Annotated in this window: 395 protein-coding genes, 4 tRNA genes, 26 pseudogenes and 1 riboswitch (2 of these 426 cut by a window edge); of the genes and pseudogenes, 215 read left to right on the forward strand and 210 right to left on the reverse strand. The window is 71.0% G+C overall.

The features are described from left to right. From FEF34_RS20600 to FEF34_RS20615, 4 genes are all read right to left on the reverse strand, one after another. Nucleotides 1-19, reverse strand: the 5' end (the start) of a protein-coding gene (locus FEF34_RS20600; protein ID WP_138054478.1) for a VOC family protein. Its footprint begins 398 nt before the window's first position; only the first 19 of its 417 coding nucleotides appear in the window; its start codon is at nt 17-19; its stop codon lies off the left edge, out of view. 10 nt (nt 20-29) lie between these two features. Then, nucleotides 30-404 carry a helix-turn-helix transcriptional regulator gene (locus FEF34_RS20605; RefSeq protein WP_138057615.1) on the reverse strand — a complete coding sequence of 125 codons (375 nt, stop codon included), beginning with the start codon at nt 402-404 and terminating at the stop codon, nt 30-32. A 237-nt stretch (nt 405-641) separates the two neighbouring features. Then, nucleotides 642-1,265, reverse strand: coding sequence for a histidine phosphatase family protein (locus FEF34_RS20610; protein WP_138054479.1), 624 nt, complete (start codon nt 1,263-1,265; stop codon nt 642-644). Between the two features lie 160 nt (nt 1,266-1,425). Further along, entirely contained in the window at nt 1,426-1,764 is a 339-nt protein-coding gene (locus tag FEF34_RS20615; RefSeq protein WP_234042476.1) for a hypothetical protein, read from the reverse strand. A 200-nt stretch (nt 1,765-1,964) separates the two neighbouring features. On the opposite strand from FEF34_RS20615, the gene FEF34_RS20620 reads away from it, so the two are divergent. Continuing rightward, nucleotides 1,965-3,209, forward strand: coding sequence for an MFS transporter (locus FEF34_RS20620; protein WP_138054480.1), 1,245 nt, complete (start codon nt 1,965-1,967; stop codon nt 3,207-3,209). Here the strand turns inward: FEF34_RS20620 and FEF34_RS20625 are convergent. From FEF34_RS20625 to FEF34_RS20645, 6 genes are all read right to left on the reverse strand, one after another. After that, nucleotides 3,157-3,510: a hypothetical protein gene (locus FEF34_RS20625; RefSeq protein WP_234042478.1), complete on the reverse strand. Its 354-nt coding sequence runs from the start codon at nt 3,508-3,510 to the stop codon at nt 3,157-3,159. The genes FEF34_RS20620 and FEF34_RS20625 overlap by 53 nt on opposite strands. A 115-nt stretch (nt 3,511-3,625) precedes the next feature. Continuing rightward, entirely contained in the window at nt 3,626-4,030 is a 405-nt protein-coding gene (locus FEF34_RS20630) for a hypothetical protein (protein ID WP_199800685.1), read from the reverse strand. A 271-nt stretch (nt 4,031-4,301) separates the two neighbouring features. After that, entirely contained in the window at nt 4,302-4,466 is a 165-nt protein-coding gene (locus FEF34_RS41370; RefSeq protein ID WP_171053030.1) for a hypothetical protein, read from the reverse strand. A gap of 87 nt (nt 4,467-4,553) precedes the next feature. Further along, on the reverse strand, nt 4,554-6,146 hold the full coding sequence (locus FEF34_RS20635; RefSeq protein WP_138054481.1) for a glycosyltransferase family 4 protein: 1,593 nt from the start codon (nt 6,144-6,146) through the stop codon (nt 4,554-4,556). A gap of 270 nt (nt 6,147-6,416) precedes the next feature. Next, on the reverse strand, nt 6,417-7,598 hold the full coding sequence (locus FEF34_RS20640) for a hypothetical protein (RefSeq protein WP_138054482.1): 1,182 nt from the start codon (nt 7,596-7,598) through the stop codon (nt 6,417-6,419). Nucleotides 7,599-7,660: 62 nt separating this feature from the next. Continuing rightward, complete coding sequence (locus FEF34_RS20645; RefSeq protein WP_138054483.1) at nt 7,661-8,173, reverse strand: SigE family RNA polymerase sigma factor; 513 nt, start codon at nt 8,171-8,173, stop codon at nt 7,661-7,663. Nucleotides 8,174-8,556: 383 nt separating this feature from the next. On the opposite strand from FEF34_RS20645, the gene FEF34_RS44280 reads away from it, so the two are divergent. The 10 genes from FEF34_RS44280 (at nt 8,557) to FEF34_RS20690 (ending at nt 14,466) form a co-directional block, all read left to right on the forward strand. Next, complete coding sequence (locus FEF34_RS44280; RefSeq protein ID WP_407698289.1) at nt 8,557-9,090, forward strand: transposase; 534 nt, start codon at nt 8,557-8,559, stop codon at nt 9,088-9,090. Continuing rightward, on the forward strand, nt 8,978-9,421 hold the full coding sequence (locus tag FEF34_RS44285; protein WP_407698290.1) for a dual OB domain-containing protein: 444 nt from the start codon (nt 8,978-8,980) through the stop codon (nt 9,419-9,421). Before FEF34_RS44280 ends, FEF34_RS44285 begins: the two co-directional genes overlap by 113 nt. Nucleotides 9,422-9,528: 107 nt before the next feature. Further along, a complete protein-coding gene (locus FEF34_RS20655) occupies nt 9,529-10,725 on the forward strand; it encodes an ISAs1 family transposase (protein WP_138051345.1) in 1,197 nt (398 codons plus the stop codon). Nucleotides 10,726-10,760: 35 nt separating this feature from the next. Beyond that, nucleotides 10,761-11,084, forward strand: a complete 324-nt coding sequence (locus FEF34_RS20660) for a dual OB domain-containing protein (protein WP_407698291.1) — start codon at nt 10,761-10,763, stop codon at nt 11,082-11,084. A gap of 8 nt (nt 11,085-11,092) precedes the next feature. Next, the gene (locus FEF34_RS20665) at nt 11,093-11,695 is read left to right on the forward strand and encodes a DUF488 domain-containing protein (protein WP_138054485.1); all 603 of its coding nucleotides are present in this window, start codon (nt 11,093-11,095) and stop codon (nt 11,693-11,695) included. Beyond that, nucleotides 11,692-12,129 carry a DUF488 domain-containing protein gene (locus tag FEF34_RS20670; protein ID WP_138054486.1) on the forward strand — a complete coding sequence of 146 codons (438 nt, stop codon included), beginning with the start codon at nt 11,692-11,694 and terminating at the stop codon, nt 12,127-12,129. The genes FEF34_RS20665 and FEF34_RS20670 overlap by 4 nt, the downstream gene beginning before the upstream one ends. Before the next feature lie 287 nt (nt 12,130-12,416). Further along, entirely contained in the window at nt 12,417-12,761 is a 345-nt protein-coding gene (locus FEF34_RS20675; RefSeq protein ID WP_138054487.1) for a hypothetical protein, read from the forward strand. Between the two features lie 102 nt (nt 12,762-12,863). Continuing rightward, nucleotides 12,864-13,298: a helix-turn-helix domain-containing protein gene (locus FEF34_RS20680; RefSeq protein WP_138054488.1), complete on the forward strand. Its 435-nt coding sequence runs from the start codon at nt 12,864-12,866 to the stop codon at nt 13,296-13,298. A 34-nt stretch (nt 13,299-13,332) separates the two neighbouring features. Further along, nucleotides 13,333-13,965: a hypothetical protein gene (locus FEF34_RS20685; protein ID WP_138054489.1), complete on the forward strand. Its 633-nt coding sequence runs from the start codon at nt 13,333-13,335 to the stop codon at nt 13,963-13,965. A gap of 168 nt (nt 13,966-14,133) precedes the next feature. Beyond that, on the forward strand, nt 14,134-14,466 hold the full coding sequence (locus FEF34_RS20690; protein WP_138054490.1) for a DUF2516 family protein: 333 nt from the start codon (nt 14,134-14,136) through the stop codon (nt 14,464-14,466). Nucleotides 14,467-14,765: 299 nt separating this feature from the next. On the opposite strand, the gene FEF34_RS20695 is transcribed toward FEF34_RS20690, so the two are convergent. From FEF34_RS20695 to FEF34_RS20705, 3 genes are all read right to left on the reverse strand, one after another. After that, nucleotides 14,766-16,064, reverse strand: coding sequence for a PP2C family protein-serine/threonine phosphatase (locus FEF34_RS20695; RefSeq protein ID WP_138054491.1), 1,299 nt, complete (start codon nt 16,062-16,064; stop codon nt 14,766-14,768). A 245-nt stretch (nt 16,065-16,309) separates the two neighbouring features. Next, nucleotides 16,310-17,350 carry a C40 family peptidase gene (locus tag FEF34_RS20700; RefSeq protein ID WP_138054492.1) on the reverse strand — a complete coding sequence of 347 codons (1,041 nt, stop codon included), beginning with the start codon at nt 17,348-17,350 and terminating at the stop codon, nt 16,310-16,312. 455 nt (nt 17,351-17,805) lie between these two features. Beyond that, nucleotides 17,806-18,633: a class I SAM-dependent methyltransferase gene (locus tag FEF34_RS20705; protein ID WP_138054493.1), complete on the reverse strand. Its 828-nt coding sequence runs from the start codon at nt 18,631-18,633 to the stop codon at nt 17,806-17,808. Nucleotides 18,634-19,061: 428 nt separating this feature from the next. Here FEF34_RS20705 and mshA point away from each other — a divergent pair, with 428 nt between their 5' ends. Both mshA and FEF34_RS20715 read left to right on the forward strand, forming a co-directional pair. Further along, on the forward strand, nt 19,062-20,405 hold the full coding sequence (mshA, locus tag FEF34_RS20710; protein WP_138054494.1) for a D-inositol-3-phosphate glycosyltransferase: 1,344 nt from the start codon (nt 19,062-19,064) through the stop codon (nt 20,403-20,405). After that, nucleotides 20,398-20,889 carry a type III secretion system chaperone family protein gene (locus FEF34_RS20715; RefSeq protein WP_138054495.1) on the forward strand — a complete coding sequence of 164 codons (492 nt, stop codon included), beginning with the start codon at nt 20,398-20,400 and terminating at the stop codon, nt 20,887-20,889. The genes mshA and FEF34_RS20715 overlap by 8 nt, the downstream gene beginning before the upstream one ends. 247 nt (nt 20,890-21,136) lie before the next feature. On the opposite strand, the gene FEF34_RS20720 is transcribed toward FEF34_RS20715, so the two are convergent. Further along, nucleotides 21,137-22,633, reverse strand: coding sequence for an MDR family MFS transporter (locus FEF34_RS20720; protein WP_138054496.1), 1,497 nt, complete (start codon nt 22,631-22,633; stop codon nt 21,137-21,139). Nucleotides 22,634-22,768: 135 nt separating this feature from the next. Here FEF34_RS20720 and FEF34_RS20725 point away from each other — a divergent pair, with 135 nt between their 5' ends. After that, nucleotides 22,769-23,530, forward strand: a complete 762-nt coding sequence (locus tag FEF34_RS20725; RefSeq protein WP_138054497.1) for a phosphoglyceromutase — start codon at nt 22,769-22,771, stop codon at nt 23,528-23,530. Between the two features lie 100 nt (nt 23,531-23,630). Here the strand turns inward: FEF34_RS20725 and FEF34_RS20730 are convergent, their stop codons facing one another. From FEF34_RS20730 to FEF34_RS20780, 11 genes and pseudogenes are all read right to left on the reverse strand, one after another. Continuing rightward, the gene (locus FEF34_RS20730; protein WP_138054498.1) at nt 23,631-23,810 is read right to left on the reverse strand and encodes a hypothetical protein; all 180 of its coding nucleotides are present in this window, start codon (nt 23,808-23,810) and stop codon (nt 23,631-23,633) included. Nucleotides 23,811-24,175: 365 nt separating this feature from the next. Then, nucleotides 24,176-25,411 (reverse strand): tyrosine-type recombinase/integrase, encoded by a 1,236-nt coding sequence (locus tag FEF34_RS20735; protein WP_138054499.1) that lies wholly within the window; start codon nt 25,409-25,411, stop codon nt 24,176-24,178. Further along, on the reverse strand, nt 25,411-25,650 hold the full coding sequence (locus tag FEF34_RS20740) for a helix-turn-helix transcriptional regulator (RefSeq protein WP_138054500.1): 240 nt from the start codon (nt 25,648-25,650) through the stop codon (nt 25,411-25,413). Before FEF34_RS20740 ends, FEF34_RS20735 begins: the two co-directional genes overlap by 1 nt. Further along, nucleotides 25,643-26,938 (reverse strand): replication initiator, encoded by a 1,296-nt coding sequence (locus tag FEF34_RS20745; RefSeq protein ID WP_138054501.1) that lies wholly within the window; start codon nt 26,936-26,938, stop codon nt 25,643-25,645. The genes FEF34_RS20740 and FEF34_RS20745 overlap by 8 nt, the downstream gene beginning before the upstream one ends. Nucleotides 26,939-27,102: 164 nt before the next feature. Beyond that, nucleotides 27,103-27,348, reverse strand: a complete 246-nt coding sequence (locus tag FEF34_RS20750; RefSeq protein WP_138054502.1) for a SpdD protein — start codon at nt 27,346-27,348, stop codon at nt 27,103-27,105. A 24-nt stretch (nt 27,349-27,372) separates the two neighbouring features. Further along, a complete protein-coding gene (locus tag FEF34_RS20755; protein WP_138054503.1) occupies nt 27,373-27,567 on the reverse strand; it encodes a hypothetical protein in 195 nt (64 codons plus the stop codon). 15 nt (nt 27,568-27,582) lie between these two features. Further along, nucleotides 27,583-27,774, reverse strand: coding sequence for a mobile element transfer protein (locus FEF34_RS20760; RefSeq protein ID WP_004986816.1), 192 nt, complete (start codon nt 27,772-27,774; stop codon nt 27,583-27,585). A 10-nt stretch (nt 27,775-27,784) separates the two neighbouring features. After that, nucleotides 27,785-28,457, reverse strand: a pseudogene (locus FEF34_RS20765) (DUF2637 domain-containing protein). 84 nt (nt 28,458-28,541) lie between these two features. Continuing rightward, nucleotides 28,542-29,917: pseudogene (locus FEF34_RS20770) on the reverse strand (FtsK/SpoIIIE domain-containing protein). Then, complete coding sequence (locus FEF34_RS20775) at nt 29,917-30,273, reverse strand: SCO3933 family regulatory protein (RefSeq protein WP_138054504.1); 357 nt, start codon at nt 30,271-30,273, stop codon at nt 29,917-29,919. Before FEF34_RS20775 ends, FEF34_RS20770 begins: the two are co-directional and overlap by 1 nt. Before the next feature lie 165 nt (nt 30,274-30,438). Further along, nucleotides 30,439-31,224 (reverse strand): GntR family transcriptional regulator, encoded by a 786-nt coding sequence (locus FEF34_RS20780; protein ID WP_138054505.1) that lies wholly within the window; start codon nt 31,222-31,224, stop codon nt 30,439-30,441. Between the two features lie 107 nt (nt 31,225-31,331). Between FEF34_RS20780 and FEF34_RS20785 the strand changes: the two genes are divergently transcribed. From FEF34_RS20785 to FEF34_RS43020, 4 genes are read left to right on the forward strand one after another with little or no spacing between them, the layout of a single operon-like run. Further along, nucleotides 31,332-31,739, forward strand: coding sequence for an NUDIX hydrolase (locus FEF34_RS20785; RefSeq protein WP_138057616.1), 408 nt, complete (start codon nt 31,332-31,334; stop codon nt 31,737-31,739). 46 nt (nt 31,740-31,785) lie between these two features. Next, entirely contained in the window at nt 31,786-32,214 is a 429-nt protein-coding gene (locus tag FEF34_RS20790) for an ATP-binding protein (protein WP_138054506.1), read from the forward strand. After that, on the forward strand, nt 32,208-32,555 hold the full coding sequence (locus FEF34_RS20795) for a hypothetical protein (RefSeq protein ID WP_138054507.1): 348 nt from the start codon (nt 32,208-32,210) through the stop codon (nt 32,553-32,555). Before FEF34_RS20790 ends, FEF34_RS20795 begins: the two co-directional genes overlap by 7 nt. Continuing rightward, nucleotides 32,552-32,929, forward strand: coding sequence for a hypothetical protein (locus FEF34_RS43020; protein ID WP_138054508.1), 378 nt, complete (start codon nt 32,552-32,554; stop codon nt 32,927-32,929). The genes FEF34_RS20795 and FEF34_RS43020 overlap by 4 nt, the downstream gene beginning before the upstream one ends. A 393-nt stretch (nt 32,930-33,322) precedes the next feature. Here FEF34_RS43020 and FEF34_RS20805 read toward each other — a convergent pair whose 3' ends face one another. Then, on the reverse strand, nt 33,323-34,417 hold the full coding sequence (locus tag FEF34_RS20805; RefSeq protein ID WP_138051939.1) for an IS630 family transposase: 1,095 nt from the start codon (nt 34,415-34,417) through the stop codon (nt 33,323-33,325). Between the two features lie 355 nt (nt 34,418-34,772). Between FEF34_RS20805 and FEF34_RS20810 the strand changes: the two genes are divergently transcribed. The 4 genes from FEF34_RS20810 to FEF34_RS20825 all read left to right on the forward strand — a co-directional run bounded on the left by FEF34_RS20810 (nt 34,773) and on the right by FEF34_RS20825 (nt 37,360). After that, nucleotides 34,773-35,282 carry a hypothetical protein gene (locus tag FEF34_RS20810; protein ID WP_138054509.1) on the forward strand — a complete coding sequence of 170 codons (510 nt, stop codon included), beginning with the start codon at nt 34,773-34,775 and terminating at the stop codon, nt 35,280-35,282. After that, nucleotides 35,282-35,728, forward strand: a complete 447-nt coding sequence (locus tag FEF34_RS20815) for a hypothetical protein (RefSeq protein ID WP_138054510.1) — start codon at nt 35,282-35,284, stop codon at nt 35,726-35,728. Before FEF34_RS20810 ends, FEF34_RS20815 begins: the two co-directional genes overlap by 1 nt. A gap of 845 nt (nt 35,729-36,573) precedes the next feature. Then, a complete protein-coding gene (locus tag FEF34_RS20820; protein WP_234042480.1) occupies nt 36,574-36,816 on the forward strand; it encodes a hypothetical protein in 243 nt (80 codons plus the stop codon). Nucleotides 36,817-36,886: 70 nt separating this feature from the next. After that, complete coding sequence (locus FEF34_RS20825) at nt 36,887-37,360, forward strand: GNAT family N-acetyltransferase (RefSeq protein ID WP_138054511.1); 474 nt, start codon at nt 36,887-36,889, stop codon at nt 37,358-37,360. Nucleotides 37,361-37,502: 142 nt separating this feature from the next. Here the strand turns inward: FEF34_RS20825 and FEF34_RS41375 are convergent, their stop codons facing one another. Together FEF34_RS41375 and phoU are read right to left on the reverse strand one after the other, a co-directional pair. Beyond that, nucleotides 37,503-37,652 (reverse strand): hypothetical protein, encoded by a 150-nt coding sequence (locus FEF34_RS41375; RefSeq protein ID WP_171053031.1) that lies wholly within the window; start codon nt 37,650-37,652, stop codon nt 37,503-37,505. Between the two features lie 231 nt (nt 37,653-37,883). Then, nucleotides 37,884-38,561, reverse strand: coding sequence for a phosphate signaling complex protein PhoU (phoU, locus tag FEF34_RS20830; RefSeq protein WP_093661104.1), 678 nt, complete (start codon nt 38,559-38,561; stop codon nt 37,884-37,886). Between the two features lie 198 nt (nt 38,562-38,759). On the opposite strand from phoU, the gene FEF34_RS20835 reads away from it, so the two are divergent. Continuing rightward, on the forward strand, nt 38,760-40,196 hold the full coding sequence (locus FEF34_RS20835; RefSeq protein WP_138054512.1) for a sensor histidine kinase: 1,437 nt from the start codon (nt 38,760-38,762) through the stop codon (nt 40,194-40,196). Next, nucleotides 40,193-40,873, forward strand: coding sequence for a response regulator transcription factor (locus FEF34_RS20840; RefSeq protein WP_064067557.1), 681 nt, complete (start codon nt 40,193-40,195; stop codon nt 40,871-40,873). The genes FEF34_RS20835 and FEF34_RS20840 overlap by 4 nt, the downstream gene beginning before the upstream one ends. 180 nt (nt 40,874-41,053) lie before the next feature. On the opposite strand, the gene FEF34_RS20845 is transcribed toward FEF34_RS20840, so the two are convergent. Then, nucleotides 41,054-41,743 (reverse strand): DUF461 domain-containing protein, encoded by a 690-nt coding sequence (locus tag FEF34_RS20845; RefSeq protein ID WP_138054513.1) that lies wholly within the window; start codon nt 41,741-41,743, stop codon nt 41,054-41,056. 596 nt (nt 41,744-42,339) lie between these two features. Here FEF34_RS20845 and FEF34_RS20855 point away from each other — a divergent pair. From FEF34_RS20855 to FEF34_RS20885, 7 genes are all read left to right on the forward strand, one after another. After that, nucleotides 42,340-42,822, forward strand: coding sequence for a CarD family transcriptional regulator (locus tag FEF34_RS20855; protein ID WP_017945956.1), 483 nt, complete (start codon nt 42,340-42,342; stop codon nt 42,820-42,822). Between the two features lie 438 nt (nt 42,823-43,260). Further along, a complete protein-coding gene (gene ispD / locus FEF34_RS20860; RefSeq protein ID WP_138054514.1) occupies nt 43,261-44,007 on the forward strand; it encodes a 2-C-methyl-D-erythritol 4-phosphate cytidylyltransferase in 747 nt (248 codons plus the stop codon). Next, entirely contained in the window at nt 43,997-44,518 is a 522-nt protein-coding gene (ispF, locus tag FEF34_RS20865; protein WP_138054515.1) for a 2-C-methyl-D-erythritol 2,4-cyclodiphosphate synthase, read from the forward strand. The genes ispD and ispF overlap by 11 nt, the downstream gene beginning before the upstream one ends. Before the next feature lie 95 nt (nt 44,519-44,613). Then, nucleotides 44,614-45,021, forward strand: a complete 408-nt coding sequence (locus FEF34_RS20870) for a PPOX class F420-dependent oxidoreductase (RefSeq protein ID WP_138054516.1) — start codon at nt 44,614-44,616, stop codon at nt 45,019-45,021. Between the two features lie 96 nt (nt 45,022-45,117). Further along, nucleotides 45,118-46,518, forward strand: a complete 1,401-nt coding sequence (gene cysS / locus FEF34_RS20875; protein WP_138054517.1) for a cysteine--tRNA ligase — start codon at nt 45,118-45,120, stop codon at nt 46,516-46,518. Between the two features lie 116 nt (nt 46,519-46,634). Further along, nucleotides 46,635-47,585, forward strand: a complete 951-nt coding sequence (rlmB, locus tag FEF34_RS20880; RefSeq protein WP_138054518.1) for a 23S rRNA (guanosine(2251)-2'-O)-methyltransferase RlmB — start codon at nt 46,635-46,637, stop codon at nt 47,583-47,585. A 228-nt stretch (nt 47,586-47,813) separates the two neighbouring features. Continuing rightward, a complete protein-coding gene (locus FEF34_RS20885) occupies nt 47,814-49,496 on the forward strand; it encodes a DoxX family membrane protein (RefSeq protein ID WP_138054519.1) in 1,683 nt (560 codons plus the stop codon). Nucleotides 49,497-50,003: 507 nt separating this feature from the next. On the opposite strand, the gene FEF34_RS20890 is transcribed toward FEF34_RS20885, so the two are convergent. The 3 genes from FEF34_RS20890 to FEF34_RS20900 all read right to left on the reverse strand — a co-directional run bounded on the left by FEF34_RS20890 (nt 50,004) and on the right by FEF34_RS20900 (nt 52,562). Next, entirely contained in the window at nt 50,004-50,723 is a 720-nt protein-coding gene (locus FEF34_RS20890; RefSeq protein ID WP_138054520.1) for a nucleotidyltransferase family protein, read from the reverse strand. Nucleotides 50,724-50,798: 75 nt separating this feature from the next. Then, a complete protein-coding gene (locus FEF34_RS20895; protein ID WP_138054521.1) occupies nt 50,799-51,233 on the reverse strand; it encodes a hypothetical protein in 435 nt (144 codons plus the stop codon). A gap of 192 nt (nt 51,234-51,425) precedes the next feature. Continuing rightward, the gene (locus FEF34_RS20900) at nt 51,426-52,562 is read right to left on the reverse strand and encodes an ABC transporter ATP-binding protein (RefSeq protein WP_138054522.1); all 1,137 of its coding nucleotides are present in this window, start codon (nt 52,560-52,562) and stop codon (nt 51,426-51,428) included. Between the two features lie 180 nt (nt 52,563-52,742). Between FEF34_RS20900 and FEF34_RS20905 the strand changes: the two genes are divergently transcribed. Next, nucleotides 52,743-52,816, forward strand: a tRNA-Thr gene (locus tag FEF34_RS20905). 217 nt (nt 52,817-53,033) lie between these two features. Here the strand turns inward: FEF34_RS20905 and FEF34_RS20910 are convergent. Together FEF34_RS20910 and FEF34_RS20915 are read right to left on the reverse strand one after the other, a co-directional pair. Next, nucleotides 53,034-53,153, reverse strand: a pseudogene (locus FEF34_RS20910) (radical SAM protein); the annotation flags it as partial. Nucleotides 53,154-53,258: 105 nt separating this feature from the next. Continuing rightward, on the reverse strand, nt 53,259-53,951 hold the full coding sequence (locus FEF34_RS20915; RefSeq protein ID WP_138054523.1) for an HAD family hydrolase: 693 nt from the start codon (nt 53,949-53,951) through the stop codon (nt 53,259-53,261). A 95-nt stretch (nt 53,952-54,046) separates the two neighbouring features. On the opposite strand from FEF34_RS20915, the pseudogene FEF34_RS43025 reads away from it, so the two are divergent. From FEF34_RS43025 to FEF34_RS43030, 7 genes and pseudogenes are all read left to right on the forward strand, one after another. Then, nucleotides 54,047-54,540, forward strand: a pseudogene (locus tag FEF34_RS43025) (XRE family transcriptional regulator); the annotation flags it as partial. A gap of 2 nt (nt 54,541-54,542) precedes the next feature. Then, a complete protein-coding gene (locus FEF34_RS20920) occupies nt 54,543-62,786 on the forward strand; it encodes a LamG-like jellyroll fold domain-containing protein (protein WP_234042482.1) in 8,244 nt (2,747 codons plus the stop codon). A gap of 897 nt (nt 62,787-63,683) precedes the next feature. Beyond that, on the forward strand, nt 63,684-64,829 hold the full coding sequence (locus FEF34_RS20925) for an ISAs1 family transposase (protein WP_199800686.1): 1,146 nt from the start codon (nt 63,684-63,686) through the stop codon (nt 64,827-64,829). Nucleotides 64,830-65,097: 268 nt separating this feature from the next. Next, nucleotides 65,098-65,871: an SMI1/KNR4 family protein gene (locus FEF34_RS20930; protein WP_138054525.1), complete on the forward strand. Its 774-nt coding sequence runs from the start codon at nt 65,098-65,100 to the stop codon at nt 65,869-65,871. An 847-nt stretch (nt 65,872-66,718) separates the two neighbouring features. Beyond that, nucleotides 66,719-67,123: an SMI1/KNR4 family protein gene (locus tag FEF34_RS20935; RefSeq protein ID WP_171053032.1), complete on the forward strand. Its 405-nt coding sequence runs from the start codon at nt 66,719-66,721 to the stop codon at nt 67,121-67,123. 344 nt (nt 67,124-67,467) lie between these two features. Further along, entirely contained in the window at nt 67,468-67,968 is a 501-nt protein-coding gene (locus FEF34_RS20940; protein ID WP_234042483.1) for an SMI1/KNR4 family protein, read from the forward strand. A 164-nt stretch (nt 67,969-68,132) separates the two neighbouring features. After that, nucleotides 68,133-68,741, forward strand: coding sequence for an SMI1/KNR4 family protein (locus tag FEF34_RS43030; RefSeq protein ID WP_234042484.1), 609 nt, complete (start codon nt 68,133-68,135; stop codon nt 68,739-68,741). Between the two features lie 295 nt (nt 68,742-69,036). Here the strand turns inward: FEF34_RS43030 and FEF34_RS20950 are convergent, their stop codons facing one another. The 6 genes and pseudogenes from FEF34_RS20950 to FEF34_RS44290 all read right to left on the reverse strand — a co-directional run. After that, nucleotides 69,037-69,513, reverse strand: a complete 477-nt coding sequence (locus FEF34_RS20950; protein ID WP_267905291.1) for a transposase — start codon at nt 69,511-69,513, stop codon at nt 69,037-69,039. Nucleotides 69,514-69,649: 136 nt separating this feature from the next. Continuing rightward, nucleotides 69,650-71,377, reverse strand: a complete 1,728-nt coding sequence (locus FEF34_RS20955; protein WP_138051320.1) for an IS1634 family transposase — start codon at nt 71,375-71,377, stop codon at nt 69,650-69,652. A gap of 157 nt (nt 71,378-71,534) precedes the next feature. Beyond that, nucleotides 71,535-72,284: pseudogene (locus FEF34_RS20960) on the reverse strand (IS110 family RNA-guided transposase); the annotation flags it as partial. Between the two features lie 513 nt (nt 72,285-72,797). Then, entirely contained in the window at nt 72,798-74,189 is a 1,392-nt protein-coding gene (locus FEF34_RS20965; protein WP_138054527.1) for an NAD(P)/FAD-dependent oxidoreductase, read from the reverse strand. Between the two features lie 118 nt (nt 74,190-74,307). After that, nucleotides 74,308-74,460: pseudogene (locus FEF34_RS43035) on the reverse strand (FAD-dependent oxidoreductase); the annotation flags it as partial. A gap of 5 nt (nt 74,461-74,465) precedes the next feature. After that, nucleotides 74,466-74,558 (reverse strand): annotated as a pseudogene (locus tag FEF34_RS44290) (FAD-binding protein); the annotation flags it as partial. Between the two features lie 103 nt (nt 74,559-74,661). Between FEF34_RS44290 and FEF34_RS20975 the strand changes: the two are divergent. Continuing rightward, nucleotides 74,662-75,336 (forward strand): pentapeptide repeat-containing protein, encoded by a 675-nt coding sequence (locus FEF34_RS20975; RefSeq protein WP_138054528.1) that lies wholly within the window; start codon nt 74,662-74,664, stop codon nt 75,334-75,336. 63 nt (nt 75,337-75,399) lie between these two features. Here FEF34_RS20975 and FEF34_RS20980 read toward each other — a convergent pair whose 3' ends face one another. From FEF34_RS20980 to FEF34_RS20990, 3 genes are all read right to left on the reverse strand, one after another. Beyond that, nucleotides 75,400-75,900: a hypothetical protein gene (locus FEF34_RS20980; RefSeq protein ID WP_138054529.1), complete on the reverse strand. Its 501-nt coding sequence runs from the start codon at nt 75,898-75,900 to the stop codon at nt 75,400-75,402. Between the two features lie 412 nt (nt 75,901-76,312). Further along, complete coding sequence (locus FEF34_RS20985; protein ID WP_138054530.1) at nt 76,313-76,942, reverse strand: response regulator; 630 nt, start codon at nt 76,940-76,942, stop codon at nt 76,313-76,315. Beyond that, nucleotides 76,939-78,138 carry a sensor histidine kinase gene (locus tag FEF34_RS20990; protein WP_234043119.1) on the reverse strand — a complete coding sequence of 400 codons (1,200 nt, stop codon included), beginning with the start codon at nt 78,136-78,138 and terminating at the stop codon, nt 76,939-76,941. Before FEF34_RS20990 ends, FEF34_RS20985 begins: the two co-directional genes overlap by 4 nt. Nucleotides 78,139-78,583: 445 nt before the next feature. Between FEF34_RS20990 and FEF34_RS20995 the strand changes: the two genes are divergently transcribed. Together FEF34_RS20995 and FEF34_RS21000 are read left to right on the forward strand one after the other, a co-directional pair. Next, complete coding sequence (locus tag FEF34_RS20995; protein ID WP_138054531.1) at nt 78,584-79,141, forward strand: GlcG/HbpS family heme-binding protein; 558 nt, start codon at nt 78,584-78,586, stop codon at nt 79,139-79,141. Between the two features lie 126 nt (nt 79,142-79,267). After that, entirely contained in the window at nt 79,268-80,671 is a 1,404-nt protein-coding gene (locus FEF34_RS21000; protein WP_138054532.1) for a M1 family metallopeptidase, read from the forward strand. A 139-nt stretch (nt 80,672-80,810) separates the two neighbouring features. Here the strand turns inward: FEF34_RS21000 and FEF34_RS21005 are convergent, their stop codons facing one another. Beyond that, on the reverse strand, nt 80,811-81,386 hold the full coding sequence (locus FEF34_RS21005) for a TerD family protein (RefSeq protein ID WP_138054533.1): 576 nt from the start codon (nt 81,384-81,386) through the stop codon (nt 80,811-80,813). 148 nt (nt 81,387-81,534) lie between these two features. Here FEF34_RS21005 and arfB point away from each other — a divergent pair, with 148 nt between their 5' ends. After that, nucleotides 81,535-81,969: an alternative ribosome rescue aminoacyl-tRNA hydrolase ArfB gene (gene arfB / locus FEF34_RS21010; RefSeq protein ID WP_138054534.1), complete on the forward strand. Its 435-nt coding sequence runs from the start codon at nt 81,535-81,537 to the stop codon at nt 81,967-81,969. A 258-nt stretch (nt 81,970-82,227) separates the two neighbouring features. Here the strand turns inward: arfB and FEF34_RS21015 are convergent, their stop codons facing one another. Continuing rightward, nucleotides 82,228-82,737, reverse strand: a complete 510-nt coding sequence (locus FEF34_RS21015) for a flavin reductase family protein (RefSeq protein WP_234042486.1) — start codon at nt 82,735-82,737, stop codon at nt 82,228-82,230. Between the two features lie 408 nt (nt 82,738-83,145). On the opposite strand from FEF34_RS21015, the gene cdgB reads away from it, so the two are divergent. The 3 genes from cdgB to FEF34_RS21030 all read left to right on the forward strand — a co-directional run bounded on the left by cdgB (nt 83,146) and on the right by FEF34_RS21030 (nt 86,286). Further along, nucleotides 83,146-84,855 (forward strand): diguanylate cyclase CdgB, encoded by a 1,710-nt coding sequence (gene cdgB, locus FEF34_RS21020; protein ID WP_138054536.1) that lies wholly within the window; start codon nt 83,146-83,148, stop codon nt 84,853-84,855. A 111-nt stretch (nt 84,856-84,966) separates the two neighbouring features. Continuing rightward, a complete protein-coding gene (locus FEF34_RS21025) occupies nt 84,967-85,935 on the forward strand; it encodes a carbohydrate-binding protein (RefSeq protein ID WP_138054537.1) in 969 nt (322 codons plus the stop codon). Between the two features lie 204 nt (nt 85,936-86,139). Continuing rightward, the gene (locus tag FEF34_RS21030) at nt 86,140-86,286 is read left to right on the forward strand and encodes a hypothetical protein (RefSeq protein WP_234042487.1); all 147 of its coding nucleotides are present in this window, start codon (nt 86,140-86,142) and stop codon (nt 86,284-86,286) included. A 234-nt stretch (nt 86,287-86,520) separates the two neighbouring features. Here the strand turns inward: FEF34_RS21030 and FEF34_RS21035 are convergent, their stop codons facing one another. From FEF34_RS21035 to FEF34_RS21045, 3 genes are all read right to left on the reverse strand, one after another. Next, nucleotides 86,521-87,447, reverse strand: a complete 927-nt coding sequence (locus FEF34_RS21035) for a 1-phosphofructokinase family hexose kinase (RefSeq protein WP_138054538.1) — start codon at nt 87,445-87,447, stop codon at nt 86,521-86,523. 119 nt (nt 87,448-87,566) lie between these two features. Beyond that, a complete protein-coding gene (nagA, locus tag FEF34_RS21040) occupies nt 87,567-88,703 on the reverse strand; it encodes an N-acetylglucosamine-6-phosphate deacetylase (RefSeq protein ID WP_138054539.1) in 1,137 nt (378 codons plus the stop codon). After that, nucleotides 88,703-89,653 carry an ROK family protein gene (locus FEF34_RS21045; protein WP_138054540.1) on the reverse strand — a complete coding sequence of 317 codons (951 nt, stop codon included), beginning with the start codon at nt 89,651-89,653 and terminating at the stop codon, nt 88,703-88,705. Before FEF34_RS21045 ends, nagA begins: the two co-directional genes overlap by 1 nt. Nucleotides 89,654-90,018: 365 nt before the next feature. On the opposite strand from FEF34_RS21045, the gene FEF34_RS21050 reads away from it, so the two are divergent. Then, nucleotides 90,019-90,258 carry a DUF3263 domain-containing protein gene (locus FEF34_RS21050; RefSeq protein ID WP_138054541.1) on the forward strand — a complete coding sequence of 80 codons (240 nt, stop codon included), beginning with the start codon at nt 90,019-90,021 and terminating at the stop codon, nt 90,256-90,258. A gap of 61 nt (nt 90,259-90,319) precedes the next feature. Continuing rightward, nucleotides 90,320-91,171, forward strand: a complete 852-nt coding sequence (gene otsB, locus FEF34_RS21055; protein WP_138054542.1) for a trehalose-phosphatase — start codon at nt 90,320-90,322, stop codon at nt 91,169-91,171. A 326-nt stretch (nt 91,172-91,497) separates the two neighbouring features. Here otsB and FEF34_RS21060 read toward each other — a convergent pair whose 3' ends face one another. The 3 genes from FEF34_RS21060 to FEF34_RS21070 form a co-directional block, all read right to left on the reverse strand. Then, nucleotides 91,498-93,003 carry an alpha,alpha-trehalose-phosphate synthase (UDP-forming) gene (locus tag FEF34_RS21060; protein WP_138054543.1) on the reverse strand — a complete coding sequence of 502 codons (1,506 nt, stop codon included), beginning with the start codon at nt 93,001-93,003 and terminating at the stop codon, nt 91,498-91,500. Nucleotides 93,004-93,531: 528 nt separating this feature from the next. Beyond that, nucleotides 93,532-94,416 carry a DUF7927 domain-containing protein gene (locus FEF34_RS21065; RefSeq protein ID WP_171053033.1) on the reverse strand — a complete coding sequence of 295 codons (885 nt, stop codon included), beginning with the start codon at nt 94,414-94,416 and terminating at the stop codon, nt 93,532-93,534. Between the two features lie 89 nt (nt 94,417-94,505). After that, the gene (locus tag FEF34_RS21070) at nt 94,506-95,465 is read right to left on the reverse strand and encodes a glucosyl-3-phosphoglycerate synthase (RefSeq protein WP_138054545.1); all 960 of its coding nucleotides are present in this window, start codon (nt 95,463-95,465) and stop codon (nt 94,506-94,508) included. Between the two features lie 133 nt (nt 95,466-95,598). Beyond that, nucleotides 95,599-95,745: riboswitch (SAM riboswitch) on the forward strand. Nucleotides 95,746-95,762: 17 nt separating this feature from the next. Here FEF34_RS21070 and thrC point away from each other — a divergent pair. The 4 genes from thrC to groL all read left to right on the forward strand — a co-directional run bounded on the left by thrC (nt 95,763) and on the right by groL (nt 100,063). Continuing rightward, nucleotides 95,763-97,052, forward strand: a complete 1,290-nt coding sequence (thrC, locus tag FEF34_RS21075) for a threonine synthase (protein WP_171053034.1) — start codon at nt 95,763-95,765, stop codon at nt 97,050-97,052. Continuing rightward, a complete protein-coding gene (locus FEF34_RS21080) occupies nt 97,049-97,324 on the forward strand; it encodes a MoaD/ThiS family protein (protein WP_018847107.1) in 276 nt (91 codons plus the stop codon). The genes thrC and FEF34_RS21080 overlap by 4 nt, the downstream gene beginning before the upstream one ends. Nucleotides 97,325-97,766: 442 nt before the next feature. After that, nucleotides 97,767-97,970: a cold-shock protein gene (locus FEF34_RS21085; protein WP_003986833.1), complete on the forward strand. Its 204-nt coding sequence runs from the start codon at nt 97,767-97,769 to the stop codon at nt 97,968-97,970. 470 nt (nt 97,971-98,440) lie between these two features. Continuing rightward, a complete protein-coding gene (gene groL, locus FEF34_RS21090; RefSeq protein ID WP_138054546.1) occupies nt 98,441-100,063 on the forward strand; it encodes a chaperonin GroEL in 1,623 nt (540 codons plus the stop codon). Nucleotides 100,064-100,316: 253 nt separating this feature from the next. Here the strand turns inward: groL and FEF34_RS21095 are convergent, their stop codons facing one another. Beyond that, on the reverse strand, nt 100,317-102,131 hold the full coding sequence (locus FEF34_RS21095) for a PAS domain S-box protein (RefSeq protein ID WP_234043122.1): 1,815 nt from the start codon (nt 102,129-102,131) through the stop codon (nt 100,317-100,319). A gap of 437 nt (nt 102,132-102,568) precedes the next feature. Here FEF34_RS21095 and FEF34_RS21100 point away from each other — a divergent pair, with 437 nt between their 5' ends. Continuing rightward, nucleotides 102,569-103,561 carry an amidohydrolase family protein gene (locus FEF34_RS21100; protein WP_138054547.1) on the forward strand — a complete coding sequence of 331 codons (993 nt, stop codon included), beginning with the start codon at nt 102,569-102,571 and terminating at the stop codon, nt 103,559-103,561. Here the strand turns inward: FEF34_RS21100 and FEF34_RS44295 are convergent. The 5 genes from FEF34_RS44295 to FEF34_RS21120 all read right to left on the reverse strand — a co-directional run bounded on the left by FEF34_RS44295 (nt 103,542) and on the right by FEF34_RS21120 (nt 106,052). Further along, nucleotides 103,542-103,694 (reverse strand): hypothetical protein, encoded by a 153-nt coding sequence (locus FEF34_RS44295; protein ID WP_407698292.1) that lies wholly within the window; start codon nt 103,692-103,694, stop codon nt 103,542-103,544. The genes FEF34_RS21100 and FEF34_RS44295 overlap by 20 nt on opposite strands. A gap of 47 nt (nt 103,695-103,741) precedes the next feature. Continuing rightward, entirely contained in the window at nt 103,742-103,876 is a 135-nt protein-coding gene (locus FEF34_RS44300) for a hypothetical protein (RefSeq protein WP_407698293.1), read from the reverse strand. Continuing rightward, nucleotides 103,873-104,733: a hypothetical protein gene (locus FEF34_RS21110; protein WP_234042488.1), complete on the reverse strand. Its 861-nt coding sequence runs from the start codon at nt 104,731-104,733 to the stop codon at nt 103,873-103,875. Before FEF34_RS21110 ends, FEF34_RS44300 begins: the two co-directional genes overlap by 4 nt. Before the next feature lie 226 nt (nt 104,734-104,959). Next, nucleotides 104,960-105,229 carry a DUF397 domain-containing protein gene (locus tag FEF34_RS21115; protein WP_138054548.1) on the reverse strand — a complete coding sequence of 90 codons (270 nt, stop codon included), beginning with the start codon at nt 105,227-105,229 and terminating at the stop codon, nt 104,960-104,962. Continuing rightward, the gene (locus FEF34_RS21120; protein WP_138054549.1) at nt 105,210-106,052 is read right to left on the reverse strand and encodes a helix-turn-helix domain-containing protein; all 843 of its coding nucleotides are present in this window, start codon (nt 106,050-106,052) and stop codon (nt 105,210-105,212) included. Before FEF34_RS21120 ends, FEF34_RS21115 begins: the two co-directional genes overlap by 20 nt. A 138-nt stretch (nt 106,053-106,190) precedes the next feature. Here FEF34_RS21120 and FEF34_RS21125 point away from each other — a divergent pair, with 138 nt between their 5' ends. The 3 genes from FEF34_RS21125 to FEF34_RS21135 all read left to right on the forward strand — a co-directional run bounded on the left by FEF34_RS21125 (nt 106,191) and on the right by FEF34_RS21135 (nt 107,566). Next, complete coding sequence (locus FEF34_RS21125) at nt 106,191-106,385, forward strand: hypothetical protein (protein ID WP_325063641.1); 195 nt, start codon at nt 106,191-106,193, stop codon at nt 106,383-106,385. Next, nucleotides 106,382-106,597, forward strand: coding sequence for a hypothetical protein (locus FEF34_RS21130; RefSeq protein ID WP_138054550.1), 216 nt, complete (start codon nt 106,382-106,384; stop codon nt 106,595-106,597). The genes FEF34_RS21125 and FEF34_RS21130 overlap by 4 nt, the downstream gene beginning before the upstream one ends. A 141-nt stretch (nt 106,598-106,738) precedes the next feature. Beyond that, nucleotides 106,739-107,566, forward strand: a complete 828-nt coding sequence (locus FEF34_RS21135) for a putative protein N(5)-glutamine methyltransferase (RefSeq protein ID WP_234042489.1) — start codon at nt 106,739-106,741, stop codon at nt 107,564-107,566. A gap of 497 nt (nt 107,567-108,063) precedes the next feature. On the opposite strand, the gene murQ is transcribed toward FEF34_RS21135, so the two are convergent. Together murQ and FEF34_RS21145 are read right to left on the reverse strand one after the other, a co-directional pair. Beyond that, on the reverse strand, nt 108,064-108,990 hold the full coding sequence (gene murQ / locus FEF34_RS21140) for an N-acetylmuramic acid 6-phosphate etherase (protein WP_138054551.1): 927 nt from the start codon (nt 108,988-108,990) through the stop codon (nt 108,064-108,066). 23 nt (nt 108,991-109,013) lie between these two features. Then, entirely contained in the window at nt 109,014-110,138 is a 1,125-nt protein-coding gene (locus FEF34_RS21145; protein WP_138054552.1) for a MurR/RpiR family transcriptional regulator, read from the reverse strand. A gap of 298 nt (nt 110,139-110,436) precedes the next feature. Between FEF34_RS21145 and FEF34_RS21150 the strand changes: the two genes are divergently transcribed. Beyond that, a complete protein-coding gene (locus FEF34_RS21150; protein ID WP_138054553.1) occupies nt 110,437-110,790 on the forward strand; it encodes a hypothetical protein in 354 nt (117 codons plus the stop codon). Then, nucleotides 110,787-111,056 carry a DUF4031 domain-containing protein gene (locus tag FEF34_RS21155; RefSeq protein ID WP_138054554.1) on the forward strand — a complete coding sequence of 90 codons (270 nt, stop codon included), beginning with the start codon at nt 110,787-110,789 and terminating at the stop codon, nt 111,054-111,056. Before FEF34_RS21150 ends, FEF34_RS21155 begins: the two co-directional genes overlap by 4 nt. A gap of 224 nt (nt 111,057-111,280) precedes the next feature. On the opposite strand, the gene FEF34_RS21160 is transcribed toward FEF34_RS21155, so the two are convergent. Then, on the reverse strand, nt 111,281-111,850 hold the full coding sequence (locus FEF34_RS21160) for a peroxiredoxin (protein WP_138054555.1): 570 nt from the start codon (nt 111,848-111,850) through the stop codon (nt 111,281-111,283). A 643-nt stretch (nt 111,851-112,493) separates the two neighbouring features. After that, on the reverse strand, nt 112,494-113,213 hold the full coding sequence (locus FEF34_RS21165; protein ID WP_234042490.1) for a YqeB family protein: 720 nt from the start codon (nt 113,211-113,213) through the stop codon (nt 112,494-112,496). A gap of 107 nt (nt 113,214-113,320) precedes the next feature. On the opposite strand from FEF34_RS21165, the gene FEF34_RS21170 reads away from it, so the two are divergent. Further along, nucleotides 113,321-113,947, forward strand: a complete 627-nt coding sequence (locus FEF34_RS21170; RefSeq protein WP_138054557.1) for a TetR/AcrR family transcriptional regulator — start codon at nt 113,321-113,323, stop codon at nt 113,945-113,947. Between the two features lie 102 nt (nt 113,948-114,049). Here FEF34_RS21170 and FEF34_RS21175 read toward each other — a convergent pair whose 3' ends face one another. From FEF34_RS21175 to FEF34_RS21185, 3 genes are all read right to left on the reverse strand, one after another. Continuing rightward, nucleotides 114,050-115,258 (reverse strand): right-handed parallel beta-helix repeat-containing protein, encoded by a 1,209-nt coding sequence (locus tag FEF34_RS21175; RefSeq protein ID WP_138054558.1) that lies wholly within the window; start codon nt 115,256-115,258, stop codon nt 114,050-114,052. Nucleotides 115,259-115,425: 167 nt separating this feature from the next. Next, nucleotides 115,426-116,658, reverse strand: coding sequence for a Cmx/CmrA family chloramphenicol efflux MFS transporter (locus FEF34_RS21180; RefSeq protein ID WP_138057626.1), 1,233 nt, complete (start codon nt 116,656-116,658; stop codon nt 115,426-115,428). 62 nt (nt 116,659-116,720) lie between these two features. Continuing rightward, on the reverse strand, nt 116,721-117,419 hold the full coding sequence (locus tag FEF34_RS21185) for an HD domain-containing protein (RefSeq protein ID WP_138054559.1): 699 nt from the start codon (nt 117,417-117,419) through the stop codon (nt 116,721-116,723). A 251-nt stretch (nt 117,420-117,670) separates the two neighbouring features. Here FEF34_RS21185 and FEF34_RS21190 point away from each other — a divergent pair, with 251 nt between their 5' ends. Together FEF34_RS21190 and FEF34_RS21195 are read left to right on the forward strand one after the other, a co-directional pair. Further along, nucleotides 117,671-118,045, forward strand: coding sequence for a DUF6479 family protein (locus tag FEF34_RS21190; RefSeq protein ID WP_138054560.1), 375 nt, complete (start codon nt 117,671-117,673; stop codon nt 118,043-118,045). A gap of 179 nt (nt 118,046-118,224) precedes the next feature. Then, nucleotides 118,225-118,914 (forward strand): copper homeostasis protein CutC, encoded by a 690-nt coding sequence (locus FEF34_RS21195; protein ID WP_138054561.1) that lies wholly within the window; start codon nt 118,225-118,227, stop codon nt 118,912-118,914. A gap of 786 nt (nt 118,915-119,700) precedes the next feature. Here the strand turns inward: FEF34_RS21195 and FEF34_RS21200 are convergent. Next, nucleotides 119,701-121,773 (reverse strand): HelD family protein, encoded by a 2,073-nt coding sequence (locus FEF34_RS21200; RefSeq protein WP_407698294.1) that lies wholly within the window; start codon nt 121,771-121,773, stop codon nt 119,701-119,703. Between the two features lie 218 nt (nt 121,774-121,991). Between FEF34_RS21200 and FEF34_RS21205 the strand changes: the two genes are divergently transcribed. Continuing rightward, entirely contained in the window at nt 121,992-122,180 is a 189-nt protein-coding gene (locus FEF34_RS21205; protein ID WP_138054562.1) for a hypothetical protein, read from the forward strand. 193 nt (nt 122,181-122,373) lie between these two features. Here the strand turns inward: FEF34_RS21205 and FEF34_RS44495 are convergent. Further along, a pseudogene (locus FEF34_RS44495) lies at nt 122,374-122,742 on the reverse strand (helix-turn-helix domain-containing protein); the annotation flags it as partial. A 148-nt stretch (nt 122,743-122,890) separates the two neighbouring features. Between FEF34_RS44495 and FEF34_RS21215 the strand changes: the two are divergent. Then, on the forward strand, nt 122,891-123,229 hold the full coding sequence (locus FEF34_RS21215; protein WP_138054563.1) for a hypothetical protein: 339 nt from the start codon (nt 122,891-122,893) through the stop codon (nt 123,227-123,229). A 76-nt stretch (nt 123,230-123,305) separates the two neighbouring features. Here FEF34_RS21215 and FEF34_RS21220 read toward each other — a convergent pair whose 3' ends face one another. Both FEF34_RS21220 and FEF34_RS21225 read right to left on the reverse strand, forming a co-directional pair. Then, nucleotides 123,306-123,587, reverse strand: coding sequence for a type II toxin-antitoxin system RelE family toxin (locus tag FEF34_RS21220; RefSeq protein ID WP_138054564.1), 282 nt, complete (start codon nt 123,585-123,587; stop codon nt 123,306-123,308). Nucleotides 123,588-123,906: 319 nt separating this feature from the next. Then, on the reverse strand, nt 123,907-125,547 hold the full coding sequence (locus FEF34_RS21225) for a DNA repair helicase XPB (protein WP_234042491.1): 1,641 nt from the start codon (nt 125,545-125,547) through the stop codon (nt 123,907-123,909). 219 nt (nt 125,548-125,766) lie between these two features. On the opposite strand from FEF34_RS21225, the gene FEF34_RS21230 reads away from it, so the two are divergent. Continuing rightward, nucleotides 125,767-125,940, forward strand: coding sequence for a recombinase family protein (locus tag FEF34_RS21230; protein WP_138054566.1), 174 nt, complete (start codon nt 125,767-125,769; stop codon nt 125,938-125,940). 791 nt (nt 125,941-126,731) lie between these two features. Here the strand turns inward: FEF34_RS21230 and FEF34_RS21240 are convergent. Further along, entirely contained in the window at nt 126,732-129,671 is a 2,940-nt protein-coding gene (locus FEF34_RS21240) for a helicase C-terminal domain-containing protein (protein ID WP_234042492.1), read from the reverse strand. Nucleotides 129,672-129,748: 77 nt separating this feature from the next. On the opposite strand from FEF34_RS21240, the gene FEF34_RS21245 reads away from it, so the two are divergent. Then, a complete protein-coding gene (locus FEF34_RS21245; protein ID WP_138054567.1) occupies nt 129,749-130,765 on the forward strand; it encodes a hypothetical protein in 1,017 nt (338 codons plus the stop codon). A 726-nt stretch (nt 130,766-131,491) separates the two neighbouring features. Next, a complete protein-coding gene (locus FEF34_RS21250; protein ID WP_138054568.1) occupies nt 131,492-132,133 on the forward strand; it encodes an HAD family hydrolase in 642 nt (213 codons plus the stop codon). A 139-nt stretch (nt 132,134-132,272) separates the two neighbouring features. Here the strand turns inward: FEF34_RS21250 and FEF34_RS21255 are convergent, their stop codons facing one another. Continuing rightward, a complete protein-coding gene (locus FEF34_RS21255) occupies nt 132,273-132,548 on the reverse strand; it encodes a hypothetical protein (RefSeq protein WP_138054569.1) in 276 nt (91 codons plus the stop codon). Between the two features lie 158 nt (nt 132,549-132,706). On the opposite strand from FEF34_RS21255, the gene FEF34_RS43940 reads away from it, so the two are divergent. Then, on the forward strand, nt 132,707-133,090 hold the full coding sequence (locus FEF34_RS43940) for a cold-shock protein (protein WP_138054570.1): 384 nt from the start codon (nt 132,707-132,709) through the stop codon (nt 133,088-133,090). Between the two features lie 58 nt (nt 133,091-133,148). Here FEF34_RS43940 and FEF34_RS21265 read toward each other — a convergent pair whose 3' ends face one another. From FEF34_RS21265 to FEF34_RS21280, 4 genes are all read right to left on the reverse strand, one after another. Further along, complete coding sequence (locus FEF34_RS21265) at nt 133,149-134,006, reverse strand: 1,4-dihydroxy-6-naphthoate synthase (protein WP_138054571.1); 858 nt, start codon at nt 134,004-134,006, stop codon at nt 133,149-133,151. Beyond that, nucleotides 134,003-134,722 (reverse strand): futalosine hydrolase, encoded by a 720-nt coding sequence (locus tag FEF34_RS21270; protein WP_138054572.1) that lies wholly within the window; start codon nt 134,720-134,722, stop codon nt 134,003-134,005. The genes FEF34_RS21265 and FEF34_RS21270 overlap by 4 nt, the downstream gene beginning before the upstream one ends. Before the next feature lie 25 nt (nt 134,723-134,747). After that, nucleotides 134,748-135,227 carry a DUF2771 domain-containing protein gene (locus tag FEF34_RS21275; protein ID WP_138054573.1) on the reverse strand — a complete coding sequence of 160 codons (480 nt, stop codon included), beginning with the start codon at nt 135,225-135,227 and terminating at the stop codon, nt 134,748-134,750. 262 nt (nt 135,228-135,489) lie between these two features. After that, the gene (locus FEF34_RS21280) at nt 135,490-136,857 is read right to left on the reverse strand and encodes an MFS transporter (RefSeq protein ID WP_138054574.1); all 1,368 of its coding nucleotides are present in this window, start codon (nt 136,855-136,857) and stop codon (nt 135,490-135,492) included. 281 nt (nt 136,858-137,138) lie between these two features. Here FEF34_RS21280 and FEF34_RS21290 point away from each other — a divergent pair, with 281 nt between their 5' ends. Then, nucleotides 137,139-138,050 carry a DUF3027 domain-containing protein gene (locus FEF34_RS21290; RefSeq protein ID WP_138054575.1) on the forward strand — a complete coding sequence of 304 codons (912 nt, stop codon included), beginning with the start codon at nt 137,139-137,141 and terminating at the stop codon, nt 138,048-138,050. 66 nt (nt 138,051-138,116) lie between these two features. Here FEF34_RS21290 and FEF34_RS21295 read toward each other — a convergent pair. Both FEF34_RS21295 and FEF34_RS21300 read right to left on the reverse strand, forming a co-directional pair. Next, a pseudogene (locus tag FEF34_RS21295) lies at nt 138,117-138,536 on the reverse strand (MFS transporter); the annotation flags it as partial. Nucleotides 138,537-138,829: 293 nt separating this feature from the next. Continuing rightward, nucleotides 138,830-139,678: a helix-turn-helix domain-containing protein gene (locus FEF34_RS21300; RefSeq protein ID WP_138054576.1), complete on the reverse strand. Its 849-nt coding sequence runs from the start codon at nt 139,676-139,678 to the stop codon at nt 138,830-138,832. Nucleotides 139,679-140,271: 593 nt separating this feature from the next. On the opposite strand from FEF34_RS21300, the gene FEF34_RS21305 reads away from it, so the two are divergent. After that, on the forward strand, nt 140,272-143,421 hold the full coding sequence (locus FEF34_RS21305) for a sacsin N-terminal ATP-binding-like domain-containing protein (protein ID WP_138054577.1): 3,150 nt from the start codon (nt 140,272-140,274) through the stop codon (nt 143,419-143,421). Between the two features lie 558 nt (nt 143,422-143,979). On the opposite strand, the gene FEF34_RS21310 is transcribed toward FEF34_RS21305, so the two are convergent. Continuing rightward, a complete protein-coding gene (locus FEF34_RS21310) occupies nt 143,980-145,413 on the reverse strand; it encodes a hypothetical protein (protein ID WP_138054578.1) in 1,434 nt (477 codons plus the stop codon). 266 nt (nt 145,414-145,679) lie between these two features. On the opposite strand from FEF34_RS21310, the gene FEF34_RS21315 reads away from it, so the two are divergent. After that, nucleotides 145,680-146,696, forward strand: coding sequence for a GlxA family transcriptional regulator (locus FEF34_RS21315; protein ID WP_138054579.1), 1,017 nt, complete (start codon nt 145,680-145,682; stop codon nt 146,694-146,696). A gap of 48 nt (nt 146,697-146,744) precedes the next feature. On the opposite strand, the pseudogene FEF34_RS44305 reads toward FEF34_RS21315, so the two are convergent. The 3 genes and pseudogenes from FEF34_RS44305 to FEF34_RS21325 all read right to left on the reverse strand — a co-directional run. Beyond that, a pseudogene (locus FEF34_RS44305) lies at nt 146,745-147,027 on the reverse strand (hypothetical protein); the annotation flags it as partial. Continuing rightward, nucleotides 147,024-149,477: an HAD-IC family P-type ATPase gene (locus tag FEF34_RS21320; protein ID WP_138054580.1), complete on the reverse strand. Its 2,454-nt coding sequence runs from the start codon at nt 149,475-149,477 to the stop codon at nt 147,024-147,026. The gene FEF34_RS21320 and the pseudogene FEF34_RS44305, both read right to left, overlap by 4 nt. 399 nt (nt 149,478-149,876) lie before the next feature. Next, entirely contained in the window at nt 149,877-150,140 is a 264-nt protein-coding gene (locus tag FEF34_RS21325) for a DUF2530 domain-containing protein (protein WP_138054581.1), read from the reverse strand. A gap of 212 nt (nt 150,141-150,352) precedes the next feature. On the opposite strand from FEF34_RS21325, the gene FEF34_RS21330 reads away from it, so the two are divergent. Further along, nucleotides 150,353-151,813 (forward strand): NCS2 family permease, encoded by a 1,461-nt coding sequence (locus tag FEF34_RS21330; RefSeq protein ID WP_138054582.1) that lies wholly within the window; start codon nt 150,353-150,355, stop codon nt 151,811-151,813. An 89-nt stretch (nt 151,814-151,902) separates the two neighbouring features. Here the strand turns inward: FEF34_RS21330 and FEF34_RS21335 are convergent, their stop codons facing one another. Next, on the reverse strand, nt 151,903-152,166 hold the full coding sequence (locus tag FEF34_RS21335; RefSeq protein ID WP_138054583.1) for a ribbon-helix-helix protein, CopG family: 264 nt from the start codon (nt 152,164-152,166) through the stop codon (nt 151,903-151,905). A gap of 132 nt (nt 152,167-152,298) precedes the next feature. Between FEF34_RS21335 and FEF34_RS21340 the strand changes: the two genes are divergently transcribed. From FEF34_RS21340 to FEF34_RS21355, 4 genes and pseudogenes are all read left to right on the forward strand, one after another. Further along, nucleotides 152,299-152,736, forward strand: coding sequence for a MarR family winged helix-turn-helix transcriptional regulator (locus tag FEF34_RS21340; protein WP_138054584.1), 438 nt, complete (start codon nt 152,299-152,301; stop codon nt 152,734-152,736). Between the two features lie 25 nt (nt 152,737-152,761). Further along, complete coding sequence (locus tag FEF34_RS21345) at nt 152,762-154,129, forward strand: MFS transporter (RefSeq protein ID WP_138054585.1); 1,368 nt, start codon at nt 152,762-152,764, stop codon at nt 154,127-154,129. Between the two features lie 91 nt (nt 154,130-154,220). Next, the gene (gene thpR, locus FEF34_RS21350) at nt 154,221-154,790 is read left to right on the forward strand and encodes an RNA 2',3'-cyclic phosphodiesterase (protein WP_138054586.1); all 570 of its coding nucleotides are present in this window, start codon (nt 154,221-154,223) and stop codon (nt 154,788-154,790) included. A 681-nt stretch (nt 154,791-155,471) separates the two neighbouring features. Then, nucleotides 155,472-155,621, forward strand: a pseudogene (locus FEF34_RS21355) (aldo/keto reductase); the annotation flags it as partial. Between the two features lie 84 nt (nt 155,622-155,705). On the opposite strand, the gene FEF34_RS21360 reads toward FEF34_RS21355, so the two are convergent. After that, nucleotides 155,706-156,695 carry an aldo/keto reductase gene (locus FEF34_RS21360; protein WP_138054587.1) on the reverse strand — a complete coding sequence of 330 codons (990 nt, stop codon included), beginning with the start codon at nt 156,693-156,695 and terminating at the stop codon, nt 155,706-155,708. Between the two features lie 171 nt (nt 156,696-156,866). On the opposite strand from FEF34_RS21360, the gene FEF34_RS21365 reads away from it, so the two are divergent. Then, nucleotides 156,867-157,058, forward strand: a complete 192-nt coding sequence (locus tag FEF34_RS21365; RefSeq protein WP_138054588.1) for a hypothetical protein — start codon at nt 156,867-156,869, stop codon at nt 157,056-157,058. 111 nt (nt 157,059-157,169) lie between these two features. Then, a complete protein-coding gene (locus FEF34_RS21370) occupies nt 157,170-158,051 on the forward strand; it encodes a glycosyltransferase family 2 protein (protein ID WP_171053036.1) in 882 nt (293 codons plus the stop codon). Nucleotides 158,052-159,495: 1,444 nt separating this feature from the next. Here the strand turns inward: FEF34_RS21370 and FEF34_RS21375 are convergent. From FEF34_RS21375 to FEF34_RS44500, 3 genes and pseudogenes are all read right to left on the reverse strand, one after another. After that, a pseudogene (locus FEF34_RS21375) lies at nt 159,496-161,142 on the reverse strand (ISAzo13 family transposase); the annotation flags it as partial. A gap of 1 nt (nt 161,143) precedes the next feature. Continuing rightward, nucleotides 161,144-161,965 (reverse strand): IS256 family transposase, encoded by an 822-nt coding sequence (locus FEF34_RS21380; RefSeq protein ID WP_407698295.1) that lies wholly within the window; start codon nt 161,963-161,965, stop codon nt 161,144-161,146. 174 nt (nt 161,966-162,139) lie between these two features. Continuing rightward, nucleotides 162,140-162,333 (reverse strand): annotated as a pseudogene (locus FEF34_RS44500) (ISAzo13-like element transposase-related protein); the annotation flags it as partial. Between the two features lie 121 nt (nt 162,334-162,454). On the opposite strand from FEF34_RS44500, the gene FEF34_RS21390 reads away from it, so the two are divergent. Together FEF34_RS21390 and FEF34_RS21395 are read left to right on the forward strand one after the other, a co-directional pair. After that, complete coding sequence (locus FEF34_RS21390; protein ID WP_199800689.1) at nt 162,455-164,188, forward strand: thiamine pyrophosphate-binding protein; 1,734 nt, start codon at nt 162,455-162,457, stop codon at nt 164,186-164,188. 62 nt (nt 164,189-164,250) lie between these two features. Further along, a complete protein-coding gene (locus tag FEF34_RS21395; RefSeq protein WP_199800690.1) occupies nt 164,251-164,772 on the forward strand; it encodes a carboxymuconolactone decarboxylase family protein in 522 nt (173 codons plus the stop codon). 30 nt (nt 164,773-164,802) lie between these two features. On the opposite strand, the gene FEF34_RS21400 is transcribed toward FEF34_RS21395, so the two are convergent. Both FEF34_RS21400 and FEF34_RS21405 read right to left on the reverse strand, forming a co-directional pair. Continuing rightward, nucleotides 164,803-165,300: a transposase gene (locus tag FEF34_RS21400; RefSeq protein WP_138054591.1), complete on the reverse strand. Its 498-nt coding sequence runs from the start codon at nt 165,298-165,300 to the stop codon at nt 164,803-164,805. Between the two features lie 36 nt (nt 165,301-165,336). Beyond that, a pseudogene (locus FEF34_RS21405) lies at nt 165,337-165,795 on the reverse strand (transposase); the annotation flags it as partial. A gap of 57 nt (nt 165,796-165,852) precedes the next feature. Between FEF34_RS21405 and FEF34_RS21410 the strand changes: the two are divergent. Next, nucleotides 165,853-167,945: pseudogene (locus FEF34_RS21410) on the forward strand (ISAzo13 family transposase). Nucleotides 167,946-167,951: 6 nt separating this feature from the next. Here the strand turns inward: FEF34_RS21410 and FEF34_RS21415 are convergent. Further along, a pseudogene (locus FEF34_RS21415) lies at nt 167,952-168,728 on the reverse strand (IS256 family transposase); the annotation flags it as partial. 441 nt (nt 168,729-169,169) lie between these two features. Here FEF34_RS21415 and FEF34_RS41380 point away from each other — a divergent pair. After that, nucleotides 169,170-169,379 (forward strand): hypothetical protein, encoded by a 210-nt coding sequence (locus FEF34_RS41380; RefSeq protein ID WP_171053037.1) that lies wholly within the window; start codon nt 169,170-169,172, stop codon nt 169,377-169,379. Nucleotides 169,380-169,572: 193 nt separating this feature from the next. Here the strand turns inward: FEF34_RS41380 and FEF34_RS21425 are convergent, their stop codons facing one another. From FEF34_RS21425 to FEF34_RS21440, 3 genes are all read right to left on the reverse strand, one after another. Then, nucleotides 169,573-170,013, reverse strand: a complete 441-nt coding sequence (locus tag FEF34_RS21425; protein WP_138054592.1) for a CBS domain-containing protein — start codon at nt 170,011-170,013, stop codon at nt 169,573-169,575. A gap of 41 nt (nt 170,014-170,054) precedes the next feature. Then, nucleotides 170,055-170,258 carry an antitoxin gene (locus FEF34_RS21430; protein WP_138054593.1) on the reverse strand — a complete coding sequence of 68 codons (204 nt, stop codon included), beginning with the start codon at nt 170,256-170,258 and terminating at the stop codon, nt 170,055-170,057. Nucleotides 170,259-170,550: 292 nt separating this feature from the next. Further along, nucleotides 170,551-171,240: a GDSL-type esterase/lipase family protein gene (locus FEF34_RS21440; RefSeq protein WP_138054594.1), complete on the reverse strand. Its 690-nt coding sequence runs from the start codon at nt 171,238-171,240 to the stop codon at nt 170,551-170,553. A gap of 70 nt (nt 171,241-171,310) precedes the next feature. On the opposite strand from FEF34_RS21440, the gene FEF34_RS21445 reads away from it, so the two are divergent. Beyond that, entirely contained in the window at nt 171,311-172,300 is a 990-nt protein-coding gene (locus FEF34_RS21445; protein WP_138054595.1) for an SdiA-regulated/phytase-like domain-containing protein, read from the forward strand. 27 nt (nt 172,301-172,327) lie between these two features. On the opposite strand, the gene FEF34_RS21450 is transcribed toward FEF34_RS21445, so the two are convergent. After that, nucleotides 172,328-173,143 carry a TetR/AcrR family transcriptional regulator gene (locus FEF34_RS21450; RefSeq protein ID WP_138054596.1) on the reverse strand — a complete coding sequence of 272 codons (816 nt, stop codon included), beginning with the start codon at nt 173,141-173,143 and terminating at the stop codon, nt 172,328-172,330. 170 nt (nt 173,144-173,313) lie between these two features. On the opposite strand from FEF34_RS21450, the gene FEF34_RS21455 reads away from it, so the two are divergent. Both FEF34_RS21455 and FEF34_RS21460 read left to right on the forward strand, forming a co-directional pair. Beyond that, nucleotides 173,314-174,279, forward strand: coding sequence for an ATP-binding cassette domain-containing protein (locus FEF34_RS21455; RefSeq protein WP_138054597.1), 966 nt, complete (start codon nt 173,314-173,316; stop codon nt 174,277-174,279). Further along, the gene (locus FEF34_RS21460; protein ID WP_234042494.1) at nt 174,279-175,154 is read left to right on the forward strand and encodes an ABC transporter permease; all 876 of its coding nucleotides are present in this window, start codon (nt 174,279-174,281) and stop codon (nt 175,152-175,154) included. The genes FEF34_RS21455 and FEF34_RS21460 overlap by 1 nt, the downstream gene beginning before the upstream one ends. 177 nt (nt 175,155-175,331) lie before the next feature. Here the strand turns inward: FEF34_RS21460 and FEF34_RS21465 are convergent, their stop codons facing one another. The 3 genes from FEF34_RS21465 to serC all read right to left on the reverse strand — a co-directional run bounded on the left by FEF34_RS21465 (nt 175,332) and on the right by serC (nt 178,805). Then, nucleotides 175,332-175,985, reverse strand: a complete 654-nt coding sequence (locus tag FEF34_RS21465) for a DUF4360 domain-containing protein (protein ID WP_138054598.1) — start codon at nt 175,983-175,985, stop codon at nt 175,332-175,334. Between the two features lie 335 nt (nt 175,986-176,320). After that, nucleotides 176,321-177,544, reverse strand: a complete 1,224-nt coding sequence (locus FEF34_RS21470) for an IS30 family transposase (protein WP_138051393.1) — start codon at nt 177,542-177,544, stop codon at nt 176,321-176,323. Nucleotides 177,545-177,686: 142 nt separating this feature from the next. After that, on the reverse strand, nt 177,687-178,805 hold the full coding sequence (gene serC, locus FEF34_RS21475) for a phosphoserine transaminase (protein ID WP_138054599.1): 1,119 nt from the start codon (nt 178,803-178,805) through the stop codon (nt 177,687-177,689). Nucleotides 178,806-178,926: 121 nt separating this feature from the next. Here serC and FEF34_RS21480 point away from each other — a divergent pair, with 121 nt between their 5' ends. From FEF34_RS21480 to FEF34_RS21490, 3 genes are all read left to right on the forward strand, one after another. Beyond that, complete coding sequence (locus tag FEF34_RS21480) at nt 178,927-181,896, forward strand: FAD-binding and (Fe-S)-binding domain-containing protein (protein ID WP_234042495.1); 2,970 nt, start codon at nt 178,927-178,929, stop codon at nt 181,894-181,896. Nucleotides 181,897-181,991: 95 nt separating this feature from the next. After that, on the forward strand, nt 181,992-182,585 hold the full coding sequence (locus tag FEF34_RS21485) for a Uma2 family endonuclease (protein ID WP_138054600.1): 594 nt from the start codon (nt 181,992-181,994) through the stop codon (nt 182,583-182,585). Between the two features lie 51 nt (nt 182,586-182,636). Beyond that, the gene (locus FEF34_RS21490; protein ID WP_171053038.1) at nt 182,637-183,296 is read left to right on the forward strand and encodes an HAD family hydrolase; all 660 of its coding nucleotides are present in this window, start codon (nt 182,637-182,639) and stop codon (nt 183,294-183,296) included. Between the two features lie 99 nt (nt 183,297-183,395). Here the strand turns inward: FEF34_RS21490 and FEF34_RS21495 are convergent, their stop codons facing one another. Next, nucleotides 183,396-184,217: an HAD hydrolase family protein gene (locus tag FEF34_RS21495; RefSeq protein WP_171053039.1), complete on the reverse strand. Its 822-nt coding sequence runs from the start codon at nt 184,215-184,217 to the stop codon at nt 183,396-183,398. Between the two features lie 159 nt (nt 184,218-184,376). On the opposite strand from FEF34_RS21495, the gene FEF34_RS21500 reads away from it, so the two are divergent. After that, nucleotides 184,377-184,790: a cytidine deaminase family protein gene (locus FEF34_RS21500; RefSeq protein ID WP_138054601.1), complete on the forward strand. Its 414-nt coding sequence runs from the start codon at nt 184,377-184,379 to the stop codon at nt 184,788-184,790. A 55-nt stretch (nt 184,791-184,845) separates the two neighbouring features. Here FEF34_RS21500 and FEF34_RS21505 read toward each other — a convergent pair. After that, nucleotides 184,846-185,702 (reverse strand): annotated as a pseudogene (locus FEF34_RS21505) (LysR family transcriptional regulator). Nucleotides 185,703-185,828: 126 nt separating this feature from the next. Here FEF34_RS21505 and FEF34_RS21510 point away from each other — a divergent pair. Then, nucleotides 185,829-186,848: an EamA family transporter gene (locus FEF34_RS21510; RefSeq protein ID WP_234042496.1), complete on the forward strand. Its 1,020-nt coding sequence runs from the start codon at nt 185,829-185,831 to the stop codon at nt 186,846-186,848. A gap of 42 nt (nt 186,849-186,890) precedes the next feature. Here the strand turns inward: FEF34_RS21510 and FEF34_RS21515 are convergent, their stop codons facing one another. Next, nucleotides 186,891-187,118, reverse strand: coding sequence for a tyrosine-protein phosphatase (locus tag FEF34_RS21515; RefSeq protein WP_234042497.1), 228 nt, complete (start codon nt 187,116-187,118; stop codon nt 186,891-186,893). A 67-nt stretch (nt 187,119-187,185) separates the two neighbouring features. On the opposite strand from FEF34_RS21515, the gene FEF34_RS21520 reads away from it, so the two are divergent. From FEF34_RS21520 to FEF34_RS21560, 9 genes are all read left to right on the forward strand, one after another. Next, entirely contained in the window at nt 187,186-187,998 is an 813-nt protein-coding gene (locus tag FEF34_RS21520) for a TIGR03084 family metal-binding protein (protein ID WP_138054602.1), read from the forward strand. 3 nt (nt 187,999-188,001) lie between these two features. Beyond that, entirely contained in the window at nt 188,002-189,717 is a 1,716-nt protein-coding gene (locus FEF34_RS21525) for an acyclic terpene utilization AtuA family protein (protein ID WP_138054603.1), read from the forward strand. Nucleotides 189,718-189,898: 181 nt separating this feature from the next. Next, nucleotides 189,899-191,500 carry an acyl-CoA carboxylase subunit beta gene (locus FEF34_RS21530; protein WP_138054604.1) on the forward strand — a complete coding sequence of 534 codons (1,602 nt, stop codon included), beginning with the start codon at nt 189,899-189,901 and terminating at the stop codon, nt 191,498-191,500. A gap of 7 nt (nt 191,501-191,507) precedes the next feature. After that, nucleotides 191,508-193,469 carry an ATP-binding protein gene (locus tag FEF34_RS21535; RefSeq protein WP_138054605.1) on the forward strand — a complete coding sequence of 654 codons (1,962 nt, stop codon included), beginning with the start codon at nt 191,508-191,510 and terminating at the stop codon, nt 193,467-193,469. Next, complete coding sequence (locus FEF34_RS21540) at nt 193,466-194,599, forward strand: acyl-CoA dehydrogenase family protein (protein WP_138054606.1); 1,134 nt, start codon at nt 193,466-193,468, stop codon at nt 194,597-194,599. The genes FEF34_RS21535 and FEF34_RS21540 overlap by 4 nt, the downstream gene beginning before the upstream one ends. Before the next feature lie 45 nt (nt 194,600-194,644). Continuing rightward, nucleotides 194,645-196,252 carry a 4-coumarate--CoA ligase family protein gene (locus FEF34_RS21545; protein WP_138054607.1) on the forward strand — a complete coding sequence of 536 codons (1,608 nt, stop codon included), beginning with the start codon at nt 194,645-194,647 and terminating at the stop codon, nt 196,250-196,252. Continuing rightward, entirely contained in the window at nt 196,249-196,998 is a 750-nt protein-coding gene (locus tag FEF34_RS21550; protein ID WP_138054608.1) for an enoyl-CoA hydratase family protein, read from the forward strand. The genes FEF34_RS21545 and FEF34_RS21550 overlap by 4 nt, the downstream gene beginning before the upstream one ends. Next, a complete protein-coding gene (locus FEF34_RS21555) occupies nt 196,986-197,600 on the forward strand; it encodes a TetR/AcrR family transcriptional regulator (protein WP_171053040.1) in 615 nt (204 codons plus the stop codon). Before FEF34_RS21550 ends, FEF34_RS21555 begins: the two co-directional genes overlap by 13 nt. Before the next feature lie 516 nt (nt 197,601-198,116). Further along, nucleotides 198,117-199,163, forward strand: coding sequence for an isopenicillin N synthase family dioxygenase (locus FEF34_RS21560; protein WP_138054609.1), 1,047 nt, complete (start codon nt 198,117-198,119; stop codon nt 199,161-199,163). Between the two features lie 157 nt (nt 199,164-199,320). On the opposite strand, the gene FEF34_RS21565 is transcribed toward FEF34_RS21560, so the two are convergent. Beyond that, complete coding sequence (locus tag FEF34_RS21565; protein WP_138054610.1) at nt 199,321-200,469, reverse strand: citrate synthase 2; 1,149 nt, start codon at nt 200,467-200,469, stop codon at nt 199,321-199,323. Between the two features lie 337 nt (nt 200,470-200,806). Between FEF34_RS21565 and pdxH the strand changes: the two genes are divergently transcribed. Next, a complete protein-coding gene (gene pdxH / locus FEF34_RS21570; protein ID WP_138054611.1) occupies nt 200,807-201,466 on the forward strand; it encodes a pyridoxamine 5'-phosphate oxidase in 660 nt (219 codons plus the stop codon). 414 nt (nt 201,467-201,880) lie between these two features. Further along, the gene (locus FEF34_RS21575; protein ID WP_138054612.1) at nt 201,881-203,242 is read left to right on the forward strand and encodes a PAS domain-containing protein; all 1,362 of its coding nucleotides are present in this window, start codon (nt 201,881-201,883) and stop codon (nt 203,240-203,242) included. Nucleotides 203,243-203,484: 242 nt separating this feature from the next. Here FEF34_RS21575 and FEF34_RS21580 read toward each other — a convergent pair whose 3' ends face one another. After that, nucleotides 203,485-204,240 carry an SIS domain-containing protein gene (locus tag FEF34_RS21580; RefSeq protein ID WP_138054613.1) on the reverse strand — a complete coding sequence of 252 codons (756 nt, stop codon included), beginning with the start codon at nt 204,238-204,240 and terminating at the stop codon, nt 203,485-203,487. Nucleotides 204,241-204,391: 151 nt separating this feature from the next. Between FEF34_RS21580 and FEF34_RS21585 the strand changes: the two genes are divergently transcribed. Further along, nucleotides 204,392-205,084 (forward strand): metal-dependent transcriptional regulator, encoded by a 693-nt coding sequence (locus tag FEF34_RS21585; RefSeq protein ID WP_138054614.1) that lies wholly within the window; start codon nt 204,392-204,394, stop codon nt 205,082-205,084. Between the two features lie 1,035 nt (nt 205,085-206,119). Continuing rightward, nucleotides 206,120-206,983: an alpha/beta fold hydrolase gene (locus FEF34_RS21590; RefSeq protein WP_138054615.1), complete on the forward strand. Its 864-nt coding sequence runs from the start codon at nt 206,120-206,122 to the stop codon at nt 206,981-206,983. A gap of 153 nt (nt 206,984-207,136) precedes the next feature. On the opposite strand, the gene FEF34_RS21595 is transcribed toward FEF34_RS21590, so the two are convergent. The 5 genes from FEF34_RS21595 to FEF34_RS21615 all read right to left on the reverse strand — a co-directional run bounded on the left by FEF34_RS21595 (nt 207,137) and on the right by FEF34_RS21615 (nt 212,177). Further along, on the reverse strand, nt 207,137-207,577 hold the full coding sequence (locus FEF34_RS21595; protein ID WP_138054616.1) for a subtilase-type protease inhibitor: 441 nt from the start codon (nt 207,575-207,577) through the stop codon (nt 207,137-207,139). 434 nt (nt 207,578-208,011) lie between these two features. Next, nucleotides 208,012-208,605, reverse strand: a complete 594-nt coding sequence (locus FEF34_RS21600; RefSeq protein WP_199800691.1) for a hypothetical protein — start codon at nt 208,603-208,605, stop codon at nt 208,012-208,014. A gap of 384 nt (nt 208,606-208,989) precedes the next feature. After that, nucleotides 208,990-210,603: a transporter gene (locus tag FEF34_RS21605; RefSeq protein WP_138054617.1), complete on the reverse strand. Its 1,614-nt coding sequence runs from the start codon at nt 210,601-210,603 to the stop codon at nt 208,990-208,992. Beyond that, on the reverse strand, nt 210,600-211,427 hold the full coding sequence (locus FEF34_RS21610; RefSeq protein ID WP_138054618.1) for an ABC transporter ATP-binding protein: 828 nt from the start codon (nt 211,425-211,427) through the stop codon (nt 210,600-210,602). Before FEF34_RS21610 ends, FEF34_RS21605 begins: the two co-directional genes overlap by 4 nt. A 39-nt stretch (nt 211,428-211,466) precedes the next feature. Then, on the reverse strand, nt 211,467-212,177 hold the full coding sequence (locus FEF34_RS21615) for a bifunctional DNA primase/polymerase (protein WP_171053041.1): 711 nt from the start codon (nt 212,175-212,177) through the stop codon (nt 211,467-211,469). A gap of 246 nt (nt 212,178-212,423) precedes the next feature. On the opposite strand from FEF34_RS21615, the gene FEF34_RS21620 reads away from it, so the two are divergent. Both FEF34_RS21620 and FEF34_RS21625 read left to right on the forward strand, forming a co-directional pair. Further along, entirely contained in the window at nt 212,424-213,806 is a 1,383-nt protein-coding gene (locus FEF34_RS21620) for a tetratricopeptide repeat protein (RefSeq protein ID WP_138054620.1), read from the forward strand. Nucleotides 213,807-214,018: 212 nt separating this feature from the next. Next, complete coding sequence (locus tag FEF34_RS21625) at nt 214,019-215,470, forward strand: hypothetical protein (RefSeq protein ID WP_234042498.1); 1,452 nt, start codon at nt 214,019-214,021, stop codon at nt 215,468-215,470. A 310-nt stretch (nt 215,471-215,780) separates the two neighbouring features. On the opposite strand, the gene FEF34_RS21635 is transcribed toward FEF34_RS21625, so the two are convergent. The 3 genes from FEF34_RS21635 to FEF34_RS21645 form a co-directional block, all read right to left on the reverse strand. Next, nucleotides 215,781-217,076, reverse strand: coding sequence for an ATP-grasp domain-containing protein (locus FEF34_RS21635; protein WP_138054621.1), 1,296 nt, complete (start codon nt 217,074-217,076; stop codon nt 215,781-215,783). Between the two features lie 95 nt (nt 217,077-217,171). Continuing rightward, nucleotides 217,172-218,341 carry a GNAT family N-acetyltransferase gene (locus FEF34_RS21640; RefSeq protein ID WP_234042499.1) on the reverse strand — a complete coding sequence of 390 codons (1,170 nt, stop codon included), beginning with the start codon at nt 218,339-218,341 and terminating at the stop codon, nt 217,172-217,174. An 84-nt stretch (nt 218,342-218,425) separates the two neighbouring features. Continuing rightward, nucleotides 218,426-219,844 (reverse strand): alanine/glycine:cation symporter family protein, encoded by a 1,419-nt coding sequence (locus FEF34_RS21645; protein WP_138054622.1) that lies wholly within the window; start codon nt 219,842-219,844, stop codon nt 218,426-218,428. A 250-nt stretch (nt 219,845-220,094) separates the two neighbouring features. Between FEF34_RS21645 and FEF34_RS41385 the strand changes: the two genes are divergently transcribed. Continuing rightward, complete coding sequence (locus FEF34_RS41385; RefSeq protein ID WP_171053042.1) at nt 220,095-220,256, forward strand: hypothetical protein; 162 nt, start codon at nt 220,095-220,097, stop codon at nt 220,254-220,256. A 576-nt stretch (nt 220,257-220,832) separates the two neighbouring features. Continuing rightward, entirely contained in the window at nt 220,833-221,684 is an 852-nt protein-coding gene (locus tag FEF34_RS21650; RefSeq protein WP_138054623.1) for a bestrophin-like domain, read from the forward strand. A gap of 232 nt (nt 221,685-221,916) precedes the next feature. Here the strand turns inward: FEF34_RS21650 and FEF34_RS21655 are convergent, their stop codons facing one another. The 3 genes from FEF34_RS21655 to FEF34_RS21665 form a co-directional block, all read right to left on the reverse strand. Next, complete coding sequence (locus tag FEF34_RS21655; RefSeq protein ID WP_234042500.1) at nt 221,917-222,570, reverse strand: carbonic anhydrase; 654 nt, start codon at nt 222,568-222,570, stop codon at nt 221,917-221,919. A gap of 837 nt (nt 222,571-223,407) precedes the next feature. Continuing rightward, the gene (locus FEF34_RS21660) at nt 223,408-224,217 is read right to left on the reverse strand and encodes an FkbM family methyltransferase (RefSeq protein WP_138054624.1); all 810 of its coding nucleotides are present in this window, start codon (nt 224,215-224,217) and stop codon (nt 223,408-223,410) included. 217 nt (nt 224,218-224,434) lie between these two features. Continuing rightward, complete coding sequence (locus FEF34_RS21665) at nt 224,435-224,650, reverse strand: hypothetical protein (RefSeq protein WP_138054625.1); 216 nt, start codon at nt 224,648-224,650, stop codon at nt 224,435-224,437. A 94-nt stretch (nt 224,651-224,744) separates the two neighbouring features. Here FEF34_RS21665 and FEF34_RS21670 point away from each other — a divergent pair, with 94 nt between their 5' ends. Beyond that, a complete protein-coding gene (locus tag FEF34_RS21670) occupies nt 224,745-225,050 on the forward strand; it encodes a hypothetical protein (RefSeq protein WP_138054626.1) in 306 nt (101 codons plus the stop codon). Between the two features lie 199 nt (nt 225,051-225,249). Here FEF34_RS21670 and purU read toward each other — a convergent pair whose 3' ends face one another. Both purU and FEF34_RS21680 read right to left on the reverse strand, forming a co-directional pair. Next, nucleotides 225,250-226,101: a formyltetrahydrofolate deformylase gene (purU, locus tag FEF34_RS21675; RefSeq protein WP_138054627.1), complete on the reverse strand. Its 852-nt coding sequence runs from the start codon at nt 226,099-226,101 to the stop codon at nt 225,250-225,252. A 177-nt stretch (nt 226,102-226,278) separates the two neighbouring features. After that, complete coding sequence (locus FEF34_RS21680) at nt 226,279-226,725, reverse strand: SCO4402 family protein (RefSeq protein ID WP_138057639.1); 447 nt, start codon at nt 226,723-226,725, stop codon at nt 226,279-226,281. 223 nt (nt 226,726-226,948) lie between these two features. Between FEF34_RS21680 and FEF34_RS21685 the strand changes: the two genes are divergently transcribed. Next, complete coding sequence (locus tag FEF34_RS21685; RefSeq protein WP_138054628.1) at nt 226,949-228,226, forward strand: ABC transporter substrate-binding protein; 1,278 nt, start codon at nt 226,949-226,951, stop codon at nt 228,224-228,226. Nucleotides 228,227-228,439: 213 nt separating this feature from the next. Here the strand turns inward: FEF34_RS21685 and FEF34_RS21690 are convergent, their stop codons facing one another. Together FEF34_RS21690 and FEF34_RS21695 are read right to left on the reverse strand one after the other, a co-directional pair. Beyond that, a complete protein-coding gene (locus FEF34_RS21690) occupies nt 228,440-228,961 on the reverse strand; it encodes an EF-hand domain-containing protein (RefSeq protein ID WP_138054629.1) in 522 nt (173 codons plus the stop codon). 39 nt (nt 228,962-229,000) lie between these two features. After that, nucleotides 229,001-229,393: an STAS domain-containing protein gene (locus FEF34_RS21695; protein ID WP_138054630.1), complete on the reverse strand. Its 393-nt coding sequence runs from the start codon at nt 229,391-229,393 to the stop codon at nt 229,001-229,003. Between the two features lie 203 nt (nt 229,394-229,596). Here FEF34_RS21695 and FEF34_RS21700 point away from each other — a divergent pair, with 203 nt between their 5' ends. Both FEF34_RS21700 and FEF34_RS21705 read left to right on the forward strand, forming a co-directional pair. Continuing rightward, nucleotides 229,597-230,175, forward strand: a complete 579-nt coding sequence (locus tag FEF34_RS21700) for a sigma-70 family RNA polymerase sigma factor (protein ID WP_138054631.1) — start codon at nt 229,597-229,599, stop codon at nt 230,173-230,175. Then, entirely contained in the window at nt 230,172-231,407 is a 1,236-nt protein-coding gene (locus FEF34_RS21705; RefSeq protein ID WP_138054632.1) for a maleylpyruvate isomerase N-terminal domain-containing protein, read from the forward strand. Before FEF34_RS21700 ends, FEF34_RS21705 begins: the two co-directional genes overlap by 4 nt. 534 nt (nt 231,408-231,941) lie before the next feature. On the opposite strand, the gene FEF34_RS21715 is transcribed toward FEF34_RS21705, so the two are convergent. Together FEF34_RS21715 and FEF34_RS21720 are read right to left on the reverse strand one after the other, a co-directional pair. Beyond that, the gene (locus tag FEF34_RS21715) at nt 231,942-232,364 is read right to left on the reverse strand and encodes a TOBE domain-containing protein (RefSeq protein ID WP_138054633.1); all 423 of its coding nucleotides are present in this window, start codon (nt 232,362-232,364) and stop codon (nt 231,942-231,944) included. A 28-nt stretch (nt 232,365-232,392) separates the two neighbouring features. Then, nucleotides 232,393-233,913: a class I adenylate-forming enzyme family protein gene (locus FEF34_RS21720; protein WP_138054634.1), complete on the reverse strand. Its 1,521-nt coding sequence runs from the start codon at nt 233,911-233,913 to the stop codon at nt 232,393-232,395. A 144-nt stretch (nt 233,914-234,057) separates the two neighbouring features. On the opposite strand from FEF34_RS21720, the gene FEF34_RS21725 reads away from it, so the two are divergent. The 4 genes from FEF34_RS21725 to FEF34_RS21740 all read left to right on the forward strand — a co-directional run bounded on the left by FEF34_RS21725 (nt 234,058) and on the right by FEF34_RS21740 (nt 238,173). Next, nucleotides 234,058-235,254: an amidohydrolase family protein gene (locus tag FEF34_RS21725; protein ID WP_138054635.1), complete on the forward strand. Its 1,197-nt coding sequence runs from the start codon at nt 234,058-234,060 to the stop codon at nt 235,252-235,254. Beyond that, nucleotides 235,254-236,387: an acyl-CoA dehydrogenase family protein gene (locus tag FEF34_RS21730; protein WP_138054636.1), complete on the forward strand. Its 1,134-nt coding sequence runs from the start codon at nt 235,254-235,256 to the stop codon at nt 236,385-236,387. Before FEF34_RS21725 ends, FEF34_RS21730 begins: the two co-directional genes overlap by 1 nt. 6 nt (nt 236,388-236,393) lie before the next feature. Continuing rightward, the gene (locus tag FEF34_RS21735; RefSeq protein ID WP_138054637.1) at nt 236,394-237,251 is read left to right on the forward strand and encodes an acyl-CoA dehydrogenase family protein; all 858 of its coding nucleotides are present in this window, start codon (nt 236,394-236,396) and stop codon (nt 237,249-237,251) included. A 433-nt stretch (nt 237,252-237,684) separates the two neighbouring features. After that, complete coding sequence (locus FEF34_RS21740; protein WP_171053044.1) at nt 237,685-238,173, forward strand: ATP-binding protein; 489 nt, start codon at nt 237,685-237,687, stop codon at nt 238,171-238,173. A 29-nt stretch (nt 238,174-238,202) separates the two neighbouring features. Here FEF34_RS21740 and FEF34_RS21745 read toward each other — a convergent pair whose 3' ends face one another. Continuing rightward, a complete protein-coding gene (locus FEF34_RS21745) occupies nt 238,203-239,129 on the reverse strand; it encodes a cyclase family protein (RefSeq protein WP_138054638.1) in 927 nt (308 codons plus the stop codon). 83 nt (nt 239,130-239,212) lie between these two features. Between FEF34_RS21745 and FEF34_RS21750 the strand changes: the two genes are divergently transcribed. Genes FEF34_RS21750 through FEF34_RS21760 form a run of 3 tightly spaced genes read left to right on the forward strand, consistent with a single transcriptional unit; the run spans nt 239,213 to nt 242,361 of the window. Then, nucleotides 239,213-240,124 carry an SDR family oxidoreductase gene (locus tag FEF34_RS21750; RefSeq protein ID WP_138054639.1) on the forward strand — a complete coding sequence of 304 codons (912 nt, stop codon included), beginning with the start codon at nt 239,213-239,215 and terminating at the stop codon, nt 240,122-240,124. Nucleotides 240,125-240,139: 15 nt separating this feature from the next. Then, nucleotides 240,140-241,315 carry an acyl-CoA dehydrogenase family protein gene (locus FEF34_RS21755; protein WP_138054640.1) on the forward strand — a complete coding sequence of 392 codons (1,176 nt, stop codon included), beginning with the start codon at nt 240,140-240,142 and terminating at the stop codon, nt 241,313-241,315. Beyond that, a complete protein-coding gene (locus FEF34_RS21760) occupies nt 241,312-242,361 on the forward strand; it encodes a Zn-dependent alcohol dehydrogenase (RefSeq protein ID WP_138054641.1) in 1,050 nt (349 codons plus the stop codon). Before FEF34_RS21755 ends, FEF34_RS21760 begins: the two co-directional genes overlap by 4 nt. A 469-nt stretch (nt 242,362-242,830) precedes the next feature. On the opposite strand, the gene FEF34_RS21765 is transcribed toward FEF34_RS21760, so the two are convergent. From FEF34_RS21765 to FEF34_RS21780, 4 genes are all read right to left on the reverse strand, one after another. Next, nucleotides 242,831-243,259: a VOC family protein gene (locus FEF34_RS21765; RefSeq protein WP_138054642.1), complete on the reverse strand. Its 429-nt coding sequence runs from the start codon at nt 243,257-243,259 to the stop codon at nt 242,831-242,833. A gap of 743 nt (nt 243,260-244,002) precedes the next feature. Further along, the gene (locus tag FEF34_RS21770) at nt 244,003-244,320 is read right to left on the reverse strand and encodes a helix-turn-helix domain-containing protein (RefSeq protein WP_234042501.1); all 318 of its coding nucleotides are present in this window, start codon (nt 244,318-244,320) and stop codon (nt 244,003-244,005) included. Next, the gene (locus tag FEF34_RS21775) at nt 244,310-244,621 is read right to left on the reverse strand and encodes a type II toxin-antitoxin system RelE/ParE family toxin (protein ID WP_138054643.1); all 312 of its coding nucleotides are present in this window, start codon (nt 244,619-244,621) and stop codon (nt 244,310-244,312) included. Before FEF34_RS21775 ends, FEF34_RS21770 begins: the two co-directional genes overlap by 11 nt. A gap of 150 nt (nt 244,622-244,771) precedes the next feature. After that, on the reverse strand, nt 244,772-245,398 hold the full coding sequence (locus tag FEF34_RS21780) for a flavin reductase family protein (RefSeq protein WP_234042503.1): 627 nt from the start codon (nt 245,396-245,398) through the stop codon (nt 244,772-244,774). 246 nt (nt 245,399-245,644) lie between these two features. Here FEF34_RS21780 and FEF34_RS21785 point away from each other — a divergent pair, with 246 nt between their 5' ends. From FEF34_RS21785 to FEF34_RS21795, 3 genes are all read left to right on the forward strand, one after another. Beyond that, nucleotides 245,645-246,265, forward strand: a complete 621-nt coding sequence (locus FEF34_RS21785; protein WP_138054644.1) for a phosphoribosylanthranilate isomerase — start codon at nt 245,645-245,647, stop codon at nt 246,263-246,265. A 134-nt stretch (nt 246,266-246,399) separates the two neighbouring features. After that, nucleotides 246,400-246,993 carry a GNAT family N-acetyltransferase gene (locus FEF34_RS21790; RefSeq protein ID WP_138054645.1) on the forward strand — a complete coding sequence of 198 codons (594 nt, stop codon included), beginning with the start codon at nt 246,400-246,402 and terminating at the stop codon, nt 246,991-246,993. 46 nt (nt 246,994-247,039) lie between these two features. Beyond that, a complete protein-coding gene (locus FEF34_RS21795; RefSeq protein WP_138054646.1) occupies nt 247,040-247,678 on the forward strand; it encodes a LysE family translocator in 639 nt (212 codons plus the stop codon). A 72-nt stretch (nt 247,679-247,750) separates the two neighbouring features. Here FEF34_RS21795 and FEF34_RS21800 read toward each other — a convergent pair whose 3' ends face one another. The 3 genes from FEF34_RS21800 to FEF34_RS21810 form a co-directional block, all read right to left on the reverse strand. After that, nucleotides 247,751-248,764: an enoyl-CoA hydratase/isomerase family protein gene (locus tag FEF34_RS21800; RefSeq protein WP_407698296.1), complete on the reverse strand. Its 1,014-nt coding sequence runs from the start codon at nt 248,762-248,764 to the stop codon at nt 247,751-247,753. After that, complete coding sequence (locus FEF34_RS21805) at nt 248,761-250,983, reverse strand: acetate--CoA ligase family protein (RefSeq protein ID WP_138054647.1); 2,223 nt, start codon at nt 250,981-250,983, stop codon at nt 248,761-248,763. The genes FEF34_RS21800 and FEF34_RS21805 overlap by 4 nt, the downstream gene beginning before the upstream one ends. Nucleotides 250,984-251,552: 569 nt before the next feature. Further along, a complete protein-coding gene (locus FEF34_RS21810; protein ID WP_138054648.1) occupies nt 251,553-252,701 on the reverse strand; it encodes a flavin-containing monooxygenase in 1,149 nt (382 codons plus the stop codon). A gap of 118 nt (nt 252,702-252,819) precedes the next feature. On the opposite strand from FEF34_RS21810, the gene FEF34_RS21815 reads away from it, so the two are divergent. Together FEF34_RS21815 and FEF34_RS21820 are read left to right on the forward strand one after the other, a co-directional pair. Then, nucleotides 252,820-253,272, forward strand: a complete 453-nt coding sequence (locus FEF34_RS21815; protein WP_138054649.1) for a DoxX family protein — start codon at nt 252,820-252,822, stop codon at nt 253,270-253,272. 146 nt (nt 253,273-253,418) lie between these two features. Beyond that, the gene (locus tag FEF34_RS21820; RefSeq protein ID WP_138054650.1) at nt 253,419-253,889 is read left to right on the forward strand and encodes a Zn-ribbon domain-containing OB-fold protein; all 471 of its coding nucleotides are present in this window, start codon (nt 253,419-253,421) and stop codon (nt 253,887-253,889) included. On the opposite strand, the gene FEF34_RS21825 is transcribed toward FEF34_RS21820, so the two are convergent. Together FEF34_RS21825 and FEF34_RS21830 are read right to left on the reverse strand one after the other, a co-directional pair. Next, nucleotides 253,858-255,438 (reverse strand): PE-PGRS family protein, encoded by a 1,581-nt coding sequence (locus tag FEF34_RS21825; protein WP_234042504.1) that lies wholly within the window; start codon nt 255,436-255,438, stop codon nt 253,858-253,860. The two genes, FEF34_RS21820 and FEF34_RS21825, sit on opposite strands and share 32 nt — an antisense overlap. Nucleotides 255,439-255,458: 20 nt before the next feature. After that, nucleotides 255,459-255,869, reverse strand: coding sequence for a hypothetical protein (locus FEF34_RS21830; protein ID WP_138054651.1), 411 nt, complete (start codon nt 255,867-255,869; stop codon nt 255,459-255,461). Between the two features lie 123 nt (nt 255,870-255,992). On the opposite strand from FEF34_RS21830, the gene FEF34_RS21835 reads away from it, so the two are divergent. The 3 genes from FEF34_RS21835 (at nt 255,993) to FEF34_RS21845 (ending at nt 257,556) form a co-directional block, all read left to right on the forward strand. Further along, nucleotides 255,993-256,769 carry a helix-turn-helix domain-containing protein gene (locus FEF34_RS21835; RefSeq protein WP_138054652.1) on the forward strand — a complete coding sequence of 259 codons (777 nt, stop codon included), beginning with the start codon at nt 255,993-255,995 and terminating at the stop codon, nt 256,767-256,769. Next, nucleotides 256,766-257,020 (forward strand): DUF397 domain-containing protein, encoded by a 255-nt coding sequence (locus tag FEF34_RS21840; protein WP_138054653.1) that lies wholly within the window; start codon nt 256,766-256,768, stop codon nt 257,018-257,020. The genes FEF34_RS21835 and FEF34_RS21840 overlap by 4 nt, the downstream gene beginning before the upstream one ends. 311 nt (nt 257,021-257,331) lie before the next feature. Further along, the gene (locus FEF34_RS21845; protein ID WP_138054654.1) at nt 257,332-257,556 is read left to right on the forward strand and encodes a DUF4287 domain-containing protein; all 225 of its coding nucleotides are present in this window, start codon (nt 257,332-257,334) and stop codon (nt 257,554-257,556) included. A gap of 263 nt (nt 257,557-257,819) precedes the next feature. Here the strand turns inward: FEF34_RS21845 and FEF34_RS21850 are convergent, their stop codons facing one another. The 5 genes from FEF34_RS21850 to FEF34_RS21870 form a co-directional block, all read right to left on the reverse strand. Then, nucleotides 257,820-259,427 (reverse strand): alpha/beta hydrolase, encoded by a 1,608-nt coding sequence (locus tag FEF34_RS21850; protein ID WP_138054655.1) that lies wholly within the window; start codon nt 259,425-259,427, stop codon nt 257,820-257,822. 259 nt (nt 259,428-259,686) lie between these two features. Next, complete coding sequence (locus FEF34_RS21855; RefSeq protein WP_138054656.1) at nt 259,687-260,655, reverse strand: hypothetical protein; 969 nt, start codon at nt 260,653-260,655, stop codon at nt 259,687-259,689. 13 nt (nt 260,656-260,668) lie between these two features. After that, on the reverse strand, nt 260,669-261,358 hold the full coding sequence (locus tag FEF34_RS21860; protein ID WP_138054657.1) for a pyridoxine/pyridoxamine 5'-phosphate oxidase: 690 nt from the start codon (nt 261,356-261,358) through the stop codon (nt 260,669-260,671). 10 nt (nt 261,359-261,368) lie between these two features. Further along, complete coding sequence (locus FEF34_RS21865; RefSeq protein WP_138054658.1) at nt 261,369-261,797, reverse strand: pyridoxamine 5'-phosphate oxidase family protein; 429 nt, start codon at nt 261,795-261,797, stop codon at nt 261,369-261,371. 169 nt (nt 261,798-261,966) lie between these two features. Continuing rightward, nucleotides 261,967-263,142, reverse strand: a complete 1,176-nt coding sequence (locus tag FEF34_RS21870; protein ID WP_138054659.1) for a thiolase C-terminal domain-containing protein — start codon at nt 263,140-263,142, stop codon at nt 261,967-261,969. Between the two features lie 162 nt (nt 263,143-263,304). Here FEF34_RS21870 and FEF34_RS21875 point away from each other — a divergent pair, with 162 nt between their 5' ends. Continuing rightward, complete coding sequence (locus FEF34_RS21875) at nt 263,305-264,591, forward strand: acyl-CoA dehydrogenase family protein (protein WP_138054660.1); 1,287 nt, start codon at nt 263,305-263,307, stop codon at nt 264,589-264,591. Then, nucleotides 264,591-265,079 (forward strand): nitroreductase family deazaflavin-dependent oxidoreductase, encoded by a 489-nt coding sequence (locus FEF34_RS21880; protein ID WP_138054661.1) that lies wholly within the window; start codon nt 264,591-264,593, stop codon nt 265,077-265,079. Before FEF34_RS21875 ends, FEF34_RS21880 begins: the two co-directional genes overlap by 1 nt. 337 nt (nt 265,080-265,416) lie before the next feature. Here the strand turns inward: FEF34_RS21880 and FEF34_RS21885 are convergent, their stop codons facing one another. Continuing rightward, the gene (locus tag FEF34_RS21885; protein WP_138054662.1) at nt 265,417-266,064 is read right to left on the reverse strand and encodes a TetR family transcriptional regulator; all 648 of its coding nucleotides are present in this window, start codon (nt 266,062-266,064) and stop codon (nt 265,417-265,419) included. A gap of 272 nt (nt 266,065-266,336) precedes the next feature. On the opposite strand from FEF34_RS21885, the pseudogene FEF34_RS21890 reads away from it, so the two are divergent. Both FEF34_RS21890 and FEF34_RS21895 read left to right on the forward strand, forming a co-directional pair. Beyond that, nucleotides 266,337-267,119: pseudogene (locus FEF34_RS21890) on the forward strand (VOC family protein); the annotation flags it as partial. A gap of 363 nt (nt 267,120-267,482) precedes the next feature. Next, nucleotides 267,483-269,870, forward strand: a complete 2,388-nt coding sequence (locus FEF34_RS21895; RefSeq protein WP_138054663.1) for an outer membrane protein assembly factor BamB family protein — start codon at nt 267,483-267,485, stop codon at nt 269,868-269,870. Between the two features lie 37 nt (nt 269,871-269,907). On the opposite strand, the gene FEF34_RS21900 is transcribed toward FEF34_RS21895, so the two are convergent. From FEF34_RS21900 to FEF34_RS21920, 5 genes and pseudogenes are all read right to left on the reverse strand, one after another. Further along, on the reverse strand, nt 269,908-270,612 hold the full coding sequence (locus FEF34_RS21900) for a hypothetical protein (RefSeq protein WP_138054664.1): 705 nt from the start codon (nt 270,610-270,612) through the stop codon (nt 269,908-269,910). Nucleotides 270,613-270,956: 344 nt separating this feature from the next. Continuing rightward, nucleotides 270,957-271,166: pseudogene (locus FEF34_RS21905) on the reverse strand (putative immunity protein); the annotation flags it as partial. 16 nt (nt 271,167-271,182) lie between these two features. Beyond that, on the reverse strand, nt 271,183-271,962 hold the full coding sequence (locus FEF34_RS21910) for an enoyl-CoA hydratase/isomerase family protein (protein WP_138054665.1): 780 nt from the start codon (nt 271,960-271,962) through the stop codon (nt 271,183-271,185). Then, complete coding sequence (locus FEF34_RS21915) at nt 271,962-272,408, reverse strand: Zn-ribbon domain-containing OB-fold protein (RefSeq protein ID WP_138054666.1); 447 nt, start codon at nt 272,406-272,408, stop codon at nt 271,962-271,964. The genes FEF34_RS21910 and FEF34_RS21915 overlap by 1 nt, the downstream gene beginning before the upstream one ends. Before the next feature lie 8 nt (nt 272,409-272,416). Continuing rightward, a complete protein-coding gene (locus FEF34_RS21920) occupies nt 272,417-273,565 on the reverse strand; it encodes a lipid-transfer protein (RefSeq protein WP_138054667.1) in 1,149 nt (382 codons plus the stop codon). Between the two features lie 72 nt (nt 273,566-273,637). Here FEF34_RS21920 and FEF34_RS21925 point away from each other — a divergent pair, with 72 nt between their 5' ends. Further along, nucleotides 273,638-275,209 (forward strand): FadD3 family acyl-CoA ligase, encoded by a 1,572-nt coding sequence (locus FEF34_RS21925; protein ID WP_138054668.1) that lies wholly within the window; start codon nt 273,638-273,640, stop codon nt 275,207-275,209. Nucleotides 275,210-275,273: 64 nt separating this feature from the next. Here the strand turns inward: FEF34_RS21925 and FEF34_RS21930 are convergent, their stop codons facing one another. Beyond that, entirely contained in the window at nt 275,274-275,561 is a 288-nt protein-coding gene (locus tag FEF34_RS21930; protein WP_171053045.1) for a hypothetical protein, read from the reverse strand. A 200-nt stretch (nt 275,562-275,761) separates the two neighbouring features. Further along, nucleotides 275,762-278,725, reverse strand: coding sequence for an AfsR/SARP family transcriptional regulator (locus tag FEF34_RS21935; protein WP_138054669.1), 2,964 nt, complete (start codon nt 278,723-278,725; stop codon nt 275,762-275,764). 183 nt (nt 278,726-278,908) lie between these two features. Here FEF34_RS21935 and FEF34_RS21940 point away from each other — a divergent pair, with 183 nt between their 5' ends. From FEF34_RS21940 to FEF34_RS21975, 8 genes are all read left to right on the forward strand, one after another. Next, entirely contained in the window at nt 278,909-280,129 is a 1,221-nt protein-coding gene (locus FEF34_RS21940; protein ID WP_138054670.1) for an amidohydrolase family protein, read from the forward strand. A 79-nt stretch (nt 280,130-280,208) separates the two neighbouring features. Beyond that, nucleotides 280,209-280,622: a PaaI family thioesterase gene (locus tag FEF34_RS21945; protein WP_138054671.1), complete on the forward strand. Its 414-nt coding sequence runs from the start codon at nt 280,209-280,211 to the stop codon at nt 280,620-280,622. Between the two features lie 548 nt (nt 280,623-281,170). Further along, on the forward strand, nt 281,171-282,094 hold the full coding sequence (locus FEF34_RS21950; RefSeq protein ID WP_138054672.1) for an LLM class F420-dependent oxidoreductase: 924 nt from the start codon (nt 281,171-281,173) through the stop codon (nt 282,092-282,094). A 9-nt stretch (nt 282,095-282,103) separates the two neighbouring features. Continuing rightward, entirely contained in the window at nt 282,104-282,856 is a 753-nt protein-coding gene (locus tag FEF34_RS21955) for an SDR family NAD(P)-dependent oxidoreductase (protein ID WP_138054673.1), read from the forward strand. 116 nt (nt 282,857-282,972) lie between these two features. Next, nucleotides 282,973-284,091 carry an LLM class flavin-dependent oxidoreductase gene (locus FEF34_RS21960; RefSeq protein ID WP_138054674.1) on the forward strand — a complete coding sequence of 373 codons (1,119 nt, stop codon included), beginning with the start codon at nt 282,973-282,975 and terminating at the stop codon, nt 284,089-284,091. 608 nt (nt 284,092-284,699) lie between these two features. Next, complete coding sequence (locus tag FEF34_RS21965) at nt 284,700-286,475, forward strand: N-acyl-D-amino-acid deacylase family protein (protein ID WP_138057646.1); 1,776 nt, start codon at nt 284,700-284,702, stop codon at nt 286,473-286,475. A gap of 83 nt (nt 286,476-286,558) precedes the next feature. After that, a complete protein-coding gene (locus tag FEF34_RS21970; RefSeq protein WP_407698354.1) occupies nt 286,559-287,995 on the forward strand; it encodes an aldehyde dehydrogenase family protein in 1,437 nt (478 codons plus the stop codon). A gap of 231 nt (nt 287,996-288,226) precedes the next feature. Then, entirely contained in the window at nt 288,227-289,786 is a 1,560-nt protein-coding gene (locus tag FEF34_RS21975) for an APC family permease (RefSeq protein WP_138054675.1), read from the forward strand. 355 nt (nt 289,787-290,141) lie between these two features. On the opposite strand, the gene FEF34_RS21980 is transcribed toward FEF34_RS21975, so the two are convergent. Continuing rightward, entirely contained in the window at nt 290,142-291,158 is a 1,017-nt protein-coding gene (locus tag FEF34_RS21980) for an alpha/beta fold hydrolase (protein WP_138054676.1), read from the reverse strand. 220 nt (nt 291,159-291,378) lie between these two features. After that, a complete protein-coding gene (locus FEF34_RS21985; protein WP_138054677.1) occupies nt 291,379-291,840 on the reverse strand; it encodes a MarR family winged helix-turn-helix transcriptional regulator in 462 nt (153 codons plus the stop codon). A 37-nt stretch (nt 291,841-291,877) separates the two neighbouring features. On the opposite strand from FEF34_RS21985, the gene FEF34_RS21990 reads away from it, so the two are divergent. Next, nucleotides 291,878-292,798, forward strand: a complete 921-nt coding sequence (locus FEF34_RS21990; RefSeq protein ID WP_234042507.1) for an SDR family NAD(P)-dependent oxidoreductase — start codon at nt 291,878-291,880, stop codon at nt 292,796-292,798. Nucleotides 292,799-292,849: 51 nt separating this feature from the next. Here the strand turns inward: FEF34_RS21990 and FEF34_RS21995 are convergent, their stop codons facing one another. Beyond that, nucleotides 292,850-294,370 (reverse strand): CehA/McbA family metallohydrolase, encoded by a 1,521-nt coding sequence (locus FEF34_RS21995; RefSeq protein ID WP_138054679.1) that lies wholly within the window; start codon nt 294,368-294,370, stop codon nt 292,850-292,852. Nucleotides 294,371-294,621: 251 nt separating this feature from the next. Here FEF34_RS21995 and FEF34_RS22000 point away from each other — a divergent pair, with 251 nt between their 5' ends. After that, the gene (locus FEF34_RS22000; protein ID WP_138054680.1) at nt 294,622-295,452 is read left to right on the forward strand and encodes an LLM class F420-dependent oxidoreductase; all 831 of its coding nucleotides are present in this window, start codon (nt 294,622-294,624) and stop codon (nt 295,450-295,452) included. Between the two features lie 90 nt (nt 295,453-295,542). On the opposite strand, the gene FEF34_RS22005 is transcribed toward FEF34_RS22000, so the two are convergent. Together FEF34_RS22005 and FEF34_RS22010 are read right to left on the reverse strand one after the other, a co-directional pair. Continuing rightward, nucleotides 295,543-295,785: a DUF397 domain-containing protein gene (locus FEF34_RS22005; RefSeq protein WP_138054681.1), complete on the reverse strand. Its 243-nt coding sequence runs from the start codon at nt 295,783-295,785 to the stop codon at nt 295,543-295,545. After that, on the reverse strand, nt 295,782-296,651 hold the full coding sequence (locus FEF34_RS22010; RefSeq protein WP_138054682.1) for a helix-turn-helix domain-containing protein: 870 nt from the start codon (nt 296,649-296,651) through the stop codon (nt 295,782-295,784). The genes FEF34_RS22005 and FEF34_RS22010 overlap by 4 nt, the downstream gene beginning before the upstream one ends. A 135-nt stretch (nt 296,652-296,786) precedes the next feature. Between FEF34_RS22010 and FEF34_RS22015 the strand changes: the two are divergent. From FEF34_RS22015 to FEF34_RS22035, 4 genes and pseudogenes are all read left to right on the forward strand, one after another. Next, nucleotides 296,787-297,086 (forward strand): annotated as a pseudogene (locus FEF34_RS22015) (ATP-binding protein); the annotation flags it as partial. Between the two features lie 94 nt (nt 297,087-297,180). Further along, on the forward strand, nt 297,181-298,671 hold the full coding sequence (locus FEF34_RS22020; RefSeq protein WP_325063674.1) for an IS1380 family transposase: 1,491 nt from the start codon (nt 297,181-297,183) through the stop codon (nt 298,669-298,671). A gap of 1,018 nt (nt 298,672-299,689) precedes the next feature. Beyond that, on the forward strand, nt 299,690-301,645 hold the full coding sequence (locus FEF34_RS22030) for a hypothetical protein (protein WP_138054684.1): 1,956 nt from the start codon (nt 299,690-299,692) through the stop codon (nt 301,643-301,645). A gap of 181 nt (nt 301,646-301,826) precedes the next feature. Continuing rightward, complete coding sequence (locus FEF34_RS22035; protein WP_138054685.1) at nt 301,827-302,174, forward strand: hypothetical protein; 348 nt, start codon at nt 301,827-301,829, stop codon at nt 302,172-302,174. Nucleotides 302,175-302,628: 454 nt separating this feature from the next. On the opposite strand, the gene FEF34_RS22045 is transcribed toward FEF34_RS22035, so the two are convergent. The 5 genes from FEF34_RS22045 to FEF34_RS43055 are packed head-to-tail and all read right to left on the reverse strand — an operon-like array spanning nt 302,629 to nt 309,392. Further along, on the reverse strand, nt 302,629-303,036 hold the full coding sequence (locus FEF34_RS22045; RefSeq protein ID WP_138054687.1) for an Imm50 family immunity protein: 408 nt from the start codon (nt 303,034-303,036) through the stop codon (nt 302,629-302,631). Continuing rightward, on the reverse strand, nt 303,023-303,562 hold the full coding sequence (locus tag FEF34_RS22050) for an Imm50 family immunity protein (RefSeq protein WP_138054688.1): 540 nt from the start codon (nt 303,560-303,562) through the stop codon (nt 303,023-303,025). The genes FEF34_RS22045 and FEF34_RS22050 overlap by 14 nt, the downstream gene beginning before the upstream one ends. Continuing rightward, nucleotides 303,507-308,180: a putative T7SS-secreted protein gene (locus FEF34_RS22055; protein ID WP_138054689.1), complete on the reverse strand. Its 4,674-nt coding sequence runs from the start codon at nt 308,178-308,180 to the stop codon at nt 303,507-303,509. The genes FEF34_RS22050 and FEF34_RS22055 overlap by 56 nt, the downstream gene beginning before the upstream one ends. Continuing rightward, on the reverse strand, nt 308,180-308,827 hold the full coding sequence (locus tag FEF34_RS22060; protein WP_138054690.1) for a hypothetical protein: 648 nt from the start codon (nt 308,825-308,827) through the stop codon (nt 308,180-308,182). Before FEF34_RS22060 ends, FEF34_RS22055 begins: the two co-directional genes overlap by 1 nt. Further along, nucleotides 308,808-309,392, reverse strand: a complete 585-nt coding sequence (locus FEF34_RS43055) for an SseB family protein (RefSeq protein ID WP_234042508.1) — start codon at nt 309,390-309,392, stop codon at nt 308,808-308,810. The genes FEF34_RS22060 and FEF34_RS43055 overlap by 20 nt, the downstream gene beginning before the upstream one ends. 507 nt (nt 309,393-309,899) lie before the next feature. Here FEF34_RS43055 and FEF34_RS22070 point away from each other — a divergent pair. Beyond that, nucleotides 309,900-312,509, forward strand: a complete 2,610-nt coding sequence (locus FEF34_RS22070; RefSeq protein ID WP_138054691.1) for a bifunctional FO biosynthesis protein CofGH — start codon at nt 309,900-309,902, stop codon at nt 312,507-312,509. Nucleotides 312,510-313,055: 546 nt separating this feature from the next. Beyond that, a complete protein-coding gene (locus tag FEF34_RS22075; RefSeq protein WP_138054692.1) occupies nt 313,056-314,171 on the forward strand; it encodes an ADP-ribosylglycohydrolase family protein in 1,116 nt (371 codons plus the stop codon). Between the two features lie 207 nt (nt 314,172-314,378). Here the strand turns inward: FEF34_RS22075 and FEF34_RS22080 are convergent, their stop codons facing one another. Then, entirely contained in the window at nt 314,379-315,161 is a 783-nt protein-coding gene (locus FEF34_RS22080) for an SDR family oxidoreductase (RefSeq protein WP_138054693.1), read from the reverse strand. Nucleotides 315,162-315,262: 101 nt separating this feature from the next. Between FEF34_RS22080 and FEF34_RS22085 the strand changes: the two genes are divergently transcribed. Next, the gene (locus FEF34_RS22085) at nt 315,263-316,105 is read left to right on the forward strand and encodes a hypothetical protein (protein ID WP_138054694.1); all 843 of its coding nucleotides are present in this window, start codon (nt 315,263-315,265) and stop codon (nt 316,103-316,105) included. A gap of 208 nt (nt 316,106-316,313) precedes the next feature. On the opposite strand, the gene FEF34_RS22090 is transcribed toward FEF34_RS22085, so the two are convergent. From FEF34_RS22090 to FEF34_RS22100, 3 genes are all read right to left on the reverse strand, one after another. Next, nucleotides 316,314-316,514 carry a DUF397 domain-containing protein gene (locus FEF34_RS22090; RefSeq protein WP_138054695.1) on the reverse strand — a complete coding sequence of 67 codons (201 nt, stop codon included), beginning with the start codon at nt 316,512-316,514 and terminating at the stop codon, nt 316,314-316,316. A gap of 241 nt (nt 316,515-316,755) precedes the next feature. Continuing rightward, on the reverse strand, nt 316,756-317,613 hold the full coding sequence (locus FEF34_RS22095; protein ID WP_138054696.1) for a helix-turn-helix domain-containing protein: 858 nt from the start codon (nt 317,611-317,613) through the stop codon (nt 316,756-316,758). A 559-nt stretch (nt 317,614-318,172) separates the two neighbouring features. Continuing rightward, entirely contained in the window at nt 318,173-318,892 is a 720-nt protein-coding gene (locus tag FEF34_RS22100; RefSeq protein ID WP_138054697.1) for a GOLPH3/VPS74 family protein, read from the reverse strand. A 215-nt stretch (nt 318,893-319,107) separates the two neighbouring features. Between FEF34_RS22100 and FEF34_RS22105 the strand changes: the two genes are divergently transcribed. Further along, nucleotides 319,108-322,095 carry a D-alanyl-D-alanine carboxypeptidase gene (locus tag FEF34_RS22105; RefSeq protein WP_138054698.1) on the forward strand — a complete coding sequence of 996 codons (2,988 nt, stop codon included), beginning with the start codon at nt 319,108-319,110 and terminating at the stop codon, nt 322,093-322,095. 443 nt (nt 322,096-322,538) lie between these two features. Next, nucleotides 322,539-324,533 carry a DUF2339 domain-containing protein gene (locus FEF34_RS22110; protein WP_407698297.1) on the forward strand — a complete coding sequence of 665 codons (1,995 nt, stop codon included), beginning with the start codon at nt 322,539-322,541 and terminating at the stop codon, nt 324,531-324,533. Between the two features lie 520 nt (nt 324,534-325,053). On the opposite strand, the gene FEF34_RS22115 is transcribed toward FEF34_RS22110, so the two are convergent. Further along, on the reverse strand, nt 325,054-325,908 hold the full coding sequence (locus tag FEF34_RS22115; RefSeq protein WP_407698298.1) for a MerR family transcriptional regulator: 855 nt from the start codon (nt 325,906-325,908) through the stop codon (nt 325,054-325,056). Between the two features lie 344 nt (nt 325,909-326,252). Here FEF34_RS22115 and FEF34_RS22120 point away from each other — a divergent pair, with 344 nt between their 5' ends. The 10 genes and pseudogenes from FEF34_RS22120 (at nt 326,253) to FEF34_RS22165 (ending at nt 337,324) form a co-directional block, all read left to right on the forward strand. After that, on the forward strand, nt 326,253-327,233 hold the full coding sequence (locus tag FEF34_RS22120) for an adhesin (protein ID WP_138054700.1): 981 nt from the start codon (nt 326,253-326,255) through the stop codon (nt 327,231-327,233). Nucleotides 327,234-327,457: 224 nt separating this feature from the next. Next, nucleotides 327,458-328,252, forward strand: coding sequence for an adhesin (locus FEF34_RS22125; protein WP_138054701.1), 795 nt, complete (start codon nt 327,458-327,460; stop codon nt 328,250-328,252). Nucleotides 328,253-328,373: 121 nt separating this feature from the next. Next, entirely contained in the window at nt 328,374-328,988 is a 615-nt protein-coding gene (locus tag FEF34_RS22130; protein WP_138054702.1) for a TetR/AcrR family transcriptional regulator, read from the forward strand. After that, nucleotides 328,985-330,529, forward strand: coding sequence for an MFS transporter (locus tag FEF34_RS22135; protein WP_138054703.1), 1,545 nt, complete (start codon nt 328,985-328,987; stop codon nt 330,527-330,529). The genes FEF34_RS22130 and FEF34_RS22135 overlap by 4 nt, the downstream gene beginning before the upstream one ends. Nucleotides 330,530-330,910: 381 nt before the next feature. Continuing rightward, nucleotides 330,911-332,191: a hypothetical protein gene (locus FEF34_RS22140; RefSeq protein ID WP_138054704.1), complete on the forward strand. Its 1,281-nt coding sequence runs from the start codon at nt 330,911-330,913 to the stop codon at nt 332,189-332,191. Nucleotides 332,192-332,358: 167 nt separating this feature from the next. Then, nucleotides 332,359-332,991 (forward strand): MarC family protein, encoded by a 633-nt coding sequence (locus tag FEF34_RS22145; RefSeq protein ID WP_138054705.1) that lies wholly within the window; start codon nt 332,359-332,361, stop codon nt 332,989-332,991. 657 nt (nt 332,992-333,648) lie between these two features. Then, complete coding sequence (locus FEF34_RS22150; RefSeq protein WP_138054706.1) at nt 333,649-334,104, forward strand: hypothetical protein; 456 nt, start codon at nt 333,649-333,651, stop codon at nt 334,102-334,104. After that, nucleotides 334,101-334,439 carry a transcriptional regulator gene (locus FEF34_RS22155; protein WP_234042510.1) on the forward strand — a complete coding sequence of 113 codons (339 nt, stop codon included), beginning with the start codon at nt 334,101-334,103 and terminating at the stop codon, nt 334,437-334,439. Before FEF34_RS22150 ends, FEF34_RS22155 begins: the two co-directional genes overlap by 4 nt. A 630-nt stretch (nt 334,440-335,069) precedes the next feature. Next, nucleotides 335,070-335,500 (forward strand): annotated as a pseudogene (locus FEF34_RS22160) (tyrosine-type recombinase/integrase); the annotation flags it as partial. 405 nt (nt 335,501-335,905) lie between these two features. Then, nucleotides 335,906-337,324 (forward strand): ATP-binding protein, encoded by a 1,419-nt coding sequence (locus FEF34_RS22165; protein WP_138054708.1) that lies wholly within the window; start codon nt 335,906-335,908, stop codon nt 337,322-337,324. 198 nt (nt 337,325-337,522) lie between these two features. On the opposite strand, the pseudogene FEF34_RS22170 reads toward FEF34_RS22165, so the two are convergent. Beyond that, nucleotides 337,523-337,693: pseudogene (locus FEF34_RS22170) on the reverse strand (helix-turn-helix domain-containing protein); the annotation flags it as partial. Between the two features lie 186 nt (nt 337,694-337,879). On the opposite strand from FEF34_RS22170, the gene FEF34_RS22175 reads away from it, so the two are divergent. Next, nucleotides 337,880-338,974 (forward strand): IS630 family transposase, encoded by a 1,095-nt coding sequence (locus FEF34_RS22175; RefSeq protein WP_138051939.1) that lies wholly within the window; start codon nt 337,880-337,882, stop codon nt 338,972-338,974. 146 nt (nt 338,975-339,120) lie between these two features. Here FEF34_RS22175 and FEF34_RS22180 read toward each other — a convergent pair whose 3' ends face one another. From FEF34_RS22180 to FEF34_RS22190, 3 genes are all read right to left on the reverse strand, one after another. Beyond that, the gene (locus FEF34_RS22180; RefSeq protein ID WP_138054709.1) at nt 339,121-339,648 is read right to left on the reverse strand and encodes a hypothetical protein; all 528 of its coding nucleotides are present in this window, start codon (nt 339,646-339,648) and stop codon (nt 339,121-339,123) included. A gap of 125 nt (nt 339,649-339,773) precedes the next feature. Next, nucleotides 339,774-340,583, reverse strand: coding sequence for a site-specific integrase (locus tag FEF34_RS22185; protein ID WP_234042511.1), 810 nt, complete (start codon nt 340,581-340,583; stop codon nt 339,774-339,776). 768 nt (nt 340,584-341,351) lie between these two features. After that, a complete protein-coding gene (locus FEF34_RS22190; protein ID WP_138054710.1) occupies nt 341,352-342,305 on the reverse strand; it encodes an IS481 family transposase in 954 nt (317 codons plus the stop codon). A gap of 248 nt (nt 342,306-342,553) precedes the next feature. Here FEF34_RS22190 and FEF34_RS22195 point away from each other — a divergent pair, with 248 nt between their 5' ends. Together FEF34_RS22195 and FEF34_RS22200 are read left to right on the forward strand one after the other, a co-directional pair. Next, on the forward strand, nt 342,554-342,763 hold the full coding sequence (locus tag FEF34_RS22195; protein ID WP_138054711.1) for a hypothetical protein: 210 nt from the start codon (nt 342,554-342,556) through the stop codon (nt 342,761-342,763). Between the two features lie 309 nt (nt 342,764-343,072). After that, on the forward strand, nt 343,073-343,396 hold the full coding sequence (locus FEF34_RS22200; protein WP_138054712.1) for a hypothetical protein: 324 nt from the start codon (nt 343,073-343,075) through the stop codon (nt 343,394-343,396). Between the two features lie 177 nt (nt 343,397-343,573). Here FEF34_RS22200 and FEF34_RS22205 read toward each other — a convergent pair whose 3' ends face one another. The 5 genes and pseudogenes from FEF34_RS22205 to FEF34_RS22225 all read right to left on the reverse strand — a co-directional run bounded on the left by FEF34_RS22205 (nt 343,574) and on the right by FEF34_RS22225 (nt 346,290). Beyond that, nucleotides 343,574-344,203, reverse strand: coding sequence for a DUF4291 domain-containing protein (locus FEF34_RS22205; protein ID WP_138054713.1), 630 nt, complete (start codon nt 344,201-344,203; stop codon nt 343,574-343,576). A 4-nt stretch (nt 344,204-344,207) separates the two neighbouring features. Beyond that, nucleotides 344,208-344,411, reverse strand: coding sequence for a hypothetical protein (locus FEF34_RS44310; RefSeq protein ID WP_407698299.1), 204 nt, complete (start codon nt 344,409-344,411; stop codon nt 344,208-344,210). A gap of 15 nt (nt 344,412-344,426) precedes the next feature. Further along, nucleotides 344,427-344,936, reverse strand: coding sequence for an HNH endonuclease (locus FEF34_RS43945; RefSeq protein WP_325063644.1), 510 nt, complete (start codon nt 344,934-344,936; stop codon nt 344,427-344,429). Next, a pseudogene (locus FEF34_RS22220) lies at nt 344,851-345,542 on the reverse strand (IS5 family transposase); the annotation flags it as partial. The pseudogene FEF34_RS22220 and the gene FEF34_RS43945, both read right to left, overlap by 86 nt. A gap of 49 nt (nt 345,543-345,591) precedes the next feature. Further along, nucleotides 345,592-346,290, reverse strand: a complete 699-nt coding sequence (locus tag FEF34_RS22225; protein ID WP_138054714.1) for a hypothetical protein — start codon at nt 346,288-346,290, stop codon at nt 345,592-345,594. A gap of 266 nt (nt 346,291-346,556) precedes the next feature. Between FEF34_RS22225 and FEF34_RS22230 the strand changes: the two genes are divergently transcribed. After that, nucleotides 346,557-346,901, forward strand: coding sequence for a hypothetical protein (locus FEF34_RS22230; RefSeq protein WP_138054715.1), 345 nt, complete (start codon nt 346,557-346,559; stop codon nt 346,899-346,901). Nucleotides 346,902-347,006: 105 nt separating this feature from the next. Here the strand turns inward: FEF34_RS22230 and FEF34_RS22235 are convergent, their stop codons facing one another. The 3 genes from FEF34_RS22235 to FEF34_RS22245 form a co-directional block, all read right to left on the reverse strand. Beyond that, the gene (locus FEF34_RS22235; RefSeq protein WP_138054716.1) at nt 347,007-347,252 is read right to left on the reverse strand and encodes a hypothetical protein; all 246 of its coding nucleotides are present in this window, start codon (nt 347,250-347,252) and stop codon (nt 347,007-347,009) included. Further along, nucleotides 347,252-348,865: a tyrosine-type recombinase/integrase gene (locus tag FEF34_RS22240; RefSeq protein WP_138054717.1), complete on the reverse strand. Its 1,614-nt coding sequence runs from the start codon at nt 348,863-348,865 to the stop codon at nt 347,252-347,254. The genes FEF34_RS22235 and FEF34_RS22240 overlap by 1 nt, the downstream gene beginning before the upstream one ends. Before the next feature lie 87 nt (nt 348,866-348,952). Continuing rightward, nucleotides 348,953-349,025: transfer RNA gene (locus FEF34_RS22245), tRNA-Arg, on the reverse strand. 461 nt (nt 349,026-349,486) lie between these two features. Between FEF34_RS22245 and FEF34_RS22255 the strand changes: the two genes are divergently transcribed. Beyond that, nucleotides 349,487-351,223, forward strand: coding sequence for a class I adenylate-forming enzyme family protein (locus FEF34_RS22255; protein WP_138054718.1), 1,737 nt, complete (start codon nt 349,487-349,489; stop codon nt 351,221-351,223). A 237-nt stretch (nt 351,224-351,460) separates the two neighbouring features. On the opposite strand, the gene FEF34_RS22260 is transcribed toward FEF34_RS22255, so the two are convergent. Then, nucleotides 351,461-352,729: a M6 family metalloprotease domain-containing protein gene (locus tag FEF34_RS22260; protein ID WP_138054719.1), complete on the reverse strand. Its 1,269-nt coding sequence runs from the start codon at nt 352,727-352,729 to the stop codon at nt 351,461-351,463. Nucleotides 352,730-353,030: 301 nt separating this feature from the next. On the opposite strand from FEF34_RS22260, the gene FEF34_RS22265 reads away from it, so the two are divergent. Then, nucleotides 353,031-353,681, forward strand: a complete 651-nt coding sequence (locus FEF34_RS22265) for a TetR/AcrR family transcriptional regulator (RefSeq protein ID WP_138054720.1) — start codon at nt 353,031-353,033, stop codon at nt 353,679-353,681. A 180-nt stretch (nt 353,682-353,861) separates the two neighbouring features. After that, nucleotides 353,862-355,421 (forward strand): MFS transporter, encoded by a 1,560-nt coding sequence (locus FEF34_RS22270; protein ID WP_138054721.1) that lies wholly within the window; start codon nt 353,862-353,864, stop codon nt 355,419-355,421. Nucleotides 355,422-355,719: 298 nt separating this feature from the next. Here FEF34_RS22270 and FEF34_RS22275 read toward each other — a convergent pair whose 3' ends face one another. Beyond that, entirely contained in the window at nt 355,720-356,226 is a 507-nt protein-coding gene (locus FEF34_RS22275; protein WP_138054722.1) for a MarR family winged helix-turn-helix transcriptional regulator, read from the reverse strand. A gap of 164 nt (nt 356,227-356,390) precedes the next feature. Here FEF34_RS22275 and FEF34_RS22280 point away from each other — a divergent pair, with 164 nt between their 5' ends. Together FEF34_RS22280 and FEF34_RS22285 are read left to right on the forward strand one after the other, a co-directional pair. Beyond that, a complete protein-coding gene (locus FEF34_RS22280; protein WP_138057650.1) occupies nt 356,391-357,146 on the forward strand; it encodes a dioxygenase family protein in 756 nt (251 codons plus the stop codon). A gap of 338 nt (nt 357,147-357,484) precedes the next feature. Continuing rightward, nucleotides 357,485-358,486: a sigma-70 family RNA polymerase sigma factor gene (locus FEF34_RS22285; protein WP_138054723.1), complete on the forward strand. Its 1,002-nt coding sequence runs from the start codon at nt 357,485-357,487 to the stop codon at nt 358,484-358,486. A 339-nt stretch (nt 358,487-358,825) separates the two neighbouring features. Here the strand turns inward: FEF34_RS22285 and FEF34_RS22290 are convergent, their stop codons facing one another. Further along, entirely contained in the window at nt 358,826-359,788 is a 963-nt protein-coding gene (locus FEF34_RS22290) for a helix-turn-helix transcriptional regulator (protein ID WP_138054724.1), read from the reverse strand. 62 nt (nt 359,789-359,850) lie between these two features. Here FEF34_RS22290 and FEF34_RS22295 point away from each other — a divergent pair, with 62 nt between their 5' ends. Continuing rightward, a complete protein-coding gene (locus FEF34_RS22295; RefSeq protein WP_138054725.1) occupies nt 359,851-361,473 on the forward strand; it encodes an MFS transporter in 1,623 nt (540 codons plus the stop codon). 236 nt (nt 361,474-361,709) lie between these two features. Next, nucleotides 361,710-361,953: pseudogene (locus FEF34_RS22300) on the forward strand (fructose-specific PTS transporter subunit EIIC); the annotation flags it as partial. Nucleotides 361,954-362,213: 260 nt separating this feature from the next. On the opposite strand, the gene FEF34_RS22305 reads toward FEF34_RS22300, so the two are convergent. From FEF34_RS22305 to FEF34_RS22315, 3 genes are all read right to left on the reverse strand, one after another. Continuing rightward, nucleotides 362,214-363,038, reverse strand: a complete 825-nt coding sequence (locus tag FEF34_RS22305) for a DUF6227 family protein (protein WP_138054726.1) — start codon at nt 363,036-363,038, stop codon at nt 362,214-362,216. A 162-nt stretch (nt 363,039-363,200) separates the two neighbouring features. Further along, nucleotides 363,201-364,289 (reverse strand): P1 family peptidase, encoded by a 1,089-nt coding sequence (locus tag FEF34_RS22310; RefSeq protein WP_138054727.1) that lies wholly within the window; start codon nt 364,287-364,289, stop codon nt 363,201-363,203. A gap of 143 nt (nt 364,290-364,432) precedes the next feature. Continuing rightward, the gene (locus tag FEF34_RS22315) at nt 364,433-365,668 is read right to left on the reverse strand and encodes a low temperature requirement protein A (protein WP_138054728.1); all 1,236 of its coding nucleotides are present in this window, start codon (nt 365,666-365,668) and stop codon (nt 364,433-364,435) included. 191 nt (nt 365,669-365,859) lie between these two features. Here FEF34_RS22315 and FEF34_RS22320 point away from each other — a divergent pair, with 191 nt between their 5' ends. After that, nucleotides 365,860-366,069 (forward strand): hypothetical protein, encoded by a 210-nt coding sequence (locus tag FEF34_RS22320; RefSeq protein WP_138054729.1) that lies wholly within the window; start codon nt 365,860-365,862, stop codon nt 366,067-366,069. A 52-nt stretch (nt 366,070-366,121) separates the two neighbouring features. Here FEF34_RS22320 and FEF34_RS43950 read toward each other — a convergent pair whose 3' ends face one another. Continuing rightward, nucleotides 366,122-366,436 (reverse strand): hypothetical protein, encoded by a 315-nt coding sequence (locus tag FEF34_RS43950; RefSeq protein WP_325063645.1) that lies wholly within the window; start codon nt 366,434-366,436, stop codon nt 366,122-366,124. 226 nt (nt 366,437-366,662) lie between these two features. On the opposite strand from FEF34_RS43950, the gene FEF34_RS22330 reads away from it, so the two are divergent. Beyond that, nucleotides 366,663-367,031, forward strand: coding sequence for a hypothetical protein (locus FEF34_RS22330; protein WP_138054730.1), 369 nt, complete (start codon nt 366,663-366,665; stop codon nt 367,029-367,031). A gap of 180 nt (nt 367,032-367,211) precedes the next feature. Here the strand turns inward: FEF34_RS22330 and FEF34_RS22335 are convergent, their stop codons facing one another. From FEF34_RS22335 to FEF34_RS22355, 4 genes are all read right to left on the reverse strand, one after another. Then, the gene (locus tag FEF34_RS22335) at nt 367,212-368,063 is read right to left on the reverse strand and encodes an S-methyl-5'-thioadenosine phosphorylase (RefSeq protein WP_171053046.1); all 852 of its coding nucleotides are present in this window, start codon (nt 368,061-368,063) and stop codon (nt 367,212-367,214) included. 206 nt (nt 368,064-368,269) lie between these two features. Then, nucleotides 368,270-368,602, reverse strand: a complete 333-nt coding sequence (locus FEF34_RS22340; RefSeq protein ID WP_138054732.1) for an FmdB family zinc ribbon protein — start codon at nt 368,600-368,602, stop codon at nt 368,270-368,272. A gap of 68 nt (nt 368,603-368,670) precedes the next feature. Beyond that, a complete protein-coding gene (locus FEF34_RS22345) occupies nt 368,671-369,831 on the reverse strand; it encodes an MFS transporter (RefSeq protein ID WP_138054733.1) in 1,161 nt (386 codons plus the stop codon). A gap of 888 nt (nt 369,832-370,719) precedes the next feature. After that, nucleotides 370,720-372,258: a potassium/proton antiporter gene (locus FEF34_RS22355; protein ID WP_234042513.1), complete on the reverse strand. Its 1,539-nt coding sequence runs from the start codon at nt 372,256-372,258 to the stop codon at nt 370,720-370,722. A gap of 195 nt (nt 372,259-372,453) precedes the next feature. On the opposite strand from FEF34_RS22355, the gene FEF34_RS22360 reads away from it, so the two are divergent. Continuing rightward, on the forward strand, nt 372,454-375,279 hold the full coding sequence (locus FEF34_RS22360) for a penicillin acylase family protein (RefSeq protein ID WP_138054734.1): 2,826 nt from the start codon (nt 372,454-372,456) through the stop codon (nt 375,277-375,279). On the opposite strand, the gene FEF34_RS22365 is transcribed toward FEF34_RS22360, so the two are convergent. Next, the gene (locus tag FEF34_RS22365; RefSeq protein ID WP_138057653.1) at nt 375,269-375,862 is read right to left on the reverse strand and encodes a 5-formyltetrahydrofolate cyclo-ligase; all 594 of its coding nucleotides are present in this window, start codon (nt 375,860-375,862) and stop codon (nt 375,269-375,271) included. The genes FEF34_RS22360 and FEF34_RS22365 overlap by 11 nt on opposite strands. 106 nt (nt 375,863-375,968) lie before the next feature. Here FEF34_RS22365 and galU point away from each other — a divergent pair, with 106 nt between their 5' ends. The 7 genes from galU (at nt 375,969) to FEF34_RS22400 (ending at nt 381,391) form a co-directional block, all read left to right on the forward strand. Further along, nucleotides 375,969-376,871 carry a UTP--glucose-1-phosphate uridylyltransferase GalU gene (gene galU / locus FEF34_RS22370; protein WP_138054735.1) on the forward strand — a complete coding sequence of 301 codons (903 nt, stop codon included), beginning with the start codon at nt 375,969-375,971 and terminating at the stop codon, nt 376,869-376,871. 96 nt (nt 376,872-376,967) lie between these two features. Further along, entirely contained in the window at nt 376,968-378,257 is a 1,290-nt protein-coding gene (gene glp, locus FEF34_RS22375; RefSeq protein ID WP_171053319.1) for a molybdotransferase-like divisome protein Glp, read from the forward strand. Between the two features lie 55 nt (nt 378,258-378,312). Continuing rightward, nucleotides 378,313-378,804, forward strand: a complete 492-nt coding sequence (gene moaC / locus FEF34_RS22380; protein ID WP_138054737.1) for a cyclic pyranopterin monophosphate synthase MoaC — start codon at nt 378,313-378,315, stop codon at nt 378,802-378,804. Further along, nucleotides 378,801-379,388, forward strand: coding sequence for a MogA/MoaB family molybdenum cofactor biosynthesis protein (locus FEF34_RS22385; protein WP_138054738.1), 588 nt, complete (start codon nt 378,801-378,803; stop codon nt 379,386-379,388). Before moaC ends, FEF34_RS22385 begins: the two co-directional genes overlap by 4 nt. 17 nt (nt 379,389-379,405) lie before the next feature. Then, a complete protein-coding gene (locus FEF34_RS22390) occupies nt 379,406-380,011 on the forward strand; it encodes a GNAT family N-acetyltransferase (protein ID WP_138054739.1) in 606 nt (201 codons plus the stop codon). Between the two features lie 142 nt (nt 380,012-380,153). After that, the gene (gene sepX, locus FEF34_RS22395; RefSeq protein ID WP_138054740.1) at nt 380,154-381,209 is read left to right on the forward strand and encodes a divisome protein SepX/GlpR; all 1,056 of its coding nucleotides are present in this window, start codon (nt 380,154-380,156) and stop codon (nt 381,207-381,209) included. A gap of 108 nt (nt 381,210-381,317) precedes the next feature. Beyond that, nucleotides 381,318-381,391: transfer RNA gene (locus FEF34_RS22400), tRNA-Ala, on the forward strand. 224 nt (nt 381,392-381,615) lie between these two features. On the opposite strand, the gene FEF34_RS43065 is transcribed toward FEF34_RS22400, so the two are convergent. From FEF34_RS43065 to FEF34_RS22410, 4 genes are all read right to left on the reverse strand, one after another. Further along, the gene (locus FEF34_RS43065; protein WP_234042514.1) at nt 381,616-382,149 is read right to left on the reverse strand and encodes a hypothetical protein; all 534 of its coding nucleotides are present in this window, start codon (nt 382,147-382,149) and stop codon (nt 381,616-381,618) included. 20 nt (nt 382,150-382,169) lie between these two features. Then, nucleotides 382,170-382,388, reverse strand: coding sequence for a hypothetical protein (locus FEF34_RS43070; protein ID WP_234042515.1), 219 nt, complete (start codon nt 382,386-382,388; stop codon nt 382,170-382,172). Continuing rightward, nucleotides 382,361-382,726, reverse strand: a complete 366-nt coding sequence (locus tag FEF34_RS43075) for a hypothetical protein (protein WP_234042516.1) — start codon at nt 382,724-382,726, stop codon at nt 382,361-382,363. Before FEF34_RS43075 ends, FEF34_RS43070 begins: the two co-directional genes overlap by 28 nt. 353 nt (nt 382,727-383,079) lie before the next feature. Beyond that, on the reverse strand, nt 383,080-384,546 hold the full coding sequence (locus tag FEF34_RS22410; RefSeq protein WP_138054741.1) for a glycosyltransferase family 39 protein: 1,467 nt from the start codon (nt 384,544-384,546) through the stop codon (nt 383,080-383,082). A gap of 466 nt (nt 384,547-385,012) precedes the next feature. On the opposite strand from FEF34_RS22410, the gene FEF34_RS22415 reads away from it, so the two are divergent. The 4 genes from FEF34_RS22415 (at nt 385,013) to FEF34_RS22430 (ending at nt 389,943) form a co-directional block, all read left to right on the forward strand. Next, nucleotides 385,013-385,306 (forward strand): lactococcin 972 family bacteriocin, encoded by a 294-nt coding sequence (locus tag FEF34_RS22415; RefSeq protein WP_138054742.1) that lies wholly within the window; start codon nt 385,013-385,015, stop codon nt 385,304-385,306. A 178-nt stretch (nt 385,307-385,484) separates the two neighbouring features. Further along, nucleotides 385,485-387,587: a hypothetical protein gene (locus tag FEF34_RS22420; RefSeq protein WP_138054743.1), complete on the forward strand. Its 2,103-nt coding sequence runs from the start codon at nt 385,485-385,487 to the stop codon at nt 387,585-387,587. Nucleotides 387,588-387,633: 46 nt separating this feature from the next. Beyond that, complete coding sequence (locus FEF34_RS22425) at nt 387,634-388,284, forward strand: ABC transporter ATP-binding protein (protein ID WP_138054744.1); 651 nt, start codon at nt 387,634-387,636, stop codon at nt 388,282-388,284. A 750-nt stretch (nt 388,285-389,034) separates the two neighbouring features. Then, nucleotides 389,035-389,943, forward strand: coding sequence for an aldo/keto reductase (locus FEF34_RS22430; RefSeq protein ID WP_138057654.1), 909 nt, complete (start codon nt 389,035-389,037; stop codon nt 389,941-389,943). 51 nt (nt 389,944-389,994) lie between these two features. Here FEF34_RS22430 and FEF34_RS22435 read toward each other — a convergent pair whose 3' ends face one another. From FEF34_RS22435 to FEF34_RS22455, 4 genes are all read right to left on the reverse strand, one after another. After that, nucleotides 389,995-390,981, reverse strand: a complete 987-nt coding sequence (locus FEF34_RS22435) for a 2-hydroxyacid dehydrogenase (RefSeq protein WP_138054745.1) — start codon at nt 390,979-390,981, stop codon at nt 389,995-389,997. Next, complete coding sequence (locus FEF34_RS22440) at nt 390,978-392,153, reverse strand: lactate 2-monooxygenase (protein WP_138054746.1); 1,176 nt, start codon at nt 392,151-392,153, stop codon at nt 390,978-390,980. Before FEF34_RS22440 ends, FEF34_RS22435 begins: the two co-directional genes overlap by 4 nt. An 85-nt stretch (nt 392,154-392,238) precedes the next feature. Next, nucleotides 392,239-393,210, reverse strand: a complete 972-nt coding sequence (locus FEF34_RS22445) for a trypsin-like serine peptidase (protein WP_138054747.1) — start codon at nt 393,208-393,210, stop codon at nt 392,239-392,241. 239 nt (nt 393,211-393,449) lie between these two features. Further along, nucleotides 393,450-393,935: a GNAT family N-acetyltransferase gene (locus FEF34_RS22455; RefSeq protein ID WP_138054749.1), complete on the reverse strand. Its 486-nt coding sequence runs from the start codon at nt 393,933-393,935 to the stop codon at nt 393,450-393,452. Between the two features lie 52 nt (nt 393,936-393,987). Between FEF34_RS22455 and FEF34_RS22460 the strand changes: the two genes are divergently transcribed. Continuing rightward, the gene (locus FEF34_RS22460) at nt 393,988-394,797 is read left to right on the forward strand and encodes an exodeoxyribonuclease III (protein ID WP_138054750.1); all 810 of its coding nucleotides are present in this window, start codon (nt 393,988-393,990) and stop codon (nt 394,795-394,797) included. 213 nt (nt 394,798-395,010) lie between these two features. Here the strand turns inward: FEF34_RS22460 and FEF34_RS22465 are convergent, their stop codons facing one another. Further along, entirely contained in the window at nt 395,011-395,628 is a 618-nt protein-coding gene (locus FEF34_RS22465) for a MerR family transcriptional regulator (RefSeq protein WP_138057655.1), read from the reverse strand. A 183-nt stretch (nt 395,629-395,811) separates the two neighbouring features. Here FEF34_RS22465 and FEF34_RS22470 point away from each other — a divergent pair, with 183 nt between their 5' ends. The 4 genes from FEF34_RS22470 (at nt 395,812) to FEF34_RS22485 (ending at nt 399,510) form a co-directional block, all read left to right on the forward strand. Next, the gene (locus FEF34_RS22470; protein ID WP_138054751.1) at nt 395,812-397,350 is read left to right on the forward strand and encodes a flavin-containing monooxygenase; all 1,539 of its coding nucleotides are present in this window, start codon (nt 395,812-395,814) and stop codon (nt 397,348-397,350) included. Next, nucleotides 397,347-398,306, forward strand: a complete 960-nt coding sequence (locus FEF34_RS22475; RefSeq protein ID WP_138054752.1) for an alpha/beta fold hydrolase — start codon at nt 397,347-397,349, stop codon at nt 398,304-398,306. Before FEF34_RS22470 ends, FEF34_RS22475 begins: the two co-directional genes overlap by 4 nt. Then, nucleotides 398,303-399,184 (forward strand): SDR family oxidoreductase, encoded by an 882-nt coding sequence (locus FEF34_RS22480; RefSeq protein WP_138054753.1) that lies wholly within the window; start codon nt 398,303-398,305, stop codon nt 399,182-399,184. The genes FEF34_RS22475 and FEF34_RS22480 overlap by 4 nt, the downstream gene beginning before the upstream one ends. Nucleotides 399,185-399,282: 98 nt before the next feature. Then, a complete protein-coding gene (locus FEF34_RS22485; RefSeq protein WP_138054754.1) occupies nt 399,283-399,510 on the forward strand; it encodes a hypothetical protein in 228 nt (75 codons plus the stop codon). Nucleotides 399,511-399,870: 360 nt separating this feature from the next. Here the strand turns inward: FEF34_RS22485 and FEF34_RS43080 are convergent, their stop codons facing one another. Then, nucleotides 399,871-403,872, reverse strand: a complete 4,002-nt coding sequence (locus tag FEF34_RS43080; RefSeq protein ID WP_138054755.1) for a S41 family peptidase — start codon at nt 403,870-403,872, stop codon at nt 399,871-399,873. 188 nt (nt 403,873-404,060) lie between these two features. On the opposite strand from FEF34_RS43080, the gene FEF34_RS22495 reads away from it, so the two are divergent. Then, the gene (locus tag FEF34_RS22495; RefSeq protein ID WP_138054756.1) at nt 404,061-404,648 is read left to right on the forward strand and encodes a TetR/AcrR family transcriptional regulator; all 588 of its coding nucleotides are present in this window, start codon (nt 404,061-404,063) and stop codon (nt 404,646-404,648) included. Nucleotides 404,649-404,798: 150 nt separating this feature from the next. After that, nucleotides 404,799-406,964, forward strand: a complete 2,166-nt coding sequence (locus FEF34_RS22500) for an MMPL family transporter (RefSeq protein WP_138054757.1) — start codon at nt 404,799-404,801, stop codon at nt 406,962-406,964. A 267-nt stretch (nt 406,965-407,231) separates the two neighbouring features. Here the strand turns inward: FEF34_RS22500 and FEF34_RS22505 are convergent, their stop codons facing one another. After that, nucleotides 407,232-407,597, reverse strand: coding sequence for an SsgA family sporulation/cell division regulator (locus FEF34_RS22505; protein WP_138054758.1), 366 nt, complete (start codon nt 407,595-407,597; stop codon nt 407,232-407,234). A 182-nt stretch (nt 407,598-407,779) separates the two neighbouring features. On the opposite strand from FEF34_RS22505, the gene FEF34_RS22510 reads away from it, so the two are divergent. The 4 genes from FEF34_RS22510 to FEF34_RS22525 all read left to right on the forward strand — a co-directional run bounded on the left by FEF34_RS22510 (nt 407,780) and on the right by FEF34_RS22525 (nt 411,726). Next, complete coding sequence (locus tag FEF34_RS22510; RefSeq protein WP_138054759.1) at nt 407,780-408,850, forward strand: energy-coupling factor ABC transporter permease; 1,071 nt, start codon at nt 407,780-407,782, stop codon at nt 408,848-408,850. A 17-nt stretch (nt 408,851-408,867) separates the two neighbouring features. Next, nucleotides 408,868-409,629 (forward strand): cobalt ECF transporter T component CbiQ, encoded by a 762-nt coding sequence (gene cbiQ / locus FEF34_RS22515; RefSeq protein ID WP_138054760.1) that lies wholly within the window; start codon nt 408,868-408,870, stop codon nt 409,627-409,629. Further along, nucleotides 409,626-410,402, forward strand: a complete 777-nt coding sequence (locus FEF34_RS22520) for an energy-coupling factor ABC transporter ATP-binding protein (protein WP_138054761.1) — start codon at nt 409,626-409,628, stop codon at nt 410,400-410,402. The genes cbiQ and FEF34_RS22520 overlap by 4 nt, the downstream gene beginning before the upstream one ends. 163 nt (nt 410,403-410,565) lie before the next feature. Beyond that, entirely contained in the window at nt 410,566-411,726 is a 1,161-nt protein-coding gene (locus FEF34_RS22525; protein WP_171053321.1) for a serine hydrolase domain-containing protein, read from the forward strand. A gap of 574 nt (nt 411,727-412,300) precedes the next feature. Here FEF34_RS22525 and FEF34_RS22530 read toward each other — a convergent pair. Next, nucleotides 412,301-413,053 (reverse strand): hypothetical protein, encoded by a 753-nt coding sequence (locus tag FEF34_RS22530; protein ID WP_138054763.1) that lies wholly within the window; start codon nt 413,051-413,053, stop codon nt 412,301-412,303. 218 nt (nt 413,054-413,271) lie between these two features. Then, nucleotides 413,272-414,891, reverse strand: coding sequence for a penicillin-binding transpeptidase domain-containing protein (locus FEF34_RS22535; RefSeq protein WP_138054764.1), 1,620 nt, complete (start codon nt 414,889-414,891; stop codon nt 413,272-413,274). Between the two features lie 139 nt (nt 414,892-415,030). Between FEF34_RS22535 and FEF34_RS22540 the strand changes: the two genes are divergently transcribed. Next, on the forward strand, nt 415,031-415,705 hold the full coding sequence (locus FEF34_RS22540) for a histone deacetylase (protein ID WP_138054765.1): 675 nt from the start codon (nt 415,031-415,033) through the stop codon (nt 415,703-415,705). 88 nt (nt 415,706-415,793) lie between these two features. On the opposite strand, the gene FEF34_RS41400 is transcribed toward FEF34_RS22540, so the two are convergent. The 3 genes from FEF34_RS41400 to FEF34_RS22555 all read right to left on the reverse strand — a co-directional run bounded on the left by FEF34_RS41400 (nt 415,794) and on the right by FEF34_RS22555 (nt 417,843). After that, nucleotides 415,794-415,949, reverse strand: coding sequence for a DUF6131 family protein (locus tag FEF34_RS41400; protein ID WP_171053047.1), 156 nt, complete (start codon nt 415,947-415,949; stop codon nt 415,794-415,796). A 307-nt stretch (nt 415,950-416,256) separates the two neighbouring features. After that, entirely contained in the window at nt 416,257-417,207 is a 951-nt protein-coding gene (locus FEF34_RS22550; protein WP_138054766.1) for a DMT family transporter, read from the reverse strand. A 369-nt stretch (nt 417,208-417,576) separates the two neighbouring features. Beyond that, nucleotides 417,577-417,843, reverse strand: a complete 267-nt coding sequence (locus FEF34_RS22555) for a hypothetical protein (protein ID WP_234042519.1) — start codon at nt 417,841-417,843, stop codon at nt 417,577-417,579. A gap of 212 nt (nt 417,844-418,055) precedes the next feature. Between FEF34_RS22555 and FEF34_RS22560 the strand changes: the two genes are divergently transcribed. Next, on the forward strand, nt 418,056-419,051 hold the full coding sequence (locus tag FEF34_RS22560) for a helix-turn-helix domain-containing protein (RefSeq protein ID WP_138054767.1): 996 nt from the start codon (nt 418,056-418,058) through the stop codon (nt 419,049-419,051). Nucleotides 419,052-419,250: 199 nt separating this feature from the next. Here the strand turns inward: FEF34_RS22560 and FEF34_RS22565 are convergent, their stop codons facing one another. Then, nucleotides 419,251-421,014: a dolichyl-phosphate-mannose--protein mannosyltransferase gene (locus tag FEF34_RS22565; protein WP_138054768.1), complete on the reverse strand. Its 1,764-nt coding sequence runs from the start codon at nt 421,012-421,014 to the stop codon at nt 419,251-419,253. A 74-nt stretch (nt 421,015-421,088) separates the two neighbouring features. On the opposite strand from FEF34_RS22565, the gene rsmI reads away from it, so the two are divergent. The 7 genes from rsmI to FEF34_RS22600 all read left to right on the forward strand — a co-directional run bounded on the left by rsmI (nt 421,089) and on the right by FEF34_RS22600 (nt 428,664). Then, nucleotides 421,089-421,967, forward strand: coding sequence for a 16S rRNA (cytidine(1402)-2'-O)-methyltransferase (gene rsmI, locus FEF34_RS22570; RefSeq protein ID WP_138054769.1), 879 nt, complete (start codon nt 421,089-421,091; stop codon nt 421,965-421,967). Nucleotides 421,968-422,126: 159 nt separating this feature from the next. After that, nucleotides 422,127-422,639 (forward strand): hypothetical protein, encoded by a 513-nt coding sequence (locus tag FEF34_RS22575; RefSeq protein ID WP_138054770.1) that lies wholly within the window; start codon nt 422,127-422,129, stop codon nt 422,637-422,639. Between the two features lie 125 nt (nt 422,640-422,764). Beyond that, on the forward strand, nt 422,765-423,691 hold the full coding sequence (locus FEF34_RS22580; protein ID WP_138054771.1) for a TatD family hydrolase: 927 nt from the start codon (nt 422,765-422,767) through the stop codon (nt 423,689-423,691). 166 nt (nt 423,692-423,857) lie between these two features. After that, nucleotides 423,858-425,414, forward strand: a complete 1,557-nt coding sequence (locus FEF34_RS22585; protein WP_138057657.1) for a resuscitation-promoting factor — start codon at nt 423,858-423,860, stop codon at nt 425,412-425,414. Further along, the gene (rsmA, locus tag FEF34_RS22590) at nt 425,411-426,286 is read left to right on the forward strand and encodes a 16S rRNA (adenine(1518)-N(6)/adenine(1519)-N(6))-dimethyltransferase RsmA (RefSeq protein WP_138054772.1); all 876 of its coding nucleotides are present in this window, start codon (nt 425,411-425,413) and stop codon (nt 426,284-426,286) included. The genes FEF34_RS22585 and rsmA overlap by 4 nt, the downstream gene beginning before the upstream one ends. Then, nucleotides 426,283-427,176, forward strand: a complete 894-nt coding sequence (locus FEF34_RS22595; RefSeq protein WP_138054773.1) for a 4-(cytidine 5'-diphospho)-2-C-methyl-D-erythritol kinase — start codon at nt 426,283-426,285, stop codon at nt 427,174-427,176. The genes rsmA and FEF34_RS22595 overlap by 4 nt, the downstream gene beginning before the upstream one ends. A 162-nt stretch (nt 427,177-427,338) precedes the next feature. Beyond that, nucleotides 427,339-428,664, forward strand: a complete 1,326-nt coding sequence (locus FEF34_RS22600) for an acyltransferase family protein (RefSeq protein WP_138054774.1) — start codon at nt 427,339-427,341, stop codon at nt 428,662-428,664. On the opposite strand, the gene FEF34_RS22605 is transcribed toward FEF34_RS22600, so the two are convergent. Then, complete coding sequence (locus FEF34_RS22605; RefSeq protein WP_138054775.1) at nt 428,632-428,877, reverse strand: DUF397 domain-containing protein; 246 nt, start codon at nt 428,875-428,877, stop codon at nt 428,632-428,634. The two genes, FEF34_RS22600 and FEF34_RS22605, sit on opposite strands and share 33 nt — an antisense overlap. Continuing rightward, a complete protein-coding gene (locus FEF34_RS22610; protein WP_138057658.1) occupies nt 428,874-429,689 on the reverse strand; it encodes a helix-turn-helix domain-containing protein in 816 nt (271 codons plus the stop codon). The genes FEF34_RS22605 and FEF34_RS22610 overlap by 4 nt, the downstream gene beginning before the upstream one ends. 227 nt (nt 429,690-429,916) lie before the next feature. Here FEF34_RS22610 and FEF34_RS22615 point away from each other — a divergent pair, with 227 nt between their 5' ends. The 7 genes and pseudogenes from FEF34_RS22615 to FEF34_RS22645 all read left to right on the forward strand — a co-directional run. Next, the gene (locus FEF34_RS22615; protein WP_138054776.1) at nt 429,917-431,722 is read left to right on the forward strand and encodes an ABC-F family ATP-binding cassette domain-containing protein; all 1,806 of its coding nucleotides are present in this window, start codon (nt 429,917-429,919) and stop codon (nt 431,720-431,722) included. Between the two features lie 232 nt (nt 431,723-431,954). Next, on the forward strand, nt 431,955-433,865 hold the full coding sequence (locus FEF34_RS22620; protein WP_171053048.1) for an outer membrane protein assembly factor BamB family protein: 1,911 nt from the start codon (nt 431,955-431,957) through the stop codon (nt 433,863-433,865). A 79-nt stretch (nt 433,866-433,944) separates the two neighbouring features. Beyond that, on the forward strand, nt 433,945-435,879 hold the full coding sequence (locus tag FEF34_RS22625; protein WP_171053049.1) for an outer membrane protein assembly factor BamB family protein: 1,935 nt from the start codon (nt 433,945-433,947) through the stop codon (nt 435,877-435,879). Between the two features lie 207 nt (nt 435,880-436,086). Continuing rightward, nucleotides 436,087-436,791, forward strand: a complete 705-nt coding sequence (locus FEF34_RS22630; RefSeq protein WP_138054777.1) for a helix-turn-helix transcriptional regulator — start codon at nt 436,087-436,089, stop codon at nt 436,789-436,791. A gap of 26 nt (nt 436,792-436,817) precedes the next feature. Next, nucleotides 436,818-437,640 (forward strand): annotated as a pseudogene (locus tag FEF34_RS43085) (galactose-1-phosphate uridylyltransferase). Next, complete coding sequence (gene galE / locus FEF34_RS22640; RefSeq protein WP_138054778.1) at nt 437,637-438,602, forward strand: UDP-glucose 4-epimerase GalE; 966 nt, start codon at nt 437,637-437,639, stop codon at nt 438,600-438,602. The pseudogene FEF34_RS43085 and the gene galE overlap by 4 nt, the downstream one beginning before the upstream one ends. Further along, nucleotides 438,566-438,776: pseudogene (locus FEF34_RS22645) on the forward strand (galactokinase family protein); the annotation flags it as partial. The gene galE and the pseudogene FEF34_RS22645, both read left to right, overlap by 37 nt. A 174-nt stretch (nt 438,777-438,950) precedes the next feature. Here FEF34_RS22645 and FEF34_RS22655 read toward each other — a convergent pair. Together FEF34_RS22655 and FEF34_RS22660 are read right to left on the reverse strand one after the other, a co-directional pair. Further along, the gene (locus tag FEF34_RS22655; RefSeq protein ID WP_138054779.1) at nt 438,951-439,652 is read right to left on the reverse strand and encodes a bleomycin resistance protein; all 702 of its coding nucleotides are present in this window, start codon (nt 439,650-439,652) and stop codon (nt 438,951-438,953) included. 96 nt (nt 439,653-439,748) lie between these two features. Beyond that, nucleotides 439,749-440,195, reverse strand: a complete 447-nt coding sequence (locus FEF34_RS22660) for a GNAT family N-acetyltransferase (RefSeq protein WP_138054780.1) — start codon at nt 440,193-440,195, stop codon at nt 439,749-439,751. 249 nt (nt 440,196-440,444) lie between these two features. Here FEF34_RS22660 and FEF34_RS22665 point away from each other — a divergent pair, with 249 nt between their 5' ends. Further along, nucleotides 440,445-441,224, forward strand: coding sequence for a LuxR C-terminal-related transcriptional regulator (locus FEF34_RS22665; RefSeq protein WP_138057661.1), 780 nt, complete (start codon nt 440,445-440,447; stop codon nt 441,222-441,224). On the opposite strand, the gene FEF34_RS22670 is transcribed toward FEF34_RS22665, so the two are convergent. Next, nucleotides 441,183-441,680: a MarR family winged helix-turn-helix transcriptional regulator gene (locus FEF34_RS22670; protein WP_138054781.1), complete on the reverse strand. Its 498-nt coding sequence runs from the start codon at nt 441,678-441,680 to the stop codon at nt 441,183-441,185. The genes FEF34_RS22665 and FEF34_RS22670 overlap by 42 nt on opposite strands. 132 nt (nt 441,681-441,812) lie before the next feature. On the opposite strand from FEF34_RS22670, the gene FEF34_RS22675 reads away from it, so the two are divergent. Together FEF34_RS22675 and FEF34_RS22680 are read left to right on the forward strand one after the other, a co-directional pair. Then, nucleotides 441,813-442,634, forward strand: a complete 822-nt coding sequence (locus tag FEF34_RS22675) for a trans-aconitate 2-methyltransferase (protein WP_138054782.1) — start codon at nt 441,813-441,815, stop codon at nt 442,632-442,634. Nucleotides 442,635-442,659: 25 nt separating this feature from the next. Then, nucleotides 442,660-443,022 carry a VOC family protein gene (locus tag FEF34_RS22680; RefSeq protein WP_138054783.1) on the forward strand — a complete coding sequence of 121 codons (363 nt, stop codon included), beginning with the start codon at nt 442,660-442,662 and terminating at the stop codon, nt 443,020-443,022. Nucleotides 443,023-443,410: 388 nt separating this feature from the next. Here the strand turns inward: FEF34_RS22680 and FEF34_RS22685 are convergent, their stop codons facing one another. Continuing rightward, on the reverse strand, nt 443,411-444,088 hold the full coding sequence (locus tag FEF34_RS22685; RefSeq protein ID WP_138054784.1) for a TetR/AcrR family transcriptional regulator: 678 nt from the start codon (nt 444,086-444,088) through the stop codon (nt 443,411-443,413). Beyond that, the gene (locus tag FEF34_RS22690) at nt 444,085-445,065 is read right to left on the reverse strand and encodes an acyl-CoA desaturase (RefSeq protein WP_138054785.1); all 981 of its coding nucleotides are present in this window, start codon (nt 445,063-445,065) and stop codon (nt 444,085-444,087) included. Before FEF34_RS22690 ends, FEF34_RS22685 begins: the two co-directional genes overlap by 4 nt. A 216-nt stretch (nt 445,066-445,281) precedes the next feature. Between FEF34_RS22690 and ppc the strand changes: the two genes are divergently transcribed. Then, nucleotides 445,282-448,011 (forward strand): phosphoenolpyruvate carboxylase, encoded by a 2,730-nt coding sequence (gene ppc / locus FEF34_RS22695; RefSeq protein WP_138054786.1) that lies wholly within the window; start codon nt 445,282-445,284, stop codon nt 448,009-448,011. 398 nt (nt 448,012-448,409) lie between these two features. Here ppc and FEF34_RS22700 read toward each other — a convergent pair whose 3' ends face one another. From FEF34_RS22700 to FEF34_RS22730, 7 genes are all read right to left on the reverse strand, one after another. After that, nucleotides 448,410-448,880: a hypothetical protein gene (locus FEF34_RS22700; RefSeq protein WP_138054787.1), complete on the reverse strand. Its 471-nt coding sequence runs from the start codon at nt 448,878-448,880 to the stop codon at nt 448,410-448,412. A 65-nt stretch (nt 448,881-448,945) separates the two neighbouring features. Beyond that, a complete protein-coding gene (gene pth, locus FEF34_RS22705) occupies nt 448,946-449,545 on the reverse strand; it encodes an aminoacyl-tRNA hydrolase (RefSeq protein WP_138054788.1) in 600 nt (199 codons plus the stop codon). Nucleotides 449,546-449,638: 93 nt separating this feature from the next. Further along, complete coding sequence (locus FEF34_RS22710) at nt 449,639-450,250, reverse strand: 50S ribosomal protein L25/general stress protein Ctc (RefSeq protein WP_138054789.1); 612 nt, start codon at nt 450,248-450,250, stop codon at nt 449,639-449,641. A gap of 194 nt (nt 450,251-450,444) precedes the next feature. Continuing rightward, nucleotides 450,445-451,419: a ribose-phosphate diphosphokinase gene (locus FEF34_RS22715; protein ID WP_138054790.1), complete on the reverse strand. Its 975-nt coding sequence runs from the start codon at nt 451,417-451,419 to the stop codon at nt 450,445-450,447. Nucleotides 451,420-451,536: 117 nt separating this feature from the next. Beyond that, the gene (glmU, locus tag FEF34_RS22720) at nt 451,537-452,985 is read right to left on the reverse strand and encodes a bifunctional UDP-N-acetylglucosamine diphosphorylase/glucosamine-1-phosphate N-acetyltransferase GlmU (RefSeq protein ID WP_138054791.1); all 1,449 of its coding nucleotides are present in this window, start codon (nt 452,983-452,985) and stop codon (nt 451,537-451,539) included. 113 nt (nt 452,986-453,098) lie between these two features. Further along, a tRNA-Gln gene (locus tag FEF34_RS22725) sits at nt 453,099-453,169 on the reverse strand. 6 nt (nt 453,170-453,175) lie between these two features. Continuing rightward, on the reverse strand, nt 453,176-453,490 hold the end of the coding sequence (locus FEF34_RS22730; protein ID WP_138054792.1) for a hypothetical protein. Its footprint extends 558 nt past the window's final position; the window shows 315 of its 873 coding nt (coding positions 559-873); its start codon lies off the right edge, out of view; the stop codon is at nt 453,176-453,178.

The raw sequence follows: 453,490 nt of genomic DNA on the forward strand, positions 1-453,490 counted from the left end.
GCGAAAGCTTGATGTCCATGCCCGTCACGCTACGGACCGGCGGGGCCGCTCGCTTCTCCGTTCCTGACCGGCCTGGTGTGGATCTTCGCGATGCAGGCCGGGATTGCCGATCCATGGTCGTGGTCGCGTGCCCGGTAGGCGCTGGGGCTCTCGCCGACCAGCTCGGTGAACCGCGAGCTGAAGGACCCCAGCGAGGTGCAGCCGACCTCCATGCAGACCTCCGTCACGGACAGGTCGCCACGCCGCAGCAGCGCCTTGGCCCGTTCGATGCGGCGGGTCATGAGGTAGCTGTAGGGCGTCTCGCCGTAGGCGGCCCGGAAACTGCGCGAGAAGTGCCCCGCCGACATGAGGGCGATGCGGGCAAGGGCCGGTACGTCCAGAGGCTGTGCGTAGTCGCGGTCCATCGCGTCACGGGCCCGGCGCAGCCTGACGAGGTCGGAGAGGGGTACACGGGACACGGTGGACACCGTACAGACCGGCCGGACGCCGGACGCGTGCGTTCGTGTGACCGCACCCCGTACCCGGTGTCCGGTCTCATTTAGGTCCGGGCGAGGCGGGCCCCTGACCTGCGGTGCCCGGACTTGAGTGAGTCGGGTTTCGCAAGGTCGTCTCACTCAGGTTCGGGTAAGCGGTCTTCTTGGTCAGATGTGGAGTTCGGGCGGGAAGCCGGTCCAGCGCAGTTCTGCGGGCAGGTGCCGCATGTCGTTGCAGAACAGCACGGAGGACGGCTTGCCGGGTGCGTATCGGATGACGGTCAGGGCTCCGTTGCTGTGGTTGAGGCCCATCCAGCGCCACTCGGGTGCGTCGAGGGCAGCTCGGATCAGCCATCCGATGAGGAAATTGTGGGTGACGACCAGTTCATGGCGGGGGCGATCGCCCTCGACGGGGCCCGTGAATTCTGCGAGGGCCTCCCGGGCCAGTGCCGGACCGCGGTTGCGCTCCTCTTCCGGAACCTGAGTGAGGAAGCTGAGCATGGCGTCGGCCGAATCCGGCGGCAGCTCCTCCTTCGCAGGCAGGTAGGGGATGTAGTCGCCGGCCAGTTCCGACTGGTGCAGTGGGACGGCGTCAAGTCGTGTGCTGATCAGCTGGGCCGTCTGCCGCGCCCGGGGCAGCGGCCCGTGGTGGATCACCGAAAGCGGGGTGCTCTGAAGCCGTTCACCGAGGAGAACGGCCTGGCGCCGGCCGCTCTCCGTCAGGGTCGTCTCATCTTCTGACGCTGCACCGTGCCGGGCGAGGTAGAGGTATCGAGCGGCTGTGTCTGTCATGTCCCGGGTCTCCGTCGTCATCCGTGATCTTGTGTGTCAGGGATGGACGCTGAGCTCTTCGTGCGCAGTTCCGTCCTGGTTGCGCTGACTCAGTTGGCGATGAGTGTGGGGACGCCTTCGGGGTTGCCGAGCCGATACTCGATCTCCGCGGCTGACGACTTCACAGTCTTCGTGAGCCAGACGCGGCTGGTGCCGCGAATCGGGCTCTGGGTGGGGAAGGGCTGGTGCAACTGGGCGACGCGCTCTGGGCCGGCCTCGCCCTCTCCATGGAGGCGATCAGCGACCGCCACTCGGCGTTGAGGGGGAAGGGGCCGGTGCGGAGGAGGACGCAGCGGCCCGCGAGTTGCTTGCCGCGGATTCCGATGAACAGCTCGGACTGCTCGACGTTGGTGCCGGCATAGACGAAGGTCGCGGGCAGGTGCTCGGTGAAGTACTTCAGGTGGTCGGAGAGGTCTTCACCGGCGATGGTGGCGTGGTTGAGCAGGTGGATCTCGTCCACCTTACCGACCGCAGGAACTCGGATACCGGCTCTGAACTGCAACGATTCATAGACTACATGTCGGTGACGTTGTATCACCAGAGTCCTTCGTCTCTTGCGTCAGTAGTCTTCGAGAGGGCGGTGAGGCGAGCGTCGCCTGGTTGTTTCTGATGGTCCGTCACTGGCCCTCGACCAACTTGAGGGTCCTATGGTCAGCGGTCATGGCATCACTTGGCACCACGGAATCCGTTGTCTCCCCTCCCTCTCGAACGGTTCTTCCCCGGTCGTATTTGTGCTGGCTCGCGGGGACCCGAGTCTCTTTGGTCGGTGACGCTGCTCTCTACTTCGCTCTCGGCTGGGCGGCCAGTGCTCACGGCGGTCAGATGGCCGCGTTGGTGCTGACTGCGATCACGTTGCCGCGGACCGTGCTCCTGTTGCTGGGCGGGGCGGTAGGTGACCGCTTCGGTGCCCGCCGGGTGATGATCACCGGGGATGTGGTGATGCTCGCGGCTGTACTCGCCCTGGCCGTGGCGGCCCGGATCTGGGGGACGCCATCATGGATGCTGCTCGGGTTCGCCGCTGTGGTCGGGACCGTCGATGCGTTCTATCTCCCCGCGACGGGAGCCATGCCCCGCCGCCTGGTGAGCAAGGAACAACTCCCCCGGGCGATGGCCCTGCAGCAGGCCGGCGGCCAGGTGGCCTCTCTGCTCGGGGCCCCGCTGGGGGCGGTGCTGGTGGCGGTGGCGGGCCTGAGCGGGACGGCTCTGGTCGACGCGGGCAGCTTCGCTGCCGTCCTGGCCGTCATGTTGTGGGTGCGGCCGGCGGCCGAGGCGGAGCGGTCTCCTCGCATGGAGAGCCTGCTTGCGGGGATCGCCGACGGGGTGAAGACCGCTGCGACGGATCCCGTCCTTCGAACCGCGCTGCTGCTGACGGCAGCGGCTGCGGCGGGGCTGCTGCCGGCGGTTGCTCTGCTCGGCCCGCTGCTGGCCCGTTCCAACGGCTGGGGGCCGGGATCGGCGGGCCTGGTCGCCGCAGGGCAGGGCGCCGGAATACTCCTGGCCGCGCTGCTGGCTGCCCGCCTGGGTCCTATGCGCCGGATCGGCATGGGCACGAGCCTCGGTCTGGCGCTCGCTGCGGTGGGACTGGCCGGACTCGCGGCGGCTCCAGCCACTGCCGCAGCCATTGCCGCGGCAGTGGTCGTCGGTGCGGGGTCGGGCATGTTCGCGTGTCACATGGGCCCGCTGGTCCTGGCCGGTGCTCCGGGCACGCACTTGTCCCGGGTCCAGTCGTTGCTGACGCTTGTGCAGAGCCTGGCGCTGGTGGTGGCGAACAACGTGCTGGGCTGGCTCGCGGACGCGGCGGGTGCCAGGAGTGCGATCGCGTTGTGCGCTGTCCTCGGCTGCGTGGCCGGGGTCACCGGTTTGGCCTCGCCCTCGCTGCGGGGTCTGCGTCAGGCCACGTCATAGGACGGACGTCGAGCAGGACCGGGCCGGCGTTTCCCTCTCCAGCGACCGGGAGGGAAACGCCAGGACCCGGGTACCGCTGCCGGACGCGCAGTTCGTGCAGGCGGCCGAGCTGCTTGAGCGCGGTGGTCTTCCCGGTGGTCCATTCCCCGGAGACGATGAGTCCGCGGCGGGCGCCGTGCTCGCGCTGGTTGAGCAGGGTCAGCAGCCGCCCTTGGTGGGCGATGTCCTTGACCGTGGACGTGCGCACGACCTGGAGTTCGGAGTCGTAGACGATGCGGGCCTCGTCGTAGGCGTCCCGCATCGGCGGGCTCAGGGCCTGCCTTCGACGAACCGGCGCCAGGCCTCCAACCGGGTGGAGGGGTCCGTGCGGTCCTCGCCGGGCTCCGGCACTTCCTCGCCGTCCGTCTCCGGCGGGTTCACCACCACCGTTCGGCCTCCTTGCGTGCGTCGAAGATCTCCAGCGGGATCACGTCGGCGAGTTCGTCCTCGTCCGTCTCCACCGGTTCGGCAGCGGGCTCTTCGGCCGGCTCGTCCGGCCGGGGCCAGGACGGTTCGGCGGTGGCCCGGCTCCGGGCGGCGACCTTGCGGTCCCGGCGCGATGTGCGGGACGGATTCGCGGGTTTGTCCTCCGGACCGTCGGCGGCGCGGTCCAGCAGGGCGACGGCGGCCCGGGCAATTTCGTCCTCGGTTGCCGGATCGGTGCCGCGCTGGGCCAGGATGCGGCGGGCGTGGTCCCGGGCCGGTTCGCCCATCGGCGTCGGGACGGTGCGAAGGTGCCGCCAGACGGCGGTGATCCAGCCGCCTTCGCGGTGTTTGCGCACGCCTTGTGTACCGGGACCGTCTCGCCCAGCGGGTAGTAGGTGGTGTTGCCCGCCGCCGTGTACCGGGCCACCAGCGCCGGGGCCCCGATCACGGGCCGGTGGGTGTGGTTGGACGAGCGGAACTCCAGCCCGTCCAGCAGCTTGATAAGCCCACGCCGGTAGTGGTTGGCAGGTCGAACCGGCCCCGGGGAAACCGGCCGAACTGCGTGTAGAACTTCAGCGACACCGCGAAGCCCAGTCGCGTCGCACCGCGCTCACCGGACACGAGCGGCTACTCGTCCCTCAACAGCGTCCAGTGCTCGACCAGGGCGTCCAAGTCCAAAGGGGTACGGGCCTTCCGCTCAACCCACTGGGTGAGGGCTGTCAGGCCGCGCCGGAAGGCCTGCTGTACCTTGCTCGGGTCCTTCGTCGTGCGCGTGCCGCTGGCGTGCCACAAGACGCCTGGGCGGGCTGCACGCCCAGCCTGGACAAGCCCTCCTGCTGCTCGCTCGACAGCTGCTCCCAGGCAGAACGCCACGTGACTTCAGCAGGTGGCCTTGATCGGCGATTCATCGCTCTCGTACTCCTCGCCGCATGTGATGCAGGTGTGGCCTGCCAGGTCGGGATCTTCCGAGACTTCGGCTGTTTGTCGCTCGCTACTCAGAAGCAGTAGTGCGTAGACACGGTCCAGGTTGTCCGCCTGGGCTTCCCAGGTCCACTGCTTCAGCAGTCCCGGGGCGGAGTACACCTCACGATATGCCTTGGGACGGGCAAGGACTGCCTTGACCGCACGGATGTAGTCCTCCGAGTCCTCGGCCTTGAAAACCTCACCCTGGCCGGTCTTCTCGACCGTAGCGGCCATGGTCTTCACATCACTCACAACGAGCGGCAGCCTTGCGTGCGAGTACTCGAAGAACTTGGTGATCAGGGCGATCTCGTGGTTCGGCCAGTGGTGGATCGGGATGACTCCAACGTCCGCGGCCGAGAGAAACGGAACGACCTGGTAATGCGGAACATAGGGCAGGATGTGCAGCCGATCCGCCGCTCCGAGTTCCTCGGCCCGCTGCGCCAGACTCTTCATGTACGCCGAGTCGGTTCGTAGCACGACTAGCGCTACATGCAGATCAGGCAGGGCTGGCAACGACTCGACCATGATGTCGAGGCCGCGCTGTGGGGCCGCCGCGCCGCTGTACACGCACAGCGGAACATCGGGGCCAATGCCGCACAGCCCACGCAGATCCGGAATCGGCTCCGCGGCATGCTCGGGCGCCACCTCCTCTTCGGGCGCGTTGAGCACCACAAACGGTCGTGCTCTGAGGTTGTGCTCCTTGGCCAGCAAATCAGCCAGGGTGTCGGACACAGTCACGACGGCGTCTGCGTACGGAGCGTACTCACGCTCGTGGGAGATCTGGGCAACGTGCCAGCGCGGATGCGGGTCCCACGGCTTGATGCCCGAGACCAGCTCGTGCGCGTCCCAGACCAGCTTGACGTCACGCCCCTCGGCTCGTGCGCGGAGCGCCGCCCTGGCCCCGACTCCGAGCATGCGGAAGTCGTTGGCGTGGATCAGATCGGGCTTGAGTTGGTCAATGACTTTCCCGTACGCCAGCTCCAGGTCCCACAAGTGCGGGTCGAGCCTGCGCCAGGCTCGGTTGCCCATGGTCCGCAGCCAGAATGCGGTCGTGACACGGTCGAGAAGCGAATCCATCCGCTTGCGGCGCTTCTCGAGGATCCGCGTCTGCCTGGCCCGCAACCTGATCCAGAGGCTCTGCACTCTGGCCGCAATGCGCGGTATGACCAGTTGGAGTGTGGCCGCCGTCGAACCCTGCTGCCGGGCGAGGATACGACGCGTGTTGAGGTCGACGCGCCAGGCCATGGACTTCTGCCTGCGGAATGAGGCGAGGGGGCCGGGCGGGTAGGCCAAGGGCGCACGGAGGACAGCACGACGGTATTCATGCCGGCGTCGCTTCATAGGCCCGGGCACATGCAGGAGCCTGACCTCGGCGCCACCGATCTGCCAGGACTGTGTCTCCTTGGTGGGCGACTTGCCGACGAGGAAGACGTCCCAGCCCGCCGCCGCTGCGGACCGCGCTTCCTTTTGGACGCGCGAGTCGCCGTTGACGCCATTATCGACGAGCATGACGATACGACCGCGAGTGCCACCCCGCTGGGCCAAATTACAGCAATGCTTCATTTGCAGGTTCTTTCAGTTCTGCGACACAAGGCACAGTGAGGCCGAAGGTGTCGAAATCCTGCAGAGAGGCGGCACGGGGGCGAAACGCACCCGCTTCGGTTCTCCCTGTGGCGTAGTCCCTCACATAGCGGCGGGCCGCTGGTAGGACAAGAGCAGAAAAGGGGTGCGGGGACCCCACCCCCGTCGGGGTCCCCGCACACGTCGGGCGGCCGTTGGTCAACGGGCCGTGAGCCACGTCCTGCTGAGGGCGATGGCCTTGAGCTCGTCCAGGGTGATGAGTGGAGCGGCTCCTCGCTTGGCGGACTTCGGGGTCGGGGCGTTGTACGCCGTGAAGATCATGCTGAGACCGTTCACCCGGTTCACGCCGACCTGCAGTTCGATGACCCCGGGCTGGCTGCCAGGCCGGCTGCGGGCGCTGATCTTGGTCCCGTCGGGCAGTACCTTGGCGTCCACCATGGTGGCCGCCGCCCACCGGGTCGCGTCGATATAGGTCTCGGCGCCGTTTCCGTCGGACACCACGACATGCCCCTCGGCGCCGGAGGAAGCGCCCTCCGAGGACACGTTCAGCCGCTCGGGCAGCAGGTACTTGAGAATGGGCAGCATGTCGCCCGGTTCGGCCTCGGAGCCCGGCGCCACCGTGCCGAAGGCGTTCGGCTCTCCGGCGGGGGTGAGGGAGCCGTCGGCGAACATCGCCAGATGGCGCAGCTTGCCGGGGTTCATGCGCGGGTTGTGGCCCTGGGGTGGGACAGAGCCCGACACCTGCACGTTCTGGGTGCTGGTCTCGATGACGTAGCCGTTCGGGGAGACCGTGGTGACCGCCCACTTCTTGACGCCGCCGGCCTTGCCCGCTTCCGTGTAGCCCTTCACGGCCCGGTCGCCTGGCTGGTTGGTGCACTCCTCGTACGGTGAGCCCTTCGTGTCCGGGCAGACGAGCAGCTTCTTCACCCCGGCGTCCGCGGGGTCGGCGCGGCGTACGGACAGCGTGACCTTCTCCTCGCCGAAGCTGGTGTCGAAGACGATGGACGCGGTCGCGGGCCTGGCCGCGTCGGTGCTGCCCGAGCTCTCCACAGCGGGTTTCATGACAACGATCCCGGACCTGTTCATGGCGTTCTCCAGGATGCCGCCGATCTCCTCGGCGGTGATCGCGAAGTGGTCGTAGTCCCGAGGGGGCGTGGGCGTTGCTGCGGACTCGTCGGCGCGTTCGCCACCGCTCAGATACACCCCACCGGTGGCGATCAGCGTCACGGCCAGCGTGCTGCCGGCCACGATGCCCGCGCGCCGGCGGGCCACCCGGCGTCGGCCCCGGGTCAGACCGCCTGCCACGAGGACGCGATGGTCTGCGGTGAACGTGCCCCCGGTGTTCTGGAGCACCTTGCCGAGTTCGTCTTCAAAGGGCATGCGGAACCACCAGCTCCTGATCTGGGCCGAACATCAAAAGGGGTCAAGGGACGACGGACGGGCTAGAGAGCCGCGACCAACTCGGAGTGGCTGTCGCCCAGCCGCTCACGCAACCGGGCCAGGGCCCGGGTCGAACGGGTGCGCACCGCGGCGGAACTGACGTGCATCACGTCCGCGGTCTCTTCGATGGTGCGGTCCTCCCAGTACCGGAGCACCACCACGGCGCGGTCCTTGGGCGCGAGCTCCGCCAGCGCGGCGAGCAGCGCGATCCTCAGCGCCGGGTCGTCGCCGTGGCCGGAGGCGGTGTCGGGCAGTTCCGCCAGCGGACGTTCCCCTGTGGAGCGCAGCCTGCGGTGGCTGAGGAAGGTCCGTACGAGGACGGTCTGGGCGTAGGCAGCGGGGTTGTCGATCCGGGCGATCCGGCTCCACATCGCGTACATCCGGCCGAGTGTCTCCTGGACGAGGTCCTCGGCGAGATGGGTGTCGCCGCTGGTCAGCAGGCACGCGGAGCGGTAGAGATGTCCGGCGCGGCTGACCGCGAAGTCCCTGAACTCGTCCGCGCGGGCCGATCTCATGCCTTCCCCCTTCATGCTCCATGGTGTCGCTTGTGCCGCTTGCGACGTCCTCCATCTGTTCGACGCGCCACCCCCTGCCGAATGTTTCACCCGCCTTTTCCAGCAGAGGGCCGGGCGTGCCACGACGCCCGGCCCGCACCCTCGTCCGCTCAGCCTTCGTCGTGTGAGCGCCCTCCGCTCGTGGCGGTCCCGGTCTGCCGGAACAGCCATTCGGACTCCAGCTCCGCGTAGCCGGGCTTGATCACGTCGTTCATCATCGCGAGACGTTCATCGGTGCTGTTGCTGCCCGACGGCGAGCCCGAGTCGGCTCGCGGCCCGTCTGTACGACCCCGGGCTCACCCACGCGGGTGGCGCCACGGCAAGATCACCGCCGTTTGCGGCTGGTGACGATCCTGCTGGCTTATTCCGTGCCCGGCGGGGCTGGCGGCTCGTTGGTCGGGGCAGCAGCGGCCGTCTTGGCGTTCCCGGTCGCGGGGGTGGGGTGTGGGATGTCGATGCGGCCGAGGCCGTGGCCGGAGGTGCCTGAGCTGACCGCGCGGGTGGCGCGGGCGGTGGCGGCACGGGGGCCGTATCCGTTGGCGATGCGGGTCCGTGACGAGCTGGGCGAGTTGTTCGCGGACGCCGAGTTCGCCGAGGCGTTCGGAGCCGGAGGCCGGCCGGGCTGGTCACCGGGCCAGCTGGCGCTGGTGACGGTGGTGCAGTTCGCCGAGAACCTCACCGACCGGGCGGCAGCGCAGCGGGTGCGGTACGGCATGGACCTGAAGTACGCGCTCGGTCTGGAGCTGGATGATCACCTCTACTACCATGAACGCGTCGAGGTGCGGCGGGCTCGGAGGGGGCGACGTGGCAGCGACCAAAAAATTGGTGTGTTTGGCCAATTCCCGCAAACATGGTGGACGGTGCGTTGCGGGAATTGAAGTTAGTTCGAACAGTTGGATTCGTCCCGTCAGTGGTCGTCCAGGTCATGAGGTCTCCGCGGCTGAGCGACAATATCCGAGTGGGGCCGAACCGCGTCTGCTTGACATTGTCTCCATGCGACTCATCGAGCCTAAGCCCATCGACTTCCATCGGGAAAACTGGCTCGTTGATTCCACCGTCCGCTGGCAAAAGGAAGGGCAGATCGGGTGGGATGATCTGTGCCTCCTGGAAGAATCCTCTTTACGGTTATGGAGGAACGGCTACCACACAAACGCCAGGGCTCCGTCAAGTTCCGCGGATGAGCGGGTGGTTGACGATCAGGGCCGGTAGGAGCGGATAGCAGTGCAGGCACGAGGGTTCGTGATCATTGTGGTGACTAAGCCAGATGATCATGAGGATGTCCCGTGCCTGCCGTTGCATCTTCCCCTATACCTGCCGTGCTGGAGAAGCTGGGTCCGCTGGATGCGGACCGGATCGCTGACCTGTGCCCCTACCTCGCATCGGTGCCCGATCCGCGTTCTCGCCGGGGCCGCTGGTACTCCCTGGTGTCGATCCTGCTGGTGTGTGCCTGCGCGGCCGTGTCAGGTGCGAAGAGCCTGGACGAGATCGCCGAGTTCGCCGAGCGGGCCACGAACACCCTGCTGGCAACCCTGAGGATCCGCCGTCACCTGCTCGGCTGGCGGCGCAGCCCCAAGCCGGTCACCATCGGACGCGTCCTCATGGCGGTCGACGGCGATGCTTTGGACCAGGCCGTGGGCGCCTACCTCGCTGACCAGCACCGCAAGTCCGCGTGCGCGGATGCGTCAGCGGCCCGACCGCGGCGGGTCATCGCCGTGGACGGCAAGGCGCTGAAGGGCTCGGCCCACCTGGCCGCGCCGCGCCGGCACCTGCTCGCGGCGGTCACGCATCACCCCGTCGCCACGCTCGCACAGGTCGAGGTCGGCGCGAAGACCAACGAGACGCGGCACTTCAAGCCCCTGCTGGCACCACTCCACCTCGCTGACGCCGTGGTCACCTTCGACGCCCTGCACTCGGTGAAGGCCAACATCACCTGGCTGGTCGAGACGAAGAAGGCACACTACATCGCGGTCATCAAGACCAACCAGCCCACCGCGTACGCCCAGCTCGCCGCTCTGCCCTGGACATCGATCACCGTCCAGCACACCGCCTCCGCCACCGCCCACGGACGGCGCGAGTCCCGGTCGATCAAGACCTGTTCCATCGCCGACAGCCTCGGCGGGATCGCCTTCCCCCACGCCCGCCTCGCCATCCGCGTCCACCGCCGCCGCAAGCCCACCGGCAAGCCCGAGAGTCGCGAGAGCGTCTACGCCGTCACCAGCCTGGATATCCACCAGACCAGCCCCGCCGGCCTCGCCACCGCCATCCGCGGGCACTGGGGAATCGAGAATTCCTCCCACTACATCCGAGATGTCACCTTCGCCGAGGACGCCTCGACCGTCCACACCGGCAACGCGCCCCGCGCCATGGCTACCTTCCGCAACCTCGCCATTGGCACCCTGAAGATCCTCGGAGCCGACAACATCGCCAAGACCACCCGCGCCATCCGCCACGAACCCGAACGAGCACTCGCCATCCTGGGCATCACCAACAACCCCGACACTCACGGAACTTGATCAAGCCCTGCACAAACGCTGGCAACAATGACCGAGTGCCAGCCGACCAGGAGGGAACAGTGACGAACTCACTCAAGCTCATCCGGGTCGATGGTGCGACGATGCACGTGGATCACCCTTGGTCCAATGATGCGAGGCCGACCGTGCGCGCTCATTTTCAACACGCCGGATCCTTTTATTCCCTGAAAGTGACCGACCCGGTCTGCGAAGAGAGATTCCGGGACCGGGGTATCGGACGTTACCCGCTGGGTGATTCCTTCTTGACGATAAGCCTCAGTGAGGAGTTCGAGGGTTACCTCTACAAGTTGGTGGCGGCAGTCATTGAGCGCGCCGAAGTGGAACCAAGTAGCAGGCGGTGACATCCGGCATGATACTGACTATCGGTCACTCCAACCATGAATTTTCGACATTGGTCGGGCTGCTTCAGCAGAACGAGGTAACCGCAGTCGCCGATGTCCGCTCGGTTCCTGTCAGTCGGTTCACTCCGCAATTTAACCGGGTCCCACTGGAGCACGGTTTGCACGAGGCCGGCATGAAATACGTTTTCCTGGGCAAGGAACTCGGAGCGCGTACAGAGGACACCACCTGCTACGTCGACGGCCAAGTGCAGTACGGCCGCCTTGCGCAGACGCCTGGTTTCATGAGCGGCATTGATCGCTTGACAAAAGGCGCACGAACCGAGCGGATCGCCATTATGTGCGCCGAAGGTGAGCCCTTGGACTGCCATCGCACGGTACTCGTCGCGCAGGTGCTCGCCGAGCGCGGCGTTACGATCAGCCACATCCATGGCAACGGGCGAATCGAGAGCCACACCGCAGCGATGGAGCGCCTAATGGCCAAATTTGGGCTGGCGGAGGACGAACTGTTCCGGACTCCGGCTGAGCGTCTCAAAGAGGCACTGAGTCGCCAGGAAAGCCGGATCGCGTACGTCAAGGATGAGTTTCGTGCCGACAAGGCAACAGAGGCATGAAAATCTACACTATCGGGTTCACGAAGAAATCCGCCGAGAAGTTCTTCGGTCTGTTGCGCACATCGGGCGCGACGACCCTGGTCGACGTCCGACTTAATAACGTTTCACAACTGGCAGGCTTCGCCAAACGGGACGACCTGAGGTTCTTCCTCGGTGAGCTCTGCGGTATGGGGTACACGCACAGACCTGACCTGGCGCCGACGCAGGCCATCCTCGATGACTACAAAAAGCAGGGAACCGGTTGGGAGACATACGAAAACCGATTCCTGAAACTGATGGAGCAACGGACCATTGAGGATACCGTCCCACAGGGCCTGATCGACAACGCAGTTCTGCTTTGCAGCGAGGACAAACCGCACCACTGCCACCGCCGGTTGGTCGCGGAGTATCTCGCTGATCGTTGGGGCAGCGTCACAGTCGAGCACCTAGTGTGAAGCCTCGATCCACCGGTCAGCTCTCGAGGCGTTTGCTGGGGCTGATGTCGTCAACCCAGATCGGCGCCGCGACCGCGCCACCCTCTCCGTCGATGGCGGGTCCTGTAAAGGACCGGAGGGACGGGGGCGCATCCTTCACTCCGAGTACTCGGAATTCCGCGCAGCCCAGTCCTCTCGCCCCGGCCTGGCCCTCGCTGTCGTCACCAGCGACCCTCACGCTCTGGACCCGGCCTGAACTCCACTTGACGACTGAGCGGACAGCGGGGCACCGCGAGAGGGGGAGCCGGATGGACCGGGCGGAACTCGCCGGGATGCTGGGAGACCAGACCACGGCCTGCGATGTCGCCAGAGCGGCGCTTCTCGACGGAGGGGACTTCGTCGTATGGGACGGCAGTGTTCCCAGCCAGCAGCTCGCCGGCATCTACGCGGCTCGCCTCCGACGGGCGAGGAAGCGAGGTACTGAGACTCTCGCCCTGCCGTCTACCGTCGACATCCTCACCCGGCTCGAAGCCACTCAGGTCGGGATCGGCTGCATCTTCTCACCGGACCGGACGTGGGCCTTCATGCTCTTCTTCGCCGACGACGCCAGCGCGGTCCTCGCCTGTACGGGGGTCCGCCGAGCTGAGCGGTGACAGTTGCCTTGCTCAAGTGACACGCAGCCGTCCGGGTGAGGAGGCGCACAATTGCAAGCGGGTGCTTGCAATTGTTAGCAAGAGTGGCGCACCATCGGAACCATGGCATCCCTCAACGTCGGCAGTCTCGGTGACTATCTCCGCGAGCAGCGGCGCAACGCGCAGCTGTCGCTGCGGCAGCTCGCCGACGCCGCCGGGGTGTCCAATCCGTATCTGAGCCAGATCGAGCGCGGGCTGCGCAAGCCGAGCGCGGAGGTGCTGCAGCAGGTCGCCAAGGCGCTGCGGATCTCCGCCGAGACGCTGTACGTCCGGGCCGGGATCCTCGACGAGCGCGAACGGGACGAGCTGGAGACGCGGGCGGTCATCCTGGCCGATCCCTCGATCAACGAGCGGCAGAAGCAGGTGCTTCTGCAGATCTACGAATCGTTCCGCAAGGAGAACGGCTTCGGCGCCGATACGGATAAGGACACCTCTGAGGACGGCCCCCGCACGGCCGCAGGAAGTGGTGCCGACCAACCCTCATCACCCGAAGTCTGAACCGACGAATCTGCGATCCGGGAGGACCACAGTCATGGCCATCACCGATGACCTGCGCAAGACCCTCACCGACCCGACCCCCCTCTACTTCGCGGCCGGTACGGCCGACCTGGCCGTGCAGCAGGCGAAGAAGGTGCCCGCGCTGATCGACCAGCTGCGCGCCGAGGCGCCCGCCCGTATCGACGCCGTACGGGAGACCGATCCGAAGGCCGTGCAGGCGAAGGTGGTGGCTCAGGCCCGGGAGGCCCAGGCCACCGTGCAGGCCAAGGTGACCGAGGTGCTCGGGAACCTGGACACCGACCTGAAGAAGTTCGGCGAGAACGCGCAGGACCTGGCGCTGCGCAGCGTGGGCGTGGCCGCGGAGTACGCGGTCCGGGCCCGCGAGACCTACGAGAAGGTCGCCGAGCACGGTGAGCAGGCCGTGAAGTCGTGGCGCGGCGAGGCCGCGGAGGAGATCGCCGAGATCGCCGTCGCCGTCGAGCCCAAGGCGGAGCCGAAGCCCAAGGCCGAGGCGCCGAAGGCCAGCAACGGAGCGGCGAAGCCCCAGGCCGCCCCGAAGCCGGCGGCCAGGGCCGAGGAGAGGAAGCCGGCGCCGCCGGCCGCCCGCAAGCCCGCGCCCCGCAAGCCCGTGGCGAAGAAGTCCACCAGCCCGCAGGCCGGGAAGTAGCCGGGAAGTAGTGGTACCGCCCCACGCGCGGCCTCGCGGTCGCGGGCGGGGCGCACATCCCACGGGCCGGGCACCTTCGAGGTTCCCGGCCCGTTGTGCGGGTACGTTGGCCTTGTCCTGGCCGTACCGTGGTCGTGACGCGTTTCAACCCACTAGGCGGTGCACAGCATGTTGCTCGAGGGATTCGGCACGATTCTCTGGCTGCTCAATCTGGCCATGCTCATTCTCGCCCTGGTCGCGCTGGGGTTCGCCGCCTTCGCCCGTGAGGACGCTTACCGTGCGGCCGGCAAGCAGTCGAAGATGTTCTGGCTGATCCTGCTCGGTGTCACGGTCGCCGTGAACGTGTTCGTCCCGATGCTGTTCCTGCAGATCGCCGGGCTGATCGCGACGATCGTCTTCATGGTCGACGTCCGCCCCGCCCTCCAGCAGGTGTCCGGTGGCGGCCGGCGCGGCGGCTCCAGCAGCGACGGGCCGTACGGCCCTTACAACGGCGGACGGTAGGGCGGTCGGGCCCGTCCAGGGCGGGCCCTCGCCCAACTCCCTCGCGCTCCCGGATTCCCCCACGCTTCCGGATTCCCCCACGCTTCCGGACTCCCCCACGCTTCCGGACTCCCTCGCGCTCCCGGACTCCCTCACGCCGGACTCCCCCATGGGGGGCTCCGTGCTCACCGTGTCCACGGAGGCGCACCGATCCACACCGCCCGGCGGCACCATCCACGGCACGCGGAGCTGCCAGGGCGCCCGGCGGCGCTCGGAGCGTCCGGGGTAAAGCACCCAGAGGCCCGGCCGCCGGCCGGGCCTCAGCCGTTCGCCCGGTCGCGGTCCAGCAGCAGCACGGCCACGTCGTCGGTGAGATCGCCGCCGTTGAGCTCGCGCACCTCCGCCACCGCGGCCTCCAGCAGCGCCTCTCCGCTGAGCCCGGCCGCGAGCTGCCGGTTGACCATGTCGACCATGCCGTCCTGGCCCAGCCGATCGCCGCCCGGTGCGGTCCGGCCCTCGATCAGGCCGTCCGTGTACATCATCAGGCTCCACGCGGCACCCAGCTCCACCTGCCGGCGCGGCCAGCGGGCGCGCGGCAGCAGGCCCAGGGCCGGGCCGCCGTTCTCGTTCGGGAGCAGCCGCGCGGGCCGGCCCCGGCGGACGATCAGCGGGGAGGGATGCCCGGCCAGGCACAGCCCCGCACGCCGGCCGTCCGGAGCGATGTCGACCGTGCACAGGGTCGCGAAGATCTCGTCGCTCTCGCGCTCGTGCTCCAGCACCTGCTGGAGCGTGGAGAGCAGCTCGTCGCCGCACATTCCGGCGAAGGTCAGCGCACGCCAGGCGATGCGAAGCTCCACGCCCAGGGCGGCCTCGTCGGGGCCGTGCCCGCAGACGTCGCCGATCATCGCGTGGACCGTGCCGTCCGGGGTGCGGACCGTGTCGTAGAAGTCACCGCCGAGCAGGGCGCGCGAGCGTCCCGGGCGGTAGCGGGCCGCGAACCGCAGATCGCTGCCCTGCAGCAGGGGCGTGGGCAGCAGCCCCCGCTCGAGCCGGGCGTTCTCCTGCGCCCGCAGCCGCGACTCGGCGAGCTTCACCTGGGCAATGTCGGCGCGTTTGCGCTCGACGGCGTAGCGGATGGCCCGGCTGAGGACCCGTCCGTCCAGCTCGTCACGGTGCAGGAAGTCCTGAGCCCCGACCCGTACGGCCTCGGCGGCGCGCTCGGCGTCGGCGTCCGCGGTCAGCGCCAGTACGGCGTGCCTGGGCGCGATACGCAGGAGGTGCCGCAGCACGGCGAGCTCGTCGCCCTCGGCGCGGTCGCGGGCTGAGCCGGGCAGCGCGAGGTCCACGAGGATGCAGTGGACGTCGTCCGTGAGGAGCCGCTCGGCCTCGGTGAGGTTGCGGGCGGTGCGGATGCGGACCCGCGTACCGGCGGCGCCGAGCAGTTCGGGGACGGTGAAGGTGCCCGCCGGGTCGTCCTCGATGACGAGGAGCGTGAGGTCGCCTCCGCCCGAGGGCTCCGAGGTGGGGCCGGCGGTGGGACCTGTGGTGACGGGCGCTGGGGCGACGGGGCCTACGGCGACTGACGAGCCGGTCCGCTGGCGCGGAACGGGTACGGGCATCGGTGCGTTTCCTTCCCTCCCCCCGAGGGCGCAGTGGGTCGACGAACGACGTCCCACCAGACGGGGACCATAGCGGTAGCGGGGGGTGCGGGGGAATGGCGTTCCGGGAAGAGTGCTTGGCATATGCCGCGCATCAGGGCGTAGTTGTTCCCGGTCTGATGACGAACGTCACGCGATGCAGGTGAGCCGGGTCACGCAACTCCCGCGTGACCCGGCTCACTCCGTCCTTTTTATCCTGGTTTCGCTCACTTGTCCGGGCGGACGACCCCGAGGATCGCCATCGAGCCCGCACCCGCCAGCGTCACGTTCCGCCCGGGACGGGGCGCGTGGACGATCGCGCCGTCGCCCACGTACATCCCCACGTGGCTGGCGTCCGCGTGGTAGATGATGAGGTCGCCCGGCCGCATCTCCTTGATATCGACGCGCGGCAGCAACCGCCACTGCTCCTGCGAGGTGCGCGGGATGCCGCGGCCCGCGGCCGCCCAGGCCTGTGAGGTCAGTCCGGAGCAGTCGTAGGAGCCCGGTCCCTCCGCGCCCCACACGTACGGCTTGCCGATCTGCTCGGTCGCGAACGCGACCGCGGCCTTGCCCTGCTCGCTCGCGCGGCCGTTGATCTCCTTGAGGACGCCGGAGCCCAGCCAGGCCGTCTGCGCCCGGTTCGCGGCCTCCTGCTCCAGCTTCCGCAGTCGCGCCAGCTCCTCCTTCTGGAGCCGTGCCTCTATCTGCCGGGCTGCGGCGATCTGCTTGTTGATCTCCTTCTTGTGCTTCTCCCTCTTGACCCGGTTCGCTTCCAGCAGCGCCCACTGGGCGCTGGCCTCCTTGCTGTAGGCGCGCAAGTCGGCCTGGGTTCGGTTCAGTTCACCGAGGAGGTCCTTCGTCGCCTTGCCGCCCGCCTTGATGCGTCCGGCGGCGTCGAGGAAGAGATGAGGGTCGTCGGTGAGGACCAACTGCGCCTCGGGCGGCAGTCCGCCGCCCCGGTACTGGGCGCGGGCCGTGGCGCCGGCCCGGTCCTTGAGGTCGTCGATCCTGGCCTGCCCCTTGGTGATCTCCTGGGCCAGCTTCACGATCTGCGCCGACTGCCGGTCGGCCTGCTCCTCGGCCAGGTTGTACGCGTCCGTGGCCGAAGCGGCCTTGCGGTAGAGCTCGTCGAGCTCCTTGCGCACCTCTTCGAGGCTCTTGCCGGGAGGTTCGGGCGGCTGGGGCACGGCAAGGGCCTGGCCCGGCGCGGCCAGCAGCGTCACGGCGCTCACCACCGCGATGGCGGCGGCGTAAAGGCGTCGGTTCACAAGTCCCCCTCCGGACAACGCCAGACGACTCTCGTCCCTCTACATATGATTTACCGTCAGTAACTTACGGCTTTCGACGCGATGGTGCCATGACCCGCGCCAAAGCGACAGGGCCAGGCCGCCACGGTCCCGTCTGTCACCCGTCCGCAGCCCGGGTCGTCACCCTTCACACGCCCCCTTGTTCCTGCGGATGGACCAGCCGTGGATCACTTCCACCCCTCCGACGTACGAACCCCGGGCCGCGTTCCCGATCCGGGCACGGTGTTCCGGGGTACGCGCCTTCGTGCCCGGCGCGTGCGCCCCCGCGCCCCGCTCGGGAGAATCGGCACTCAGCCCGTCGCCAATGCCCCGCTCACCGTTCACGGTCCGCTCCGGCGGTGCCTTGTTCGCCGGCCGGGCCCTGTGCGTCGCCGGAGCTCCGTTCCCTCGGTGCCTCGTACGCTGACGAGCCCCGTTCAGACGGAACCGGGCGCCAGCGCCGACCACTTGACGGTTACTTCGCCCTGCCGCCACCGCCGCCGCCCGTCCGTCCGGACGTCCGTCAGCGGCCAGTCCGCGGCCAGCAGACGCACCGCACTGATCCAGCGCTGCCGCGCACCGAGCGAGGCGTACGGCGCGGCGGCGGCCCACGCCCGGTCGAAGTCCCGCAGGAACGCGTGGACCGGCTCACCCGGCACATTGCGGTGGATCAGCGCCTTGGGAAGCCGTTCGGCGAGGTCGGAAGGGCGTTCCAGCGAGCCGAGGCGGGTGGCGAAGGTGACCGTCCGGGGGCCTTCCGGGCCGAGCGCCACCCACACGTGCCGGCGGCCGATCTCGTCACAGGTCCCCTCGACCAGCATGCCACCGGGGGCGAGGCGGGCGCACAGCCGCTGCCACACCTCGGCGACCTGCTCCTCGCCGTACTGGCGGAGCACGTTCGCGGCCCTGATGACCAGCGGGCGGACGGGGCCGGGCAGCGGAACCTCGAAACCGCCGTGCACGAAGCTCAGCCCGTCCTGCGTGTACGGACGGGCCGCCTCCACCCGGGCGGGCTCGATCTCGACGCCGACGACCCGGGTACGGGGTTCCGCGGCGCGGAGCCGCTGCAGCAGTTCCACCGCGGTCCAGGGGGCCGCCCCGTAGCCGAGGTCGACCGCGACGGGCGCGGCCCCCGAACGGCGCAGCGCCGGGCCGTGCACGGCGGCGATCCAGCGGTCCATGCGGCGCAGCCGGTTCGGGTTGGTGGTGCCGCGCGTCACCGCGCCCACGGGGCGGGAGGAGGGCGTGACGGAGCGCGGGGACATGCACACGAGGGTAAACCGGAGGAAAGCGGCGCCGGTGCCTGCGGGCGTCGTCGCCCTTCCTGGCTTCCGTGCGGACGGCGGTGCCGGTCGCGGGTGGCGGGTATGCGTGATCGGGGCGGGTGACTGCCGAGGCCGGCCGGTACCTCGCCCCTTCCTGGGCGTCGTGCGGCGTCCACCTCCCGGGCTGGGAGTCGGTGCGCCGCTTCGCCGCTCGCCCCTTCGCGGCGCGGCCCTCGGGAACCCCGGTTCCCGTGCGGCCGAGGTCCGTCCGTCCGCCTCCGGCCGTCGCACGCCCCTTGGCAACGATTGGGCAAAGCAGGAGGAGTACAGGAAATGAAAGAGACGGTTCCAGTGTTGACCGGCTTTGGAGGGCCCTGGTCGTCCTCTGTTCGCCATGCCCGAGCACCAGAGCCGAGAGGACCGTCCCCGTGAGCCAGTACGTGTCCCGGCTCGCCGGCACCCTGGCGGCGCCGCCCCGGCTGCGGCTGCCCGGCCACCACCGCAGGCCGCGCCGGGTGGCCATGCTCAGCGTGCACACCTCGCCCCTGCACCAGCCGGGCACCGGCGACGCGGGCGGAATGAACGTCTACATCGTGGAGCTGGCCAGACGGCTGGCGGCCATCGGCGTGGAGGTCGAGATCTTCACCCGCGCCACCACGGGAGGCCTGCCGGGGACCGTCGAGCTGGCGCCGGGCGTCCTGGTCCGGCACGTGGACGCCGGTCCGTACGAGGGCCTGGCGAAGGAGGACCTGCCGGCGCAGCTGTGCGCGTTCACGCACGGTGTGATGCGGGCGTGGGCGGGCCACCGGCCAGGCCACTACGACCTCGTCCACTCCCACTACTGGCTGTCCGGCCACGTCGGCTGGCTGGCCGCCGAACGCTGGGGCGTCCCCCTCGTCCACGCCATGCACACCATGGCCAAGGTCAAGAACGCGTCGCTCGCCGACGGCGACACCCCCGAACCCGCGGCCCGCGTGATCGGCGAGACGCAGATCGTGGACGCCGCCGACCGGCTGATCGCCAACACCGCGGAAGAGGCCGGCGAGCTGGTCCGTCACTACGGCGCCGGCCCCGCGAAGGTCGCCGTCGTCCACCCCGGCGTGAACCTCGACCGCTTCCGGGTCGCCGACGGCCGTTCGGCCGCGCGGGCCCGCCTGGGGCTGCCGCTGGACGCGGTGATCCCGCTGTTCGCCGGCCGCATCCAGCCCCTCAAGGCGCCCGACGTGCTGCTGAGGGCCGTCGCGCTGCTGCTGGCCGAGGATCCCTCGCTGCGGTCCCGCATGGTCGTACCGATAGTGGGCGGCCCGAGCGGCAGCGGGCTGGCCAAGCCGGAGGGCCTGCAGAAGCTGGCGGCCCGGCTGGGGATCGCCGATGTGGTGCAGTTCCGGCCGCCGGTCGCCCAGGACCGGCTCGCGGACTGGTTCAGGGCGGCGTCGGTCCTGGTCATGCCCTCGCACAGCGAGTCGTTCGGACTGGTCGCCATAGAGGCTCAGGCGGCCGGCACCCCCGTCGTCGCCGCCGCGGTGGGCGGGCTCCCGGTGGCCGTGCGGAACGACAGGACCGGCTTCCTCGTGGCCGGTCACGACCCTGCGGACTACGCACGCGTGCTGCGCCGCTTCGTCGACGACCCCCGTCTGACGGGACGGATGGGCGCGGCAGCGGCAGCGCACGCCCGCTGCTTCGGCTGGGACTCGGCGGCCTCGGCAACCGCCGAGGTCTACACGGCCGCGATGCACGAGCACCGCCGTCGCGTACGCTCCCACCATGGCTGACGCTCGGCAGATCATCGAGGCGTACCTCAAGGACGCGGAACTCGAGTGGGAGTGCCCGGAGCCCGGCTCCTACGTCGTCACCCTCCCCGGCACGCGCAAGCTCGCCACGACCTGCTCCCTCCGCGTCGGCCGGCACACGCTCTCCGTCAACGCCTTCGTCATCCGCCACCCCGACGAGAACGAGGCCGGCGTCCACCGCTGGCTGCTGGAGCGCAACCTCAAGCTGTTCGGGGTGAGCTATGCGGTCGACCGGCTCGGTGATGTCTACCTCGTCGGCAGGCTGCCGCTGTCGGCGGTCGGCCCCGACGAGCTCGACCGGCTGCTCGGGACGGTCCTGGAGGCGGCGGACGGCGCGTTCAACTCCCTCCTGGAGCTCGGGTTCGCCGGAGCCATCCGCAAGGAGTACGCCTGGCGGGTGGCCCGCGGCGAATCCACCCGGAACCTCGAGGCGTTCACGCATCTGACCCAGCGGGCCACGGACTGATCCAACGGGCGCGGGCCGGGCCCGGAGGCGCGGCTGCCCCGGTGAGCCCCTGCGCGCCACCGGACCGAGGCCCGCCGGTGGCGCCGTGGCCGGCCGACCCGGCGGGTCCTGGGGTCCGGAGGCCGGGCCCCCTGCCGATCCGCCCCGGTGTCGCGCTTCCGCACGCACCCGACCGCGCCGCCTCGGGCCGTTCCCCGCACCACGTGCGACGACCTGCTCACCATCGCCGGCCCGCCCGCCGTGCCCGTCAGGCGCCGGTCTCCCCGACGGCTGCCGCGGTCATGCCGCTCGTGTCCCTGCCCGTGTCCTCGCCCTCACCCGCGTCCGTGCCCGAGCTCGTGCCCGTGTGTCCGCCGGCCCCGGTTCCGGGCTCGGTCCCGGCCCCGCCGCCCGCTCCCCCGGAGGGCCGTGCCGCCACGTGTTCCGTCGGCGGTACCAGGGCCGTCGGCGGCGCGGAGTCCGTCGGCGCGTGTCCGGCCGGTGCCGGTGCGGCCGGCCGCACCGGCACCGCGGAGGGCGCCCGCTCCCCGGTCGCCCCGGGGCCGTCCGGCAGTCCGCGCATCAGCAGCCAGTAGCCCAGCGCCGCCACGGTGCCGATGACCGCGCAGGACGCCCACAGCCAGGCGGCGCCCCAGTGGTCGATGACGTACCCCGCCATCAGCGGGGCGATCAGCGCCGCCGCCGACCAGGAGAGGGTGTGGACACCCTGGTAGCGGCCGCGGCCGTGCACCGGCGAGAGCCGGACCACCAGGCCCATCTGCGTGGGGGAGTTGACGATCTCGGCGAGCGTCCACACGACGACGGTCAGCGCGTAGACGCCGAGCGAGCCGGCGAACGCGGTGAGGCCGAAGCCGTATCCGGCGAGCAGGGCGGAGACGACGAGCAGGCGCCGGGGGTCGCGGTGCTCGATCAGCCGGGTGACCGGGATCTGGAGCGCGACGATGAGCACGCCGTTCAGCGCGATGACCAAGCCGTAGTCCGAGGGCGACCAGCCGTCCATGCCCATCGCGACCGGCAGGGCGACCGAGCTCTGCATGAAGATGAGGGCGAGGAGGAAGGACAGCCCGACGACGCCCATGTAGCGCCCGTCGCGCAGCACGGAGCCGAGGCTGGTGCCGGGCTCCGCCTTCCCGGCCGTGGTGATGCGCTCCGGCCGGGATTCCGGCAGTTTGACGAAGACGACGACCGCGCAGACGAGGGTGAGCGCGGCCTCGCCGAGGAAGCCGGCGAGATAGCTGTACTCGGCGACGAGTCCGGCGCCCGCGGAGGAGATGGCGAACCCCAGGTTGATCGCCCAGTAGTTGAGGGAGAAGGCCCGCACCCGGTCCTCGGGCCGGACGATGTCCGCCATCATCGCCTGCACGGCAGGCCGGGAGGCGTTGCTCGTCATGCCGACGAGACCGGCGACGGCGGCGATCGCCACCGGGTGCTCCATGAACCCGAGCAGGGCCACTGAGGCGGCGGTCGAGGTCTGGGCGATCAGCAGGGTGGGCCGGCGCCCGAGCCGGTCGGCCATGACTCCGGCGCCGAGCGACGAGACGACGCCGCCGAGCCCGTGCAGGGCGGCGACGAGTCCGGCGTACGAGGCGGAGTGGCCGCGCTCCAGCGTGAGGTACAGGGCGGTGTAGGTGGCGACGAAGGCGCCGAGCCGGTTGACCAGGGTGCTGGTCCACAGCCACCAGAACGCCCGGGGCAGACCCGAGACGCTCTCCTTCGCGGCCCGTCTGAGCGCGGCTACGTACATACGGGCGTCCCCCCGGAGCGATGTAAGTGACCCTATGGCGTTCAGCAACTTACAAGTGTGTCGCTCCGGAAGGCGAGCGAATTGACGCCGGACGCTAATCGTCGGCCGTGACGGGCGTCGATTAGGCTCGGCCCCATGGCCGACGCGACGTACAAGCTGATCCTCCTCCGCCACGGCGAGAGCGAGTGGAACGCGAAGAACCTGTTCACCGGCTGGGTGGACGTCAACCTCACCGAGAAGGGCGAGAAGGAGGCTGTCCGCGGCGGCGAGCTGGTCAAGGACGCCGGTCTGCTCCCCGACGTGGTGCACACCTCGCTCCAGAAGCGCGCCATCCGCACCGCCCAGCTCGCGCTGGAGGCCGCGGACCGCCACTGGATCCCGGTGCACCGCTCCTGGCGTCTGAACGAGCGCCACTACGGCGCCCTGCAGGGCAAGGACAAGGCGCAGACCCTGGCGGAGTTCGGCGAGGAGCAGTTCATGCTGTGGCGCCGCTCCTACGACGTCCCGCCGCCGCCGATCGACGACGACAACGAGTTCTCCCAGGCGCACGACGCCCGCTACGCGACGATCCCGCCGGAGCTGCGCCCGCGCACGGAGTGCCTCAAGGACGTCGTCGTCCGCATGCTGCCGTACTGGTACGACGCCATCGTCCCGGACCTGCTGACCGGCCGCACGGTCCTCGTCGCCGCCCACGGCAACAGCCTGCGCGCCCTGGTCAAGCACCTGGACGGTATCTCCGACGCCGATATCGCGGGCCTGAACATCCCGACGGGCATCCCGCTGGCCTACGACCTGGACGCCGACTTCAAGCCGGTGAACCCGGGCGGGACGTACCTCGACCCGGAGGCCGCAGCCGCGGCGATCGAGGCGGTCAAGAACCAGGGCAAGAAGAAGTAACCCGAACTGATCAAGGCCCCTACCTGCGGTTTCTCCGCTGGTGGGGGCCTTGCTGCTGTGCTGGGGCCGTCTCTGGGCCGTCAGCTGCTTGATGGGGCCGTCAAGTGGGGCGACGCCAGCGGTGGACGCGGATGTCGAGGACGATCAGTAGGGCAACGGGGAGGGCGATCTCAGGAGGTGCGTCGGCCCAGAGGGCGAGGGCACCGCCGGCTACGCCGATGAGTGGGAGTGGCAGGTCTCGCGGGGAGATGTCGACGGTGACACCCAGGCGTGGGACCATGTGGCCTCCTTCTGTGGTCGGTTTCTAGTTACGGCTTCCGAACGCGGAAATGGAAATGAATGCCGCCCCTGGTCGGGCGGCATTCGCATGTGGCGAGACCTTTTCACAGTTTTGCTTCGCAGGACAAACGCGCAGCTAGGAGATGGATTCTACTTCCACAGTAGAAAAGTAGAAGGTCGCCGCGTTCCATGAGTTGGATGGTTTGTTCAGCGTCTTGAACAGCGAGGACTCTCCCTGGCGAGGGAGACTCTCTGTCCCTGGATGTGCAATCTTGCACCGGGTTCTTGCTCGCTTGCAAGATTGCAAACGAGGTGGGGAATGGGGCATCGAGGGCTCTCTTTTAGAGCCCTGGAAACCAGCGATGCTCAGATTCTGTGCCTAAATTCTTCGTATGCGTGAGCGATCGCATTTCGCGTGCGCTCCTGGCTGGACGGCATGAGGTGCGCGTAGACGCGGAGCGTTAGGCCCGGGTCTGAGTGACCGAGGTACTCGGCGAGGGCCTTGATGTTCTCCCCGGCGTCCAGGAGCACCGAGGCATAGAAGTGGCGGAGGGCGTGCATGCCGTTCTCGCGGGACTCGGCGTACGACTCACCCGGCTTGCGCTCGGGGATCACCCCGGCTGAGGCCAGCGCACGCTTCCAGACCTCTTCGTTGAGAGACGTACGCCAGACGTGGCCGCCGCGAGGTCCGGTGAAGATCAGCCGCTTGGTTAGCGGAGGCCCGTCGGCCATCTTCCACGGCAAGGTGATCTCGACCGGCGGGAACTGCTTCGTATGTGCCCGGAGTGCTTCTGTGACCGGCCCAGGAAGCGGTACATCCCGCAGCTTGCCGCCCTTGGGCGGGGCGAACACGGGCTTGCTGCGGCTCAGCTTCAGCTGTTGGACCACGTGGAGTGTGCCCGACGCGAAGTCGATGGCGTCGACGGCGACCCCCAGGATCTCCCCCTGGCGGAGACCGCAGCCGCCGCCCAGGTCGACCATGGCTTGGTAGCGCTCGGGCATGCCGGCCCGGACGGCGAAGACCTGTTCTGGCGTCCAAGGGACGACGCGTTTGGTGTCCACAGCCGGTGGACGGACCGAGCGGGCGGCACACGGGTTCCGGGGAAGGTGCCCGTCGTCGACGGCCGCGCTCAGAGCTGCCCGCACGTTGGAGTAGATCGTCCGGGCGTACGAGCCACGGACACCGTTCTCCTGTAACTGCCTCACCCAGTCGCGTATGTGAGCGGGCTGGAAGGAGCCTAGAGGGCGCGAGCCCAGGTACGGAAAGGCGTGCAGCCGAAGCTGCGACTCCATTGACGCCTGAGTGTTCGGATCCGGCGCGTGGGTCACCCAGGTCTCGGCGTACTGCTGGAACGTGATCCGGGCCGCGCGCGGGTCGATGTACTGCCCGCGCGCCATGTCCGCCTCGGTGTGAGACAACCACTGTTCAGCCAGCCGCTTCTGCCGGTCGGGGAAGCTCTTCGACTTCTCGGTGCCGTCCGGGCCGACGTAGCGCGCGCGATAGCGCATACCCGTGCCGTAGCGTTCGCTCTTGACCTTGCGCGTCTTCCCATCGGGCCCGACCTCGGTCTTGTACCAGCGGTCTTGAATGTGCCCAGCCATCAGGCAGCCATCCCATCGCGCTGAACGTCCACCCAGGCCCGCACGTCCGCCGGGTCGAAGCGCAAGTGCCGGCCGACTCGGAAGCCTCGGGGACCGGTGCGCTTGCGTCGCCACTGGTAGACCGTCTCGACGCTCGGCAGCTCGAACATCTCCACCAGGTCCTCGGGGGTCAGGTACCGCGAAGGCAGGGGGCGCGACTCGGTGGCCGTCCCCGCCAAGGAACGGCGTCGGTCAGCCATGTGTGGGCTCTCCTTCCGTTCCTAGGGCCGGTTCGAGGGAGGCAGTAAGCCAGGCTTCTGCGGCGCTTAGGCCGGTTCCGGCGAACACCCAGTGAGCGAGGACGAGCGTCGTTTCGCCCTCCCCCGGGAGGGTCGGCACGGCCTGTGCGCGGCGCCAGTCGGCACGGGCATCACGGAGGGCGCCGAGGGTGGTGGAGTAGCGGCGCGACTTGGTGGAGAAGTGGCCGCGGAAGCCGAGCATGTGGGCCCAGGCTCGGAGGCGGAGTTCTGCAAGTTCCTTACGGGCGCCGAGAGTCCAGGCGGTTCGGATCATGCGGCGGCCGTGGTCGCTGATGTCGAGCTGCGCGAGTTCGGCGAGGAACTTCAGCGGGCGGTCGAGGGCACCGGTCGCGGTTTCGGCACCCTTGGTGGCGTACTTGGCGATGTACGCGGCGACGGCCCGTTCGGTGAGCTCCTGGCCGTCGTTGAAGTCGGCGGATCGGATGGTCCGGACGTCGAGTTGGCGGCCGAAGGTGAAGGTGTGGGCGCGGCCGTCGATGACGGGGCCATCGACACGGACTGCGGTTGCGGCGGCGCGGATGGCGTCGGTGAGGAGTTCGGGGGTGGCCCAGGCGGGCGGTGCGGTGGCGCCCCCTTCCGGGCCGTCGATGCGGATGACGGCGTGGAAGTGAACGGCGCCGCGTTTCTGGTACTCGGCGACTTTGGCGAAGGACACCCGGGCGTACTCCCGGAAGGCTCGTTGCGTGAGGCCGGCGCGCTTGGCGACTTCGCGGCGGAGGTAGGTGGAGAAGCGGCGCCAGAGTGCACCCGCGTGCGCGTTCCAGAGGACGGCGGCTTCGTAGTCGTAGGTGTCGGGGTCGAGTGGGGCGCCGAGTTCGGCGTCGTCCTGGTCGTGGAGGGTGCCGCAGCGGCAGGGTCGGACTGTTCGGGCTGGGCCGGTGGGGCGGTTGTGGACCGGGCCGAAGCCGGGGGCGGTGAAGGTGGCGAAGACGCGGGGATGGACGGCGACGCGTTCCGGGACGCCCTTGCCTCCGCGCAGGCCGGAGGTGATCAGGTGGAAGGTGTCGCGGCGGTAGACCTCCGCGCATGCCGCGCAGCGGGTTGTACGGCGGTTGTTGCAGCGGACCAGGAGGTGACCGGACGGGAGGGTCGTCGAGTCGAGGTGGTTAAGGACGGTTCCGACTTCGCCGGTCCGGGTGTTCACGTCGTACTCGGTCCGGTGACCGTCGAGGCGGATCGGATGCGTGCAGCCACCCAGGCCGGAGAGCTGACGCAGTAGAGCCGGCATGGTGCCGAGGGCGGCCAGTTCGCCGAGTTCCTGAAGCGGGGGCGCAGTCTCGCGGGTGAAGATAGTGGTTCTCCTTCTGGCTTCGGTCAGGAGGGACAGAGCCCCCGGGGCGGCGGATGCTTGGCGGTGTCAGTCCGCCCCGGGGGTCTGGTGGAGCTGGGGCGTCAGAAGCGGTGCTGGTCGCGGAGCATCGAGCGCAGGACGACGGCAGCGACTGCCACCGAGATGGCCGTGACGGCGACGGCGGCCAGGAGCGCGGTCAGGACGACACCGCCGACGAGGACGGCCGTGACCGCTCCAGTACTGACGGAGATCTGCGGCGCCGTGCGCTGCACGGGTGCCGGATCAACCGTGGTGTGGCTGTGCGCGGGCGGCGGGGTGGGGTTGGCGGGGTACTTGGGCAGGAACACAGCAAGCTCTCCTTGCCTACTCGTCTAGTCGTGTGAGCCGTTTATGACGTCCACGCCGGAGCGCGTGCCGGACTCGATGGCCGGGGCCATGAAGGTGTGCGAGAGCCAGAAGCCGAAGAGGGCGATCAGCACGACGATCCAGGTGCGGACGCCGAGGAACTTGACCGCTCCCCAGGCGAAGAAGCCGAGGATGACGACGAGCGGCAGGCTGACGGTCACGGGTCGCGGGTCCTTTCAGCGGACGGGGCAGCGGTGGGTGCGGGCGGCGAGCTCGGCGGCGGCGCGGCTGTCGTAGTCGGCGGAGAAGCCGCAGCGTGGTGCCGTGCAGGCGGCAGTGTGCTTCTCTCGGCCACGGCCGTCGTAGGAGGTGCCGACCTGTACGGGGCCGATGCGGGTGACGGAGCGGAAACGGCGGTTGGCGCTCATGGTTCTCCTCTCAGATCTGGGCGGCGATGGCGTCGGCCATCGGCGGAGGGACGCCGAGTCGGGCGCGGAGGGTTGGGGGTGTCGATGGCCGTTCCGGTGCGGGTGTGGTGCTCGGCGGCGACTTTGCGGGCGTGCTCCACGAGGGCGGCCGGGACGGGGACGGCGGGCGGAAGAGCAGGGGCCGGGATCGGGTCCGGCTCGGCGGCCGGGGGTTCCGAGAGCTCCAGTGCAGGGGCGGGCGCCCCCTCTTGATCCTCGGTGTCCTCGAACTGGTTCCTAGCCTCGGTCACTTGGCTTGCCGTGGGGTCGGCCTGCTCAGTCGGTGCCGAGTGAGCGAGGAGCGTGCCGCCGAGGAAGGCGACCGCGGGCCAGCCCGCAACAAGGATGCGCAGCCAGGCCGGCACGTGGTCCATGTCGAGCAGCCCGGCCGTGGCGACGTTGGCACCGAGGGAGGCGACGAGTGCGATGACGAACCAGCACCACCCGGCGGCTTTTGCGTCACCGTTCCGCAGTCGGCGCCAGGCGGCGACAAGCAACAGGTCGACCGAGATTGGGTAGGCCCATGCCTTCCACCCGTCCTGTCCGGCCGCCGAGGCGACGTCGTGCAGGTGGGCGAAGGACAGGGCGGCGGCGATGACGGCCTGGATGAGCACCGCATCGATACGAGCCAGTTGGGCGCGCATGCTGCGGCTCCTTCCGGATTCAGGCATGGGAGGGGTAGGGACGCGGCGCGAGACGGTCACGCCGACCGGTTGGGGAAGGGCAGGTCAGTCGGTCACCGGGCGCGGCTTCACGACCGGGGCCGCGGGCTCGACCAGCCGTACAGGCTCGTGTGGCCGGAAGGACTTGAGTGAAGGCAGCTCGGGGACCAGGTAGGCCGATGCGTGGCAGGTCTTAGCGGCGTCGGCGAGGGAGAGGTAGGGCGTGCGGATGCGGGACCAGCCACCGGAGGTGTCACCGGCGATGGCGAGGCCGGGCTGTTCGGGGGCGATGGCACAGGCGGCGGAGACCGCTTCGGGGGCGATGTCGCCGAGTGCCATCTTGGCGGAGGCTTCGTCGTTGACACGGTGGCAGACGCGGCCGGTCAACTGGGCCCGCAGCATGGTCGCTCCCTTCCCCAACTCGGCTCCGAACCGCTGCCCGCATACCTCCAGATAGATGCCGGCCGCACGGCCGAGCTGGGCGAGACGGATGAGCTGGGTGACCATCTCGTCCCTGCGTTCTTCTTCCTTCTTCGTGGCGACGAGCAAGAGTTCGGCCACCTCGTCCACGAGCAAGACGACGGGCACGGGCCGCTCGTGCCCGGGGAGTCCCCAGATGTCGGAGGTGACTCCCTCGTCCGGAGTGGCCGGGGCGATGCCCTGCCGAGCCTTGATCAGGTCGTAGCGGTCCTCCATTTCCCTGATGAGCGCGGGCAGCAACTCCGCGGCCTGATCAGGGTCGGTGGCGAGGGCCGACAGGCGCGGAGCGAAGGGTGCCGTTCGACGGCCCGCTTGCAGTCGATGCCGACCAGGGCGACGGGCTGTCGGGCGAGCCCGGCGACCAGATGCCGCAGGTACATCGACTTGCCGGACAGGGTGGCACCGAGCGTGAGGCCGTGGGGGACGGTTCGGTAGTCGCGTACGAAGGGCGTGGCGTCCTCCCGCAAGGCCACCGGAACCTTCAGAAAGTCGGCAGCGACCTTGCGCGGCATACGGACCTTGCGCAGCACGTCGAAGCCGACCAGCCGCAGCTCTACGACACCGGGCTTGATGGTGGTGACGCAGACGGCGTGAACTCCCCAGGCGTGCCGCAGCCGTTCGGCGGAGGCGGCGACGTCGGCGGGTTCCTGCCCTGGTGCGAGTCGCAGGCGGAGTCGGAGCCCGGTCATGGTGGGGCGGATGATGCCGCGACGCGGCGGGACGGGACGGACCTCGCGGCGGGTGGTGGCCTTGACCGCCAAAACCCGGAGCCGGGAGGGCGCCACCGTCAGGCCGCAGGCTTCCATGACCGAGCCGTACGAGCTGAGCAGCCGAGCCGTGGACATCGGTAGGCCGACCGTCGACCAGTAGGTCCCGGGGTGCTTGGCACGGGCGTAGGCAGCCCCGCCGCCGAGCGCGGCGACAGGACCACCCACCTCCAGAAGCGTCGCTATGTCGGTCATCAGGCAGCGGCCCCAGTAGCGACGGGGAACGCAGCCGGAGTGACAGCGGCGGCGCGGTACGCGATGCCGTGCCGCTGCTGCCCGTTGAACACGCTCTCCCACGGCCGGGCCACGAGCCCCGGCAGCGAGATCGGAGCACCGAGCGTCAGCCCCTCGGACACCCCGCTCTCCGGAAGGGTCACCTTGATCAGGGACGACTCCCCCTCCTCGATGTAGACGACGCCGATCGTCATCAGCGCCTCGCCGCTCACGGTGTCCTTGGCGATCTCGCCGGTCTGCCGGTCGCGGACCTTGGGCTCGGGTGCCTCAGTCAGCAGGATCGTTGCGGCCGAGGTCTCCACACGGATGGTGCGCAAGATTTCTTCCCATCTACTCGTCTATACAAGATGCAGCCTTCGAGCCCGATCTCCGGGAACGCCGACCACCTTGCCACGCAACTTGCCCACTCGTCTATACGAGTATGCCTGTTGGGGTGTGCGAGTTCGGGAGAACGGCCCCGCGCACCACCGCCGGTCAGGCCCTCACGTGGCCGGGAGCTGGTACGACAGGACGTAGGCGTCCGCCGCCATCACCGTGTCGCAGACTTCTACGGCTCGCCCTTCGGCGTCGTAGGCGGTCCGAATCAGGTGGATCACGGGCACGCCAGAGGCCAGGCGGAGCGTCTTCACCTCGGACGGCGAGGGCATCCGGGCGCGGATCTCCTCCTCGAAGTGGTCGAGGTGATGGCTCAGCTCTTCGAGTCGGGCGTAGATGCCACCGGGGCCGGGGTTGGGTTCGGCGATCTGTGTGCCGCGCGCGATGTCGAGCGGCAGGTAGGAGGTGGCGAACTCGACCGGTCGTCCGTCGAGCAGGTACCGGCGCCGGCGGGCGAGTACACGCCGTACGGACCCCAGCCGGGTGGAGATGTCCTGACTGGCCTTCTCTTCCTTGACCTCCAGGCTGTCCACCTGCGGGTGACTGCCGGCGGCGTCGGCCTCGACGATGAACGCGGACTTGCCTTGCTCGCGATGCCGCCGGGCGAACCGGTCGGAGGCGAGGCGCCGCACGGGCGGTCGTGGTCGTACAAAGACGCCCTTGCCGTGTTCAGCGTGGACCAGGCCCTCGCCCTGGAGGATGGAGAAGGAGTTTCGGACCGTCATACGGGAAACTCCGTAGTGGTCGACAAGCTCCGCCTCGGAGGGCAGCTTTTCGCCCTCCTTGAATCGCCCACGGTCGATTGCCTCGCGCAGCTGGTCGGCGATCTGCCGGAAGACCGCACGATCACTCGTGGGGTCCAGGTCGCCGAGGAGGCTCGGGAGAGACGTCACGTGTACTCCTTTAGGTATCTAGACGAGTGGGCGAGTGTTGTTGCTACGGTGGAGAGCCTAGCCAGCCGAGAGGGCCGAGGAACGTGAGCATGGACCGTCCACACTCCGTGAGCGTTGCAGGAGTCGTCGTCGACGCCCAGGGCCGCGCCCTCTTGATCCAGCGCCGCGACAACCGCAAGTGGGAACCCCCGGGCGGAGTCCTCGAACGTGAGGAAACCATCTCCGAGGCCCTCCAGCGCGAAGTTCTCGAAGAGACCGGCATCAAGATCGCACTTCCCGCGACCCTCACCGGCGTCTACAAGAACATGACGGGCCTGATCGTCTCGCTGGTCTTCCGCTGCGAAGCCGCCGACGGCACGCCCACCACAGGGGACGAGACCCGCGCGCTGCGCTGGGCCACCCGCGAAGAAGTCACCGAACTCGCCGACGAGGCGTACGCGATCCGCGTCCTGGATGCATTGGACGCGGCATCCCCGCCGGCCATTCGCGCCCACAACGGCGTGAAACTCGTCTAGCCCGAACCCGCTGCACATGGCGGCCTGCCAGCACGAAGGAACTTGTATGCACGAGTATACGAGCACTGCTCGGGTCTGGGGGCTCAGTTGCCCAGGATTTCCGGAGGAGGTCAGCAGAGCCCGCCGATGGACGCGGGACATCCTGCGCGGCTCGCCATTAGCGGAGGATGCCGAACTGATCGTGAGCGAGCTCAGCGCAAACGCGATCCTCCACACCGCCAGCGGCCTCACGTCCGGCAGCTTCCACCTGGCCCTGGCCGTGTCCCCTCAGGTCATCGCCCTGTCGGTCACGGATGACGGCGGCACTGGCACGGCCCCGAAGGCCGAGCACCGGGACCAGGAGGCCGAGCACGGCCGGGGCCTGGGCATGGTGACGGCGATCGCTCACCGGGTTGTGGTCCATGACAGCGACGCTGGCCACACCGTCACCGCGGAGCTCTACAGGGATGTCCGTCCAGGAGACCGCCCGTGCTGACAGCGACGACCGCGGACCTCTTATCGACTGAGGACAGCTGGGGTGCCTACCGCTGCTGGGCAGCCGCCTACCCCCTGCACCAAACGAGCGCCTTCCTGCTGGGATTCCACGGTGCAGCCAGCCCCCGCCTTGCACTGCGCTGGCTACGCGAACGCACGAGCCACGTCGCAGACCAGCTCGACGCCGCATACGCGCAGCCAGGGCACTACTGGCTGACCGACGAGGCAGAGCACGAGCGCGCCCTGACCTACCTCGCCACGGGGACGGCCTACCAACTCACGCTGTACGACGAGACCACCCGCTACGTGCTCATCGCCTACCCGCCGGGAGGCACCACGTGAACGTCCTCCCCCGCGGCTACTGGTGCGAGTGCTGGACCCAGAACCTCGATAGGGACCAACGGCCGGCACTCCACGCTTCCTTCGACGCGTACTCGGCGGCGCAGGCAGACCGGTGGATAGCCGTCGCACTGCGGACCATCAGCCCAGCGCTTGATACCGCAGCGTCAGAACAGGCGTGGCAGTGGCTGTATGAAGGCCGCATCGAAACCAGGCGTGCACTGGTTCGCGCGGAATCCTGCTCAGTCGCGGTGGACCAAGCCGGCACACGCATCACCTGGACGGTACGACCGGTCATCTTTCTACCGCTTGTACACCGGCAGAACGTCGAACTTCCAGCCTGCGCATACGAATTCAAGCCCCGTGCAAGCGACTGAGTCACAACTTTCTCTACTGGTTCAAGGCGCATCCGCCGCGCACAGCGCGGCGTCGCGCGGCCCGGCGACTCGGGCCGCGCTCCTGTCTTCGCCCCGCTCCGGCCCGGCCGCCGGCCGCACGCCAACGGCGAAGGGTTGATGAGGGTGAACCCCGATGTGGCTGGGGCGGTCGGCTCCACGGCTTTAGGCAGCCACCATGGGGCGAGCCTCGAAGATCATGGCCCCAACGTCGTGCTTTAACGGGCAGGTCCACAGACTGCCCGACTCGCTGGAAGCTTACGGGGCCATGATCTCTCGCCCCATGGCAGCTCCCGCCCAAAGCCGCTTCACCGACCTCGCGGGAGGGGACCCAGCAGTCCTGGCACGACCTAGTGTCTCGTGATCCTGTTCATGTCAGTTCGAGTTGTTATTGACGAGTTTCTTCATGTTGGTCGCGACGAGTCGGACTTTGGCGAGGACCTCGCCGGCGGTCGCGGTCCAGGTGAACGGTTTCGCGCTCTCGTTCCAGGAGTCGATGTAGTCGCGGATCTGCTTGATCAGGACGTTGACGCTGGAGAACGTGCCGCGGCGGATGGACTGCCGGGTCAGGATTCCGAACCAGATCTCGATCTGGTTCAGCCACGAGGAGCCGACGGGAGTGAAATGGAAGTGGACGTGCGGGTTCTTGGCCAGCCACTCCTTGACCTCTGGGGTGGTGTGCGTGGAGAGGTTGTCCAGGACGACGTGGATGTCCTTTCCGGCGTGTGGTTTCACCGCCTTCTTCAAGAAGGTCAGGAAGTCCTTGCCGTTCCGGGTCGGCCTGCACTCGCCGAGCACTTCGCCGGTGGTCACGTTCAGGGCGGCGAACAGGTTCGTGGTGCCGTGCCGGACGTAGTCGGCGGTGCGCTTCTCGCTCGCCGCGAACGCGACGGGCAGTACCCGCTGGGTTCGGTCCAGCGCCTGGATCTGCGTCTTCTCGTCGATCGAGAGGACCACCGCGCCGCCCGGCGGGGCGAGGTAGAGGCCGATCACGTCGGCCACCTTCTCCGCGAACGCCGGGTCCTTCGAAATCTTGAAGGTGCCACTGCGGTGCGGCTTGAGGCTCTCCTCGCGCCAGACGCGCGCGATGTAGTGCCAGGACACGGTGACGTTCTCGGTCCGCTCCAGGTACTTCGCCAACTCCCGTGTGGACCAGTGCGAAAGCCCCGTGCCGTCCGGCGGTGTCATACGCGTCAGCGCGATCACTCGGGACCGCACCCGGGCCGGTACCTGCTCCCGTGCACCACCGGGACGCTCCCCGTCCAGCCCCGCCAGGCCCTGCTCGGCATAACGGGTCTTCCAGCGGTCCACGGTGGGCAGCGACACCCCGAGCAACTCGGCAATGTCCTTGCGTCGGCGCCCCTCACCCGACCACAGCACGATCCGGCCCCGCGTGGCGACATCCGCAGGCACGTCCCTGCTGTTCACCAACTCCCGCAACTCGGCGACCTGTTCCACGGAGAGCTCCATACCAAGCCACCCTGCCACACAAGATCAAGTAACGCTAACGGAATCACGAGACACTAGGCTAGAGCTGACATGAGTGTGGACCTTATTCAAATTTCTCATCGGTGAACCGACTCTGGCACCCACGCAAGACACCTTCGCGCCGCTATTACGGAAGAGTGGCGCGATCAGGCCACGTGGAACCTCAAATAAAGATCAAGTTGTCACGGTCGGGTAAATACTCCCGAAGATGCGGTCTCAAGGCGCTGTTGCGATGCTTGACTCTCCCAGTCCGCGACCACGGATAGAACAGAATGTTCCGCATCGAAACAGGGGGAAAGCGCTCGATATGGCACGCATTCGAAAGATCTCCGTCGTAATGACTTCGGCTGCGATCGCAGCTTCCGTTCTAACTCCCGTCACTGCGGTCGCCGCGGACGACAGCCCCGACCCCGCCCCCGCCCCCGACGTCTGCTCGGGTGGGTGGCGCAGCAACGTGTACGGCTACAAGGCCACCCACATCGGCAAGGGCCCGGTCTACAAGGACGGTCCTGGCGGGACGATGGTGATCACCAGGACCACCGCGCAGAAGGTGGGGTCGTCGATCTCCGGGACCGCAGGGGTGACGGTCGATTTCGCCGTGGCCCAGGCAAAGGCGGAAATCAGCAGGGAATCCGTCAAGGAAGTCAGCTGGGGCGCCGATCACCAGTACAGGCGGAACATAACAAGCGGAAGGTACGGGAACACGCAGTACGGCTCCTGGGGACACTCCGCCACGTGGGAGAAGTACTACGAGCTCCCCAATTGCAGGAAGTCCCAGCGGACGTCGGGAGGGGTAAAGGTCGTGAATAAGGCTGTCGGATTCCGCTACTGGGAGACCCGATCCTGATGAATCTTTCCCGCGTTGCCGCGTCCGCGGCCATCGTCACTGCCATCGCGGTGACGGCCACAGCGTGTACAAGTTCGGGTCAGCCCATACCTCGCACAGGCACGCCGTCGGCACCGGCCTCGGCCGTGGTGCTGTCGCCGCCGGAGATCAGGCCCGGCTATCGCCAGATTGCTTCCGGAGGGCCCCGGCGCGGCGCGTGGGACCTCGGTCCGGTCCAGCTCGCCAAGGGCGTCTCCTGGGTGAACGTCAACTGCGTTGCTGACGCCGGTGCCGGCAGGATCACGCTAGTTGTCGACACAGTAGGAGAGTTCACGGTCGACTGCCCGAGCACCGAGGCCCGCATCAACGTCAACCAGCTCGACCTCGCTGAGGGCCGCAGAGGACGCTTCCATATCGAGACCACCGACAATGTTCAGTGGATCGCCAGCATCCAAGTCCCCAAGTGACAGAACACACCGCACGGGCCCGCTGGAGCGACTGGTGACGGCGGTGCTGTACAGCAGCGCGGTACCGTAACCCCAGCAACCGCCCCCGTCCCTCAGGGGCCCGGTACCGGCCGCAATGGCCGTCGCTGACCGATCCGGCTAGAGCTACGGATCAGAAGGCTCCTGACATCCACGGCTGACATCAACGGAGCCGGACGGAGGCGCACACCAGCGTCTTCGTCCGGCCGCCGCATCGGTAGGCAGCAGCAGCCGGAACGGTCCCAGATTGAACTCCTAAGGCGGTGGTCAGCTCCATGCTGTACAGCAGCGGAGTACGGCAACCGTGGCGACCGCAGCCGACCCCCAACGCACTCGTGAGGCCGAGCGGCCAGCCCAGCCGACCTCAGCGACCACCATGCCCGTAGTTCGCATCGAGGGGATCGGCCTCAGCGCGGGGCCGTCTCTGGGCCGTCCGAGGCCGCTCGGCAGCGACCAACGATAACCAATGAGGACCATTTAGACGCAGCCGAGCAGCGCACCGACCAGCGAAAACCCAGGTCGCCAAGATCGGTCGCAAGACCCGGGGCAAGAAGAAGTAGAGATCGCGACCACGCCTCCGCTCCGCACCCACGAGTGCCGGAGCGGGGGCGTTTTCGTGGGGGTAATCGGCGGGCGGGGTATGCCCCGGCAGGGGGCGCCGTGGCGCGGCATCCGGGGCAACCGGCCCGCTGCGGGGGCAGGCGAGGTGAGGGCCGTCGTCCGGCACGAACTGCGAGGGCGTTCTCTTTGACAGGTCCTCGTAGGGGGAGGACGCTGGAAATGCCCTGAAAGTCCGATTAATTCTTCATGGTCGGAGGTGCATGGGAATGCGCCGCAGGATCGTAGCCGCGTTGTCGGCAGGAGCCGCAGGGCTCGCACTCGGAGTGATGCCGGCAACCGGGGCGTACGCCGCGAGCCAGGTCACGGCTGATCGTGGATGTTCCGACTGGAGGGGCGGGGGCTGCGGTTACTACGACGACTACCGCGACTACCGGTACCACGACCGGTACTACGACAACTTCGACAGGAACTTCAACGACGTCGTGGTCATCCTCGTCGCCGTGAGGTGAGCACGGGCGACAGCACGATCGGCAACGAACCGCCCCCGGGCGGGGGTGAGTTCGTTGTTAGCGTGCGCGCATGACCTTGCGCCTGGAGAAGATCACGCCGGACAACGTGGAAGCCGCGCTCAGGCTGCGCGTACGGCCTGAGCAGGAGAAGAACGTCGAGCCGGTCGCGGTCTCGCTCGCCGAGGCGTACGCGTGGGGCGACACGGCCTGGCCGCGGCTGATGGTCGACGGGGACCGACCCGTGGGCTTCGTCATGGCGTTCCTCGACATCGCGTGGAACCCGGCCGTGGACCCCGAGGACCGGCGCAGCGGTCTGTGGCGGCTGAACATCGCCGCGGACGGACAGGGACGCGGGTACGGGCGTTTCGCCGTGCGCGCCGTCGCCGAGGAGATCAGGCGGCGCGGACGGGACCGCCTCTTCACGACCTGGGAGCCGGGGGAGGCCGGGCCCGGTGCGTTCTACCTGAAGTTGGGCTTCCGGACCACCGGCGAGACGAGCGGTGGCCAGACCGTGGGAGTACTGGACCTGGCTGCCGCCTCGTGAGCGGCCATGGGCCTCGGTAGCGCGGTCCGCTCCGGCCGCTCGCACCGGGTCGTCCGACGGCCGTTCACCACGAGAGGCCGTTCGCCCCGGCAGGCCGATGGGCCCCGTCCGCGCGGACGGGGCCCATCGGGCGCATGAACGGTCAGCCGCACTGGCACGGCGCGCCCGACTGGCAGCCGCAGCCGCAGCCCGAGCCGCAGCCGCAGGCACCGAGCAACGGGAGCCGGCGCGGCTCCTGGGGCGCTTCGACGGACACTTCCTGGCGCGGGTCGGTCGTGGGGGAGTCGGCCATGGGATCCTCCTCAAAGGCGCACCTTCGACGCCTCTCCCCATTGCATGCCCACTCGGCCCGGCGCATCAACGGCGCACGGAGGCGATGTCGACGTGAGCCGTTCGTGCCCGCCCGGTCGAATCGCTGCTCGACGGCACGCCGCCGGGCCCGGTCGAAGTACCGCTCGCACGCCGCAGCCCACAGCCGACCGGGTCTGTCACGTGCTCCCGACTCCGACGCCCCGTCGGCCCGTCACGCGCCCTCGACCCGCGTCTCCGGCTGCAGCTCGTCGGCGTGCTCGCCCGTGACCAGGTACACGACGCGCTTGGCCACGGCCACGGCGTGGTCGGCGTACCGCTCGTAGTAGCGCCCGAGCAGCGTGACGTCGACCGCGGTCTCGATGCCGTGCTTCCAGCGGTCGTCGATCAGATGCGTGAAGAGGGTGCGGTGCAGCAGGTCCATCTCGTCGTCGTCGGTCTCCAGCTGGAGCGCCAGGTCGACGTCCTTGGTGATGATGACCTCCGCGGCCTTCGCCATCAGGCGCTGCGCGAGCTGCCCCATCTCCAGGATGGTGGCGTGCAGGTCCCGCGGGACCGCCGAGTCCGGGAAGCGCAGCCGGGCGAGCTTGGCCACGTGCTGGGCCAGGTCGCCGGAGCGCTCCAGGTCCGCGCTCATCCGCAGCGAGGTCACCACGATGCGGAGGTCCGTCGCGACCGGCTGCTGGCGGGCGAGCAGGGCTATCGCCCGGGCCTCCAGGTCGTGCTGCAGATCGTCGACCTTCTGGTCCGCGGCGATCACACTCTCCGCGAGCTTGAGATCGGCGTCGAGCATGGCCGTGGTGGCGCGCCCGATCGCCGAGCCGACCAGCCTGGCCATCTCGACGAGGCCTTCGCCGATCGAGTCCAGTTCCTCGTGGTACGCGTCCCGCATGGGGGTTCCCTCTCTTGAATGCGTCAGGGGTCCGGGTGGGGCTGAACCCCCACGCTCCCACGTTCCGTCCGCAACGCGTCCGGATCCATCCTCCCAAGTGAACCGCTCCCTTCCCCTCGGTGAACTCTGGGCGACGACTGTTCGAGGTGCCACTCGGATGGCTGGGAGAGCCGCGGCGAGGGTGCATAACCTGGATGCATGGACGTGAACGCGGCGGTCGCCGCATTGGCCGCGATCGCCGGGGTGTGCACCGGCGTGATCGCCATGCTGGCGTTCCGCTGGAGCGAGCGCGACCAGGCGAGACCCACCCGGACCTCCCTGCACACGGACGCCGTCCTGCCGCCCGGTGTCGACACCGTGCTCTCCGTGCTGCGCTCTTCGGCGGTCGTGCTCGACGAGAGCGACTCCGTCGTCAAGGCCAGCTCGGCCGCGTACGCGCTCGGCCTGGTCAGGGGCGGGAAGCTGGCCGTGGAGCCCATGCTCCACATGGCCCGCGACACGCGCCGCGACGGCGAGATACGGCAGGTGGAGCTCGACCTGCCGCGTCGCGGTACCGGACGCGGCGAGGCGCTCGCCGTCTCCGCCCGGGTCGCGCCGCTGGGCTCCCGGCTGGTGCTGCTCCTCGTGGAGGACCTCACCGAGGCCCGGCGCATCGAAGCGGTACGGCGCGACTTCGTCGCCAATGTGAGCCATGAGCTCAAGACGCCGGTCGGCGCGCTCTCCCTGCTCTCCGAGGCCGTCATGGACGCCTCCGACGACCCCGAGGCGGTCACCCGCTTCGCCGGCCGGATGCAGATCGAGGCGACCCGGCTCACCAACCTCGTACAGGAGCTCATCGACCTCTCCCGGGTGCAGAACGACAACCCGCTGGAGGATGCCGAGCCCGTACGCGTGGACGAACTGGTCGCGGAGGCCATCGACCGGTCCCGCCACACGGCGTCCACCAAGCAGATCACCATGGCCGTCGGGGGCACCGCCCGGGGCGACGGCACCACCGGCCTGCACGTCTGGGGCAACCGGGGCCAGCTGGCGGCGGCCCTCGGCAATCTCGTCGAGAACGCCGTCAACTACTCCCCGGCCCGCACGCGCGTCGGCATCGCCGCACGCCGTGTCACCGCACCCGGCGGGGACCAGATCGAGATCGCCGTGACCGACCAGGGCATCGGCATCTCGGAGAAGGACCGCGAGCGGATCTTCGAACGCTTCTACCGCGTCGACCCCGCCCGCTCCCGCGCGACCGGCGGTACCGGTCTGGGCCTGGCCATCGTCAAGCACGTGGCCGCCTCGCACGGCGGGGAGGTCACGGTGTGGAGCACGGAGGGCCAGGGCTCCACCTTCACCCTGCGGTTGCCGGAGGCCGGCTCCGTCAGGGACCGTACGCACGTCCCGGGCGGCGACCTCGCCGACGACGGACCCTACGACTCCGATCCGGCCTCCGATCCGGATCCCGATCCCGACTCCGGTCCCGATTTCGCTCCCGACTCCGGTCCCGATCCCGACGCCGCCTCCGCTCACCGGGCAGATCCCGGTGCGGAGCCGGGCCACCGCCGCGATCCGGACCCCGACTCCCCTCCCGGTCCTCATCTTCGGACCGCACCACGCGAACCACTGCCTGCCCCGGAGGTCCTTCCGTGACCCGAGTGCTCGTCGTCGAGGACGAGGAATCCTTCAGCGACGCTCTTTCCTACATGCTCCGCAAGGAGGGCTTCGAGGTCGCCGTCGCGACCACCGGGCCCGAGGGGCTCGACGAGTTCGAGCGCAACGGAGCCGACCTCGTCCTGCTCGACCTGATGCTGCCGGGACTGCCCGGCACCGAGGTCTGCCGCCAGTTGCGCGGCCGGTCCAACGTCCCGGTCATCATGGTCACGGCGAAGGACAGCGAGATCGACAAGGTCGTCGGCCTGGAGATAGGGGCCGACGACTACGTGACGAAGCCCTTCTCCTCGCGGGAGCTGGTCGCCCGCATCCGCGCGGTCCTGCGCCGCCGCGGTGAGCCGGAGGAGGTCGCCCCGGCGGCGCTGGAGGCCGGACCGGTGCGTATGGACGTAGACCGCCACGTCGTCACGGTGGCGGGCGGCAAGGTCGACCTCCCGCTGAAGGAGTTCGACCTCCTGGAGATGCTCCTGCGCAACGCGGGCCGCGTGCTGACCCGGATGCAGCTGATCGACCGGGTGTGGGGCGCGGACTACGTGGGTGACACCAAGACCCTCGACGTCCACGTCAAGCGCCTCCGCGCCAAGATCGAGCCCGACCCGGGCGCGCCGCGCTACCTGGTGACGGTGCGCGGCCTCGGCTACAAGTTCGAGCCGTAGACCGGTCCCGGCCGCGCCCGCGGTCGCTGGGGCGGCGCCCCGGCCCCGCACGACACCTGCGAAGGCGGCCCCGCCAGGACTTCCTGGCGGGGCCGCCTTCGTCTGCTCGGTGCGGCGCCGGGACACGGGCGCGGGCTGCGGGGCGTCGCGCCCCGCCTCACGCGCCGTGCGCGACGGGTGTCAGTGACCCGCGTCCTGGGACGCGGAGGCGGAGTCCGACGGAGTCGGCTCGCCGCTCTGCTCACCGTCCCCCGGCTCCCCTCCCTCGCCGTCCTCGGCCTCGTTGCCGTGGGCGCCCTCCGCCGGGGCCGAGCCCGCCGGGCTGGCGGCCGGGGACGAAGCCGGGGGCTGGGGCAGGCTGGACGGACCGTAGTCGCGGTAGTAGTCGGCGGCCGGGACGACGAAGGCGTCGATCGTGACGTCGCCGGTCTCGCTGAAGCGGAACACGATCCGCTGGACGTCGCCGAGCCGGCCGGCCTCGGTGCTGTTCTCGATGACGCCGGAGGGGTTGCCCTTGCCACCCAGGACGACCGAGCCGCCGGGCGCCAGCGTGATCGGGCCGGAACCGGTGGCGGCGGACAGCTTCACCGTCGACTTGGTGCCCGGCAGCGTGACGGAGTCGAGCGTCTGCTCCTTGGTGCCGTCGTTGAACAGGGTCGCCGACACGGCGGCCTGGCCCTGGACGCCGGGCTGCGGCTGGGTGATCACCGTCGCGTTCTGGATCTTGATGTCGCCCACCGAGGTCTCGGCGTTGTCCGGCCTGACGCCGAGCGTCTGCGCGTCGTTGCCCGCGGCGCATGCGGAGAGGGAGGCGATCGAGATCAGGAGGGCGGTCGCGGCGAGGGCGCCGCGTCGAAGGCTGCTGCTCACGGCGGCGGCATCTCCTAGGACGTACGGACGGGGTGAAGATCGGTCAGCGGGCTTAGGTTACCGACCCCCCGTCGGCGCCCCGCACCCGACCCGCCCCGACACGGCCGGGGCGCCCCGGCCGCCCTCCCGCAGCCGGATCCGAACCGTGCTCCCGGCCGGATTTCATCCGTCGTTCACATAAGCGTCGTCGCCAATTCCGCCGCCGCCGCGCATTCCGCCGGAAAGCCGCGACGGGGCCGCGGTGATCCTCCTGTGATCGTCCGGCGATCTCCGGATGATCAATTCGTGATTCCTTCTCGGGTGTCCCGCCGGACGGGTGACCGAGCCTCGAACGGAGTAGACGAAGTAGACTGCTGGGAACCCGGCAAATCGGGACTTTTGTCCGCTCTGAAGGGGGTTGTGAGGCGGGTAACGCCCGCGTTTCCAGGCGCCCGTGCAGCCGCTCTCACCTGCGAATACCCCCTTCCGGAAGCCGCCCGCAGCACGTCCCTGTTGCTGTTGTCAAGCCCCGAGATATGCCCTGACCTGCGAAAACGCCATTCAGAAGAAGCCGTTCTCGTGTTACCCTGGATAGCCACGGAAGGGGTACCTGTCACATGACGTTCAAGGTTGGCGACACCGTGGTCTATCCCCATCACGGGGCCGCGCTGATCGAGGCCATCGAAACTCGCCAGATCAAAGGCGTGGACAAGACCTACTTGGTGCTCAAGGTCGCTCAGGGCGACTTGACGGTTCGTGTGCCGGCGGACAATGCGGATCTCGTCGGCGTGCGCGACGTGGTCGGTCAGGACGGGCTGGACCGGGTCTTCGACGTGCTGCGTGCGCCGTACGCCGAGGAGCCGACGAACTGGTCCCGTCGCTACAAGGCGAATCTCGAGAAGCTCGCCTCCGGCGACGTCATCAAGGTCGCCGAAGTGGTGCGTGACCTGTGGCGCCGCGAGCGTGAGCGCGGTCTCTCCGCCGGAGAGAAGCGCATGCTGGCCAAGGCTCGCCAGATCCTGGTGAGCGAGCTGGCTCTCGCGGAGAACACCAACGAGGACAAGGCCGAGGCCCTGCTCGACGAGGTCCTCGCGTCCTGACGCGCGTCCTGCTGTGGTAGGGGCCTGAAGCCGGTGTTCCGGTCGCCAGGCGCGTGTCTACGGTGCAGAACTGAATGCCGCGGTGCCCGCTGACCCAGCTGGAAGGTTGTGTCGCCGGGCACTGCGGCATGTTTACCGCGCCCACCGCTCGTCGTTCCGTTCCCGCTGCGTGTCCCCCCGTCCCCTGCCCTCCGGCGTGCCGGGCCGGGCGGACGGCCGGCTCGACCGGTCGTCACGGAAGGGTCCGGTCGAGGGCGTCGCGCCCGGCGCTCCCCAACCGTCGGTCGGGGTACGCCCAGGCCATACCCATATCGGCCGAGTGAACAAACCTGGCCATGTCAATTCCCCCTGGGCATGCCGAAAACAGGAGGCCGTTCCTTTCCGGCTTCCGGCGGCTTCCCGCGACTTTCCGCGACTTTGATCTCCGGAGTGGAACCGATGTCAGAACAGACGCGCACGGGCCGCACCGCCGTGGTGATTCCCGCGGCAGGCCGGGGCGTCCGGCTCGGCCCGGGCGCCCCCAAGGCGCTCCGCGCGCTCAACGGCACGCCCATGCTGATCCACGCCGTACGCGCCATGGCGGCCTCACGCGCCGTCTCGCTCGTCGTCGTGGTCGCCCCTCCGGACGGTGCCCCCGAGGTCAAGAACCTCCTCGACGCGCACGCGCTCCCCGAGCGGACCGACTACCTCGTCGTGCCGGGCGGCGACACCCGCCAGGAGTCCGTACGCCTCGGCCTCGAAGCGCTTCCCGAGAACATCGGCACCGTCCTCGTGCACGACGCGGCCCGCCCGCTCGTCCCCGTCGACACGGTCGACGCCGTGATCGCGGCCGTGTTCGACGGGGCGCCGGCCGTCGTCCCCGCCCTGCCGCTCGCCGACACCGTCAAGGAGGTCGAGCCGCGGGAGAAGGGCGAGCCCGAGCCCGTCGTCGCCACCCCCGAGCGTGCGCGGCTGCGCGCCGTGCAGACGCCGCAGGGCTTCGATCGCGGCACGCTCGTCCGCGCCCACGAGACCGTCGCGGTCAGCGGTGAGGGTGCCACCGACGACGCGGGGATGGTCGAGCGGCTCGGCGCCCCGGTGGTGGTCGTGCCCGGGCACGAGGAGGCGTTCAAGGTGACCCGTCCGCTCGACCTCCTCCTCGCCGAGGCCGTGCTCGCCCGCAGGAGGGCCAACGATGGCTTCTGACCCGCCGGTGCCGCCCGCGGCGCCCACCCCCGCCCTGCCGCTCGTCGGCATCGGCACCGACGTCCACGCCTTCGAGCAGGGCCGCGAACTGTGGTGCGCGGGACTGCTCTGGGAGGACTCCGACGGCTGGGGCCTCGCCGGCCACTCCGACGGGGACGTGGCCGCCCACGCCGCCTGCGACGCCCTGTTCTCCGCCGCCGGCGTCGGCGACCTCGGCGCCCATTTCGGGACGGGCCGTCCCGAGTGGTCAGGCGCCTCCGGCGTCACGCTGCTCGCCGAGGCGGCGAGGATCGTGCGGGCCGGGGGCTTCGAGATCGGCAACATCGCGGTGCAGGTCATCGGCGTGCGCCCGAAGATCGGCAAGCGTCGGGACGAGGCGCAGAAGGCGCTGAGCGCCGCGGCGGGCGCTCCGGTCGCGGTCTCCGGCACGACGACCGACGGGCTCGGGCTGACCGGCAGGGCCGAAGGACTGGCCGCGATCGCCACGGCCCTCGTCTACCGCGCGTCCTGAGCCGTACGGGACTCTCGGTGGGGTAGAGCGGTTGTGACGTCAACGAACTCCTGCGCACGCATCCCAGCGCGCCGCAGTCCAGGAAGGACCGCACCGTGACCGCCGCACTCAGCGACAAGCTCAAGGACATTCTCGACGGCCCCGTGTTCGTCGATCTCGCCACCATCCAGCCCGACGGCAGTCCCCAGGTCTCCCCGGTCTGGGTCAAGCGGGACGGTGACGACCTGCTGATCTCCACGACCCTCGGCCGGCGCAAGGAGAAGAACCTCCGGCGCGACCAGCGGGCCACCGTGGTCGTCCAGCCCTTCGACGAGCCGTACGTCTACGCAGAGGTCCGCGGCACCGTCACCCTCACCGAGCAGGGCGGCCAGGAGCTGATCGACGAGCTGTCGATGAAGTACACCGGCAAGAGGTACGCCGAATTCAACCCGGAGTCGGGCAAGGACGCGCCGCGCGTGGTCGTCCGGATCACGCCGCGGAAGGTCGTCGGACCGCTCGCCTGAACCGGCCGCGGTCGTGGACCGCCGCCCCGGTCACAATCCAGTCCCCGCGTCCCGCGAGGGCGCGGGGCACTGCCGACGGCCCACTACTCTTGAGGCGTGACTATTCGGCTGTACGACACCAGCGCCCGGCAGATCCGCGACTTCGTCCCGCTCACGCCGGGCTGTGTCTCGATCTACCTGTGCGGCGCGACCGTGCAGTCCGCCCCGCACATCGGGCACATCCGGTCGGGACTCAACTTCGACATCATGCGCCGCTGGTTCGAGTACCGCGGCTACGACGTCACGTTCATCCGCAACGTGACGGACATCGACGACAAGATCATCACCAAGGCGGCCGACCAGGGACGCCCCTGGTGGGTGATCGGGTACGAGAACGAGCGCGCGTTCAACGCGGGCTACGAGGCCCTCGGCTGCCTGCCGCCCAGCTACGAGCCGCGCGCCACCGGCCACATCACCGAGATGGTCGAGATGATGCGCGGCCTCATCGAGCGCGGCCACGCCTACGAGGCCGACGGCAACGTCTACTTCGACGTGCGGTCGTTCCCGGGCTACCTCGAACTCTCCAACCAGGACATCGACGATCTGCGTCAGCCCACCGGGGAGAACGAGACCGGCAAGCGCGACGCACGGGACTTCGCCATGTGGAAGGCGGAGCGGCCGGGTGAGCCGTCCTGGGAGACCCCGTGGGGACGCGGCCGGCCCGGCTGGCACCTGGAGTGCTCGGCCATGGCCCACAAGTACCTCGGTGCCGCCTTCGACATCCACGGCGGCGGGCTCGACCTGGTCTTCCCCCACCACGAGAACGAGATCGCGCAGGCCAAGGCCTTCGGCGACGACTTCGCGTCGTACTGGGTGCACAACGCCTGGGTGACCATGAGCGGCGAGAAGATGTCGAAGTCGCTCGGCAACTCGGTTCTCGTCAGCGAGATGGTCAGGAAGTGGCGGCCCATCGTCCTGCGCTACTACCTGGGCACCCCGCACTACCGCTCGATGATCGAGTACAGCGAGGAGGCCCTGCGCGAGGCCGAGTCGGCGTTCGCGCGGATCGAGGGCTTCATCCAGCGGGTCACCGAGAAGGCGGGCGAGACGGTCGCTCCCGCCGCCGAGGTGCCGCCCGCGTTCGCCGAGGCCATGGACGACGACCTGGGCGTCCCCCAGGCGCTCGCGATCGTCCACACCACCGTGCGCCAGGGCAACTCGGCGCTGGCCGCCGACGACAAGGAAGAGGCCGTCGCCCGGCTCGCCGAGGTGCGTGCCATGCTCGGCGTCCTCGGTCTCGACCCGCTGGCCCCGCACTGGGCCGGCGAGGCCGACCGCGGTCAGGACCTGCACGGCGTGGTCGACACGCTCGTCCAGCTCGTCCTCCAGCAGCGCGAGTCGGCACGGGCCCGCAAGGACTGGGCCACCGCCGACGCGATCCGCGACCAGCTGAACCAGTCCGGGCTGGCCGTCGAGGACGGCCCCGACGGCCCGCGCTGGACACTCGCACCGCGCTGACCGGCGACAATGTGCCGCCCGGGGATCCGGGCGGCACACTTTCATACGTACGTACTGCACATGGGACCCGAGCGGCACCGTCCGGGACCCACGAGGATCCAGGGAAACAGGTAGTCATGGCCGGGAACAGCCAGCGCAGGAACCGCCGCACGTCCAACAAGAAGGGCGCGACGGTCGGCAGCGGTGGCAAGCGGCGCCGCTCCCTCGAGGGCAAGGGCCCGACCCCGCCCGCGTCCGCGCGCAAGGGCCATGCGAAGAACCGCATCGCCAACGCCAAGGCCAAGCAGGCCCAGCGGCGTCCCGTCGCCCGCCGCGGCGGCAGGGGCTCGTCCGAGATGGTCGTCGGACGCAACCCCGTCTTCGAGGCGCTGCGCGACGGCGTGCCCGCGACGACCCTGTACGTCCAGCAGTTCATCGACAACGACGAGCGGGTGCGAGATGCGCTGCAGCTCGCCGGGCAGCGCGGCAACATCCACCTGATGGAGGCGCCGCGCGCCGAACTGGACCGGATGACGAACGGGCTCAACCACCAGGGCCTCGTCCTGCAGGTCCCGCCGTACGAGTACGCCCATCCCGAGGACCTCGCGGCCGCCGCCTTCGACGACGGCGAGGACCCGCTGATCGTTGCCCTCGACGGGGTCACCGACCCGCGGAACCTGGGCGCCGTCGTCCGTTCCGTCGCGGCGTTCGGCGGACACGGCGTGGTGGTGCCGGAGCGCCGGGCGGCGGGCATGACCGCAGGGGCGTGGAAGACCTCCGCCGGTACCGCGGCCCGTACTCCGGTGGCCCGTGCCACCAATCTGACCCGGGCCCTGGAGGCCTACCAGAAGGCGGGCATCACCGTGGTCGGCCTCGCGGCGGACGGCGAGGTCGAGGTCGGAGAGCTGGAGGCCCTCGACGGGCCGGTCGTCATCGTCGTCGGCAGCGAGGGCAAGGGGCTGTCCCGACTCGTCGGCGAGACCTGCGACTTCCGCGTCCGTATCCCCATGCCGGGCGGGGCGGAGTCCCTCAACGCCGGGGTCGCGGCGGGCGTGGTCCTCTACGAGGCGGCGCGCCGCCGGGGCTGACGGAGGCCGCCCGCACCCTCGGACCCGGGGTCGGCAACGCCCCGGGGAGGCCGCCGGCGCGTTCGGAGCCGGGGGCGTGGGTCCAAGTCGGCGCACGTCCGGGGTGTATGCCCGGCGCACACTCCGCGCCGGGCCGCAGGGCGGCATCCGAGCCGGGAACGATCTTGACGGGTCTCGGACATTCCGGGGCCGTCAAGGCAGTGTCCTAAGGACAGGTCACTCGGTTAGATGAGTGTGGACACCAGAACGCCCCGGCCCGGGTTCGACGATCAGCTCCCCCTGAACACCCCCAAGGTGGACTGCGACCCGGCGCAGGTCATCGTGAACCACGCCAGCTTCCGCGTGAAGCTCGGCCCCAGTCAGACCAGGCGCCCCGTCCGGGGGATGGTCGACACCACCAGGATCCCCGCCCTCAGCGGTGCCGGTGCGCGTACCGTGGCGCGGCGCCGGGCACCCGTCGTATGGAGCGGGAAGTCCGCCCCGGGCGACCCCGGAGCCTCGGGGCTGCTGCAGGCCGTGCGCAGTGCCGGATCCATCACCCATGCCGGGCGCCGTTACGACGGCCGCGGGTACGACGGCCGTCCCGCGTTCGACGACACCCGGCCCTTCGACGGCGGGCACGGCCTCGACCTCGGCGCCGCCACGCAGGTCATGCCCCGGGCCGACGTGGCCTCCGCCCCTGACACCCTGTCCACTCCCGTCATCGGCGCCCAGCGACGGGAGCCGTTGCTGCCCTCGATGCGGCAGGCGGAGGGCGCGTACGACGCCTACGAGCCGTATGGCGAGGAGGCCGAGGAGGCGACCGAATTCGGTCCCCGCGACGGCCGCCGGACCGCGACCGCCTCGCACGGCGGCGTCCGGCACGCCTACTACCCCGGCCGCCGGATGAACCTCGGCGTCGTCCTGCTCCCGCTCCGCGTCTTCCTCGGCCTTATCTCCGTCTACGCCGGCATGGGCAAGCTCTGCGACCCCGTCTACTTCGACGGCGGCGAGCGCGGCTCCATGATCAAGTGGCTGGCATCCCTGGAGCCCTGGACCCTCGCGGAGCCCCTGCGCGACTTCGCCCTCGCCCACCCGGTCGGCGCGGGGCTCACCGTCGCGTTCCTCCAGGTCGTGGTCGGCGTGCTCACCGTCCTCGGTCTGTGGCAGCGCGTCGCGGCCGTTGTGGGCGCGTCGCTGTCCGCCGCCCTGATCATGACGGTCAGCTGGCGGACGGTCCCGGTGTACGACGCGCCGGACATCATGAACCTCGCCGCCTGGTCGCCGCTGATCATCGCCGGCGCACCCGTCTACTCCGTCGACGGCCGCCTCGCGGGTGAGGCCTGGCGCAAGCTCGGCCCGCGTTCCGAACTGTGGGAGCTGCGGCGCCGTGTACTGCGGCGCGGCGGCATCGTCGCCGCCGTCGTCGTCGGTCTGACGCTGCTGGTGGGCTCGGTCCTGGGCGGCGCCGTACGCTCCACGGAACTCGTGACCGTCCCGGGCCCGAACGCGGACCCGACCAACCATCTCCCGGGCACCGCGCTCCCCAGCGAGGCCGGGCGGCGCAGCCCGACCCAGCAGGCCGAGCGGAGCGCCCAGCCCGCCAGGAGCGAGTCGAGCAGTCCCCCCGCGGAGCGGGCCGAGCCGTCCGAGACGGCCGGCGAGACCGGCAGTGCGGGCGAGGTGGGCCGGCCCAGCGAGTCCCGGGGCACCGACGGGCAGCAGGCGCCCGTTCAGTCCGAGCCCGTGGACCCGCCGTCCGGCAGCTCGGGCCCGTCCTCGTCCGGAGCCGGCGACTCCGGTGGCACGGACGGCGGTACGGGTGCTTCTGTCGGCGGCTCCGACGGCGGAGGCGGCAACGGCGGTACGGGTGGCGGCAACGGCGGTGGTAGCGGCGGCAACCGGAACCCGATCGGCGGACTCCTCGGCTAGAAGCGTCCTGAAGATCTTGAAACTGGGCCCGGTCTGCCCTGGTTTGCGGCGATTGACATTTGCCGGCAATCCGGGGTGAGCCGGGCGGCCGGAGCAAGATCTTCATCGGTCTTCCAGGGCGCGTTGCGAAAGGCCCTCCGGCCCGCGACGCCTGGCACGCAGCGAGGTGCCGCGCGGGGCGCCGCGGGCCGGAGGGCCCATCCGACCACGGCTCTGGACCGCATACGGCCCAGGACCGGCGGACGGCGGGGAGGGGCGGTCATCGAGCGCGAGTGGTGGTCGGTGGCCGCCCCTTCGTCGATGACCGCTTCTGCGGGTCCGGCGCTTGAGCGCCCTGCCCGGCTCGGCTTCCCGCCCCGGGGCTCACGTCCGCGGGGAGGCGGAGCCCGGCGGAGGAGGCGGCGCGCGGGGGGAAGCGGTGCGGAGCGCGCCCGAGAGAGATGCGTTGCGCGCGGTGCCTTGCGAGAGGGGTGCGTTGCGGGGGTGCCGGGGCGAGGCGCCGGTGTCTCAGCGCGGCGGCTGGGAGGTGAGTTCCCTCGCGGCCTCGGTGAGGTCCTTGGCCGTGTCGATCGCCCGCCAGTACGCCCCCTGCGGCAGCGGGAACCCGGCCAGTGAGCGCTCCCGCGCCAGCCGGGGGAACGTGGTCCGCTCGTGGTCGCCCCGGTCGGGCAGCAGGTCCGTGAAGGCCGCCGAGAACACGTACACGCCGGCGTTGATCAGATACGGCGACGGCGGCGACTCGATGAAGTCGAGGACGTGGCCGAACTCGTCCGTCTCCACGGCGCCCCACGGGATACGGGGACGGGCCAGGGCGAGCGTGGCGGTGGCGTCGCGTTCCGTGTGGAAGTCGGCCATCTCACGCAGCGAGAAGCGGGTCCAGATGTCGCCGTTCGTCGCGTACCAGGGCTCGTCCGGGTGCGGCAGGCTCTTCGCGGCGTGCTTCAGGCCGCCACCGCGGCCCAGCGGCTCCGTCTCGACCACGGTCGTGACGCGCAGCGGCAGCACGGCCGAGTCGAGCCACTCCTGCAGTACTTCGGCGAGGTGCCCGCACGAGACCACGACGTCCGTGACGCCTTCGGCGGCGAGCCAGGAAAGCTGGTGGCCGATGATCGGGGTCCCCGTTCCGGGAATCTCGACCATCGGCTTGGGGCGGTCGTCGGTGTACGGGCGCAGCCGGGATCCCTGGCCGCCCGCCAGGACCACGGCCTGGGTCGGATGGGTCTGCATAGGGGCACGATATGCGGTGCCCCTCCCGCGGCTCCTCCCGCCCCGCCCCCCGGCCGCTCCCGGCCGGGCAGGGCGTCAGCCGCCCCAGTTGCCCTGTGCCTGCTGCGAGACGCCGGAGGCGAAGGAGGTGTCGCAGACGGGGCGGGAGAACGACTGGGCGCGCGTGGGCCCGTAGCGGGCGACGGCGGCACGGCCCAGGTCGCGGGCGATCGTCATGCAGTGCCGCGCGAGTGACGGACGGCCCTCGACGGCGCGCTGGAGATTGGTGAGCGCGACACCCGGGTCCTTCTGCTGCAGGTCCGTGAGGAGCTTCTCGCGGAGGACCTCGTGTGGGGCACGGGACGCGGCGCGGACCGACACGTGCTCCGAGGACGCGGTGAGCATCTGGGACTCGGTACTGCGGTTCGCCCACGGGACGCTGGTGACCGCCAGGGTTCCGGAGAGCACCAGGACGACGGGCAGGACGAGAGCGAGAGTACGGCCGATACGGCGGGCTGCTGTCTGGGTCACGGAGGCGAGCGTAGCGGCCGGTAGCGATGTGGAGACATTTAGTCACCCCCGCGAGGGATGTTTCGAGGGAATCTTTCGAATCACAGGTTGACGCTGGTGTGCGAATCGCCCGGTTTGGCGGGGTATTTATCGCCACATGGCAGCGGTCCCCTCGCGGAAGGCGAGGGGGCCGCTGCCATGTGGCGTCGTACGTCAGTCGCTCAGTCGCTCGCCCGTCGACGTCGAGAAGACGTGCGTCTCGCCCGGTCGCGGGACGACGTGCACCTCCGAGCCCTTCTCGGGCACGGACCGGCCGTTGACCCGGACCACGAGGTCCTTCATCTCGCCGCCGACCTCGGCGGTGCCGTACACGTAACCGTCCGCGCCGAGCTCCTCGACGACGTTCACGGTCACGGCGAGGCCCGCCGGAGCGTCGTCGGTGTCCTTGGACAGCGACTGGGCGGTGGCTCCGTTCAGCTCCACCACGTCAAAGTGCTCGGGCCGCACGCCGACCGTGACGGTGCGGTCGCCTCGGTCCGCTGCCGCCGACAGTGCCTCGCGGCTCACCGGGACGACGCTGTTGCCGAACTTCACACCGCCGTCGGTGATCGGCACCTCGACGAGGTTCATGGCCGGGGAGCCGATGAAGCCGGCGACGAACAGGTTCGCCGGGCGGTCGTACATGTTCCGCGGCGAGTCGACCTGCTGCAGGAGGCCGTCCTTCAGCACGGCGACGCGGTCGCCCATCGTCATGGCCTCGACCTGGTCGTGCGTCACGTACACCGTGGTGATCCCGAGGCGGCGCTGGAGACTCGCGATCTGGGTACGGGTCGAGACGCGGAGCTTGGCGTCGAGGTTCGACAGCGGCTCGTCCATGAGGAAGACCTGTGGCTCGCGCACGATGGCGCGGCCCATCGCCACACGCTGCCGCTGACCGCCGGACAGCGCCTTGGGCTTGCGGTCCAGGTACTCGGTCAGGTCGAGGATCTTCGCGGCCTCCTCGACCTTCTGCCGGATGGTGGCCTTGCCGACGCCGGCGATCTTGAGCGCGAAGCCCATGTTGTCCGCGACGGTCATGTGCGGGTAGAGCGCGTAGTTCTGGAACACCATGGCGATGTCCCGGTCCTTCGGCGGGAGGTGGGTGACGTCGCGGTCACCGATGCGGATGGCTCCGCCGTTGACGTCCTCGAGCCCGGCGAGCATCCGCAGGGATGTCGACTTGCCGCAGCCGGAGGGGCCGACGAGGACGAGGAACTCGCCGTCCTCGATCTCGATTTCGAGGCCGTCGACCGCGGGTTTCGTGGAGCCCGGGTAGATCCGGGTCGCCTTGTCGAACGTGACAGTGGCCATGGTGATGCGTCCCTTCACCGGCAGGAACGTGCCGGACGATCCGAGTAAAGGAAGGATGGGTCTAGTCCACCGAAGTGAACTCCGGGTGACGGTACCCTGCGCCGGCCGTTCTGTCAGTAGTCGGAGGCACCGGAGTTCCCGGTGGGCACGCGCGCTGATCCGGTTACACTCGTCCGCAGTGCCTCCTTAGCTCAGCTGGCCAGAGCAACGCACTTGTAATGCGTAGGTCGTCGGTTCGAATCCGACAGGGGGCTCTGAGAAACCCCAGGTCACATAGCCCGTGACCTGGGGTTTTTTGTTACTCGGGGCATGGCGGGTAACACGGCCGGGGTGCCGTGACTTGGCTTGCGTGAGCGATGCGTGAGCGGAGCCGCTCGGAGACCTACTTCTTGGGCTTCCGGCGCTTGGTCTTCTTGGCGGCCTTGGCCTGGGCTTTCACCCTGTCCTTCGGTGTGCCGCCCTTGCCCTCGCCGCGTCGGCGTACTGGAGCCGCTTGCCGTGGAAGCAGTGCAGGCACGTGAAGTTGCAGCGGTAGAGCAGCTGCAGGTACAGCATTCGGATCTTCCTGATCCCGGTGACTTCCCCGATCACATCGGCTCCTTCGGCTGACTGCCTGTTGGGAGCCCGATAGTGGCTTTCTGTCCGGGGACCTCATCACCGCGTTCAGGGACGGTCCGAGGACGTCCTGGGACGTTTTCAGTGACCTGCGAAGGACTCCACCATGCTGAGGACGCGCTTCGTGTCCGACAGGTCGGGCAGGACGTCAGTAGCGCCGGCCGCGGTCAGTTCCTCCGGCGTGTGGATGCCGGAGGCGACGGCGAGGATCCCGGAGCCCGTGGTCAGAGCCGCTTCGACGTCGCGCGGGGTGTCCCCCACGAGGACGGTGGGGACGTCGGCCGAAACACCGCGAAGTCGCTGCGCGCGCTCGCGGGCGACAGCGACCAGATGGGGACGGAGCTCAGCGTCCGCTCCGTAGGCGCCCACCGGTAGATCCAGCAGGGAGTCGAGGCCGAACGCGGACAGCTTCACACGAGCGTTGGCGGCGATGTTGCCGGTGAGAACGGAGGAGACCCAACCGCTCTGAGCGGAGGCGGCCTTCAGCGCCTCATGGACACCGGGCAGGGCAGTCCCGCGCCTGCGCAACTCCTCCAGGCGCGATTCCCCCGCCTGCGCGAGCGCCGTCTCGATGAAGTGCCAGTCAGGTACGGGCAGCCCTTCGCGGACGAACATGTCGCGCATGATCAGTCGATCGGTACGCCCCTCGGTACGCGCCGGCTCCGTGGGCTCGCGCCCCGAGAGGGCAGCGAAGGCAGCGGCGTAGATCTCCTTGCTCACCCCTGCGTTCTCGATGAGGGTGTGGTCGATGTCCCACAGGACGAAGAGCTCCATGGCGCCAGAGTAGGCAGTCGGCATGGCTGCGCTTCAGCCAAGGCGTCCCAGAACGTCCTTGCGCGATCACGCGGTGCGCCGATTCGATAGCTGCTGTGAACGACCGACTGCGCACCGTGCTCGGCCAACGCGGCGTCTCGCCCGACTCGCTTGCCGAGGTCTGCGAGGTAGATCCCAAAACGGTGAGCCGGTGGCTGGTGGGCGGATTCCCCATGCCCGGCACCGCTTCCGCGTCGCGCGACACCTGCGCGTGGAAGAGACCTTCCTCTGGCCCGAGCCGTCCAAGCGCCCCGGCCAGCCGCGGGACGGGTTAGGCACCGAACTGGTCGGCACCTACCAGAACAGGGCCGGCGTGCCCCGGGACGTCTGGCTCGCGCTGCTGCGAGAGGCTCGGCACGAGATCGGCGTCCTCGTCTTCTCCGGCACCTTCTTCGCCCAGTCCAACCCTCACGTCGCCAAGATGCTCTCCGAACGTGCCGCCGAGGGAGTGCGGGTGCGCCTGTGCTTCGGCGACCCCGACGGGCAGGCAGTCGCCCTCCGGGGCCGCGAGGAGGGAATCGGCGACACCCTCGCCGCCAGGTTCCGCAGCCGGTGGTGACCGCGCACCTGGGCGGTGACGACGGCCGCGAGTTCTCCGCGCGTGCGGGCAACTACGCCACCTCCGCCACCGACGCGGCCATTCCCACGGTGGGCCCCGAGCTCGCGGTGCGCCGCACCTACAACTCGCTCGATCCGCGTACCGATACCGGTTTCGGCACCGGGTGGGCGAGCCGGTGGGACATGAGGCTGCGGGAGGAGGTGCAGACGAACACCATCCTGGTCACCCTGGACAGCGGGTCCCGCATCCGCTTCGGTATCAATCCGGACGGCACCTACGCGGGGCCGTCCGGGTCGACCACCACGCTGAAGCGCGAGGTCGAGGGATGGGTGCTGAGGGAACGATCGGGCACCACCTACCACTTCACCTCCAACGGACTGGTGTCGCAGGTCAAGGACGCAGCGGGGCGGGCCCAGACGCTGCGCTACCGTGACGAGGACGGTGGTCCGCTGGAGTCGGTGACGGACGTCCTGTCCGGGCGGTCGCTCAACTTCACATGGACGGGCGACCACATCACCTCGGTGGCCACGAGCGCCATCGGCCCGACGGTGCCGGGACTCGCATGGACGTACCACTACACCGGGGTCAGCCTGACCAAGGTCTGCTCGCCCGCGTCCCCGACTGCCTGCACGGTGTACACGTACGAGGACGGCTCGCTGTACCGCTCCATGGTGATGGACGAGAACCCGGTCGCCTACTGGCGGCTCGGCGAGCAGGAAGGTTCCACCGGGGCCAGCCAGGCGCCCTCCCGCACCGGCCTGAACGACGCCGCCTACAGGGACGTCCTGCTCGGGCAGCCGGGAGCGATCGCCGGCACCAGCGACACGGCGGCCGGCTTCGACGGCACCGACTCCTCTGCCGAGATCCCGGAGAACACGCTGCGGACCTCGACCTTCCTCTCGGTCGAGCTCTGGTTCAAGACCACCAAGCCCGGTGTACTCCTCGGCTTCCAAGGCGGTGACATCGATGCGGGCCAGCCGGAGTACGCCAGTCCGATCGCCATCGACACCGCGGGCAGGCTCCGGGCCCAGTTCGAGATCACCGGCCAGCCGGTGACACCCATGGTGTCGTCCAAGACGGTCACCGACGGCGCCTGGCACCATGTCGTCCTCTCCGGCGCGGGCACCACCCAGACGCTGTACCTCGACGGCGCGGTGGTCGGATCCCTGACCGGTCCGATCGACCACTACGGGAAGGCCAACGCCTACCTGGGCGCCGGCTGGTCCAGCCCTGCCTGGGACGGCCAGGCCGCCGGCGTACGCCACTTCGACGGGACCCTGGACGAGGCCGCCGTCTACCACCACGCCCTGGACGCGGCGACCGTAGCGGCCCACTACGCGGCGCGGGCGAAGACGCCACGGATGACGAAGGTCGTCCTGCCGTCGGGGCGGACGCACGCCACGGTCGCCTACGACACTGCAAGCGGTCGGGTGACCAGCACGACCGACGCGAACGGCGGAGTGTGGAAGGTCTCGGACCCCACCTACTCGTCGGGCTCGGCCGCCTACCAGGATGCCGTCATGGCCCAGTCCCCGGCCGGGTACTGGCGCCTTGGCGAGCGCAGCGGCGCACAGGCCGTCAGCGTCACGGGGGACGGGATGGACGGCTCCTACCGTGACGGGGTGAACCTGGGCAGTCCCGGCGTGTTCGCGGACGGCGACAACACCTCGATCGATCTGGACGGCACCGAGGGAGCGGTCAACGTCCCGTCCGATCCGCTGGAAACCACCTCCACCATGAGCCTGGAGCTGTGGTTCCGCACCTCCAAGCCCGAGAGCGTCCTGTTCGGGTTCCAGAACTCCGAGCTGGGCCAGACACCCACCTCCATCACGCCGGCGCTCCTCATCGACCGCGGCGGCAAGCTCCGCGGCCAGCTCGACAAGAGCCAGGCGGGCACCACGATCGCGTCGACCACCGTCGTCACGGACAACGAATGGCACCACGTCCTGCTCACCGGCTACAGCGGTGGGCAGGCCATGTACCTCGACGGGGTGCGGGTGGGTACGCTCCCGAATCCGATCAAACCGATCACCCTGCCCAACGCCTACCTCGGCGGCGGGTACACGACCACCCCGTGGGACGGTCAGCTCGCCGGTACCAAGTACTTCTCCGGCCAGATCGACGAGGCCGCCCTCTACACCACCGCCCTCGGCGTGGGCAGCGCCGGGCAGCACTACCGGGCCCGTACCGCCCTGATATCCGGTGACGGCCCGCACTACCGCGGCGCGGTGACCGGCGACGCCCCCGCCGGCTTCTGGCGTCTCGACGAGCCCGAGGGCGCCACGCAGGCGGTCAGTGAGAGCGCCGCCAACGACGGCGCGGGTACGTACACCAACGCCACCCTGGCCACCACCGGCATCTTCGGCGTCGAAGACGGCCACGCCGCCCAGTTCACCGGTACCGGCCACATCGCCGTCCCCAGCAGTCTCGTCACCGAGTCGACCGACGTCGCCGTGGAGCTGTGGTTCCGCACCACCAAGCAGGGCGTCCTGCTCGGACTGCAGAACGCGCCGATCGGCAGCACGCCGACGGACGCTCGGCCCGTCCTGAACGTCGGCGCGGACGGAATGTTGCGCGGCCAGTTCTGGACCGCCGACCAGCCGAACGGCGCCACCCCGATGAAGTCGGCCGTCACCGTCACCGACAACGAATGGCACCACGCCGTCCTGAGCGCTTCCGGCAGCAGCCAGGCGCTCTACCTCGACGGCATCAAGGTGGGCACCCTCAACCGCGCGGCCCGCCACATGCCCGGCGTGTACGCGTACCTGGGCGCCGGATACGCCAACACCGCCTGGATGGGCGTGACCACCGCCGGCACATACCGTTTCACCGGTCAGCTCGACGAGGTCGCCGTCTACCAGCACGGCCTGACCGAGGACCAGGTCGGCGCGCACTACCGGGCCCGTACGCGCACCAGTGCGTCCGGCCTCGCCTCGTCGATCGTGGTCACCGACCCCGCCGGGCACGAGGTCACGACGACGTACGACGCCCTGCGCGGTCAGCGCAGGACGTCGACCACCGATGCCGAAGGCGGACTGACCACGTACGCGTACGACACCGGCGGTTTCCTGAACACCGTGACCGACCCCAACGGGCACTCCACGATCACCGGCCACGACGCCCGCGGCAACACCGTCTCGCGGACGACCTGCCGGGACGCGGACTCCTGCTGGACGTCGTTCACCGAGTACTACCTGAACTCTGCCGATCCCCTGGACCCACGCAACGACAAACCGGTCGCGGTGCGGGACGCGCGCTCCAGCAAGCCGGCCGACGACCGCTACAAGACGACGATCACATACACGTCCCTGGGCCTGCCCGCGGCAACGACGCTCGCCGACGGACGTACCACCACCACCGCGTACACCACCGGCGCGGAGGCCGCCGTGGGCGGCGGGACGACACCTGCGGGGCTGGTGGCGACCGAGACCACGCCCGGCGGGGCCGTGACCGCGTATCGGTACGATGCCAAGGGCGATCTGGCGCAGACCACGTCCGCGTCGGGTCTGGTGACGATGTACGGTTACGACGGCCTGGGGCGCAAGACCAGCGAGACGCAGGTCTCCGATGCGTTCCCGAACGGTGTGACCACCACCTACACCTACGACAGCCTGTCGAAACTGGTCTCCGAGACCGGGGCAGGTTTGAAGAACGAGATCACCGGGACCACGCACACAGCCAAGATCACCCGTACGTTCGACGAGGACGGGAACGTCCTTACCGAGGTGATGGAGGACACCAGCGGTGGCGACCCCAAGTCCACCACCACGTACCACTATGACCAGCACGGCCGCAACGACACCGTGACCGACGGCGAAGGCAGTGTCACCGCCTACGGCTATGACACCCTGGGCCGGCTGGCCAAGGAGACGGACGCGCTCGGCAACGAGCAGACCTACTCGTACACCGCTCTGGGCAACCTCGCCGAGACTGTCCTGAGGGACTGGACCGGCGATCCGTCCGGGCAGGTCCGGGACCTCGTCCTGGAGTCGAACGCCTACGACCCCGCGGGCCGGCTGGCGTCCACGACCGACGCCATGGGCGCCACCACGGCGTACACCTACTTCGACGACGGCCTTCCCGCCACCACGACCGCCAAGCAGGTCTCGCAGTCGGACGGCACCCGCCGGGACATCGTCCTGGAGGCCAACACCTATGACGGAGCCGGGCACCTGACCCGGCAGGTCACCGGCGGCGGCACCACGACCCAGGTCCACACCGTGGACGCCACGGGCCGGGTCGAGCGGACCGTGCTCGACCCCACCGGGCTGAACCGCCGGACGGACTACCTCTACGACGCCGACGACCACGTCACGGAGGAGGCCCAGTGGATCACCGACACCAAGAAGCGCACCGAACGGTTCACGTACGACAAGGCCGGCAACGTGCTCACCGCAGCCCTGAGCGACGGTGCGTCCACGCACACCACGCGGCACACCTACGACGAGCGCGGCCTGCAGTTGAGCACGGTCGGCCCGCGAGGCACCGTGACGGGTGCTGATCCGGCGGCCTTCACCACGTCATTCCGCTACGACGCGCTCGGCCGGCTCGTGGAACGGACCGCGCCGCCGGTCGCGGCCGAGAAGTACCCCGGCACCGCGCAGACCGTCCGACCGGTGGCCGCTGTGGGTTACAACACCTTCAGTGACGCGACCGACCTCCGCGACGAGAACGGCGAGGTCACCCGCTCCCAGTTCGACAAGCTGGGCAGGGCCACGGCCGTCACGCTCCCCGCGTACACCCCACCGGGCGCAACCACCCCCATTTCGGCGGTCGCCCGGCTCGACTACGACGCACTCGGCCGGACGACCGGCAGCACCGACCCGCTCGGACGCGTCACGAGGTTCGCATACGACCAGCTCGACAACCTCGTGCAGCAGACCGACCCGGCGCCGGGCGCCCCCACCGGACTCCAGGAACCCAGCCCCTTCTCGGGCACCTCCATCGCCCTCGACGGTGGCGGTATCACCCGCTACACCTGGACCCCCACCGGGCTCCAGCTCTCGGCCACCACCCCCACCGGGGCGCGGACCGAGGCCACCTGGGACGAATTGGGGCGGCAGCTCACCGCCACGACCGTCGAGCGCTACCCGTCGCTCCAGAATCTGACCTCCCGCTACACCTGGGACGATGCGGGCAACCAGATCGTCGCGACCACGCCCGCGGGACGCATGTCCACGGCCGTGTACAACAAGGCCGGGGAGCCGGTGAGCACGACCGAGCCGGGTGGCGGTGTCACCACGTTCGCGTACGACGGCCTCGGCCGCGTGATCGAGACGACCGATCCCACCAGGCGCAAGAGCACGGTCGCCTTCGATGCGCTGGACAACGTCACGGAGGCCGCGGACCACGGCACGGGGACGACCGTCCTCCGCTCGGCCAAGGCGACCTACGACGCCGAAGGCAACCAGCTCACCGCGACATCCCCGACCGGCGGTCACACCGAGTTCGGCTACGACGCGCTGGGTCGGATGACCACGCAGAAGGAGAAGGTCTCCGGCACCCGCACGATCACGACGAGCTTCGGCTACGACACGGCGGGGAACCGGACCCGGTTCACCGACGGCCGGGCCATGGCCACGTACTACACCTTCAACTCCTGGGGTCTGCCGGAGTCGACGATCGAACCCGCGACCACGCAGCACTGGAACGAAGACGTGCGCACCTGGACCACGGTCTACGACGCCGCGGGACAGCCGGTCACCGAACGGCTCCCGGGCGACGTCATCCGTCAGCGTACGTATGACGGGCTGGGTCGACTCGTCAAGGAGTCCGGTTCTGGCACGGCGGTTTCGACGCGGCCCCGCAGTCTGTCGTACGACCTGGACGGGCGCCTGACCGCCGTGGGCACGGACGCCGTCTCGGGCAGCAACACCTACACCTACAACGACCGGGGACAACTGCTCAGCACCCAAGGACCGGCGGGCCAGTCCCGGTACGACTACGACGCCGACGGAAGCATGACGTCCCGCACGGACGCCGCGGGTTCCGCGTCCTTCGGCTACGACGAGTCCGGTCGGCTCGACTGGGCGAACGACCCGCTGAGCGGCACCCAGATATGGTTCGACTTCGACGCGGCAGGCCGACCGAGGCTGGAGCAGTACGCCCGGCCGGACAAGGACGGGCTGTACACCGTCGGCGCGAAGCGCTCGTTCGGCTACGACAGCCTCGGACGCCTGACGACGGACACCGTCGCCCGCACCAGCGGCGGCACGGAGGTCACCGGCATCACGTACGCCTACGACCTGGCTGACCGGCTGGTGAACAAGACCACCACCGGCACGGCGGGCGCCGGCACGCACACCTACACCTACGACCTGATCGGCCGTACGACCTCCTGGACCAGCGGATCCGCCACCGTCCCCTACGAATGGGACGACGCGGGCAACCTGACCAAGAAGGGCGACATCACCGGAACCTACGACTCACGCAACCGGCTGGTCACCTGGGGCCAGGACACCTTCGCCTACAGCGCCCGGGGCACCGAGAAACTCATCACCGAAGGCGACGGCTCCACCCGGACCATCAACTCCGACGCCTTCGAGCGGACCACCGACAACGGCACGAGCACCTTCACCTACGACTCGCTCGACCGTGTGATGACCCACAACGGCACGGCCTTCACCTACGACGGCGGCTCCAACAGCCTGGTCAGCGACACCACCACGACCTACACCCGCCGCCCGGACGGTTCCCTCTTGTCCAGTGCCACGACCGGCACCCCGAACACGGCCCGACTGTCGATCACGGACCGGCACACCGACCTCGTGGCGAGCCTCAGCCCCGACGGCACGACCCTGGCGGGCTCCCGCGCCTACGATCCCTTCGGCACCGTCACCGCGGCCGACGGCAACAACCCCGCGGTCGGCTACCAGTCCGGCTGGACCGACACCGGCACGGGCGAGGTGAACATGGCCGCGCGCTGGTACCAACCCGGCACCGGCGGCTTCACCTCCCGCGACACCTGGCAACTCGACCCCACCCCCTCAGGCCAGGCCAACCGCTACGCATACGCCGGCGGCGAGCCGCTCAACGGCACCGACCCGACCGGCCACTTGTGCGTTTGCGGGCGCGGGTACGGGGGCTTCGGGACAGCCAGCTCCAGCATGGGCGGCGTGCGCGGCGGAGGATACCGCGGGACGGCGCCCGCCAGGTCGCAGGCCAAGTCGCGGCCGAAGGCCAGAACCGCCACATCGACCCGCTCCCAGAGCTGGGACTCGTGCAACCGGAACCGCTGCGGAAACAACCGCACCACCCCGACCAGGAGGCCCGCAACGTCGTCGCGTCCCGCGACCAGGGCCACCACATCGCGAACATGGAGCAACCGGTCTGGATCGAGCAGGTGCACCTACGGCACCTGCGGCAGAAACCCAACGACACGCCCCACCCCCAACCGCGGCACGCACACCTCGGGCAGCGGCCGGCCGTCAACCCCCACCCGCCCGAGCAAACCACCGACCCCACAAAACCCCAACCGCGGCAAACACCCCCAACCCGCACCCACCCGCCCCGCACCGAAACCGAGGGTGGACGTAGCGGCGACCACTCGACAGGCCCTCGACACTGCGCTTGTCTACGACCGCGCACTGTTCATCGAGATGGCTTCTCACTCCAGCGGCCGGTACACGCCTGCAGACCAGGCTGGTCTGGAACTGCTGCAAGATATGTTTCCGGAACATCAGCTAGATCCGGACCTGGGCTACGGCACGTCAGGTGCAGATCCTCATGCAAAGCGCACTCGTAATTCATGTTCACGGGATCTTCCGTCCAAGGATCCGTCGTTTTTCTACTCTCCGATGACTCGTTTCGGTCCTGATCCAGAAGACTGCCGCGCCACCGGAGCCGTGGCGCATCTCGACGCCTTTGACTTGCGACCTTGGAGGCTCGACCCGAAGTGGAAGCCGGCGGGCTACAACGACCTGCCGGCAAGCAATCGTGCCGCATTGCACCTGATTGCCAATCAGATGGGTGGTGCACGGGACACCTTGCGCAATTTTGTGGCTGGCTATCAGGATCCTGCGAACTCGCCACACATGCGTGGCCTGGAGAACAAAATCACCCGGGCGATCAAGGATGGCGAGATGGTGACTCTAGGCGTCCTTCCTGTCTATGGCGGTACGAACCCTGCCATACCCAACGAAATTAAAATGTACGCAGTGGGCAATAAAGGGTATCGTCTTGCCTGTACGGTCCACAATCGACCGGCTGGTGGATACTCCTGTTCCGAAGGGCCATGACATGATGATCGATAGCTTTCGCGAGATGCTGGGAAGACCTCAAGTGAACGGGGATCCCCTTAGTGATTGGAGGGATTTCGAAAGTCGACACGGTGTGAAACTTCCCGCAGATTACAAGGAATTCGTTTCGGCTTATGGTCCTGGATGTGTGAGTGGGCAGCTAATGTTGTTCCATCCGAGAGTAAATCCGGGCCATGAAAGTCTTCCTTTGGGTGACCTTGTGGAACATGTCGCCAATGCTTATCCTTTGTTGGCTCAGGAGAGTCCGGAGATGTATCCCTATGCGATTCACCCGCAACAGGGTGGTGGATTTCCTGTAGCCAGGTCAATGTCCGGGAACCACGTATTTCTGCTGCCTCCCGATGAGGTTTCGTGTGGCTCTAGGGTCCTAGTTGACATGGGGAGTTGGTTTGTCTTTGATTTGACTTTTACCGACTTTCTGTGGGCTGCACTTCAGGGAGAGCTCTCGGTGCCGCTAATCGACGCGGATCCTGGCTTTGAGTCGATGGGTACGGTGGTAGCCGCATAGTCCTAAAATCGGCCGGGAGGGCGCTTAGGCATCTGCGGACGGAATTTGCTTTCAGATGCAACATCGATAGCAATGCTGCCACGCATATATAGCGTCCTGAGTCGGAGAAAGGCGGGCTATCAGTGCCGTGCCGCCGGGGTGTACGGCCTGCTGGACATAACTGACTACAACAAGGGGCGAAAGAACCCGGGAACAAACACCAACAGTTCCACTCAGCCCCCGGGACAGGGCTGTTTCAAAGTCCGAGTGATGCTGCGAAGTCGCAGGTCACGGCGGCGTGACGACTGTCGGTCGACCCGTCTCGTACACAACGAAGCTCCGGTTGGAGTGGGTGACCTCTCAAGTCGCCCTGCCGAACCGGAGCTTCGATGTGCCGTCAGTCTGCCAGCGTCTGCCTGATCAAGTCGCCCTCGCGTCAGCACCGCGCACTGCCGGGACTGCCGCAGCGGCTGGCCACGCTGGCCGATCCGCGGCACCGGCGCGGGAAGCGTCACCCGTTCGTGAGCGTGCTGCTGATCGCGTGTTCGGCCGTGCTGAGCGGAGCGCGTTCGTTCGCCGCGATCGGCCAGTGGGCCAGGAATGCCCCGCAGGAGGCTCTCGCCCGGCTCGGTGCCCGCACCACCAGCGTGTTCGCCGTCCGCGTCGCGCCAAGCTCGGCGACCATCCGCCGGATCATCAACCGCACCTGTCCCGGCGGACTTGCCGACCTGCTCGGCGCCAACCCGGCCGGGTCCGACACCCTCGCGGTGGACGGCAAGAGCGCTCGCGGCTCCCGCCACGGTGACACCCCGGCCGCGCATCTGCTCGCCGCTATGACCGGTGACGGGCTGACCGTCACGCAACTGCGAGTCCCGGACAAGACGAATGAAATCACCTGCTTCGCCAGCCTGTTGGCACCGTTCGACCTGACCGGGGTGACCGTGACCGCCGATGCCCTGCACGCCCAACGCGGCCACGCCCGCTTCCTCGTCGAGGACAAGAAGGCGCACTACGCGCTGTGCGTGAAAGAAGAACCAGGCCGGTCTCCACGAGCGGCTGCACACGCTGCCCTGGGGGAAGTGACCGCGAAGTTCTACGACCGCACCGAGGGGCACGGCCGCAAGGAGACCCGCGTGGTGCAGGTCCTGACCGTCGATGACCTCGACTTCCCGTACGCCGCACAGGTCGCCCGGTTCGTACGCCACCGCACCTGCCTGAAGACCGGCAGGCGCAGCCGCGAGACGGCGTACGTGATCACAGATCTGACCAGCCGGGAAGCCTCCCCTCAGCGGCTCGCGAAGATCATTCGTTCGCAGTGGGTCATCGAAAACCGGCTCCACTTCGTCCGCGACACCGCATTCCGCGAGGACGCCTCCAAGGCCCACACCGAGCACGGCCCGGAGAACATGGCCACCCTGCGCAGCTTCGCGATCAACTGCCTCCGTGCCGCCGGCCACCACAACATCGCCGCTGGACTCCGCGAGATGTCCTACGAGCCCTTCACCCGTCCCCTGACACTCCTCGGACCCCGCTGACCAGCACAGACGCGCGAACAGCCAGACTTTGAAATCGCCCTGGCGGGGAGTCAGTCCGTCCTCTATGCAATGGTCCCGGTTTACGGAAACCCCGGTCGGCCGTCGATTCCCACAGAGCTGAGGATAAAGGCTGCCGGGCAACGCGGCTTTCATTTAGACTGCACATTGTTCAATACTGCCGCTGGTGGATATAAGTGCACATAAGGAGACACTGATGGGGTTGGATAGGTTTATCGAATTTCTGGGACCTCCCAAGTTGAATTCTGACATGGAGGCAGATTGGTCGGAGTTTGAGGCGGGGAAGGGGCTCGCGCTGCCTCGTGACTACAAGGAATTCGTCTCATCGTACGGCCCGTGCGAGATCTACTCTGACCTCTGCGTGTCACACCCACGCGGCGCGGTGCTCAATCTCGGAGGTCTTATTGATCGCGTAATCTTCGAGTGTGACTCTCTCAGGAGAGGCTTTCCTGAGGACTATCCGTATCCGATCTTCCCGGAAGGTGGTGGAATAGTTCCAGTTGCGGAAACATCTACGGGAACCCAGGTGAATCTTCTTCCGCCGCATGGAGCGTGGAGCGACTGGACTGTAGTCGTCAACTGGCAGGGCTGGTGGTCGCACCATCCGTTTGGATTCACGGAATTCCTCTTCAGGGCTCTCAGTGGTGATTCGAGCATTTCTCTATTTGAAGAAGATGTCGCTCTGAGCGGAAAGCCCCCGTGCGTTTTGTACCTTGACCAGCAGCCCATCCAGGTTCCTGCGGGTGCGCCCCTGGAGGGCCGGGCGGGAAGCGTCGACGAGGTGGTGGCTGAGGGGCTGCTGACGCAGGTGGTCGCCCAGTATGGCCTACTGGTCGCTGCGGAGCGCCGGGCCGGGACTGATCCACAGCTGCTGGAAGAGCTGTTCGCCCTGCAGCAGGTTTGCGTACGGGACCGCGCGCGGCTGGCGGAAGCTGACGCCGCAGAAGTGACGCGCCTTGCTGTCCTCTACGCGGCCCGGCTGAAGGAACTGCAGGACTTGCAGGGGCGTGCGGGCCAGGTCTAGTAGTGCTTGGTCAGGTCGGTTGTAGTGGTGCGTGTCCTTTGGGCTGGGTGTGAATCGCCGACTTGTATGGGGGTAGCGGGACGCGGTCGGGTTGGCCGCTCGTAGCGTGCCGTAGGACGCCGGGTCGGCGACTCGTGAATCGCCTGGCGACGGCTGGAAGATCGTCGTCGGGACGCTGCAAATGCTTGAACTGGTCGACGGAGACGAGGGGTACACGCCGGACTCGCAGGAAGACTATGAAACGGCACCTGCGCAGGGGTCCGGCAGAAAGAAGCTCAGGCACAGAGGATGATGAAGACGAAAGTTGCACCGAGCATCTGAAGAAGACCAGGGCTGGGCGCAGCGTGTCGGGCATGGTGTGTTTCCGCGCCCCGAAGGGCGCGACCCAGGATCAGATCAATGAGTTGAAGGACCATATCGCAGCCATCAATGCGATCCCGTCATATTGGTCGGCGAAGGGGCGCGTGTCACCGCGGAACGAGAACGCTGTTGGGCCCGACGGTATGGCCGATTCGCTTGAGAAGATCGCAGAGAAGATCAAGGCCAGGCATATTCGGGAAGTTGCCGGTACCCCGTACCAGTACACCGGAAATGTGGCTGGACATCTCCCCGACACAACCTGGTCCGGGGAGCTCCATACTGCTGGCATCAGCAGGATGGCGTCGTCAACTCCAAGGTCGGCCGCTATGCACTGAAGTACAACGTGGGGTACAAGCCGACTGGCTTCTACTATGCGGGAGTGGATGGTGATGCCGGTACGTACACTACTGAGCGTGTCAGTGGTTCAGTTTCGTCCGGCAGGTACGGCATGCCCGTAAGTTTAGAGTATCACATGGAAATGCGCCGAGTGATCAGTGAGTTGATGGCCAGGAGGATCAACGAGTATCTGGCTGATCCGTCCGGGGCGTCTGCGATTCCCCGTATTTACCCTCCGGCCAGTCAGCAGGAGATCTCCCAACTGGAGGCGACCGCAGGGCAGTTGCTGGATAGCTATTATCGGGAGTTCCTATCGGTGACAGACGGCATGGATGGCTTCTACCTGTCCCATTGTGTTCTAGGTTGCCGGAACCGGTCCGGCGGTAGAGGGGCCGGTGTCCTCCAGTTCCGTGATGGGACGCGAGAAGACGGAACTCCTGCTGACGTAGGTCTGCCAGACGACGTCATGCTGTTTCCGGTTTCGGTGAATAGGGACGTCTCACAAGCGATCTTCATGATTGATTGTCCTGATGTACTGCCCGAGCGGATTTGGTGAGTAGGGGAAGGCGACAGCATGTTCTTCGGGAACTTTGCCGATTTGCTGGGGTACGCGATTGATTCCCGTTCGTATTCGCCCCGGGCAACGGTGGACTGAGCCGGATTCAGGCTGTGACGAACTCGGGCGGAGTATTAGCCCCTTCGGTGCATGCAGGGGAGTCAACGGCGGCTCACCCGCACCCGCCGACGCGTCTGACTTCGCGTGGGCGGCGCCCTCTGTGAGGTCGCTGCGGCGTGACCTGCGACGTGTACTCCCGGCGCCGGCGGGCCATGTTGCCGAGTGTCGGAGCTTCCTTCTGAAATCTATGCGAGGTGATTGATATACCGAGTGTGAGTGCTGGGGTGTTCGGTCTGCCGGAGAGATTCCGTCCCGCGAGCCCGGAGTCGTGGCGGGAGATCGAAGTCTGGGCTGGTCTTGAGCTTCCCCGTGACTACAAGCAGTTCGTGGACGGCTTTGGGGACGCTGTAGTCTTCGGGCATTTGTTCATCGCCCATCCGGAGGGGGTCGATCCTCTCTTGAAGGTGATGCAAGAGAACCGCCGGACCTTCCTCGCGGATGAAGAAGGAGCATCCGGCGCGGCCCCTGGCGAGAGTTCCGGGATCGGCAGATTTCTGCCATGGGCCTATCACGACTTCAATGGCGACATCTGTCTGCTGGTTCCCCCTTCGGCTGACAACCTCGATTGGGCTGTGGCTGTCTCGTTCCGGCAATGCCCGGAGGTGCAGATCTTCCCGGGGGGAGTCACAGAGTTCCTGCAGGCTCTGGCCCGGGATGAGTTCCCCCGCGGTTGGCCGCGCGTTGGGTTCGACTGGGCAAGTGCTGAGGGATCGCCGCTGATCTGAGCGGGGTCAATCGGGTGACTGCCGTCCGTGACTGTGGCCGGAACGTAGTTAAATAGCTGCCGGGCTGGCTTCGTGTCCCTCCCTTTTCCGTTGCCTATGAGATGACGGCTCACCGGGACGGAAGCCGAAGCGGGTAGTGCGAGCTGCCCGAAGAGGTGATGAATGTGAAGGGAAGTAATTATCTCCAGCAAGTGCTGGAGATGCTCGGTGGGCCGACGGCGCGTTATCGAAATTCTGTAGCATGGCAGGCTCTCGAGGATAACCTCGGTGCCGGTCTCCCTGGTGATTTCAAGGCCATCGCTGACGCCTACGCTCCTGTGGTCCATAATGGCCATCTCTACCTGAATCATCCCGCCACGAAGCGGTGGAATCTGGGTGAGTGGACCCGGAGTACGGCCGAAGCCTGGTCGCAGGTGGTTTGGGAGGAGGGAGATCTTGAAGGAGACCCGCGCCCTTCTCTAGGTGTCTTTGATCTGACGTTCGGTACAGCGGAGGGTTTGATTCCGTTGGCCAGTACCGATCGTGGAGAAACAATCTTCTACGCTCCCCGAGGAGCCCAGGGGCAGGGTTCACTCTTTGTGGAGGACGGAGAGGGCGAGTTCTTCGAGTACGCCATGGGGTTCGCCGAGTGGTTGTACCGCTATCTCGTTGGCGAGGATATGGCAGGCCCGGAGACCAGTTCCTTTTACCCCGGGCCCGTGATTTTGCGAGACCTGCCCATGATGCCGGATGAGCGGCCTCCGACGCGTCGTGGCCCGGATCGCGGCATGTAAGCCGAAGATCAACGGGCGCGCCGTGCGATTCCCAGAAAGCCCGCCGAAGTCACCGTTGGTGCGCATGCCGAAGGGGCGGAGCTGCTTACGACCCTTGCTCTGAGGTCGGAAGGTTCGCGCCAGGCGGTTTTGCGTGAGCGTTGCGTGAGCGGACGGGGTGGCACAGGGCGGATCACGTGGCACGCGGATTGAGGAGCGTAGGTCTCTGACGCGTAAATAGCAGCAGGTCAGGGTCGGTGTGGGCAGCATTGGACGCCCGGTGGCCGTGGGGTCGCCGGGTGTCCGGGGTCGTCGGTCAGGCTGGCTGCTTTCTCGGGTTGAGGGTGACGGTGTAGCCGAGCTGGTTGAGCTGGTTGATCGCGCGGCGGGTGGCGCGTTCGGGGTCGCGCTGGGTGAAGTAGGTGCCGCCGAGCTCGTGGTAGGGGACGTTGTCGGTGAGCATGTGCCAGATCGCGGTGATGATCGAGTGTTCGACGGCGACCAGGGCCCGCAGCGGGCCGCGGCGAGAGGTCAGCCGTTTGTAGCGGGCCTGCAGGTAGGTGTCCTTGGTTCGCACCGCGCCGAAGGCGGCCAGGCCGAGGGCGCCCTTGAGGTAGGGGTTGCCGGGGCGGACCTTGGCGTTCTTGGTGCGGCCGGCGGACTCGTGGTGGCCGGGACAGACCCCGGCCCAGGAGGCGAGGTGCTTGGCGGAGGGGAAGCGGGTCATGTCCCCGCCGGTCTCCGCGATGATCACTTCGGCGACGGCCTGGTTGATGCCGGGGATGGTGTCCAGGAGGTCGAGGGCGGGGCGAAAGGCCTGCGTTCCGCGTAATTCAGCGTCCTAGAGTCACGAATCTGGGGTCTGACCTGCGCGGACATGGGTGAGGGCGCCTGAGAGGCGTTTCTCTAGGCGCTGGTGTTCGTGCTGGTCAGCGGGGTGCGGGTTCGAGCGCGATGATCTGCTTCGGTGCGGGGATGTTGAGCTTGGCCAGCAGGTCCCTCTGGGGCTTGGTGAGGGCGGTGACCTGGCGGAACAGGCCGGTAGGGCCGGTGAACGTACCGAGGTGGAGCCGGTCGAGCTCGCGGCGGACGGTCGTCCAGGTCGCGTCGGCGCTGGTCTCGATGATGCGGATCAACAGGAGGGCGAGCCAGCAGAGGACGACGTGTGCGCGTATGCGTTCCTCGAGCCGGTGATAGACGGGCCGCAGGTCGATGATCTGCTTCATGTCCCGCCAGCCCCGCTCGACTTCGAGGAGCTGCTTGTATCCGAGTGCGATGTCCTCGGCGGACAGGCCCGGGTCGGAGCATCGCAGCAGGTACTTGCCGTCGAGGTTCTCCTCGGTCTTGATCTTCGCGGTGTCGATGCGGAGCTTGCCGGACGGGGTGGTGCGGAGGTAGCGGTTGAGGCCGGGCTTGTCGGCGATCTTGCCGCGGAGTTCGCCACGCTTGAAGTCGCTGAGCTTGTCGGTGTCTTCGATCAGGGTCGTGAGCTGGGAGACGAGTTGTTCGCGTATGTGCTGGTCACGGGTGGCGGCTTCGGGGTTGTGGCAGATCACGAACCGTTCGGTGTCGGAGATCCGCACCTCCTTGACCCGCATGTTCTGGGCGATCTCGCCGTAGCGGCCCTGGCGGGACAGGGCGGCCTTCACCTCCGGGCTGCCTGAGCGGAGTTTCTCGCCGACGATGTAGGCGTTGTCGCCCTGGCGGAGGTAGCGGCGGTTGCGTTCGCTGGAGAATCCCCGGTCGGTGACCCACACGATCTTGCTGAGGGTCCAGTCCCGCATGTCGTCCTTGACCTGCCGGATCAGCTTGCTGTCACCGGTGTTGCCGGGCCAGGACCAGACGCGGACCGGGATCCCGTCCCTCGTGACGGCCATCCCGATCACGATCTGCGGCAGGTCGTCGCGGGAGTCCTTCGACTTGCCGAAGGCACGGAACCCGGCCTGATCCGCGCTCTCGCCGTCCTCTTCAGCGGGTGGGCGGTCGTCCGTCAGGAGGCGGCCCTTGTCGTCGCGGGCGACGGGTCCGTCGGCCTCCTCCAGTTCGAAGTAGGTGCTGGTGGTGTCGAAGAACAGCAGGTCGACCTCGAGGTTGAGGAGGTTCGCGACCTCGTCGAACACCCGCTTCTCCAGGTCGTCGGTCACCTCGTGGAGCCAGTCCATCGCCCGGTAGCAGGCGTCGTCGTCGATGGCCGGCAGGCCCTCGACATGCACGTCGTGCGTGACCCAGTCCGCGGCGGCCAGCTTGGACGACGGCGCCAGGGCCCGGTTCGCGACCAGGGAGAACAGCACCCGCTCGGTCATCGACATGTCCCGGCGCCGGCCCCGTTTGGGCTGCCCGACCTGCCCGACGATCCTGTCGATCCTCAGCCGACGCCAGAGATGATCGAGGACATAGGTGCCGCCGAACGGGACCGACGAGACGAACTCCAGGTCACCCGCCGCCGTCGACGCCAGTGCCTCACCCGGCTCCAGCAGCCTCGATAGAGACGCGACCAGGCGCCTCACTGCGTCCCGGTCGAGGTCGTCCTCACGGCCGAACGTGAACAGCACCTTCGGGACCGCCCGGCCCTTTACCGGATCCCACTCGTTGTGGGCCAGGTGCAGGTACCGGACCGTGCCGGACTTGTTCTCCCGCTTCGTCGTCTTCACATACACGACTCCAGACCCTACGGAGCAACTCGAGGTCAGCGCAGGCGAATCCGCAGAATCGCGTCTCTAGGCGAATCTGCCCGCGTCACCAGCCTCCAGCCCACTGACCTGCACCTTCAGCCCGGTAGGGACTCCAGAACCCCCGAATTACGCGGAACGCAGGAAAGGGGGCCATCGTCTCCTCGATCCGTTCGTCGAGCTGCCGGATCGCGGCGGTGAGCTGGTCGTAGTGGTCCAGGTGCAGCCGGGTCAGGAACCCGTGGTGCTCGCGGAAGCGGCCGGTCAGGGCCTCGGTGAGCTCGGGGATCTTGCTGCGGAGCTTGCGTTTGGCCATCTCAGCGAGGACCTGCGGGTCGCGTTCCCCGGCGATGAGGGCTTCGAGCATGGCCCGGCCGGAGACGCCCATGATGTCGGCGGCAACCGCGGAGAGCTTGATCCCGGTGTCCTCCAGCAGCTTCTCCAGGCGCTGCACGATCTGGCCGCGCTCGCGGGTCATCTGGGTCCGGGCTCGGGTCAGATCCCGCAGCTCGCGCACCGGCTGCGGCGGGACGAACGAGGCACGGACCAGGCCGTGGGCGCCGAGCTGGGCCAGCCAGGCCGCGTCCGAGACGTCGGTCTTGCGGCCGGGCAGGTTCTTGACCTGCCGCGCGTTGACCAGGATCACGTTCAACTCGTCGGCCAGCAGATAGTAGAAGGGCTTCCAGTAGTCCGAGGTCGCCTCGATCACCACCAGGGTGACCTGGGCGGCGAGCAGGTGATCGCGCAGGGCGAGCACGGCGTTCGTCGTCGCGCCCCAGGTTGTGGTCTCAGTGGTGAACGACCCGCGCCGTTTCGTACTCGGAGTGCGGATACACGCCTTGGCGTCCTTCTTGCTGACGTCCACACCGACGCAGCGTTCGTGCAGTACGTCCATGTCCAAAGCCCCTCCCCAGGCGGCCGAGCGGTACGCCGTTCCGGGAGGGCCAGGGTGGATCAGGAATTCTGACGCACGTGCTCACAGCAACACTCCACGGTTCCCGTGGACGGCCCTCGGCACCATGCTGACCTGCGAGCTCACCGGCATCACAGAGACCTCGGTTTCGGCCGGAACGAACCCCTCCAGCGTCCCGGACCCGTAGCAGCTCACGTCAGGGCAGACAGAAGCACCCCCGGCGCACGCCACGGGATTTACCACGCCCACGGCGCGCGCCGAAGGCGCGCTGCGCTGCTGACCTGGGGAAACGGGATTTGGTGGCACCGTCCGGCACCACCCGTCACAATCTTTCAGGTCCTTGTAATGCGTAGGTCGTCGGTTCGAATCCGACAGGGGGCTCCGGTGATGCCCCGGCTCAGATCGTCTCCGAGCCGGGGCGTCCGGCTTTCGGCGGAAGCGGCGGTCCGCACCGTCTCCAGGGGACGTTCGCCGTCCGGGGGCGCCGGACGGGGGTCAGCGTCCCGAGATCCGGTTCGCCAGCGTGGCGAGGCGTGCCGTCTCCGCCGAGTGGTGGGTGAGTTCACGGCGGTCGGCGCGGCGGTAGGCGGCGTAGAGGGTGTGGACGCCGAGCCAGCGGAGGGGCTCGGGTTCCCACTTGCGGACCTTGTGGTTGACCCAGGGGAGCGCGGTGAGATCGGTGGGGCCGGCCTGGCCGGAGTCCTGCTGGATGAGGTCGCGGAGGGTGCGGGCGGCGAGGTTCGCCGTCGCCACACCGGATCCGACGTAGCCGCCCGCCCAGCCGAGGCCGGTTGCGCGGTCCAGGGTGACGGTGGCGCACCAGTCGCGGGGGACGCCGAGGACACCGGACCAGGCGTGGGTGATCTCTGTGCCGGTGAGCTGGGGGAAGAACCGGACGAGCACCGCCCGGAGGGCGTCGACGGTGGCGGCGCGGGTGCTGCCGTCGTTGTCCGTTCGGGAACCGTAGCGGTAGGGGACGCCCCGGCCGCCGAGCGCGATGCGGTCGTCGGCGGTGCGCTGGGCGTACATGTACGCGTGGGCCATGTCGCCGAGGGTCTCGCGGCCGGACCAGCCGATCTGGTTCCAGACCTCCTCCGGCAGCGGCTCGGTGGCGATCATGGAGGAGTTCATGGGCAGCCAGGTCCGGCGCTGGCGTGCCAGCGAGGCGGTGAAACCCTCGGTGCAGCGCAGGACGTAGGGGGCGCGGACGGTGCCGTACGGAGTGACCGCGTGCTTGGGCCTGATCTCCGTGACGGGGGTGGACTCGTGGACGGTGACGCCGAGTGACTCGACGGCGTCGGCGAGTCCCTTGAGGAGTCCGACCGGGTGCAGCCGGGCGCCGTGCGGGGTCCAGCTGGAGCCGACGGCTCCGGCGACGCGGATGCGGTCGGCGGTCTCGCGGGCGCCGTACAGTTCGCGGTCCTTCTCACCGAAGGCGACCTCGGTCGCGTGGAAGGCCTTGAGGCGGGCGAGTTGGGCGGGGGTGTAGGCGACTTGGAGGACGCCGCCCTGGTGGATGCCGGCGTCGATGCTCTCCGCCTCGGCGGTGCGGACCACCTCGGCGACGGTGTCGTTCATGGCCTGCTGGAGGCGTACGGCGGCGTCATGGCCGTGGAGGCGGGCGTAGCGGTCGCGGCCCGCGATGCCGTTGTAGAGCCAGCCCCCGTTGCGTCCCGAGGCGCCGTAGCCGCAGAACCTGGCCTCCAGCACGGTGATGTTGAGGAAGGGGACGGCCTTCTTGAGGTAGTACGCCGTCCACAGTCCTGTGTATCCGCCACCGACGATGCACACGTCGGCGGTCGTGTCGCCCGGCAGGGGTTCGCGCGGTGCGGGTATGCCTTCGTCCGCGTACCAGAAGGAGATGCCGCCGTTGATCGTGCTCGTCATGGGCCGTTCGTACACCCGTGGCCGTCGGGCTGTCCAGGCGGGGCCGGAACGGTGGTGCGGCCCGGGCCGGCGCGGGCAGGTCCTGCTCAGGCGGGGGCGAGGTCGAGCCGCGCGGCCCTCACCGCCCCACTGCCCCTGGTGTCCTCACCGCCCCCACCGTCCTCACCGCGAGGTTCGCCGCCTCCGGAGCGCTGGTGAACGACACCTCGGAGAGCAGCCCGGGGGACGCGACCTGGTCGCCCGCCAGGAAGACGCCGTCGCCCCGGTCGATACGACGGTGACACGGGCGCCCGACTCCGCGTCCGTGATGGCCGCGGTGAGTCCGGCGAAGCCGGCGCCGACGACGGCGATGCGGGGCCTGGCGGCCACGGTCTGTTCCGTTCGTCGTCTTTCCGGGACGGACGGCGGGGCGGGGCGGGCTTTGTGGCATCGGCGCCGGGGCGCTGTCAGTGGTGTGCGTCACCATGGGCCCATGGTGCGGAGGACGGGGAAGACACGGGTGGCGGCGGCACGGCGGCCGGCGGTGCGGTTGCCGCCGCTCCGTCCGTACGAGGGCGGCGGGCTGGAGCCGGACGGCGACTACGACGGCCTGGAGCTGGCCGGCCTGGACCTGTCGGCCGGGGACGGGGCGGGCGCGCGGTTCCTGGACTGTGCGCTGCGGGACTGTGTGCTGGACGAGACCTCGCTGGTGAACGCGCGGTTCATCGACTCGGTCCTCACGGGCGTGCGCGGAGTCGGGACGGATCTCGCGGGCGCCTCCCTGCGGGACACGGAGGTCGTGGACGCGCGGTTGGGCGGTGTGCAGCTGCACGGCACGGCGCTGGAGCGCGTCGTGGTGCGGGGCGGGAAGATCGACTACCTGAACCTGCGCAACGCCCGGCTGAAGGATGTGGTGTTCGAGGGGTGCGTGCTGTCGGAGCCGGACTTCGGGGCCGCGCAGCTGGAGCGGGTGGAGTTCCGCGACTGCGTGCTGCGCGGGGCGGACTTCGGCGGAGCCCGGATGCGGGACGTCGATCTGCGGCAGGTGAGCGAGCTCGATCTCGCCCGGGGTGTGGAGGGGCTGTCGGGGGCGGTGATCAGTACTGCTCAACTCCTGTATCTGGCACCGGCGTTCGCGGCGCAGGCAGGGGTGCGAGTGGAGGACTGAATGCGCAGTGCGCCGCAGGGCGGGAAGCCCCTGCGGGGCGGGGGTGCGAGGGGGCCGGACGTCTCAGGGAAGGCGGGGGAAGCGGGCCTGGAGGTCCCAGACGACGGGGTTGTCGGCGAGCCCCTCGTGCATGTCCGTGAGGTCGGCGACGAGGTCGTGCAGGAAGTCACGCGCCTCGCGGCGCAGTTCGCCGTGGTTGAAGGTGAGCGGGGCCTCGTCGCCGGGCATCCAGTCGGCTTCGACGTCCACCCAGCCGAAGCGGCGCTCGAAGAGCATGCGGTCGGTCGACTCGGTGAAGTCGATCTCCGCGTACTGCGGTTGCGCTGCCCGGCTGCCCTTCGGGTCCCGGTCCAGTCGCTCCACGATGTCGCACAGCGCCCATGCGAAGTCGAGCACCGGAACCCATCCCCACGCCGTGGAGACCTCACGGTCGGCCTTGGTGTCCGCGAGATAGACGTCGCCGCAGAAGAGGTCGTGGCGCAGGGCGTGGACGTCCGCGGTCCGGTAGTCGGTCTGCGGAGGGTCCGGGAAGCGCCGGGAGAGGGAGTAGCCGATGTCGAGCACGCTCCGATGGTGTCACGGCGAAGGGGCTCGTTCGCACGTTTGCACGTTCTGGCGATAGCCGACGGGTTCCGGGCGGGCGCAGCCCTCGACGCGGGAGTGCCGCTCGCGCGGATAAGATCCGCCGTGGCACTGCCGGTTCCCGAGCGTGAGCCGTACGAGTCCCAGGACACACTCCCGACTGTGCGTGCCTCGGCATGTCGGCGGGGAACGAGATCCCGGCATGACCGCGGAGGAAGCGTTCGCCGTGTTCGCTGCGGCCGCCCCAGAGGGGGCGGTCTGCGGAGTCGGTCGAAGGGGAGATCCGTGCGATGCCTGCCGCCGACGGTCAGCATGGAGAGATCGTGTCGGAGACCACCGGACGGATCCGTGGACGTCGCGGGCCGCGGCCGGCTGCCGCGGTGGGTGCCGCCGCTCAGGGCAGGAGTCGCCGCTCCTTCGCGACCGCCACCGCGCCCGTGCGGGTGTCGACGCCCAACTTGGCGTAGATGCGCCCCAGATGGGTCTTCACCGTGGCCTCGCTGATGAACAGCGCACGGGCGATCTCGCGGTTGCCCAGGCCTCGGGCGAGCTGGCCCAGAATGTCGAGTTCGCGTGCGGTCAGCGCGGGGCGGGCGGTGCCGCGCAGGTGGTCCATCACCCGGCTCGCGACCGGGGCCGACAGGGTGGTGCGGCCCTGGGCCGCGGAATGGATCGCGGCGAACAGCTCCTCGGGGCGTTCGGCCTTCAGCAGATAGCCGGTCGCACCGGCCTCGATGGCCCGGGTGACGTCCGCGTCCGTGTCGTACGTCGTCAGGACCAGGACGCGCACGCCGGCGCCGGGCAGCGCCGTGATACGCCGGGTCGCCTCCACGCCGTCGATGCCCGGGCCCAGTTGCAGGTCCATCAGCACCACGTCGGGCGTCAGCTTCGCCGCCATGGCGGCCGCCTCCTCGCCGCTGCCCGCCTCGCCGACGACCTCGATGCCGGGCTCGCTGCCGAGGAGCGCGAGCAGTCCGGCCCGTACGACGGCGTGGTCGTCACAGAGCAGGATCCGTACGGTCATGACGACTCCGGGTTCCTCGGGTTCACCGGGTTCTTCGGTTTCACCGGGCTCCCCGGGCGTTCGGGGTTCCCGGGGTCCCCGGGCCTCCTCGGGGTCTCCAGCGGGATGGCGGCCGACAGCACCGTGCCCTCGCCGGGCGCGGACTCGACGGTCAGGGTGCCGCCCAGCTGCCTCGCCCGCGCCCGCATCGCGGGCAGTCCGTGGCCGCGGACGCCCCGGGCGGCACCCGTCGGCTCGAAGCCCCGGCCGTCGTCCGCGATGTCGAGGACGACCTGGTCGCCGAGGTACGAGAGGGTCAGCGCGACGGAGCCCGCCTCGGCGTGCTCGCGGACGTTGGCCAGGGCGCCCTGAGCGATGCGCAGCAGCGCCGACTGGACGCGGTCGGGCAGCGGGACCGCCGCGCCGTCGGTCCGGAAGCCCGCGGACTCGCGTGCGGAGAGTGCCCGCAGCGCCTCCTCCAGGCCCCCGCCCTCCGCGAGATCGACCGGTGCGAGGTCGTGGACGAAGCGGCGGGCCTCGGCGAGGCTGCGCTCCGTGATGGACTCGGCGGTACGGACGTGGCGCCGCGCGGCAGCCGGGTCCCCGTCCCAGACGCGGTCGGCGGCCTGCAGCAGCATCTGCTGGCTGGACAGCCCCTGGGCGAGGGTGTCGTGGATCTCCATGGACAGGCGCTGGCGCTCGGCGAGCGTGCCCTCGCGGCGCTCGGTCGCCGCCAGTTCACGGCGGGTCCTGAGCAGATCGACGATCAGCGCGCGCTGCCGGGCGGAGAGACGTTCGGCGTGGACGAAGACCGCGGTCGCGATGGCGGCGACCGCGGGCGGCGCGATCACCAGGTTCGGGTCGAAGCCGCCGTGCGCGAGCTCGAGCTGCGCGGCGACGACGAAGGCGGTGAGCAGCGTGACCAGTACGAGTGCGGCGCGCGGAGGGAGGGTGCGCAGACCGGTGTAGAAGAGGGGCACCGCGCACCAGGCGAAGCTCGGCGCGAGCACGACGAGGACCATCCAGACGGCGACGACGGTGCCCAGCCAGGCGAGTCGGCGGGGTGTCGCCCGGGAGCCGAGGACCGGGCCGAGGACGTACAGCCCCGCGAGCGCCGCAGAGAGCCCGATGATCCACGGGGAGCGGTCGCCCCAGGGATGCCGCAGCAGATACCGCACGAGCGAGGCGCCCAGCAGCAGGAAGAACGCGGCGTGCATGACCCGTGCGAGCCACCCGGCGTCAGGGTCCGGGACGGGTGACCGGAGCTCGCCGGGGTTCTGGTCCACCGTCCACCACTCCTCGCCGACCTGCACGGACGTCCCCATCGTGACCCGGTGGGGCGATGTGCGCATCAGCCGATCGGCTGATGCGCACATCGCCCGTCATGGCGGCCGGACGCATCCGCTCCGCCGACCGTGGAAGGCCGTGCGCGGCCCGAGGATCGATGGCGGGGCGACGAGCGTCGCCCTGTCCGCCCCACCGACCCCACCGGCCCCACGAACCCACCGACCGCGCCGGCCGCCCCGCCGACCTGGGGACCGGCCGCCGATCGCCTGCCGTGCAGGCCCGCATGCCTGCACGGCCGGGTGTCCGTCTGCCCGCGGGCACGGATTCCCGGGGGCCGGCCGTCCGCCCGTTCACCCGTTGAGGAGTGGTTGTCTCATGAAGAAGTTCTCGCTGCGTGCCCGCGTCCTGACCGTTGCCGTCGCAGCCGCCGCGCTCGGTGCCGGCACCTTGGGTGCGGTCTCCGCCAACGCCTCCGCCCCGGCCGCCGCCCTACCGGCCGGGGCGAAGGCCGACGCCGCGAACCGCAATCTGCACCAGACCACGCATCTGACCGTCGCTGCGGCCACCGAGGCGGCCCAGGCCGTGCTGGAAGCCGCGCAGGACGAGAACCAGCGCGTGACCGTGGCCGTGGTCGACCGCAACGGCAACACCGTCGTCGTCCTCCGGGGCGACGGTGCGGGCCCGCAGTCGTATGAGTCCGCGGAGCGCAAGGCGTTCACCGCGGTCTCCTGGAACGCGCCCACCTCGGAGCTGGTCGAGCGGCTGCCGCAGGCACCGAACCTGAAGGACATCCCCGGCACGCTGTTCCTCGGCGGCGGCGCGCCGGTCCGGGCGAACGGGGCCCCGATCGCGGGCATCGGTGTCGCGGGTGCCCCGAGCGGTGACCTCGACGAGAAGTTCGCCCGTGCCGGGGTCGCCGCCCTCGCCCGGTAGCCCGCACGCCGTGTGTCCCGAGCCGGCGAGCACGGCCGAGGTACGGGAGAGGCGCGGTGCGCCGCACGTGCGGCAGATCACCGCACCGCCCGACGGAGTCGGACATTCCACACATAGGATCGCCATGTGGATCAGCGATGCCCCCTCCGTGCCCTGGCGCCCGTCGCCGCCCTCCTCGTGCTCACGGCTTCCGCCTGCACGGAGAGCGGCGCGGGCGCCGGCGTCGTCGGCAGGCCGGGAGCCGCGGGGCTGGGCGACCCTTACTTCCCCGGTCAGGGCAACGGCGGCTACGACGTACGGCACTACGGCCTCGCCCTGGACTACGACCCGAAGTCGAACCGGCTCGGCGGCACCGCGACCATCACCGCTCGGGCCACCCAGGACCTCAGCGCCTTCAACCTCGACCTGCACGGCCTCACCGTCGACGGCGTGACCGTGAACGGGGCACCCGCCGAGACCGTCCGCTCGGGCGACGAACTCGGCGTCCGCCCGCGCGAGGCCGTCGTCGACGGCAGCACCTTCAGGACCGTGGTCCGGTACTCCGGCGTCCCGAGGGCCGTGAAGGATCCGGACGGCTCCGAGGAGGGCTGGCTGGAGACCGAGGACGGGGCCCTCGCGCTCGGCGAGCCGCAGGGCTCGATGACGTGGTTCCCCGGCAACCACCACCCCAGCGACAAGGCCACGTACGACGTCACCGTCACCGTGCCCAAGGGGCTCACCGCCGTCTCCAACGGGGAACTCAGGTCCCAGCGGCCCGTGGCCGGCGGGAGCCGGACCGCGTTCGCGTGGCACTCGCCCGAGCCGATGTCGAGCTATCTCGCGACCGTCGGCGTCGGCGAGTACGACGTGAGGACCTCACGCCCCGCGCGGGGCGTGCCCGAGTTCACGGCTGTGGACAGGACCGTCGCCGCGCAGAGCGAGAAGGTGCGCGCCCGTATCCCCGAGGTGCTGGAGTGGGCGGAGGAGAACTTCGGCCCGTACCCCTTCTCCTCCACCGGGGCGATCGTCGAGCGCGCGGACGACGTCGACTACGCACTGGAGACGCAGACCCGGCCCGTGTACCCGGCCGGCGCGTTCAACGAGGAGTTCCTCGTCCATGAGCTGGCCCACCAGTGGTACGGCAACTCGGTCTCGCCGAAGGCCTGGAAGGACGTGTGGCTGAACGAGGCCTTCGCGACGTACGCGGAGTGGCTGTACGACGAGGACTTCAGGGATGTTCCGGTGCGGGAACACTTCGAGAAGGAGTTCGAGGACGACGGCAACTGGGCCTTCCCGCCCGCCGAACCGCCGACGGACGACCTCCTCGGGGCGCCGGTCTACGGGCGCGGGGCGATGGTCCTCCACAAGATCCGGCAGGCGGTCGGCGACGACGCGTTCTTCGCTCTGCTGAAGGACTGGCCGCAGGAGCACCGCCACGGCAACGCTTCCACGGAGGACTTCACCGCCTTCGTGGAGGAGGAGACCGGCAAGGACCTCACGGAGCTGTGGGACGTATGGCTGTACGGGAGCGGCAGGCCCGCGAAGCCGTGAAGCCCGCCGGCCGCCGGAGGCATCCGCCCGCCGTCCGTACCCGCCGTCCGCCGGACGTTCCGGGGCGTGGGTGCCGGAGGGGTGTGAGGTGCCGGAGGTCCCGGCCGGGACGGCGGACGGGACCTCCGGGGCGCGTGTGTCAGACGTTGACGCCGAAGTCCTGGGCGATGCCGACGAGGCCCGAGGCGTAACCCTGGCCGACCGCGCGGAACTTCCACTCCGCGCCGTTGCGGTACAGCTCGCCGAAGACCATCGCGGTCTCGGTGGCGGCGTCCTCGCTGAGGTCGTAGCGGGCGATCTCCGCGCCGCCCGCCTGGTTCACGATGCGGATGTAGGCGTTGCGCACCTGGCCGAAGTTCTGGCTGCGGTTCTCGGCGTCGTAGATGGAGACCGGAAAGACGATCTTGTCCACGTCCGCGGCGAGGCCGGACAGGTTGACGTTGATCTGCTCGTCGTCGCCGCCGCCCTCGCCGGTGCGGTTGTCGCCGGTGTGGACGATGGACTGGTCCGGCGTCGACTTGTTGTTGAAGAAGACGAAGTGGCCGTCGGAGACGACCCTTCCGCCGTTGTTGACCGCGATCGCGGAGGCGTCGAGGTCGAAGTCGGTGCCGGTGGTGGTGCGGACGTCCCAGCCGAGGCCCACCGTGACGGCGGTCAGGCCCGGTGCCTCCTTGGTGAGCGAGACGTTGCCGCCCTTGGACAGGCTTACAGCCATGGGGAGGTGCCTTTCCTGGTCGAGTGCAGTGCGGTCGGGCTTCGTGCTTCCCGAAGCTACCGTCACCGTCCATAACGCGGACCGGGTGCCACCGGGTTCCCCGCGGTCGGTGAAAAGAACGTGACGCGGGTCGTCCATCGACGCGACCATGGGACGTATGTCCGGGCCCTATCTCATCCGTGGCTCGGTCTCCCTGCCGGAGGCCGAGCTCATGTGGCGTTTCTCGCGGTCGTCGGGTCCCGGCGGCCAGCACGTGAACACGAGCGACTCCCAGGTGGAGCTGCGCTTCGACCTCGCGGCCACGGAGGCACTGCCGTCCGTGTGGAAGGCGCGGGCGCTGGAGCGCCTCGCGTCCCGGCTGAACGACGGCGTGATCAGCGTCCGGTCGTCGGAGCACCGCTCCCAGTGGCGGAACCGGGAGGCGGCGGCGGTCCGTCTGGCGGCGCTCCTCGCGGAGGCCAGCGCTCCGCCGCCGCGGCCGCGACGGCCCACGAAGATACCCCGCGGCATCAACGAACGCCGCCTGCGGGAGAAGAAGCGCCGGGGCGAGACCAAACGCGGCCGGAGCGCCCGCGACTGGTGACCGGCGCGAGCCCCGTCACCCCGCTCGTCCCCGGACCGTCTCCGGGCCCGGCCCGTCGGAGCTCCCGAGCCCGCCCCTCGCTGTACCCGGCCCGACTGCCGGGCGTCATCCCAGGTGCCGGTGGCTCCCCCCGGACGGGGCCCGCGCCGTGCCCGGATGCGACCTCGCGCCCGGCCGGGCGTCCCTCCGCCCCGTTGCCTTTCCGGTGGCCCCGAAACGGCGCGCCCGGCCCCCCGTGCCCGCCTGAGCTGCCGCGCGTCATCCCAGGTGCCGGTAGCGCCCGCGGAAGTAGGTCAGAGGGCCGCCGTCCGAACTGGGGAGGCCCGCCTTCAGGACACGGCCGATCACGAGGGTGTGGTCGCCGGCCTCGACGCGCTGCTCGGTGCGGCATTCGAGGACCGCCAGCGCCCCGCCCATCAGGGGTGAGCCGCACAACTCCCCGCGGGTGTACGCGATGTCCTCGAAGAGGAGCCGGTCGCTGATGCGTCCCTTCATCGAGAACCGCCCGGCGATGTGCCGCTGGCTCTCGGACAGCACCGACGCGCCCCACGTGGGCTGTTCGGCCAGCAGGTCGTCCATGCGCGAGCCGTTGCGCAGGCTCACGAGGACCAGCGGCGGGTCGAGCGAGACCGACATGAACGCCGTCGCGGTCATACCGACGTCCTCGCCGCGCGGCCCGTCCTGGGTCAAGGGCGGTTCGTGGGCCGTGATCAGCACCACCCCGGCGGCCAGCCGGGACATCGCGGCACGGAACTCGTCGTCGCTCACCCCCTCAGCATGGAGGATGGGCGCGGGACTCGGGGTGGGACTCGTCTGTGGCACGGCCGAACGCTAACCTCGTCCCGCGCTCCGCCACATCGGGCCGGAGGACCAGCCGGGTCCTAGGACTCCGGGCCGGGGGAGTACGCTCGGTCGGCCGGTGGCCGGATCCGTCCCGCTCTCCCCGGTGCCCGTCCGGATTTGCGTTCCGGAAGGACGGAAGGCCGCCGCGGCGTACGCCATCCCCAACATCATCTGCTGTGACTTGAGTCACAGAGGCCGGTATTTGTTGACCCTGTGTACCGAGTGGACAGCTCGCTGTGATTCAGTGGCGGGGACACTGCGCCAAAAGGGTGCACCAGCGAAGTCGATGAGGAACCTGGAGTCAGCTGTTCGAGGTCTCGGGGAGAGCGAGCGATGGAGACCGAGTCGGAGCCGTACGTCCGTCTTGCGACCCTGAGGCAGCTGCATCAGGTCGTGGCGAACCTCAACACGGCCCGCAGCCTGGCGGACACGCTGCAGACCGTCGCCGACGGCATCGTGGCCGGGCTGGGGTACGAGCTGGCATGCGTCAATCTCGTACGCCCTGACGGGGATCTCGTCGTCGCCGCCTTCGCCGGGAACACCGCGGCGGAGGCCCTGATCACCGGGCGCGTCGGCTCCCGGACCTCCTGGGAGCGCCGGCTCGGCATGGGCGAGGCCTGGGGCGAGTTGCGCTACATACCCCACACCGAGGGCTGGGTGCTACTGGAGGACGACGTTCCGCAGTGGTACACGGAAGGCCCCGAGCCGCGCTTCGAGGGCGAATGGCATCCCCAGGACCGGCTCTACGCGCCGATGTACGCCTCGGGCGGCGGGCGCGAACTGCTCGGCGTCATCTCGGTCGACAAGCCCCGCAACGGGCGCCGTCCGGGCGCATGGGGCCAGGAAGCGCTCCAGATGTACGCGTCCCAGTCGGCGATTGCGATCAGCAATGCCCGGCTCCGAGCAAACATGCAACGCGCGCTGGTCCGCCTGGAGCGCGAGCAGCAGGCCCTGCGCGCCAGCGAGGAGTTGTTCCGGCAGGCGTTCGAGTACGCGCCGAGCGGCATGGCCATCGCGGAGATGGGTGGCGACCAGCACGGCCGGCTGCTCCGCGCCAACGACGCCCTCTGCCGGCTGCTCGGCCGCCCCGCGTCGGCGATGCGCCGCTACTCCTTCGCCGATCTGGTCCACCCCGAGGACATCGGCACCCTGTTGCGGACCTCCGCCGAGGGCGGCCGAGCCGAGCTGCGCCTCGGCCGTCGCGACGGCACGTACGTCTGGGTATCGCTGCGCAACTCCGTCGTCGCCGACACCGCCGACGGCCCCCGCTTCCTGCTCACTCACCTCGAGGACATCGAGGAGCGCAAGCGGCACGAGCTCCACCTCGCGCACCGGGCCAGCCACGACGCGCTGACCGGCCTGCCCAACAACGCCGAGCTGCGCGCCCGGCTCAGCGCCCGGCTGTGCGAGCGGCCCCAGGGGGTGCGGCAGGAGGCCGGCCGGACCCTGGACGTGCCGGACTACCCGTACGGCGACTACGCGGACGGCGGCTACGGCGAGAACGGCTACGCGGGTGGATACGGCGAGGGCGATGCCGAGAGCACCTTCCGTACCGACGGATTCGACTTCGACGGGCCCGGCATCCCCTACGACCATCATGTGCACGCCGTCGCGCCCGCCACGGACGGTGAGACCGACGACGGTACGAAGGGCCTCGCCGTGCTCTTCTGCGACCTGGACGGCTTCAAGTCGATCAACGACCGCTTCGGGCACAACACCGGCGACGCCGTCCTGATCGAGGTCGCGCGCCGACTCACCACCGGTGTGCGGGACGGGGACACCGTCGCCCGGCTCGGAGGTGACGAATTCGTCGTCCTCGCCGACGGCCTCGGCGCCGCCGACGCCGCCGACCTGGCCGTTCGCCTGCGGAACGCGATCATTCCGCCGATCCGGGTGGACGGAAGGGCGGTCCGGGTCGGGGCGAGCTTCGGAATCGGCTGGGCAGTCTGCGGCATGTCCGTCGAAGAGGTGCTGCAGTCCGCCGACCAGCGGATGTACATCGAGAAGCGGTCCCGGGCCAAGGTCCACAGACGCGCCGGATAGCGGAAGCGGGAGAACCGGTCGGGCCCCGAGCGCCGTCCTTGGAATAGCTCAGACGGGGTAGGCTCGGCCGGTCGGCGACGGCTGGCGAGCAAGGATAGGAGTGACCCAGGGATGACGGCCGGGAACAACGGCGCGAGCACGCCTGAGGACGACGATCCGTTCGGCTATCTGTACGCGGACGGGCAGCAGGCGGGCACCTCAACTCCCCGCCAGGGCGGCTACGGCTACCCCGGTCCGGCCGCCCAGCCCGGTGTGCCCAGGACGTCGTACAACCAGGTCAGAACGGTCGGCGAGCGCCAGTACGGGCAGCCGCAGGCCGGGCAGCAGTACGGCCAGGTCCCGCACCAGCAGCAGTACGGCCAGCAGCCCAGCCCCCAGTACGCGGCGCCGGAGACCTACCCCGGCGGCGCCCCGACCCGCCAGGCCCCGATGCCCTCGGACGGCGGAGGCGGCCGGAGCCGCGGGCCGAACACCAGGGGTCTGCTCATCGGCGCGGTCGCCGTCGTGGCCGTGGTGGTGATCGGTATCACCGCCGCGTTGATGACGAGCGGCGACGACAAGACCGAGAACCCGCAGGCGGGCCAGGACAACACCGCTCCCGCGGACGAGGTCGGCCCGAGCGACGACCCCGCGAAGGACGACGAGGAGAAGCCGGCCGAGCTGCCGAAGCAGGACGCGGCGACGCTGCGCCTCGGCCCGCCGGCGGCACTGGCGAAGGACATCAAGGGCGCAAAGGGAGCGGACGGCGCGTACGTGATGTTCAACGGCGCGGGCGGCTCGGCCAGCTGGTCGGTGGATGTTCCGGCCGATGGTGCGTACACGCTGTTCATCACCTACAGCGTGCCGGGCAAGGACGCCAAGACCTCGCTCACGATCAACGACGGCCAGGCCCGCTCGATCAACATGTCGAACTTCGCGAAGGCCAAGAAAGGCGACTGGGAGAAGGGCTGGACGCGCACCTACGCCTATGTCGACCTGAACAAGGGCTCCAACACGTTGAAGATCTCGTGCGAGCAGGGCGACCAGTGCGACGCCCTCCTCGACCAGGTCTGGCTGGAAGCCGGTCAGTCCAAGAGCTGACCCGGTCACGGCGCCTCGGCCGGCACGCCGCCCCAGGTCGTCCTGGGACGGCGGAGCACGACCGTGGAAGGGTTCCGGACGAGCCGCGCGTCGCGGTCGGACCGGCTTGTCTGTCGCTGCGGGTGGTCCGCGAAGCACCGGGGACGGAGGCCGAGTTCAGCGACGACCACGTCGCCCCTGTCGGTGTTCGCGTTCGATGACCCGATGTTGGTGACGCCGCACATCCGGAACCTGCTCGAGCACGAGTCACCCATGCCGCACCTTCGACGCCTCGGTGATGACGGCCTGTACGACCGGTTCGCCTCGCAGGTGGCGGCACTCTGGGAGACGGGCCGCCCAGTCTGGTCGTGAATGCAGGAAAGCGCGCCCTTGCCCGACCGTGATGGCCAGTCAAGGGCGCGGTGTTCGTCAACATGCCTGCCCCCGGCCCCCGCCTGAGCGGCGAGCGGTAGATGCGACCTGTGACCGTCCCGCCGTTGGGGCGGTCGGGAGCATGGGCAAGGCCGAATCGAACCGATTCAACAAGCTCGGTCGTTCCCTGCCGAGCAGTTCACGTGAAGTTCGGGCGAGAGGCCGCACCTGACGTCACGCCGCCGGGGCGTGTTCCGTCACCGTGATCCGGGGGAGTAGGTCCTCGTAGGAGGCGCGGTCGAAGTCTCCGGCCGTGGGAGCGAGGACGGTGGCCGTGGCGAGCGCCACGGCGCGGACGAGGCGGTCCGGCCAGGGGAGGGCCTCGACGAGGCCCGAGAGCAGCCCGGCCACGGCCGAGTCGCCGGCGCCGGTGGGATTGCCGAGGACCTTCCCGGGCGGGGCGGCCTGCCAGATGCCCTCCGGGGTGGCGGCGAGGACACCGTCGGGGCCGAGGGAGGAGACCACCGCGCGGGCGCCGCGGCGGCGTGCGGCGTGCGTGGCGCGCAGCGGCTCGCGGGATCCGGTGAGCTGGGCCAGCTCGTGGGCGTTCGGCTTGACCAGGTCGGGGCGGGCCGCGATGCCGCGGCGCAGCGGTTCGCCGCTGGTGTCCAGCAGGGCCGGAACCCCGGCCGCTCGGGCCCGGCGGACCAGCTCGGCGTAGGCCCCGACGTGGATGCCCGGCGGGAGGCTGCCGCACAGCGCGACCGCTTCGGCCTTGCGCAGCAGCGAGTCGTACGTGGTGAGGAACGCGGCCCATTCCTCGGGCGTGACCGTCGGGCCCGGCTCGTTGAACTGGGTGGTGTCACCGGTTGCGGCGTCGACCACGGCGATCGTGCGCCGGGTGTTCCCGGCGACCGGCACGAGCGCGTCGCGCACGGGCAGCCCGGACAGTCGATCGCGCAGGGTCTCGCCGTTGGGGCCGCCGGCGAAACCGGTGGCGACCGCCTCGTGGCCGAGCGCGGCCAGCACCCGGGCGACGTTCAGCCCCTTGCCGCCCGGGCGTTCGCCGACCTCGGAGACCCGGTGGGAGCTGTGCGGGACGAGGGAGGGGACGCGGTACGTCAGATCGAGGGCGGTGTTCAGCGTGACCGTGAGGATCACCGTGACACCCCCTGAGCATGCGTGCGCCTTCGCCGGACGGGTCCTGATCATGCCAAAAACCGAGCGGTTGGCCCAGTCCCCCCGTAGGCCGACCGCCTCGACCCGCCGTACTCCGGCCGTTATGGCTCGACCACCCATGCGCCCTTGCGCATCACGCCCTTGAGCATGAAGTCGGCGTCCAGCACGACGAGATCGGCGTCCTTGCCGGGCTCGATCGACCCCACCCTGTCGTGGAGGCCCAGCAGCCGGGCCGGGTTCGCGGAGATCGCCTGGACGACGTCCTCGACGGGCAGCCCGTCGACGGTCGCGGCCCGGCGGAACGCGGTGTCGAGGGTGAGGGTGGAGCCGGCGATCGAGCCGCCCTCCACGAGCCGGGCGACGCCCTCCGTGACCTCGACCTCCAGCGGCCCGAGGTGGTAGACGCCGTCGCCGAAGCCCGCCGCGTCCATCGCGTCCGTGATGAACGCGACCCGCGCGGCGCCCGCGCGGTGGAAGGCCAGCTCCAGGGCCGCCGGGTGCAGATGCGTTCCGTCGTTGATCAGCTCGACGGTGACCCGCTCGTCCTCCAGCAGCGCGGCGATCGGCCCGGGGGCCCGGTGGCCGAGGGCGGGCATGGCGTTGAAGAGGTGGGTGGCGACCGTGGCGCCCGCGTCGATCGCCGCGACGGTCTGCTCGTAGGTGGCGTCGGTGTGCCCGACCGCGGCGATCACGCCGTGCTCGGCGAGGAGCCTTACGGACTCGATCCCGCCGGGCAGCTCGGTGGCGAGGGTCACCATCCGCGCGGTTCCGCGGGCGGCGTCGAGCAGCTTGCGCACTTCCGCCGGGTCGGGGTCGCGCAGCAGTTCCCCGCTGTGGGCGCCCTTGCGGCAGGGCGAGATGAACGGGCCCTCGAAGTGGATGCCGGCCAGGTCGCCCTGCTCCACCAGCTCCGAGAGGAATCCGGCGCGGCGGGTCAGGAAGTCCATGTCGCCGGTCACGGTGGAGGCGACCGTCGTGGTGGTGCCGTGCTCGTGGTGGGTGCGTACGCCGGTGAGCACGTCCTCGGCCGACCCGGAGGTGAAGGAGGCTCCTCCGCCGCCGTGGTTGTGCATGTCCACGAAGCCGGGCACCAGCCAGTGTCCGGACAGGTCGACGCAGGGGGCGTCGGCGGGGGCGTGCCCGGCGATCCGGGTCCCCTCGACGGTCACCCGCCCGTTCTCGACGACCCCGGTGGGCAGCACCACCCGGGCGCCTGTGAGAACCATCCGGTCGGCCATCAGCCGGTTACCTCCGTGGTGAGTGTGTCGGACGTGTCGAGCAGGTCCCAGGCGAGGAGCCCGGCGCCGAGGCAGCCGGCGGTGTCGCCGAGAGCCGCCGGGACGATCGTGGGCGGCTTCTGGAAGGTGACGCGTGCCTCCACCGCGGCCCGCAGCGGTGTGAACAAGGTTTCTCCTGCCTCCGCCAGCCCGCCACCGATGATCAGCGTCCGGGGGTCCAGCAGGGTGAGGGCGGTGACCAGCCCGTCGGCGAGGGCGTCGACCGCCCGCTGCCACACGTGCGCGGCGGTCCCGTCCCCGGAGGCGACGGCCTTGGCGCAGTCGGCCGCGTCGGCCTCCGGGTCGCCGCTCGCGGCCGCCCACGCGCGGGACACGGCGGAGGCGGAGGCGAGGGTCTCCAGACAGCCGCGCTGTCCGCAGCCGCACTCCGGGCCGCCGGGCCGTACGACGATGTGGCCGATCTCGCCGGCGCAGCCGTGTGCGCCCTCCTCGATCGTGCCGCCGATGCCGATGGCCCCGGCGATGCCCGTGCCGAGCGGGACGAACAGGAAGCGGTCCGTGCCGCGGCCCGCCCCGATGCGGCCCTCCGCGAGACCGCCGGTGCGGACGTCGTGGCCGAGGGCGACGGGCACCCCGCCGAGCCGTTCGCGGAGCAGTGCGCGCAGCGGGACGTCGCGCCAGCCGAGGTTGGCCGCGTAGACGGCGACGCCGTGCGCGGTGTCGACGATGCCGGGCACCGCGACACCGGCTGCCACGGCGCTCCGGCCGTACCGTTCCTCGCCGTGGGCGCGCAGCTCCGCCGCGAAGCCGAGGACGGCCTCGACGACGGCTTCGGGCCCGCGCTCCCTGCCGGTCGCCCGGCGTGCCTCGTACAGCAGCGTGCCGTCCGCCCCGACGAGGGCGGCCTTCATCCCGGTGCCGCCCACATCGAGGGCGATGACGTGTCTCACGGGTACAGTCTCGCGCGCCGGACCAGAAAAGGTCTAGTCCACTACTCGGATTGTTGCGCGCGTATACAAAGTGGTGACCGGTCCCGTTTCGCGATCGCCCGCACTGTGGTGTAGACCTCTGCCTTTAATGATCAAGAGCAACAAGGTGGGGAACAGGGAAACCGGATCGGGATGGTCCCGATGCCCGGTGCGGACGGGGCTTGAGGAACGGGCCCGGTCTCCGATCCGGGCAGGCCCCGGGCGGGGCACGTGCCGCGTCGCGCCCCCGCCGGCGCCGGGGGTGCGCCCGGCGCGTAGAGGTCTGGCCGGAATCACCCGTTCGCCGAGCGCACTGCGCTGTCCGGGGGGACGGTTATGTTGCTGATATGACCGACGACCTCGACGACCTCCCCGCGCGAGACCGCGCCGTGCTCGCCTTCGAGCGGGCGTCGTGGGCCGGGCCCGGCGCCAAGGAGCGGGCGATACGGGAAGAGCTCGGTATCTCCCCCACCCGCTACTACCAGTTCCTCAACGCCCTTCTGGACGATCCGCGCGCCCTCGCCCACGACCCCGTGACGGTGAACCGTCTGCGGCGGGTCCGGGAAGCGCAGAGGGCGCGGCGGTGACGCGCCGGGGAGATCGCCGCGCGCCGTAGCTGAGCGGGGGTCGCGTCGATAGGGTCGGACCATGGGCAGCTACTCCGACGCACTGCCGGAACCGACCACAGCCGCCGGCCGTGAGGGGCTCGCCGCGGTCCTCGAACGGCCCTCGGAGAGCGTGGTCGCACTGGACTTCGACGGGACGCTGGCGGAGATCGTCCCGGATCCCGAGCAGGCGAGGGCTCATCCCTCGACGGTGCCCGCGCTGGCGCGACTCGCGCCGCTGGTGAGGTCGGTCGTCGTGGTGACCGGCCGGCCGGCCGGGGTCGCCGTACGGTACGGCGGGTTCGCCGGCGTCGAGGGTCTGGAACACCTCGTCGTCCTGGGGCACTACGGTGCCGAGCGGTGGGACGCCGTCAGCGGCACCGTGCACGCCCAGCCCGAGCACCCGGGCGTCGCCGCGGTACGGGCCGGGCTGCCCGGCCTCCTCGACTCGATGGGGGTGTGGCAGGGAACCTGGATCGAGGAGAAGGGCCGCGCGGTCGCCGTGCACACCCGCCGCGCCGACGACCCGCAGGCCGCCTTCGAGGCGCTGCGCGAGCCGATCGCCGATCTCGCCGCGCGTCACGGACTGATCGTCGAACCGGGCCGCCTCGTCCTCGAAGTACGCCCGCCGGGCGTCGACAAGGGCATCGCGCTCGCCGAGTACGTCCGCGAGGTGAACGCCTCCGCGGTCGTCTACGCCGGCGACGACCTCGGTGATCTGGCCGCCTACGCGGCCGTGGAGAAGCTCCGTTCGGACGGAGTGCCCGGACTGCTCCTCTGCAGCGGCGGCGAGGTCCCCGAACTCGCCGAGCGCGCCGACCTCCCGCTGCCGGGTCCCGCCGCCGTCGTCGCGTTCCTCGCCGCCCTGGCGGACCGCATCGAGCAGCGCGCCTAGTGCCGCATCAGGCGACGTTCGCCCCGTCGCGGCGCCCGGCACGGCGACTCGCGGCGTTGCCGGATCAACCGAGTAGGCCCACCACGAGGTCGATCCGGCGCCTTGCGATTTACCGCACCGGACGCCGCTCCTTGACGGGCAAACCCTGCCTGGCGCGGCACCCGGTCGCATGCCCGTGCGGACGGAGTCCGGCGCGGGCCCGGTCGGGCTCGTGAGGCGGGGCGGAGCCCGGAACGCGCACGGGCGTGTGGTGCCCGGTACACGCAGGGCGGTGCGCGTGCGGGAGCGTCGCGCGCCGCCGGGAGGCCGGGCGCACCCGCCCCGTGTCAGTCCGCCTCCGTGACGCCCTCGTCCAGCGCCTCCAGCGCGTGCAGCTGGTCCAGGAACCACTGCTGCGGTGGCAGCGCGGTCGCGGCCGCGGCCAGGCGCTTGCTGCGCTCCGCACGTTCGGCGTCCGGCATGGACAGCGCCCGGTGGAGCGCGTCGGCCGTGCCCGTCACGTCGTACGGGTTCACCACCAGCGCGTCGTCGCCGAGTTCCGCGTACGCGCCCGCCTCGCGCGACAGCACCAGCGTGCAGCCGGCCTCGGAGACGACGGGGATCTCCTTGGCGACGAGGTTCATCCCGTCGCGGATGGGGTTCACGAGGGCGACGTCCGCCATCCGGTACGCCGCCAGCGAGCGGGCGAAGTCGTCCTTGACGTGCAGGAGCACCGGGGTCCAGCCGGGTGTCCCGTACCGGGCGTTGATCTCCTCCGCGACCCGGGAGACCTCGGCCGTGTAGTCGCGGTACACGGCCAGGTCCTGGCGCGAGGGATAGGCGAAGGCGATGTGCACGACCCGCTCGCGCCATTCCGGTTGCTCGTCCAGCAGGGTGCGGTACGCGAGCAGTCCGCGCACGATGTTCTTGGACAGCTCGGTCCGGTCCACGCGCACGATCGTCTTCCGGCGGCCCGGTCCGCGCTCGTCGCCGCCGATCTGCTCGCGCAGCGCGGCCATGCGCTCGTCCACGTCCGGCCTGCGCGAACGCTCCCGCAGAAAGTCCGCGTCTGCGCCCAGGCCGTGCACCCCGAGCTCGGTCCGCCGCCGGCGGTGCCCCCGCAGCCGGTACTCGAGGCTGGGCGGCCCGTCCTTCGGCCAGTGCGGGTCCACGTCGTGGTCGGCCAGGACCCGGAGGCAGCAGTCCTGGAAGGCGCCGAGCCACCGCTGGGTCAGGAAGCCCAGCCGGTTCGCCCCGAGCATCCCGAGGAGCAACTGCTCGGCGATGTCGTCCGGGAGCATCCGGAAGTACTCCGGCGGGGCCCACGGAGTGTGCGAGAAGTGGCCGATGCGCAGATCGGGCCGCAGGTCCCGGAGCATGCCCGGTACCAGGGCGAGGTGGTAGTCCTGCACCAGTACGGCCGCGTCCGGGGCGGCCGACTCGGCCAGGGCCTGCGCGAAGGCCTGGTTGTACGCCTCGTACGCCACCCACTGGCGCCGGAACTCGGCGTCGAAGACGGGCTCCAGCGGTGTCTGGTACAGCATGTGGTGGACAAACCACAGGACCGAGTTCGCGATGCCGTTGTACGCGTCGGCGTGTACGGCGGCGTCGATGTCCAGCATCCGCACGCCCGGTTCGCCGATCCCGCGCCGCACCGCCTCGCGGTCCCCGTCGCCGAGTGCGGAGCACACCCACAGGGCGTCCGCCTCGGGGCCGATGGCCGACAGCCCGGACACCAGTCCGCCGCCGCCGCGCCGTGCGTCGAGCGTGCCGTCCTCCCGGAAGGCGTAGGTGACGGGGCCCCGGTTGGAGGCGACGAGAACTCGTGCGGCGTGCCCGTGCTCAGAGACCATGTCGCGAAACCTAGCCCTTCCTGGAACCGCTCAAACGTACGGCGGACTCCGTGGCCGGAGACCGCCGGAGATCGTCGGAGACCTGCCCACGATCGTTGGAGGCGCAGCCGGTGACCGGCTGCGCGCCGACCCGGGCGATCGCTGGGGACGGGGCTCGGGACAGGTGCCGTTCGGTCCACGACATGTGCCGTCCGGTCCGGCCGATCGCTGGGGACGGGGCTCGGGACAGGTGCCGTCCGGTCCACGACATGTGCCGTCCGGTTCGGGCGATCGCTGGGGACGGGGCTCGGGACAGGTGCCGTCCGGTCCGGTCACTCGCCGGGCCCGGACCTGCCGCCCGGCCGGGACCGTCGAGTGCGGGCGGGCCGCCGGCCCGGACCGCGCCCTCCCGGACGACGGCTTCGGGCCGTCGCCCGCCGGCCCGGGCCCGTCGCCCCGGCCGGTGACCGGCTGCGCGCCGCCCCGGACCGCGCGCCCGGTCGCGTGCCGTCCTCCGACGAGGGCCCAAGAACGGTGGCGCGTACCTGATCAATGGTTTCCCCGGTCGCGCGTGGCCGCGAGCGCGATGGCGCCGGCGGCCGAGAGTGCCAGGGCCATTCCGCCGAGCAGCCAGAGCCGCTCGCTGTTGTGGCCGGCCGCCGCGATCTGGCCGACGGCCCCGCTGCCGTGTGCCGGGGCACCGGCCTGTCCGGCGCCCGCCGCGTTGCCGGGGCCGCCGGGGGCAGGCGGCACGCCCGGCCCGCCCTGGGCGCCGTCCTCGGCGTCCTCCTCGTCCAGACCGTCCTCATGGCCCTGTTCGAGGCTGTGGTCGTGACTCTCCTCGTCGCCGAAGTCGGTCCGGGGGGCCCCGAGCTCCCCGATCTCCTCGGCCACGGGCGTCGCCGTGCACCGGGCGTCTCGGGTGCCGGTGGCGCAGTTGGACCGCGGGGACTGGACCTCCAGGCCGCCGCCGAGCCGCCCGTCGCCGCCGTCGCCGCCGTCCTCGCCTCCCACGGTGACCGAGTAGGTGACGGTCGCCGTCCTCCCGGCCGGGATGGCACCCGAGTACGAGAGCACGGGCTCGGTGTAAGCGACCCGGCCGAGTGCGGTCCGGGCGTTGCGGTCGTAGACGGCGTCGTCGAGGGTGCCGCCGAGATCGTCGGTGAAGCGCACGTCGGGGAGTTCCCGCTCGCCGTTGTTCGTCGCCCTGATGGTGAACGTGAGGGTGTCCCCGAGGGCGACCCTCTTCGCCGACGCCGTCTTGGTGATCTCCAGATCGGGGGCCGGCGCCGACAGGGCGGCAGCCGCCGGCACGAAGCCCGTCGTGACGGCCGCGGCACCCGCGGCACCCGCGGCGACCGCCAGGGCCCCGAGGAAGCGGGACCGATCGCCTCTGCTGCGCCCGCGGTCCCTCGTCAGGTCCTGGCCGGACACGGCCCGAACAGAACGGAAGACCCGAGCACCCTGTGAACTCGCATTGCCCATGAGTCCGAAATGTAGACAATCATTCCGGCTGGGCCGCGTTACGCCGCGCCCGTGTTTCGCCGCCCCGCCCGGCTCGCGTACTCGGCGATGTCCGCCATCGGCGGACGCTCCTCCGTGTCCACCGCGTGCGTTCGCGGGACGAAACCGCCCTCGCCGCGCTCGAACTGGGTCAGTGCCGGGCGGACCAGGTGCCCACGCGAAAGGCGCAGCTGGGCCGTGCGGTAGATCGCCGCCGCCATCCGGCCCAGCGCCTGCCCGTCCTGGTGGCGGTGCAGCCGTACGCCCACGTCCACCTGCGCCAGCGCGTCCAGGCCCACCGTGTGCAGCGCGTCGACCAGCAGGCCCAGTTCCACCCCGTAGCCGACCGGGAACGGCAGCCGCTCCAGCAGCGAGCGCCGCGCCGCGTACTCCCCGCCGAGCGGCTGGACGAATCCCGCGAGCTGTGGCCAGTGCAGATTGAGCAGGGGCCGGGCCACCAGTTCGGTCACCCTCCCGCCCTGGCCGGGCGCGTCACCGAGCGGCCGGTCGTACATCGCCTTGACGAACTGGACCTCGGGGTCGGTCAGCAGCGGCCCGACGGTCCCCGACACGAAGTCCGCCGAGAACTCCTTCAGGTCGGCGTCCACGAAGCAGACGACGTCGCCGACGGTCGCCAGGAGGGAGCGCCACAGCACCTCGCCCTTGCCGGGCACGGCCGGGACGCGCGGGAGTATCGCGTCCCGGTGCACCACCCGGGCGCCGGCGCGTGCGGCGACCTCGGCGGTGCGGTCCGTCGACCCCGAGTCGACGACGACCAGCTCGTCCACGAGCGGCACCGCGTCGGTCATCAGGTCGCGCCGGATCGCGGTGACGATCTCCCCGACCGTCGCCTCCTCGTTCAGCGCTGGGAGCACCACGCTGACCGTGGTGTCCTGCTTGGCGGACAGCAGCCGGTCCAGTGGGCGGTCCGCCACCGACCAGGACCGCCGGGCCAGCCAGCGCTCCACCTCTTCCAGCACGTGATCTCCATCTCGCGGATCGGACGACCATCTCAAGCGTCCGGGGGTTCGGTTACAGTCTTGAACAACGCGGACCGCCGATGCATGTCGGGGGTCGTCGCGCCGAGACAATCGAATCGAGACAATCGAATACCGCTCATCCAGAGGGGCAGAGGGACACGGCCCGTTGAAGCCCCGGCAACCCTCCAGCCGATCTCGCCGCCCATCGCGGCCGAGGCTCACGGCTAGGGAAGGTGCCAATTCCGTCTCGCGGTGAAACGCACCGCGGGGAAGATGAGGAGAAAGGGCCTCGCCTCCATGGCTGTGCAGACTGTTGCCACCACCGATTCTGCCGACACCGTCGATCTGGGCCCCGCCTCCGGGCTCTCCTGCCGCGAGTGCGGCGAGCGCTTCGCCCTCGGTCCGATCTTCGCCTGCGAAGCCTGTTTCGGGCCGCTCGAAGTCGCGTACGACCTGCCGAGCGGCGACGCCGAGGAACTGCGCAAGCGGATCGAGAGCGGTCCGGAGAACATCTGGCGTTACGCGCCGCTGCTGCCCGTGCCCGCCGACGTGGCGAGCAAGCCGAACCTGAACCCGGGCTTCACCAAGCTCGTCCAGGCCGACAACCTCGCCCGCGAGCTCGGCGTCACCGGCGGACTCTGGGTCAAGGACGACTCCGGCAACCCGACCCACTCCTTCAAGGACCGGGTCGTCGCCCAGGCGATCGAGGCCGCCCGGGCCTTCGGCTTCACGACCCTCTCCTGCTCCTCCACCGGCAACCTGGCCGGTGCCGTCGGCGCCGCGGCCGCGCGCGCCGGCTTCCGCTCCTGCGTGTTCATCCCGCACGACCTGGAGCAGGGCAAGGTCGTCATGGCCGCCGTCTACGGCGGAGAGCTGGTCGGCATCGAGGGCAACTACGACGACGTCAACCGCTTCTGCTCCGAGCTCATCGGCGACCCGGCGGGCGAGGGATGGGGCTTCGTCAACGTCAACCTCCGCCCGTACTACGCCGAGGGCTCCAAGACGCTGGCGTACGAGATCTGCGAGCAGCTCGGCTGGCGGCTGCCGGACCAGATCGTGATCCCGATCGCCTCCGGCTCCCAGCTCACCAAGATCGACAAGGGGCTCCAGGAGCTGATCAAGCTGGGCCTGGTCGAGGACCGGCCCTACAAGATCTTCGGCGCCCAGGCCGAGGGCTGCTCCCCGGTGTCCGTGGCGTTCAAGGCCGGCCACGACGTGGTCAGGCCGCAGAAGCCGGACACCATCGCCAAGTCCCTGGCGATCGGCAACCCGGCGGACGGTCCGTACGTGCTCGACATCTGCCGACGCACCGGCGGTGCCGTGGAGGACGTCACCGACGAGGAGATCGTGGAGGCGATCAAGCTGCTGGCCCGTACCGAGGGCATCTTCACCGAGACCGCGGGCGGTACGACCCTCGGTGTGGCGAAGAAGCTGATCGAGGCCGGAGTGATCGACCCGGCCCTCACCACGGTGGTCGTCAACACGGGTGACGGCCTCAAGACCCTCGACGCGGTGGCCCCGACCACGGGTATGTCCGCAGTCATCCGTCCCAACCTGGACTCCTTCCGAGAGGCTGGCCTCGTATGAGCGTCAACGTCCGCATCCCCACCATCCTCCGCACCTACACGGGCGGTCAGGCCGAGGTCCCGGCCGAGGGCGCCACCCTCGCCGAGGTCATCGCCGACCTGGAGAAGAACCACACGGGTATCGCGGCCCGGGTCCTGGACGACCAGGGAAAGCTGCGCCGCTTCGTGAACGTGTACGTCAACGACGACGACGTGCGTTTCGAGCAGGGCCTGGAGACGGCGACGCCGGACGGTGCCGGGGTGTCGATCATCCCCGCGGTAGCGGGCGGCTGATCGCCACGCAGAGTCAGCAGAAGTGCCCCCTCCGCAAGCTCGGCGGAGGGGGCGTTTCTGCATGGTTGAGCGCGATAGAGTTGGGGAAGCCCCCTCCGCTGCGTGTGCCAGGCGCATATGAGAATGCGGTCGCGCACGACAAGAAGCAGCCAAAGTGTTCGAGCGTGATGCGCAATAAGTGCGCTTTGTCTGGCCCGACTTGCCCGGGAATGCTCACATTTCTGCTAATTCATCCTTTCGGTCCTGCCCGGAATTCTCGTCCGATTGACCTGTTGCAGACGGCAGTTGGACAGATACATTCAGCCGCGGTCGACGCGTTCCGGCGCACATCCATGGGTCATCCGTATGCCCCTCCGGGCACCGGGGGACACCGCTGGGTGAGGTCTGACCCGGGTCCGCGAAGTGCGGTCCTGTGCAAGGGCCAGTAATAGGGGAGTTAGGCATGGCTCAGGGCACCGTCAAGTGGTTCAACGCGGAGAAGGGGTATGGCTTCATCGCGGTCGACGGTGGTGCGGATGTTTTCGTCCACTACAGCGCGATCCAGATGGACGGATACCGCACCCTGGAGGAGGGTCAGCGAGTCGAGTTCGAGATCTCGCAGGGCCAGAAGGGGCCGCAGGCGGACATGGTCCGCGTAGCCGGCTGAGCGCCGACTGACTGCAGCAACGTGACGGAGGGTCCGTGCCAGGGGCGCGGACCCTCCGCCGTGTCCGGGGCCGCCTTCCGTCGAGGTCGTGTCCGGGGCAGGCCCTCCGTCGCGGCCGGACCGCCGGCCGGCGTGCGCGGGTCAGCGGTGGCGGGCCGCGCCGGATCGCTCGCCGGCGTGCGCGGGGTCGCGACCTGCGAGGTGTGCGGTCCGCGCCTGCGCCGGGTCCGGGTCCGGGCCCGGCCGCCGTGTCCTGATGGACGCCCGAGTCGCGGTCGCGCCTTGCACTCGCCGGGTCCGAGTGCTAATCATTGGCGTTAGCACTCTCCGAGTGAGAGTGACAACGAAGGACCGGGTCGGTGAGGCCCGCAGGCCGGGTGGGGCAAGGAACCACAAGGCGTGCAGGCCGTCCGTCGCGGGCACCAGCGCGGTCCGGAGCAATCCACCCCAGTCCGGGAGGACCACTTCACATGGCCAAGATCATCGCGTTCGACGAGGAGGCACGGCGCGGTCTCGAGCGCGGGATGAACCAGCTCGCCGACGCCGTCAAGGTCACCCTTGGCCCCAAGGGCCGGAACGTCGTCCTCGAGAAGAAGTGGGGCGCCCCCACGATCACCAACGACGGTGTCTCCATCGCCAAGGAGATCGAGCTCGAGGACCCGTACGAGAAGATCGGCGCCGAGCTGGTCAAGGAAGTCGCCAAGAAGACGGACGACGTCGCCGGTGACGGTACGACCACCGCGACCGTCCTCGCCCAGGCGCTGGTCCGCGAGGGCCTGCGCAACGTGGCCGCCGGCGCCAACCCGATGGCCCTGAAGCGCGGTATCGAGAAGGCCGTCGAGGCCGTCTCCGGTGCCCTGCTCGACCAGGCCAAGGAGGTCGAGACCAAGGAGCAGATCGCCTCCACCGCCTCCATCTCCGCCGCCGACACCCAGATCGGCGAGCTCATCGCCGAGGCGATGGACAAGGTCGGCAAGGAAGGCGTCATCACCGTCGAGGAGTCCCAGACCTTCGGTCTGGAGCTGGAGCTCACCGAGGGCATGCGCTTCGACAAGGGCTACATCTCGGCCTACTTCGCGACCGACATGGAGCGCATGGAGGCCGGCCTCGAGGACCCGTACATCCTCATCTACAACGGCAAGGTCTCCTCGGTGAAGGACCTCCTCCCGCTGCTGGAGAAGGTCATGCAGTCGGGCAAGCCGCTGCTGATCATCGCCGAGGACGTCGAGGGCGAGGCCCTGTCGACCCTGGTCGTCAACAAGATCCGCGGCACCTTCAAGTCCGTCGCCGTCAAGGCCCCGGGCTTCGGCGACCGCCGCAAGGCCATGCTCGGCGACATCGCCATCCTCACCGGCGGCACGGTCATCTCCGAGGAGGTCGGCCTCAAGCTCGAGAACGCGGGCCTGGACCTGCTGGGCCGCGCCCGCAAGGTCGTCATCACCAAGGACGAGACCACGATCGTCGACGGTGCCGGGGAGAGCGACCAGGTCCAGGGCCGGGTCAACCAGATCCGCGCCGAGATCGAGAACTCCGACTCGGACTACGACCGCGAGAAGCTGCAGGAGCGCCTCGCGAAGCTGGCCGGCGGCGTGGCCGTCATCAAGGCCGGCGCCGCGACCGAGGTCGAGCTCAAGGAGCGCAAGCACCGCATCGAGGACGCCGTCCGCAACGCCAAGGCGGCCGTCGAGGAGGGCATCGTCGCCGGTGGTGGCGTGGCCCTGCTCCAGGCCTCCCAGGTCTTCGAGAAGCTCGAGCTCGACGGTGACGAGGCCACCGGTGCCGCCGCTGTGAAGCTGGCCCTGGAGGCCCCGCTGAAGCAGATCGCCGTCAACGCCGGCCTCGAAGGCGGCGTCGTGGTGGAGAAGGTGCGCAACCTGACCCCGGGCCACGGCCTGAACGCCGCGACCGGCGAGTACGTCGACCTCATCGCCGAGGGCATCATCGACCCGGCCAAGGTGACGCGTTCCGCGCTGCAGAACGCCGCGTCGATCGCCGCGCTGTTCCTCACCACCGAGGCCGTCATCGCCGACAAGCCGGAGAAGGCCGCCGCGGCCGCTCCGGGCGGCATGCCGGGCGGTGACATGGACTTCTGATCGACCCGAAGGTCGATCCACGTCCTGAACCGAGGGCGGCACCCCTTCCGGGGGTGCCGCCCTCGGCCTTTGCGCCCCGGCGCGACTCTGCTGCCCAATTCGGCTGAGCAGCAGAGTCATGCCGGGAAGGCCGCAACGGTCACCGCGTTGTCGCAGGTCATGGTCCGCGTGTCGGAGTTGCCCCGGAACTGGGCAGCAGTGTCCGGCGGGGCGGCCGGCGCGTGCGTACGATCGCGTGCGGGGTGGGGACCCGCTACAGCGGCTCCAGGTGGAGTGTGAACCACGTCGTCTTGCCGTCGTCCGTCGAGCGGACGCCCCAGCTGCCCGCCAGCGTCTCGACGAGGATCAGGCCCCGCCCCGACTCGTCGTCGGCGGCAGCCAGCCGGGGCTGGGGCGGATGGTGGCTGTGGTCGCTCACCTCCACGGTGAGCTCGGTGCTGTTGCGCCGCATCAGCAGGCGCACCGGCCCCTCTCCGTGCTGGATCGCGTTGGTGACCACCTCGGACACCAGCAGCTGTGCGTCGTCGGAGACCTGGGCGCAGCCCCAGTCGACCAGGGACTTGGCGAGGAACGCCCGGGCCTGCGACACCGACGACGGGGCCGCCGGGAGTTCCGTCGCCGCCGTGGCGAGCGGAGCCGCCGGCAACTGGGCCAGGAGCAGCGTCACGTCGTCGTGGTGGTGCTCGGTGGCGGGCAGCACCGACGCCAGCACCCGGTCCACCACCGTCTCCAGGTCGGGCGCCGAGGCGAACGCCAGCTCGAGCGCGTCGATGAGCGCGTCGAGCTGCTCCTCGATGTCTCCCGCCGGTGTCTCTATCAGACCGTCGGTGAAGAGGATCAGACTCGACCCGGGAGCGACCGCCACCGTCGACTGCTGGTGCAGATGGTCCCCCACGCCCAGGGGCACGCTGACCGGCGCGTCCAGGGACCGTACGCCCCCGCCCGGCTCCGCGACGAGAGCCGGCAGATGCCCGGCCGAGCAGACGGTCACCTCACCCGCGTCCGGCGCCACGATCAGGTAGCAGCAGGTCACCAGCTGGTCGGGCCCGTCGAGCTCGGCGACGATCGCGTCGAGCGAGTGCATCAACTGCCGCGGCTGCATGCCCGTCTTGGCGAGGGCGTGGGCCGCGGACCGCAGTTGCCCCATGATGGCGGCCGCCTCCAGGCCGCGCCCCATGACGTCACCGATGAGGATGCCGACCCGTCCGGCACCGAGTGGCACGAGGTCGAACCAGTCGCCGCCGACGCCCGCGCCCTGGGTGGCGGGCAGATAGCGGCTCGCGGTGTCCAGGCCGCGCACAGCCGGTGGCGTGCCCATCAGACTGCGCTGCAGGGTCAGCGCGACGTGCCGCTGCTGCTCGTACAGGGCCTGGAACCGTTCTTCGGCGGCTTTTCGTTCGCTGACGTCGCGTACGGCGGCGGAGACGAGGAGTCCGTCGGTGGTTTCGAGGGGGCTGAGGCTGATTTCGACGGGGAATTCGGTGCCGTCCTTGCGGAGGCCGTGGAGTTCGAGTCCGGCGCCCATGGGGCGGACCTGGCGGTTGTGGGTGTATCCGTTGCGGTGTGCGGCGTGGTGGTTGCGGAAGCGGTTGGGGACGAGGATTTCGACGGGGCGGCCGAGGAGTTCGTCGCGTCGGTAGCCGAAGAGGGCTTCGGTCTGGGCGTTGACGAGGCGGATGGTTCCGCCGTCGTCGACGATGACCATGGCGTCCGGTGCCGCCTCCAGCAGCCCCCGGAACCGCTCTTCGGCGGCTTTTCGTTCGCTGACGTCGCGTACGGCGGCGGAGACGAGGAGTCCGTCGGTGGTTTCGAGGGGGCTGAGGCTGATTTCGACGGGGAATTCGGTGCCGTCCTTGCGGAGGCCGTGGAGTTCGAGTCCGGCGCCCATGGGGCGGACCTGGCGGTTGTGGGTGTATCCGTTGCGGTGTGCGGCGTGGTGGTTGCGGAAGCGGTTGGGGACGAGGATTTCGACGGGGCGGCCGAGGAGTTCGTCGCGTCGGTAGCCGAAGAGGGCTTCGGTCTGGGCGTTGACGAGGCGGATGGTTCCGCCGTCGTCGACGATGACCATGGCGTCCGGTGCCGCCTCCAGCAGCCCCCGGAACCGCTCCTCGGCGGAACCCGCCCGAGCCCCCGGGCGCGAGATCGTCCGGCAATGACAGCCTCCGGCGGCACCGGTGTCTAGATCGGACTCCGATGCGACCGCCGTGGTGATGCCTTCCATACTTGCCTCCCGGACGGATTCTGCCCATAGCCGTGACCGCGGCAGCGGTATCCGGACATCTCACCGCAACGCCTTACGGCATACCCGGAAAGTCCGATTCTGACCGGTGATGGCGATTGCGGAGCGGGAAATGGAATCGCACGCTCAGTGGCGGGGTGGGCCCTCCGGGAGCACACCACAGGGCCGCCCCCGACCGCGTCCGCCTCCCGTCCGGACGGGCGGTTCGCCGGGTCCGGGACGCCCGCCCGGTGGCGGCGGGCCGGTGGCGGCGGGAAGCTGAAGAGGTGCGGACGGATGTGCACGCCCATCTGTGGAGCGAGGACTACCTCCGCCTCCTCGAGTCCTACGGCCGGGACGACACCGGTACGCAGAGGGGCCTGGGGGCGGGGGACAGCCCGGCGGAACTCGACGCGCGATTCGCGATGAACGACGCCGCGGGCATCGATCACCAGATCCTCTCGGTCTCCCCGCAGACGCCGTACTTCCCGGACGAGACCGAGGCCGTCACGGCGGCCCGCCTGGCCAACGACCACTACGCGGAAGTCGTGCGCGCCCGCCCGGACCGCTTCTCCGCCTTCGCCGCGCTGCCGCTCCCGCACCTGGACGCCTCGCTGGAGGAACTGGCGCGCGCACTCGACCAGTTGGGGATGGCGGGCGCCGGGCTGACGACGTCGGTACTCGGCCGGAGCCTCGGCGACCCCGTCTTCCGGCCGCTCTTCGAGGAGTTGGACCACCGGGGCTCGGTGTTGAGCCTGCACCCGGCCGGTCGCGACGCGGGCTCACCGCTCATCGCACGGAACCGGATGCGGTGGATGGTGGGCGCGCCGACGGAGGACGCGATCTGCGCGATGCATCTGATCCTCGAAGGCGTCCCGATCCGCTTCCCGGGGCTGCGGATCGTCCACGCGCACCTCGGCGGAGCCCTGCCGCTGCTGCTGCCGCGCGCCGACGACCACGTCCCATGGGAGGCGCCCGACGTCATCGAGCTGCCGACGTCCGCCGCCCGCCGGATGTCCTACGACACCGTCGCCCACGGCCACGCGGCCGCCCTGCGCGCGGCGGCCGACTCGTACGGCGCGGACCGGCTGATGCTGGGCACGGACTTCCCCTACCAGACCGGGGACAAGCTGCGCAGGGCCGTCACCTTCGTCGAGGAGACGCTCGTCCCCGAGGAGGCGGAGCACGTCCTGGAGGCCGGAGCCGGCCTGCTGCCGGCCGAGAGCCCGGCCCGGCTCGGCGGCGGGGCCGGCCGCCACGTCAGCCGGCGTAGTCCTTGAGTTTCTCGGTGTCGAGGGTGATGTCGACGGGGGAGGGGAGAGCGACCGTCTCACCGTACTTGTACGACCGGCACAATCGCCGGAGCAGCCACATGACGATCTCGACGTGGTCGCCGTCCGGTACCGGCCTCACCTTCAGCTTTCCGTTGATGTACTCGTGATGTACTCGAACGTGACCGTCTAGGGAGCCCGGCGGGCGAGCTCCTCGAACTCCTCGACGGACATGTCCGGGGTGTCGGCGGGGCTGGGGGTCATGGTGTCGCCTCCTCCTCTCCATCGTGCCTCGGTTCCGGCACGGACGAGCAGCACCGTCATCTGCGATTCCTTTCGTTCGGCCGGGCAGCGGCACGGGCCTCGGCGGCGTGGGCGCGTACCGAGGAAGGGGACAGCACGGAGGTGCGGGCAGGCGGCACGGGCTCACCGCGACACGCGGCGCAGTCACCGTCCCGCAGGGCCTCGGCGCGCGCCGGTGCGCCGCACTTGCCGCATTCGAGGACCCGGAGGACAGGGGGAGCGGGGCGCCGCTCGGGAGGGAGCTTCGCGGTCAGGCGCCTCCGGGCGAGCGCGGCAGGATGATGCACCGGAACGGGGAGACCGGCCGTGAGCGCGTGCCTCAGCTGCGCCTCGTCGGCGCCGCGCGCGAACCACTCCTCCACCAGCGGTGCGAGCTGCGCGCATTCGACGGCGGACAGCGACATCGCCGGTGCCTCCCTGCCGAGCGCCGCGAGCAGGATCACCGCCCGGGAACGCGTCGGCCGCCGGAGACCCTCCTCGGGTACGTCGCCGCGCCGGTACGCCGCCCACCATGTGTCGTCCCGCGGTGCACGCGACCACCACGTCCGGGTGATCCATCGCGGGCTCCCGGTTCCGGCCATGTGCTCGCGTCCGCGCCGTAGATGACCCGCGGCCTGGATGCGGTTGAGGGCGGTCCGCAGCGCGCACTGGCCGTACGGAAGCACCTTGGCCAGCGTCTTCACCGAGATGTCGGCTCCGTCCGCGAGCCGGTCGATGTACGCGGCGACGGCGGCCTCGCGCGGTGGCAGGTGCGTGAAGTCCGCGGCCGTGCGGGGAGGTTGGCCCGATGCGATGCGCTTTCCGTAGCCGGGGCGGGCCATCGGGTGCGGAGCGGCGTGCGCGGGCAGGGAGGGGGCACTAAGCTGGCTGTCAGCCATCCGGATCGACCTTACCGATCTTGTTGGTCAAGCCCCCGCTGGTGTTGGCGCACCTGACGGGGGCTGTTCGTTTTCCGGACACGCTAGAGGGTCGTGACCCTCCGTGGCAAATGGATCGCGTACAGTCAACTCGCGGGGAGGGTGGGCGGGTTGGGGCCCTTCACCATTCCTTGTTCAGAGCGCTCGGAGCCCGAGGCTCAAGCCCCGGGCCCCGTCGTGGAGTTGCTCAGCGGTCTGCCTTGACCCCGTCCACGAACGCGGACCAGACGGCGGTCCGGAACACGAGCTTCGGGCCGTCGGGGTCCTTGGAGTCGCGCACGGGGACGATGCCGGGCCGGTCGTCGGCGACTTCGAGGCAGTCGCCGCCGCTGGAGCCGCTGTAGGTGGACTTGCGCCAGGTGGCCACTTCGAGGCAGTTGCCGCCATCGCCGCCGCTGTAGCTGGACTTGCGCCAGACAGCGGCACTCAGGTCGTACTCAGGGCTGCTGATCTTCATGGGAGTAATCCTCCGCCACCGATGCGACCAGGGCCAGGGATTCGTGGGGGGACAGAGCGCTGGCCGCGAGCAGATGGTAGGCCAGCTCGTATCGGGCCACCCTTGCTGGATCGTCCTGTAACTGACCCGTGCCCAAGGCTTGCAGATAGGCGACCGGCGGAGCGTCAGGGAAGGACATCAGCTTCAGTGCCCCCTCGTCTGTCATGTGGGCGCCCGCGTCAAACGGCATCACCTGCACGATGACGCGGCGGTTGCGCGCGAGGGCAGCCACATGGCGGAGTGCCTCCGACATCACTGAAGCGCCTCCCACTTTGCGACGGAGCACGGCTTCGTCCAACACCGTCCACACCATGGGGCTTGTTGGATCGTCGAGGAGCCGTGAGCGTTCCAGTCTCGCTGCCACCAGCTCGTTGATGGCATCGTCTGTCGCTGTGGGGCGGCCGCCCCGGAACACCGCCCGTGCGTACGCCTCCGTCTGCAGCAGCCCCGGGACCAGCAGCGGCGCGTACTCGCGGATCGTCGTCGCGACCGCTTCCGCCTCGGCCGCCTCGGCGAAGTGGTCCGGGTACCTGGACTTGTTGGCGGCGAGGCAGTTCCGCTCGAAGAAGCCGTTCGTGCCGAGTATCTCGTCGATCCTGCGCGCGACATCCGGCTGCATCCGCCGCGTGCCCGCCTCCAGTTGGCCGATGAACGATGCGCTGACGAAGAGCGGTTCGCCGAGCTCCCGCTGGCTGAGGCCGGCGTTCTCGCGGGCGTGGCGCAGTTCGGCGCCGAGCAGAGCCCTGGGAGAGGTGGACGGGGCCAGATCCTTCGGTCCAGGCAAGGTCAACTCCGTGTGACACAGGTCGGGTTGTTGGGCCTTCGACACTGGTCAGGCTAGCCCTCCATGACCACGCTGTGTAGGGAACGTACAGACCGAGAGTGGAGGTGCCTGGTGGTCCCACCATGTCCGAAGGAACGGTTGCGTGCTGCCGAGGAGGTCGTGGCGCAACTGCGGGGCGAGCTCGGTTCGATGGGGGTCACCCTGCCGTCGCTGAGCGTGGACCTCGTGTCGCTCACGAGCGAGTCGGGGGCGTACCCCCTGGTCGACCTGGGGCGCTGCAACCTGGACACCGCACTCCGGCTCGCCGCGGTGCTCCACGGGGCCCGCGGGTGAAGGCGGTCGGGGAGGGCGACTACGTGATCGACTCGCGGGACGGGCGCATCGGGCGCGTGATGGGGCGCGAGGGGCCGTACGTGCAACTACGGCCGCCGGGAGGCGGGCGGGAGTGGGACTGCCCTCCCGACGCGCTGCGGAACGTGCCGCCCGCCGTACTGCTGCGGGCACGGGTCAGGGAGCGCAACCGGCAGGGGAGGCTGCCCGGGTAGGGCCGCGATAGGGTTGGTGACCCCAGTACCAGGACGTCGGGAGGTGAGACCCATTACCGCTGCTGCAGGTCCGGGTGCTCGCCTCCGCGTCGCCGAAGGTGTGTGAGGGAGCCCCGTTTCGGAACTTCCGAGAGGCTCCCCTTGTCGTTCTCCTTCGATCCTTCCTCTTCCCCTTCTCCTTTTCCTCCCCCTGCTTCTCTTCCCGCCGTCGTCGGCCGACTGCGCGCCGCGGGCTGTGTCTTCGCCGAGGACGAGGCGGAGCTGCTGCTCTCCGCCGCCCGGACGCGCGCCGAGCTCGTCGCCATGGTGGAGCGGCGGGCCTGCGGCCATCCGCTGGAACACGTCCTCGGCTGGGCGGAGTTCTGCGGTCTGCGGATCGCCGTGGAGCCGGGGGTGTTCGTGCCCCGGCGCCGTACCGAGTTCCTCGTCCGCCGGGCGGCGGCCGCCCGGCCGGACGCCGGGGTGGTCGTCGACCTGTGCTGCGGTTCGGGTGCCGTCGGGGCGGCGCTGGCGGCCTCACTGCCCGGCCCCGGGGTGGAGCTGTACGCCTCCGACATCGAGCCGGGCGCGGTCCGGTGCGCCCGGCGCAATGTCCCGGAGGGCGTACGGGTGCTTGAGGGCGATCTGTTCGAGCCGCTGCCCGGCGGGCTGCGGGGACGCGTCGACATCCTGGCCGCGAACGTCCCGTACGTACCGACCGAGGAGGTCGGGCTGCTGCCCGCCGAGGCCCGGGTGCACGAGCCGCTGGTCGCGCTCGACGGCGGCACGGACGGGCTCGACGTGCTGCGGCGCGTGACGGCGGAGGCGGGGGACTGGCTGGCGCCGGGCGGGATCCTGCTGTTCGAGACGAGCGAGCGGCAGGCGGCGGACGCGCTGGCGGCGGTCGCGGGCAGTGGTCTGGTGCCGCGGGTGGCCACGTGCGACGAGCTGTACGCCACCGTCGTCGTCGGAACGAGACCGGCCGGCTGACGGGACGCCGTCCTCGGGGAGGGGGGCGGCGCTCGCGGTGGCGGACGCGGGGGTCTTCGGTGGACCGGCGTGTTCGTGGTCGCCGACGGCCGCGGTACGCAACCGACAGGTCCGTCCGAGCGCCCAAGGCCGCAGCGCGTCATTCTGAGGCGACCAAGTCGCGGGCGGCGCCTTGTGCCGCCGATCGCCGAAGCATGAACGAGGAGGTCCCTGCTGTCGGCAGCGGGGACCTTCGCTCTGTGGGCGTGTGTTCTGCCCGTGGAACGCCCCGGAAATCCGATCGGCAACGGCTAGCAGATGAGCTCTTCGGTCTTGTCCCTGTACTCCTGCATTTCGCCCGCCTCATAGCCCGCTTCCTTGAGGCTGTGCATCAGTGACGCCGGGTCGCCGCACAGGCGGAGAATTCCCGTTCCCTTTCCCGGGCCACCCTCGGTGGGTGCTGCGCGCGCACGTCGCGTGACGGCGGCTCGCGAGGAGCGGCGAGCGCCGGCGCCGCGTCAGAGGCGGAGGGCCTCGCGGAGGTGACCGTGGGCGCGCTTGAGGAGGTCCGCGGCCGTGGGGGCGTCGACGTCGGCGAGGAGCATCAGGATCGCCGTCTTCACCTCGCCGTCCGCCGCGGTCAGGGCCGTCTCGACGGTCTCGTCCGGAGCGTCGGTGGCCAGCGACACGATCCGGCGGGACCGGGCGCGGAGCTTCTCGTTCGAGGCGCGGACGTCGACCATCAGGTTCCCGTACGTCTTGCCCAGGCGGATCATCGTGATGGTCGAGATCATGTTGAGGACCAGTTTCTGCGCCGTTCCCGCCTTCAACCGGGTTGATCCGGTGAGGAGTTCGGGTCCGACGACCACCTCGATGCCGTGCTCCGCGGCCGCGGCCAGAGCACTGTCCGCGTTGCAGGAGAGGCCGATGGTGAGGGCGCCGGCCGTACGGGCGTGCTCGACGGCGCCGATCGCGTACGGCGTACGGCCGGAGGCGGAGATGCCGACCACGGTGTCGAGAGCCGTCAGGCCGAGACCGTCCAGGTCGGCGGCTGCCAGCTCCCTGGAGTCCTCCGCGCCCTCGACCGCCGCGACCATCGCCGGTGGGCCGCCCGCGATCAGACCGACGACTTCGTCCGGGCCGGTGTTGAACGTCGGCGGGCACTCGCTCGCGTCCAGGACGCCGAGCCTGCCCGCCGTGCCCGCGCCCGCGTAGACCAGCCGGCCCCCGCGGGCCATCCGGTCGGCGGTCGCGTCGATGGCGGCGGCGATGGCGGTCAGCTGTGTGGCGACGGCGTCGGGGACGGTCCGGTCCTCGCCGTTCATGATGCGGGCGATCTCGGTGGTCGGGAGCCGGTCGATGCCGGCGAGCTCGGGGCGGAAGGCCTCGGTCGTCAGGCTCTCCAACTGCGTGCGCACGTCGGCCGGTCCGGGGGTGGAGGTCATGGGAGGCGGCTCTCTCGGGTGGTTCAGCGGGTGCGGGAGCTGTGGCGGTGCGCAAGGGCCTCGTACGAGGCGGCGAGGGCGGGCGCGGCCGCGTCGTAGGTGAGCTGCATGACGCCGATGAACAGGCAGTCGACGACGAGGAGCTGGCCCGTCCGGGAGGACATGGCGGCCGGACGCAGATCGGTCTCGCGCGCCGTCGAGGTCGTCAGCACATGGTCGGCGTACTGGGAGACCGGCCCGTCCGGACGGCCGGTGATCGCGACCGTCGTCGCCCCGTGGTCGAACGCGACGCGGAGCGGTTCGACGATGTCGCCGGTCGAGCCGGAGTGGCTGATCGCCACGGCGGCGTCGCCGGAGCGGAGCTGAACGGCGTTGGTGACGGCGAGATGGGGATCGCTGTGCGCATGTGCGACCAGTCCGATGCGCAGGAGCTTCTGGGCGAGGTCCTGGGCGACCAGGCCGGACGCCCCCACGCCGTAGATGTCGATGCGGCGCGCGGTGGCGAGGGCCGTGACGGCGGCGTCCAGCTGGACGGTGTCCAGGCCCGCGGCGGTGTCGGCGAGGGTCTGCTGCTCGTCGTACGCGAGCTTTGCGACGACGTCGGCTATCGGGTCGTCGACCGCGATGTCCGCGGTGACCGCCGGGGCGCGGCCGGACTGCTGCTGGGCGGCGAGACCGGCGAGCGCCAGCCGCAGATCGCGGTAGCCGGGGTAGCCGAGGAGCCGGGAGGTACGGACGACGGTGGCCTCGCTGGTGCCGGTGAGCTCGGCGAGACCCGTGACCGTGAGGGCCGCGCAGCCGGCGGGGTCCGAGGCGACGGCTTCGGCGACCCGCTGCATCGAGCGGGTCATCGACGGGGCGAGCGTGCGGACTTTCGCGGCGAGCGCGGCGGGAGCGGGTGGGGCGCCACCGGTGCCGGTGCCGGTGCCGTTCGGGCCGGTGGCTGGGCTTCTCGTGCCGCCACGGCCGGAGCTGCTCGCGGCGCCGCCGCCCGGCCCGGGGTCGCTCGCACCGGAGTCACCTGCGGCGGACGTGGTCGGCCCCGAGCCGCCGTGGGTGCGGGACGTGCCCGGTCCGCTCGGAGCGGACCCGCCGGGGCGTCTGCCGGCTCCCGCAGCGCCGAAAGAATCCTTCAGGTCCTTGGTCACCCTTGAAAGATATTTTCGCCCACTGTGAACGGTCAACCCCCCTTTGTCCTGCGGATGGGCGCTCGTGCGGACGGGCACTCGTGCGGGCGGGCACCCCTGCGGATGGGCACCCCTGCGGACGGGCACCCCTGCGGACGGGCACTCGTGCGGGCGGGCACCCCTGCGGATGGGCACCCGTGCGGATGGGCACCCGTGCGGGCGGGACTCAGGGGGACCGGCGCCCCGCGGACGGTGCGGGCAGGTGTGGATGGTGCGGGCCGCGCTGAGGGCCCACACCCGGAAGGGTGACAATGAGCGTATGGACGTCAACCCACTCGAGCAGGCGCTGCACGCCGCCCGCGCCCTCGTCCTCGCGGATCTCACCGCCCGTGACGTGGCGCACGCAGAGGTCGTCTCCCTCGTCGAGGAGGCGGTCAGGGAGCGCCGTTGGTGGGTCGAGCAGTGGCCGGAGGGCGCGGAGTACGTGGCCGGGCTGATCGCCCAGGACGTGCAGGACGCCCTGCTGGAACGGTACGGGCGGTGGCCGCTGTGCCCGGTCTGCACCACCGGCGAGCCGCACGCGCTGGACGTGGAGCCCGAGTTGGGCCCCGACCCGCACTGGGTGTGCGGAAAGGCTGGTGTCGTCGTCGCGCCGGTCGGCGGACTGTCGTGACCGTCTACATCGACCCGCCGACGTGGCCGGGGCACGGGATGCTGTGGTCCCACCTGGTCAGCGACGTGTCGTTCGAGGAGCTGCACACCTTCGCCAGGTCGATCGGCTGCCCCACACGCGCCTTCGAACGCGACCACTACGACGTGCCCGTGCACCGCTACGAGGACGCCGTGCGCGCCGGCGCGGTCGAGATCGGATCGAAGGAACTGGTCAGGCGGCTCACGGAGGCGGGACTGCGGCGGCGGAAGCGCGGCGGCGGGCGGTAGGCCGGCAGGGGCCCTCCGGGGGATCCGAACGGAAGTCAGCGGTGGCGGAGCAATCTTGGTTCCGGTTCGGTGACGTGCTCCTCTTGGCTGTTCAGCGGGCTCTGCGGTCCTCGGCGTGCCTGTTGAGTGCCGGCTCCCCGACCCTCGGCGAGGTTCACGGTCACGATCTGATCCGCGTGTTCCTGGGATGGCAAGCCGACCGGACCGGGCGACGCGTTCGCCTACTACGGGTGGGCGTTGTCGCTGAGCCAGGCCAGGACCTGGTCGGCGTGCTTGTCCGGCGGGAAGACCGGGTAGAAAGCGTGCTCGATCACGTTGTCCTTGATGATCAGCGTAAGTCGCTTGTACAACGTCAGCCCGCCGGCGGTGAACGTGGGAAGGTCCAGTGCCTGGGCCAGGCTCCGCGCGGGGTCGGACAGCATCCGGAACGGCAAGTGGAGCCGCCCGGTGACCTCACGCTGGTATTCGCTGTCCTGGCTGGAGAGGCCGTACACCTGGGCCGCGCCGGCCGCGAGCAGGTCCTGGTGGTGGTCGCGGAAGCCGCACGTCTCGGAGGTGCAACCACGTGCGCCGGGGATGGAGTCCCAGCCTTCGGGCAGATCGGTGCCGGGGCGGCCCGTCAGCGGGTAGATGTAGAGCACCGTGCGACCCGGGCCCAGCGCGTCAAGGCGGACCGTCGCGCCGTCGGTGGCGTGGAGCTCCAGATGCGGCATTCTCGCACCGGACAAGTGGGCGGCAGCGCCGTCGTCCTCGGGAACGGGCAGGTCGGCAGGCAGGCTCGTGTAGTCGGTCATCGGTTCCTCTCCTTCGGCAGCCGGTGAGAGGCGGCTGTTGCGACACCATTCCGATCATGGTCGATCTCAGCGCCAACCACGGTTCGGCTCGGCTGCACTTGATCGACGGTCTGCCGCTGCTGCGGCCGGACGAGCAGGTCTTCGAAGCGATGAGCGCTCGTTCTCCTCTACGCGCAACCCGTCACCCGCATCGTCCGCCTCACTGTCGACGACGTCATCGACGATGGGGCCGCCGTCACCGTCCGGCTGGAAGCTCCTCCGTCCCCGCTTCCGGAGCCCGTCGCCGGCCTCATGCGGACCTGTATCCAGTCCTGCCGGCACCTGCCCTACGCCAGTAGCAGAAGCTCACAGTGGCTCTTCCCCGGCCGCCGGCCCGGACAGCCGATGAATCCGGTCAGCCTCCAAGCCCACCTGCGGGAGATCGGCGTCCCACCGCAGCGTGGCGGGACCTCCGCGATCCGCCAACTCGTCCTCCAAGCCCCGGCCCCCGTCATCGCGAAGGCCCTCGCTACCACGACAAGACCGTCACCCGCCCGGTCACCGAGGCCGGCGGAACCTGGAGCCGGTACGCCCCCGGCGATCGCACACGCTGACACCGGGTTCGGCTTCACCGAGGATACGTGCCGGCCGACCCCACCGCCCTTCATTCCGCGGCCGGACCTGCTTTTCGGAAGGTCCTCCAGTACTGGCGTCGCTTCTCGTCCCGCACCACGACGCCGAGACGGGCCAGTTCCCCACGGAGTTCCCAAACGTCCTCGTGGGAGGGCCCCTTCTTCTCCAGCGACTCCTGGCGGGCCTTGAGGAGGGCGTTCGCGCCCTCCGGGAGGCCGGGAGCCCCCGGGACCCAGCGGCGGAATTCACCCTGGTGCGGATCGACGTCCGCCCACGCATAGCCGTGCTCGGTGAAGGCGTCCGCAACGCGGCCGGTGTCCAGGTCGCACTCCTGTCGAGTGAGTTCGCCACCGTCGTGGCCGAGCAGGACGAGTTGCTTGCCGTCCCGGAACACCGTGGCGATGACATCGCGCGGGAACTCCCGTTCCCGTCCCTTGCTTGTGAGCACAACGCACTCACCCGACAGGCGAATCACCAACTGCTCGTGCTGGGCGACAAGTCCGAGGACCAGCCCTGCCACCGCGCCCGCGGCGGGCAGCGTCGGGGCGGGGGCGGAGGCAACCAACTCGGCCGGTCCCTGCAGCGGTGCCCAGGGCAGTGTCACCAGCCAGTCGGCCAGGAAGTCGACGAGCCAGCCGACACCCACCCCCACCAGCACGAGAACGGCGTAAACGCACACGGTGCTCAAAGCCGTCTGTCGGAGCACGGTGAGTCGACTCACCTGCGGCTCCCGCCCCGTTTCCTTGGTCATGTCCATGTCCCCCCTCGCCTCCGGTGCTGCGTAATAATAGACCGAGCACTCGGTCTATTATTACCCGTCCGAGACCGGAGTCGAGAGTTGACCGGAAAGAGGCCCCGATGAGGACAGTCGACCCGGCCAGGCACCAGGCGCGGCGCCGGCACATCATCAACGCCGCGGCCGAACTCTTCGCCGCCAAAGGGTTCGAACGCACCACCACGGCGGAGATCTGCAAGGCCGCCGGCATGAGCGCGGGCAACCTGTTCCACTACTTCCCCAACAAGCGCGCGATCTTCCACGCCGTCCTCGAGGACGACGAGCACGACGGCGCCACCAAGGCCGAGCGTTTCGCCGCCGCCCGCACCGCCGACGACCCGTGGACCGCCCTCCTCGAGACCGTGGACCTTCTCGCCGCCCCCGCCGCGGAGCCGCTGGTCCCCGCCCTCGTCATGGAGGCGATGATCCAGGCCTACCGCGACCCCGAGCTCGAAGCACTGCTCAGCCGCGACAACGACGAGGAACGGTCCACCATCACCGCCCTGCTGCACAATGCGGCCGTGGCAGGCCAGATCGACCCCGCCCTGGACCCGGACGACACCGCGGCATGGGTCATGGCCCTCATCGCCGCCCTCTACACCAGCGCCGCCACCGACCCCACCTTCAGCCCGGCCGACCAGCTCCCCACCCTGCGCCTGATCCTCCACCGCTTCCTACGGCCCAACACCCACCAGAAGCCGGAGCGGTGAACGGGCACCCATAGGACCCAATACGGCGACAGGCACACAGGGTGATCTTCCGGCCGTGTCAGCGGCGAATACGCGACAGGGGGCGTGCCGTGCTGTGTGCGGTCAGCCGACGCAGCCGGACACGGCATTGGCGGGGCCGCAGTTGTTGGGGTCGTTGTCCTTCACACGGGTCCGGTTGAGGGTGACGTCGCCCGCGGTTTCGTAGATGCCGCCACCGTTCGAAGCCTGGTTCTTCGTGACGGTGCTGTCGGTCAGGACGGTGTTGCCGGCGCTGTTGAGAACGCCGCCGCCCGGCGCGGCCGCGCCGGTGGTCTCGTTGCCGGTGATGTCGCTCGACTCGACGGTGGCTTCGCCGTTGTTCCAGAGACCGCCGCCCCCGGTGGTGGCGGTGTTGTCCTTGATCACACTGTGGCCGATCCACGCGTTGCCGGTGTTGTGGATCCCGCCGCTCGCCGCGGTGTTCTTGTTGATGCTGCTGCGACCGACGACCAGGGTGCCGGCGTTCCGGATGCCCCCGCCGTTTCCACTCGCCCTGTTGCCGGTGACGCTGGTGAACCGGATGTGCGCCGTCCCGTTGTTGTAGATACCGCCGCCGTCACCTTCGGCTTCGTTCTTGCCCACGGTGCTGTGGGCGGTGGTCACATAGCCGCTCTCGGAGGCCACGCCGCCTCCGTCGTCCGCCGCCCTGTTTCCGCTGACGGCGCTGGAGTCGATGGACACCACGCCGCCGGTCGTGTGGATGCCGCCTCCGTCGCCTCCGGCGCCCACCACGTTGTCCGCGGCGTTCTTCTCCACCTTGCTGTCGCGGAGGATCACCCGCCCACCGACGTTCGCCACCGCCCCGCCATTGCCTTCGGCCCGGTTGCGAGTGAGCGTGACGGACTTGAGGAGCAGGGTCCGGCCGTCCCCGACGAGGACGGCACCGCCGTCACCGTTGACGTGGCCGTTGCGGACGGTCAGGTCGTCGAGCGTGAGAAAGCCGGCTGGGGCCGCGACCTCGACGATGCGGAACAGTGGTGTACCGGGTGCGCTCGAACGTTCGATGCTCGTGCCCTTGCCTCCGTGCAGGGTGATGGGCCGGGTGATGTCCGGGAGGGCCGAAGTGAGGACGTACGGGCAGTCGCGAGCCAGTTCGATCGTGCCGCCGCCCTTCCCGTTGGTGTCAGTGATCGCGTTCGTCAGGGCGTCGGCGTTGCAGGCGATGCGGTTGTTCTCGTGGCCGGGGTTGGCGGAGGCGGCCTGGACCGGGGTCATCGGTACGACGGCCAGGGCCAGGGCGACGGCGCCGCCCGCACTCGCGACGAATCTCATTGGGCGCTCCAGGAGAAGACTGACGGGGCTTTACCTCCCCCTGAGCGACCCTCGCCCCGGCGCCGTGCGCCGGCAACCGAGGTGCCCGCCATCCGGCGCAACCCGGAGCAACACGGCGCACCCCGGAGCGGCGCGTCGGGCGGGAGCGGACGGACCGTCCCCTTGCGTCAGGCCGTGCCGCAGCGCGTCGCGCCGGCGTCGCGGCTCGCCGCGGACGAGACGACCACGCGGCGCCTCCCGGGCGCCGCGTCCGCCCCGCGGCGCTCGAACCGCAGGGCCACGGCGACGAGCCCGAGGGCGACGGCGGTCATCGCCGCGCCCGCCCACGCCGTGGCGGCGAAGCCGAGGCCGGCGTCGATGACCGTGCCGCCGAGCCAGGGGCCGCTGGTGTTGCCCAGGTTGAACGCGGCGGTGGTGGTCGCGGCGGCCAGCGTGGGGGCCGCTCCCGCGACGTTGAACATCCGGGCGTTCAGGGCGGGGGCGGTGAAGAACGACGCGACGCCGATGAGGAACGACAGGCCCACCGCCGGCACCGGGGACTCGGCGGTCAGGGCGAGCACCGCCAGCAGTACCGTCGAGGCGGTGATGCCGCAGAGCATCACGCCGAAGAGGTGCGCGTCGGCGATGCGACCGCCGACCGTCGTGCCGAGCAGTGCGCCGATGCCGAAGAGACCGAGGACGGTCGGCACCCAGCCGTCGCCGAGTCCGGCGACATCGGTGAGCAGCGGCGCGAGATACGAGAACACGCAGAAGACCCCGCCCGCGGACAGCGCGGTGACCGCGACGGCGAGCCAGACCTGGCGGTCGCGGTAGATGGTGAGCTCGCGGCGCAGCCGCGGCTTCCCGTCGGGCACGGGGATGGGCGGGATCCTGGTCAGCACGCCGGCCAGGGCCACCGCGGACGCCGCGCCGACCGCCCAGAACGCCGAGCGCCAGCCGAGGTGCTCGCCCAGGAACGCGCCGGCCGGTACGCCCAGCACGTTGGCGATCGACAGCCCGCCGATCATCACGGCCATGGCGCGGGCGCGCGCGTCGACGGGCACCATCGCCATCGCCACGGCCGCGCCGACCGCCCAGAACCCGGCACATGCGAGGGCGCTGACCACCCGGGACACGAACAGGACCTCGTACGTGGGGGCCAGCGCACCCGCGACCTGGCCCAGCCCGAATACCGTGATCAGGGTGATGAGCGTGGCGCGGCGCGGCAGCCGCAGCGTCGCCACGGCGAGCAGCGGCGCGCCCACGACCATCCCGACGGCGAACGCGGAGATCAGCAGTCCCGCACGGGGGATCGAGACGCCCATGTCCTCGGCGATGGGCGGCAGCAGCCCGGACAGCATGAACTCGCTGGTGCCGAGTGCGAAGACCGAGAGGCCCAGGATGTAGACGGCCAGTGGCATACGGGGGCGCGAGTCGGCGGTTGCGGCGGGCATGACAGTGCGCAACAGCCGGATGACGCCCGTCATTCCCGGGTTCCGGAACCATCCGCGTGGTGAACGAGGCGCCGCAACTCCGCCGTCGCGTTGCGCCGTGCCGCCTCCTCCCACTCCCGCTGTCCGTACGGGGTGCGGAACAGTCTCGGCAGCCCGAGGAGATGGCGCAGGACGTCGGCCCGGCCCGCGCGGAAGGCGTCGTCAGGGACGAAGCCGTACTCCTCGCGCACGGCGGCGGCGTACCTCTCGTACGCGTCCGGCGGCGAGGCGAGGACCGCCAGGTCGGCGTCGCAGAGGACCTTGCCGTTGGCGTCGTCGTCCTGTGCCGTGTGGGTACGGGTGAGCAGCACCAGCCGGGACACCTCCTCGACGCCTGCCCGGCCGACGCCCAGTTCGGGCAGGGCGCGCTCGGCGAGGCGGGCACTGCGCTCCTCGTTGGTGGAGCGCTCCGGCAGGTACACCGCGTCGTGGAACCAGGCCGCGAGGCGTACGAGGTCGATGTCGTCCGCGTACTCGGCGAGCGTGTCGATGCGTTCCAGGACCGCGACCAGGTGGTCGGTGGTGTGGTAGCGCCGCTGCGGCTCGGCCCAGCGGCCGAGCAGGTCGTCGGCGTACCGGTCCGGTCCGGGCAGGGAGGCGTCCGTTGCGCGGTCGGCGACCGCGGCCACGGTGGCGGCCCAGCGTCGGCGGAGTTCGTCATGGGCGGGGTGCTGCGGAGGCGCGGGCATGGCCACATTGTCCAGCCGGCCGGTGACCGGCAGGTGCCGGGGCGCTCCTCGCGGGCGGCCACGCATCGTCCCGGGGCCTGCGGAGTCCTCCCCGACCTCCGGATCGGTCCTCATCGTTCTCGGCGTCTGCGGCTCCGCCCGGCATCGGTCGGTCCCGCCGTCCAGGGCCGGTCAGGGTGCTGGCATAACAGTCATATCAGGTGATAATGGATAGCGCCTGTGTCTCATCCCTCTGTGCGGAGGCGGACACCATGAACGCAGCGGTCACAGCGCAGAGCCTGCCGAAGACGGAGCTCGCGGCCCAGATCCTGGCCGCGATCGGCCCCCTGACCTTCGGGGTCATTCTCATCGTCCTCCTGGGTGGCGCCATGTGGTGGGACGGGCGGCGGCGGGCCCGGCTGCGCGTCCCGACTCCCGATGAGCAGCCCAAGCCGGCCGACCACCGCGAGCACATCGAGGAGGTCAGGGAAGGGGATGACGACGCCTTCCCCGACGACGGCAGCCGGCTCCTGCCCTACAACATGAAGACCCACACGTCGCACACCACGGGCAAGGGGCCCGAGGCCCGGCCGCAGCACGGCAGCCGCAGCGGCGGGGCTTTCGGGAGCGGCAGCCTGGGCGGCTGAGTCCCGGGTGCGCGCGAGTGGCGCGTCGCGGGGCCCGGTGGGTGAAGGGCGCGGTGGCCGAGAAGTGTGTTCGGGGTGGGGTGTGCGCCCGGGCTCCGGTGCGTGGTGCGAGAGCGCGGACTAGGCTGACTCCGTTATTGGACTAGACCTGTATGGCGTCTACTGGCGGAGGATGAGCCATGAGCAACCGAGCACTCCTGGAGGTGATCGCCCTCGACGCGCGGGACGCGGTCGCCGCGCAGGCCGGGGGAGCGGACCGCCTCGAGCTGGTCAGCGACATGGCGGCGGACGGGCTCACCCCGTCCCGGGAGACCTTCGGCCGCATCCGGGCGGCGGTGGACGTACCGCTGCGGGTGATGCTCCGGCTCGCGGTCGGTTTCGGTGCGGGCGACGCCGACGCGCTCGTCGGGGCGGCGCGGGGGCTGCGGGGGGAAGGCGCGGAGGAGTTCGTGCTCGGCTTCCTCGACGAGCACGGCGACCCCGACCTCGTCACCGTCGAACGGCTGGTCGCCGAGACCGAGGGCTGCCGGTGGACGTTCCACCGCGCGATCGACCGCGCCGCGGACCGCGACGCCCTGCGCAAGCAGCTCGCCGACCTGCCCGGACTCGACACGTATCTCACCGCGGGCAGCGCGGAGGGCGTCGACGCGGGGCTGCCGGTGCTGCTGGCGGAGGCCGCGAGGCGGGACGAGCCCGGTTACGAGCCGAGGATGATGATCGGCGGCGGTCTCCGCCTCGACCACCTCCCGGTTCTCCGTGCGGCCGGCCTGGACGCGTTCCACATCGGCGGCGCGGCTCGGCCCGCCGGCTGGCAGGCTCCGGTGGACGAGGCGACGGTACGCGAATGGCGCGAGGCGGTGGACGGCTAGTGCCGTACTTCGCAGGTCGCCGAAAAGGTTCGCCGCAGCGGCCTCCGGGCCTCCGATCTCGACCGATCCGGACCGGCACCGGCTCTCGCCGCTACGGTTCCGATCGACGAGTGATCGGCTATGACCGCTTGATATTCGCGATCGGGTGACCTGCGAAGTACGAGGCTAGTGCCGCGTCAGGCGAGGTCTGCCCGTCAAGGAGCGGCGTCCGGTGCGCGGGGCCTCCCCCGGCCCTCCGGCCGAGGGGGTGGGGTCTGCCCCGGGCCCTCCGGCCGAGGGGGTGGGGTCTCCCCAGGCCCTCCGGGCCGAGGGGAAGATCGCAAGGCGCCGGATCGACCTCGTGGTGGGCCTACTCGGTTGATCCGGCAACGCCGCGAGTCGCCGCGCCGGGCGCCGCGACGGGGCGAACGTCGCCCGATGCGGCACTAGTCCGGCCCGTCCGCTTCCCGGCCCGTCCGCTTCCCGGTCCGACCGCGGCCTTGGCGCGCGCCGGAAGCCGAGCCACCGCCCGGGAACACGGCGGGCCGAGGCGCCATCCCGACTCGGGCAGGGGTGTCGCACCTGCCGGAACGAGCCACCGCACGGACCGGGTCGGGTCGCCACAGCCGACGGGCCGAGGGCGCCTCGGGCTGGGCTGAGGGCTCCGCTGTCCCGGCCCTGCGCGCAGGGCCGGGACCGGCCCGGACCCGGGCCGAGGCGCCACCCGGGCAGCGCACGTGCGCCGGTCCCCGACCCTGTCCCGCTGTCGGCTCCCGCGGGGTCGACTCCCGCAGGCTCCCGCCCGGATCATCCCAGCTGACACGGCAGGGGCGACGAGTGGAGCACCGCGAGGCCCGAGACCGCACGGGTCAGTGCCACGTACAGCCGGCGCAGGCCCGTCCGCTCGTCCGGCTCGGCCGCGACCACGGCCGCGGGGTCGTCGAGGACCACGTAGTCGTACTCGAGGCCCTTCGCGAGGGATGCCGGCACCAGGGTGAGCCGCACGTCAGGGGTGGTCTCCTCGCCGGGAGCCAGGAAGGGGACACCCGCGTCGGTCAGCGCCGCGGCCAGGGCCGGCACCCGGTCGTCGGCAGCGATCAGGCCGGTCGAACCCTCGTGCCGCAGTGCCGACAGACACGCGGCGACCACGTCCCCATCACCCGCCGACGGGCGGATCTCCAGCGAGCCGGGGGACTCGCGGACCGACCGGACCTCCGCCAGCCCTGGCGACATGTGCGGCAGCAGCCGGGACGCGTACGCGACCACCTCGCGCGGCACCCGGAAGCCCGCCGTCAGTTCCTCCACCACCGCGTCGGGCTTGCCCAGATGAGCCAGGGCCTCGGCCCAACTCGCCGTCGCCCACGGGGTGGTGCCCTGCGCCAAGTCGCCGAGGACCGTCGCAGAACCCGTCGTGCATCTGCGCCCCACCGCCCGGTACTGCATCGGCGACAGGTCCTGTGCCTCGTCGAGGACCACATGGCCGAGGGACGGCGTGCGCTCGACGAGGTCGTTCGCCTCGTCGATCAGCACCGCGTCCGCCGGGGACCAGCGTGCGGAGCGGACCGAGCGCGGCGGCCGGGTCCAGAGGATCGCCTTCTGTTCGTCCGCGCTCAGCACCCCCTCCGCGTGCTCCGCCAGGAAGTCCGGGTCGGAGAGCAGACGCAGCACCAGCTTCGCCGGGTCGACCTGCGGCCAGACGGTCTTCACCGCCGCCTTCACCGCCGCGTTGCGTGCCACCGAGTCCTGCACCCGGTCGTCCGGCGCCTCGCCGGCCTGCTCCATGCGGACGAGCACGGCGTGCGCGATGCGCTGCGGCAATGCGTCGCGGGCCGCGCCGTAGCGGATGTCGCGGTCCAGCAACTCCCGGACGATGTCCTCCAGTTCGTACGCGGGAACCCGCCAGCGGCGTGAGCCGCGGACCACCATCACCGGCTCGGCCGGCATCGTCACATGCGAACGGACCGCGCGCCGCAGTACTTCCGCCATCCGTGCGTCGCCCTTGACCAGCGCCGCCGCGGGCTCGTCCGTCCCGCGCGCCTCGACATGGGCGACGAGGTCCGCGACGGTCGCCTGCTTGACCTCCAACTCACCCAGAGCGGGCAGGACCTGCTCGATGTAGTGGAGGAAGGACCGGTTGGGTCCGATGACCAGGGTGCCGGTGCGGGCCAGCCGCTCCCGGTGCGCGTACAGCAGATACGCCACCCGGTGCAGACCGACGGCGGTCTTCCCGGTGCCGGGACCGCCCTGCACGCACACCGTGCCGGAGAGGCCCGACCGGACGATCTCGTCCTGTTCGGGCTGGATCGTGGCCACGATGTCCCGCATCGGGCCCACGCGCGGACGTTCGATCTCGGCCTGGAGGAGCCGGCTGGTCCGGTCCGCCTCCGTCGGGTCGGTGAGGTGCTCGTCCTCGTACGCCGTGAGGTCGCCGCCGGTGTAGCCGAAGCGGCGGCGCAGCCGCACGTCCATCGGGTCCTTGCGGGAGGCCCGGTAGAACGGCTGGGAGACCGGCGCGCGCCAGTCGATCACCATCGGATCCCCGTCGGGGTCGTGCACATGACGGCGGCCGATGTAGAAGCGCTGCCCCTCCTGCGTGGTGTGCAGATAGTCCAGCCGCCCGAAGAAGAGCGGGGTGTGGGCGAGATCCGCGAGCGCCCTGATCCGCTCGCTGATCTGCGACTCGAGGACGACGGCGTTCACCCAGTTCGCCGTGACGTCCCGGATGTCCAGGGCCTCGACGTCCTCGCGCATCGCGCGCAGGGCGGAGCGCGAGGCGGTCAGATGGGCCCGTTCACGGCCCAGGGGATCGTGCGCCGGTGCTTCGGGCGCTTCGGGCGCGGGCACGGTGCTGCCTCCGAAGGTACGTTGGAAGTACGACATGACAGCGCACCCGGTTTCCGTCCGGGAGGCGGCACTCCTGCGAGGGAGGCGGGCAAGGCGGGCGATTTTACTCAGCCCGCCGAGCCGGGGCGAATGGATTTCGCGGGGCGGGGTCCATCCCGTAGGGGAGGCCCTCTATCCGAAGTCGTACGCGTCCGCGACCGGCGTTCAGCCCGCAGGTCGATGTGTCGCGGACGCCGAGAACCGATTCTGGTCCCATGAGTACAGCCACCCTCACCCCAGCGTCCCGGCCCGGTCGCGGAGCCACCGCCACCGGCGCCCCGGCCCACCGCACCCACCGTCTCGGCGACGCGCTGCGCGCGGTCAGGGTCTTCGTCACCACGGCCTTCGGCGTCGCGGTCCTCGGTGAGTACAGCGAGGAGGCCGGAGTCCGCCGCCATCTCTGAGGCGGGTGGGTCCCGCCGGAGCCTCCCGGCGGGCCGCTACCGTGCCGGCGCCTCCGGGCGGGCGCCGCGCCGTGGCTTTCCGTCCGTCTCGCCGCCGCGCCACCGGGCCACCGCGTCCCCGCACTGATCGCCCTTCGCTCCCAACCGCCTCATGGAGCGCGTCCGAAGTGCGGGTCCCGCGCAGGCCGCGTGCGCCGTCCGTTCGGTTGCGGCGGATCTCCCGGCTGACCGTGGACGGGCTGCGGCCCAGCTCCGCGGCGATCGCCCGCACCGTGGCCTTCTCCCGCAACCGGTCGGCGATGTGGATCCGCTCCTCCTCGCGCAGGTACCTGGACGTGCCGGAAGGCGGCGCCACCGCGGAAATCGGTGGTGCCGCCTTCTGCCGACGGTCGGCGCTGCGGCCGTTACGCCACTTGTTGCCGGTTCGCCGGTCAACACCGACGATCCGGCAGGCTTCCGTGTTGCTGTATCCCTGCTGCACGAGCCGGGAGTATGCCTCCCGCTCCCGGCGCAGCTTCACAGGCCCCTGCGCGGTCCGCACCTTGCGGATCTCGAAGTCCATCGCACCCCTTGAGCTGGGGTGTTGCGACGACCACTTGAACCTAAGGAGACCGGCGGGGCCCTTCCTCGTGCGCGGCGCGTGGGGAGGGAGAGGGAAGGGCGCGCGGCAGGGGGAGGGGAGAGGTACGAGCTGGAGCGGGTGGGAGTCGATGCGGTTGGTTCCGGGCGCCCCGGGAACCGACCGCTCTTCGGGTGACCCGGCTGCCGTCCCCGAGGGGCGCAGGGCCACCGCCGCGCTGATGGCCGTGGTCTTCCTGGCGCGCAGTATGCGGCTCGTACCCCACGCGGGGGACCTGGACCTCCGACTGACGTGGTGGCACCAGCCGTCGGCGTCTCCCTACGCGCCGCTGGGGCCGGCGGTCCTGGCGATCGCGGCCTTCCGGGGGTTCGACGGAGGCGATGGTGACGGTGGGCTGCCCGGGCAGCGCGGGACCCCGGGGACGGAAGCGGCGGGCGACGCGGCGGCGGGCACCAGGGCCGAAGGCTGACCCCCGCGGCAGTCGTGGCGCCTGCCGCCGCAGTCAGGGCCGTGCCCGCCGGGTCGGTGCGGCGGGCACGGTGCCGTCAGCTCTCCGGGAGCAGGATGTCCGCGTCGTCGAAGATCCGCAGGACGACGAGGAGCAGCCGCCCCCGGGAGATTATGTACTCGGCCACGACCTGCGAAGTCAGCCGGATCTCGCGGTCCTGTTCGCCGGGGCCTATCGGGCGGGAGTGCTCGGTGTACGGGTCGCGGGCGAGAATCTCGACCGCCTTGTCGAACGAGGCACGGCGCACCGGGTCCAGGCGGTCGCGGTCGCGGGCCGCCGACTCCGTGAAGAGCACCTCGTAGCTGTCGTGGTGCGGCATCGAGTCCTCCTCGGGCCGTGCGTACCGGCCTCGTCGTGCGTACCGGCCTCTGGTGTGTGTCGGCCCCGTGGTGCGTACCGGCCTCGTCGCGTCTACCGGTCCGGTCATCCGCAGCCGTCCCCCGGGCCGGGGTCCTGCGCCGGGGTCCTGCGCCGGGGACCTGCGTCACGGACCAGGGTAGCGAGCAACGGATCCCAGGGGCCCGGTCTCGGCAGAGGCCGTCGGCGCCCCGGCCTTCGTCCACCGGGAAGCCGTCAGCCGTCCACCGGAAGCCGTCCACCGGAAGCCGTCTACCGGGAAGCCGTCCGCCGGGAAGCCGTCAGCCGTCAGTCGTCAGGTCGTCCGCGTCCACGATCCGGTACGCGTACCCCTGTTCCGCGAGGAAGCGCTGGCGGTGGGCCGCGAAGTCCTGGTCGATCGTGTCGCGGGCCACCACCGAGTAGAAGTGGGCCTTGTGGCCGTCCGCCTTCGGGCGCAGGACGCGGCCGAGGCGCTGGGCCTCCTCCTGGCGGGAGCCGAAGGTGCCCGAGACCTGGATCGCGATCGTCGCCTCCGGCAGGTCGATCGAGAAGTTCGCGACCTTGGACACGACCAGGACCGAGATCTCACCGTTCCGGAACGCGTCGAAGAGCTTCTCCCGCTGGGAGTTCGGCGTCTCGCCCTTGATGACGGGCGCGTCCAGGTGCTCGCCGAGTTCGTCGAGCTGGTCGATGTACTGGCCGATGACCAGGGTCTGCTGGCCCGCGTGCTTGCGGACGAGCGCCTCCGTGACCTTCCGCTTGGTGTCGGTGGTGGCGCAGAAGCGGTACTTCTCCTCGGTCTCCGCCGTCGCGTAGGCGAGCCGCTCGGAGTCCGTCAGGTTGACCCGGACCTCGACGCAGTCGGCGGGCGCGATGTACCCCTGGGCCTCGATCTCCTTCCAGGGAGCGTCGAACCGCTTCGGGCCGATCAGCGAGAAGACGTCCGACTCGCGGCCGTCCTCGCGCACGAGCGTCGCCGTCAGGCCGAGCCGGCGGCGGGCCTGCAGATCCGCCGTGAACTTGAAGACCGGCGCGGGCAGCAGATGGACCTCGTCGTAGACGATCAGGCCCCAGTCGCGGGAGTCGAACAGCTCCAGGTGCGGGTAGATGCCCTTCCGCTTCGTCGTCAGCACCTGGTACGTGGCGATGGTGACCGGGCGGATCTCCTTCTTCGCACCGCTGTACTCGCCGATCTCCTCCTCGGTCAGCGAGGTGCGCTTGACCAGCTCGTGCTTCCACTGGCGGGCGGAGACGGTGTTGGTGACGAGGATGAGGGTGGTCGCCTTCGCCTGGGCCATCGCCCCCGCGCCCACGAGGGTCTTGCCCGCGCCGCAGGGGAGCACGACGACGCCCGAGCCGCCGTGCCAGAAGCCCTCGACGGCCTGCTTCTGGTACGGGCGCAGGGCCCAGCCGGACTCGTCCAGGTCGATGTGGTGGGCCTCGCCGTCGACGTAACCGGCGTGGTCCTCCGCGGGCCAGCCGAGCTTCAGCAGCGTCTGCTTGATCTGACCGCGCTCGGAGGGGTGGACGACGACCGTGTCCGGATCGATCCGGGCGCCGACCAGTGGCTGGACCTTCTTGGAGCGCAGTACCTCCTCCAGCACGGGCCGGTCGGTCGTGGTCAGCACCAGGCCGTGGGTGGGATGCTTGACGAGCGTGAGGCGGCCGTAGCGGGCCATGGTCTCCGCCACGTCGACGAGCAGCGCGTGCGGGACGGGGTAGCGGGAGAACTCGACGAGTGCGTCCACGACCTGCTCGGCGTCGTGCCCGGCCGCCCGTGCGTTCCAGAGGCCGAGCGGTGTCACACGGTAGGTGTGGATGTGCTCGGGGGCGCGCTCCAGCTCGGCGAAGGGGGCGATGGCGCGGCGGCAGGCGTCGGCCTGGTCGTGGTCGACCTCGAGCAGGAGGATCTTGTCGCTCTGGACGATCAGGCAGGACACACATACCTCCGCAGATAGGATCATCGCGTGACAGACACCACACCTGCCACGGGCTCGGGCCTTGCCTCGTGCCCGTCGCCCCAAGGGCGTCTCGGCCAGCGTGCCGGGAACGCGCGCGGCCGTCCATGGCCGCCTTTCGCGGGAAACAGAAAACTCTACCTCGCCGGAGCGTCAGCGTGCGGCCTGTGAGGCGCTGTGCACGGCCCGTGCCGGCAGGTCATGGCCGTGGCGGAGGACGCCGACGTCTCCGGCTGCTCGCGCGGCCTTGATCGTCCGGGGCTTCAGCGGATCCTGGACAGGCTCGCCGAGCCGGACGTGGTCGTGTTCTTCAAGATCGACCACGCGGCCCGCTCCACGGGGGACTTCGCCTACGCGACCTCCCGCGCGCCCTGAATGCTGGGTCCAGTTGAACCAGGTGGTCTCGCCCTTGGCGTTTGTCTTCCCGCGCTGGGGCTTGCCCTCCGAGCAGGTGTCCCAGGCAGCGCTACGAGTGTCGATCACGGCGTCCGTCCCCTGTCATGGCGTCAGCCGCCCGGCTTGGAGACCGGGCGGCTGACGCGCTGAGGGGTGCTACTTGTTCACAGGGCTGTCAGTGCACCCAGCGTGGCACTGTGTGCATTCGGCCGCGCCCCCTCGCCGGCCTTTGCCGGCCGTCCCTCCCTCGTCCGGAAGCCTCCTGGTCGGGAAGCCTCCTGGTCCGGAAGCCTCCTGGTCCGGAACCCCTCCCAGCAGCCGGCCCGCGTCTCCCCTCTCGTCCCCCTGCGCGGCCCGACGACCCCTCCCGTCCCCTCCCTCCTGGGGGCCGGTCTCCGCCGTCTCCCTCACGGACGAACGACCCCCGGCCCGCGGGTTCGGCTACCGCGTGAGTCCGCCGCCGGGATCGATGCCGACCGCCGAGGCGCGTGTGGCCGTCTCGCCCGGGAACGCGGCTGCGGCGACGAGGACGGTGGTGACACGACGCATGGAATGACCTTCCTTCCGGCTGTCCCGTGGCCCGACGGGCCCGGGATCGTCAGTGGGACGCCGGGTGACTGCCCATGGCCCGGAGCCGGAATGCCGAAGGTCGCCCCTCAGGGGGAATTGATCACTCCCGAGCGGTAACCGCCGCCCTCGTCCGCATGATTGGCGGAATCGCCGGGGCGCCTGGGCACCCGCCTCGTGCGGGTCGCGGACGGGGCGGGCGCTCAGGCCCGTTCGTCGGCCAGCTCGGCCACGCCGGTGATGCGGTGCAGGGGATAGGTGCGCACCTCGTCGGCGGTGTGGTCGTACGCGGTGACGAATCCGCCCTCGACGCGGACCGGGGCGATGACCCGCTGGCTCGCCGCCCCCTCGACGTTGACGTACCCGATCCAGATCGCGGACCCGGTGAGCGCGGCCGCCTGCACGGTCGCCAGGGTCTCGGCGGGGGTGGTGCGGGGGAGTTCGCCCGCACCGGTGTGCGGTGCGGGCTTCCGTGCGGCCGTGGCGGCCAGGTCGCCCGCCCGGATCGCCCTCACCGCGGCGGCGAGCAGCGTGTCGTCCGGGGCGGGCGGCCCGTCCGGAACGGGCACCGGCGGGGTGCGGCGCGGGGTGCGGTGGACGTCCGCGCGGATGATCAGCACATCGCCCTCCGCGGACTCCGCGGCCGGGGCGTATCCCATGGCCCGCAGTCCTTCGAGCAGAGTGGCCGGGTCGGCCTGGGCGGCCAGCACGGTGGGCGCGAGCCGGCGCATCCGCAGGCCGCGGGAACGGCGGTCGGCCATGATCTCGTCGAGCAGTGCGTCGTCGTCGCAGCGCACGTAGGCGGAGGCGGCGCCGATGCGCAGATGGCCGTGCTTGCGGGCCACGTCGTCGATGAGGTAGCTCAGCGGCTGCGGCACCGGGGTACGGCTGTGCTTGGCGAGGAAGGCGTGCAGGTCCGCCGCGGCCTGCCCGGCGTCGAGGGCCCGCCGTACGGACGCCGGCGTAAACCGGTAGACCGTCGCGCCACCCTTCGATTCCACGTCCGCTAGGACGCCCAGGGCCTCCGCCAGCGGGCGTTCCAGCGGGCCCGGTGCGACGGCGGTGAGATCGGCCTGGAGGAGTACGTGGTCGAGCGGTTCGGGCAGCAGGGGAGCGATCACCCCGGCGGCGAGCGCGGCCCGGGCGGCGAGAGCGGCGTGGCCGTGCGGGGCGGGCTGTGCCGGGCCGTCCCCGGCCTGCTCGTGCCGGGCGTCGGGCGTGCCCGGGACCGTGCGGGCGTCCGGCTGTCCCCCGGCACGGTCGGCCGTCGCGGGAAGTGCCGCTGCGGGGAGTGCCGTCGGGGGAAGTCCAGTCGGGGGAAGTCCCGTCGGGAGAAGTGCCGGGGCGGGAAGTGCCGCCGGGGCGGCCAGGAGGGTGCGGGCGGCGGTGGAGAGGGCGCCGCGGCCGGTCAGGCCCAGGAGTTCCGCCTCGGTCAGGGTCCATGTCGCGATGCGGGAGCGCAGATCGGAGGGCTCGGGAGCGCCGGGAGCCGGTGCCGGGGTGCGGACCGGGCGCTCCCAGCGGAGCCGGGCGAGGACCGAGTCCCGGTCCGGGGCGGCGCCCGAGGGCAGCTCGGCCAGCAGGGCCAGGACGCGGTGACGTACCTCGGGGGCGGCACCGCGGTCCAGGTCCGGGCCGAGCGCAGCGAGCGTTCGGCCCTTGGCGTCCTGACCGCCGACCAGCCCGGGCGTCCGGGTGGCGGTGAGCCAGGCCGTTGCGAGGGCCGTCCAGCGCGAGGCCGCGGGCAGGTCCCGCCACTCGTCGTACGCGGGCGTCGGCGCGAACCGCTCGTCCTCCCCCGTAGCCGTGCCCGTACGGGAGGTACCCTCGCCGCCGTCGGAGGCCAGCAGGCCGGCCGCGTAGGCCAGTTCCAGCCAGAACGAGGCGATCTGCTCGGAGACGTCGAGGGCAGCGGCGGTCCGCTTCAGGTCGCGGACGCTCAGGCCGCCCGCCCGCAGCACCACCGGCCCGCCCGTCTGCCAGTTCTTCAGCAGCTCCTCGACGGTGGCGAGCGCGGTGTACGCCTGGCCCGCCGCCGTGTTGTCCACAATCTGTGGACGGTGTTCGGCGGCGACCCGGACCTCCGGCGCCACCGGTTCCGGTTCGCGGTGTGCCCGTCCGCCGCGCAGATGGAGCGCCACCTCGCGCGGTAGCACCACCGTCCGCGGCGACGAGGGCAGCAGCAGACCCCGGTCCCGCAGCCACCGCACCGGCGTCGAGTCCGCCGCGCCCGGGGAGCCGCCCGGCGGAGCCACCGTCCCGTACGGAGGGCCCCACACCAGACGGTCCAGCACCGCCAACGCCTCCGTCGGCGCCGAGTCCAGGAGCGCCGTCATCCGTTCCCGCTCGGTGAACAGCGACGTCAGCGATACCACGGCCGACACCGGGTCATGGGTCGTCGGCAGCCCCGCCGTGGCGAGGATCTCCTGCAACCGGCCCGGGGACATCCCGGAGGTGGCCTCGGCGACCGTCGGGCCGAGACCCGTCGGGGACGGGTGCTGCGGGGAAGGGGCGAGCAGTTCGCGTGCGGTCCGCACCAGCCGCAGCCGGTCGTCGTCGCCCCAGACCAGCGCCTGCTCGCGCAGTACGCCGAGCGCGCGCGGGAGCGCCGCCTCGACCGCGGGGTCGCCGTCGTCGCCGCCGAGCAGCGCGAGCAGCGTCCCGTACGGCGTGGGCTCCGCGGCCACGGCCAGGGCCTGGGCGGTCTGCTGGGCGAACCGGTCCAGCCGCTCCAGTGCCCTGATGACGGAGGCGCGGGTGCCGGCGCGGGTCGCGAGTTGCGTCAGATCGTTCGGCACCGGGTTCAGCAGATCCGGGCGGGCGCGCAGCAGCGCGGCCAGCCCCCGGTCGCCGCGGTTCCGCAGGGCCTCGGCGAGGGTGCGGGGCGGGGCGGTGGGGCCGGAGCGGTCGGCGGTGGGGCCGGCGGTGGCAGGGGGTGCGTCCGTGCCGTCGTGGGCGCCGGGCACCGAGTGCGCGGCCTCGCCGCCACGGGTGCCCGCGGGTGTGCGCGCGGCGGCGCCGTCGTGCGGGCGCCCCGTCGCGCCCGCGGTGCCTCCCGCTTCACGCGCGGGCCGTCCTGCCGGTGTCCCTGCGGCCGTTCCTGCGGGCACGTGCGCCTCCCGATCGAGCTCACCGGTCCCCATCCGCCCCACGTTAGCCCCTGCCCAGGCGCTAACGTCAGGACCGGGCGCCGGGACGGGCACGCTGTGGAGGGGCAACCGTGGGGATCGAAAGCGATCAGCTTGTCTTCGACTACCTGAGCCGGGTCGGCGATCTGGCGCAGCAGCGCCAGCTGCCCTCCGGCACCAGGATGCAGCTCGTGTCGTCGCTGCGTAACGAGATCGACCGGCAGCGTGCCAAGTACGGCACCGACAGCCCGGCGGCCGTCCAGCGCATTCTCGGACGGCTCGGCAGCCCCGACGAGGTGGTGGACGGGGCGAGCCCCGAACCCGGCCGCCGCCCCTCCCCGGAGGCGATCCCCGGGGCGGAGCCCACCGCCGAGACGGCTCCCGCGTCCGTGCCCGAGCAGAGGTCGGGGGCGCCGGAGGCCGGAGCCGCGGAGGCGTCCGGCGGGGCGGCTGCCCCCGGAACCGTCCCGGGTGCCCGGGAACCCGAGTGGTGGCGGATCGAACGCGGGCGTCCCGAGGAAGCCAACTTCGGCGCGTTCGTCGGCGGGGTCGAGATCCCGGATCTGCTGCGGCCGCCGCGGAAGGACGAGGAGGACGGCGGGCGTGGCGCCGGCGGGCCGGAGCAGCAGGGCACCGTGCGGCGCCGACGGTTCCCGCGGTGGCGGCGCGCCGGGGCGGCGGGTGCCCCGGGCGCCGACGCCGCCCCCGGAGACGCCGGTGCTTCCGCGGGGGCGCCCCCGGCCGCGCCGTCCCGCGGGGGCGGCCGCCTCGCGCTCGGCAACCCCATGGTGCTGTTCGCCGCGATGCTCCTCGCCGCGGGCGCGGTCCTGGGGTCGCTGGTGGCCCTGGCCGGCGGCTGGCTCCTCGCCTACGCCACACGCGCCCTCTCCCGCACCGAGGCGAAGTTCGCTGTCCTCGGCATCCCGGGGCTCGTGGCCACGAGCGCGGCGGTCTGGATCTGGGGCCGCGTCGAGGGCCGGTGGGGCGACCCGATCGCCCCGGGGGGCGACGCGATGCGGGAGGCGCTGACGGGGGCGTGGCCGTGGGTCGTGCGTGGTGCGGCGGTGGCATCCGCCCTCTTCCTCCTCTGGCGCGCCCGTCGCCGCTGAGGTCGCGCCTGCGGTGGCGCCGTGCGTCCGTGCGGCCGTGCGTGCGTCCGTGCGTGCGTGCGTCCGTGCGTGCGTGCGTCCGTCCGCGCGTGCGTCCGTCCGCGCGTGCGGGATGGGGCGGTGCGAGGCGGTGCGTCGAGCGTACGTACGCGGGTGGCCACGTCCCGAGCGTCGGCTCTCGTCGGCGCTCGGGGTAGGTGCGGTGGGTGCGCGACCGGGCTCGGCCATCGTGGGGCCACGTCCCGAGCCTTCGCCTGCGCGGTGTTCCACGACCCGACCCCGGGCGTGTTCCGGACCGGGTGTCCCGTGTCCGACACTTCCGGGCGTGTTCCGGACCCGGCGTCCTGTTTCGGTGCCCTCCGGCGCTGCCTTTCCGGTCTCGGTCACCTGCGTTCCTGTCACCCGGATCTCGTCCGGATCCCGGGTCTCGGTCACCTGCGTTCCTGTCACCCGGATCTCGTCCGGATCCCGGGTCTCGGTCACCTGCGTTCCTGTCACCCGGATCTCGTCCGGATCCCGGGTCTCGGTCACCTGCGTTCCTGTCACCCGGATCTCGTCCGGATCCCGGGTCTCGGTCACCTGCGTTCCTGTCACCCGGATCTCGTCCGGATCCCGGGTCTCGGTCACCTGCGTTCCTGTCACCCGGATCTCGTCCGGATCCCGGGTCTCGGTCACCTGCGTCCCCGTCACCCGGGCCCCGTCCGGACCCCGGGCACAATGGCACCCATGGCCTCGGAACCGCTGACTCGACCGCTCACCGTCGGCTTCGACCTCGACATGACCCTGATCGACTCGCGTCCCGGCATCCGGGCCGCCTACCGGGCGCTCTCCGCGGAGACCGGCGTGTGGATAGACGCCGACCTCGCGGTCACCCGGCTGGGACCGCCACTGGAGCAGGAACTCGCGCACTGGTTCCCGGACGACCGGATCCTGGAGACCAGCGACCGCTACCGCGAGCTCTACCCCGAGTACGCCATCTCCCCGACCCCGGCGATGCCCGGCGCCCGGGAGGCCGTCGCCGCGGTACGGGCGCTCGGCGGGCGTGCGATCGTCGTCACCGCCAAGCACGAGCCGAACGCCAAGACGCACCTCGCCCATCTCGGCATCGAGCCCGACGAGGTCATCGGATGGCTGTGGGCGGAGGCCAAGGCGGAGGCGCTGCGCGAGCACGACGCCCTGGTGTACGTGGGCGACCACGTCGGGGACGTCCGAGGCGCGCGCACCGCGGGGGTGCTGTCGGTCGCCGTGCCGACCGGGCCGTGCGACGAGCGGGAGCTGCGTGAGGCGGGCGCGGACGTCGTCCTCCCCGACCTCACCGCGTTCCCCGCCTGGCTCGCCGGGTATGCGGGCGCGGCGGCGACAGCCTGACGGAAGCCGCTGTGCGGAGGAGGACGGCGGCCCTCACGCCCCGGCGCGGACCGCTCCTCCTGCGCGGACCGCTCCTCCCGCGCGGTGGCGCTGCCCGGCACTGACCGCGGAGGGGCCGCCCCGGCGTTGACCGCTGCTCTTACGCGGACGGCGCGGACGGCGCGGACGGCGCGGACGAGCGCGCCTGACGGCGCTGCGCGGCGATCGACCGGAGCACGCCGATGCCCGCGATCAGGAAGCCGACGCCCATCAGCATGCTCACGAGGTACGCGGCCGTCGGAAACGGCTCGGTGCCGAGGAACAGAGGGGCCACGGTGACGAGAGTGGCCGCGGCGCCGATGATGAAGACGATCGCGCCGGCACGGACCAGCCCGTCGCCGGGAACGGCCGAATTCGGTTGGGTTTCATGAGTCACCCGACCAGGGTAGTTCCCAGCGCGTAGGAACCACCGGGGACGTCTTGTCAGTGGCCCTCGGACCATTAGCCTTATGTGGTGGCGGGTCGGGCGGCCCGCTGCAGTGCTATCCAGACCGTTTTTCGCAATTCCCGACGAGTACGAGGACGAGGACAGACGTGCCTACCGGCAAGGTCAAGTGGTTCAACAGCGAGAAGGGCTTCGGCTTTCTCTCCCGCGACGACGGCGGCGACGTCTTCGTCCACTCGTCGGTGCTTCCTGACGGAGTCGACAGCCTGAAGCCCGGTCAGCGGGTCGAGTTCGGCGTCGTCGCGGGACAGCGCGGTGACCAGGCGCTTTCGGTCACGGTCCTCGACCCGACCCCCTCCGTGGCCGCCGCACAGCGCCGCAAGCCGGACGAGCTGGCGTCGATCGTGCAGGACCTGACGACGCTCCTGGAGAACATCACCCCGCAGCTGGAGCGCGGCCGCTACCCGGACAAGGCCCACGGCGCGAAGATCGCGGGCCTGTTGCGCGCGGTCGCCGACCAACTCGACGTCTGACCGGCACCGCGCCGCCCCTCCGGAGGGACGGCACCGCGGCCGGGCAGAGGTTCGCGCGTCAGAGGCGGCGCGGTCGGACGAAGGACAACGCCTCGCGGCCGAGGGGAGGTACGAGCCCCTCGGCCGCGGCACGCGTGAGGAGGCCGCGGACGGCCGCGTAACCCGCCTCGCCGAGGTCGGCGGTGAACTCGTTGACGTAGAGCCCGATGTGCTGGTCGGCGACGGCCGGGTCCATCTCCTGGGCGTGCTCCATCACGTACGGGCGCGAGGCCAGCGGGTCGTCCCAGGCCATGCGGACGGACGTACGGGCGGATTCGGCAAGGAGGTCCAGCAGCTCCGGGCCCAGCGAACGCTTGGCGATGATCGCGCCGAGCGGGATCGGCAGTCCGGTCGTGGTCTCCCAGTGCTCGCCCATGTCGGCCAGGCAGTTCAGGCCGTACTCCTGATAGGTGAACCGTGCCTCGTGGATCACGAGTCCGGCGTCCACCTTGCCGTCCCGCACGGCCGGCATGATCTCGTGGAACGGCAGGACGACGACCCGGCCGACCCCCTCGGGCAGCACGTCCGCGGCCCACAGCCGGAACAGCAGGTACGCCGTCGACCTCTCGCTCGGCACGGCGACGGTCGCGTCGCTCAGGTCCGCGCCCGGCTCCCGGGTGAGTACGAGCGGGCCGCACCCCCGGCCCAGCGCGCCGCCGCAGGGCAGCAGCGCGTACTCGTCGAGGACGTAAGGCAGCACCGCGTAGGAGACCTTCAGGACGTCGAACTCGCCGCGCTCGGCCATGCCGTTGGTGATGTCGATGTCCGCGAACGTCACGTCGAGGCGGGGCGCGCCCGGGACCCGTCCGTGCGCCCACGCGTCGAAGACGAACGTGTCGTTCGGGCAGGGCGAGTAGGCGATCTTGATCTTGCTCATCGTGCCTCCTCCTCGAGGACGGGGCGCAGCAGCCGGAAAGCGCTCCGCAGCGCGTCCAGGGCCTCGCCGATGCGCCAGGCCGCCCGGTCGCGGGGGCCGACGGCGTTGGACACGGCGCGGATCTCGACGACGGGAACGCCGTGCGTCGCGGCGGCCTCGGCGACCCCGAACCCCTCCATCGCCTCGACGGCGGCGCGGGGGTGACGTGCGATCAGCTCGGCGGCGCGGCCGGCGGTGCCGGTGACGGTCGACACCGTGAGGACGGGCCCGTGCACCGCGTCCAGTGCCTCGGCGATCCGCTCCGACAGCGCGGCGGGCGGGTGCACGGAACGCCCGAAGCCGAGTTCCTCCACGGGCAGATGCCCCTCGGACGTCTGCGCGCCCAGGTCGGCGGCGACGATCGCGTCAGCGACCACGAGCGTGCCCGGCGGCGCGACGCCCGCGAAACCGCCGCCGATCCCGGCGGACACGACCAGGTCGTACGCGGGAGCGCCGGGTGCGGCCGCGGCGGCCGTCAGGGCGGTGGCCGTTGCCGCCGCCGCGGCGGCCGGACCGACGCCCCCGGCCATGACGTCCACCGTCGTGCCCGCACCCGAGCAGCGGTGCAGGGTGTGACCGCCCGGGATGCGGTGGGCGGTCACCGTGCCGTCGGGGGCGAGCCCGGCGGCGGCGGAGTCGGCCTCCGCCCGCACGGCGGTGACGACGAGTACGCGCATGGCTGAGCCGTTCGGAGCGGGTGCCTCAGTCCTGGGCCAGCTTGAAGTGCCAGATGCCGGTCAGCTTCTTGCCCGAGGTCTCCACGATGGACACCTGCGCGGAGCTGGAGGGCTCACCGGTCGTCGGGCTGGTGAAGAAGGCGCTGGCCGGGATCGTCCGGTACGTCTTGTGGTACGGCTCCTGCTCGGCGCGTTCGCCGCCGATGAAGATCGTCCAGCCGTTCTCGGCGATCTCGGGGTCGACACCGAAGCGGATCTTGTCGTCCGGCGCGACCGTGATGGACTTCTCGGCCTTCTCGTTGAGGCAGTCCTGGATCTGCGACTCCTTGATGGCTTTGCCGTCGTTGTAGCAGGCGGCTTCGGTGTGCACCGAGGTGGTCCCGACCGTCACGGTCGCGAGCGGCGTCGGCTTGTCGCAGGCGGAGAGTACGAGGAGGCCGGCGGACACGGCACCGAGGGCGGCGGCGGCCCGGCGGTGCTTGCCGGAGAGGAACGCAACGGTCATGGTCCGAAGGCTATCGGGCGCCCGGTGTCCCGCAGCGCGGGGGTGCGGCGTGGCGTCTCCGATGGCTCCCCGGCCCGCACCGGCGCGGCCCGGCCGGGAGCGGGACGTGCCGGAGCAGGCCCGTCCGGGTCACCCGCGAGGCTCCCACCGGGCGCCCCGCGGCCGCTCGTCCGCCGGCCCGGCCGTCCACTGGTCCGCCGTCCGTACGGGCCTCGCCACGCGCGGTGGGGCCCCTGCTCCGGAGCCCACCGTGCGGCCCGCCTCACCGTACGCGGGGCGCCACCGTGATCCGGCTCGGCGCCGTCGTGCTGCGGCGGGACGCCACGAGGAGTCCGCGCAGCGCCAGCACCGCGCCCAGGGCCAGGATGCCCGCCGCCACGGACATGCCCACCACGCCGTTCAGCGGCAGCGAGATCCCGATCGCCCCGCCGACCACCCACGACATCTGGAGGAGCGTCTCCGAACGGGCGAAGGCCGAGGTCCGCACCGACTCCGGCACGTCACGCTGGATCATCGCGTCCAGGGACAGCTTCGACAGCGCCTGGGACAGCCCGGCCACCGCGCCCAGCAGCGCCACCATCAGCGGGCTGAAGAACACCGCCGCGAGCACGGTCGCGGACAGCGCCAGCGTCAGCCCCGTGGCGACGATCACCTCCGGAGGCCGGTTGCGCACCCAAGCCCCGATCGCCGTTCCGCAGGCGTTCCCGATCCCGGCGGCGACACCCACCATCACCAGCGAGGCGGCCGCGCTCTGCCCCGCCAGCGGATGGACGCGCAGCAGGAACGCCAGGAAGAAGATCAGAAAACCCGACAGCATGCGGTGGGCCACGTTCGCCTGCAGTCCGTGCAGCACGGACGGGCCGACGGTCCGCAGACTCGGCTTCCGCTCGCCGTGCGTCAGCATGTGCGCCTTCCGTTCGCCCTTCGCCGAGTCGACCTTGGGCGGCATGCTCAACGAGAGGAACGTGCCCGCCACGAAGATCGCGCACGCGCCGTACAGCGGCCATGCGGGGCCGATCTGCTGGAGGCCGGCGCCGATCGGCGCGGCGATGCCCGTGGCCAGCAACCCGGCCAGCGTCACCCGTGAGTTCGCCTTCACCAGGGCGAACCCCGTCGGCAGCAGACGCGGCACGACGGCGCTGCGGATCACTCCGTAAGCCTTCGAGCACACCAGTACGCCGAGTGCCGCCGGGTACAGCTCGATGCCGCCCGTCGCGACCGCGCCCGACATGGTCAGCGCCAGCAGCGCGCGGGCCGTCATCGTGCCCGCCATCGCCGCACGGCGGCCGTGCGGAATATGGTCCAGCAGCGGGCCGATCACCGGGGCCAGCAGCGTGAACGGCGCCATGGTGATCGCCAGGTAGAGCGCGACCCGCCCGCGCGCCTCGTCGGTGGGTACGGAGAAGAAGACGGTCGACGCCAGTGCCACGGTGATCATGACGTCCCCGGCGCCGTTGACCGCGTGCAGTTCGATCAGCTTGCCCAGTCCGGACTCGCCCGCGCCGTGCGCGTGGGTGGCCCGTCGAATACCTCTGGCCGTTCGGGTGAACGGCAGGTGCAGGGCGCGGCCGACGGCTCGGCACGCCCTGCTCAGCGGCCCGGGAGCGCCGGACGACCTCGCGGTTGTCACGTCGTCATAGTGCCCTACCGGCCGCCGACCCGAACCGGGATTCGGACGGGCAGGTGGGCGGCACGCCACAGAGGGGGTAGCGTGCGTAGCGCGCCACCGGCGGTAGTTCCCGGCCGCGCGCCTTTTCGCCATCCCGCAGAATGGGTGACGGTAGGTGTGCCCGAGACAGAGTGCCCGGGTGCGGACGTCGATGCGGCCCTCTGGTCCGCTCCGCCCGCTGCTCGTACATCGCGAATCGGCCAGGCGCACCCGTGAGACGGCGTAGGAGAGAAGCGAGACCTGTGAGTGCTGCGACGACGCGAAGCCGTACCCCCGACCGTCTGTGCGCCGAGGCGGTAGACCTCGCCCGGACGGCTGCCGACGAGGCGGCCGCGCCCGGGGTGGTGGGTGAGCACGTCTCGCTCGTGTCCGAGGGCGACCGGGTCGTCACCCATTTCTTCGAGTGCCGGGAGGCCGGCTACCGGGGCTGGCGCTGGGCCGTCACGGTGGCCCGCGCGTCCCGCGCGAAGAACGTCACGGTCGACGAGGCCGTGCTCCTCCCGGGTCCGGACGCGCTGCTCGCGCCGGAGTGGGTGCCGTGGAGCGAGCGGCTGCGTCCGGGCGACCTGGGGCCGGGCGATCTGCTGCCCACGGACGCGGAGGACCTGCGGCTCGAGCCCGGCTACTCGGGTGAGGACGCGCCGCCCCCGAACGCGGCGGTCTCCGAGGAGATGGCCGACCGCGTCGACGCCGAGGACGCGGAGATCGTGACCCGCGCCCCGTCGCGCGGTGCGATCGCCTCCCTGGCGGAGGAACTGGGCATGCGCCGGGCGCGGGTCCTCTCCCGCTACGGCCTGCACGTCGCCGCGGACCGCTGGGAGGACTCCTTCGGCGCGAAGACGCCGATGGCGCAGGCCGCGCCGGCGTCGTGCCAGTCCTGCGGCTTCCTGATGCCGTTGTCGGGGTCGCTCAAGCAGGCGTTCGGGGTGTGCGCGAACGAGTTCTCCCCCGCGGACGGACGGGTCGTCTCGCTGTCGTACGGGTGCGGCGGGCACTCCGAGGCGGCGGTCATGCCGAAGCCGCCGCGGCCGGCGGCGCCGGTGCTCGACTCGATGCGGTCGGACGACTTCCCGCTCCGCCCGGCACCGGACAGCGGCTCGGTCCCCGACCACGTGGAGACGATCGCGCAGGACGAGGACCTGGGGCACTCGTAGGCCCCTCGCAGGTTCCTCGCCGGCGGTCCCCGCCAGGCCCACGGCCGCCACCCCGGGCGGTGGCCCGGGGCGCCGATCGGCGCTGGTCGTGATGAGCGCCTTTCCGGACGGGGTCACGACGGCGGTGGCAAGGCCCTGGACGATGCGGGCGGCGAGCATGACCTCCGAGCTGGTCGCGAGACCGCCTATCAGGGACGAGACGGTGAGAAGCGTCATTCCGAAGAGGAACAGCTTCTTGCGGCCGTAGAGGTCACCGATGCGGCCGAACAGCAGCATGAACTCGGCAGCGGTGAGCGCGAAGGCGGTGATGACCCACTGGAGGCTGTCGATGCCGAATCCGAGATCGTCACCGATCTTCGGCAGGGCGACGGTCAGAATCGAGAAATCGACGGCGAACATGAATTGCGCGCCGAGCAGGACGATGAGGATCGCCTTTTGCTTGCCCGTCATTCGGGGTGAGGTTCGAGGGGACTGGGAACGCGACATGGAAAGATCATCGACCCGGGCGTCGAAGCCAACCAGTGCGCAGTCAACATATTGGCGCCGCCAACAGGCTCCTCCGCGGGAAACCCTCCGGACGGACGTAACTGCACCCGTCCGTCCAGTATTTGGGTGAGCCGGTACTCGCCGAGGACGAGCGAGCGCGGTGCGGAGGGGCGGGTGAGGCGTTCCGGCGGCACCGGTACGGAGGTGGAGCGCAAGGCTGTGAACATTCGTCGCGTCGTTGGAATGAGCGCCCGGGAAGGGCGCCCGTGGTGCGGGGGACCGGGGAGCGGCCCTCAGGCCACGTGATCGAACCGGGTCCGGTCCGGGAGGTGGGAGGCCAGCCGCTCGATCGACTGCTGTGCGCCCGTGCCGGGGACCGGGAAGAAGACGGTGAGTCTGAGGCCGAGTCGTACGGTGAAATCGAGCGTGGTGCGCTTCAGGGAGATCTCCCCGGTGTCGGGATGCTCGAAGAGGTCGATGCCGCAGGAGTCCTCCTGGACGTCCTGGGCGTTCCAGAGGTCTGAGAACTCCCGGCTCTCGCCGCGCAGGCGGTCGATTTCGGTGGCGAGCAGCGGGTCGCCGGGATAACTGGCGGCGTGGGAACGGAAACGGGCCACCACCGTGGGCGCGTCCCGGTCCCAGGTCGGGTATCGGCGACGGGTGGCCGGGTGGGTGAAGAAATCGCGGATGATGTTTCCCGTGCCGCCGTCCATTCCGAGCACCTCACGGGCGGTTCTGTTGGAGACCGTCACATTCCAGACGCGATCGGCGATGTAGGCCGGATTGGGCAGCCAGTTGTCGACGTACGGCTGGAGGGACTCGGCGTCCGGCAGTGTGGAGGCGGCGGTGTGGTCCGACCCGAGTCCGGCGAGGCGCCGGACGTACTGGCGCTGGGTGTCGTCGAGATCGAGGACGCGTGAGATCGCGGAGAGGATCTCGGCGGAGACGTTCTCCGCACGGCCCTGCTCGATCCACGTGTACCAGGACACGCCCACCCCTGCGAGCAGGGCGACCTCCTCCCGGCGCAGTCCCGGGGTCCTTCGGGCCCCTGCGACGGGCAGCCCCACCCGGGCCGGAGCGATCTCGGCGCGGCGCACGGTGAGAAACCTCCCGAGCTCCTTCAACTGGCGCGATGTTGGCATGACGAACGCCCCCCCCGAGCTAGTGCCGCGTCAGGCAAGGTTTGCCCGTCAAGGAGCGGCGTCCGGTGCGGTGAATCGCAAGGCGCCGGATCGACCTCGTAGTGGGCCTACTCCGTTGATTCGGCAACGCCGCGAGTCGCCGTGCCGGGCGCCGCGACGGGGCGAACGTTGCCTGATGCGGCACTAGGTTCAGATCGGAGATCGATCCTACGTCCCGTGTACTCAGCGGTAACCGATATTATGGAGGGTTGTCGATTCTCGGCCGGTTGGCCGGGTGCGGAGGCGACCTCGCCTTCGCCGACGGGCCTCGCCGACGCGCGGGATCGCTCCGGGCGGTTCCGGCGTCCGCGTCAGTCAGGGCCACCCCGCCCGCGCCAGTGTCGGCATCGCCGCCGCGAACCCTTCCGTCCGCACCACGCCACCCGGGTACGCGATGCGAGCCCTCAGTGGAGCGATCGCGCGGGGGCGCGCGCGACGCGGTACCTTCAGGCCCCGGGACGGGGCTGCGCCCCCGCGCGGTCGCAACAGCCGCAGCAGCGGGAACCGCGGGAACCCGCCGGGCAAACCGGAACAGTCAGAGAGCGGAGACAGGCGTGAGCGTCAGGACGACCGAGGGGGCCGACCCGTTCGGGACGGCGCGGCTGCGGCGTGGGGTGCTCGACGCCTGGAGTGCGAGCCCCGCGCGTTTCCGCGAGGATGCCAACGCCGAGGAGGACCTCGCGCTCGGCGGCTACCGCGATCGTGTGATCGTCGAGCTGGCCCAGAACGCCGCCGACGCCGCCGCCCGGGCCGGCGTGCCCGGGCGCTTCCGGCTCACCCTCGACCGGGGCACGCTCGTCGCCGCCAACACCGGCGCCCCGCTGGACGCCGCCGGTGTGGAGTCGCTGTCGACGCTGCGGGCGTCGGCCAAGCGCGAGGACGACCGGACCGCCGTGGGCCGGTTCGGCGTCGGCTTCGCCGCCGTGCTGGCCGTGAGCGACGAGCCCGCCGTCGTCGGCCGGCACGGCGGCGTCCGCTGGTCGCTGGCCGAGGCCCGGGAACTCGCCGCGCAGGCGGCGCAGGCCGGCCCCGGCCTCGGTGACGAGCTACGCCGCCGTGACGGCCACGTACCGCTGCTGCGGCTTCCGCTGCCCGCCGAGGGCACCGCACCCGACGGCTACGACACGGTCGTGATCCTGCCGCTGCGCGACGGGACCGCCGAGGACCTGGTCGGCCGGCTGCTCGCCGAGATCGACGACGCGCTGCTGCTGACCCTGCCGGGGCTCACCGAGATCGTGGTGGAGACCCCGGAGGGGGTCAGGACCCTGCGCCGCTCGCAGCATGGCGACCACGTCCACATCGAGGACAGCGCCCGCGGGCTGAACCGCTGGCGGGTCGTCAGCCACCACGGGCCAGTCGAGCCCGCGCTGCTCGCGGACCGGCCGGTGGAGGAGCGGCTGCGCCCGCACTGGACCGTGACCTGGGCGGTTCCCGTGGACTCCGAGGGGATGCCCGAGTACCCGGCGACCGCGCCGGTCGTCCACGCGCCGACCCCGACGGACGAGCCGCTCGGTGTGCCCGCGCTGCTGATCGCCTCCCTGCCGCTGGACACCGCCCGCCGCCGTCCCGCTCCGGGCCCGCTCACCGACTTCCTGGTGCGGCGTGCGGCGGACGCGTACGCCGAGCTGCTCGACGACTGGCAGCCGGTCGGGACCGGGCTGATCGACCTCGTTCCCGGGCCGCTGGGAAAGGGCGAGCTGGACGGCTCGCTGCGTGCGGCGATCCTGGAACTGCTGCCGCGCACGGCGTTCCTCGCCCCCGCCGTTCCCTCGGAGGACGTGGTGGCGCTGCGGCCGCTGGAGGCCGAGGTGGTGGAGGGCGCCGGCGCCGAGACCGTACGAGCCCTGGCGGATGTGCTGCCGACGCTGCTGCCCGCCGGTCTGGAGCGCCGGGTGGAGCTGCGGACACTCGGTGTCGCACGGGTCCCGCTGACGGAGGCGATCGACCGGCTCGCCGGGATCGAGCGCGACCCGTCGTGGTGGTGGCGGCTGTACGACAGCCTCGCCGGTGTGGACCCGGAGCGGCTGTCCGGCCTGCCGGTGCCGCTCGCCGGTACGGGGGCGGCCGCCGGCGAAGGGACGTCCGGGGAGGAGGGCGAGGAGCCGCGTCCGCGCCGCGCGCCCCGTACCGCCATCGGCCCGCGCCAGGTGCTGCTGCCGACCGCCGAGACCCCGGACGGGCTGGCCCGGTTCGGGTTGAAGGTGGCCCATCAGGACGCCGCTCATCCGCTGCTGGAGAAGCTGGGCGCGCTGCCCGCGACACCGCGCGCGGTGCTGACGACCCCGCAGGTGCGGGCCGCCGTCGCCGCGTCGCTGGAGGACGGCGACGGGCTCTGGGACGAGGACGCGCCGGACAGCGAGGAGCTGGCGGAGATCGTCCTCGCCCTCGTCCGGGACGCGGGACTGGAGCCGGGTGACGAGCCGTGGCTGGGTGCGCTGGCGCTGCCCGACGAGGAAGGCGAGCTCGCTCCTGCCGGTGAACTGGTGCTGCCGGGCAGTCCCTTCGCGTCCGTGATGCGCGAGGACGAGCTGGCTCTCGTCGACGCCGAGCTGGCCGAGCGCTGGGGCGAGCAGCCGCTCGCCGCCTGCGGGGTACTGGCGACCTTCGCGCTCGTCCGCGCCACGGACGTCGTGCTGGACCCGGACGAACTGGAGCCTCGCGAGGGCGACTTCGCCGAGCCGGACGACGCGGGGCTGCTGGACGCGGTGGACGTGTGGTGCGAGGACGTCCTGGACCGGCTGCCCGACACCCCCGTTCCGCCGGTCGCGACGGAGATCGCCGCCGTGCGCGACCTGGAACTCGTGGACGACGACCAGTGGCCGCGGGCACTCGCGCTGCTGGCCAGGCCGCCGCTGCGGGACGCGCTGACACAGACCGTCCGGGTGCTGCTGCCCGACGGCACGACCGAGACGGTCCGGCCGTACACGGCGTGGTGGCTGCGCGGGCACCCGGTGCTGGGCGGCCGCCGCCCGGCGGGTCTGCGGTCCGTGGGCGGCGATCCGCTGCTGGTCGGCCTCTACGACGCGGCCGACGCGGCCGGCTTCGAGGACGAGCAGGTGCTGCACGCCCTCGGCGTCCGGACGTCCGTCGCCGCGCTGCTGGACGAACCGGGCGGCGCGGCCGAGCTGCTGGGGCGGCTCGCCGACGCGGACCGCCCCGTCACCGCGTCCCAACTGCACGCCCTGTACACGGCGCTGGCGGATCTGGACCCCGAGCAGGTGACGCTCCCGGACGAACTGCGCGCGGTCGTCGACGGGGAGGTGCGGGTGGTGGACGCCTCGGACGCGCTGGTCGCGGACGCTCCCGATCTGCTGCCGCTGACCGCCGGGCGTCCGCTGCTGCCGGTCTCGCCGGGCCGTGCGGCCGATCTGGCCGAGCTGTTCCAGGTGGGGCGGCTCAGCGAGGCGGTCGAGGCGGAGGTGACGACGGTGGGCGAGGAGCACGAGGTGCCGGAGTCGGTGCACGCGCTGCTGGGACCGGCGACGCCCGCGTCGTACGTCGAGCACGAGGAACTCCTCGCCGGCGGTGTCGAACTCGACTGGCGCCGCACCTCCGACGGGGTCATCCACGCCGCCACACTGGAGGGCGTCGCCGCGGGCCTGGCCTGGGCGGCGGGCCAGTGGCCGCGCCGCTTCGAGGTGGCGGCGCTGCTGGAGGACCCGTCGCGCACGGAGGAACTGGCGCGGGACCGCTGGTTCGACTGAGGGCGCCCGAGGGCACCTCCCGGGCGGGCAACCCGCCGGTCTCCCGTCCGGGGTGCGGCGCTCCACCGGGCCGGCCGACCGCCCCCGTCATGCTGGGACGGGTCACAGGCGGGTGGTGAGTCGGCCGTCGGGCCGTCGACGAATGATCTCCGCCGCGGACCACCGCCCACGACCGGCATGCGGTCGTGGGCGGTAGCGGGTGGGGCCGAGCGGTACCGAGACCGCGTCCGGCAGCGGTACCGATCGCAGTACGTGCCGTTGGCGCCGCGTCAGGCAAGGTTTGCCCGTCAAGGAGCGGCGTCCGGTGCACGGGGTCTTCCCGGGTCCTCCGGCCGAAGGGGTGGGGAGACCTCATGCACCAGACGCCGCAGGCCCCGCCCTACGGGCGGACGGAGCTACTCTCGCAACACGCCCTGTCGCCGGTCGGGCCGCCGGCGGTGCGGGAGATCGGATCCCGACGCCGCCTGGCGAGCGAACCGGGAGTACCGCATCAGATTGCTTCGACTCCGGACCCGGGTGGTACGGAACGGGTCGGGACTTCGGATCCCCGGGCAGCCCTCACGGGCACGAGGTGCTTTCGGACGCGGTCACGGGTCGAGAACGGGCGACGATGGAACCGCTTCCGGTGGGTGCCGTGAAGACAGCATTGGTGATCATGAAATCCCGGTGGCCGTCCAGGTGGGTACCCTTGGCGAAATGCACGTGGATGTCCCCTGAGGCGGTGCCCATTTCCGCGGCACGGGCCAGCCAGCCCACACTGCACCCTGGAACTGGCAGGCTCTCGGTCTCCGACACAGAGCTCGACCTGCCCCAGGTGTGACTGTAGGTGGCGCTCACTCCCAGCTCCGCCACTCCCCAGATGGTGGCTTTGGCGGACGAGCTCACCTCGAGCGTGTCCGAGCTCTCCACAGTGTCCGACCAGCTCAGCGTATGAGTCTCGGTCTGCGACGTGTAGTTGAAGACGCTGTCTCCGACAGGGTGCTCCGGCCCCGGGAAGGTGCGATAACTCCGAGGGGTGTAGGTCATGGTGCAGACCCACTGAGAGCCCGCACATATCTCGAGGACGGCTTTGCCGTCATCGCTGTCGGCGGAGTAGGTGGTCCATCCGACAGCCGTGGTGACGGCCGCGCAGGGCGCGATCCGGTCGGCTGTTCCGCGTTCGCTGATCTGGGTCCAGGAGGTGCCTCCGTTCCAGCGGAAGACGCCGTCGGGTGATCGGCCGTAGATGGCGTTGTCGGTGACGACCCATTGTGAGCCTGGGCCGGCGGTGCCGATGCGTTGCCAGTTCTGTCCGGAGCCCTGGTAGCGGTAGACGCCGCTGCCGTCGGGGGCGGCTCGGAGGAGTCCGGCTCCGCCTCCGTAGATCTGGTCGGCTGTTCCGCGTTCGCTGATCTGGGTCCAGGAGGTGCCTCCGTTCCAGCGGAAGACGCCGTCGGGTGATCGGCCGTAGATGGCGTTGTCGGTGACGACCCACTGTGAGCCTGGGCCGGCGGTGCCGATGCGTTGCCAGTTCTGTCCGGAGCCCTGGTAGCGGTAGACGCCGCTGCCGTCGGGGGCGGCTCGGAGGAGTCCGGCTCCGCCTCCGTAGATCTGGTCGGCTGTTCCGCGTTCGCTGATCTGGGTCCAGGAGGTGCCTCCGTTCCAGCGGAAGACGCCGTCGGGTGATCGGCCGTAGATGGCGTTGTCGGTGACGACCCACTGTGAGCCTGGGCCGGCGGTGCCGATGTGTTCCCAGTTCTGTCCGGAGCCCTGGTAGCGGTAGACGCCGCTGCCGTCGGGGGCGGCTCGGAGGAGTCCGGCTCCGCCTCCGTAGATCTGGTCGGCTGTTCCGCGTTCGCTGATCTGGGTCCAGGAGGTGCCTCCGTTCCAGCGGAAGACGCCCTCCGGTGACTGCCTGCAGACCGTGCTGCCGGTCGCTGCGGCAGCCGCCGGCTGTGCCGTGAGCAGCGGCGTCACGACCGCACTCGGCAGGGTGACCAGGAGTGCGGCCATCCGTACGCGCCATCGTCGCCCCGGCGGCACCGCAGCACCCCTTCTTCGCCTCACGGCCGCATGTGAACCCGTCGCGGTCCCCGTCACCGCGGAAGTACGCCGAAAGAGCAGGCGCATTGCCCGTACTCCTCTCACCGAAACCGATACGGCTGAGACAGCAGGGGCATGCCCCACGCATCCGAGGACGCGCGGGCCCCCGCCGCTCGCCGAGCCTGAACTCATCCTTTGCCACCGGCATCGTCGGGTGTGAGTGGTAGAAGTGGCGCATGACGCAAGAATCCTTCCAGGCCGCTCCCTGGGGGCTCCGACCTCGCCGGGTGGCGGTGATCGTCGACGAGGACACCAACCCCTTCGAACTCGGCTGCGCCACGGAACTGTTCGGGCTGCCCCGGCCCGAACTCGGCCGTGACCTCTACGACTTCACGTTGTGCACGCCCCACGACCGCACGGTCATGCGCGACCGCTTCTTCACGCTCACCGCGGCAGCGCGCCTCGAAGCCGCCGAGACAGCCGACACCCTGATCATCCCGAGCCGGCCGGACGTCAGCCGGCCGCGCCACCCCGCCGTACTGGACGTCATACGGCGCGCCCACCGCCGGGGCGCCCGGCTGGTCTCCTTCTGCACCGGCGCTTTCGCTCTGGCCGAGGCCGGCGTGCTCGACGGGCGCCGGGCCACCACGCACTGGCAGTGCACGGACCTCCTGCGCTCCCACTATCCCGCCGTCCGCGTCGAACCCGACGTCCTCTTCGTCGACGACGGCACCGTCCTCACCTCCGCGGGCAGCGCCGCCTCACTCGACCTCGGCCTGCACATCATCCGCCGCGACCACGGCGCGGAGACCGCCAACACCATCAGCCGCCGCCTCGTCTTCCCCGCCCACCGCGACGGCGGACAGAAGCAGTTCATCGAACGCCCCTTACCCGACGTGCCCGACGAGTCCCTGGCCCCGCTCCTGGCCTGGGCCCAGGAGCGGCTCGACGCCCCTCTGACCGTCGCGGACCTCGCAGCCGAGGCAGCCGTCAGCACCACCACCCTGCACCGCCGCTTCCGCGCCCAGCTGGGCACCACACCCCTCGCATGGCTGACCGCGCAGCGCGTCACCCTCGCCCGCCGGCTCCTCGAACGCGGAGACACCCACTTCGACGCCATCGCCCGCCACACCGGACTCGGCACCGCGGCCAACCTCCGAACGCTCCTACGCCGAGAAACGGGACTCACCCCCTCGGCCTACCGGCAACGCTTCGGCCCGGAGACTCAGCTCACCGGGACGGCACCGCGCTGACCGCGGGCGACAGCCAGGCCCACCTCACGCGCCCCCGCTGAACCGGGACCGCCGCACCCGATCCAACGGCTTCTCGCCGGCCTCCGGTTCGACCGCCCTTGCGGACCGCCGTCCCACCGACGTCTGCGGCCCGGGCGACGGCCCGAGTGCCGCCATGGCCCAGCAGGCACACGCCCTGGGCCCCCGGCAGCAGTCGACGCGCAGCTCGTCCATGCGAGAACAACGCCGGGAAATTCACGGAGAGTTGGTCACGAGTCTCGTCAGGGAAGCGCGTGCCGCACCAGCGAGCCCCAGGACGGGAAGCACACCTCGGCTCCCTGCGAGTCCTCAGGCCGGGAAGCGGCGGTCCACCCATCGCCATGCGAACTCCAGCACCCCCGCCGCCAGCGCGGCGATGGCGACCGCCGCCCACGGCATCGTCGTGCCCACCAGCCGCAGGGCGAAGAAGTCCTGCAGCCAGGGCACCATCAGGACGATCAGGAAGGCCAGCCCCATCGCCGCGACCAGGCACACGCGCCACCAGGTGTAGGGGCGGGCGACGATCGCCAGCACCCACATGGCGACCAGGAACAGCGTCAGCGTCGCCGCGCTGGTCTCGGCGGCCAGCGCGCCGGGCCCGCTGTAGTGGTGCCGGGCGAGGAGGTACGTCGAGAAGGTGGCGCCCGCCGCGACGATCCCGCCGGGGATCGCGTACCGCATGACCCGCCGGACGAAGTGGGGCCTGGCGCGCTCCTTGTTGGGCGCGAGCGCCAGGAAGAACGCCGGGACGCCGATGGTCAGTGTGGACAGCAGGGTCAGATGCCGGGGCAGGAAGGGGTACTCGACCTGCGAGCAGACCACCATGACCGCCAGCAGCACCGAGTAGACCGTCTTGGTCAGGAACAGCGTGGCGACCCGGGTGATGTTGCCGATGACGCGACGGCCCTCGGCCACCACCGACGGCAGCGTGGCGAAGCTGTTGTTGAGGAGCACGATCTGCGCGACGGCCTTCGTCGCCTCGGAGCCGGAGCCCATGGAGACGCCGATGTCGGCGTCCTTGAGGGCGAGGACGTCGTTGACGCCGTCGCCCGTCATCGCGACCGTGTGGCCGCGCGACTGGAGCGCGCCGACCATGTCCCGCTTCTGCTGCGGGGTGACCCGCCCGAAGACCGCGTTGGCGGCGAGCTCGTCGGCCATCGCCTCCCGCTCGGCAGGCAGCTTGCGGGCGTCCACGGAGTCCGCCGCGCCCGGCAGCCCGAGCTTGCCGGCCACGGCGCTCACCGACACCGCGTTGTCGCCCGAGATGACCTTCGCCGCTACCTCCTGCTCCTCGAAGTAGCGCAGGGTGTCGGCAGCGTCGGGCCGCAGTCGCTGCTCCAGCACGACCAGAGCGGTGGGCCGGGCGCCCGCGGCGACGTCGAGGTCGTCGAGTTCGCCCGCGGCACGCGCGAGCAGCAGGACGCGCAGGCCCTGCTCGTTGAGGCCGTCGACCTCGCGCAGGGCGGGCGCGCCGGGCGGCAGCAGCACGTCGGGGGCGCCGAGCAGCCAGGTCGAACTCTGCCCGTCGCCCTCGCTGAACGCGGCTCCGCTGTACTTGCGCGCCGACGAGAACGGCAGGGACTCGGTGCAGCGCCACTCCTCCCGGTCCGGGTAGGCCTCGATGATCGCCTGGAGGGAGGCGTTGGGCCGCGGGTCGGACTCGCCGAGCGCGCCCAGGACGGTGCGCACGTAGTCCTCGTCGCAGCCGTCGAGGGTGCGCAGCTCGGTGACGTCCATGCCGCCCTCGGTGAGGGTGCCGGTCTTGTCGAGGCACACCACGTCGACCCGGGCGAGGCCCTCGATCGCGGGGAGCTCCTGGACGAGGCACTGCTTGCGGCCGAGCCGGATGACGCCGATCGCGAAGGCGACGGAGGTGAGGAGGACGAGGCCCTCGGGGATCATCGGCACGATTCCGCCGACGGTGCGGGCGACCGAGCCCTTGAAGTCGTCGCCCTTGACGACGAGCTGGCTGACGATGAGGCCGAGGGCGGTCGGCACCATCATCCAGGTGACGTACTTGAGGATCGTGGAGATGCCGGAGCGCAGCTCGGAGTGGACGAGGGTGAAGCGGGACGCCTCCTCGGCCAGCTGGGCGGCGTAGGCCTCGCGGCCGACCTTGGTGGCGGTGAAGGCGCCGCCGCCGGCGACGACGAAGCTGCCGGACATCATCCGGTCCCCGCGCCGCTTCAGGACCGGGTCGGCCTCACCGGTCAGCAGGGACTCGTCGATCTCCAGGCCGTCGGCCTCGGCGACCTCGCCGTCGACGACGACCTTGTCGCCCGGTCCGAGTTCGATGAGGTCGCCGAGCACGATCTCGGAGGTGGACACCTCCCCGGAGACACCGTCGCGCCGGACGGTCGGTTTCGCCTCGCCGATGACGGCGAGCCCGTCGAGAGTCTTCTTGGCGCGCAGCTCCTGGATGATGCCGATTCCGGTGTTGGCGAGGATGACGAAGCCGAACAGGGTGTCCTGGAACGGAGCGACGAAGAACATGATCGCCCAGAGCACACCGATGATCGCGTTGAAGCGGGTGAGGACGTTGCCCCGGATGATGTCGGCGGTGGAGCGACTGCTGCGCAGGGGGACGTCGTTGACCTCACCGCGTGCGATGCGTTCGGCGACCTCGTCGGCGCTCAGCCCGCCGGACCGGTGTCGCACGGGCGGCGGCACGGGATGTACGGGGTCGAGCTCCGCCCCCGCGTCGATGACCGGGCCGCCGTGCGGCTCGGCTCCGTCGCTGCCGATCTCCGACCGCTGAGTCATGCCTCCGACGGTACGGCGGCATGGGCCCCTTCACCCCCCGAGCCGCGGATCCTGCCATAACCGGATCCCGCCAAGGCGGGAACGCGACTCGGTGCGTCGGTGCGTCGGTGCGTCGGTGGCTCGGCGACGCGCCGGACGCGGGTGGCGGATGACCGGGGCCCTTGGGGCCGGGGCGGAAGTCCGCCCGTGCCCGGGGCTCACCCCGCCGCCCGTTCCCGGGGCTCACCCCGCCGCCCGTGCCCGGGGCTCACCCCGCCGCCGGCGCGACCGGGTGAGCGGCCCGGGGCGTGCGCACGAGTCCGGCGGTCCCGCCCGGGGTCCCGGTCGCACGAGGCGCGTCCGGTGGGCTGTCCGGGGCGCGTGCGGGCGTCCCGCCTTCGAGGCCGGGGGACCGCCCCGTCAGTCGGTGCCGTGCGGGGCGGCTTCCGCGCGCCGGATGGCAGCGTCGCGCTTGCGCACGTACCAGATGCCGATGAGGCCCAGCCCGCCGCCGGCCAGGCAGGTCCACACCCACCAGTCCAGCTCGCGCTCGGCGAACCAGCCGTAGAAGGGGACCTGGACGAGGAAGAGGACGAACCAGAGGATCGTGCCGCCGGTGATGGTGGCGACGACCGGCCCCTCCAGGGGCTCGGGTGCCTCGTGCTTGGGGGTCCACTTCGCCATGCGGTCAGTGTAGGCGGCGCTCCCGGCGGCCCTGACGGTGTCCCCGGGGACCGCGAGCTGCCTTTCCCCACCGGGTCTACGCGCGGAGATACCGATCTTCGGCATATACGTTCATACTGAACCGGTTTGTGTCCGACCGGTTTTCTTCGTATGAACATCCAGGGAAGCCGGGCGTAGTCAGCCACCCCCGCACCACCTCGACGAGGACTCGTATGCCCCCCACGGCCACCGCTCCCGCGGACGTCCGGCAACCGCAGCGGCCCGGTTCCCGTGCCCCCGGCCGGCTCGACCGCTACTTCAGGATCTCCGAGCGCGGATCCACGGTCGCCCGTGAGGTCCGCGGCGGCTTCGCCACGTTCTTCGCCATGGCGTACATCGTCGTGCTGAACCCGATCATCCTCGGCAGCGCCAAGGACGTGTACGGGCACCAGCTCGACGGCGGCCAGCTGGTCACCGCGACGGTGCTCACCGCGGCCTTCTCGACCCTCCTCATGGGCGTCATCGGCAACGTCCCGATCGCCCTGGCCGCCGGGCTCGGGGTGAACACGGTCGTCGCCCTCCAGCTCGCCCCGCGCATGAGCTGGCCCGACGCCATGGGCATGGTGGTCCTCGCCGGCTTCGTGGTCATGCTGCTCGTGGCCACGGGCCTGCGTGAACGGGTCATGAACGCCGTGCCGCTCGGCCTGCGCAAGGGCATCGCGATCGGTATCGGCCTGTTCATCATGCTGATCGGGTTGGTCGACTCCGGCTTCGTCTCCCGCATCCCGGACGCCGCCCACACGACCGTCCCGCTCCAGCTCGGACTCACCGGGCACCTCTCCGGCTGGCCGGTCCTGATCTTCGTCCTCGGTACGCTGCTCACGCTCGCGCTGATCATCCGCAGGGTGCCGGGCGCCATCCTGGTCTCCATCGTCGTGATGACGGTGGTCGCCGTCGCCGTCCAGTCGATCGCCCGGCTCCCGGGCGAAGCGTGGGGCCTGACCGTGCCGGAGTGGCCGGGCAACCCCGTCGCCACGCCGGACTTCGGGCTCGTCGGCCGGGTCAGCCTGTTCGGCGGCTTCGAGAAGGTCGGCCTGCTCACCGGCGCGCTCTTCGTCTTCACCGTCCTGCTGTCCTGCTTCTTCGACGCGATGGGCACCATCCTCGGTGTCGGTGACGAGGCGAAGCTGATGGACGACAAGGGCAACCTCCCGGGCATCAACAAGGTGCTGATCGTCGACGGCGTCGCCGTCGCAGCGGGCGGTGCCACCTCCTCCTCCGCCAACACCTGCTTCGTGGAGTCGACGGCGGGCGTCGGCGAGGGCGCGCGCACCGGCCTCGCCTCGGTCGTCACGGGCGGTCTCTTCGCGGTGGCGCTGTTCCTGACGCCGCTGGCGACGATGGTCCCGTCCCAGGCGGCGACGCCCGCGCTGCTCGCGGTCGGCTTCCTGATCCTCGCCGGGTCGGTCAGGGACATCGACTGGAACGACTTCACGATCGCCGTGCCGGCGTTCCTGGCGATGCTGATGATGCCGTTCACCTACTCGATCACCAACGGCATCGGCATCGGCTTCATCGCGTTCAGCGTGCTGCGTCTGGCGGTGGGGCGAGGCCGTGAGGTGCCGGTCCCGATGTACGTCGTCTCGGCGGTCTTCGTCTTCTCCTACGCGATGCCGGCGCTGGGCCTGACGTAGTCCGCGGCGCCCGGCCGCGCGACCGGCCGCGGCGTTCGGCCGCACCCGGCCGCCCGTTCAGCGGCTCCCGCCGACGCCCACTCCCGGCCTCATGCGGTCGTGCCGTGTCCCGTGCCGGGCCGGCCGGGGTCCCCGCCCGGCCCCGGCCGGCCCGGCACGGGACCGTAGAACTTCTCCGTCTCGTCGACGGCCGTCTTGAAGCGCTCGTCGAAGTCGTCTCGAATGAGCGTCCGGACCACGTAGTCCTGGACGCTCATTCCGCGTCTGGCGGCATGCTCCCGTAGCCGGTCGAGCAACTCGCCGTCCAACCGCAGGCTGAGTACTGCCGATGCGCTCGATGCTGTCGTCGCCATGCCGGCCAGCATCGTTGGCCGGAACCGATCGGTGCGTCACTTTCCGAAGCCCTATCACTCGTTTGGGTGAGACGCGGGCGCGGATCGTCATTCAGTAGTCATTAGGATGGGTAATGAGTTATGCTAAGGAACATGCCTGACCTGTCCCACGGCGACGACGTCGCCGCCGTGAACTCACTGCGCTCGGCCGTCATGAGGCTGGGCCGGCGCCTGAAGCACCAGCGCGTCGACGAATCGCTGAGCCCCACCGAGATGTCGGTGCTGGGCACCCTCGCCCGCTGCGGCTCGGCCACCCCCGGTGAACTGGCCCGCAAGGAGCACGTCCAGCCGCCCTCGATGACCCGCATCGTGGCACTGCTGGAGTCCAAGGGGCTGGTCCGGCTGGAGCCGCATCCCGAGGACCGCCGGCAGAAGGTGGTCAGCCAGACCGAGCGGTCCGAGGTCATGCTCGAGGAGTCCCGCCGTAAGCGGAACGCCTGGCTGGCCTCGCTCGCCGAGGGCCTGGACGAGGAGGAGTGGGCCAAGCTGCGCGCGGCCGCCCCCGTACTGGAGAAACTCGCACACCTGTAACGACCAGCCGAGGAGGCGACCTCTTTTGAGTTCGGGACCCGGAGCAGACTCCGCACCCGCACCGAAGCCCCACGACCACAACGACACGAACGGCACGGCCCCGGGAACCGGACCGGCGCGCAAGGGGACCTTCTCCTCGCTCGGGGTCCGCAACTACCGGCTGTTCTTCACCGGAGCGATCGTCTCCAACACGGGCACCTGGATGGCCCGCATCACCCAGGACTGGCTCGTCCTGAGCCTCACCGGCTCGTCCGCGGCCGTCGGCATCACCACGGCCCTGCAGTTCCTGCCGATGCTGCTCTTCGGCCTGTACGGCGGAGTCGTCGCCGACCGCTACCCCAAGCGCCGGCTGCTGCTCTTCAGCCAGGGCGCCCTCGGCCTCTGCGGACTGGCGCTCGCCGTGCTCACGCTCTCCGGCGAGGTCCGGGTCTGGCACGTCTACCTCATCGCCTTCCTGCTCGGCATGGTCACGGTCGTCGACAACCCGACCCGCCAGTCCTTCGTCTCCGAGATGGTCGGGCCGGGCCAGCTGCGCAACGCCGTCAGCCTCAACTCCGCGAACTTCCAGTCCGCGCGGCTGATCGGGCCCGCGGTCGCCGGTGTGCTGATCACCGCCGTGGGCAGTGGGTGGGCCTTCCTGCTCAACGGGCTGTCCTTCCTCGCGCCGATCGCCGGTCTGCTGCTGATGCGCCCGGCCGAGCTGCATCGGACCGAGCGGGTGCCGCGCGGCAAGGGGCAGCTGAGGGAGGGCCTGAGGTACGTCGCCGGCCGGCCCGAGCTGGTCTGGCCGATCGTCCTGGTCGGCTTCATCGGCACGTTCGCCTTCAACTTCCCGATCTGGCTGACGGCCTTCGCCGACAAGGTATTCCACGCGGGTGCGGGGACGTACGGCCTGTTCAACACGCTGATGGCGGCCGGCTCCCTGGCCGGCGCCCTGCTCTGCGCCCGCCGCGCCTCCTCGCGGCTGCGGATGCTCCTCGGTGCGGCGGCCCTCTTCGGCGTGCTGGAGATCGCGGCCGCGTTCGCGCCGTCGTTCTGGCTGTTCGCGGTGCTGCTCGTCCCGATCGGCATGGTCGGCCTGACGGTGAACGTGACGGCGAACTCGTCGGTCCAGATGGCGACGGACCCCGTGATGCGGGGCCGCGTCATGAGCCTCTACATGATGGTCTTCGTCGGCGGTACGCCGCTCGGAGCGCCGATCGTCGGCTGGCTCACGGACACCTACGGCGTGCGGGTCGGAATGGCGACGGGCGGTGCGATCGCGGTGATCGCGGCGGTCGCGATCGGCCTGATCCTGGTCAGAGCCTGCGGCATGCGTCTGAAGGTGGACCTGCGCCGCGGGCACCGGCACGTACGGATGGTGCCGCGCGAGCGGCTGCCGGCTGCGGCATAGGGCGGCGGCCGCTGCGCGCGCCCGGTGGTGCGCACCACCGCGTTCTCGTGTGCGGGGGCGTGGGGGAACCCGTCGCTGGGAGACTCGGAGCATGAGACTCTTCGCCGCCGTGCTGCCGCCCGACGAGGCCCTGAGGGAGCTCGGGCGGGCCGTGGACCGGCTGCACGAGCTGCCCGGGGCGGACGCTCTGCGCTGGACCGGGCGGCCGGCATGGCACTTCACCCTCGCCTTCATGGGGGAGGTCGACGAGGCGCTGCTCCCCGACCTGATCGAACGGCTCGGGCGGGCCGCACGGCGCACCGAGGAGTTCCCGCTGCGGCTGCACGGCGGCGGGCACTTCGGCCGGCGCACGCTCTGGGTGGGCGCGGCCGGCGCGCTCGACACGATGCGCATGCTCGCCGAGCGCACGGAGGCGGCGGCTCGGCGTGCGGGCGTCTCCATGGAGGAGCCCCGTCGCTACCACGCCCATCTGACCCTCGCCCGGACCCGTACCGACACGGATCTGCGCCCGTACGTCGACGCCCTGGGCCCCTTCGAGGGCAGGTCGTGGACCGTGTCCCGGTTGCTGCTGATCCGCAGCAACCTGCCCGGCGGGGGCCGCCCGGGCGAGGGGCCGCGCTACGAGGAGGTCGGCCGGTGGCCCCTGGGCGCGGCGGGCTGACGCCGGAGCCCGTTACACCGCACGGCCCCGCGGTCCGGCCCGCTCAACGGCACGGCGGACCGGCCCCGCGGTCCGGCACCGCAGGCCTGCACCGCGGAACCGGCGGGTCCGCGGAACGCCCCAGGCACCGGGGGCCCGGACCGGCCCGCTCAACGGCACCGTGGACCGGCCCCGCTTACCGGACCCGCAGGCCTGCACGGCGGACCGGCCCCGCGGTCCGGCACCGCCTTCCGGACCCGCAGGCCTGCACGGCGGACCGGCCCCGCGGTCCGGCACCGCCTTCCGGACCCGCAGGCTTGCACGGCGGACCGGCACCGCCTTCCGGACCCGCGTTCCGGCCCGCTCAACGGCACCGCGGTCCGGCCCCGCTTACCGGACCCGCAGGCCTGCACCGCGGAACGGGCGGGTCCGCGGGACGCCCCAGGCACCGGGGGCCCGGACCGGCCCGTTACGCTCAAAGGGTGGACCCGAAGACCCGTAACCGGATCATGGCCGGTGTGCTCGTGCTGATGTTCGCCGTCGTCGCGGTGGCGGCTGCGCTTGGCCGCTGAGCGCCCGAGCGGGCGGCGTGGCGCGCGGAGGAGCGGCGCGCCGCGCGAGGAGTGACGAAGGCCCGGGGGCGGGGACGCCGCGCCGGTTCGCCCTTGCTTCGAGCGGACTCGAAGCAGTTGGCTGAGCCCCCTGCAGTACACGCAGCTCGGACGCACCGGACTCAAGGTCAGCCGACTCGTCCTCGACACAATGAACTTCGGCCCCCAGACCACCGAGGCCGACAGCCACACGATCACGGACGCCGCGCTCGGCGCGGGCCTGAACTTCTCGGACACGGCCAAGTCGGCACTTTGATAACTGGGTGACACTGTGGCCGCCGCCCCGTCGGAGCGGGCGGCGGCCGTGCTTCCAGGCGCTACTCGATCACCAGGCAAAGGCTTCCGGCGACGGCCCCGGGCCGGGGAAGATCTCGTCCAGACCAGTCAGAACTTCGTCACTCAGCTCCAGCTCCAGGGCGCGCAACGCGCTCTCCAGCTGTTCCACCGTGCGCGGGCCGACGATCGGGCCGGTGACGCCGGGCCGGGTCAGCAGCCATGCCAGCCCGACCTCGCCCGGCTCCAGGCCGTGCTTGTCGAGCAGGTCCTCGTACGCCTGGAACTTCGCACGCACGGTCGGGGTGGCAAGCGTTTCCACCGCGCGGCCCTCGGTGCGCCGCTTGCCCTCGGTCTCCTTCCTCAGTACACCGCCGAGGAGGCCGCCGTGAAGCGGGGACCAGGGGATGACCCCGAGGCCGTACTCCTGCGCGGCCGGGATGACCTCCATCTCGGCCCGCCGCTCGTAGAGGTTGTACAGGCACTGCTCGCTGACAAGCCCGACCATGCCGCGCCGGGCGGCGGTCTCGTTGGCCTGGGCGATCTTGTACCCGGGGAAGTTGGAGGAGCCCGCGTACAGAACCTTTCCTTGCCGGATCAGCACGTCGACGGCCTGCCAGATCTCCTCGAAGGGAGTGCGGCGGTCGATGTGGTGGAACTGGTACAGGTCGATGTAGTCCGTCCGCAGCCGCTTGAGGCTGGCGTCGACGGCCCGCCGGATGTTCAACGCCGACAGCCGGTCCTCGTTGGGCCAGGCCTCACCCTCACCTGACATGGAGCCGTAGACCTTCGTGGCGAGGACCGTCTTCTCCCGCCGGCCACCGCCCTGGGCGAACCACGTCCCGATGATCTCCTCGGTGCGGCCCTTGTTCTCACCCCACCCATACACGTTGGCCGTGTCCACGAAGTTCAGACCTGCGTCGAGCGCGGCATCCAGGATGCCGTGACTTGTCGGTTCGTCTGTCTGCGGGCCGAAGTTCATCGTGCCGAGGACGAGTCGGCTGACCTTGAGTCCGGTGCGTCCGAGCTGCGTGTACTTCATGAGGCACAAGCCAACTGCTTCGAGCCCACTCCATGCAAGAACCGACCACTCGGCCGCCCATTTTTACGACAACGTGCATGAGAGTCACGTCGGTGCGCGGACGGCCGTGAGCGGCCTTCGTACGGTCGTCCCAGGCGGCCCGACCGGGCCGACAGGCCAAGGGGGTTCCGCATGGCACGCGAAGAACTGACTCGGCTCACCGGCAACGGCAACGGCACGTGTGGAGAGGACGACTGCCCGAACGTCTACCGCACCGCTTCCGGCTCCATCGTGGTTCAGGGCGACGTGTCCGACGTCGCGCATCTCTCCGGGCCTCCGTACACGGTCGTTGCGATGGCCCCGAGGGTGGGGGCGGTGATGTAGTCGCCGAGGATGATCCAGTCCATGGGTGTGGGCCTTTCTGATGGGTGCGGCAGCAGGATTTGGCCGGGGTACGCTCGCCGTTCACCTGATGCCGGCTTGAGGGAAGTGGCGATGGATGTGACCCGGCCGCGTGTGGGTGTTGCCGTGCTGACCACGGGCGACCGGATGCCCGAGTTGCTGGCTCTGCTGGAGTCGGTCGCGAAGCAGGACGAGCCCGCCGTCCGGGTGGTCGTCGTCGGGAACGGGACGGCGCTTGCGGGGTTGCCGGATGGCGTGACCGCAGTGGAGTTGGAGGGGAACCTGGGGGTGTCCGGCGGCCGCAACGTCGCGTGGCGGCGGCTGCGTGAGTTCGGGGATGTGGACGTGCTCGTGGACCTGGACGACGACGGGTTGCTGATCGAAGCGGACGTGTTCCGTCGTATCGCAGACTTGTACGAGGCGGACGCTCGTCTGGGCATCGTCAGCTTCCGGATCGCTGACGAGACCGGCACCACCCAGCGGCGTCACGTGCCCCGTCTGCGGGCCAAGGACCCGATGCGGAGGGGAATGGTTACCACGTTCCTGGGCGGTGGGCACGCGCTGTCGATGCCGATGCTGGAGCAGACCGGCGGCTGGCCGGACGCGTTCTTCTTCACGCACGAGGAGACCGACTTGGCCTGGCGTGCGATCGACAGGGGCTGGGATGTCCTCTACGAGCCGCAGCTCGTTCTCCAGCACCCGAAGACTTCGCCCGCGCGGCACGCGGTCTACTACCGGATGACGGCCCGGAACCGGGTGTGGCTTGCCAAGCGGCATCTGCCCGTCCCTCTCGTGCCGGTCTACCTGGGGGTGTGGGTAGTGCTGACCGTGGTCCGCACGAAGTCCCTGGCGGGACTGCGGGCCTGGTTCGGTGGTTTCGCCGAGGGTCTCCGGACCAGTGGGGGCCCTCGGCGTCCCATCAGGTGGCGGACGGTGTGGCGGATGTCCCGACTGGGCAGGCCGCCGGTTCTTTGAACCGTCGTGGCAGCGATGTCACCGTGGGTTCAAATCCCACACCCACCGCCAGGTCAGCGTATGTGCTGGTCACAAGGGGTGTTCCGATTCCGGGGCGCCCCTTTCCCACGGACCTGTCTCACCGTGATTCGCCTCTGTCACGTCGTTGATCAGTGTCTGTGGACCAGGCGTGGACCAAGATCCGGCCCGCGGAGGACGAGAAAGCGCAGGTCACGACCACCGCTGTGGGCCATGCGTGGGCCATGTGCCCGACAACGCGAAGGCGCCACCTCTCCCGGTATCGGTGAGGTGGCGCCTTCGCGGCTGTCACGCCAAGGGCGGCTGCGAGTGGAGGAGGGCTCCGAGCACCAGGACCAAGCCGACACCGACCAAGCGCGACCACACCGCCCAACCGACCCCGATCCCTGGCCGGAGGAACCTCGAAGACGCAGGCAGAGCCCAGCCGTCGCATCTCTGTCTCCAACGCCCAGGCCGGAACGAGGACGAGGTCCGTGACGAATGGAAGTAGCGTGGCTGAGGCCGGCGGGTGGTTGCTGGAGACACACGTGGCGGGTGCTCGTTCGACGCACCGCCGTCGTGGCTGACTTTCGGTGGCTCAGGTCAGAACCCCTCTCCAACTCGACAACGTGAGGCGGGGGGTACGGCAGCACCCGCATCCGAGCGCGCCAACCGCCCCGGTACCATCGGCACCGGGGTCCTGACCAGGACTTCCCCGACCGGACCACCCGGAATGCTGTCCAGGCTGAGGGGTGGTCCGGTCTTTGGTTGTTGAGAATCAGCTGAGGGCTTTACCCACCTCGTAGATGGTCGGCCGGTCTTCCGGGGCATAGCTGAGCATCGCGTCGATCAACTCGCCCGCCTCACCAGGAGCCTTTACAGGGCGACGCTTGCCGTTCGCCACGGCCTCTCTCTGGACGGGGCGCGGAGCGTCGTCCGGGTACTCGACAGCCCGCCAACCTGTGGCGGAGATGAGCAGCGATGCGCCGAGCGCGTAGATGTCAGCTTCCTGTGCCGGCTCAGCTTCTCCTGTAGCGAGCACGCTGCGCGCGATCTCCGGTGCTTCGTAGTGGACGAGGCAGCCGCGGAACGGGAAGTCGTACCCCTCGGGCACGGGTCCACCACGGGCAAGGGCGAGGTCGATGAGATGTGTCCGCTCCGGCCCGATGATGAAGTGGGCGGGCTGCACATCACCGTGCGCCCAGCCCTTCGCGTGGAGGTCGGCCAGCGCTTCGACGCATTCCAGCGCCACACCGGTGTCCGGTGCGATGGACAAGTCCTGCTTACGGCAGGGCTCCCACAGCCTGTACAGGTCCGGTCCTTCATGCCACGGCTGGAAGTTCCACGTACCGCGCTCCCACTCGCCGTACGCGATGTCATCAAAGCCAAGGCGATGCAGGATGGCACCCTCACGGGCGGGAAGGGCCCCGGTGTCGAGGAATCCGATCAGTTGGTCCGGCTCGGTGAACAGCAGTGTTGTCGGTTCCACCTTGACCTTGTGGCCGTCCAGGAGGCGGCGGGTCTCGGTGATCACCGGGCTGATGACCCGGTCGGTGACCTCCAGCATCTCCGCCAGGACGCGTTGGGGACAGACCTGACGCAGGTAGAGCAGGGTCAGCAGGATGCGGTCGCGGCCGGTGAAGAGGGGCTTGCCGTGGTCGGCGGCCGCCTTGCGACGCGGTCCGCCCCGCTGCTGGAAGCAACGCCGCTCGCGCTCCGCCTCCTGGGCGGGGGCGAGCCGGGCCGTCACATCGTCGAGTTCGGTTGCGCTCATCCCGGTCAGGCGGGGGTCGTCCAGCAGGTCCAGGACTTTTCTGCGTCCCGGCACCGCTGAAGTCGGCCCGCTTCCCGGCGGTGACGGCTCCGTGGTGGTCAGGGGCGCGGGACGGAGCGTGTAGTTCCAGCTGCCGCGAGCCTTGTGGGGTTCCAGGGGCAGGGCTTTCATACGGGCCTTGCTGATGGCGACGCCGAGCGGGTAGGAGCGGGTGTCGAGCTCGGCCTGGACGCGCAGCCCGCTGCGGGTGGTGGTGGAGGCGATCGCGTTCACGATGACTTCGTGGCTGGTCAGCGGCCTGCCGCGCCAGTTCATGGTGATGTGGGAGAAGAGTCGGTGCTCGATCTTGTTCCACTTCGAAGTGCCGGGCGGAAAGTGGCAGACTGTGATCGCCAGCCCCGTGTCGGCGGCGAGCGCGGCCAGTTCCGCTTTCCAGGCGCGGTAGCGGTAGCTGTTGGAGCCGCCCGCGTCCGCGGTGATCAGCAGCCGGGCGGCGGCCGGGTAGTCGAGCTGGCCGCGGGCCTGCCACCAGCGGCGGATCGTGGCCACGGCGAAGGCAGAGGTGTTGTGATCGACTCCGACGCTGACCCATCCGGCGTCAGCGGCCAGGTCGTAGACGCCATAGGGGATCGCGGTCTCGCCCTTCGGCCCGGTGAAGAAACTGTGATCCTCGACCCGGACCGGCTCGCCCTTGGGCCGCCACTCACGTCCAGTGTTCGGCAGCTGCCCGAGCATCTCCTTCTTCTTGGCGTCGACACTGATCACCGGCTCGCCCGCGGCCTGGAACACCTTGACCTGATCGTTGATGTAGTGAAACTGCGCGTCCCGATCCGGATGCTGGTCTCCTTCCAGCGTCTTGGCGTTCGCCTGCAGGCTGAAGCCGTTCTCCCGCAGAAGCCGGCCGACGGTCACCGGCGAGACACGGTGCCCTCGCCTCGTGAGCTCCGCCGCAAGACGCCGCAGTGACTTCGTCGTCCAGCGCAGCGGCGACGTCGGATCGCCGCGCTCGTCCGGCTCGACCAGGCTCAACAGGGCGCGCAGCAGCCCCGGATCCAGCTCGGTCGCGCTCTTGCGCCCGCCGCCCGGCCTACGGATCCGGCCTTCTGCCAGCAACTCGCCGCCCGCCTCCAACTCGAAGACACCCTTGCGTACGGTGCTCTCGCTCGCCCCGGCGATCCTGGCCACGGCCCTCACCCCGCCGTGGCCCAGCAATCTCGCCTCAGTCGCGAGCGCGAGCCGACGCTGCCGCTCGTTCAGGTGAGGTAGCAACACCTCGAATCGAACAGCGAGTTGAGCCAGCACCGCGTCCTTGATCGCCATATCAGGTCAACGAGGCGGAACTCAGGAAGCAATACCTTGTTCGCGTACGGGTCCAATGAACGCGGCAGCGCTGGTGGGCGGCTCCGATCATGACCTTGCCGATGGCGGCGACCAGGCCGAGGTGCTGGTCGGCGATGACCAGGCGGACCCCGGACAGACCGCGCTCGCGCAGGGAGCGCAGGAAGGTGGTCCAGAACGCCTCGGTCTCGCTGTCGCCGACCATCAGGCCCAGCACTTCGCGTCCGCCGTCCTCGGTGATGCCGGTGGCGATGACGACGGCCTGGGACACGATCTGATGGTTCACGCGGGCCTTGCAGTACGTCGCGTCCAGGTAGATGTAGGGGAAGCGGGTGTGGTCCAGCGGGCGGTTGCGGAAGGCGGTGAGGCTTTCGTCGAGGTCGCCGCAGATCCGGGAGACCTCGCTCTTGGAGATCCCGGTGTCCGCGCCCAGGGCCCTGACCAGGTCGTCGACGCTGCGGGTGGACACTCCGTGGACGTATGCCTCGACGATGACGGCGTAGAGGGCCTGGTCGACGCGGCGCCTGCGTTCGAGCAGGCTGGGGAAGAAGGTGCCGGTGCGGACCTTGGGGATGGCCAGGTCCAGGTCGCCGGCCTGCGTGGTCAGTACTTTGTCGCGGTGACCGTTGCGCCAGGTCGTACGGGTGTCGGCGTGCTCGCCGGGCTCCGCGCCGATGTGGGCGGTGGCCTCGGCCTCGATGAGTTCCTGCAGGATCCGCTGGGCCAGGACCCTGATCAACTCGATTCCGTCCGCCGTACGCAGTGACTCCATCAGCCGGAGTAAGTCATGCTGGGACAAGGCCATCGCGTCACCTCTCTCAACGAGCTTCGCTACTCGGAGAGTTGCGCGATGGCCGCCTCATGACCAGGGGCTATGCGGAGATCGCTGCTACACCACTCGGCGGGACACCATCGGAGTTGACGGGGCGGTCGCCCATGAAGTCGCCGGGACGGCCCTCGACTCGGCGGGAGGTCGAGCCTGCCGCTCGACGCTCTTGCGCTCGGCCCGGGTGAAGTGCGCGGCCGGTGGGGTACGCGTTTCGTCCAGCACGGCCTGAACGGTCGATCCGGTGTTGGTGCGGGTGGCTGAGTTGGTCTGCTGCAGATCCTCGTGGCTGGTCAACGGCTGTCCGCGCAGGCTGTGGGGATCCGGGAGAACAGCCGGCGTTCCAACACCAGGCCCGGTGTCAGCCAACCCTGCAGTAGTCTCCTGAGGCGACGTCAGTCACGAGCTCAGGGCGCGCGGCGGCGCGGGTACACCAGATGATCGACGCCACGCGTTAGATTCCCCGGCATGACAATGGACGGAGCCACCTGCGTCGTCAGCTCCCTCGCAGCCGAGGGCGTCGATCACCTCTTCATGGTCCCGGGCGGGCTGAACGATCCCTTCATGCCGCCGATGACCGAGACTGAGGGCGTGCGTACTGTCGTGGCCGCCCACGAAGCCGGAGCGGCCTACATGGCCGATGGCTACGCCCGTGCTTCTGGTCGCCTCGGAGTCGCCTTCGGCATCGGCGGACCCGGTGTCACAAACATAGTGACCGCGCTTGCCGCGGCACGAGCCGACCGCTCCGCGCTTCTCGCCATCAGCGGCGAGGTCGCGACCGGTACGGAGGGGCGCGGTGCCTTCCAGGACGGAAGTGGCGCCGCACTGGATGACGTTTCCGTCCTTAGGCCGGTCACGGCCCGTAGTCTCAGCGTGAACTCGCCTGCCAACCTCCAGCCCTACCTGAGGGCTGCGGCACTCACCGCGCTGCGCGAGCGGGCGCCCGTACATCTGTCAATCCCGCTGGACGTTCAGCGTAGTGAACAGCTTGTGGACTGGACGCCGCTGCCCGAGGCAGCATATCGACCCCTGGCGATCGACCGGGAAGCGACCGACGCCGCTCTGTCCGTTTTCTCCATGGATGCCCATGGGCAGCCTGCCGCGAATGTCATCATCCTCGCGGGACCGGGGGTACGCCACGCGAGAGCGGAAGCGGCTCTGATCGCCGCGGCGGAGCGCTTCGACATCCCCATTGCGACCACCCTCAGCGGGAAAGGGCTGGTGCCCGAAGACCACCCCCTCTCACTGGGCGTCTTCGGCTACGGCGGTTCGCGCTGGGCCAGCGAAGCGATTCTCGATCCCGCCGTCGAAGTACTTGTCGTCATTGGTTCGGGGCTGTCCCAGCGGGATACGTTGAACTGGGATCCGAAGATGTTGCCGGCGAGGGAACTCGTCCATGTCGAAGCTGATCCGGCACTCATCGGACGGACTTGGCCCTCGAGCCGGCCGGTCACCGCCAGCCCGCGGGCCTTCCTCGAACTGCTCACCAGCGTCGACGGGTCGATCGCCGCCGGATTGGAGAGCGGCCGTTCGGCCCGGCAAGCGTTCCTGGGTGACGTGCGCGGCCGTGGGCCGCACGCCTACGAAGCGGAAGACACCACCCGAGACACCGAACCAATGCACCCGGCCCGTTTCGTCACGGAGGCCCGCGCTGCCTGCCCGCGCGAGACCGTGCTGTCAGTGGACTCCGGCGCTCATCGTGCCTGGTGCTCGCAGTACTGGCCCAGCTACGGTAGCGGGGACTACGTGTCGCTGGCGAACCTGGCCCCGATGGGCGGCGCAATCCCACTGGGAATCGGCGCCAAGATCGCCAGGCCCGAGCGTCCGATAGTGGTTGCCACGGGCGACGGCTGCATGCTGATGCATGGTATGGAGCTCCATACGGCTGCCCGTTACAGCATCCCTCTCGTGATTCTCGTCTTCGACAACCACTCCTATGGAAACATCTGGTATCGGGCAAAAGAGATGGGCGCCGGACCTGAGGCGCTTACTGATATCCCCGGCCTCTCATGGCCGGAGTTCGCGCGCGCCATGGGCGCCGACGGTGTGGCGGTCTCCCACCCCGGCGAGGTGGGCGAGGCAGTGGCCCACGGGCTCACACAGAGCAAACCGTTCCTTGTATCGGCCCGGATCGACAAGCACTATCCCACGCCTATCGCCCCGTGGCGTCAGGCCGTGGCGGAATGGGAGGACAGCCACTGATGGCCCGGCTTCCAGACCCTGCCTCGCAAGCGAACCGCGAAGACCGCGCTGAAATGCAGCGAATGGCAGCTGTGCGCAGCCACGCAGACGGCCGACCGCAGCTCGCCGAGATCTATGTCGCCATGTTCAACAACCCGAAGGTCGCAAGAGCTGTCGGTGAGCTCGGTGAGCGGTTGCGGTTCCAGGGGCTTCTTCCGGACGACCTCCGCGAGACGGCGATCCTGCGCTTCTCCGCTCGCCGAGGCGCGGACTACGAGTGGGCGCACCATGTACGCCCGGCAACCCAGGCAGGTCTCACTGCGGCACAGATCGAAGCGCTGGCCGGTGACGCCGTGCCCGCGAACACGACACCTGCCCAGCGCGCTGTCGTGCAGGCGGTCGACCACATCGCCGCCGACGACGAGATCCCTGCCGAGGTCCAAGACGCACTGGTCAAGGTCGTCGGAAATGCAGGGGTTGTGGAAATCGTGGCGCTCTGCGGGCTGTATTCCCTCATGGGTTATATGGCTACCGCATTCGACGTTTCCGTCGAACCCGGATTGCCGACGCCTCCTTGGCGGAAAGAGGGTCACGAGACACATTGAGCGACTCTGTCGGGGATCTTGAGCGTGACCTCATTTGCCTTGTCGCCACCAGCATTCCCAGCTCATGCCGCGGGCGTTGAGGTATTGCTGGAAGGCCGTCGGGGAGCGAGAGCGGTGGGGGTGTCGAGTTGTGCGTGAGGCGAGGCGTTCGATGTTGATCGCGATGCCGGTCAGGACGTGCTGTACGTGTGTTTTGCGGATGCCGTGGTAGCGGCTGCGTCGGGCCTGGTGTCCGTTGGTGAACTCGCAGATGGTGCCTTCGACGCCGGATCGGGTGGCGTAGAGCCGTTTCCACTGGGTGTCTTGCTGGTCTGTGCGGTTCCGGGCCTGGAGCTCGTGGAGGGGTCGGGGGAGGAAGTTCACGGTGCGGGCAGCGGTGCCGCGGGTGCAGGCAGACCGGTCGGGGCACGGGTTGCACTGGTGTGGGCGGAACCGGGCGACGGTGTAGGGAGCCATGGCCGGTGGCTCGAGCCAGATGTGGCTGGTCTCGCCGTTGGCGCAGGTGACCTGGCGCTGGTCGAAGTCGATGGAAGTCGTCCCGGGTGAAGCCGGACCGTTCCTTGGTCATGTCCCCTGTGGTGGTGTAGCCGGACCGATCTGGTCGTTGTTGGGGTAGATCTTGTCCATGCTGCCTTCGGGGAGGTGGCGGCGTGGGAAGGCGATCCACTCGTCGTGCATCTCGATGAGCACGGCGGTGGTGAGGCGTTCGAGAGCCTCGGGGTTGGGGAAGATCTGCACGACGTCGGTCCGGCGTTTGATCTCGCGGTTGATCCGCTCCAGCGGGTTGGTCGACTGGATCTTCTTCCAGTGCCGATCAGGGAAGTCCGCGAACGCGGTCAGGTCCTCCTTCGCTTCCAGGAGCATGGACCTGACCTTGGGGAACTGGCGGCCGAGCATGTCGGCGACGGTGTCGAGCTGGGCCCGGACGGCTGCGGCGTCGGGCTGGGCGAAGACCGTGCGGATGGTGGCCGCCACCATCTCCGCGGAATCCTTCGGGATCACCGCGAAGACGTTGCGCAGGAAGTCGGACCCGTACGCGAACAAGGTATTGCTTCCTGAGTTCCGCCTCGTTGACCTGATATGGCGATCAAGGACGCGGTGCTGGCTCAACTCGCTGTTCGATTCGAGGTGTTGCTACCTCACCTGAACGAGCGGCAGCGTCGGCTCGCGCTCGCGACTGAGGCGAGATTGCTGGGCCACGGCGGGGTGAGGGCCGTGGCCAGGATCGCCGGGGCGAGCGAGAGCACCGTACGCAAGGGTGTCTTCGAGTTGGAGGCGGGCGGCGAGTTGCTGGCAGAAGGCCGGATCCGTAGGCCGGGCGGCGGGCGCAAGAGCGCGACCGAGCTGGATCCGGGGCTGCTGCGCGCCCTGTTGAGCCTGGTCGAGCCGGACGAGCGCGGCGATCCGACGTCGCCGCTGCGCTGGACGACGAAGTCACTGCGGCGTCTTGCGGCGGAGCTCACGAGGCGAGGGCACCGTGTCTCGCCGGTGACCGTCGGCCGGCTTCTGCGGGAGAACGGCTTCAGCCTGCAGGCGAACGCCAAGACGCTGGAAGGAGACCAGCATCCGGATCGGGACGCGCAGTTTCACTACATCAACGATCAGGTCAAGGTGTTCCAGGCCGCGGGCGAGCCGGTGATCAGTGTCGACGCCAAGAAGAAGGAGATGCTCGGGCAGCTGCCGAACACTGGACGTGAGTGGCGGCCCAAGGGCGAGCCGGTCCGGGTCGAGGATCACAGTTTCTTCACCGGGCCGAAGGGCGAGACCGCGATCCCCTATGGCGTCTACGACCTGGCCGCTGACGCCGGATGGGTCAGCGTCGGAGTCGATCACAACACCTCTGCCTTCGCCGTGGCCACGATCCGCCGCTGGTGGCAGGCCCGCGGCCAGCTCGACTACCCGGCCGCCGCCCGGCTGCTGATCACCGCGGACGCGGGCGGCTCCAACAGCTACCGCTACCGCGCCTGGAAAGCGGAACTGGCCGCGCTCGCCGCCGACACGGGGCTGGCGATCACAGTCTGCCACTTTCCGCCCGGCACTTCGAAGTGGAACAAGATCGAGCACCGACTCTTCTCCCACATCACCATGAACTGGCGCGGCAGGCCGCTGACCAGCCACGAAGTCATCGTGAACGCGATCGCCTCCACCACCACCCGCAGCGGGCTGCGCGTCCAGGCCGAGCTCGACACCCGCTCCTACCCGCTCGGCGTCGCCATCAGCAAGGCCCGTATGAAAGCCCTGCCCCTGGAACCCCACAAGGCTCGCGGCAGCTGGAACTACACGCTCCGTCCCGCGCCCCTGACCACCACGGAGCCGTCACCGCCGGGAAGCGGGCCGACTTCAGCGGTGCCGGGACGCAGAAAAGTCCTGGACCTGCTGGACGACCCCCGCCTGACCGGGATGAGCGCAACCGAACTCGACGATGTGACGGCCCGGCTCGCCCCCGCCCAGGAGGCGGAGCGCGAGCGGCGTTGCTTCCAGCAGCGGGGCGGACCGCGTCGCAAGGCGGCCGCCGACCACGGCAAGCCCCTCTTCACCGGCCGCGACCGCATCCTGCTGACCCTGCTCTACCTGCGTCAGGTCTGTCCCCAACGCGTCCTGGCGGAGATGCTGGAGGTCACCGACCGGGTCATCAGCCCGGTGATCACCGAGACCCGCCGCCTCCTGGACGGCCACAAGGTCAAGGTGGAACCGACAACACTGCTGTTCACCGAGCCGGACCAACTGATCGGATTCCTCGACACCGGGGCCCTTCCCGCCCGATCCCGCACCTCGCTGCCCGAAGAGCTCTGCGATCCGGCCCTGACCGGGATGAGCCGCACGGACCTGCAGGAACTCATCGAACGCCTCGCACCCCGCCAGGCCGCCCTCGTCGAGGGCCGCCGTCACACCCAGCCAGACCGCGCCAACCGGGCACCCGCGGCGGCGTGTTCGCCCAGAAGATCACCGATCCTGAACGTGTTCTGGCAACCGTCCTGTTCCACCGTCGCGTCTGCACCGGCGAAGTACTGGCCGAACTGTTCCAGGTGAACCGGAGCACCATCGGCAACGCCTTCCGCGACGTCCGTCCCCTCCTCGAGGCGGAGAGGTTCCACCTGCCACCGGCTCCGTTCAAGCACCACACCGCCGAATCCCTGCTCGCTTCCATCTCGATGACGAAACAGCCGAGTTGATTCTTTACGGGTCCAATGAACGCGGCAGCGCTGGTGGGCGGCTCCGATCATGACCTTGCCGATGGCGGCGACCAGGCCGAGGTGCTGGTCGGCGATGACCAGGCGGACCCCGGACAGACCGCGCTCGCGCAGGGAGCGCAGGAAGGTGGTCCAGAACGCCTCGGTCTCGCTGTCGCCGACCATCAGGCCCAGCACTTCGCGTCCGCCGTCCTCGGTGATGCCGGTGGCGATGACGACGGCCTGGGACACGATCTGATGGTTCACGCGGGCCTTGCAGTACGTCGCGTCCAGGTAGATGTAGGGGAAGCGGGTGTGGTCCAGCGGGCGGTTGCGGAAGGCGGTGAGGCTTTCGTCGAGGTCGCCGCAGATCCGGGAGACCTCGCTCTTGGAGATCCCGGTGTCCGCGCCCAGGGCCCTGACCAGGTCGTCGACGCTGCGGGTGGACACTCCGTGGACGTATGCCTCGACGATGACGGCGTAGAGGGCCTGGTCGACGCGGCGCCTGCGTTCGAGCAGGCTGGGGAAGAAGGTGCCGGTGCGGACCTTGGGGATGGCCAGGTCCAGGTCGCCGGCCTGCGTGGTCAGTACTTTGTCGCGGTGACCGTTGCGCCAGGTCGTACGGGTGTCGGCGTGCTCGCCGGGCTCCGCGCCGATGTGGGCGGTGGCCTCGGCCTCGATGAGTTCCTGCAGGATCCGCTGGGCCAGGACCCTGATCAACTCGATTCCGTCCGCCGTACGCAGTGACTCCATCAGCCGGAGTAAGTCATGCTGGGACAAGGCCATCGCGTCACCTCTCTCAACGAGCTTCGCTACTCGGAGAGTTGCGCGATGGCCGCCTCATGACCAGGGGCTATGCGGAGATCGCTGCTACACCACTCGGCGGGACACCATCATGACGCGCCGTCAGCGCAGGAAGTTCGCTGTACCTGTCCTGACCTGCGGCGACGCAATGAGTGCGGTTGCAGTACTAAGGGAACGGTCTTGAGAGCCGCTGTGGACTCCCGCAGCCGGCCGGGGGCGGCGGCCGGGGTGTTCCTCAGCCGCGGCCGACGTAGCGGGTCACGCCCTGCGCGATGGTGACTTTCGGCTTCCAGCCCAGGACGTTCTCCATCCGGCGGACGGCCGCGTACCCGCCGAGGGGGTCACCGGCCGGCAGCGGGGTGTCCAGGAAGGTAGTGCTCGCGGATCAGTTCCGCGACATGCCGGACGCTGGTCGGAATACCGGTGCCGACGTTCACTGCCTCGGTGTGGGCCTGCGGGCTGACCAGGGGCCGCCAGGGTGCCCACGGCGATGTCGTCCAACGTGCACCATGTCCCGCACCTGCCGGCCGCCTCGCCCTGGGCCTCGCCGAGGGAGGCGCCCCGCCGCACGCGGAGCACGTCGCCGATCGCGTCGCCGCCGTGCTGCGGCTGCCGTACGGCCGGCTCGCCTGAAGCGGACCGTCCCCCGCCCGTGCGGCGTGCCCGGGCAGCCGGACGCCGTGGACGCCCGGGGGCGTTCACGGCGTGCACAGCGCCACGCGCGGCGGGGTCGGCGGTCGACCGTTGCGGCGGCGCGGCCTGTCGGGGGTGGGTGGTCAGGAGAGTGGGCGGTTACCGAGGACGGCCGGGCCGCTGGGGGCGGCCCTCAGGCGTTCGCGTAGACCTTGGACACGAACTCCGCGATCTGGTCGTCCGAGAGGTTCTTGGCGAGATCGGCCTCCGTGATCATGCCGACGAGTTGGTGTCCGTGCTCGACGTCGATCACCGGCAGCCGCTTGATCTGGTGCTCCTCCATCAGGTGCAGCGCCTCCTCGGCGGGGGCGCTCGCCTTGATCCAGTGCAGGTCACCGGAGAGGGAACCGGCCTGGACCGTCGCCGGGTCTATGCCATCCGCACAGCACCGGACGATGATGTCGCGGTCGGTGACGAGGCCCGTGAGCCTGTTGTTGTCGCCGCATATGGGAAGAGCGCCGACGTTCAGGTCGCGCATCATGCGCGCCGCTTCCCGCAGTGACTGGTGCGCACCGATGCACTTCACCCCGCCGCTCATCATGTCGCGGGCGGTGAGCTTGGTGTTGCCGGTCATGATTGCCTTCCGTTCCTCAGGAGGGCGTCCGTCGGGCCCCGTCAGGGCTGCGGCGGCTTGTCCTGCCCCTGGCCGGGCTGGTCGCCGCCGAACTGCTCCTTGAGCCTGTCCTGGCCGGTGTCGACCTGGCCGCTGTACTTGCCCTGGGTCCTTTCGTCGATCATGTCCCCGCCTTTGTCGGCGCCCTTCGAGGCCTGGTGTTCGTGGCCCTTCAGCATCTGCTTGAGCTTGTCCATCATGGACATGGGCGGTCCTCCTTGCCGTGTGCCCCCGCTTCTCCAGCGTCTCCTCCCCCTGCACGGTTCGCATCTGGGCGGGCGGTCGTCCCGAGGACCGGAACGCGCGCGGGCGGAACCGCGCGGGATCGCCCGGTCGCGGCGTGGCGCGAGGCACCGTACTTCTCGGACGCCGTGCGGGCCGCCCTGCCGCCGGCCGAGGCGGCGACGCTCCTCACCGACCGTCCCGGCCCGGTGCCGGACGAACTCCGGGACGAGGCGGCCGGCACCGACGATCAGCAGCAGCCGGGACGGCGCCCGGTCAGTCCGCCGCCCGCCGGTACGGTCCGCCCAGACCCCACGCCTGGTGCATCGCACCGGCGAAGGCCGCGGCCAGCTTGTGCTCGCCGGAGGGGCCCGGGTGGGTGCCGTCGTAGGTGTCGGTGTGGATGTCGTACGCGTCCGGCATCGAGGCCAGCAGCAGCGGCGACGCGGGCGTGTCCAGATCCGCGACCGCCTTGGCCAGGAGTTCGTTGAAGCGGTCGCACTCGGCGGCGAAAGAGGCGTCCGCCAGGGCGCGGACGTTGGGGATGACCGGCAGCAGCACGGCCCGGACGTGCGGGTTGGCCTCGCGGGCCGCGGCGATGAACTGCCGCGTGTTCGCGGCGGTCTGAGTGCTGTCCGTGTAGAAGCCGAGGTCTATCAGCCCCAGCGACACCAGGAGCACGTCGGCCTTCGCCGTGGCCACCGCCCCGCCGATGAGCGGCGCCATGTGCAGCCAGCCCTCGCCCCAGCCCGCCAGGTGGCGGCGGGCCTTGGCCGGGAAGTCCGGGCGGGCGTAGTCGGCGGACACGGGCGCGTCGGCGGTGGCGTCGTACAGCTCCGTGCGCGGGCCCACGATCGCGTACGGGCCGCCGAAGGAGCGGTTCAGGTGCTGCCACATCCGGTAGCGCCAGGTGTAGTCGCCGGCGCGTCCGATGGTCATGGAGTCACCGACGAACATGAAGCGCATGGGGGTAATGATGGCCGACCCCCGCCAGGCGTGGCCCCGGCCGGTGACGTGACGATGGACACTTGGTGGCATGCGTTCGTTGCGTACGACTATGGCGGCTGCGGTCGCCGCCGCCGTGGCGGTCCTGGGGGCCGCCGTGCCCTCCGCGGCCGACGACTCCGGCGGTTTCATCATCAAGGACCCGCGGATCACGGAATCGAGCGGGCTTGCGGCCAGCCGTGCCCACCCCGGTGTGTACTGGACGCACAACGACCAGGACGAGCCCCGGGTCTTCGCGGTCGACTCCCGGACCGGCGAGACCGTGGCGACCGTCACTTTCGAGGGCGTCGGCAGGCCGCGCGACATGGAGGCGATCTCGGTCGGCCCCGACGGCGACGTCTACGTCGGGGACATCGGTGACAACGCGAACGGCAGCTGGGACCACGTCTGGATCTACCGCTTCCCCGAACCGCCGACGCTGCGGGACGTGACCGTCCACGCCACCCAGTACACGGTCCGGTACGCGGACGGCCCACGGAACGCGGAGGCGATGATGGTGCATCCGAAGACCGGCCGCGTCTACATCGCCAGCAAGAACGAGGACGGCGGCGGGCTCTACGAGGGACCGTCCCGGCTGGTGACCGACGGGACGAACGTCTTCCGGCGGATCGGCGAGGTGCCCTGGGTGACGGACGGCGCCTTCTCGCCCGACGGCCGGGAGCTGGTGCTGCGTTCGTACTTCAGCGCACGCGGCTACGCCTGGGGCGACGGACGGCTGGGCGCCGACCGCCATGTCAGCGCGCCGTTGCAGGGCCAGGCCGAGTCGGTGACCTTCACGCCGGACGGCACGCAGCTGATGTTCGGGACGGAGGGCGAGCGGAGCGAGGTCCTGCCCCGGGACGTGGGTCGCGACGACGGCAAGGGCTCGGACGCGGCGTCGCCCTCCCGCTCCGGAGGCGCGGACTCGTCCGCGCGGGGCGCGGGCGGTGACGACGGCAAGGGCCTCGCCGTGCCGGCGGGCGCCGTCGTGGCCGCGGTGCTGGCGTTCCTCGTGCTCAGGTCCCGGCGGCGCCGCGGCTGAGCGCGCGTTCCCGGACGGGGCGCGGCGTCACGCTCCGGGGGTCTTCCCCGCATCCGGGGAGGCGGCTTTCGCCTGCCCCGGGGAGCCGGAGCCGGTCACCTCCGAGGGGGGCCTCCCCTCCGCCGACGCGCGCCGCGCCACCAGGGACTCCAAGCCCTCCAGCAGCCGGTCGAGCCCAAAGCCGAAGTGGTCGAATCCGGTCGCGAACGTGTCCTCGGACAGAGCCGCCATATGCGGGAACTCCCCGCTGTTCATGGCCCGTTCGAGGTACGGGCGTTGTCCCTCCCAGAACTCCTCGTGGCTCACCCCGGTCTCTCCGGCCGCCTCGGTGGCCTGGATCTCCCTGCGCGCCGTGCCGGTGACGAAGCTCTGGACGGTGATGATCACGGCGATCGTCTCGGGGTCGGTCAGTCCCATGTCCCTCAGCCCGGAGAGGCAGACGTCGAGACCGCGCAGCGTGTTGGGTCCGAGCGCCGACCGTGCCTCGTTGACCCGGAGCAGCCAAGGGTGCCTGTGGAACTGGTCCCGGTGGCCATGGGCCAGGGCTCTGACGGCGTCGCGCCAGTCGGCGATCGCGGGCGGTTCCGAGGCGAGTGAGTCCGCCTGCACCCGGTCGAGCATCAGGTCGAGCAGTTCCGCCTTGCCGGGGACGTACCGGTACAGCGACATCGTGCCGACGCCGAGTTCCGCCGCCACGCGCCGCATGGAGACGGCGTCCAGCCCCTCCGCGTCGGCGACCGCGACCGCCGCTCCGGTGATCCGGTCGAGGGTGAGGCCCGGCTTGGGGCCGCGGCTGGGGCGCTCGCCGGTGCCCCACAGGAGGTCGAGGCTGCTGCTCGTCATGGGCTCACCCTAAGCCGTTCCGCCGGACCGCCCGGCAAAAAACCGAGTACGCCGTACTCGGTTTAGGGTACGGTGTACTCAGATTTCGGGTGCCGATTCCTCGCGCCGACTTCTTCGCATCGATTTCCTCATGACGGTCCCGAATCCCCGGGCCCTGAAAGGTGGACGGCATGGACGATCACGGCGGACCGGCGGTGTGCGCCGAGGGCCTGCGCAAGCGCTACGGCGGGACGAACGCGCTCGACGGGTTCGACCTCCGCGTCCCGCGCGGCACGGTCCACGGGCTCCTCGGGCCGAACGGCGCGGGCAAGACCACCGCGGTGCGGGTCCTCGCGACCCTGCTGCGGTTCGACGGCGGCCGGGCCGCCGTCGCGGGCCTCGACGTGGCGCGCGATCCCCAGGGAGTGCGTCGGCGCATCGGCCTGGCCGGGCAGTACGCGGCCCTCGACGAGGGGCTCACCGGCCGGCAGAACCTCGAGCTGTTCGGCCGGCTCTTCCGGCTCGGCGGGCGGCGGGCCCGGCTGCGCGCGGGCGAACTGCTGGAGCGCTTCGGCCTGTCGGGCGCCGGGGACAAGGGCGTCGCGGCGTACAGCGGAGGCATGCGGCGCAGGCTGGACCTCGCCGCCTCCATGGTCCTCGCCCCTGATGTGCTCTTCCTCGACGAGCCGACGACCGGTCTCGACCCGCGGGCGCGAGGCGAGGTCTGGGACGCCGTCAGGGCGCTGGTGGCCGGGGGGACGACCGTGCTGCTCACGACCCAGTATCTGGACGAGGCCGACCGGCTGGCCTCGCGCGTCACCGTCGTCGACAGCGGCCGGGCCATCGCCGACGACACCCCGGAAGGGCTGAAGAACCGCGTGGGCGCCGACCGGGTCGAGGTCGTCGTCGCCGAGGCGGAGGACCTGCGGCGGGTCGCGGGGATCGTCGCCCGGGTCACCGGACCCGGCGTCGAGCCGGAGACCGACGAGGACGGGCGGCGGGTCCATGCCCCCGTCGGGGACCGTGTCGCCGCACTCACGGAGGTCGCCCGCACGCTGCGGGACGAGGCGATCCGGGTCGAGGACATCGGGCTGCGCAGACCGAGCCTCGACGATGTGTTCCTGCGCCTGACCGGACACCGCGCGGAGGCGGCGTGATGACGACCGGAACGACCCCCGGGACGGCCGGGACGGCCGCGAGGTCTGCCGTCGACCTGGGAGTGCCGCGGGCGGACCGCCCGCACGAGCGGCTGTACTGGGTGCTCATCGACTGCTGGAACGTCGCCCGCCGGGACCTCCTCCACTACCGCCGCTTGCCCGTGCTCATCCTGTGGCGGCTCGGCTTCCCGATGGTGTCCGTGCTGCTCTACGGGTTCGTCTTCGGCAGCGCGATGCGGGTGCCGGGCGGCGGGGACTACCGGGAGTTCCTCATGCCGGGGATGTTCGCCTCGACGATGGCGTTCGGCTTCATGAACACGGCCACGGCCGTCGTGACGGACACGACGAAGGGTGTCACGGACCGCTTCCGCTCGATGCCGATGTCCCCGTCCGCGGTCTGCTCGGGCCGGGGTCTCGCCGATCTGGCGGTCGCCGCAGCGGAGTTGGCGATCCTCGCGCTGACCGCCCTGGCGATCGGCTGGCGTTCCGGCGGCGGCCTCGTGGACACGGCCACCGCATTCGGGCTGTTGCTGCTGCTGCGGTTCAGTCTGATCTGGGTGGGTGTCTGGTGCGGTCTCGTCGTGCCGAACGCGGAGGCCGCGGGGGGTCTCTACGCCGTGGTCTTCCCACTCACGATGATCTCCAGCGTGTTCGTGGCCCCGTCGCTGATGCCGGCCTGGCTGGCACCGGTCGCCGCCTGGAACCCGGTCTCCTCGACGGTCGCGGCGACGCGTGAGCTGTTCGGCAACCCGGGCGCCGAGGGCGGAACCTGGGTCGAACAGCACTCGGTGCCGATGGCGTTGGTGTGGCCGCTGGTCATCACGGCCGTGTTCCTCCCCCTGGCGGTGCGGAGGTTCCGGCGGCTGAGTCGCTGAGTCCGTGCGCACGGCCGGCGGCCACCGGGCGGGGACGCGTACCGCGCCGCCGGGGTCCGCGGCCCCGATCGGCGACGGTGCGCCCCGGTGGGTGGGCCCGCGAGGGGGGCGGGCCCACCCGGTCCGCGGAAGGCGGACCGGCGTGATGCCGGTCCGCCCGGCGCCGGGCGCTCCCGATTACTCCGGGCACTCCTTCCAGGCGAGCCGGTAGATGGTGTTGATCTCGCCGTCTGTGGAGTCCATCGTCATGAAGCTGGTCTTCGCGGGGTCGGACGTCCCCGCGCTCACCCGGAGTTCGGTGTTGATGTTGAAGTTCCGCTTCACTCCGCAGGGGGCCCAGACCAGCTGTCCCCACTCGGTCTCGTCGGTGGCCTGCCAGTTGTCGTCGTACGGACCGTTGTACGGGTGGCTCCTCGCGGCCGTGTCGGGCGAGCCCTGGAAGTAGTAGGACGCCTTCTGGAGGGCCGTGGCGCCGCTCTGCAGGCTGGCGTAACCGCGGTAGTCCGCGCTGGCGACGGCGTAGGTGAAGCCGTGCGGGACGTGCACGACCAGGTTCAGCTGGCAGTTCTTGCGGAAGTCGATGGGCGAGGCTCCCCCGCCGACCTGGGCGAGGTAGTCGCTGTAGGTGATGGTGAACGCGGTGTTGTCCGGGGAGACCGCCACCGCCGCGGTCCCGGGCGCGCATCCCGAGCCGTTCACCGTGGCGATCTCGATGACGATCTTGTCGGGTGGCGCGACGATGGTCGCGTTCGCGGTGCCGGCGTTTCCGGCGACGAGGGTGGAGGCGAGGACCGCGGTGAGGGCGGCGCTGGTACGTAAGGCGCGGGTCATGATGCGGCACTCCTGTGGTTGGAGGAGAGTCGGTCGGTGGCCTTGCGGGGACGTGAACCGTGGGGGGTCCAGCCGATCCCATGTCCTGCCGGTCGACAGCGCTGCACTGTTGAGGCGTGAACATGTCAAGCGCATCGGATCATTTGGATCGTAGGGGCCAACTCGCCATCAGGGTAGGGCGGTTATCAGCCGTACCTCCACGCTTGCTGCACGCGGTTCTCACATATTGAGCACCTTGTGTGCACGCGTGGCGGTACGGCGCGCCCCGCGCACGGCGAAGGGCCCGGCGTGCCGCGGCGGTTTCTAGCGGTCGTCGCAACACGTGGTTGTGTTGATCAGGCCGTGAGCAGTTTATGCAGGCGCTCGGCTGGGGTTTCCCAGCCGAGTGTTTTGCGTGGGCGGCGGTTGAGCTGGTCGGCGACGGCGGCCAGGTGCGCGGGGGTGTGGACCGACAGGTCGGTGCCCTTGGGGAAGTACTGCCGCAGCAGGCCGTTGGTGTTCTCGTTCGAGCCGCGCTGCCAGGGGCTGGCGGGGTCGCAGAAGTAGACCGGGATGTCGGTGGCGAGGGTGAACTCGCCGTGCCGGGCCATCTCACTGCCCTGGTCCCAGGTCAGGGACCGCTTCAGGTGGGCGGGCAGGGTCTGGACGGTGGATGTCAGGGAGGTCAGGACGCTCTCGGCGCCGTGGTCGCCGGGCAGGTGCAGGAGCATGACGTAGCGGGTGGCGCGTTCGACCAGGGTGCCGATCGCGGACTTGCCGTCCTTGCCGATGATCAGGTCGCCCTCCCAGTGACCGGGCACGGCCCGGTCCTCGATCTCAGCGGGCCGTTCGCTGATCATGACCATCGGGGTGGTGAAACGCGGCTGGCGGCAGTTCGCCTGCCTCTGCGGCCTGCGGCGGGCCCGCCCGGAGCGCAGGGCGCCTGCGAGCTCGCGCCGCAGCTGGCCTCTGCCCTGGACGTAGAGGGCCTGGTAGACGGTCTCGTGGACCACGTGCATCTCCGGCCGGTCGGGGAACTGTGCCCGCAGAGCGTGGCATATCTGCTCCGGGCTCCACTTCTCGTCCAGCATTGCCTGGACAGCGGCCCGAAGCTCGGGGTTCTCGCTGATCTTGCGGCTCTTGGGGCGGGGCCGGCGTGCATCGGCGCGGGCCTGGGCTGCGTGAGGGCGGTAGTGCCACCGGCCGCGTGCGCCGTCCGTTCGGTTGCGGCGGATCTCCCGGCTGACCGTGGACGGGCTGCGGCCCAGCTCCGCGGCGATCGCCCGCACCGTGGCCTTCTCCCGCAACCGGTCGGCGATGTGGATCCGCTCCTCCTCGCGCAGGTACCTGGACGTGCCGGAAGGCGGCGCCACCGCGGAAATCGGTGGTGCCGCCTTCTGCCGACGGTCGGCGCTGCGGCCGTTACGCCACTTGTTGCCGGTTCGCCGGTCAACACCGACGATCCGGCAGGCTTCCGTGTTGCTGTATCCCTGCTGCACGAGCCGGGAGTATGCCTCCCGCTCCCGGCGCAGCTTCACAGGCCCCTGCGCGGTCCGCACCTTGCGGATCTCGAAGTCCATCGCACCCCTTGAGCTGGGGTGTTGCGACGACCACTAGAACCTAAGCGCCGAGCCCTCCCGTGCCTCTTTCACCGTGGTACGGCGCGCCGTACCTGCGTCGCCGTGGAGCGACCGGCCGGAGCCGGCGCTCACGACGCCCGGGTCACAGCTTCTCGATCACGTGGTCCACACAGGCCGTCAGCGCCTGTACGTCAGCCGGGTCGATCGCCGGGAACATCGCGATCCGCAGCTGGTTGCGGCCCAGCTTGCGGTACGGCTCGGTGTCCACGATCCCGTTGGCCCGCAGCACCTTCGCGACCGCCGCGGCGTCGATGTCGTCCGAGAAGTCGATCGTGCCGATGACCTGCGAGCGCTGCGCCGGGTCCGCGACGAACGGCGTGGCGTACTTCGACTCCTCGGCCCAGCCGTACAGGTTGCGCGCGGACGTCGCGGTCCGCCGGACCGCCCAGTCCAGCCCGCCCTGGCCGTTGAACCACTTCAGCTGCTCGTCGAGCAGGAAGAGGGTCGCCAGCGCCGGGGTGTTGTACGTCTGGTTCTTCAGCGAGTTGTCGATCGCCGTCGGCAGGCTGAAGAACTCCGGCACGTGCCGGCCCGAGCCGTGGACACGGGCGGCGCGCTCCAGCGCGGCGGGCGAGAACACCCCGATCCACAACCCGCCTTCCGACCCGAACGACTTCTGCGGCGCGAAGTAGTAGACGTCGGTCTCGGCGATGTGGACCGGCAGGCCGCCGGCGCCCGACGTGGCGTCCACGAGGACGAGGGCGCCCTCGTCGGCGCCCTCGACGCGCTTGATCGGGGCGGCCACACCGGTGGAGGTCTCGTTGTGGGTGAAGGCGTACACGTCGACGCCCGCCTCCGCCCGCGGCTCCGGATGCGTGCCGGGGTCGGAGGAGATCACGGTCGGCTCGGCCAGCCACGGAGCCAGCTTCGCCGCCTTGGCGAACTTCGACGAGAACTCGCCGAAGGACAGGTGCTGGGACTTGTTCTCGATGAGCCCGTGGGTCGCGACGTCCCAGAACGCGGTGGAGCCGCCGTTGCCGAGGATCACCTCGTAGCCGTCGGGCAGGGAGAACAACTCGCGGACGCCCTCGCGCACCGAGCCGACCAGGTTCTTGACCGGGGCCTGGCGGTGGGAGGTGCCGAGCAGGGACGTACCGGTGGCGGCCAGGGCGTCGAGCGCCTCCGTCCGCACCTTGGAGGGTCCGGCGCCGAAACGACCGTCGCCGGGCTTGATGTCAGCGGGAATCTGGATATCGGCCACGAGCCGGAGCCTAGTCGGTTCCGCCAGGTCACCGGACTCGATGTCCGGCGGATGAGACAAGCGGTCACTGGTCGGGACGGGTATGGGCATCACCCGATCGAGCGTGGGGCACGCTGGGGCCATGGCTGATCGCACGGTGGCTGATCGCAGGGAGCTGGAACGGGCGCTGCGGAAGGAGCTCCGCGGCGAGGTGGACTTCTCGCCCGGGACGCGGGCGCTGACGACGATGGACGCGTCCAACTACCGCCGGGTGCCCGAGGGCGTGGTCGCGCCGTTCGACGCCGCGGACGTCGTGGCGGCGCTCGCCGTCTGCCGCGGCCACGGCGTCCCGGTGGTGCCCAGGGGAGCGGGGACGTCGATCGCGGGCCAGGCGACGGGAACCGGCGTCGTGCTGGACTTCACCCGCCACATGCGCTCCGTGGTCTCCGTCGACCCGGCCGCCCGCACGGCGGTGGTCCAGCCCGGCGCGGTGCTGGACCGGCTGCGGGACGAGGCGGGCCGGCACGGGCTGACCTTCGGGCCGGACCCCTCCACGCACAGCCGCTGCACGCTCGGCGGGATGATCGGCAACAACTCGTGCGGCTCGCACTCGGTGGCCTGGGGGACGACCGCGGACAACGTCCGTCAGCTGTCCGTCGTGACGTACGGGGGCGAGGAGCTGCGGCTGGGGCAGGGCTGGGGGGCGCCCGGCGCCCCCGGCGGAGCACCCGGGTCCCGCGTCGCGGACGGCCTGCGCGAACTGGTCGCGGGCCGTCTGGCGCTGCTGCGCACCGGCTTCCCCGGCGGGCTGCCGCGCAGGATCTCCGGCTACGCGATGGACGCCCTGCTGCCCGAGAACGGCACCGATCTCGCCCGCGCCTTCTGCGGCAGCGAGGGCACTCTCGCGGTGCTGACGGAGGCGACCGTACGGCTGGTGGAGTCGCCGCCCGCACGGGCGCTCGCCCTGCTCGGGTACCCGGACGAGAGCGCGGCCGCCGAGGCGGCCGCCGGGCTGCTGCCGTACCGGCCGCTCACGGTCGAGGGGATGGCGGACGATCTCGTCCCGGACGCCGTGGGCAAGGGGCTGCCGAGGGGCGGCGCCTGGCTGTTCGTCGAGACGGGCGGGGCGACGGCCGCCGAGGCACGGGCACGCGCCGAGGAGATCGTGCGCGGCGCGGACGCCCTCGACGGGACCGTCGTCACCGACCCCGCGGGGCAGCGCGCGCTGTGGCGGGTCCGGGAGGACGCCTCCGGCACCGCGACCCGGATTCCGGACCGCGGGGGTACGCCCCCCGGCCACGCGGGCGGCACCCCCACCCGGGCCGCAGGCGCCGGGGGAGAGGCCTGGCCCGGCTGGGAGGACTGCGCGGTGCCCCCGGCCCGGCTGGGCGCCTATCTGCGGGACTTCCGGGCGCTGCTCGCCGAACACGGGCTGCGCGGTACGCCCTACGGCCACTTCGGCGACGGCTGCATCCACGTCCGTATCGACTTCGACCTGCTGAGCGAGCAGGGAGTGCGGCGCTTCCGTGCGTTCTCGGAGGACGTGGCCGGACTCGTCGTGGCGCACGGCGGTTCGCTGTCGGGCGAGCACGGCGACGGACAGGCGCGCGCGGAGCTGCTGCCGCGGATGTACGGGGACGAACTGGTGGCGCTGTTCGGCCGGTTCAAGGACGTGTGGGACCCGGCGGGCGGGCTGAACCCGGGCATGCTGGTCCGGCCCGCGAGACTGGACGAGAACCTGCGCTTCGCGGTCCTGCCGAGGGAGCCGGTGGACGTGGCCTTCGGTTACCCGCACGACGGCGGGGACTTCACGGCCGCCGTGCGGCGGTGCGTCGGGGTGGCCAAGTGCCGGGTGGACGGGCCCTCCACGGGGCCGGGGGTGATGTGCCCGTCGTACCGCGCGACCGGCGAGGAACGGCACTCCACGCGCGGCCGCGCCCGGCTGCTGCACGAGATGCTCGCGGGCGAGGTGGTCACCGGCGGCTGGCGCTCGCGGGAGGTGCACGAGGCGCTCGACCTCTGCCTGTCCTGCAAGGGCTGCCGCAGCGACTGCCCGGTGGGCGTCGACATGGCCACGTACAAGGCGGAGTTCCTGCACCACCACTACGCGGGGCGGCTGCGGCCCGCCGCGCACTACACGATGGGGTGGCTGCCGCACTGGCTGCGGGCCGCCGCGCCGTTCGCCGGGGCGCTGAACGCGGCCTCGCGGGTTCGGCCCCTCGCGTCGCTCGTGAAACGCCTCGGCGGCATCGCCCCGGAACGGGAGATCCCACGGCTGGCGACGCGGACCTTCAGCTCCTGGTGGCGGCGTGACGGAACCCCCGGCTCACCGCTCGTGCTGTGGCCCGACACCTTCACCGACCACCTCTCCCCGTCGGTCGGCCGCGCGGCCGTCCGGGTTCTGGAGTCCGCGGGCCTGGGCGTGTCCCTGCCTCCGGGCCGGGTCTGCTGCGGTCTCACCTACGTCTCCACCGGCCAACCGGACCGCGCCCGCGCCGTCATGCGCCGCACCCTGGACGTGATGGAGCCCGTCCTGGACCGGGGCTCACCGGTGGTCGTCCTCGAACCGAGCTGCGCGGCGGCCCTGCGCACGGACCTCCCGGAACTCCTGGCGGACGATCCGCGGGCACACCGTCTGGCCGGTTCCGTACGCACCTTCGCGGCCGCCCTGGAGGAACACGCCCCCGACTGGCGCCCACCCCGCCTGGACCGCCCGGTCGCCGGCCAGACCCACTGCCACCAGCACGCGGTCCTCGGCGACGCAGCCGAGCGCCGGTTGCGCGAACGAGCCGGTCTCACCGGCGAGCTGAGCGGCGGCTGCTGCGGGCTCGCGGGCAACTTCGGCTTCGAGCGCGGCCACTACGAGGTGTCGGTGGCCTGCGCGGAGGACCGGCTGCTGCCCTCGGTGCGCGCCGCGACCGCCGACACGGTCCTCCTCGCCGACGGCTACTCCTGCCGCACCCAACTGGAACAGCTGGCGGGCCGGCGGGGACGGCATCTGGCGGAGGTGCTGGCGGAGGGACTGGCGGGGGAGTCGGCGGAGGACGGTGTGGAGGGGCCCGTGGGGGAGGGGAACGGTGGTGGCACCCGGAAGCCGGCCGACGGCAGGTGAAGAGGCCGAGCGGGAGCCGGGCGTGTCGTCACGGCCGTACGTATCGTTGTGCTGCGCGGCTGCCCGCCACCACGCGGCGGCCGGGGAGGAGCGCCATGGTGACCGTCGTGGAGACCGACAGGATCGAGATGGCTGAGAGCGACAACGAGCACACCCTGGACGAGATGTTCGAGGCGCTCGAGCGGATGCCCGTCCCCGAGGGGTACAAGGTCGAGATCGTCGAGGGGACCGTCTTCATGTCGCCGCAGCGGGACACGCACTGGGACATCATCGCGGACGTCTACGACCAGTTGCGGGGGCGGTATCCCAGGAAAAGGATCAAGTCGGACGTTCGCATCGACTATCCCGGCCGCCTGAACGGATTCGCCGCCGACCTGACCCTCCTCACCGGGGACGCCGAGAAGAACGCGAAAGGGCTGTGGCGCCATGAGGACGTGGTCCTCGTCGTCGAAGTCGTCTCCAGGAGCACCGGCGCCAACGACCACGGCCCGAAGAAGGCCGCCTACGCGAACGCCGAGGTCCCGGTCTACCTGATCGTCGACCCCTGTGTCGGCCGTTGCCACGTGTACACCCAGCCCAAGGGCGGCGACTATCTCGTCGAGACGACCGTCGCCTTCGGCGCGGACGTCGACCTCAGCGGCACGGCCGTCGGCCTGACCCTCGGAACCGGGGACTTCCCCCGCGACTGAGGCGGAGAGGGCGTGGGGGCGGCCGAAGCGCACGGTCCTAGGCTGCCGTTCATGACTCATCCTCCTGTCGAGCTGGTGATCTTCGACTGCGACGGCGTGCTCGTCGACAGCGAGCGGATCTGCGTGAAGGTGGACGCGCTGATCACGGCCGAGCTCGGGTGCTCGTTCACCGAGGCCGAGATCGTCGAGCTCTTCGTGGGCTCTTCCGGCGAGGTGTACACCGCGGCCGTCGAGGAGCGGCTCGGGCGGCGGCTGGAGAAGGACTGGCAACTGCAGTACGAGCATCTCTACGAGGAGGCGCTCGCGGCGGAACTCACTGCCGTGGACGGCATCACCGAGACCCTGGACGCGCTCACCGTGCCGTTCTGCGTGGCCTCGAACGGCCACCACGGCGGCATCAGGAGCAGCCTCACGCTCACCTCACTGCTCGGGCGCTTCGAGGGCCGTGTCTTCAGCGCCTCCGACGTGTCCCTCGGCAAGCCCGCGCCCGACCTCTTCCTGCACGCGGCCCGCTCCATGGGCGTGGACCCCGCCCGGTGCGCGGTCGTCGAGGACAGCGCCTACGGAGTCCAGGCCGCCCGCGCCGCTGGGATGCGGGCCTTCGGGTACTGCGGGGGGCTGACCCCGGCGGCGCGGCTGGAGGGGCCCGGCACGGTGGTGTTCGACGACATGCGCGAGCTGCCGGCGCTGCTCGGATCGGCCGGACGCTGAACGGAAGCCCGGGCCGTCGTGGCCGGCGCGGACTCGACGACGCCGGCCGGGGCCCGGAATGCGGCGGTGACCCGCGTCGCGCCGCGCTCGTCGCCGGGCTCAGTCCCCGTCGAAGAGCCGCTCCAGGACCCGGGCCACGCCGTCCTCCTCGTTGGACGCGGTCCGCCGGGGAACGGCGGCGAGTACGACCGGGTGCGCGTTGCCCATCGCGTAACCGCCGCCCGCCCAGCGGAGGGTCGTCACGTCGTTGGGCATGTCGCCGAACGCCACCACCTCCTCCGCGGCGATGCCCCGTTCCGCGCAGAGCGTGGACAGCGTCGCGGCCTTGGTGACGCCCTGTGCGCTGATCTCCAGCAGGCCGCGCCCGCCCGAGTGGGTGAACTGCGCCTCCCCGCCCGCCGCTTCTTCCGCCAGGGCCACGAGCACGTCCGCGTCGAACCGGTTCGAGTGGGCGAGCAGCTTGACGATGGGGACGTCGAGCAACCAGAGGTCGCCCAGCGACGCCACGGGTGACTCCGCGCCGAGCCCGCCGCCGAAGCGCAGCAGATACGCCGGCTCGTACAGCACCCTCAGACCGGTCTCCACGGCGAAACCCAGTCCCGGCGCCGCCTCGGCCAGGGCCGTCGCCACCTTGCGGGCCGTGGCCGGCACGAGCGCCAGCGAGCGAACGACCGTACGCGCGCGCACGTCGTACACCTGCGCGCCGTTGCTGCACACCGCGGTGCCGACGAGCCCCGTGGCCGCGGCCAGCGCCTCCACGTAGCGCGGTGGCCGGGCGGTGACGAAGACGAGTTCCGCCCCGGCCCCGACTGCCGTGCGCAGGGCGCGCAGCGTGCGCTCCGACACGGTGCCGTCGCGGCGCAGGAGTGTGCCGTCCAGGTCGGTCGCGATCAGCCGTGGGCGGGGGTGAGGGTGCCGCATCGGCTCATGCTAGGGCGCCATCGGGCCGTGCCCGGGACCGGTTCTCCAATCGCCCGCCTCCGGCGGGTGCCCGAAGTGCCGCACGGACCGCCCGATATTCGTTTGCGCGTCCTCACCGAGTGGTGCAGCGTCGCGTGACACCCGGCGAAGGCGGAGAAGATGACCACGCAGTCCCACCCCGTCGACCAGGAACTCGTCCGGGCCGCAGCGCGCGTCGCCGGCACACGCTGCCGGGGCGACAACCACACCATGGCGGCCGCGGCCCGCACCCGGGACGGACGGATCGTCACCGCGGTGAACGCCTACCACTTCACGGGAGGTCCCTGCGCCGAACTCGTTCTCATCGGTACGGCTGCCGCCCAGGGCGCCTACGAGCTGGACACCGTCGTCGCGGTGGGGGACCGCGCACGAGGGGTCGTCCCCCCGTGCGGCCGCTGCCGTCAGGTCCTGCTCGACTACTTCCCCGGCCTCGAGGTCATCGTCGGCGAGGGCGACCGCCTACGAGCCGTTCCCATCGGCGACTTGCTGCCCGCGAGCTACGTCTGGGCGGACCATCAGCTCGAGGACGGGTGAGCGCGCTGGTCGGGGCCGACACCGCCGGCGGTGCGGTGCTTCCCGCCGCGTCGACTCAGCTCTCCGCGCCGAGTTCGCGCGCCAGCGCCACCAGCGCACCCAGCGCCGGGTGCGGTGCGGCGGCCCGCCAGGCGAGGAGGACCGGGACCGGAGGGGCGTCGGCGAGGGGGCGGTAGGTGACTCCCGGGTGGGGGTGCATCTCCGCCGTCGACGCCGAGGAGGCGCCCGCGCCGCGGCCGGCGGCGATCGCGGTCAGCCAGTCGTCGGTGTTGCCGACGGTCAGCGTCGTGGCCGGCCGGGTCCCGGCCGGCCAGAGGTCGAGCGTCGTCAGCCCCGAGACGGTGTTGAGGACCACCGGGACGGCGGCGAGATCGGCGAGCGTCGGTGAGGCGTGACGGGCGAGCGGCCCGTCGGAGGTGACCGCGGCGACCCGGGGCTCGGTGAACAGCAGCGCCGTCATCAGGCCGGAGGTGTCGACCGGGCCGCGCAGCACGGCGGCGTCCACCTCGCCGCCGCCAGTCCCGCAGTGCGGTCGTCGATGCGGAGGAGTTCCAGCGGGGTGTCCGGGTGTTCCTGCTGCCACCGCCGCAGCAGGGGCGTGGTGAACGCACCGAAGGCCGACCAGGCGTGCCCGAGGCGCAGGGGTCGGCGGTGCAGTCGCGCGGGGTCGAGCGCCTCGTCGAACGCGGCCACCGCCGCCGCGGCCTTCTCACGGAAGGCCCGGCCTTCGGCGGTGAGGTCCAGATGATGCGTGGAGCGGTCGACGAGTCGCACGCCGAGCCGGCGCTCCAGTGCGGCGAGCGTGCGCGAGACGGCCGGCTGGGTGAGGTGCAGGGCGGTGGCGGCTCTGGTCAGGCTCCGTTCCTCCGCGATGGCGAGGAAACAGCGGAGATGACGCAGCTCGATGCTCATGCGTGTGGAGCATAACCGCAGCCCAATCGGCATTTCACGGGCGGCGCGGGCTTCCGTAGCGTGAGGGGGGGGACGAAGTGGACCGAGTGACTCCAGTGCAGTATTTTGAACTACAGGTACAGTCGGATGGACGAGGGTGGAACGGTGGGCAGGCTCCGTGGCGCAGGCGCGACCGCAAGCGCCGATGGCCGTGAGGGCGCGAGGGTGGAGCGGGCGGCTGCCGCCGCGGTCGCCCTCCCCGAGGCCGCCGGTGAACTGGGGCGCGCCGCACGGCACGGGCGCGCCGCACGGCACGGGCGCGGCTCGCTCGGGCCGGTCGCCCTCGTCGTCGCGGGCGGGCTCTCCGTGCAGTTCGGCGCCGCCGTCGCCGTGCTGCTGATGCCCCACGCGGGAGCGCTCGGCGTCGTCACGCTCCGGCTCGTCCTCGCCGCCGTCGTGCTCCTGCTGGTCTGCCGCCCCCGGCTCCGCGGCCACTCCCGCACCGACTGGGGCACGGTGGTGGTCTTCGGCGCGGCCATGGTGGGGATGAACATGCTCTTCTACCAGGCCGCCGACCGCATTCCGCTCGGCGCGGCCGTGACCCTGGAGGTCCTCGGCCCGCTGGCGCTCTCCGTGGTCGTCTCGCGGCGGCTGATCAACCTCCTCTGGGCGGGCCTCGCCCTCGGCGGCGTCGTCCTCCTCGGCGGCGGCTTCGGCCGGCTCGATCCGGCCGGCGCGGCGTTCGCCCTCGGGGCGGGTGCGATGTGGGCGGCGTACATCGTCTTCAGCGCCCGCACCGGACGCCGGTTCCCGCAGGCCGACGGGCTCGCCCTCGCGATGGCGGTCGGCGCCGTCCTCAGTCTGCCGTTCGGCGTCGCGGAGGCGGGCGGCAAGCTGCTCGGCCCGTCCACGATCGGGCTGGGCCTCCTGGTCGCGCTGATGTCGTCCGTGCTGCCCTACACGCTGGAACTGCTCGCCCTGCGACGGCTGCCCGCCCCCACCTTCGCCGTACTGATGAGCCTGGAACCGGCGATCGCCGCGACCGCCGGGTTCCTCGTGCTGCACCAGGTGCTGTCCGCGGCCGACGCGCTGGCGATCGCGCTGGTCGTCGCGGCGAGTATGGGCGCGGTGCGCACCCAGGTGGGGGCGGGCGCCCGCAAGGCGTGAGCCCGTCCGCGGTCGGGGTGCGCCGGCACCCGCCCGCGGGGCCTACGTCCCGGTCCCGGAGTCACTCCCGGGCGCGGACGCGGGCTTGCCGGACGCGCGGTGGAACACCACCGGGCGGTCCGACGCCGCGATCACCTCCAGGGCCTCGCGCAGCTCGGCCGCCCCGTCGGCGGCCACCTCCGGATATCGCTCGGCGAGGAACGGCCCGACCTCGATCTCGGGGCGAGTGAGGGCTGGTCGTACGGTCGGCCGAAAAAGTAAAGCAATCATGCTTGATTGTTTCTGGGGGCGCTGTCATGCTCCGGGACACCACGCCGTGTCCCGGAGGGAGCGCCCCGTGTCCGACCCTGCGGCCGTCATCGACGACCTGCGCGCAGAGAGCGACGAACTCGACCGGCTCGTGGCCGGGTTGAGCGACGAGGAATGGTGGACGCCGACGCCCGCGGCCGGCTGGACCGTCGCCCACCAGATCGCCCACCTCGCCTGGACCGACGAGGTCGCCCTGCTCGCCGCCACCAGCCCCGGTGCCTTCGCCCGGGAGGTCGAGAAGGCACTCGCCGAGCCCGGCACCTTCGTCGACCGGGCCGCGGAGGCCGGGGTCCGCCGGCCGCCCGCCGAACTGCTCGCCCACTGGCGCAAGGGCCGCGACGGGCTCCGGCAGGCCCTGTGCGACGCGCCCCCGGGCGCCCGGATCCCCTGGTACGGGCCGCCGATGAGCGCCAGGTCGATGGCGACCGCCCGGCTGATGGAGACCTGGGCGCACGGCCAGGACGTCGCCGACGCCCTCGGCGTCGTGCGGGAGCCCACCGCCCGGCTGCGGCACGTCGCGCACATCGGAGTGCGGGCCCGCGACTACGCCTTCCTCGTGCGAGGGCTCGAGGCTCCGAAGGAGCAGTTCCGGGTCGAGCTGACCGGGCCGGGCGGGGAACTGTGGACGTGGGGGCCCGAGGAGGCCGCCGAGGTCCCCCGCGCCGAGGGCCGGGGGAGGGTCACCGGCCCCGCGCTGGACTTCTGCCTGCTGGTGACCCAGCGCGCGCACCGCGACGACCTCGCCGTCCGGGCGGAGGGTGCCGACGCCGACCGCTGGCTGGACATCGCCCAGGCGTTCGCCGGGCCGGCGGGCACCGGCCGCGCCCCCAAGGGGGCCTGACCGATGCCGCCCACGGAGCCCGCCCCGCTGCGGATCGGGAACGCGTCCGGCTTCTACGGCGACCGTTTCGACGCCGTGCGCGAGATGCTCACCGGCGGCGAACTGGACGTCCTCACCGGGGACTACCTGGCGGAACTGACCATGCTGATCCTCGGCAGGGACCGGATGAAGGACCCGCGCCTCGGGTACGCCCGGACCTTCCTGCGCCAGCTGGAGGAGGGCCTCGGTCTGGCGCACGAGCGCGGTGTGCGGATCGTCGCCAACGCGGGCGGGCTGAACCCCTCCGGTCTCGCCGACGCCGTGCGCGAACTCGCCGCCCGGGTCGGGGTCCCCGTGCGCGTCGCCCATGTCGAGGGCGACGACCTCACCGAGCGCTTCCCCGGCGCGCTGGCCGCCAACGCCTACCTCGGCGGGGGCGGGATCGCCGCCTGCCTGGCGGAGGGCGCGGACGTCGTCGTCACCGGCCGGGTCACCGACGCCGCACTCGTCACCGGGCCCGCGCAGTGGCACTTCGGCTGGGGGCCGGAGGACCACGACGCCCTCGCCGGCGCCGTCGTCGCCGGCCACGTCCTGGAGTGCGGCACGCAGGCGACGGGCGGCAACTACGCCTTCTTCGCCGACGAGCGCTACGCCGGCCGGGACCTGCGCCGCCCCGGGTTCCCCCTCGCGGAACTCCACGCCGACGGCAGCAGCGTCATCACCAAGCACCCCGGCACCGGCGGTTTCGTGGACACCGGGACGGTCACCGCCCAGCTGCTGTACGAGACGGGCGGAGCGCGGTACGCGGGCCCCGACGTCACCGCGCGCCTGGACACCGTACGGCTCACCCAGGACGGCCCGGACCGGGTCCGGGTGTCGGGCGTGCGCGGCGAGGCGCCGCCGCCGGACCTCAAGACCGGCCTCAACCGCCTCGGCGGCTGGCGCAACGAGGTGGTGTTCGTGCTGACCGGGCTCGACATCGACGCCAAGGCGCGGCTCGTGCGCGAGCAGATCGAGGACGCCTTCGGCCGCGCCGGGGCGCGCCCGGCGGAGGTCCGCTGGGAACTGGCCCGCACCGACCGGCCGGACGCCGCCACCGAGGAGACCGCGAGCGCGCTGCTGCGGCTGGTCGTGCGCGACCGCGACGCGGAGGCCGTCGGCCGGGTCGTCAGCGGGGCGGCCGTCGAGACGGCCCTGGGCGGCTACCCGGGCTTCCATGTGACCGCCCCGCCGGGGAAGGGCGCGCCCTACGGGGTGTTCGAGGCGGCGTACGTGGACGCGGGGTCGGTCGCGCACACCGCCGTGCTCGACGACGGGCGGCGGCTGCCGGTTCCGGCGGCCCCGCGCACCCGCGTGCTGGAGCCCGTTCCGGAACCGCCGCTGCCAGAGTCGCCGCCGGCCGGCGCGAGGACCCGCCGCGCCCCCCTCGGCCTGGTCGCGGGTGCCCGGAGCGGCGACAAGGGCGGTGACGCGAACATCGGGGTGTGGGTCCGTGACGACGAGGAGTGGCGCTGGCTGGCGCACGAGCTGACCGTGGAGCGGCTGCGCGAACTCCTGCCGGAGACCGCGGGGCTGCCCGTCGTACGCCATGTCCTGCCGAACCTGCGGGCGCTGAACTTCACCGTAGAGGGGCTGCTGGGCGAGGGCGTCGCCGCCCAGGCCCGCTTCGATCCGCAGGCGAAGGGCCTGGGGGAGTGGCTGCGGTCCCGGCACGTGGACGTCCCGGAGAGCCTGCTGTGACCCGTGCCCCCTCTCGCGGCGCCCGCCGTCCGGCCCCCTCGGCCCCGAGCGGGCCGGACACCGCCGCACCGTGCCGGGCCACCGGGCCGTTCTCCCCGGGCGCCGCCCGGCGCGCTCTCCCGCCCGTGTACCGCAGCCCGTACCGCAAGCCCGCACCGCACCCCGCACCGGAGGTGACCCCGTGACCGTCCTCGCCAGCGCGCTCGACAGCGCGTCCCCCGACCACGCCGCCCACCGGGAGGCCATGCTCGCCCGGCTCGACGCGCTCGGGGCCGAGCACGCCAAGGCCCTCGCCGGTGGTGGCGAGAAGTACACCGCACGGCACCGCAAGCGGGGCAAACTCCTGGCCCGGGAGCGGATCGAGCTGCTCCTCGACGCCGACACCCCGTTCCTGGAGCTGTCGCCGCTCGCCGCCTGGGGCAGCGACTACCCCGTCGGTGCGTCCGTCGTCACCGGCATCGGCACGGTCGAGGGCGTCGAGTGCCTGATCACCGCCAACGACCCGACCGTGCGCGGTGGCGCCAGCAACCCCTGGACGCTGAAGAAGATCCTCCGCGCGAACGAGATCGCGTTCGCCAACCGGCTGCCGGTGGTCAGCCTCGTCGAGTCCGGCGGTGCGGACCTCCCGTCCCAGAAGGAGATCTTCATCCCGGGCGGGGCGCTCTTCCGCGACCTCACCCGGCTGTCCGCCGCCGGGATCCCCACGATCGCGGTGGTCTTCGGCAACTCCACCGCCGGCGGGGCGTACGTCCCCGGCATGTCCGACCACGCCGTCATGATCAAGGAGCGGTCGAAGGTCTTCCTCGGTGGGCCGCCGCTGGTGAAGATGGCCACGGGCGAGGAGAGCGACGACGAGTCCCTCGGCGGCGCCGAGATGCACGCCCGGACATCCGGACTGGCCGACCACTACGCCGTGGACGAGTACGACGCCGTCCGCCACGCCCGCCGGATCGTCGCGCGCCTCAACCACCGCAAGGCGCACCCCGCTCCGGCAGCCCCGGCCGCACCGCCCGCGTACGACGAGGAGGAGCTCCTCGGCATCGTCCCCGAGGACCTGAAGACCCCGTTCGACCCGCGCGAGGTCATCGCCCGGATCGTCGACGGCTCCGACTTCGACGAGTTCAAGCCGCTGTACGGCCCGAGCCTGGTCACCGGCTGGGCCCGGCTCCACGGCCATCCCGTCGGCATCCTCGCCAACGCGCAGGGCGTGCTGTTCAGCGCCGAGTCGCAGAAGGCCGCCCAGTTCATCCAGCTTGCCAACCAGCGCGACATCCCGCTGGTCTTCCTGCACAACACCACCGGCTACATGGTCGGCAGGGAGTACGAGCAGGGCGGCATCATCAAGCACGGCGCCATGATGATCAACGCGGTCTCCAACTCGAAGGTCCCGCACCTGTCGGTCCTGATGGGCGCCTCGTACGGCGCCGGCCACTACGGGATGTGCGGCCGGGCGTACGACCCGCGCTTCCTCTTCGCCTGGCCCAGCGCCAAGTCCGCCGTGATGGGCCCGCAGCAGCTCGCCGGCGTCCTCTCGATCGTCGCCCGCGCCTCGGCCGCCGCGAAGGGGCAGCCTTACGACGAGGAGGCCGACGCGGGGCTGCGCGCGATGGTCGAGCAGCAGATCGAGACGGAGTCGCTGCCGATGTTCCTCTCCGGGCGGCTGTACGACGACGGCGTCATCGACCCGCGTGACACCCGCACGGTGCTCGGCATGTGCCTGTCCGCCATCCACACGGCCCCGGTCGAAGGCGCGCGCGGCGGCTTCGGCGTCTTCAGGATGTGAGGCCCCGATGATCGAAACCCTGCTCGTCGCCAACCGCGGTGAGATCGCCTGCCGGGTGTTCCGCACCTGCCGGGAGCTCGGTATCGCGACGGTCGCCGTCTACGCCGACCCCGACGAGGGCGCGCTGCACACCCGGGAGGCCGACACCGCCGTACGGCTGCCGGGCGCCGCGCCCGCCGACACCTATCTGCGCGGCGACCTGATCGTGAAGGCGGCGCTCGCGGCCGGCGCGGACGCCGTCCACCCCGGCTACGGATTCCTGTCCGAGAACGCCGACTTCGCCCGGGAGGTCATCGGCGCGGGACTGACGTGGGTCGGGCCGCCCCCGGAGGCCGTCGAGGCGATGGCGTCCAAGACCCGCGCCAAGGAGCTGATGGGGATCGCCCCGCTCGCGGCGGACGCGGTCACCGAGGACGACCTGCCCGTGCTGGTGAAGGCGGCGGCCGGCGGCGGCGGTCGCGGTATGCGCGTCGTCCGGGAGCTGGGCGCGCTCCGGGACGAGCTGGCGGCCGCCCGGGCCGAGGCGCTGAGCGCCTTCGGGGACGGCGAGGTCTTCGTCGAGCCGTACGTCGAGGGCGGCCGCCATGTCGAGGTGCAGATCCTCGCCGACGCCCACGGCACGGTGTGGGCGCTGGGCACCCGGGACTGCTCGCTGCAGCGCCGCCACCAGAAGGTCGTCGAGGAGGCGCCCGCGCCCGGGCTGGGTCCCGAACTGACCTCCCGGCTGGAGGAGATGGCCGTCCGGGCGGCGCGGGCCACGGACTACCGGGGCGCCGGCACGGTCGAGTTCCTCGTGGTCGGCGACCGGGCGCACTTCCTGGAGATGAACACCCGGCTCCAGGTGGAACACCCCGTCACCGAGGCGGTGTTCGGCGTCGACCTGGTGGCCCTGCAGATCGCGGTCGCGGAGGGCGGCGCCCTGCCGCCCGCGCCGCCCGCACCGCGCGGCCACGCCGTCGAGGCCCGGCTGTACGCCGAGGACCCGTCCCGCTCCTGGGCTCCGCAGGCGGGCCGGCTCCACACGCTGTCCTTCCCGGCCGCCCGACCGGGGGACGGTGCCGCGGAGCCGCGGCCGTGGACGCGGATCGACGCCGGGTACGGCGAAGGCGACCGGATCGGCGTCCACTACGACGCGATGATCGCCAAGGTCGTCGTCTGGGCGCCCACCCGGCGGGAGGCCGTGCGCCGGCTCGCGGGCGATCTGGCGAGGGGGACGATCCACGGTCCCGTCACGAACCGTCGGCTGCTCGTCCGGTCCCTGCGGCACCCCGAGTTCGCCGCGGCGCGGATGGACACCGGCTTCTTCGACCGGCATCTGCCCGCGCTGACCGCGGCGGAGGACGGCGAGGAACTCGCCGCGCTCGCCGCGGCCCTGGCGGACGCCGCCGCCCGGCGGGCCGACGGCGGCGCGGCCGGCACGACCGCCCGTCACGGCGGCTGGCGCAACCTTCCCTCGCAGCCCCAGGTGAAGCGCTATCGGGGCCGTGACGCCGAGCACGAGGTCCGCTACCGCGTCACCCGCCGGGGCACACAGGCCGAGGGCTTCCCCGGCGTACGGGTCCGGCAGGCCGCCCCGGACGCCGTACGGCTCGAGGTCGACGGTGTGGAACGCGAGTTCCGGGTCACCGTCCACGAGGGCGACCTGATCCACGTCGACACCCCGACCTCGGCCCACACGCTCACCCGGCTGTCCCGCTTCCCCGACCCCACCGCCCAGCGCGAGCCCGGTTCGCTGCTCGCCCCCATGCCCGGCACGGTCGTCCGGGTCGCCGAGGGGCTCGCCCCCGGCACCGCGGTCACCGCCGGCCAGCCGCTCGTCTGGCTGGAGGCGATGAAGATGGAGCACCGCATCACCGCTCCCGCCTCCGGCACCCTCACCGCGCTCCACGCCGCCCCCGGCCGCCAGGTCGAGGTCGGTGCCCTTCTCGCCGTCGTCCATGCCGCAGCACAGGAGGAGCACACATCATGAGCACGATCATAGAAAGCGAAGAGCGGACGGCGCTGCGCGCCGCGGTCGCGGCCCTCGGGAAGCGGCACGGCCGCGACCACGACCGCGAGGCGCTGTGGGCCGAGGCCGCCAAGCTGGGCTATCTCGGGGTCAACCTCCCGGAGGAGTACGGCGGCGGGGGCGGCGGCATGGCCGAGCTGTCCATCGTGCTGGAGGAGCTCGGCGCCGCCGGCTGCCCCCTGCTGATGATGGTGGTCTCGCCCGCCATCTGCGGCACCGTCATCGCCCGGTTCGGCACCGAGGAGCAGCGCCGCGCGTGGCTCCCGGGTCTCGCCGACGGCACCCGCACGATGGCGTTCGGCATCACCGAGCCGGACGCCGGTTCCAACTCGCACCGGATCACCACGACCGCGCGGCGCACGGAGGGCGGCTGGGTCCTCTCCGGCCGCAAGGTGTTCATCTCCGGCGTCGACATCGCCGACGCGACGCTCATCGTGGGCCGCACCGAGGACGCACGGACGGGGAAGCTGAAGCCGTGCCTGTTCGTCGTCCCGCGGGACGCGCCGGGCTTCGGCCGCTCGCAGATCGACATGGAACTGCACGCGCAGGAGAAGCAGTTCGAGCTGGTCCTCGACGACGTGGAGCTGCCCGGGGACGCGCTGGTGGGCGAGGAGGACGCCGGACTGCTCCAGCTGTTCGCCGGACTCAACCCGGAGCGCATCATGACGGCGGCGTTCGCGATCGGCATGGGGCGCTACGCACTGTCACGCGCCGTGGAGTACGCGAAGGAGCGGCAGGTCTGGAAGGCGCCCATCGGCGCCCACCAGGCCATCGCGCACCCCCTCGCCCAGGCGCACATCGAGCTGGAACTCGCCCGGCTGATGATGCAGAAGGCCGCGGCGCTGTACGACGCGGGCGACGACGCGGGCGCCGGCGAGGCCGCCAACATGGCCAAGTACGCGGCGGGAGAAGCCTGTGTGAGGGCCGTCGACCAGTCCGTCCACACGCTCGGCGGCAACGGCCTCACCCGCGAGTACGGTCTCGCGTCCCTGGTCACCGCCGCCCGGGTCGCCCGGATCGCCCCGGTGAGCCGCGAAATGGTGCTGAACTTCGTGTCCCACCAGTCCCTGGGTCTCCCCAAGTCGTACTGACAGGGGCGATTCTGGCGACCACGACACGACCGTGAAGGGGCTGCCATGGTGATGCACAGCGAGTACGCGGACGTTCCGTCCCTCTCCGTCCCGATCCACGAAGCCGTCCTGGGCCGAGCCGCCGAGTACGGCGACACCGTCGCCCTGATCGACGGGGCCGGCGGGACGACGCTCACGTACGCCCAGCTCGACACGTACCACCGCAGGCTCGCAGCGGCGTTCGCCGACGCGGGCGTCCGCAAGGGCGATGTGCTCGCCCTGCACAGCCCCAACACGATCGCCTACCCGACGGTCTTCTACGCCGCCACCCGCGCCGGGGCGTCCGTCACCACCGTCCATCCGCTCTCCACGGCGGAGGAGTTCGCCAAGCAGCTGCGCGACTCCTCCGCCCGCTGGATCGTCACCGTCTCCCCGCTGCTCGAAGCGGCGCGGCGCGCGGCGGAACTGGTCGGCGGGGTCGAGGAGATCTTCGTCTGCGACCAGTCCGACGGCCACCGCTCGATCCTCTCCATGCTCGGCTCCACCGCCCCCGAACCCGACGTCGCCATCGATCCGGCGGAGGACGTCGCGGCCCTGCCGTACTCCTCCGGCACCACCGGCGTGCCCAAGGGCGTCATGCTCACCCACCGGTCCATCGCCACCAATCTGGCGCAGCTGGAACCGGTGATCCCCGTGAAGCCCGGCGACCGGGTCCTCGCCGTGCTGCCGTTCTTCCACATCTACGGCCTCACCGCGCTGATGAACGCCCCGCTGCGCAACGGCGCGACCGTCGTCGTCCTGCCGCGGTTCGACCTCGACCAGTTCCTCGCCGCGATCGAGAAGCACCGGATCAACGCCCTGTACGTCGCCCCGCCGATCGTGCTGGCGCTGGCCAAGCACCCGGCGGTCGCCGGCTACGACCTGTCGTCGCTGGAGTACGTCGTCAGCGCCGCCGCCCCGCTCGACGCCGGGCTCGCCCGCGCCTGCTCGGAGCGGCTCGGTCTGCCGCCGGTGCTCCAGGCGTACGGCATGACGGAGCTGTCGCCCGGCACCCACGTCGTGCCGCTCGACGCCGAGGACCCGCCGCCCGGCGCCGTGGGCAAGCTGCTGCCCGGCACCGAGATGCGGATCCTGGCTCTCCACGACCCCGGCCGGGACGCCGCACCCGGCGAGGAGGGCGAGATCGTCATCCGCGGGCCGCAGGTGATGAAGGGCTATCTGAACCGCCCCGACGCCACCGCCGCCATGATCGACGGCGACGGCTGGGTGCACACCGGTGACATCGGCCGGGTCGACGGGGACGGCTGGCTGTTCGTCGTCGACCGGGTCAAGGAACTCATCAAGTACAAGGGCTTCCAGGTCGCCCCGGCGGAGCTCGAGGCCCTGCTGCTCACCCACGAGGGGATCGCGGACGCCGCCGTGATCGGCGTGTACGACGACGACGGGAACGAGATACCCAAGGCGTACGTGGTACGGCAGGCCGCCGCGCCCGATCTGACCGCCGACGCGGTCCTCGCCCATGTCGCCGAGCGGGTGGCCCCGTACAAGAAGATCCGGCGCGTCGAGTTCATCGGAGGGGTGCCCCGGGCCGCCTCGGGGAAGATCCTCCGCCGCGAGCTGCGCGACCGGGAGACCCGGCAGGCCCGGGAGGAATCGGAGAAGGAGACCACGTGACATCCACCGGCACGGAGACCGTCAAGGCGGCGACAGCACGCGGCATCACGACCCTGACGCTGGACTCGCCGGCGAACCGCAACGCCCTCTCGGCGCGGCTCGTCGGCGAGCTGGCCGACGCCGTGGCCGAGTGCGGGAAGGACCCCGCCGTGCGGGCCGTCGTCCTGACCCACACCGGCGGCACCTTCAGTGCCGGCGCCGATCTGAAGGAGCCCCCGAACCCGTACACGTTCGTCGCGCTGCTGCGGCGGATCGTCGAACTGCCCAAGCCCGTGGTGGCGCGGGTGGACGGCCGTGTGCGGGCCGGCGGGCTCGGCCTCGTCGGCGCCTGCGACGTCGCCGCCGCGTCCGCCGGGTCGGACTTCGCGTTCACGGAGGTGCGGATCGGGGTGGCGCCCGCCGTGATCTCCCTGCCGCTGCTGCCGCGCCTGGAACCCCGGGCGGCGGCCCGCTACTACCTGAGCGGGGAGCGCTTCGGCGCCGCGGAGGCGGCCCGCATGGGCCTGCTGACGGCCGTCGCCGAGGACGTGGACGAGGCCCTGGCTCCGGTCCTCGACGGCTTCCGCAAGGCCTCGCCGCAGGCCCTGGACGCGACGAAACAGCTGCTCACGGCTAGGGTGCGGGAGACCTTCGACCGTGACGCCGAGGACCTCGTCCAACGCTCGGCGTCGATCTTCGCCTCCGCGGAGGCACGCGAGGGGATGACGGCCTTCCTCGAACGACGGGACCCCGCATGGGTGTTGTGACCTCCCCCACCGGCTCCGCCAAGGAGCCCAAGCAGGACCGCAGCCGGGCCACCCGGCAGCGGCTGCTGGAGGCCGCGGTGGCCTGCCTCGCCGAACGCGGCTGGGCGGGCTCCACCGTCTCGGTGGTCGCCGAGCGGGCCGGGGTCTCGCGGGGCGCGGCACAGCACCACTTCCCGACCAGGGAGGACCTGTTCACGGCGGCCGTGGAGTACGTGGCGGAGGAGCGGTCCTCGGCGCTGCGGTCCCTTCCGGGGCAGAGCAGGGCCGCCGTCGTCGCCGCCCTGGTCGACCTCTACACCGGTCCGCTCTTCCGCGCCGCCCTCCATCTGTGGGTCGCGGCCTCCAACGAGGAGCAGCTGCGCGGCCGCGTCACCGAACTGGAGGCGCGGGTCGGCCGCGAGACCCACCGGATCGCGGTGGAGCTGCTCGGCGCGGACGAGTCGGTGCCGGGCGTGCGGGAGACCGTCCAGGGCCTGCTCGACATGGCCCGTGGCCTGGGGCTCGCGAACCTGCTGACCGACGACGCGGCGCGGCGAAAGCGGGTCGTGGGGCAGTGGGCGAGGCTGCTGGAGGAGACGCTGGGGCCAACTTCCCGGCCGTGAACGACCGAGCGTGTTGACTCGGTCGTCTAGCTAAGCCAAGGGCTGTCCCGTAGTCCCCAGCGGGCGCACGACGACAGCTGCGGCACCTCGCTGCGTTGCCGTATCGCCCGAATACGCCCGGTATGAGGACGACCCTCCGCCTTGCGATGCACCGCATCTGACGCCGCGCGCTGATCCACCGGTGATGACGGGACAGCCCTTACGCCTTGTCGCGCTCCCGACTGCCCCCGACGGCAGGACGGTCACGGGGCGCATCCGTTCCCGCCCTGTGACCCGGGTCACGGTCGCTCGTCGAGCCGCGCGTCGTACCCTTTTCCCATGCTTCCGCTCGTTCGCCGTCGCCACGTGGACTTCCTCCGCGTCACGAGCATGGGCTGTCGGGCTCACCTCCGACCCACGCCCTGACTCCACCCCCACCCGGCCCACCGGCCCCGCCCCACTCCGGCGGCGTCGGCGGCACACGCACCCGGTCACCACCGGGACCGGCGGCCGGGACACAGAACAGCGGACGCACCCATGTCTTCCTCGCAGCACCTCCCGCAGCACGCCTCGCGCGACCTCTCGCAGCTCCCGGTCGTCGACCTCTCCGCGGCCGACCGCGGCCCCGCGGCCCGCGCCGACCTGCACGCCCGTCTGCACGCCGCCGCGCACGACGTCGGCTTCTTCCAGCTGGTCGGCCACGGTGTCACCGAGGCCGAGACCGACGCGCTCATGCGTGCGACGCGCGCCTTCTTCACCCTGCCCGAGGCCGAGCGGCACGCCATCGACAACGTCAACTCACCGCACTTCCGGGGCTACACGCGCATCGGCGACGAGCGCACCGGCGGCAGCCGCGACTGGCGCGACCAGCTCGACATCGGGGCCGAGCGGCCCGCGCACGTGCCCGCGCCGGGTGAGCCCGCGTACTGGTGGCTGGAGGGCCCCAACCAGTGGCCCGCCGCGCTGCCCGAGCTGCGCACCGCCGCACTCGGCTGGATCGAGCGCCTCAGCGCGGTCGCGCACCGGCTGCTCCACGAACTCCTGACGGCCATCGGCGCCCCGCCGGACTTCTACGACGAGGTCTTCGGCGACCGGGCCCATCTGCACCTGAAGCTGGTCCGCTACCCCGGCAGCGCCGGCGACGGCGCCGACCAGGGCGTCGGCGCCCACAAGGACTACGGCTTCCTCACCCTGCTTCACCAGGACCGCATCGGCGGTCTCCAGGTGCAGCGGGAGGACGGTCTCTTCCACGACGTACCGCCGATGCCCGGCGCGTTCGTCGTCAACCTCGGCGAACTCCTCGAGGTCGCCACCAACGGCTACCTCGTCGCCACCAACCACCGGGTGGTCAGCCCGCCCGGTGCCACCGAGCGGTTCTCCGTGCCGTTCTTCTTCAACCCGCGGCTCGACGCCCGGGTCGCCCCGCTGCCCTTCCCGTACGCGGCCGAAGCGCCCGGCGTCACCACCGACCCGGCCAACCCGCTGTTCGCCGAGTACGGGCGCAACGAGCTCAAGGGCAAGCTGCGGGCGCATCCGCTGGTCGCCGCCCGCCACCACGCGGATCTCGTGGAACGGGCGGCCTGACCGCCGCCGGTCCGGCCCTTCGCCGGGCCTGGGCCGTCACATGCCCGGCGCCGCGGGTGGCGGCCCGGCCGCCGTCGGCCGGGCCGCCACCCGGTCCGGACCGTCGCAGGCACCGGGCAGGGACCGTCACACGGTCGCGCGCCACGGCGCCACGGCGCTACCGCGCGGCGGTGTCGGCAATGGCGGCGGCATCGGCGATGTCTGTGACGTCTGCGATGTCTGCGTAACCCTCGATCGAGCGCGGGTCGCGCGGGCCCGGGCCGACGTAACGGGCGGACGGCCGCACCAGCCGGCCGGTGCGCTTCTGCTCCAGGATGTGCGCCGACCAGCCCGCCGTACGGGCGCAGCTGAACATCGACGTGAACATGTGCGCGGGGACCTCGGCGAAGTCCAGCATGATCGCCGCCCAGAACTCCACGTTCGTCGCCAGGACCCGGTCCGGACGGCGGTTGTGCAGCTCCTCCAGCGCGGCCCTCTCCAGCGCCTCCGCGATCTCGTAGCGGGGCGCGCCCAGCTCCTTCGCCGTCCTCCGCAGGACGCGGGCGCGCGGGTCCTCGGCCCGGTACACCCGGTGGCCGAAGCCCATCAGGCGCTCTCCCTTGTCCAGGGCCTTCCTGACGTACGCGACCGCGTCCCCGGTGCGCTCGATCTCCTCGATCATGCCGAGTACCCGGGACGGGGCGCCGCCGTGCAGCGGACCCGACATGGCGCCGACCGCGCCGGAGAGCGCGGCGGCCACATCGGCGCCCGTCGAGGCGATGACCCGGGCGGTGAAGGTGGAGGCGTTCATGCCGTGCTCCGCGGCCGACGTCCAGTAGGCGTCGACGGCCTTCACGTGCTTGGGGTCCGGCTCACCCCGCCAGCGGATCATGAACCGTTCGACGACCGACTCGGCCTTGTCGATCTCCCGCTGCGGCACCATCGGCAGCCCCTGGCCGCGGGCACTCTGTGCCACGTACGAGAGCGCCATCACGGCGGCCCGGGCGAGGTCGTCCCGGGCCTGCGCCTCGTCGATGTCGAGGAGCGGCCTCAGGCCCCACACGGGGGCGAGCATCGCGAGTGCCGACTGGACGTCGACGCGGATGTCACCGGAGTGGACCGGGATCGGGAACGGCTCGGCGGGCGGCAGACCGGGGTTGAACGCCCCGTCCACCAGCAGCCCCCACACGTTCCCGAAGGAGACGTGGCCGACGAGGTCCTCGATGTCGACACCGCGGTAGCGGAGCGCGCCGCCCTCCTTGTCGGGTTCGGCGATCTCCGTCTCGAACGCGACGACTCCCTCGAGTCCGGGTACGAAATCGGACATCAGGCGGCTCCTCAGGATGTGTGCGAGACAAGCTTCGGCCCGGGTGGGTCACCACCACGGTGATGCCCCGCGCGGCGCGTGGTCACCCGCTCCGCGTCGTAGGGAGGCCACAGCGGCCCAGCGCACGATTTTGGCCGGTTCCTCCGATGCGGGGAAGCGTGACATCCGGCACACTGCACGGATCCGGTCCGGGAGGATTGGCGGCACTCCGTGCCGGGAAGACTCGGCCGTGCTCCGAACGGGTGACGAGGGAACCGCGGAGCCCCGCCCCGACCGCCCACGACGCCGGCCCCGGAGGGCGGGGGGCCACCCCGGGCGCGTGCGGCAGGATGACCCCGTGACCGACGCCCTCGACCCCGCCGCCATGCGCGAGCACTACCGCTCGACACCGCTCGACGAGGCGGACCTGCCCCCCGATCCGATGGAACAGTTCGTCCGCTGGTTCAAGGACGCCGCGGCCGGCCGGCTCCACGAGCCGAACGCCATGATCGTCTCCACGGCCACGCCCGACGGCCGGCCGTCCTCCCGGACCGTGCTGCTGAAGCACTTCGACGACCGCGGCTTCGTCTTCTACACGAACTACGCCTCGCGCAAGGGCCGTGAACTCGATGCAAACCCGCACGTCTCGCTGCTGTTCCCCTGGCACCCGCTGACCCGCCAGATCATCGTCACCGGCACCGCGGCCCGGGTGGGCCGCGACGAGACGGCCGCCTACTTCCGCACCCGGCCCCACGGCTCCCAGCTCGGTGCCTGGGCCAGCCCCCAGTCCTCGGTGCTCCCGTCCCGAGGGGAGTTGCTGCGGCGCTACGAGGAACTCGCCGACCGGTACCCGGCGGGTGAGCAGGTGCCGGTGCCGCCGGAGTGGGGCGGCTACCGGGTGACGCCCGGGACCGTCGAGTTCTGGCAGGGCCACGAGAACCGGCTCCACGACCGCCTCCGCTACGTCCGCACCCCTGAGGGGCCCGGCGGCTGGCGCGTGGAGCGGCTGGCTCCGTGAACCGAGGGCGGGCCGGGCGGAGTGAGGTGCGCCCCGCGGCAGGGACCGGGAACGCAGAAACCCGCGGGCTCGGGTCCCTCCGAGGAGGAAGCCGGCCGGACGTACCGGCGAGCCCGCGGGTCGGTGACTGCTTGGATTTCGGCAGTGGCCCTGCCGAGGTGCACGAAGGTGCGACGACGGGCCGCTAGCCCGCAGCCACCTCTCGCGTCCGGAATGCCATCATGTTCCGAATCACCTCCCTTCTCGAGGCGTCCCACACTAGGAACCTCGCGAGAGTGACTCAACCCTTTTTTGCCCGGGCGTCGATTTTCGGGAAATTGATGTGTCCTGAGTCACGTTCCAGTTGAATGATCGGGGGTGCCGCTTTGCGGAGGGCGGCACGGGCCGAGGACACGTCCTGCAGGGGGTGCCGGGATGAGTGCTTCCAAGAGTGAGGCCGCCAGTGCGCTGGGACCGGACGAGCCGGAGCGGGACGGCCCCGGTTCCGATCTGCTCGCGGCGCTGCTGGACGGGATGGACGCCGCGCTGTGCGCGTTCGACGCGGACGGTGTGATCACCCACTGGAACCGGGAGGCCGAGCGGATCCTCGGCTGGTCGGCCGAGGAGGCCGTCGGGCGGCGCGGTTTCGCCGGATGGGCCGTGCGGACCGCGGACGCGGACGACGTGCAGGGCCGGCTGATGGCCGCGATGACCGCACCGGGCCGCCAGGTGCACGAGTTCGCGCTGCTGCGCAAGGACGGCGGGCGGGTGCTCGTACGGACGCAGTCCGCCGGGGTGCGCGGTGCCGACGGCGGGCCCGCCGGGGTGTACTGCGCGTTCAGCGAGGTGCACGCCCAGATCGATCTGGAGCGGTCGATCGCCTTGAGCGAGGCGCTGTTCGAGGACGCGTCGTGGGGCGTCGTGCTGGTGGACGTGGATCTGCGGCCCGCCGTCGTGAACCGGCAAGCGGCCCGGATGCTGGGCTCCGCCGGCCGCACGACGGCGCTCGGGCGCCCGCTCGGGGAGCTGGTCGTGCAGGGCGTCGAGGAACTGGAGGGCGCGCTGCACCACGTCCTCGCCGACGGCGCGCCCGGCGCGCTCGTCGAGCTGTGGCTGACGGTGCGAAGCGACGAGGGCGAGCAGCGCAGGTGCTGGCGCAGCGGATTCCTCAGGCTGGCGTCGCCGCTGGCCGAGGAACCGGTGCCGCTGGGCGTCGGCTGGCTGTTCCAGGACGTCACCCAGGCCAAGCTCGCGGAGCAGGAGGCGGACCGGCTGCGGTTCCGGTTCAGCCAGCTGCACCGGGCGGCCCGGGCTGCGGCCGAGTGCGAGGACCCGATCGACGCGGCGACGACCCGGCTCGACTTCGCCCTTGCCGGATTCGCCGACCACGCCCTCGTCGACGTGCTGTCGGAGGACGGCGAACGGCTGGTGCGGGCCGCGGCGACGCCGTCGGGCGCCCCGGGGCCGGTCGCCCGGGTGGCGGGCGCGGGCATCCCGCTCCGGTACCCGCAGGGCCACCCGGCACTGCAGGCGATGGACCGCGTCGGTTCCGTCCGCACCAGCACGGGCGGAGGGCCGGACCGTACCGAGAGCTGGGCCGCGGAACGCCAGTGGCCGCGCGACGCGGTGCACGCCCTGTCCACGGTGCTCCGCAGCCGCGGCCGCACGCTCGGTGTCGTCACCTTCCTGCGGTCCGCCAACCGCCCCCGCTTCGAACGTCCCGACGCGGAGTACGCGGAGAGCGTCGCGACGCACGTGGCCGCCGCACTGGACCTGGGCCGGGCGCACGGCGAATAGCCCGCCACCGTCAGGACCGTCCGTACGACCGGGTGCGTGTCCGTGTGACCGGGGCGTGCCTGTTCGGCCGGGGCGGTCCGTACGGCTGGGGCGCGTGTTCGCCACCGACGTACGACCGGGTGCGTGTCCGTGTGACCGGGGCACGCGTTCACCGCCGACGTACGACCGGGGCGCGCCCTGCGCGACGGGGCGCGCCCCGTGCCGGGGGTCCGCCGGGTGGCCGGTACCGGGAGTGACCCGGCTCAGCGGCGGTAGAAGATCCGGTCCGCGTACTGGGCCATGACCCGGCCGTTCCACTCGTGGCCGCCGTCCACGTTCCCCGACCGCAGCAGGGGCGGCTCGATGCCGCGCTCGGCCAGTTCGCCGGCCGCGGCGGCGAGGGTCGCCTGCATCAGGGCGCTGGTGACGACCGTGGAGGCGGGCGCGAACGGGGCCGCGATGCCCTCCGCGGTCAGCTCGGCGTCGCCGACCGCGATCTTGGAGTCGAGGACGATGTCGCAGTGGTCCTTGAGGAACGTGCCCGAGGTGTGCCGGGACTTCGTCTCCGAGGCGTACGCCACGGACGTCACCCCGATGACCTTCAGTCCGAGCGCCCGCGCGTTCTGGGCCATCTCGACGGGCAGGGCGTTGCGGCCGGAGAGGGAGACGACGACCAGTACGTCGCCGGCGCGGGCGGGGCTGGAGTCGAGTACGGCACCGGCCAGGCCGGCGACGTGCTCCAGCGCGGAGCCGAGGGTCGCGGGCATCACGTCGACACCGACGGCGCCGGGGACGGCGAGCAGGTTCATCACCGCCAGACCGCCCGCCCGGTAGACGACGTCCTGTGCGGCGAGCGAGGAGTGGCCCGCGCCGAAGGCGAACAGCCTCCCGCCCGCGGCGACGGTGTCCGCGACGGCCGCGCCGGCCGCGGCGATGTTCGCCGCCTCCTCGTCGCGCACACGCTCCAGCAGGCCGATCGCGGCGTCGAAGAACTGTCCCGCCAGCCTGTTCCCGCCCATCGCGGTTGCCCCTTCCCGTCGTGTCGCGGATCACGTTGCGGTCTGGACCATTGCTCTGTCAATACGGGTTTCAGGCAGGCGTGGCCCGGTTGTCGGCGGCATGCGTCAGAATTGGGGCAGGGCCACCGCACGACTTCTTCGAGGGGCACGTATGTCCGGACTGATCGACACCACGGAGATGTATCTCCGCACCATCCTCGAGCTGGAAGAGGAAGGCGTGGTCCCGATGCGCGCCCGCATCGCGGAGCGGCTCGACCAGAGCGGGCCGACGGTCAGCCAGACCGTCGCGCGGATGGAGCGCGACGGGCTCGTGACGGTCGCGGGCGACCGTCACCTGGAGCTGACCGAGGAGGGCCGCCGGCTCGCCACCCGTGTGATGCGCAAGCACCGGCTCGCCGAGTGCCTCCTGGTCGATGTCATCGGCCTGGAGTGGGAGCAGGTCCACGCCGAGGCGTGCCGCTGGGAGCACGTGATGAGCGAGGCCGTGGAGCGGCGCGTGCTCGAGCTCCTGCGGCACCCCACCGAGTCGCCGTACGGCAACCCGATCCCGGGCCTGGAGGAGCTGGGCGAGAAGTCCGAGGCCGAGGCGTTCCTGGACGACGGCATGGTCAGCCTGGCCGATCTCGACGCCGGTACGGAGGCCAAGACGGTGGTGGTCCGGCGGATCGGGGAGCCGATCCAGACGGACGCCCAGCTGATGTACACGCTCCGCCGCGCCGGTGTGCAGCCCGGCTCGGTGGTGAGCGTGACCGAGTCGGCCGGCGGGGTGCTGGTGGGCAGCGGCGGTGAGGCCGCGGAGCTGAAGGCGGACGTCGCCTCGCACGTCTTCGTGGCGAAGCGCTGAGTACCCACTCCGTGCGCCCCCGGCTCCGGCGGTCGTCCGCCGAAGGCCGCTGAGCGACCGGATCGGCCCATCGGTCGCGGCTGTCGTTCCGGGTGGCTCATCGGTCCACCCGGGCATGGCTGTCGGCCTCGTCGTGCGGTCCGGGCTGTCGCGTCCACCGGCTCATCGGTCGCGGCTGTCGTTCCGGGTGGCTCATCGGTCCACCCGGGCATGGCTGTCGGCCTCGTCGTGCGGTCCGGGCTGTCGCGTCCACCGGCTCATCGGTCGCGGCTGTCGTTCCGGGTGGCTCATCGGTCCACCCGGGCATGGCTGTCGGCCTCGTCGTGCGGTCCGGGCTGTCGCGTCCACCGGCTCATCGGTCGCGGCTGTCGTTCCGGGTGGCTCATCGGTCCACCCGGGCATGGCTGTCGGTCCCGTCGTGCGGTCCGGGCTGTCGCGTCCACCGGCCCATCGGGCTCCGGCTCGTCCGGCTCCCGTCCCGTGAGCATCGCGGGAGACGGGGACCTCGTGCGGCGCGTCCGTACCGTGCACCGCGGTACGGGCGCGCTCCGTCGTCCGGCATGCGACCCCCGCCCGCCGCGTGACTCCCCCGCCCGCCGTGAGCCCCTTTTCAGAACGCGCTTTCCGGCCGGAACGGCAGCGCTCGGGCGGTTTGCGTGCCACTCTGTGGCTGAGGCGTATGACCGGGCCGGGGCGGGCCGGGGGTCGGCCGGGCCGCAGGGGAGGGAGCGGATCATGCGGCTGTCGAACGCGGAGGGCCCCGGCGCCCTGCGGCGCCGGGGCCTGTCCTCCCCTTCGCTGACCCGGAGCCCCGAGCTCCCAGGGTCAATCCCCTCGGACCGTTTTCCCCGAGCGGCCCGCCTCCCGCTGAAGATCTCCCCTCGGCGACGCCCGTCAATCCTTGAGGGTGGTCACTCGAACGAGGGGTGTTGCTCGCCGGAAGCCAGTTTTCGAATGGAAGTTCGATAGTCTGGCCGAGGTCGATCGCTTCGGAGAGTCCGGAGATCCACGGGGCCAGAAGGGGGTGCCAGGACCATGGTGCGGCGCATCGACGTGGCCGGTACGGCCGGTGTACGGCTCGCGGCCTGGGAGTTCGCCGACCCGCCCAAGGGGCGCGGCGAGACGGACCGCGTCCCGGGCGTCTTACTCCTCCACGGGCTGATGGGCCGGGCCTCGCACTGGGCGCCCACCGCCCGCTGGCTGTCCGAGCGGCACCGGGCGGTCGCCCTCGACCAGCGCGGGCACGGCCGCAGCGAGCGGCCCGCCGACGGAGTGTTCACCCGCGAGGCGTACGTCGCGGACGCGGCGGCCGCGGTGGAGCGGCTGGGCCTGGCGCCGGCGATCCTCGTCGGCCACTCCATGGGCGCCCTGACGGCCTGGCAGCTCGCGGCCGAGCGTCCCGACCTGGTGCGGGCCCTGGTCATCTGCGACATGCGAGCCTCCGCGCTCGGGGCGGCCTCCCAGCGGGAGTGGGAGGACTGGTTCCGCTCGTGGCCCGTGCCCTTCGCGACGCTGGCGGACGTGCGCAAGTGGTTCGGCGAAGACGACCCCTGGGTGGAGCGTCCCAGCCCGTCTCGGGGCGAGTTCTTCGCCGAGGTGATGGCCGAACGGGCGGACGGCTGGCGGCCCGTCTTCTCCCGCCGCCAGATGCTGCGGTCCCGGGCGACCTGGGTGCACGACGCGCACTGGGACTCGCTCGCCCAGGTCACGTGCCCGACGCTCGTGGTCCGCGGGCTCGACGGGGAACTGGGCCGTGCGGAGGCCCAGGAGATGGTTCGGGTCCTGGCTCGCGGGCAGTACGCGGAGGTGGCGGATGCCGGCCATCTCGTCCACTACGACCAGCCGGAGGCCTGGCGCGCGGTAGTCGAGCCCTTCCTCGAAGGCGTCCTGACGGTGTGACGGCCTGACGGCGGTGCACATCGTCCTCGCCCGGGACCGGATGGCCGGGGAGGGGGGCCATCCAGTCCATGGGGGTGCCGGCGTGCCGCGCCGGCGGTGCGGCGGACCGGGACCGCCGTCGTATCGCCCCGGTCCGCCGCGGCTGAGAGGGCCTCAGAAGGCGAAGACGGTGGATCCGCCCGTGCTCTCCCGCATCTCGCACTCGTTGCCGTACGTGGCCGACCAGTCGACGCGCTTGCCCTCCCAGACTCCGGCAGCGGTGATCGTGACCGGGTCCCACTGCCGGGTGCAGGGGCGGTCGGACGGGCTGGTCAGCAGGGCGAACTCGCCGCTCACCGCGTTCAGTTCACCGCAGGCCGTGGGGGCGAACGGGTGGGTGCCGCCCGGCGTCGGGGCGCAGTTCAGCGTGACCGCGCGCTCGACGGTCGCCGTCGCGGCGGCGTCGCCCCTGCCGACCGCCAGCACCAGGGCGGACGGCGCGTAGAGCCCCGTGTGACCGGCGGCATCGGCGTGCGCTGTGCCCGCGGCCAGGCCGCTGAGCACGAGCGCCGCTGCGGAGGCCGTCGCGCCGAGTGTGTGGACGATGTAACGCATGAGTGAACCCCTTTGACGGTGTGTGCGGTTGCGGTCGGGAGTCTTGCTGATGCGTACAGTGATCGCACATCCATCACCTGTTTCCGGCCGCATACGTTCAAGACGTGCCGACCGAATGGCCGTTCGGGCAGCTCGGAAGGGGTGCGCGAGGCGGGTGATCGGTTGTCCGGTATATGGACAAAGGGGAGTGGTTCAACGCGTAACAAAAGCTTGGCCTGCGGTGATACAAAACCGGTTTCGACTTTGAATGCCGCCGCGCCGTGAGCTTCGGCCGGAACCCGGCGCCTGTCGGTGGACCTCGCCCCGGGTGCTCGCCGTGTTCCGCCGTACGCCTTCGTATACAGCGAAGGGCCGGCGCCGGAGTGGTGTGAACTCCGTCGCCGGCCCGTTGTCGTGAGGCCACGTGTTCTGCACGAGACCTCCACAAGTGGAGGTCAGTCGATGGGCTTCCTGACCTCCTCGCGCACCTTCAGCGTGTTCGCGGCCGCCGTCCGGAGGTCCAGTGACCCGGGGCTCCGCGTCGCGGCCTCGGGGGTCACCTCGGCGACGGAGCCGTTGGTGTTCCCGTCCGCCCAGGCGCACATGGGGAAAGAGCCCTTCCCGCCGGTGGAGACGGCGGTCAGGACCTGGCAGGTGACGGTGACGTCGGAGCCGGGCACCTCGATGTCCTTCGGCGGCACGGCGATCGTCGCGCCCTCCGACCGGGCGGCGCCCTTGAGCATGCTCTCCCGGGCGTCGTCCGGGTCCTTGATCTGCCCGTAGAGGGCCGAGAGGACCAGAACCCCGGCCTTCTTCGCGTCGGTGGACGCGTACTGGCCCACGACGCCCTTCGGGTCACGGATGTTTGCCTCGCTCGCGCCTGCCAGTGCGGAGTCGCCCTGCTCGGAGAGGTCCTGGGCCAGCGTGTACTCGCCGCCCAGCAGCGTCCCGGGGAGGGTCACCTTGTGAGTGGCCTCCGGGAAGGAGCCGGAGCCGCCGCCCCGGTTTCCCGCCCACGCGAGCACCGCGACGGCCACGGCGACCGACACTCCGATGATCGCGGCCTTCGGGCCGGACCAGAACTTCTTCGGCGGCGCGGGCGGGGGAGCCCAGGCACCCTGCTGGGGGAAGGGCGGCGGCGGTCCGTAAGGGCCTTGCTGAGGCGGTCCGTACGGACCGCCCTGCTGTGGCGGAGGGCCGTAGGGGCCCGGCTGCCCCGGACCGTGGGGGCCCGGCTGCCCGGAGCCGTACGGCCCCGGCCGCGCTGGGCCGTAAGGACCCGGCTGCGGCTGCGCCGCGCCCTGTGCCGGTGGCGGATATCCCGGGTACCCCGGGTACTGCGGTTGTCCCTGGGGCGGAGGAGGCATGGACATGATCCGTACCGTACGTCATGGGTCCTCGACGCCCGGCGTACGGTACGGATCAGGCCGTGGTCACCCCTTGCTGACCGCCGTCAGGATCTCCGGCAGCCGCGCGGCCGTCTGCGGGGCCGCCACCCGCAGCCCGCCCCAGGCCACCGCCCCGCCGTACGCCGCACCCAGCGGCAGCAGGATCCACAGCGCCGACTCGGCGTTCGCGGCGTTCAGCCAGATCGTCAGCGCGATCAGCGGGGAGCACAGCAGAGCCGAGGCGATCATCCCGCCGAAGATGGAGATCCACGCGAGCCCGCCCTGCCCCGGCGCCACGTTCTTGTAGGCGCTGTCCTGCGGGATCGAGTACGGGAAACGCGCCGATGCGACCGCGCCGGTGGCCATCATCGCGCCGAGCAGCCCCAGTGCGATCCCCAGCGCCTCCGGCAGCGCCCGCCAGTCGCCCAGCACGGCGGCCGTGGCGATCGTCACCAGCATCGTGTACGGCAGGGTGATCAGCAGCAACGCCAGTGCACGGGCACGTAGTTCGAGGTAGGCGTCGCGGGGTGAGGCGATCGTCTGCGCGACCATCCAGAACGCGGACGTGTCCTGGCCGAACTGGTTGTACATCTGGATGCCGAGCATCCCCGAAGCGAAGCACGCGAAGTAGATCGAGCCGGTCCCCTGAAGGGCGTTGAACAGCGGCACGATCAGCCCGATCACCAGCGCCGTCACCCACGCGGTCTTCGTCTTCGGATCACGCCAGACGTAGCGGAGGCTGCGCTGCATGACCGTGCCCGTGCGCCCGCCCGGCAGCAGCCGGTGCAGACCCGTGGACGTGTTCCGGCGGGTCGGCTCCGAGGCCGCCGCGAGCGTCGAGCCGTCCGGGGCGGTCATCAGACGCGTCAGACTGCGCTGCCATCCGTACAGCAGGGCGGCCAGGGCGGCGCCGGAGAGCGCGAGTTGCGCGGTGGCCGCTCCGTACGCCCCGGTGCTCGCGGAGTCGACGGCGCCGAGCGCGGACGCGGGCGGGATCCAGCGGACCACGGCTGCCGCCGGGTCCAGCGCGGTGAGCCCGCCGGCCTGACCGAGTCGCTGCACGCCGAAGTTCACGAACTGGATCCCGACCGCGATCACCAGACCGCTCAGCACGGCCAGGTCGCGGCCCTTGCGGCTGGTCAGCAGGCGGATGTTGGCGGCGGCGACCGCCCGCGCCAGCGCCACGCACACCAGCACCGCCAGCGGCACGGCGACCGCAGCGGCCACCACCCCGGCGGCCCCGTGCGCCAGGGCCAGCGCGGCACCGGCCACCAGACAGAGCGTGAACAGCGGCCCGATGCCCACCAGCGACGCCACCAGCAGCGCCGACACCATCGGTCCCGGCCGCAGCGGCAGCATCACCAGCCGGGTCGGGTCCAGCGTCTCGTCCCCGCTCGGGAAGAACAGCGGGAGGAACGCCCAACCCAGGGCCAGCACCGCCACCAGCAGTACCACCAGGGAGGCCGCGTGCGCTGTGCCGCGCAGCAGGACGAAGCCGATGAACTGGCTCGCGGCGACCAGCAGCGCCAGGACGGCCGAGGTGACGAACGCGGCCGTACGGCCCGCCGACTGCCGCAGCCCGTTGGTCAGCAGCGACAGTTTGAGCCGTACGAACACCGACGTGAGCGAGGGAGCCGGGCCGGGCGTCGTGGCCGTCACCGGGCACCGCCGCCGAGCCAGTCCAGCGCGTCGCCGGTATCCCGTCCGTTCGCGCCGACGAGCTCCAGGAAGGCGTCCTGCAGGGACCGCGCCGAACCGCGGACCTCCGCGAGCGGGCCGTGCGCCCTGATCCGGCCGGCGGCCATCACCGCGACCCAGTCGCACAGCGATTCCACCAGCTCCATGACATGGCTGGAGAACACGACGGTCGCCCCGGACGCGGTGTACCGCTCCAGAACCCCGCGGATGGTCTGGGCGGACACCGGGTCGACGCCCTCGAACGGCTCGTCCAGGAACAGCACCTGCGGATTGTGCAGCAGTGCCGCCGCCAGACCGATCTTCTTGCGCATACCGGTCGAGTAGTCGACGACCAGCTTGTGCCGGGCGCCCGCGAGATCCAGCACGTCCAGCAGCTGGGCGGCCCGCGTGTCCACCTCCTCGCCCGGGAGTCCGCGCAACCGGCCGGTGTAGGAGAGAAGTTCACCGCCCGACAACCGCTCGAACAGCCGCAGGCCCTCGGGCAGTACCCCGATCCGGGCCTTGACCTCGACCGGGTCCCTCCAGACGTCGTGGCCGGCGACCTCGATGCGCCCCTGGTCGGGGCGGAGGAGCCCGGTGACCATCGACAGCGTCGTGGTCTTGCCGGCGCCGTTGGGTCCGACCAGGCCGATGAACCTGCCCGCGGGCAGCGCGAGATCGACGCCGGCGACCGCGATCTGTTCGCCGAACCGCTTCCAGAGCCCCTCCACCCGGACGGCGGGAGGTACCTCCCCGGGTACACCGTCCGCCGTGTCCACCGTCCGGTCCGATGCCTGGTCGGGCATGTTGCCGCCTTCCGTTGTCCCCGTAGTACGGGAACAACCCTACGATCGGCGGTCCCGCCCGTCGGCGGCCTCCCGTCCGCACGCGTAGGCCAGCGGACTGATCAACTCCTCGGCGTCCGGCAGCCAGCGGTTCGCGGTCGTCGGCTTGCGCACCCACTGCACGGCTCCCTGTCCGCCGACGCGCGTCGGCGGCGCCGCCACGTACTGCCCGTCGCCGCGCGCCACCAGGTCGAGCGAGCTGGGCATCCAGCCGAGCCCGCGCACCAGGTCCGGGAGCTTCACGGCCGCGCCCGGCCGGACGAGGAACAGCATGCGCCGGTTCGGGCCGCAGATCACCGGCCCGAGGGCCATACCCATCCGCTCCATCCGGGCCAGCGCGAGGAAGCCGGCCGACTCCGGGACCTCCAGGGCGTCGAACGTCCTCCCCGTGGGCATCAGGATCGACGCCTTCGGCTGCCTGCCCCACAGCCGGCGGGCGGCGGCGGCGCTGCCGGTCGCCTGGCCCGACCAGTCCGGCCGAGCGGCGTGCGCCCCCGGCGCATCGCACACGGGCGCGCCGCACGAGCACCGTTCGGCGCCCTCGACGGCCTCCAGCCAGGTGCCGGGGAACACGTCCCAGTGGCGCTCCTCCGCGTAACGGACCGCGCTGTCGAGCAGTTGTGTGCCGCGCTGTACGGGGATCTGTGCCGCCTCGGTGAGGCGGATCAACCCGTTGATGGTGTCTTCCACGATAAACACAACTCCCCCCATCGGCCCCGGTTACGGGCGCGCGGCGCCGGGCGGTGGCGCACCGATCCCGCACGTGGGGCGCACGGGTGCACGGACGGGGGCGCGCATGCGGGCCGGGCCCGGCGGGCGGGTAGCCAGTTGCGGGTGAGCGGCATTCACCCGTAATCGTCCGAGCTCATTGGCATTCTCCGGATAACGCCGGGAAGTGATCGATGGCAGATCACCACGGAGATCACGACCGGCGCGGTCCGGCACAGGGGGTTAGTGATGGCAGCGAGGCCACTCGTCGCCCGTCAGCCGAACGAACGGCTGCAGGCGCTGATCCAGGAAGCCGGATGCTCCAACGCCGGTCTGGCCCGCAGGGTCAACATGGTCGGGGCTGAACGCGGCCTCGATCTGCGCTACGACAAGACGTCGGTGGCGCGCTGGCTGCGCGGGCAGCAGCCGCGCGGCCGGGCGCCCGGCATCATCGCGGAGGCACTGGGCCGCAAGCTGGGCCGCACGGTCACGATCGACGAGATCGGGATGGCCAACGGCAAGAACCTGGCGTCCGGTGTGGGGCTGCAGTTCGCCCCCACCGTGGTCGGGGCGATCGAGCAGGTCTGCGAGTTGTGGCGCAGCGACGTGGGCCGGCGCGACTTCCTGACCGGTTCGACGGTGGCCGCTTCGGCGCTCGTCGAGCCCAGTCGGGACTGGCTGATCACCGGAGCCGACACCCAGGTGGCCCGGCAGGCCGGGGCGCGGGTGGGTCTCCCCGACGTCGAGGCCGTGCGGGCGATGACGAAGGCGCTCACCGGTCTCGACCACCGGTTCGGCGCCGGGCACGTCCGGCCGGTCGTCGTCCACTACCTCAACAGCGTGGTGTCCGGGCTGCTCTCCGGCTCGTACCGGGAGCCGGTGGGGCGGCAGCTCTTCGCCGCGGTGGCGCGGCTCACGGAGCTGGCGGGCTACATGGCCGTCGACACGGGCCAGCCGGGCCTCGCCCAGCGCTACTACATCCAGGCCCTGCGGCTGGCCCAGGCCGCGGGCGACCGCGCCTACGGCGGCTACGTCCTGGCCGCGTCGATGAGCCATCTCGCCGCGGAGCTCGGGAACCCGAGGGAGATCGCCCAGCTCGCGAGGGCCGCGCAGGAAGGCGCCCGGGGCCAGGTCACACCGCGCGCGGAGGCGATGTTCCACGCGGCGGAGGCCCGGGGGCACGCGCTGCTCGGGGACGCGCGTACCTGCCAGGAGGCGGCCGGCAGAGCCATCGCCGCCCTGGACCGGGCGAACACCGAATCGGGCGACGATCCCGACTGGATCGCCCACTTCGACCATGCGTACCTCGCCGACGAGCTGGCCCACTGCCACCGCGACCTCGGGCAGGCCGACCAGGCGGTCCGCCGGGCCACCGAGTCCCTGGACGGCCATCCCGAGTCGCGCGCACGGCGCCGGGGGATCGGGCTGGTCCTGCTGGCCGCGGCCCGGCTCCAGCAACGCGAGGTGGAGGAGGCCTGCAGCACGGGCACACGGGCGATGGAACTCCTCGGCACCCTCCGTTCCAGCCGCGGCACGGAGTACCTGGAGGACCTGCACCAGCGGCTGGAGCCGTACGCGGCGGAGCCGTCCGTACGGGAGTTCGGCGCGAGGTTGCAGCTGCAGGCGGCGTGAGCGGGCCCGGGCGGTTCCGCGGCCGGCGGGGCCGCCCGGGTGTGAGCGAGGCCCGGTTCGGACGGGTGGATCCCCTTGCCGGTAAGGATCTTGAGGTGATACCAGCGTCTCCGCGGGCGTTCTTGTTACGGTCACCACACGCGTGTGCGGACGCCCTGAGTCACCCGGTAGCGTGAGCCGACGATTCCGTAGGTTGACACGTAGGAGTCCCGGTGACGCACAGCGGTCAGGGTGACGAGTCGCGGCATCCCGCCTCGCGGCCCGCGCACGAGGGTGTCGTGCTGCCCGCGGACGGCAGCGAGCCCTTCATCCCCGGAGTCAGCGGGCAGCAGGTCGCCCCGTCCGGTGGCACCCCGTGGGGTGCGCCCTGGGGCCCCGGGCGGGACGCGCAGCCGCTGCCGCAGGAGGAGCCGCCGGGCGCGCCGTACGCGCAGCCCGCGCCCGCCGGGGCGCTGCCGCCGCAGCAGACGCAGACGCCGTACGGACACGGGCAGCAGGGCGTGCAGACGCCCGCGCCCGACGCCGATGCGACGCAGTACATCGCTCCCGTCCCGGCGGGGTCCGGTGACGCGACGCGGCACATGCCCCCCGTCCCGCCGGGATCCGCCGGGGACGCCACGCAGTACATCGCTCCGGTCCCGCCGGAGCCCGGGGCCCTGCCGCCGGAGAACCCGGCGGAGTCGACGCAGTTCCTCGGGGCGCGGCCGCCGGGCACCGCTCCGGCCGCTCCGGCCGGGGAGGCGGAGGCGACGCAGTTCCTGCCTCCCGTGGCGCATCAGGACGCCCCCGCGCCGCCGCCCGGCGCCCCCTACGGCGTCCGCCCCGGAGCGCCGGGAGACCGGCAGCCGCCGGCGGAGTTCGACAACCTCTTCCGCGTCGAGGCCGGCGGGGCCGATGGCGCGGAGGCGACGCAGTACCTGCCGCCCGTGCAGGAGCCGGCGTACGGAGGCCAGCCGCCGTACGCCTCTCCGGGCGGCCGCGCGGCCCGCCGCGCCACCGAGTCCGGCCCCTCCCGGGGGAGCGCCTCGCGGAACTCCTCGCGGCTGCCGCTGATCGCCGCGGTCGTGGTCGGCTGTGCCGTGCTCGGGCTCGGCGCGAGCGCGCTGATGTTCGGCGGCGGTGACGACGACGAGGACCCGGGCGCCGACACGAGTGTCGCCGCGGCGTCCTCGCCCGCGGCCGACCCGTCCGGGGAGGCGGCGGACGACCCGGCGAAGACGCAGGCCGTGGAGCTCGACAAGCTCCTCGCGGACAGCAACGACAGCCGGGCCGCGGTGATCCGGTCCGTCGAGTCGATCAAGACCTGCCAGAACCTGGACCAGGCGGCCTCGGACCTGCGCGGCGCGGCGGAGCAGCGCCGCGGGCTCGTGACCCGTCTGCAGGACGTCGCCGTGGACGACCTCCCGGACAACCAGGCGCTCACCGCGTCTCTGAAGAGGGCGTGGGAGGCGTCGGCCTCGGCGGACGACCACTACGCCGCGTGGGCGGGCCAGGTGAAGGAGAAGAAGGGCTGCAAGGGCGGCGAGGCGCGCAACACGGGCCAGACCGCCCAGGGCAACGCCCAGAGCGGTGTGGCGACGAAGGCGAAGCGCGAGGCTGCGACTCTCTGGAACCGGATCGCGACGAAGTACGACCTGACGGAGCGCCGCGCGGAACAGCTCTGAGCCGCGGCGGTTGCCGTGTGAGAGCTGAAACGCTCCGGGCGTCCGGGCGTTACACGGATACGTTGCGTGATGCGTTGCACTGTTTCCCCCACTTTCCCTCACTTCCACCCGGGCACGACTCCACGTCCGAGGTGGGCGCGCAGCCGTCAAGGTCGCACCGCCGTTGGACCCGCGAACGAGGAGTACGGCTATGAAGCCGTCGAAGGTGGGGCCCGATACCGCAGGCGTTCGGGCCGGTTACGGACGAGGGCTTCGAGCCGGTCGAGGGCAAGGTTGGCCAGGCTGCGCTCGAGCAGCCCCACCAAGGCCATCAACGAAGGGGCCCAGCGGGTGGGTGGAAGTTCTCGAACCAGGGGTCTTCGCCCAGTCCGTCGGCGTTGAACAGTGCGGAGATGCCGGCCGTGACCGCGGTGACGGCCGCGGTGAGCTCTCCCTCGTCCCGGGCGCGCAGCACCACGTTCGCGGCACGGTATCCGGTGGCTCGACGCAGCCTGCCGCGCTCGGCGACCTCGTCCACCCGGACGATGCAGGGGAACCTTTCGAGCTGGTCCCGGGTGACGGCCGAGTGTACGGTCCCCGCCCGTTGCCCGAAGGCGGGGAACAGTCCCATGGCGTACCCGCGAGGCGCACCGTCAGCGAGTGGAGGAACGTTCGGCTCCTGCGCCAGCGCCAGGCTCATCGCGATCGTGAGGAGATTCGGTCCCTCCAGGGCCCGGAGCAGCCTGGGTAGATGGCCGCCGACGCGCCCGTTCACCTCGATGAGATCGACCGCGTCCGGCAGCAGTTTGACCTCGGTGTGGGTGACGCACCACCGCACGCGGAGTGCCGCGAGTACCTCCCGGACGTAGTCGAGGACGCGGTTCCGCACGGCGAGCGGCAGCATCGTCGGCGTCAGATCGCCGGTGACGCTGACGACGTCGGACGCATCCGGCCCCGCGCGCCGGTACACCGAGACGGGCGCCTTGTCGAAAATCGCGATCGGAACGTGAGCGTCCTGGGTGCTGGCCGTCTCCACGGATACGTAGTCCGCGAGCCACTCGTTTCGCGGATGCTCGTGCGGCGGGAGTCTGCTTTCCAGGAGCAGGCCGGGCCACTGCGTGCGGTGCCTCAGTTGGTGGTCGGCGTCGGACGTGTTGTCGACGAATGCGATCCCGGTACCGCCCACGCCACGCCGCGGTTTCAGGATGGCGGGCAGGCGGACCTTGTCCAGTGCCTCGGCGAACGTGTGCGCGGAGTCGACGGCCACCGCGGTGACGTGCGTCAGTCCGGCTTCGGCGAGGAGCGTCCGCTGGGTGAGCTTGTCCCATGGATTCGGCCCGGCCGGGACGCCTGGCAGCCCGAGGGCCGACGCCACGGCGGTGACGTTCTCCACCTCCCGGTCGTGGAAGGTGGTGACTCCCTCCACCTCCGCGTCCCTGACGGATTCGGCGAGAGTGGGGGGGGCGAAGACACGGACCGGGAACAGCTCCTCGGCCCTGCGGACCAGTCCGGGATCGTCCTCGGCCACAGATCGGTCGAAGAACATCACCGGTCGGCAGACACCCCGAGCGGCCTGCTCGATCTCCGTGAGCCCGGCCGAGCCGCCGCGCCTGTGCAGTACCGCCACACAGGCCGGTTCCTCTCGACGACTGCACATGGTGACCCCTCTGAATCCGGGTTACGTGGTGCGGGAGCTTCCCCATGCACGACGATACGAGCTGGTCAGCTGGCTTCGAGGCTCGTCGTGCCGTAGACGCCCGAGTGCTCCACCTCTGGCGGCGTGCCGTCGTACATCCGGACCGTGTGGGCACCAGGCTCCAGGCCGAGTCGCGTCATGGTCACCGCGGCCAGTGGGTTGGCCTCGGGCGCATCGATCGCGGCCGCGCGGTCCGGAGCCGCTGCGGCCAGGCTCCACAACACGGCCGCCGCAGCCTCGGGCGAGTCGGCGTACAGCGGGCCGATCCGGGACCACGTTCTCCCAGAGGGCCGGGACACCCCGAATCCGACCATGCGGCCGTTATGGAGGGCCGCGAGACTCCGGGCATCGGGCATGCGAACCCATGCGGTCAGGAAGGCGTTCCGCGGCACCGGGAAGAACCGGCAGTCGTATGCCGCCAGCACGTTGAAAGGGAGCGTTGTGGCGTCGACCAGTTCGAGACCGGCGGGCGGCACGCCCGCGAGCCGCGGCACCCCGCGGAAGTGGATGTTCCGCCAGAAGGGGCGCAGACCCATGGCCATGTATCTGTCCTGCTGTGCGGGCACAGCGTCCAGGCCGATCAGACGTCCTTCCAGCCGGGCCGCGGCGGCTCGCCACATCCGCCTGCCGTAGCCGCTTCCGCGTAGATCGGCCCGGGTTATGTACAGGCCGATGAAACCGAAGCTCTCACCGTAACGAATGGCCAAGACCGACGCTATGGGTACGTCGTCGAGACGTCCGATGAGGAGTGCACCGGGATCGGCGACCGCATAGGCGAACGTATCCATGTCGCCGAGCTTCCAACCCTCCCTGGCGGCCCAGGCTTCGATCATCCGTGTCTCGGTCGCGCTCGCGCTCGTGATCTCGAACCGCCCGGTGCCTTCTGCGGGCACTTCGACGGTGGGCCGGTAGCGGTTTCGCCGCCGTAGGCCGTTGGTCGGCGCGGACGTTCTCTCACAAAGGAATCTTCGGTTCATGGCTGCCATAACCAATTGGTTGTTTGCGGCGAAAGCACTTCCCAAAATTCTATTGCACGTCCCATTTAATCGATACTCCACAAGGGACAGCGTCGAATCGATGGTCGGATAGTCCGACGGGAAGTCGTGCCCTTCGGAAACGGACCGGAATGCCTCGTAGTAGAGATGCCCACAGGGGTCAATGTCTTCCGGAGTCGCCGATCTCAGTGAGATGACCATGACGGGTTCTCCGTCCGTTCGGTCACCGAGGTACCACATGTCATCGTACTGCGCCCGGAGCGGAGCCTGTCCGAGATGGGATTCTCACCAGACCTCGGTGTCCAGCGGGCGGGGCAGGTCCGGGTTTCCCTTCGCGGAGAAGACAGGATCCCGACCTTCGCGACGGGAGCGGTCGAAGTCCCGGAGCAGCCCGAACGCCCAACCTCCCAGCAAACCGATGGCCACCAGGTTGATCAGTGTCATCACCGCCATCGCGACATCTGCGAATTCCCAGACCACCTCGAGGGCCAGGACCGAACCGATCCCGACCGCCGCGAGTGTGATCAGGCGGAAGGAGGTCAGTGCGACCTTCCCCGCGTGGAAGAGCGACAGGTTCACCTCCGCGTAGGAGTAGCTACCGACGATCGAAGAGTAGGCGAACACCGTGACCAGCAGGGTCGTCAGCCATGTCGCGGCAGTACCGAACTGGGATGCGATGGCGGCCTGCGTGAGTGCCGCCCCCGTGAGCGTGCTGTCCTGACCCGGCACGTACACCTCCTCCCCGCCCACCATGATGATCAGCGCAGTGGCCGTGCACACGAGCATCGTGTCCACGAACACCCCCAGGGACTGGATCAGCCCCTGCCGGGCAGGGTGCGGCGTGGTGGCGGTCGCGGCGGCGTTCGGGGCACTGCCCATGCCCGCCTCATTGGAGAACAGTCCGCGCTTGGCCCCGTTGAGTAGTGCCGCGCTCAGCCCTCCTGCCGTACCGGCCAGCGCCGGATCCAGGCCGAACGCGGACCTGAGGATCTGGCTGAACACGCCGGGAATTTCTGCCAGGTTCATGACGACGATTGCCAGGGCCAGAACGATGTAGACCACGGCCATCGCAGGGGCGAGGTACGCCATGGCCCGGGCGATCCGCCGCACGCCGCCGAACAGGACGGGAGCGGCGAAGACGACGAGCACGAGCGCGGTCCACTGGGCGCCTACCGAGTGACCGCCTCGGAGCACGTCGCTGACCGTGTTGGCCTGCACCATGTTGAACAGAGTGAAGGTGACGATGAGAACGGCGGCGAACAAGGCTCCGACCCGCCGGGCACCAAGGCCGCGGGCGATGTAGAACGCGGGACCCCCACGAAACGAGCCGTCCTCTGCGGGCACCTTGAACACCTGGGCCAGAGTGGCCTCCACGAACGCGGTCGCCATGCCGAGAGCGGCCACAACCCACATCCAGAAGATGGCTCCAGGACCGCCGAGCGTGAGGGCGATACCCACGCCGGCGATGTTCCCCGTCCCCACACGCGTCGACAGCCCGACGCAGAAGGCCTGGAACGAGGAGATGCCTCCGTCAGCATGCCCGCTGTGAAGTAGTTGGCGCACCATCAGAGGGAAGAGTCGGATCTGGACGAAACGGGTGCGGAAGGTGAAGTAGAGACCTGCGCCAATCAGCAAGTAGACCAGAACATACGACCAGAGAAACTCGCTGATCGGCCCGATGAGGCTCTGCCGAATGAAGTCCATGACGCCTATTGGATGCGGCGAACCACCCAAATCGGCCCATCGACACGTACCACCCGGCGCTGTGAACCGCCCCGGGGAAGTGGAGTTTATGCCCCGCACACGAAAAAGCCCCTGCTCATCGAACAGGGACTTCCTTTGCCACAACGCACTCAAGTGCGTCGTGGCCGACCGAGCGGCGTTCGAGGCAACCGCCCTGGGTGGTCATTCGGTCACGGGTGCCACGTACGGGATGCGCATGACGGAAGGCGGCATGCCGTTCGAGACCGCCTTACCGGACGTCGCCGAGGGCACCCGGCTCGCCTTCACACCGACGGGCTACGAATCGAGGACCACATGCGGGACCGGCGTCGGGATCGAGCTGCCGCTCGGCGCTGTTCCAAGCCGACCGCCCGTCGGAGGAGACCTGCCGTGAGGTGCTCGCCAGGCTGCGGCACGACGGGGCGCTGTTCACTCGGTACGGTTTCCGGCCGATCAGGGTGTGGCTGCTCCGTGACCAATGCCTGACCTGCGGGGTGGCGGACGGCAGCGGCGCTTCGATCACCTGCGGTACGCGGCCGCGACGGGCGAGGGAGGCCTGGGCCTGTTCCCGATCGCCCAGATGTCCGAACGCTGAGGGAACCCGGTAGACCCCCGGAGGGCAAGATCTCTTGGATCTTCTGGATGGAACAGCCGCTCGCCCGCCGAGGGCCGCCGCTCGACGCGGACGGAGAAGTGCCGCTCGACCTGTTCGACCTCGACAGCGAGGCCCTGTGACGCAGGGCACGGTTCTGGGTCCCTGCGGCCGGGCCGCACAGGAGAGCCACGGCTCGTGTTCGGACTCGACGAGATCGCCGAGTTGCGCAGTGTGATGGGCCGGGTTCAATGAGAGACGACCGCCTCCGGCTTCGGATCCCCTGCAGGCGCAGACGCTGAATTCCCGGCCCTGACTCTCCTGGGCGGACAAGTCCATCGCATAACGCCGCGTTTGGAACGAGACCCGGAGTCCCGTATGGCGATGAACCTCAACAGTTCCATGAGATTCCCGGATATCACGCAATTCCCGGATATCACGCAATTCCCGGATATCACGCAATTTCCGGACTGGGCGCTCTGGGGGATCACATTGACCGCCTCGCTCCTTGTCGCGTCCGCGGGGACGGTCCTGGTGAGGAGAATCCATCCGAGGCTGATGAACGAGCCCCAGCTGCGAGAGACCGTGGAGTTCATCGTCAACGGCAGCTTTGTACTCTTCGGGCTCCTCATGGCGCTGATTGCGGTGGTTGCCTACGACCAATATTCGGCCGCATTGTCCGCGACCCAGCAGGAAGCGGCAGAACTCATCTCCATACATGGAATATCTGAGAGCCTGCCAGAGTCCTCGTCTGCGGATGTGGTAAACAGTGTCGAGATGTACGTTAAATGCGTCATAGATGTCGAGTGGCCGGCCATGGTAGAGGGCAGGAGCGCTTTGTATCCATGCTCTCCGCAAGCGCGAGAAATCGGGCATGCCGTCGGGGCGCTCGAGCCGGCAACGGGGCGGGAATCGAATATCCAGCAAGCCCTTTTCGCAACTTATGGAGATTTCCTGTCGAGTCGGAGGGAGCGCGTGTTCTACTCCCAGCGGAATCTACCTGGGCCCCTCTGGTTCGTCCTGGGGCTTGGGGTCATTATTATGACCTCACTCATCTGGTTCATGCCCATAAAATCACGGCTAATTCATGCGATAATTTCAGGAGTTATATCCTTGAGTCTGGCCAGCATTGTCGCGGTTATCCTTATCCTGACCACTCCGTTCCAGGGGAGCTTCCACGTATCGGTCTACCCGTTCAGAGAAATTCAGGCCATTATGGAAAAACCGTAGAGGTCGTAACACGATCTTGCTGCCTCTTCAGCTCTCCCCGACCGCGTCCACGCGGTCTGCTGGCGCGTACGCCTCGCCCGCCCCTCCCCGAGGACCTGCGGCGCCCCTGGACACCACGCTCGCGAACGCGGCCGAGCAAGACGACCTCTGCCACGAGACCGGGGTGCGTCTCGAACTGGCCATGGTGCACACCTCGGGCGGCGACGACGTCCGCCATCCGTCTCCGCCAGGTTCAGGAGGGCGAGCCGGACAGGACTTCCACCTTGCCCGTGTCGAGCAGGTAGTAGGCACCTACCACGGCGAGGGCGCCCTCCTGCACGAGTGGGGCGAGGTCCTCGTTGGAGCGCAGAGTCTCCGCTGTCAGTGTGGCCTGGGCGCGGGCCATGGTCTCCACTGGGTCGGGGCCGCCCTCCCGGACCGCCTGCTCGTATGCGGGCCGCAGAGCATCGACGATCGCCTCCAGGTTGCCGGGCAGTGGTTCGCCGTCGCGGATGGACTTGTACGCCGCCTCGACAGCCCCACAACGTTGGTGACCGAGGACCATGACGAGTGGGGTGCCACTCGTCATGGGTCCGTACTCGACGGAACCGGTGACCACGGGACCGATCGCCTCCCCGCCCGTACGCATCACGTAGAGGTCGCCCAGGCCGGTGTCGAAGATGAGTTCAGGCGGCACCCGGGAGTCGATGCAGGAGAGAATCGCCCCGAAGGGCTCCTGCTTCTGGGCCACGAACTGACGCCGGCTCGGATCCCGGTCGGGGTGCTGAAGCCCTCCTTCCACCCAGCGCTCGTTGCCTTCCATCAACATCGCCAATGCCGCGGCGGGCGTGGTCGGCGTCGGCCGCGGCACGGTCGAGGCGCTGGGCGCCGGTGTGACGGTACGCATCGGTGCGCATCCCCCAAGCGCAATGGTCGTACCCGCAAGCGCGGCCCCGAGCACGGCTCTGCGAGCCGGACGTCCTGCCATATGACTTCCACCGTTCCCTTCGATGCCGCTCAGAACCGTCCACACGGCCTGACGGCAGAGCTAGTGCCGTGTCGGGCAAGGTTTGCCCGTCAAGGAGCGGCGTCCGGTGCACGGGGCCTCCCCCGGCCCTCGGGGCCGAGGGGGTGGGGCCTCCCCCGCGGCCCTCCGGCCGAGGGGGAGGGGTCTCCCCAGGCCCTCCGGGCCGAGGGGAAGATCGCAAGGCGCCGGATCGACCTCGTGGTGGGCCTACTCGGTTGATTCGGCAACGCCGCGAGTCGCCGTGCCGGGTGCCGCGACGGGGCGAACGTCGCCTGATGCGGCACTAGTGTCCGGCAGAGGACGACGGTCCGACGCGAGGCGCGAGAGGGCGCGGGCTGCTTTGCCGCCAACGGCTCAAAGAGCCCGCGCGCGGAACTCGAGCATCCGGGCTCCGTCGACATCCGCGGACAGCTGTCTGCCACCGCACGCCGACGTGCTCTCATCCTGTCTGCCGAGGCCCTCGTCGGCACGGGCCCGGCTTCGTCGAAGTCCTCGATCACCAACCGACACCACGGAGTGGACCGCCTCCCCGGCACGCGGGCGCGTCCGGCGTGATCACGCCTACCCGAACAGCGTTTCCAGGAAGGGTGCTCGGGGTCGTCCCCACTCCCCCGGGCCGCCCTCGCGGACGGCCGGGGTGCGCGGTCATGGCGCCCCCTCCTCACTCCCTGGACTGCTGCCTCCGGGGCGATCCGTTCCGGTATCAGGCTGTTCGGTTCAACGGGGAGTTCCACGGGGCAGCTCACCCCGGATGGCATGCACCATGTACCGGTCTGTGCCCGCGAGGCATGGGTCCTGTGTGGCGGCGACCTGGAAACCCTGGCCGACCAACCCGGTGACGATTCTCCCGAGCCGTCCCGACGTGGGAGATCCGGGTGCGTCGTGAACCTCGGTCACGACCTGTCGTATCGTCGGCCAATGGCGGTCGTGGATTCCGTTCAGCACGTCCAGCTCCGACCGCTGGACATCGATCTTCAGCATGTCGATGTGTTCGACGGCTTGCTCGTCGATGACATCGGACAAAACGCGAACGCGGCAGACGTATTCCCGCGACTGCATTTCATTTCCCAAAGAACCGGTCGATCCAGTCGGTGTCCCGTCCGCGTCGGTCACAGGTCGGCCCGACCGTCCGCTTACTATCCGCTCGATGACTGCCATGTCCATGACCTCATCGGCGTATGCGCTACGGGCGGACATCACGGACCAGTCTGGATAGTACGAGAACGTGACCTCCTCCTCGGAGTCCGACAACCCGTACTCGAACAGTCTTGCGTGCGCGGCAACGTTCTGCCGCAGCTTCGCGAACAGAGGCGGCAGTGGCTCGAATGCATAAATCGATGCCGTCGGGCAGACCGACCGGACGAACAGCGAAAACATTCCGATATTGGCCCCGATATCGAAAACAACGGAATTCTCCGGTAGTGTCACTCCGAAGCGGAGGTATGCCCGTTGTGCGAATATCTCTTCATGCAGGCGTTCCGTCTCATGCCGATTCACGCCCGCGATGCCGCCCGTTTCGACTCGCATCACTGTTTCCTTTCCATGCCTCCCGGCTTTTTCGCGACTCGGCACACGGTCGTTTTCGCCACGAACAGCGCAGGGCCTCTCCTTCCCCCCTCCGGGCTCCCTACCGGGGTGACCGGCTCGCCGCGCCGGACGGTGGCCGGCGGTACGACGCGGACGCGTGATCGCGGCACGCGCGGCAGCGGCCGTCCATGATCACGTGCCGTACCGTTGCTCGCCCTCAGTGCCGCGTCAGGTCGAACACGGCATCCAACGGTGCGATCTCCGCTTCCATCGCGGCGGGGCCGTCGACGCACAGCGGGCGGCAGGCGCGGCACATCGCGGTGACAGCGGCACGCAGGCTCTGGTCAGCCCAGATCACTCCGCCGATCCCCAGGGCCCGTGAGTCGCTGACGAGCCGGGCTGTCTGTGAGCCCTCGGCCCTGGATGATCGCAACGATGGCGTCGGTACCGCTCACGATCCATCCTATTCCCAACGGATCGACCGGGTCGCTGCACGGACGGGCAAGCGGTGCCGGGCGTGCTGAACGTTGCTCGTCACGCTCAGCGCCGATCTGCGCCAAGTCGTTCCAGAGGCCCTGGCCCGCCAGGCGATCGCCGACCAGATCGTCCAGGAGGCCAACCCCCATGCCTACACGTCCGAGATCGGCCCCGGCCGCCCGCTGCCCACCCCCTCACCTGGCCGGCGCGAGGCCGTCGTGGAGGCGACGAAGCGGGACTTCGTCCAAGGCCGTCAGGTGAGCGTCAGTGTCGGCGCAGTCATCTGCGCGCCGACCATGGTGCTGCTCTGGACCGTCCCGCGTCGTGGTTCGGACCTAGCGAGTGAGGCAGGGTGAAGTCCGCGGACCCGTCGTCGCGAAACAGCCCCCAGTGCGTCCCGGACCCGGATCGCCAAGCTCCCCTTCGGGAACGCGGCCCGCGCCACCCGCACCGTGTCCGCCGGAACCGCTCCCGGCCCGCCCGGAGTCTCCGCCTTGCGATGCACCGCATCTGACGCGGAGGCGCGCTGATCCACCGGGGATTACGGGACAGCCCTCAGGCGAACACCACCGTGCGGTGGCCGTTCAGGAGGATCCGGTGCTCCGCGTGCCACTTCACCGCGCGGGCCAGCGCCTGGCACTCCACGTCGCGGCCGACCGCGACCAGTTGTTCCGGCGTCACCTCGTGGCCGACGCGCTCCACCTCCTGCTCGATGATCGGGCCCTCGTCCAGGTCGGCCGTCACGTAGTGCGCCGTCGCGCCGATCAGCTTCACCCCGCGGGCGTGCGCCTGGTGGTACGGCTTCGCGCCCTTGAAGCTCGGCAGGAAGGAGTGGTGGATGTTGATGATCCGTCCGCTCAGCTGCTTGCAGAGGTCGTCGGAGAGGACCTGCATGTAGCGTGCGAGCACGACGAGTTCGACGTTCTCCTCGCGCACCAGCTCCAGCAGCTCCGCCTCGGCCTGCGGCTTGGTGTCCCTGGTGACCGGGATGTGCCGGAACGGAATGTCGTAGGAGGCGACGAGTTCCGCGAAGTCGGTGTGGTTGGAGACCACGGCGGCGATGTCGACCGGCAGGGCCCCGATCCTCGACCGGAACAGCAGGTCGTTCAGGCAGTGGCCGAACTTGCTGACCAGCAGCACGACCCGCATACGCTCGTCGGCGCGGTGGATCTGCCAGTCCATGGAGAACGAGTCGCCCACCGCGGCGAAGCCGGCGCGCAGCTTGTCCACGGTCACCGGGTCCTCGGCCGAGAAGTGCACCCGCATGAAGAACAGGCCGGTGTCCCGGTCTCCGAACTGCTGGCTGTCCTCGATGTTGCAGCCGGTGATGAACAGGTAGCTGGAAACGGCGTGCACGATGCCCTGTTTGTCCGGGCAGGAGAGCGTGAGGACGTACTGGTCGGTCATTCTCGTAGGGTGTCACACCCCCAGGCCGGCGGCGGAAGGGCGTCCGTCAGGCGGACCGCTGTGATCCCGGCGTCCGCCGGGCGGACCGCACGATCGTGATTCCGGCGCGTCCGTCGGGCGGACCGCGGTGATCCCGGCGTCCGTCGTCGCCGGGGAGCCGTGCCGTGCCCGCGACCGTCAGGCCGAACGCGTCATGATCCGCAGCACTTCCAGGGTGCGCGGCGGAGCGTCCGGGTCCTCCCCGTCGTTCGTCGCCAGCAGTACGTGGGCCTCCCGTGCGGCCCGCACGGCCTCGGGCCAGGCGTGGTGCTCCATGTACGCCGAGACCGGCGCGTCCGCGCCGACCTGGTGCATGATCCGCAGCACCCGCAGCACGGCCACGTCGACGAGCGCGGCCTCACCGGAGTCCCGGAAGATCGTTCCCACGTACTTCTCGGCGGACCAGTTGTCCAGCCAGGTGTCCTCGACCAGCCGGTAGACGGCGTCGGTGACATCGCCGTACCCCTCATGGCCTGTCAGCCAGGTTTCCTGGTGGAAGGCGGGGTCGGAGAACATGTGCAGCGCCGAGCGCACATTGGCACGCCAGCGCCACCAGGGCATGTCGTTGAGCGGCATGTCGCCCATGGTGGAGGAGCGACGGCCGCGGCGGGAAGAGTTCATTGACGTTCACCTCGTGAGCTCGGTCCTTGCGAGCTCCGCGACACGGTCAGCACCGAAGCTAGCGCGGCCTCGATCGTACGTTCTCCGTCATCCGGCGATCCCGACCCCCTGCAATTCACCTCGCGGTCACCCTGTGTTGAACCGCCACCACTCCGGTGTTACCCATGGGGCGGAATTGTGCAGGGGCATGACCGGTAGGCGACCCTTCTCCTTCCCCCGCCCTCTCAGAACCGCGACGGCCCTCGCCGCGTGCACGGCGGTCGTCGGCGCGTCACTCGCCGGGTGCGGGGTGCTCCCCGGCGGCTCGGCGGGGGCCAGGGCGCCGATCACCGTGATGACCTTCGCCCCGGAGGAGACCCGGGCCACGAACATGCCCGGAATGCCCGCCATGGCCCAGGCGTACGCCAAGTACGTCAACGAGAAGGGCGGCATCGACGGTCACGAGCTGCGGGTACTGACCTGCAACGAGCACAACACGACGGCGGGCGCGGCGGCCTGTGCCCGGCGTGCGGTGGCCGAGGGCGCGGTCGCCGTGGTCGGCTCGTACAGCCAGAACGGCCGCGCCTTCATGGCGCCGCTGGAAGCCGCGGGCGTTCCGTACATCGGCGGCTACGGGGTGTCGGAGGAGGAGTTCACCAGCTACCTCTCCTACCCGGTGAACGGAGGCCAGGCGGCGCTCCTCGCCGGCAACGGCCGGCAGCTGGCGGACAGCTGCAGCCAGGTGTCGCTGGTGCGGCCCGACACGATCGCCGGCGACAACCTGCCGGTGCTGCTGAACACCGGGCTGTCCGAGGGCGACAGGCGGCCGTCCGCCGACGTCAAGGCCGCGGAGGACGCCACCGAGTACCTGGCGGAGGCCGAGCGGGCCCGGGACGAGGCCGGCGGCCGGAGCGGCTGTGTCACGGCCGTCCTCGGTGAGCGCACCGCGAACTTCTTCGACTCCTTCCGCCGGCTGCCGAAGGACGACAGGGGGGTGCGGATCTCCTCCGTCCTCAGCTCCGTCGACCAGCCGCTGATCGACCGTACGGGCGGGGCCGGCGGGCCGTTCGAGGGCGCGTACATGACCGGCTGGTACCCCGATGCGGGGGACGCCCGCTGGGCCGTGATGCGGCAGGTGATCAAGGACCACGCGTTCGGCGACGACCGGATCGACCCGGCGGACGCGGGGGTGCAGACCACCTGGATCGCGTACACCGTCCTGGAGAAGGTGATCGAGGCGCTCGACCGCGAAAGCGTCACCCCGAGTGCCGTGTCCCACGCCCTCGACACCGGTGTCAGCGTCGACACCGGCGGTCTCACGCCCGTGCTGCGCTGGCGCTTCGAGGACATGCTGGGCGTGCCGGGCTTCCCTCGGATCGTCAACCCGAACGTGACCTTCCAGGTCGTCCGGGACGGCCGTCTGGTCGCCCAGCGGCCGGGCTTCGTCAATGTGGCCCGGACGATGTCGCAGGCGCCCATGGCCTGACCGGCCGGTTCCGGCGGCCCCGGCGACGACCGGGCCGGGCGGGGCCTCGGGGCGCTGCGGGACCGGACGGCGACGGCGGCTTCGGCGGGGACGGAGGACCGGGCAGTGGCCCGAGCCGGGCAGGCACCTGGCGGGCGTGACGGGCCCCGGTCCCGCGGGGCGCCCTCCGCGGTTGCCGGGGCCCGTGCGGTCGGACGGTCCGGGGCCGGAGGTTCAGGGGGTGTCGGGTTCCGAGGTCACGTAGTAGGCGGCGAACGCCTCGAGGATCTGCTCCTCGCTGATCCGGTCGTCCCCGTCGGAGTCCAGCGCGGCGGCCACCGCCGTGCAGCGGTCGGGCTCGACGCCGAGGGCGCGGAGCACCCGCTCGGCGCCGCCCCGGGTGACCCCGGAACCGTCCTCGTCGGCGATGGCGACGACCGCGTGCAGGAAGGGCCGGGCGATCTCCGCGAAGCGGCGGGGGTTGTCACGCAGGCGCTTCACCGCGCCCGTGACGAACTCCTGACGGGAGACCCGCTGGTCGCCGTCGACATCGGCGATGCCCGCCATGCCCTGCCAGAACGCCTCCGCGCCCGAGTACAGGGCCTGCCCCTTGTCGGAGCGTGCGGTCGTGCCGAACTCGGAGAGGAGCGCCGCGGCCGCCTTGCTGAAGTCCGCGCGATCGATGTGGCCGTTGCCGTCCTGGTCGAACTCGGCGAACCGGTGGGCGATCTTGCGCTCGTATTCTGCGCTGTCCATGCGGGGAGCGTACGACGTCGGGGCGTTCCGTGCGTCCCGTTACGCGGACAGGGGCCGCGTCTCGTCGCCGGTGGCGGCGTCCACGTCCTCGTACACCTCGAACAGCCGGCGCACCCCCAGGGCGGCGAGCACCCGGTTCACGTGCGAGCCGTCGACGGCGCCGCGGGCGGGCAGGATCAGCCTCAGCCGCCCGCGGCAGGAGCGCAGCAGGCGGCGCGAGGCGATCAGCACGCCCACACCGCTGGAGTCGCAGAACACCACTCCGGAGAGGTCCAGCACGACGTCGCGGCGCCCCACGGCCACGGCGTCGTGCACATGACGCCGGACCTCGGGGGAACTGACCAGATCCAGTTCGCCCTGAATGTGCAGTATCGTCCAGGGGGTCTGCTCGGTTCGCTCCACCCTGAGCGTCTCGCGCGGCTCTCTCGTCACACCGGTCCCCGTCCGGACGTAGTCGTACCCTTCCGGCGCTGCTGCCCCGCCCCACCGCGGCGAAACCCTCTACCACGCGTGGTCTTCGCCGGGGCGGACTTGCCATAAAGGGGCGTGCGTTTCACCCGCGTCGCATTACATTCGAGTGGACGACAGGACGAGCAGAAGGCGACGAGGACGGGCAGAGGCTTGGGGGCCGCCGGATGGGCAAGGACACACCACCTCGCTGGGACCGCAGGATGCAGCAGCGGCTGGCGCGGGGCGAGGCAGCCGCGCTCGGCGAGTTGTACGACCGTTTCGCCTCGCTCGTCCACAGCCAGGCCCATCGCGTGCTCGACGACGACGCGGCCGCCGACCAGGTGACGCGCGAGGTGTTCGGCTACGTGTGGGAGAACCCGGACGCGTACGACCCCCGGCAGGGCTCGATGCGCTTCTGGGTGGCGCGTCTCACACACGACCAGGCCGTCCACCGGCTGCGGGAGCAGGAGCGCGCGGCGGCCGCCGAGAGCGGTGGCGGCACGGAGGACGTGGAGCAGAAGGTGCGCCGCGCCTCCGTGGCCGCCCGCGCGGACTACATCGTGACGTCGATGCCCGCGCCGCTGCGGGCCGCACTGGAGCTGGCGTACTTCCAGCGCAGGGACTACCGGCAGACCGCCGCCGACCTCGGGGTCACCGCGGACGAGGCGCGCCGACGGCTGCGGCTCGGACTGCAGCTGCTGGCGACGGCCAACACCCGCGCGCTGGAAGGCTCGCCGCCTCCCGGACCGGGAAGCCGCCGGTGAGCGGGCCCCTGGACGGCGGCCGCGGTCCCGGCGACCCCGATGACGTGCCGGGCGCGCCGCCGCGCATACCCGGACCGCGTGCGGCGGGGGACGACCTCGCGCCGCCGGACGTGCTGCCCTCGCCGCCGCCGGAGCCCCTGGCCCACGGTGTGCTCAAGTCGCTGCTCGGGGCCTGGGCGCTGGCGGCGTGCTCGGCCGAGGAGTCCGCGGCCGTGGAGGAGCACCTCACCGGCTGCGCGTCCTGTGCCGAGGAGGCGCAGCGGCTGCGGGACGCCGTGGGGCTGCTGCACACCGAGCGCGACCTCGACCTGGATCCGCTGCTGCGCTCCCGGGTCCTGGAGAACTGCCTGGGCCGGCGGCCCGCCCGGACCCCGGTGCCCGCCTGGGCCGGTGCGTACGACGCGGAGACCGCTCGGCTCGACGCGCTGCTGCGGGACATCGGGGACTCGGAGTGGCACGCCCCGGTGCGGCTGAAGTGGTTCGACGGCGAGGCGAAGGTGAGTCGCAGGACGACGGTCGCCGGAGTGATAGGCCATCTGATGTCCGTGGACGGGCTGGTGGCTTCTGCCCTGGGGCTGGGAGACCCGGCCGGCCCCGACGCGCCGGCCTCGCCGGCCGAGCGCACCGAGCGGCTGTGGAACTCGGGCGAACGCCCGGCGACGCGTTCGGTGCGCGTCCCGTGGCGCGAGCAGAGCCATGCGCTGGTGCGGACGGTGTCGTTCGCCGGGCTCGGGGTGGAGCAGCTGTCGGTGTCCTACGGGGACTTCGCGCTGGCGCTGCAGGACGCGATGCTGGACCGGGCCTTCGAGTGCTGGGTGCACGCGGACGACATCGCGGCCGCGGTGGACTATCCGTACGAACCCCCGGCCGGCGCGCATCTGCACCGAATGATCGATCTGGCGGCCCGGTTGCTGCCCGCGGCGCTGGCCGCCCGGCGGCGGGCCGGGCTCGCCGCCCCGGCCCGCCGTCTGGTGACGGCCGGTTCGCCCGGCCGGTCGCTGCACCTGGAGGTGGAGGGAGCGGGCGGCGGCCACTGGTACATCGCGCTGGACTCGCCCGCGGCGGTGGGCGACCCGGACCACACGGTCGCCCAGATCGCCCTCGACGGTGTGGAGTTCTGCCAGCTCGTGGCGGGCCATGTGCCGCCGGCCGACGCCGCGGCCGGTCAGGACGGGGACCGCGAGGCCGTGCGGGACGTCCTGTTCGCGGCGGCCTCGCTGTCCCGGCTCTGACGGGAGGCGCGTGCCCGCCGGCGAGCGGAGTCCGGTGCACGGGGTCCGCCCCGGCCCTCCGGCCGAGGGTGAGGATCGCAAGGCGCCGGATCGACCTCGTGCCGGGTCTGCTCGGTTGACTCGGCAACTGGTTGGGCAACGCCGCGGGTCGCCGTGCCGGGAAGTCGCGCGGGGCGAACGCCGCCCGCTGCGGCACCGGGTTCCGCGTCGGTCAGGGTGGGCCCGTCGAGGAGCGGCGCCGGGCGGGCGGCCCGGAAGGCCCGGGGGCGTCGCGACGGGGCGAACGCCGCCTCATGCGGCACTGGGTTGCGGTCCCGCGGCGCGGCGTCAGGCGGCGACCCGCAAGGCCCGCAAGGCCCGCAAGGCCCGCAAGGCCCGCAAGGCCCGCAAGGCCCGCAAGGCCCGCAAGGCCCGCAAGGCCCGCAAGGCCCGCAAGGCCCGCAAGGCCCGCAAGGCCCGCAACGCCCGGGCGGCGCGGTGCGGCCGGGCCGCCGCAGACAGCCCTCCGTGGTGCCGGGTTCGACCGGGCGGCGCTCAGGCGGTGGAGAGCGAGATCTCCGTCGCCTTGACCAGGGCGACCGCGGTACCGCCTGCCGAGAGCCCGAGTTCGTCCAGCGCGTCCTTGGTGATCACCGCGGTCAGGTCCTGGCCGCCGTCCAGCCTCAGCCGGACGGTGGCCATCGCCGCGCCCGGGGTCACGGATGTGACCGTGCCGGGCAGCTGGTTGCGGATGCTCAGGCCCTCCACGCGCGCCGTCGCGAGGGCCACCTCGCTGGCCTTCATCAGGGCGCTGACCGCTCCGCCGGGGAAGATGCCCAGCTCCGATACGGCGTCGGCGGTCACGGCCGAGGTGACCTCCTCGCCGCTGTCGAGGCGGATCCTCACCGTCGCCATGGCGGGGCCGCCGGTGACCGCGATCACGGTGCCGGGCAGCTGGTTGCGGATGCTCAGGCTCATGTCGTGCCGTTCGTGTCGGGGATGTCGTTCACGCCCTGGATGTCGTGTCCGCCCCAGTGAACCGCTCACGCAGCTTGTACTTGAGCACCTTGCGCAGTGTGTCGTTGCGGGGCAGCGCGTCCACGAGCTCCAGCTGTTCCGGGAGCTTGTGCACGGCGAGGCCCGCGCCGCGCAGGTACTCCGCGACCTCGTGCAGACTCAGCGGTCCCGCCCCCTCGGGCTGTTGGACCACGGCGCAGACCCGCTCGCCGCGCTCCGGGTCCGGCAGTCCGATCACCGCCGCCTCGTCGACGCCGGGGTGCTCGTGGAGCAGGTCCTCGATCTCCTTGGCGGAGATGTTCTCGCCCTTGCGGATGATGACGTCCTTGAGGCGCCCGGTCAGGACGAGATGGCCGGACTCGGTGAGATGCCCCAGATCGCCGGTGATCAGGAAGCCGTCGGCGTCGAACGCGGCGGCGGTCTGCTCCGGGTCCAGATAGCCCCTGCAGACCGCCTCTCCACGCAGCCGCACCTCGCCGTCGACGATGCGTATCTCCATGCCCTCGGGCGGTCGTCCCTCGGTCGTCGCGAGGTCCTCCGGCCGGTCGTCCGGCGAACCCATCGTGATCATGGGGACCTCGGTCATGCCGTAGCCGTGGGTGAGCTGCACACCCATCTCCCGTACGACGGAGTGGTACAGCTCCGGCGGCTTGGGGGCGCCCCCGCCGGCGAGCAGTCGGAGCGTGGGGACGACCGGCTCGCCCGGCTGCCTGCGCTGTTCGGCGAGGAACATCGAGTAGAAGGCCGTTGACCCGCCGGCGGTGGTGACCCCGTGCCTGCGGTAGGCCTCCAGCGCCTCCGGGAGGGCGAACTTCTCGAAGAGCACGGCGGGGAAGCCGTAGAGCAGCAGCATCACCAGGTAGTCCGCGCCGCCGATGTGGGCGAACGGGAAGGCGATGGAGCCGACGTCTGCGGACGTCAGCCGCAGCGCGTGGGCGAGGCAGGAGCCACCCGCGATCAGTGAACGGTCGGTGTGCAGGACGCCCTTGGGGTCTGAGGTGGTGCCTGACGTCCAGTAGATCCAGCGCACCTCGGTGCCGTCGTCGGGCGGCGGGGGCAGGGCGGAGGGGTCGCCGTCGGGGAGGTCCTCGTACGCCTCGAGGATCCCCCGGGCACCGATCCGCCGGGCCATCGCCGTATGGTCGAAGCCGCGCCAGACGCCCGGCACCGCGAGGAACTCCGCCGCGCAGGCGTCCAGGGCGAAGCCGACCTCGCGGTCCCGGTAGAAGGGGATCACCGGGGACTGCACGGCACCGAGCCTGGCCAGCGCCCCGGCCAGTACGACGGACTCGATCCGGGTGGGCAGCTGCCAGGCCACGACCGTGCCGGGCCGCACACCGCGCGCGTACAGCCCGGCGGCGACCCGTTCGCAGCGTCCGCGCAGTTCGCCGAAGGTGAGGCGGCGGTCGTCCTGGAGCAGGACGGTGCAGTCGGGAGTGAGCCGGGCGCGGCGGTCGATCAGCTCCCAGAGCGTGCGGGAGGCGCCCAGGGAGTGTGCGGTGTCGGTCACGACGGTTCCCTCCGTTCCGACGGCGCCTGACGATACGTCAGTTAGTGCCCGGAAGCGTAGGGCTGGTCGCCTTGTCGGTCCAGGGGCGCGGGGCTAGCCTGCTGTCTGACGATCCGTCAGATAAGTGGCGAACGGAGGGGCCCGATGGAACGGGAACTGCCTCGGATCATCAGCGTCGACGACCATGTGATCGAGCCCGCACATCTCTTCGAGACCTGGCTGCCGGCGAGGTACCGGGACCGCGGACCCCGGCCGCTCACTGCCGGCATCGGTGAGCTCGCGTACGTCGGCGGCAAGTACCGGATCACGATGGACCCCGACGGGCCGCCCACGGACTGGTGGATCTACGAGGACCTGGAGTTCCCGTACAAGCGCAACATCGCCGCCGTCGGCTTCGACCGCGACGAGATGACGCTGGAGGGGATCACCCGGGCCGAGATGCGGCGCGGCTGCTGGGACCCCAAGGCCCGACTGGAGGACATGGACCTCAACCACGTCGAGGCGTCCCTGTGCTTCCCCACCTTCCCCCGGTTCTGCGGCCAGACCTTCGCCGAGGCCAAGGACAAAGAGGTCGCGCTCGCCTGTGTCCGCGCGTACAACGACTGGATGGTGGAGGAGTGGTGCGGCGACAGCGGCGGCCGGCTCATCCCCCTCTGCATCGTCCCCCTGTGGGACATCGATCTCGCGGTGGCCGAGATCCGGCGCAACGCGGCCCGTGGCGTACGGGCCGTGACCTTCTCCGAGATCCCCACCTGTCTGGGACTGCCGTCGATCCACTCCGGCTACTGGGACCCGTTCTTCGCCGTCTGCCAGGAGACCGGGACGGTCGTCAACATGCACATCGGCTCGTCCTCGCAGATGCCCGCGGCCTCGCCCGACGCGCCCCCCGCCGTCCAGGCGGCGCTCTCCTTCAACAACGCCATGGCGTCGATGACGGACTTCCTCTTCAGCGGGGTGCTGGTGAGGTTCCCGGCGCTCAAGCTCGCCTACAGCGAGGGCCAGATGGGCTGGATCCCGTACGCGCTGGAACGGGCGGACGACGTGTGGCGGGAGCACCGGGCCTGGGGCGGGGTGCGCGATCTTGTCCCCGAACCGCCGTCCATGTACTACTACCGGCAGATCTTCTGCTGCTTCTTCCGCGACAAGCACGGCGTCGCCTCGCTCGACGTGGTGGGCCGCGACAACGCCACCTTCGAGACGGACTACCCCCACGTGGACTCGACCTTCCCGCACACCCGGGAGGTCGCCCTGGACCATGTGAAGGACCTCGACGACGAGACCGTCCACAAGCTGATGCGCGGCAACGCGATCCGGATGCTCGGCCTGGACCTGGACGCGTAGTGGACCTCGCGTACACCGAGGAGGAGGAGGCATTCCGGGCCGGGCTGCGGGACTGGCTCGGGGGCGCCCTCTCCGAGCTCCCGCCGCCGCCCCCGCCCGACGACTGGCCGGCCCGGCGCGCCCACGACACCGCCTGGCAGCGGGCGCTGTACGACGCCGGATACGCGGACGTCCACTGGGACGCGTCCCCGACCCGGCGGCTGATCTTCCTGGAGGAGACCGAGAAGGCCGGGGCCCCCTACGTCGGCGCGAACTTCGTGGGCCTGCTGCACGCCGGGCCGACCATCGCCGCCGAGGGCACCCGCGAACAGCGCGAGCGCTGGCTGCCGCGCATCCTGCGCGGCGAGGAGATCTGGTGCCAGGGCTTCAGCGAGCCCGACGCCGGGTCCGACCTCGCCTCCCTGCGGACCAGGGCCGTCCGCGACGGGGACTCCTACGTGGTGACCGGCGCCAAGGTCTGGACCTCGCACGCCGAGGTCGCCGACTGGTGCGAACTGCTCGTGCGCACCGACCCGCAGGCGCCCCGTCACCGCGGCATCAGCTGGCTCGCGATGCCGATGGACGCGCCCGGCGTCACCGTCCGGCCGCTGCGCACCCTCGCCGGGTCGACGGAGTTCGCCGAGGTCCACCTCGACGAGGTGCGGGTGCCGGTGGCGAACCGGGTGGGGGAGGAGAACGACGGCTGGCGCGTCACGATGGTGACCCTGTCCTTCGAACGCGGCACCGCCTTCGTCGGCGAGGTCGTCGCCTGCCGCCGTACGCTCGCCGCGCTGGCCCGCACCGCACGGGAGAACGGCCGCTGGGACGACGCCGTACTGCGCCGCCGGCTCGGCAGGCTCAACGCGGAGTTCGGCGCGCTGTGGCGGCTCACCCAGTGGAACGTCAGCGAGGCCGAGGCGACCGGCGGCGTCCCCGGCACCGGCGGCTCGGTCTTCAAGCTCCGCTACTCCCACGCCCGCCAGGAGCTGTACGACACGGCCGCCGAGGTGCTCGGCCCGGACGCGCTGGACCTGTCCCGCGAGTGGACCCTCGGCAGGCTGGCGTCGCTGGCGTACACCATCGCCGCCGGCACCTCGCAGATCCAGCGGAACATCGTCGCCGAGCGGATCCTCGGCCTGCCGAAGGAGCGATGAGGAGCCGTGCACTTCCAACCGACCGAGGACCAGCGGGCGTTGCGCAAGGGGGTCCGGGAGCTGCTGGAGGCCCGCTGCGGCCGGGACGCCCTCCGCGCGGCCGGGGCACGGATCGACCGGTCGTTGTGGCAGGAGCTCGGCCGGGCCGGGTTCTTCGCGCTGCGGCTGCCCGAGGCGGAGGGCGGTGTCGGGCTCGGACTCCCGGAGGCGGCGCTGGTCTTCGAGGAGGCCGGGCGGGTGCTGCTGCCGGGGCCGCTGGTGGCCACGCACCTCGCCGCGGGCACCGTCCCCGGCGCCGCCGACGGGACCGCCGTCGTCACCCGGGCCGAAGGGGGACTCGTCCCCTGGCTGGAGGAGGCGGACGTGGTCCTCGGGGACGCCTCCGACGCCGTGCCCGTACGGTCGGTCGATCCGCTGACACCGCTGCACCGGCTGCCGTCCGCACCCCCCGGCGAGCCGGATCCGGCGGCCGTACTGCTGACGGCCGCAGAACAGCTGGGCTCCGCCGGGCGTACCACCGGCATGGCCGTCCGGTACGCCGGGGAACGCGAGCAGTTCGGCCGGCCCATCGGCGCCTTCCAGGCGGTCAAGCACCTCTGCGCGCGGATGCTGGTGCGGACCGAACTGGCCCGCGCCGCGGTGTACGCGGCTGCCGTCACCGCCGACCCCGTGGAGATCGCCGGCGCCAAGCTCCTCGCCGACGACGCCGCGGTCAGGGGCGCCCGGGACTGCCTCCAGGTGCACGGCGGCATGGGCTTCACCTGGGAGGCCGAGGTGCATCTGCACCTCAAACGGGCCTGGGTGCGCGCCGAGCTGGGGCAGACGGCCGCGCAGGCGGAGGAGGCGCTGGCGGCCGCCCTCTGAGCGGCCGGCCGGGAATCGACGGGGAGGGCACCGGGTGGGCCGGAGGCGAACCGGACGGCGGACGGGCGGGAGTCACCCTGCGTCGATATCGGGTTGTGTCCTTGGCACGGGCCGTCACGGCCCGGAGTCGGGCCTGCCCTCGGGTACTCTCCGTGGGGTGCGAGACGCGTACTGCCCGAGGGCAGTGATCCCGACGCCCCGGCCGGATCCGGACATGGCCGGCGGGGAGGAACGCGCCGCTCGCACAGGGTGTTCGACTATTCGCAAGGTGCGCCGCACAGTATGCACCACGGGTACTCCTTCGCGCTGGAATATGCCCGAAGCGCTTGTTGCGGTGACTGTACGTCAACCATGCTGTCTCGCAGGGAAATCACATTCCGTGATGGCTGTGAGGCGCGAGGCGATGTGTCCGCCGGTTCGGATGGTGTGAGCGGTGCAGGTGCTTCAGGTGCAGTTGGAGGTCGGGCCGGATCCCGCGGAGGTGGGACGGGCCAGAAGATGGGCCCGCTCCCGGCTCGCCGGGTCGGGCATAGGGGACGACGAGCCGCTGGCCGAGATCCTGGTGCTGCTCATCTCCGAACTGGTCACCAACGCGGTGGTCCACACGGGTTGTCCGGCCGTGCTCAGGATGCTGTTCGGTCTCGGAGCGGCGGAGGCCGGCACGGTGCGGGTCGAGGTGGCCGACAGCTGCTCACGGCCGCCGCAGCCGCGTCGTTCGGCCGGTGACGACACGGGCGGGCGCGGACTGGAGCTCGTCGACGGGCTGGCCGACCGCTGGGGCTGGAAGCGCGAGGGCGCGGGCAAGAGCATCTGGTGCGAGGTGGATCGCTGTGTGGTGCCCGGCGCCGCCGTGCCGTCCCCCGCGCTTCCCGTCGTCCAGGTGCTTCCCTCGGGGCTGACGCCGGGCGCGTACCCCGCCTGAGGCAGGCCCACGCCGGTGGGGTGCCGGGGTCAGAGCACCGCCACCGGCGCGACCGGTGTCCCCGTGCCGCCGACGAACGGCTCGGGGGTGGCCGACAACAGGAAGGCGTACCGCCGTTCCTCCGCGCAGGCCGCCGATAGTTCCTCCAGGTTCCAGTTCTGGCCCTGCAGCATGCCCATCTCCACCAGGTCGAGCGCGTGCACGGGCAGCCAGAGGTTCTCGATCTCCGGGGGGAAGATCTCGAAGGTGAGGGTGTCGTTCGCGACGGCGGCGGTGTCGCGGGCGTGGAACCACTCGGGCGCACGCACCGAGAGACCGGGTGAGGGGTGGGCGTACGCGTGCCTGTCCCCGCCGAGGTACGCCCGGATCTGCCCGGTCCTGACGAGCACGATGTCGCCCGCCCGCACCCGTACGCCCCCGAACTCCTCCGCCTCCGCGAGGTCTTCCGGTGTGACGGCGTGGTCGCCGGCCAGTCGGTCCACGCCCTTGGCGCGCGCCACGTCGAGCAGCACCCCGCGCGAGACGAGGGTGCGGACGGTGTCGATGCCGCTGTAACGGGCTCCCTCGTGGGGGGTGATGCTGTCCGCGGGGCGGCCGTTCCAGATCCTGCCCGAGTGCGAGACGTGCGTGAGCGCGTCCCAGTGGGTGGCCGCCTGCAGTCCCATCGTCACGGCGTCGTCGCTGGTCGCGACCGTGCCGGGCCCGAACAGCTCCTGGTTGATCTGCACCATGGTGTGCAGGGGGTTCACCCGGCCCGGGATCACTCCGGTCTGGACGCCGTCCTGCCGGAGCGGCAGGGCGAGCGGTACGCGCCGCCCGGCACGCACCGTCCCGGCCGCCTCCCGCACCACCTCGTCGGTGATCAGGTTCAGTGTCCCGATCTCGTCGTCGGCGCCCCAGCGCCCCCAGTTGTTCACGCGCTCCGCGATCTCGTGGAACTCCTCCGGCAGTGACATCGGCGCCTCCCTGGGGCTTGTGCTCAAGCGTCCGGCGGACCATAAAATCTAACGGTCCGTCAGAAAACTGGAAGGGGCCGGACGTGGGGAACTTCTTGGCAGGCAGGACCGTCGCCGTGACCGGCGCCGGACGCGGCATCGGCCGCGCCGTGGCCCTCGCGTGCGCCGCCGAGGGGGCGAAGGTCGTCGTCAACGACCACGGCGTCTCCGTCGACGGCCGAGAACCGGCCTCGGAGGTCGCCGAGGCGGTGGTCAAGGAGATCGAGGCCGCGGGCGGGGAGGCGGTGGCCGTCGGCGACGACATCTCGACGATGGAGGGCGGGCAGCGGGTCGTCGACACCGCGCTCGCCCGCTTCGGACGGCTCGACGGGGCCGTGTGCGTCGCCGGCATCCTGCGCGAGCGCATGCTCTTCAACATGACCGAGGACGAGTGGGACCCGGTCGTCGCCACCCACCTCAAGGGCACCTTCACCGTCTTCCGCGCGGCCTCCGCGGTCATGCGCGAACAGGGCGGCGGCACCCTGATCGGCTTCACCAGCGGCAACCACCAGGGCTCCGTCGCCCAGGCCAACTACTCGGCGGCCAAGGGCGGCGTCATCTCGCTGGTGCGCAGCGCGGCGCTCGGACTGCACAAGTACGGCGTGACGGCGAACGCGGTCGCACCCGTCGCCCGGACCCGTATGTCGGCAGGCGTCCCGATGGAACTCAAGGAGATCGGGGAGCCGGCGGACGTGGCGGCACTCGTCGTCTACCTGCTGTCCGAGCGGGCGCGCGCGGAGGACATCACCGGGCAGGTCTACACGATCGCCGGTCCCAAGATCGCGGTCTGGGCCCAGCCCCGCGAACTGCGGGCCGCCTACGCCGACGGCGCGTGGACCCCCGAACGGATCGCGGACTTCCTCCCCGGGACCGTCGGCACCGACCCGATGCCGATGCTCGCCCGGCTCGAGGCGATGGCGAAGGCGGCCGCCTCGGGCGACCGCCCGAACCGCTGACGCGGGGCCACGGCCATGGACTTCGCCTTCGGCCCCGACGACACCGCCTTCCGGCACGAGGCGCGCACCTGGCTGGAGGACCACGTCACCGGCGCGTTCGCCGACTCCGCAGGGCACCGCGGACCCGGCGGCGAGCACGAGCGCGACCGCACCCGGTTCGCCTGGGAGCGCGAACTCGGCGCCGGCGGCTGGATCGGGCTCGGCTGGGACGCCGACCACGGCAACCGCCGCGCCACCCTCACCCAGCAGGTCGTCTGGGCCGAGGAGTACGCGCGCGCCCGCGCCCCCGCCCGGCTCGGCCACATCGGCGAGAACCTGCTCGCCCCGACCCTGATCGCCCACGGCGACACGGACCAGCAGGCCCGCTACCTGCCGGGCATCGCCCGCGGCGAGGAGTACTGGTGCCAGGGCTACAGCGAGCCCGGCGCGGGCTCCGACCTGGCGTCGTTGCGGACCACGGCCGTCGCCGACGGCGGCCGCTACCGGGTCACCGGCCAGAAGATCTGGACCTCGCTCGCCCGCGAGGCGCACTGGTGCTTCGTCCTGGCCCGCACCGAACCCGGCGCCACCCGCCACCGCGGACTGTCGTTCCTGCTCGTGCCGATGGACCAGCCCGGCCGGATCGACGTACGGCCCATCCGGCAGATGTCCGGCACCAGCGAGTTCAACGAGGTCTTCCTCGACGGCGCCGAGGCCGTCGAGACGGTCGGCGGCGAGGGGAACGGCTGGCAGGTCGCCATGGGCCTGCTCGCCCTCGAACGCGGGGTCTCGACGCTCGTCCAGCAGATCGGCTTCGAGGAGGAACTGGGCCGGGTCCTGCGCACCGCCGCCGGGGGCGTCCTCGACCACGACCCCGTGCTCCGGGACCGCCTGGTCCACCAGTGGGCCGAACTGCGCACCATGCGCTGGAACGCGCTGCGCACCCTCGGCCGCACCGGCGACCCGGGCGCGCCCAGCGTCGCGAAACTGCTGTGGGGCGGCTGGCACCGGCGGCTCGGCGAACTGGCCGTGCAGGTACGGGGCGCGGCCGCCGCCGCCGGCCCGGACGCCTGGTCGCCCTCGTACGAACTGGACGCACTGCAAAGGCTGTTCCTCTTCACCCGCGCCGACACGATCTACGGCGGCTCGGACGAGGTCCAGCGGAACATCATCGCCGAGCGGGTGCTCGGCCTACCCAGGGAGCCGCGGTGAGAGGTGTCGTCTTCGACGGCGAACGGGTCGAGGTCGCCGACGACCTCGAGATACGCGCCCCCGGCCCCGGCGAGGTGCTCGTCCGTGTCGCGGCCGCGGGACTCTGCCACAGCGATCTGTCGGTGATCGACGGAACGATCCCCTTCCCCGTGCCCGTCGTGCTGGGACACGAGGGCGCGGGCGTCGTCGAGGCCGTCGGCGCGGACGTCGCCCACGTCGCGCCCGGCGACCACGTGTCGCTGTCGACGCTCGCCAACTGCGGGGCGTGCGCGGAGTGCGACCGGGGACGGCCGACGATGTGCCGTTCCTCGATCGGCAGGCCCGGTCGGCCGTTCACCCGGGCCGGGAAGCCGCTCCACCAGTTCGCCGCCAGCTCGGCCTTCGCGGAACGCACCCTGGTCAAGGCCGTGCAGGCGGTGCGGATCCCCGGCGATGTCCCGCTCACCTCGGCCGCGCTCATCGGCTGCGGGGTGCTGACCGGCGTGGGGGCCGTGCTCAACCGGGCCAGGGTGGCCCTCGGCGACACGGTCGTGGTCATCGGCGCGGGCGGCATCGGGCTGAACGTGCTCCAGGGGGCCCGACTCGCCGGCGCGGTGACGATCGTCGCCGTGGACACCAACCCGGCGAAGGAGGAGACGGCCCGCCTCTTCGGCGCGACGCACTTCCTCACCTCCGTGGACGCGGTACGGGACGTGCTGCCGCACGGCGCACAGCACGTCTTCGAGTGCGTCGGGCACACGGGGCTGGTGCGCCGGGCGATCGACCTCCTGGACCGCCACGGCCAGGCGGTGCTGCTCGGCATGCCGGCGCCGACCGCGGAGGCGACGTTCCTGCCCGCGGCGATGTTCCTGGACAAGGCCGTGCTCGGCTGCCGCTACGGCTCCTCGCGCCCGCAGCACGACATCGCCCTGTACGCCCGGCTGTACCGGGAGGGGCGGCTGCTGCTGGACGAACTGGTCACGGAGACGTACCCGGTGGAGGACTTCGCCAAGGCGGCCGAGGACGCGGAGCACGGGCGGGTGGCACGGGGGGTCCTGACGTTCTGAGCGCGGGCGGGGTGGGGACGGTGCCCGGCCCGTGACCATGCCGGCGGCTCGGCCTCTCGCGGGTCGGGCCGTGGGCGGGGCGGTTCCCGCGGGTTCGGCCGTGGGCGGCGACCCGGGGCCGTTCTCCACCAGCACCGCGAAGTCGGCGTCGGTGCGGACCGGCCCGGGCGGCCGCATCGGGGCGCGGTTCGAGCGACGCGCGCCCCTGTGCCTGCCCCTGTCGACTCCCCCCCCCGTGGTCGGCAGGGGCAGGCATCGTTACGCCTGTCGGACGGCGTCACACGCCCGTGCATGACAACGTCCCCCGGTATGGAGCCGGGGGATGGTGTCCCGCTGAATGGTGTGGCAGTGATCCCCTCTCGTGGCCTGCGGGCGCCAAGCCGCTGATGAAGAGTGGGGGCATCAGGCGCTGCCGCGCCACGACACCGCTCTTCGGGACATGACCGAAGGAGGGGACGGTCGCGGCCCCTCAGTCGATGCAGAACTCGTTGCCCTCGATGTCCAGCATCGGGATGCACGCATCATTGCCGTCATACAGCGTTCGCACGTGTATCGCCCCGAGCGGGACCAGCCGTGCGCACTCGGCCTCAAGTGCGGCGAGGCGCTCTTCACCCACGAGTCCGGTGCCGACCCGCACGTCGAGATGCAGCCGGTTCTTGGCGGCCTTTCCTTCGGGGACGCGCTGGAAGTACAGTCGCGGACCCACGCCTGAGGGGTCAATGCAGGCAAAACATGCGTCCTGCTGCTCAGGTGGCTGTGAGCGCTTGAAATCGTCCCACGTGGCAAACCCCTCGGGTGGCGGCGGTACGACATACCCCAACACCTCGCACCAGAAACGGGCGAGGCGCTCAGGTTCTGCGCAGTCGAAGGTGACTTGGAACTTCTTGATCGACATCACCGGGCCACCGTATTGGCGTGTGCTCTTCGGCAAAACCCCCAGGGTGCCATCGCCGCGCAGGCCGAGCGCCTTTCGTCAGTCCTCTTCCTGAAGGGGCGACCCACCGACAGCGACACCACCACAGGAGGCATGACCAGCCGAGGGCCTGTCCGTCGTTGCGTGCGCCTGGCCCAGGCGCTCTCGCCGAGGTGGGCGGCTCAAATCCTGCCACGGTTCTGGGGTCCGTCTGAGAGGGCCTCACATGCGGTGAACTGCGCTTTCGTCTCTGGAGACCTGTGCATTTTGAGGTCCTTGTGAGTCTTCGGAGAAGGGAAACCCGCGATACAGAAGCACGTATGGCGTCGTGCGCCGGTGCGCTCGAACATGAAGCCCGCAGAGAGGTTGGCCGGCGTCGCCATGGCGTTGTACGCGGACTACGAGACGGGCGGGAACGTCTGCCCGTCGTCGGCACCTACGACGTGGTCTGGTACGCCTCGGGCGCCCTGTGCGCGGCGGCGGCCCTGATGGGCGCCGGTGATCCGGCGGGGGACGCCTTCACGGGCGGTGGCGGCGGTCTGAGGCCGGGGGACCGCCGCGAGCGTCCGGTGTCGACCGGTCGGGGCCTCGCCTGCGGTGGGCGCGGTGCGTTCGGGTCGCTGCAGGGGTCATCTCCGCGGCGTGCGGCCCCCGGGTGGGAGGGGGATCGCCACGGGGTGGGGCGCGTTCCGCGCGGACGCCACCGCGCGGCAGTCCCGCCGGACGTGTCAGCCCGCGCGGTCGAGCGGTTCGAATCCCACTTGGAGCCGCATGCCCAGCGCGGTCGCGAGCCGGTCCAGCATGGGCAGCGTGGGCATCGTGCCCCCGGCTTCGAAGCGGGCGACGGCGGGCTGCTGCAGTCCGGCCGCCTGGGCGAGCCGAGCCTGACTCATTCCGAGCGCTTCCCTGCGCTCACGGACGGCGCGTCCCAGCTCGAAACGGAACCGCGTCGCCTCATAAGCCGCGCATGCGCCCGGATCGTCGAGGGCCTCGGCCCTCAGCTCCTGCCACGTCTTCCGCCCGGCCATTCCGTCATCACCCTTCATCAGCTGTGTGCTCCTCGGCGATGCACATGCGCATCGCCCGCAGGGCCCGCTGGATCTCCACCGGCTCCCGCATGCGTTGTTTGCGAAACGCGGTCAGCGGGATGATGCGGCGGCCGCTCCCGATCCAGTGCGTGATGCGCACGGCGTCGCCGTCCAGATGGAACCGCAGTTCCCGGAGTTTGCCGACGAGCTGCTTGGTGTATGGCTCGCCCAGGAGGACGCCCCGCTCGGCAAGCAGGTCCACGTGGAACGCGACCGTACCGCGGTGCCGCGGACTCAGCCCGAGGAACCATTTCTCCACCTCCGGCTCGACTCGATTTCACCCCATGCCATAACGAGGACGTTATGGAGAGCCTAGCGTCGTCCGGTCGAAAACGCCCGTTGTTCATTCGCCCGAGTGTCGCGTCTGCGGCACTTGACCACGGCGGGCGGGCCTCCCGGGACAGAACACCTAGGCCTCGAAGCGCCCGAACCGCCCCCTGTGGAACAGCAGGGGATCGCCGTCGTCCGCCGCGCCCAGGGCCTCCACCCGCCCCACCACGATCAGATGGTCGCCGCCGGTGTGGACCGTGCCGATCGTGCAGTCGATCCAGGCGGGGACGGAGGCGAGGCGGGGGGAGCCGGTCACCGGGGCGGGGGTGTGGGCGACGCCCTCGAACTTGTCGGAGCCGCTCACCGCGAACGCGCGGCAGAGGTCACCCTGGTCCGCTCCGAGGACGTTGACGCAGAACGCCCCGGCGCGGGCGATGCGCGGCCAGGTCGTCGACGTACGGGCGACCATGAACACCACCAGGGGCGGGTCGAGCGACAGCGAGGCGAAGGACTGGCAGGCGAAGCCCGCCGGGCCGCCGCCCTCCTCGTCGTGGGCCGTGACGACCGTGACCCCGCTCGCGAAGTGCCCCAGTACGCGCCGGAACTCGGCGGGGGCGACCGGTAGCCGTTCGTCCTCGCCGACGGTGCGCAGCGCGGGACGCGGCAGCGCGTCGAAGGACGGCTCGCCCGGCGGGGCGGTGCCGGTGGAGCGGAGGTAGCGGACGGCGGTCGCGGCCATCCCGGCGTGTCCCATCACACCGCCCATTGAAACTGACGGTACGTCAGATGGGAACCCTTCGCCCCCGCTCGCCCTCTTGTCGTGAAGGGCCGCCCCGGGTGACCCACCCCGTACCGGTCCGCGCGCCTTCGGCCCGCGGGCGCCTGCGCTCCGCGTGCGCCAGCGGTACCCACAAGGAGGCGGTCCCCACCCGGCAGCGGTCCCCACCGGGCAGCGGTCCGCGCCCGGTAGCGTGGAGCCGACCAGCCGCCGCCGTCACGGAGAAGCACCGACATGGGCACACCCCTGTTCGTCAAGGTCTGCGGTCTGCGCACGGAGCGGGACGTGGACACCGCCGTCGAGGCCGGTGCCGACGCGATCGGCTTCGTCTTCGCCGAGAGTCCGCGCCGCATCGACGCCGGTACCGCCCGGCGCCTCGCGGCCCGAGTGCCCGACGGCGTCCTGACGGTCGGCGTCTTCCGCGACCAGCCGCTCGACTCGGTCCGCGCCCTGCTGGGCGAGACCGGCATGCGTGCCGTGCAACTGCACGGCCATGAGGACCTCGCGTACTTCGACGCCCTGCGTCCGGACGGCCGCACCCTGATCCGGGGGGTCGCCGTAAGGGGCGAGGTGCCGCGGTACGGCGAGCGCGGCGAGGACGTCCTCCTGCTCGACGCGCCCGTGCCCGGCGCCGGCGAGGCCTGGGACCGCAGCGGCAAGCAGCTCCCGGCCCCCGGCCGGCGCTGGCTGCTCGCCGGTGGGCTCGACCCGCACAACGTCGCGGACGCGGTCCGCGCGGCCCGCCCCTGGGGTGTGGACGTCTCCAGCGGCATCGAGACCAGTCGCGGGGTGAAGAGCCCCGAACTGATCACGGCGTTCATCGCGGCCGCGCGCGGCGCCGAAACGGTGTCCTGACCGGCGTCAGCAATCCGAACGCCCCCGGCCTCCTCGGCGTCGCGAGCGCACCCGTCCGTCACCGCGGCTCCGCACCGACCGAGGAACCGCTAATCCGTTTGCCGCGAGCCCGTCCGGCCGGATAGGAAGCCTGCATGCTGAGAGGCGGCAAGGTCGGGCTCAGGGCCCGGCACGAGGACGACATCCCGATCCTGCGGGCCGAACTCCACGACGACGTGGTCAACGCCTCGCGGGCCGAGAGCGGGCCGTGGCGGCCGATCACGCCCGACTCGAAGGACCCGCCGTTCGTGGTGGACGACGAGGAGGAGGGGAGCGTCCCGTTCTCCGTGGTGGAGCTGGGCGGCGGCACGCTGGTCGGCGCCGCGACACTGTGGGGCATCGACAACCACAACCGGTCCGCGCACATCGGGCTGGGGCTGCTGCCGTCCTCCCGCGGCAAGGGCTACGGCACCGACGTGGTCGCGGTGCTCTGTCACTACGGATTCGTCGTGCGCGGCCTGCAGCGGCTGCAGATCGAGACGCTGTCGGACAACGAGGCGATGCTGCGCTCCGCCGAGCGCAACGGCTTCGTCCGCGAGGGCGTACTGCGCTCCTCGGCCTGGGTGATGGGCGAGTTCCTGGACGAGGTGCTGCTCGGCCTCCTCGTCCGGGACTGGAAGCAGGGCCCGCAGGTCCGGGCCGCCGTCCGTCCGGCGGGTCCGGGGCGCGGAGCGGCCGGGGACGGCTGAGGAAAACGGGTCGCGGAGGGCGGCCGTCCCCGGGTTCCATGACCCCATGGTGTCCGTCGACCGTCTTTCGGCCTTCGCGGCCATGTCGTTCCTGCTGATCGTCATCCCCGGCCCCAGCGTGCTGTTCGTCATCGGGCGAGCGCTGGCGCAGGGGCGCCGTGCCGCGCTGACCACGGTCGTCGGGAACACGCTGGGGGCCTGTCTGCTCGTCGTGACCGTAGCCCTCGGGATCGGCACCGTCGTGGAGCGGTCCGTTCTCGTGTTCACGACACTGAAGCTCGCGGGCGCCGCGTACCTCGTGTACCTCGGGGTCAAGGCGGTACGGCAGCGGCGGTCCCCGCAGTCCGCGATCACGGCGGGCGGCCCCGGTCACGGGAGTGCGCGGACGCTGTGGGAGGGGTTCGCGGTCGGGGTGGCGAACCCGAAGACGATCGTGTTCTTCGCCGCCGTGCTGCCGCAGTTCGTGGACCCCGAGGCCGGGCACGTCGTACTGCAGATGCTGCTGCTGGGTCTGGTGTTCAACGTCATCGCGCTGGTCTCCGACAGTGTGTGGGGCCTGGTCGCGGCGACCGCGCGAATCTGGTTCGCCCGGTCGCCGCAGCGGCTCGCCGCGATCGGCGGGGCCGGCGGGCTCACGATGATCGGCCTCGGTGTCACCGTCGCGGCGACGGGCCGCAAGGACTGAACGCGCGAGGGCCGGGAGCCACGCGGGCGGGTGTCACGGGGCGGGTGTCACGCAGGAGGGGGCGACGCGCCCCTACCGCCCCCGGTACTCCGGCGCCCGGCGCTCCACGAACCCCGCGACGCCCTCGTTCGCGTCCCGCGTCGTCATGGCGATCTCCACCGCCGACGCCTCCGCCGCGAAGGCGGAGGCGCGGTCGACGTCGAGCGAGGCGTTCACCAGCTGCTTGGTGAGCGCGAGGGCGCGGGTCGGGCCGTGTGCCAGGCGCTCGGCCCACCCGCGGGCGGTCCTCTCCAGTTCGTCCGCCGCGACGACCCGGTTGACCAGCCCCATCCGCTCGGCGTCGGCCGCGGACAGCGCGTCCCCGAAGAACATCAGCTCCTTCGCGCGCTGCGGTCCGACCAGTCGCGGCAGCAGATACGCCCCGCCCCCGTCCGGGACGAGCCCGCGCCGTACGAACACCTCGATGAAGCGCGCGGATTCGGCGGCCAGGACCAGGTCGCAGGCGAAGGCCAGATGCGCGCCGATGCCGGCCGCCGTGCCGTTCACGGCGGCGATCACCGGCTTCTCGCAGTCCAGGACGGCGGCGATGAACCGCTGCGCGCCGAGCCGGATCATCCGGGCCACGTCGCCGGGCACGCGCTCCCGTGCGCCCGCCGAGGACGAACCGGAGTTCGCGGGCGAGGGGTCCCCGCCCGCCGAGGACGAACCGGGTACGTGCTCCCGCCCGGCCGCCGAGGACGAACCGGGTACGTGCTCCCGCCCGGCCGCCGAGGACGAACCGGGCGCGGAATCCGCGGGTTCCGGGTTCCCGGGCGCGAGGTTCCGGGGCGCGGGGTCCCCGGTCGCGGAGGCCTCGGCACTCTCGCCGCGCAGGTCCGCGCCGGCGCAGAAACCCTTGCCCGTCGCGGTGATCACGACCGCCCGGACGTCAGGATCGGCGGAGGCGTCCGCGAGAAGCGTGATGATCCGCTCGCGCTGGTCCCGGGTGACGGCGTTCATCGCCTCGGGCCGGTCGAGTGTGATCCACGAGACGCCGTTCTCCGTGCGGTGCAGCACCCCCCGCGCCATCGGCTCCCCCTCGCTCACCGGCACACCGCCAGCGCGTCCAGTGCCACCGCGCCCTGGCCGCGGGGCAGGACCATCAGGGGGTTGATGTCCAGCTCGGAGAGGTCCCCGCCGAGCTCCAGCGCCATCCGCTGGACCCGCAGGACGACTTCGACGAGCGCGTCCACGTCGACGGGAGGCCCGCCCCTGACCCCGTCGAGCAGGGCTCGCCCGCGCAGTTCGGCGAGCATCGAGCGGGCCTGGTCCTCGCCGAACGGCGGGACCCGCACCGCCACGTCCCGCAGCACTTCCACGAGCACCCCGCCGAGGCCGACCGTCACCGTCGGCCCGAACAGTTCGTCCCGCGTCACGCCGACGACCATCTCGACCCCGCGCTCGACCATCTGGCAGACGAGGACGCCGTCCAGGTCCACGCCCTCGTACCGGGCGATGTCGGTCAGTTCGCGGTACGAGTCGCGGACCTGGCTGGCCGAGGTCAGCCCGATCTTCACCAGGCCCAGCTCCGTCTTGTGCGCGAGCTGCGGCGCGGACGCCTTCATCACCACCGGGTAGCCGACCAGCCCCGCCGCCCTCACGGCGGCCGCCGCGCTGGTCACCAACTGCTCGCGCGGCACCCGGATCCCGTACGCGCGCAGCAGCTGCTTCGCCGCGTGCTCGCTGAGCCGGTGACCGGGTCGGAGCAGTGCCTGTGCCTTGCGGAAGGAGGGGGAGAGGGTGCGGGGTGCCTCGTCGAAGGGGGAGCGGTAGCCGGTGGTGAAGCGGTGGTGGTCGACGTACGCCTTGACCGCCGTGATGCAGTTGCCGAACGTACGGAAGGTCGCGACCCGGGACGAGCCGAGCAGCGTCGTCCGGTAGGCGTCCTCCGTCCCGACCGGTGAACCCCACACCACGCACACCAGCTTGTCCGTGGCCTCCGCCGCGTCCACCAGGTCCTGTGCGAGCCTGTCGCTCATGGGCGGGAAGGGGCCGGTGATCGGGCAGATCAGCACCCCGACGCCGGGGTCGGCGAGGATCGCGTCGATGATCCTCCGGCCGCGCCAGTCGCCGACGGGGTGTCCGCCGTTGTCGACCGGGTTGGCGACGCTCAGGTACTCCGGTATCCACTGGTGCAGTTCGGCCTGGCGGTCCGCGGACAGCGGAGGCAGCCGCAGCCCGGCCGCGGTGGCGAGGTCCGCGAAGTGCGCGCCCGTGCCGCCGGAGATGGAGTAGACGACGACCCCGTCGGCGGCGGGCCTGCGGGCCCGGGCCAGCAGCGCCGCGGTGTCCTGGAGTTCGTCGAGGCCGTCGACGCGGATCACCCCGTACTGGCGCATCGCCGCGTCCACGACCCGGTCCGCGCCGGTGAGCTTGCCGGTGTGCGAGGCGGCCGTCCGGGCGCCCGCCTCGGTGCGGCCCACCTTGACCGCGACGACCGGGACGCGGTTGCGGGCGGCCCGGTCGGCGGCGAGCAGGAACGAGCGGCCGTCCTTGAGGCCCTCCACGTAGCAGGCGATCGCCCCGACCTCGGGCCGTCCGGAGAAGTACGAGATGAAGTCCGCGGTCTCCAGGTCGGCCTCGTTGCCCGTCGGCGCCCAGTGGGAGAGCCGTACGCCGAGTTCCTGCATGGTGAAGACGGGGCGGCCCTGGTGGCCGGACTGGGTGATCAGTGCGATGGCAGGGCCCTCGAGGTCGTCGCGGAACCGCTCGAAGGCGTTGAGGTTGGTGTTCGGGCCGAGCAGCCGCAGCCCGGACCGCTCCACCGCGGCGGCGAGCCGCCGCTGGGCGTCGGCGCCGGCCTCGCCGGTCTCGGCGAACCCGGACGCGAAGGCCACGGCGAACTTCACCTTCGCCTGGCCGAGTTCCTCGATGACGGGCAGCGGGTCGCCGACGAGGAGCACGGCGAGGTCCACGGGCTCGGGCAGTTCCGCGACGGACGGCACACAGGGCAGCCCGAAGACGGTGGTACGGGTCGGATGGACCGGGTGCAGTCTCGCCCCGACGCGCTCGGCCCAGGCGATCAGCTGGCGGGTGATCCCGGTGTTGGGCCGTCCGTCGGCGTCGGAGGCGCCGACGACGGCGACCGCCTCGGGCCGGAAGAAGCGGTCGAGGTCGGGTACGGGCGCGTACAGCGGACGGCCGCTGACGTCGAGGTCGCCCTCGGCCGCGGTGACGCCGTGGACGGCCGCCCCGGTCTGCTGTCCGCAGGCCACCACACGGGCGCGGAGGTCGGTGGTCAAGGTGCCGTGGGTTGATCCAAGCATCGTTCCGCCGCTCCTTGCTCGTCGGCAACGTTACTGACGCATAGTCAGATTACAGAACTGACTGCATGTCAGGAACGGTCCGTGCGCGGGGAAGTGCCTGGGAGCGCGCCCGGCCGGACGGGGCGCGCGGGGATGCTGCCCGGGGCGGTCCGGAAGGAACCCGTCTCCCGGCGATCGGGCCCCAGGATGGCCGGATGTGCGGGAGGGGCTGGCCGGATCACCGGTACCCGTGGGGCTGCCGAGACCTCGCTCGCGCCGTTCCGGAACCTCCCACGGGCGCCCTGGAGACCGGTGCGTCGATCCCGAAGCCGACGTCGATCCCGATCCCGACGCCGAGACGCCGAGACGCCGAGACGACCGGGGGTGCCGCGAACCGGTGCCGACGCCGACGTCGATCCCGACGCCGAGGCAGGCGCCGATCCCGACGTCGATCCCGACGCCGGGGGTGCCGCGAGCCGGTGCCGACGCCGACGTCGATTCCGACGCCGAGGCAGGCGCCGGCATCGGGGCTGCCGCGAGCCGCTGCCCGGCCCGTCCCCGCGGGGAAACTCCCCGCGGGGACGGGGGGGTCACTTCGACAGGGCCTTGGCGATCTTCCGCGCGTCCAGCGCCATTTCGCGGAGCATCCCGCTGATCGGGTTGGTGAAGCCCGTGAAGTACAGGCCCCGGGCCTCACGCGGGGTCCGGCCGCCGTGGACGGACGGCCGTCCACGGTCGTCCAGTACCCCGAGATGCCCCAGCAGCGGTTCCAGCGCGCGATGGTAGCCGGTGGCCGCTATGACCGCGTCCGGCGATATGCGGGAGCCGTCCGCCAGGACCACCTTGCCGTCGTCGAACGATTCGACGGCGGCGACCGGCTCCACCGTCCCGCTGCGGACCGCGTCGATCAGGCCCACGTCCTGTACCGGGATGGCGCCCTGCCGGACCCGTGTGTACAGGCCCGCCTCCGGGCGCGGCAGACCGTGCTCGGACAGATCCGGCACGGCGATCCGTGCCAGCAGTCGGCCCGCCGCGTCCACCAGCCGCACCGGCAGTCGCCGGACGAGGATCCCCGTGCGCTGCGCCGGCCAGCCGGCGGTCGAACGGCGGACGATGTGCGGCGCGGTCCGCACGGCGAGACGTACCCGTGAGGCTCCCGCCTCGGCCAGGTCCGCCGCTATCTCCGCGCCCGTGTTGCCGACCCCGACGACGAGCACGTCCTTGCCCGTGTAGGGGGAGGGGCTGCGGTACGCGGAGGCGTGCAGCAGTTCGCCCGTGTACGTGTCCCGACCAGGCCAGTCCGGCACGCGGGGGGTGTGGTTGAACCCGGTCGCCACGACGACGGCACGCCCGGTGAGCCTGCGTCCGCCGCTCGCGTGGAGCACCCAGTCCGGGCCCTCGGGCTCGATCCTGGACACCTCCACGCCCGTCACCAGCTCCAGCTCGTGGAATTCGGCGTACTTCTCGAGGTAGCGGACCACGTCGTCCCGGGAGACCCAGCGCCCGAAGCGGCGCGGCATGGGCAGACCGGGCAGTCCCGACAGGCGCCGGGTCGTGTGCAGGTGCAGCCGGTCGTAGTGCCCTCGCCAGGACGCCCCGACGGTGTCCGACTTCTCCAGGACGACCGCTCTCACCCCGCGCTCCCGCAGGGCGGCGGCGACGGCGAGTCCGCCGGGTCCGGCCCCGATGACGTACACGGGGCGGTCGTTGGTGAGGTCGATGGCTCTGTGGTCGGGCATGAGCGCTCACTGTAGTGGCGCGCGGTTGCGAAACGGTCACGGCCGGCTACCTCTTGCGTACGCGGACCGCTTCCGGTGAACTGACGTACCGTCAGAATCTGTGGGGAGGGGACCGGCGATGCGGACGATCTGGCTCACCGGCGCCGAATGGCTCGCCGTCCTGCGCATCGGCCTCGGCCTGTGGTGGCTGGAGAGCTGGCGGCACAAGGACAGGAAGGGCTGGTTCGAGCGTGGCACCGGCATCGCCTGGGCCGCCGACGTCGCAGCGAAGCACCGCTGGGCGGCGGTCAGGTCCGGCTTCGACCGAATCGTGGCCCCGCGCCCCAGGGCGATGGCGTACGTCGTCGTCTACGCCGAACTCGCCCTCGGACTCGGGCTGGTCACCGGCTTCCTCACCCCGGTCGCCCTGATCGGAGGGCTGACCCTCAATCTCCTCTACCTGGTCCTGATGATCCACGACTGGGCCGAGCAGGGGCAGAACGCGATGATGGCGCTGATCTCGCTGGTCGCGCTGCTCGCCATGTCGTGGCAGGCATGGTCCCTCGACAGCGCACTGGGACTCTTCCTGTGAGCGCGGGAGCGAACGACGACGGGAGCGGTACCGACCTGACGGCCGCGGCTCCCGACCGGACCCCTTCCCCCGCGGACCGGACGGCTGCGGCCCCCGGCCGAACCGCTTCCCCCGCGGACCGGACCGCGGCGGCTCCCGCCCGGACCGTGTCTTCGGCTGCCCGAACCGTATCCCCCGCGGACCGGACCGCGGCGACCCCGGACGTCGACGACTTCACCCGCCCCTGGTGGGACGCCGCCGCCGAGCGCCGTCTGCTGGTCCGCCGCTGCGCCGCGTGCGGCCGCGCCCACCACTACCCGCGCGAGTTCTGCCCGTACTGCTGGAGCGAGGACGCCGCCTGGGAGCCGGCGAGTGGCCGGGCGACCCTCTACACCTGGTCCGCCGTCCACCGCAACGACCTCCCGCCCTTCGACGCCCGCACGCCCTACACGGCCGCCGTCGTCGACCTCGCGGAGGGCCCGCGGATGATGACCGAGATCGTCGAGTGCCCGGAGGCGGAGCTGCGGATCGGGATGGAGCTGGAGGTCGCCTTCCGGGAGGAGGGCGGGGGAGTGGTGGTCCCGGTGTTCCGCCCGGCGGCTGAGGTCAGCCGGCGGGCTCGGCCATCCGGCGCATGACGGCGACGGGGATCGTCGGGTTCACCAGGGCGTCGCGGAACGTCCTCCGGTCCCGCAGCAGCCGCACCAGCGTGCGCGCGGGCAGCCGGCCGTGCCTCACCGCCGTCTCGCGCACCGCTTCGTGCGGGTCGTCGAGCAACCGCACCGCCGACGCCGTCGACAGCCGAGGATCCTCCGCGGCCCGGCGCCGCACCTCCCAGTGGGGATCCCGGCTGAAGCGCTCCACCAGCACTGCCGTCGAGTCCGGGTCGTCCAGCGCAAGTTGACGCAGCCGGTGATGCGGGTCGTCCGCGTACCGGAGCAGATCCCGGCGCGGGAAGTTCGGATGCGAGCGCGGCCGACCCGGGAAGCTGAAGCTGCCGTTCCACCACGTCCACACCTCCAGCAGCATCGACGCGGGCGCGTCGTCGCAGGACTCGGCGAGGAACAGCCGAACGACAGGGTCCTCGTCCCGGGCGAGGCGCTCGACGACATCCGGCGGTAGGCGCCTCGCCCGGGCGGCGCTGCTGCGCAGGAGCAGATGGGACGAGGCCGCGCAGCGGCGCATGGCCTCCGGATCGTCGTGGAGCGCATGGACCCAGGGCAGCGTGTGCCGAATACCGTCCGGATCGACGTTGGCCCGGACCGCCACCCGCTGCTCCTCGGTGAGCTCGGGCCGTACGGACACCTGGAGGCGGACGTTGTCGTCGTCGTCCTCGGCGAGCACGGCCACCAGATCCGGGTCCAGATGGGGATTGCGTGCCACGGACCGCCGCCGCGCGGCGTCCTCGTGCTCGCACAGGTACTCCGCGAACCGGCGCTCCAGACGGCACGTCTCCATGGCCTCGTCGCCGAAGCCCTGTTCCTCGAACACCGACCGGGTCAGAGGATGCGTCGCGTGGTGCCGCAGCAGGGCTGCGGCACGCACACCGGAGTCGGCGTCGCCGAGCAGCGCCTCCCGTGCCGAGGGCGCCAAGAGCTCCCATCCCGTGCACGCGACGGCGCGGACCCGCGCGTCGGGGTCGGCCGCGAGCGCGGCGCGCAGCGCCCCGGGAAGCGCCGGGAAGCGGGCCGCCGCGGCGCGTACGAGCGCCGAAGCGTCCCCGGCGAGCCGCTCGTACCCCTCCGCGGTCAACTCCGCGCCCGTCTGCACGGCGTCCTCGGCGAGCAGCGCCCGGCGCGCGGAGCCCGGCTCGGCCAGGATCAGCCGTGTCCACTGCGCGGCGGTCAACGGGTGGCGTCTTGCGGCGAGTTGCGACCGCACGTTCCGGTCCGGGTGGTCGACGGCGGCGTCCACCACCCCCGGCGGCAGGTCCTTGCGCCACAGGAGATCGGTCGCCGTGTCGAGCAGTCGCACCAGCACGTCCCCGGGCACCGCCCGGTTGAACCCCAGCCACTCGCGCCAGCCCGCACGGAGCAGTTCCGGAGGCCGCATCGGCCCCTCGAAGAGCGACATCCACGCGGCCTCACGCTCCTCGGGCGTCTCCCGGGCCTCCGCCCGCGCGGCCTCCTCCCGCCGCTCCCGGGTCCGCTCGACTCCGACCAGCCGGAATTCTCCCCACCCCGTCATACCGGCCATGATCCCCCGGCTCAGCCCTCCGGCGACAGGCACAGCTGCGCGGTGACCACCGCGAACAGCAGCTCCGGGTCCACGAACTCGCCGACGGCCGGCGGCCCCGCGCGCCACGACAGCGGATAGGTGTTGCCGTCGGCGGCCGGGACGCCGACGTACTGGTCCCGGGCGCACGGGCCGAAGCAGGCGGCGCCGGGCGGCCAGGGATGCTCCTTGCTGCTGCCGGGCGGGATGAGGAAGTACGTCCACCGCCCGCGCCACATCTCCCTTACGACGGGCCCGGGATGCCCGCCGGTGGCCCGGACGAGGTGGTGCAGCACGGCCTCGCCGCGGACGCCGTGGACGCGTACGGCGTCGAAGTGGACTCCCGCGAGCCGTAGTCGCACACCGGACGCCGGGACCCAATCGGGCAGTTTCTCGCTGGTCATGCCCCCGAGGATCGCGCCGGTTGCGTAGCGTGACCAGAGGGACACGGTCCACATCGAGCGGATGTGGGAAGGGCGGTGGGAGCTGTGGGATCGGGCAGGGAGCCCTCGCCCGCGCGGAGGCACGTGGGCGAACTGGTCAAGCTGTTCCGCGGTCTGGCGGACATGACGCAGCGGGACCTGGCGGAGCGGCTGCTGATGTCGGAGTCGCTGCTGGGCGCGTACGAGCGGGCCGAGCGGATCCCGACGACGGCGTTCCTGGTGGAGTCGGACGCGGCGCTCGGGGCGAAGGGGGTGCTGGCGTCGTGTGTGGCGATGATGGAGGAGGAGAAGTACTCGCCGAAGTTCCTGAGCTGGGTCCGGACAGTGGTCGACGCGGCGAGCTTCAGCGCGTACGAAACCATGGTGGTCCCCGGCCTGCTCCAAACTCCCGCGTACGCACGGGCGCTGTACGAAGTCCGAGTGCCGGCGTACGAGGCGGAAGAGACCGACCGATACGTCGAGGCACGGCTGGAGTTGCAGGCCATGCTTGATCGCAAGCCGAGGCCGACGATCAGTTACGTGGTCGAGGAGTCGGCTTTCCTCCGGCCGATCGGCGGTGAGGCGGTCCTCAAGGAACAGCTGCGACACCTCATCGACTCGGTCCGTGCCAGAAACCACCTCACGGTCCAGGTGATGCCGACCCAGCGGTCCGTACACGCGGGCCTGCACGGTCCGTTGCAGCTCCTGAGCACTCTGGAGGGTCGGAATCTGGGGTTGGCCGAGGGACATGGCGGAGATACCTTGATCTCGAAGCCCGAAGAGGTGAACAGGCTCATCGATCTCTTCGGCGTACTGCGTGCCCAGGCCCTCACTCCCTGGGATTCCGTAGACCTGATCGAGAGAATGGCGGCGAAGCTATGACCCCGGGCCTGGTCTGGTTCAAGAGCAGTTACAGCACCAACGAGGGCGGAAGCTGCCTCGAAGTCGCCTACGACTGGCGCACCTCCAGCCACAGCGGCAACGAGGGCGGCGAGTGCGTCGAGGTCGCCGCCTGTCCCCACACCGTCCACGTCCGCGACTCCAAGGTGCCCGGCGGCCCGACGCTCGACGTCGCCCCGGGCGCCTGGGCCGCGTTCGTCGCCACGACCGCAGCCCCGCGCGCGGCACGGTAGTTCGGCAGAGCGCCCGGCTCCATCCACGTCGGCCCGCCCGGACCGGGCGGGCTCGGGCATGTGCGCTCCGTCCGGCGTGCGGGCTTCGGGGCCGTGGACCTGCGTCCGGCCGTCCGACCACGAGGCGGTCGTCGCCGACCTCCTGCTGCCCGAGTCCCCGGACCCGTGGCGCACGCCGCACATGTGACGCGGATCGCACCGGCCGGACCGATCACTTCGGCGCGCCCCGTCGGTCATACCCGCAACAGCAGCGCACACCAGCGGTGTTGACACCCGCGACCGACGCGCACGGACGACAGGAGACCGCCGCCATGACCACGCAGAGCAGCAGCGCCGTGAAGGGCCCCGCAAGCTACTTCTCCTCGATCGAGAAGAAGTACGGCCGCCCGGTGGCGCAATGGCAGGAGCTCATCCGCTCGTCCCCGCTGACCAGGCACATGGAACTCGTCTCCTGGCTCAAGACGGAGCACGGCCTGGGCCATGGCCACGCCAACGCCCTCGTCGCGTACACCCTCGCCGCGAGCGGCGGGAAGTAGCCGCGGCCGTCGGTCGGTTCGGGCCGCCGTGCCCCGCGTCCGCTCCGCGGAGGCGGACTGGGACACTTCCACCTCGCTCCGCACCGCCAGGGCCCGGCGTCCTGCGCACCGTACTGGCGGGGACCGACGCACAGGTCATGACCTCTACACGGTGCGCCCGCCGAGGGCGACGGCGAGCACTCCCGCGGACGCCTGACCTGCGACGTGGGGCCCCGCGCCCGGCGGGAGCCCCACGTCGTTCGACCGGGTGGTGTCGCCGTGCGTCAGAAGCGGTCGCGCGTCCCGGACAGCCCCGGGACTCCCGGAGGTGTCGGCAGCGGAAGCTGCAGCCGGTCCTTGCGCTGGCCGGCCGGGGTCCGGCAGGTCAGGTCCTTCGCCGGGAGCCTGCCCGTCGTCAGATAGGCGGTCGCCGTCTTGTCCGCGCAGGACTTGGAGCCGTAGATGCCGTGGCCCACCCCGCCGAGGACCGTGACCATGCGGGAGCCCTTCATGGCCCGGTGCAGGCCCTGACCGCTGGTCAGCGGTGTCTGGGAGTCCCACTCGTTCTGCAGGACGAGCGCGCCGACCTTGTTGTCGATCCTGGTCGCCTGCTCGGGGCCGTTCTTCCAGAACGCGCACGGCTTGATGTTGGACGCGAAGTCCCCGTACAGCGGGTACCTGGCCTTGTCGCGGATCGCGTCACGGCGGTACTGCTCGGGGTCGCGCGGCCAGGCGCGGGTGTCGGCGCACACCACGGCCCAGAAGCTCGCGTCCGCGTTGTCCGAGGGCACGGCGCGGGCGAACGACGGCGGGACGGGGCTCGGCGAGGAGCTGCGCTCGCGGGACGGCGCCGGCTTCCCGCCCGTGGCGGCCTTCTTCAGGTCGGCGACCGTCTGCGCGGCGCCGGCCACGTCGAAGAACATCGCCCGTCCGGAGCGGATGTCGTCGCCGGTGACGGGCGTCCCGTCCATGTCGACGGGCTTGCGGTCGGCCCCGGCGACGAGGTCCCAGAAGGTCTTGCGGACCTTCGCCGGGGTGTTCCCGAGCTTGTACGTTGCGTGCCGTTTCGCGGTCCACTCGCTCCAGTGCGTGAAAGCGGGCTCGGTGCCCTCCGCCCACACCTGGATCATGCCCCGCCAGACCCGCTGCGGGTCGACGGCGCTGTCCAGCACGAACCGGTCGGCCCGCTTGGGGAACATCTGCGTGTAGACGGCGCCGAGGTAGGTGCCGTAGGAGTAACCCAGGTAGGAGATCTTCTTCTCACCCAGCACGGCGCGGACGACGTCCATGTCGCGTGCGGTGTTGCGGGTGGTGAACCGGAGCAGCGCGTCACCGCCCTTGGCCCGGCACTTCTCGGCCACCGTACGCGCCCACTTCACGTCCTTGGCGAACGTGGCCGCCTTGTACGGGCGCTCCCAGTCGCGTTCGTCCTCCTTCAGCCCACAGCTCACGGGGGAGCTCTGGCCGACGCCCCGCGGGTCGAACCCGATGAGGTCGTACTTCCTCTTCACGGACGCGGGCAGTTCGCTCGACAGGAACAGCGGCATGCTCAGGCCCTCGCCGCCGGGGCCGCCGGGGTTGAGCAGCAGCACCCCGCGCCGCTCCTTGGCGCTGGTGGCCTTCATCCGCGACACCGCGACGTCGATCTTCTTGCCGCCGGGGCGGCTGTAGTCGAGCGGCACCTTGACCGTCGCGCACTGGAAGCCCGCAGGGCTCTGCGCGTCACAGCGCCTCCAGCGCGGCTTCTGCTGCGTGTACTGCTTCAAGGGGTCCGCCGCGGCACGGGCCTTGGGCGCCGGGGCGGCCGCCGAGGCGACGGCGGGCGTGAGCGCGGGGACGAGGGTCGCGACGGCGCTGACGGCCAGAACGGGGGCTATTCGTCTGCTTCGCACAATGATGCGGTCCTTGTGAAGGGGGTGGTCGATCGTCATCCACCCTTTCGCAGAACGAAGTTGCACGAATCACTCGCCGGGCCCGAGGTCGGTCCGACCGCAGGAGGAGGGCGCGCCACGACGAATGGTCCCCCTGGCTGAGAACGGAAGCGGCCGATTTGCCGTCGGGGGTCCGCACGCGTCGTCTCGCGTTTCCTTCAGGACTCGGACGACGGCCCACGTGCAAGGCCGAGACCGGCGCGGCGCGCTCAGCCCCCGTTCACGGCTCGATCTCCCGGTAGGCGCTGAGGGCACCGCGTTCCACCTTTGCGAGCAGCCCCTGCCGTGTCTGCTCGTCCATCTTCCGCTGCTGCGCCCACAGGCGGGTCATCTCGACGCCCTGAGCGCGCAGGCTCTCGTAGCGCTCCTCCTCAGCGGTACTCCGAAAGCCCCGGAGCCATGCCGCCGCAACGCCGTCCGCCGCCGAGCCACTGTCGTCCGCGAGCCCGTCGAGGACGGCCGTGCGCCATGCCTGTGCCTGGCTCGTGTCCAGGTCACGGGTGACGGCTTCGGCGATGCCGTCGAGGGTGGCGAGCGCGCGCGCACTCTCGGTGGGCGGCACGCTCAGGCCGAAGCCCTCGGCGTCGGCGGGGACGGCGGCGAGGCGCTGCCCTGTGGTCCGGGTCTCCGTGAGCCGCAGCAGAGCGTAGGAGTGGGGGTCCTGCGCGACCGCGTGCAGAACGTCCCTGAGGGTGTCGGTGAGGACCGTCAGATGGTACGTGCCGTCGTCGGACTTCCAGGGTGGTGTCGCGGGGGCGGCCTTGGTCACGAAGTCCTGGATGCCGATGCCGCCGAGCATCGCGTGCAGATCCGGGGCGTAGTCGGCCAGGGCGGTGGCGAGGGGGCGGCGCAGCGCTGGATCGAGGGCGAGTTCGCCGGTGCCCTGGGCTCCGAGGGCCGTCATGACGTCCTTGAGCGCTTGGGCCTGAGCGAGGCTGTGCCGCCCCTGGGCGTCCCCGGTGGATGCCTTCACGATGGCCTCGCCGAGCGCCTGGCAGCTCATGTCGGGACCGATGTCCTGCCCGACCGAGCTTCGCACGCGGTCGTTCGCGGGCAGGCCGTTGCACGGCGGCGTGGTGTCCCGGCCGAGCAGCAGCCATGCCCCGATCCCGCCCAGCAACGCCAGGCACACTCCGAGCACGATCACTGCCGTGGCCGTTATCGGTCGTCGGGCCGTCTTGTCAGCCATGGTCCCGCCCCCTCTACGGCCAGAGCATCTCCCGGACCCACCCGTCCGCGTCGTCCTCTCGCCGGTAGCGCAGCCGGACGTGCCGGCGTCGTGCGTCCCCCTGGAAGAACTCGACCTCGGACGGGACGAGCACGTACACCGTCCAGGTCTCCGCCGTCGCCTCCGGATCGGTCTCGGCGCGCTCCCACGCGGCCGCGTTCGCCCGCCGCAACTCCTCCTGCGAGCCGAGGACCTCGCTCTGCCGGCCGACGAGCGCCGCCGCCAGCGCCCCGGTCGACCGGGCGTGCAGATCGGCGTACGCCTCCTCCGGGGTGCCCGACACGACCCGGCCGCGGACGCGTACCTGCCGGCCGTGCACGGGCCAGTAGAAGCCGAGCGCGGCCTCCGGGCGGGCCGCGAGCTGACGGCCCTTCGCGCTCGCCGCATGGGTGGCGAAGTGCCAGCCGTGGGCGTCCGCGCCGTGCAGCATCAGCGTCCGCAGGTCGGGCCGGGAGCCCTCGTCCACGGTGGCGAGGGTCATGGTGTGCGGTTCGGGCTGGCCGGCGGCCGCGGCCTCCACGAACCAGCGGTGGAACAGCGGCAGCGGCTCCGCCGGGGCCCCGTCCGGGTCGAAGGACGGCAGGTCCGTGTCCCAGACCTTCAGCGATCTGAGCAGCTCACGGAACTCTCGGGCGGCGCCGTCGCCGCCGGGATCGTGCGTCATGCCCCGATCATCACACCCGGCCCAGGTCGGACGACAGCCACCGCTGCGGCCGCATCCGCAGCACGACCGTCTCGCCGTGCTCCTTCAGCGCGAACTCGACGTACCCGTCGACCTTGTCCGGCGGAAGATAGCGGGTGGCGAGCTCCCGCAGCGCCGCCTCGGTGCCGGGTTCCGCCGACGTGACGGGCCCCTCGACGTGGACGTAGCGGACCGTTGGCCGCAGCCGGTCGACCATCAGTGAGAACCGCCCCGCCGCGCGGATCAGCCGGTGTTTGCGAGAATCGAGCCCCGTCAGGATCCAGACGTCCCCGCCGGGTTCGTACTGGTACCAGATCGGCACGCTCAGCGGCGCCCGGCCCTCCTCACCGGAGGCGATCGCGATCGCCGCGACATGGGGCTCTGCCAGGAACTCCTCACGCTCTTCGCGACTGAGGGCCACCGGAATCTCCTCACGGGTTCGTGAACGGTCTGGGGGAAGGCGTCGCCTCCCGTCCTCGCCCCACTGTGCCGCAACCGCCGCCCGCGCCCCGCCCCGGACGCGCGGGAACCGGCCGGGCGACAGGGGCCCGTTCGTGACCCCGGACCGGGCCCGTACCCGCCCGTGCCGTTCAGCGGCCCAGTACCACTGTCCCCGACGAGCAGAACCAGCCGCCCGTACCCGAGGCCACGGCCAGTTCCGGGACACTGCCGTCGGCCCGCCGCACCTGGTGCCCGCCCGCCTCCCCGCGCAGTTGGCGCACCGCTTCGACCAGCAGGAACAGGCCGCGCATGCCCGGATGGCAGGCGGAGAGGCCACCGCCGTCGGTGTTCACGGGCAGCTCCCCGTCCAGCCGCAGCCGGCCCTTCTCCACGAACGCCCCGCCCTCTCCCTTCGCGCAGAAACCCAGGTCCTCCAGCGTCACCAGCGTCATGTAGGTGAAGGCGTCGTAGACCTCGGCGATGTCGACGTCCCCCGGCCGCACGCCCGCCCGCTCGAACGCCAGCCGCCCGCTCACCGCGGCCGGGGAGACCGTGAAGTCGTCCCACTCCGACATCGTCGTGTGGGACACGTGCTCCCCGCTGCCGAGGACCCACACCGGCGCCTTGGCGGTGTCCGGGACGTACTCCTCCGCCGCGAGCAGCACCGCACAGCCGCCGTCGCTGCGGATGCAGCAGTGCAGTCTGGTGAACGGGTCGGCGATGACCGGCCCGGACAGCACGTCGTCCACGGTGATCGGGTCGCGGAACATCGCGTCCGGGTTGCGGGAGGCGTTCGCCCGCGCCTGGACGGCGACTTCGGCCAGCTGCTCCGCCGTCGTCCCGTACTCGTGCATGTGGCGCCGGGCGGCCATGGCGTACTTGGCGATCAGCGTGTGTCCGTACGGCACCTCGAACTGGAGCGGCCCGCGGGCCCCGAAGGAGAGGTTGGAGGTCCGCCGGGCCGCGCGGATGTCGGCGCGGGCCGTCGAACCGTAGACGAGGAGCACGGCGTTCGCGTGGCCCGCGGCGATGGCGTCCGCGGCGTGTGCGGCCATGACCTCCCAGGTGGCGCCGCCGACGGAGGTGGAGTCCACCCAGCGCGGCCTGAGTCCCAGGTACTCGGCGACCTCGGCCGGGGCGAGGGTGCCCAGCCCGGCCGAGGCCAGGCCGTCGACGACGTCGCGGCCGAGCCCCGAGTCGGCGAGGGCGCGCCGTGCGGCCTGGGCGTGCAGAGCGTACGGGGTGGGGCCGTCGACGCGGCCGCAGTCCGAGAGGGATATGCCGACGACGGCGACCTTGCGGGGGCGGCGCTGGCTCCATGGCATGAATCTGACGGTACATCAGATATACGGGTGGCGGTACGGCCCGTCGCGCGAGGCCACCGCCCGCCCTGCTCCGGGCTTCTGCCGCCGCCACCCGCCCTGCTCTGGGCTTCTGTCGCCACCACCCCTAACATGACGGCCCGTCAGAAATCGAGGGGAGACCCGATGGACGCCGCGTTCACCCCGGAGCAGTCCGAGATCCGCCGCACCCTGCGCGCCGCCCTCTCCAAAGGCGGGCCGCCGGGACCGCCCGGACGCGACGACACCGCCTCCGCCGCCGCGGCCGGGCCCGGTTACGACCCCGGCCTGTGGGCACGGCTCACCGGCGGCCTCGGCCTGCCCGGACTCGCCCTCGACGAGAAGTACGGCGGCGCCGGCTGCGGTGTCACGGAGCTCGCCCTCGCCTCCGAGGAGACCGGCCGGGCGCTCGTACCGCTGCCGCTGTTCGCGACCTCCGGACTCGCCGCCCCCCTGATCACCGCGCTCGGCGCCGAACGGCAGCGCGCCGCGCTCCTGCCCGGAATCGCCGACGGCACCCTCACCGCCGCCCTCTGCGTACCCGGCACCGCCCTCGCCACCGCCCTCGCCCTCACCGGCGGCGACGCGCACGGAACCTGGGCTGGCGGCGGCCGCGCCGGCGGCATCCAGGCTCGGCCCGACGGCCACGGCGGCTGGCGGCTCTACGGCGAGGCCGAACAGGTCCTCGACGGACACAGCGCCGGACTCCTCCTCGTCGCCGCACACACCGGCGGCTTCACCCGAGGCCGCACCCTCCTCTTCCTCGTCCGCGCCCCGGACGCCGACGGCCTGCGCCGCACCCGGTGGACCGCGCTCGACGAGACCCGGCCGCAGGCCCGCGTCCAGCTCCGCGACACCCGGGCCGAACTGCTCGGCGACGACCCCGGCGCGGACGTGCCCGCCGCGCTCGCCGCCACCGGCCGCACCGCCGCGGCCCTGCTCGCGGCGGAGGCCGTCGGCGCGGCCGCGGCCGCGCTGGACCGCACCGTGGCGTACGTGAAGGACCGGCAGCAGTTCGGCCGGGCCGTCGGCTCCTTCCAGGCGGTCAAGCACCGCCTCGCCGACCTGTACGTACGCGTCCAGGCGGCCAGGTCGGCCGCGTACTACGCCGCCTGGGACCCCGGCGAGGGCGCGCTCGCCCTCGCCCAGTGCCTGGAGGCGCTCCGGACCGTCGCCGGTGAGGCGATACAGCTGCACGGCGGCATCGGCTTCACCTGGGAGCACGCGGCCCACCGGTACTTCAAGCGGGCCGCCTCCGACGAACTGCTCTTCGGGCCCGTCCACCGGCTGCGCGCACGGGCGGCCGAGACGGCGGGCCTGTTCGCCCCGGCGGCCGCCGTCCCCGCCGCCCCGGCGGCAGCGCTCGCCGACGGGCCCCGGGCCGGGGCCGGGGCGGGGCCCCGGCCCGGCGCGCGAGAGGCGGCGGGCGTCTGATGCGCACCGGGATCCGCATGGTCCGGAAGATCTCGTCGACCCGCGCCTTCGCTCGGCTCGCCCCGCATGTCATCCCCGCCATGGACCGGGCCGTCCACCGGATCACCCGGGGCAGGGTGCTGCCCAGCGCACGGATGCTGCCCGGGCTCGTGCTGACCGCGCACGGCGCGAGGACCGGCCTTCCGCGCCGCACACCACTCGCGTGCCTGCCGGAGGAGGCGACCGGCACCTGGATCCTCGTCGGCTCCAACTTCGGCCGGCCGGGCCACCCGGCGTGGACGGGCAATCTGCTCGCGCACCCCGAGGCGGAGATCAGCTGGCGGGGCGGGGACGTGCCGGTCCGGGCGGAACTGCTGACCGGCGAGGAACGCGCGGCAGCCTGGGGCGCGGCGCTCGTGTTCTGGCCTCCGTACGCGACGTACCAGGCGAGGACCGACAGGGAGATCCGGCTGTTCCGGCTGACACGGCGGAACACCGCGGCGGACTGACGCCGCAGGACGGCGCGGGACGGCGCGGGCGCGCACCCGGCCGTGCGGAGCGGCCGCGACGGACCTGCCGGGACGTACCGGCGGAGGGGCGTGGGCCCGTGAAGGGGCCCGTGCGGGTCGGCGGAGGGGGTGTCCCCGACCGTGCGGAGCGGCCACGGCCCTGCGGGCTGGCCGGTCAGGGCGTACGGGCGGAAGGTGCGACGGCGAAGGGCGTGCCGTGAGGTACGGCCGTGGCGGCGACGGACGTGCCGCTGCCGACGGCCGACGTGGCCGGAAGTGAACGGGCTTGCCTATGGCAGGACTTGGCGCGAGGGCGCCCGTCATCGCGGCCCGTCCGCTACTTCGTCGGCTTCCTGCCCGTGATGCCCAGGTGCACCAACAGTGCCAGGTTCGGCCTGAGTTCGGCCTGTTTGACGCCCCAGGTCTGGAAGCCCTTCTGGTGCGAGGCCACCGAGGCCAGCATCGCGACCAGCGAACCCGACACCGCCATCGGGCTGACGTCCTTGTCGACCTTGCCCTTGGACTGGAGCTCCTTCACCCCGTCCGCAAGGGAGTTGGTGACCGAGTTCAGGATCTTCATGCGGAGCTTGTAGAAACGTTTGTCGCCCTCGGCCGCGCCGAGGTCCACCACGCGGAGGATCGCGTCGTGTCTGCGCCAGAAGTCGAGGAATCCCTCGACGAGTTGCTCCGCGGTCTGCCAGCCAGCCTTGCCGACCCAGGACCGGCCCGCGACCAGGTCCGTCAACGCGGCGCCCTCCGTGGCCATTTCCTCCGCGAGTTCGAGGACCGCGCCCTCGACGTCGGGGAAGTACTGGTAGAAGGTCGCGGGCGAGGTCCCCGCTTTCCGGGCCACATCGATGACCTTGACGTCCCGGTACGGCGAGGAGCTGAGCATCTCGCTGAGACAGTCGAGCAGCTTCTGCCGCGTCGCCTGTCCGCGACGGCCGGCGACCCGGCCGTCGACAGTGCGTACTTGTCCTGTCATGCCGTCAGCTTACCGAGGGGTGATCGGCGCGCGATTCGGCCGACTGCAAATGGGGTGCTCCCGCATCGCCCCCCGGGTGGGCCGACAGTGTTATCAACAGCCTGTGGATAATTTCGGTGGACAACTCAACGAACGGGCTCCTCTGCGTGCGGTGCATGCCGCAGTCCGATTGACTGTGACTGACATCACACCCCGTGTCGAGGGCTCTGCGCCGCGGAATCCGCCCCAGGAACCCGCCCCCGCGGAACCCGCGCCGAGGAAGGGGCCGGACCATGGCCGCATTCACCGAGGGCACCCCCTGCTGGGTGGACGCCCAGCTGCCCGACCTCGAAGCGGGCAAGCGTTTCTACGGCGAACTGTTCGGCTGGACGTACAGCGAGAAAAGCGCTGATCACGGCCCCTACCCGCACTACACCGACGCCCTCCGCGACGGAAAGCCCGTCGCCGCCCTCGCCGCCAAGAGCGACGGCCGCATGCCCACCACCTGGGGCGTCTACTTCGCCACCGGCGACGCCGCCGCCACCGCCCGGCGGATCAGGGACGCCGGCGGCCAGTTGATCACCACCCCCACGCCCGTCGACGGCCTCGGCACCGTCGTCCTCGCCGCCGACCCCGCGGGCGCCGTGTTCGGCCTCTGGCAGAAGGGTGAACGCGACGGCTTCGCCCTCCGGGGCGAGCCCGGCTCGTTCTGCTGGACCGAGGTCTACACCCGCGACAAGAACGCCGTCGACCCCTTCTACCAGGAAGTATTCGGCTTCCAGGGCACCCCGCTGCCCGACGACACCGTCGACTACCTGATGTGGTCGCCCGCCGGGGCCGAACCCGGCGAGGACACCGCCGTCGGGGCCCGCAGCGTCATCACCGACGCGTTCCCCGTGGAGATGCCCGGCCACTTCCTCGTCTACTTCGCCGTCGACGACACCGACGCCACCGTCGAACACGCCACCCGGCTCGGCGCCCGCGTCACCGCACCGCCCTTCGACATCCCTTACGGACGTATGGCCGTCCTCGCCGACGACCAGGGAGCCGCCTTCGCCGTGCTGGCGGAGCCCGGCCCCGGGCAGATCCGTGGACGGGCATCCGGGGGCACCCTCGAGCAAAAGCTCGAACAGTCGTCCGAGCGGCAGCCTGAGCGGACACCCGGACCCGACGCGGAACCGCCCGGAGGCGACCAGGCCGGACCGCGAACCGAACGCCCGGACGAACCCGCCCCCGAACGCAGGCCCGACACCCCCGGCCCGTCCCCCGACTGAAGCCGCCGAACCCACCAAACCCGCCCACCACCCCCCGGCAGCCCGGCAAAATAGCCCGAGACACCCCGATACCGCCCCGGGTTCGCAACCGCGCCCTCCGGCAGGAACAATCAGGTGGCGACGGGGCCGTACCTACATGGCCCCTACGGGGAGGTGGCAGGCGAAGTGGAGCAGCTGACGCAGCACGACCCGAGGCGGATCGGCCCCTTCGAGGTGCTGGGACGGCTCGGAGCCGGCGGCATGGGGCTGGTCTATCTCGCACGGTCGGCGTCCGGCCGGCGCGTGGCGATCAAAACGGTGCGCACGGAGCTCGCCGAGGACCAACTGTTCCGCGTCCGCTTCACCCGCGAGGTCGAAGCGGCACGAGCGGTCTCCGGCTTCTACACCGCAGCCGTCGTGGACGCCGACCCGCGCGCCGCCGTGCCCTGGCTCGCCACCGCCTACGTCCCCGCCCCCTCCCTCGAGGAAATAGTGAACGAGTGCGGGCCCATGCCCGCCCAGGCGGTCCGCTGGCTCGCGGCCGGAATCGCCGAGGCCCTCCAGTCCATCCACGGCGCGGGCCTGGTCCACCGCGACCTCAAGCCGTCCAACGTCCTCGTCGTCGAGGACGGCCCCCGCGTGATCGACTTCGGCATCGCGTCAGGCGTCTCCAACACCCGCCTCACCATGACCAACGTCGCCGTCGGCACCCCCGCCTACATGTCGCCCGAACAGGCCCGCGACTCCCGCAGCGTCACCGGCGCCAGCGACGTCTTCTCCCTCGGCTCCACCCTCGTCTTCGCCGCCACCGGACACGCCCCCTACCACGGCGCCAACCCCGTCGAAACCGTCTTCATGCTCCTGCGCGAAGGCCCCGACCTGGCCGGACTCCCCGACGAACTGCGCCCCCTCATCGAATCCTGCATGCAGATGGACGCCGCCCTCCGGCCCAGCCCCGAAGACCTCCAGGCACAACTCGCACCCCACCTGTTCTCCTCCGGCGGCGACGACAGCGGCACCGCCTCCGCCTGGCTGCCCGGCCGCGCCGTCTCCCTCATCGAAGACCGCCGCGGCGGACGACTGCCCGGCACCGGCGGCCCCGCAGCCCGGCCCCGCCCCCACACACCCCCCGTACCCCCCAGGCCCGAACACGCCCCCGCCGCCCGGCACACCGGCGGACCCGACCCCCGCAACACCGCGCCCGTCCGCCCCCAACACGCCCCGCCCGGCCCCGACCACGGCCCCGTCCGGCTGCCCGGCGCCAAGGTCCCCATCGGCCCCGGCCCCCGCGCCGCAGCCGACGCCCGCGCCGCCGCCGTCGACGCCGGCCCCGCCACCGGCTGGGTCCGCCCGCCCGGCGGAGAAGTCGCCACCAACGCCATGACCGCCGCCCCGCCCGTACCCGCACCCACCACACCCCCGGACACCGGCCCCGCACGCTGGCGCCCCTGGCGCTTCCGCATGTCCAACGACGTCTGGGGCACCCCCGTCGTCGACGGCGGCCTCCTCTACGTCACCTCCTTCGAGGTACACGCCCTCGACGTCGCCAGCGGCCGCCGCCAGTTCAAGACCCGCGACGTCGCCTGGGCCATGGCCGTCCACGGCGGACGCATCCACGCCTCCGACGGACCCACCCTCTACGCCCTCGACGCCAACGACGGCGGCGAACGCTGGCGGGCCCAGACCGACGCCTGGGTCTACTCCCTCAAAGCCGCCCGCGGCACCGTCGTCACCGCCACCCGCGGCGGCGGCGTCCAGGGCTGGGAAGCCTCCAACGGCGAAAAACTCTGGGAGATCACCGGAGCCCAGAGCGACTTCGAAACCCCCGAAGCCGGACCCGCGCTCTGCGACGACACCGTCTACGTATGGCGCAACGCCCGCCTCCAGGCCCTCGACGCCCGCACCGGCACCGAACGCTGGTCCTACCCCGTCGGCGACGCCGCCTCCTGCGGCGGCGCACCCGTACGCGTCACCCAAGCCCCCGACGGCTGCACCTACCTCGCCGCCGGCACCCGCGTCCTGTGCGTCGACACCATCACCGGCCACGTGCGATGGCACTTCGAAGCCCCGGCGGTCTTCCTCTCCCCACCCGCCTTCGCCCCCGGCCCCGCCGTCACCGGCGGCGGCGTCTACCTCGCCGACTACCTCGGCACCGTCTACGCCCTCGACGCCACCACCGGGAAGGACCGCTGGCGCATCGCCACCGAGGCCCGCCAGTCCGTCGAACCCGTGCTCGTCGCCGACGGCAGCATCCACGTCGGCAGCGGCAGCGCCCTCTACACCCTCGACGCCGTCACCGGCACCCCCAGATGGAGGTTCGCCGCCGGCGGCGAGGTCACCGGCAGCCCCGTCGTCGCCGACGGCCGTATCCACTTCGGCTCAGCCGACCACGTGCTCTACACCCTCGACGCGGCCGGCGGACAACTCCGCTGGAAACTCGCCACCGGCGGCGAGATCACCGGCTCACCCGTCGCCCGCAACGGCGTCGTCTACGCCTGCTCCAAGGACCGCTGCGTCTACGCCCTCGACGCCGCCAAGGGAACCGCCACCGGCCGCACCACCGCCCCCCGGTAACCATCGGCGGATCCCCCGGCCGGGACAGACGCCAGAACTACGGCCCACGCCCCTCGTCACGGAACGGATCCTGATCCGGACCCGCACCGTACGGGTCCCGCCGAGGCTGCCGCGGCCCCGACCCGTACGGCGGAGGAGGCGGATACACCGGCAGCCGCTGCGTGTCGTCCGGCTCCGGCGACCACACGTACGGACCCGTCTCCTCCGGCGGATACGCACCCGGATCCCCCGGGTAGCCGGCCGGATACGCCGCAGGATCCCCCGCCGGATAACCGGCCGGATCCCCCAGCGGACCGTCGTAGCCCGGCTCCTCGAACGCCACGACCCTCGGCGCACGCCCCCGCATCACGACCGCCGCCAGCAACAGCAGACAACCACCGCCCAGCGCCGCCGCGACCCCGTCACCCAGCCCCGGCAGATCACCCCCCACCGACAGATAGCCCGCCGCCTGCCCCTGGCGCACCATCCACAGGACCGTGAACCCCAGCACCACCAGTCCCGCCAGCGCCACCAGCAACCGCGACCGCAGCACCACACCGAGCAACGCCACCAGCGCGGAGAACGCATACGGCAGCGCGATCGACGACACGACCTCCGTCTGCGCGTCCGTGATACCGCCGAACAGATCCTGGATCCGGTAGTCGACGCCGAGACGGCCGCCGTACCAGGCACGGAAGGGGCCGCATACGGCGACCGCCGCTCCGGCGAGAGCCAGGACCGACCCGATGACGTTGCGGACCATGCCCGGCCTCCTCTCCGCAGCACGACGCTACGCCCGTGGTACCCCGATCGCGACCCTTGAACCGGCCCCCGCCCCCGCCCCACCCGGAGACGGGCCCGGCCACGGGCAGTACCGGCCTCACCCTCCATACGGCCGACCGGGCGCCCCGCACTCACCACCGGCCGCCGCAATCAAACATCGGTGACCGCCCCACCGAGGAGAAGCCCGTGCCGCCCCGCCCCAGCGTCCTGCACGTCACCGACCTCGCCCACCCGGCCCGCGTACGGCGCTACCGCTCGGGACGCCGCTTTCGGCAAGATCCCGGTGGACCCTTCCTGTGGACGGTGCCGGCGCCCGACGCGCGGTCAGCAGACAAACACCGACCAGCAGATGTCGTTCCGCAACCGCCGGTCGTCGAGCACGAGCTCGCGAACCGCCTCCGGAAGCTGGTCACGCTGCCACTGGCATTCCAGCCGCCCTGCGGCCTCACTCTCACCTTCCGGCGCGGCAGCGCGTGCGGCCTTGATCGCATAGGCAGCCGCACCGAGCTCGTGCGCGGCGACGTGCGCGACGACCCAGACGCACACGGCGTCAGCGCAACCGGAACCCCGGCCGGCGCGCGGCGAACAGCTCCGCCTGCCGCTCCGGCGGCAGGTTCCCCAGCGTCACCAACTGCGGCGCGTGCGCCAGCGCCTGCGCGCGGACCGCCTCCTTCGCCGACCACACCGCACGGACCGTCCCCTGCACCGCCTCCGTCGGATACGAGGCGATCACCTCCGCGCAGCGCACCGCCGCCTCCACCTCCTCGCCGGGCGGGGTCAACTCGCTGACCAGCCCGGTCTCGTACGCCCGCCGAGCCGACAGCCGCTCGGCCGTGCCCATCAGCGCCGTCCTGGCCACCTCCCCGAACGGCATCCGCATCGCCATGTACACCGACTCGTACGCACTGACCATGCCGTACGTGGTGTGCGGGTCGAAGAACACGGCGTCCTCGGCGGCGACCAGGAACTCCGCCTCACCGAGCAGGTAGAACGCGCCGCCGCACGCCAGCCCGCGCACCGCGGCGACCACCGGTTTCCACAGGTCGTTCGCCTTCGGCCCGATCCGCACCAGCGGATCGTCCACCGAGTACGGTGACGCCGGCTGGGGCACGACGGCGGACCGGTCGACGCCGGTGCAGAACGCCTTCCCGCCGGCGCCGGTGACCACCACCGCGCGCACGGAGTCGTCGAAGCGGAACCCGCGCCAGACACCGGACAGTTCCTCCGCCATGGACAGGTCGACGGCGTTGTGCCGACCCGGCCGGTCGAGGGTGACGAGGGCGACCCCGGACTCCTCATCCTGCTCCACCCGCACGCCGGACCCCGGCATCACCGCTCCAGCAGCCAGCGCGGCACGGTCACCCCGCCACCCGCCACCGTGAACGCCACCCGCACCGGGGCACCGACGCGCAGCCGCTCCGGGTCGACCGAGTTCAGCGGGGCGTCGGCGGAGGCCACGACGTTCCCGACCAGCCGGATGTGGGGGGCGTCCGCGAGCTCGACGACGACCGCGTTGTACGGGGCCTGCTCGGCGTAGCCGGGGAGCAGCGGGGGGTGAGGCAGGACGTACGACCAGATCCGGCCGCGGCCGCTCATGCGTCGCCAGGTGCTGTCGAAGGACTGGCAGCGGGGGCAGCAGGGGCGGGGAGGGAAGCGCAGCTCGTCGCAGGAGGCGCAGGCCTGGACGCGGAGCTGTCCTCGGGCGGCGTACTCCCAGAAGGGAGCGCCGTCCTCGTCGATGACGGGTGTCAGATACCCGGTATCAGAATCTGTCATCTGTCAGTTCAACCCCTCAGAAGCAACGCCGAAGTCGGGACACCCTCGCCCGCCGTCACCAGACACGTCGACGCATCCGGCACCTGCGCCGTGGAGACGCCGCGCAACTGCTTCACGCCCTCGTTGATCAGGTTGAAGCCGTGGACGTACGCCTCGCTGAGCCCGCCGCCCCCGGTGTTGAGCGGGAGCCGGCCGCCGATCTCCAGGGCGCCTCCCTCGGTGAACGGCCCGCCCTCCCCGCGCCCGCAGAAGCCGTAGCCCTCCAGTGACAGCGGGATCAGCGGGGTGAACGCGTCGTAGATCTGGGCGACGTCGACGTCCTGCGGCGCGAGGTCGGCGGTCTTCCACAGCTGCCGGGCCGCGGTCCAGGCGGGCCCGGTCAGCGGGTCGTCGTTCCAGTAGTTGACCATGCCGTGGTGCTGGGCGGGCAGGCCCTGGGCGACGGAGTGGATGTAGACGGGCCGGTGGCGGCAGTCGCGGGCGCGCTCGGCGCTGACGACGACGCAGGCCAGTGCCCCGTCCGTCTCGAGGCAGTTGTCGAAGAGGCACAGCGGTTCGCTGATCCAGCGTGCCGTCATGTACATCTCGCGGGTCAGCGGCCGCTCGTACATGATCGCGGCCGGGTTCTGGTTGGCGCGGTTGCGGCAGGCGAGGGCGACGTTGAAGAGGTGGTCGCGGGTGGCGCCGTACTCGTGCATGTAGCGCCGGGTGAGCATGCCGATCTCGTCCGCCGGCCGCAGCAGCCCGAAGGGCCGGGTCCACTGACCGGGCGTGGGCAGCTGTACGGAGGTGTTCTTCCAGGGGCGGGGCCCGGAGCCGCGCTTCCGGGAGCGCCAGGCGACGCCGACGCCGGCCTGCCCGGTGGCGATGGCCGCGGCGAGGTGGGCGACGGTCGCGCAGGAACCGCCGCCGCCGTAACCGGCCTTGCTGAAGAAGGTGACGTCCCCCGCGCCGATCGCCTTGGCGATTTCGACCTCGTCGGTCTCCTCCATGGTGTAGGAGGCGAAGGCGTCGACCTCGGCGGGGCTCACGCCGGCGTCGTCGAGGGCGGCGAGGATGGCCCGGCAGGCCAGGGTCTTCTCGGATCCGGGGAGGTGTTTCGCGAAGGCGGTCTGCCCGATTCCGGCTATCGCGGTCGAGTCCTTGAGGGTCGCCATGCGGGGGAGCGTACAGCTAATCTGACGGGTAGTCAGCTAGTGGGGCGCAGTCGACGGCGGGAGGTTCGGGATATGCGCGGCGACCTGGAGTGGGGCTCCATCCCGAGGCTGGTGCGGAGTGCCGCGGAACGCCACGGAGGCCGGGAGGCGGTGGTCGAGGGCCGTACCCGGGTGAGCTATGCCGAGTTGGGCGAACGTGTCGAACGTGCGGCCGCCGCCTGTATCGCCGCGGGCGTGGAACCGGGCGACCGGGTGGCCGTCTGGGCGCCGAACACGCTGGAGTGGGTCGTCTCCGCGCTGGGCGCGGTGTCGGCCGGCGCGGTGCTCGTGCCTCTCAACACCCGCTTCAAGGGCACGGAGGCGGCGTACGTCCTGGCCCGTTCCCGGGCGAGGCTGCTGTTCGTCACCGGCACGTTCCTGGGCACCTCGTACGTGGCCTCGTTGCGGCGTGCCGAGGTCGAACTGCCGCACCTGGAGCAGGTGGTGGTGTTCTCGGACAGCGCGCCGGAGGAGTACCGCAGCTGGAAGGACTTCCTCGCGGGCGGGGACGCGGTGCCGGTGTCCCGGGTGCGTGCCCGGGCCGACGCGGTGGTGTCGTCGGCTCCGTCGGACATCGTCTTCACCTCGGGCACGACGGGGGCGCCGAAGGGCGCGGTGATCACTCATGCGCAGACGCTGCGCTGCTATGCGGTCTGGGCCGAGCTGGCGGGCCTGCGCCAGGGGGACCGCTATCTGATCGTGAACCCGTTCTTCCACACCTTCGGCTACAAGGCGGGGATCGTCGCCTGTCTGATGCGGGGCGCGACGATGGTGCCGCAGCCGGTGTTCAGCGTGGACACGGTGCTGGCGAACATCGCGTCCGAGCGGATCTCGGTCCTGCCTGGCCCGCCGACGCTCCACCAGTCCTTGCTGGACCATCCGGCCCGGGACGCCCACGACCTGTCGGCGCTGCGGCTGGTGGTCACGGGGGCGGCCGTGGTGCCGCTGCGTCTGGTGGAGCGGCTCCGGGAGGAGCTGCGCATCGGGACGGTGCTCACGGCGTACGGGCTGTCGGAGGCGTCGGGCATCGTGACGATGTGCCGGCGCGGCGACGACCCGGCCACGATCGCGTCGACGTCGGGGCGGGCCATTTCTGGCACCGAGGTGCGGGTCAAGGCCGGGCCGGGGGAGCCGGGGGAGATCCTGGTGCGCGGGCACAACGTGATGCAGGGGTACTTCGAGGATCCGGTGGCCACGGCGGAGGCGGTGGACGCGGACGGCTGGCTGCACACGGGCGACGTGGGGGTCCTCGACGCGGCGGGGAACCTGCGGATCACCGACCGGATCAAGGACATGTTCGTCGTGGGCGGCTTCAACGCCTATCCGGCGGAGATCGAGCAACTTCTGGGCCTGCACCCGGATGTGGCGGACGTGGCGGTGATCGGCGTGCCGGACGGGCGGCTGGGCGAGGTGGGGAAGGCGTACGCGGTGCGCCGGGCGGGTTCGACGCTGACGGCGGACGATCTGATCGCCTGGGCACGGAGGGAGATGGCGAACTACAAGGTGCCGCGGTCGGTGGAGTTCGTGGCGGAGCTGCCGAGGAACGCGGGTGGGAAGGTGCTGAAGACGGAACTGCGGGCGCGCGCCGAGGCGCACGCCCGCTGAACGCACCGCGGCCGCGGCGGCTCCCCCTCCGCGCCGCCGCGGCCGCACCCCGTCGTGTGCGGTCTCAGGGCTTGGGGGGCGCCGGCAGGTGGTTGTCCATGGTGGTGATGCCGCCGTCCTGGGGCGGGGCCGGCAGGTGGTTGTCCATGGTCGTCACGGTGCCGTTGTCCGGCATGACGGGCTTGCCGTCCTTGGGCGGGGTGGGCAGGTGGTTGTCCTGCATGGTGGCGCCGCCGTCCTTGGGCGGGGCGGGCAGGTGGTTGTCCATGGTGGTGATGCCGCCGTCCTGGGGCGGGGCCGGCAGGTGGTTGTCCATCGTGACGATCTCTTCGATCTTCTTCTCTGCGCTCATGATGCTCAGCTCCCCGTGTGTTCGGACCAGTTCCAACGCCCGTTCGGCGACTCCCCCGTGGGTCGCCGAACGGGCGTTTCGGGACCGCTCACCTTAGTGGTGAGCCCCTCGTGACCCGTCTGCCCCCCGTTGCGACGGACCGTTGGGTAGAGACTGCCGGACGGGCATAAACGAATGCTGAACGATCCGATTCGTGCAGTTCAGGCGGCTGTCGCCGGTGTCAGGAGGGCCTTGAGCCGTTCGGCGTCGCGGGCGCCGGTCTGCTCGTAGAAGGCGAGTGCCTCCCGCCAGCAGGCGCGGGCGCGGTCGGTTTGTCCGAGTGCGTGGAGGGCTTCGCCGAGGGTGGTGAGGATGCTGGCGCGCATGCGATCACCGCCCATGTAGCCGCTGGCGAGGGCTTGTTCGGCGTGCTGAGCTGCCTGGGACGGCTTGCGGACCCTGAGGTGGGCCTGGGCGATGCGGAAGTGTGTCGTCCCTTCCCAGAGCCGCTGGCGGTCCTTGATGAAGATCTGGAGTGCCGCGGCGAGTTGCTCCAGTGCCTCGGCGGTGCGGTTCGCCTCGGTGAGGGCGACTCCGAGGGCGTAGCGGCCGTTGGCGAGCCGGACGGTGAGTCCGAGTTTGTCGTAGATGGCCACACCCTGCTGGGCGAGGTCGATGGCCTCGCTGGTGCGTCCGAGGAAGAGGTGTACCCGGGAGAGGTTGCACAGGGCGCTCGCCGCGCCGGGAAGGTGGCCGTCGGCACGGGCGCGTTCGGCGGCGTTCAGGAGGTGCTGTTCGGCTTCTTCGTAGCGGCCGGTGGCGGCGGCGGCGATGCCCTGGTCGTTGTCGGCCCAGTAGAGGGGTGCCGGGTCCTGGGCGCGGGTGGCCAGCTCCCGTGCGGTGCGGGCTTCTTCGTCGGCCTGTTCGTATCGTCCGGCGACGAGGTGGACGTTGGTCAGGGCGGTGCGTACGCGCCCTGCGGCGTGGGGGTCGTCCGCGGCGAGGGTGGCGTCGCGTGCCGCGAGCGCAGTGGATTCGTACTGCTTGCTGTTGGCGCCGGACTCGGCGAGGTCCTTGGCGGCCCACAGCAGGTCGACGGCGCGGCGCAGCCGGGTGCCGACGAAGGACTGGCGGGCGCAGGCGAGGAGGGAGTTGGCCTCGCGGTAGAGCCAGTCGAGGGCTTCGTGGCGGTCGGTGAAGGCGAGTCCGGCGTAGACGGTGGAGGCGAGGTGGTCGACGAGGCGGTCGCCGGGCCGTTCGAGGGCGAAGACGCGGGCCGTCGTGGCGAGGTAGAAGTCCAGCAGCCGGGACAGGGCGGCTTCGCGTTCCGCCGGGGGTTGTTCGTCGCGTTCGGCGCAGGCACGCGCGTAGAGGCGGACGAGGTCGTGGAAGCGGTAGCGGCCGGGGGCGGCGGATTCGAGGAGTGAGGTGTCGACGAGGGCTTCGAGGAGGTCTTCGGTGTCGTGTTCGGGAAGCCCGAGGGTGGCCGCGGCGGCGGCGAGGGAGATGTCGGGGCCGTCGGCGAGGCCGAGGAGGCGGAAGGCGCGGGCCTGGGCGGGTTCGAGCTGGCCGTAGCCGAGTTCGAAGGTGGCCTTGACGGCGAGGTCGCCGGCCTGGAGTTCGTCGAGGCGGCGGCGTTCGTCGGCGAGTTTGGCGGCGAGGACGGACACGGTCCAGGTGCGGCGGGCGGCGAGGCGGGATGCGGCGATGCGGATGGCGAGGGGGAGGAAGCCGCAGGCGGCGACGACGTCGAGGGCGGCTTCGCGTTCGGCGGTGACGCGTTCTTCGCCGACGATGCGGGTGAAGAGCTGGAGGGCTTCGTCGGGGGACATGACGTCGAGGTCGACGAGGTGGGCTCCGGCGAGGTCGACCATGCGGACGCGGCTGGTGACGAGGGCGGCGCAGCCGGCGGTGCCGGGTAGCAGGGGCCGGATCTGGGCGGCGTCGCGTGCGTTGTCGAGGAGGACGAGGACGCGGCGGCCGTCGAGGAGGGAGCGGAAGAGGGCGGCGCGCTCGTCGAGGGTGTCGGGGATGGCGGTGTCGGCGGTGCCGAGGGCGCGGAGGAAGGCGCCGAGGACGGTGTCGGGTTCGGCGGCGCGGGCGCCGGCGCCTTGGAGGTCGACGTAGAGCTGTCCGTCGGGGAAGTGGGGTTTGGCTTCGTGGGCGACGTGGACGGCGAGGGTGGTCTTTCCGACGCCGCCGATGCCGGCGAGCGCGGATACGGCCATGACGGAGCCGTCGGCGGAGGCGAGGTGTCGGCTGAGTTCGCGGACGAAGGAGGTGCGGCCGGTGAAGTCGGGGACGGTGGCGGGGAGCTGGGCGGGCCGTGCGGGTTGGGGGGCGGTGGGGGCGGGTTGTTCGGCGGGCCGGGCGAGTTCGGCGTCGGCCTGGAGGATGCGCTGCTGGAGGGTGGCGAGTTCGGGTCGGGGGTCGACGCCGAGTTCGTCGGCGAGGAGTCGCCGGGTGTCGGCGTAGACGGCGAGTGCCTCGGCCTGGCGTCCGCTGCGGTAGAGGGCGAGCATGAGGAGTTCGCGCAGGCGCTCGCGCAGGGGGTGTGCGGCGGTGAGGGCGGTGAGTTCGGAGACGGCTTCGGCGTGGCAGCCGACGTCGAGGTCGAGTTCGAGGCGGGTCTCGAGGAGTTGGAGGCGCCATTCCTCGAGGCGGGCGCGCTGGGTCTCGGCGTAGGGGCCGGGGACGGAGGCGAGGGGTTCGCCGTCCCAGAGGCCGAGGGATTTGCTGATGAGGACGCGGGCCTGGCAGCGGTCGCCGCCGGCGCGTGATTTCTCGGCCTCGGAGACGAGTTCCTGGGCGACTTGGAGGTCGAGGGTGTCGGCGGGGATGCGGACGGCGTATCCGCCGGATTCGCTGACGAGGACGCCGGGGTTGAGGATTTTGCGCAGGCGTGAGGCGTAGGTGCGTACGGCTGCCAGGGCCTGGGAGGGCGGGTCCTCGCCCCAGATGGCGTCGATGAGTTCGGCGGCGGTGGCGGTGCGGCCCTCTCGGAGGAGGAGGGCGGTGAGGAGGGCGCGCTGCTGGGGTGATCCGGAGGGGAGTGCCTGTCCGGATCGCCAGGCGCGGACGGGTCCGAGCACGCTGAAGTGCAGGTGCCCGTCGTCGTCCGATGGGTCCGGAGTCCGCGGCTCCGGAATGTGTGGCTGTGCGGAGGGCCCGTCCTCGCGGTGCATCGCTACCCCCTGCCGGTACCGCCTTCGTCCCGCTTCGTTCCGCTAGTGTCGCGGGTTCGCCCCCGACAGTCTGCCTTGTGGGGGCCTGCCTCGTCAGCAAGGGGTGACGCTCTGCACAGGATCTGCCGGATCCCGCCCACCGGAGAGCTGACGATCCGTCAGTTCGACGCTACCGTGTGAGGCATGGAGACCTTCCCGAAGATCATCTCGGTGGACGACCACACGGTGGAGCCTCCCGGCGTCTGGCGGGACCGGCTCCCCTCGAAGTACCGGGACAGCGGCCCCCGTGTCGTCCGCGCGCCGCTGAAGGAGATGACGTTCCTCGGCGGCAGGTTCGCCCCCGTCATGGGGGCACCGGGCGACGAGGGGCCGGTGGGGGACTGGTGGGTGTACGAGGATCTGCACCGGCCGCTGACCAGGCTCGACACCGCCGTCGGCTACGACCGCGACGAGATCAGGCTCGAGGTCATCACGTACGAGCAGATGCGGCCCGGTTCGTACAGCGTGCCGGACCGGCTGGCCGACATGGACCTCAACCACGTCCAGTCCGCCCTGTGCTTCCCCACCTTCCCCCGCTTCTGCGGCCAGACGTTCACCGAGGCGAAGGACCGTGAGCTGGGGCTGCTCGGGGTGCGCGCCTACAACGACTGGATGGTTGAGGAGTGGTGCGGGCCCGAGGCGCGGGGACGGCTGATCCCGCTCACCCTGATCCCGCTGTGGGACGCGGAGCTCGCCGCCGCCGAGGTGCGGCGCAACGCGGCACGCGGGGTGCGGGCGGTGGCGTTCTCGGAGATTCCGCCGCACCTCGGGCTGCCCTCCGTCCACACCGACGCGTGGGACCCGTTCCTGGCGGCGTGCGACGAGACCGGCACGGTCGTGGCCATGCACATCGGCTCCTCCTCGAGGATGCCGTCGACGTCCGCGGACGCCCCGCCCGCCGTCGGCTCCACCATCACCTTCGCCAACTGCTGCTTCTCGATGGTCGACTGGCTGATGAGCGGAAAGTTCGAACGCTTCCCGAATCTCCGCGTCATGTACGCCGAGGGTCAGATCGGGTGGATCCCGTACATCCTGGAGCGCGCGGACGTGGTGTGGGAGGAGAACCGCGGCTGGGGCGGTGTCGCGGACAAGGTGCTGCGCCCGCCGTCGGAACTCTTCGCCGAGCACGTCTACGGCTGCTTCTTCGACGACGCCTTCGGCCTGCGGAACCTGGACGCGATCGGCGTCGGAAACGTCCTGTACGAGACGGACTACCCGCACTCGGACTCCACCTGGCCCAGGTCCCGCGAGGTCGGGGAGGCGCAGATGGGGCATCTGCCGCCCGACGTGGTGGAGCGGATCGTGCGCGGCAACGCGGTCGAGCTGCTGGGGCTGACGGAGGACGGGCTCTGGGCCGGTCCGTGATCCCCCGGCGCGGAAGGGCGTGCGGCCGCCGCGCTCGATGGCGTGGACATCGGCCCGCGCCCGCCGCCACCATCGGGACATGACGCTCACTCCGGCCGAAGCCGACAAGATCCTCGCCGACAACTTCGCCCCCTGGGTGCTCGACCTCGGTCTGACCGTGGTCGGAACGGGCGAACTGCACGCGATCCTGCGCCTGCCGTGGGCGGACCGGCTGGCCCGGGAGGGCGGCGCCCTGTCCGGCCAGGCGCTGATGGCGGCGGCGGACACCGCCACGGTGATCGCCGTGTCCTCGGCCCGGGGCGGTTTCGTCCCCATGACGACGGTCCAGCAGTCGACGACCTTTCAGCGGGCGGTGACCGGCGCGGACGTCCTCGTCGACGCCCGTATCTCCAAGCTCGGACGGCGCATGGCGTTCGCCGACGTCACGATGACGGCGCACGGCGCCGAGGGGCCCGCCGCCCGCGCCTCGACCGTGTACGCGCTGCTCGGGTAGGGCGGTCGCCGCTCGGGTGGAGCCGACACCGCCCGGGTGGAGCCGACACCGCCCGGGTGGAGCCGTCCTGGGTTCCGCTGTCGGGTCCGCCGTGCGGTCCGCCATCGGCTCTGCTGTGGTTTCCGGGCCGGCCGGTCCCGGCCGTCCGTGGAAGCCCGTCGCGGCGGTGCGCGGCTCCACGGGGAGACGGGCGTCGTCGGGAGCGGGCCGGACCGGCGTTCCGGGTGGCCCGGCCCGTGCGCGGGCCGCCCGCGGTCACCGGCCGGCCCCCGGCGCCGTCTCCGGCGCCTCTCCCGGTCCTGGCCCTTCCCGGTCCTGGCCCTTCGCGGTCCCGGCCCGACCCCGGAGTCCCCCGTCGGCCCGCCCGCAGCCCGCCCGCCCGTACGCGTACGGCCCGGGTCCGCCCCGCCCGAGCGTGCCCCGCAGACCCCTTGCCCGATCAGGCGCCTGCCAAGACCATGGAGACCCAACAGATATGACGGATCGTCAGATCGTGGCCCGGGCGACCGACGGACGACGTCGGATCCGGTGGCGAAGGGGCCGAACCAATGGTGGTCTACGGGATGCAGCTCCCGGTTCAGTCGCAGAGCACCATCTACGCCGAGACCTGGGAGGCGGCCGCGGGCCCGGACGACCTCGTGGCGATCGCGCGCACCGCCGACCGTGCCGGGTTCGCGTACGTCGCGGTCTGCGACCACCTCGCCATCCCGCTGCGGCTCGCCGGAGCGATGTCCACGATCTGGTACGACCCCGTCGCCACGCTGTCCTTCCTGGCCGCGGCGACCGAGCGGGTGCGGCTGCTCAGTCATGTCGCCGTCGTCGGGCTGCGCCACCCGCTGGTCACCGCCAAGCAGTACGCGACGCTCGACCACCTGTCCGGCGGCCGGCTGCTCCTCGGGGTCGGCGCGGGGCACGTGCGCGAGGAGTTCGAGGCGGTCGGCGCCGACTTCGAGGAGCGCGGCGCCGTGCTCGACGAGACGATCGACGCGCTCCGGGCGGCGCTCGGGCCGGAGGAGTTCCCGAGCTTCGCGGGGGAGCGGTTCGCCTTCGAGGGGCTCGGCCAGAGGCCACGGCCCGTCCAGCCCCGGGTGCCGCTCTGGGTCGGCGGCTCCTCGCCCGCCGCCGTGCGCCGGGCCGCCCTCAAGGGGGACGGCTGGCTTCCCCAGGGCGATCCGCGCGACCGCCTCCCGCGGCAGATCGCCCGGCTCCGGGCACTGCGCGAGAAGGCCGGTGTCGAGGGCCCCGTCGTGATCGGCGCGATCACCGAGCCCCTGTACGTCGGCGACGCCGGCTGGGACACGGGCCGGCGCACGCTGACCGGCAAGCCCGAGGTGCTCGCCGAGTCGCTGCGCGAGTACGGCGCCATGGGCGTGGACCAGATCCAGGTGCGGTTCCGCAGCCGGAGCCGTGGCGAACTCACCGACCAGATGGCGGCCTTCGCCGCCGACGTGGCTCCGCACCTCGACCGATAGGAGTACGGCATGGGAAAGCTGGACGGGCGCGTCGTCGTCGTCACGGGCGCGGCGCGCGGGCAGGGCGAGCAGGAGGCGCGGCTCTTCAGCGCGGAGGGCGCCCGGGTGGTCCTCGCGGACGTGCTCGACGACCGGGGCGAGGCGGTGGCCGAGGAGGTCGGGGGCCTGTACGTCCATCTCGACGTCGGCGACGAGGCCGGCTGGGCGGCCGCCGTCGCCGCCGCCAAGGCCGCATTCGGCCATATCGACGGCCTGGTCAACAACGCGGGCATCCTGCGCTTCAACGAACTGGTCAGTACGCCCCTGGAGGAGTTCGAGCAGATCGTCCGGGTCAACCAGGTCGGCGCGTTCCTGGGGATCAAGACGGTCGCGCCCGAGATCGAGGCGGCGGGCGGCGGCACGATCGTCAACACGGCCTCGTACACGGCGCTCACGGGCATGTCGTACGTCGGGGCGTACGCCGCGACCAAGCACGCGATCCTGGGTCTGACCCGGGTCGCCGCGATCGAGCTCGCCGCGAAGGGGATCCGGGTCAACGCGGTGTGCCCGGGGGCGGTGGACACGCCGATGAGCAACCCGGACGGCGCGGACCCGGACGCGCTGGACGGGCTGTACCGGCAGCTCGTGCCGCTCGGGAGGGTCGGGCGGCCGGAGGAGGTGGCCCGGCTCGCGCTGTTCCTGTCCTGTGACGACTCCTCCTACATCACCGGGCAGCCGTTCGTCGTCGACGGCGGCTGGCTGGCCGGCGTCAGCGTGCTCTGAGGAATGGTCGGACATGCCGCCCTCCCCTCTATTGACGCCCCGGACGCGCGGTGGAACAGTCGACGCAGTCAAATCTGACGATGCGTCAGAAAAGTAGGACGGGACGGTGAACCCCCTTGGAATTCGGCCTCTTCGTTCAGGGTTACGTCGGCAAGCGCGCCGAGACCGACCCGCTCGCCGAGCACAAGGCGCTCATGGAGGAGACCGAGTACGTCATCCAGGCGGACGAGTCCGGCTTCAAGTACGCCTGGGCCTCCGAGCACCACTTCCTGGAGGAGTACTCCCACCTCTCCGCGAACGACGTCTTCCTCGGCTACCTCGCCCACGCCACCGAGCGGATCCATCTCGGCTCGGGCATCTTCAACCCGCTCGCCCAGGTCAACCACCCGGTCAAGGTCGCCGAGAAGGTCGCCATGCTCGACCATCTCAGCGAGGGCCGCCACGAGTTCGGCTCCGGGCGCGGCGCCGGCTCGCACGAGATCCTCGGCTTCCTCCCGGGCATCACCGACATGAACCACACCAAGGAGATCTGGGAGGAGACCATCGCGGAGTTCCCCAAGATGTGGCTCCAGGAGGAGTACGAGGGCTTCCAGGGGAAGCACTGGTCACTGCCCCCGCGCAAGGTGCTGCCCAAGCCGTACGGGAAGTCCCACCCGCCCATGTGGTACGCGGCCGGATCCCCGCCCTCCTACGCCATGGCGGCACGCAAGGGGCTCGGCGTGCTGGGCTTCAGCGTCCAGAAGGTCTCCGACATGGAGTGGGTGCTGGAGCAGTACAAGACCGCGGTCCGCGAGGCCGAACCCATCGGCGACTACGTCAACGACAACGTGATGGTGACGTCGACCGCCGTCTGCGCCCCCACGCACCAGGAGGCGGTGCGGATAGCGGCGGGCGGCGGACTGCACTACCTCCAGTCGCTGGTGTTCCGCTACCACGACACCTTCCCGCGGCCCGAGGGGTTCCCCGTGTGGCCGGAGACCCTGCCCGAGTTCAACGAGGAGCTCATCGAACTCCTCATCCAGGAGGAGCTGCTGATCTGCGGCGACCCGGACGAGGTGCTGGCACAGTGCAAGCGCTGGGAGCGGGCGGGAGCGGACCAGCTCTCGTTCGGCCTGCCGATCGGGATCTCCAAGGAGGACACCCTCCAGACGATCCGGCTGGTCGGCGAGCACGTCATCCCGAAGATCGACACGGACCCGGTCCACCGCACGACCCGCTTCCGCGAGTCCGCGTGAGCGGGGACCGACGGTCCGCCCCCCGACCTGCCCGGACGGTCCGGCGGACGCCCCGCCCGTGCGGGACGACCGGCCCGGACGGTCCGCAGGACCCGCCGTCCGCGTACCCGACCCGCCGTCCGGCGGCCCTGACCCGCATGAACGGACGGGCCTGACCGGCCGGTGCCGAGGGGACCGTACCGGCCTGACCGCTGCGGACCGGGACCCTCCACCCGGCGGCTGGCGCGGACCGTCGGCGGGCGCTCGTGGCCGACGGAGGGGTCGCGTCCAGTGCGGGGCTCATGGCGCGCGGCCCGTGCACCGAGGACCGCGGGCGGTGGCATCCCGGGCCGCCTCCCGCATTCGGCCCGGTCGGAGGGACCACGCGGCCGCGGCCGGCCGCGGTGCCCCTCCGACCGGGCCACGCCCGTACCCATCGCACCCGCGTCCGCCGGCGCCCCGTGGACAGCACCACCCGCCCACCGCGCCCCGAGCACCGCCCCGAGCCGGCCGACCGGACCGCACCGCCCCGAGTCGGCCGCACCGCCCCGAGCCGGCCGACCGGACCGTACCGCCCCCAGCCGACCGCACCGGCGCCCGACGCCCATGGCACCGAGGCCCGTACCCCGATGCCGGCGCAGCGCCCCGCACGCGAAGGGACGACCATGCTCGACCACCTCATCACGCGCGCGACCGTCGTCGACGGCACCGGCGCCCCCGCCTTCACCGCCGACGTCGGCATCCGCGACGGCCGCATCGCCGTCATCGCCGAACCCGGCACCGTCACCGAGGAGGCCCGGACCACCGAGGACGCGGCCGGGCTGGTCCTCACCCCCGGCTTCGTCGACCCGCACACGCACTACGACGCCCAGCTGTTCTGGGACCCGTACGCCACCCCGTCCCTGAACCACGGCGTGACGACGGTCGCCGGCGGCAACTGCGGGTTCACCCTCGCGCCGCTGAACCCGGACCGCCCCGAGGACGCCGACTACACGCGTCGGATGATGTCCAAGGTCGAGGGCATGTCCCTGGTCGCCCTCGAAGAGGGAGCGCCGTGGAACTGGCACACCTTCGGCGAGTACCTGGACGCGCTCGACGGCCGCATCGCCGTCAACGCCGGCTTCATGGTGGGCCACTGCGCCCTGCGCCGCCACGTCATGGGCCCGGACGCGATCGGCGGCCGGCCCACCGGGGAGCAGCTCCGGCAGCTGCTCACGCTCCTCCACGACGCCATGGACGCCGGTGCCTGGGGGCTGTCCACCACCCAGTCGTCCACCCACTCCGACGGTGACGGCAACCCCGTGGCCTCCCGCCACGCGGAGCCCGCCGAACTCCTCGCGCTCTCCCGCGCCGTCGGCGAGCACGAGGGCACCCAGCTGGAGGCGATCGTCGCGGGCTGCCTCGACCGGTTCGCGGAGGAGGAGATCGACCTGCTCGTCGAGATGAGCGCCGCCGCGGGCCGGCCGCTCAACTGGAACGTGCTCACCGTCGACGCCGCCGTACCCGAACGCGTCCCCCGCCAGCTCCTGCCGAGCGAACGGGCCCGCCGCGCGGGCGGCCGGATCGTCGCCCTCACCATGCCGATCCTCACCCCCATGAACATGTCGCTGGGCACCTTCTGCGCCCTCAACCTCATCCCCGGCTGGGGCGAGATCCTGGGTCTGCCCGTCCCGGAGCGGATCGCGAAGCTCCGCGACCCGGACGTCCGAGCGGAGATGCTGCGCCGCGCCGCCTCCGAGGAGGCCGGTGTCTTCCGCAGGTTCGCCGACTTCGAGCGGTACGTCATCGGCGACACCTACTCCGCCGGGAACGAGGGCCTCACCGGGCGGGTCGTGCGCGACATCGCCGCCGAGCGGGGCCGTGACCCCTTCCAGTGCCTGGTGGAGATCTGCGCCGACGACGGTCTGCGCACGGTCCTGTGGCCGATGCCGACCGACAACGACCCGGCCAGCTGGGCGCTGCGGGCGGAGACCTGGCAGCACGAGGACGTGCTGCTCGGCGGCTCCGACGCGGGCGCGCATCTGGACCGGATGTGCGGGGCGCCGTACACGACGAGGTTCCTCGGCGACTGTCTGCGCGGCCGGCGGCTCGTGGGACTGGAGGCCGCGGTGAAGATGCTCACCGACGACCCGGCGCAGCTCTTCGGGCTGCGCGACCGCGGCCGGATCGTCGAGGGCCACCATGCGGACCTGGTCCTCTTCGACCCGGAGCGGATCGACGCGGGCCCGGCGACCCTCGTGCACGACCTGCCCGGCGACAGCCCGCGGCTGGACTCGCGCGCGCTGGGCGTCGTGTCCGTGCGGGTCAACGGGGTCGAGGCGATCCGCGACGACCGGGTCACCGGAGCCGTGCCGGGCCGGGTGCTGCGCTCCGGCCGTGACACCAGGACGGTGAGCACCAAGTGACCGAAGAGCACCTGGCGGCCGGTGAGCACCGGGTATCCCGGCGGTCCGCCGGGCCGCGGAGGGTCCCCGGGCAGCGGCTCCTCATCGGCGGGGAGTGGGTCGAGCCGGACCTGGGTCACTACGAGGTGATCGACCCGGCGACCGAGGAGGTCGTCGGCCTCGCCCCCGAGGCGAGCCGCGACCAGGTGTACGAGGCCGCCGCGGCCGCCCGGGACGCGTTCGAGGCGTGGTCGCGCACGGCTCCCGAGGAGCGGGCGGCGGTCCTGGACCGGGCCGCGGACGTCATCCAGCGCGAGTTCGACGCGTACGCGGAGCTGGCGCGCGCGGAGACGGGCGCCACCACGGGCACCGCGCGGGGCATGCAGGTCGCGGTCGGCGTGTCCCGGTTCCGCCGGTACGCGAGGGGTGCTCTGGAGCCGGTCGAGCAGGGCCTGCCGCCCCAGGTCAACGAGGCCGGGCCGATGGGGCGGGCGGGTGTCCTCGGCGCGCTCGCCGCGCGCCGCCCGGTCGGCGTGGTCACCTGCATCACCTCGTACAACAACCCGTGGGCGAACCCGGCGGGCAAGGTCGCCCCGGCACTCGCGATGGGCAACACCGTCGTGGTGAAGCCGGCCCCGCAGGACCCGCTGTCGGTCTACCGGATGGCCGAGGCGCTGGCGGAGGCGGGCGCACCGCCGGGCGTGGTCAACGTGGTGAGCGGTTCCCGTACGGAGGCGGGGGAGGCCGCGGTGGACTCGCCCGACGTGGACATGGTCAGCTTCACCGGCTCCACGGCCGTCGGGCAGCGCATCGGCGAGGTGTGCGGGCGGAGCATGAAACGGCAGCTGCTGGAGCTGGGCGGCAAGGGTGCCGCGCTGGTCTTCGACGACGCCGACCTCGACTCCGCGGTCCTGGGCATCGGTACGACGTTCGCCTTCTACAGCGGCCAGATCTGCACCGCGCCGACCCGGGTGCTCGCACAGCGCGGGGTGTACGAGCGGCTGGTGGAGCGGCTCGGCGCCTTCGCCGGGCGGCTGAAGGTCGGCGACCCGGCGGAGCGGGACACGGTGGTCGGCCCGGTGATCTCCGCCGCCCACCGGGAGCGGGTCGAGTCGTACATCGAGCTGGGGAGGAAGGAGGGCGCGCGTCTGGTCGTGGGCGGGGAGCGTCCCGATGCGGCGCGAGGCTTCTATGTGGCGCCGGCGCTGCTGGCCGACTGCGGCAACGGTATGCGTGTCGTCCGGGAGGAGATCTTCGGCCCGGTGGTGGTCGTGGTGCCCTTCGGCGACGAGGAGGAGGGCGTGGCGCTGGCCAACGACAGCGACTACGGACTGATCGACTACGTCTGGTCGGGCGATGTCGCCCGGGCGTTCCGGGTGGCGCGGCGGCTGCGGGCCGGCGGGGTCGGAGTCAACACCGTCGGCAGGAACATGGAGGCGCCGTTCGGCGGCTTCAAGAAGAGCGGGGTGGGGCGGGACGTGGGGTCGTACGCGCTCCACGCCTACAGCGAGCTGCAGGCGATCGTGTGGCCCGGTGGGTGAGCCGCGGGCCGGCGATGAGGCTCACGGGAAATTTTCTATTCGGGCAAAAAGGACACAGCTGCGGTTTTCGCAATCCGCAACACTTCACCCGCCGCCTGCGAATGTCGGGGTGTTGAGTTCACACACCTTCGAATTCATGGCAAATGGCGGATTGTGGGATAGATGCCGAAGGTCCCGCATCCGGAATAGACACCTCCGGATACGGGAACCGCAGCATTTAACGTCCTCCTCATGACTCAGTTGGAGACGCGGCCCCAGGTCGGAGACACGGTAGGGGGACGCTCCGCAGGGGGCGTCCGGGCCAAGGGGCTGGAGAGGAATTCCGTCGGCCTCCTCGGCAGTGCCGTCATCGGCGTTTCGACGGTCGCTCCCGTGTACTGCCTGACCTCGACGCTCGGCTCCACGGCCGGCGAGGTCGGGCTGCAGATGCCCGCCGTGTTCCTGGCCGGCTTCCTGCCGATGCTGCTCGTCGCGTTCGCCTACCGCGAGCTGAACAGGGCGATGCCGGACTCCGGCACCTCCTTCACCTGGACGGTGAAAGCCTTCGGCCCGCGCGTCGGCTGGATGTGCGGCTGGGGCCTGGTGATCGCCACGGTGATCGTGCTCTCCAACCTCGCCGGCGTCGCGACCTCCTACTTCTGGCTGCTGGCCGGAGAGATCACGGGCAGCGAGTCGGTCGCCGCCCTCGACGGCAACAAAGCCGTCCACATCCTCACCTGCCTCGTCCTGATCGCCGTCGCCACCGCGATCAGCTACCGCGGCATGACCGCCACCAAGCGCGTGCAGTACACACTGGTCGGACTCCAGCTCGTCGTCCTCGCCGTGTTCGTCGCGATGGCCGTCCAGAAGGCCGGCAGCGGGGCGTTCGACACCGGCATCGACTTCTCCTGGTCCTGGATGAACCCCTTCGCGGTCCAGTCCTTCGCGGCCTTCACCGCCGGACTGTCGCTGTCGATCTTCATGTACTGGGGATGGGACGCCTGTCTGTCGACCAACGAGGAGACCACCGGCTCCGACCGGACCCCCGGCCGCGCCGCCCTCATCGCGATGGTCGTCCTCGTCGGCTCCTACCTCGCCACCGGCGTCGCCGCCCAGATGGCCGTCGGCTCGGGCGACAAGGGCCTCGGCCTTGCCAACCCGGACACCTCCGACAACGTCTTCGCCGCGCTCGCCGGCCCCGTCATGGGCCCGGTCCTCGGCGTCGCGCTCTTCGTCGCCGTGCTCGCCTCGGCCGCGGCCAGCCTCCAGACGACGTTCATCCCGGTCGCCCGCACCGTGCTCGCCATGTCCTCGTACGAGGCCCTGCCCGAGTCCTTCTCCAAGGTCCACCCGCGCTTCAAGGTCCCCGGCCGCGCCACGGTCGTCGCGGGCGTCGCCACCGGCGCGTTCTACACCGTGATGACGCTCGTCAGCGAACACGTCCTGGTCGACACGATCTACGCGCTCGGCCTCATGATCTGCTTCTACTACGCGCTGACCGCCTTCGCCTGCGTCTGGTACTTCCGCGCGGAGCTCTTCCGCTCCGGCCGCGACTTCGCCTTCAAGGGCCTCTTCCCCGTCCTCGGCGGTGTGCTGCTCTCGGCGGTCTTCGGCAAGACGCTCCACGACATGTGGGACCCGGCCTACGGATCCGGCTCCGCGGTGTTCGGCGTCGGCTCGGTCTTCGTGATCGGCGTCGGCCTGCTGCTGCTCGGCGGAGTGGTCATGCTGGTGATGCAGCGGCGCAGCCCGGCGTTCTTCCGCGGAGAGGTACTGACGAAGGACACCCCGTCCCTGGTGATCACGGACTGAGTCGCGGTGGTCCCGGGCGCACCAGGGACTGGGTCGCGGTGGTTGGGGGCGCACCAGGGACTGGGTCGCGGTGGTCCCGGGCGCACCAGGGACCGGGTCGCGGTGGTTGGGGGCGCACCCGGGACCGGCTCGCGGTGGTCCGGGGCCGCACCAGGGACCGGGTCGCGGTGGTTGGGGGCGCACCCGGGGCCGGGTCGCGATGGTCCGGGGCCGCACCCGGGGCCGGGTCGCGATGGTTGGGGGACTACGGGGGTCGCCGGTGGGCCAGGCCCTTCCCGGACCGAACGGCACGCCCGCGCAGGGCCCGGCCCCGGCCCCGCTGCGCTCCGGGGCCGGGGCCGGGGCCTTGCGGTTCTCAGGGCCGCCCGGGGCCGCCCGGCAGGGATCGCAGCCAGTCGACCAGCAGCGTGCCGACCTCGTCCGCCCGTTCCTGCTGGACCCAGTGGCCGCAGCCCTCCAGGATGTGGGAGGAGACCAGGCGGGGCAGCGTGGTCGGGTAGGCCTTGATGGCGTCCGCCATCCACAGAGTGGGCCCGTCGTGCTCCCCGCCGATGAAGAGAGACGGCTGGGTGATCGGCGCCCCGTCCCAGGCCGCGAGATCCCTCCAGTCCCGGTCGATGTTGCGATAGCGGTTGAGCGGGCCGGTCATGCCGCCCCGCTCGAACTCGCCCGCGTAGAAGTCCAGATCGTCCTCGGTCAGCCAGGCCGGCAGCGGGCCGCTCGGGAACCGGTCGGAGAGCCTGCCCCCCGGTGGGACGAAGGCGCGCGGGCCGTCGGTGGAGGGCTTCGCCTCGCCCGAGGCGCCGGCGTAGAACCCGGCCAGCCAGGACCTGACGTCCGGCTCGATCTCGGCCTCCGCCCGGCCGGGCGCCTGGAAGTACTGGATGTAGAACTCCTCCGCACCGCCTTGCAGCGCCATCGCCTCCGTGGGAGGCAGCCCGCCGCCCCGCGGCGCGTAGGGCACGCTGAGCAGCGCCACGGCCGTGAAGAGATCCGGTCGCAGCAGGGCGGTGTTCGCCGCGATGGGCGAGCCCCAGTCGTGCCCCACGATCACCGCGGACTCGGCGCCGAGGGCCTTCACCACCGCGACGTTGTCGGCGACGTGCGCCAGCATCCCGTACGCGTCCCGGTCGACCGGCTTCGAGGACCGTCCGTAGCCGCGGACGTCGATCGCGACCGCGTGATAGCCCGCGGCGGCGATCACCGGAAGCTGGTGGCGCCACGAGTACCAGGACTCGGGGAACCCGTGGACCATCAGGACCAGGGGCCCCGAGCCCTGTTCCACCAGATGGATGCGCCCGCCCGGGGTTTCCACCAGGCGGTGCCGCGGCGGCCGCCCGGGTGCGGCGGAAGAGCTGACGGGGTGTGACATCCGGCCTCCTGGAGTGCCCTCGGGCCCCGGCGGGGAGCCGGACGGCGGCCCGTAAGCGGATCATGGGTACGACTCAGGCATACCGTCCGGCGGCGCTCCTCGCACGTGCGGTGGGGAGGCGGAGTGCCCGCCGGCGGTGCGGTCTGGGGCGGCGGGGGCTCGGGCTCCCGGGCGGTGCGGTCTGGGGCGGCGTCGGCTCGGGCTCCCGTGGCCTTCGCCGTCAGGCGTCCTTGTGCGCCTTCAGCTTGCGCCAGACCGCACTCAGGGCCTCCATGTCCCGCTGATCCAGGACGTCGGTGAAGACGGGCGCCAGGCACGCCCGCCGGGTCGCGTCGGCCTCCTCGAAGACCCGGCGCCCCTCGGCGGTGAGGGCGACCTCGACGGAACGGGCGTCCCTGGTAGACGGCGTACGGGAGACCAGCCCGCGGGCCTGCAGCGCGTCGAGGACGCGGGAGACCTGGCTGCGGCTCAGCATGGTGCTGTTGCCGAGCACGGAGGCGGCGACGGGCTCGCCGCTGCTCGCGAGCCAGAGCATCACCTCGAACCAGGAGACGGGCAGGTCGTGGGCCTTGGACAGGGCGCGGTCCACGCGCTCGGTGAGCACGGTCCCGGCCCAGACGAGGCCGTAGAAGGCGTGATCGGCCTCGGGCATCTCCGCCGGGGTGAGTTTCCTGGTCGCCATGCCTCCGATCATACCGGCTTGCGTGTGCACACACACAATGGTTAAGGTGTGTGCACACACACGGATTCGCGAGTGTGCTTCCCTCCACCACTCCCAAGGAGCTTTCATGAACCCCTCCACCACTCCCAAGGTCGTCCTCATCACCGGCACCTCCTCCGGCATCGGCCTGGCCGCCGCGGTCGCAGCGGCCAGGGCCGGCTGGCGCACCGTCGCGACCCTCCGCGACCCGGGCCGCGCCGACGCGCTCCGCAAGGCCGCCGCCGAAGCGGGGGCCGAGCTCGACATCCGGCAGCTCGACGTCGTCGACGAGGCGTCCGTCACCGCCGCCGTCGACGGAGTGATCGCCGACCACGGCCGGCTCGACGCCGTGATCAACAACGCGGGCGCCGGGCAGCTGGGCACCCTGGAGAACCAGACCGTCGCCGACGTCCGCAAGGTCATGGAGGTCAACTTCTTCGGCGTACTCAACGTCTCCAAGGCGGCCCTCCCCCATCTGCGCGCCACCGGCGGCCGTCTGATCACCGTCACCAGCGTCGGCGGAGTCGTCGGTCAGCCGTTCAACGAGGCCTACTGCGCCGCGAAGTTCGCCGTCGAGGGCTACATGGAGAGCCTGGCGCCGGTCGCCGCGTCCGTCGGCGTGAGCGTGTCCGTCGTCGAACCGGGCGCAGTGGCGACCGAGTTCGTCAACAACGTCGGCCTCGACCTCGAGGCCGAGATCGCGGCGGCCGGCCCCTACGCCCCGGCCCTCGGCGCCTACGTCAACCGCACCGTCGCCCAGTTCCTGACCGGTGCCCAGACCCAGGACGAGGCCGCCGTGGCCGTACTCGAGGCACTGACGGCGGACCGTCCCGCGTTCCGCCTCCAGACCTCCGACTGGGCACGCGACTTCACGGGCATGAAGCTGAACGACCTGGACGGCTCGGCGGTGCTGGGGACCACGGGCGGCTGGGTGGCGTGACGGTCTCGCCGACGGGCAGGCCGGGCGGCCCGCCCGGCTCGGCCCCGCGGCCTACCCCGGGTGCCCCAGGAACACCGGGTTCGTGAACGCGGCCAGCGGGCCCGGGAAGCCCGGGATCGGTACGGCCGCCGGGTGGCGCACCTCCGCGCGGACGTACGCCGCGTACGCCGCCGTCGTACGCCACTCCACCGTGCCCGCGCCCTCCGCCGGGAGCGTCGCCGTGTGCAGTACCCCCTGGTCGGTCACGATGCGGGCGGTGCGGCCCGGGGCGCCGGTGACCTCCAGACGGACCGTCACCGGGTCGTCGGCGCCGACCCGGAGCCGTTCGCCGATGCCCGCGCACCGGCCCCGGCCCCCGTACGCGGCGAACGACAGCGACACGGCCGACGACTCGGCGACGTACGAGCGGCCCGCCCGCAGACCGTCAAGGATCGCCTCGCGCGTCAGGTCGTCTGCGAGGACCACGGTCTGCGGGGTGCCCACCGCGTCCGGATCCCGATGCGCGTCGCTGCTGCCCATCGCCGGGATCCAGCGGCCGGCCGAGCGGACGGCGGCCACGAGGGTGCCGTCCCAGTGAGCGAGTGACACGTCGTCGTCCGGGGTGTACGGGCCGTTCCACACCTCCACCGCGTCCACCTCGCCGAAGCCGAACTTCCAGTTGCAGCCGATACAGGTGGCGTGCGGATGCGCAGGTACGACGAGGCCGCCGGCGCGGCGGATGGCACGGGCGTAGTGGCCGAAACGGTTGTCCCGGGCCCGGTAGCGCCAGTCGACGAACGTGCCCGGGTCGGTGCCGAGGGCCACGACGTGGCCGTTGCGGGTGGTGACCTCCTCCCCGAGGAGCACCAGCAGGTCGTCCCCGGCGGCGCCCGCCCACGCCCCGTGCCCCGCGTGCGTGTTGTGCTCGCTGCTGTTGACGAAGTCCAGCCCTGCGGCGCGGGCGAGGGCCGCGATCTCGTCGGGGGTGCGGCGGCCGTCCGAGTACCAGGAGTGCAGATGGCAGTCGCCCCGGTACCAGGCCCGGCCCCGGCCCTTCGCCCGCTCCGGCGGGTACACGGGCGTCGGCGTCGGCGCCGGCTTCCCGTAGGTGAGCGTGACGGTCACGGCGTACGCGAGTCCCTGCGGCGCGACCGTGTACGGGCCGAGCGCGATGTGCCACGTGCCCGCCCGGACCGGCCCGGGGACGTAGCCGGGCGTCGCCTCGTCGCCGCGGATGAAGAACTCGCTGCGCGCCCCGCCCGACCAGCCGCGGAAGCCCTCGCCGCCGAGCGCGGTGCCGCGCTCGTCGAAGATGCCGACGTCGAGGGCGTTGCCCTGCGTCCCGGCCGGGACCTGCGGCCTCTCATACGTGTACGACACCCTGATCTCCGCGACCCCGCGCGGCACCTCGACGGGCAGGTACACGAAGTCGGGGGAGCCGGGCGGCAGGGTGCCGCGCACGACCTCGGTGGTCTGTCCGGCCGCGGTGTCCGCTGCCTCGGCGAAGCTCACACCGCCCAACGTAAGCGCGGCGGCGGCTCCCGTCACGAACAGTCCGCGTCTGCTGAGGTCCGCGTCGTCCTCGTTGCCCATGCCGTCGGCTCCCCGGAGGTGGTGAGAGGGAACAGGAGTGGTCGCGTGCCTGGTGCCCTCACTCTCGTACCCGGCCGTGAACGGTGCGGCAAGGGGCGGGAATTGACCGATGACCGGTACATGGCGTTCCGTCCTCCCACGCGGGGGACGCGCGCCGTCCCCCGTCCGGTCCCGGGCCCTCGGAATCCCGCGCCGCAGCGCGTAGCTTGGGCCCCGCCACCACCACAGCCGACGAAGGCGGAGGAGCCGCTGTGCGGATCTCGACCACGATCTTCCTGACGGACGAGACGATCACCCCGACGCGGCTGGCGCGGGAACTGGAGGAACGTGGCTTCGCCGGCCTGTACCTGCCCGAGCACACCCACATCCCGGTCGAGCGGACCTCCCCGTACCCGGCGGGTGGCGACCTGCCGCCCGAGTACGGCCGCACCCTCGACCCCTTCGTCGCCCTGGGGCAGGCCGCGGCGGTCACCTCCGCCCTCGGCCTCGGCACGGGCATCACGCTCCTCGCCCAGCACGACCCCATCGCCCTCGCCAAGCAGATCGCGACCCTCGACCACCTCAGCGGCGGCCGCTTCACGCTCGGCGTCGGCTTCGGCTGGAACAGGGAGGAGGCGGCGGACCACGGCGTGGAGTGGTCGACGCGGCGTGACCTCAGCCGCGACCGCATGCACCTGATGCGCGCCCTGTGGGCCGCCGAACCCACCGCGTACCAGGGCGACTTCGGCTCCGTCCGCGCCTCCTGGGCGTACCCGAAGCCGGCGAGCGGCCCCGCGCCCCGCACCCTCGTCGGCGGCGCGGCCGGCCCGAAGCTCTTCTCCCACATCGCCGACTACGCCGACGGCTGGCTCCCCATCGGCGGCCGGGGCCTGACGGAGTCCGTCCCGGTCCTGCGGGAGACCTGGGAACAGGCGGGCCGCGACCCCGGCACCCTCCAGATCGTCCCGTACGCGGTCCTCCCCTCGGCGGGCAAGCTCGCGCGCTACGCGGAACTGGGCTGCGAGGAGGTCGTCCTGCAGCTGCCCCCGGCGGGGGAGGGGGAGGTGCTGAGGGTGCTGGACGAGTACGGGAAGTACGTGTGAGACCGAGTCGCTGCCCCCACCGAGCCGCAGCCCTCCTCTTCCGCGGCCTCACCCTGGGCGGGCGGGCGCACGGGGTGGTGCAGCTGCGGGTCAGTCCTGGGTGGACGACAGGAACGAGGCCCAGGAAGCGGGGGCGAACGTGAGCATGGGACCGTCCGTGGTCTTGGAGTCGCGGACGTGGACGGTGGCGGAGCAAGCGGCGACCTCGACGCAGGCGCCGCCTTCCCCGTCGCTGTGGCTGGACTTGCGCCAGGCGTAGGCGACTTCGACGCAGGTACCGCCTTCCCCGCCGCTGTGGCTGCTCTTGAACCAGCGGAGTTGCTCGGTGTTCATCGGCGTTCTCCCAGCATCTTGTCGGTCAAGGACAGAGACTCCCGGGGCGACAGAGCCCGCGCCCGCATGATCCCATAGCGTTCGGAGAAGACGCGGACCTCTTCCAGGCCAGTGATCAGCCGTGGATATCCCTGGATTTCGGTGTATGCCACTTGATGCCGTCCCTTGGGGGTCAGCAATGTGAACGCGCCGTCCATGCACGGGTGTTCCTCGTGAGCGGTCGGCATTACCTGAAGCTCCACGGTCCGCAGGCGCCCGGCACGCAGCAGTCTACGCAACTGGTGCTCGTGGACAGTGGGTCCGCCGTTCGGCCGTTGGAGTACGGACTCCTCCACCACAAAACTGAACGTCGGCGCCGGCCAGCGCTCGAAGATCTGCTGGCGAGCCAGTCGGTCGGCCACGCGCTTCTCGATCGTCGTTTCGTCCAGGAGTGGTCGTCGCTGGGCGAAGATGGCCCGCGCGTAATCTTCGGTCTGAAGAAGTCCCGGGATGGCCTGATTGCAGTACTCGTGGAGTGCAACAGCATCTGCCTCCGCCTTGGCAAAGTCCCGGAACCAGTCAGGATGCCGCGTCCGCGCCCTCGCCAGCGCCTTCTCCACATCCGGGATCGCGGCCTTCAGCACACCCCGCGCCCCCAGCACCTCGTCCGCAAGCAGCAGGAACGCCGGTTGCGGCGTTCGTACCCCGCGCTCCATGGAGGAGACCAGCGCCTCGCCGCAGTGCGTTGCCGCCCCCAGTTCCCGCTGACTGAGTCCGGCTGCCTCGCGCAACACCTTGATCTGCTTGCCGAGTGAGTTGAAGAGCAGCGCGGTCCCGTCCTCCTCCACTGGCCGCTCCGGCCGCTGCTCGTGTCCCGCGTCCGCCATAGCCCGTACCGCCCTCGCCTGCCGCACTGGTCACGGTCGACGACCCGTACAGTGTCCCGGCCGTACCCGCACGGCTACGCTCCGTCGCGTCGTCACTCCTGGTCAGGGTACTCGCGACCGGACACGCTCAGTGACATGAAAGCCGAAACCGCCGCCCTCACGGTCGAGTTCACCCAACGCCTCAGCGCCACCCGTCGAGGCGCCCGCCTCGCCCGGCACCTCGCCGTGCACCGCCTCGACGACTGGGGCATCCCTTACGGCAGCGAACTCTCCGACTCCGCCGCCCTGATCGTCGCCGAACTCGCTGCGAACACGGTGACCCACGGCCGCGTCCCCGGTCGCGACTTCGAACTGCGCCTGCTGTTCACGGGGGCGATCCTCCGCATCGAGGTCTCCGACACCCGGACCGAACGACTCCCGACCGCACCCGGAGCGCCGTCCCTCAACCTCATGTATTCAGCTACGGCCGTGACTTGATGCCCCGACAGAAGAAGGGTGCCTGCCACCTGCGATGATCTGGATTTCCTAGATCAAAACCGTCGCAGAGAAGAGACACCCAACAGGTGCAGGCTACCGGGATCACCGGCTTGCCGTGCGGGCCGATGGCAAGAACCTGACCGGCCACGCGGGCGTGGTGCTGCTGCGGAAGGTCGCCGACCGCGTCGGCCTGGCCACCGTGCTCAGCGCGGCGCTGCCGAAGGGCACCGGGCCTGGCTGGCGTGACCGGGGCATGGCGCTGGTCCAGCTGGCCTGCGCGATCGTGCTCGGCGCGACGAACATCCTGGAAGCCGAGCAACTACAGCACCACTGGAAGAGCCTGTTCCCGCGGCCGGTCTCGGACAGCACCCTGCGCCGCACTCTGGAGGCGATCGACGGTCCGGTGGCGGCGCGGATCGAGCGCGTGCGCGCCGTGGTCCGGCGCATGGTGTGGACCCTGCTCGCCCTGCGCCCCGGCGGCTTCCCTTGGATCGCGGTGTGCGGCAGAGAACTCACCGGCTGGTACGTCCTCGACCTCGACGCCACCATCGTGACCTGTAGCAGCAAGAAGGAGGGTGCGGCCGGCACCTTCAAGGGCAGCTTCGGCCACATGCCGCTGGGAGCGTGGGTGGCCAACACCCGCGAGTGTGTCGCCATGCTGCTGCGACCCGGCAACGCGCCGCCGAACGATGTCGACGACCACAAGAGTGTCCTGGCCTCGGCGTTTCGGCAGCTCCCGCTGCCGCTGTGGTCGAAGCTGCTGATACGGATCGACGGCGCGGCCTTCAGCCACGACGTCCTCGGCCACCTCCAGAGCCTGACCACCAGCCGGCGCCGGGTGCGCTGGGTGACCGGCTGGGCCATCAACGACGCCGACGAGAAGGCCATCGCCCGGCTGCCGGAGAAGGTGTGGACGGCGGCGCTGCGGCAAGACGGCCAACTGCACGAGATCAAGGGCCCCGACGGCGAATGGCTGTCCTACCAGGTCGCTGAGCTGACCGGGGTCCGTGACCTGACCGGCTGGCCCCAGGGGATGCGGTTGATCGTGCGCCGGGTCAAGCCCTCGCGCCGGGATGCGAAGAAGCTGACCGCCTTCGAGAAACGCACCGGCTGGCGCTACCAGATCGTCGCCACGAACATCCCCTCCCACCAGGGACTTTCCGGGGTACCCGGCTCCGGCCAGGTCTGGTTCGTCGACGCCCTGTACCGCGATCACGCCGAGGTCGAGGACCGCGTCAAAGCGATCAAGCGGGTCGGCCTCGGGCTGCTGCCCTCGAAATCCTGGCAGTTCAACGCCGCCTGGGTGCTGGCCGCCACGCTCGCCGCCGACCTCGACGCCTGGACCCGGCTCCTCCTCCTGCACGACGAGCCCGAACTCGCCGCCGCCGAACCGGAGACGATCCGCAGGAAGCTCTACCACCTGCCCGCCCGCCTCACCTCCCACGCCCGCCGCCGCACCCTCCACCTCGACCGCACCTGGCCCTGGGCGGCAGCGTTCACCGCCGCCTGGAAGCGAGCCACCGAACTCCCGGCCCGTACCTGACGACCGGCCACCACCCCGACGACACCGGAGAGGAGAGGACCGCAGCACCCCCGGGGCCAGTGGAACCCGACGCCCCGCAGCGTCACGCGACGGCCAGTCCCGACACGGCACGGGACATACCGGGCAGCCAGCCGCACACGGCGACGCCGTCACGCCACCGAAGAATCGAGGTCAACTCCGAAACGGGGCGTGGCCTGCTCGTCGTATCCGTGCTCGCCGCAGCCTGGGGCGTGGCAGACCGCTCCGTCGGCAAGACGGTCTGGGACGAGTTGTGCTGGCGATGAACGACGCCCCTGGGAGATTGGAACCCTTTCCTACGGTGTGCGGCCTACAAGTAGTCGGGTCGCTCGGGGTGAGCTTCGGGCGACCCGACTGCGAGGCTCCTTATCTGCGGGGCAGGGCAACGCGCTTGCACCATCATGCAGTTCAGGCATGCAGGGTCCGGGACAAGCGCGTCGGCGACCTGCTGCACATCTCCCATCGGTAAGATTTGATTCAAGTTGTCGCAAAATGACGCCGCGTTCTAACTCAAGGGAACCTCAAGTTCCGCGGAATGATCTATATATTTCGATCACAACTCCGACACGTCGCCTGTGCCATATGTGCGGATTGTAAATCTTGACATGAGCTTGACAATGATTCCCTGTGGTTTGATTCCGCCACGCGAGCCGCTCTAAGGGAGGGCTCCGGCGATTTGGGGGAATCGATGATCAATGACTCACAACGAAGATCCGTTGCGCGATCAGCGAGTGGTGCCTGCGCTGCTGCTCTACTGGCTGGCACACTAACGGCGCCAGCCGTTGCGGCGCCATCGCAGGGAGTGCCGGCCGCAGCTACCGCCTCGTGCCCGTCAGCGGTCCCTACGTACTTGGTGACACCGAATGGCTTCATCAATTCACGGCTGACCAGGTACGTGGACTGGGATCCGACGAGTACCGGACACATCTTCAGTGCAGAACAGAGCACTACTCTCGCGCACGGGCAGCGTGTGTTCTCAGGCGGCGGCACCCGAATCTTCATGACCAGTCCGAAGATTGCGGGTCAGACTGAGTACTCTCTGAGGTCCTATCAGGACAACTCAGAACAGGGCGGGTCGCTGCTGAGCCTCGAGTACACCTACCAGCAGCGCGCGGGCCAGAACTGGCAGGCCTACACGCGTATCTGGACCGACGCGGACCGCAGAATCGTCAACTTCGACGAGGCCAGCAACCTCAATGTCTACGTCGAGCAGTTCCCGGACGGGACCCCAGCCTCGGCGAGAATGTCCCGGCTCGCACAACTCCCCGCTAGTAACACGGCACTGGCGGAGCTGCGGAAGTCAGCGTCTATCTGGTCCGCCGGAAACAAGATCTATGGCCTTCTGAACGGAACCATCCGTTCTTGGGACTATAGCGCTGCGCTCAACAGCATCACCCTCGGCCCCAGTGTAACCGGGACGGTAGTCGCCACGGGACTTACCGACGCGGCGACCGCTTGGAGCCCCGCACCTGGCGTGTTCTACACCAAGAACACCGAGGGGGTGGTCAAGAAGTACGCTGGATCACCCGTGTCCCTCGTCAATGACGATGTTGCTGTTGGCCTGCAAGGCTCTGTCTTCGCTGGCGCTGCATCTTGCCTCTCAAGCGCAGGTGACGAGAAGCCCCACTTCGGTGAGATCCCTGATGATTCGGAGGTCCCGCCCGTTCCTTCGGAACCTACCCCCAGCACTCCACCATCGGGCCCTGAGGTAGTTTCGGGCCAGTTCCTTCAGCCTGACGGTAGCCCGGCTGCTGGAATGAAGGTCGTCGTGGAGGCTTCCGACCTGTTGCCAGAAGACAACGAGTCTGTGGTTGATCTTCCCGACCTTGGCTCGACGACAACCGATGCTGACGGCAACTGGTCCCTGACCATCCCAGAGTCCCTACCTTCCGCTGTACAGACAGCGGTCAGCAACAACGGTGGTGCGCTCAATGTCACCGCCACGACCACGGGTCACACGGAATCCGGCGTCATGCTCGTAGGCGTGGACAACTTGACAGCTGCCCCTGAGGGCCCTGGAACGGGCACGCGCACGCGTTTCGCTACGACCGCCACTGCGAACGAGGGCGGACATGCCGTCAAGCTGCTCCCAGCGCTGGCTGACCCGGAGACCGACGTTCCGGAACCCACCGCCGATGAGCAGAAGGCCACGTACGCAGCCTGGCTGGACGCGCAGCCTACGTACGACTCGGCTCAGGCGGCGCCACGGTGGCAGAGTGACCGCGGACCGGCGCCGGAGAATCACAACCCCTACCTGGTCGACGGTACTGATATCACCTCCCAGCGGGTGACGCCGTATGCCGGCCCCTGCGCTTCGACAGCGCGAGTTGTTGCCCGCCAGATCGCATACACCGTCGTGGGCGAATCGCATGCCTACTGGGATGCAGCTGGCAACGTCGAGTACAAGTCGACTCTCTCGAACACCATCGACGTTGGTTACAGCGCAAAGGGGACTGTGTGGTCCGTGAGCGGATCGGCCTCCATCGGAAGTACCGCATCAGGTGTTTCTGGATTCAGTTGGCGAGGCCCGTACGTGGCCAACCAATGGAAAGTGCCGATCGAATACAATAAAATCAAGAAGACTACTGGGTGTGGCCCTTCTTTGAGGTCGCACTATGAAATCCGACCTGGCAAATTCAAGGTTCCTGCCGGACAGCCTGTCGGCGCGTATGGTAAGGATGCGAGGCATCTTGATGGGCCTGTTCGCTACGCAAATTCAAATCCCAAGTACCGGAGCTGGCTCCCACGCTACGGTACGTGGGCGATTGAAATTGGCAAGAGTGTCAAATGGTCGGGTGCGGTCGTTGTGTTCGGGTTCTCTCTCGGCGGTTCGACCAGCTACGACCAGAGCCATAAGCAGAACATCAGGGCTGGCGGAAAGACTGCCCGAAAGCACTTCATTTGGGGTTACAGTGCACCTCCCGGGGCTCAAATGGGCGTCATTTATTCGAACTAGTCTCGTTGTTGCGGCAGCGTTGGCATGTTTCGCGGCCTCAGGGTGTTCGAACTCGAAGCCATCGGGGCAATCGAGGGCAGGTGCTGCCCTCAGCGGAGGCAACCATTCGACGGGCACTGTTGGTTATCCGCACGCGTCGGTAGGGCAAGAGTTCTGGTTCGCAATGCCGCTACCCACGAACATGTCCGCTCGCGAAATCGAGATCACGAAAGCGGAGATGCTTGACGTTCCGTCCGGCATTGAAGTGATCGAGTACGGAGCCTACAACCTCGAAGATACTCAGGGATTGCCGCTCATTGCCCCAGAGGGTGATCCCTTTACTCCCAAGTTCAGAGAGTTCAAGGATTACTCTGAAGAGGGGTTTACGGTGAAAGCGAAGGCGGTGAGTGATGTATTTTATGTCGCACACCTGCGCGTCACCGGAAAAATTCAGAGGAACGCGAGTGAGTGCAGATTCGAGTACCGACAGGGGGGCGTTGCGTACAATCAAACGCTCAGGTGCGGACTCGAGCTGAGGCTGAAGAAGTGATGCTGCGGGCGCGATCTCTCAACCCCTGGATCGCGCCCGCTAGCTCGCAGGCAACCCGGGTGAATCCGTGTTCTCCGCCCGAGCCCCGATCCGGTGCGTCAGATCAGCCGTTCCACCAAGGCGTCTGTGATCTCCCGCTTTTGCCCTTGCGGCAGCTTCAAACTTGTGGCAGCGGGCGCATGAGCAGCGGTCCGCCAGGCCTCAACCGACACCCTGATCGTCCTGCCCCATGGATGGGCGGCCAGATCTTGGCCCTCGTGCCCACGTGGGAGCTGACCCGGGTCGCCGCTGGCGTCGCGAGAAATTTCCCGACACCCGGCTCCGTCCTCGCCCGCGTCGACGCCCTGCTCGAAACAGAACTCGATCTTCAAGACTGCGGCTGCCCGTCGCGTACGTCGCGGGCGTAGTAAGGATGTGGCCGTCACCCAAGGGCGATCTCTGGATATCGGCCTCGCTAATCGCCCGACGAGGCCAGGTAAACCCTGGCTCGGGACAGGCGAGCGGATGATGCGTGAAACGAGATCATCTCGCGGGAATTGGTGACGCGGGCCGTGATTCCTCCGAGAGTTGACCGGGAGAGGTCGATCGTTCTGTCAGTGATGGAGTTCCAGCCGGAGAGGGACAGATCCGTCACGTGGGCGAAGGTGAGGAAAAACTCGAATGCGTTGAAGCCCGTCCGAAGCCACTCCGGACGAGGCCTGTCTGGAATCGATCGCGTGTCGAAACCCAAAGTAATCCCACTCTCTCGCTCGTCGATATGAAAGTAGAATAGAAAGCACTCAGGTAGGGTGGGAGTCCTAGTGTAAAGCTCCCGCATGCCCTCGGGGTTCGAAAGTAGATCGGTCCAGTCAGATGTGCTCATAGAATGTCTTCTCGTAGGGGGGCGGGATTTCGCTAAATTTCTTTGAGTCGAGCCTTCCGAGGAACTGGTGAGGCCCGCTGTCCGATTGGTCTGACTGCACTTTGAATGCACTCATGTGGCCTACCAGGATCGAGTCGGCCGCGGTGAATGAGAGGTGGAATTCGCCGGAGTTCATTCGTGCATGAATCTTGTTGGAATTGCGCGTACCCAGCTCTAGGGCCGTCTGCCCGCCTGGAATCCATCCTGTAAGCTCGAGATTTTCGACGGCAATGAATTCCAGTTGGCACTGAAATCGATCAAGCGCGGCCTCGACCCACGGTGCTGGTGGGTTCTGAGGGAATTCGGGTAGGTCGATCCGGAGTGTAAGGCTTGGGCCGAAGTGGTTTAGGTGAATAGATCTGACGATGATGGCGTCGAGTTTCGGAATGCTAGTGTAGAGAGCTTTGAGGTAGGCCGAATTTCGTACGAGATCAGCCCAATTTGCGATCGTAATAGTAGTGCTCCTCGCAGCCTGGTATTTGTCCATTGCGCGTATTGTCGTAGGGTCGTACGTGAAGGTGTGGTGGCTGGTATCCTTCCTCTCCCGGCTTCCTGTGGCCGAACCAGTGGTCCTGAAACACCACGATATTCCCGTCTGAGGTCTCGTACCATTCCTCGCGGTAGAAGATGGGATGCCCCGCCTCGTCAAGTTCCGCTCCTCCGCCCTGCCACTCAGGCTTCCGAGCCATGGCATAGTCAGTCGAGTCGAAAGGCTCCTGCCCCTCGGGCACTCCTGCATCCCGCAAGGCGTCTGCCTTCCTTGCGGCGAGGCTTGCCGTTGGGCACGGGGTGAGGCCGAGCGGGTCCGCCCACAGATGTGGATTGTCTACGTATCTTGAAGGGTGTGGCGCTGGCCTCAACCCAAGTGGATCCGCCGACAGGTACCGCGCCGTCTCCGGGTCGTAGTGCCGGTGGAAGTTGTAGTGCAGCCCCGTCTCCGGGTCGAAGTACTGCCCCGGGAAGCGCAGCGGTGTGTACGCCGTGCTCGACGTCGCCCAGGCCGTCGTCCCCCACAGCGTGCTCCGTGTGTGCCAGGCGACCTCGCCCGACTCGTCGATGAGTTCGCTCGGGGTGCCCACCAGGTCCGTGACGATGGCGAAGAAGCGCTCGTCGACCACCTCCTGGGGGAGTCGCGGGGTGCCCGGGCCCTGCGACCCGCCCGCCGGGAGGATGCGTTCCGTCTGGGCCAGTGGGTGCAGGCCGTCGTGGTCCCAGGTCAGCACCACGGGGTGGGGCAGGTCCACGGACTCCGTGGTCTGCTCGCACAGCGTCGCGCCGTCCCATGTGAACGACACCTGCTCGACGACCGTCTCGCCGTCGTCGCCCAGGCGCTGCTTCGCGATGCGGCGGCCCAGCGCGTCGTAGCGGTAGCGCCACACCGTGCCGTCCGGTGTGGTGACCGAGGTGAGCCGGTCCTCGGCGTCCCATGCGTAGCGCCAGGTGTCCGGCTTGCGTGACAGGCGGGTCTTCCGGCGCAGCACGACGCGGCCCTGGGCGTCGTGCTCGAAGCGGACGTTGCCGGCGCGGGTGATGCGGGTGCCCGTGTAGGCGCGGGGGCCGGTCGCCTCGTGGCCCGGATGCGTGGCGGGCCAGGACGCGTCGGTCTGGTTGCCCGCCGCGTCGTAGGCGTAGCGCTCGGTCCAGTTCGCGGAGTGGACGGCGGTGACGCGTCCGTCGGCGTCCAGGTCGAACGTCCTCGCCCCGGAGAGCCGGTCGTCGACGCCGACGAGGTGGCCGTCCGCGCGGTAGGAGTAGCCGCGCCGCTGGAGGCCGCCGTTCGCGCCCGTGACGAGCTGGTCCGTGAGCCGGCCCATCGGGTCGAAGGTGTGGTGGAGTGTGACCGTGCCGCCGATGCGGCGGGCGAGTTCCCGGCCGGCCGCGTCCCGGTCGAAGCCGATGGTGCGGCCCGACGTCGTCAGTTCCGAGCGCCGGCCGGCCGCGTCGTACGACCAGGAGCTGACCGCGCCGCCCGGCGTCGTCCGTCCGGTCCGCCTGCCCAGGGCGTCGTACGCGAACGTCGTCTCGCGCCCGTCCACCGACTCCGACCTCAGCCGCCCGTGGCGGTCGCGCAGCCGTGTCAGCGTCGCGTCCGGGCCCGCCGCCACGGCGAGTTCGTCGAAGACGTCGTACTCGTACGTGGTGACGGATCCCTCGGCGTCCTTGCGGACGATCTGTCCGAGGGCGTTGCGCGTGAACCGCACGCGCTGGCCGAGGCCGTTGCTGCGGGACACCGGCCGGCCGGCCGCGTCGTACTCGTACGCCAGGGTCCGATCGTCGAAGTCGGTCTCGGACATCAGCAGGCCGGCCGGGTCGTACGCGTAGTCCCAGGTCAGTCCCTGCGGGTTGGTCACGCGGGTCAGACGCAGATTGGAGTCGTGGGCGAACTCGTACCGCACCCCGTCCGGCCCGGTCCGTGCCACCAGGAGGTCGAAGTCCGTGTACTCGAAGGTGGTGACACCGCCCAGGGCGTCGGTGTGGGAGGTGCAGTTGCCCTCGCCGTCGTACGTCCAGGACTGCACGCCGCCGTCCGCCTCGACGCGCCGTGCGAGCCTGCCCTCGACCGTCCATTCCAGTCGCGTCACCGCGCCGAGCGGGTCGGCGATCGCGACCGGCCGCCCGAAGAGGTCCCGTTCGCAGCGTGTGGTCGCGCCGAGCGGGTCGGTGATCTCCAGCGGCAGCCCGGCCCGGTCGCAGCGCACGCGCGTGGTGTGTCCCAGGGCGTCCGTGACCGACGTCGGATGACCCGCTCCGTCGTACGTGACGTGCGTGGCCGCACCGGCGGCGTCCGTCGCGGTGGTGAGGTTGCCGCGTTCGTCGTACGTCCGGCGCACCACCTTCCCGTCGGCGCCCCGGACGCGCACCGGCATTCCCAGGCCGTCGTACTCGACTGACAGTTCCCTGCCGTCCGGGCGGCGTACGGTCACCGGGCGGCCGCCCTCGTCGTAGGTGGTGCTCGTGGCGTGGCCGAGCGGGTCGACGGTGGCGAGGAGCCGGTTGTATGGGTCGTACTCGAAGCGCGTGACGGCGCCGTTCGCGTCGATCTCGGCGACGACCTGCTGTCGCTCGTTGATCACGTGGCGCTTGGTGTGGCCGAGGCCGTCGGTCATCGAGGTCATGCGCAGCCCGGTGTCCGGGTCCGTGCCGTCCCAGGTGAAGTGGGATTCGACGTGGCCGTTCGTGCCGGACTGGTAGACGCACCGGTCGAGGCCGTCGTAGACGTAGTCGTAGTGGCTGCCGTTGGTGTCGGTCCACGATGTCATGCGGCCGAGGTCGTCATAGCCGAACCGCACCGGCAGGCCCGTGGAGTCGACGACCTCGGTCAGACGGCCGTCCGTGTAGCCGTACCGGAGGATCTCCTGGTCAGAGCCGTCGGCGGCCGCCCCCGCCAGGTGCAGGGCGGTGACCCTGCCCTCGTCCGTGGTGAGCTTCAGGTGGTAGCCGCCGTGGTGCACGATCGACGTCGGTGCGCCGGACTCGTCGTGGTCGAAGCTGATCCAGCGGCCGTTGCGGTCGTCGATCCGGTCCAGCAGCGCCAGTTCGTCGGTGTGGTCGGTGAAGTGCCACACCCGGCCGGTGCCGGGGTCGGTGACCGTGTAGCCGTCGTCCGTACGGTCCAGGGGCCAGCGCCTGCCGTGCGCGGGCAGCACGGGAACGCCCGGCGCGGGATGCGGATAGGCGAGCAGACTGCCTTCGTCGCAGGCGAGGACGACGCCCTCGGAGTCGATCTCCAGGCGCTGGTCCACGGTGCTCGACCAGGTGGGGCCGAACCAGCGTCCCGCCCGGTACGAGGAGTCGAAGGTGCGCCGGAACACCAGCGGCAGCGAGCCGGGGAGGGCGATGTCGGTCTGCGGCAGCAGCACACGGCCGCTCGCGACGTCGACCGGATCCCCGTCGCACTTGGTCTCACTGCACTGCTTGCCCTTGCCGTCGGGATCCTTGGTGTGCCCGTCACGGACCTTCGACGGGCCGTCGGGAACGCCTTTCATCCCGGCCCTGATCCCGCCCCTGACCAGTCCGGCGCCCTTGGTGCCGACGATCTCCGGGATGAGTCGGCCCAGGAACTCGGACGGGTCGCCCTTCGCCGCCTCCCAGGCGTTCTTCAGCGCGCGGTCGGGGTTCGCGGCGGTGGAGACGAGCCCGGCCAGGGTCGTGTTGAGACCCTTGTAGTACTCGGCCGGGTGCGTCAGGTTGTACGGATCGAGCGGGTTGACCGAACGGACGAAGTTGACGAGGCCGGCCGCCCCCTTGACCACGCCTCCGGCCAGATGGGTCACTTCCACGCCCTGGGCCAGGCTGTAGTCCGCCAGCTCGAGCTTGACCTTGTCGCGGCCCGTGGGCTCCTTCGGGGCATGGGCCATGGCCGCCGTGATCGCCGTCTTCGCGGTGTCCGCGGCCTCGTTGCGGTGTCTGCGGGCCTCCTTGAGGATCTCCTGGGCCCGCTGCCGCTTGGCCCTGCCGGGGTCGGTGAACGGTCCGGGCCTGGGCGGGGGACTGTCGCTGTTGCGGGCGGCGTTGTAGGTGTCGACCTTCTTGTTGTACGCGTCGGCCGCCGTCCTGGAGTCCGCTTCGCCCTCCTTGTGGAGGGCGATGGCCTCCCGGGCCTTGTCCTGGGCACCGACGACCGCCTTGGAGTAGGTCTCCAGCGCCTTGGCCGCGGCCTCGAAGGCGTCGGCGGCGTGCAGCCAGTCCGTCGGCAGCGTCTCGAACCTCCTGCGGAAGGCGTCCGCAGCCTCGCCCTTCCAGTGGGCCGAGTCGAGCTTCTTCATCCCTCCGCCGACGAGGTCGAACGCCTTCTGGAAGTCGCGGAGGTTCTGCACCGTCGAGGCGATCGCCTCCGGGTTGCCGTGGATGAGCTCGTTGGCCTCCTCGGTCTGCCCGAGCTGCTGCTCACCCACGTCCGCGCCGAGCGAGGAGGCGGTCTCGTCGCCCCAGTCCTCGACGCTGTCCGCCCAGTCTTCCGCGCCGACCTGTTCCAGGCCCTCGCCGATCCGGTCGGTCGTCCAGTCGACTCCCTCGCCGACCTTCTCCCTGGCCTTGTCGATGCCGCTGTCGACGACGTCGATGCCCTTGTCGAGGGCCTTTCCCAGATCGCCCAGATCCACCATCAGCGGCGCTCCCCCCAACGCGGCTCCTCGGTCTGCGCGACCGTCTCCTGGGACGGATCGAGAGTCTCGCGCAGCCTGGCGTCCGTCGCCTCACGCAGCTCGGGGTCCACCAGCCCCTGCCGCTCGAGGGCGTCCATCTGCGCGTCCATCACGTCGTAGCCGGTGTTCTTCCAGGTCTGCTTGACCTCCTGGTGCGCCTCGGAGAACGACTCGGCGCTCCAGTCGGGGTCGTCGGTGGCGGACTGGGTGCTGATCTCGTCCCAGCTCTTGCCCTTGACCTCGTCCTCGCTGAGGTGCGGGTTGCCGTTCAGCGAGTTCACGCCGATCTTGAACGAGTCCATGACGTACTGCTCCTGCTCGGCGAACGACCCCGCCGACAGGCCCACGGCCTGCGCGAACCCGTTCCCCTTCAGCGTCAGCGCCCGGACACCCCACTCCCAGCGCTCGCAGAAGGTCCCGAACCCGTCCGCGAGACCACCGTGGCCGAGCTCCACTCCCGACAGGGAGAGTTCCGAGAAGCCGCGCCCCGCGGTCGCCTCGCCGATCATGCCGAGGTCCTTGAGCTCGGAATGGGCGAGGTCGATGCCCTTCACGATGGCCGCGAGCACCGCCGTCGGCGCCTCGAGATCAGGATTCTGCCCGCTCATCTCGTCCTTCCCCCGTCTCCCCGATATCCACTGCCACCGCGTCGGGCACGATGCCCTCGACCGGTGGGAACAACATGCCGTCGGCGCTGCCCGCGTCCAGGGCCACACCGCCGGGTCCGGGCAGCATCGGCACCATCGCGTCCAGCAGACGGGCGCCGAGCACCGTCCGGTACTTCCACGCGCGGCGTGTCTCTCCCCGCGCCAGGGCGAAGCGGGCCAGGGCCTCCTCGTTAGAGAACGCGCAGATCCAGCGGACGCCGTTCCCGTCGGCGGTCCACAGGCTGTCGTGCTCGTCGAACGGCACGAGTACGGCACTGCGCCGGAATTCCCCGAGCAACCGCGCAAACTCCCGGCGGGCGGATGCCAGTTCGCCGTCCGCCGCCACACCGTCCGTGGCGCCCGCCGCAGCCGTATCCGGTATTTCTCCGGACGGTTCGGGCGTGGTGCGGTCGCCGGATTCGTCGATCGAAGGTTCGGGTGCCGTCCAACTGGCCAACTCGGCCAGTTTCGAGGTCCGGTCGGGCTCTGTGGTGCCGTTTGCGGCGTCGTCCCCGTGCTGACTCACGGGGGGAATGCTGTCATGGGCTCGTTCCCGAATGCAACGCGTAATTCCCGCTCAGAACGGGGCGTTTCGCATGCGTGGGGCTTCCCTCGCGCGGGCGCGCCCGGGCGCGAACGCGGTCGCCGGAGGGGTCGCCGGAGTCGGAGTCGGAGCCGGTGGCGGCTCCGCTCCTCCCGCCGAGAGCAGCTCCCGGCCCGCACCCGTCGACCCGAAGGCCAGGTACTCGCGCCCCTCCTCCACCGCGGCCGGCAGCGGATCCCTGTCCGAGGAGGGCATCGGGGCATCGATCACCCGGACCCGCCGTACCAAGCGCTGCCGTGACCCGCCGTACCAAGCGCTGCCGTACCCGGAGCCGCGGGCTGCGTGCACCGTTCCTCGCCGGACGGTACGTCCGCCCCGCACGCACCCCTTTCGGGCGGTGCCCCCGCCCACCCCTCACCACCGTCCCTTTTCGGTGCATACGCACCCACCCCCCGTTCCGTTGTCGGCCCGCGCTCGTATGCTCGCCTCATGACGGATCACCAGGCCGGAGACCGGGTCGGAGACCAGGCGAATCGTCCGACCGTCAACGCGATGCGCCGTGCTCTCAAGCGGGCTCGGGACGGTGTCGCGCTCGACGCCGGGGAGGCCGCCGTGCTGCTGCAGGCGCGCGGGGCGGACCTGGAGGACCTGTGCGCGTCCGCGGCGCGGGTGCGGGACGCCGGGCTGGAGGCCGCGGGGCGCCCCGGGGTCATCACGTACTCGAAGAGCGTGTTCATCCCGCTCACGAGGCTGTGCCGGGACAAGTGCCACTACTGCACCTTCGCCACCGTCCCCGGCAAGCTCCGCCGTGCCGGCCACGGGATGTTCATGTCGCCCGACGAGGTGCTGGACATCGCGCGGCGCGGTGCCGAACTCGGCTGCAAGGAAGCCCTCATCACCCTCGGCGACAAGCCGGAGGACCGCTGGCCCGAGGCGCGTGAGTGGCTGGAGGCGGAGGGGTACGACGACACCATCGCCTACGTACGGGCCATGGCGATCCGCGTCCTGGAGGAGACCGGGCTGCTGCCCCACCTCAACCCGGGCGTGCTGACCTGGACGGACTTCCAGCGGCTCAAGCCCGTCGCCCCCTCGATGGGCATGATGCTGGAGACCACCGCCACCCGCCTCTGGTCCGAGCCCGGCGGTCCGCACCACGGATCGCCCGACAAGGAGCCGGCGGTGCGGCTGCGGGTGCTGGAGGACGCCGGGCGCAGCTCCGTCCCGTTCACCAGCGGGCTGCTGATCGGGATCGGCGAGACGTACGAGGAGCGCGCGGAGTCGCTGTTCGCGCTGCGCCGGGTCTCCCGCGCCTACCACGGCATCCAGGAGCTGATCGTCCAGAACTTCCGCGCCAAGCCCGACACCGCGATGCGCGGCATGCCGGACGCCGAACTGGACGACCTCGTCGCCACCATCGCCGTCGCCCGGCACATCATGGGTCCCTCCGGCTGCCTCCAGGCACCACCGAACCTCGTGGACGAGGAGTACGGGCGCCTCATCGCCGCCGGTGTGGACGACTGGGGCGGGGTGTCGCCGCTGACGCCCGACCACGTCAACCCCGAGCGGCCCTGGCCCCAGATCGACACGCTCGCCGAGCGGTCGGCGGCCGCCGGATTCCGGCTGCGCGAACGGCTCGCCGTGTACCCGGAGTTCGTCCGGCGCGGCGAGCCCTGGCTGGACCCCCGGCTGCTCCCGCACGTAAGCGCCCTCGCCGACCCCTCGACCGGCCTCGCGGACGAGGCCGCGCTGCCCGTCGGCCTTCCCTGGCAGGAGCCGGACGAGGGCTTCGTCGCGAGCGGACGGACCGATCTGCACCGCACCATCGACACCGACGGCCGGACCTCGGACCGCCGGGACGACTTCGACGAGGTGTACGGGGACTGGGGCGTCCTGCGCGAGGCGGCGGCGCCCGGCATGGTGCCCTCGCGGATCGACACCGACGTACGGCACGCCCTGTCCACGGCGGCGGACGATCCGGCGAGGCTCACCGACGACGAGGCCCTCGCGCTGCTGCACGCCGACGGGCCCGCGCTGGACGCGCTGTGCTCGATCGCCGACGACCTGCGCCGTGACGTCGTCGGCGACGACGTCACGTACGTCGTCACCCGCAACATCAATTTCACCAACGTCTGCTACACCGGCTGCCGTTTCTGCGCCTTCGCCCAGCGCCGCACGGACGCCGACGCGTACACCCTGTCGCTGGACCAGGTCGCCGACCGGGCCCAGCAGGCGTGGGACGTCGGCGCGGTCGAGGTGTGCATGCAGGGCGGTATCCACCCCGACCTGCCCGGCACCGCGTACTTCGACATCGCCCGGGCCGTGAAGCAGCGTGTCCCCGGTATGCACGTGCACGCGTTCTCCCCCATGGAGGTCGTGAACGGCGCGACGCGCACCGGCATGTCGATCCGCGAGTGGCTGACCGCCGCCAAGGAGGCGGGACTGGACTCGATCCCCGGGACGGCCGCGGAGATCCTCGACGACGAGGTGCGCTGGGTGCTGACGAAGGGCAAGCTGCCCACCGCCACCTGGATCGAGGTCGTCACCACCGCGCACGAACTGGGCATCCGCTCGTCGTCGACGATGATGTACGGGCACGTCGACCAGCCCCGGCACTGGCTGGGCCATTTCCGCACCCTGGCCCGCATCCAGCAGCAGACGGGCGGGTTCACCGAGTTCGTGACGCTGCCCTTCATCCACACCAACGCGCCCGTCTATCTGGCCGGCATCGCCAGGCCGGGGCCCACGACCCGCGACAACCGCGCCGTCACGGCGATGGCCCGGTTGCTGCTCCACCCGCACATCCCGAACATCCAGACCAGCTGGGTGAAGCTCGGAGCGGAAGGCGCAGCGGAGATGCTGCGCTCCGGCGCGAACGACCTCGGTGGCACGCTGATGGAGGAGACCATCTCCCGGATGGCCGGGTCGAGTTACGGCTCGTACCGCTCCGTCCGCGACCTGACAGCCATCGCCGACGCCGCCGGACGCCCGTCGAGGCCCCGTACGACGCTGTACGGCGAGGTCCCTGCGGAGCGGCAGCGCGCCGCTGCGGACTCGGACGGCCACCTCCCGGAGCTGCTGCCGGTGCTGGAACAGGGCTGAGGGGCCCGGTCGGGGTTTCCCCGCCCCCGTCCGCCCGGTCGCGCAACGGCGTCCCGGAAGGCCGGAAGCGCGTCCCGGAAGGCCGGAAGGGCGTTGTGGAAGTCCGTTACGTAAGGCGTCACGACGGCCTTCGCGGAAGGCGACCGAGGGCACCACTCGGTCCGGGCCGAGGGTCGGGCCGAGGTCCTGTCCGCAGTCCGGCCGTGGTCGCACCGGGCAGGACAGCACGAAGGTTCCGTGATGTGAGTCACGTCGAGCCGGACGCGGCCCGAACCGGGCAGTGCGAACCGTCACCCGGACTCCCGGCTCCTCCCGGTCCGCCCGACCGCACCGACCGGCCGCCCCCGCCCCCGGCCGTCCCACCCCCGACCTACCGGGCGTCCCGGGCGGACAGCGGCCGCGCCGTGGCGCGCCGCGGGCGGTGACCGGAACCGACCGGAAGCTGACCGTCACATTCCGCTTCGGCGGCCGTTCCGGCTGGATTCCGCCCATGAAGCGATCTCTCGCGGTCGATTACAGTGCTGCGCACGAGAAGGAGGGAGCCGGGTGACCACACCAGCCGCAGCCGTCTGGGGACGTGCCGAGCAGCAGGACTTCCGTGCCCGGGTGCGCGGCTGTCTGCTGGGCGGAGCCATCGGCGACGCACTGGGCGCCGGGGTCGCCGCGCTGTCCCTGGACGAGATACGCGCCACCCACGGCCCGGACGGGGTCACCGATCTCGTTCCCGCCTACGGCCGCCGCGGCGCGGTCACCGCCGCCACGCAGCTGACCCTTTTCACCGTCGACGGCCTCATACGCGCCCAGGTCCGCCGCGACACCGGCGCCTGGCACCCGCCGACCGACGTCCACCGCGCCCATCTGCGCTGGGCGGCCACCCAGCGGGACTGGGGGCCCGACGAGCGTCGTAAGGACAACGGCTGGCTCGCCCGCGAGGAATGGCTCTACACCCGCCGCGACCCGACCCCCGCCTGCCTCACCGGTCTCGCGGACGAGGTGCTCGGCACCGTCGACAAGCCCAAGAACCCCACCGCCCGCGACGCCGGCGCGCTCGTCCGCTCCGCTCCCTTCGGGCTGCTCGTGGGCTGGGAGCCGCAGCTGGTCTGCCAGCTGGCCGTGGAGTGCGCGGCGCAGACCCACGGCCACCCCACCGCGTATCTCTCGGCCGGTGCCTTCGCCGTGATCGTCCACGGGCTGGCCCGCGGCGAGACCGTCGACGGGTGCGTCCAGCGGGCGCTGTCCCTGCTCACGCCCAGGCCGGGGCACCAGCCCGTGAGCGACGCGCTCAAGCAGGCCCTGGGCGCCGTACGCCAGGGCATTCCGAGTGCCACCCGCATCGACGCGCTCGGTGACCCAGAGAACGCCGAGGACGCCCTCGCCGTCGCCGTCTACTGCACTCTCGTCAGCGAGGACGTCCGCCATGGCCTTCGCCTCGCCGTCAACCACGACGGGCCCTCCCACACCACCGGCACTCTCTGCGGCGCGCTTCTCGGCGCGCTGCACGGAGAGACGGCCCTGCCACCCGCCTGGCTGTCGGAGATCGAGGGCCGCTCCACGGTCCTCGAACTCGCCGACGACTTCGCCATGGAGATGACGCAGGGCCCGGCGCTCCACGGCCCCGCCGTTTCCGCCCTCGGCTGGCTCCAGCGCTATCCGCGCGGCTGAGTCCGGCCGGCTCCGGCCACTCGCGCACGGTTGAGGGCGGTCGGCCCCCGGGCAGTCGGCACGCGCATCGCCCGGCCGCCGACCCTCCGGCCGGGGGCGGTTTCCGCCACGAGTGACGGCGGCGGCGTCCCCGGGCCGCCGGGTCCGGCCGGTCGCGGTGCCATGCGGTCAACGACGTTGGCTGCCGCGCCGGTTCGGCTGTGGCGGCTACCGCATCAGTTCGCCGGCGTTGACCAGGAGGGACTGGCCCGTGATCGAGCGGGCGCGGTCCGAGGCGAGGAAGGCGACGGCCTCCGCGACGTCCCCGTCGGTGGCGAGTTCCGGGAGGGCCATGCGTTCCGTGAGGCGGGACAGCACCTCGGACTCGGAAATGCCTTCGGTGCCGGCGGTGAACCGGACGTACGCCTGGACCGGCGGGCCCCACATCCAGCCGGGGAGCACCGTGTTGACCCGGATCCGGTGCGGACCGAGCTCCCGGGCGAGGGAGTACATGGCGGAGGTCAGCGCGCCCTTCGACGCCGCGTACGCCGCCTGCCGGACCTGGGACGGGGCGGCCACCGCGGACTGGGTGCCGATGATGACGACCGATCCGCCGCGCTCCTTGAGGGCGGGGAGGCATGCACGTGTCATGCGCAGGGTGCCCAGCAGATTGACGTCGACGATCTGCTGCCAGGTCGCGAAGTCGGCGTCCTCGACGCCGCCGAAGTGGCTGTCCCGGGCGGCGACGTGCACGACGGCGTCGATGCGCCCGAAGCGCTCCAGCGCGAGGGCGGCGAGTGCCTCGCACTGGGCCTCGTCGGTGATGTCGGTGGGGCGGTGGGCGGTGTGGGCGCCGACGGGGTCGATCTCGCCGGCGGTCCTCACGAGGTTGGCCTCGGTACGGGCGCCGAGTACGGCGTTGCCGCCGTCCCGTACGACGGTCTCGGCGACGCGGTGTCCGAGCCCGGCGCCGACACCGGACACGATGACGGTCTTCTCCTGCAGCAGCATCCCGGCGGCTCCCGACTCTGGCTCTTTATCTGACGGTGCGTCAGAGTAGGTCGGTCGACCGCGGGAGGGAAGGGGAGCGCCGTGCTGGGAAGTGGTGCGTCGTGAGCGAGGACACCCGGTCCGGGCTGTACGCGGAACTGGCGGCCGTCGGTCCCTACGGGGTGCGTCCCGGCCATGCTCTGATCACCATGGTCGAGCCGCGTCCCGGCCATGAGTACGCGTACAACCGCTGGTACGAGGACGACCACTACTACGCGGGTGCCATGGCGATGCCCTGGATGTTCGCGGGGCGCCGCTGGGTCGCCACCCGCGATCTGCAGTTGCTGCGCTACCCGGAGAAGTCGGCGGTGGCCCGGCCGGTCACCGCGGGCTGCTACATCTCCACCTACTGGATCACCGAGGGCCGTTACGACGACCACATGCGCTGGACGGTCGGGATCAACAAGCGGCTCAATCGCGACGGCCGCGTCCACCGGGCCCGCACCCATGTGTTCACCGCGTTCCAGGATCATGTGGCGACCGTCTACCGGGACGGCGCCGCGGGGCCGCGCGACTACCACGCGCTCGACCATCCGTACGCGGGGCTGGTCGTGGAGGTGATCGACGCGGAGAGTCCGGAGCGCAGGGCGGAGCTGCTGGAATGGCTGCGATCGAGGGAACTGCCGAAGCGGCTCGCGGGTAAGGGCGACGCCGTCTCCCCCGCGGCGATGGTGACCGTGTTCCGGCCCACGCCTCTGCCACTGGACCGGATGACTTACGTGAAGCAGGTGGAGGGTGTGGACACCCGGCTGACGCTGCTGTGGTTCCTGGAACAGGACCCGAGGGACGGCTGGGAGGAGCACTTCGCCGGGCTGGACGCGGGGGAGCTGGGCAGGATCGAGCTGGTGGCGCCGTTCATTCCGACGGTCCCCGGTACGGACCGGTACGTGGACGAGCTGCGTTAGCGGAGAGGCGGCCGGGTCGGGTCTTCGGTGGGTGGCGGGCGGTGGCCGCAGTGCCGAGCCCCCTCGGCCGGGACGGCGGACCAGTCGAGAGGGCTCTGTTCGTCGGGACTTGGTGTCCCGACGCTGACCGGCCCGGCACCCATGGGGCGGGCCGACGTCGGAAGCCTCCGGCTTCCGCTTGTCTGCTTCCGGCTTCGAGTGCGGAACCCTAGAGGGAGCCCTTGCTCACACCGTGCAGGAACGCGGTCCAGGAGCCGGGGACGAAGGTGATGGACGGGCCCTCGGGGGCCTTGGAGTCGCGGACGGCGATCGCCTGTACGACAGGGGACTTGACCTCGACACATGCGCCGTTTCCGCCGGAGTAGGAGGATTTGACCCAAGTGTCCGTGGCGCCCTGGTGAATAGCCATGTCTTTCTCCGGTTCCGTGTTTCGACGGTGTGGCCGACGTGCTCGACGGCGTGATCACGACGCTACTTGGGGCGCTCGACCGCTGAGAACGTCCGTTCACTCGACCGGATGGCATATTCTACTGCGCTCTTCCCGGAAGTGGCCGCGAAGGTGTACTGTGCGCCCTCGCGACTTCCCGGCCCGCTTCCCAGGGGTGCCCGTCACGACCTCGAACCGCGAGTGAACGGCACTTGAACCGGGCCTACTTGGCGTAGGACTTGGCGATGTCCTCGATGAACTCCCGCGTCTGCTCGACGTTCAACGCCTGCGCCCGCAGATGCTCGTACATCACGGTGTATTTGTGGACGTCGTTCGCCTTCTCCAGGTACAGGTCGCTGGTGACGCCTTCGATGTATACGACGCTGGAGTCCGACGCGTCGGGGAACTCCAGGATGGCGTAGTGACCGGTGATCCCGGGATGGGCGCCCATGCTGAACGGCAGCACCTGAACGGTGACATGCGGCAGCTGCGACTGCTCGACGAGATACTCCAGCTGCTCGCGCATCATCTCCTTGTTGCCCACGACCCGGCGCAGCGCGGCCTCGTCCACGACCGCCCACAGCCGGAGCGGACTCTCGTCGGAGGCGATCCGCTCCTGGCGGCGGACCCTGACCTGGACGCGCTTCTCCACATCGCTGCTCGGAGTCTCGGGCAGCGCGCCGGTGATGAGCGCCTCCGCGTACTCCCGGGTCTGGAGCAGACCCGGCACGATCTGCGGCTCGTAGACCCGGAGGCTGGCCGCGTCCGTCTCCAGGCCGATGTAGACGCTGTAGGGGATGTCGCCGAAGGCGTGCCACCAGCCCTGCTGGCGCGAGTCCTTGGCCATCTGCATCAGTGAGTCGACCACGCGGTGGTCCTCGACCTCGTACACTCCACAGAGGTCGCGCACGTCGCGCTGGCTGATCGAGCGCCGGCCGTTCTCCAGTCGGCTGATCTTCGACTGGGAGACGAGCAGGCGATCCGCCACCTCCTCCGCGGTCATGCCCTTGAGCTCGCGGAGCCGGCGCAACTCCTGGCCCAAACGGCGGCGCCTGACGGTGGGGTTGACGTTGGACGCCACGGGAACTGCACCTCCGGCTGTGGACTGCTGTGCTGTCCTTGTTGCTGTGCGTATCTACGTCTCAGCAGACTGCCACCAAAGGTGCTGCTCGCGCTGGAAAACGACGACACGCACGCACAATGCGGGGGACAAAACACCGGCTGTGTGCGGCGCGTGGTGGAAATGGCACCCGTGAGCACGCGAAGAGAGTGTGGGTGCACGCGTGGGAGCCCGAAGCGGGCGCGGTTCGCATGCGCAGCCGAGTGCCCTCGGAGACCCGAGTGCCCTCGTGAGATGGGTGCGGGGCCGAGGGTGTGTGCGTCAGGGCGGGCGCATGCCGAAGGGAGAGCGCGGGGCGGTCGACGTTACGACTGCCCCGCGCCCTCTGCGGCTCCCGAACCGGTCTCGTGCGACGCCGGTGCGGCGGTTCTTCCGGCGGGCGTGCGATCGGGTGGTTCACGGCAGCGTCCACGGCCGCACGGGCGCGCGTGCGCATCCCTGAGGCGTGTCCGCTTCCCAGTCCAGTCCAGCCCAGTCCAGCCCGAGCCGTACACCTACGGGCCGGTGGCCTGTACCGGTACTAGTGAGCGGCGGCGCGGGCCATGCTGCCGCGTCGTGACGGCATCTGGACGGCCGACTGCCGACCGGGTGCCGCCGGACTGCGGCGCGGCTGCGCCGACGCGCCGTTCTGAACGTCCATCACGGCGTGCGCCACGAGTCCGCCCATGGGGTCGTGCCTGATCAGGTCCCGGAGCCGGGAGCGGGAGGACCGCCCCTCGTTGCCGGGATAGAGGTGCTTGCCCAGGCCGACCGCGTGCGCCAGCGCGGCGAGTGCGGCCGTCCGCGGGTCCGGCGGTACGCCGGTGCGGATCGCGCTGTCCAGTCGGGTCCTGATCTCCCGGCTGATCGCCGTGTCCGTCGCCTGGTAGCGAGTCGTCGGCAGCACCCCGCACATCTGGCCCGCCACGGCATGGACCATGCCGCACCTTTCCAGATGTGAGAGATATGTCTGGCGCAACCCCAGCCGGGGCCCGCCGATCCAGTGGACCGCGCGCACCGGACTGCCGCGCCTGCGCAGCAGTTCCAGTGCGGAGTCCAGTGTCGGATCTCCTGTCGGCCGTGGCATCACCACGGCGATACGATCCCCGTCTGGGGCTATCCGTCCTGCCAGGGCCAGCTCCACTAGCTGTGCTCCGGCCAGGCCGAGGTCGAGCGACTGCGGCTGCGCTGTGGTACCCGTGGCCGGGTCCAGAGCGAGCAGCAGAAGCTCCTCCGGAAGTGTTCTGCGGCTCCTGCCCATCCATGCCTCCCCGCGTGGATGAATGACAGGGTGACGCCTCTCACATTGGTCTGTCGAGGGCGCCTGGGTGCTTCGTGTGGGAACCGGCAGGTATGTCGTTCTCGTCTATCACGGGGGCCAAGGGGTTCACACAGGACACTGATAGATGGTTCGGACAGTGGTGCGGGTGGTACCAGCGCCACGGCGGGTTCAGGTTGAGGCACGGAGGAGGCACGGTGGCGGGCGAGTCCCCCGACAAGTCGGAGCAGCAGAAGTCGTCGGGGGAGACGACTCCGGGCGAACGTGATCCGCGGCTTGCCGTGGCCCGTTCGGCGGGAGCGTCCACCGAGGGACGTGCCGATCAGTCGACCGCGGTGTTCCGGACGCTGCCGTCGGAGCCGGAGGAGCGCGCCGAGACCTCGAAGTCGTCCGAACCGACGTCCTCGGAGGTGTCCGCCGATGCCGACGCGGGCACGGGCACGGACACGGACACGGACACGGGCAGGGACGCATCCGAGTCCGCGGCCGGTTCCGACGACGCGGTCGGATCCGCCGCCTCGGAGGACCGCCCTGCCGACGGCGACGACCGCCTCCGTGCGGCGGTGGCCGCGTGGGTCTCCGGCAAGGGTGACACGGCGAACGACACGGCGGACGGGACCGCGGACGGGACCGCGGAGGCGGGTACCGCCGCGGACGAGGGTACGGGCGGGCGAACGGGCGGTAGGCCGGCCCCGGCCGCCGTACGCGCCGGCGGGGCCTCCGGCGACGACGAGGCGGACGCGGGTGCTCCGGAAGCGGTGGAGGGCGGCGACGCCCCCGAACTCGCCCCCAGCGGCCACGAGGCGGCCGAGAAGGCCGGGAGGAGGCCCACGGCGCCCCCGCCCCGCAAGTCCGTCGACGCGGAGCCGTCAGCCGGGGCGGACCAGACCGGGACGGACCGGACCGGGACGGACCAGACCGGGGTGGACCAGGCCAGGAGGAATCAGGCCAGGACGGGCCAAACCGGGACGGACCAGGGCGAGGGCGACGAGGACACGGCCGGTGGGAGCGCGGGCGGTTCGACCTCGGACGGCTCGAGCCCGAGCGAGGAGGGCTCCCGAACCAGGACGCCCAGCTGGGCCGCCGCCCGGCGAGCCGGCAAGGACACCGCCCCTGCGGAGGACGGCCCCGGCGGAGGTCCCGCGAGCGGTACGGACGGCGTCGTCGCGCCGACGGGTTCCGCCAGGCTCGCGGTTTCCGCCGGGACGGCCGATGAAGGCGACGGCGCCGAGGAGGCCGGGGACCGGAAGGCCGTCGACCAGCCGACGGCCGTCTTCAAGGCCCTGCCCCGGCCCGCTGTGGACCAGCCGACCACCGCGCTGAAGATCACTTCGCAGCCCGCGGCACCGAAGCGGGCCGAGAGGTCCTCCGCTTCGGCCGTCCCCTCGGCGCAGTCGGACGTGGACGGCGCGGACGCGGAGCGTCCGCGCTCGGAAGGCGCGGGGAAGGAGGCCGAGCGCACCACTGCGCTCAGGGTCACCGGGCCCCCGAGCGAGAGGCCGAAGCCCGAGCCGAGGTCCGGCATGAAGCCCGGGGCCGACGACGCTCCCGCGTCCGACGACGCTCCCGGGGCCGAGGGCACCACGGGTGAGAGGACGGCGTCCGGCCGCAGCGGTGCGTCCGGGTCCGCCCCGGCCGCACCGGCGTCCAGGCCCGCCCCCGGCCGGACTTCCGGCGACGCCTCCGAGTCCGCCGCCGAAACCGCTCCCGGCTCCGCTCCCGAGTCCGCCGCCGAGCGGACCAGCACGTTCGTACCGCTGCGGCGCGACGACGTACGTCCTGCCCCGTCCTCCGCGCAGTCGGCGCCTCCCACCGCGAAGCCGGCCGGGCCCGCGGCGTCCCCCGCCGCCCCGCCCGCCTCGCTCACGGAGCCCGAGCGCACGAAGCAGCAGCCGCTGCCGCCCCGCCCGCCGCTCGATCTGCTCGCCGAGCTGACGAACACTCCGCCGCCCCCGCAGACCCCCGTCCGCACCCTGGTGCGGCGGGTCAGGATCTGGACGCCGCTCGTCGTGGTGCTCCTGATCGTCTTCGCAGTCGTACAGGCCGTGCGTCCGCTCCCGGATCCCACCCTCTCGCTGACGGCCGAGCCGACGTACGAGTTCGAGGGTTCGGCCCCGCAGCTTCCCTGGCCCGCGAAGGGCCAGGCGTACATGGCCGCGTCCGGGCTCGGCACGCTCGGTTCCTCCGGGGAGCAGAAGCCCGTGCCGATCGCGAGCGTGACCAAGTCCATGACGGCGTACGTGATCCTCAAGAACCACCCGCTCAAGCCGGGCGAGCCGGGGCCCATGATCGAGATCGACGCCAAGGGCGAGGCGGAAGGCCAGCTCGACAAGACGGACAACGAGTCGACACTCAACACCGTCAAGAAGGGCGACAAGATCAGCCTGAGGGACGCGTTGGCGGCGATCATGATTCCGTCCGCGAACAACATCGCGCGCCAGCTCGCGCGCTGGGACTCGGGCTCCGAGAAGGCGTTCGTCGAGAAGATGAACGCCGCCGCGGACGAGCTCGGGATGAAGAACACGACGTACACGGACCCGTCGGGACTGGACGCGACGACGGTCAGCACGGCCGAGGACCAGGTCAAGCTGGGGCTGAAGCTGGTCGAGATCAAGGCCCTGATGGACATCACCAAGCTGCCCGAGTGGACGGACCCGTCGGGCAAGACGTGGCGGAACTACAACGAGCTGCCGCCTTACGACGGCGCGCTCGGCATCAAGACCGGCAGCACCACCAAGGCCGGTGGCAACCTCTTGTTCGCCGCCCACAAGATGGTCGGCGACACGGACCAGCTGATCGTCGGTGCCGTGCTCGCGCAGTACGACACCCCGATCCTCGGTACCGCGATCAAGGCGAGCAGGGAGCTGATGCTCGCGACGCAGGATGCCCTGAAGAACGCGACGATCGTCAAGAAGGACCAGGTCGTCGGCGTGGTCGAGGATGGTCTGGGCGGTTCGATCCCACTCGTGGCCACCAAGGACGTCAAGGCCGTCGGCTGGTCCGGCCTCACCGTCAAGCTCGAGTTGACGAACGGCGGCAAGGTCCTGCCGCACGAGGCGGCGGCCGGCACGGTTGTCGGTTCGCTGACCGTCGGCGAGGGCGCCAGCCAGGTCACCGTGCCGGTGGCCCTCCAGAAGGCGCTCGTGGAGCCCGGGTTCGGCGCCAGGCTGACCCGCCTGGGCTGACATCGGGCGGCCGGACGGGGACACGGACCTCCGTGCCCCCGTCCGGTGCATCAACACCGTGCTAGCGTCCCCGGATCGCGGCGTCTCCCGGCCGGGGGCAACTCGCGAAGCCGGGAGGGCGTCCCCGAGCACGGGAAGCGACCACGGGAGCCGCAGTGACCACCGTCGAGCCGACACACGCGGACGAGAGCAGCGCCGTGAGAGGCCCACGAGCCGCGAAGGACCCGCGAATAGGGGAGGATTCCGGGTCCGGATCCGGATCCTCTGAGTCCGTCGCGTGCCCCGTCGTTTCCGGATGCCTCGCGCCCTACGAGACCGCAGGATCGGCCGCGTCCGCCGTGGCTGCTGCGTCCGCCGTGACTGCCGGGCTTACCGGGTCCGTTGCGCCCTCGTCTGCCTCGTCTGCCTCGTCTGCAGCGTCCGCCGCGGCCTCCGGGGAGCCCATGGCTCCGGTGTCGCGTGAGGCCGCCGTGATCCGGGAGCTGCCCACGTCTCCTGGGATCCCCGCGCCTCATGGGCCGGTCGGGACGTCCGAGGCTCCCGTGTCTCCCCGGCCCCCGGCCTCGCGCGCGGCACGGCTCGACCGCTCAGAACGCGGCACAGGGGGCGAAGTCACCGGGCGCGAAGGCTCACGGCGAGACGGCGCAACGTGCGACGGCGCCGGGCCTGCGGGTTCCCGGTCCACCGGCTCCGGGTTCGCCGGCCCGCGGACCGCGGGCTCCGGGTTCGCCGGCGCGCTGTCGCGGCGTCCCGTCCTCGTGGCCGCGGGGCTGGCGGCCTTCCTCCACGTCGGGTGGTTCCTCTTCTTCGCCAACAGCGGTGGTGACATCGCCGCTCAGGACGCCTGGGCCGAGTTCGTCGGCCGGCACCCCGATTCGGCGTACAACCTCGCCTGGTACGGCGGGATGCACCCGGTCTCGTACAGCGTGGTGTCCCCGTACCTGATGTCCCTCCTCGGCGTGCGCACGACGATGATGGTCGTCGGGACCCTTTCCGCCGCGCTGACCGCGCTGATCCTGACGCGGGTACGGGCGGTCCGGAACCCGCTGGCCTGCTCGCTGGCCGGGGTGTTCGCCTTCCTCTGCAACGCGCTGTCGGGGCGGGTCACGTTCGGGCTGGGAATGGTGTTCGCCCTCGGGGCGGTCGCCGGGGTGTTCTGCTGGCCCCACCGCTGGCGGCGGAAACGCTGGGCGAAGGCCGCGTTCACGGCGCCGCTGGCCGGCCTCGCGACCGCGTCGAGCCCGGTCGCGGGACTGTTCCTCGGGGTCGTCGCCGCAGCGCTGTTCCTGAACGGGCGCCGTCCGGGCGCCTACGCGCTCGGGATCGCCCCGGTCGTGGTCGTGGCGCTGTCGGCATGGCTGTTCCCGTTCTCCGGTACGCAGCCGATGTCGCTGGGATCGACCTCGCTGCCGTTCCTCTTCGGGGTCCTTGTTTTCGTCCTCGTACCGCGTGAGTGGCGCACCGTCCGTACCGCGGCCGGGGTGTATTCCGCGGGCACGCTGCTGACCTTCCTCGTGGACTCGCAGATCGGCTCGAACGTCTCGCGGCTCGCGATGCTGTTCGCGGGGGTCGTTCTGATGGCGGCGCTGCCGTACACCGTGCCGCGTTCGCGCAGGTGGTACGCGGTCCTCCTGGCGTTCGCCGGGCTCAACGCGTGGATCGGCTTCAAGAGCGTCGACGACATCGTGCGCACCGCGCCGGCCGCGTCCTGGACGCGGGAACTCGCGCCACTGGTGCACGAACTCCAGGAGGTCGGCGCCGAGAGGGGCCGTGTGGAGGTCGTCCCGGCCAGCAGCCATCGCGAGGCGTCGGCGCTCGCGCCGTACGTCAACCTCGCGCGCGGATGGAACCGGCAGGCGGACATGGAGCGCAACCCGCTCTTCTACGACGACACGCTCGACGCCACGAACTACCGGGAGTGGCTGGACCGATGGGCCGTCCATTACGTGGTGCTGCCGACGGGCAAGCCGGACTCGGGCGCCCGGCAGGAGGCCGAGCTGGTCGAGCGCGGCCAGCCCTATCTGAAGCCGGTGTGGTCGGACGAGAACTGGCGGCTCTTCGCCGTTCGCGAGCCGACGCCGCTCGCGGACCCTCCGGCGACCGTGGACCGGGCGGGCGCCGGTGAGCTGCGGATCCATGTGCGCGAGGCGGGCCGGGTGTTGATCCGCGTCCCGTACTCGCCGTGGCTCGGGCTCGTGGACGAGCAGGGCCGGAGTGTGGAGCAGCCACAGGAGACCGCGGCGTCGATGCTCCGGGAGGACGACGAGCCGAAGGCGTTCGTCAATGTCGCCGGCTGTCTGACGAAGGCGGGGGAGGACACGGAGGGGGACGAATGGACGGAACTCCTCGCCCCGCGCGCGGGTGTCTACCGGCTCGCGGCCCCGTACCAGCTCCCGCGCGGTACGCCGTGTCCGGAGGAGTTGAGCGGGAGGAGTTGAGCGGGACGAGTTGGGGGAGAGGCGCTGATGGGAGTCGCTGAGCGGAGGCGCCCCGACGGGCGGCGCCCCCGGTCGCCGGGACGACGGCGGCAGCTCTTCGGGCCGATGGAGGGGTGATGGGGCGCCCACTGCCGCCCGCCCTTGACTCCCTGCTCCCTGCTCCTGCCTCCAGCGCCCTTCGTCCTGGCCGGCCGTCCGCCAGTCCGTCCCGGCCGTCCGCCAGACCGCCTGTGCGTCCGCCTAGTGCCGCGTCAGGCAACGTTCGCCCCGTCGCGGCGCCCGGCACGGCGACTCGCGGCGCTGCCGAGTCAACCGAGTAGGCCCACTACGAGGTCGACCCGGCGCCTTGCGATCCACCGCACCCGACGCCGCTCCTTGTCGGGCAAACCTTGCCTGACGCGGCACTAGTCGGCGGCCCGCCCGGCCGACGTGGAACAAGCCCCAGCGCCTCCGCGGCCGTCACTCGCCGACGCACCGTGTCGCCGCCGCCCTGGCCGCCGTTGGGTGAGAGCCGCGCCCGTCAGGCCACCGGGAACGCCACGTCGCAGACCTCGTCCGTCGCCGTCGCCGCGTCCCAGTCCGCGAAGTACACCTCACGGCACGGGCCGGCGACCGTCAGCCCATGCCGGGTGGCCCAGCGCTCGACCGCGTCGAAGGCCGACCCGATCTGCGGGTACGCCACCTGCGCCTTGGTCAACCTGGTGTAGGCGAGGCGGCCGGCGGGCTCCACGCGGAGAACCGCCCCCGTCCGGTGCTCGTCGATCCAGAGTTGCGCGGCGCGGGCGTCGGGGACCGGCACGCACGCCTCCGCCGGGCCGTCGCTGTCCGGGCCGACCTCGGCGTGGTAGCGGACGTAAGGCGGGCCCGCGACGCCACCGCACTCCTCGGCCGCCCGTTCCAGGCGGCCGAGGGCCGCCGGGAGCCAGTGGGGCAGCTCGTCCACCAGCAGCCTGCGGCGCTCGGTGAGGACCGCCCGCTCTGCCATGTCCATCGTCCTGATCTCGTACACCGTCTGTCTCCTGCCTGAAAGCCGGTCACGGAGATGGGCCACGACGGCGCCCTGCACGGCACGGCGTTCCTCGACCTCGGCCCAGTACATCGTCAGAGCCCGAGCGGCCTGCGGCCCCGGCAGCTCCACCACATAGGCGATCCTCTCCAGCGGCATGTCGATCTGCCGCAGGAGTGCGACGAGCCGGGCGCGATCGACCTGTTCGGTGCGGTACCAGCGATAGCCGGTCGCCGCGTCGACGTACGCCGGGGTGAGCAGGCCGAGCCGGTCGTAGAGGCGCAGCGCCTTCGGCGAGAGCCGCGCCCGCGTTGCGAAGGCCCCGATGGTGAGCAGGGAGTCGTTGTGCACGGGCTCATCCTCCGTCACCGGGCGGGAGGTCCGCCCGGTTGCCGAGGACGATGCGGCCTGCCCCTGGGGCAAGGTCAACAGACGCCACAGCCTTCGCGACGGCCTTCGTCCGTCCCGGGCCAGGCGCCTTTGCGACGGCCTTCGTCCGACCCCGGGCGGCGGCCCGCGACGGGCACGCGGAGACCCCATGGGCCCCCTGCGACGGCCACCCCACGTCCGTGCGACGGCCACCGGCGGAGGGCCACCCGCCGCCCCGTAGCGGGCGCCCCGTGCCCGCCCGTCGGACGGACCCCGGATCGATACCGCGTTGATACGCCCCGACGTCTACCGACCGGTACTCCGCCCGCTGCATAGTGACCCGCATGCTTTGCGAGAGATGCGGAGGGACGCACCGGGGCGCGCTGCCCGGGATGGTGCTCGACTCGTGCACCGTCGAGTCCGTGTCGGCGCACCGGACGCTCAGCGAGCCGGTCCTCGAGCGAAGGATGACGCTTGCGGGGGCGGGAGCCGTCCTCTCGCTGTGTCTGCTGGCGCTCGGAGTCACGCTCCTCGCAACCGCCGGCGACGACGGCGAACGCGCCGACGACGCGCGACCGGTCGTGGACGACATCGCGCCGGGCGGGATGCCCCAGAGGATCGGCCCGACGTTCTTCCCGGAGGACGCGCCGGAACCGGGCGCCACGTCCGCGAAACCGACCCCCCGGCCCACGGCGGAGAAGCCCAAACCACCCGTGGCCGCCCCCGCTCCCCGGCCGGTGCCGTCCGGATCGCGGGCCGACGCGCCGACCGGGGAAGCGGCCTGGTTCAGCGAGTGGGCCGGACCGGGCTGCCCGAACGGTGTCCGTACGCACGGCCGTTACCCGGACGGCCGTCACGGCTGGTACGAGGTCGGCTCCGGCGGCCACCGGGGCAACGGCTGCGACGGCCGGTTCCTCGCCGTGCCGATGTCCGGTGCACGGGAACAGGACGGCGGCAACACCGTCACCTGGAACTGGCAGCCGGGCAGCGGCTACTCGACGTGCTCGGTCGCGGTACGTGTGCCGTGGAGTCACCGGGAGGAGGACGTCGCCGGCGATCCGACGCGGTACCACGTCCTCGCTGACATCCGGGACTCCGGATCCGTGCTCGCCGCTTTCGAGATCGGTCAGCGGGCAATGCGCGGTGGGGTGGTCGTCGTGAACGATCTACCCCTGCGGGACGGTGAGTTGACGGTGCAGCTCGTGGACCGCGGCCTGGACCGGGGGTACGGCGGGCGCGACGGAGCGCATCACGCGGCCGCGCAGATCCGGGCCGACTGCAGGTCATGGGCCTCCACGACCAGTTCGGCAGACCGCAGGTCATGAGCCGGTGCACGACGCGGCCCCACTCCCGCTGACCCGCCGACCGCGGAGCAGGGTCGACTCCTGGTCGCGGGCCGAACGCGGATCGTGAGCCGACCGCCGATCACGGCGGTTCCCGCCCCGTGACGTACAAGGTTCCTGCATAGTGGGCTGGTATGGCGTGCGAACGGTGCGGCAGTGAAAGGCACACGCCTCTGCCCGGTACGAGTTGCCCCGACTGCGGATACGTGGTCCCGGACGAGCGGCGTCCCGGGCCGTCTTGGGTCGCCCGCGAGACGATCGCCGGTCGCGTCTCCCTGCTCTCCCGTTTCCGAAGGGCTCTGCTGGCGGGCGGAACCGTCGTCGTTCTTGGCTGTTTCGTCGCGGCTGCGGCACTCCTCACCTACGGCGACGGCGACGGCGACGGAGGTGGCGGTGGCGACGGCGGCGCACAGGCCGCCGCGACCGACCTCCCCGGGCGCGCCGTCCCGACTCGTGTGGGTCCGACGGCGCTGCCCGGCGGCGGGCAGTTCGAGGAGTGGGCGGGCCCGGGGTGCACGACGGGCACGTACCGGGAAGTGGGCCGGTTCGAGAACGGCGACGCCGCCTGGTACTCGGTCGGCCGGGGCGGCCGCAGCAATTCCGACTGCGACGGCAGCTTCACGGCCGTCCCCATGTCGGGCAGCACGGCCAAGGACACCCGGGCCACGGCGATCTGGAGCTGGAAGCTGGACGACGACTACCGGACGTGCGCGCTCGAGGTGTTCGTCCCCAGGACGAACCGCGCCTCGGAGTCCGCCGGTGCCCCCACCTTCTACCGCGTCCTCGCCGACCCGGACGACGTACGGTCCGGCTACACCGGCTTCGGCGTCCGCCAGACCGTCCACCGCGGCGAGCTCGTGTCCGTCAAGAGCTATCCGGTCAAGGGCGACAAGGTCTTCGCGGTGCAACTCCTCGACCGAGGTCGGGACTGGGGCAGCGCCGAGCGTATCGGGGCGCACCATGCGGCGGCCCAGATGAAGCTGACCTGCGGGTCGACCTAGGGCGTGTGGCGAAAGTCCCCTCCTCGCTCCGGCCTGTGACCGGTGCCGGTGTTTCGGCCTGTCCGGGACTGCACGACCAGTGGGAGTAGACAGTGTCTACCCCCACTGGTAGACAGGTCCCATGAACGAACAGGGGACGGGGCTGCGCGCCCGGCTGGTCGAAGTCGGGGTCGACCTGGTGACGAAGGAGGGTCTGCAGGCCCTGACCCTGCGGGAGATCGCCCGCAGGGCGGGTGTCTCGCACGGCGCCCCCCGCCGCTACTTCCCGACCCACCTGTCACTGCTGTCGGCCATCGCCCGCCGTGGATTCGAGGATCTCGCCGCGCGGACGGCCCAGGCCGTCGCCGCCGCCCGTCCGAAGGGTGATCCGCGGGCGCAACTCGACTTGCTCGGACGGGTGTACCTCGACTTCGCCCGCACCGATCAGGGCATGTACGACCTGATGTTCCGTCATGATCTGCTGGAGAGCAGTGAACTGGGACTGCGCGAGACCAGCCTGCCGCTGTACCGCACCCTCGTGGACGTCGTCGGCAGAGCACGGGCGGAATCCGGCGCGAGCGGCGGCGACGGTCCCGGCGCCGACCCGGTGGTCGTCGCCGGCGCGCTCTGGGCGAACCTGCACGGCATCGCGCAGTTGTGGGGTTGGGGCAGCCTCCAGTTCGCCACCGGCGGCGACGACGTCGAACCCCTGCTGCGGGCGGCCCTGGACGCGCACCTCGGTACGCGTACCCCATGACCGTCGCGCGGACCCGTACCGCGAGTGCCACCGGCCCACGGGGTCGGCGCCGCCTTCAGCGACTGACCCTGACCAGCAGCATCACCGGTGCGGTGGTCGTCGCCGTGGACGGCTCCGTACTCGCCGTCGTCCAGCCGGTGATGCAGCGCGAACTGCGGGCGTCGTTCACCGAGGTCCAGTGGACCAGCACCGGATATCTGATCGCCGTGGCGAGTCTGCTCGTGTTCGCGGGCCGGCTCGGTGACCGCCTCGGCCACCGCCGTGTCTTCACCCTGGGGGCGCTGGGCTTCGCCGTCGCATCGGCGGGCATCGGTCTGTCCGGAAGTGTCGGGCTCGTGATCGGACTGCGTGTGCTCCAGGGCGTCTTCGGGGCGCTGCTGCAGCCGGCCACACTCGGCATGCTCCGCGCCGCGTATCCCCCCGACCGGCTCGCCATGCCCATCGCGCTGCGCACGAGTGCCATCGGGCTGGCGGTCGCCGCCGGGCCGCTCGTCGGCGGCACGCTCGCCGTCCAACTGGGGTGGCGCTCGGTCTTCTTCCTGAGCGTCGTGCCCGCGCTTGCCGTCGCGCTGCTCGTTCTCCTCGTCCGGGCACCCGAGGTGGGCGGTCCTGACGAGGGGAGTGCGCGGACGGGGGCGTCGGAAGCGGGGAGCCCTGAAGCGGAGAGTGCACAGGCGGGGGCATCGCAGGTGCGGACCACGCAGCAGGGGCACGCCGACGCCGCTCGCGGAGCTCTCGGGCTGCCCGGCGCCCTTCTGTTCGCGCTCTGCCTCGGCAGCGTGGTGCACGCCCTCGTCGAGTTGCCCGGGACCGGCTGGACCGCGTCGGTCACCCTCGCGGCCTTCGCCGCGGCGGGCGCGGGCGCGGCCTTCGTCGTCCACGAGCGGCGGACCGCGAGCCCTCTCGTACCGCCCGGGGTGCTGCGGTCGGTGCCCCTGGTGGCGTCGCTGGCCGTCCTGGTGTCTGCGTCCGCCGCACTCTGCGGAACCCTCTTCCTCGGCATGTACCTGCTCCAACACGTCCTCGGACTCGACCCGTTCGCGAGCGCGCTGCGCATGCTGCCGCTGGCGGCGGTGATGGTGCTGGGCGCGCCCGCGACCGCGCTGCTCCAGCGCCGGTTCGGCCACCGGCGGACGGCGGTGTCGGGAATGGCTCTGCTCGCGCTCGGCGTCCTTCTGACGTCCCGCCTCGACGCGGAGTCGAGCCCGGTGGCGACCGGCCTGTCCTTCCTGGTCGTGGGCGCCGGCTTCTGTCCCGTGATGGTCACGGCCACCGCCGTCGTCGTGCGCGAAGCGCCCCTCGGCGCGGAGGGCGTGTCCGGCGGGCTCCAGCAGACCGCGATGAACATCGGCCCGGCGCTGGGTGTGGCCCTGGTGACGATGCTGATGGGTGCGACGGCGCCGGGGGCCGGGCGGGGACCCGCCGGTGGCGCGGACTTCACGGCCGTGATGGGGAACGCGCTCGTGGCCCTCGCCGCGTGGGCGACCCTCGGTGCGCTCGTGGCCACCCGCCTCCCGAGCGGTGCGAACTGCCGGAGGTGACCGGCGGCAGGGGCTCTGGAGTTACGTGCCCGCCCGAACGTGTGGGCGCGGACCCGAAACCGGGCACCGGTACCGGCGCCCTGCACGACGCGGCGTCGAGGCCTCGTCGTCCGGGTGCGAGCACCTTCCGCCGTTTCGTCGTACCGGACACGCCCCCTCCGTCCGTTCGTCGTACCGGTACGACCACGAGGCGTGGGCGCAGGGAGCACGATCCCGCCCGGACACACGACACCTGTGCGCCATTCGATGCGTTCGGTGCCGCCTTCAACGCGTTGAGCGACCGTGGGGGTTACTGTGGCGGCCGCTGTTGTTGTGATCAACGGGCCGCCCCGCCCGCTTCCGGCTCGCGGGGCGGCCCGCCACGACCGGACAGGTACGCCCATGCGTCTCGCATCTCCCCGCCCCCGCCTTCTCAAGGCCGTCGCAGCGGCGTGCGCGCTGTCGGCGCCCCTGGCCCCCGCCGCCACGGCGGGAACGCCCGCAGACGGGAACGACCGCCACCGTGCGGGTGCGGTCATCACCGTGACGACCACCAGGGTCGGCGCCCCCGGCAATCCCCCGGTGAGCGTCGTCCCCTTCACCGATGCCGTCTACGCCGACTGCTCCGCGGCTCCCGGGACGGCGCGCGGCTGTCTCACGGTCGGCGGGGTCGACTACCCGTACGAGATCGGCAAGCTCGAGATCACCGTGGCGCAGTGGGTGGCCTTCCTGAACACCGCGGACCCCGACGGACGCGATCCCTTCGACCTCTACGACGAGAGCGAGAGCGGAGCGACCTGGCCCAAGTACGGCCAGGTCGAGTTCTTCGAGGACGCACGCAGGGGCCGCCACTACGCGACCGCCCGGCCGGAGTGGGCGGACAAGCCGTACGGCTTCGCGGACTTCCTCGACGCGGCCCGCCTCGTCAACTCCCTCGTCAACGGCCGGGTCCTGGCCAAGGACACTCGTACCGAGGGGGCGTTCACGTACGTCACCTACAAGGTGCGGCTCTCACCGCGGACCGAGCGCGGGATGTACGACCTGGACCGCCCGGACACGACACGGACCGAGGACACCGGCTTCGTCGTACCGAGCCAGAACGAGTGGATCAAGGCGGCGTACTACGACCCGAACGGCGGTGGTACGCAGTCGTACTGGAAGTACCCCACCAACCCGGGCGTCTTCGGCGACGGCGACGCGACCGCCCCCAGCCCCACCGTCCTCAACCCCACCACCGGCGACGTCACCAACTCCTCGACCCAGCCGCTCGCTTCGTACCACCCCTCCGGCGGCGCGGCCCCCACCTGGTGCCCGGCCCAGGTGCCGCCGGCCGACTGCGACACCGTCAATCCGCTCGGCCTGGACCCCACGACCTATGCCGATCTCTACCAGGGCAGCCTCGGCACGGTCGGCCAGGCCCGCACCACCTCCCCGTGGGGGACCCTCGACCAGGGCGGCAACGCGGTCGAATGGACCGACACCATCACCCCGCCTCCGACCGGGCAGGACTTCGGTCGCGTCTGGCGCCGGCTGCACGGCGGGGTTTCGAACTCCGCGCCCTACCAGATGTGGCCCTCCGCGGTCGGACTCCAGCCGCAGGACAACTTCTTCTACCGGCACACCTATCCGTGGCTCGGCATCCGGATCGGAGTGGTCGGTGACGTGGGGCCGAAGGGGCCCTGACGACCCCGTCCGGACCGGGCCCGGCCAGCGGGGCCACTTCGGCGAGCCGGGCGAACGGACGGGACGCCTGCCGTCGCCCGGGACGGCTCCCGTGCGGTCGCCGGGCCGGAGGGAGCCGACCTCCGCCAGCACCGAGAGCCCGACACAGGACAGCGGGAGACGACGGCATGAGCACCCTTGAGCTGACCATTCAGGCGACCATCGCGATGGTCCTGCTGGTTGATCCGTTCATCCGAGGCGTCTTCTTCCGTGTGCTCACCGACAACGAACCGGAGCGGCGGCGGGAGTACGTCGGCCGCATCATGGTGGTCATCGCGATCACCCTGGGCGGCGCGGCCCTGATCGGCAAGCCGGTGCTCGATGTGGTCGGCATCGATCTGTCGGCGTTCGGTTTCGCCGGTGGTCTGGTGCTCCTGCTGATGGGGTTCGAGATGCTCTTCGGCGGCGAGCCGACCCGGGCGCAAGGCGGTGCCGCGGCGCACGAGGAGCCGGCGCCGAGATCGGCCGAGGACTCGATCGTGGTGCCCTACGCCATCCCCTTCATGGCCGGTCCCGGGGCCATCACCACGGTCATCGGCATCGCCTCGACGGGGCGGGGCTGGTCGGGCACGATCGCCGCGCTCATCGCCGTCGCCATCACCGTGGCCCTGATCCCGGTGGGGCACCTGCTCCTGGTCGAGAGGCTGCGGATGTCGGCACAGACCATCGCCATCGTCACGCGGTTCGGCGGACTGATCGTCGCCACGATCGGGATCCAGCTCATGCTCAACGGGATCAGGACGTACTTCGGCCTCGGCTGAGCCCCGCGGCCCCCGCCGACTCGGCTGAGGCCGGCACGCCGCAGCGGTCCCGCACGGTGTTCCCGCCCGGCTCCTGGCCGCTGGGGAACACCAGGCACGACCCGAGCGGCAGGGCGAAGCACGGCAGCCTCGTCCGGCAGGACATCGCACGGCCGGCCTGCTTCTCCGGCGACCCGCCGGAGCGCGACTGCGCGCTGCCGCTGCTGGAACCGGGCGACACGGTCCTGGCCCCGGACACCAGCGCGCTCGGATTCTCGACGCGGTTCCGCCGCGACAGCCCGCCGGAGCCTGCCGCGTACGGCGCACGGGCCGGCGGCGGGGACGGGGCGGTCAGGTCGGCTTCGAGCTCCTTCGACCGGCCCGGGATCCGTACGAGATGGCGGCCGGCGGTGGTCCGGACGTGCCCGGGTCCACCCTGCTGCGTACGGCTTGACGACGGGCGGCACCCCGGTCGGGCCGGCCCCGCTTCCGTGCCCAGAACCGACCTGCTTCCGATCCGCTTCCGGCCCGCTCCGGGCCTTGGGACGGCCGGTCCGCCGTCCCCGTTGTGCTGCGCATGCCGCCGACCGCGAGGGGATTACCTTCGGCCGAAAGTATTTTTGTAAGGCAAAAATATATGCCGTGATGGAGGTGCTTGATCAAACGAAAGGAGGCGTCATGTCCGATGTCCGTAACTGGACGGCCGGCGAAGCCGCCGCGGCCCTGCGCACGGCCGAGGACGCCAGGGCGGCCGCGGGGGCCGCTCCGCAGCGGACCCCGGCCTGGTTCGGCCCCGTGCAGGGCGTCCTGTTCGCCGCGGCGACCGCGCTGTTCTTCGGGTTCACCGGCGCGGCGACGGTGGGTGCGGCGGTGCTGGCTGCGGCGGCCTTCGTCGCCGCGCACGTGGTGGCCGTCCGCAGCGGAGGAGTCATCGCCTGGCCCGCGAGCGCGCCGCTCAGGGTGCGATTGCTGTCGCAGGCCGCCCCGCTCGCGGCCTACGGCGTCGGATGGCTCGCCGCCCTTCCCGCCGGCCGCACAGCGGGCGCCGTGGCCTCTGCGGTGCTGGGCGGAGTGGCGCTGTGGGCCGTGAGCGTATGGCGGAACGCTGCCTTCCGGGACCGGGGGAAGGTGTGAGCAGACACGTCCCGCAGGGCCTGGACGAGGTGATCCATCACCCCACCCGCCTCCAGCTGATGGCCTTTCTCTCGGGTTGCGCCGAGGCGGAGTTCGGGTCGGTGAGGGACTACTGCGGGATCTCGGACGCCAGTGTCAGCCGCATTGCCCAGGCCCTGGAGTCGGCGGGCTATGTGCAGGTCCGCAAGGGATACATCGGCAGGCGGCCCCGCACCTGGCTGTCACTGACACCCGAGGGCCGAACGGCGCTGGTCGGCCACATGGCGGCGCTCCAGTCGCTCGCCGCGGCGGCTCAGCAGGCGGGTGCGCGGAGCCCCGGGTGGTCCGCCGAGTGACGTCCGGCCGGCCTGTTGTGGACTACGAGCAGGCTGCCTGCACCCGGTTGGAGACGCCGAGCTTCGCGTAGATGGAGCTGACGTGTCCTTCACCGTGGCGGGGCTGAGCAGTGGACGGTTGCCGATCTGTACGCCGGACGGGCCGCGGGCGAGCAGGTCGAGGGGGTGCCGGGCGGAGGTGCCGGCCGAGCCGCCGACGCCGTTGGAGGAAGAGCGCGAGATCCTGCGGAAGGCGGTTCAAGTCCCGCACGCTCAAGTCCGCGTGCGCGCTTGTGCTTGCCGGTGCCACTCTGGCAACCGGTCGCCCCTACGGCCCCTACGGCCTCTGCTGCTGAGCAGCCTGCGCAGCGTCCCGCCAAGGTCGTTGCCGCCGACAGCAGGGGTGGCGCCTTCCTTGACCTCGCGTCTCAGGGCTACACCTGCGGGGAAGCCGTTAAGGCTTTCAAGGACTCTGACGTCGTTACGGTCGTACGAGGGGAGATCCCGGGCGAGGACCGGGCTGAGGGCCCTAAGAGGGTTGCACGAGGCGTCTCCCTCGGCTGGTACGTCTACAAGAAGCTGAGCAAGTCCCAGGCCACCGCCATCAACTACGGTAGCGCCGCCACCGCGGCGGGCGTCATCGGCGCGATGAGCCGTCGCAACCGAGTGGTGCCGATGCCCGCGTTGTGCATCGCGCCGCTTCGCTGGCATCGGCTTCGGCAGCGGGATGCATTCGCGCGCACGGGCGTCGCCTGGCCTGAGAGCGGCTACGTCTTCGCCAGGCGGAACGGCCGGTCGGTCGAGCCGCGCAACGTCTACCGTTCGTTCACACGGGTCGCGGTCGATGCAGGGCTGCGGGTGGGCCGGCTGCACGACGCCCGGCACGGCTGTACGACGCCCGGCACGGGTGCGCGACGCTCCTCACCGCGGCCCGGGTCGCGCCGCGCGTTGTGATGGAGATCCTCGGGCACAGCCAGGTCGGCATCACCATGGACGTCTGCACGCACGTCGTGCACGACACCCAGCGGGAGGCGATCAGCCACATGGAGCGCCTGCTCAGGCGGCGCCGACCGGTCGCCTGAGTGGCGACTGCCGTCGAGTGGTGCCGTCGAAACGGCCCGGACCTTGATCGGTCCGGGCCGTTTGTCTGGTGCCTCGGCAGGTTTCGAACCTGCGACACCCACTTCAGGAGTGGGATCGAATCTCTGACGGGTGATGCGTGGTTGTGCCGCGTGGTGCTCTTCTGCCTGATCAGCGCTGTGCGGCATGGCCGGCCCATCCGGCTCAGGACGGCTCCTGTTGCGTAGTCCGCTCACGCATCCGGCGACCGTGGGGCGTCCAATGGAGGACCGTGCTGGAGCGCGAAAGGCTGATTTCTCCTGTGGGCACACCGGGGGAGTAGCAGCTCCCGGGTTGTAACTAACATTGGTGTCGCTAACTGCAATGTTAGTATCCGGAGTATTAGGTGATACTCGGGAGGTGGCGGCATGGCGGATTTCGTGGGCAGGCGGCACGAGCTCGAGACACTGGATCGCGAGCTGGGGAAGGTGACGGCCGGGGTCGGTGGGGAGCGGCCCGGGCGGTGCGTGATGCTTCGAGGACGCCGCCGGGTGGGCAAGTCGCGGTTGGTTGAGCGGTTCGCCGAGAGGTCCGGTGCGCCGTTCCTCTTCCATGCCGCCACAGGGGCGTCGCCGGGGGCGGACCTGGAGCGGTTCAGCCAGGATGCGCAGTCGTCCAGCCTTCCGCTGGCGAACCTGCTGTCCGCGGCCCGCCCGGCGAGCTGGGATGCGGCCTTCGACGTGCTGGCGGCGGCACTGCCCCACGACCGGGCGAGCGTGGTGGTCATGGACGAGGTGCCCTATTTGATGGATGCGGAGGGTGCCTTCGAGGGCATGCTTCAGCGGGCCTGGGACCGAGTGCTGGAGAAGAAGCCGGTTCTGCTGGTTCTCATCGGTTCCGATCTGTCGATGATGGAGGCGCTGAACAGCTATGGACGCCCGTTCCATCAGCGTGGACGGGAGATGGTGCTGGGTCCGCTCAACCCGGCGGAGGTGGGCGAGATGCTCGGCCTCGATCCTGCCTCGGCCTTCGACGCGGCCTTGATCACCGGTGGACTGCCTTTGATCTGCGCAGAGTGGACGCACAGCGCCGGGATGTGGGAGTTCCTGCAGGCGGCGCTCAGCGATCCGGTCTCGGCCTTGCTGGTGTCGGCGGAGCGCTCGCTTGCCGCGGAGTTCCCCCAGCAGGTCCAGGCTCGCACCGTCCTCTCGGCGATCGGTAGCGGTGAGCGGACGTTCTCCAATATTGCCCGCGCCGCCGGCGGGATCGGGGCGACCCCGCTACAGCGGTCGCTGGGGATCCTTGCGGACAAGCGGGTGATCGCGGCGGAGCTTCCCGTGTCCACGCGGCCTTCGAGGGATCGTCGCTACCGGGTCGCGGATCCCTACCTCCGCTTCTGGCTGAAGCTCCTGGGCCCGGCGATGGAGGAGATCGAGCGGGGCCGGGGTGACCTGACGCTGCAGCGCATCCGCGAGAGCTGGACCAGCTGGCGTGGCAGGGCCATTGAACCTCTGGTGCGCGAGGCTCTGGCACGGCTACTTCCCGATGCGAACCTCCCGGCTGCCCCCGCCATCGGCGGTTACTGGACCCGTACCAACGATGTGGAGATCGACATCGTGGGAGCGGACCGCGCGCCGATCGCCAAGGAGTTGTTGTTCGTCGGCTCGGTGAAGTGGCTGGAGAACTCCCCGTTCGACCGGCACGATCTCGCGGCGCTGCACCGGCACCGCGCCGCGCTCACGCCTGCTCCCGTGCCTGTGATGGCCGTCTCGCGCAGCGGGACCGACTGCGCGGGGCTCGACGCTGCGTACGGCCCGGCGGAACTCCTCTCGGCGTGGTCCTCCTGAGGATGCCGGAATACGTGTTGGGGCCAGGTGTCTATCGCCTGTTGCCCCACTTGGGTCGGCCGCGAGCCTCCGGCCCACCGCGACGGTGACGCACTCCCGCTCACGCAAACGGCCCCGAACAATGAGTCCGAGGCCGAGTAGGCCCTCCCTAGAGAGAAACCCTAGGTCAGAGCGGTCATGCGTGCTGCCCCCGGCAGGATTCACGATCGAGCCCTTCGGCGCCCGCCGGTACTTCGGCGGATCGTCGCTGGCCACGGCCCGCCGCACGGTGTTCCGGGCGATCCCCAGATGCCGCGCGATCCCCTTGATCGACATGCCCTCCGCGCGGTGGAGCCGCCGGATCTCAGCCCAGTCCTCCACACCGGTCACCTCTTCCACCTGGCCCTCATGGAGCCAGACTGATCACTTGATCACGGAAGGGGTCACTTTTCATCGACCGATAGGGGGTCACGGTTCACGGAACGCCGACAGGCAGGTTACGCCTTCTGATCCGTAGCTCTAGTGTCTCGTGATTCCGTTAGCGTTACTTGATCTTGTGTGGCAGGGTGGCTTGGTATGGAGCTCTCCGTGGAACAGGTCGCCGAGTTGCGGGAGTTGGTGAACAGCAGGGACGTGCCTGCGGATGTCGCCACGCGGGGCCGGATCGTGCTGTGGTCGGGTGAGGGGCGCCGACGCAAGGACATTGCCGAGTTGCTCGGGGTGTCGCTGCCCACCGTGGACCGCTGGAAGACCCGTTATGCCGAGCAGGGCCTGGCGGGGCTGGACGGGGAGCGTCCCGGTGGTGCACGGGAGCAGGTACCGGCCCGGGTGCGGTCCCGAGTGATCGCGCTGACGCGTATGACACCGCCGGACGGCACGGGGCTTTCGCACTGGTCCACACGGGAGTTGGCGAAGTACCTGGAGCGGACCGAGAACGTCACCGTGTCCTGGCACTACATCGCGCGCGTCTGGCGCGAGGAGAGCCTCAAGCCGCACCGCAGTGGCACCTTCAAGATTTCGAAGGACCCGGCGTTCGCGGAGAAGGTGGCCGACGTGATCGGCCTCTACCTCGCCCCGCCGGGCGGCGCGGTGGTCCTCTCGATCGACGAGAAGACGCAGATCCAGGCGCTGGACCGAACCCAGCGGGTACTGCCCGTCGCGTTCGCGGCGAGCGAGAAGCGCACCGCCGACTACGTCCGGCACGGCACCACGAACCTGTTCGCCGCCCTGAACGTGACCACCGGCGAAGTGCTCGGCGAGTGCAGGCCGACCCGGAACGGCAAGGACTTCCTGACCTTCTTGAAGAAGGCGGTGAAACCACACGCCGGAAAGGACATCCACGTCGTCCTGGACAACCTCTCCACGCACACCACCCCAGAGGTCAAGGAGTGGCTGGCCAAGAACCCGCACGTCCACTTCCATTTCACTCCCGTCGGCTCCTCGTGGCTGAACCAGATCGAGATCTGGTTCGGAATCCTGACCCGGCAGTCCATCCGCCGCGGCACGTTCTCCAGCGTCAACGTCCTGATCAAGCAGATCCGCGACTACATCGACTCCTGGAACGAGAGCGCGAAACCGTTCACCTGGACCGCGACCGCCGGCGAGGTCCTCGCCAAAGTCCGACTCGTCGCGACCAACATGAAGAAACTCGTCAATAACAACTCGAACTGACATGAACAGGATCACGAGACACTAGCCGGATCGGTCAGCAGCGATTATGCCGGCAGAAATCGAAGTCATGGCGACCACTGCCGAACGCGCACGGTTGCTGTGGTTGCTGTACTTCGCTGCTGTACAGCAACTGTGCCCTGACGCCCTCACCCACTGACTGCCAGAACGATGAGTAGCGGGCCGTAGATCAACGCGGCGGCAGCGCACAGTTGGCGCCACCGCACAGACCGGCGCAGTTGAACAGTGCCATCCCATTTGCCACCACGACGGGCCTTCTTATGCGCCTTGCAGAGAATCCTCAATGCCTTCTCATACGTCGGGTACCCCGTGAAAGCCCCGATCAGTGAGCCGCCGAAGGCGATTGAGCCGAGTTCGCGTTCATCGCGCAGTCGGATACACAGACCGTCGTCCGCTGTGATCCGTGCAACACCTGACCACGCGACTGTTGAGGTCACGACGATGTTAGTGACGATCAGGTGAGAGTCCGTGAAACGGATGGCCGAGTGCCATCCCGTCATCCACAAGAAGACCACAAACGTCGCGACCACCAATGGGGGCGCGTATCCGTCATCGCGCATGAAGACCGCAGCCCCCATCGCGCACGCGTAAAAGGCAACCCCCATTACCGTCGACAGCCAAGTGAAGAACGGCCGACGCACGACGTTCTCACTCATTTCACATCACCCCGGAAGGATCTTCTATGCCGAGAAGGCGCAGGTCAAGGGGCTGCATCACAGGTCGGCGGAGCGGCTTCGGCCGGTGCCCTGCCCGGTTCGGGGTCGGGCATGATCAGGGGGCTTTACGCTCGCCAGCGAAATCGGGCAGGCGAGCCTGCTCCTGTAGTGCCCGATTGGCCCCTGGTCTTGCTCGACGCGGGACCCGAACCGGGGAGGTGGGTAAAGCCGTGGAGCCGGCCGCCCCCGCTGATGGGCAACGACCATGGAAGCGGGTCCGTCGACAGCGCACCGCCGCCGCGATCCGGCCTTAGTCGAAGCACAATGCGTCTTTGACCTGTATGTATGGCATCCCCTTGCCCCTCTGACCATGTGTTCTCGCCCCTTTGTGGGTTGGGGATCTCTGGCTTCGAGCCGATGTAGGTCATGGTCGACTCGGTGTGGCGGTGTCCGGCGAAGGTCGCGATGGCGTGCAGTTCCGAGCCCATCCTTGCCAGGTCCGTCAGGCAGAGGTGGCGGGTGGTGTGCGTGGAGAAGCGCGGCAGATCGGCGGTCAGAGCGACGCTGCGGATCACCTTCGACCAGGTCCACAGAGTCAGCGGCTGCCCGTGGTTGCGGCGCGACTCCGACAGGAACAGAGGGCCGCGGGCCCGGCTGATCGTGGCCCGATGCACGAGGGAGTCGGACAGCAGCACGCCGGTCGGCGCGGAGTACGGGATCACGCGCTCGCGCCGAGTCTTCGTCGCTTCCGCCCTGATCCGAAGCGTCCGGTGGGCCGGATCGACGTCGTCGGTCCGCAGCGAGCAAAGCTCATCGCGCCGCAGAGCAGCGTCGTAGGCCAGGGCGAGCATCACCCGGTTCCGTACCGGCTCCCGGCGCACGACGTCCAGCAGATCGAGCCACTGCTGTTCGCTGGGGATCCACGGCAGCTTCACCAGGCGCGGCACAAGCCCGCGCGGGTGGCTGCCGAACTTCCGGCCCCGCGTGTAGCGTCCGCGGCCGACGGGGTTCGACTCTCGCAGCCCCTCCTCGATCAGGTAGTCGTAGAACAGCCGTACCGGTACCAGCCGCTGCTAGCCCCGGTAGCGAGGCTTCAGCGAAGCCCGCATCAGGGCCCTCCAAGCGGTCGACCAGCTTCTCGTACCGATGCTGGGCCAACTCGTCCTTCGCGGGCATCTCGCACAGCTCCCCACCTCTGCCCGCAGTCGCATGTGTGCCATATGTGTGCTGCGAGTACGAAGGCCTCCCGTCCGATGGACGGAAGGGCCTCTGACCAGGTGTTTCTCTGTGCCCCCGGCAGGATTCGAACCTGCGACACCCGCTTTAGGCGCGAGGTTGGGCGAGTTGCCGTCTGACCTGGGTAACGCCGGCTTGGGTGCCTTCGGTGCATCAGGCCCGCTGACAGCCGCCGTTCCCCGTGAGTCCCCGCTCCATCTGGCACGCGTGTGGCACGCTGACCCTCTCGATGCGAACTCCGCACAGTGTGGTCGCTGAGGTCTGCGTGGTTGGCCGCTATGCCCCTCTGATTCTGATGTGTTGAAGGTCGACAGCGGTCGGCGTGGTTGCTGTACTCCGCTGCTGTTCGAGGAGCCTGTGCACAGAACTAGAGGTATTCCGCCCCGCTATGGTGCCGGGGAGATTGATTGCTACTCACACTCCCTGGGGAGAGCATGCGCGTGCAAGCCTTGAAGTCCGTCCTCGCCCTAGTTGTATTGCCCTGAGAGGTTAGGAACGCGGCTGGCGGGTGGCTGGCCCTTCAGCGCGGTGTGTCCGCGGTGGTGATTGTAGGTGTGCAGCCATGTGGGGAAGGCGTCGCGTCGTTCCTGTTCTGATCGGTAGGGCTTTGCGTAGGCCCATTCGTCGAGCAGGGTGCGGTTGAGGCGTTCGACCTTGCCGTTGGTCTGCGGCCGGTAGGGCCGGGTTCGCTTGTGAGTGATCCCTGCGTCGGCGAGTGCATCGCGCCAGGTGTGCGACTTGTAGCAGGCGCCGTTGTCGGTCAGTACGCGCTCGACGGTGATCCCGACGCTGGTGAAGAAGGCGTGGGCGCGGGTCCAGAAGGCGGTGGCGGTCTCCTTCTTCTCGTCCGGGTGGATCTCGCTGTAGGCGAGGCGGGAGTGGTCGTCGACCGCGGTGTGGACGTAGCTGTAGCCGGCGTTCTTGCGGTTCTTGCGTCCGGCTTGGCGGCCGAGGGTTTTGTGGCCGCCGCCGTCGGGGATGTTGCCGAGCTTTTTGATGTCCACGTGGACCAGCTCGCCCGGGCGGTCCCATTCGTAGCGGCGTATGACGCGGCCGGTGGCCCGGTCCAGGTGGGTGAGCCGGGCCAGGCGGTAGCGGACGAGGACTCGGTGCACGGTCGAGGGCACGAGGCCCAGCAGGTGCGCGATGCGGGCCGGGCCCCACCGGCGGGCGAGGCGGACCTTGATGATCCGGCGTTCGGTCCGGGTCGGTGTCCGGCGGGGACTGCGATGCGGTCGGGAGGAGTGGTCGGCCATCCCGGCCTCGCCCAGGGCCCGGTAGCGGTCGGCCCACCGCTGGGCGGTTGTGGGCGAGACCTGGAAGCGTTCGGCGGCCCGGCGCAGGGGCCAGCCGTCCTCGACCACGCAGCGGGCCAGGCGTAGCCGCCCGGTCTCGGTCAGGGGTGCATTACGGTGGGGCACGAGGGCCTTTCTGTTGGTGTAGACGTCGCAATCCACACCGAACCGGAAGGCCCTCACCCGTTCAAGATCCCTCAGCCGAGATCTGCCTCACCGTCCACAACCTCCCGGGACAGAACACCTAGTGCTGCTCGCCGGGCTCACTGCCTGCGGGGCATCGGCTGAGCCGGCGGAGGCTACAGACAGCGTCCCCCCCGACTCCGACAGCACGTGCGGAGACCACCACACAGGCTAACCAAGGCATCGGGCCCATGGCCGATTTCGTTGGTGGGAACGTCAAGGGGGCGCTCATGCAACTCGACCCGAAGGTCGACGTGAGAGTCACTGACAGCAGCGGGCAGGACCGCGAGATTGGCGATGAGAGCGATTGGAAGATTTGCACCCAGGAGCCGTTGCCTGGCTACCCGCCTAACGGACAGGTCATCCGCTTCGGCGCGGTGTTGATAGGCGAGAACTGCTGACGTCCGAGGTGAATCCGGCCTGAGTAAGGTCCGAGCGCCGGTCGCCCAGGAACCCTCTGGGCTCGCCCCGTAAGAGTGAGTCCCGTGACCGCGACGATCTTGAAAACCGTCGTGGGAGCGATGTCACCGTGGGTTCAAATCCCACACCCACCGCACGTGAACGGCGCCTGACCAGGCAACTCGGTCGGGGGCTGTTCCCGTTCCCACCTCCGTGATCAACCGCTGTTCCCCGTGGTTTCCCACTCGATGGGGCACGCAAAGGGCACGGTGTGGGCCTGTCGTGCGGATCATGCATTGAGGATTTGGCATATGAGCTACTTCATGTACGACGTCATGGGCGGGACGGTTGATGAACCCGACTCTGAGACGATGCGTCGGGTCCTGGATGGCCTGGCGGACGCCGACGACGAGCATCCGGATGTGTCGTTGTCACATGAGTCTGGCTGGTCCCTCAGCGCGTTCGTCGGTGGCCTGCTGCTTTGGGAAAACACCGAGGACGACTCAGTAGTCCCCGGCCAGATGCGCGCAGTCAGCACGGACGAAGTCCTACGACTGTTTGGGCTCCTCGCTGCCGGCGACATCGCCGCGATCGACACACAGCCCTGGCAGAGGTATGGGGTCACACGCTCGTAGTCAGGGTCGGCGGAGCGGCTTTGGGCTGGAGCTGCCATGGGGCGAGAGATCGGGCCTGTAAGCTTTCCGCGACTCGGGCAGTCTCTGGACTGCCCGCAATAGCCCGATGTGGGCCCCGATCTTCGAGGCTCGCCCCATGGTGGCTGCGTAAGAAGTCATCTCAATTGGGTTTCCTGCCTATCGGTGTAGGTGAGTCAGAATCTCATCGCTCACGGGATAGGGGCGTTCGTGCGGCAGGAGTTGCTGGGCGGCGTCCAGCTCTCCGCCCTGTACATGGGCGTGGATCGTCCGGGCCAGCGGCGTGACGTCGGCGATGGAGACGATCCACTCGTCGGCGTAGAGACGTGCGGCTTCGTCGGCGAGGCCGAGTTGTAGCGATCGGTGGGGTAGGGGCTGAAGATGCAGGTCGCGTTCGGGGTCCCATTGAACCCGGGCAGGAGCCCGCTTCAGCTGGCGCCTCCACGTGTTGCGGTCGGTGTGGAGGCCGTGCTCATAGTGGGACAGGCAGGCGTGCCGCAGTGCCCACCTGAAGCCTTCCCGGGTGATCTCGACGGCGAGGACATGCTCCTGACCTTCCTTGGTGCCCCACCCGCAGCGGTACATCATCCACAGAAATGACGGCTTGATCCACGTCATCCGGTCCCGCTGCCACACTGCCGGGAATCGACCGTCTCGGGCCGCCTCCAGACCGATCTCCGGCGAGTATGCCTGGTAGACGGTGATCGTCGAGTCCGTGTGAAGGGCTCTGATCTGATGCTTGGGTTGTGTCACTGGATCAGGGTGATCACACCGCTTCACGTGCGCCATCGAATTACCGCGGCGTGGCGCCTCCGAGTCTGCGGTAGCAGATGAGGGTGCAGGCGATGCTGGTGAAGGCGAGGAAGTGGTCGGCTTTGCGTTCGTAGCGCCGGTGGAGTCGGTGGCAGCCGGAGAGCCAGGCCGTCGGGTCGGCCGTGGGGCGAGTCCTGTTCCGCGCGGCCTCCCGCCGAACCGGACATGACGGTTTCCCGGTCATCCGGCTCTCCAGTGACTACTGCGCGAGTGGTCTGGCTGGCCGTTCCGAGTGGATGCGGTCGTGGCAGGTGTCGCAGGCCACGACGGTTTCGCGGCACCGGTGAAGCATGACGCGCGCCCAGTCGGAAGGCTGCCATCCGGCATGCGCGAGGTCGGCGAGAGCGCGGACGTGGTGCACTTGCACGTTGCCCTTGCTTCCGCAGATCTCGCAGGTGTCCGTCAGGAGTCTCGCGATGAGTTCCTTCTGCGGATAGTCCACCCGGACCGGTTCACGATCGGCGAGTTCCGCCGCCCGCTGCCCTGCCGTTGGAGGGGAATTCCACCGAACCGTGCCACCAGCGGTTTCCTCTTCTTCCGCTCGATACGGGCCTCGAAACAGACTCGGGGACCGCGTTCCTCCCGGCTGAACCGGGGATGCAAACAGAGCGCCTCGTGGCGCACATGGTGCGTTCGATGGTCCAGCAGTGGCGGCCCAGCCGCTGTGAGGACTCGACGCCCCTGCGGGCGATGCGGTGGGTGATGCCACGCTCGCGTAACCATCGCCGCAGATGGGAGTAGTCGTAACCCTTGTCCCCATGCAGCTTGCCCGGCTTGCGCCGCCGGGGCCCGCAGCGGGATCGGATCGGCGGCATGCCCTTCACCAGCGGGATCAGGGCCTGACTGTCGTGCAGGTTCGCTGCCGAGATCCCGACGGAGATGGGCAGACCGGTTCGCTCGGTGATCAGATGGATCTTTGAACCGTACTTGCCCCGGTCGACAGGATTCGGGCCTGTCAGGTCCCCCTTTTCAAGGCCCGCATGTTGACCGAGTCGATCGCGCAGCGGGACCAGTCCAGCTCGCCCCGAGACCCGAGCTCGTCGAGGGTCAGGCGGTGGAGCTTCGCCCACACCCTGGCCTTCGTCCACTCCGAGAAACGCCGGTGGGCTGTGGCTCCCGACGGCCCGAACGACGCGGACGGCAACTGCTGCCACGTACAGCCCGACGTGGCCACGAACACGATCGCGGCCAGCACCTCTCGGTCACCGTGCCGACGCCGGCCACCACCCTGAGGCCGCGAAGGGGCCTCAGGCACCACCCGCTGAAACAGCTCCCACAACTCGTCCGGCACCAGCCGCTCAACGATCCCCACCACGGCTGACAGCCTACAGATCGGCCAAATGAGATGACCTCTGAAGTGGTGCTCAGCTCCCGTCGTGCAGCGCGCTACTGATCTCCAGAAGGCGCCCCTCGGGCAGAGCGAATGCGTTGCTTGGGTTTCGGTAGGAGTGCCCACCGTCGTTGGTCCAGACGCCGCCTGCCGACCGCCACCGAACGGGAGCCCATCGACCCTGGTTCTCAAGGAGCATCCTTGCCACCTCGGCGGGCTCTTCGATCAAGGTGAGAGCCGCGAGCGAAGTGGTGAGAGTCGCGGCTGCATCGTCGGAAAGTAGCGCGTCGCCGAGTGTGGGGAAGAGCAGCAAGAGACGGGCGTCAGCATCACCAATGCCTTCTGCTGCCGACTGCCGAGCAACGGACAGCAGTTCCGGCCAGGCCATGCCGGGCCCCATGAAGTGACCGTCGACCACAGCGAGGGTTTCCGCTTCGGACCAGTCCGGCTGATGGATCAGATAGTCCACACCCCATTCGTCCACGAAGTTGCGGTAGACGACGTAGATGGTGTGCCCAGAGCGCAGCGGCACACTGAACACCGGCCACTCATGCTCGGCGGACAGTGTGCGATACAGCTCCATGGCCGCATCCCAGTCTGCGCCGAACGCGGCTCGTTGTGCATCCTCCCCCCGCAGGCAGGAGCCGAGGTGCACAGGCCAGAACAACGGGTCGTCCAGGTAGGCGTCGCCCCGGACCAAGGGGCCGCCTTCGTATCCGGGGATCTTGAGCATGTGCAGATGATCGCACGCGGGACAGTCGCCGCGTGAGGAGCGAGGTTCGGCCCTCCTCCGCCTCAGTTTCCGTCTCGTTCACTGTCGTTCGCGAAGGTTCAGACGAGACCGGAGCCAGTAGCCGCTAGCTCAACCGGCCGGCCATGAACGCAGTTGCACGGCCCCGCCCAAGGCACCCGCAGCCACCACCACAGTTGGAAAACGTGTTGGTCACCACTGATGCTCGGACCGGCGGCACCACCAGTCGAGGCGAGTAGGTTGACGCCGTGGACGATGAAGAGATCACCATCAGACTCACACGCGATCAAGCGTTCGTGTTGTCGGACTGGCTTTACCAAGTCATGTTCCAGTCCGATGACCTTGAGGGGATCATGCGCGACCGAGCTGTCTGGTCACCGATCTACACCATCTCGGGAACGCTGGACACGACGCTGAGCGAGATCTTCATGCCCGACTACGCCGAGCGGCTCGACGCAGCCAAGGAGCGACTCCGAGCCGACCTCTACGGCGATGCCGACGGACCAACGGCGTCAGGCAGGGACGCGGACGCCGCACCACAAGCGCACCAGATAGAGCGGGGAACAGCGGGGAATCACGGTGAGAGCAGCTGAGCCAGACGAGGCCCCGGCCCAGCCATCAGCCCAGCTCAGAGCCCAGACCGGCCCCGAATGATCGCAGCTTCCCAAGCTGATGGCTGCCGTCCGAAGACCTTCACGTCAGCCCGTGTAGCTCTGCTTTGGCACGATCAGTGTCTTGGTGGCCTGTCCGACCAGCAGCACCGCGATGACGTGCTCGGTCACGAGCATCCGCACGACTCCGTCGTCCTCGCCGTACACCTCGGTCGCGCCGATCGGGTCCTCGCAGGCTGCTGCCGGAGCGAGCGCCAGCTGCTCGCTCTCGGCCGGTGGCATCGCGTCGTGCACCGCTTCCGTGCCGATGCCGTACTTGAGGCGGTAGGCCATCAGGCGACGCCGCGGGCGCGGGCGGCGGCGGCCTGGGCTTGGATGCGGCGGCGCGGTGAGCGGTGCCGACCGAGACGCCATGGGCCTGGGCGATGTCGCCGATGGTGGGGACGTCCTCGCCGGGCAGCATCGTGCCGTCCTTGATGGCGTCCGCGAGATCCTTTGCGATCACTTCCCCAGGGAGCGAGCTCGCGCGGTGGGGCAGCTTCCATCTTGATGGTTCGGCCGATGGGGCCCACGGTCGCGTCTGGCCGGGCCTGGACGGCCGCCTCGCACTGGCCGCACAGAGCCTCGGCGCCGTCCTCGGTGACCACGAACATCTCCCACAGCGATTCGTTGCCGCACTCGCAGAGCAGGCGGAGCCCGTTGATGACGGTGATGACCGGCTGCTCGGCGAGTAGCCCTTCCGGCACCGGCACCGGCAGCTGCTTGGCGAAGGTGGTGACCGCCTGCCGGTCGGAGGTGGCCAGGAAGGCCGCGTAGTACTTGAGCGTGGTCGCGCCTCCACCGCCGTGGCCGACACGGCCTGCGACCGTTCGTACGTCGGCACCGGCACCCAGGAGCTCGGTCACGTTGTACGCACGCAGGTCCTTCAGTCGGTGGGTATGGATCTTCAGCTTCTCCGCGAGGCGGCGGTGACGCTGGCTGACGCTCGACGGCACGAGCGGGGTGGAGCTGTCGGCTTCGCCGGAGAACACGAAGGCATCGCGCGCGACTTCGCCGCCGAGTGCCTTGCAGCGTTCCTCGGCTCGGGCTCGGTGGGCGGCCAGGACGGAACGAGTGATCACGTCGATGGCCTGTTTACGGCGCTGGTGGGTCTTGGTGTCCTTGATTCTGCGGTCGTTGTTGGAGTGCTTCACGAAGAGTTCGAGGCGGTCGAGGTTGATGTCCGACCAGCGCAGGGCGCACATCTCGCCGCGGCGTGAGCCGGTGACCATCGTCATGAACAGGAACGTTCCCCAGTCCAGGTCGCGTTGCCAGGCGGTGTTCAGAACCAGGGCCGCCTCGCCGGGAGTCGGCGGGTCGGGGTTCGGCTTGGGCTGGGACGGCGGCTCGGCGAGGGCCGCCACGTTCGTCGTCACGTAGCCCCAGCGCAGGCCGCGGTTGAGTGCCGGGCGCAGGATGAAGTGAATCTTGCGGACGGAGTTCGCGGCGAGCGGCTCGCAGAGGTGCTTCTGCTTCGTCTTGGGGTCGGTCTTGCCGTTGCGGCGGCCTTCGCACTGGTCCTGGCACTGCCGGAGACGGGCGTAGAACAGCTCCAGTATCTCGGCGGTCAGCTTGCCCGCCTTGAGGTAGCCGAACGTGCGCTTGAGGTAGTTGCGGATGATGCCCTCGGCCCGCTCGTACGACGTCTCGTCGAGCTCGGCGACGCCCAGCCACCGGTCGAGCAGGAATGACATGGTCACCTGCGTCTTGGGGTGGCGGTTCTCGTCGACCTGGTGGAGGAGCCTGGTGCGGACCTTCTCCGCCTCGGGCTCCGTCTCGGCCTGCTCGTGGAGGTAGAGGTCCTTCTTCGTGAGCGGGTCACGTCCGGCATAGACCCGGACGTGAAAGCCGGCCCCGTTGGGACGGATGCTGCCGCGCTGACGTCGCTTGCTCTTGGTGTCCGCCATGGTTCTGGAACCTATACATGGTTAATGCCATGGCTACGACGAACAGCGCGCCTACCTCAGAGAGGTAAACGCGCTGGTCAGACACAGTGCCCCCGGCAGGATTCGAACCTGCGACACCCGCTTTAGGAGAGCGGTGCTCTATCCCCTGAGCTACGAAGGCGAAGGTGTGGATCTCTGCGAGATCCGGCGTCTAGCCTAGCGGATCCCGGCTGCTGCCCGGCAAGATTCACGTTTCTCCTGTTCAGGGTGTGTGCGGGCCTGGATCGGGGTGGAGTCGGGCCGAGGTGCCGTGCTCGTTCCAGAAAGGTGATCGTCGCGTCGACGTCCGGCACGGCGGGGCTGGTCATGGTGTGGGACGGCGCAGGGTGGTTGGCCGCCGGGAGTGCGTCCATGAGGCGCCGTGCTGTCCGGTCGGGGCGTCCGCCGGGGCCGGTGAGGGGTTTCGGTGCGCCTCGTCGTCCCGCACCTGGTCGCCCGTCGCCGCAGGTGGGCGGGGATGCGGACAGGCCGGTACGGGGGCCGGGCTGCCGGCGGCCGACCAGGGTCCCCGGCCTTGACGGGCCACCGGGCGCGGCATACCGTCGGCCCGCGAGCTGAGCGAGCGCTTAGGAGGGACCGTTCATGCCGTTCTCCGGAGATCCTTCGGACCGCCTCACGGCCCCGGGTGCCCCGTTCGCGGTCGAGGACGGGGTGTACGCGTCGGGCCCGCGCACGCTGCGCGAGTTCGTCGAGGCCACGTGGGCGTTCGAGGGTCGGCTGTTCCTGGTCGCGGAAAGCGGGACGTACACGTACGGGGAGTTCTTCGCGGCCGCGTCCGCGCTGGCGAACCGGCTGGTGGACGTGCACGGACTGCGGCCCGGGGACCGCGCGGTCGTCGGCATGCGCAACCACCCCGAGTGGCAGATCGCCTTCTGGGCCGCGCAGTTGGCGGGACTGGTGGCGGTGCCGCTGAACGCGTGGTGGACCGAGGAGGAGTTCGCGTACGCGCTCGACGACTGTTCGCCCGGTGTGCTGCTCGTGGACGGCGAGCGGCTGCCGAGGGTGCGGGCGTGGGCGTCGCGCAGTCAGGTCCCCGTCGTGGTCTTCCACGACGAGGGGCCGGTCGGTGGTGGTGCCGGGGTGTCGGCGGGTTGGGAAGGGATCGAGCGCTACGAGGACCTGCCCGTACCGGCCCCCGGCACGGCCCCGCCGGATGTGGACGTACGCCCCGAGGACGACGCCACGATCATCTACACGTCCGGCACCACGGGCCGGCCCAAAGGGGCCGTCGCCACCCAGCTCGCCCAGGCGGGCGCGGCGATGAACCCGCGCTACACGGCCGCCGCCTCGGCACTCGCCAGGGGAGTGCTCCCCGGACAGGGCCCGGCGCCCGTCACCCTCATGACCTTCCCGTTCTTCCACGCGGCCGCGTTCACCACGGTCTACTCGGTGATGTCCGTCGGCGGCACGCTCGTCCTCATGCGCAGGTGGGACGCCGAGCAGGCGGCGGCGCTGATCGAGCGGCACGGGGTCACGCACTACTCGGGTGTGCCGACGACCGCGCTCCAGCTGCTCGACGCCGTCGAGCGGAACGGGAGCGGGCTGCCGAGCCTCACCCACCTCAACACCGGTGGCGCCGCGGCTCCGCCCGGTCTCGTCGCGCGGCTCACCGCGCGCTTCGGCGAGCGTGTGGAGCCCCGCAACGGCTACGGCCTGACCGAGACCTGCGGGGGCGTGACGGCCAACTTCGGTGCTTCCTACCGGGAGTTCCCGGACAGCGTGGGCCGGCCGACCCCGGCCACCGAGGTGCGGGTCGCCGGACCGGGCGGCGAAGCGGTGCCGGAGGGGGCGGTCGGCGAGCTGTGGCTGCGGGGCCAGTCCCTGGTCCGCGGCTACTGGCGGGACGAGGACGCCACGGCCGGGGCCTTCACGGCGGACGGCTGGTTCATGACCGGAGACCTCGCGACCCTGCGGGACGGCCGGGTCTCGATCGTCGACCGGCTGAAGGACATGGTCGTCCGCGGCGGTGAGAACGTCTACTGCGTGGAGGTCGAGGCCGCCCTGCACGAGCACCCGGCGGTCGTGGACGCCGCCGTGCTGGGCGTCCCGCATCCCCTCCTCGGCGAGGAGGTGGCGGCCGTCGTCCATTCGGCGCCGGGCGCCGTCGTCACGGCCGACGAACTCCGGGCGCACGTCGGGCGGACGCTCGCCGCGTTCAAGGTCCCGGCGCACGTCCTCGTACGGGAGGAACCACTGCCCCGCAATCCCACGGGGAAGATCCTCAAACGGGAGTTGCGCGAACCGCTGGCGCGGCAGGTCGCGGGCGGGGCCCATGGGCGGCGGGCTCGCACCGACGGACAGGGCGTGGCGGCTGGTTGAGGCGTCCGGGGCCGTGGCCCTCCACGCGAGGCGCGGGACGCGTGAGGTGGGACGGTGTGCGCGCTCTCATGCCCCGCCGGGGTGGTGCCGTCCGGGCGGGGCCGCCGCGCCCGTACGGGTCTTCACGGTGTCACCGGGGTGCTGCGTCCGCGCGAGGCCACCGGCCCCGTGCGGTGCCGCCGCGGGACTGTCGGGGTGTGCCCGGCGTCGCCGGGCCGCCGCGCGGTCGTGCCGCGGTCAGGAGCGGGTGATCCGCACCCGGTAGGTCCCGTTGGCGTTCTCCGAGAGGACCGTGATCCGGAGCCTGTTCCTCTCGTCCGTGAACGTCTCGCCCGGCCGGTACGGGGCGTCCGACAGCTCCGCGTGCACATTGGGCCGACGGGTGCAGCCCCCGCTGTCCTTGTCGCTGTCGGCGACGGCGACCGGCCCCTGGCCCGTGTCGACGTCCGTCCTGACGTGGTAGACGAGGACGCCCGGTTTGCAGACTGCCTCGTCGTTGCCGGCCCGGGTGCGGACCTCCAGGGCGTACCCGGTCTCCGAGTCCAGGGGGACGACGACGAGCTTGCGGCCCCCCTTGAGGGCGAGCGGGGTGAGGTCGTACTCGCTGCTGCCGGTGGCGGCGGCGCACTGGATCTGGTCGTTGTCGAGCCAGCCCAGTTTCCACTTGTGCCAGCCGAGGAGATCGTTGTTCGCGCCCCAGTCCTCGGACATGATGTCCCAGTGGCCGACCGCGCCGCCGCCCTCCGCCGTGTAGAGGTCGGGGAGGCCGAAGACGTGGCCGTTCTCGTGCGGCAGCACCCGGTACCCCGTTTCGGAGTAGCTGCCCGAGCCGTCGTCCTGACGGCTGTAGACGAAGCTCGTGTTCGCGAGCGGCACCCCGTCCGCGTACGGTGCCTCGTGGTTGCCCGAGAACGTCACGGACAGCACGGTGTCCAGTGCCGACGGCCCCGCGTTGGGCGTGACCAGCACGTTGACCAGGTCGTACGAGCTGAAGTCCACCTTGTGGTCGGTCGCGGTCACGAGGTCCTGCACGAGCTGGCGGTAGCCCGGTTCGTACGGCGAGCCGCGGTCGATCCCGTAGGCACTGAACGCCATGGGCATCCGCAGCCAGCCCGGCAGCGGCGTCTCCGGCCGGTAGTCGAGCCGTCCGTAGGAGCTCGTGGCGAACCACTGCTCGGTCTGCGGGAAGAACTCCGCGAACCGGTCCAGCGCGGAGCCCGCCCCCTCGGCGTCCGGGAAGTCGATCATCAGGTTCAGGGCGCGGATCTCGCCCGTGGAGCGCACGTAACCGGACGGGGTCGGGACGCCCTCGGACATCTGGACGCCGGTCGTGGAGGTGAGGCGGCACGGTTCGAGGGCCGATTCCTCCGCCGTGGCGATGGGGCCCGCCATGGTCCGGGACCCGCCGGGGAGCATTGAGCTCGCCGAGGTGAGGGTGGCGAGCGTGATGACGGCGAGGGCGCCGAGCGTGCCGGGTCTGCGTATCCGTCGGCGGGTCTGCTGCATGCGGTCGTCCGCCTTCGGCTCGGCGGCAGCCGGCCGGGCCCGGGCTGCGCTCGTGCGTTCAGCCTGTTCGGAGGTGTGGCGGGGCGCGCGCCGGGAGGGCCGATCGTGGGACACGCCGGAACGGCAACGTGATTCAGGTCACATCGACTGGTTCGGTGTCACGGAAATAACCGGGGATCCCTTCCCCGTTTGCCTTCATGTCCGCAGGAACCGGGGATCCCTTCCCCGGTTCTGGGCGGGCGACGGACGCGGCCGCAGTCAGGGGCCGTGCCCATCCGGTCGACCGAGAGGACGTGGAGCCGTGAGCCCCGCCACCGACACCGCGGCGCGGCGCGCCACCCGGCCGCGGGCGGACGCCCAGCGCAACCGGGAGCGGATCGTGAGGGCGGCCAGGGAGATGTTCGTCGAGTTCGGCCCCGAAGTGCCGCTCGACGAGATCGCCCGACGTGCCGGCGTCGGCAACGCGACCCTGTACCGGAACTTCCCGGACCGTTCCTCCCTCATCCACGAGGTGGTCCTGTCCGTCCTCCGCCGCACCGCCGACCGCGCCGAGGAGGCGGCCGTGACGGAGGAGGATCCCTTCGTCGGGCTCAGCCGCTTCACCCACGCGGCGGCGGACGAACGGGTCGCGGCCCTCTGTCCGCTGCTCAGCGGCGACTTCGACAGGGATCATCCCGACCTGGTCGCCCAGCGCGACCGGCTCGAAGGGGCGGTCCAGGTGCTCGTCGACCGCGCTCACGAGGCGGGCCGGCTGCGCGCCGACGTCGCCGTGGGGGATCTGATGGTCATGCTCTCCCAGCTCACCCGGCCGCTCCCGGGCACCGCCTGCCTGGACATCGACCGGTTCACCCACCGCCATCTTCAGTTGTTCCTGGACGGGCTCGAAGCGCCGGCGCGCTCCGAACTGCCGGGTTCGGCCGTGACCCTGGAGGACCTGAGGCGCTCGCGGTGACACACACGACCTCGTGACCGGCCGGCCGTGCGGCCGTCTCCGTACGGCCACATGACCTCGTGGCCGCCTGGCCGACATCGACTCCTTCCGTCCGTTCCTTTCCTCTTCTCCTCTTCTCCTCTTCGTCTTTCTTTTCCTTCCGTTCCTTTCTCCGCTCCGCACACCCAGGTGGCTACCCCCATGTCAAAAACGGCCGACACGCGCCTTTCCGACGGTTCCGACGGTTCCGACGGCTCCGCCGGTCCCGATCCGAGTCGGTGGAAAGCGCTTGTCTTCATCGCCCTCGCCCAGCTGATGGTCGTGCTCGACGCGACGATCGTGAACATCGCCCTGCCCTCCGCCCAGCAGGATCTGGGCATCTCCGACGGCAACCGGCAGTGGGTCATCACCGCCTACGCCCTGGCCTTCGGCGGACTGCTGCTCTTCGGCGGCCGCATAGCCGACCTGTGGGGGCGCAAGCGCACCTTCGTCGTCGGCCTGGCGGGCTTCGCCGCCGCGTCCGCGCTCGGTGGCGCGGCGACCGGTGAGGCCATGCTGCTGGGATCGCGGGCCCTGCAGGGCGCCTTCGGCGCGCTGCTCGCACCCGCGGCCCTGTCACTGCTCGCCGTGATGTTCACCGACGCCAAGGAGCGGGCCAAGGCCTTCGGCGTCTACGGTGCGATCGCCGGCGGCGGTGGAGCGGTCGGTCTCATCCTCGGCGGCTTCCTCACCGAGTACCTGGACTGGCGCTGGACGTTCTACGTCAACATCCCCTTCGCCGTGGTCGCCGCCGCGGGTGCCTGGCTCGTCATCCGCGAACCGGCAGGCGGACGCAACCGCTCGCCGCTCGACGTCCCCGGCGTCCTCCTGTCCACCCTCGGCCTGGTGGCCCTGGTCTACGGATTCACCCGCGCGGAGTCGCACGGCTGGACCGACGCGACGACCCTCGGCCTGTTCGTCGCCTCCGCCGTGCTGCTCGCCGCCTTCGTCGCGGTCGAGGCACGGGTGGCGTCGCCGCTGCTGCCGCTGCGCGTGCTGACCGAGCGCAACCGCGGTGGGGTCTACCTCTCGCTGGGGCTGGCCATCATCGCGATGTTCGGACTGTTCCTCTTCCTGACCTACTACCTGCAGATCGTGAAGGGCTACTCGCCGGTGCGGACCGGGTTCGCCTTCCTGCCGATGATCGCCGGAATGATCACGGGCTCCACGCAGATCGGCGCCCGGCTGATGACCCGGGTGCCGCCCAGGCTGCTCATGGGTCCGGGCTTCCTGGTCGCCGCGACGGGCATGCTGCTGCTGACCCAGCTGGAGGTCGACTCCTCCTACGCCGGCCTCATCCTCCCGGCGCAGCTGCTGCTCGGACTCGGTATGGGTACGGCCTTCATGCCGGCGATGTCGCTGTCGACGTACGGCGTCGAGGCACGCGACGCCGGTGTCGCCTCCGCGATGGTGAACACCTCGCAGCAGGTCGGCGGAGCGATCGGCACGGCCCTGCTCAACACCGTCGCCGCCTCCGCGACCACCTCGTACCTCGCCGTGCACGCGGCCGGTGCGACAGGGGCCGAGGCGCAGCGGTTCCTCCAGTTGGAGGGCATGGTGCACGGCTACGCGAGCGCCATCTGGTGGGCGGTCGGCATCCTGGCGGCCTCGGCCGCCATCGCCTTCACGCTGATCAACTCCGGTCGGCCCGGCGCCACGACCGTCGCGTCCTCCGCCGCCGCTTCCGAGGACGAGGTGAAGATCCCGGTCGTCGCGCACTGACGCCGCACGGGACGAGCGAGCGGTGACGCGAGCGCGCGGCAGGAGCGAGCGGTGACAAGAGGGCGAGCGGTGACAAGAGAGCGGTAACGAGAGGGCGAGCAGCAGTAACGGCGGGTCCTCGCCGGTGCGTACGGCACCGGCGAGGACCCGCTCGTGCCCGGGCCGGTGGTCCGCTCGCACCCTCGGCGGTGCGGCTCGCCCGTGCCCGGCCCCGGTAAGGCTGCGGCGGGCGGCGGGCGGCGGGCGGCGGTCGGTGCGCCGGGAGGGCCGCGGTCGGCGCGGCCGGGGGCGGAGACGGTCAGCGCAGCCAGGGGAGATCGGCGTCGCTGCCGTCCGGCTGGAGGCTCTCCGCCACGATCCGGGTGATCTCGCCCAGCTGGCGCACCTGCTCGGGGCTCAGCCGGTCGAAGACCGCCTGCCGTACGGCCGTGACATGGCCCGGCGCGGCCTTCTCCAGTACCTCCAAGCCCTGGTCCGTCAGGCAGGCGTTCTGGCCGCGCCGGTCGTTCGGGCAGTCCTCGCGCCGCACCCAGCCGTTGTTCTCCAGCCGGGCGATCGCATGGGAGAGCCGGGATCGGGTGATCTTGGCGTGCTTGGCGAGTTCGGTCATGCGCAGACGGCGGCGCGGAGCCTCCGCGAGCTGGACGAGCAGGCCGTAGTAGACGTGTGGCATGCCCGCGTCCCGCTGGAGCTGCCGGTCGAGACTGTCCTCGAGGAGGGTGGTGGCGTGCAGGTACGAGCGCCACACGTGCTGCTCCTCGGCGGTGAGCCAGCGGGGTTCGCCCGAGTTCGGTGCCGTGGTCATGCATCTATCCTACGAGCAATTTTTGAAGGTTGAACTAGCTTGGCGTAGGGTGTCCTCCCCTGGGAATTTGAAGTATCAAGTTTTCGGTGCTCCGGCCGGGAGGCTCTCGCGTGAACGCCACTGATGGGACCCGCACCGCCGGTGCCGCGACTCCCGCGGTGCGGATGCCCGCCCTCTATCTCTCCCACGGTGCCCCGCCCCTCGCCGACGATCCGGTCTGGCCCGGCGAACTCGCCGCCTGGTCGGCGTCGCTGCCAAGGCCCACGGCGATCCTCGTGATCTCCGCCCACTGGGAGGAAGCCCCCCTGGCGGTCGGCGCGACGCGGAGCGTGCCGCTCGTGTACGACTTCTGGGGTTTCCCCGAACGCTACTACCGGGTGCGGTACGAGGCGCCCGGCGCCCCGGGGCTCGCCGAGTCCGTGCGCGGGCTGCTGTGTACCCCTGGCACCCCCGTGCAGGACCTCCCGGACCGCGGCCTCGACCACGGGGCCTACGTCCCGCTCGTGGAGATGTTCCCCGGAGCCGATGTCCCCGTGCTCCAGGTCTCCATGCCGACCCTCGAGCCGCGGCGTCTCCTCGAAATCGGGCGCAGGCTGGCGCCGCTGCGGGAGGAGGGTGTCCTGATCGTCGGCAGCGGGTTCTTCACCCACAACCTTGCGGCGCTGCGCCATACGGGAGTGCCCGGCTGGTCTGCGGAGTTCGACGACTGGGGGCGGCGGGTGCTGGCCGCCGGGGACGTGGACGCCCTGCTGGACTTCGAGCGCAAGGCGCCGGCGGGCAGGCTCGCCCATCCGCGTACGGAGCACTTCGCGCCGCTGTTCGTGACCCTGGGGGCCTCGGAGGGCGATCTTTCGAGCGGTCGCAGTGTCATAGACGGGTTCTGGAGGGGACTGGCGAAGCGCTCGATCCAGTTCGGCTGAGCCGGGCGGCGGTCGTCGCGTCACGGGGCCCGCGACCGGGGGCTCGACCGAGTGACGGAATGATCCGGGCCTCCTGGGTATACGGAGCAACCAGGAGTGCGGCCCGCGTCGTCCTGACGGGTGGGGGATGCGGTGGCCGGAGGAGCCTCTGACCTGCGCTTGCGAGACGCGCTTCGCAGGGGCCGGCTGCGCGTATCCGCCCCGGAGCGGGGTCAGGGTACTGCAAGATCATAAAAATCTATGCACCCGTGGGAATTCTGTCCGGATTCCAGTCGTTGTTTCCGTCGGATGCAGGGCACCTGGAAAGGTGTCGCGACCTACTCAGCAAGGGAGCACGCATGGCAACCCGTGCCGTCGCCCGTCGTAAGTCCGCCAAGGGGACCGGGGCCGATGGAGCAGACAGCGTTCGTTCCACGAGCGGGGAGATCGCCGACCGCGATCTGGTCGGCATGTATCTCGACGAGATCGCGCGTACGCCGCTGCTGGACGCCGCCAGGGAGGTCGAGCTCTCCCAGGCGATCGAGGCGGGCGTCTACGCCCGGCAGATCCTCGAAGGCGAAGTGGAGAGCGACGCGGCCGGTGCCGCACGCGAGGAGCTCGAGGCGCTGGTCGCCGCGGGCGAGCGCGCGAAGGACGTCTTCATCAAGTCGAACCTCCGCCTGGTGGTGGCCGTCGCGCGGCGCTATCCGCGCAGTGGTCTGCCACTGCTCGACCTGATCCAGGAGGGCAACGCCGGCCTGGTCCGCGCGGTCGAGAAGTTCGACTACACGAAGGGCTTCAAGTTCTCCACGTACGCCACGTGGTGGATCCGCCAGGCCATCACCCGCTCGATCGCCGACCAGTCCCGTACGATCCGCCTTCCCGTCCATCTGGTAGAGGAGCTGGGCCGGATCCGGCGGGTGCAGCGCGAGTTCAACCGGGAGCACGGCCGTGAGCCGGAGCCCGCCGAGGTGGCCCAGGAACTGGGCTCCACTCCGGAGCGGGTCACGGACGTACTGGACTGGGCCCGCGACCCGGTCTCGCTCAACATGTCCGTGGACGACGAAGGCGAGACTCAGTTCGGCGACCTGCTGGAGGACACCTCAGCGGTCTCTCCGGAGCAGTCCGTGCTGACGCTGCTGCGCAGCGAGGAACTCGACGACCTCATCGACCGGCTCGACCACCGCACCGCATCGATCATCCGGATGCGGTACGGCATCGAGGACGGCCGTGAGCGCACGCTCACCGAGGTCGGCAAGGAGCACGGCCTCACGCGTGAGCGCATCCGGCAGATCGAGAAGCACGCGCTGCTGGAGCTGAAGCGGATGGCCCGTAACACGGGCTTCGACGAAGCGGCATGACGCCGGCGGGGCCCGCACCCCCCGCCGCGCCCCTGAACGACCCCGGCACCCTTCCCCCCCCGGTGCCGGGGTCTTCCGCTGTCCGCCCGGTCGGTGGACCGCGACCTGCTCCGTGGACGACCCCCACCGCCCCGCGGACCGCGCTCCGTCACCGGCGACTGCGCGGACCGCGGACGGCGCTGCTCGGCTCCGTGCCTCGCGATTTCCCGCCTTGCGAATCCGTGCCTGGCGAATCCGTGCCTGGCGAATCCGTGCCTCGAGGATCCGTGCCTCGAGGATCCGTGGAACCCGCGCCTTTCGCCGAGCCGCGTCCCGCCGGGCGGGACGTGCTCGTCCGCCTCAGCCGCCCGCCCGTGTGAGACGCGCGCCCATCTCCCTCAGGTGCTCGGAGAGAGCCGGCGGGCCGTGGACGGTGAACTCGCAGTCCACCAGGGCGAGCCGTAGCGCGATCCACTCCAGTGAGTCCTGGGAGCGGCTGCGCAGCCGGCAGGTCTCCGGCCCCGTCGGCTCCGGTGTGCCGAGATGGCCGGGCAGCCGGGAGGCGACGCGTTCCGCCGGTGCCGCGAAACTGACGTCCAGCGACAGTTCCGGCTGGTTCCGGGCCATGGAGGCGGAGAAGAACTCGGCGGCGTCGCCACCCGTCGGCAGCTCGCGCGGGGTGAAGCGGGCGCCGGTCGCGAACGGGTCGCGGACCCGGTCGACCCGGAACGTCCGCCAGTCCTCGCGCCCGAGGTCGTAGGCCACCAGGTACCACCGCCGCCCGGTCGAGACCAGCCGGTACGGCTCGACCAGGCGTTTCGACTCCGTGCCGTCGCCGGAGCGGTAGCCGAAGCGCAGTCGCTCCCGCCCGGTCACGGCCGCCGCGAGGGCGGTGAGGGTGCGCGGGTCGACGGTGGCGCCGTCGCCGCGGGTGAGCGGGATCGTCGCGTTCTGGAGGGTGGACACCCGTCGGCGCAGCCGGGAGGGCAGCACCTGTTCCAGCTTGGCCAGGGCCCGTACGGAGGCCTCCTCCACGCCCTCGATGGCGTGGCCGGCGCCCGCCCGCAGTCCGACGGCGATGGCGACGGCCTCCTCGTCGTCGAGGACCAGCGGAGGCATCGCTGCGCCGGCGACGAGCCGGTACCCGCCCACCGCGCCCTTCGTCGCCTCGACGGGATAGCCGAGCTCGCGCAGCCGGTCGATGTCCCGGCGGATGGTGCGCGGGCTGACCTGGAGCCGTTCGGCGAGTTCGCTGCCCGGCCACTCGCGCGGCGTCTGGAGCAGAGACAGCAGATTCAGCAGTCGTGCCGGCGTGTCTGTCATGGCGACAGACTGCCAGGCTTCTAGGACGTGAACTGTCCTATATCCGCCCTAGCTTCCTCCGCATGAGCTCCCACGCCGCCGTACCGGATACGGCTCCCGATCGCACCGCCGCCCCCGACCGGCGCCGCTGGACCGCCCTCGCCATCGTCATGACCGCGGCCTTCATGGACCTGGTCGACGTGACGATCGTCAACATCGCCATCCCGTCGATCGAGCACGACCTCGGTGCGTCCTTCGGTACGATCCAGTGGATCACCGCCGGTTACGCGCTGGCTTTCGCCGCCGGCCTGATCACCGGTGGCCGGCTCGGTGACATCTACGGCCGCAGGCGGCTCTTCCTGATCGGCATCAGCGGATTCACGGTCGCCTCGGCGCTCTGCGGGCTGGCAGCCGGGCCCGAGATGCTGGTCGCCTCGCGGCTCCTGCAGGGCGCGATGGCCGCGATGATGGTGCCCCAGGTCCTCGCGATCGTCCATGTCACCTTCCCCGCCCACGAACGGGGCAAGGTCTTCGGGATGTTCGGCGCGGTCGTCGGTCTCGGGGCCGTCTCCGGTCCGCTGCTCGGCGCTCTGCTGACCCAGTGGAACCTGTTCGGTCTGGAGTGGCGGCCGATCTTCCTGATCAACCTGCCCGTCGGGATCGCGGGCCTCGTGCTCGGCCGGAAGTTCATCACCGAGTCCCGTGCGGAGAGGGCGCTCCGGCTCGACCTCGTCGGTGTCGCGCTCGTGACCGCCGGACTGCTGATGCTGATCTACCCGCTCACACGCGGACGCGAGCTGGGCTGGCCGTTGTGGGGACACCTGTGCATGGCGGCGAGCCCGCTCGTGTTCGCCGCGTTCCTGGCCTACGAGCGCCACAAGGCGCGCAAGGACGGGTCACCGCTCGTGGAGCTCTCGCTGTTCCGGGTGAAGAGCTTCGCCGCCGGGATCGCCGTCCAACTCACCTTCGGCGTGGTCCTGGGCATCTTCTTCCTGGTCTGGACGCTGTACATGCAGATCGGTCTGGGCTGGAGCCCGCTCAAGGCCGGTCTGACGGGCGTGCCCTTCTCCATGGCGGTCTCGCTCGCCGCGGGTGTCTCCGTGCAGAAGCTGGTGCCGCGCTTCGGGCGGAAGGTGCTGCAGGCGGGGGCGCTGACGATGGCGTCGGGGTTGCTGCTCTACATCTGGGGGTCCGGACGGTACGGCACGGGCATCGAACCGTGGCAGATGACGACGCCGTTGGTGATCATGGGGCTCGGGATGGGGCTGATCGTGGCGCCGCTGACGGACGCGGTGCTGTCGGAGGTGCCGCGCGAGCACGCGGGCTCGGCGTCCGGACTGATCAACACCACCGGGCAGATGGGTAACGCGCTGGGCCTCGGGCTGGTGTCGGTCGTGTTCTTCACGGTGGTCGACGAGACGCCGCTGACCTCGCAGGCCGCGCTGGGCCGGGCGTTCGCGGATGCCTTCCGGGGCTCGCTGTGGTGGGTCGTGGCCGTGCTCGCCGTGATCTTCCTGATCATGTTCGCCCTGCCCGCACGCCCCAGGCGGCATCTCGAGGGCGGCGTCGGTGCCGCGGACGCGGCCGACGGGACGGGCACGACCGGCGCCGAGGCGGACGGTGCGGGGTCGGACTCCGCCGTTTCGTCGCAGGGGAGCCCGGACTCGGGGGCGGAGGGCGAGCGACAGCCGGTGCTGTCGCACTGAGCCGTTGCGGGAGGGCACGGCGAAGGGGCTCTCGTCGCGCGGGCACGGTCCGTGTGGCTGCGGTTCGGCGGTTCCGCGGAGCCGCCGGACTGCCGCCGCCGCGTCGGGTCGCCGAGCGGTGTGTACCGGGGCCCGGCGCGGCAGGCGGGCCGTCGGTGGCGTGTCCGCCCCCTCGTCGCCGGTCCCGCGCCGACTGCTGGACGGGACTCTGCGGTTCGGGGCTCCTGCCCCGCGAGGCCCGGGGTGCCGTCACCGGAGCGCTGGTCGATGGCCTTCGAGTGCACCCTGGGGGCCCCGCACGGAGGCATCTTCGTCGTACCGCTGATCGGCAACGCGGTCCTCTACCTGCTCGCCATCCTGACCGGCACCGTGATCAGCGCGGCCCTGGTCATCCTGCTGAAGGCTCTGCGGCAGACCTCCGAGGCGTCGGACCGGCCGACGGCCCCGACCGACAAACCCAAGGTCGTCGCGGCAGTCTGAGCCCAGCCCCGTGGTCTCCCGCCCTTCGGCTCCGGGCCCACCGACGTCGGCCTGTGGTCCCACGACGTCAGGTCTGCGGCCCCAGGACAACAGCCCCGTCCCTTCCGCCCCCGCTCCGGGGTGGTCCGGTGCCGTTCGGACGGGCGCGTGTCTCCAGGGGGAGCACCGGAGCCGGCTGGGCGGGCCCCGTGGCCGCACGACCGGCGTACGGGCCCGTGGGGCGCCGTCCGCTGATCCGGGTCACCCGTACGGGGTGCCCGTCAGCGCACCCGGGCACGGAGCTCCATCGCCTCGCGTGCGGTGTGCTCGTCCTCGTACACCTCGCACATGTGGCGACCGTCGGGTGTGGCCGTGTGCTCGACCTCCCACAGACTCAGCTCCGTACCGTCGAGCAGCAGGAACGCGTGCTCGTAGAGCGTGAAGACGGCGTCCCGCACATCGGCGGCCGGGCACCGCCGACCGAACGCCTGCCCGATGTGGTGCGCGAAAGCGGCACGCAGCAGACCGGCCGTCTCCTCACCGGGCCGGTCCGGGTTCTCGGCCCGGCGCAGCAGCCGCCGGGCATGGTCCGCTGAGTCGTCGGGGACGTAGGTGCGCGCCGGGGGCATCGGCGGAGTGGCCAGCAATCGGCCCAGCAGCTCCAGATCGGCGTCGAGGTCGTCGACGGGCCCCCCTTCCGGGCCGTCGTGGCCGGCGCCCTCGGGCGCCGAGCCGAATATCGCGGCGAGTTCGTCGGCCTGTCCGACGTCCGCACCGGGCCGCCGTCCGCAGTCCGCACGCAGCCGGGCCGCCGCGAGTCGGGCCTCCCCCTCGTCCGCGTACAGCTCGTGCCGCCGGGCGCCGTCACGGCCGGCGTTGTGCACCAGCTCCCACAACGTGAGGGAGGAGCCGTCGGCCAGGAGATACGCGTGCCGGTAGGTCGAGCGGTCCAGCGCCGCGCTGTGGTGCGAGGAGTGCAGTGAACTGTCATGGGCCAGAGCCGAGTCGAGCCGCTCCACCACGCTGTCGGGAAGGTCGAAGGAATTGAGAGCCCGACCCAGGAGTCGCTCGAGGTGCGTCTCGGTTGTCTCATACGGATCGTTCAAGGTGGATCTCCCGGATCTCCAGGCCGTTGCCACACGTCACTTGATGACTGCTTAACGTAGTCCCTGGGTCTGACTTCGCGTCCCTGGTTCGGGAAAACGAACGGCGCACCCACCGAAGTTCCGCCGCATCCGCGCGCCCCCTCAACTTCCTTGCGCCGCAGATCAGTCCGCGCTCCCGGGGTCGGTCCCCGCGCCCGCCCGGCCCTCGTGACGACCCCCGTGACCACCCCCGTACAACTCGGAGTACGAAGGGAAGTCCCCTCCCGGCCCATGCACGCTTTCGGCGGCCAGTACCGCCCGGACGACCGCACGGGTGACGACGTCCGCGCCGGCGGCGAGCACCGCGTTGAGGGCGAGTGGATGGCCGTCGAGCGGACGTGTGCCGGTGGCGAGGGCGAAGACGGTGTCCCCGTCGTTGAGAAGATGGACGGGCCGCACGGCGCGGGCGATGCCGTCGTGCGCGGTACCGGCGAGTTTGTGCGCCTGGGCACGGGTGAGGTCGGCGTCGGTGGCGACGACGGCGAGGGTCGTGTTCAGCGGAGGTGCCCCGTTGCGCTCGGACGCCGCGGCCAGCCGGTGCAGTGCCGCCGCGTGGACTTCCGCAGCGGGTTCCACCGGCTTCGCGCCGAAGAAGTGCCGCCCGTAGAGCACACCGGTGTCCGGGTCGAGTGCGGAGCCCGCCGCGTTGGCCACCACCAGCGCGGCGACCGTCGTACCGTCCCCCAGGACCGTGCCCGCGGTGCCCACACCTCCCTTGATCCGGCCCACCACCGCGCCGGTGCCCGCGCCGACAGAGCCCTCCTGGACCGGCGCACCGGACTCCGTGCGCGCCGCCGCCTCCACCGCGGCGCGCCCCGTCGAAGCGTCCGGCCTCGCCCGCCAGTCGCCGCCGCGTCCGAGGTCGAAGACGCATGCCGCGGGAACGACCGGCACGACCTGCCCGGGCTCCCGGCCCGCCGGCACCCCGCGGCCCCGCTCCTCCAGCCACGCCATCACGCCCGATGCCGAGTCCAGGCCGAAGGCGCTGCCGCCGGTCAGCACGATCGCCTCGATGCGCTGGACGAGATTGCGGGGGTCGAGGGCGTCGGTCTCCCGGGTGCCGGGACCCCCGCCTCGGACGTCCACCGCGGCCACGGCGCCGCCCTCGGGCGCGAGGACGACCGTGGTGCCGCTGAGCGCGCCCTCACCGCCGAGCCGGGCGTGGCCGACCCGGATGCCGCTCACATCGGTCAATGCATCGTTGAGTCCCATGACTTCTGCGTATCACGCGGCCGCCGACGGTGAGACGGCCTCGGCGCCGCCGTGGCCGCACCGTCGGGCCGTCACTGTCCGGGCGTCATCGCCGTTGCGTCAGGGGCCCGGTGGTATCACCGGCACCGATCGGCGGGGAGTCGTCACACCCCCGAAGGGGGAGTACCGGAGGCCCCCTTCGCCTCGGGGGTGCGGCTCGCCAGGGCGACGCCCGTCGCGACCGTGGCCGCGGCCACCAGCCCCGCCGCGAGGACGGCCCAGTGGCCGGCGAGAGTGCAGAGGAGGACCGCGGGGACGGCGACCGGGAGGACCAGTTGCTGTGCCAGCGTCTCCTTGAAGTGCCGTGCGTGCAGGAACCACACCGTCAACAGGTAGATCGCCGTCGGCACGGTCACGGCGGCCGAGGCGGTCGGTGTCGGGATGTGCGCCTTGCCGACGGACTGCTCGACCGCCACTTCCAGGCCAGCCCCGATCGCGGCGGCCGAGGCGAAGATCAGGAAATGGCCGTAACCCCAGGGAATGGACTCCCGGTTGCTCTTGAGGCGTTCGTGGGCGGGCACCGCGAAGTAGATCCACCAGGCGGAGAAGATGATCAGGATGCCGCCCCCCGCGATGGGCGCCAGTTCGGAGAACTCTTTGACGTCGCCCAGGGCCGACTGGACCGCCACCGTGGTCGCGAACATCGTCTCGCCGAGCACGATGATCGTGAACAGGCCGTAGCGCTCGGCGATGTGGTGCGGATGCCAGGGCGTCTGATGACGGCTCTCGGCCACGACCGGTACCAGCAACTCGGCCGCCACAAGGATCAGGAAGAGCCAGCGTCTCCAGTCCGCGGGCGCGAACAGCAGGGCGATCCAGCCGAGCTGGCACAGGGCCAGACCGCACGCGTAGATGAGCGCGGTTCTTCGTGCGGGCCCCCGCTCCTCGGACGCGGCGGCGCGGAGCCACTGTGCGGTCAGCGCGATCCGCATCACGACGTAGCCGATGACGGTGATTGTCCAGTTGTTGTCGTTGAACGCCCTCGGCACTCCCGCCGCGTAGATCAGCACCCCGCAGATCGCGAGCAGTGTCGCGATCCGGTACGGCACGTCGTCGCAGTCGTAGGCGGAGGCGAACCAGGTGAAGTTCATCCAGGCCCACCAGACGCCGAAGAAGACGTACAGATAGCCGACGACGCCGTCGGCGACGTGGTTCTCCGCGACCGCGTGCACCAGCTGCAGCCCGGCCTGCCCCACAGCGACGACGAAACAGAGGTCGAAGAAGAGCTCCAGCGGAGTCGCCGTGCGATGCGCCTCGTCCCGGCGCCGGGCGTGCATGTGGCGCAGCGCCCTGAAGCCGACGTGCCCGCGGGAAGCGGATGGAGAGGTCGAGGAGGTCATGGATCCAGCACAGCAGAAGGCACCGGATCCGCATCCCGCACGACACCGCCGGCCCGTCCGGCTTCTCCGCGGCGCCGGTCCGCTTCTCGGGCCGGGGCGACGCTTCCTCCTGCCGGGCCTGCCCCTTCGCCGGCCAGATGACGCGGGCCGGGGCAGTGAGGTGCCGACTCGCACCCGCGTACGCTGGTCCCATGAGCACCGCCCCAGCCATCGGACCGCGTGACGCGGAGGAACCCCGGCCGAACGTCCTTCCCAAGCCGGGCCTGATCTTCGACGACCCGCTGGACCAGCAGTCCGCGGACGACACGGACCGCGGGTGGGGCGAGCGGTCTCCGGCGAGCGGTGACAGTGCCGCGGATCTCGCTCGCTTCCTCGACGAGAAGCCCCCGCACCACCTCTGACGGCGGGTCCGTGCCGGCGGGCGAACGGGTGCCCTGCGCACACGGTCGCGGCTCAGCACAGTGTCACCGCCAGCCGTGAAGTGACCCCCGCGCCGGCCAGCGCCGTGGCGACGGTGCGTGGCACGGCCAGGACGACCAGCGCGCCGCCGTCCCGGAAACCTTCCGCCGCCCGTGGTACCTCCGTCACACGGGCGCCCGTCACGATGACGCGTGCGTCGGGGCCCGTGCGCGACGCGCCGCCGATGCCCGCACCTTGGCCGAAAGCCGTGCCCGTCGGCACCTCGGGGGCCGCGATCACATCGACGCGGTCGCCCGGCTTCAGCAGCCGGACGGTCTCAGCGTCCGCGATCCGCACCGGAGCGGACACGATCTCCGCCGACCGAGCCGAAGCGTTTCCCGGCAACGCATCGCCCCGCGCGGCATCGCCGGACGAAGTGCCTCCGGCCGAAGGGTCTTGCGACGGGCCCGCCGGAGTCGAGGGCGGTGGCGGCGGTCCCTGGGAGGGCGGGGCGTGCCGCGGTAGCGCGGTCGGCTCGCGCGGCGTGTCCGGACCGGGCTGCACTCGCGGCAGCCAGGCCGCCAGCGCGGCGGCGGTGACGGCCAGACCCGCGGCCAGTGCCCGTCGCCTTCGCCGCAGCACCCTTCGCAACCGCGTCCGTTGCCACGGCCGTCCGTCCGGCACCCTCAAGGGGGCGAACGCGGGCACCCCGCAGGGTTCCGGCGCGGGAGCCGAGGGCAACCCCGGCCCCCAGGCCGCCGAGGGGCCACCGGCGCTCGTCGAGCCGGGAGGCTTCCAGGCCGCAGAGGAGCCCCAGGAATCCGAGGAGCCCGAGCGGCCGGAGGAACTGGAGGGGCCGGAGGGGCCGGAGGGAGTGAAGGGCGCGGAAGGTACGTGGCCGTGGGAGGAGGGCGTGGAGAGCAGCGTCATGGTGGTGACCGCCTGTGGTGTGCGAGGACAGTGACGCGGGCGGGGTACGCCCGACGCCCCTCACGATCCCCGTTCACGCGGCGGCCCGCTCCGGCCTGTGGACGGCTTGAGGAGTGTGGAGAACGCCCTCACCCCCACGGGTGACAGTGGCTCGGGCACCGCCCTGGACCCGCCCGCACTCCACGACGCCCGTCCCGCACTACGGCAGCGCGTACTACGGCAGCGTTATGCCCGTCTTCAGGCCGTTCAGCGCGCTCTTGCAGAGGCAGTCGCGTGCCTCGTTCGCCGGCAGTCCGGCCACCGCGTCGAACAGGACGTCCCTCAGCCGGTCGACGTTCGCGGCGAAGACCTCCAGGACTTCCGCGTGCGAGACGCCCCCGCCGCTCTCCGCCCCTGCGTCGAGGTCCGTCACCAGGTTCATGGACGCGTAGCAGAGCTCCAGCTCACGGGCGAGCGCGGCCTCGGGGTGCCCGGTCATGCCGACCACCGACCAGCCCATGGCCGCGTGCCAGCGGGACTCGGCGCGGGTGCCGAAGCGCGGCCCCTCCACCACCACGAGCGTTCCGCCGTCGACCGGCTCCCAGTCGCGCCCGCGAGCCGCGGTCAGCGCGGCCGTCCGGCCCGCCGGGCAGTACGGGTCGGCGAGCGACACATGGACGACGTTGGGCACCTCGCCGTTCGTCAGCGGCTCACCGTCGAAGTACGTGTCGGCCCGGGACTTGGTCCGGTCCACCAACTGGTCGGGGACGAGCAGGGTCCCGGGTCCGTACTCCGGCCGGAGGCCGCCGACGGCACACGGCCCCAGGACCTGGCGAACGCCCACGGACCGCAGGGCCCACAGGTTGGCGCGGTAGTTGATGCGGTGCGGCGGGAGGCGGTGGCTGCGGCCGTGCCGGGGCAGGAAGGCGACCTTCCTGCCCGCGAGCTCGCCGAAGAACAGGGAATCACTGGGGCTGCCGTACGGCGTCGTGATCTCCGCCTCGGTCACGTTCTCCAGGAACGAGTAGAAACCGGAGCCGCCGATGACGCCGATCTCCGCGCGCTGTGTGTTCTCTGCGTTGGCCATGGCCGTCACAGTAGCCGCGCTCGAACACGGGCCGGTATCCGCCCACCGGCCACCCGTCACCGCTGGTGAACCCGCCCACCCCACGACTCTCCCGCCACCCGCCACCCGCCACTGGGCCGACCGGGCCCACCGGGCACGACGTCCGTCGCATACGCGAAAGGTCCCCGCTGCCCGAAGGCGGTGGGGACCCTGCGAGAGCTCGGGAGTCAGGCGGCCGTCGTGCTGCCGGACGAGGCCGACGATCCCGACGAGCTGGAGGAGCCCGCGGACGCCTTGGAGTCCGACGACGAGGAGGAACCCGAGGAAGAAGAGGACGCCGAGGACTTCGCCGGCGAGGACGACGGAGTGCTGCTCGACGAGGAGCCGCGGCTGTCGTTGCGGTAGAAGCCGGAGCCCTTGAAGACGATGCCGACGGCCGAGAACACCTTCTTGAGGCGTCCCTGGCAGCCGGGGCACTCGGTCAGGGCGTCGTCGGTGAACTTCTGCACCGCCTCGAGGCCCTCGCCGCACTCGGTGCACTGGTACTGGTAGGTCGGCACTTGTCTTCCTCCTGGCACTCTCACTCAATGAGTGCTAACGACGATCCATAGTGACGCATTCCCTCGTCTCAGTCCACCGTCACGGGCACTCGGTGACCGACACCACGTGCGACCGTACGGCTGTGCGGGCGCGGTGCGAGGCGCGACCGCAGTGCCACCAGGGTGGCCAGGGCCAACACGGTGCCCACCAGAGGTACGAGGAATCCCGCGGTCGCGCCGTGGGTGTCGGCGAGTCGGCCGGCGACCGTCACCGCGGCCGCCTGGCCGAGCGCCACGGACCCGGTCAGCCAGGTGAAGGCCTCCGTCCGGGCCGACGCCGGAACCAGCGGTTCGACCAGCGTGAAGCCGCTGATCAGCGCGGGTGCGATGAACACTCCGACGACCAGTCCCAGCACGCCGAGCAGCACGGTGGAGTGGGCCGTCCAGAGCAGTGACGCGGCGAGCGCCAGACCCGCGTAGCCCACCACCAGGCGGCGCCGAGGGCCGGACTTCCAGGCGATCGCACCGACGGCGACGCCCGCGAGCATGTTGCCTGTGGCGAAGAGTCCGTAAAGCAGACCGTTCATACCGGGCTGCCCGATCTCCTCGGTGAACGCGGTGAGCGAGACCTGCATGCCGCCGAACACCGAACCGATGCCGAGGAAGGCGATCGCGAGGACCCGCACACCGGGCACCGACAGGGCCGACGTGCGGACGGCCGGCCCACCGGTCACGGGGTTGGCGACGGGCGGCTGCGTCCGGCGCTGGGCGGCGAACAGCAGACCGCCGGCCAGGGTCAGTCCGGCCTCGGCGACGAGACCGGCGGCCGGGTGGACGCCGGTGCACAGGGCGGTGGCCAGCACCGGTCCGACCACGAAGGTGAACTCGTCGGTGACGGACTCGAACGCCGCGGCCGTCGGCATCAGCCGGGACCCGCCGAGCTTCGCCGCCCAGCGGGCCCGCACCATCGGGCCGACCTGCGGCACCGAGGCGCCGGTCGGCACCGCGGCGGCGAAGAGCGCCCACAGGGGGGCGCCCGCGAGCGCGAGCGCGGTCAGCGCGCCGACGGCCGCGGTGTGCACCAGCACACCCGGCACCAGGACGGCCCGCTGCCCGAAGCGGTCGGCGAGCTTGCCGCTCTGCGGGGCGAAGAGCGCCATGGAAACGCCCGTGACGGCGGCGACGGCGCCCGCGCTGCCGTACGAACCGGTGGTGTGCTGGACGAGGAGGACGATGCCGATCGTCAGCATCGCGAACGGCTGCCGGGCGGCGAACCCGGGGAGCAGGAACGTCCACGCGCCGGGAGTGCGGAGCAGCTGTCCGTAGCCGGGGCGCCGGCCGCCGGACGGTGTGCCGGAGGGCGGCTGCCTACGTGAGGACGGGGGCGTGCCCGTGGACGTAGCCGTGCCCGACGCGACCGGGCGCGTGGACGTAGCCGTGCCGGAGTACGGCGCGGGGGAAGTGCTCGAAGGCGTGCCGGTAGACGTGTCAGAAGCGACCGTGGACTCCACGGCCCTTGCCTTTCTGCCGCCTGGTAGCGCTCTCCCGGGGTGCCGGGGATCGCTGAGAGCTGTCCTCTTGCGCGGAACTGCGGTAGATACCGGGCCCCACTGCGGGAAGTCGCTCGGCCGCCATACGGTCGCGCCAGCTCTGCGTCAGGCAGAGTTGGTCGATCAGTGTGCCTTCATGCTACAGGGGATGGAGGCGTTCCGGCCTCGGAATGGACCGATGTGATGGGAGCGTCACCTGGAATTGGTCGGCGGGACACCCTCGCGTTCGCGCCGCGATCTCCGTCCGGCGCCGGCACGAGCGGGCGACCGCCCGCGCATGCGCAAATGGACAGGCACCCGTGCTGCCGCCTCCGTCCGCTGCCCGTGTCGCCCCGAAACTCGTCCGCCGCCCCGCGCCCTCGGGACACGCCCCGCGCCCTCGGGACACGCCCCGCGCCCTCGGGACACGCCCCGCGCCCTCGGGACACCCGCCCGCCGCCCGCCCCGACCCCAAGCGGTGCCCGGGCCTCTCGGCCTCTCGGCCTCTCGGCCTCTCGGGACGGAACACCCGGCCGGGATGGAGCGTCCTGCCGGGACGGAACACCCGGCAAGGATGGAGCACCCGGCCGGGACGGAACACCCGGCGGGTTAGCCGCCCGTCCCCAGCCAGCCGGCCAGCTTCCCGCCCTGGCCCACGGCCCTCAGGCGTGCCTCCGCCGCGTCCCGCACCGGATCGGTGGCCACCACCAGCAGTTCGTCGCCGCGCCGCAGTACCGTCGTCGGGCTCGGCACGAAGCTCTCGCTCTCGCGGACGACGAGAGTGACGGCGGCGCCGGCGGGCAGCCGCAGTTCGCCGACCTCGACGCCGTGCATCCGGGACTTCTCCGGGATCGCGACCGACAGCAGATGGCCGCGCAGCCGCTCCAGCGGCGCCGACTCGATGCCCAGGTCCGCGGCCTCCGCGCCGTTCCCGAGCTTCAGTGCCTTCGCCACCCAGGGCAGCGTCGGGCCCTGGATCAGCGTGTAGACGACGACCAGCACGAAGACGATGTTGAAGATCCGCTTGCTGCCCTCGATCCCGGACACCAGCGGGATGGTCGCCAGGATGATGGGCACGGCACCGCGCAGACCGGCCCACGACATCAGCGCCCTCTCCCGCCACGGGATGCGGAACGGCAGCAGGCTGACGACGACCGACAGCGGCCGTGCCGCCATCGTCAGCACCAGTCCGATGACCACCGCGGGCCAGAAGTCGCGTACGAGCTCATGCGGAGTGACGAGCAGCCCGAGGAGGACGAACATGCCGATCTGGGCGATCCAGCCGAGCCCGTCGGCGAATCCCCGGGTGGCCGGCCAGTGGGGGAGCTTGGAGTTCCCGAGCACCATCGCCGCGAGGTAGACGGCCAGGAAACCGCTGCCGTGGACGAGGGCGCCGACGGCGTACGCCGTCACCGCGATGGCCATGACGGCGATCGGGTACAGGCCGGAGGCGGGCAGGGCGACGCGACGCAGCCCGTACGCGCCGAGCCAGCCGACCGCGAGGCCGATCGCGGCGCCGATCGCCAGTTCCAGCAGGATCGTTCCGACGAGGATGTACCACTCATCGACCGGTTCCGTGGTGGAGAGTGCGATGACCAGGATGACGACGGGGGCGTCGTTGAAGCCGGACTCGGCCTCCAGGACACCGGTGATGCGGGAGGGGAGGGGCACCCTGCGCAGCACGGAGAAGACCGCGGCGGCGTCCGTGGAGGAGACGACCGCTCCGATGATGACCGCCTGCTGCCATTCCAGTCCGACCAGGTAGTGCGCTCCGGCCGCGGTGACTCCCACGCTCACGGCGATGCCGACCGTCGACAGCATGGCCGCCGCGGGCAGGGCCGGTTTGATCTCCTTCCACTTGGTGCCCAGGCCACCCTCGGCCAGGATCACCACGAGTGCGGCATAGCCGATCACCTGCGTAAGTCCGGCATTGTCGAACTTGACGTTGAAGATGCCGTCCTGTCCTATCGCGACCCCGATGCCCAGATACAGCAGCAGGCTGGGGAGCCCGCTCCGGGAGGAGATGCGCACCGCCGCGACGGCGATGAGCAGAACGAGCGAGCAGATGAGCAGGAGTGCATTGAGCTGGTGGACAGTCAGCGGCCGATCCTTCCCCTCGCGCTTGTCGCCGGATCGTTCCCCCGGCAAGCGACACTTCGTTACCTTACCTAATCTTTAACGAGTTCTTGACGCTTCTATGACGGCTTCCTTCCGGTAATCGCCAATAAGTTCGAATGACTCGTGGTTGGCGTCGCGTTACTGATACCGCGTCCGGGCCCGTCGATCGCTGCGCCTATGGTTGCTCCAGCACTCCCAGGACCACACTGCCCTCGAAGGACAGCGATGCCCTCCAACACAACCGCCTCCTCCGCCGAGAAGCCAGCCAGGAGGAGGGGCCGCCGTGGCCGTCTCATCGTGCTCGCCCTGGCCCTGGCGCTGGTCGCGGGTGTCGGCGGCGGTGCGTACTGGGGCGTGAGCACCGTGCGTGCCTCCTTCCCGCAGACCACCGGGACGATCAAGCTCAAGGGCCTGAGCGCCCCGGTCGACGTCAAGCGGGACGTGAACGGCATCCCGCAGCTCTACGCGAGCACCGACGAGGACCTGTTCCGCGCGCAGGGCTACGTGCACGCGCAGGACCGCTTCTGGGAGATGGACGTGCGCCGCCACGTCACCGCGGGCCGGTTGTCCGAGATGTTCGGCGCGGGGCAGGTCGAGACCGACGCCTTCCTGCGCACCCTCGGCTGGCACCGGGTGGCGCAGCAGGAGTTCGACGAGAAGCTCTCGCCCGCGACCAAGAAGTACCTCCAGGCGTACGCCGACGGCGTCAACGCCTATCTGGCGGGCCGTGACAACGGCGACCTCTCCCTCGAGTACGTCGCGCTGGGGCTCACCAACGACTACAAGCCGGAGAAGTGGACACCGGTCGACTCGGTGGCCTGGCTGAAGGCGATGGCCTGGGACCTGCGCGGCAACATGCAGGACGAGATCGACCGCTCGCTGATGACCAGCCGGCTGAGCGAGCAGCAGATCGAACAGTTGTACCCGGATTACCCGTACGATCTGCACCAGCCCGTGGTCACGGCGGGTGCCGTGGACGACGACGCCAAGAAGTGGGACCCGAAGGGCGAGCCCTCCTCGGGCTCCTCGGGCTCCTCCGGCTCCTCGGGTTCGTCCGGCTCCTCGGGTTCGTCGGGGTCCTCCGGCTCGTCGTCGCCGGGCGGAGGTACCGCCGACGGCGGCCTGGGTGCCGGTTCCGGTACGGGGCAGGGCGCGCAGACGCAGCTCTCCGGCCTCTCTGACGTGCTCGACCGGGTCCCGGCGCTGCTCGGGCCGAACGGCAACGGCATCGGATCCAACTCCTGGGTCGTCTCGGGCAAGTACACGACGACCGACAAGCCGCTGCTCGCCAACGACCCGCACCTCGCGCCGCAGCTGCCGTCCCTGTGGGCGCAGATGGGCCTGCACTGCCGCGCCGTCTCGGAGAAGTGCTCCTTCGACGTCGCCGGGTACACCTTCTCCGGCATGCCGGGGGTGGTCATCGGCCACAACCAGGACATCGCCTGGGGCTTCACCAACCTCGGGGCGGACGTCACCGACCTCTACCTGGAGAAGGTCTCGCAGACGGGCTGGACGTCCGGCAGCCGGATCAAGCCGTTCAAGGTCCGTGAGGAGACCATCAAGGTCGCCGGCGGTGGCAGCAAGAAGATCACCGTCCGGGAGACCGACCACGGCCCGCTGATCTCCGACCGCAGCGCCGAGCTGGAGCGCGTGGGCGAGCGGGCGCCGGTCCGGACCCCCGCACCCGACCGTGGCAACGGCTTCGGGGTGGCGCTGCGCTGGACCGCGCTGGACCCGGGCAACTCCATGGACGCCGTGTTCAAGCTCAACCGGGCGAAGGACTTCCAGGGCTTCCGCGCCGCGGCGAAGGACTTCGACGTCCCCTCGCAGAACCTGATCTACGCGGACGCCAAGGGCAACATCGGCTACCAGGCGCCGGGGCGCATCCCGGTCCGCGCCGAGGGCTTCGACGGCTCGATGCCGACCCCGGGCTGGAACCCGACCTCCGGCTGGGAGGGTTACATCCCCTTCGACGAGCTGCCGTACGAGTACAACCCGAAGCGCGGCTACATCGTCACCGCCAACCAGGCCGTCGTGGACGCCGATAAGTACCCGTATCTGATCACCAGGGACTACGGCTACGGCTCCCGCAGCCAGCGGATCAACGACCTGATCGAGTTGAAGATCAAGGACGGCGGGAAGATCTCGACCGACGACATGCGCACCATGCAGACGGACAACCAGAGCGAGATCGCCAAGCTGCTGACGCCTCATCTGCTGAAGATCGACGTCTCCGACCCGTATGTGCGCGAGGCGCAGAAGCTGCTGGAGGGCTGGGACTACACCCAGGAGCCGGACTCCGGGGCCGCGGCCTACTTCAACGCCGTCTGGCGCCATGTGCTCAAGCTGGCCTTCGGCAACAAGCTCCCCAAGGAGCTGCGGATGCGGGGCGAGTGCCTCAACGTCCGTCCGGCCGACAGCACCGGACCGGTCGACGACCTGAACGCCCTGGTGCGCGAGTGCGGCCAGCGCGACTCCGACTCGGCCCAGCCGGACGGCGGCGACCGCTGGTACGAGGTGGTCCGCGCGTTGATCGAGGACGAGGACAGCGAGTGGTGGCAGGCGCCGAAGACCCGCAAGGACGACGCGACGACCACCCGTGACGAACTGCTCGCCCGGGCCATGAAGGACGCCCGCTGGGAGCTGACGGCCGAACTCGGCAAGGACGTCGGCAGCTGGAGCTGGGGCAGGCTGCACCAGCTGACGCTGAGGAACCAGACGCTCGGCACCGAGGGCCCCGGCGTGCTGCAGCGGATGCTCAACCGCGGCCCGTGGAACCTGGGCGGCGGCGAGGCCGCGGTCAACGCGACCGGCTGGAACGCGGCCGGCGGCTACGACGTGATCTGGGTCCCGTCGATGCGGATGGTCGTCAACGTGGGCGAGTGGGACAAGTCCCGCTGGATCAATCTGACGGGCGCCTCGGGCCACGCCTACAGCGCGCACTACACCGACCAGACCGACAAGTGGGCCAAGGGCGAACTGCTCGCCTGGGCTTACAGCGACAAGGCGGTCGAAGCGGCGACGGAGGACACGCTGGCGCTCAGGCCGTAGGCCGGGCCGCGAAGCGGCGGACGCCCTCCGGGGTCACCACGGCATGGACGGGGTGGTCGTGCGGTTCCTCCGGGACCCGCGCGACCACCTCGTTCGCGTACAGGAGCACGACGAGCGCGGGCCGGGCCGCGGCCGCCTCCAGCCTGGCGAGGACCCGGTCGTAGGAGCCTCCGCCGCGGCCGAGCCGCATGCCGCGCTCGTCCACCGCGAGCCCCGGCAGCAGGACGGTGTCCGCCTCCAGTACGGCCTTGTGGCCGAGCAGTGGCCCGTCCGGCTCCATCAGTCCGCGGCGGGCCGGCACCAGCCGGCCGGGCCCTTCGTACACCGCCCACTCGAGATCGTTGTCGTCCAGCAGCACCGGCAGGAGCACCCGTACGCCCCGCGCGCGCAGCGCGTCGAGCAGCGCGCGGGTACCGGGTTCACGCCCTACGGAGACATAGGCGGCCACGGTACGGGCCGTGGCCAGCTCGGGGAGCTCCAGCGCGTGCCGGGCGAGAACCAGCGAGGCCTCACGGGCGTCTTCAGGGGACAGCAGGCGTCGTGCGTCGAGCAGTTCACGTCGAACCGTGCCCTTTCCGGACATCTCGGGGTCCACGGCAACCTCGCAATCCACTGTCAATATGCCTGTATGAGGAGAAAGTTAACCGGAGACTAATCTTCCGCCCATAGGTACCGGATATGGTGCCCACATGAGCGAGTCGCACCCCCGGATCAGCAAGGCTGTCATCCCCGCCGCAGGCCTCGGCACCCGGTTCCTGCCGGCCACCAAGGCCACTCCCAAGGAGATGCTGCCCGTCGTCGACAAGCCGGCGATCCAGTACGTGGTCGAGGAGGCCGCCGCCGCCGGCCTCTCGGATGTTCTCATGGTCACCGGGCGCAACAAGCGGCCCCTCGAGGACCACTTCGACCGCAACTACGAGTTGGAGGAGGCGCTGAGCCGCAAGGGCGACGCGGAGCGCCTCGAGAAGGTCCAGGAGTCCAGCGACCTCGCCACCATGCACTACGTACGCCAGGGTGACCCCAAGGGTCTCGGCCACGCCGTCCTGTGCGCCGCCCCGCACGTCGGCGACCAGCCCTTCGCGGTACTCCTCGGCGACGACCTGATCGACCCGCGCGACCCGCTGCTGTCCCGGATGGTCGACGTCCAGGAGCGCGAGGGCGGCAGCGTGATCGCCCTGATGGAGGTCGAGCCCTCCCAGATCCACCTGTACGGCTGCGCGGCCGTGGAGACCACCGGCGAGGACGGCGTCGTCCGGGTCACCGGACTGGTCGAGAAGCCCGACCCGGCCGAGGCGCCCAGCAACTACGCGATCATCGGCCGCTACGTCCTGGACCCGGCCGTCTTCGAGATACTCCGCAAGACCGAGCCGGGCCGCGGTGGCGAGATCCAGCTCACCGACGCCCTGCAGATGCTCGCCGCCGACGAGAAGATCGGCGGGCCAGTACACGGCGTCGTCTTCAAGGGCCGCCGTTACGACACCGGCGACCGAGGCGACTATCTGCGTGCCATTGTCAGACTCGCGTGCGAACGTGAAGACCTGGGCCCGGACTTCCGAGCCTGGCTTCGCCGTTACGTCACCGAGGAGATGTAGCACGTGAGCAGCACGGCAACACCCGGCACGGGCTCCGGCCCCGCCACCCCGGCCGGCGCCGGCCCGGCCGGTGACGCCCCCGGCGGCCGACCGGCGCTGTGGTCGGTGGACGGCCATCTGGAGGACATCCTCGGCGCGCTCCACCCGCTGGACCCGATCGACCTCCCGCTGTCGGACGCCCAGGGCTGCGTGCTCGTCGAGGACGTCACCGTCCCCGTGGCCCTGCCCCCGTTCGACAACAGCTCGATGGACGGGTACGCGGTCCGCGTCGCCGACGTCGCGGGTGCGAGCGAGGACTTCCCCGCCGTGCTGACCGTCATCGGGGACGTGGCCGCGGGCGGTGACGAGACGCGCACCGTCGGCCCCGGGCAGGCCGCCCGGATCATGACCGGCGCCCCGCTCCCGCCCGGCGCCGAGGCCGTCGTCCCCGTCGAGTGGACCGACGGCGGCACGGGCGGCGGGGCCGCCACGTCCATGCGGCCGGCCGGCGCCGCCCCCGAGGGCGCGACCGGCGAGGTGCGGGTCCACCGGCCGGTGGAGCCCCGAGCCCATGTGCGCGAGCGCGGCAGTGACGTCCGGGCGGGGGACCTCGCCCTGACCGAGGGCACGGTCCTCGGGCCTCCGCAGATCGGTCTGCTGGCCGCGATCGGCCGCGGCACGGTCCGGGTGCGCCCGCGCCCGCGTGTCGTCGTCCTGTCCACGGGCAGCGAACTCGTCCAGCCCGGTGAGGAGTTGGGCGAGGGCAGGATCTACGACTCGAACAGCTTCGCGCTCACCGCCGCCGCCCGTGACGCCGGGGCGATCGCCTACCGTGTGGGCGCGGTCACCGACGACGCCGACGAACTGCGCGCCACCATCGAGGACCAGCTCATCCGCGCCGATCTGATCGTCACCACGGGCGGGGTCAGCGTCGGCGCGTACGACGTGGTCAAGGAGGCGCTCTCCTCCGTGGGCGACGAGGACGAGCCCGGCGGCGGGGTCGACTTCCGCAAGCTGGCCATGCAGCCGGGCAAGCCCCAGGGCTTCGGCTCCATCGGCCCCGATCACACGCCGCTGCTCGCCCTGCCGGGCAATCCCGTCTCCTCCTATGTGTCGTTCGAGCTGTTCGTCCGTCCCGCGATCCGCACCCTGATGGGTCTGCGGGACGTGCGGCGGCCCCAGGTGCGCGCGACGCTCCGCACGGACAAGGCGCTGACGTCGCCCGAGGGGAAGCGGCAGTTCCTGCGGGGTGCCTACGATGCGGGGAAGGGCATCGTCACCCCCGTCGGGGGCAGCGGCTCGCATCTGATCGCGGCCCTCGCCCAGGCGAACGCGCTCATCGTCGTCCCCGAGGACACGACCTCCGTCGAGCCGGGCATGGAGACGGAGGTGGTCCTGCTCGGATGAGCGCGCGGCCGTGGCGGTAGCGTGTCTCACCACACAGTGACCGGGAGCCACAGCCATGAGCGCGCAGCAAGGACTCACACACATCGACGAGGCCGGCGCGGCCCGTATGGTCGACGTCTCGGAGAAGGACGTCACCGCGCGCACCGCGCGCGCGAGCGGCCGGGTCCTCGTCTCGCCGCGTGTCGTGGAGTTGCTGCGTGGCGAGGGGGTACCGAAGGGCGACGCCCTCGCCACCGCCCGGATCGCGGGGATCATGGGCGCGAAGCGCACACCGGACCTGATCCCGTTGTGCCATCCGCTCGCGGTGTCGGGCGTGAAGCTGGATCTGTCCGTGGCCGACGACGCCGTCGAGATCCTCGCCACCGTGAGGACGACCGACCGCACGGGCGTCGAGATGGAGGCCCTGACCGCGGTGTCCGTGGCCGCGTTGACCGTCGTCGACATGGTCAAGGCGGTCGACAAGGCCGCGGTGATCACCGACGTCCGGGTCGAGGAGAAGTCCGGCGGGAAGTCCGGCGACTGGGTCCGTGAGGAGGCCCGGCGATGATCCCCCGCGCCGGTGAGGTCCACAGCCACGCCCACGCCGGACGGACCGGACCCGGGCGTCCGCCACGCCGCGCGCTCGTCGTGACCGCCTCCAACCGGGCCGCCGCGGGGGTCTACGAGGACAGGGGCGGCCCGCTCCTCGCCGAGGGACTCGCCGGGATGGGCTTCCAGGTGGACGGCCCCCGGGTCGTCCCGGACGGGGACCCGGTCGAAGCGGCCCTGCGCGACGGCGTGGCCTCGGCGTACGACGTCATCCTCACCACCGGTGGCACCGGGATCTCACCCACCGACCGCACTCCCGACGCCACGGCCCGGGTCCTCGACTACGAGATCCCCGGCATCCCCGAGGCGATCCGCGCGCACGGTCTCGCGAAGGTGCCCACCGCGGCGCTGTCCCGGGGCCTCGCCGGGGTCGCGGACCGCACCCTGATCGTCAATCTCCCCGGGTCCGCGGGCGGTGTGCGCGACGGGCTCGCCGTTCTGTCGCGAGTGCTGCCGCACGCCGTGGACCAGTTGCACGGTGGCGACCACCCGCGGCCCGCCGAACCCGCCGGCCCCTCGGGTTCTCCAGGGAGTCCCCGCTGAACACCCACTCGTGGCCCGTGGTCCTGGCGGACGGTGATGTCACCCTCCGCCCGATAAAGCTGCGTGACCAGCGGGCGTGGCGGGAGGTGAACCGGCGCAACCGGGACTGGCTGCGCCCCTGGGAGGCGACGATCCCGCCGCCGGCCCCCGGCGGCCCCGTCGCGCAGCGCCCCACGTACCGCCAGATGGTGCGCCATCTGCGTGCCGAGGCCCACGCCGGGCGGATGCTGCCGTTCGTGGTCGAGTTCCGGGGCGTGCTGGTCGGCCAGCTCACCGTCGCCGGCATCACCTGGGGCTCGATGTGCTCGGGTCATGTCGGCTACTGGGTCGACCGCGAGGTCGCGGGCCGCGGGGTTATGCCCACGGCCGTGGCGCTGGCCGTCGACCACTGCTTCGGAAGCGTCGGGCTGCACCGCGTCGAGGTCTGCATTCGCCCCGAGAACGGACCGAGCCGCAGGGTCGTGGAGAAACTCGGATTCCGCGAGGAGGGGCTCCGCCCGCGTTATCTCCACATCGACGGCGCCTGGCGGGACCATCTGGTGTTCGCGCTCACGGCGGAGGAGGTGCCCGGGGGGCTGCTGCGGCGCTGGCACCAGGCACGACCCGCGCGACACGAGAAATGAAATAATTGTTCGAATTCCATCTCCACTCGATCGCTCGGTGATCTGAAGAGTCACAAAAAAAGTCAGTGGTATCAGCCAGATCGTGCGACACACCGGGCCAATTGGCCGATGCCCTGGTGCGAATCCCTCTACGGTGTGATGCGTGAGCAGCAGCGGCCTCATCTACGCAGTCATCGTCGGGGCCTGGGCCGCCTACCTGGTGCCGATGTGGCTCCGCAGGCAGGACGAGCTCAACGAAGCCCGTCCGACGGAACGCTTCAGCACCGCCATCCGGCTGCTGTCCGGACGGGCGGGAATGGAGCGCCGGTACGCCAAGGAGCTGCGTGAACGCACCACCGAGGACGACCCCGCCACCGACGCCGACCCGGAATCCGAGACGGACCGACTGAGTTCCGTCGACGTCCGGGCCTTCGCCGCGCCGCCGGCCAGGACCGAGGCGCGGCTGGACGTGCCTGCCGCCCCGGCCAGGGCCCGCAAGGAGCGGGCACCCAAGCCGAGCGGCACGGCCGCCTCGGAACGCGCACGGCGCACCAAGGTCCTGGCCCGGCGCCGGCGCACCACCGTTCTCCTCTTCCTGGCCTTCACCCTCGGCGCGATCGTCGCGGCCGTCGGGGGGCTGGGCCTCCTGTGGGCGCCGACGGTTCCGGCGGTCCTCCTCAGCACCTACATCGTGTACCTGCGTGCCCAGGAGCGGCGCCGCTTCGTATACGTGATGGACCGGCGCCGTGCCGAGGCCGCGGCGCAACGGCTGCGCGAGACCCACGTGCGGCGGCGGCCGGCCGCCATGGAGGAACCGGACGAGGCGGCCCAGGCACGGCCCGAGCCCGAGCCGGCGCCCGCGGTCTCGCCGCAGGAAGCCGGCCGTCGGGCCCTGGTCGAGCAGACCGACCACGCGGAGTGGGTGGACCAGCAGCGCGACCCGGGCCCCGGGCGTGGCGACAGCTGGGACCCGGTCCCGGTGCCGCTCCCCACGTACGTCACCGCACCGGTCGCTCCGCGAGCCACGAGCGGCATCGATGTCACGGACCCGGAGACCTGGAGTTCGGCCCGCTCCTCCACGGCCGATCCGGCCACGCCCGCCGCCCCGCAACCCCCACGGCAGCGCACCACCCCGCCGCGCCGCACCCGCGAGCACGGCCGCACCCCGCTCTTCGACCAGTACGAGGACGAGGACCGGCCCCGCGCCGCCAACGAGTGAGACCGGGCCGGGCAGGCGTCCGGACCTTCGGAACCCTGCCCGGCCCGACCAGCGAGGAACGGATTTCCAAGCACCCCGATCGGGATGCTAAGGTTTCACTCGTTGCAAGGGCCTGTGGCGCAGACTGGTAGCGCACCTCGTTCGCATCGAGGGGGTCAGGGGTTCAAATCCCCTCAGGTCCACAACAGCGTCGTTCACGAGTTAGCTCGTAGGCGGTTCACGAGATCCCGTCCGATCACTTCGATCGGGCGGGATTTCGTCGTTTCTGGGCTTGTCGGGAGGGCCGATGGCGGGGCGGCGTGGCGAGCGTGTGGAGCGTGCTTGCCTGGCTCCGGGCATGGGGAAGCACGCCGATCGTGGTGATCCGCGTGCTTCGGCGCTGTGGGGTTGTTCCACGCGGGCTCGGTCAGCGGGTGGACGGTGGCGGGCGTCCCGACGGCAAGGCGTGCATGACAACGGGATCGGCGGGTGGTGGGAGGGGGCCGCTGGCGTCGAAGTCGGCGGGGGTGAGTTCGTCGGGGCCGTCGCGTTCTGTGAGCTGGGTTTCCAGGACGGTCAGGTTGGCGATCGTGAGCATGACGGCGAGGAGAAGCGCCTGGGTGACTTGCCCGGGGGCGGGCCGGTGTTTGGGGTTGCCGATGTCGAGTTTCCCGCTCTTGAAGCGCCCGTTGGCGCCTTCGTTGTGGCTGCGGATGGGCCGGTAGACGTTGATCCACGTTGTGTGCAGGTAGTGGACGTCCTGGCGGTACTTGGCCAGGCGCCAGTCGGCCGCTTCGGCATCGGCGGGCACGGTGATGGAGCCAGCGCAGCACACCTCGGGCAGCGTCTTCTTCGGTGGCGGGGCGAAGTGTTCGGCGTCGGGGATCTGGATGGTGGGGCGGCCTGCCGTGTGGGCGGTCCGGTCACGGGGTGCGGTGAGGTCGACGATCCGGGTGGGCATCGTGGCGGGGGTGCGGGGCCTCAGCCGTCGCGGCGGGCGCAGTTGACCGAGGGGGACGGGCCGGAGGCCGGGCACTGGAGGCGGATCGCGCCGCGGGCGTCGGGTCCCTGTTTGAGCTTGAAATGGTACGGCTCGCGGGCCTCGATCTTCTCGGCGAGTTCGTCGCCAGGGGCGCGGATGGTGTCGTCGGCGGCGCCGGAAGTGGCGTGGATCAGAGGGGCGGGGGTGAGCGGGCACATGAGCGAGCCGTCGACGAGCGGGGCTCCCTGCCAGCTGCCCTGCCGTCCGCGCTCGATGACCTTGTAGTCCAGAGCGAGGCGGTAGCCGAGCCGTCGGACGGGGTCTGGAAGGTGGCGGGGGTGCAGTTGGTGTAGGCGCGGTCGGCGGCCAGGATGCCGGGGGGCAGGCCGAGTCCGGTCAGTTGGGTGAGAATGTTGACCGCGTTGGGGCCGGTGCGGACGGTGGGGGTGTCGAGCTCGAAGCCCAGGCACAGCTGCGGGTACGCCTTGGGCGGATCATCGTCGGTGTCGCGGTGGTGGGCGGCTATCCAGCCGGTCAGGGGAAGCAGACGGTCCACCAAGTCGCAGCCGAGCGCGAGGAGGGTCAGGACGCCCCAGCGGCTGGTGACGTGGTCCAGGAGGGTCCGCGACGGGCAAGCGAACGGAACGAATCTACGGCTGGTCGGCCGAACCAGCCCATTGGGCTGAAGGCCCTCCCCGAACGCCCGGAAGTCTGCCGCGAGCGGCAGGTATGCGAACCGGCCCCGGTTGCGCGGCGCTGGTGATCGTGATGTGTGGCTGTGACGCGGACTGGTCAGAGACTGGCCAGCGGATGTCGCCTGATGCCGGGCGGCGCGGGGACATACGGTCGGTCAGGGCCCGGAGGAGCCACGCCCGCGCCACCGAATCGCGCCGGCCCCGAGGCCGGAGGTCACGACGGTCGGTCAGACGTACGCCTCTCGTACACGGTCACTCTCCGGCCGCGGACCTGCTCATCGGCCACTGGCCGGAAGTACTCCCGAAACGTGGAGATCTTGGTCCGGTCCCGCGCCGAACTCGCCGGCTTCGACACGTCTCCCGCGTCGGTGACGAGAACGATGCGCTGCCGAGCAAGCATCTCAGTCCGTATACGCGCGGCATCCCACTCCACTCCCTTCAGCGTTCCCGAACGTTCCGGCGTTTCCTCCAGGGCGATGTCCTGCAGGCCAGTGAACGCGTGCGGGGAGACCAGCCTGGTGTCCCGCCGCGCTGCCGGGACGAACAGCACGGCGTCCCCGGACTTCTTCAACCGCTCCACCTGCGCCGCAGCTGCTAGGACGTCGTCCACGCGGCTCTGCGGCGAGCGCTTCGCGAGCGCCTGCGGAAGCAGGACGACCGAAGCGACGGCGACCGCGACGGGAAGGACCCAGCGCGCGGCGCTCCACGACCGCCGCTGCACCGCCCCCACTAGCGTGCCAAGAAGGACACCGATCATCAGAGCCAAGCCCAGCAGGCTGAACAGCACATACCGATCCACGAAAAGCGGCTTGAACAGCGAGAGCCCGACGAGACCGAGCTGCGGGACCGCGAGCAGGGGCAGCCCGACGGCCGCTGCCGAGAGCCGTCCCGCCCGGGGCCGGTCCAGCAGGGTCCCGGCGCCGGCGATCGCAAGCAGGACCGCCGGTCCGATCAGCATGTGCCAGGTCAGCGGAGGGATCCAGGACACCTGCCCGGACTGGGTACGGCTGAAGAGGATCAGTGGCGTGACGCCTGCCGTTGCCGCCACGGATGCCGCGGTCCAACAAGCCCACGTCCCGCGCGTCGCTCGTGCCCACGCCAGGGTCGTCAGGTGCGCGGGCAGTATCAGCAACGAGAGCCAGTTCAGCAGGCCGCACACGAAGACCGTGCAGCCGTAGGCGGTCCAGTACCCCCACCGGTTCCGTCGCCCCTGCAGTATCGCCACGAGTAGCAGCGTTGAGAGCCCGGCGCCCGCCGCCACCAGGGCGTACGGACGGCCCTCCTGAAGGTAGAACTGCACGGAGGGAAGCAGCCCGAACGCCATGCCTCCGCCCAAGCCCACCGGATTCCCGGAAAGCCGCCGACCGAGTTCCGCCACACATGCCGCTCCCGCCGCGACCGCCAGCACGGAGGGCAGCCGTAACACGGTGGTCGAAGGGCCGAAGCACTCGAACAGTGCGTGCATGAACAGGTAGTAGAGGGCATGGACGACGTCGACGTGCTCCAGCATGCGCGTGATGTCGCTGGTGGACCGGAGGGCGACCTGCCAGGTTGCGGCCTCGTCCCGCCAGACACTGTCCTCCCGCGACAGCCCCCACAGGCCGAGCGCGACGGTCCACAGGAAAGGAATAAGCCAAACGGAAACACTGCGCTGAGAGCGGAGATCGGTGAATCTCGTCAAAGTCGGTCGCCCCCTGGCCAGCCAAATCCACGCAGTCGTTCGCAAGGTGTGGTGCTCGGCGTGAATCCGAGTGACGGGCAGGCCGGCAGCGCGGTCGTGATCTTACCGGCAAGGATCTCCATGCGCCGAACGAGGGGTCTCGCAGAACGGTCCGGCGGCGTCAACTTCCGTGCCTGAAGGGGGCAGTGAGGTGGAGGGACGGAGGTGCGTGCGGGGCCGGGACTCCGCGCGGGGCAACGATTTTACGCCAAAAGGGATTCGAGCTGGCGCAAAATCGAGAATACGACACAAGTGGATCCGAGAATTCCGGCGCCGATTTCGTTAAGCCGGACGAGGGTGGCCGAAATTGCGGCATGGCCGAAACGTGACGGTGATTCAGGTCACTTAAATCCCGGTTGACGAGTTGCTAAGCCATTGGCAAAGATCTCTTCTGGGTAAATTGATCATCACGTAAGGGGAAGCGTTCATGAAGAAGAGAAGTGCTCTGAAGGCCACGCTCGCCTCCGCGGCGCTGATTCTCGGAGCAGCCGCTCCGGCGATGGCCATCACGGTGGACGTCGGCGGCGGTCGGTGGTCCTACGACCAGGGGGCGAACAGTGCCTGGTCAAACTACTACCACTCGAAGAACAAGCACGCATCCTCCGTGAAGATCGGTGCCAACATTTTCCGGAGTGGCTGCACTTCGGCCGGTAGCTGGTCGCTGGCGTCCGGTGGAAAGAACGGCGGCACGGTTAGCTGGTACTACGACCCGAGCTGCTGATTCCACGCTCGGATCGTGAAAGTGTGCACCCGGTAGATCTCGCTGAGTGAGCCGAGGCTCCGGTCCGACGCGGCTGCGGATATGCGGTTCTGTTCTGCCGTCTTCCGCAGTCGCGTCACGCTGCCCCTTGTTTCACCTGACATGCATGGCTCCCTGGAACTCTGAAATAAGATGTGCAATGCTGCAGCGAGGTATTAGGTTTGTTCACGTCGTCACACTGGCTTTCTCCGCCCTCCTCGCCTTCCTCTTCGTACGAGGCATCGACGAGAGCCGAGTTCTGGGAAGCGTCGCCCTGGTCGACGTGGTCGACTCCGATGGCACGGCGAGTTCCGCGCGCGTCGTAGACGTCGTCAAGTCGGTCGCGGCCGAGAGCCGAGTCGGTGTGGCCCGCGAGGTGCCGGATCTGAAGAACCCCGAGGGGCTCCGGCATCTGTACCTCGCCACAGGAGACCGTGGATCGGCGACGGGGGCGTGGCTGGACGAGGGTTACCCGTCCTTCAGCCGGAACGTCGAGACCCGTGTCCATCCCATATCCGAAATCGAGCACCTCGATCCGCGCGGCGCTTATCACGTCTTCGGGCCGCCGGAAGCCGTCGACGCCCTGATCGGCGAGTTCGCCGAGCTCGGGCTCCGTGTGAACGTGGCGTACCCGCTGTCCTACGCGACGCTGGCGACCGACTACTCCGGCGATCCCCTGCCCTGGTCCCTGGGTGTCATGGCCCTCGCCGCCGTGACCCTGACCGGGGCGAGTGTGCTGCTGCGAGCGAAGACCTACGCCGTCCTTCGCCTGCAGGGCATGTCCTACCCGGATGTCCTGATGCGCGATCTGAGGCAGACGGCGGGCTTCTGGCTCGTCTCCTTCGGTGGCGTCGTGGTGGTGACCCTCAGTGCCCTCGGTCTCTACAACGGCTGGGCCAGACTCGGTCTGTTCGCCTCGGTCGCCCTGGGGATCGCCGCCCTGCTGACCCTCCTCGTGATCGGCTCCCACGCCGCGGTTCTCGCACTCGTCTTCCGAGTCGGAATCCTGTCGTCCCTGAAGGGCGAACTGCCCTCGCGAGCGGCGACCATCAGCCTCTACGTGGTTCGCGTACCAGCGCTCCTCCTCGCGTTGAGCATCGCGTTGAGCGTCGCCGTGGCCGGCCAGGACGTCCTGAAACGACAAGAGAACCGCGACGTCTATCGAAGCGTGGGGGATGCCGTCTCGATTCGTCTCAGCGGCGCGTTCGCCACCCGACCCGACGAACTGGACCGAAAGGTCGGGCCGTGGCTTCGGGCGGCGGATGCGCGAGGCGAGATCGTCGTAGCCGGCCGAGGGGATCTCCAGATGACAGCACCGGATGCGAACCTGCCGGCGGGCGAGATCCTCATTGTCAACGAGACCTACGCCCGGGAGCAGCCGGTTCTCGACCAGGAGGGCCGCCGTTACGTCCCCGAAGCAGGTGACACCAAGAACTCGCAGCGCCGCCCCGTGCGCGTGATCATTCCCGCGCCTTACACCTCGCACACGGAAGCGATCGTCCAAGCGGTCTCCAGGAAGCTCGACCCGGGGCTCAGCCGGAACATCCCCGTCAAGCCGCTCGGCGCGAAGAACGGGCAGCAACTCTTCGGTTACAACACCGGTGCCCTGGTCTACAGCTCGGCACACCCTGCGAACGAGGACAGGTCGCTGATGCGCGATCCGATCGTCGTCGTAGTCCCGAACGGGTCGGACTTCCTCACCGATGACGCCTACACCACCTTCGCAACTCAGGAAGGTGTCGTCTTCCTCGACCCCGACGATGTCCTGAACGCCATCGCATCGGAAGGGCTGCGGGACTATGTGTCGTCCGTGTCCCCGGTCGGGCAGCGGATCGCGACGGAGCTGAGCGACGCGGTCGGCGACTTCCGGCTGCAGATGTTCAACCTGGCCCTCGCGGTGGCGGTCCTCCTGGTCGCGGGAGTCGGAATCTGCATCATCTACACGAGGAAGAACGCCCAGCTCATCTTCGTGCGTCACATCAGTGGCTGGACATTTGCCGCATCCCATCGCTTCATTCTGGCGGTGGAGGCGGCCATCGCGATCGTCTTCGCGGTACGGATTCCCATCGAGGTATGGCAGCAGAACCGGGAGATCGCCGAGTTCACAGCGGCAGGCCTGCCGGCCCCCTTCCCTCCGTTGCGCGTCGAACTCGCAGAGCTGGCTCTCATCGCCGGCCTTGCCGTGGTCGAACTCGCCGTGATCCTCCTCGCCCTGTCGGCGTTCCACCGCCGGATCGTGAAGGAAGGCGCATCCGAGGCGTGACCCCCTCGAGAATCGAAGCAACCCCCCATCCAGCCGGAGTGCAATTGTGATTGACGTCGAGGGACTGTCGAAGAGTTTCGGCGAGCGAACGCTGTGGCGCGATATCAGCCTGACGGTAGGTCGTGGCGAAATGCTCGCCCTCACCGGTCCGAGCGGCTCCGGCAAGTCGACTCTCCTGAACTGCCTGGGGCTGCTCGACAGACCGAGTGCCGGGGCCATTCGCCACGAGGGGAAGGACATCACACGTTTCGGCAGGCGCGAGGTTCGCCTGTTCCGCAGAGATGTTCTCGGGTACCTCTTCCAGGGGTACGCCCTCATCGAGAACGCCACTGTCGAGGAGAACCTGGAAGTGGCCGTGAAGCCGCGTCGTGCGCTCCGGGACAAGGCCGGCGCGTCCCTCGCGGAAGCACTGCAGCGCGTCGGGCTGGCTGGGCGGCACAAGGAGACGGTCCACCGCCTCAGCGGTGGGGAGCAGCAGCGTGTGGCCCTCGCCCGTCTCATCGTCCAGCAGCCGACGCTCGTCCTCGCGGACGAGCCGACCGCCGCTCTGGACCGTGACAACACCGCCATGGTTCTGGACTCGCTACGGGAAATGAGCCGAGCCGGGTGTGCAGTAGTGATCGCCACACATGACGACATCGTCCGTGATGCCTGTGACAACGTGTTCGCCCTGGGAACGCCGCTCGTGGCCCAGTGAGCCTGACAGCGGGGGAGGCGTCAGTCGCCAGCGAGGTGGGGAACGATCTCTGCCGGCTTGGGAAGCGATCTTCGTACGCATTTGGAATGCCTGGTCAGGGGCACTCGTGAACGGCCCACAGCACGACTGTTCTTGAGTTGGTTCAGGAAGAGTTCACGAGATCCCGTCCGATCTGATTGATCGGGCGGGATCTCGGCGTTTCCGGGGTCTGGATTGAGGCCGGGTCCGAATGCGGGCGGGTCTTGGGGTTCTGGGGCGTCAGATGGTCGTGTGGAGGGCGAACGGGGCGATCCTGCGAAGGTGTCCAGCAGGTCTCCCGGGCGGTGACGAGGAGGGACCGTACGCGGCCGCCGCCGGTCTCACCTCCATCTGCCACTGCTCGCAGGCATGCCCGCCGTGTGTGCCATGTGCCAGAGCGCGCCTTCGAGGAGGTGGAGCCGGGGCGTCTCGGTGGCCGGTCCGGGGTATGTGCGCATGGTGATCCAGACGCGGTAGGTGTACTCCCCCGGCCTGCTGGGTGGGGCCCTTCTCGCGGAGGCATCCGCGGCGGGCACCGGTCTCCTGCGTCAGTGCTGGGTAGGCGTGCGGTGGTGAGGCGGCGTGGCATCGCGATCCGGCCCTGTCCCTCTGCGGCGTCCCGCCGGTTCCGGTCCGCGCGGAGCCCCGGCGACCCCGCGGAATCGTGGTCAGTAGGGTCACGGGGTGACGACGAAGACGGACGCGACGGACGGTCGGCTGCTGTACGGGTGCATGGGGCTCGGAGGAACGTGGGACACCGCGCCGTACGGCCCCGGGGACATAGCCGCCGCGGAGGCGGCGGTCGAGGCCGCGCTGGACAGCGGGATCACCAGGTTCGACCACGCCGACATCTACCGGCACGGCAAGGCGGAGGCCGTCTTCGGCGAGGTCCTGGCCCGTGCTCCGGGGCTGCGGGAGCGGATCGTCGTGCAGACCAAGTGCGGCATACGTCTCGCGGACGGGGAGCGCCCGGGGATCTACGACCTGCGCGGGCGGACCATCGTGCGGCGGGTCGAGGAGAGCCTGGCGCGGCTGCGCACCGACGTGATCGACGTACTGCTGCTGCACCGGCCCGATCCGCTGGCCGACCCCGACGACATCGCCGAGGCGCTGACGTCGCTGCACCGGCAGGGCCTGGTGCGGCGGTTCGGGGTGTCCAACATGGGAGCGGCGCAGATCGCCCCGCTCCAGGCCCGGCTGGACGTGCCGATCGTCGCGAACCAGCTGGAGATGAGCCTCCGGAAGCGCGACTGGCTCGAGGCCGGTGTGGTCGTGAACACCCGCGAGGCGGCATTGAACGGCTTCCCCTTCGGCACCCTCGAGCACTGCCGGGACAACGGCATCGAACTCCAGGCATGGGGTGCGCTGGCGCAGGGCCGGTTCACCGGGCGCCAGGAGACCCCCGAGGAGCAGGCCACCGCGCGGCTCGTCGCCTCCCTCGCCGAGCGCAAGGGCGTGACGCCGGAGACGGTGCTGCTGTGGTGGCTGCGGCGCCACCCCGCCCGGGTCTCGCCGGTGATCGGCACCGCCAACCCCGAGCGCATACGAGCCTGCCGGCAGGCCGCGCGGCAGGAGCCGGACCTCGGCCACGAGGAGTGGTACGCGCTCTGGCTGACGGCACGCGGTGTGCCGCTGCCCTGAACCGGGTGCGGCGTGGGCTGTTCGGGCCGGGCGAGCACTCCCGGGCCCCGGCTACGACACGACGTCCCGCGGCGGCTCTCCGGCCAGGTGGTCGACGACGTTCTGGACCGCGGACAGGGCGATCCGGACCAGGGTCTCCCGGGTCACGCCTCCGACGTGCGGCGACAGGACGACGTTCGGCGCCTTGAGCAGACGCAGGGCGGCCGTCGGCGGTTCGGGGTCGAAGACGTCGATGCCCGCGCCCGCCAGGGTGCCCGCGGTCAGCGCGTCGGCGAGGGCGTCCTGGTCGACGAGCGCTCCCCGGGCGGTGTTGACGAGGAAGGCGGTCGGCCTGAGGAGCGCCAGCCGCCCGGCGTCGAGGAGATGGCGGGTGTCCGGCGTGAGCGGCGCGTGGAGACTGACGTAGTCGGAGACGCGGAGGAGTTCGTCGAGGGGGAGGAAGCGGGCGTCGCCCAGCCGGGACTCGGTGTCGGCGGGCGCCCGGCGCCGGCCGGTGTAGGCGATGCGCATGTCGAACGCCAGGGCGCGGCGGGCGACTTCCCGCCCGACACTGCCGAGACCGACGATGCCGAGGGTCTTGCCGGACAGCTCGGTGAGGGACTGCTGGATGCGGGGCAGGGCCCAGTCGGCCTCGGTGAGCGCGGTGTGGGCGGGTACCACCTGCTTGGCGAGCGCCAGCATGAGCGCGAAGGTCTGCTCGGCCACGTTCTGCGCCTCCGCACCGCTGGAGCCGATGTTGCAGACCGTCACGGACCGGGCGCGGGCGGCGTCCAGGTCGACGTAGTCGTATCCGTGGCTCGCGCACTGGACGAGTTCCAGGGCGGGTGCGGCGGCGATGTGCCCGGCGGTCACCGGGGCGAGGGCGGTGATGATCGCACGGGCCTCGCGCAGCGCGGCCGGGTCCTCGTCCGCCGACTCCACGACGGTGACGCGGGCGCCGGGCACGAGGCCCGCGAGCCCCGCCCCGGTCGAACGGCCTCCCATGTGGGGCGGGATGACCGCCAGGACGTTCCTGGCGGCCGGACGGTCCTCGCTCATGCGGACTCCCCCGTCAGATCGTCGGGCGTGAGCGAGCCGGGGCCCGCGTGTCCCGACAGCGCCAGTGTGAGGTCGAGTTCGGCGAGGAGACAGCGGATGACGTGGTCGACGCCCGCCTGCCCGTCGAGACCGAGGCCGTAGGCGTACGGGCGGCCCAGGAGCACCGCCCGGGCGCCGAGGGCGAGGGCCTTGAACACGTCGTCGCCGGTGCGGATGCCGCTGTCGAAGAGGACGGTGAGCCGGTCGCCCACGGCCTCGACGACGCGGGGCAGGGCGTCCGCCGCGGCCACGGACCCGGCGACCTGGCGGCCGCCGTGGTTGGAGACGACCACGCCGTCCATGCCGGCGTCGGCGGCGCTGCGGGCGTCGTCGGGGTGGAGGATGCCCTTGAGGACGATCGGCCCGTCCCAGTGTTCACGCAGGAAGGCCAGGTCGGGCCAGGTCTTGGCGGGGTCGGCGAACATGCCGACGAAGTGCGTCACGGCCGCATTCGGGTCCTCGTGCACGGGCTTGGCGAGCCCGGCCCGGAAGGCCGGGTCGGAGAAGTAGTTGGCGGTGCCCACACCGTGCAGGAACGGCAGGTACGCCTGGTCGAGGTCGCGGGGGCGCCAGGCCAGCAGCGGGGTGTCCAGGGTGACGACCAGCGCCGTGTAGCCGGCTGCCCTCGCCCGGTCCAGGAAGCTCGCGGTGACGTCGCGGTCCTTGGCCCAGTACAGCTGGAACCACCGCTCGCCGTCGCCCATCGCCTCGGCGACCTGTTCCATCGGTGTGCTGGAGGCGGACGACAGGATGTACGGGACTCCCCGCGCGGCGGCCGCCCGTGCCGCGGCGCACTCCGCGTCGGGGTGCATGATCGACAGCACGCCGATGGGCGCGAGTGCGAGCGGCGCCCGCAGTGGCCGGCCCAGCACCTCCACGGACAGGTCGCGTTCGTGGACGTCACGCAGCATGCGCGGCACGATCCGCCGGCGGTCGAGCGCGGCGCGGTTGGCGCGGGCGGTGCTTCCGCTGCCCGCGCTGCCGGCCACGTAGCCGACGGGTCCCGGGCCGAGCCGGTGGCCCGCCAGTTCCTCCAGCCGTGTCAGATCGGTGGGCAGCCGGGGCACGGCGCCCGTCATGCCGTTCAGATAGATCTCGTACTGGAAGTCCGCCCAGTGCCGCGTGGTCGCCATCCGATCATCCTTGCGGGGCTGGGCGGGCCGCGTCCATGGGTGTGCAGCGGCCGGCGGGGCCCGGGCCTCGCCGGCCGCTGCGTCGTCAGGCGGCCTGGGCCTTGTCGTACAGGGCCTTCGCCTCATTGCCGAAGTACGGGCCGAACATCCGGTTCGGCAGGAAGATGTAGCCGAAGCTGTTCACCGAGACCTGCAGGCCCGTGCCGGCCGTCTCGCTGAACCCGGTGAACCAGGGGCCGCCGCTGGAGCCGCCGGTCATGTTGCAGCCGAGGCTGTGGTCCTGGGTGAACAGCCAGTCCTTGGAGCTGTTTCCGCTGCAGTAGATCAGCTTGGTGCCGTCGTACGGGGACGCGGCCGGGAAGCCGAAGGCGTACATCTGCTTGTTGTAGCCGCCGTTGAACTGGATGCCCTGGGCGCCGGTGACCGCGGTCAGCTTCTGGCCGTTCAGCGGGGCGAGCACGGCCGCGCCGATGTCGTAGTTGATGTCCTCGCTCGCCTCCCACTGCGGGGTGGTCAGCGTCTTGGTGGCGGTCCACTGGCCGTACGGTGCCTGGCCGTTGGCGTACGCGGGAACGAAGACGACGTTGGTGTGCCAGCTGCCCTGGTACTTGACGCAGTGTCCGGCCGTCATGACGGTGCTGGCGTTCTGGCTGGTCACGGCGTTCGCCGAGCAGGACGCCGTGCGGCCCTGGAAGGTGAAGAAGACCCGTCCTGAGGTCTTCACGACCGCGCCGCCGCCGGTCCAGGCGCCGCCCGCCTGGGGGAAGGCCGTGGGGCCGACGGTCGTCGTGACGGCCCCGCGCTTCGGGGTCTTGAGGGTCTTCAGCGCGTCCGCGCCGAGGCGCAGGTCGAGCGGGACGGCGGCGCGCATTCGCTCCGCGGTCCAGAAGGTGCGGGCCTGGTGCTGCTCGGCGGCCGTGGCGTGGTGGGCCACGGCGGCGGGAGCGGGCGAGGGGGCCGGGGCGGCGGCGTGGGCCGTGGTTGCGGCCGTCAGACCGCCGGTGAGCAGAGCGCCGACGGCTAACAGGGTCGCTGCGGCTGTGCGATGGCGTCTCACGCATGTCTCCTTCTGCCGGGGCAGGTGGGGGATGAGAACGGTGCGGATAGACGTGCGTGAGGAAGGGTGTCATGACGGCGCCCACTTTGTCAGGAGCGCGTCATGGCTATGGTTCGCGCCGTCCATGGAAGCGCCGGGGCCGGAGGGATCGGCGGGACTACCGGGGTCGGCGCGAACGGCGGGGCTGCCGAGGCAGGCACGGAAGTGCCGGGGCCGGCGGGGCTACCCGGGCCGGCGGGTCATCGCGCGGCGAGCGGCTTGGCGAAGCAGCGGCTGCTCTCGTACTCGCGGTAGTGGCCGAACTTGGCGCACGGCTCGTAACCGCTCGACGTGTACAGCGCGATGGCCTCCGGCTGGGCCGTGCCGGTCTCCAGGACCATGCGGATCCGGCCGGCCGCGCGGGCGTCCTCCTCCAGCGCCGCCAGGACGCGCCGCGCCAGACCGAGACCGCGCGCCTCGGGGACGACGTACATACGCTTGAGCTCGGCGTCGCCGTCCGCATACCCCTCGGCGTTCTCGTCCTGGGTGCGCCAGCCGCCGGTGGCCACCGGGCGGCCCAGCCCGTCGTACGCGAGCAGGTAGAGTCCGCGCGGCGGGACGAACATCGAGGGGTCGAGCGGTGTGACATCGCCCTCGTCGCCGTAGCGCGCGACGTACTCCAGCTGCACCTGGTCGTTGAGTTTGACCGCGTCAGGGTGGTCGAAGGGCCTCGGCTGGATATCCATACCCGTGATCGTACATGTATGCGAGCCGTTCTCCCTCGGATATCGTGCGGGGGTGCTCACTGTGACCAGCGTGAATGTGAACGGGCTGCGGGCCGCCGTGAAGAAGGGCTTCGTCGAGTGGTTGGCCGGGACGTCCGCCGATGTCGTGTGCCTCCAGGAGGTACGGGCCGAGGCCCATCAGCTCCCCGACGAGGTGCGCAGCCCCGACGGCTGGCAAGCGGTCCACGTCCCGGCCGCCGCCAAGGGCCGCGCCGGTGTGTCCGTCCTGACCCGGCGCGAGCCGGACGCGGTCCGGACCGGTTTCGGCAGCGAGGAGTTCGAGGGCAGCGGACGCTATGTGGAGGTCGACCTGCCCGGCGTCACGGTCGCCAGTCTCTATCTCCCGTCGGGCGAGGTCGGGACCGAGCGACAGGACGAGAAGTACCGCTTCATGGACGCGTTCCTTCCGTATCTGAAGGGTCTCGCGGAGCGGGCGGCCGCCGACGGCCGCGAGGTGCTGGTCTGCGGCGACTGGAACATCGCCCATCAGGAGGCCGACCTCAGGAACTGGCGGGGCAACAGGAAGAACTCCGGATTCCTGCCGGAGGAGCGCGAGTGGCTCGACCGTGTGTACGACCAGGGCGGGACCGGCGCCGGCTATGTGGACGTCGTCCGTGCCATGTACCCCGAGCAGGAGGGCCCGTACTCGTGGTGGTCCTACCGGGGGCGCGCCTTCGACAACGACACGGGCTGGCGCATCGACCTGCTGGTGGCGACACCCCGGCTCGCGGACAAGTGCGTGAAGGCATATGTGGAGCGCGCGGCGAGCCATGCCGAACGGTGGAGCGACCACGCGCCGGTGACGGCGGTGTTCGAGTTGTAGCGCCGAAGGCGTGCTCCGGCGGTGGCCGTCGAGGCGGGCCGTCCGGCCCCGGGGCCCCGCGGGCGGTGCGCCCGCGCACGGCCGTGGCCGCCTGACCTCGATCTGCCGCTTGTGCCTGCTCGGGCGGTGCGCACCCACGGCCGTGGCGCTCGCGGACGCCCGGAAGGACCCGGCGGGCCTGCGGTGCCCGCCGGACGGGCCGGGCCCGGCCCGTCACGAGTCGCGCAGCAGGCGGTCCATCGCCATGGAGAGCTCCGCCTCCACCACGCTCTTCGCCAGGGGGCGCAGTCGCCCGGCGTCCCCCTCCGTCGCGTGCGAGCGCAGCAGTCCGACGAAGAGGGACGCCAGCGCCTCCGCGTGGCCGCGCACCTCGCGGCCCGCAGCGAGGACCGCGGAGAGCGGCACCCCCTCCTTCACCAGTGCGGAGGAGACGTCGAGCAGCCGGCGGCTGATGTGGACGATCTCGTCGCCGTCGGTGGCCAGATAGCCGAGGTCGAGCGCCGCCACGAGGTTCTCGGGGGTGACCTCGCCCTCGAAGTAGTCGGCCAGGTCCTCCGGGGTCAGCCGGACCGGGGTCTCCTCGGTCGGCTCGTCGAGGCCGAGCACCTCGCCGACGTCGCGGCCGCTGTCGAAGGCCGACGCCAGATCGGCGATTCCGCTGAGAGTGTGGCCGCGTTCGAGCAGGGCCGCGATGGTGCGCAGCCTGGCCAGATGGTGGGCGTCGTACCAGGCGATCCGGCCCTCCCTGCGGGGTGGGGGTATGAGCCCCCGCTCGCGGTAGAAGCGCAGGGTGCGCACCGTGATGCCGGCCTCCTCGGCCAGCTCCTCCATGCGGTACTCGCGGATCTCGCGATCCGTGCGCTGCTCGTCCGTCACGTCCGCAAGCCTATGTTGTACCGCCGGTAACTTGTTCGGTTCCACCCCTACCGCTGGGTATGCGAAGGCTCTACTCTCCCATCGTGCCAGTGATCGATGGCACGGTTCGGCGGGAGTCTGTCTGCGGGAGGCGGCGGCATGGGCCAGCAGTACGAGCACGTGCGAGTGGCGGTGATCGGATCCGGATTCGGCGGCCTCGGCGCCGCCGTCCGGCTGCGCCGTGAGGGGATCACCGACTTCGTCGTCCTGGAGCGGGCCGACTCGGTCGGCGGGACCTGGCGGGACAACAGCTACCCCGGCTGCGCCTGCGACGTACCGTCCCATCTCTACTCGTTCTCGTTCGCGCCCAACCCCGACTGGCCCCGGACCTTCTCCGGGCAGGAGCACATCCGGGCGTACCTGGAGTACGTGACCGACGTCTTCGGGATCCGCCCGCACATCCGCTTCGGCCACGACGTGCTGACGATGCGCTGGAACACCGCCGAACTGCACTGGGAGATCGAGACCTCGCGGGGCGCGTTCACCGTCGACGTCGTGGTCTCCGCGACCGGCCCGCTGTCCGACCCCAAGACGCCCGAGATCCCCGGACTCGACGGATTTCCGGGCAAGGTCTTCCACTCGGCGCGCTGGGACCACGACTACGACCTGCGCGGCAAGCGGGTCGCGATGATCGGGACCGGGGCGTCCGCGATCCAGATCGTGCCGTCGATCCAGCCCTTGGTGGCGAAACTGACCCTGTTCCAGCGCACCGCGCCCTGGGTGATGCCCCGAGTGGACCGGGCGATCGGCGCCGGCGAGCGCTGGCTGCACCGGCGACTGCCGCTCACCGGGACCGCGCGCCGCGGACTGCTCTGGGGCATCAGGGAGTTGCAGGTCAGCGCGTTCACCAAGCGGCCCAACCAGCTCGGTCTGATCGAGTCGCTGGCGAAGGCCAACATGGCCAAGTCCATCAAGGACCCGGCGCTGCGGGCGAAGCTGACGCCGTCGTACCGCATCGGCTGCAAGCGGATCCTGCTGTCCAGCGACTACTACCCGGCGCTCGCGCGGCCCAACGTCGACGTCGTCGCCTCCGGGCTGACCGAGGTACGCGGCTCCACCGTCGTGGCCGCCGACGGCACGGAGGCCGAGGTCGACGCGATCGTGCTCGGCACCGGCTTCCACGTCACCGACATGCCGATCGCCGACCGGGTGGTGGGCGCGGAGGGCGCCACCCTCGCCGAGGCATGGAAGGACGGCATGGAGTCGCTGCGCGGCGCGACCGCCGCCGGCTTCCCCAACTGGATGACGATCATCGGCCCGAACACCGGCCTCGGGAACAGCTCGATGATCCTGATGATCGAGTCCCAGCTGAACTACATGGCCGACTACCTCCGTCAGCTGGACGTCCTCGGAGGCCGGGTCGCGCTCGGCGCGCGGCCGTCCGCCGTCCACGCCTGGAACCGGCTGGTCCAGGAGCGGATGAAGCGGACCGTCTGGAACACCGGCGGATGCACCAGCTGGTACCTCGACGCAAGCGGCCGCAACACCACCATCTGGCCCGGCACGACGGGGGAGTTCCGGCGGCAGACCCGCACGGTCGACCTCGCCGAGTACGAGGTGGTCCGAGCCCCCCGCATCCCGGCCGCGGTCCCGGGCACCGGAGCGGTCGCGGCGGCCGTGGGGGAGGAGAGCGCATGAGCCGGCTCCTCAAGCGGTCCGGGACGGCCCCGGCCCCGCCCGTCGCCGCCCGCGAACTCACCGCCGTCTCGGCCGACGGCTCCCGCCTCCACGTGGAGGTGCACGGCCCCGACGGAGCGCCCGCCGTCGTGCTCGCCCACGGCTGGACCTGCTCCACCCACTTCTGGGCGGCGCAGATCAGGGAGCTGGCCGCCGACCACCGGGTCATCGCCTACGACCAGCGAGGACACGGCCGCACACCCGCCGTCGCGAAGGCCGGGCACACCACCGAGGCGCTCGCCGACGATCTGGAGGCGGTACTGACCACCGCGCTGGAGCCGGGCGAGCGGGCCGTGCTCGCCGGGCACTCCATGGGCGGGATGACGCTCATGGCGGCCGCCGCCCGGCCGAAGTTCGCCGAGCACGCCGCGGCCGCACTGCTGTGCAGCACCGGCAGTTCGCGGCTGGTCGCCGAGTCGCTGGTGGTGCCGATGCGGGCCGGCGGGCTCCGAACCCGGCTCACCGGCGCGATCCTCGGCTCGCGCGCCCCACTCGGACCGGTCACACCGATCTCGAAGGGGATCCTGCGCTACGCGACGATGGGCCCGGGCACGGTGCCGGAGCGCGTCACCGAGTGCGCCCGTATTGTGCACGCCTGTCCGCGCCCGACCCGGGTGGCCTGGGCGGGTGTCCTCGCCGGGCTCGACCTCGACGCCGGGGTACGGGAGATGAGGCTGCCCACGGCCGTCGTCGCGGGCACCGCGGACCGGCTCACCCCGATCGTCCACGCCCGGGCGCTCGCCGCGTCGCTGCCCGAGTGTGTGGGACTCGTCGAACTCGCCGGTATAGGGCACATGACCCCCGTGGAGGCCCCGGAGAGGGTCACCGCGGAGATCAGGAAGCTCGTGGACGCCCAGCTGAAGCGGAACGCCCCCGCGCGGCCCGGCGCCCGTACGAAGCAGGAGGAGAACGCATGACCAGGGTCAGCCTCGAAGGGCAGGTCGCCGTCGTCACCGGGGCCGCCCGCGGTGTCGGCGAGCTGCTGGCCCGCAAACTCTCCGCGCGCGGGGCGAGGATCGCGCTCGTCGGCCTGGAGCCGGACGAACTGAAGGCGGTCGCCGGGCGGTTGCACACCGAATGCGAGCACTGGCACGCCGACGTCACCGACCACGAGGCGATGACTCGCGTGGCCCGCGAGGTCAAGGAGCGTTTCGGCAAGGTCGACATCGTCGTCGCCAACGCCGGTGTGGCGTCGGGGGGCCCGTTCGCGGACTCCGATCCGGCGGCGTGGCGGCGGGTCATCGAGGTCAACCTCATCGGGAGCGCGGTCACCTGCCGGGCCTTCCTGCCGGTCCTGGTCGAGTCCCGCGGCTACTTCCTCCAGATCGCCTCGCTCGCCGCGATCACCCCGGCGCCGATGATGACGGCGTACTGCGCCTCCAAGTCGGGGGCCGAGGCCTTCGCGCACAGCCTGCGGGCCGAAGTGGGCCACAAGGGGGTGAAGGTGGGCGTCGGTTACCTGTCCTGGACCGACACGGACATGGTGCGCGGGGCCGACCGGGACGACGTGATGCGGGAGCTGCGGCAGCGGCTCCCGTGGCCGTCGAACCGCACGTACCCGCTCGGCCCCGCGGTGGACCGGATCGTCGCCGGCATCGAACGGCGCTCCGCCCACGTGTACGCGCAGTGGTGGCTGCGCGGGATGCAGTCGGTCCGCGGGTACCTGCCGGGCCTCGTCGGGGTCGTCGGGCAGCGGGAGATGAGGCGCTTCGAGCCGCGGCTCACCGGGATCCGAACGGGGCTCGTGGGCGCGGGCGGTGCCGCTGACGAGCGGGAACGTACGGAGCGTAACTGATCGAAATGCGCGGAATGTCCCTGCATGCCAGTCTGGTCGAGGCCCCGGGGGCCGGCCCAACGGCCCCCGTCCCTCACACCCTTCCAGGAGTGAACCAGATGGGTATCCAGGAGCAGTTCAAGGACAAGGCGGAGCAGCTCAAGGAGCAGGCGAAGCAGAAGCCCGGCATGAAGCAGGAGGCTTCGCAGCGCTCGCCGCAGCAGCGGCCGCAGCAGCGCCCCCCGCAGGAGCGCGGCCAGGAGCGCGGCCAGGAGCGCGGGCAGGAGCGCCGCCGCCCTGAGCGTGAGATGAGCGACGAGCCGCCGCACCGTCGCCACGACGCCTGACGTCCGAGGCACCCGGAAGGGGCGTACCCAGTGCACGGGGTGCGCCCCTTTCCCGCGGCCGGCCACCGCCGCCGATCGCCCGGTTCCGTGGTCCGGGCTCCTTGCCCGTCGTCCGGGTGTCCCGGTTCGGTGGGCCGGCGACGGGCCTGGGTTCCATGGCCTGGTTGCACAGCCTGGGTTCCAGGGCCGGGGTTCTACGGCCTGGGTTCTACGGCCCGGCGGCGGCCTGGGTTCCATGGCCTGGGGTCTACGGCCCGGCGGCGGCCCGGGTTCCGGCCCGGTTCCATGGCCGGGTTCCAGGGCCCGGCGACGGGCCCGGCTTCCGGCTCGCGACCGTCGTCCGGTGCCTCGGAACGGCAGTCAGCCGCGTGGCGGCAGGGGAGGGCGACGCCGGTCGGGGACGTTCTCGTACCCCGGAGGCGTCTTGGCCGGATCCTTCGCCAGCCGGTCGAGCGCGACCTGCACCGCGGTGTCGAGATCGGTGCGCTTGCCCTCGGCCCAGTGGAGCGGCGGGCGTTCGGCGAAGATGTCCGGCTCCACGCCGTGGTTCTCCACGGACCAGCCGTACGCCTCGAACCAGGCGGCGTTCATCGGCACCGTGATCACCGTCCCGTCCGCGAGCCGGTGCCGGCCGGTCATCCCCACCACACCGCCCCAGGTGCGCTGGCCCACCACGGGACCGAGGCCCAGCAGCTTGATCGCTGCCGTGATCATGTCCCCGTCGGAGGAGGTCGCCTCGTCCGCGAGCGCCACGATCGGTCCGCGCGGGGCGTTCGAGGTGTACGAGACCGGCTGCGCGTTCCGCGTCAGGTCCCAGCCCAGGATCGTGCGGCTCAGCTGCTCGATGACCAGCTCGCTGATGTGACCGCCCGCGTTGCCGCGCACGTCCACGATCAGCGACGGCCGGGAAACCTCCATCCGCACATCGCGGTTGAACTGCGCCCAGCCGGAACCGCCGAGGTCCGGGATGTGGAGGTAGCCGCACTCGCCGCCGCTCATCTTCCGTACGACCGCGCGCCGTTTGGCGACCCAGTCCTGATAGCGCAGGGGTCGCTCGTCGACCAGCGGTACGACCGCCACCCGCCGCGGCCTGCCCTCGCCCTCGGCCGGCCGGAAGGTCAGCTCCACGGTCGTCCCGCCCGCCGCGGACAGCAGCGGGTACGGGCCGGTCACCCGGTCCACCGGACGTCCGTCGACATGGGTCAGCACGGCCCCTTCGCGAATGCCGGTGCCGGCGAGCGGGGAGCGCGCCTTGGAGTCCGAGGAGTCGCCGGGCAGGATCCGCACGACGGCCCAGCCCTCCTCCCTGCGGGCCAGGTTGGCGCCGAGCAGTCCCATCGCCCGCTGGTAGTGGGGAGGCCCCTCGTTGCGGCGGGCGGGAGTGACGTAGGCGTGCGAGGTGCCCAGTTCGCCGAGCACCTCGCGGAGCAGGTCGGCGAACTCGTCGGGCGACGCAACCCGTTCGAGGAGCGGACGGTACTGGTCCAGCACGCCGCTCCAGTCGATCCCGCACATGCCCGGATCCCAGTAGTAGTCCCGGATGAGCCGGCCGGCCTCCTCGTACGCGCCGCGCCACTCCGCGGGCGGGTCCACCTCGTGCAGGATCCGGCGCATGTCGAGGTACACCGTGGAGTCGCTGTCGCCGGACTCGGTCGCGGGCACGGCGCGCAGCTCCCCGTCGTCGAAGACCACCAGCCGGGAGCCGTCGCCGCTGACCGCGAACCAGTCCAGGTGCGCGACGAGTTCGGTCCTGCGGGCCTTGGGGATGTCGAAGTACTCCAGGGTCGGCCGGTGCGAGGGGTCGGCGGGGTTGGCGAACGTCTCGCCGAGCGCGCCCGAGATCGGCCACCGCAGCCAGACCAGACCGCCGCCCGCGACGGGGTGCAGCGACGAGTACTTGGACGCGGCCACGGGGAACGGCGTGACCCGGCTCTCCAGTCCCTCCACCTCCACCATCGCCGCGCCCTCCCCCATGTCGGCCTCGGTGGGGTCCAGCCCGCCGGCCGCCGGGCGCCCGTCGGGCAGCAGCGCGAACGGCGACGGTGTCGCGGACGACAGCGGTACGAGGTAGGGGCGGCAGCCCAGCGGGAAGGACAGGTCGCCGGTGTGCACGTCGTACACGGGGTCGAAGCCGCGCCAGGACAGGAAGGCCAGATAGCGGCCGTCGCGGGTGAAGACGGGGGACTCGTCCTCGAAGCGGCCGTTGGTGACGTCGACGACGGTGCGGGGGCCGGGGCCGTCGATACGGGCCATCTTGATCTGGCGCAGCGAACGGCCGATGAACGGGTGCGACCAGGTGAGCCAGTTGCCGAGGGGAGAGAAGGCGAGATCGCGGACGGGCCCGTTGCCGGAGCGGATCAGCTCGGTGACGAGGTCCTCGCCCGTGCCGCCGGGTCCGTCGGTGGAGCCGGAGCCCGTGCCGCCGGGCCGGCCCGCGGGGCCGGCTTCCGAGCCGCCGGAAGCCCCGGTCCCGGTCCCGGTTCCGGTCTCGGCCTCGGTCCCGGCTTCGGCTGCCTCGGCTCGGAGCGCCCCGGTCCCGGCACTCGGTTCAGTCGGCGGGTGGCCGGCCGTCGGGGTGGCCGGTTGCCGCTGGCCCGGGGTAGGCCCGGTCTCGGTTCCGGTTCCGGTTCCGGCTTCGGCTGCCTCGGCTCGGAGCGCCCCGGACCTGGCACCCGGTTCAGTCGGCGGGTGGCCGGCCGTCGGGGTGGCCGGTTGCCGCTGGCCCGGGGTAGGCCCGGTCTCGGTTCCGGTTCCGGTTCCGGTTCCGGCTTCGGCTTCGGCTGCCTCGGCTCGGAGCGCCCCGGACCTGGCACCCGGTTCAGTCGGCGGGTGGCCGGCCGTCGGGGTGGCCGGTTGCCGCTGGCCCGGGGTAGGCCCGGTCTCGGTTCCGGTTCCGGTTCCGGTTCCGGTCTCGGCCTCGGTCCCGCCCTCGCCCTCGCCCTCGGCCGCCTCGGCTCGGAGCGCCCCGGAGGTTCCGGCTCCGTCGGGGCGGGTCCCGTCCGTTCCGGTCCCGTTCGTGCCCGTCGTGCCGTTCGTCCCGGCTCCGTCCGCCCCGTCGGTCGCGGACGCTTCCCCGGCGTCTCCCCCGTCCCCCGTGCTCTGCGCCCGCTCCGCCGCGGTCTCCTGCTCCGCCACCGTGAGCAGCAGCAGTCGGCCGTCGTGCGAAGCGATCGCGAGCCGCTCTCCGGCCGGGTCCGAGACCATCTCCAGCACCCGGCCCAGCCGGCCGGTGGCCAGCCGCCGGGGCGGCCGGTCGCCGCTGGCCCGGGGCAGGTACGCGATCTCGACGGCGTCCTCCCCGTCGGCGTCGGTGACGTACGCGACCTGCCCGCCGCCGCTGCCGAGCATCACCGGCAGCCGCACCCGGACGCCCGGGGTGTCGGCGATGGTGCGCGCCGGGCCGTCGCGGTGGGTCAGCCAGTAGAGGCTGCCGCGTACGACGACGGCACTCGCCCTGCCCGTGGTGTCCACGGAGAGCCCGTCGACGTGGCTGGCGGCGGGGACCTGGTAGCGGCGCCGTCCGGCGCGCGGGCCGCCGAGCCGGACGTTCAGCTTCCGCGGCCGGGAGTCCGGCGCCAGGTCCTCGACGATCCACAGGTCGCCGGCGCACTGGTAGACGACCCGGCTTCCGTCGCTGGAGGCGTGCCGGGCGTAGAAGGCGTCATGGTCGGTGTGGCGGCGCAGATCCGTGCCGTCGGGCAGGCACGAGTAGAGGTTCCCGACGCCCTCGTGGTCGGAGAGGAACGCTATGCGGCCGTTCACGAACATCGGGCAGTCGAGATGGCCGCCGATGTCGGCCAGCAGCCGTTCGCCGTGCAGGTAGAGGCGCCCCATCGCGCCGCCCCGGTAGCGCTTCCACCCGGCCGGCTCGTGCGGCGGCTTGCCCGTGAGCAGCAGGGTGCGGTGCTGTCCTTCGCCGCCTGCGACGGCGATGTCGGAGACCGGCCCCCAGGGGAGGCGTTTTCCGGGGTCGCCGTCCGTGGGCACCTTGTAGGCCCAGGAGAAGTACGAGAACGGCTGGCCGTGCGAGGAGACCGCGAGGATGTTGCCGTCCGGGTCCCAGCCGCAGACCCGGGTGTCGGTCGAGCCCCAGTAGCCGAGGCGGCGTGCCGGGCCGCCGTCGACCGGCGCCAGATGGATCTCCGGGTCCAGGCTGCGCCAGGTCGTGTAGGCGATCAGGCTGCCGTCCGGGGAGAAGCGGGGGTGTCCGATCCGGGTCCGGTCGACGGTGACCCGCCAGGCCCGGCCGGGGCTCCGGCCCGCGGGGACGAGGGGGGCGATCCAGAGATCGTCCTCGGCCGCGAAGCACAGCAAGTCGTCGTGCAGATGCGGAAAGCGGAGATACGCGACGTCTTCACTCACTCCTAAATGCTTTCCGCGTGCGGGGGGCCCGGCAACTCGTGGGGACGGACTCCCCCGTGGCGGCCGGAGCGGCCCGCGACGACCCGGGCGGTGCGCTGTGGCCCAGGACACGTACGAAACGGTTTCGTTTCGCACGGCGGCGGGGTACAGTCCTGTTGTACGAAACCGTTTCGTTCGGAAGGTCGGTCATGGCACGCAGCAGACTCACGCCCGAGCGCGAGGCCGAACTGTACGAAGCAGTGCTCGACCTGTTGCGCGAGGTCGGTTACGACGCCCTCACCATGGACGCCGTGGCCGCCCGCACCCACTCCAGCAAGGCCACCCTCTACCGCCAGTGGGGGAGCAAGCCCGAGCTGGTCGCCATGGCGCTGCGGCACAGCAAGCCGGTGGACATCTCCCGGATCGACACCGGCAGCCTGCGCGGCGACTTCCACGAGATGGTGTCGCAGTCCGACGACTGCCAGATGGAGCGGGACACCGCGCTGATGCGCGGCCTCGCCCGGGCGGTCCACGAGAACGACGATCTGCTGCAGGCGCTGCGCGAGCTGTTCATCGAGCCGGAGATCACCGGGCTCGACGTGCTGCTGCAGCGGGCGGTCGGCCGCGGTGAGATCTCCGCGGACAACCCCGCCCTGAAGTACCTGTCGCACATGCTGGTGGGCGCGTTCGTGGCCCATCCGCTGATCAAGGACGAGTCCATGAGCCAGGGCTTCCTGCACGAGTACCTGGACGCCGTCGTGCTCCCCGCGCTGGGCGTCCCCGCCGACGGCGACTGACGTCCCTCTCCTCACCCCGCGCCACACCGTCCCCGCTCCACCCTCCCCATCCCGCATTCCGCAAAGTGCCACCTGACGCGCACCGCTCACGTCGTCGGGCTGGTGAAGCCTGCCCATCCGCCCCAACGACCTGACCGGGAGACCGATCTCGTGGCTACGTTCCTCTACAAACTCGGAAGGTTCGCCTTCCGGCGCCGACGGCTCGTCGCGCTGTTGTGGGTGGCGCTGTTCGCCCTCGCCGGCGTCGCCGCCTCCTCCGCGTCGACCGCCGCGTCCAGTTCCTTCTCCATACCGGGTACGGAGGCCCAGAAGGCCTTCGACCTGCTCGACGAGCGCTTCCCGGGCACCAGCGTCGACGGAGCGACCGCACGCGTCGTCTTCAAGGCGCCCGAGGGCGAGAAGATGACGGACCCCGCCCACCGGGCCGAGGTCGAGAAGGCCGTCGCCGCACTCGAGTCCGGTTCGGACCAGGTCGCCTCGGTCGTCGACCCGTACCAGGCCAAGGCGATCAGCCGGGACGGCACCATCGCCTACACCCAGGTCTCCTACAAGGTCAGTGGCATGGAGCTGGCCGAGGAGGACCGCGAGGCCCTCACCGAGGCGGGTGAGAAGGCCGAGGGCGCCGGGCTGACCGTCGAGATCGGCGGCGACGCGCTGCAGGCCGCCCCCGAGACCGGCGCGTCCGAGGTCATCGGCGTCGGCGTCGCCGCGGTGGTCCTCGTGATCACCTTCGGCTCGCTGGTCGCGGCCGGTCTGCCGCTGCTCACCGCCATCATCGGCGTCGGCATCGGCGTCTCCACCATCACGGCGCTTGCCAGCACCCTCGACCTCGGCTCCACCACGGCCACCCTGGCCACGATGATCGGCCTCGCGGTCGGCATCGACTACGCGCTCTTCATCGTCTCCCGCTACCGGGCCGAGCTGGCCGAGGGGCGTGACCACGAGGAGGCAGTGGGACGGGCCACCGGCACGGCCGGTTCCGCCGTCGTCTTCGCGGGATTGACCGTGGTCATCGCCCTCGTCGGTCTGGCCGTCGTCAACATCCCCATGCTGAGCAAGATGGGCTTCGCGGCCGCCGGCACGGTCGCCATCGCCGTGCTCATCGCCCTCACCCTGATCCCGGCCCTGCTCGGCTTCGCCGGCAAGAGGGTGCTGGGCCGCAAGGCGCGCAAGCAGACCGCGCAAGCGGGCGACAAGCCCAACATGGGCACGCGGTGGGCCGGGTTCGTGCTGCGCCGCCCGGTCGCCGTGCTGCTCGCCGGTGTCGTGGGCCTCGGCGCCGTGGCCCTGCCTGCCGCTTCGCTGGAGATGGGACTGCCGGACGACGGCTCCCAGCCCACCAGCACCACCCAGCGCAGGGCGTACGACCTGCTCTCCGACGGCTTCGGCCCCGGCTTCAACGGGCCGCTGCTCATCGTCGTCGACGGCGACAAAGCCGCCGCGGACGGCACGGCGAAGGAGATCGCGGGGCTCGACGGCGTCGCTGCCGTCACCCCGGCCACGTACAACAAGGCCGGCGACACGGCGATGATCACGGTGATCCCCGAGGACCGGCCCAGCTCCACGGAGACCGAGGACCTCGTCCACACGATCCGCGAGACCAGCGGCGACAACGTGCACGTCACCGGCGCCACGGCGATGAACATCGACTTCTCGCAGCGGATGAACGACGCGCTGGTGCCGTATCTGGCGCTCGTCGTCGGTCTGGCGTTCCTGCTGCTGATGGTGGTCTTCCGGTCCGTCCTCGTGCCGCTGAAGGCGGCGCTCGGCTTCCTGCTCTCGGTGGTCGCCGCCCTCGGTGCGGTCGTCGCGGTCTTCCAGTGGGGCTGGCTCGGCTCGCTGTTCGGCGTCGAGCAGACGGGCCCGATCATGTCGATGATGCCGATCTTCATGGTGGGCGTCGTCTTCGGTCTCGCCATGGACTACGAGGTGTTCCTGGTGACGCGGATGCGCGAGGCGTTCGTGCACGGCGAGCGGCCGGGCCAGGCGATCGTCACCGGTTTCCGGCACGGGGCCCGGGTGGTCACCGCCGCCGCGGTGATCATGATCGCGGTGTTCGCGGGCTTCATCGGCTCCAGCGAGCAGATGGTGAAGATGATCGGCTTTGGTCTCGCGATCGCGGTCTTCTTCGACGCCTTCATCGTCCGGATGGCGATCGTGCCGGCGGTGCTCGCGCTGCTGGGCGGCAGGGCCTGGTGGCTGCCGCGCTGGCTGGCCCGGGTGCTGCCGAGCGTGGACGTCGAGGGCGAGAAGCTGCGTGGAGCGGACGACCCGGCGGGCGACGGCGGCAAGGAGCGTGAACTGGTCGGCGCCTGAGCGCCGCGCGGTACGGTCCGGCGGACCGCGTCCGGCGGACCGTCCGGTCCGCTCGGATCGCGTCCGCCCGGATCGGCGTCGTATGTCGGCCCGGATCGCCTCCGGGGCGTCCGCCCGGATCGGCGTCGTATGTCGGCCCGGATCGCCTCCCGGACGTTCGCCCGGACCGGTTCCCGGGATCCGGGAGAGCGCCGGAGGAGCGCCGGGCGCCCACCGGTCGTCGACCGGTGGGCGCTCGTGAGCCGGAAGGCGCGGTGGTCGTGTCCGTCACACCCTGGTGGCGGGCGCGGCCGCTTCCGCGTAGGTGCGGCGCAGGAAGCGCACGAGGGGGCGGGTGTCGAACTGGATCACCGCCACACCGTCCGGTGAATGGAACTCGACGATCACCTGGGCGCGGCCGCACGGCCAGACGGAGACCGGACCGCGGCGGGCGGGTGCGCGCAGACCCGTCTCCAGCAGCTCGCGGCGGAAGGCCCATTCGATGCCGCTCGGGAAGACGCACCGCACCGCGTCGGGGTCCCTGCCGGGCTCGTAGCGGAGGGCCACGGGCACCGATCGGTAGTGAGGGGCGTCGTTGATGATCCGGGCCTTCGCATGCTCTTCGACAGAGGGGCTCTCGACAGTGTGGGACATCGGACGCTCCTCACCTCTGGTTCTCTTTGTCATCTAATGTCCCATATTGCCCTTCGAGGCACCCGGGCAGGTCGATTGCACCTGTAGAAGAGACGCTCTTGCAAATGGTTCGCAACAGGGCGCATCATCGGACGGTTGACCAGCCGGGCCGATGTGGCCTGCCCCCGGAAGCGGAGCCCGCCATGCATGTCCCCGACGGATTCATCGATGTCCCCGTCTCCGCGGCGGCCGGGGTCGTCGCCGCCGGTGCCGTGGCCGTGAGCCTGCGCGGTGCCGGGCGAGAGCTCGGGGACACCCGTGCCGGCGGCCATGGGGGAGAGCGGACGGCGCCGCTCGCGGGACTCGTCGCCGCTTTCATCTTCGCCGTCCAGATGCTCAACTTCCCGGTCGCGGCCGGTACCAGCGGCCATCTGCTGGGCGGGGCGCTGGCGGCGATCCTCGTCGGGCCGTACACGGGGGTGCTGTGCGTCTCCGTCGTACTGCTGCTCCAGGGAGTCCTGTTCGCGGACGGCGGTCTGACGGCGCTCGGCGTCAACATCCTGCTCATGGGCGTGGTCACGGTCGTCGTCGCCTACACCCTGTTCCGCGCGCTGGTCCGGGTACTGCCGAAGAAGCGCAGGTCGGTGACGATCGCCACGTTCCTCGCCGCCCTGGTGTCCGTGCCGGCGTCCGCCGTGGCCTTCTCGCTCCTCTACGCGATCGGCGGCACGACCGACGTGCCGATCGGTACGGTCCTGGGCGCGATGACCGGGGTCCACATCCTCATCGGCATCGGCGAGGCCGCCATCACGGCGGCGACGGTCGGCGCCGTCCTCGCCGTGCGGCCCGACCTCGTCCACGGCGCCCGCGGGCTGTCGGCGCCGCTCAAGCTGCGTGTGGACGGCGAACTGGTCGACGTCCGGCCCGAGGTCGCGCCGGCCTCCGCCGCCTCACCGCGTCCGGTGCTGCTCGCGGGCCTCGTGATCTCCCTGGTCCTCGCCGGCTTCGTCTCCTTCTACGCCTCCGCCGACCCCGACGGACTGGAGCGGGTCGCCGCCGACAAGGGCATCGACGAGAAGGTGGAGGACCACGCCGCCGCCGACTCCCCGCTCGCCGACTACGGCGTCACCAGCATCGAAGACGTGCGGGTCGCCGGCGGCCTGGCGGGAGTGATCGGCGTCGGCGCGACGCTGGCGGTGGGCACCGGCGTGTTCGTCGTTGTCCGCCGCCGCGGCGGCACCGCCGGGGCCCCGAAGGAATCCGTGCGGGGCTGAGAGGCGGAAGCGGGAGAATGAGCACAGGCCACGCCCACAGGCTGTACCGGCACGGCGAGTCGCCGGTCCACCGGCTGCCGTCGCACTGCAAGATCGCCGCCGCCCTCTGCTTCGTGCTGGTGGTGGTCTCCACCCCGCGCGAGGCGGTCTGGGCCTTCGGCCTGTACGCGCTGCTGCTGGGCGCGGTCGCCGCGGCGGCCCGGATCCCGGCGGGGTTCGTGCTGCGGCGGCTGGTGATCGAGATCCCGTTCGTCGCCTTCGCGCTGCTCATGCCGTTCCTGGTGCCGGGCGAGCGCACCGAATGGCTCGGCATCTCCCTCTCCGTGCCGGGGCTGTGGGGCGCCTGGAACATCCTCGCCAAGGGGACGCTGGGCGTCGCCACCTCCGTCCTCCTCGCCTCGACCACCGAGTTGCGCTCCCTGCTGCTCGGGCTGCAGCGGCTGAGGCTGCCGCCGCTGATGGTGCAGATCGCGTCCTTCATGATCCGCTACGGCGACGTCATCACCGACGAGATGCGGCGGATGTCCGTCGCCCGGCGCTCACGCGGGTTCGAGGCCCGCGGGGTGCGCCACTGGGGCGTGCTCGCCAAGTCCGCGGGGGCGCTGTTCATCCGCTCCTACGAGCGCGGCGAGCGGGTGCACCTGGCGATGGTCAGCCGCGGCTACACCGGCACCATGCCGGTCATCGACGAGGTGACCGCGTCCCGCGCGCAGTGGGCGTACGCCGCCGCGCTCCCGTTCTCGGCGCTCGCCGTCTGTCTGCTTGGCTGGACCCTATGACCTCGCTCCCCCCGGCAGCCGCCGTCCCGCCGTCCCTCGACGTCCGGGGGCTGGCGTACGCCTACCCCGACGGCCACCAGGCCCTCTTCGGCGTCGATCTGACCGTCGGCCGCGGCGAGCGCGTCGCCCTGCTCGGCCCCAACGGTGCCGGCAAGACCACCCTCGTCCTCCATCTCAACGGCATCCTCACCGGCGGCGCGGGCACGGTCGCCGTCGCCGGGCTGCCCGTCGGCAAGCAGCACATGGCCGAGATCCGGCGGAAGGTCGGCATCGTCTTCCAGGACCCGGACGACCAGCTGTTCATGCCGACCGTCCGGGAGGACGTCGCCTTCGGTCCGGCGGCGGCCGGGCTGCGCGGGGAGGAGCTGGAGAAGCGGGTCCGCACGGCGCTCGACCGGGTGGGGATGGCCGAGTACCTGCACCGGCCGCCGCACCACCTCTCCTTCGGCCAGCGGCGGCGGGTGGCGGTCGCGACCGTCCTCGCCATGGAGCCGGAGATCCTCGTCCTCGACGAACCCTCGTCCAATCTGGATCCGGCATCGCGTCGTGAACTCGCTGACATCCTGCGCTCGTTGGACGTCACCGTCCTGATGGTCACACACGATCTGCCGTACGCCCTGGAGCTGTGCCCGCGTTCGGTGGTCCTCAGTGAGGGCGTGATCGCCGCCGACGGGCGTACCCAGGACCTGCTCGCCGACCCCGACCTGATGCGCGCGCACCGGCTGGAGCTGCCCTTCGGCTTCGATCCGCGGGCCGTGACGACGGGCGCGTGAGCCTGCGGCGGGTGTCCCCGCCCGCCGCAGTCGGCCCGCCCACCGCCGGCGGCGTCCGGCGCCCGCCCCACCGGCCCGGGACCGACCCGGAATCCGGTCACGTCCCGGCACGTTGCACCATGGTGGGGCGAGGAGCAGGCCGGAAAAGCGGGGAGAGGTGGACGTGGACGTCCAGGGCACGGTCGCGGAAGGCTTCGAGCCCGTCCGGGAGGCGTTCATACGCAACTTCGAGGCACGCGGGGAGCGCGGTGCCGCCGTGGCCGTCTACAAGGACGGAGTGAAGGTCGTCGACCTCTGGGGCGGCACCCGGGACGTGGACGGCGCCGAGCCGTGGGCCGTGGACACCGCGCAGGTCGTCCGCTCGGCCACCAAGGGCTTCGCCGCCGCCGTACCGCTGCTGCTGCACCAGCGCGGACAGCTCGACCTGGACGCGCCCGTCGGCACGTACTGGCCGGAGTTCAAGGCCGCGGGCAAGGAACGCGCAGTCGTCCGGCATCTGCTGTCCCACCGGGCCGGAGTGCCCGCGCTCGACCGGCCGCTCACCGTGGCGGAGGCCGCCGACGGCACGTCCGGGGCACGGGCCGTCGCCGCCCAGGCACCCGCGTGGGAACCCGGTACCGATCACGGCTACCACGCGCACACCTACAGCTGGCTGCTGGCGGAACTCGTACGCAGGGTCACCGGACGCACGATCGGCCGCTGGACCGCCGAGGAGATCGCCCGCCCGCTCGGCCTGGACTTCTGGATCGGCGTTCCCGACGACGAGGCCCACCGCACCGGCAGGATCGGACGGATCGAGGAACCGCCCACGGCGTCCGGCGGCGGGCTGAGACTGCGCCCCAAGCGTTCCGTGACCGAGGCGTACCGCGACCCGGACTCCCTTACCCGCCGGGCCTTCGGCGCCATCGACCCGATGCCCGACGAGAACCACCCCGCCTACCGCGCCGCCGAACTTCCCGCCTCCAACGGCGTCTCCACCGCCCGTGCCCTGGCCCGCTTCTACGCGGCGACGATCGGCTCGGTCGACGGCCACCGGCTCTTCGCCCCCGCCACGCTCACCCTCGCCCGTACCGAGGAGTCCACGGGCCCCGACCGCGTCCTCGTCGTCGGCACCCGCTTCGGCCTCGGCTACATGCTCCACGGGCCGGCCTCCCCGCTGCTGGGCCCCGGTTCCTTCGGCCACCCGGGCCGCGGCGGGTCGCTCGGCTTCGCCGATCCGGAGTCCGGTACCGCCTTCGGCTACGTCACCAACGGCATGCGCAAGGGAGTCACCGCCGATCCTCGGGCGCAGGCTCTGGTCAGGGCGGTCCGCTCGGCCGGATGATCGGCGCATGCGGCGTTTCGGCCCCCTCCTGCCTGCCGTCCCGTGCCCGCCCGTAGGCGGCCGGGCCAAGCCGGACTGAGCTGGTGCCGCGTCAGGCGACGTTCGCCCCGTCGCGGCGTCCGGCACGGCGACTCGCGGCGTTGCCGGATCAATCGAGTAGGCCCTCGGCGAGGTCGATCCGGCGCCTTGCGATCTTCCCCTCGGCCCGGAGGGCCTGGGGAGACCCCACCCCCTCGACCGGAGGGCCTGGGGAGACCCCACCCCCTCGACCGGAGGGCCTGGGGAGACCCCACCCCCTCGACCGGAGGGCCTGGGGAGACCCCACCCCCTCGACCGGAGGGCCTGGGGAGACCCCACCCCCTCGACCGGAGGGCCTGGGGAGGCCCCACCCCCTCGGCCCGGGAGGGCCTGGGGAGGCCCCGTGCACCGGACGCCGCTCCTTGACGGGCAAACCCTGCCTGACGCGGCACTGGTGTCTCGTGTTCCCGTTGATGTCACGCCAGTTGACGCCACGCAAGGCGCTGACCAGCACCTTCGGGTCGAGCGCGAGTGACACGAAGAGAATCACGAGACACTAGGGCGTCATGTCAGATGGTCGGACGTTTTCAGCTCGCATCCGACTTTCGATGGACTTGCCGCCCCCGACGCACTCGTCAAGAAATTTCGAAAGATCGGCAATTGCGGTGATCAGGCGTTCCGTGCGTTGCTTCTTCTCGCCTCGCGCTATTTCGAGGTAAAACGTGATCAGTCGATCGAGCCAGGCCCGCCAATCGGGATCCTGAAGCTTTTCGCAGAACTCCCGGTACGTCATCAGACGCTCCTCGTCGCGAATCCATACCGATTCGCCGATGCTGGGCTGCGTGACGTAGTAGACGCCTTGTTCGACGAGGAATCCCTGCTGTACGCCCAATAGCAGTGCGGCGAGCCGAGTGTCGTCCGCCGCGGAGAGGTGGAGATACGGGAAGTCTTCGCGGACTTTCTTAAGGTGGGCGAACAAGCAGGAACTCAGATAGGCCGATGACACCAAGGCGCAACCGGGCCCAATGAACCACGACGCGTTCTTCGTCGACACTTCGACCGGGTTGTCGACGACCAGCAAGCCCGTGTTCGTTCCGCCGACCGGTCGGGCGCGATTCAGGATGCTCAACAGGCGGAAGTGATTCTCTACCAGCTGAAATCGTAATGGGTTCAGGTACTTCGCGTTGAGTTCGTGCCGTTGGGTGCGTGCTTCCCGCCGCTGCTGCTGACGGTCACTCAGGTGGAGCGACAAGATCGCTACCAAGGCTGAAGTGGCTGCGGCGATCAGCGCCGCCAGCATCGCGCTCACCCTGGAACCTCACTCACCCTCGTCCACCCCCAAGTTCGACGTCGTCGTCAGGTTCGCCACTCGTCGAACGCTACCCAGCGATTCGGTACGGGACGCATGGCGTGGGACGATGCCGGGCTCGTCCACCATCCTGGTCGGCGAAGAGCCCAGCGGTACGCGGGGCGGGGGTGGCCTACCGGGGCAGGGGGCGGGGCGCGGCCGGCCCCCGCCCCCGATCCTCAGCCGGCCTTGAGTACCGACGCCACCAGCGGCCCGGCCGCGTCACCGCCGTGTCCGCCCGACTGCACCACCGCGGCCGCCGCCAGGTCCCCGGCGAACCCTGCGAACCAGCTGTTGGACGTGGCCTGCCCGTCCACCTCGGCGGACCCCGTCTTCGCACCCTTGTCGCCGGGCACTCCGGCCATCGCCCGTGCGCCCGAGCCCCACTGGGCGGTCGCCCGCATCATGTCCCGCAGCTGACGCCACACCGATCCCGACAGCTGCCGGTCCGCGGTGGCCAGTTCACGGCCGTCCAGCGAGCGCGGCACGATGACGGGCTGTTCGAAGCCGCCGTTCTTGGCTGTGGCGGCGACGGAGGCGACGGTCAGCGCGTTCATCTGGACCGTCCCCTGCCCGATGTACTGCGCGGCCGCCTCCCCGCCGCTGCCCTCCGGCACCGAGCCGTCGAAGGTCTGCACCCCGGTGCTCCATTCGAGCCCGATGCCGAAGGCGTCCCGCGCCAGTCTCGACAGCGCCGCGTCGTCGTGGACGTCGTCGATCAGCTTGATGAAGGCGGTGTTGCAGGAGCGCGCGAAGCTCTGGGTGAACGTACCGTCGGGGATGTCGAAGTGGCCCAGGTTGTGGAAGGTCCGCCCCTGGTACATCGCCTCCTTCGGGCACTCCGCCTTCCGGTCGGCGGCGACCAGCCCCTTGTCCAGCAGGAGCGCCGCCGTCATGATCTTCATCGTCGAACCGGGCGCCTGCTGTCCTCCGAGCGCCGCGTCGAAGCCGTCCTTGCGGTTGTTGGCCACCGCGCGGATCTCTCCCGTGCTCGGCTTGATCGCGACGACCGAGGCCTCGCTGTGCCGCTTCACGGCCTGCTCGGCAGCTGCTTGGACGTCCGCGTCGAGCGTGGTCGGCAGCTCGCCCGGTTCGCCCTCGGACAGCGTCAGCAGCGTGGTGTCCGCGCCGTTCGGCGGGCTGATGACCAGCTCCACCCCCGCCTTGCCGCCCGCCCTGTCCCCGTACCTCTGCCGCAGTTGGTCGAGCACCGGGCCGAGTGAGGGGTACTTCTCCTTCGTCAGTTCCCTGCCCCTGCGGTCCACGGCCCTGATCGGGGGTGCGGCCGCGGGGCCCGTCTTCAGCCGTTCCTGCTTGTCGAGTTGCGGGTGGACGACGGACGGGACCCAGTCGACGAGCGGCCGGCCGGTGGTCAGACCGCGGACGACCGTGAGTTCGGAAGCGTAGGTCCAGGGCTTGCTCGCGCCCTCGTACGAGACCGTCGCGCTGACTGTGAACGGCACCTTCGGCCCGACCGGCTTCCCCTGCTTCATCGTCACCCCGCTGACGTGGGCACCGTCGCGGAAGGAGCTGAGCAGGGGCTCCGCCTCGGCGGCGTTGTTGGTGAGCTGCGCGGCCCGTGGCGCTTCCCCGGACGCCCAGGCGGCGAGGAAGTCCTCGGCGGTCGTGCGGATCTCCTCGGCGCTCGGCGGCCCCGATCTCTTCGTGACGGCACCGGACCTCGACTCCGTACCGCCGTCGTCACCGCCCCCCAGGACGTTGTGGGCCCCGTACCCCACCCCGCCCGCGAACAGCACGAACACGCCACCCACGATGGCGATCTTGGCTCCACTGCGCATGCCGCAGTCCCCTCCCCGTGGCCCCCCCTGAGGACCTTGAACGCGTTCAAGAGTATCCAGCGGGCACTCTACGGGACAGGAGTGAGCCAGGAGACGGGCGTTACCGGACTGTGCCGTCGAACCGGGTAGGGCAAGGGCCATGAACCGCACGCGCACCATCGACACGACGACACCGCCCGGCGATCGGTCGCCGGACACGGTCTGGTACACCGCCTACGGCTCCAACACGCATCTGGAGCGGCTGTCGCACTACCTCACGGGCGGCCGCCCGCGCGGGGCCGCGCGGACCTACCCGGGTTGCCGCGACCCGCGTCCGCCCGCGGCTTCCGTACCGGTGGAGCTGCCGGGCACGCTGTACTTCGCCACCCACTCCCCGGTCTGGCGCGGCGGCCGGGCCTTCTACGACCCCGGCTCGGCCGGCACGGTCCGGGCCCGCGCGCATCTGGTGACGGCCGGGCAGTTCTCGGACATCGTGGCCCAGGAGATGTACCGCGAGCCGGGCCGCGATCTGGACCTGTCCGAGGCGCTGGGACGCGGCAGGGCCGAACTCGGCGGCGGGCGCTACGAGACGCTCGTCTGCCCGGGAGTCCTGGAAGGATTGCCCGTCCTGACCTTCACGGCCCCCTGGACCCTCCACGACGTGGAGTGGACCCGGCCGTCCGCGGCCTATCTGCGCCATCTCGTCGCGGGACTGATGGACGCCGGCGCGTGGCCGGCGTCCGGCATCGCCGCGTATCTCGCGGCCTGTCCCGGTGCCGCGGGCCACTGGACCGCGGAGGCGGTCGCGGCGCTCACGGCGGCCCGCCGACGGTGAACCCCACGGCGGTTCGGGGACTCGGCGGGCCTGGACGGCGGAACGGGCCTGTTCGGTGGAACGGCTCTGCTCGGTGGAGCGGGCCTCGTCAGTAGAAGTGGCGCCTGCCGCCGACCGCGTGGCCCATCGCGCCGAGGACCCAGAGCAGGGCTCCGACCGCGACCAGGATGATTCCGATGGTCCACAGGATGTTGATGCCGGCGACCAGCCCGATGATCAGAAGGATGAGTCCGAGGATGATCATTTGGCCCTCCAGGTCGGGACCCCCACAACCCGAACCTTGCCGCTCCGGCCCGCCGCAAACGAACGGCGGGATTGATCTTTTCGGCCCTCCACCGGTGCGGGCCCTCCACCGGCATGGTCTTGTCCAGCCAGTCCCGCCCGGCCCAGTCGGCCTTGGTGCCGGCGACGCGCCACAGGGCGCCGTCCGGGCCTGCCCCGATCTGTGACGGGTGGGTGGGGTCGGAGAGCAGTCGGTCCGCGTTGATGCGGTCCGCCATGGGATGTTCCTGTTCCCATGGGGTGGATTCGGGGTTGCTGCGCGGTGGTGGTCAGCGCTTCGCGCCCAGCGCGACACCGGTGACGATGGTGGCCATGCAGAGGATCTGGACGAGGCTGATGTGCTCGCCGATGGCCAGGTGGGCGACGCAGGCGACGAACACCGGCTGGAGGTAGTAGATGACTCCGGCGCGGGTGGCGCCGATGAGGTCGACGGCCTTGTTCCAGGTGTAGAAGGCGATCGCGGAGGAGGCGACGCCGATGTAGAGCAGCGGACCGACGGTGGTGCTGCTGGGGGTGAAGGCCCCCTGGAGCACGACGGAGGCGGCGTAGAAGGGGGCGAGCATCACGGTGCCCGCGGCGAAGGTGGCCAGAAGGAAGCTGGTGCCGGAAATCGCGGCCGGCTTGCGCTTGAGCAGGGCGGAGTAGCCGGCGAAGGTGGCCATCGCGGCGAGCATCCACAGATCACCGGCGCGGAAGTCCATCGTGAGCAGGGCGGTGATGCTGCCCTTCGACACCAGCGTGACGACGCCGGTGAACGCGATGAGCATGCCGGTGGCGCGCGGCAGGGTCATGCGCTCTCCGCCGACGAAGGCGAACGCTGCGATCGCCGCTGGGGAAGCGGCGGCGATGAGCGCCAGATTCGTCGCGGAGGTGGACTGCCCGGCGATGTAGATCAGGGTGTTGAACAAGGTCACCCCGAGCAGTGCCGCGAGCACCACCAGGCCCGCGTGGCGGCGGATGGCCTGACGTTCACGCACGAGGCCGCGTGCGGCGAAGGGGGCGACGGCCGCGAGGGCGATCACCCATCGCCAGAAGGACGTCTGCACGGGCGCGACGGCGTCGCCCAGGTGCCGGGCGATCACGAAGTTCCCGGACCAGATGGCGGTGGCGGCAAGCGCCAGGAGGGGGCCGAGCCACAGGCCGGGGCGGGGTGCCGGGGCCGCGGCGGTTTCCGTGCGGAGGGGGGATGTGGTCGCGGTGGTCAACGTGAGGGTCCTCATCTGCGGGGTGGTCGGCACGTTTCGGGCGGGGGCTGCGGGCGCGAGCCGGTGACCGCTGTCACGGGCGGGTGGCGACTCTTCGGGCGCTAGCCCCGTCCGGCGGATCGCTGCAGGTGCCGGCTGTGCAGCTCCGTGCCCTTCTCGCAGGGCGCGGCGAGCACGGCCCCGGTGCACAGGGCGGCGAGCAGGGCGAGAGCAGCGGCGAGCGGGCGGCGATGAGGGTGGGCATGACGCTCCTGGTGACGCGAACGGTGAAGGTGCGCGCCGGTCGGATCAGGGCGTCGCCCGGCGTGATCTCCACACTGCTCGCCCGGCAGCACGAACGGAAGAAGATCAACTTGGCAAGAGGCGGCCTGGCAGCGTCCTGCCTCACGGCCGTTCCGGCGCCAGATGCCAACCGGTCAGCAGCGGCGAGCCCGCCGGCGCCCGGGAGACGATCCTGCACGCCGGCGCTGCTGCCTTCTCCGGCGTCGCCGCCTGGATGAAGAACGTCAGATAGCCCGGTGACCCGGTCTCAGGACGCTTGGCGTGCAGGTGCTCCACCCCGTCCTCGAACGAGGGGACCACCCACAGAACGTCGAGCACGTCGGCGGACAGGTCGGCACGTTCAGGCCCGCGCAGGGCCACAGCCGCCATGGGCCGGGCCGGTCCGTCGCGAAGCCGCACCGGCATAGCGGGAAGCCGCCTCATTCATGAGGGGGAGGAGCCACGTGCATGGGCCGATTCTCGGAATGCGAGACGGACATGGCCCAGGGTTTGGCCCAGGCGGGAAGCTTCCGGGCAGCAACCTGCCCGGTCTGCGGATACCGTTGAGGGCGGCGCGGCGAGAGCCTCAGGCAAGGAAGTTCATGTCGCAGCTGCACGCGCTCGGAATCGACCACACCGCCGAAGCCGTCTACCGGCTGATGCTCGCAGAGCCCGAGCACGGCGTCGCCGAGCTCGCCGAAGGCCTGTCGCTCTCGGTGGAGGAGGTACGCGCCGCCCTCGACCAGCTCGCCGAACTGCGTCTGTTGCGGACCTCCCGGCAGGCAGACGGCGGTCTGCGCCCGGTCTCCCCCACCGTCGGCATCCAGCTCCTCCTCGCCGTGCGGGAGAAGGAACTCCGCCACGCCCAGCAGGAGTTCGCCGACGCCCAGGCAGCCGCCATGGCCCTGCTCCAGCAGCACGCCGAAGCCGAGACGGGCCGCCACGACGTCGAGGTCCTCACCGGCGTCGAGGAAGTCCAAGCACGTCTGGAACAGCTCACCCACAACTCCACCGCGCCCCTGATGTCCTTCATACCGGGGGGCGCGCAGAGCCGGGCCGCCCTCGACGCATCCCGCCCGCTGGACGCCGCCATGCTGGCACGAGGCATCCCCATGCGCGTCCTGTACCAGGCATCCGTGCGCAACGACCCCGCGACACTGGACTACGCCCGCTGGCTCACCTCACAGGGCGCGCGGGTGCGCACCGCCGCGGTCCTGCCCGTGCGCATGGTCCTGTTCACCGGCCAGGCCGCGCTGCTGCCCATCGACCCCGACCACACCCGCCGCGGCGCCGTCCAGCTGCGCGGACCAGGCGTACTCACCGCGCTCGCCGCCCTGTTCGACGCCGTCTGGGAGCAGGCGGACGCGTTCGGGACGGCCGCCAACCGGGAGTTGGACGACAACGGGCTGACGGGGCAGGAGCGGCAACTGCTGCGTCTCCTCGCCGAGGGGCACACGGACGCGATCGTCGCCCGCAGGCTCGGCATCGGCGTGCGCACCGCGCGCCGGATGATGGCCGACATCATGACCCGCCTCGGCGCCCGCTCCCGCTTCGAAGCGGGAGCGAAGGCCGTACGGCGCGGCTGGCTCGGCCACTGAGCGACGCGACGCGGTGACGTTGCGAAGTCCGTCTGGCGTGCACGGTCCCGGGCCGTCCCTGAGTCGTCCCCGGGCCGTCCCTGAGTCGTCCCCGGGCCGTCGAGCGACGGCCCACGACGGCCCACGACGACCGGAGACGCCCGTCGACGACCACGGTGGGCCCCGGCACCACCACGTGCAGGGCCCGCCGTCGTGCCTGCTAGACCCAGGTGTCCAGCCACATCCGGGCCCGCCAGTCGTCCATCGGGATCGGATCGCCCGTGAACAGCGGCCAGAAGTAGATGAAGTTCCAGAAGACGAGCAGTACCAGCACGCCCGCCGCGACCGCGCCCACCGTCCGGCGGTGCTCTCCGGGGGCGAACCCCTGTTCCGTCGGGGCGGCGGGGACGCCGGTGCGCTGGGCCGGGCCGATGATCGCGCCCAGGAGCATCGCGACGGCCAGGCACAGGAACGGGACGAAGACGACCGCGTAGAAGATGAAGATCGTCCGCTCCTGGTAGAGGAACCACGGCAGCCAGCCCGCGGTGATCCCGCAGGCGATCGCGCCCGCGCGCCAGTCGCGGCGGAAGGCCCAGCGCCACAGCGCGTAGACGACGGCGAAGCACGCGATCCACCACAGCACGGGAGTGCCGATCGCCAGGACCTCGCGCGCGCACTTCTCGGTGGCGGTCACCGGGCAGCCCGCGGTGCCTGCCGCCGGGTCCTCGTAGAAGTAGGAGACGGGACGGCCCAGGACGATCCAGCTCCACGGGTTGGACTCGTAGGTGTGACCGGACGTCAGATTGACGTGGAAGTCGTAGACCTCGGTCTCGTAGTGCCAGAAGCTCCGCCACCAGTCGGGGAACACCCCGCTCCAGGGGCTGTCCTCGCCCGCCGTCGCCGCCCAGTCCCGGAAGTAGCCCTTGTCCGTGAAGATCCAGCCGGACCAGGAGGCGACGTACGTGGCGACCGCCACCGGCAGGCCGACGAGTGCCGGGAGGAGGTCGCGCCTCAGCACCGCCAGGTACGGACGGACCGCACCCGCCGTCTTCCGTGCGCCCGCGTCCCACAGCAGCGTCATCAGGCCGAACGCGGCCAGGAAGTACAGGCCGTTCCACTTCGTGCCGATCGCCAGGCCCAGCATCACCGCGGCCGCGATCCGCCACGGCCGCAGACCGAGCCGAAGGGTCTCGGCGATCCGCGGGTCCGGGCGCAGCACGCCCTCCGCGTCGACCGGGAGCGCGTCCGCGAACCGCCGTCTCGCCCGGTCCCGGTCGACGAGCAGACAGCCGAACGCCGCCAGGACGAAGAACATCAGCACCTGGTCGAGCAGCGCCGTGCGGCTCATCACGAAGTGCAGCCCGTCCGTGGCCATCAGCGCGCCCGCGAGGCACCCGAGGAACGTCGAACGGAACAGCCGCCTGCCGATCCGGCACAGCATCAGGACCGACAGCGTGCCGAGCACGAACACCATGAAGCGCCAGCCGAACGGGGTGAACCCGAACATCTGCTCGCCGAGCCCGATGATCCACTTTCCCACCGGCGGGTGCACCACGTAGCCGGGGTCCGACGGGATCGCGACCGCGTCCGGGTTCGCCAGGATCGCCTTGTCGACGTCCTTCGGCCAGGAGCCCTCGTAGCCCTGGTTGACCAGGGCCCACGCGTCCTTCGCGTAGTACGTCTCGTCGAATATCACCGCCTTGGGGCTGCCCAGCCGCCAGAACCGCAGCAGCCCGGCCACCAGCGCCACCAGCAGCGGGCCGCCCCACGCCGAGAAGCGCTCCACCCGGCGCGCCGCCCCGGGCGGCACCCCGAGCAGGGACCACAACCGGTCGGAGGGCCGGGTGTACGGCGGCACCAGCCGCTCGCGCAGCCCGATGCCGGGTCTGGGCACATGGCCGAATCTGCGCAGGCGCTGCTGCCAGGACGGCGGCTGTTCCACGACGTCCCGACCGTGCGCGGCCCGTGGGGTGGTACTGGTCACCGCGCCATCGTAGGGAACGCGTCTGTGCGAGGGGCGTGGCCCGCCCTGCGAGGATTGCTCCTGTGACTGGATCGGTGACTGGAACACTCGTACTGGCAGGGACCCCCATCGGTGATGTGGCGGACGCTCCGCCGCGGCTCGCGGCCGAGCTGGAGAACGCCGACGTGGTCGCCGCGGAGGACACCCGGCGGCTGCGCCGACTCACCCAGGCGCTGGGGGTGCACACCCGCGGCCGGATCGTGTCCTACTTCGAGGGCAACGAGTCCGCCCGCACCCCGGAACTGGTGGAGGCGCTGGAGAGCGGCGCCAGGGTGCTGCTCGTCACCGACGCCGGGATGCCGTCCGTGTCCGACCCCGGTTACCGGCTCGTCGCCGCGGCCGTCGAGAAGGACATCAGGGTCACCGCCGTGCCCGGCCCGTCCGCCGTGCTGACCGCGCTCGCCCTGTCGGGGCTCCCGGTCGACCGGTTCTGCTTCGAGGGCTTCCTGCCCCGCAAGGCGGGGGAGCGGCTCGGCCGGCTGCGCGAGGTCGCGGACGAGCGCCGCACCCTGGTCTACTTCGAGGCGCCGCACCGCCTCGACGACACGCTCGCCGCCATGGCCGAGGTGTTCGGCGCGGACCGCAGGGCGGCGGTCTGCCGGGAGCTGACGAAGACGTACGAGGAGGTCAGGCGCGGTGGCCTCGGCGAACTGGCGGCCTGGGCTGCGGAAGGCGTGCGCGGGGAGATCACCGTCGTCGTGGAGGGCGCCCCGGCCCCGGGCCCGTCCGAGCTGGGTGCGGACGAGCTGGTGCGCAGGGTGCGGGTGCGCGAGGAGGCGGGAGAGCGGCGCAAGGAGGCCATCGCGGCGGTCGCCGCCGAGGCGGGCCTACCCAAGAGGGAGGTGTTCGACGCGGTCGTCGCGGCAAAGAACGCGGCAGGAACAGGACCGTCGAACGGTAAAGGTCTATCGTGAAAGGCAAAGCTCGGACCGCGCGATCACGCCTTTCGGAAATGCGCCGGCCAAATCCTCGCCAATGAGCCGGAAGGCCTGATGTCATCCCGCGGCGGCAGGAGTCCACTGGTAGAGGACACACCCCGCCGAACGGGGGTCAGTGGATCAGGAGGAGCTGGCATGAGCGACACAGCGGGCACCCCGAGCGGCGCGGGACCCCTTCCGGTCGGCGCACCCGAGACGGTGCAGGAGTCCTACGCCTTCGCCTGTATGCGGTGCGGCTACGGCTGGGAGCAGACCTACGACATCGAGCACCACATCGACGGCTCGGGTCGGCCCTTCTTTACGTACCGCGTCCAGGGGCAGGTCGTTCCCTCCCCGCTGAACCGGCTGACCTGCCTCAACTGCGGCGGGCAGAAGGTCCGCATCATGCGCGCCGGACAGGTGTCCGGCCTCGCCGAGTCGCTGCGCCGCCAGCACTTCGCGCCCCCGAACTTCGCCACCGCCGGGCCGGTTCCGACGTCCGGGCCGGAGCCGAAGGTCCCCGGGCGCCGCCACGGGGCACGCGCCGCCGACGCGTCCGCGTCCGAGGGCGCGGTGTCCGAGGGAGCCTCGGCCGGAGCCGCCCTGCCCGAGGATGTGCCGCGCCGGGGCCTCGGCGGGATGTTCCGCGGCTTCCACCGCCGTAAGTGAGTCCGGCCCGCCCGTGCTCGCAGCGGGCCGGCCGTGGGCACGGATCTCCCTGCCGGTGAACCCGTCCGCGGTCCCGTCGCAGCCGTGCGTGAGGCCGTGGCCATGGTCCTCGTACGATCGTGGGCATGAGTGCCAAGCCCAACGACACCCCTCCGCCACTGCCCGCACCGCTGGCCGTACAGGTCGCCGATTCGCACACCCATCTGGACATGCAGACCGGCACCGTCGAGGAGGCGCTGGAGAAGGCGGCGAAGGTCGGTGTGACGACCGTCGTCCAGGTGGGGTGCGACATCAACGGCTCGCGCTGGGCGGCCGAAACGGCGGCACGGCACGGGAACGTCCACGCGGCGGTCGCGCTTCACCCGAACGAGGCGCCGCGCATTGTGCACGGCGACCCCGTCGAGGAGGCGTCGCGAAGCGGATCGGGCAAGGGCGGCGGTGGGGGCCGGGCTGGGCGGTCCCGGCAGGGTGCGCGGCCCGGCGGCGGGGACGCCGCGCTCGACGAGGCGCTCGCCGAGATCGACCGGCTGGCAGGTCTCGACCAGGTGCGGGCCGTCGGCGAGACCGGGCTCGACCACTTCCGTACGGGTCCGGAGGGCATCGCCGCCCAGGAGCGGTCCTTCCGCGCCCACATCGAGATCGCCAAGCGCCAGGGCAAGACCCTCGTCATCCACGACCGCGACGCCCACGCCGACGTCCTGCGGATCCTGGCCGAGGAGGGCGCCCCGGAGCGCACGGTCTTCCACTGCTACTCGGGGGACGCGGAGATGGCGCGGATCTGCGCCGACGCCGGGTACTTCATGTCCTTCGCCGGCAACGTCACCTTCAAGAACGCCCAGCCGCTGCGGGACGCGCTCGCCGCCGCCCCGCTGGAACTCGTCCTGGTGGAGACCGACGCGCCGTTCCTGACGCCCGCGCCCTACCGCGGTCGGCCCAACGCGCCGTATCTCATTCCGGTCACGGTGCGCGCGATGGCCGCGGTGCGGGGGATCGACGAGGACGCCATGTCGGAGGCGATTGCTTCGAACACGGCTCGTGCATTCGATTACTGAATGATAACGAACCGTCACATTCCGGGACCCGTCTGGCATGGCGTCGCGACACCGGGTAGTCGTCCTGCTTTGGAGAGTGACGAGGAGCGGCTAGGGTCCCGGCCTCGTGAGCACTTCGCAGGGCAGTCACCGTGCCGGCCGCGGCGGTCGCCGCGCCGCCCGGCTCATGGAGCCCCCGCCGCCGCCCGTGCCGCCGGCGCCCGTCAGGGTGCCGCCCCACGGCCGGGCCGCGCCGGTGTCTCCGTACGCGCCGACGGTCACGGCGTTCCGGCCCGGGACGCCCGAGGATCCACCCGGCGGTCCCGGGGGCGGCCGCCCCGGTCCCGACGGCTCCGGCCCGGCCGCTCGGCCCCCCGGCCCCGTCACACCGGGCCGCCCCGCCGGTGCCCCCGCCCGTGAGCCCGCGGGGCCGGCGACCGCCGCTGTTCCCCCCACTCCCGTGCGCCGCGGCGCCGGCGCCCGCCCGGCCCCCGCCCCCGCGGGCGGTCGCGCCGCCACCCGGGCCGAGGCCCGCCGGGCCGTCACCCCCGCCGAGGTCCCACCCGCGCCCGCGGGCGGTCGCGCGGCCACCCGGGCCGAGGCCCGCCGCGCCGCCCGGCGCCGCAGGAGCGGACCGTTCACGCTCGGCGGCACCGACGGGCTGCGCCGCCTCATCCCGCAGGCCCTCGTCGTCGCCTTCCTCGCCGGCGGCACCACCGCCTTCGTCGCCGCCGACAAGGCCGTCCGCCTCAGCGTCGACGGCGTGCCCCGCACCCTGCACACGTTCGCCGACGACGTGGGGGAACTCCTCGCCGAGGAAGGGCTCACGGTCGGCGAGCACGACATCGTCGCCCCGGCCCCGGGCGCGGAGCTCTCCCACGGCGACGAGGTCGTCGTCCGCTTCGGCCGCCCCGTCACCCTCACCGTCGACGGCCGCAGCCGCCGGGTGTGGACGACCGCCCGCACCGTCGAGGAGACACTGCGACAGGTCGGGGTGCGGGCGAACGGCGCGTCCCTGTCCGTCTCGCGCTCCCGGTCCATCTCCCGCGGCGGCCTCGACGTCGACGTGCTGACCGAACGGACCGTCACGCTCATGGCCGACGGCCGGGCCCGCACCGTCCGCACGAACGCGGCGACCGCGCGGGAGGCCGTCGAGGCGGCCGGTATCACCCTCGGAGGTCAGGACACCACCTCCGTGCCCCCGGACAGCTTCCCGCGCGACGGCCAGACGATCACCGTCCTGCGCATCAGCGACACCGAGGAGGTCCGCGAGGAGCCCATCCCGTACGACACCGTCCGGACCGACGACCCGGAGCTGCACCGGGGCACCGAGGTCGTCGCCCGGGCGGGGCGGGCGGGCGTGCGGCGGGTCACCTACGCGGTGCGGACCGTGAACGGCGTCCGGCAGAAGCCCCGGAAGGTCTCCGAGGAGGTCGTGCGGGAGCCGGTCGCCCGGCAGGTGAAGTCCGGCACCAAGCGGCCGCCCGACTCGGTCCGGGGGGCCGACGGGCTGAACTGGAAGGCGCTGGCGCAGTGCGAGTCGGGCGGGCGGCCGGACGCGGTGGACCCGTCGGGCACCTACGGCGGGCTGTACCAGTTCGACACCCGCACCTGGCAGTCGCTCGGCGGCCGCGGCCGCCCCCAGGACGCCTCCCCCGAGGAGCAGACGTACCGGGCGAAGAAGCTCTACGTGCAACGGGGGGCGAGTCCGTGGCCGCACTGCGGCCGTAGGCTGTACCGGTGAGCACCACCGATCCCGATGCCCTCCTCGGTCCCGCCGACATCCGAGAACTGGCCGCAGCGCTTGGCGTACGCCCCACCAAGCAGCGCGGCCAGAACTTCGTCATCGACGCCAACACCGTCCGCCGGATCGTCCGCACCGCCGAGGTGCGGCCCGACGACGTGGTCGTGGAGGTCGGCCCGGGGCTCGGCTCCCTCACCCTCGCGCTGCTGGAGGCCGCGGACCGGGTGACCGCCGTCGAGATCGACGACGTGCTCGCCGCCGCACTGCCCACCACGATCGCCGCCCGGATGCCGGAGCGGAAGGACCGATTCGCGCTGGTCCACTCCGACGCGATGCACGTGCGGGAGCTCCCGGGCCCCGCGCCCACCGCGCTCGTCGCCAACCTCCCGTACAACGTGGCCGTCCCGGTCCTGCTGCATATGCTGGAGCGCTTCCCGACCATCGAGCGGACGCTGGTCATGGTGCAGTCCGAGGTCGCCGACCGGCTCGCGGCCCGGCCCGGCAACAAGGTCTACGGCGTGCCGTCGGTCAAGGCGAACTGGTATGCCGAGGTCAAGCGGGCCGGGGCGATCGGCCGGAACGTCTTCTGGCCCGCGCCGAACGTCGACTCCGGGCTCGTCTCCCTGGTCCGGCGCACCGAGCCGCCGAAGACCACCGCCACCAGGGCCGAGGTATTCGCGGTCGTCGACGCGGCCTTCGCACAGCGCCGCAAGACGCTGCGGGCCGCGCTCGCGGGCTGGGCGGGCTCCCCGGCGGCTGCGGAGGCGGCACTGGTCGCGGCCGGGATCTCGCCCCGGGCGCGGGGCGAGTCGCTGACGGTGGAAGAATTCGCGCGCATCGCGGAGCACAAGGGAGCCGGGGAAACCACGTGAGCGTCACCGTACGGGTACCTGCCAAGGTCAACGTCCAGCTGGCCGTCGGCGGGGTCCGGGACGACGGGTACCACGACCTGGCCAATGTGTTCCTGGCCGTCGGGCTGTACGACGAGATCACCGTCACCCCCGCCGAGTCGCTGACCGTCACCTGCACGGGCCCCGGCGCGGACCAGGTGCCGCTGGACCGGACGAACCTCGCCGCGCGGGCGGCGGAACTGCTCGCCGAGCGCCACGGGATCGCCCCGGCCGTGCACATCCACATCGACAAGGACATCCCCGTCGCCGGCGGCATGGCGGGCGGCAGCGCCGACGGCGCGGGCGCGCTCCTCGCCTGCGAGGCGCTCTGGTCCACCGGGGCGTCACGGGAGGAACTGCTCGGCATCTGCGCGGAGCTCGGCAGCGATGTGCCCTTCAGCCTGGTCGGGGGCGCCGCCCTCGGCACGGGCCGCGGCGAGCGGCTCACCGAGCTGCCCGTCGGCGGGGCGTTCCACTGGGTCTTCGCCGTCGCCGACGGAGGACTGTCCACCCCCGCGGTCTACCGGGAGTTCGACCGGCTCAACGAGGGCGCGGACGTCCCCGCGCCCGTGGCGTCCCCGCCGCTGCTGGACGCCCTGCGCACCGGCGACGCGGGCGCACTGGCCGGGGTACTCGTCAACGACCTCCAGCCCGCGGCCCTCTCGCTGCGCCCGTCGCTCGCGGACACGCTGCGCACCGGCTCCGACGCGGGCGCGCTGGCCGCGCTCGTCTCGGGCTCCGGGCCGACGACCGCCTTCCTCGCCAAGGACGCGGACGCGGCGGGGCAGATCGCCGAGGCGCTGCTCGGGTCGGGGACCTGCCGCACGGCCCGCGTCGCCCAGGCCCCGGCGCAGGGCGCGACGATCCTGTAGTCGGCGGTTGGGCGGTTCGGAGGTGCGGCGGCTCGGCGGTTGGGCGGTTGGGCCGCTCCGTAGCTCCGTAGCTCCGTAGCTCCGTGGTTCTGCGGGTACTCAGGCCCGAGTTGAGTACGAACGCCCTCACGCCCGCTCGCCCCCGGACGGGACCGTGGGCGCATGGAATCACGCGTACGTGCGCTCGCCGAAGCCACCCCGGACACCAGGGACCGCTACGTCGACCTGCTGAGGGTCGTCTCGCTCGGGACCGTCGTGCTCGGGCACTGGCTGATGGCCGCCGTCACCGCCGACGGGGTCGGCAATCTGCTCGCCGTCGTGCCGGAGCTCCAACTCCTCACCTGGGCAGTGCAGATCATGCCGGTGTTCTTCTTCGTCGGCGGCTTCTCGCACGCGCTCTCGTACCGCTCCCTGCGCCGCAGGCACCCCGCGGGCGACGGCACCTCGGTCTACGCGGCGTTCCTGCGGGCGCGGCTGCGCCGACTGCTGCGGCCCACGATGGTCTTCGTCCTCGTCTGGGGCGCGGCGGCGCTGCTCGTCCAACTGCTCGGCGGCGGCAGCGGGCTGACCGGTGTCTCCCTGCGGCTCGTCACCCAGCCGCTGTGGTTCATCGGGATCTATCTGGCGATGGTCGCCTTCACCCCGCCGCTGCTGAAGCTGCACGAGCGGTACGGCTGGGGCGCGTTCGGGGCGCTCGTCGCCGGCGCGGTCCTCGTTGACGTGCTCCGGTTCGCGCTGGGGGTCCCCTTCGTGGAGTTCCTGAACTTCGCCTTCGTCTGGCTGGCCGTGCACCAGCTCGGCTTCCTGCGGGCCGACGGGCGCCTCCGGCTGCCGTCGGCGCTGGCGGCGACGGGACTGGCCGGCGCCGCGCTGCTCGTGGCGGCCGGGCCGTACCCGCTGTCCATGGTCGGCATGCCGGGGGAGAAGGTCTCCAACATGTCCCCGCCCACGCTGGCCCTGCTCTGCCACGGCCTGTGGCTGGTCGGCGCGGTGGAGCTGCTGCGCGGGCCCGGCGCCCGGCTGGTGGCGCGTCCCCGGGTCTGGCGCACGGTCGTCGCCGCGAACGGCATCGCCATGACCGCGTTCCTGTGGCATCTCACCGCGATGCTCGGCGTCTACGGCGGGATGCTCGCCGCCGGAGTCACCCTGCCGGAACCGGCATCGGCCGCCTGGTGGGCGCAGACCCCGCTGCGGATCGCCGCGGCGGCGCTCCTCACGGCGCTGCTGGTCGCCGCGTTCCGCGGCTTCGAACAGCCCTCACCCGCACCGGTCCGGCCCGGCTCGGGCCCGCTCGCCGCGCTCGGCATCGCCCTCTGCCTGTTCGGTGTGCTCGGCCTGTCCATGGTCGGCTTCGCCGGTCTGCTGGACGGCCGCACGGCCACCCTGATCGCGGTCCCGGTCAGCGCCCCGGCCGCGGTCGCGATGGCGCTGGCGGGCTGGTGGCTGGTGGAACGGTCAGGCTTCGCCGTAGGCCGAGACGAAGGCTGACCAGACTGCGGCGGGGACGTCGAGCCGGGGGCCGTCGGGGACCTTGGAGTCGCGGACGTGGACGGTGCCGGGGCAGGCGGCGACCTCGACGCAGTTGTCGCCCTGGGCACTGCTGTAGCTGGACTTGTGCCAGTCCAGGGCGACTTCGACGCAGCTGTCGCCCTGGGCGCTGCTGTAGCTGGACTTGAACCAGGCGAGTTCTGCGGTGCTCATAGCGCTCCTCGGATTCGCTCCAGCAGGCCCCGGGACTCGCTGGGGGTGAGAGCCTGTGAGCGCAGTGTGTCATAAGCCTGTTGGAGCGGGACCACCTCTTTCGGGTCGCCGATCAGCCTGCCGTTGCGCTGCCCCTCGGAGTAGGCGTACCGCTTCCCGTCCGGCCCTTCCAAGAGGGCAAGAGGGCCAGCCAGACAGGCGTGGAACACGCAGGCGGTCGGCATGATCTGAAGCGTCACGTTCCGCGGGGCGCTACTCACCAGCACATGGTCGAGCATCTGCCGGGTGACCTCCGCACCGCCGAGCCGCTGCCGGAAGACCGCCTCCGTGACGATGAAGCTGAAGGGCACGTTGGGCCGTTCACGCAGGAGCCGTTGCCGCTCCAGCCGCGCGGCGATCTGACTCTCCACCTGTTCGTCCGACAGGGGCGGCACCTCGTTCTCGTACAGGGCACGTAAGTACCCCTCCGACTGCAGCAGCCCCGGCACCATCCTGCACTCGTACGTGCACAGGCTCACCGCCGTCCGCTCCCGCCGCGCCCACTCCCTGAACCACGACGCCAGCCCCGGCTGCCGCGTCAGATGCCCGAACGCCCGCCGGAGCGCGCCCGTGTTCCCCAGCGCCGCCTCCGCCAGCTCCACGAACTGCGTGTCCGGCATCCGGCGGCCCAGTTCGATCGAGGCCACCGTGTGCCGGGAGAAGCGCACCATCGGTGCGAACGCCTCCCGCGTCAGCCCCGCGTGCTCCCGCAACCCCTGCACGAACGCCCCGAACGTCTTCAGACTGTCCGACGACACCGGCTCGTCGTCCACCCCGGCCAAATCCGCCTCCTCCAGGTGCGTTCCCAGGTCCCGGCCGCCAGGTCCGGCAAGGCCGACAAGGTCGACTCGGTCGACTCGGGCGACTCACCCAGCGTCGCGACCCGGTCACGTACTGTCCACTCTCCGTGGGTGTACGGTCGCGCACCGTACGCGCGGACTGCGGACGGTGCGCCCCGACTACCCTGGTAGGTCGATCGAGCCCCCCTGTCAGGAGAGAAATGGCCGTCAATCTGGTCAATGTCGAGGCAGTCAGCAAGGTGTACGGCACCCGTGCCCTGCTCGACGGAGTGTCGCTCGGCGTCTCCGAGGGGGACCGCATCGGAGTCGTCGGGCGCAACGGAGACGGCAAGACCACGCTGATCCGCATGCTCGCCGGGCTGGAGGAGCCCGACACCGGCCGGGTCACCCACAGCGGCGGGCTGCACATCGGGGTGCTCACCCAGCACGACTCGCTCGATCCCGCCGCCACGATCCGCCACGAGGTCATCGGCGATCTCGCCGACCACGAGTGGGCCGGCAACGCCAAGATCCGCGATGTGCTCACCGGTCTCTTCGGCGGGCTCGACCTGCCCGGCTTCCCGCAGGGCCTGGACACCGTCATCGCCCCGCTGTCCGGTGGCGAGCGGCGCCGGATCGCGCTCGCCAAGCTGCTGATCGCCGAGCAGGACCTGATCGTCCTCGACGAGCCCACGAACCACCTGGACGTCGAGGGCATCGCCTGGCTCGCCCAGCACCTCCGGGCGCGCCGCTCGGCCCTCGTCTGCGTCACCCACGACCGCTGGTTCCTCGACCAGGTCTGCACCCGCATGTGGGACGTCCAGCGCGGCACGGTGTACGAGTACGAGGGCGGCTACTCCGACTACGTCTTCGCCCGCGCCGAGCGGGAGCGCATCGCCGCGACCGAGGAGACCAAGCGGCAGAACCTCGTCCGCAAGGAGCTCGCCTGGCTGCGCCGCGGCGCACCGGCCCGGACGTCGAAGCCCCGCTTCCGCGTCGAGGCCGCCAACGAGCTGATCAAGGACGTGCCGCCGCCCCGCGACACCTCCGAGCTGATGAAGTTCGCCACGACCCGGCTCGGCAAGACCGTCTTCGACATCGAGGACGTCACCGTCCAGGCCGGACCGAAGGTCCTCCTCAAGCATCTGACGTGGCAGCTCGGCCCCGGCGACCGGATCGGCCTGGTCGGCGTGAACGGCGCGGGCAAGACCTCCCTGCTGCGCGCCATGGCCGACGCCGCGGGCAGCGACGGCGAACGGCAGCCCGCCGCCGGGCGCATCGTCACCGGCAAGACCGTGCGGCTCGCCTACCTCTCACAGGACGTCACCGAACTCGAACCCGAACTGCGGGTGCTGGAGGCCGTCCAGCAGATCCGCGACCGTGTCGACCTCGGCAAGGGCCGGGAGATGACCGCGGGCCAGCTGTGCGAGCAGTTCGGCTTCTCGAAGGAGAAGCAGTGGACCCCGGTCGGCGACCTGTCCGGCGGTGAGCGGCGTCGGCTCCAGCTGCTGCGGCTGCTGATGGACGAGCCGAACGTCCTCTTCCTCGACGAGCCCACCAACGACCTCGACATCGAGACGCTGACGCAGCTGGAGGACCTCCTCGACGGCTGGCCGGGCTCGATGGTCGTGATCTCCCACGACCGCTTCTTCGTCGAGCGCACGACCGACCGCGTGCTCGCGCTCCTCGGTGACGCGACACTGCGGATGCTGCCGCGCGGCATCGACGAGTACCTGGAGCGCAGGGCGAGGGTCGTGCAGGCGGCGGCTCCGGCAGCCGCCGCGCCCGCGAAGCCCGCCGGAGCGGAGAAGTCCGCGGCGGACCAGCGGGCCGCGAAGAAGGAGTTGCAGAAGATCGAGCGGCAGCTCGACAAGATCTCCGAAAGAGAATCCACGCTGCACTCGCAAATCGCCGAAAACGCAACCGACTTCGAGAAAGTGGCGGAACTCGACGCGCGCCTCCGCGAACTCTCCGGCGAACGGGAAGAGTTGGAAATGCGCTGGCTCGAACTCGCCGAGGACGCGTAGCGGCGGCGCGCGCCGGTCGCGTAACGACGGCATCACGGGCCGGTTCTCCCTTGGGTACAGGGGCGGACCGGCCCGCTTCTTGACATGCCCCGGGTGATACAAAGAAGCCCCGCTCGACTGACGTGACGTTGCGGAAACCCATGTCCGATTCGCTCCATTTCCAAAGGTGCATGCCCGAGGGAATCGCGGGGGAGGCCGGTCGGGCAGCGGGCCGCACGAAGGGGGAGAGCTGATGACTCAGCCACCCAGCCAGCAACCACCGCAGGGAGGCCCCGGGTCTCCGCAGGACCCTCCGCAGGGCACCCCCCAGCAGCCCGCCCAGTCGCCGCAGGCTCCGCCGGTGCCGTCGCAGAACCCTCCGGCCCAGCCCGCCGGCCCGTCGCAGGACGCGCAGCCCGGGTACGGCTACCCGCAGGCAGCCCCGCAGCCGGGGTACGGCTATCCGCAGCAGGCTCCCGGCCAGCCCGGCCAGCCCGGTCAGCCCGGTCAGCCCGGCCAGCCCGGCCCGTACGGTCAGCCCGGCCCGTACGGCCAGCAGTCCGGCCCGTACGCCCAGCCGGGGCCCTATGCCCAGCAGCCCGGCCCGTACGGTCAGCAGCCCGGCCCCTACGTCCAGCAGCCCGGTCCGTACGGCGCCTACCCCACCCAGCCGCAGTACCCGGGCGCGCCCGTCCCGCCCCCTCCGGGCGGCGGCAGCGGCAACTTCTTCAAGGGCAAGCCCGCCGCGATCATCGGTGCGGCCGTGGCGGCGCTCCTCGTCATCGGCGGCGGCACCTGGTTCGCGCTCAGCGGCAGCGAGGACGCCCCCGGGCCCGACGCCAAGCAGACCGGCGGCCCGCAGCCGACCGGCTCGGAGCCGGTGGACCAGGGCGACGGCAGCGGCACCGGGCGCAAGGAGGTGGACGACCTCAACGCAGGCCGCAAGGACGGCGAGTCCAAGGTGCTCTGGCTGGCGAAGAACGACGTCGACCTGCCGCGCAACGGCGCCGAGGTGTACGGCCCGTGGTTCGCCGGCGACACCGTCGTCAAGGGCATGTACAAGGAGGTCGCGGGCTACTCCGTCGACGACGGCAGCAAGAAGTGGAGCCTGCCGCTGCCCGCCGAGCTGTGCGCGGCGCCGGTCCGCGGCACCGACGACGGCAAGCTCGTCATCGCATACAAGGACGGAACCGGCAGCAAGGCCAACTGCACCCAGCTGCAACTCGTCGACCTCAGGACCGGCAAGGCGGGCTGGAAGAAGACGATCACCAAGAAGGGCGCCTTCGACCTGCTGTCCAGCCTCACCCTGGCGATCAGCGGCAACACGGTCACGGCCGCCCGCACGGGCAACGGCGAGGCGTTCCGGATCAGCGACGGCTCACCGCTCTTCGGCAAGCTGCCGGGCAACTGCCAGCCGCAGGCGTTCGCCGGCGGCCCGAAGCTGATCGCCGCGGAGACCTGCCGCACCGGCGACTACGACAAGACCCAGGAGCAGCTCCAGGAGCTGGACCCGACCACCGGCAAGGCCAGGTGGACGTACAAGCTGCCGGTCAACTGGCAGGTCGACAAGGTCTATTCGGTCAGTCCGCTGGTCGTCTCGATGTCGCAGCCCGACCAGAAGAAGTGGAGCGTCGTCGCGCTCAACGCCAACGGGACGCTGCGCTCCCGGATCGACGGCGGCACGGACCGCTACCAGCCGCGCTGCGGCGGCGGCTTCGTCGTCTTCGGCGAGATCCTCGAGGGCTGCGTCGGCGTGGCAGCCGACGCCGACGCCTTCTACATGGCGACCGAGCCGAAGGAGGGCGGCACCGCCCGCACCAACGCCGTCGTGGCGTTCGACCTCGACACCGGCAAGCGCAAGTGGCGTGCGGACGCACCCGCCGAGCAGATGATGATCCCTCTCCGCATGGAGGGTTCGAACGTCCTGGTGTACCTGGAGCCGAAGTACGATTCGGGCGGCGCGGTCGCGACGCTCCCGCCGACCGGCGGCAGGCCCACCGTGCTGCTGCAGAACCCCGCGTCCACGTCCTCGATCGAGCGCACCTTCTGGAGCCCCAGGCTCGCCTACCACGACGGCCGGTTCGTCATCGCGAGCGGCCGGGTCAGCGCGAGCAACGACAAGGAGGAGAAGGAGACCAAGACGATGATGGCCTTCGGGAAGTGACCGCGTCCCGCTGGACGCCCCGACCCGGACCACCGGAACGAATCGTTTCCTTCCCATATCCCCCCAGAGGTACGCAGGCATGACGCAACCACCCCAGCCCCCGCAGCACCCGGGCGAGCAGCCGAACCAGCCCCCGAAGCAGCTGGGTGAGCAGCCGAACCGGTCGCCGCAGCAGCCGTCCGGGCAGCCCCAGCAGCAGCCCACTCCGCCCTCGCAGCAGCCCGCGCAGCCCCCGCAGGGCGGCTTCGGCGCGCCGCAGGACCCTGCCCCCGGCCCTGCCGGTGGGACCCCCGCTCCGGGCGGCTTCGGCGCACCCACCACGCCGCCGCAGCAGCACGGTTACGGCTATCCGCAGAGCCCGCCCCCCGGTCAGCCCGCCGGTTACGGCTATCCGCAGACGCCACCCGGCCAGCAGCCCGGTTACGGCTATCCGCAAGGCCCGCCCCCCGGTTACGGCTACCCGCAGGCACCGGGCCTGCCGACGCAGCCGATGGGCCAACAGCCCTACGGCTACGGCTACCCGGGGCAGCCCACGCAGCATCAGTACGGCCCGCAGCAGCCGGGCGGTCCCGGCGGCAAGAAGCCGAACACCCAGATGCAGATCATCATCGCCGCGGTCGTCGCCGTGGCGCTGATCATCGGCGCGGGCGTCTGGTTCGCCGCCGCCAAGGGCGACGACGACAAGGGCGGCAATGCCAAGGGCTCCAGCCAGGGCGCGGACGGCGGCAAGGACAAGGCCCTCGGCGGCGGCAGTGAGAAGGCGCCGTCCAACCCGGCGGCAAAGGTCGCCTTCCAGCTGCCCCAGCCGAAGGTCACCGACGTCACCGACGTGAGCGGCTCGTGGGTCACGGACTCGCTGTACGTCAAGACCGGCATCAACTCCGTCGTCGGATACGACCTCACCAAGGGCACGGTGAAGTGGACCCTTCCGCTTCCCGGCCAGGTGTGCGCCGCCTCGCGCCACGCCACGGCGGACCACAAGACGGCCATCGCCTTCGAGCCCGCCAAGCGCAAGCCGCCGCGGAACTACGAGAAGTGCACTGAGGTCGGCGCGATCGACCTCACCACCGGCAAGCTGCTGTGGAGCAAGTCGGCCACGGGGTCCGGCGACGACAAGGCCCGCTTCAACGAGGTCACCCTCAGCGGCGGCACCGTCGCCGCGGGCGGCACCGACGGCGGAGCGGCGTTCGACCTCGCCACCGGCGCCGTCCGGTGGAAGCCCCAGGTCAACGCCGAGAACTGCTTCGACATGGGCTACGGCGGCGGCCCCGCCCTCGTGGCGGCCCGCAAGTGCGGCGACTACGGCAGCCAATATGTCGTCATCCAGTCCCTGAACGCGCAGACCGGCGCGCCGGCCTCCTCGTTCAAGATGCCCACGGGCGTGGAGTACGCGAGCATCGTGTCCACCAAGCCCCTCGTGGTCGCCGCCGACGTCGGCGACACCGCCGGGGACGGCAGCGGCATCTCGGACTTCTTCGTCGTCGACGAGAAGACCGGCAAGCTGAAGGTCAAGATCTCCGCCGACGCGGACCGGTTCGCCGCACGCTGCGGCTCCACCGAGGTCGAGACCTGCCGGCACATCGTCGTCGGCAACAACCGCCTCTACCTGCCCACCGAGGAGCACGAGGGCAGCGGGGAGTACGGCGACACCAACGAGATCGTGTCCTTCGACCTGACCACGGGCAAGCCGACCGCCGACAAGGCGGATGCCGGGGACCGGTACACGATCTCGCCGCTCCGCATGGACGGCGGCAACCTCATCGCCTACAAGCGGCCCCCGTACGACAAGGGCGGGCAGATCGTCAGCATCGACGGCGGCACCTTCAAGCAGACGGTGCTGCTGGAGATCCCGTCCGAGGAGTCAGTCCGCGAGGCGGAGTCCAGTTTCAGCGAGGACTACTCGGAGATCCTCTACACCGACGGACGGCTGTTCATGTCCGAGACCATGCTCAGCAAGCGGAGCGGATCGGCCTCGCGACAGGAGTATCTGGTGCTCTCCCTGAGCACGAACTGAACCACCGGTGCACGAGTGACGGAGGTCCCCCGCCCGTACGGGCGGGGGACCTCCGCCGTTCGTCAACTTGCCCCGAACGACATGCATTTCACCGATCCGAGGGATTTCTGATGCGTAGGGCAGCGCAACGTCGAACAAGCGTGTAGCTTGCCGGATCAGTAGTGCTGGGGGCGGGGGGCCGGCCCCAGGGGTATGGGGGGTTGCTCGATGGGTGTGCGGCTCATGGTGGTCGACGACCACCGTTTGCTGGCCGAGGCGCTGGCCTCCGCGCTGAAACTGCGCGGACACCGGGTGCTCGCCGCGGCGGCGCCGACGGCGGGGGCGGCCGAGCTGGTGGTGAGCAGGGCGCCCGAGGTGTGCCTGCTCGGGACGGCGGCACCGGCGGAGCCGGGCGCCTTCGACCCCATCGTGCGGATCAAGCGTGAGCGTCCGCAGGTCGCCGTGGTGGTGCTCGGCCCCGTGCCGTCGCCGCGCGGGATAGCGGCCGCATTCGCGGCCGGCGCGTCGGGCTATGTGCGCCACGACGAGCGGATCGAGGGCGTCGAGCGGGCCATGGCCAAGGCGCGGGCGGGCGAGGCGGCGGTGGCGCCGCAACTGTTGCAGGGCGCGTTCACGGATCTGCTCAACCCGGCGGCCCAGCCGGACGACGAGGGTCGGCGGCTGCTGCGCATGCTGACCCCGCGCGAGGTGGAGGTGCTGGTGCGCGTCGCCGAGGGCGAGGACACCCGGCTCATCGCCGCGGGCATGGGCATAGCCCCCAGTACGGCACGCACGCACGTCCAGCGGGTGCTGATGAAACTGGGCGTCGGCTCCCGGCTGGAGGCCGCGGCCCTCGCGGCCCGCACGGGCCTCCTCGACCACGCGGCGAGCCACCCGCCGCTTCCAGCCGACCCGGAGCTCGACGTGGACTGAGGGCGCCCGGCGCTGCTCTCCTACGACTGCCGCGCCGTCGTCGTCGTCGGCGGCGCCGACGCCGACGCCGACGACGACCGTCGGCCGCCACCACGTCCGAGATCCGGCACGACCGGCTCCTCGGCGACGCCGTCGCCATCGCCTCGCACCGCCAGGGCCGCACCCACCACCCGCCCGTCGGCGAGTGCCCCCTCTGCCCGTCCGGGGACGGGCGGCTCAGCGAGATCCCGGACAGTGACTACGACGTCGTCGTCCTCGAGAACCGCTTTCCGTCCCTCACGGGAGGGAACGGACGCTGCGAGGTCGTCTGCCTCACCCCCGACCGCGACGCGTCCTTCGCCGCGCACCGCGCCGCCACCGGCCGGCCGCAGATTCTTCGACGACGTCGTCGCCCGCGAGCTGGAGCCCGCCGCCAGGGTCGTGCTGGCGGGCGACCGCCGGCTCGCCTTCGTGCCGTACGCGGCGCACCGGCCCTACGAGGTGCACCTGTACCCGCGCCGCCGGGGGCCGGACCTGCGCGCTCGACGACGCGGCGCGCACAGAGTCCCCACAGGTCTGTCTGGAACTCTTGAGGCGCTTCGACCGGATCTTCGGTGCCGACCAGCCACCGGCGCCGTACATCGACCCCGGCACCGGGCCCCGTCCGACGACGGCGCACGCACTGCCGCCACGCGCGGCGGGCACGGCGGGAGCGAGGACCACGCGCTGCGCCTCGAGCTTTTCACCGGCCGCCGAACTTCCGGAAAGCTGAAGTTCCTCGCCGGTTCCGAGTCCGGCATGAGCGTGTTCATCAACGATGTGCCGCCGGAGGCAGCAGCCCGGCGACTGCGAGAGGTGGCGAGCGAGTGAGCAAGTACCTGGTGACGGGCGGAGCCGGCTATGTCGGCAGCGTGGTGGCCGCGCACCTGCTGGAGGCGGGGCACGAGGTCACGGTCCTCGACGATCTGTCCACGGGTTTCCGCGAGTCCGTCCCCGAAGGCGCCTCCTTCGTCGAGGGCCGGGTCCAGGACGCGGCCCGCCACATCGGCCCGTCGTACGACGGCGTCCTCCACTTCGCCGCGTTCTCGCAGGTCGGCGAATCGGTCGCGCAACCCGGCAGGTACTGGGAGAACAACGTCGGCGGGACGATGGCGCTGCTCGCAGCGATGCGCTCCGCGGGGGTCCGCAAGCTGGTCTTCTCCTCCACGGCGGCCACCTACGGCGAGCCGCTCTCCACGCCGATCACCGAGTCCGACCCGACGGCGCCGACCAGCCCGTACGGCGCCACGAAGCTCGCCGTCGACCACATGATCAGCGGCGAGTGCACGGCGCACGGACTGGCCGCGGCGTCCCTGCGGTACTTCAACGTCGCCGGCGCCTACGGCGACTGCGGTGAGCGCCACGACCCCGAGTCGCACCTCATCCCGCTCGTCCTCCAGGTCGCGCTCGGCACCCGGGAGGCGATCTCCGTCTTCGGCGACGACTACCCGACGCCGGACGGCACCTGCGTGCGGGACTACATCCATGTCGCCGACCTCGCCGAGGCCCATCTGCTCGCCATGGACGCGATCACTCCCGGGGAGCATCTGGTCTGCAACCTCGGCAACGGCAACGGCTTCTCCGTCCGCGAGGTCGTCGAGACCGTCCGCAAGGTCACCGGCCACCCAATCCCGGAGACCGTCGCCGCCCGCCGTGCCGGAGACCCGGCCGTGCTGGTGGCCTCCTCCGCCGTGGCGCAGGAGCGGCTCGGCTGGTCCCCGTCGCGGCCGGACCTCGCGGGGATCGTCGCCGACGCCTGGGACTTCGCCCGCTCCCGGCGAGCCGGCACGTGAGTGTCGCCGAGCGGTTCCGGGAGCTGTACGGGTACGGGCCCGAGGGCGTCTGGGCCGCGCCGGGCAGGGGCAACCTGATCGGTGGGACACCGACTTCAACGACGGCTTCGTCATGCCGCTCGCCCTCCGCACACCGCGGTCGCGGTGGCGCGCCGCACCGACGGCGCGGCACGCCCTCGGCGACGGCGCGTACGCGGAGCGGCGCACCGGGTGCGAGGCGGGTGCGCGGGCGCAGGGCGTGCGCACGCTGCGCGAAGTCGACTACGCGCAACTGCCGGATGCCCTCAGGAATCCGGGCGCGGCGCCCGCCGGGGTGCGGCCTCCGGCACGTCGACTCAAAAGGCGTCCTCAGCCCAGCAGTTGCGTGAGGCGCTCGAGATCGTCGCGTACGAACTCCTGTTCCTCTGCGGTGAGGTGGACTGCGGTGGCCGCGACGAGCGCGGACGTCGCGGCGTCATTCTCGCCGAGGCGATCTGCGAGGTCCGCACGCAGCACGAGAAGGCGAAGCAACTGCACGGGCGTGGGCCGCTCGCCCTGACGGCGCAGCGCCCGGTCGATGATCTTCGCGGCGCCTGCCGGGTCGTCCCTGGAGTCCGCAAGGAGGGACGCGTGGTGCAGGGCCCGGGCGAAGGTCTCCTTGGGGGCGGGCCGGTGCCGCTGGTCGCCGCTCGTCTGCTGCCCGATGCGGATGCAGTTGCCGCCCGGATCGGTCATGAGGAACTGCCGCACGCCGTGTGAGGTGTTCTTCAGCGGCCCGATTCGCGGCAGCCCGCGGTTCGGCACTCTCCCGTACGCCGCCTTCAGTCTGGACCGAAAGATCTCGTGCAGCCCGTCGACGTCATCGGTCTGGACGATGCACGTACTGAACGACTCGGCCGGCTCGTACTGCTTCATCCCGAAGAAGTGGAGCTGTATACCGCCGCGCTGGACGGCCGCGTACGGATTGGGGCTCTTCTGCTGGCAGGACACCTCGAACCCAAGGGTCGTATAGAAGTCGAGAACGGGCTGGATGGTCCGGCACGGCAGGATCGGAATGGTCTTCTCGCTCATACCCGCACTCTAGTCAAAGTTGAATAGAAGGCTGCGGGCGTTTCGGCGATCCGCTGAGAGGGCCTCGGCGCGCCCGCCTCCCGCGCGCCCGTCGGCTCAGCCGAGGTGCTTCGCCAGGAGGTACTCCGTGACGCCCGGCGGGTAGTCGGGCACCCGGCCGACGATCTCGTAGCCGTGCTTCCGGTAGAAGCCGGGCGCCTGGAAGTCCCACGTCTCCAGCCGGGACCAGGAGCACCCGCGGCCCACGCGGGCCTCGCGCTCGGCTGCGGAGAGGAGCTGGGAGCCCAGGCCCGCGCCGCGGTGCGGAGCGTCGACCCAGAGGAGGTCGACATGGAGCCAGCGCGCCCAGGTGCGGCCCGTCAGGCCCGCGGCCAGTCGGCCGGTCGCCTCCTCCACCACCCAGACCTGCAGGGGGACTTCGTCCTTGTGCGGGCTCACCGCCAGGGCCCGCATCGCCGGGGAGCGCTGGGAGTCGGCGGCCTCGAGTCTTTCACCGAGCAGGCCGAGGCGTTCCTTGTCGACTTCTGTCTCAAAACGAAACATGCGGCACACCCTAAACACGGCGTCCGGCCAGTTCTGCAAATGCCCTTCCCCTCAGGGCCGCCTTCCGTACTCTGAAGCACGTGCACCGGTGGGGGCCGGTGCTGATCAGGGGGCGAGACGGTCGGGTACGACGCCCGGGGCGGGGTATCGGTCAATCGCGGCGGCGGCCGTGACGGCCCACCCACTCCTACCGGGCGCCGTGCCCGTCGACGCGTGGCCTCCGCCGGAAAACGCAGCCTGGGGGTGTCTGTGGTTCGTATCCGGGTCCTCGTCGTGGACGACCACCGAATCTTCGCCGAGTCCCTCGCGGCGGCACTCGCCGCCGAGCCGGACGTCGAGGTCGCCGCGGCGGGCAGTGGCCCGGCCGCGCTGCGCTGCCTCGAGCGCGCGGCGGCCGAGGGGCGCAGATTCGACGTGATGCTGGTCGACGCCGATCTGGGGATCGCGAGGGCACCGGGTGGCCCCGTGGTCGCGCGGGCCGTCCCCGACAACGGCGACGGCTTCGTCGACGGGATCTCCCTGGTCGCCGCGGTCCGCACCGCGCGCCCTGCGGTGCGGACGGTCGTGCTCGCCGAGAAGGACGACCCGCGCCGGGCCGCGCTCGCGCTCCAGGCCGGCGCCTCCGGCTGGGTCGCCAAGGACTGCTCCCTACAGCGTCTGCTCACGGTGATCCGGGGCGTCCTGCGCGATGAGACGCATCTGCCCCCCGCGCTGCTCACCGGCGTGTTGCGGGAGCTCACCGCCGCGCGCAAGCATCGCACCGAGAGCGAGCGGCTCGTGGAGTCGCTCACCCCGCGCGAGCGGGAGGTCCTGCGGTGCATGGTGGCCGGACTGGGCCGCAAGGCGGTCGCGGAGCGGCTGTTCCTCTCCCCGCACACCGTGCGCACCCATATGCAGAACGTCCTGGGCAAGCTCGGAGTCCACTCGACCCTCGCCGCGGTGGCGCTGGCCCGCCGGGCCGGGGTCGGCCCCGCAGAACTCGCGCCCTCAGCTGGGGACGTTGTCGAACGGGGCGGTCAACTGGCGTAGCAGACCGGCGAGTTCACCGCGCTCCGCACGGGACAGCTCCGCCAGGATCGCGCGTTCCTGGGCGAGCAGTCCGGCGAGCGCCTGATCGGCGCGGTCCCGCCCCTCGGCGGTGAGCCGCACCAGCACACCGCGACGGTCGCTGGGATCGGGAAGCCGCTCGACCAGGCCCTTCTTGGCGAGCCGGTCGATGCGGTTGGTCATCGTGCCCGATGTGACCAGGGTCTGGGTGAGCAGCTGGCCGGGGGAGAGCTGGTAGGGCGCCCCCGCGCGCCGCAGCGACGTCAGGACGTCGAACTCCCAGGGCTCCAGATTGTGCTCGGCGAAGGCGATCCTGCGCGCGCGGTCGAGGTGGCGCGCGAGTCTGGAGACGCGGCTGAGCACCTCGAGTGGCTCCACGTCGAGGTCGGGGCGCTCGCGGCGCCAGGCAGCGACCAGTCGGTCGACCTCGTCCTCCATGACGATCAGTGTAAAGGGTCTGTCGACATGAAGTCTCTTGACGTCAAGATATGTTTGGATGGACCATTGGGCATGGTCGGGCCGGGGCCCCTGTTCCGGTTCCGATGAACGTTCCTGCAAGGGGGATCGAACATGCATTCCGTTCCAACCTGGGATCCACAGCAGTATCTCCGTCACTCAGGCCATCGAACCCGCCCGTTCCTCGATCTGCTCGGCCGTATACCCGAACTGCCCCACGGAAACCGCCCGCCTCGCATCGCCGACCTCGGCTGCGGCCCCGGCAACGTCACCGTGCTCCTCGCCGACCGGTGGCCGGACGCACGGATCACCGGATTCGACCTCTCACCCGAGATGCTCGCCCGCGCCGAGAAGGAGTACGCGGGCACCACCAGCGGCGGCGGCTGGATCGACTTCCGCCCTGCCGACGCCGCCCACTGGACCCCCGACGAGCCCTACGACCTCATCGTCTCCAACGCCGCGCTCCAGTGGGTGCCCAACCACCCCGAGTCCTTCGCCACCTGGGTCGACGGCCTCACGCCCGGCGGCACCCTCGCCTTCCAGGTGCCCGGCAACTTCACCTCGCCCAGCCACGCGCTGCTCGGCGAGCTCTGCGACACCCCGCAGTGGCGCGACCGCCTCGCCGACCAGGGGCGCCGCTTCGTCCACGTACTGGACCCGGCCGACTACCTCCTCCGGCTCGCCGACCTCGGCTGCGCCGCCGACACCTGGGAGACGACCTACCTCCAGCTGCTCACCGGCGAGGATCCCGTCCTGGACTGGGTGAAGGGCACCGCGCTGCGCCCGGTCCTCACCGCGCTCGACGGGGATGAGGAGGCCACCGACGAGTTCCTCTCCCAGTACCGCGATCTGCTCCGCAAGGCCTATCCGCCCGGGCCGCACGGAACGGTCTTCCCGTTCCGCCGCATCTTCGCCGTGGCCCGCAAGCCGCTGTAGGCCCGTAGGGAAGGGACACGTCCCTGTGCTGACCACTCTTGACCACGTCCAGCTCGCCATGCCCGCGGGCTCCGAGGAAGCCCTGCGGGCGTACTACGGCGGCGCTCTGGGGATGACCGAGATCGCCAAGCCGCCGTCGCTCGCCGTCCGCGGCGGCTGCTGGTTCCGGACCGGCGACGTCCAGCTGCACCTCGGCGTCGACCCCGAGTTCCGGCCCGCGCGCAAGGCCCATCCGGGGCTGCGGGTGACCGCTATCGAGACGTTCGCCGAGCGCCTGCTCGCCCACGGCGCCGAGGTCGTCTGGGACGAGGCGCTGCCTGGCCACCGCCGCTTCTTCTCGAAGGACCCGGTGGGCAACCGGCTGGAGTTCCTGGAACCGGTGGAGTGACCGGCCCGGCCGCCCGGCCGGCGTCCCTCCCGCGACGAGCGGCGAACCGGACGCCGGCCGGACGCGGTGTCCGCTGGGGGATCGGCGCGGTGCGGGTGCGGAGATCGGCGCGGTGTCCGCCGGGGGGTCGGTGCGGTGCGGGTGCGGAGATCGGCGCGGTGTCCGCTGGGGGGTCGGTGCGGTGCGGGTGCGGAGATCGGCGCGGTGTCCGCTGGGGGGTCGGTGCGGTGCGGGTGCGGAGATCGGCGCGGTGTCCGCCGGGGGGTCGGCGCGGCGCGTGGGCGTCATTCCGTGCACCCCGCCTCGCCGTGCACGCCCCCGACGCGACGCGACGCGACGCGACGCGACGCGACGAAACGAAACGCGACCCGCCGCGCGCCGCAGCCGCTCAGCTCTTGCGGTGTCCTATCAGCCGCGGCTTCTGCTCCAGCCCGTCCAGCCCGTGCCAGGCCAGGTTCACCAGGTGCGCCGCGACCTCCGCCTTCTTCGGCTTGCGGACGTCCAGCCACCACTGACCCGTCAGCGCCACCATCCCCACCAGCGCCTGCGCGTACAGCGGCGCCAGCTTCGGGTCGAAGCCGCGGGCCTTGAACTCAAGGCCCAGGATGTCCTCGACCTGCGTGGCGATGTCGCTGATCAGCGACGCGAACGTACCCGTGGACTGGGCGACCGGCGAATCACGGACCAGGATGCGGAAACCGTCCGTGTAGGTCTCGATGTAGTCCAGCAGCGCGAACGCCGCCTGCTCCAGCAGCTCCCTCGGATGCCCCGCGGTCAGAGCCCCGGTCACCATGTCCAGCAGCTGGCGCATCTCCCGGTCGACCACGACCGCGTACAGCCCCTCCTTGCCGCCGAAGTGCTCGTACACCACCGGCTTGGAGACCCCGGCCTTCGCCGCGATCTCCTCCACCGACGTGCCCTCGAAGCCCTTCGCCGCGAAAAGCGTGCGACCGATGTCGAGCAGCTGCTGGCGGCGCTCCGCCCCGGTCATCCGGACCCTGCGCCCACGCCGGGGCTTCTCACTGCTGCTGGTGCTGCTGCCGTCGATCGCCACGCCCTCAATCATGCCGCCTCCGCGGCTTCCTTCCGGCGCCGGGCGGCAATCCGGTCCGCACTCGGCCAGCGCACGTCGTACGCCCAGCCCGCCTTCTCGAACCAGCGGATCAGCCGGGCGCTGGAGTCGATCTGCCCGCGCTCGACGCCGTGCCGGGCGCTCGTCGGGTCGGCGTGGTGCAGGTTGTGCCAGGACTCACCGCACGACAGCACAGCGAGCCACCACACGTTGCCCGAACGGTCGCGCGACTTGAACGGGCGCTTGCCGACCGCGTGGCAGATCGAGTTGATCGACCACGTCACGTGGTGCAGCAGTGCGACCCGCACCAGCGAGCCCCAGAAGAACGCGGTGAACGCGCCCCACCACGACATCGTCACCAGACCGCCGACCAGCGGGGGGATGGCCAGGGACACGATCGTCCAGATCACGAACTGGCGCGAGATCGCCCGGAGCGCCGGGTCCTTGATCAGGTCGGGCGCGTACTTCTGCTGCGGCGTCTGCTCCTCGTCGAACATCCAGCCGATGTGTGCCCACCACAGGCCCTTCATCAGTGCCGGGACCGTCTCGCCGAAACGCCACGGCGAGTGCGGGTCGCCCTCGGCGTCGGAGAACCTGTGGTGCTTGCGGTGGTCGGCCACCCAGCGCACCAGGGGGCCTTCCACGGCCAGCGATCCCATGATCGCCAGCGCGATCCGCAGTGGCCGCCTGGCCTTGAAGGAGCCGTGGGTGAAGTAGCGGTGGAAGCCGATCGTGATGCCGTGGCAGCCGATGAAGTACATCGCCACCAGCAGGCCGAGGTCGAGCCAGCTCACACCCCAGCCCCACGCCAGCGGGATCGCCGCCAGGAGCGCGAGGAAGGGCACCGTGATGAACATCAGCAGGGCGATCTGCTCGATCGAACGCTTGCTGTCGCCGCCCAGCGTGGCGGAGGGGAGATCGGGTGCGGACGACTTCCGGGCGTCGTCGATCACATCGGGACTCGTGGTCATGGGGTGTCCCCTGGGGGGTGAGGGTGTGGCTGAACCATCCGGCTACGGAACCGTAACCTACGGGGTCGTAAGTATGGCAGCGCGAAACCTCGCGGCAAGAGGGCGGTGGACAACGCCGAGTGAACGGACACCTATCCTTGGAGTCGTCGGACAGCGTGGTCCGCAAAGCCTCCGGAAACCTCCAGACGTGCTCAAACACTGCAAGGAGCCGCACCTGTGAGCAGTGCCGACCAGACCACATCCGCCAGCGCGGAGCTGCGTTCCGACATCCGCCGACTGGGCGATCTGCTGGGCGAGACCCTCGTACGGCAGGAAGGCCCCGAACTCCTCGACCTCGTCGAACGCGTACGCGCCCTGACCCGGTCCGACGGCGACGCCGCCGCGGAGCTGCTCGGGGACACCGACCTGGAAACCGCCGCGAAGCTGGTGCGTGCCTTCTCCACGTACTTCCATCTTGCCAACGTCACCGAGCAGGTGCACCGCGGCCGCGAGATGCGCGAGCGCCGCGCCGCCGAGGGCGGGCTGCTCTCCCGGACCGCCGACATGCTCAAGGAGGCGGACCCCGAGCACCTGCGCGAGACCGTGCGCAACCTCAACGTGCGGCCGGTCTTCACCGCGCACCCCACCGAGGCGGCCCGCCGGTCCGTGCTGAACAAGCTCCGGCGCATCGCCGAGCTGCTGGAAACCCCGGTCAACCCCGCCGACCGCCGCCGGCACGACCTGCGGCTCGCCGAGAGCATCGACCTGATCTGGCAGACCGACGAGCTCCGGGTCGTGCGCCCCGAGCCCGCCGACGAGGCCCGCAACGCCATCTACTACCTCGACGAGCTCCACGCGGGCGCCGTCGGGGACGTCCTGGAAGACCTCGCCGCCGAGCTGGAGCGCGCCGGTGTCGAGCTCCCGCCCGGTACCCGGCCCCTCACCTTCGGCACCTGGATCGGCGGCGACCGCGACGGCAACCCCAACGTCACCCCCGAGGTGACCCGCGAGGTCCTGATCCTCCAGCACGAGCACGGCATCACCGACGCCCTCGAAGCCGTCGACTCGCTGCGCGCCCTGCTGTCCAACTCGATCCGCTACGCCGGCGCCACCGAGGAACTGCTGGAATCCCTCCAGTCCGACCTGGAGCGCCTGCCGGAGATCAGCCCCCGCTACAAGCGGCTCAACGCCGAGGAGCCCTACCGGCTCAAGGCCACCTGCATCCGCCAGAAGCTCGTCAACACCCGGCAGCGGCTCGCCAAGGGCACCCCCCACGAGAAGGGCCGCGACTACCTGGGCACCGCCGAGCTGCTCCAGGACCTCACCCTCATCCAGACGTCGCTGCGCGAGCACCGCGGCGGGCTGTTCGCGGACGGCCGACTCGACCGCACCATCCGCACCCTCGCCGCCTTCGGGCTCCAGCTCGCCACCATGGACGTGCGCGAGCACGCCGACGCGCACCACCACGCCCTCGGCCAGCTCTTCGACCGGCTCGGCGAGGAGACCTGGCGCTACGCCGACATGCCCCGCGAGTACCGGCAGAAGCTGCTCGCCAAGGAGCTCCGCTCCCGGCGGCCGCTCGCCCCGACCCCGGCACCGCTCGACGCCGCCGGCGCCAAGACCCTCGGTGTGTTCCACACGGTCAAGGAAGCCTTCGAGCGCTTCGGACCCGAGGTCATCGAGTCCTACATCATCTCGATGTGCCAGGGCGCGGACGACGTCTTCGCGGCGGCCGTGCTGGCCCGCGAGGCCGGACTGGTCGACCTGCACGCCGGGTGGGCCAGGATCGGCATCGTGCCGCTGCTGGAGACCACCGACGAACTCCGGGCGGCCGACGTCATCCTCGACGAGATGCTCGCCGACCCCTCCTACCGCCGGCTCGTCGCCCTGCGCGGCGACGTCCAGGAGGTCATGCTCGGCTACTCGGACTCCTCCAAGTTCGGCGGCATCACCACCTCCCAGTGGGAGATCCACCGCGCCCAGCGCAGGCTGCGGGACGTCGCCCACCGCTACGGGGTCAGGCTCAGGTTGTTCCACGGCCGGGGCGGCACCGTCGGCCGCGGCGGCGGCCCCACCCACGAGGCCATCCTGGCCCAGCCCTGGGGCACGCTCGAGGGCGAGATCAAGGTGACGGAACAAGGCGAGGTCATCTCGGACAAGTACCTCATCCCCTCCCTGGCCAGGGAGAACCTGGAGCTCACGGTCGCCGCGACCCTCCAGGCGTCCGCCCTGCACACCGCGCCCCGGCAGAGCGACGAGGCGCTCGCCCGCTGGGACACCGCGATGGACACCGTCTCCGACGCCGCCCACGCCGCCTACCGCAAGCTGGTCGAGGACCCGGACCTGCCGGCGTACTTCTTCGCCTCCACTCCCGTCGACCAGCTCGCCGAGCTGCACCTGGGCTCCCGGCCCTCCCGCCGCCCCGACAGCGGCGCCGGCCTGGACGGTCTGCGGGCCATCCCGTGGGTGTTCGGCTGGACCCAGTCGCGGCAGATCGTGCCCGGCTGGTTCGGCGTCGGCTCCGGCCTGCGGGCCCTGCGCGAAGCCGGCCAGGACTCCGTCCTGGAGGAGATGTACGAGAAGTGGCACTTCTTCCGGAACTTCATCTCCAACGTCGAGATGACCCTCGCCAAGACCGATCTGCGGATCGCCCGCCACTACGTGGACACCCTCGTACCGGACGACCTCAAGCACGTGTTCGCCGACATCGAGACCGAACACGAGCTGACGGTTCGTGAGGTGCTGCGCGTCACCGGCGGCGAGCAGCTGCTCGACTCCAACCCGGGACTCCAGCAGACCTTCGGGATCCGGGACGCCTACCTCGACCCGATCTCCTACCTCCAGGTCTCGCTGCTCGCCCGGCAGCGCGCCACCGCCGAACGCGCCGAGCCGGCGGACCCGCTGCTTTCGCGGGCGCTGCTGCTGACGGTCAACGGCGTCGCGGCCGGACTGCGCAACACGGGCTGACGCCCCGCTCCGCCCCGACGGCAGGGGGCCCGGGAACCCCTCCCGGGCCCCCGGACTCGTTTCCGGGCTCCGTTGTCCTTCCGGAGCCCGGGCTCGCTTCCGGGTCCCGGGCACTTCCGGGCCGTCGCTTTCCGGGCCCCGGGCACTTCCGGGCCGTCGCTTTCCGGGCCCCGAGCACTTCCGGACCGTCGCTTTCCGGGCCCCGGGCCGTTTCCGGCTCCCGCGCCCTTCCGGGCGGGGCCACCCATCCGCTCCGCGGCGAGCCGAGGGGCAGGCGCCGGTGCCGCAGCCGGTATCGCCGAACGGGGGGCGGTGCGTGCCCGGTAGACGCGGGTCCTGGGCGGGCAGGGGCTGTCCGGCATCCGGCCCGCCGGGGCGGGAGGGGATCCTCAGAGCGCTCAGAGCGCGAAGAACGCGCCCACCAGCAACACCCCGCCCGCGGCGGCCGTCGCCCAAGCCGTCCGGGCCATCCGCAGACCGCCGCCGATCACACAGGCGGCGAGCAGCAGCGCACCGCCCAGGGGCAGCCACGCATGCAGCACCCCGGGCCAGCCGGTGCGCACGACCTCGTCCGTGCCCGGCTTCACCACCACGGCGAGCTCCGCGCCCTCGGCCACCGCCACCGACCGCTCGATGACCATGCCCGACCGCGCGCCGCCCGGCCCATCGGGGTCGTACGGGCCCGTGCACGTCTTCTCGCCGCAGTCGGCGACGGTGAGCGTCCCGTGCTCACGCCCCTTGGACAGCAGCACGTGCTGGGCAGTGCCCCAGGACGACCAGAAGCCGGCGACGAGCAGCAGAAGCGCCACCGCGGCCATGGACACACGGCGGCCGTGGTCGAGCATCCGGCCGGAGGAGTTCCGCTTCATGGGGCGCGATCCTTCGGCACCCGACCGCACCCGGTCAACTCATGGCCAGCGCTATGGGGTGCTTGTCAGGAGTTGTACGCACTCTGCGCGCGCTCCAGCCCCTCCGTCACCAGACACTCCACCGAATCCGCCCCGCGGTCCACGAAATAGTCCAGCTCCTTGCGCTCGGCACCGGAGAAGTCCTTCAGCACGAAGTCCGCCACCTGCATCCGCCCCGGCGGACGCCCGATGCCGAACCGCACCCGGTGGTAGTCCGAACCCATCGCCTTCGTCATCGACTTCAGCCCGTTGTGCCCGTTGTCACCGCCGCCCAGCTTCAGCCGCAGCACCCCGAAATCGATGTCCAGCTCGTCGTGCACCGCCACCACGTGCGCCGTCGGAACCTTGTAGAAGTCCCGCAACGCCACCACAGGACCACCCGAAAGATTCATGTACGACATCGGCTTCGCCAGGATCACCCGCCGGCTTCCCGGACCGGCCGGACCGATCCGGCCCTCCACCACCTGAGCCTGCGCCTTGGCCGCCCGCTTGAACTTCCCGCCCATCCGCTCCGCGAGCAGGTCCGCGACCATGAACCCCACGTTGTGGCGGTTCCCCGCGTAACCCGGCCCCGGATTGCCCAGCCCCACCACCAGCCAGGGCGCGTTGGCGTCGACCGTCGTCATGAACGTCTCCTCGAGTCCGCAAACGAGTCCGAAGAACAGAGAACGGGGTGGCGGGCCGCGCGGCCCGCCACCCCGTCAAGCAGAGCGTACGGCTCAGGCCTCGGCGCCCTCGCCGGCCACGGCCTCGCCTGCCTCGGCCTCCTCGGCCTCGCCGACAGGCTCCTCGGCCTGCGCGGCCAGGACCTGCAGCACGACCGCGTCCTCGTCCACGGCCAGGGAGACGCCCTTCGGCAGCTCGACGTCCTTGGCGTGGACGGAGGCGCCGGCCTCCAGACCCTCGACGGACACCGTGAAGGACTCGGGGATGTGGGTGGCCTCGGCCTCGACCGGCAGCGCGTTCAGCACGTGCTCCAGCAGGTTGCCGCCGGGGGCCAGCTCGCCCTCGGCGTGCACCGGAACCTCGACCGTGACCTTCTCGCCACGCTTCACCAGCAGCAGGTCCACGTGCTCCAGGAAGCCCTTCAGCGGGTCGCGCTGCGCCGCCTTCGGGATGGCCAGCTCCTTCTTGCCCTCGATGTCCAGCGCGAGCAGGACGTTCGGGGTACGCAGTGCCAGCAGCAGGTCGTGGCCGGGCAGCGTCACGTGGATCGGGTCCGAGCCGTGACCGTAGAGAACGCCGGGAACCTTGTTGTCGCGACGGATGCGCCGGGCGGCGCCCTTGCCGAACTCGCTGCGGAGCTCCGCGGAAATCTTCACCTCGGACATGTGCACTCCTCGTATGCGGTGACGAACATGAACAGTCACCCGGCCACGACTGGCCTGCTACGAAGAGCGCGTCGATAACGGACCGCCGTACCGAAACGGGTACGGCCTCCCTCGCCGAGCAACCCGATGAGTCTACCCGGAGGGAGGCCGCAGCCTAAATCGATCTCCGATCGCGCGGTGCTGCCGCCCGTCGGCTACTGCTCCTCGAACAGGCTCGTCACCGAGCCGTCCTCGAAGACCTCACGCACCGCACGGGCGATCGTCGGCGCGATCGACAGGACCGTGATCTTGTCCAGCTCCAGATTGCTCGGGTCCGGCAGCGTGTCCGTGAACACGAACTCGCTCACCTTCGAGTTCTTCAGCCGGTCCGCGGCGGGACCCGACAGCACACCGTGCGTGGCCGTGACGATGACGTCCTCCGCACCGTGCGCGAACAGCGCCTCCGCGGCCGCGCAGATCGTGCCGCCGGTGTCGATCATGTCGTCGACCAGGACGCAGACCCGGCCCTCGACGTTGCCCACGACCTCGTGGACCGTCACCTGGTTCGCCACGTCCTTGTCGCGGCGCTTGTGGACGATCGCCAGCGGTGCGTCCAGGCGGTCGCACCAGCGGTCCGCCACCCGTACCCGGCCGGCGTCCGGGGACACCACCGTCAGCTTCGAGCGGTCGACCTTCGCACCGACGTAGTCGGCCAGCAGCGGCAGCGCGAACAGGTGATCCACCGGACCGTCGAAGAAGCCCTGGATCTGGTCCGTGTGCAGATCCACCGTGAGGATCCGGTCCGCACCGGCCGTCTTCATCAGATCCGCCACCAGGCGCGCCGAGATCGGCTCACGGCCGCGGTGCTTCTTGTCCTGACGGGCGTAACCGTAGAACGGCAGGATCACCGTGATGCTCCGCGCGGAGGCCCGCTTCAGAGCATCGATCATGATCAACTGTTCCATGATCCATTTGTTGATGGGAGCCGTGTGGCTCTGCATCAGGAAGCAGTCCGCGCCACGCGCCGACTCCTGGAAACGAACGTAGATCTCACCATTGGCGAAATCGAAGGCCTTCGTCGGCACTATGCCGACACCCAGCTGATGGGCGACCTCCTCGGCCAGCTCGGGGTGGGCGCGGCCGGAGAAGAGCATCAGCTTCTTCTCGCCGGTCGTCTTGATCCCGGTCACAGCACTGTCTCCTCAGACGTGTTCTCTGCTGCTGATCCGCCCGTCCCTGGTTGCGGCGAGCCAGCCGAATCGTGTGCACGTATCACGGTACGCCGAGATTGACGCACCCGTTCCTGGTCAGCCTTCGCGCTCCACGACCTCACCTGCGGCCTGAGCTGCCTGCGCGGCCGCGCTCCCCGGACGCTTCCGCGCCACCCAACCCTCGATATTCCGCTGCTGGCCACGGGCCACGGCCAGCGAACCCGGAGGCACATCCTTCGTGATCACCGAGCCCGCCGCGGTGTACGCACCGTCCCCGACTGTGACAGGAGCAACAAACATGTTGTCCGACCCCGTCCGGCAGTGAGAGCCGATCGTCGTGTGGTGCTTCGCCTCACCGTCGTAGTTCACGAACACCGAAGCGGCACCGATGTTCGTGTACTCACCGATCGTCGCGTCACCCACGTACGACAGATGCGGCACCTTCGTGCCCTCGCCGAGCGAGGCGTTCTTCATCTCCACGTACGTACCCGCCTTGGCCTTGGGGCCGAGCTTCGTCCCGGGACGCAGATACGCGTACGGACCCACCGACGCCGACTCGCCGATCACCGCGCGGTCCGCCACCGTGTTGTCCACCCGCGCCCCACGGCCCACCACCGTGTCCCGCAGCCGCGTGTTCGGACCCACCTCGGCGTCCTCCGCCACATGCGTCGCACCCAGCAACTGCGTACCCGGGTGAACCACCGCGTCCCGCTCGAACGTCACCGTCACGTCCACCAGCACCGACGCCGGATCCACCACCGTCACGCCGGCCGTCATGGCCCGCTCCAGCAGCCGCTGGTTCAGCAGCCGGCGCGCCTCCGCGAGCTGTACCCGGTTGTTGATCCCCAGGATCTCGCGGTGATCCCCGGCCACCGACGCACCCACCCGGTGCCCCGCCTCGCGCAGGATCCCGAGCACGTCCGTCAGGTACTCCTCGCCCTGGCTGTTGTCCGTGCGCACCTTGCCCAGCGCATCCGCCAGCAGCCGGCCGTCGAACGCGAAGACACCCGAGTTGATCTCCTTGATCGCCCGCTCGGCCTCGGAGGCGTCCTTGTGCTCCACGATCGCGGTCACCGCACCCGTGACGGCGTCCCGCACGATCCGGCCGTACCCCGTCGAGTCCGGGACCTCCGCCGTCAGCACCGTCACGGCGTTGCCGTCGGTCGCATGCGTTTCGGCGAGCGCCGACAGCGTCTCGCCGGAAAGGAGGGGAGTGTCACCGCACACGACCACGACCGTGCCGTCCGGGGCCTGGCCCAGCTCCTCCAGCGCCATCCGTACGGCATGGCCCGTGCCGTTCTGCTCCGCCTGGAAGGCCGTGCGCGTCCCCTCGTAGTGCGCCGCGAGATGTTGCCTGACGTGTTCGCTCGCATGACCCACGACCACGACGAGCTGCTCGGGTCCGAGCTCACGGGCGGCGGACACGACGTGCCCGACGAGCGAGCGCCCGGCGATCTCGTGCAGGACCTTGGGGGTCTTCGACTTCATGCGGGTGCCCTCACCCGCTGCAAGGACGACGACGGCGGCCGGGCGGTTGGCGCTCACGGGAATGCCCTTCGGCTTCGGGTGGTGGACACCCGAAGGATACCGGGGGCGTACAGGCGTGAAATAAGTGCGGGTCCTGACCGTGAGGTCAGGACCCGCACTGAGCATGTTTGCTCCCGGGGGAGGACTCGAACCCCCATGATCAGAACCAAAATCTGACGTCTTGCCCTTAGACGACCCGGGATTGTCGCTATGTCCGATTTGGTGGATCGGCTGCGGATGCAGCCCCTACTATGCCGTACCACCAGCCTTCGATGCGACGGTACAGCTCGGCGCTCTGCCGCACCTGGATGACGAGGCAACCCCGATAGCGCGGGCCCACGTTCTTGCGGACGGTCTTCGGGTTGTGCCGTTTGAGTGTGGTCTTGCCGAACGTTGCGACGTCCGCCCCGACGAGGTCGGCCCAGTACCGCTCTGCGGCGCGTACCTCGGCCGACTCGTGGATCATCACGTGAAACCTCAGGTGAGCCCTCTCGACTCCGACCGGGTCGAGCCATGCGAGGAA

Source organism: Streptomyces marianii, from assembly GCF_005795905.1.
GTDB classification, from domain to species: Bacteria; Actinomycetota; Actinomycetes; order Streptomycetales; family Streptomycetaceae; genus Streptomyces; species Streptomyces marianii.

Excerpts from the sequence above, each read along its gene's own strand:
- FEF34_RS20605 (WP_138057615.1), bottom strand. The coding sequence starts at position 404 with ATGGACCGCGACTACGCACAGCCTCTGGACGTACCGGCCCTTGCCCGC.
- FEF34_RS20610 (WP_138054479.1), bottom strand. The coding sequence starts at position 1,265 with ATGACAGACACAGCCGCTCGATACCTCTACCTCGCCCGGCACGGTGCA.
- FEF34_RS20620 (WP_138054480.1), top strand. The coding sequence starts at position 1,965 with ATGGCATCACTTGGCACCACGGAATCCGTTGTCTCCCCTCCCTCTCGA.
- FEF34_RS20625 (WP_234042478.1), bottom strand. The coding sequence starts at position 3,510 with ATGCGGGACGCCTACGACGAGGCCCGCATCGTCTACGACTCCGAACTC.
- FEF34_RS20635 (WP_138054481.1), bottom strand. The coding sequence starts at position 6,146 with ATGCTCGTCGATAATGGCGTCAACGGCGACTCGCGCGTCCAAAAGGAA.
- FEF34_RS20640 (WP_138054482.1), bottom strand. The coding sequence starts at position 7,598 with ATGCCCTTTGAAGACGAACTCGGCAAGGTGCTCCAGAACACCGGGGGC.
- FEF34_RS20645 (WP_138054483.1), bottom strand. The coding sequence starts at position 8,173 with ATGAGATCGGCCCGCGCGGACGAGTTCAGGGACTTCGCGGTCAGCCGC.
- FEF34_RS44285 (WP_407698290.1), top strand. The coding sequence starts at position 8,978 with ATGAACGCGTCGAGGTGCGGCGGGCTCGGAGGGGGCGACGTGGCAGCG.
- FEF34_RS20665 (WP_138054485.1), top strand. The coding sequence starts at position 11,093 with ATGATACTGACTATCGGTCACTCCAACCATGAATTTTCGACATTGGTC.
- FEF34_RS20670 (WP_138054486.1), top strand. The coding sequence starts at position 11,692 with ATGAAAATCTACACTATCGGGTTCACGAAGAAATCCGCCGAGAAGTTC.
- FEF34_RS20675 (WP_138054487.1), top strand. The coding sequence starts at position 12,417 with ATGGACCGGGCGGAACTCGCCGGGATGCTGGGAGACCAGACCACGGCC.
- FEF34_RS20680 (WP_138054488.1), top strand. The coding sequence starts at position 12,864 with ATGGCATCCCTCAACGTCGGCAGTCTCGGTGACTATCTCCGCGAGCAG.
- FEF34_RS20685 (WP_138054489.1), top strand. The coding sequence starts at position 13,333 with ATGGCCATCACCGATGACCTGCGCAAGACCCTCACCGACCCGACCCCC.
- FEF34_RS20690 (WP_138054490.1), top strand. The coding sequence starts at position 14,134 with ATGTTGCTCGAGGGATTCGGCACGATTCTCTGGCTGCTCAATCTGGCC.
- FEF34_RS20695 (WP_138054491.1), bottom strand. The coding sequence starts at position 16,064 with ATGCCCGTACCCGTTCCGCGCCAGCGGACCGGCTCGTCAGTCGCCGTA.
- FEF34_RS20705 (WP_138054493.1), bottom strand. The coding sequence starts at position 18,633 with ATGTCCCCGCGCTCCGTCACGCCCTCCTCCCGCCCCGTGGGCGCGGTG.
- FEF34_RS20715 (WP_138054495.1), top strand. The coding sequence starts at position 20,398 with ATGGCTGACGCTCGGCAGATCATCGAGGCGTACCTCAAGGACGCGGAA.
- FEF34_RS20720 (WP_138054496.1), bottom strand. The coding sequence starts at position 22,633 with ATGTACGTAGCCGCGCTCAGACGGGCCGCGAAGGAGAGCGTCTCGGGT.
- FEF34_RS20725 (WP_138054497.1), top strand. The coding sequence starts at position 22,769 with ATGGCCGACGCGACGTACAAGCTGATCCTCCTCCGCCACGGCGAGAGC.
- FEF34_RS20730 (WP_138054498.1), bottom strand. The coding sequence starts at position 23,810 with ATGGTCCCACGCCTGGGTGTCACCGTCGACATCTCCCCGCGAGACCTG.
- FEF34_RS20735 (WP_138054499.1), bottom strand. The coding sequence starts at position 25,411 with ATGGCTGGGCACATTCAAGACCGCTGGTACAAGACCGAGGTCGGGCCC.
- FEF34_RS20740 (WP_138054500.1), bottom strand. The coding sequence starts at position 25,650 with ATGGCTGACCGACGCCGTTCCTTGGCGGGGACGGCCACCGAGTCGCGC.
- FEF34_RS20745 (WP_138054501.1), bottom strand. The coding sequence starts at position 26,938 with ATGCCGGCTCTACTGCGTCAGCTCTCCGGCCTGGGTGGCTGCACGCAT.
- FEF34_RS20760 (WP_004986816.1), bottom strand. The coding sequence starts at position 27,774 with ATGAGCGCCAACCGCCGTTTCCGCTCCGTCACCCGCATCGGCCCCGTA.
- FEF34_RS20790 (WP_138054506.1), top strand. The coding sequence starts at position 31,786 with ATGCACGAGTATACGAGCACTGCTCGGGTCTGGGGGCTCAGTTGCCCA.
- FEF34_RS20805 (WP_138051939.1), bottom strand. The coding sequence starts at position 34,417 with ATGGAGCTCTCCGTGGAACAGGTCGCCGAGTTGCGGGAGTTGGTGAAC.
- FEF34_RS20810 (WP_138054509.1), top strand. The coding sequence starts at position 34,773 with ATGACTTCGGCTGCGATCGCAGCTTCCGTTCTAACTCCCGTCACTGCG.
- FEF34_RS20815 (WP_138054510.1), top strand. The coding sequence starts at position 35,282 with ATGAATCTTTCCCGCGTTGCCGCGTCCGCGGCCATCGTCACTGCCATC.
- FEF34_RS20820 (WP_234042480.1), top strand. The coding sequence starts at position 36,574 with ATGCGCCGCAGGATCGTAGCCGCGTTGTCGGCAGGAGCCGCAGGGCTC.
- FEF34_RS20825 (WP_138054511.1), top strand. The coding sequence starts at position 36,887 with ATGACCTTGCGCCTGGAGAAGATCACGCCGGACAACGTGGAAGCCGCG.
- FEF34_RS41375 (WP_171053031.1), bottom strand. The coding sequence starts at position 37,652 with ATGGCCGACTCCCCCACGACCGACCCGCGCCAGGAAGTGTCCGTCGAA.
- phoU (WP_093661104.1), bottom strand. The coding sequence starts at position 38,561 with ATGCGGGACGCGTACCACGAGGAACTGGACTCGATCGGCGAAGGCCTC.
- FEF34_RS20835 (WP_138054512.1), top strand. The coding sequence starts at position 38,760 with ATGGACGTGAACGCGGCGGTCGCCGCATTGGCCGCGATCGCCGGGGTG.
- FEF34_RS20855 (WP_017945956.1), top strand. The coding sequence starts at position 42,340 with ATGACGTTCAAGGTTGGCGACACCGTGGTCTATCCCCATCACGGGGCC.
- ispD (WP_138054514.1), top strand. The coding sequence starts at position 43,261 with ATGTCAGAACAGACGCGCACGGGCCGCACCGCCGTGGTGATTCCCGCG.
- ispF (WP_138054515.1), top strand. The coding sequence starts at position 43,997 with ATGGCTTCTGACCCGCCGGTGCCGCCCGCGGCGCCCACCCCCGCCCTG.
- rlmB (WP_138054518.1), top strand. The coding sequence starts at position 46,635 with ATGGCCGGGAACAGCCAGCGCAGGAACCGCCGCACGTCCAACAAGAAG.
- FEF34_RS20885 (WP_138054519.1), top strand. The coding sequence starts at position 47,814 with ATGAGTGTGGACACCAGAACGCCCCGGCCCGGGTTCGACGATCAGCTC.
- FEF34_RS20890 (WP_138054520.1), bottom strand. The coding sequence starts at position 50,723 with ATGCAGACCCATCCGACCCAGGCCGTGGTCCTGGCGGGCGGCCAGGGA.
- FEF34_RS20900 (WP_138054522.1), bottom strand. The coding sequence starts at position 52,562 with ATGGCCACTGTCACGTTCGACAAGGCGACCCGGATCTACCCGGGCTCC.
- FEF34_RS20915 (WP_138054523.1), bottom strand. The coding sequence starts at position 53,951 with ATGGAGCTCTTCGTCCTGTGGGACATCGACCACACCCTCATCGAGAAC.
- FEF34_RS20925 (WP_199800686.1), top strand. The coding sequence starts at position 63,684 with ATGTGCCGTCAGTCTGCCAGCGTCTGCCTGATCAAGTCGCCCTCGCGT.
- FEF34_RS20930 (WP_138054525.1), top strand. The coding sequence starts at position 65,098 with ATGGAGGCAGATTGGTCGGAGTTTGAGGCGGGGAAGGGGCTCGCGCTG.
- FEF34_RS20965 (WP_138054527.1), bottom strand. The coding sequence starts at position 74,189 with ATGACGAGCACGATCAACGGCGGCATCTCCTTCTGGTACGCGGACGAA.
- FEF34_RS20975 (WP_138054528.1), top strand. The coding sequence starts at position 74,662 with ATGGTGCGGAGGACGGGGAAGACACGGGTGGCGGCGGCACGGCGGCCG.
- FEF34_RS20985 (WP_138054530.1), bottom strand. The coding sequence starts at position 76,942 with ATGACCGTACGGATCCTGCTCTGTGACGACCACGCCGTCGTACGGGCC.
- FEF34_RS20990 (WP_234043119.1), bottom strand. The coding sequence starts at position 78,138 with ATGCACGCCGCGTTCTTCCTGCTGCTGGGCGCCTCGCTCGTGCGGTAT.
- FEF34_RS20995 (WP_138054531.1), top strand. The coding sequence starts at position 78,584 with ATGAAGAAGTTCTCGCTGCGTGCCCGCGTCCTGACCGTTGCCGTCGCA.
- FEF34_RS21005 (WP_138054533.1), bottom strand. The coding sequence starts at position 81,386 with ATGGCTGTAAGCCTGTCCAAGGGCGGCAACGTCTCGCTCACCAAGGAG.
- arfB (WP_138054534.1), top strand. The coding sequence starts at position 81,535 with ATGGGACGTATGTCCGGGCCCTATCTCATCCGTGGCTCGGTCTCCCTG.
- cdgB (WP_138054536.1), top strand. The coding sequence starts at position 83,146 with ATGGAGACCGAGTCGGAGCCGTACGTCCGTCTTGCGACCCTGAGGCAG.
- FEF34_RS21025 (WP_138054537.1), top strand. The coding sequence starts at position 84,967 with ATGACGGCCGGGAACAACGGCGCGAGCACGCCTGAGGACGACGATCCG.
- FEF34_RS21030 (WP_234042487.1), top strand. The coding sequence starts at position 86,140 with ATGTTGGTGACGCCGCACATCCGGAACCTGCTCGAGCACGAGTCACCC.
- nagA (WP_138054539.1), bottom strand. The coding sequence starts at position 88,703 with ATGGCCGACCGGATGGTTCTCACAGGCGCCCGGGTGGTGCTGCCCACC.
- FEF34_RS21050 (WP_138054541.1), top strand. The coding sequence starts at position 90,019 with ATGACCGACGACCTCGACGACCTCCCCGCGCGAGACCGCGCCGTGCTC.
- otsB (WP_138054542.1), top strand. The coding sequence starts at position 90,320 with ATGGGCAGCTACTCCGACGCACTGCCGGAACCGACCACAGCCGCCGGC.
- FEF34_RS21060 (WP_138054543.1), bottom strand. The coding sequence starts at position 93,003 with ATGGTCTCTGAGCACGGGCACGCCGCACGAGTTCTCGTCGCCTCCAAC.
- thrC (WP_171053034.1), top strand. The coding sequence starts at position 95,763 with ATGGCTGTGCAGACTGTTGCCACCACCGATTCTGCCGACACCGTCGAT.
- FEF34_RS21080 (WP_018847107.1), top strand. The coding sequence starts at position 97,049 with ATGAGCGTCAACGTCCGCATCCCCACCATCCTCCGCACCTACACGGGC.
- FEF34_RS21085 (WP_003986833.1), top strand. The coding sequence starts at position 97,767 with ATGGCTCAGGGCACCGTCAAGTGGTTCAACGCGGAGAAGGGGTATGGC.
- groL (WP_138054546.1), top strand. The coding sequence starts at position 98,441 with ATGGCCAAGATCATCGCGTTCGACGAGGAGGCACGGCGCGGTCTCGAG.
- FEF34_RS21095 (WP_234043122.1), bottom strand. The coding sequence starts at position 102,131 with ATGGTCATCGTCGACGACGGCGGAACCATCCGCCTCGTCAACGCCCAG.
- FEF34_RS44300 (WP_407698293.1), bottom strand. The coding sequence starts at position 103,876 with ATGACGGTGCTGCTCGTCCGTGCCGGAACCGAGGCACGATGGAGAGGA.
- FEF34_RS21110 (WP_234042488.1), bottom strand. The coding sequence starts at position 104,733 with ATGGCTGACAGCCAGCTTAGTGCCCCCTCCCTGCCCGCGCACGCCGCT.
- FEF34_RS21115 (WP_138054548.1), bottom strand. The coding sequence starts at position 105,229 with ATGAAGATCAGCAGCCCTGAGTACGACCTGAGTGCCGCTGTCTGGCGC.
- murQ (WP_138054551.1), bottom strand. The coding sequence starts at position 108,990 with ATGACCTCCACCCCCGGACCGGCCGACGTGCGCACGCAGTTGGAGAGC.
- FEF34_RS21150 (WP_138054553.1), top strand. The coding sequence starts at position 110,437 with ATGGACGTCAACCCACTCGAGCAGGCGCTGCACGCCGCCCGCGCCCTC.
- FEF34_RS21160 (WP_138054555.1), bottom strand. The coding sequence starts at position 111,850 with ATGACCGACTACACGAGCCTGCCTGCCGACCTGCCCGTTCCCGAGGAC.
- FEF34_RS21165 (WP_234042490.1), bottom strand. The coding sequence starts at position 113,213 with ATGACCAAGGAAACGGGGCGGGAGCCGCAGGTGAGTCGACTCACCGTG.
- FEF34_RS21170 (WP_138054557.1), top strand. The coding sequence starts at position 113,321 with ATGAGGACAGTCGACCCGGCCAGGCACCAGGCGCGGCGCCGGCACATC.
- FEF34_RS21175 (WP_138054558.1), bottom strand. The coding sequence starts at position 115,258 with ATGAGATTCGTCGCGAGTGCGGGCGGCGCCGTCGCCCTGGCCCTGGCC.
- FEF34_RS21180 (WP_138057626.1), bottom strand. The coding sequence starts at position 116,658 with ATGCCACTGGCCGTCTACATCCTGGGCCTCTCGGTCTTCGCACTCGGC.
- FEF34_RS21185 (WP_138054559.1), bottom strand. The coding sequence starts at position 117,419 with ATGCCCGCGCCTCCGCAGCACCCCGCCCATGACGAACTCCGCCGACGC.
- FEF34_RS21190 (WP_138054560.1), top strand. The coding sequence starts at position 117,671 with ATGAACGCAGCGGTCACAGCGCAGAGCCTGCCGAAGACGGAGCTCGCG.
- FEF34_RS21195 (WP_138054561.1), top strand. The coding sequence starts at position 118,225 with ATGAGCAACCGAGCACTCCTGGAGGTGATCGCCCTCGACGCGCGGGAC.
- FEF34_RS21200 (WP_407698294.1), bottom strand. The coding sequence starts at position 121,773 with ATGTCGTACTTCCAACGTACCTTCGGAGGCAGCACCGTGCCCGCGCCC.
- FEF34_RS21205 (WP_138054562.1), top strand. The coding sequence starts at position 121,992 with ATGAGTACAGCCACCCTCACCCCAGCGTCCCGGCCCGGTCGCGGAGCC.
- FEF34_RS21215 (WP_138054563.1), top strand. The coding sequence starts at position 122,891 with ATGCGGTTGGTTCCGGGCGCCCCGGGAACCGACCGCTCTTCGGGTGAC.
- FEF34_RS21220 (WP_138054564.1), bottom strand. The coding sequence starts at position 123,587 with ATGCCGCACCACGACAGCTACGAGGTGCTCTTCACGGAGTCGGCGGCC.
- FEF34_RS21230 (WP_138054566.1), top strand. The coding sequence starts at position 125,767 with ATGGCCGTGGCGGAGGACGCCGACGTCTCCGGCTGCTCGCGCGGCCTT.
- FEF34_RS21240 (WP_234042492.1), bottom strand. The coding sequence starts at position 129,671 with ATGGGGACCGGTGAGCTCGATCGGGAGGCGCACGTGCCCGCAGGAACG.
- FEF34_RS21250 (WP_138054568.1), top strand. The coding sequence starts at position 131,492 with ATGGCCTCGGAACCGCTGACTCGACCGCTCACCGTCGGCTTCGACCTC.
- FEF34_RS21265 (WP_138054571.1), bottom strand. The coding sequence starts at position 134,006 with ATGAGCAAGATCAAGATCGCCTACTCGCCCTGCCCGAACGACACGTTC.
- FEF34_RS21270 (WP_138054572.1), bottom strand. The coding sequence starts at position 134,722 with ATGCGCGTACTCGTCGTCACCGCCGTGCGGGCGGAGGCCGACTCCGCC.
- FEF34_RS21275 (WP_138054573.1), bottom strand. The coding sequence starts at position 135,227 with ATGACCGTTGCGTTCCTCTCCGGCAAGCACCGCCGGGCCGCCGCCGCC.
- FEF34_RS21300 (WP_138054576.1), bottom strand. The coding sequence starts at position 139,678 with ATGCCAACATCGCGCCAGTTGAAGGAGCTCGGGAGGTTTCTCACCGTG.
- FEF34_RS21310 (WP_138054578.1), bottom strand. The coding sequence starts at position 145,413 with ATGGCCGCACTCCTGGTCACCCTGCCGAGTGCGGTCGTGACGCCGCTG.
- FEF34_RS21315 (WP_138054579.1), top strand. The coding sequence starts at position 145,680 with ATGACGCAAGAATCCTTCCAGGCCGCTCCCTGGGGGCTCCGACCTCGC.
- FEF34_RS21320 (WP_138054580.1), bottom strand. The coding sequence starts at position 149,477 with ATGACTCAGCGGTCGGAGATCGGCAGCGACGGAGCCGAGCCGCACGGC.
- FEF34_RS21325 (WP_138054581.1), bottom strand. The coding sequence starts at position 150,140 with ATGGCGAAGTGGACCCCCAAGCACGAGGCACCCGAGCCCCTGGAGGGG.
- FEF34_RS21330 (WP_138054582.1), top strand. The coding sequence starts at position 150,353 with ATGCCCCCCACGGCCACCGCTCCCGCGGACGTCCGGCAACCGCAGCGG.
- FEF34_RS21335 (WP_138054583.1), bottom strand. The coding sequence starts at position 152,166 with ATGGCGACGACAGCATCGAGCGCATCGGCAGTACTCAGCCTGCGGTTG.
- FEF34_RS21340 (WP_138054584.1), top strand. The coding sequence starts at position 152,299 with ATGCCTGACCTGTCCCACGGCGACGACGTCGCCGCCGTGAACTCACTG.
- thpR (WP_138054586.1), top strand. The coding sequence starts at position 154,221 with ATGAGACTCTTCGCCGCCGTGCTGCCGCCCGACGAGGCCCTGAGGGAG.
- FEF34_RS21360 (WP_138054587.1), bottom strand. The coding sequence starts at position 156,695 with ATGAAGTACACGCAGCTCGGACGCACCGGACTCAAGGTCAGCCGACTC.
- FEF34_RS21365 (WP_138054588.1), top strand. The coding sequence starts at position 156,867 with ATGGCACGCGAAGAACTGACTCGGCTCACCGGCAACGGCAACGGCACG.
- FEF34_RS21370 (WP_171053036.1), top strand. The coding sequence starts at position 157,170 with ATGGATGTGACCCGGCCGCGTGTGGGTGTTGCCGTGCTGACCACGGGC.
- FEF34_RS21380 (WP_407698295.1), bottom strand. The coding sequence starts at position 161,965 with ATGGCCTTGTCCCAGCATGACTTACTCCGGCTGATGGAGTCACTGCGT.
- FEF34_RS21390 (WP_199800689.1), top strand. The coding sequence starts at position 162,455 with ATGACAATGGACGGAGCCACCTGCGTCGTCAGCTCCCTCGCAGCCGAG.
- FEF34_RS21395 (WP_199800690.1), top strand. The coding sequence starts at position 164,251 with ATGGCAGCTGTGCGCAGCCACGCAGACGGCCGACCGCAGCTCGCCGAG.
- FEF34_RS21425 (WP_138054592.1), bottom strand. The coding sequence starts at position 170,013 with ATGACCGGCAACACCAAGCTCACCGCCCGCGACATGATGAGCGGCGGG.
- FEF34_RS21430 (WP_138054593.1), bottom strand. The coding sequence starts at position 170,258 with ATGTCCATGATGGACAAGCTCAAGCAGATGCTGAAGGGCCACGAACAC.
- FEF34_RS21440 (WP_138054594.1), bottom strand. The coding sequence starts at position 171,240 with ATGCGCTTCATGTTCGTCGGTGACTCCATGACCATCGGACGCGCCGGC.
- FEF34_RS21445 (WP_138054595.1), top strand. The coding sequence starts at position 171,311 with ATGCGTTCGTTGCGTACGACTATGGCGGCTGCGGTCGCCGCCGCCGTG.
- FEF34_RS21450 (WP_138054596.1), bottom strand. The coding sequence starts at position 173,143 with ATGACGAGCAGCAGCCTCGACCTCCTGTGGGGCACCGGCGAGCGCCCC.
- FEF34_RS21455 (WP_138054597.1), top strand. The coding sequence starts at position 173,314 with ATGGACGATCACGGCGGACCGGCGGTGTGCGCCGAGGGCCTGCGCAAG.
- FEF34_RS21460 (WP_234042494.1), top strand. The coding sequence starts at position 174,279 with ATGACGACCGGAACGACCCCCGGGACGGCCGGGACGGCCGCGAGGTCT.
- FEF34_RS21465 (WP_138054598.1), bottom strand. The coding sequence starts at position 175,985 with ATGACCCGCGCCTTACGTACCAGCGCCGCCCTCACCGCGGTCCTCGCC.
- FEF34_RS21470 (WP_138051393.1), bottom strand. The coding sequence starts at position 177,544 with ATGGACTTCGAGATCCGCAAGGTGCGGACCGCGCAGGGGCCTGTGAAG.
- FEF34_RS21480 (WP_234042495.1), top strand. The coding sequence starts at position 178,927 with ATGGCTGATCGCACGGTGGCTGATCGCAGGGAGCTGGAACGGGCGCTG.
- FEF34_RS21485 (WP_138054600.1), top strand. The coding sequence starts at position 181,992 with ATGGTGACCGTCGTGGAGACCGACAGGATCGAGATGGCTGAGAGCGAC.
- FEF34_RS21490 (WP_171053038.1), top strand. The coding sequence starts at position 182,637 with ATGACTCATCCTCCTGTCGAGCTGGTGATCTTCGACTGCGACGGCGTG.
- FEF34_RS21495 (WP_171053039.1), bottom strand. The coding sequence starts at position 184,217 with ATGCGGCACCCTCACCCCCGCCCACGGCTGATCGCGACCGACCTGGAC.
- FEF34_RS21500 (WP_138054601.1), top strand. The coding sequence starts at position 184,377 with ATGACCACGCAGTCCCACCCCGTCGACCAGGAACTCGTCCGGGCCGCA.
- FEF34_RS21510 (WP_234042496.1), top strand. The coding sequence starts at position 185,829 with ATGGACGAGGGTGGAACGGTGGGCAGGCTCCGTGGCGCAGGCGCGACC.
- FEF34_RS21515 (WP_234042497.1), bottom strand. The coding sequence starts at position 187,118 with ATGATTGCTTTACTTTTTCGGCCGACCGTACGACCAGCCCTCACTCGC.
- FEF34_RS21525 (WP_138054603.1), top strand. The coding sequence starts at position 188,002 with ATGCCGCCCACGGAGCCCGCCCCGCTGCGGATCGGGAACGCGTCCGGC.
- FEF34_RS21535 (WP_138054605.1), top strand. The coding sequence starts at position 191,508 with ATGATCGAAACCCTGCTCGTCGCCAACCGCGGTGAGATCGCCTGCCGG.
- FEF34_RS21540 (WP_138054606.1), top strand. The coding sequence starts at position 193,466 with ATGAGCACGATCATAGAAAGCGAAGAGCGGACGGCGCTGCGCGCCGCG.
- FEF34_RS21545 (WP_138054607.1), top strand. The coding sequence starts at position 194,645 with ATGGTGATGCACAGCGAGTACGCGGACGTTCCGTCCCTCTCCGTCCCG.
- FEF34_RS21555 (WP_171053040.1), top strand. The coding sequence starts at position 196,986 with ATGGGTGTTGTGACCTCCCCCACCGGCTCCGCCAAGGAGCCCAAGCAG.
- FEF34_RS21560 (WP_138054609.1), top strand. The coding sequence starts at position 198,117 with ATGTCTTCCTCGCAGCACCTCCCGCAGCACGCCTCGCGCGACCTCTCG.
- FEF34_RS21565 (WP_138054610.1), bottom strand. The coding sequence starts at position 200,469 with ATGTCCGATTTCGTACCCGGACTCGAGGGAGTCGTCGCGTTCGAGACG.
- FEF34_RS21575 (WP_138054612.1), top strand. The coding sequence starts at position 201,881 with ATGAGTGCTTCCAAGAGTGAGGCCGCCAGTGCGCTGGGACCGGACGAG.
- FEF34_RS21580 (WP_138054613.1), bottom strand. The coding sequence starts at position 204,240 with ATGGGCGGGAACAGGCTGGCGGGACAGTTCTTCGACGCCGCGATCGGC.
- FEF34_RS21585 (WP_138054614.1), top strand. The coding sequence starts at position 204,392 with ATGTCCGGACTGATCGACACCACGGAGATGTATCTCCGCACCATCCTC.
- FEF34_RS21590 (WP_138054615.1), top strand. The coding sequence starts at position 206,120 with ATGGTGCGGCGCATCGACGTGGCCGGTACGGCCGGTGTACGGCTCGCG.
- FEF34_RS21595 (WP_138054616.1), bottom strand. The coding sequence starts at position 207,577 with ATGCGTTACATCGTCCACACACTCGGCGCGACGGCCTCCGCAGCGGCG.
- FEF34_RS21610 (WP_138054618.1), bottom strand. The coding sequence starts at position 211,427 with ATGCCCGACCAGGCATCGGACCGGACGGTGGACACGGCGGACGGTGTA.
- FEF34_RS21615 (WP_171053041.1), bottom strand. The coding sequence starts at position 212,177 with ATGGGGGGAGTTGTGTTTATCGTGGAAGACACCATCAACGGGTTGATC.
- FEF34_RS21620 (WP_138054620.1), top strand. The coding sequence starts at position 212,424 with ATGGCAGCGAGGCCACTCGTCGCCCGTCAGCCGAACGAACGGCTGCAG.
- FEF34_RS21640 (WP_234042499.1), bottom strand. The coding sequence starts at position 218,341 with ATGGTCATCTCACTGAGATCGGCGACTCCGGAAGACATTGACCCCTGT.
- FEF34_RS21645 (WP_138054622.1), bottom strand. The coding sequence starts at position 219,844 with ATGGACTTCATTCGGCAGAGCCTCATCGGGCCGATCAGCGAGTTTCTC.
- FEF34_RS41385 (WP_171053042.1), top strand. The coding sequence starts at position 220,095 with ATGCCGTTCGAGACCGCCTTACCGGACGTCGCCGAGGGCACCCGGCTC.
- FEF34_RS21650 (WP_138054623.1), top strand. The coding sequence starts at position 220,833 with ATGGCGATGAACCTCAACAGTTCCATGAGATTCCCGGATATCACGCAA.
- FEF34_RS21655 (WP_234042500.1), bottom strand. The coding sequence starts at position 222,570 with ATGCGTACCGTCACACCGGCGCCCAGCGCCTCGACCGTGCCGCGGCCG.
- FEF34_RS21660 (WP_138054624.1), bottom strand. The coding sequence starts at position 224,217 with ATGCGAGTCGAAACGGGCGGCATCGCGGGCGTGAATCGGCATGAGACG.
- purU (WP_138054627.1), bottom strand. The coding sequence starts at position 226,101 with ATGACCGACCAGTACGTCCTCACGCTCTCCTGCCCGGACAAACAGGGC.
- FEF34_RS21680 (WP_138057639.1), bottom strand. The coding sequence starts at position 226,725 with ATGGGCGACATGCCGCTCAACGACATGCCCTGGTGGCGCTGGCGTGCC.
- FEF34_RS21685 (WP_138054628.1), top strand. The coding sequence starts at position 226,949 with ATGACCGGTAGGCGACCCTTCTCCTTCCCCCGCCCTCTCAGAACCGCG.
- FEF34_RS21690 (WP_138054629.1), bottom strand. The coding sequence starts at position 228,961 with ATGGACAGCGCAGAATACGAGCGCAAGATCGCCCACCGGTTCGCCGAG.
- FEF34_RS21700 (WP_138054631.1), top strand. The coding sequence starts at position 229,597 with ATGGGCAAGGACACACCACCTCGCTGGGACCGCAGGATGCAGCAGCGG.
- FEF34_RS21715 (WP_138054633.1), bottom strand. The coding sequence starts at position 232,364 with ATGAGCCTGAGCATCCGCAACCAGCTGCCCGGCACCGTGATCGCGGTC.
- FEF34_RS21725 (WP_138054635.1), top strand. The coding sequence starts at position 234,058 with ATGGAACGGGAACTGCCTCGGATCATCAGCGTCGACGACCATGTGATC.
- FEF34_RS21745 (WP_138054638.1), bottom strand. The coding sequence starts at position 239,129 with ATGTCACTGCCGGAGGAGTTCCACGAGATCGCGGAGCGCGTGAACAAC.
- FEF34_RS21755 (WP_138054640.1), top strand. The coding sequence starts at position 240,140 with ATGGACTTCGCCTTCGGCCCCGACGACACCGCCTTCCGGCACGAGGCG.
- FEF34_RS21770 (WP_234042501.1), bottom strand. The coding sequence starts at position 244,320 with ATGAAGGGTGATGACGGAATGGCCGGGCGGAAGACGTGGCAGGAGCTG.
- FEF34_RS21780 (WP_234042503.1), bottom strand. The coding sequence starts at position 245,398 with ATGGGCGGTGTGATGGGACACGCCGGGATGGCCGCGACCGCCGTCCGC.
- FEF34_RS21785 (WP_138054644.1), top strand. The coding sequence starts at position 245,645 with ATGGGCACACCCCTGTTCGTCAAGGTCTGCGGTCTGCGCACGGAGCGG.
- FEF34_RS21790 (WP_138054645.1), top strand. The coding sequence starts at position 246,400 with ATGCTGAGAGGCGGCAAGGTCGGGCTCAGGGCCCGGCACGAGGACGAC.
- FEF34_RS21795 (WP_138054646.1), top strand. The coding sequence starts at position 247,040 with ATGGTGTCCGTCGACCGTCTTTCGGCCTTCGCGGCCATGTCGTTCCTG.
- FEF34_RS21805 (WP_138054647.1), bottom strand. The coding sequence starts at position 250,983 with ATGCTTGGATCAACCCACGGCACCTTGACCACCGACCTCCGCGCCCGT.
- FEF34_RS21810 (WP_138054648.1), bottom strand. The coding sequence starts at position 252,701 with ATGCCCGACCACAGAGCCATCGACCTCACCAACGACCGCCCCGTGTAC.
- FEF34_RS21815 (WP_138054649.1), top strand. The coding sequence starts at position 252,820 with ATGCGGACGATCTGGCTCACCGGCGCCGAATGGCTCGCCGTCCTGCGC.
- FEF34_RS21825 (WP_234042504.1), bottom strand. The coding sequence starts at position 255,438 with ATGACGGGGTGGGGAGAATTCCGGCTGGTCGGAGTCGAGCGGACCCGG.
- FEF34_RS21830 (WP_138054651.1), bottom strand. The coding sequence starts at position 255,869 with ATGACCAGCGAGAAACTGCCCGATTGGGTCCCGGCGTCCGGTGTGCGA.
- FEF34_RS21840 (WP_138054653.1), top strand. The coding sequence starts at position 256,766 with ATGACCCCGGGCCTGGTCTGGTTCAAGAGCAGTTACAGCACCAACGAG.
- FEF34_RS21845 (WP_138054654.1), top strand. The coding sequence starts at position 257,332 with ATGACCACGCAGAGCAGCAGCGCCGTGAAGGGCCCCGCAAGCTACTTC.
- FEF34_RS21855 (WP_138054656.1), bottom strand. The coding sequence starts at position 260,655 with ATGGCTGACAAGACGGCCCGACGACCGATAACGGCCACGGCAGTGATC.
- FEF34_RS21860 (WP_138054657.1), bottom strand. The coding sequence starts at position 261,358 with ATGACGCACGATCCCGGCGGCGACGGCGCCGCCCGAGAGTTCCGTGAG.
- FEF34_RS21870 (WP_138054659.1), bottom strand. The coding sequence starts at position 263,142 with ATGCCATGGAGCCAGCGCCGCCCCCGCAAGGTCGCCGTCGTCGGCATA.
- FEF34_RS21875 (WP_138054660.1), top strand. The coding sequence starts at position 263,305 with ATGGACGCCGCGTTCACCCCGGAGCAGTCCGAGATCCGCCGCACCCTG.
- FEF34_RS21880 (WP_138054661.1), top strand. The coding sequence starts at position 264,591 with ATGCGCACCGGGATCCGCATGGTCCGGAAGATCTCGTCGACCCGCGCC.
- FEF34_RS21885 (WP_138054662.1), bottom strand. The coding sequence starts at position 266,064 with ATGACAGGACAAGTACGCACTGTCGACGGCCGGGTCGCCGGCCGTCGC.
- FEF34_RS21900 (WP_138054664.1), bottom strand. The coding sequence starts at position 270,612 with ATGGTCCGCAACGTCATCGGGTCGGTCCTGGCTCTCGCCGGAGCGGCG.
- FEF34_RS21910 (WP_138054665.1), bottom strand. The coding sequence starts at position 271,962 with ATGCCGGGGTCCGGCGTGCGGGTGGAGCAGGATGAGGAGTCCGGGGTC.
- FEF34_RS21915 (WP_138054666.1), bottom strand. The coding sequence starts at position 272,408 with ATGACAGATTCTGATACCGGGTATCTGACACCCGTCATCGACGAGGAC.
- FEF34_RS21920 (WP_138054667.1), bottom strand. The coding sequence starts at position 273,565 with ATGGCGACCCTCAAGGACTCGACCGCGATAGCCGGAATCGGGCAGACC.
- FEF34_RS21925 (WP_138054668.1), top strand. The coding sequence starts at position 273,638 with ATGCGCGGCGACCTGGAGTGGGGCTCCATCCCGAGGCTGGTGCGGAGT.
- FEF34_RS21930 (WP_171053045.1), bottom strand. The coding sequence starts at position 275,561 with ATGAGCGCAGAGAAGAAGATCGAAGAGATCGTCACGATGGACAACCAC.
- FEF34_RS21935 (WP_138054669.1), bottom strand. The coding sequence starts at position 278,725 with ATGCACCGCGAGGACGGGCCCTCCGCACAGCCACACATTCCGGAGCCG.
- FEF34_RS21940 (WP_138054670.1), top strand. The coding sequence starts at position 278,909 with ATGGAGACCTTCCCGAAGATCATCTCGGTGGACGACCACACGGTGGAG.
- FEF34_RS21945 (WP_138054671.1), top strand. The coding sequence starts at position 280,209 with ATGACGCTCACTCCGGCCGAAGCCGACAAGATCCTCGCCGACAACTTC.
- FEF34_RS21950 (WP_138054672.1), top strand. The coding sequence starts at position 281,171 with ATGGTGGTCTACGGGATGCAGCTCCCGGTTCAGTCGCAGAGCACCATC.
- FEF34_RS21955 (WP_138054673.1), top strand. The coding sequence starts at position 282,104 with ATGGGAAAGCTGGACGGGCGCGTCGTCGTCGTCACGGGCGCGGCGCGC.
- FEF34_RS21965 (WP_138057646.1), top strand. The coding sequence starts at position 284,700 with ATGCCGGCGCAGCGCCCCGCACGCGAAGGGACGACCATGCTCGACCAC.
- FEF34_RS21975 (WP_138054675.1), top strand. The coding sequence starts at position 288,227 with ATGACTCAGTTGGAGACGCGGCCCCAGGTCGGAGACACGGTAGGGGGA.
- FEF34_RS21980 (WP_138054676.1), bottom strand. The coding sequence starts at position 291,158 with ATGTCACACCCCGTCAGCTCTTCCGCCGCACCCGGGCGGCCGCCGCGG.
- FEF34_RS21985 (WP_138054677.1), bottom strand. The coding sequence starts at position 291,840 with ATGGCGACCAGGAAACTCACCCCGGCGGAGATGCCCGAGGCCGATCAC.
- FEF34_RS21990 (WP_234042507.1), top strand. The coding sequence starts at position 291,878 with ATGGTTAAGGTGTGTGCACACACACGGATTCGCGAGTGTGCTTCCCTC.
- FEF34_RS21995 (WP_138054679.1), bottom strand. The coding sequence starts at position 294,370 with ATGGGCAACGAGGACGACGCGGACCTCAGCAGACGCGGACTGTTCGTG.
- FEF34_RS22005 (WP_138054681.1), bottom strand. The coding sequence starts at position 295,785 with ATGAACACCGAGCAACTCCGCTGGTTCAAGAGCAGCCACAGCGGCGGG.
- FEF34_RS22010 (WP_138054682.1), bottom strand. The coding sequence starts at position 296,651 with ATGGCGGACGCGGGACACGAGCAGCGGCCGGAGCGGCCAGTGGAGGAG.
- FEF34_RS22030 (WP_138054684.1), top strand. The coding sequence starts at position 299,690 with ATGACCAGTCCGAAGATTGCGGGTCAGACTGAGTACTCTCTGAGGTCC.
- FEF34_RS22035 (WP_138054685.1), top strand. The coding sequence starts at position 301,827 with ATGTCCGCTCGCGAAATCGAGATCACGAAAGCGGAGATGCTTGACGTT.
- FEF34_RS22045 (WP_138054687.1), bottom strand. The coding sequence starts at position 303,036 with ATGAGCACATCTGACTGGACCGATCTACTTTCGAACCCCGAGGGCATG.
- FEF34_RS22050 (WP_138054688.1), bottom strand. The coding sequence starts at position 303,562 with ATGGACAAATACCAGGCTGCGAGGAGCACTACTATTACGATCGCAAAT.
- FEF34_RS22055 (WP_138054689.1), bottom strand. The coding sequence starts at position 308,180 with ATGGTGGATCTGGGCGATCTGGGAAAGGCCCTCGACAAGGGCATCGAC.
- FEF34_RS22060 (WP_138054690.1), bottom strand. The coding sequence starts at position 308,827 with ATGAGCGGGCAGAATCCTGATCTCGAGGCGCCGACGGCGGTGCTCGCG.
- FEF34_RS22070 (WP_138054691.1), top strand. The coding sequence starts at position 309,900 with ATGACGGATCACCAGGCCGGAGACCGGGTCGGAGACCAGGCGAATCGT.
- FEF34_RS22080 (WP_138054693.1), bottom strand. The coding sequence starts at position 315,161 with ATGCTGCTGCAGGAGAAGACCGTCATCGTGTCCGGTGTCGGCGCCGGG.
- FEF34_RS22090 (WP_138054695.1), bottom strand. The coding sequence starts at position 316,514 with ATGGCTATTCACCAGGGCGCCACGGACACTTGGGTCAAATCCTCCTAC.
- FEF34_RS22100 (WP_138054697.1), bottom strand. The coding sequence starts at position 318,892 with ATGGGCAGGAGCCGCAGAACACTTCCGGAGGAGCTTCTGCTGCTCGCT.
- FEF34_RS22110 (WP_407698297.1), top strand. The coding sequence starts at position 322,539 with ATGGCTCCGGTGTCGCGTGAGGCCGCCGTGATCCGGGAGCTGCCCACG.
- FEF34_RS22120 (WP_138054700.1), top strand. The coding sequence starts at position 326,253 with ATGCTTTGCGAGAGATGCGGAGGGACGCACCGGGGCGCGCTGCCCGGG.
- FEF34_RS22130 (WP_138054702.1), top strand. The coding sequence starts at position 328,374 with ATGAACGAACAGGGGACGGGGCTGCGCGCCCGGCTGGTCGAAGTCGGG.
- FEF34_RS22135 (WP_138054703.1), top strand. The coding sequence starts at position 328,985 with ATGACCGTCGCGCGGACCCGTACCGCGAGTGCCACCGGCCCACGGGGT.
- FEF34_RS22140 (WP_138054704.1), top strand. The coding sequence starts at position 330,911 with ATGCGTCTCGCATCTCCCCGCCCCCGCCTTCTCAAGGCCGTCGCAGCG.
- FEF34_RS22145 (WP_138054705.1), top strand. The coding sequence starts at position 332,359 with ATGAGCACCCTTGAGCTGACCATTCAGGCGACCATCGCGATGGTCCTG.
- FEF34_RS22150 (WP_138054706.1), top strand. The coding sequence starts at position 333,649 with ATGTCCGATGTCCGTAACTGGACGGCCGGCGAAGCCGCCGCGGCCCTG.
- FEF34_RS22165 (WP_138054708.1), top strand. The coding sequence starts at position 335,906 with ATGGCGGATTTCGTGGGCAGGCGGCACGAGCTCGAGACACTGGATCGC.
- FEF34_RS22175 (WP_138051939.1), top strand. The coding sequence starts at position 337,880 with ATGGAGCTCTCCGTGGAACAGGTCGCCGAGTTGCGGGAGTTGGTGAAC.
- FEF34_RS22180 (WP_138054709.1), bottom strand. The coding sequence starts at position 339,648 with ATGAGTGAGAACGTCGTGCGTCGGCCGTTCTTCACTTGGCTGTCGACG.
- FEF34_RS22195 (WP_138054711.1), top strand. The coding sequence starts at position 342,554 with ATGGCCGATTTCGTTGGTGGGAACGTCAAGGGGGCGCTCATGCAACTC.
- FEF34_RS22200 (WP_138054712.1), top strand. The coding sequence starts at position 343,073 with ATGAGCTACTTCATGTACGACGTCATGGGCGGGACGGTTGATGAACCC.
- FEF34_RS22205 (WP_138054713.1), bottom strand. The coding sequence starts at position 344,203 with ATGGCGCACGTGAAGCGGTGTGATCACCCTGATCCAGTGACACAACCC.
- FEF34_RS44310 (WP_407698299.1), bottom strand. The coding sequence starts at position 344,411 with ATGACCGGGAAACCGTCATGTCCGGTTCGGCGGGAGGCCGCGCGGAAC.
- FEF34_RS22225 (WP_138054714.1), bottom strand. The coding sequence starts at position 346,290 with ATGCTCAAGATCCCCGGATACGAAGGCGGCCCCTTGGTCCGGGGCGAC.
- FEF34_RS22235 (WP_138054716.1), bottom strand. The coding sequence starts at position 347,252 with ATGGCCTACCGCCTCAAGTACGGCATCGGCACGGAAGCGGTGCACGAC.
- FEF34_RS22240 (WP_138054717.1), bottom strand. The coding sequence starts at position 348,865 with ATGGCGGACACCAAGAGCAAGCGACGTCAGCGCGGCAGCATCCGTCCC.
- FEF34_RS22255 (WP_138054718.1), top strand. The coding sequence starts at position 349,487 with ATGCCGTTCTCCGGAGATCCTTCGGACCGCCTCACGGCCCCGGGTGCC.
- FEF34_RS22260 (WP_138054719.1), bottom strand. The coding sequence starts at position 352,729 with ATGCAGCAGACCCGCCGACGGATACGCAGACCCGGCACGCTCGGCGCC.
- FEF34_RS22270 (WP_138054721.1), top strand. The coding sequence starts at position 353,862 with ATGTCAAAAACGGCCGACACGCGCCTTTCCGACGGTTCCGACGGTTCC.
- FEF34_RS22275 (WP_138054722.1), bottom strand. The coding sequence starts at position 356,226 with ATGACCACGGCACCGAACTCGGGCGAACCCCGCTGGCTCACCGCCGAG.
- FEF34_RS22280 (WP_138057650.1), top strand. The coding sequence starts at position 356,391 with ATGCCCGCCCTCTATCTCTCCCACGGTGCCCCGCCCCTCGCCGACGAT.
- FEF34_RS22285 (WP_138054723.1), top strand. The coding sequence starts at position 357,485 with ATGGCAACCCGTGCCGTCGCCCGTCGTAAGTCCGCCAAGGGGACCGGG.
- FEF34_RS22290 (WP_138054724.1), bottom strand. The coding sequence starts at position 359,788 with ATGACAGACACGCCGGCACGACTGCTGAATCTGCTGTCTCTGCTCCAG.
- FEF34_RS22295 (WP_138054725.1), top strand. The coding sequence starts at position 359,851 with ATGAGCTCCCACGCCGCCGTACCGGATACGGCTCCCGATCGCACCGCC.
- FEF34_RS22310 (WP_138054727.1), bottom strand. The coding sequence starts at position 364,289 with ATGGGACTCAACGATGCATTGACCGATGTGAGCGGCATCCGGGTCGGC.
- FEF34_RS22315 (WP_138054728.1), bottom strand. The coding sequence starts at position 365,668 with ATGACCTCCTCGACCTCTCCATCCGCTTCCCGCGGGCACGTCGGCTTC.
- FEF34_RS22320 (WP_138054729.1), top strand. The coding sequence starts at position 365,860 with ATGAGCACCGCCCCAGCCATCGGACCGCGTGACGCGGAGGAACCCCGG.
- FEF34_RS22335 (WP_171053046.1), bottom strand. The coding sequence starts at position 368,063 with ATGGCCAACGCAGAGAACACACAGCGCGCGGAGATCGGCGTCATCGGC.
- FEF34_RS22345 (WP_138054733.1), bottom strand. The coding sequence starts at position 369,831 with ATGCTGACGATCGGCATCGTCCTCCTCGTCCAGCACACCACCGGTTCG.
- FEF34_RS22360 (WP_138054734.1), top strand. The coding sequence starts at position 372,454 with ATGCCCTCCAACACAACCGCCTCCTCCGCCGAGAAGCCAGCCAGGAGG.
- FEF34_RS22365 (WP_138057653.1), bottom strand. The coding sequence starts at position 375,862 with ATGTCCGGAAAGGGCACGGTTCGACGTGAACTGCTCGACGCACGACGC.
- galU (WP_138054735.1), top strand. The coding sequence starts at position 375,969 with ATGAGCGAGTCGCACCCCCGGATCAGCAAGGCTGTCATCCCCGCCGCA.
- moaC (WP_138054737.1), top strand. The coding sequence starts at position 378,313 with ATGAGCGCGCAGCAAGGACTCACACACATCGACGAGGCCGGCGCGGCC.
- FEF34_RS22385 (WP_138054738.1), top strand. The coding sequence starts at position 378,801 with ATGATCCCCCGCGCCGGTGAGGTCCACAGCCACGCCCACGCCGGACGG.
- FEF34_RS43065 (WP_234042514.1), bottom strand. The coding sequence starts at position 382,149 with ATGCCCACCCGGATCGTCGACCTCACCGCACCCCGTGACCGGACCGCC.
- FEF34_RS43070 (WP_234042515.1), bottom strand. The coding sequence starts at position 382,388 with ATGTGCCCGCTCACCCCCGCCCCTCTGATCCACGCCACTTCCGGCGCC.
- FEF34_RS22415 (WP_138054742.1), top strand. The coding sequence starts at position 385,013 with ATGAAGAAGAGAAGTGCTCTGAAGGCCACGCTCGCCTCCGCGGCGCTG.
- FEF34_RS22420 (WP_138054743.1), top strand. The coding sequence starts at position 385,485 with ATGCTGCAGCGAGGTATTAGGTTTGTTCACGTCGTCACACTGGCTTTC.
- FEF34_RS22430 (WP_138057654.1), top strand. The coding sequence starts at position 389,035 with ATGGGGCTCGGAGGAACGTGGGACACCGCGCCGTACGGCCCCGGGGAC.
- FEF34_RS22435 (WP_138054745.1), bottom strand. The coding sequence starts at position 390,981 with ATGAGCGAGGACCGTCCGGCCGCCAGGAACGTCCTGGCGGTCATCCCG.
- FEF34_RS22440 (WP_138054746.1), bottom strand. The coding sequence starts at position 392,153 with ATGGCGACCACGCGGCACTGGGCGGACTTCCAGTACGAGATCTATCTG.
- FEF34_RS22455 (WP_138054749.1), bottom strand. The coding sequence starts at position 393,935 with ATGGATATCCAGCCGAGGCCCTTCGACCACCCTGACGCGGTCAAACTC.
- FEF34_RS22465 (WP_138057655.1), bottom strand. The coding sequence starts at position 395,628 with ATGGAGGAGCTGGCCGAGGAGGCCGGCATCACGGTGCGCACCCTGCGC.
- FEF34_RS22470 (WP_138054751.1), top strand. The coding sequence starts at position 395,812 with ATGGGCCAGCAGTACGAGCACGTGCGAGTGGCGGTGATCGGATCCGGA.
- FEF34_RS22475 (WP_138054752.1), top strand. The coding sequence starts at position 397,347 with ATGAGCCGGCTCCTCAAGCGGTCCGGGACGGCCCCGGCCCCGCCCGTC.
- FEF34_RS22480 (WP_138054753.1), top strand. The coding sequence starts at position 398,303 with ATGACCAGGGTCAGCCTCGAAGGGCAGGTCGCCGTCGTCACCGGGGCC.
- FEF34_RS22485 (WP_138054754.1), top strand. The coding sequence starts at position 399,283 with ATGGGTATCCAGGAGCAGTTCAAGGACAAGGCGGAGCAGCTCAAGGAG.
- FEF34_RS22495 (WP_138054756.1), top strand. The coding sequence starts at position 404,061 with ATGGCACGCAGCAGACTCACGCCCGAGCGCGAGGCCGAACTGTACGAA.
- FEF34_RS22505 (WP_138054758.1), bottom strand. The coding sequence starts at position 407,597 with ATGTCCCACACTGTCGAGAGCCCCTCTGTCGAAGAGCATGCGAAGGCC.
- FEF34_RS22510 (WP_138054759.1), top strand. The coding sequence starts at position 407,780 with ATGCATGTCCCCGACGGATTCATCGATGTCCCCGTCTCCGCGGCGGCC.
- cbiQ (WP_138054760.1), top strand. The coding sequence starts at position 408,868 with ATGAGCACAGGCCACGCCCACAGGCTGTACCGGCACGGCGAGTCGCCG.
- FEF34_RS22520 (WP_138054761.1), top strand. The coding sequence starts at position 409,626 with ATGACCTCGCTCCCCCCGGCAGCCGCCGTCCCGCCGTCCCTCGACGTC.
- FEF34_RS22535 (WP_138054764.1), bottom strand. The coding sequence starts at position 414,891 with ATGCGCAGTGGAGCCAAGATCGCCATCGTGGGTGGCGTGTTCGTGCTG.
- FEF34_RS22540 (WP_138054765.1), top strand. The coding sequence starts at position 415,031 with ATGAACCGCACGCGCACCATCGACACGACGACACCGCCCGGCGATCGG.
- FEF34_RS41400 (WP_171053047.1), bottom strand. The coding sequence starts at position 415,949 with ATGATCATCCTCGGACTCATCCTTCTGATCATCGGGCTGGTCGCCGGC.
- FEF34_RS22550 (WP_138054766.1), bottom strand. The coding sequence starts at position 417,207 with ATGAGGACCCTCACGTTGACCACCGCGACCACATCCCCCCTCCGCACG.
- FEF34_RS22555 (WP_234042519.1), bottom strand. The coding sequence starts at position 417,843 with ATGGCGGCTGTGGCCCTGCGCGGGCCTGAACGTGCCGACCTGTCCGCC.
- FEF34_RS22560 (WP_138054767.1), top strand. The coding sequence starts at position 418,056 with ATGTCGCAGCTGCACGCGCTCGGAATCGACCACACCGCCGAAGCCGTC.
- FEF34_RS22575 (WP_138054770.1), top strand. The coding sequence starts at position 422,127 with ATGAGCGACACAGCGGGCACCCCGAGCGGCGCGGGACCCCTTCCGGTC.
- FEF34_RS22580 (WP_138054771.1), top strand. The coding sequence starts at position 422,765 with ATGAGTGCCAAGCCCAACGACACCCCTCCGCCACTGCCCGCACCGCTG.
- FEF34_RS22585 (WP_138057657.1), top strand. The coding sequence starts at position 423,858 with ATGGAGCCCCCGCCGCCGCCCGTGCCGCCGGCGCCCGTCAGGGTGCCG.
- FEF34_RS22600 (WP_138054774.1), top strand. The coding sequence starts at position 427,339 with ATGGAATCACGCGTACGTGCGCTCGCCGAAGCCACCCCGGACACCAGG.
- FEF34_RS22605 (WP_138054775.1), bottom strand. The coding sequence starts at position 428,877 with ATGAGCACCGCAGAACTCGCCTGGTTCAAGTCCAGCTACAGCAGCGCC.
- FEF34_RS22615 (WP_138054776.1), top strand. The coding sequence starts at position 429,917 with ATGGCCGTCAATCTGGTCAATGTCGAGGCAGTCAGCAAGGTGTACGGC.
- FEF34_RS22620 (WP_171053048.1), top strand. The coding sequence starts at position 431,955 with ATGACTCAGCCACCCAGCCAGCAACCACCGCAGGGAGGCCCCGGGTCT.
- FEF34_RS22625 (WP_171053049.1), top strand. The coding sequence starts at position 433,945 with ATGACGCAACCACCCCAGCCCCCGCAGCACCCGGGCGAGCAGCCGAAC.
- FEF34_RS22630 (WP_138054777.1), top strand. The coding sequence starts at position 436,087 with ATGGGTGTGCGGCTCATGGTGGTCGACGACCACCGTTTGCTGGCCGAG.
- FEF34_RS22655 (WP_138054779.1), bottom strand. The coding sequence starts at position 439,652 with ATGAGCGAGAAGACCATTCCGATCCTGCCGTGCCGGACCATCCAGCCC.
- FEF34_RS22660 (WP_138054780.1), bottom strand. The coding sequence starts at position 440,195 with ATGTTTCGTTTTGAGACAGAAGTCGACAAGGAACGCCTCGGCCTGCTC.
- FEF34_RS22670 (WP_138054781.1), bottom strand. The coding sequence starts at position 441,680 with ATGGAGGACGAGGTCGACCGACTGGTCGCTGCCTGGCGCCGCGAGCGC.
- FEF34_RS22675 (WP_138054782.1), top strand. The coding sequence starts at position 441,813 with ATGCATTCCGTTCCAACCTGGGATCCACAGCAGTATCTCCGTCACTCA.
- FEF34_RS22685 (WP_138054784.1), bottom strand. The coding sequence starts at position 444,088 with ATGATTGAGGGCGTGGCGATCGACGGCAGCAGCACCAGCAGCAGTGAG.
- FEF34_RS22690 (WP_138054785.1), bottom strand. The coding sequence starts at position 445,065 with ATGACCACGAGTCCCGATGTGATCGACGACGCCCGGAAGTCGTCCGCA.
- FEF34_RS22700 (WP_138054787.1), bottom strand. The coding sequence starts at position 448,880 with ATGAAGCGGAACTCCTCCGGCCGGATGCTCGACCACGGCCGCCGTGTG.
- pth (WP_138054788.1), bottom strand. The coding sequence starts at position 449,545 with ATGACGACGGTCGACGCCAACGCGCCCTGGCTGGTGGTGGGGCTGGGC.
- FEF34_RS22710 (WP_138054789.1), bottom strand. The coding sequence starts at position 450,250 with ATGTCCGAGGTGAAGATTTCCGCGGAGCTCCGCAGCGAGTTCGGCAAG.